At 44.0% G+C, this 461,373-nt stretch carries 450 protein-coding genes, 6 pseudogenes, 4 riboswitches and 4 other annotated features (2 of these 464 only partly in view); of the genes and pseudogenes, 131 read left to right on the plus strand and 325 right to left on the minus strand.

Annotated features, from left to right (window positions below; genetic code table 11):
* The 19 genes and pseudogenes from cwlO to MY9_RS17605 all read right to left on the minus strand — a co-directional run.
* Positions 1 to 1,149, minus strand: the 5' portion of a protein-coding gene (gene cwlO / locus MY9_RS17520) for a peptidoglycan DL-endopeptidase CwlO (RefSeq protein ID WP_014665493.1). The gene continues 261 nt to the left of window position 1, outside the view; 1,149 of the gene's 1,410 nt are visible here — the first part of the coding sequence; the start codon lies at positions 1,147 to 1,149; the stop codon falls past the left edge of the window.
* A 380-nt stretch (positions 1,150 to 1,529) separates the two neighbouring features.
* Positions 1,530 to 2,984: a tetratricopeptide repeat protein gene (locus MY9_RS17525; RefSeq protein WP_014665494.1), complete on the minus strand. Its 1,455-nt coding sequence runs from the start codon at positions 2,982 to 2,984 to the stop codon at positions 1,530 to 1,532.
* 125 nt (positions 2,985 to 3,109) lie between these two features.
* Positions 3,110 to 4,879 (minus strand): multidrug resistance ABC transporter ATP-binding protein/permease BmrA, encoded by a 1,770-nt coding sequence (gene bmrA / locus MY9_RS17530; RefSeq protein WP_014665495.1) that lies wholly within the window; start codon positions 4,877 to 4,879, stop codon positions 3,110 to 3,112.
* Positions 4,880 to 5,045: 166 nt separating this feature from the next.
* On the minus strand, positions 5,046 to 5,405 hold the full coding sequence (locus MY9_RS17535; protein WP_014665496.1) for a hypothetical protein: 360 nt from the start codon (positions 5,403 to 5,405) through the stop codon (positions 5,046 to 5,048).
* 14 nt (positions 5,406 to 5,419) lie between these two features.
* Entirely contained in the window at positions 5,420 to 7,327 is a 1,908-nt protein-coding gene (locus tag MY9_RS17540; protein ID WP_014665497.1) for a DUF6792 domain-containing protein, read from the minus strand.
* On the minus strand, positions 7,320 to 8,045 hold the full coding sequence (locus MY9_RS17545) for a lipoprotein YvcA (RefSeq protein ID WP_187248797.1): 726 nt from the start codon (positions 8,043 to 8,045) through the stop codon (positions 7,320 to 7,322). Before MY9_RS17545 ends, MY9_RS17540 begins: the two co-directional genes overlap by 8 nt.
* Before the next feature lie 386 nt (positions 8,046 to 8,431).
* Positions 8,432 to 9,103 carry a hypothetical protein gene (locus MY9_RS17550; RefSeq protein WP_014665499.1) on the minus strand — a complete coding sequence of 224 codons (672 nt, stop codon included), beginning with the start codon at positions 9,101 to 9,103 and terminating at the stop codon, positions 8,432 to 8,434.
* 149 nt (positions 9,104 to 9,252) lie between these two features.
* Positions 9,253 to 9,977: pseudogene (locus MY9_RS17555) on the minus strand (lipoprotein YvcA).
* Between the two features lie 63 nt (positions 9,978 to 10,040).
* Positions 10,041 to 10,121 (minus strand): annotated as a pseudogene (locus MY9_RS22150) (hypothetical protein); the annotation flags it as partial.
* Positions 10,111 to 10,842 carry a hypothetical protein gene (locus MY9_RS17560; protein ID WP_014665502.1) on the minus strand — a complete coding sequence of 244 codons (732 nt, stop codon included), beginning with the start codon at positions 10,840 to 10,842 and terminating at the stop codon, positions 10,111 to 10,113. The gene MY9_RS17560 and the pseudogene MY9_RS22150, both read right to left, overlap by 11 nt.
* Before the next feature lie 130 nt (positions 10,843 to 10,972).
* A complete protein-coding gene (locus MY9_RS17565; RefSeq protein WP_014665503.1) occupies positions 10,973 to 12,631 on the minus strand; it encodes a DUF2339 domain-containing protein in 1,659 nt (552 codons plus the stop codon).
* A 263-nt stretch (positions 12,632 to 12,894) separates the two neighbouring features.
* Complete coding sequence (gene hisIE, locus MY9_RS17570) at positions 12,895 to 13,518, minus strand: bifunctional phosphoribosyl-AMP cyclohydrolase/phosphoribosyl-ATP diphosphatase HisIE (protein ID WP_014665504.1); 624 nt, start codon at positions 13,516 to 13,518, stop codon at positions 12,895 to 12,897.
* Positions 13,515 to 14,273 (minus strand): imidazole glycerol phosphate synthase subunit HisF, encoded by a 759-nt coding sequence (hisF, locus tag MY9_RS17575; protein WP_014665505.1) that lies wholly within the window; start codon positions 14,271 to 14,273, stop codon positions 13,515 to 13,517. The genes hisIE and hisF overlap by 4 nt, the downstream gene beginning before the upstream one ends.
* Positions 14,270 to 15,007 carry a 1-(5-phosphoribosyl)-5-[(5-phosphoribosylamino)methylideneamino]imidazole-4-carboxamide isomerase gene (gene hisA, locus MY9_RS17580; protein ID WP_014665506.1) on the minus strand — a complete coding sequence of 246 codons (738 nt, stop codon included), beginning with the start codon at positions 15,005 to 15,007 and terminating at the stop codon, positions 14,270 to 14,272. The genes hisF and hisA overlap by 4 nt, the downstream gene beginning before the upstream one ends.
* The gene (hisH, locus tag MY9_RS17585; protein WP_014665507.1) at positions 15,004 to 15,642 is read right to left on the minus strand and encodes an imidazole glycerol phosphate synthase subunit HisH; all 639 of its coding nucleotides are present in this window, start codon (positions 15,640 to 15,642) and stop codon (positions 15,004 to 15,006) included. Before hisH ends, hisA begins: the two co-directional genes overlap by 4 nt.
* Positions 15,643 to 16,227, minus strand: a complete 585-nt coding sequence (hisB, locus tag MY9_RS17590; RefSeq protein ID WP_014665508.1) for an imidazoleglycerol-phosphate dehydratase HisB — start codon at positions 16,225 to 16,227, stop codon at positions 15,643 to 15,645.
* Positions 16,224 to 17,507 (minus strand): histidinol dehydrogenase, encoded by a 1,284-nt coding sequence (gene hisD / locus MY9_RS17595; protein ID WP_014665509.1) that lies wholly within the window; start codon positions 17,505 to 17,507, stop codon positions 16,224 to 16,226. Before hisD ends, hisB begins: the two co-directional genes overlap by 4 nt.
* Positions 17,504 to 18,145 (minus strand): ATP phosphoribosyltransferase, encoded by a 642-nt coding sequence (gene hisG / locus MY9_RS17600; RefSeq protein ID WP_014665510.1) that lies wholly within the window; start codon positions 18,143 to 18,145, stop codon positions 17,504 to 17,506. Before hisG ends, hisD begins: the two co-directional genes overlap by 4 nt.
* Entirely contained in the window at positions 18,138 to 19,313 is a 1,176-nt protein-coding gene (locus tag MY9_RS17605) for an ATP phosphoribosyltransferase regulatory subunit (RefSeq protein ID WP_014665511.1), read from the minus strand. The genes hisG and MY9_RS17605 overlap by 8 nt, the downstream gene beginning before the upstream one ends.
* Positions 19,314 to 19,563: 250 nt before the next feature.
* Between MY9_RS17605 and MY9_RS17610 the strand changes: the two genes are divergently transcribed.
* On the plus strand, positions 19,564 to 20,316 hold the full coding sequence (locus MY9_RS17610) for a C39 family peptidase (protein WP_014665512.1): 753 nt from the start codon (positions 19,564 to 19,566) through the stop codon (positions 20,314 to 20,316).
* A 239-nt stretch (positions 20,317 to 20,555) separates the two neighbouring features.
* Entirely contained in the window at positions 20,556 to 21,221 is a 666-nt protein-coding gene (gene pelC, locus MY9_RS17615; RefSeq protein WP_014665514.1) for a pectate/pectin lyase PelC, read from the plus strand.
* A 19-nt stretch (positions 21,222 to 21,240) separates the two neighbouring features.
* Here the strand turns inward: pelC and hprF are convergent, their stop codons facing one another.
* The 5 genes from hprF to hprK are packed head-to-tail and all read right to left on the minus strand — an operon-like array spanning position 21,241 to position 25,127.
* Entirely contained in the window at positions 21,241 to 21,759 is a 519-nt protein-coding gene (gene hprF / locus MY9_RS17620; protein ID WP_014665515.1) for a heptaprenylglyceryl phosphate O-acetyltransferase, read from the minus strand.
* Between the two features lie 3 nt (positions 21,760 to 21,762).
* A complete protein-coding gene (gene ppaX, locus MY9_RS17625) occupies positions 21,763 to 22,413 on the minus strand; it encodes a pyrophosphatase PpaX (protein WP_014665516.1) in 651 nt (216 codons plus the stop codon).
* Positions 22,410 to 23,348 (minus strand): nucleoside recognition domain-containing protein, encoded by a 939-nt coding sequence (locus tag MY9_RS17630; protein ID WP_014665517.1) that lies wholly within the window; start codon positions 23,346 to 23,348, stop codon positions 22,410 to 22,412. Before MY9_RS17630 ends, ppaX begins: the two co-directional genes overlap by 4 nt.
* Before the next feature lie 23 nt (positions 23,349 to 23,371).
* On the minus strand, positions 23,372 to 24,181 hold the full coding sequence (gene lgt, locus MY9_RS17635) for a prolipoprotein diacylglyceryl transferase (protein WP_014665518.1): 810 nt from the start codon (positions 24,179 to 24,181) through the stop codon (positions 23,372 to 23,374).
* Between the two features lie 13 nt (positions 24,182 to 24,194).
* The gene (gene hprK / locus MY9_RS17640; RefSeq protein WP_014665519.1) at positions 24,195 to 25,127 is read right to left on the minus strand and encodes an HPr(Ser) kinase/phosphatase; all 933 of its coding nucleotides are present in this window, start codon (positions 25,125 to 25,127) and stop codon (positions 24,195 to 24,197) included.
* 181 nt (positions 25,128 to 25,308) lie between these two features.
* Here hprK and nagA point away from each other — a divergent pair, with 181 nt between their 5' ends.
* Genes nagA through nagR form a run of 3 tightly spaced genes read left to right on the plus strand, consistent with a single transcriptional unit; the run spans position 25,309 to position 27,973 of the window.
* Positions 25,309 to 26,499 carry an N-acetylglucosamine-6-phosphate deacetylase gene (gene nagA / locus MY9_RS17645; RefSeq protein WP_014665520.1) on the plus strand — a complete coding sequence of 397 codons (1,191 nt, stop codon included), beginning with the start codon at positions 25,309 to 25,311 and terminating at the stop codon, positions 26,497 to 26,499.
* Positions 26,496 to 27,224, plus strand: a complete 729-nt coding sequence (gene nagB / locus MY9_RS17650; protein ID WP_014665521.1) for a glucosamine-6-phosphate deaminase — start codon at positions 26,496 to 26,498, stop codon at positions 27,222 to 27,224. The genes nagA and nagB overlap by 4 nt, the downstream gene beginning before the upstream one ends.
* 17 nt (positions 27,225 to 27,241) lie before the next feature.
* Positions 27,242 to 27,973 carry an N-acetylglucosamine utilization transcriptional regulator NagR gene (nagR, locus tag MY9_RS17655; RefSeq protein WP_014665522.1) on the plus strand — a complete coding sequence of 244 codons (732 nt, stop codon included), beginning with the start codon at positions 27,242 to 27,244 and terminating at the stop codon, positions 27,971 to 27,973.
* Positions 27,974 to 27,992: 19 nt separating this feature from the next.
* On the opposite strand, the gene MY9_RS17660 is transcribed toward nagR, so the two are convergent.
* From MY9_RS17660 to yvlA, 5 genes are all read right to left on the minus strand, one after another.
* The gene (locus MY9_RS17660) at positions 27,993 to 31,862 is read right to left on the minus strand and encodes a metallophosphoesterase (RefSeq protein ID WP_014665523.1); all 3,870 of its coding nucleotides are present in this window, start codon (positions 31,860 to 31,862) and stop codon (positions 27,993 to 27,995) included.
* 163 nt (positions 31,863 to 32,025) lie between these two features.
* Positions 32,026 to 32,385, minus strand: coding sequence for a phage holin family protein (locus MY9_RS17665; RefSeq protein ID WP_003228066.1), 360 nt, complete (start codon positions 32,383 to 32,385; stop codon positions 32,026 to 32,028).
* Between the two features lies 1 nt (position 32,386).
* Positions 32,387 to 32,584 (minus strand): PspC domain-containing protein, encoded by a 198-nt coding sequence (locus tag MY9_RS17670; RefSeq protein ID WP_014665524.1) that lies wholly within the window; start codon positions 32,582 to 32,584, stop codon positions 32,387 to 32,389.
* A gap of 4 nt (positions 32,585 to 32,588) precedes the next feature.
* Positions 32,589 to 33,686 (minus strand): DUF4097 family beta strand repeat-containing protein, encoded by a 1,098-nt coding sequence (locus tag MY9_RS17675; protein ID WP_014665525.1) that lies wholly within the window; start codon positions 33,684 to 33,686, stop codon positions 32,589 to 32,591.
* A 24-nt stretch (positions 33,687 to 33,710) separates the two neighbouring features.
* Positions 33,711 to 34,037, minus strand: coding sequence for a protein YvlA (yvlA, locus tag MY9_RS17680; protein ID WP_014665526.1), 327 nt, complete (start codon positions 34,035 to 34,037; stop codon positions 33,711 to 33,713).
* Between the two features lie 217 nt (positions 34,038 to 34,254).
* On the opposite strand from yvlA, the gene MY9_RS17685 reads away from it, so the two are divergent.
* Positions 34,255 to 34,485, plus strand: coding sequence for a hypothetical protein (locus MY9_RS17685; RefSeq protein ID WP_014665527.1), 231 nt, complete (start codon positions 34,255 to 34,257; stop codon positions 34,483 to 34,485).
* Positions 34,486 to 34,684: 199 nt separating this feature from the next.
* On the opposite strand, the gene hag (MY9_RS17690) is transcribed toward MY9_RS17685, so the two are convergent.
* The 4 genes from hag (MY9_RS17690) to MY9_RS17705 form a co-directional block, all read right to left on the minus strand.
* Positions 34,685 to 35,506: a flagellin Hag gene (hag, locus tag MY9_RS17690; RefSeq protein WP_014665528.1), complete on the minus strand. Its 822-nt coding sequence runs from the start codon at positions 35,504 to 35,506 to the stop codon at positions 34,685 to 34,687.
* Positions 35,507 to 35,842: 336 nt separating this feature from the next.
* Complete coding sequence (uvrA, locus tag MY9_RS17695; RefSeq protein WP_014665529.1) at positions 35,843 to 38,716, minus strand: excinuclease ABC subunit UvrA; 2,874 nt, start codon at positions 38,714 to 38,716, stop codon at positions 35,843 to 35,845.
* 7 nt (positions 38,717 to 38,723) lie between these two features.
* Positions 38,724 to 40,709, minus strand: coding sequence for an excinuclease ABC subunit UvrB (gene uvrB, locus MY9_RS17700; RefSeq protein ID WP_014665530.1), 1,986 nt, complete (start codon positions 40,707 to 40,709; stop codon positions 38,724 to 38,726).
* A gap of 185 nt (positions 40,710 to 40,894) precedes the next feature.
* Entirely contained in the window at positions 40,895 to 41,125 is a 231-nt protein-coding gene (locus MY9_RS17705) for a CsbA family protein (protein ID WP_003228053.1), read from the minus strand.
* A gap of 428 nt (positions 41,126 to 41,553) precedes the next feature.
* Between MY9_RS17705 and MY9_RS17710 the strand changes: the two genes are divergently transcribed.
* From MY9_RS17710 to MY9_RS17720, 3 genes are all read left to right on the plus strand, one after another.
* Entirely contained in the window at positions 41,554 to 44,049 is a 2,496-nt protein-coding gene (locus MY9_RS17710; protein WP_014665533.1) for a PEP/pyruvate-binding domain-containing protein, read from the plus strand.
* 74 nt (positions 44,050 to 44,123) lie between these two features.
* Positions 44,124 to 44,693 (plus strand): TetR/AcrR family transcriptional regulator, encoded by a 570-nt coding sequence (locus MY9_RS17715; RefSeq protein WP_014665534.1) that lies wholly within the window; start codon positions 44,124 to 44,126, stop codon positions 44,691 to 44,693.
* A 30-nt stretch (positions 44,694 to 44,723) separates the two neighbouring features.
* Positions 44,724 to 46,058, plus strand: coding sequence for an MFS transporter (locus tag MY9_RS17720; RefSeq protein WP_014665535.1), 1,335 nt, complete (start codon positions 44,724 to 44,726; stop codon positions 46,056 to 46,058).
* 47 nt (positions 46,059 to 46,105) lie between these two features.
* Here MY9_RS17720 and minJ read toward each other — a convergent pair whose 3' ends face one another.
* The 30 genes from minJ to degS all read right to left on the minus strand — a co-directional run bounded on the left by minJ (position 46,106) and on the right by degS (position 72,222).
* Positions 46,106 to 47,299: a cell division topological determinant MinJ gene (gene minJ, locus MY9_RS17725; RefSeq protein WP_014665537.1), complete on the minus strand. Its 1,194-nt coding sequence runs from the start codon at positions 47,297 to 47,299 to the stop codon at positions 46,106 to 46,108.
* A 78-nt stretch (positions 47,300 to 47,377) separates the two neighbouring features.
* Entirely contained in the window at positions 47,378 to 47,731 is a 354-nt protein-coding gene (gene swrA, locus MY9_RS17730) for a swarming motility protein SwrAA (RefSeq protein ID WP_015251121.1), read from the minus strand.
* Positions 47,732 to 48,114: 383 nt separating this feature from the next.
* Positions 48,115 to 49,557 (minus strand): carboxy-terminal processing protease CtpB, encoded by a 1,443-nt coding sequence (gene ctpB, locus MY9_RS17735; RefSeq protein WP_014665538.1) that lies wholly within the window; start codon positions 49,555 to 49,557, stop codon positions 48,115 to 48,117.
* 140 nt (positions 49,558 to 49,697) lie between these two features.
* Entirely contained in the window at positions 49,698 to 50,588 is an 891-nt protein-coding gene (gene ftsX, locus MY9_RS17740) for a permease-like cell division protein FtsX (protein WP_015251119.1), read from the minus strand.
* Positions 50,581 to 51,267 carry a cell division ATP-binding protein FtsE gene (ftsE, locus tag MY9_RS17745; protein WP_014665539.1) on the minus strand — a complete coding sequence of 229 codons (687 nt, stop codon included), beginning with the start codon at positions 51,265 to 51,267 and terminating at the stop codon, positions 50,581 to 50,583. The genes ftsX and ftsE overlap by 8 nt, the downstream gene beginning before the upstream one ends.
* A 233-nt stretch (positions 51,268 to 51,500) precedes the next feature.
* Positions 51,501 to 51,839 (minus strand): cytochrome c551, encoded by a 339-nt coding sequence (gene cccB, locus MY9_RS17750; protein ID WP_014665540.1) that lies wholly within the window; start codon positions 51,837 to 51,839, stop codon positions 51,501 to 51,503.
* Between the two features lie 48 nt (positions 51,840 to 51,887).
* Positions 51,888 to 52,733, minus strand: coding sequence for a YitT family protein (locus tag MY9_RS17755; RefSeq protein ID WP_041521428.1), 846 nt, complete (start codon positions 52,731 to 52,733; stop codon positions 51,888 to 51,890).
* Positions 52,734 to 52,899: 166 nt separating this feature from the next.
* Positions 52,900 to 54,001, minus strand: a protein-coding gene (gene prfB, locus MY9_RS17760; protein ID WP_101172229.1) for a peptide chain release factor 2 whose coding sequence is annotated in 2 segments (ribosomal slippage) — positions 52,900 to 53,928 and positions 53,930 to 54,001 — 1,101 coding nt in all. Because the reading frame shifts where the segments join, the coding sequence is not laid out codon by codon here.
* Between the two features lie 69 nt (positions 54,002 to 54,070).
* On the minus strand, positions 54,071 to 56,596 hold the full coding sequence (gene secA, locus MY9_RS17765; RefSeq protein WP_014665544.1) for a preprotein translocase subunit SecA: 2,526 nt from the start codon (positions 56,594 to 56,596) through the stop codon (positions 54,071 to 54,073).
* A gap of 167 nt (positions 56,597 to 56,763) precedes the next feature.
* Complete coding sequence (gene hpf, locus MY9_RS17770) at positions 56,764 to 57,333, minus strand: ribosome hibernation promotion factor (RefSeq protein WP_014665545.1); 570 nt, start codon at positions 57,331 to 57,333, stop codon at positions 56,764 to 56,766.
* Positions 57,334 to 57,521: 188 nt separating this feature from the next.
* Complete coding sequence (locus MY9_RS17775; RefSeq protein ID WP_014665547.1) at positions 57,522 to 57,899, minus strand: hypothetical protein; 378 nt, start codon at positions 57,897 to 57,899, stop codon at positions 57,522 to 57,524.
* A gap of 9 nt (positions 57,900 to 57,908) precedes the next feature.
* On the minus strand, positions 57,909 to 58,250 hold the full coding sequence (fliT, locus tag MY9_RS17780) for a flagella biosynthesis regulatory protein FliT (protein WP_014665548.1): 342 nt from the start codon (positions 58,248 to 58,250) through the stop codon (positions 57,909 to 57,911).
* Entirely contained in the window at positions 58,247 to 58,648 is a 402-nt protein-coding gene (fliS, locus tag MY9_RS17785; protein WP_014481041.1) for a flagellar export chaperone FliS, read from the minus strand. The genes fliT and fliS overlap by 4 nt, the downstream gene beginning before the upstream one ends.
* A gap of 21 nt (positions 58,649 to 58,669) precedes the next feature.
* Positions 58,670 to 60,166 (minus strand): flagellar hook-associated protein 2, encoded by a 1,497-nt coding sequence (locus tag MY9_RS17790; RefSeq protein ID WP_014665549.1) that lies wholly within the window; start codon positions 60,164 to 60,166, stop codon positions 58,670 to 58,672.
* A gap of 17 nt (positions 60,167 to 60,183) precedes the next feature.
* On the minus strand, positions 60,184 to 60,513 hold the full coding sequence (flaG, locus tag MY9_RS17795) for a flagellar protein FlaG (protein ID WP_014665550.1): 330 nt from the start codon (positions 60,511 to 60,513) through the stop codon (positions 60,184 to 60,186).
* Between the two features lie 233 nt (positions 60,514 to 60,746).
* Entirely contained in the window at positions 60,747 to 61,586 is an 840-nt protein-coding gene (gene hag, locus MY9_RS17800) for a flagellin Hag (RefSeq protein ID WP_014115342.1), read from the minus strand.
* Positions 61,587 to 61,729: 143 nt separating this feature from the next.
* Entirely contained in the window at positions 61,730 to 61,954 is a 225-nt protein-coding gene (gene csrA, locus MY9_RS17805) for a carbon storage regulator CsrA (RefSeq protein WP_014665551.1), read from the minus strand.
* Positions 61,948 to 62,379 (minus strand): flagellar assembly protein FliW, encoded by a 432-nt coding sequence (gene fliW, locus MY9_RS17810; protein ID WP_014665552.1) that lies wholly within the window; start codon positions 62,377 to 62,379, stop codon positions 61,948 to 61,950. The genes csrA and fliW overlap by 7 nt, the downstream gene beginning before the upstream one ends.
* A gap of 20 nt (positions 62,380 to 62,399) precedes the next feature.
* A complete protein-coding gene (locus MY9_RS17815) occupies positions 62,400 to 62,975 on the minus strand; it encodes a DUF6470 family protein (RefSeq protein WP_014665553.1) in 576 nt (191 codons plus the stop codon).
* A gap of 48 nt (positions 62,976 to 63,023) precedes the next feature.
* Entirely contained in the window at positions 63,024 to 63,920 is an 897-nt protein-coding gene (gene flgL, locus MY9_RS17820) for a flagellar hook-associated protein FlgL (RefSeq protein ID WP_014665554.1), read from the minus strand.
* Positions 63,921 to 63,930: 10 nt separating this feature from the next.
* Positions 63,931 to 65,454 carry a flagellar hook-associated protein FlgK gene (gene flgK / locus MY9_RS17825; RefSeq protein ID WP_014665555.1) on the minus strand — a complete coding sequence of 508 codons (1,524 nt, stop codon included), beginning with the start codon at positions 65,452 to 65,454 and terminating at the stop codon, positions 63,931 to 63,933.
* Between the two features lie 18 nt (positions 65,455 to 65,472).
* Entirely contained in the window at positions 65,473 to 65,955 is a 483-nt protein-coding gene (gene flgN / locus MY9_RS17830) for a flagellar protein FlgN (protein ID WP_014665556.1), read from the minus strand.
* A 14-nt stretch (positions 65,956 to 65,969) separates the two neighbouring features.
* Positions 65,970 to 66,236: a flagellar biosynthesis anti-sigma factor FlgM gene (gene flgM / locus MY9_RS17835; protein WP_014665557.1), complete on the minus strand. Its 267-nt coding sequence runs from the start codon at positions 66,234 to 66,236 to the stop codon at positions 65,970 to 65,972.
* Positions 66,237 to 66,316: 80 nt separating this feature from the next.
* Positions 66,317 to 66,736, minus strand: a complete 420-nt coding sequence (locus MY9_RS17840; protein ID WP_014665558.1) for a TIGR03826 family flagellar region protein — start codon at positions 66,734 to 66,736, stop codon at positions 66,317 to 66,319.
* 73 nt (positions 66,737 to 66,809) lie between these two features.
* Complete coding sequence (locus tag MY9_RS17845) at positions 66,810 to 67,532, minus strand: ComF family protein (RefSeq protein ID WP_041521429.1); 723 nt, start codon at positions 67,530 to 67,532, stop codon at positions 66,810 to 66,812.
* Entirely contained in the window at positions 67,496 to 67,792 is a 297-nt protein-coding gene (gene comFB, locus MY9_RS17850) for a late competence protein ComFB (RefSeq protein WP_014665560.1), read from the minus strand. Before comFB ends, MY9_RS17845 begins: the two co-directional genes overlap by 37 nt.
* Positions 67,793 to 67,860: 68 nt before the next feature.
* Positions 67,861 to 69,243 carry an ATP-dependent helicase ComFA gene (gene comFA / locus MY9_RS17855; protein WP_014665561.1) on the minus strand — a complete coding sequence of 461 codons (1,383 nt, stop codon included), beginning with the start codon at positions 69,241 to 69,243 and terminating at the stop codon, positions 67,861 to 67,863.
* Between the two features lie 106 nt (positions 69,244 to 69,349).
* Positions 69,350 to 70,195, minus strand: a complete 846-nt coding sequence (locus MY9_RS17860) for a DegV family protein (protein WP_014665562.1) — start codon at positions 70,193 to 70,195, stop codon at positions 69,350 to 69,352.
* 97 nt (positions 70,196 to 70,292) lie between these two features.
* Complete coding sequence (gene degU, locus MY9_RS17865; RefSeq protein ID WP_003219701.1) at positions 70,293 to 70,982, minus strand: two-component system response regulator DegU; 690 nt, start codon at positions 70,980 to 70,982, stop codon at positions 70,293 to 70,295.
* An 82-nt stretch (positions 70,983 to 71,064) separates the two neighbouring features.
* Positions 71,065 to 72,222, minus strand: a complete 1,158-nt coding sequence (gene degS, locus MY9_RS17870; protein WP_014665563.1) for a two-component sensor histidine kinase DegS — start codon at positions 72,220 to 72,222, stop codon at positions 71,065 to 71,067.
* 216 nt (positions 72,223 to 72,438) lie between these two features.
* Between degS and MY9_RS17875 the strand changes: the two genes are divergently transcribed.
* Positions 72,439 to 73,092, plus strand: coding sequence for a YigZ family protein (locus tag MY9_RS17875; protein ID WP_014665564.1), 654 nt, complete (start codon positions 72,439 to 72,441; stop codon positions 73,090 to 73,092).
* Positions 73,092 to 74,267 (plus strand): polyisoprenyl-teichoic acid--peptidoglycan teichoic acid transferase TagV, encoded by a 1,176-nt coding sequence (tagV, locus tag MY9_RS17880; RefSeq protein WP_014665565.1) that lies wholly within the window; start codon positions 73,092 to 73,094, stop codon positions 74,265 to 74,267. Before MY9_RS17875 ends, tagV begins: the two co-directional genes overlap by 1 nt.
* Before the next feature lie 71 nt (positions 74,268 to 74,338).
* Here tagV and MY9_RS17885 read toward each other — a convergent pair whose 3' ends face one another.
* From MY9_RS17885 to MY9_RS17945, 13 genes are all read right to left on the minus strand, one after another.
* Entirely contained in the window at positions 74,339 to 75,415 is a 1,077-nt protein-coding gene (locus tag MY9_RS17885) for an MraY family glycosyltransferase (protein WP_014665566.1), read from the minus strand.
* A gap of 144 nt (positions 75,416 to 75,559) precedes the next feature.
* A complete protein-coding gene (tuaH, locus tag MY9_RS17890; protein WP_081483689.1) occupies positions 75,560 to 76,753 on the minus strand; it encodes a teichuronic acid biosynthesis protein TuaH in 1,194 nt (397 codons plus the stop codon).
* A gap of 28 nt (positions 76,754 to 76,781) precedes the next feature.
* A complete protein-coding gene (tuaG, locus tag MY9_RS17895) occupies positions 76,782 to 77,540 on the minus strand; it encodes a teichuronic acid biosynthesis protein TuaG (RefSeq protein ID WP_014665568.1) in 759 nt (252 codons plus the stop codon).
* A 23-nt stretch (positions 77,541 to 77,563) separates the two neighbouring features.
* Positions 77,564 to 78,244, minus strand: coding sequence for a teichuronic acid biosynthesis protein TuaF (gene tuaF / locus MY9_RS17900; protein WP_014665569.1), 681 nt, complete (start codon positions 78,242 to 78,244; stop codon positions 77,564 to 77,566).
* A 28-nt stretch (positions 78,245 to 78,272) separates the two neighbouring features.
* Positions 78,273 to 79,739 (minus strand): teichuronic acid biosynthesis protein TuaE, encoded by a 1,467-nt coding sequence (gene tuaE / locus MY9_RS17905; RefSeq protein ID WP_014665570.1) that lies wholly within the window; start codon positions 79,737 to 79,739, stop codon positions 78,273 to 78,275.
* 84 nt (positions 79,740 to 79,823) lie between these two features.
* A complete protein-coding gene (gene tuaD / locus MY9_RS17910; RefSeq protein ID WP_081483690.1) occupies positions 79,824 to 81,209 on the minus strand; it encodes a UDP-glucose 6-dehydrogenase TuaD in 1,386 nt (461 codons plus the stop codon).
* Positions 81,210 to 81,270: 61 nt separating this feature from the next.
* Entirely contained in the window at positions 81,271 to 82,440 is a 1,170-nt protein-coding gene (gene tuaC / locus MY9_RS17915) for a teichuronic acid biosynthesis protein TuaC (RefSeq protein ID WP_014665572.1), read from the minus strand.
* On the minus strand, positions 82,437 to 83,888 hold the full coding sequence (tuaB, locus tag MY9_RS17920; protein ID WP_041521536.1) for a teichuronic acid biosynthesis protein TuaB: 1,452 nt from the start codon (positions 83,886 to 83,888) through the stop codon (positions 82,437 to 82,439). The genes tuaC and tuaB overlap by 4 nt, the downstream gene beginning before the upstream one ends.
* A 55-nt stretch (positions 83,889 to 83,943) precedes the next feature.
* Entirely contained in the window at positions 83,944 to 84,603 is a 660-nt protein-coding gene (locus MY9_RS17925; protein ID WP_003242561.1) for a sugar transferase, read from the minus strand.
* 236 nt (positions 84,604 to 84,839) lie between these two features.
* A complete protein-coding gene (gene tarQ, locus MY9_RS17930) occupies positions 84,840 to 86,744 on the minus strand; it encodes a (poly)ribitol-phosphate teichoic acid beta-D-glucosyltransferase TarQ (RefSeq protein ID WP_014665574.1) in 1,905 nt (634 codons plus the stop codon).
* A 205-nt stretch (positions 86,745 to 86,949) separates the two neighbouring features.
* Positions 86,950 to 88,437 carry a cell wall-binding repeat-containing protein gene (locus MY9_RS17935; protein WP_014665575.1) on the minus strand — a complete coding sequence of 496 codons (1,488 nt, stop codon included), beginning with the start codon at positions 88,435 to 88,437 and terminating at the stop codon, positions 86,950 to 86,952.
* An 88-nt stretch (positions 88,438 to 88,525) separates the two neighbouring features.
* Positions 88,526 to 90,679 carry a SpoIID/LytB domain-containing protein gene (locus MY9_RS17940; RefSeq protein ID WP_041521430.1) on the minus strand — a complete coding sequence of 718 codons (2,154 nt, stop codon included), beginning with the start codon at positions 90,677 to 90,679 and terminating at the stop codon, positions 88,526 to 88,528.
* Positions 90,680 to 90,706: 27 nt separating this feature from the next.
* On the minus strand, positions 90,707 to 91,030 hold the full coding sequence (locus MY9_RS17945; protein ID WP_014665577.1) for a hypothetical protein: 324 nt from the start codon (positions 91,028 to 91,030) through the stop codon (positions 90,707 to 90,709).
* Positions 91,031 to 91,242: 212 nt separating this feature from the next.
* Between MY9_RS17945 and tagU the strand changes: the two genes are divergently transcribed.
* Positions 91,243 to 92,163 carry a polyisoprenyl-teichoic acid--peptidoglycan teichoic acid transferase TagU gene (tagU, locus tag MY9_RS17950; RefSeq protein ID WP_014665578.1) on the plus strand — a complete coding sequence of 307 codons (921 nt, stop codon included), beginning with the start codon at positions 91,243 to 91,245 and terminating at the stop codon, positions 92,161 to 92,163.
* 40 nt (positions 92,164 to 92,203) lie between these two features.
* On the opposite strand, the gene wecB is transcribed toward tagU, so the two are convergent.
* The 4 genes from wecB to MY9_RS17970 form a co-directional block, all read right to left on the minus strand.
* Positions 92,204 to 93,346 (minus strand): non-hydrolyzing UDP-N-acetylglucosamine 2-epimerase, encoded by a 1,143-nt coding sequence (gene wecB, locus MY9_RS17955; RefSeq protein WP_014665579.1) that lies wholly within the window; start codon positions 93,344 to 93,346, stop codon positions 92,204 to 92,206.
* A 21-nt stretch (positions 93,347 to 93,367) separates the two neighbouring features.
* Positions 93,368 to 95,278 (minus strand): glycosyltransferase, encoded by a 1,911-nt coding sequence (locus MY9_RS17960; protein WP_041521431.1) that lies wholly within the window; start codon positions 95,276 to 95,278, stop codon positions 93,368 to 93,370.
* A 75-nt stretch (positions 95,279 to 95,353) separates the two neighbouring features.
* Entirely contained in the window at positions 95,354 to 96,874 is a 1,521-nt protein-coding gene (locus MY9_RS17965; RefSeq protein WP_014665581.1) for a glycosyltransferase, read from the minus strand.
* Between the two features lie 34 nt (positions 96,875 to 96,908).
* On the minus strand, positions 96,909 to 98,276 hold the full coding sequence (locus MY9_RS17970) for an alpha-glucosyltransferase N-terminal domain-containing protein (protein ID WP_014665582.1): 1,368 nt from the start codon (positions 98,274 to 98,276) through the stop codon (positions 96,909 to 96,911).
* A 339-nt stretch (positions 98,277 to 98,615) separates the two neighbouring features.
* Here MY9_RS17970 and galU point away from each other — a divergent pair, with 339 nt between their 5' ends.
* Positions 98,616 to 99,494: a UTP--glucose-1-phosphate uridylyltransferase GalU gene (gene galU, locus MY9_RS17975; protein WP_003227944.1), complete on the plus strand. Its 879-nt coding sequence runs from the start codon at positions 98,616 to 98,618 to the stop codon at positions 99,492 to 99,494.
* 38 nt (positions 99,495 to 99,532) lie between these two features.
* Here the strand turns inward: galU and tagH are convergent, their stop codons facing one another.
* From tagH to tagD, 6 genes are all read right to left on the minus strand, one after another.
* Positions 99,533 to 101,116, minus strand: coding sequence for a teichoic acids export ABC transporter ATP-binding subunit TagH (gene tagH, locus MY9_RS17980; protein WP_014665584.1), 1,584 nt, complete (start codon positions 101,114 to 101,116; stop codon positions 99,533 to 99,535).
* A gap of 19 nt (positions 101,117 to 101,135) precedes the next feature.
* On the minus strand, positions 101,136 to 101,963 hold the full coding sequence (gene tagG / locus MY9_RS17985; protein ID WP_014665585.1) for a teichoic acids export ABC transporter permease subunit TagG: 828 nt from the start codon (positions 101,961 to 101,963) through the stop codon (positions 101,136 to 101,138).
* A 211-nt stretch (positions 101,964 to 102,174) separates the two neighbouring features.
* Positions 102,175 to 103,389, minus strand: coding sequence for a glycosyltransferase family 4 protein (locus MY9_RS17990; protein WP_014665586.1), 1,215 nt, complete (start codon positions 103,387 to 103,389; stop codon positions 102,175 to 102,177).
* Between the two features lie 16 nt (positions 103,390 to 103,405).
* Positions 103,406 to 106,627, minus strand: a complete 3,222-nt coding sequence (locus MY9_RS17995; protein ID WP_014665587.1) for a CDP-glycerol glycerophosphotransferase family protein — start codon at positions 106,625 to 106,627, stop codon at positions 103,406 to 103,408.
* Between the two features lie 42 nt (positions 106,628 to 106,669).
* On the minus strand, positions 106,670 to 107,860 hold the full coding sequence (locus MY9_RS18000; protein ID WP_014665588.1) for a CDP-glycerol glycerophosphotransferase family protein: 1,191 nt from the start codon (positions 107,858 to 107,860) through the stop codon (positions 106,670 to 106,672).
* A 93-nt stretch (positions 107,861 to 107,953) separates the two neighbouring features.
* Positions 107,954 to 108,343, minus strand: a complete 390-nt coding sequence (gene tagD, locus MY9_RS18005; protein ID WP_014665589.1) for a glycerol-3-phosphate cytidylyltransferase — start codon at positions 108,341 to 108,343, stop codon at positions 107,954 to 107,956.
* A gap of 507 nt (positions 108,344 to 108,850) precedes the next feature.
* Here tagD and MY9_RS18010 point away from each other — a divergent pair.
* From MY9_RS18010 to MY9_RS18035, 6 genes are all read left to right on the plus strand, one after another.
* The gene (locus tag MY9_RS18010) at positions 108,851 to 109,624 is read left to right on the plus strand and encodes a WecB/TagA/CpsF family glycosyltransferase (RefSeq protein ID WP_014665590.1); all 774 of its coding nucleotides are present in this window, start codon (positions 108,851 to 108,853) and stop codon (positions 109,622 to 109,624) included.
* A gap of 95 nt (positions 109,625 to 109,719) precedes the next feature.
* Positions 109,720 to 110,871 carry a CDP-glycerol--glycerophosphate glycerophosphotransferase gene (locus tag MY9_RS18015; protein WP_014665592.1) on the plus strand — a complete coding sequence of 384 codons (1,152 nt, stop codon included), beginning with the start codon at positions 109,720 to 109,722 and terminating at the stop codon, positions 110,869 to 110,871.
* 88 nt (positions 110,872 to 110,959) lie between these two features.
* The gene (locus tag MY9_RS18020) at positions 110,960 to 111,673 is read left to right on the plus strand and encodes an IspD/TarI family cytidylyltransferase (RefSeq protein ID WP_014665593.1); all 714 of its coding nucleotides are present in this window, start codon (positions 110,960 to 110,962) and stop codon (positions 111,671 to 111,673) included.
* Positions 111,670 to 112,695: a ribitol-5-phosphate dehydrogenase gene (locus tag MY9_RS18025; protein ID WP_014665594.1), complete on the plus strand. Its 1,026-nt coding sequence runs from the start codon at positions 111,670 to 111,672 to the stop codon at positions 112,693 to 112,695. The genes MY9_RS18020 and MY9_RS18025 overlap by 4 nt, the downstream gene beginning before the upstream one ends.
* 3 nt (positions 112,696 to 112,698) lie before the next feature.
* Entirely contained in the window at positions 112,699 to 113,868 is a 1,170-nt protein-coding gene (locus MY9_RS18030; RefSeq protein WP_014665595.1) for a CDP-glycerol glycerophosphotransferase family protein, read from the plus strand.
* Between the two features lie 18 nt (positions 113,869 to 113,886).
* The gene (locus MY9_RS18035) at positions 113,887 to 115,746 is read left to right on the plus strand and encodes a CDP-glycerol glycerophosphotransferase family protein (protein ID WP_041521432.1); all 1,860 of its coding nucleotides are present in this window, start codon (positions 113,887 to 113,889) and stop codon (positions 115,744 to 115,746) included.
* Positions 115,747 to 115,784: 38 nt separating this feature from the next.
* Here the strand turns inward: MY9_RS18035 and lytD are convergent, their stop codons facing one another.
* Complete coding sequence (lytD, locus tag MY9_RS18040; protein ID WP_014665597.1) at positions 115,785 to 118,427, minus strand: beta-N-acetylglucosaminidase LytD; 2,643 nt, start codon at positions 118,425 to 118,427, stop codon at positions 115,785 to 115,787.
* 129 nt (positions 118,428 to 118,556) lie between these two features.
* Positions 118,557 to 119,507, minus strand: coding sequence for a mannose-6-phosphate isomerase, class I (manA, locus tag MY9_RS18045; RefSeq protein WP_014665598.1), 951 nt, complete (start codon positions 119,505 to 119,507; stop codon positions 118,557 to 118,559).
* A gap of 264 nt (positions 119,508 to 119,771) precedes the next feature.
* Here manA and gerBA point away from each other — a divergent pair, with 264 nt between their 5' ends.
* Genes gerBA through MY9_RS18065 form a run of 3 tightly spaced genes read left to right on the plus strand, consistent with a single transcriptional unit; the run spans position 119,772 to position 123,456 of the window.
* Entirely contained in the window at positions 119,772 to 121,223 is a 1,452-nt protein-coding gene (gerBA, locus tag MY9_RS18055; protein WP_014665600.1) for a spore germination protein GerBA, read from the plus strand.
* A gap of 5 nt (positions 121,224 to 121,228) precedes the next feature.
* Positions 121,229 to 122,335, plus strand: a complete 1,107-nt coding sequence (gerBB, locus tag MY9_RS18060) for a spore germination protein GerBB (protein ID WP_014665601.1) — start codon at positions 121,229 to 121,231, stop codon at positions 122,333 to 122,335.
* Positions 122,332 to 123,456, plus strand: coding sequence for a Ger(x)C family spore germination protein (locus MY9_RS18065; protein WP_014665602.1), 1,125 nt, complete (start codon positions 122,332 to 122,334; stop codon positions 123,454 to 123,456). The genes gerBB and MY9_RS18065 overlap by 4 nt, the downstream gene beginning before the upstream one ends.
* 35 nt (positions 123,457 to 123,491) lie before the next feature.
* Here MY9_RS18065 and MY9_RS18070 read toward each other — a convergent pair whose 3' ends face one another.
* Positions 123,492 to 124,865, minus strand: coding sequence for a sugar porter family MFS transporter (locus tag MY9_RS18070; RefSeq protein ID WP_014665603.1), 1,374 nt, complete (start codon positions 124,863 to 124,865; stop codon positions 123,492 to 123,494).
* 333 nt (positions 124,866 to 125,198) lie between these two features.
* Between MY9_RS18070 and tagT the strand changes: the two genes are divergently transcribed.
* A complete protein-coding gene (gene tagT, locus MY9_RS18075; RefSeq protein WP_014665604.1) occupies positions 125,199 to 126,167 on the plus strand; it encodes a polyisoprenyl-teichoic acid--peptidoglycan teichoic acid transferase TagT in 969 nt (322 codons plus the stop codon).
* 156 nt (positions 126,168 to 126,323) lie between these two features.
* Entirely contained in the window at positions 126,324 to 127,184 is an 861-nt protein-coding gene (gene ywtE / locus MY9_RS18080; protein WP_014665605.1) for a 5-amino-6-(5-phospho-D-ribitylamino)uracil phosphatase YwtE, read from the plus strand.
* A gap of 35 nt (positions 127,185 to 127,219) precedes the next feature.
* Here ywtE and pgdS read toward each other — a convergent pair whose 3' ends face one another.
* From pgdS to pgsB, 5 genes are all read right to left on the minus strand, one after another.
* Complete coding sequence (pgdS, locus tag MY9_RS18085) at positions 127,220 to 128,461, minus strand: gamma-DL-glutamyl hydrolase (RefSeq protein WP_041521537.1); 1,242 nt, start codon at positions 128,459 to 128,461, stop codon at positions 127,220 to 127,222.
* A gap of 140 nt (positions 128,462 to 128,601) precedes the next feature.
* The gene (gene edmS, locus MY9_RS18090) at positions 128,602 to 128,769 is read right to left on the minus strand and encodes an extrachromosomal elements maintenance protein EdmS (protein ID WP_014665607.1); all 168 of its coding nucleotides are present in this window, start codon (positions 128,767 to 128,769) and stop codon (positions 128,602 to 128,604) included.
* 14 nt (positions 128,770 to 128,783) lie between these two features.
* Complete coding sequence (gene pgsA, locus MY9_RS18095; protein ID WP_014665608.1) at positions 128,784 to 129,926, minus strand: capsular polyglutamate synthetase PgsA; 1,143 nt, start codon at positions 129,924 to 129,926, stop codon at positions 128,784 to 128,786.
* Positions 129,927 to 129,944: 18 nt separating this feature from the next.
* Complete coding sequence (gene pgsC, locus MY9_RS18100) at positions 129,945 to 130,394, minus strand: poly-gamma-glutamate biosynthesis protein PgsC (protein ID WP_003227889.1); 450 nt, start codon at positions 130,392 to 130,394, stop codon at positions 129,945 to 129,947.
* Positions 130,395 to 130,408: 14 nt separating this feature from the next.
* On the minus strand, positions 130,409 to 131,590 hold the full coding sequence (pgsB, locus tag MY9_RS18105; RefSeq protein WP_014665609.1) for a poly-gamma-glutamate synthase PgsB: 1,182 nt from the start codon (positions 131,588 to 131,590) through the stop codon (positions 130,409 to 130,411).
* Positions 131,591 to 132,373: 783 nt separating this feature from the next.
* Here pgsB and MY9_RS18110 point away from each other — a divergent pair.
* The 8 genes from MY9_RS18110 to MY9_RS18145 all read left to right on the plus strand — a co-directional run bounded on the left by MY9_RS18110 (position 132,374) and on the right by MY9_RS18145 (position 139,124).
* Positions 132,374 to 133,363 (plus strand): LacI family DNA-binding transcriptional regulator, encoded by a 990-nt coding sequence (locus tag MY9_RS18110; protein WP_014665611.1) that lies wholly within the window; start codon positions 132,374 to 132,376, stop codon positions 133,361 to 133,363.
* Positions 133,356 to 134,237, plus strand: coding sequence for a ribokinase (gene rbsK / locus MY9_RS18115; RefSeq protein ID WP_041521433.1), 882 nt, complete (start codon positions 133,356 to 133,358; stop codon positions 134,235 to 134,237). Before MY9_RS18110 ends, rbsK begins: the two co-directional genes overlap by 8 nt.
* Positions 134,234 to 134,629 (plus strand): D-ribose pyranase, encoded by a 396-nt coding sequence (gene rbsD / locus MY9_RS18120; RefSeq protein ID WP_014665613.1) that lies wholly within the window; start codon positions 134,234 to 134,236, stop codon positions 134,627 to 134,629. Before rbsK ends, rbsD begins: the two co-directional genes overlap by 4 nt.
* A 15-nt stretch (positions 134,630 to 134,644) precedes the next feature.
* Complete coding sequence (rbsA, locus tag MY9_RS18125) at positions 134,645 to 136,126, plus strand: ribose ABC transporter ATP-binding protein RbsA (protein WP_014665614.1); 1,482 nt, start codon at positions 134,645 to 134,647, stop codon at positions 136,124 to 136,126.
* Between the two features lies 1 nt (position 136,127).
* Positions 136,128 to 137,096 carry a ribose ABC transporter permease RbsC gene (gene rbsC, locus MY9_RS18130; protein ID WP_014665615.1) on the plus strand — a complete coding sequence of 323 codons (969 nt, stop codon included), beginning with the start codon at positions 136,128 to 136,130 and terminating at the stop codon, positions 137,094 to 137,096.
* A 12-nt stretch (positions 137,097 to 137,108) separates the two neighbouring features.
* Positions 137,109 to 138,026, plus strand: coding sequence for a ribose ABC transporter substrate-binding protein RbsB (gene rbsB, locus MY9_RS18135; protein WP_014665616.1), 918 nt, complete (start codon positions 137,109 to 137,111; stop codon positions 138,024 to 138,026).
* A 109-nt stretch (positions 138,027 to 138,135) separates the two neighbouring features.
* Positions 138,136 to 138,672, plus strand: coding sequence for an SH3 domain-containing protein (locus MY9_RS18140; protein WP_014665617.1), 537 nt, complete (start codon positions 138,136 to 138,138; stop codon positions 138,670 to 138,672).
* A 155-nt stretch (positions 138,673 to 138,827) separates the two neighbouring features.
* Positions 138,828 to 139,124, plus strand: coding sequence for a DUF3892 domain-containing protein (locus MY9_RS18145; protein WP_014665619.1), 297 nt, complete (start codon positions 138,828 to 138,830; stop codon positions 139,122 to 139,124).
* 37 nt (positions 139,125 to 139,161) lie between these two features.
* Here the strand turns inward: MY9_RS18145 and MY9_RS18150 are convergent, their stop codons facing one another.
* The 3 genes from MY9_RS18150 to alsS all read right to left on the minus strand — a co-directional run bounded on the left by MY9_RS18150 (position 139,162) and on the right by alsS (position 142,330).
* Positions 139,162 to 139,689, minus strand: a complete 528-nt coding sequence (locus MY9_RS18150; protein ID WP_014665620.1) for an NAD(P)H-dependent oxidoreductase — start codon at positions 139,687 to 139,689, stop codon at positions 139,162 to 139,164.
* Between the two features lie 99 nt (positions 139,690 to 139,788).
* Complete coding sequence (gene budA / locus MY9_RS18155) at positions 139,789 to 140,556, minus strand: acetolactate decarboxylase (protein ID WP_014665621.1); 768 nt, start codon at positions 140,554 to 140,556, stop codon at positions 139,789 to 139,791.
* A 61-nt stretch (positions 140,557 to 140,617) separates the two neighbouring features.
* Positions 140,618 to 142,330: an acetolactate synthase AlsS gene (alsS, locus tag MY9_RS18160; RefSeq protein WP_040081612.1), complete on the minus strand. Its 1,713-nt coding sequence runs from the start codon at positions 142,328 to 142,330 to the stop codon at positions 140,618 to 140,620.
* A 156-nt stretch (positions 142,331 to 142,486) separates the two neighbouring features.
* Between alsS and alsR the strand changes: the two genes are divergently transcribed.
* Positions 142,487 to 143,395 carry an acetoin biosynthesis transcriptional regulator AlsR gene (alsR, locus tag MY9_RS18165; protein WP_014665623.1) on the plus strand — a complete coding sequence of 303 codons (909 nt, stop codon included), beginning with the start codon at positions 142,487 to 142,489 and terminating at the stop codon, positions 143,393 to 143,395.
* Between the two features lie 210 nt (positions 143,396 to 143,605).
* On the plus strand, positions 143,606 to 144,934 hold the full coding sequence (locus tag MY9_RS18170) for an arsenic transporter (protein WP_014665624.1): 1,329 nt from the start codon (positions 143,606 to 143,608) through the stop codon (positions 144,932 to 144,934).
* Between the two features lie 54 nt (positions 144,935 to 144,988).
* Here MY9_RS18170 and MY9_RS18175 read toward each other — a convergent pair whose 3' ends face one another.
* The 3 genes from MY9_RS18175 to cotH all read right to left on the minus strand — a co-directional run bounded on the left by MY9_RS18175 (position 144,989) and on the right by cotH (position 148,077).
* Positions 144,989 to 145,666 carry a DUF2642 domain-containing protein gene (locus MY9_RS18175; RefSeq protein WP_014665625.1) on the minus strand — a complete coding sequence of 226 codons (678 nt, stop codon included), beginning with the start codon at positions 145,664 to 145,666 and terminating at the stop codon, positions 144,989 to 144,991.
* 58 nt (positions 145,667 to 145,724) lie between these two features.
* A complete protein-coding gene (locus tag MY9_RS18180; protein ID WP_014665626.1) occupies positions 145,725 to 146,861 on the minus strand; it encodes a hypothetical protein in 1,137 nt (378 codons plus the stop codon).
* A gap of 127 nt (positions 146,862 to 146,988) precedes the next feature.
* Positions 146,989 to 148,077: a spore coat protein CotH gene (gene cotH / locus MY9_RS18185; RefSeq protein ID WP_014665627.1), complete on the minus strand. Its 1,089-nt coding sequence runs from the start codon at positions 148,075 to 148,077 to the stop codon at positions 146,989 to 146,991.
* 141 nt (positions 148,078 to 148,218) lie between these two features.
* On the opposite strand from cotH, the gene cotG reads away from it, so the two are divergent.
* The 3 genes from cotG (at position 148,219) to MY9_RS18200 (ending at position 150,084) form a co-directional block, all read left to right on the plus strand.
* A complete protein-coding gene (gene cotG, locus MY9_RS18190; RefSeq protein ID WP_081483647.1) occupies positions 148,219 to 148,791 on the plus strand; it encodes a spore coat protein CotG in 573 nt (190 codons plus the stop codon).
* A 173-nt stretch (positions 148,792 to 148,964) separates the two neighbouring features.
* Entirely contained in the window at positions 148,965 to 149,582 is a 618-nt protein-coding gene (locus tag MY9_RS18195) for a flavin reductase family protein (RefSeq protein ID WP_014665629.1), read from the plus strand.
* A gap of 157 nt (positions 149,583 to 149,739) precedes the next feature.
* Positions 149,740 to 150,084, plus strand: coding sequence for a DUF4181 domain-containing protein (locus MY9_RS18200; RefSeq protein ID WP_014665630.1), 345 nt, complete (start codon positions 149,740 to 149,742; stop codon positions 150,082 to 150,084).
* 2 nt (positions 150,085 to 150,086) lie between these two features.
* Here MY9_RS18200 and ggt read toward each other — a convergent pair whose 3' ends face one another.
* The gene (ggt, locus tag MY9_RS18205) at positions 150,087 to 151,664 is read right to left on the minus strand and encodes a gamma-glutamyltransferase (protein ID WP_041521434.1); all 1,578 of its coding nucleotides are present in this window, start codon (positions 151,662 to 151,664) and stop codon (positions 150,087 to 150,089) included.
* Between the two features lie 213 nt (positions 151,665 to 151,877).
* Here ggt and chrS point away from each other — a divergent pair, with 213 nt between their 5' ends.
* The 3 genes from chrS to chrA are packed head-to-tail and all read left to right on the plus strand — an operon-like array spanning position 151,878 to position 153,488.
* The gene (gene chrS / locus MY9_RS18210) at positions 151,878 to 152,354 is read left to right on the plus strand and encodes a chromate efflux transcriptional regulator ChrS (protein ID WP_014665632.1); all 477 of its coding nucleotides are present in this window, start codon (positions 151,878 to 151,880) and stop codon (positions 152,352 to 152,354) included.
* Positions 152,355 to 152,367: 13 nt separating this feature from the next.
* Complete coding sequence (chrB, locus tag MY9_RS18215) at positions 152,368 to 152,955, plus strand: chromate efflux transporter subunit ChrB (protein WP_014665633.1); 588 nt, start codon at positions 152,368 to 152,370, stop codon at positions 152,953 to 152,955.
* Complete coding sequence (gene chrA / locus MY9_RS18220) at positions 152,952 to 153,488, plus strand: chromate resistance efflux protein ChrA (RefSeq protein ID WP_014665634.1); 537 nt, start codon at positions 152,952 to 152,954, stop codon at positions 153,486 to 153,488. Before chrB ends, chrA begins: the two co-directional genes overlap by 4 nt.
* Positions 153,489 to 153,514: 26 nt before the next feature.
* Here the strand turns inward: chrA and MY9_RS18225 are convergent, their stop codons facing one another.
* Together MY9_RS18225 and MY9_RS18230 are read right to left on the minus strand one after the other, a co-directional pair.
* Entirely contained in the window at positions 153,515 to 153,736 is a 222-nt protein-coding gene (locus tag MY9_RS18225; RefSeq protein WP_014665635.1) for a hypothetical protein, read from the minus strand.
* Complete coding sequence (locus MY9_RS18230; protein ID WP_014665636.1) at positions 153,733 to 154,278, minus strand: flavodoxin family protein; 546 nt, start codon at positions 154,276 to 154,278, stop codon at positions 153,733 to 153,735. Before MY9_RS18230 ends, MY9_RS18225 begins: the two co-directional genes overlap by 4 nt.
* Positions 154,279 to 154,400: 122 nt before the next feature.
* On the opposite strand from MY9_RS18230, the gene MY9_RS18235 reads away from it, so the two are divergent.
* The gene (locus tag MY9_RS18235; RefSeq protein ID WP_014665637.1) at positions 154,401 to 155,282 is read left to right on the plus strand and encodes a LysR family transcriptional regulator; all 882 of its coding nucleotides are present in this window, start codon (positions 154,401 to 154,403) and stop codon (positions 155,280 to 155,282) included.
* Between the two features lie 84 nt (positions 155,283 to 155,366).
* On the opposite strand, the gene MY9_RS18240 is transcribed toward MY9_RS18235, so the two are convergent.
* The 17 genes and pseudogenes from MY9_RS18240 to MY9_RS18315 all read right to left on the minus strand — a co-directional run bounded on the left by MY9_RS18240 (position 155,367) and on the right by MY9_RS18315 (position 168,291).
* Positions 155,367 to 156,083: an endonuclease V gene (locus MY9_RS18240; RefSeq protein ID WP_014665638.1), complete on the minus strand. Its 717-nt coding sequence runs from the start codon at positions 156,081 to 156,083 to the stop codon at positions 155,367 to 155,369.
* Positions 156,084 to 156,189: 106 nt separating this feature from the next.
* Positions 156,190 to 156,843, minus strand: coding sequence for a hypothetical protein (locus MY9_RS18245; RefSeq protein ID WP_014665639.1), 654 nt, complete (start codon positions 156,841 to 156,843; stop codon positions 156,190 to 156,192).
* 76 nt (positions 156,844 to 156,919) lie between these two features.
* A complete protein-coding gene (locus tag MY9_RS18250) occupies positions 156,920 to 157,471 on the minus strand; it encodes a hypothetical protein (RefSeq protein ID WP_040082499.1) in 552 nt (183 codons plus the stop codon).
* A gap of 295 nt (positions 157,472 to 157,766) precedes the next feature.
* Positions 157,767 to 158,318, minus strand: coding sequence for an SUKH-4 family immunity protein (locus MY9_RS18255; RefSeq protein WP_014665641.1), 552 nt, complete (start codon positions 158,316 to 158,318; stop codon positions 157,767 to 157,769).
* Between the two features lie 13 nt (positions 158,319 to 158,331).
* Positions 158,332 to 159,348 (minus strand): annotated as a pseudogene (locus tag MY9_RS18260) (T7SS effector LXG polymorphic toxin); the annotation flags it as partial.
* Positions 159,349 to 159,479: 131 nt separating this feature from the next.
* Positions 159,480 to 159,689: a hypothetical protein gene (locus tag MY9_RS18265; protein WP_021480772.1), complete on the minus strand. Its 210-nt coding sequence runs from the start codon at positions 159,687 to 159,689 to the stop codon at positions 159,480 to 159,482.
* A gap of 13 nt (positions 159,690 to 159,702) precedes the next feature.
* Positions 159,703 to 160,221: a hypothetical protein gene (locus MY9_RS18270; RefSeq protein ID WP_014665644.1), complete on the minus strand. Its 519-nt coding sequence runs from the start codon at positions 160,219 to 160,221 to the stop codon at positions 159,703 to 159,705.
* Between the two features lie 7 nt (positions 160,222 to 160,228).
* The gene (locus MY9_RS22155) at positions 160,229 to 162,040 is read right to left on the minus strand and encodes a ribonuclease YeeF family protein (protein WP_014665645.1); all 1,812 of its coding nucleotides are present in this window, start codon (positions 162,038 to 162,040) and stop codon (positions 160,229 to 160,231) included.
* Between the two features lie 18 nt (positions 162,041 to 162,058).
* Positions 162,059 to 162,319, minus strand: coding sequence for a YwqI/YxiC family protein (locus tag MY9_RS18280; protein ID WP_003227825.1), 261 nt, complete (start codon positions 162,317 to 162,319; stop codon positions 162,059 to 162,061).
* A 9-nt stretch (positions 162,320 to 162,328) separates the two neighbouring features.
* The gene (locus tag MY9_RS18285) at positions 162,329 to 162,751 is read right to left on the minus strand and encodes a YwqH-like family protein (RefSeq protein WP_014665646.1); all 423 of its coding nucleotides are present in this window, start codon (positions 162,749 to 162,751) and stop codon (positions 162,329 to 162,331) included.
* Positions 162,752 to 162,970: 219 nt separating this feature from the next.
* Positions 162,971 to 163,075 (minus strand): annotated as a pseudogene (locus MY9_RS21685) (hypothetical protein); the annotation flags it as partial.
* A 58-nt stretch (positions 163,076 to 163,133) separates the two neighbouring features.
* Complete coding sequence (locus MY9_RS18290) at positions 163,134 to 163,919, minus strand: YwqG family protein (protein ID WP_014665648.1); 786 nt, start codon at positions 163,917 to 163,919, stop codon at positions 163,134 to 163,136.
* A gap of 213 nt (positions 163,920 to 164,132) precedes the next feature.
* On the minus strand, positions 164,133 to 165,455 hold the full coding sequence (gene uglF / locus MY9_RS18295) for a UDP-glucose 6-dehydrogenase UglF (RefSeq protein ID WP_014665649.1): 1,323 nt from the start codon (positions 165,453 to 165,455) through the stop codon (positions 164,133 to 164,135).
* 194 nt (positions 165,456 to 165,649) lie between these two features.
* Positions 165,650 to 166,414: a tyrosine-protein phosphatase gene (locus MY9_RS18300; protein WP_014665650.1), complete on the minus strand. Its 765-nt coding sequence runs from the start codon at positions 166,412 to 166,414 to the stop codon at positions 165,650 to 165,652.
* Positions 166,415 to 166,461: 47 nt separating this feature from the next.
* The gene (ptkA, locus tag MY9_RS18305; protein WP_040081589.1) at positions 166,462 to 167,178 is read right to left on the minus strand and encodes a tyrosine-protein kinase PtkA; all 717 of its coding nucleotides are present in this window, start codon (positions 167,176 to 167,178) and stop codon (positions 166,462 to 166,464) included.
* Positions 167,168 to 167,914 (minus strand): protein-tyrosine kinase activator TkmA, encoded by a 747-nt coding sequence (tkmA, locus tag MY9_RS18310; protein ID WP_014665652.1) that lies wholly within the window; start codon positions 167,912 to 167,914, stop codon positions 167,168 to 167,170. The genes ptkA and tkmA overlap by 11 nt, the downstream gene beginning before the upstream one ends.
* 233 nt (positions 167,915 to 168,147) lie before the next feature.
* A complete protein-coding gene (locus tag MY9_RS18315; protein ID WP_003242876.1) occupies positions 168,148 to 168,291 on the minus strand; it encodes a hypothetical protein in 144 nt (47 codons plus the stop codon).
* A gap of 203 nt (positions 168,292 to 168,494) precedes the next feature.
* On the opposite strand from MY9_RS18315, the gene MY9_RS18320 reads away from it, so the two are divergent.
* The gene (locus tag MY9_RS18320) at positions 168,495 to 170,105 is read left to right on the plus strand and encodes an SWIM zinc finger family protein (RefSeq protein WP_014665653.1); all 1,611 of its coding nucleotides are present in this window, start codon (positions 168,495 to 168,497) and stop codon (positions 170,103 to 170,105) included.
* Entirely contained in the window at positions 170,092 to 172,860 is a 2,769-nt protein-coding gene (locus tag MY9_RS18325; protein ID WP_014665654.1) for a DEAD/DEAH box helicase, read from the plus strand. The genes MY9_RS18320 and MY9_RS18325 overlap by 14 nt, the downstream gene beginning before the upstream one ends.
* Before the next feature lie 124 nt (positions 172,861 to 172,984).
* Here MY9_RS18325 and ywpJ read toward each other — a convergent pair whose 3' ends face one another.
* The 4 genes from ywpJ to ywpG form a co-directional block, all read right to left on the minus strand.
* The gene (gene ywpJ, locus MY9_RS18330; RefSeq protein ID WP_014665655.1) at positions 172,985 to 173,842 is read right to left on the minus strand and encodes a phosphatase YwpJ; all 858 of its coding nucleotides are present in this window, start codon (positions 173,840 to 173,842) and stop codon (positions 172,985 to 172,987) included.
* 5 nt (positions 173,843 to 173,847) lie between these two features.
* Positions 173,848 to 174,624 carry a transcriptional regulator GlcR gene (glcR, locus tag MY9_RS18335; RefSeq protein WP_041521435.1) on the minus strand — a complete coding sequence of 259 codons (777 nt, stop codon included), beginning with the start codon at positions 174,622 to 174,624 and terminating at the stop codon, positions 173,848 to 173,850.
* A gap of 222 nt (positions 174,625 to 174,846) precedes the next feature.
* Positions 174,847 to 175,188, minus strand: a complete 342-nt coding sequence (gene ssbB, locus MY9_RS18340; RefSeq protein WP_014665657.1) for a single-stranded DNA-binding protein SsbB — start codon at positions 175,186 to 175,188, stop codon at positions 174,847 to 174,849.
* Positions 175,189 to 175,264: 76 nt separating this feature from the next.
* Complete coding sequence (ywpG, locus tag MY9_RS18345) at positions 175,265 to 175,648, minus strand: DynA interaction protein YwpG (protein ID WP_014665658.1); 384 nt, start codon at positions 175,646 to 175,648, stop codon at positions 175,265 to 175,267.
* Positions 175,649 to 175,822: 174 nt separating this feature from the next.
* On the opposite strand from ywpG, the gene MY9_RS18350 reads away from it, so the two are divergent.
* Positions 175,823 to 176,233 carry a YwpF-like family protein gene (locus MY9_RS18350; protein ID WP_014665659.1) on the plus strand — a complete coding sequence of 137 codons (411 nt, stop codon included), beginning with the start codon at positions 175,823 to 175,825 and terminating at the stop codon, positions 176,231 to 176,233.
* A 57-nt stretch (positions 176,234 to 176,290) separates the two neighbouring features.
* Here MY9_RS18350 and MY9_RS18355 read toward each other — a convergent pair whose 3' ends face one another.
* The 3 genes from MY9_RS18355 to MY9_RS18365 form a co-directional block, all read right to left on the minus strand.
* Positions 176,291 to 176,929: a class A sortase gene (locus MY9_RS18355; protein ID WP_014665660.1), complete on the minus strand. Its 639-nt coding sequence runs from the start codon at positions 176,927 to 176,929 to the stop codon at positions 176,291 to 176,293.
* A gap of 102 nt (positions 176,930 to 177,031) precedes the next feature.
* Positions 177,032 to 182,995 carry a SpaA isopeptide-forming pilin-related protein gene (locus tag MY9_RS18360; RefSeq protein WP_041521436.1) on the minus strand — a complete coding sequence of 1,988 codons (5,964 nt, stop codon included), beginning with the start codon at positions 182,993 to 182,995 and terminating at the stop codon, positions 177,032 to 177,034.
* Between the two features lie 307 nt (positions 182,996 to 183,302).
* The gene (locus tag MY9_RS18365) at positions 183,303 to 184,379 is read right to left on the minus strand and encodes a response regulator (protein WP_014665662.1); all 1,077 of its coding nucleotides are present in this window, start codon (positions 184,377 to 184,379) and stop codon (positions 183,303 to 183,305) included.
* An 811-nt stretch (positions 184,380 to 185,190) separates the two neighbouring features.
* Between MY9_RS18365 and MY9_RS21980 the strand changes: the two are divergent.
* A pseudogene (locus tag MY9_RS21980) lies at positions 185,191 to 186,456 on the plus strand (sensor histidine kinase); the annotation flags it as partial.
* A gap of 225 nt (positions 186,457 to 186,681) precedes the next feature.
* A complete protein-coding gene (locus MY9_RS21985) occupies positions 186,682 to 187,644 on the plus strand; it encodes a histidine kinase (RefSeq protein WP_237711727.1) in 963 nt (320 codons plus the stop codon).
* Positions 187,645 to 187,691: 47 nt separating this feature from the next.
* On the opposite strand, the gene mscL is transcribed toward MY9_RS21985, so the two are convergent.
* Entirely contained in the window at positions 187,692 to 188,087 is a 396-nt protein-coding gene (mscL, locus tag MY9_RS18375) for a large conductance mechanosensitive channel protein MscL (RefSeq protein ID WP_014665664.1), read from the minus strand.
* A 70-nt stretch (positions 188,088 to 188,157) separates the two neighbouring features.
* Positions 188,158 to 188,583: a 3-hydroxyacyl-ACP dehydratase FabZ gene (gene fabZ / locus MY9_RS18380; protein ID WP_003221796.1), complete on the minus strand. Its 426-nt coding sequence runs from the start codon at positions 188,581 to 188,583 to the stop codon at positions 188,158 to 188,160.
* Positions 188,584 to 188,775: 192 nt separating this feature from the next.
* Between fabZ and rapD the strand changes: the two genes are divergently transcribed.
* Entirely contained in the window at positions 188,776 to 189,840 is a 1,065-nt protein-coding gene (rapD, locus tag MY9_RS18385) for an aspartate phosphatase RapD (RefSeq protein WP_014665665.1), read from the plus strand.
* Between the two features lie 21 nt (positions 189,841 to 189,861).
* Here the strand turns inward: rapD and flhP are convergent, their stop codons facing one another.
* The 5 genes from flhP to MY9_RS21345 all read right to left on the minus strand — a co-directional run bounded on the left by flhP (position 189,862) and on the right by MY9_RS21345 (position 193,251).
* On the minus strand, positions 189,862 to 190,671 hold the full coding sequence (gene flhP / locus MY9_RS18390; protein ID WP_014665666.1) for a flagellar hook-basal body complex protein FlhP: 810 nt from the start codon (positions 190,669 to 190,671) through the stop codon (positions 189,862 to 189,864).
* 33 nt (positions 190,672 to 190,704) lie between these two features.
* Positions 190,705 to 191,517: a flagellar hook-basal body complex protein FlhO gene (gene flhO, locus MY9_RS18395; RefSeq protein ID WP_014665667.1), complete on the minus strand. Its 813-nt coding sequence runs from the start codon at positions 191,515 to 191,517 to the stop codon at positions 190,705 to 190,707.
* Positions 191,518 to 191,677: 160 nt separating this feature from the next.
* Positions 191,678 to 192,679: a cell shape-determining protein Mbl gene (gene mbl / locus MY9_RS18400; protein WP_014665668.1), complete on the minus strand. Its 1,002-nt coding sequence runs from the start codon at positions 192,677 to 192,679 to the stop codon at positions 191,678 to 191,680.
* A 165-nt stretch (positions 192,680 to 192,844) separates the two neighbouring features.
* On the minus strand, positions 192,845 to 193,126 hold the full coding sequence (gene spoIIID, locus MY9_RS18405) for a sporulation transcriptional regulator SpoIIID (protein ID WP_003221804.1): 282 nt from the start codon (positions 193,124 to 193,126) through the stop codon (positions 192,845 to 192,847).
* A gap of 14 nt (positions 193,127 to 193,140) precedes the next feature.
* On the minus strand, positions 193,141 to 193,251 hold the full coding sequence (locus MY9_RS21345) for a protein usd (protein WP_080478284.1): 111 nt from the start codon (positions 193,249 to 193,251) through the stop codon (positions 193,141 to 193,143).
* A 224-nt stretch (positions 193,252 to 193,475) separates the two neighbouring features.
* On the opposite strand from MY9_RS21345, the gene MY9_RS18410 reads away from it, so the two are divergent.
* From MY9_RS18410 to MY9_RS18420, 3 genes are all read left to right on the plus strand, one after another.
* Positions 193,476 to 193,889 carry a MarR family winged helix-turn-helix transcriptional regulator gene (locus tag MY9_RS18410; protein ID WP_003235672.1) on the plus strand — a complete coding sequence of 138 codons (414 nt, stop codon included), beginning with the start codon at positions 193,476 to 193,478 and terminating at the stop codon, positions 193,887 to 193,889.
* 21 nt (positions 193,890 to 193,910) lie between these two features.
* Positions 193,911 to 195,101 carry an MFS transporter gene (locus MY9_RS18415; protein ID WP_014665669.1) on the plus strand — a complete coding sequence of 397 codons (1,191 nt, stop codon included), beginning with the start codon at positions 193,911 to 193,913 and terminating at the stop codon, positions 195,099 to 195,101.
* Positions 195,102 to 195,513: 412 nt separating this feature from the next.
* Complete coding sequence (locus MY9_RS18420; RefSeq protein ID WP_041521437.1) at positions 195,514 to 195,798, plus strand: LCI fold-containing protein; 285 nt, start codon at positions 195,514 to 195,516, stop codon at positions 195,796 to 195,798.
* 249 nt (positions 195,799 to 196,047) lie between these two features.
* Here the strand turns inward: MY9_RS18420 and MY9_RS18425 are convergent, their stop codons facing one another.
* The 5 genes from MY9_RS18425 to MY9_RS18445 all read right to left on the minus strand — a co-directional run bounded on the left by MY9_RS18425 (position 196,048) and on the right by MY9_RS18445 (position 201,788).
* Entirely contained in the window at positions 196,048 to 197,454 is a 1,407-nt protein-coding gene (locus MY9_RS18425) for a right-handed parallel beta-helix repeat-containing protein (RefSeq protein WP_041521540.1), read from the minus strand.
* Positions 197,455 to 197,559: 105 nt separating this feature from the next.
* Positions 197,560 to 199,032 (minus strand): allantoin permease, encoded by a 1,473-nt coding sequence (gene pucI, locus MY9_RS18430; RefSeq protein ID WP_014665672.1) that lies wholly within the window; start codon positions 199,030 to 199,032, stop codon positions 197,560 to 197,562.
* 181 nt (positions 199,033 to 199,213) lie between these two features.
* Entirely contained in the window at positions 199,214 to 200,572 is a 1,359-nt protein-coding gene (locus MY9_RS18435) for an MFS transporter (RefSeq protein ID WP_014665674.1), read from the minus strand.
* On the minus strand, positions 200,572 to 201,141 hold the full coding sequence (locus MY9_RS18440) for a hydrolase (RefSeq protein ID WP_081483648.1): 570 nt from the start codon (positions 201,139 to 201,141) through the stop codon (positions 200,572 to 200,574). The genes MY9_RS18435 and MY9_RS18440 overlap by 1 nt, the downstream gene beginning before the upstream one ends.
* A gap of 185 nt (positions 201,142 to 201,326) precedes the next feature.
* A complete protein-coding gene (locus tag MY9_RS18445) occupies positions 201,327 to 201,788 on the minus strand; it encodes a hypothetical protein (protein ID WP_014665676.1) in 462 nt (153 codons plus the stop codon).
* 282 nt (positions 201,789 to 202,070) lie between these two features.
* On the opposite strand from MY9_RS18445, the gene amtB reads away from it, so the two are divergent.
* The 3 genes from amtB to bcrC all read left to right on the plus strand — a co-directional run bounded on the left by amtB (position 202,071) and on the right by bcrC (position 204,396).
* Positions 202,071 to 203,285: an ammonium transporter AmtB gene (gene amtB / locus MY9_RS18450; RefSeq protein ID WP_014665677.1), complete on the plus strand. Its 1,215-nt coding sequence runs from the start codon at positions 202,071 to 202,073 to the stop codon at positions 203,283 to 203,285.
* Positions 203,286 to 203,296: 11 nt separating this feature from the next.
* Positions 203,297 to 203,647, plus strand: a complete 351-nt coding sequence (locus MY9_RS18455; RefSeq protein WP_014665678.1) for a P-II family nitrogen regulator — start codon at positions 203,297 to 203,299, stop codon at positions 203,645 to 203,647.
* Positions 203,648 to 203,814: 167 nt separating this feature from the next.
* Positions 203,815 to 204,396 (plus strand): undecaprenyl-diphosphate phosphatase BcrC, encoded by a 582-nt coding sequence (gene bcrC, locus MY9_RS18460; protein ID WP_014665679.1) that lies wholly within the window; start codon positions 203,815 to 203,817, stop codon positions 204,394 to 204,396.
* A gap of 39 nt (positions 204,397 to 204,435) precedes the next feature.
* Here the strand turns inward: bcrC and MY9_RS18465 are convergent, their stop codons facing one another.
* Both MY9_RS18465 and spoIIQ read right to left on the minus strand, forming a co-directional pair.
* The gene (locus MY9_RS18465) at positions 204,436 to 204,858 is read right to left on the minus strand and encodes a VanZ family protein (RefSeq protein ID WP_014665680.1); all 423 of its coding nucleotides are present in this window, start codon (positions 204,856 to 204,858) and stop codon (positions 204,436 to 204,438) included.
* A 109-nt stretch (positions 204,859 to 204,967) separates the two neighbouring features.
* Positions 204,968 to 205,840, minus strand: a complete 873-nt coding sequence (gene spoIIQ, locus MY9_RS18470; RefSeq protein WP_014665681.1) for a stage II sporulation protein spoIIQ — start codon at positions 205,838 to 205,840, stop codon at positions 204,968 to 204,970.
* A 142-nt stretch (positions 205,841 to 205,982) separates the two neighbouring features.
* On the opposite strand from spoIIQ, the gene MY9_RS18475 reads away from it, so the two are divergent.
* The 3 genes from MY9_RS18475 (at position 205,983) to MY9_RS21350 (ending at position 208,970) form a co-directional block, all read left to right on the plus strand.
* A complete protein-coding gene (locus MY9_RS18475) occupies positions 205,983 to 206,474 on the plus strand; it encodes a GNAT family N-acetyltransferase (protein ID WP_080488051.1) in 492 nt (163 codons plus the stop codon).
* The gene (locus tag MY9_RS18480) at positions 206,471 to 206,989 is read left to right on the plus strand and encodes a DUF5362 family protein (RefSeq protein ID WP_014665683.1); all 519 of its coding nucleotides are present in this window, start codon (positions 206,471 to 206,473) and stop codon (positions 206,987 to 206,989) included. The genes MY9_RS18475 and MY9_RS18480 overlap by 4 nt, the downstream gene beginning before the upstream one ends.
* A 193-nt stretch (positions 206,990 to 207,182) precedes the next feature.
* Complete coding sequence (locus tag MY9_RS21350; protein WP_081483649.1) at positions 207,183 to 208,970, plus strand: N-acetylneuraminate synthase family protein; 1,788 nt, start codon at positions 207,183 to 207,185, stop codon at positions 208,968 to 208,970.
* Positions 208,971 to 209,043: 73 nt separating this feature from the next.
* Here the strand turns inward: MY9_RS21350 and MY9_RS18490 are convergent, their stop codons facing one another.
* Positions 209,044 to 209,481, minus strand: a complete 438-nt coding sequence (locus tag MY9_RS18490) for a DUF5392 family protein (protein WP_014665686.1) — start codon at positions 209,479 to 209,481, stop codon at positions 209,044 to 209,046.
* Between the two features lie 243 nt (positions 209,482 to 209,724).
* On the opposite strand from MY9_RS18490, the gene cls (MY9_RS18495) reads away from it, so the two are divergent.
* Positions 209,725 to 211,173: a cardiolipin synthase gene (cls, locus tag MY9_RS18495; protein ID WP_014665687.1), complete on the plus strand. Its 1,449-nt coding sequence runs from the start codon at positions 209,725 to 209,727 to the stop codon at positions 211,171 to 211,173.
* Positions 211,174 to 211,195: 22 nt separating this feature from the next.
* On the opposite strand, the gene MY9_RS18500 is transcribed toward cls (MY9_RS18495), so the two are convergent.
* The gene (locus MY9_RS18500; protein WP_014665688.1) at positions 211,196 to 211,969 is read right to left on the minus strand and encodes a MerR family transcriptional regulator; all 774 of its coding nucleotides are present in this window, start codon (positions 211,967 to 211,969) and stop codon (positions 211,196 to 211,198) included.
* 144 nt (positions 211,970 to 212,113) lie between these two features.
* Here MY9_RS18500 and MY9_RS18505 point away from each other — a divergent pair, with 144 nt between their 5' ends.
* A complete protein-coding gene (locus tag MY9_RS18505) occupies positions 212,114 to 212,497 on the plus strand; it encodes a DUF5362 family protein (protein ID WP_014665689.1) in 384 nt (127 codons plus the stop codon).
* 34 nt (positions 212,498 to 212,531) lie between these two features.
* Here MY9_RS18505 and MY9_RS18510 read toward each other — a convergent pair whose 3' ends face one another.
* The 22 genes from MY9_RS18510 to MY9_RS18620 form a co-directional block, all read right to left on the minus strand.
* On the minus strand, positions 212,532 to 213,173 hold the full coding sequence (locus tag MY9_RS18510) for an NAD(P)-dependent oxidoreductase (RefSeq protein ID WP_014665690.1): 642 nt from the start codon (positions 213,171 to 213,173) through the stop codon (positions 212,532 to 212,534).
* A 67-nt stretch (positions 213,174 to 213,240) separates the two neighbouring features.
* The gene (locus MY9_RS18515) at positions 213,241 to 213,642 is read right to left on the minus strand and encodes an Rrf2 family transcriptional regulator (RefSeq protein WP_014665691.1); all 402 of its coding nucleotides are present in this window, start codon (positions 213,640 to 213,642) and stop codon (positions 213,241 to 213,243) included.
* Between the two features lie 134 nt (positions 213,643 to 213,776).
* Positions 213,777 to 215,486, minus strand: coding sequence for an urease subunit alpha (gene ureC / locus MY9_RS18520; RefSeq protein ID WP_014665692.1), 1,710 nt, complete (start codon positions 215,484 to 215,486; stop codon positions 213,777 to 213,779).
* On the minus strand, positions 215,483 to 215,857 hold the full coding sequence (ureB, locus tag MY9_RS18525) for an urease subunit beta (RefSeq protein ID WP_014665693.1): 375 nt from the start codon (positions 215,855 to 215,857) through the stop codon (positions 215,483 to 215,485). Before ureB ends, ureC begins: the two co-directional genes overlap by 4 nt.
* Entirely contained in the window at positions 215,854 to 216,171 is a 318-nt protein-coding gene (ureA, locus tag MY9_RS18530; RefSeq protein ID WP_003227724.1) for an urease subunit gamma, read from the minus strand. The genes ureB and ureA overlap by 4 nt, the downstream gene beginning before the upstream one ends.
* Before the next feature lie 99 nt (positions 216,172 to 216,270).
* Positions 216,271 to 216,972 carry an urea ABC transporter ATP-binding subunit UrtE gene (urtE, locus tag MY9_RS18535; protein ID WP_014665694.1) on the minus strand — a complete coding sequence of 234 codons (702 nt, stop codon included), beginning with the start codon at positions 216,970 to 216,972 and terminating at the stop codon, positions 216,271 to 216,273.
* Positions 216,969 to 217,718 carry an urea ABC transporter ATP-binding protein UrtD gene (gene urtD, locus MY9_RS18540; protein ID WP_014665695.1) on the minus strand — a complete coding sequence of 250 codons (750 nt, stop codon included), beginning with the start codon at positions 217,716 to 217,718 and terminating at the stop codon, positions 216,969 to 216,971. The genes urtE and urtD overlap by 4 nt, the downstream gene beginning before the upstream one ends.
* Positions 217,693 to 218,763 (minus strand): urea ABC transporter permease subunit UrtC, encoded by a 1,071-nt coding sequence (gene urtC, locus MY9_RS18545; protein ID WP_014665696.1) that lies wholly within the window; start codon positions 218,761 to 218,763, stop codon positions 217,693 to 217,695. Before urtC ends, urtD begins: the two co-directional genes overlap by 26 nt.
* An 11-nt stretch (positions 218,764 to 218,774) precedes the next feature.
* A complete protein-coding gene (urtB, locus tag MY9_RS18550; RefSeq protein WP_014665697.1) occupies positions 218,775 to 219,677 on the minus strand; it encodes an urea ABC transporter permease subunit UrtB in 903 nt (300 codons plus the stop codon).
* A 32-nt stretch (positions 219,678 to 219,709) separates the two neighbouring features.
* Positions 219,710 to 220,966, minus strand: coding sequence for an urea ABC transporter substrate-binding protein (urtA, locus tag MY9_RS18555; protein WP_014665698.1), 1,257 nt, complete (start codon positions 220,964 to 220,966; stop codon positions 219,710 to 219,712).
* A 205-nt stretch (positions 220,967 to 221,171) separates the two neighbouring features.
* Positions 221,172 to 221,360: a CsbD family protein gene (locus tag MY9_RS18560; protein ID WP_014665700.1), complete on the minus strand. Its 189-nt coding sequence runs from the start codon at positions 221,358 to 221,360 to the stop codon at positions 221,172 to 221,174.
* A gap of 72 nt (positions 221,361 to 221,432) precedes the next feature.
* Positions 221,433 to 221,912 carry a hypothetical protein gene (locus MY9_RS18565; protein ID WP_014665701.1) on the minus strand — a complete coding sequence of 160 codons (480 nt, stop codon included), beginning with the start codon at positions 221,910 to 221,912 and terminating at the stop codon, positions 221,433 to 221,435.
* Positions 221,913 to 222,073: 161 nt separating this feature from the next.
* Positions 222,074 to 223,207 (minus strand): response regulator aspartate phosphatase RapB, encoded by a 1,134-nt coding sequence (gene rapB, locus MY9_RS18570; protein ID WP_014665703.1) that lies wholly within the window; start codon positions 223,205 to 223,207, stop codon positions 222,074 to 222,076.
* Positions 223,208 to 223,398: 191 nt separating this feature from the next.
* Positions 223,399 to 224,424, minus strand: a complete 1,026-nt coding sequence (gene moaA / locus MY9_RS18575; RefSeq protein WP_040081560.1) for a GTP 3',8-cyclase MoaA — start codon at positions 224,422 to 224,424, stop codon at positions 223,399 to 223,401.
* A 15-nt stretch (positions 224,425 to 224,439) separates the two neighbouring features.
* Entirely contained in the window at positions 224,440 to 225,228 is a 789-nt protein-coding gene (gene fdhD, locus MY9_RS18580) for a formate dehydrogenase accessory sulfurtransferase FdhD (protein ID WP_014665706.1), read from the minus strand.
* 102 nt (positions 225,229 to 225,330) lie between these two features.
* Positions 225,331 to 225,492, minus strand: coding sequence for a hypothetical protein (locus MY9_RS18585; RefSeq protein WP_014665707.1), 162 nt, complete (start codon positions 225,490 to 225,492; stop codon positions 225,331 to 225,333).
* A gap of 94 nt (positions 225,493 to 225,586) precedes the next feature.
* Positions 225,587 to 226,264 (minus strand): vWA domain-containing protein, encoded by a 678-nt coding sequence (locus tag MY9_RS18590; RefSeq protein WP_014665708.1) that lies wholly within the window; start codon positions 226,262 to 226,264, stop codon positions 225,587 to 225,589.
* Positions 226,265 to 226,586: 322 nt separating this feature from the next.
* Positions 226,587 to 227,270, minus strand: coding sequence for a vWA domain-containing protein (locus MY9_RS18600; protein ID WP_014665710.1), 684 nt, complete (start codon positions 227,268 to 227,270; stop codon positions 226,587 to 226,589).
* Between the two features lie 385 nt (positions 227,271 to 227,655).
* Entirely contained in the window at positions 227,656 to 228,687 is a 1,032-nt protein-coding gene (gene spoIID / locus MY9_RS18605; protein WP_014665711.1) for a stage II sporulation protein D, read from the minus strand.
* Positions 228,688 to 228,882: 195 nt separating this feature from the next.
* Positions 228,883 to 230,193, minus strand: coding sequence for a UDP-N-acetylglucosamine 1-carboxyvinyltransferase (gene murA, locus MY9_RS18610; protein ID WP_014665712.1), 1,311 nt, complete (start codon positions 230,191 to 230,193; stop codon positions 228,883 to 228,885).
* A gap of 33 nt (positions 230,194 to 230,226) precedes the next feature.
* Entirely contained in the window at positions 230,227 to 230,967 is a 741-nt protein-coding gene (locus MY9_RS18615) for a YwmB family TATA-box binding protein (RefSeq protein ID WP_041521439.1), read from the minus strand.
* Between the two features lie 135 nt (positions 230,968 to 231,102).
* Positions 231,103 to 231,333 (minus strand): DUF1146 family protein, encoded by a 231-nt coding sequence (locus MY9_RS18620; RefSeq protein ID WP_003227691.1) that lies wholly within the window; start codon positions 231,331 to 231,333, stop codon positions 231,103 to 231,105.
* A gap of 169 nt (positions 231,334 to 231,502) precedes the next feature.
* Here MY9_RS18620 and MY9_RS18625 point away from each other — a divergent pair, with 169 nt between their 5' ends.
* Complete coding sequence (locus tag MY9_RS18625) at positions 231,503 to 231,976, plus strand: hypothetical protein (protein ID WP_041521440.1); 474 nt, start codon at positions 231,503 to 231,505, stop codon at positions 231,974 to 231,976.
* A 34-nt stretch (positions 231,977 to 232,010) separates the two neighbouring features.
* Here the strand turns inward: MY9_RS18625 and MY9_RS18630 are convergent, their stop codons facing one another.
* The 18 genes from MY9_RS18630 to spoIIR form a co-directional block, all read right to left on the minus strand.
* Positions 232,011 to 232,409 (minus strand): F0F1 ATP synthase subunit epsilon, encoded by a 399-nt coding sequence (locus MY9_RS18630; protein ID WP_014478254.1) that lies wholly within the window; start codon positions 232,407 to 232,409, stop codon positions 232,011 to 232,013.
* A 23-nt stretch (positions 232,410 to 232,432) separates the two neighbouring features.
* Positions 232,433 to 233,854: a F0F1 ATP synthase subunit beta gene (atpD, locus tag MY9_RS18635; RefSeq protein ID WP_014665715.1), complete on the minus strand. Its 1,422-nt coding sequence runs from the start codon at positions 233,852 to 233,854 to the stop codon at positions 232,433 to 232,435.
* A 25-nt stretch (positions 233,855 to 233,879) separates the two neighbouring features.
* The gene (gene atpG / locus MY9_RS18640; protein WP_040081552.1) at positions 233,880 to 234,743 is read right to left on the minus strand and encodes an ATP synthase F1 subunit gamma; all 864 of its coding nucleotides are present in this window, start codon (positions 234,741 to 234,743) and stop codon (positions 233,880 to 233,882) included.
* A gap of 76 nt (positions 234,744 to 234,819) precedes the next feature.
* Positions 234,820 to 236,328: a F0F1 ATP synthase subunit alpha gene (gene atpA / locus MY9_RS18645; RefSeq protein WP_014665717.1), complete on the minus strand. Its 1,509-nt coding sequence runs from the start codon at positions 236,326 to 236,328 to the stop codon at positions 234,820 to 234,822.
* Between the two features lie 16 nt (positions 236,329 to 236,344).
* On the minus strand, positions 236,345 to 236,890 hold the full coding sequence (locus tag MY9_RS18650; protein ID WP_014665718.1) for a F0F1 ATP synthase subunit delta: 546 nt from the start codon (positions 236,888 to 236,890) through the stop codon (positions 236,345 to 236,347).
* On the minus strand, positions 236,887 to 237,399 hold the full coding sequence (gene atpF / locus MY9_RS18655; RefSeq protein WP_014665719.1) for a F0F1 ATP synthase subunit B: 513 nt from the start codon (positions 237,397 to 237,399) through the stop codon (positions 236,887 to 236,889). Before atpF ends, MY9_RS18650 begins: the two co-directional genes overlap by 4 nt.
* A gap of 162 nt (positions 237,400 to 237,561) precedes the next feature.
* Positions 237,562 to 237,774: a F0F1 ATP synthase subunit C gene (gene atpE, locus MY9_RS18665; RefSeq protein WP_003151167.1), complete on the minus strand. Its 213-nt coding sequence runs from the start codon at positions 237,772 to 237,774 to the stop codon at positions 237,562 to 237,564.
* 45 nt (positions 237,775 to 237,819) lie between these two features.
* The gene (atpB, locus tag MY9_RS18670; RefSeq protein ID WP_014665720.1) at positions 237,820 to 238,554 is read right to left on the minus strand and encodes a F0F1 ATP synthase subunit A; all 735 of its coding nucleotides are present in this window, start codon (positions 238,552 to 238,554) and stop codon (positions 237,820 to 237,822) included.
* Between the two features lie 7 nt (positions 238,555 to 238,561).
* Positions 238,562 to 238,945, minus strand: coding sequence for an ATP synthase subunit I (gene atpI / locus MY9_RS18675; RefSeq protein WP_003243159.1), 384 nt, complete (start codon positions 238,943 to 238,945; stop codon positions 238,562 to 238,564).
* Between the two features lie 424 nt (positions 238,946 to 239,369).
* Positions 239,370 to 239,999, minus strand: a complete 630-nt coding sequence (gene upp / locus MY9_RS18680) for a uracil phosphoribosyltransferase (RefSeq protein ID WP_003227670.1) — start codon at positions 239,997 to 239,999, stop codon at positions 239,370 to 239,372.
* A gap of 136 nt (positions 240,000 to 240,135) precedes the next feature.
* Positions 240,136 to 241,383, minus strand: a complete 1,248-nt coding sequence (gene glyA, locus MY9_RS18685; RefSeq protein WP_014665721.1) for a serine hydroxymethyltransferase — start codon at positions 241,381 to 241,383, stop codon at positions 240,136 to 240,138.
* Between the two features lie 205 nt (positions 241,384 to 241,588).
* Positions 241,589 to 242,131, minus strand: coding sequence for a TIGR01440 family protein (locus MY9_RS18690; protein ID WP_014665722.1), 543 nt, complete (start codon positions 242,129 to 242,131; stop codon positions 241,589 to 241,591).
* 12 nt (positions 242,132 to 242,143) lie between these two features.
* Entirely contained in the window at positions 242,144 to 242,593 is a 450-nt protein-coding gene (gene rpiB, locus MY9_RS18695) for a ribose 5-phosphate isomerase B (RefSeq protein ID WP_014665723.1), read from the minus strand.
* Positions 242,594 to 242,749: 156 nt separating this feature from the next.
* Entirely contained in the window at positions 242,750 to 243,202 is a 453-nt protein-coding gene (prpB, locus tag MY9_RS18700) for a protein arginine phosphatase PrpB (RefSeq protein ID WP_040081549.1), read from the minus strand.
* A 75-nt stretch (positions 243,203 to 243,277) separates the two neighbouring features.
* On the minus strand, positions 243,278 to 243,835 hold the full coding sequence (locus MY9_RS18705) for a manganese efflux pump MntP (protein ID WP_014665726.1): 558 nt from the start codon (positions 243,833 to 243,835) through the stop codon (positions 243,278 to 243,280).
* A gap of 78 nt (positions 243,836 to 243,913) precedes the next feature.
* On the minus strand, positions 243,914 to 244,954 hold the full coding sequence (locus MY9_RS18710; RefSeq protein WP_014665727.1) for an L-threonylcarbamoyladenylate synthase: 1,041 nt from the start codon (positions 244,952 to 244,954) through the stop codon (positions 243,914 to 243,916).
* A gap of 156 nt (positions 244,955 to 245,110) precedes the next feature.
* A complete protein-coding gene (locus MY9_RS18715) occupies positions 245,111 to 245,554 on the minus strand; it encodes a GNAT family N-acetyltransferase (protein WP_014665728.1) in 444 nt (147 codons plus the stop codon).
* Between the two features lie 65 nt (positions 245,555 to 245,619).
* Positions 245,620 to 246,294, minus strand: coding sequence for a stage II sporulation protein R (gene spoIIR / locus MY9_RS18720; RefSeq protein ID WP_014665729.1), 675 nt, complete (start codon positions 246,292 to 246,294; stop codon positions 245,620 to 245,622).
* Positions 246,295 to 246,434: 140 nt separating this feature from the next.
* Between spoIIR and MY9_RS18725 the strand changes: the two genes are divergently transcribed.
* A complete protein-coding gene (locus tag MY9_RS18725; RefSeq protein WP_014665730.1) occupies positions 246,435 to 246,797 on the plus strand; it encodes a UPF0715 family protein in 363 nt (120 codons plus the stop codon).
* A gap of 16 nt (positions 246,798 to 246,813) precedes the next feature.
* On the opposite strand, the gene MY9_RS18730 is transcribed toward MY9_RS18725, so the two are convergent.
* Genes MY9_RS18730 through prfA form a run of 3 tightly spaced genes read right to left on the minus strand, consistent with a single transcriptional unit; the run spans position 246,814 to position 249,099 of the window.
* Positions 246,814 to 247,101, minus strand: coding sequence for a DUF5316 family protein (locus MY9_RS18730; RefSeq protein ID WP_014665731.1), 288 nt, complete (start codon positions 247,099 to 247,101; stop codon positions 246,814 to 246,816).
* A gap of 59 nt (positions 247,102 to 247,160) precedes the next feature.
* Entirely contained in the window at positions 247,161 to 248,027 is an 867-nt protein-coding gene (prmC, locus tag MY9_RS18735) for a peptide chain release factor N(5)-glutamine methyltransferase (protein ID WP_014665732.1), read from the minus strand.
* 1 nt (position 248,028) lies between these two features.
* Positions 248,029 to 249,099, minus strand: a complete 1,071-nt coding sequence (prfA, locus tag MY9_RS18740; RefSeq protein ID WP_014665733.1) for a peptide chain release factor 1 — start codon at positions 249,097 to 249,099, stop codon at positions 248,029 to 248,031.
* 125 nt (positions 249,100 to 249,224) lie between these two features.
* Between prfA and gloA2 the strand changes: the two genes are divergently transcribed.
* Together gloA2 and racA are read left to right on the plus strand one after the other, a co-directional pair.
* Complete coding sequence (gloA2, locus tag MY9_RS18745; RefSeq protein WP_014665734.1) at positions 249,225 to 249,611, plus strand: SMU1112c/YaeR family gloxylase I-like metalloprotein; 387 nt, start codon at positions 249,225 to 249,227, stop codon at positions 249,609 to 249,611.
* A gap of 121 nt (positions 249,612 to 249,732) precedes the next feature.
* A complete protein-coding gene (gene racA / locus MY9_RS18750) occupies positions 249,733 to 250,287 on the plus strand; it encodes a chromosome-anchoring protein RacA (protein ID WP_014665735.1) in 555 nt (184 codons plus the stop codon).
* A 34-nt stretch (positions 250,288 to 250,321) separates the two neighbouring features.
* Here racA and MY9_RS18755 read toward each other — a convergent pair whose 3' ends face one another.
* From MY9_RS18755 to spo0F, 11 genes are all read right to left on the minus strand, one after another.
* Entirely contained in the window at positions 250,322 to 251,281 is a 960-nt protein-coding gene (locus MY9_RS18755; protein WP_014478268.1) for an AEC family transporter, read from the minus strand.
* Positions 251,282 to 251,362: 81 nt separating this feature from the next.
* Complete coding sequence (malS, locus tag MY9_RS18760) at positions 251,363 to 253,060, minus strand: oxaloacetate-decarboxylating malate dehydrogenase (protein WP_040081540.1); 1,698 nt, start codon at positions 253,058 to 253,060, stop codon at positions 251,363 to 251,365.
* A gap of 289 nt (positions 253,061 to 253,349) precedes the next feature.
* Positions 253,350 to 253,937 carry a thymidine kinase gene (locus MY9_RS18765; RefSeq protein ID WP_014478269.1) on the minus strand — a complete coding sequence of 196 codons (588 nt, stop codon included), beginning with the start codon at positions 253,935 to 253,937 and terminating at the stop codon, positions 253,350 to 253,352.
* 88 nt (positions 253,938 to 254,025) lie between these two features.
* Entirely contained in the window at positions 254,026 to 254,226 is a 201-nt protein-coding gene (rpmE, locus tag MY9_RS18770; protein ID WP_003151132.1) for a 50S ribosomal protein L31, read from the minus strand.
* Between the two features lie 118 nt (positions 254,227 to 254,344).
* Complete coding sequence (gene rho, locus MY9_RS18775; RefSeq protein ID WP_003221939.1) at positions 254,345 to 255,628, minus strand: transcription termination factor Rho; 1,284 nt, start codon at positions 255,626 to 255,628, stop codon at positions 254,345 to 254,347.
* A 30-nt stretch (positions 255,629 to 255,658) separates the two neighbouring features.
* Positions 255,659 to 255,820 carry a hypothetical protein gene (locus MY9_RS21690; protein ID WP_003227632.1) on the minus strand — a complete coding sequence of 54 codons (162 nt, stop codon included), beginning with the start codon at positions 255,818 to 255,820 and terminating at the stop codon, positions 255,659 to 255,661.
* Between the two features lie 214 nt (positions 255,821 to 256,034).
* Entirely contained in the window at positions 256,035 to 257,000 is a 966-nt protein-coding gene (glpX, locus tag MY9_RS18785; protein WP_040081539.1) for a class II fructose-bisphosphatase, read from the minus strand.
* Between the two features lie 30 nt (positions 257,001 to 257,030).
* The gene (locus tag MY9_RS18790) at positions 257,031 to 258,320 is read right to left on the minus strand and encodes a UDP-N-acetylglucosamine 1-carboxyvinyltransferase (RefSeq protein WP_014665738.1); all 1,290 of its coding nucleotides are present in this window, start codon (positions 258,318 to 258,320) and stop codon (positions 257,031 to 257,033) included.
* A 378-nt stretch (positions 258,321 to 258,698) separates the two neighbouring features.
* On the minus strand, positions 258,699 to 259,337 hold the full coding sequence (fsa, locus tag MY9_RS18795; RefSeq protein WP_014665739.1) for a fructose-6-phosphate aldolase: 639 nt from the start codon (positions 259,335 to 259,337) through the stop codon (positions 258,699 to 258,701).
* 120 nt (positions 259,338 to 259,457) lie between these two features.
* Positions 259,458 to 260,315 (minus strand): class II fructose-bisphosphate aldolase, encoded by an 858-nt coding sequence (locus MY9_RS18800; RefSeq protein ID WP_003243339.1) that lies wholly within the window; start codon positions 260,313 to 260,315, stop codon positions 259,458 to 259,460.
* Positions 260,316 to 260,495: 180 nt separating this feature from the next.
* On the minus strand, positions 260,496 to 260,870 hold the full coding sequence (spo0F, locus tag MY9_RS18805; RefSeq protein WP_003227621.1) for a sporulation initiation phosphotransferase Spo0F: 375 nt from the start codon (positions 260,868 to 260,870) through the stop codon (positions 260,496 to 260,498).
* Positions 260,871 to 261,035: 165 nt separating this feature from the next.
* Between spo0F and MY9_RS18810 the strand changes: the two genes are divergently transcribed.
* Complete coding sequence (locus tag MY9_RS18810) at positions 261,036 to 261,557, plus strand: DUF2529 domain-containing protein (protein ID WP_014665740.1); 522 nt, start codon at positions 261,036 to 261,038, stop codon at positions 261,555 to 261,557.
* Between the two features lie 82 nt (positions 261,558 to 261,639).
* On the opposite strand, the gene pyrG is transcribed toward MY9_RS18810, so the two are convergent.
* The 4 genes from pyrG to MY9_RS18830 all read right to left on the minus strand — a co-directional run bounded on the left by pyrG (position 261,640) and on the right by MY9_RS18830 (position 267,446).
* Positions 261,640 to 263,247 carry a glutamine hydrolyzing CTP synthase gene (pyrG, locus tag MY9_RS18815; RefSeq protein ID WP_014665741.1) on the minus strand — a complete coding sequence of 536 codons (1,608 nt, stop codon included), beginning with the start codon at positions 263,245 to 263,247 and terminating at the stop codon, positions 261,640 to 261,642.
* 241 nt (positions 263,248 to 263,488) lie between these two features.
* A complete protein-coding gene (rpoE, locus tag MY9_RS18820) occupies positions 263,489 to 264,010 on the minus strand; it encodes a DNA-directed RNA polymerase subunit delta (protein ID WP_014665742.1) in 522 nt (173 codons plus the stop codon).
* Positions 264,011 to 264,192: 182 nt separating this feature from the next.
* A complete protein-coding gene (acdA, locus tag MY9_RS18825) occupies positions 264,193 to 265,332 on the minus strand; it encodes an acyl-CoA dehydrogenase AcdA (protein WP_014665744.1) in 1,140 nt (379 codons plus the stop codon).
* Positions 265,329 to 267,446, minus strand: coding sequence for a heterodisulfide reductase-related iron-sulfur binding cluster (locus MY9_RS18830; protein ID WP_014665745.1), 2,118 nt, complete (start codon positions 267,444 to 267,446; stop codon positions 265,329 to 265,331). The genes acdA and MY9_RS18830 overlap by 4 nt, the downstream gene beginning before the upstream one ends.
* 155 nt (positions 267,447 to 267,601) lie before the next feature.
* On the opposite strand from MY9_RS18830, the gene cls (MY9_RS18835) reads away from it, so the two are divergent.
* From cls (MY9_RS18835) to MY9_RS18845, 3 genes are all read left to right on the plus strand, one after another.
* Positions 267,602 to 268,798: a cardiolipin synthase gene (cls, locus tag MY9_RS18835; protein WP_014665746.1), complete on the plus strand. Its 1,197-nt coding sequence runs from the start codon at positions 267,602 to 267,604 to the stop codon at positions 268,796 to 268,798.
* 12 nt (positions 268,799 to 268,810) lie between these two features.
* Entirely contained in the window at positions 268,811 to 269,773 is a 963-nt protein-coding gene (uvsE, locus tag MY9_RS18840) for a UV DNA damage repair endonuclease UvsE (RefSeq protein WP_014665747.1), read from the plus strand.
* 80 nt (positions 269,774 to 269,853) lie between these two features.
* Complete coding sequence (locus MY9_RS18845; protein WP_014665748.1) at positions 269,854 to 270,126, plus strand: hypothetical protein; 273 nt, start codon at positions 269,854 to 269,856, stop codon at positions 270,124 to 270,126.
* Positions 270,127 to 270,168: 42 nt separating this feature from the next.
* On the opposite strand, the gene MY9_RS18850 is transcribed toward MY9_RS18845, so the two are convergent.
* The 9 genes from MY9_RS18850 to arfM form a co-directional block, all read right to left on the minus strand.
* Positions 270,169 to 270,693, minus strand: coding sequence for a dihydrofolate reductase family protein (locus MY9_RS18850; RefSeq protein WP_014665749.1), 525 nt, complete (start codon positions 270,691 to 270,693; stop codon positions 270,169 to 270,171).
* A 9-nt stretch (positions 270,694 to 270,702) separates the two neighbouring features.
* Positions 270,703 to 272,430: an ABC transporter ATP-binding protein gene (locus MY9_RS18855; RefSeq protein WP_014665750.1), complete on the minus strand. Its 1,728-nt coding sequence runs from the start codon at positions 272,428 to 272,430 to the stop codon at positions 270,703 to 270,705.
* A gap of 88 nt (positions 272,431 to 272,518) precedes the next feature.
* Complete coding sequence (gene cls / locus MY9_RS18860) at positions 272,519 to 274,021, minus strand: cardiolipin synthase (protein ID WP_014665751.1); 1,503 nt, start codon at positions 274,019 to 274,021, stop codon at positions 272,519 to 272,521.
* A 102-nt stretch (positions 274,022 to 274,123) separates the two neighbouring features.
* On the minus strand, positions 274,124 to 274,753 hold the full coding sequence (locus tag MY9_RS18865; protein WP_014665752.1) for a YitT family protein: 630 nt from the start codon (positions 274,751 to 274,753) through the stop codon (positions 274,124 to 274,126).
* 128 nt (positions 274,754 to 274,881) lie between these two features.
* Positions 274,882 to 275,553: a respiratory nitrate reductase subunit gamma gene (gene narI / locus MY9_RS18870; protein ID WP_014665753.1), complete on the minus strand. Its 672-nt coding sequence runs from the start codon at positions 275,551 to 275,553 to the stop codon at positions 274,882 to 274,884.
* The gene (narJ, locus tag MY9_RS18875; RefSeq protein ID WP_014665754.1) at positions 275,550 to 276,104 is read right to left on the minus strand and encodes a nitrate reductase molybdenum cofactor assembly chaperone; all 555 of its coding nucleotides are present in this window, start codon (positions 276,102 to 276,104) and stop codon (positions 275,550 to 275,552) included. Before narJ ends, narI begins: the two co-directional genes overlap by 4 nt.
* Before the next feature lie 25 nt (positions 276,105 to 276,129).
* Entirely contained in the window at positions 276,130 to 277,593 is a 1,464-nt protein-coding gene (gene narH, locus MY9_RS18880) for a nitrate reductase subunit beta (protein WP_014665755.1), read from the minus strand.
* Positions 277,583 to 281,269 (minus strand): nitrate reductase subunit alpha, encoded by a 3,687-nt coding sequence (locus MY9_RS18885; RefSeq protein WP_014665756.1) that lies wholly within the window; start codon positions 281,267 to 281,269, stop codon positions 277,583 to 277,585. Before MY9_RS18885 ends, narH begins: the two co-directional genes overlap by 11 nt.
* A 215-nt stretch (positions 281,270 to 281,484) precedes the next feature.
* Positions 281,485 to 281,961, minus strand: coding sequence for a Crp/Fnr family transcriptional regulator ArfM (gene arfM / locus MY9_RS18890; protein ID WP_014665758.1), 477 nt, complete (start codon positions 281,959 to 281,961; stop codon positions 281,485 to 281,487).
* Between the two features lie 143 nt (positions 281,962 to 282,104).
* Here arfM and MY9_RS18895 point away from each other — a divergent pair, with 143 nt between their 5' ends.
* Entirely contained in the window at positions 282,105 to 282,824 is a 720-nt protein-coding gene (locus MY9_RS18895; RefSeq protein WP_014665759.1) for a YwiC-like family protein, read from the plus strand.
* 31 nt (positions 282,825 to 282,855) lie between these two features.
* On the opposite strand, the gene fnr is transcribed toward MY9_RS18895, so the two are convergent.
* The 4 genes from fnr to MY9_RS18915 form a co-directional block, all read right to left on the minus strand.
* The gene (gene fnr / locus MY9_RS18900) at positions 282,856 to 283,572 is read right to left on the minus strand and encodes a fumarate/nitrate reduction transcriptional regulator Fnr (RefSeq protein ID WP_014665760.1); all 717 of its coding nucleotides are present in this window, start codon (positions 283,570 to 283,572) and stop codon (positions 282,856 to 282,858) included.
* 98 nt (positions 283,573 to 283,670) lie between these two features.
* On the minus strand, positions 283,671 to 284,858 hold the full coding sequence (gene narK / locus MY9_RS18905; protein ID WP_014665761.1) for a nitrate transporter NarK: 1,188 nt from the start codon (positions 284,856 to 284,858) through the stop codon (positions 283,671 to 283,673).
* A gap of 134 nt (positions 284,859 to 284,992) precedes the next feature.
* Complete coding sequence (gene argS / locus MY9_RS18910; RefSeq protein ID WP_014665762.1) at positions 284,993 to 286,663, minus strand: arginine--tRNA ligase; 1,671 nt, start codon at positions 286,661 to 286,663, stop codon at positions 284,993 to 284,995.
* Complete coding sequence (locus MY9_RS18915; RefSeq protein WP_014665763.1) at positions 286,660 to 287,088, minus strand: DUF1934 domain-containing protein; 429 nt, start codon at positions 287,086 to 287,088, stop codon at positions 286,660 to 286,662. Before MY9_RS18915 ends, argS begins: the two co-directional genes overlap by 4 nt.
* Positions 287,089 to 287,399: 311 nt before the next feature.
* Here MY9_RS18915 and sboA point away from each other — a divergent pair, with 311 nt between their 5' ends.
* From sboA to MY9_RS18955, 9 genes are read left to right on the plus strand one after another with little or no spacing between them, the layout of a single operon-like run.
* Entirely contained in the window at positions 287,400 to 287,531 is a 132-nt protein-coding gene (sboA, locus tag MY9_RS18920; RefSeq protein WP_003222002.1) for a subtilosin A, read from the plus strand.
* Complete coding sequence (locus tag MY9_RS21355; protein WP_081483650.1) at positions 287,488 to 287,640, plus strand: bacteriocin biosynthesis protein; 153 nt, start codon at positions 287,488 to 287,490, stop codon at positions 287,638 to 287,640. Before sboA ends, MY9_RS21355 begins: the two co-directional genes overlap by 44 nt.
* Before the next feature lie 24 nt (positions 287,641 to 287,664).
* Positions 287,665 to 289,011: a subtilosin maturase AlbA gene (gene albA, locus MY9_RS18925; RefSeq protein WP_014665764.1), complete on the plus strand. Its 1,347-nt coding sequence runs from the start codon at positions 287,665 to 287,667 to the stop codon at positions 289,009 to 289,011.
* 12 nt (positions 289,012 to 289,023) lie between these two features.
* Positions 289,024 to 289,185, plus strand: coding sequence for an antilisterial bacteriocin subtilosin biosynthesis protein AlbB (gene albB / locus MY9_RS18930; RefSeq protein WP_003222006.1), 162 nt, complete (start codon positions 289,024 to 289,026; stop codon positions 289,183 to 289,185).
* A complete protein-coding gene (locus MY9_RS18935; RefSeq protein WP_014665765.1) occupies positions 289,182 to 289,901 on the plus strand; it encodes an ATP-binding cassette domain-containing protein in 720 nt (239 codons plus the stop codon). Before albB ends, MY9_RS18935 begins: the two co-directional genes overlap by 4 nt.
* Positions 289,894 to 291,204 carry a bacteriocin biosynthesis protein AlbD gene (locus tag MY9_RS18940; protein WP_014665766.1) on the plus strand — a complete coding sequence of 437 codons (1,311 nt, stop codon included), beginning with the start codon at positions 289,894 to 289,896 and terminating at the stop codon, positions 291,202 to 291,204. The genes MY9_RS18935 and MY9_RS18940 overlap by 8 nt, the downstream gene beginning before the upstream one ends.
* Positions 291,194 to 292,354, plus strand: a complete 1,161-nt coding sequence (gene albE / locus MY9_RS18945; RefSeq protein WP_014665767.1) for an antilisterial bacteriocin subtilosin biosynthesis protein AlbE — start codon at positions 291,194 to 291,196, stop codon at positions 292,352 to 292,354. The genes MY9_RS18940 and albE overlap by 11 nt, the downstream gene beginning before the upstream one ends.
* A gap of 4 nt (positions 292,355 to 292,358) precedes the next feature.
* Positions 292,359 to 293,639: a M16 family metallopeptidase gene (locus MY9_RS18950; protein WP_014665768.1), complete on the plus strand. Its 1,281-nt coding sequence runs from the start codon at positions 292,359 to 292,361 to the stop codon at positions 293,637 to 293,639.
* Positions 293,636 to 294,337, plus strand: coding sequence for a bacteriocin biosynthesis protein AlbG (locus tag MY9_RS18955; RefSeq protein WP_014665769.1), 702 nt, complete (start codon positions 293,636 to 293,638; stop codon positions 294,335 to 294,337). Before MY9_RS18950 ends, MY9_RS18955 begins: the two co-directional genes overlap by 4 nt.
* A gap of 5 nt (positions 294,338 to 294,342) precedes the next feature.
* Here the strand turns inward: MY9_RS18955 and MY9_RS18960 are convergent, their stop codons facing one another.
* Complete coding sequence (locus MY9_RS18960; RefSeq protein ID WP_014665770.1) at positions 294,343 to 295,719, minus strand: YncE family protein; 1,377 nt, start codon at positions 295,717 to 295,719, stop codon at positions 294,343 to 294,345.
* Positions 295,720 to 295,758: 39 nt separating this feature from the next.
* Positions 295,759 to 297,114: a YncE family protein gene (locus MY9_RS18965; RefSeq protein WP_014665771.1), complete on the minus strand. Its 1,356-nt coding sequence runs from the start codon at positions 297,112 to 297,114 to the stop codon at positions 295,759 to 295,761.
* A 229-nt stretch (positions 297,115 to 297,343) separates the two neighbouring features.
* Here MY9_RS18965 and MY9_RS18975 point away from each other — a divergent pair, with 229 nt between their 5' ends.
* From MY9_RS18975 to MY9_RS18985, 3 genes are all read left to right on the plus strand, one after another.
* Positions 297,344 to 298,489 (plus strand): response regulator aspartate phosphatase, encoded by a 1,146-nt coding sequence (locus MY9_RS18975; RefSeq protein ID WP_014665773.1) that lies wholly within the window; start codon positions 297,344 to 297,346, stop codon positions 298,487 to 298,489.
* Positions 298,473 to 298,592 carry a PhrC/PhrF family phosphatase-inhibitory pheromone gene (locus MY9_RS18980; protein WP_014665774.1) on the plus strand — a complete coding sequence of 40 codons (120 nt, stop codon included), beginning with the start codon at positions 298,473 to 298,475 and terminating at the stop codon, positions 298,590 to 298,592. The genes MY9_RS18975 and MY9_RS18980 overlap by 17 nt, the downstream gene beginning before the upstream one ends.
* 98 nt (positions 298,593 to 298,690) lie before the next feature.
* Positions 298,691 to 299,164, plus strand: coding sequence for a YbaK/EbsC family protein (locus tag MY9_RS18985; protein ID WP_014665775.1), 474 nt, complete (start codon positions 298,691 to 298,693; stop codon positions 299,162 to 299,164).
* 31 nt (positions 299,165 to 299,195) lie between these two features.
* Here MY9_RS18985 and speB read toward each other — a convergent pair whose 3' ends face one another.
* Both speB and speE read right to left on the minus strand, forming a co-directional pair.
* Complete coding sequence (gene speB / locus MY9_RS18990; protein ID WP_003227545.1) at positions 299,196 to 300,068, minus strand: agmatinase; 873 nt, start codon at positions 300,066 to 300,068, stop codon at positions 299,196 to 299,198.
* Positions 300,069 to 300,128: 60 nt separating this feature from the next.
* Positions 300,129 to 300,959: a spermidine synthase gene (speE, locus tag MY9_RS18995; protein ID WP_003227543.1), complete on the minus strand. Its 831-nt coding sequence runs from the start codon at positions 300,957 to 300,959 to the stop codon at positions 300,129 to 300,131.
* Between the two features lie 201 nt (positions 300,960 to 301,160).
* On the opposite strand from speE, the gene MY9_RS19000 reads away from it, so the two are divergent.
* Positions 301,161 to 303,236 (plus strand): transglycosylase domain-containing protein, encoded by a 2,076-nt coding sequence (locus tag MY9_RS19000; protein WP_014665776.1) that lies wholly within the window; start codon positions 301,161 to 301,163, stop codon positions 303,234 to 303,236.
* 307 nt (positions 303,237 to 303,543) lie between these two features.
* Here the strand turns inward: MY9_RS19000 and MY9_RS19005 are convergent, their stop codons facing one another.
* The gene (locus MY9_RS19005) at positions 303,544 to 304,062 is read right to left on the minus strand and encodes a YwhD family protein (protein ID WP_014665777.1); all 519 of its coding nucleotides are present in this window, start codon (positions 304,060 to 304,062) and stop codon (positions 303,544 to 303,546) included.
* Positions 304,063 to 304,075: 13 nt separating this feature from the next.
* Positions 304,076 to 304,735 carry a site-2 protease family protein gene (locus tag MY9_RS19010; protein WP_014665778.1) on the minus strand — a complete coding sequence of 220 codons (660 nt, stop codon included), beginning with the start codon at positions 304,733 to 304,735 and terminating at the stop codon, positions 304,076 to 304,078.
* A gap of 108 nt (positions 304,736 to 304,843) precedes the next feature.
* On the opposite strand from MY9_RS19010, the gene MY9_RS19015 reads away from it, so the two are divergent.
* Complete coding sequence (locus tag MY9_RS19015; RefSeq protein ID WP_014665779.1) at positions 304,844 to 305,032, plus strand: 2-hydroxymuconate tautomerase; 189 nt, start codon at positions 304,844 to 304,846, stop codon at positions 305,030 to 305,032.
* Between the two features lie 42 nt (positions 305,033 to 305,074).
* Here the strand turns inward: MY9_RS19015 and MY9_RS19020 are convergent, their stop codons facing one another.
* From MY9_RS19020 to MY9_RS19055, 7 genes are all read right to left on the minus strand, one after another.
* Complete coding sequence (locus tag MY9_RS19020) at positions 305,075 to 305,494, minus strand: MarR family transcriptional regulator (protein WP_003242889.1); 420 nt, start codon at positions 305,492 to 305,494, stop codon at positions 305,075 to 305,077.
* A gap of 119 nt (positions 305,495 to 305,613) precedes the next feature.
* Entirely contained in the window at positions 305,614 to 307,530 is a 1,917-nt protein-coding gene (gene thrS / locus MY9_RS19025; RefSeq protein ID WP_014665780.1) for a threonine--tRNA ligase, read from the minus strand.
* Between the two features lie 53 nt (positions 307,531 to 307,583).
* Positions 307,584 to 307,805, minus strand: a binding site (T-box leader).
* Positions 307,806 to 307,836: 31 nt separating this feature from the next.
* Positions 307,837 to 308,058 (minus strand) — a binding site (T-box leader).
* A 33-nt stretch (positions 308,059 to 308,091) separates the two neighbouring features.
* Positions 308,092 to 308,325 (minus strand) — a binding site (T-box leader).
* Positions 308,326 to 308,379: 54 nt separating this feature from the next.
* Positions 308,380 to 309,780, minus strand: coding sequence for an MFS transporter (locus tag MY9_RS19035; RefSeq protein ID WP_014665783.1), 1,401 nt, complete (start codon positions 309,778 to 309,780; stop codon positions 308,380 to 308,382).
* Positions 309,777 to 310,247 carry an Rrf2 family transcriptional regulator gene (locus MY9_RS19040; RefSeq protein ID WP_040081510.1) on the minus strand — a complete coding sequence of 157 codons (471 nt, stop codon included), beginning with the start codon at positions 310,245 to 310,247 and terminating at the stop codon, positions 309,777 to 309,779. The genes MY9_RS19035 and MY9_RS19040 overlap by 4 nt, the downstream gene beginning before the upstream one ends.
* Before the next feature lie 112 nt (positions 310,248 to 310,359).
* Positions 310,360 to 310,860, minus strand: a complete 501-nt coding sequence (locus MY9_RS19045) for a YwgA family protein (protein WP_040081509.1) — start codon at positions 310,858 to 310,860, stop codon at positions 310,360 to 310,362.
* Between the two features lie 35 nt (positions 310,861 to 310,895).
* Entirely contained in the window at positions 310,896 to 312,197 is a 1,302-nt protein-coding gene (locus MY9_RS19050; protein ID WP_014665786.1) for an HD domain-containing protein, read from the minus strand.
* Positions 312,198 to 312,358: 161 nt separating this feature from the next.
* Positions 312,359 to 312,583, minus strand: coding sequence for a DUF1450 domain-containing protein (locus MY9_RS19055; RefSeq protein ID WP_003222050.1), 225 nt, complete (start codon positions 312,581 to 312,583; stop codon positions 312,359 to 312,361).
* A gap of 213 nt (positions 312,584 to 312,796) precedes the next feature.
* On the opposite strand from MY9_RS19055, the gene rsfA reads away from it, so the two are divergent.
* The gene (gene rsfA / locus MY9_RS19060) at positions 312,797 to 313,576 is read left to right on the plus strand and encodes a prespore-specific transcription regulator RsfA (RefSeq protein ID WP_014665787.1); all 780 of its coding nucleotides are present in this window, start codon (positions 312,797 to 312,799) and stop codon (positions 313,574 to 313,576) included.
* Between the two features lie 144 nt (positions 313,577 to 313,720).
* On the opposite strand, the gene MY9_RS19065 is transcribed toward rsfA, so the two are convergent.
* The 4 genes from MY9_RS19065 to pta all read right to left on the minus strand — a co-directional run bounded on the left by MY9_RS19065 (position 313,721) and on the right by pta (position 317,689).
* Positions 313,721 to 314,611, minus strand: coding sequence for a carboxylate/amino acid/amine transporter (locus MY9_RS19065; protein WP_014665789.1), 891 nt, complete (start codon positions 314,609 to 314,611; stop codon positions 313,721 to 313,723).
* Between the two features lie 168 nt (positions 314,612 to 314,779).
* A complete protein-coding gene (gene ywfL, locus MY9_RS19070) occupies positions 314,780 to 315,625 on the minus strand; it encodes an octanoyl-[GcvH]:protein N-octanoyltransferase (protein WP_014665791.1) in 846 nt (281 codons plus the stop codon).
* Between the two features lie 47 nt (positions 315,626 to 315,672).
* Positions 315,673 to 316,572 (minus strand): cysJI operon transcriptional regulator CysL, encoded by a 900-nt coding sequence (cysL, locus tag MY9_RS19075; protein ID WP_014665792.1) that lies wholly within the window; start codon positions 316,570 to 316,572, stop codon positions 315,673 to 315,675.
* A gap of 145 nt (positions 316,573 to 316,717) precedes the next feature.
* Positions 316,718 to 317,689 (minus strand): phosphate acetyltransferase, encoded by a 972-nt coding sequence (gene pta / locus MY9_RS19080; protein ID WP_014665793.1) that lies wholly within the window; start codon positions 317,687 to 317,689, stop codon positions 316,718 to 316,720.
* Between the two features lie 269 nt (positions 317,690 to 317,958).
* On the opposite strand from pta, the gene hemQ reads away from it, so the two are divergent.
* Both hemQ and bacG read left to right on the plus strand, forming a co-directional pair.
* Positions 317,959 to 318,723 carry a hydrogen peroxide-dependent heme synthase gene (hemQ, locus tag MY9_RS19085; protein ID WP_003227507.1) on the plus strand — a complete coding sequence of 255 codons (765 nt, stop codon included), beginning with the start codon at positions 317,959 to 317,961 and terminating at the stop codon, positions 318,721 to 318,723.
* A 132-nt stretch (positions 318,724 to 318,855) separates the two neighbouring features.
* Positions 318,856 to 319,635: an NADPH-dependent reductase BacG gene (gene bacG / locus MY9_RS19090; RefSeq protein ID WP_014665795.1), complete on the plus strand. Its 780-nt coding sequence runs from the start codon at positions 318,856 to 318,858 to the stop codon at positions 319,633 to 319,635.
* A gap of 15 nt (positions 319,636 to 319,650) precedes the next feature.
* Here bacG and bacF read toward each other — a convergent pair whose 3' ends face one another.
* The 23 genes from bacF to spsA form a co-directional block, all read right to left on the minus strand.
* Positions 319,651 to 320,850: a transaminase BacF gene (gene bacF, locus MY9_RS19095; RefSeq protein WP_014665796.1), complete on the minus strand. Its 1,200-nt coding sequence runs from the start codon at positions 320,848 to 320,850 to the stop codon at positions 319,651 to 319,653.
* Positions 320,851 to 322,035 (minus strand): bacilysin exporter BacE, encoded by a 1,185-nt coding sequence (gene bacE, locus MY9_RS19100; RefSeq protein WP_014665797.1) that lies wholly within the window; start codon positions 322,033 to 322,035, stop codon positions 320,851 to 320,853. It abuts the gene before it with no gap.
* A complete protein-coding gene (bacD, locus tag MY9_RS19105; protein ID WP_014665798.1) occupies positions 322,032 to 323,450 on the minus strand; it encodes an alanine--anticapsin ligase in 1,419 nt (472 codons plus the stop codon). The genes bacE and bacD overlap by 4 nt, the downstream gene beginning before the upstream one ends.
* A gap of 18 nt (positions 323,451 to 323,468) precedes the next feature.
* A complete protein-coding gene (gene bacC, locus MY9_RS19110) occupies positions 323,469 to 324,230 on the minus strand; it encodes a dihydroanticapsin 7-dehydrogenase (protein WP_014665799.1) in 762 nt (253 codons plus the stop codon).
* 2 nt (positions 324,231 to 324,232) lie between these two features.
* A complete protein-coding gene (bacB, locus tag MY9_RS19115) occupies positions 324,233 to 324,940 on the minus strand; it encodes a 3-((4R)-4-hydroxycyclohexa-1,5-dien-1-yl)-2-oxopropanoate isomerase (protein ID WP_014665800.1) in 708 nt (235 codons plus the stop codon).
* Positions 324,930 to 325,544: a prephenate decarboxylase gene (gene bacA, locus MY9_RS19120; protein WP_014665801.1), complete on the minus strand. Its 615-nt coding sequence runs from the start codon at positions 325,542 to 325,544 to the stop codon at positions 324,930 to 324,932. The genes bacB and bacA overlap by 11 nt, the downstream gene beginning before the upstream one ends.
* Before the next feature lie 150 nt (positions 325,545 to 325,694).
* A complete protein-coding gene (locus tag MY9_RS19125) occupies positions 325,695 to 326,933 on the minus strand; it encodes an MFS transporter (protein WP_014665803.1) in 1,239 nt (412 codons plus the stop codon).
* Positions 326,934 to 327,140: 207 nt separating this feature from the next.
* On the minus strand, positions 327,141 to 328,553 hold the full coding sequence (locus tag MY9_RS19130; protein WP_041521444.1) for an amino acid permease: 1,413 nt from the start codon (positions 328,551 to 328,553) through the stop codon (positions 327,141 to 327,143).
* Positions 328,553 to 330,253, minus strand: coding sequence for a M20 family metallopeptidase (locus tag MY9_RS19135; protein ID WP_014665805.1), 1,701 nt, complete (start codon positions 330,251 to 330,253; stop codon positions 328,553 to 328,555). Before MY9_RS19135 ends, MY9_RS19130 begins: the two co-directional genes overlap by 1 nt.
* 73 nt (positions 330,254 to 330,326) lie before the next feature.
* A complete protein-coding gene (gene pruA, locus MY9_RS19140; protein ID WP_014665806.1) occupies positions 330,327 to 331,874 on the minus strand; it encodes an L-glutamate gamma-semialdehyde dehydrogenase in 1,548 nt (515 codons plus the stop codon).
* 231 nt (positions 331,875 to 332,105) lie between these two features.
* The gene (gene rocG / locus MY9_RS19145) at positions 332,106 to 333,380 is read right to left on the minus strand and encodes a glutamate dehydrogenase (RefSeq protein WP_014665807.1); all 1,275 of its coding nucleotides are present in this window, start codon (positions 333,378 to 333,380) and stop codon (positions 332,106 to 332,108) included.
* Between the two features lie 176 nt (positions 333,381 to 333,556).
* A complete protein-coding gene (gene bslB / locus MY9_RS19150; protein ID WP_014665809.1) occupies positions 333,557 to 334,021 on the minus strand; it encodes a biofilm surface layer hydrophobin BslB in 465 nt (154 codons plus the stop codon).
* Positions 334,022 to 334,344: 323 nt separating this feature from the next.
* Entirely contained in the window at positions 334,345 to 334,800 is a 456-nt protein-coding gene (locus tag MY9_RS19155) for a dTDP-4-dehydrorhamnose 3,5-epimerase family protein (protein WP_014665810.1), read from the minus strand.
* A complete protein-coding gene (gene rfbD, locus MY9_RS19160) occupies positions 334,793 to 335,644 on the minus strand; it encodes a dTDP-4-dehydrorhamnose reductase (RefSeq protein ID WP_041521445.1) in 852 nt (283 codons plus the stop codon). Before rfbD ends, MY9_RS19155 begins: the two co-directional genes overlap by 8 nt.
* Before the next feature lie 13 nt (positions 335,645 to 335,657).
* Complete coding sequence (rfbB, locus tag MY9_RS19165; RefSeq protein WP_014665811.1) at positions 335,658 to 336,605, minus strand: dTDP-glucose 4,6-dehydratase; 948 nt, start codon at positions 336,603 to 336,605, stop codon at positions 335,658 to 335,660.
* Positions 336,605 to 337,345 carry a sugar phosphate nucleotidyltransferase gene (locus MY9_RS19170; RefSeq protein ID WP_014665812.1) on the minus strand — a complete coding sequence of 247 codons (741 nt, stop codon included), beginning with the start codon at positions 337,343 to 337,345 and terminating at the stop codon, positions 336,605 to 336,607. Before MY9_RS19170 ends, rfbB begins: the two co-directional genes overlap by 1 nt.
* 24 nt (positions 337,346 to 337,369) lie before the next feature.
* Entirely contained in the window at positions 337,370 to 338,389 is a 1,020-nt protein-coding gene (locus MY9_RS19175) for a PseG/SpsG family protein (RefSeq protein WP_014665813.1), read from the minus strand.
* Between the two features lie 2 nt (positions 338,390 to 338,391).
* Positions 338,392 to 339,114 (minus strand): glycosyltransferase family protein, encoded by a 723-nt coding sequence (locus MY9_RS19180; RefSeq protein ID WP_014665814.1) that lies wholly within the window; start codon positions 339,112 to 339,114, stop codon positions 338,392 to 338,394.
* Entirely contained in the window at positions 339,107 to 340,228 is a 1,122-nt protein-coding gene (locus MY9_RS19185) for an N-acetylneuraminate synthase family protein (protein WP_014665815.1), read from the minus strand. The genes MY9_RS19180 and MY9_RS19185 overlap by 8 nt, the downstream gene beginning before the upstream one ends.
* Positions 340,228 to 341,097 carry a GNAT family N-acetyltransferase gene (locus MY9_RS19190; protein WP_014665816.1) on the minus strand — a complete coding sequence of 290 codons (870 nt, stop codon included), beginning with the start codon at positions 341,095 to 341,097 and terminating at the stop codon, positions 340,228 to 340,230. The genes MY9_RS19185 and MY9_RS19190 overlap by 1 nt, the downstream gene beginning before the upstream one ends.
* Complete coding sequence (locus MY9_RS19195) at positions 341,098 to 342,267, minus strand: DegT/DnrJ/EryC1/StrS family aminotransferase (RefSeq protein WP_014665817.1); 1,170 nt, start codon at positions 342,265 to 342,267, stop codon at positions 341,098 to 341,100.
* Positions 342,268 to 342,287: 20 nt separating this feature from the next.
* Complete coding sequence (locus MY9_RS19200; protein WP_014665818.1) at positions 342,288 to 343,712, minus strand: CDP-glycerol glycerophosphotransferase family protein; 1,425 nt, start codon at positions 343,710 to 343,712, stop codon at positions 342,288 to 342,290.
* 4 nt (positions 343,713 to 343,716) lie between these two features.
* Positions 343,717 to 344,487 carry a spore coat dTDP-glycosyltransferase SpsA gene (spsA, locus tag MY9_RS19205; RefSeq protein WP_040081481.1) on the minus strand — a complete coding sequence of 257 codons (771 nt, stop codon included), beginning with the start codon at positions 344,485 to 344,487 and terminating at the stop codon, positions 343,717 to 343,719.
* A gap of 319 nt (positions 344,488 to 344,806) precedes the next feature.
* Here spsA and gerQ point away from each other — a divergent pair, with 319 nt between their 5' ends.
* A complete protein-coding gene (gene gerQ / locus MY9_RS19215; protein WP_014665822.1) occupies positions 344,807 to 345,343 on the plus strand; it encodes a spore coat protein GerQ in 537 nt (178 codons plus the stop codon).
* A gap of 43 nt (positions 345,344 to 345,386) precedes the next feature.
* On the opposite strand, the gene MY9_RS19220 is transcribed toward gerQ, so the two are convergent.
* The 3 genes from MY9_RS19220 to MY9_RS19230 all read right to left on the minus strand — a co-directional run bounded on the left by MY9_RS19220 (position 345,387) and on the right by MY9_RS19230 (position 347,479).
* The gene (locus MY9_RS19220) at positions 345,387 to 345,758 is read right to left on the minus strand and encodes a DUF423 domain-containing protein (RefSeq protein WP_014665823.1); all 372 of its coding nucleotides are present in this window, start codon (positions 345,756 to 345,758) and stop codon (positions 345,387 to 345,389) included.
* A 61-nt stretch (positions 345,759 to 345,819) separates the two neighbouring features.
* Positions 345,820 to 347,142 (minus strand): purine/pyrimidine permease, encoded by a 1,323-nt coding sequence (locus MY9_RS19225; protein WP_014665824.1) that lies wholly within the window; start codon positions 347,140 to 347,142, stop codon positions 345,820 to 345,822.
* 19 nt (positions 347,143 to 347,161) lie between these two features.
* Complete coding sequence (locus tag MY9_RS19230; protein WP_014665825.1) at positions 347,162 to 347,479, minus strand: YwdI family protein; 318 nt, start codon at positions 347,477 to 347,479, stop codon at positions 347,162 to 347,164.
* Positions 347,480 to 347,645: 166 nt separating this feature from the next.
* Between MY9_RS19230 and MY9_RS19235 the strand changes: the two genes are divergently transcribed.
* A complete protein-coding gene (locus tag MY9_RS19235; protein ID WP_014665827.1) occupies positions 347,646 to 349,016 on the plus strand; it encodes an aldehyde dehydrogenase in 1,371 nt (456 codons plus the stop codon).
* A gap of 24 nt (positions 349,017 to 349,040) precedes the next feature.
* Here the strand turns inward: MY9_RS19235 and MY9_RS19240 are convergent, their stop codons facing one another.
* Both MY9_RS19240 and MY9_RS19245 read right to left on the minus strand, forming a co-directional pair.
* A complete protein-coding gene (locus MY9_RS19240; RefSeq protein WP_014665828.1) occupies positions 349,041 to 349,718 on the minus strand; it encodes a uracil-DNA glycosylase in 678 nt (225 codons plus the stop codon).
* Between the two features lie 13 nt (positions 349,719 to 349,731).
* Complete coding sequence (locus MY9_RS19245) at positions 349,732 to 350,538, minus strand: glycosyltransferase family 2 protein (protein WP_014665829.1); 807 nt, start codon at positions 350,536 to 350,538, stop codon at positions 349,732 to 349,734.
* A 190-nt stretch (positions 350,539 to 350,728) separates the two neighbouring features.
* On the opposite strand from MY9_RS19245, the gene MY9_RS19250 reads away from it, so the two are divergent.
* Positions 350,729 to 351,544 (plus strand): bifunctional hydroxymethylpyrimidine kinase/phosphomethylpyrimidine kinase, encoded by an 816-nt coding sequence (locus tag MY9_RS19250; RefSeq protein ID WP_014665830.1) that lies wholly within the window; start codon positions 350,729 to 350,731, stop codon positions 351,542 to 351,544.
* Positions 351,545 to 351,633: 89 nt separating this feature from the next.
* Here MY9_RS19250 and MY9_RS19255 read toward each other — a convergent pair whose 3' ends face one another.
* The 3 genes from MY9_RS19255 to scrA form a co-directional block, all read right to left on the minus strand.
* Positions 351,634 to 351,882, minus strand: a complete 249-nt coding sequence (locus tag MY9_RS19255) for a hypothetical protein (RefSeq protein WP_014665831.1) — start codon at positions 351,880 to 351,882, stop codon at positions 351,634 to 351,636.
* Positions 351,883 to 351,975: 93 nt separating this feature from the next.
* Positions 351,976 to 353,415: a sucrose-6-phosphate hydrolase gene (gene sacA / locus MY9_RS19260; RefSeq protein WP_014665832.1), complete on the minus strand. Its 1,440-nt coding sequence runs from the start codon at positions 353,413 to 353,415 to the stop codon at positions 351,976 to 351,978.
* A complete protein-coding gene (scrA, locus tag MY9_RS19265; protein WP_014665833.1) occupies positions 353,412 to 354,797 on the minus strand; it encodes a PTS system sucrose transporter subunit IIBC in 1,386 nt (461 codons plus the stop codon). The genes sacA and scrA overlap by 4 nt, the downstream gene beginning before the upstream one ends.
* Before the next feature lie 300 nt (positions 354,798 to 355,097).
* Between scrA and MY9_RS19270 the strand changes: the two genes are divergently transcribed.
* Positions 355,098 to 355,868, plus strand: a complete 771-nt coding sequence (locus MY9_RS19270; protein ID WP_014665834.1) for a formate/nitrite transporter family protein — start codon at positions 355,098 to 355,100, stop codon at positions 355,866 to 355,868.
* A 39-nt stretch (positions 355,869 to 355,907) separates the two neighbouring features.
* On the opposite strand, the gene sacT is transcribed toward MY9_RS19270, so the two are convergent.
* Positions 355,908 to 356,738: a sac operon transcriptional antiterminator SacT gene (sacT, locus tag MY9_RS19275; RefSeq protein WP_014665835.1), complete on the minus strand. Its 831-nt coding sequence runs from the start codon at positions 356,736 to 356,738 to the stop codon at positions 355,908 to 355,910.
* A 39-nt stretch (positions 356,739 to 356,777) separates the two neighbouring features.
* Positions 356,778 to 357,080: a hypothetical protein gene (locus MY9_RS19280; protein ID WP_003222155.1), complete on the minus strand. Its 303-nt coding sequence runs from the start codon at positions 357,078 to 357,080 to the stop codon at positions 356,778 to 356,780.
* Between the two features lie 530 nt (positions 357,081 to 357,610).
* Here MY9_RS19280 and vpr point away from each other — a divergent pair.
* Positions 357,611 to 360,031: a serine protease Vpr gene (vpr, locus tag MY9_RS19285; protein WP_014665838.1), complete on the plus strand. Its 2,421-nt coding sequence runs from the start codon at positions 357,611 to 357,613 to the stop codon at positions 360,029 to 360,031.
* Between the two features lie 36 nt (positions 360,032 to 360,067).
* Here vpr and MY9_RS19290 read toward each other — a convergent pair whose 3' ends face one another.
* The 3 genes from MY9_RS19290 to MY9_RS19300 form a co-directional block, all read right to left on the minus strand.
* Positions 360,068 to 361,069: an LLM class flavin-dependent oxidoreductase gene (locus MY9_RS19290; protein WP_041521446.1), complete on the minus strand. Its 1,002-nt coding sequence runs from the start codon at positions 361,067 to 361,069 to the stop codon at positions 360,068 to 360,070.
* Positions 361,070 to 361,243: 174 nt separating this feature from the next.
* Entirely contained in the window at positions 361,244 to 361,993 is a 750-nt protein-coding gene (nfsA, locus tag MY9_RS19295; RefSeq protein WP_014665840.1) for an oxygen-insensitive NADPH nitroreductase, read from the minus strand.
* Between the two features lie 106 nt (positions 361,994 to 362,099).
* Positions 362,100 to 363,284 (minus strand): FtsW/RodA/SpoVE family cell cycle protein, encoded by a 1,185-nt coding sequence (locus MY9_RS19300; RefSeq protein WP_014665841.1) that lies wholly within the window; start codon positions 363,282 to 363,284, stop codon positions 362,100 to 362,102.
* Positions 363,285 to 363,758: 474 nt separating this feature from the next.
* Here MY9_RS19300 and ywcE point away from each other — a divergent pair, with 474 nt between their 5' ends.
* On the plus strand, positions 363,759 to 364,022 hold the full coding sequence (gene ywcE / locus MY9_RS19305; RefSeq protein WP_003227411.1) for a spore morphogenesis/germination protein YwcE: 264 nt from the start codon (positions 363,759 to 363,761) through the stop codon (positions 364,020 to 364,022).
* Positions 364,023 to 364,063: 41 nt separating this feature from the next.
* On the opposite strand, the gene qoxD is transcribed toward ywcE, so the two are convergent.
* From qoxD to qoxA, 4 genes are read right to left on the minus strand one after another with little or no spacing between them, the layout of a single operon-like run.
* Complete coding sequence (qoxD, locus tag MY9_RS19310) at positions 364,064 to 364,438, minus strand: cytochrome aa3 quinol oxidase subunit IV (protein WP_014665842.1); 375 nt, start codon at positions 364,436 to 364,438, stop codon at positions 364,064 to 364,066.
* Position 364,439: 1 nt separating this feature from the next.
* Positions 364,440 to 365,054, minus strand: coding sequence for a cytochrome aa3 quinol oxidase subunit III (qoxC, locus tag MY9_RS19315; RefSeq protein WP_003227409.1), 615 nt, complete (start codon positions 365,052 to 365,054; stop codon positions 364,440 to 364,442).
* Positions 365,055 to 365,067: 13 nt separating this feature from the next.
* Positions 365,068 to 367,017: a cytochrome aa3 quinol oxidase subunit I gene (qoxB, locus tag MY9_RS19320; protein WP_014665843.1), complete on the minus strand. Its 1,950-nt coding sequence runs from the start codon at positions 367,015 to 367,017 to the stop codon at positions 365,068 to 365,070.
* A gap of 27 nt (positions 367,018 to 367,044) precedes the next feature.
* Positions 367,045 to 368,010, minus strand: a complete 966-nt coding sequence (gene qoxA / locus MY9_RS19325) for a cytochrome aa3 quinol oxidase subunit II (protein ID WP_010886637.1) — start codon at positions 368,008 to 368,010, stop codon at positions 367,045 to 367,047.
* 513 nt (positions 368,011 to 368,523) lie between these two features.
* On the opposite strand from qoxA, the gene MY9_RS19330 reads away from it, so the two are divergent.
* Positions 368,524 to 368,769, plus strand: coding sequence for a GlsB/YeaQ/YmgE family stress response membrane protein (locus tag MY9_RS19330; RefSeq protein WP_009968363.1), 246 nt, complete (start codon positions 368,524 to 368,526; stop codon positions 368,767 to 368,769).
* 71 nt (positions 368,770 to 368,840) lie between these two features.
* Here the strand turns inward: MY9_RS19330 and galT are convergent, their stop codons facing one another.
* The 4 genes from galT to slrC all read right to left on the minus strand — a co-directional run bounded on the left by galT (position 368,841) and on the right by slrC (position 372,713).
* Positions 368,841 to 370,382 (minus strand): UDP-glucose--hexose-1-phosphate uridylyltransferase, encoded by a 1,542-nt coding sequence (gene galT / locus MY9_RS19335; protein ID WP_014665845.1) that lies wholly within the window; start codon positions 370,380 to 370,382, stop codon positions 368,841 to 368,843.
* Positions 370,383 to 370,385: 3 nt separating this feature from the next.
* The gene (locus tag MY9_RS19340) at positions 370,386 to 371,558 is read right to left on the minus strand and encodes a galactokinase (RefSeq protein ID WP_014665846.1); all 1,173 of its coding nucleotides are present in this window, start codon (positions 371,556 to 371,558) and stop codon (positions 370,386 to 370,388) included.
* A gap of 82 nt (positions 371,559 to 371,640) precedes the next feature.
* Positions 371,641 to 372,024 carry a GtrA family protein gene (locus tag MY9_RS19345; protein WP_014665847.1) on the minus strand — a complete coding sequence of 128 codons (384 nt, stop codon included), beginning with the start codon at positions 372,022 to 372,024 and terminating at the stop codon, positions 371,641 to 371,643.
* Between the two features lie 17 nt (positions 372,025 to 372,041).
* Positions 372,042 to 372,713, minus strand: a complete 672-nt coding sequence (gene slrC, locus MY9_RS19350; protein ID WP_014665848.1) for a transcriptional regulator SlrC — start codon at positions 372,711 to 372,713, stop codon at positions 372,042 to 372,044.
* A gap of 354 nt (positions 372,714 to 373,067) precedes the next feature.
* Here slrC and slrA point away from each other — a divergent pair, with 354 nt between their 5' ends.
* The 3 genes from slrA (at position 373,068) to MY9_RS19365 (ending at position 375,519) form a co-directional block, all read left to right on the plus strand.
* Positions 373,068 to 373,226, plus strand: coding sequence for a transcriptional regulator SlrA (slrA, locus tag MY9_RS19355; RefSeq protein ID WP_014665849.1), 159 nt, complete (start codon positions 373,068 to 373,070; stop codon positions 373,224 to 373,226).
* A 446-nt stretch (positions 373,227 to 373,672) separates the two neighbouring features.
* Entirely contained in the window at positions 373,673 to 373,981 is a 309-nt protein-coding gene (locus MY9_RS19360; RefSeq protein WP_003222190.1) for a DUF485 domain-containing protein, read from the plus strand.
* Positions 373,978 to 375,519 (plus strand): solute symporter family protein, encoded by a 1,542-nt coding sequence (locus MY9_RS19365; RefSeq protein ID WP_014665850.1) that lies wholly within the window; start codon positions 373,978 to 373,980, stop codon positions 375,517 to 375,519. The genes MY9_RS19360 and MY9_RS19365 overlap by 4 nt, the downstream gene beginning before the upstream one ends.
* A 29-nt stretch (positions 375,520 to 375,548) precedes the next feature.
* On the opposite strand, the gene MY9_RS19370 is transcribed toward MY9_RS19365, so the two are convergent.
* The 7 genes from MY9_RS19370 to cidR all read right to left on the minus strand — a co-directional run bounded on the left by MY9_RS19370 (position 375,549) and on the right by cidR (position 382,662).
* A complete protein-coding gene (locus tag MY9_RS19370) occupies positions 375,549 to 376,151 on the minus strand; it encodes a DsbA family oxidoreductase (protein ID WP_014665851.1) in 603 nt (200 codons plus the stop codon).
* 90 nt (positions 376,152 to 376,241) lie between these two features.
* Complete coding sequence (gene efeB / locus MY9_RS19375) at positions 376,242 to 377,492, minus strand: iron uptake transporter deferrochelatase/peroxidase subunit (RefSeq protein WP_014665852.1); 1,251 nt, start codon at positions 377,490 to 377,492, stop codon at positions 376,242 to 376,244.
* Between the two features lie 18 nt (positions 377,493 to 377,510).
* The gene (efeM, locus tag MY9_RS19380; RefSeq protein ID WP_014665853.1) at positions 377,511 to 378,668 is read right to left on the minus strand and encodes an iron uptake system lipoprotein EfeM; all 1,158 of its coding nucleotides are present in this window, start codon (positions 378,666 to 378,668) and stop codon (positions 377,511 to 377,513) included.
* Positions 378,665 to 380,110 (minus strand): ferrous ion permease EfeU, encoded by a 1,446-nt coding sequence (efeU, locus tag MY9_RS19385; RefSeq protein WP_014665854.1) that lies wholly within the window; start codon positions 380,108 to 380,110, stop codon positions 378,665 to 378,667. Before efeU ends, efeM begins: the two co-directional genes overlap by 4 nt.
* A gap of 155 nt (positions 380,111 to 380,265) precedes the next feature.
* Complete coding sequence (gene thiE / locus MY9_RS19395) at positions 380,266 to 380,934, minus strand: thiamine phosphate synthase (protein ID WP_014665855.1); 669 nt, start codon at positions 380,932 to 380,934, stop codon at positions 380,266 to 380,268.
* The gene (gene thiM / locus MY9_RS19400) at positions 380,931 to 381,749 is read right to left on the minus strand and encodes a hydroxyethylthiazole kinase (RefSeq protein ID WP_014665856.1); all 819 of its coding nucleotides are present in this window, start codon (positions 381,747 to 381,749) and stop codon (positions 380,931 to 380,933) included. Before thiM ends, thiE begins: the two co-directional genes overlap by 4 nt.
* Before the next feature lie 7 nt (positions 381,750 to 381,756).
* Positions 381,757 to 382,662, minus strand: a complete 906-nt coding sequence (gene cidR, locus MY9_RS19405; RefSeq protein ID WP_040081438.1) for a cidABC operon transcriptional activator CidR — start codon at positions 382,660 to 382,662, stop codon at positions 381,757 to 381,759.
* Between the two features lie 105 nt (positions 382,663 to 382,767).
* Here cidR and MY9_RS19410 point away from each other — a divergent pair, with 105 nt between their 5' ends.
* On the plus strand, positions 382,768 to 383,154 hold the full coding sequence (locus MY9_RS19410) for a CidA/LrgA family holin-like protein (RefSeq protein ID WP_003227375.1): 387 nt from the start codon (positions 382,768 to 382,770) through the stop codon (positions 383,152 to 383,154).
* On the plus strand, positions 383,136 to 383,813 hold the full coding sequence (locus MY9_RS19415; RefSeq protein ID WP_014665858.1) for a CidB/LrgB family autolysis modulator: 678 nt from the start codon (positions 383,136 to 383,138) through the stop codon (positions 383,811 to 383,813). Before MY9_RS19410 ends, MY9_RS19415 begins: the two co-directional genes overlap by 19 nt.
* A gap of 54 nt (positions 383,814 to 383,867) precedes the next feature.
* Here MY9_RS19415 and MY9_RS19420 read toward each other — a convergent pair whose 3' ends face one another.
* The 3 genes from MY9_RS19420 to MY9_RS19440 form a co-directional block, all read right to left on the minus strand.
* Entirely contained in the window at positions 383,868 to 384,515 is a 648-nt protein-coding gene (locus tag MY9_RS19420) for an ATP-binding cassette domain-containing protein (protein ID WP_014665859.1), read from the minus strand.
* A gap of 1,401 nt (positions 384,516 to 385,916) precedes the next feature.
* Positions 385,917 to 386,714: an ABC transporter permease gene (locus MY9_RS19435; RefSeq protein ID WP_014665862.1), complete on the minus strand. Its 798-nt coding sequence runs from the start codon at positions 386,712 to 386,714 to the stop codon at positions 385,917 to 385,919.
* 65 nt (positions 386,715 to 386,779) lie between these two features.
* Positions 386,780 to 387,205: a hypothetical protein gene (locus MY9_RS19440; protein WP_237711728.1), complete on the minus strand. Its 426-nt coding sequence runs from the start codon at positions 387,203 to 387,205 to the stop codon at positions 386,780 to 386,782.
* Between the two features lie 126 nt (positions 387,206 to 387,331).
* Between MY9_RS19440 and MY9_RS19445 the strand changes: the two are divergent.
* The 3 genes and pseudogenes from MY9_RS19445 to MY9_RS19455 form a co-directional block, all read left to right on the plus strand.
* A pseudogene (locus MY9_RS19445) lies at positions 387,332 to 387,532 on the plus strand (LrgB family protein); the annotation flags it as partial.
* 101 nt (positions 387,533 to 387,633) lie between these two features.
* Entirely contained in the window at positions 387,634 to 388,836 is a 1,203-nt protein-coding gene (locus MY9_RS19450; RefSeq protein WP_014665866.1) for an MFS transporter, read from the plus strand.
* A gap of 33 nt (positions 388,837 to 388,869) precedes the next feature.
* On the plus strand, positions 388,870 to 389,067 hold the full coding sequence (locus MY9_RS19455) for a YwbE family protein (protein WP_014481283.1): 198 nt from the start codon (positions 388,870 to 388,872) through the stop codon (positions 389,065 to 389,067).
* Positions 389,068 to 389,099: 32 nt separating this feature from the next.
* Here MY9_RS19455 and MY9_RS19460 read toward each other — a convergent pair whose 3' ends face one another.
* Complete coding sequence (locus tag MY9_RS19460) at positions 389,100 to 390,287, minus strand: class I SAM-dependent rRNA methyltransferase (RefSeq protein ID WP_014665867.1); 1,188 nt, start codon at positions 390,285 to 390,287, stop codon at positions 389,100 to 389,102.
* A gap of 120 nt (positions 390,288 to 390,407) precedes the next feature.
* Between MY9_RS19460 and glxA the strand changes: the two genes are divergently transcribed.
* Positions 390,408 to 390,788, plus strand: a complete 381-nt coding sequence (gene glxA, locus MY9_RS19465) for a glyoxalase GlxA (RefSeq protein ID WP_014665869.1) — start codon at positions 390,408 to 390,410, stop codon at positions 390,786 to 390,788.
* Positions 390,789 to 390,826: 38 nt separating this feature from the next.
* On the opposite strand, the gene MY9_RS19470 is transcribed toward glxA, so the two are convergent.
* Both MY9_RS19470 and celB read right to left on the minus strand, forming a co-directional pair.
* The gene (locus tag MY9_RS19470; protein ID WP_014665870.1) at positions 390,827 to 391,504 is read right to left on the minus strand and encodes a DUF2711 family protein; all 678 of its coding nucleotides are present in this window, start codon (positions 391,502 to 391,504) and stop codon (positions 390,827 to 390,829) included.
* Between the two features lie 78 nt (positions 391,505 to 391,582).
* The gene (gene celB, locus MY9_RS19475) at positions 391,583 to 392,917 is read right to left on the minus strand and encodes a PTS cellobiose transporter subunit IIC (RefSeq protein WP_014665871.1); all 1,335 of its coding nucleotides are present in this window, start codon (positions 392,915 to 392,917) and stop codon (positions 391,583 to 391,585) included.
* A 227-nt stretch (positions 392,918 to 393,144) separates the two neighbouring features.
* On the opposite strand from celB, the gene epr reads away from it, so the two are divergent.
* The 3 genes from epr to sacY all read left to right on the plus strand — a co-directional run bounded on the left by epr (position 393,145) and on the right by sacY (position 397,788).
* Positions 393,145 to 395,082: a minor protease Epr gene (epr, locus tag MY9_RS19485; protein ID WP_014665873.1), complete on the plus strand. Its 1,938-nt coding sequence runs from the start codon at positions 393,145 to 393,147 to the stop codon at positions 395,080 to 395,082.
* A gap of 430 nt (positions 395,083 to 395,512) precedes the next feature.
* The gene (gene sacX / locus MY9_RS19490; RefSeq protein ID WP_014665875.1) at positions 395,513 to 396,892 is read left to right on the plus strand and encodes a SacY negative regulator SacX; all 1,380 of its coding nucleotides are present in this window, start codon (positions 395,513 to 395,515) and stop codon (positions 396,890 to 396,892) included.
* A 53-nt stretch (positions 396,893 to 396,945) separates the two neighbouring features.
* Positions 396,946 to 397,788 carry a transcription antiterminator SacY gene (gene sacY, locus MY9_RS19495; protein ID WP_014665876.1) on the plus strand — a complete coding sequence of 281 codons (843 nt, stop codon included), beginning with the start codon at positions 396,946 to 396,948 and terminating at the stop codon, positions 397,786 to 397,788.
* 52 nt (positions 397,789 to 397,840) lie between these two features.
* On the opposite strand, the gene MY9_RS19500 is transcribed toward sacY, so the two are convergent.
* Together MY9_RS19500 and MY9_RS19505 are read right to left on the minus strand one after the other, a co-directional pair.
* On the minus strand, positions 397,841 to 398,701 hold the full coding sequence (locus tag MY9_RS19500; RefSeq protein WP_014665877.1) for a glycosyltransferase family 8 protein: 861 nt from the start codon (positions 398,699 to 398,701) through the stop codon (positions 397,841 to 397,843).
* 109 nt (positions 398,702 to 398,810) lie between these two features.
* Positions 398,811 to 399,524, minus strand: a complete 714-nt coding sequence (locus MY9_RS19505; protein ID WP_014665878.1) for a YwaF family protein — start codon at positions 399,522 to 399,524, stop codon at positions 398,811 to 398,813.
* 150 nt (positions 399,525 to 399,674) lie between these two features.
* On the opposite strand from MY9_RS19505, the gene ywaE reads away from it, so the two are divergent.
* From ywaE to ywaD, 3 genes are all read left to right on the plus strand, one after another.
* Positions 399,675 to 400,190 carry a tyrZ transcriptional regulator YwaE gene (gene ywaE, locus MY9_RS19510; protein ID WP_014665879.1) on the plus strand — a complete coding sequence of 172 codons (516 nt, stop codon included), beginning with the start codon at positions 399,675 to 399,677 and terminating at the stop codon, positions 400,188 to 400,190.
* Positions 400,185 to 400,399: a binding site (T-box leader), on the plus strand. Its footprint overlaps the gene before it by 6 nt.
* 40 nt (positions 400,400 to 400,439) lie before the next feature.
* Complete coding sequence (gene tyrS / locus MY9_RS19515; RefSeq protein WP_081483692.1) at positions 400,440 to 401,681, plus strand: tyrosine--tRNA ligase; 1,242 nt, start codon at positions 400,440 to 400,442, stop codon at positions 401,679 to 401,681.
* Between the two features lie 155 nt (positions 401,682 to 401,836).
* Positions 401,837 to 403,204 carry an aminopeptidase YwaD gene (gene ywaD, locus MY9_RS19520; protein WP_014665881.1) on the plus strand — a complete coding sequence of 456 codons (1,368 nt, stop codon included), beginning with the start codon at positions 401,837 to 401,839 and terminating at the stop codon, positions 403,202 to 403,204.
* A gap of 46 nt (positions 403,205 to 403,250) precedes the next feature.
* Here the strand turns inward: ywaD and MY9_RS19525 are convergent, their stop codons facing one another.
* The 6 genes from MY9_RS19525 to MY9_RS21700 form a co-directional block, all read right to left on the minus strand.
* Positions 403,251 to 404,090, minus strand: coding sequence for a helix-turn-helix transcriptional regulator (locus MY9_RS19525; RefSeq protein ID WP_040081414.1), 840 nt, complete (start codon positions 404,088 to 404,090; stop codon positions 403,251 to 403,253).
* A 67-nt stretch (positions 404,091 to 404,157) separates the two neighbouring features.
* Positions 404,158 to 404,541, minus strand: a complete 384-nt coding sequence (locus MY9_RS19530) for a carboxymuconolactone decarboxylase family protein (RefSeq protein WP_014665883.1) — start codon at positions 404,539 to 404,541, stop codon at positions 404,158 to 404,160.
* 6 nt (positions 404,542 to 404,547) lie between these two features.
* On the minus strand, positions 404,548 to 405,741 hold the full coding sequence (locus tag MY9_RS19535) for an MFS transporter (protein WP_041521451.1): 1,194 nt from the start codon (positions 405,739 to 405,741) through the stop codon (positions 404,548 to 404,550).
* A gap of 137 nt (positions 405,742 to 405,878) precedes the next feature.
* Positions 405,879 to 406,511, minus strand: a complete 633-nt coding sequence (ywaC, locus tag MY9_RS19540) for a GTP pyrophosphokinase YwaC (RefSeq protein WP_014665885.1) — start codon at positions 406,509 to 406,511, stop codon at positions 405,879 to 405,881.
* Between the two features lie 140 nt (positions 406,512 to 406,651).
* Positions 406,652 to 407,587 (minus strand): 1,4-dihydroxy-2-naphthoate polyprenyltransferase, encoded by a 936-nt coding sequence (locus MY9_RS19545; protein WP_041521452.1) that lies wholly within the window; start codon positions 407,585 to 407,587, stop codon positions 406,652 to 406,654.
* 161 nt (positions 407,588 to 407,748) lie between these two features.
* Positions 407,749 to 407,883, minus strand: coding sequence for a hypothetical protein (locus MY9_RS21700; protein WP_014665887.1), 135 nt, complete (start codon positions 407,881 to 407,883; stop codon positions 407,749 to 407,751).
* 149 nt (positions 407,884 to 408,032) lie between these two features.
* Here MY9_RS21700 and MY9_RS19555 point away from each other — a divergent pair, with 149 nt between their 5' ends.
* From MY9_RS19555 to MY9_RS19585, 7 genes are all read left to right on the plus strand, one after another.
* Positions 408,033 to 408,182 (plus strand): teichoic acid D-Ala incorporation-associated protein DltX, encoded by a 150-nt coding sequence (locus MY9_RS19555; protein ID WP_003227330.1) that lies wholly within the window; start codon positions 408,033 to 408,035, stop codon positions 408,180 to 408,182.
* 17 nt (positions 408,183 to 408,199) lie between these two features.
* A complete protein-coding gene (gene dltA / locus MY9_RS19560) occupies positions 408,200 to 409,711 on the plus strand; it encodes a D-alanine--poly(phosphoribitol) ligase subunit DltA (RefSeq protein WP_014665889.1) in 1,512 nt (503 codons plus the stop codon).
* A complete protein-coding gene (dltB, locus tag MY9_RS19565; RefSeq protein WP_014665890.1) occupies positions 409,708 to 410,895 on the plus strand; it encodes a D-alanyl-lipoteichoic acid biosynthesis protein DltB in 1,188 nt (395 codons plus the stop codon). Before dltA ends, dltB begins: the two co-directional genes overlap by 4 nt.
* Before the next feature lie 16 nt (positions 410,896 to 410,911).
* Entirely contained in the window at positions 410,912 to 411,148 is a 237-nt protein-coding gene (gene dltC, locus MY9_RS19570) for a D-alanine--poly(phosphoribitol) ligase subunit DltC (RefSeq protein WP_003227325.1), read from the plus strand.
* Positions 411,148 to 412,326: a D-alanyl-lipoteichoic acid biosynthesis protein DltD gene (gene dltD, locus MY9_RS19575; protein ID WP_014665891.1), complete on the plus strand. Its 1,179-nt coding sequence runs from the start codon at positions 411,148 to 411,150 to the stop codon at positions 412,324 to 412,326. Before dltC ends, dltD begins: the two co-directional genes overlap by 1 nt.
* 90 nt (positions 412,327 to 412,416) lie before the next feature.
* Positions 412,417 to 413,175, plus strand: coding sequence for an SDR family oxidoreductase (locus MY9_RS19580; protein WP_014665892.1), 759 nt, complete (start codon positions 412,417 to 412,419; stop codon positions 413,173 to 413,175).
* Positions 413,176 to 413,316: 141 nt separating this feature from the next.
* A complete protein-coding gene (locus MY9_RS19585) occupies positions 413,317 to 414,408 on the plus strand; it encodes a branched-chain amino acid aminotransferase (RefSeq protein ID WP_014665893.1) in 1,092 nt (363 codons plus the stop codon).
* 33 nt (positions 414,409 to 414,441) lie between these two features.
* On the opposite strand, the gene licH is transcribed toward MY9_RS19585, so the two are convergent.
* The 7 genes from licH to MY9_RS19620 form a co-directional block, all read right to left on the minus strand.
* A complete protein-coding gene (gene licH, locus MY9_RS19590; protein ID WP_014665894.1) occupies positions 414,442 to 415,770 on the minus strand; it encodes a 6-phospho-beta-glucosidase LicH in 1,329 nt (442 codons plus the stop codon).
* On the minus strand, positions 415,767 to 416,099 hold the full coding sequence (gene licA / locus MY9_RS19595) for a PTS lichenan transporter subunit IIA (protein WP_040081398.1): 333 nt from the start codon (positions 416,097 to 416,099) through the stop codon (positions 415,767 to 415,769). The genes licH and licA overlap by 4 nt, the downstream gene beginning before the upstream one ends.
* A gap of 18 nt (positions 416,100 to 416,117) precedes the next feature.
* Positions 416,118 to 417,476: a PTS lichenan transporter subunit IIC gene (gene licC, locus MY9_RS19600; protein ID WP_014665896.1), complete on the minus strand. Its 1,359-nt coding sequence runs from the start codon at positions 417,474 to 417,476 to the stop codon at positions 416,118 to 416,120.
* Between the two features lie 15 nt (positions 417,477 to 417,491).
* On the minus strand, positions 417,492 to 417,800 hold the full coding sequence (gene licB, locus MY9_RS19605) for a PTS lichenan transporter subunit IIB (RefSeq protein WP_041521453.1): 309 nt from the start codon (positions 417,798 to 417,800) through the stop codon (positions 417,492 to 417,494).
* 128 nt (positions 417,801 to 417,928) lie between these two features.
* Positions 417,929 to 419,854: a transcriptional regulator LicR gene (licR, locus tag MY9_RS19610; RefSeq protein WP_014665898.1), complete on the minus strand. Its 1,926-nt coding sequence runs from the start codon at positions 419,852 to 419,854 to the stop codon at positions 417,929 to 417,931.
* Positions 419,855 to 420,015: 161 nt separating this feature from the next.
* The gene (locus tag MY9_RS19615; protein ID WP_014665900.1) at positions 420,016 to 420,174 is read right to left on the minus strand and encodes a hypothetical protein; all 159 of its coding nucleotides are present in this window, start codon (positions 420,172 to 420,174) and stop codon (positions 420,016 to 420,018) included.
* Between the two features lie 28 nt (positions 420,175 to 420,202).
* Complete coding sequence (locus MY9_RS19620; protein WP_014665901.1) at positions 420,203 to 420,793, minus strand: DNA-3-methyladenine glycosylase; 591 nt, start codon at positions 420,791 to 420,793, stop codon at positions 420,203 to 420,205.
* A 129-nt stretch (positions 420,794 to 420,922) separates the two neighbouring features.
* On the opposite strand from MY9_RS19620, the gene katX reads away from it, so the two are divergent.
* The gene (gene katX / locus MY9_RS19625) at positions 420,923 to 422,566 is read left to right on the plus strand and encodes a catalase KatX (protein ID WP_014665902.1); all 1,644 of its coding nucleotides are present in this window, start codon (positions 420,923 to 420,925) and stop codon (positions 422,564 to 422,566) included.
* A gap of 101 nt (positions 422,567 to 422,667) precedes the next feature.
* The gene (locus MY9_RS19630; RefSeq protein ID WP_014665903.1) at positions 422,668 to 423,870 is read left to right on the plus strand and encodes an MFS transporter; all 1,203 of its coding nucleotides are present in this window, start codon (positions 422,668 to 422,670) and stop codon (positions 423,868 to 423,870) included.
* Here the strand turns inward: MY9_RS19630 and MY9_RS19635 are convergent.
* Genes MY9_RS19635 through sigY form a run of 6 tightly spaced genes read right to left on the minus strand, consistent with a single transcriptional unit; the run spans position 423,867 to position 426,770 of the window.
* A complete protein-coding gene (locus MY9_RS19635) occupies positions 423,867 to 424,643 on the minus strand; it encodes an ABC transporter permease (RefSeq protein WP_014665904.1) in 777 nt (258 codons plus the stop codon). The two genes, MY9_RS19630 and MY9_RS19635, sit on opposite strands and share 4 nt — an antisense overlap.
* A complete protein-coding gene (locus MY9_RS19640) occupies positions 424,640 to 425,527 on the minus strand; it encodes an ABC transporter ATP-binding protein (RefSeq protein ID WP_014665905.1) in 888 nt (295 codons plus the stop codon). Before MY9_RS19640 ends, MY9_RS19635 begins: the two co-directional genes overlap by 4 nt.
* A 5-nt stretch (positions 425,528 to 425,532) precedes the next feature.
* Entirely contained in the window at positions 425,533 to 425,721 is a 189-nt protein-coding gene (yxlE, locus tag MY9_RS19645) for a sigma Y negative regulator YxlE (protein ID WP_003227293.1), read from the minus strand.
* Complete coding sequence (yxlD, locus tag MY9_RS19650; protein ID WP_014665906.1) at positions 425,718 to 425,924, minus strand: sigma Y negative regulator YxlD; 207 nt, start codon at positions 425,922 to 425,924, stop codon at positions 425,718 to 425,720. The genes yxlE and yxlD overlap by 4 nt, the downstream gene beginning before the upstream one ends.
* Positions 425,921 to 426,241: a YxlC family protein gene (locus tag MY9_RS19655; protein ID WP_014665907.1), complete on the minus strand. Its 321-nt coding sequence runs from the start codon at positions 426,239 to 426,241 to the stop codon at positions 425,921 to 425,923. The genes yxlD and MY9_RS19655 overlap by 4 nt, the downstream gene beginning before the upstream one ends.
* On the minus strand, positions 426,234 to 426,770 hold the full coding sequence (gene sigY, locus MY9_RS19660; RefSeq protein ID WP_014665908.1) for an RNA polymerase sigma factor SigY: 537 nt from the start codon (positions 426,768 to 426,770) through the stop codon (positions 426,234 to 426,236). The genes MY9_RS19655 and sigY overlap by 8 nt, the downstream gene beginning before the upstream one ends.
* Before the next feature lie 214 nt (positions 426,771 to 426,984).
* Here sigY and MY9_RS19665 point away from each other — a divergent pair, with 214 nt between their 5' ends.
* Positions 426,985 to 428,358: a cytosine permease gene (locus tag MY9_RS19665; protein ID WP_014665910.1), complete on the plus strand. Its 1,374-nt coding sequence runs from the start codon at positions 426,985 to 426,987 to the stop codon at positions 428,356 to 428,358.
* Positions 428,359 to 428,372: 14 nt separating this feature from the next.
* On the opposite strand, the gene MY9_RS19670 is transcribed toward MY9_RS19665, so the two are convergent.
* The 5 genes from MY9_RS19670 to cydA all read right to left on the minus strand — a co-directional run bounded on the left by MY9_RS19670 (position 428,373) and on the right by cydA (position 435,122).
* A complete protein-coding gene (locus MY9_RS19670) occupies positions 428,373 to 429,203 on the minus strand; it encodes an NAD(P)H-hydrate dehydratase (protein WP_014665911.1) in 831 nt (276 codons plus the stop codon).
* Between the two features lie 85 nt (positions 429,204 to 429,288).
* Positions 429,289 to 431,016, minus strand: coding sequence for a thiol reductant ABC exporter subunit CydC (cydC, locus tag MY9_RS19675; RefSeq protein ID WP_014665912.1), 1,728 nt, complete (start codon positions 431,014 to 431,016; stop codon positions 429,289 to 429,291).
* A complete protein-coding gene (cydD, locus tag MY9_RS19680; RefSeq protein ID WP_014665913.1) occupies positions 431,013 to 432,716 on the minus strand; it encodes a thiol reductant ABC exporter subunit CydD in 1,704 nt (567 codons plus the stop codon). Before cydD ends, cydC begins: the two co-directional genes overlap by 4 nt.
* A complete protein-coding gene (gene cydB / locus MY9_RS19685; protein WP_014665914.1) occupies positions 432,716 to 433,732 on the minus strand; it encodes a cytochrome d ubiquinol oxidase subunit II in 1,017 nt (338 codons plus the stop codon). The genes cydD and cydB overlap by 1 nt, the downstream gene beginning before the upstream one ends.
* Entirely contained in the window at positions 433,716 to 435,122 is a 1,407-nt protein-coding gene (gene cydA / locus MY9_RS19690) for a cytochrome ubiquinol oxidase subunit I (RefSeq protein WP_014665915.1), read from the minus strand. Before cydA ends, cydB begins: the two co-directional genes overlap by 17 nt.
* 554 nt (positions 435,123 to 435,676) lie before the next feature.
* Here cydA and cimH point away from each other — a divergent pair.
* The 3 genes from cimH to MY9_RS19705 all read left to right on the plus strand — a co-directional run bounded on the left by cimH (position 435,677) and on the right by MY9_RS19705 (position 439,092).
* Positions 435,677 to 437,029 (plus strand): citrate/malate transporter CimH, encoded by a 1,353-nt coding sequence (cimH, locus tag MY9_RS19695; RefSeq protein WP_014665916.1) that lies wholly within the window; start codon positions 435,677 to 435,679, stop codon positions 437,027 to 437,029.
* Positions 437,030 to 437,151: 122 nt separating this feature from the next.
* Positions 437,152 to 438,840 carry a M56 family metallopeptidase gene (locus MY9_RS19700; protein WP_081483652.1) on the plus strand — a complete coding sequence of 563 codons (1,689 nt, stop codon included), beginning with the start codon at positions 437,152 to 437,154 and terminating at the stop codon, positions 438,838 to 438,840.
* Between the two features lie 57 nt (positions 438,841 to 438,897).
* Positions 438,898 to 439,092 carry a hypothetical protein gene (locus tag MY9_RS19705; protein WP_014665918.1) on the plus strand — a complete coding sequence of 65 codons (195 nt, stop codon included), beginning with the start codon at positions 438,898 to 438,900 and terminating at the stop codon, positions 439,090 to 439,092.
* Between the two features lie 13 nt (positions 439,093 to 439,105).
* Here the strand turns inward: MY9_RS19705 and MY9_RS19710 are convergent, their stop codons facing one another.
* The 4 genes from MY9_RS19710 to MY9_RS19725 all read right to left on the minus strand — a co-directional run bounded on the left by MY9_RS19710 (position 439,106) and on the right by MY9_RS19725 (position 442,993).
* On the minus strand, positions 439,106 to 439,945 hold the full coding sequence (locus MY9_RS19710) for a polysaccharide deacetylase family protein (protein ID WP_014665919.1): 840 nt from the start codon (positions 439,943 to 439,945) through the stop codon (positions 439,106 to 439,108).
* Positions 439,946 to 440,047: 102 nt separating this feature from the next.
* Positions 440,048 to 440,773: a ZIP family metal transporter gene (locus MY9_RS19715; RefSeq protein WP_041521454.1), complete on the minus strand. Its 726-nt coding sequence runs from the start codon at positions 440,771 to 440,773 to the stop codon at positions 440,048 to 440,050.
* 108 nt (positions 440,774 to 440,881) lie between these two features.
* Positions 440,882 to 441,979, minus strand: coding sequence for a maltodextrin ABC transporter ATP-binding protein MsmX (gene msmX, locus MY9_RS19720; protein WP_003242648.1), 1,098 nt, complete (start codon positions 441,977 to 441,979; stop codon positions 440,882 to 440,884).
* Positions 441,980 to 442,099: 120 nt separating this feature from the next.
* On the minus strand, positions 442,100 to 442,993 hold the full coding sequence (locus tag MY9_RS19725) for a PucR family transcriptional regulator (protein ID WP_014665922.1): 894 nt from the start codon (positions 442,991 to 442,993) through the stop codon (positions 442,100 to 442,102).
* A gap of 183 nt (positions 442,994 to 443,176) precedes the next feature.
* Here MY9_RS19725 and MY9_RS19730 point away from each other — a divergent pair, with 183 nt between their 5' ends.
* A complete protein-coding gene (locus MY9_RS19730; RefSeq protein ID WP_014665923.1) occupies positions 443,177 to 444,634 on the plus strand; it encodes an aldehyde dehydrogenase family protein in 1,458 nt (485 codons plus the stop codon).
* A gap of 41 nt (positions 444,635 to 444,675) precedes the next feature.
* On the opposite strand, the gene MY9_RS19735 is transcribed toward MY9_RS19730, so the two are convergent.
* Positions 444,676 to 445,512, minus strand: a complete 837-nt coding sequence (locus tag MY9_RS19735; RefSeq protein ID WP_003242615.1) for a YitT family protein — start codon at positions 445,510 to 445,512, stop codon at positions 444,676 to 444,678.
* 76 nt (positions 445,513 to 445,588) lie between these two features.
* A riboswitch (guanidine-I (ykkC/yxkD leader) is annotated at positions 445,589 to 445,691 on the minus strand.
* Between the two features lie 388 nt (positions 445,692 to 446,079).
* Between MY9_RS19735 and MY9_RS19740 the strand changes: the two genes are divergently transcribed.
* Entirely contained in the window at positions 446,080 to 446,622 is a 543-nt protein-coding gene (locus tag MY9_RS19740; protein ID WP_134975208.1) for a DUF4352 domain-containing protein, read from the plus strand.
* A gap of 75 nt (positions 446,623 to 446,697) precedes the next feature.
* Here the strand turns inward: MY9_RS19740 and galE are convergent, their stop codons facing one another.
* On the minus strand, positions 446,698 to 447,717 hold the full coding sequence (gene galE, locus MY9_RS19745) for a UDP-glucose 4-epimerase GalE (protein ID WP_014665925.1): 1,020 nt from the start codon (positions 447,715 to 447,717) through the stop codon (positions 446,698 to 446,700).
* 228 nt (positions 447,718 to 447,945) lie between these two features.
* Here galE and MY9_RS19750 point away from each other — a divergent pair, with 228 nt between their 5' ends.
* From MY9_RS19750 to MY9_RS19790, 9 genes are all read left to right on the plus strand, one after another.
* Positions 447,946 to 448,419 (plus strand): DUF1453 family protein, encoded by a 474-nt coding sequence (locus MY9_RS19750; RefSeq protein WP_014665927.1) that lies wholly within the window; start codon positions 447,946 to 447,948, stop codon positions 448,417 to 448,419.
* 17 nt (positions 448,420 to 448,436) lie between these two features.
* A complete protein-coding gene (locus MY9_RS19755; RefSeq protein WP_014665928.1) occupies positions 448,437 to 449,657 on the plus strand; it encodes a sensor histidine kinase in 1,221 nt (406 codons plus the stop codon).
* Positions 449,644 to 450,300 (plus strand): two-component system response regulator YxJL, encoded by a 657-nt coding sequence (gene yxjL, locus MY9_RS19760; protein WP_014665929.1) that lies wholly within the window; start codon positions 449,644 to 449,646, stop codon positions 450,298 to 450,300. Before MY9_RS19755 ends, yxjL begins: the two co-directional genes overlap by 14 nt.
* Before the next feature lie 49 nt (positions 450,301 to 450,349).
* A complete protein-coding gene (pepT, locus tag MY9_RS19765) occupies positions 450,350 to 451,582 on the plus strand; it encodes a peptidase T (protein ID WP_014665930.1) in 1,233 nt (410 codons plus the stop codon).
* A gap of 105 nt (positions 451,583 to 451,687) precedes the next feature.
* Complete coding sequence (locus tag MY9_RS22040) at positions 451,688 to 451,813, plus strand: hypothetical protein (RefSeq protein ID WP_014665931.1); 126 nt, start codon at positions 451,688 to 451,690, stop codon at positions 451,811 to 451,813.
* Positions 451,814 to 452,090: 277 nt separating this feature from the next.
* Entirely contained in the window at positions 452,091 to 452,369 is a 279-nt protein-coding gene (locus MY9_RS21370; RefSeq protein WP_080478290.1) for a hypothetical protein, read from the plus strand.
* Between the two features lie 129 nt (positions 452,370 to 452,498).
* A complete protein-coding gene (locus tag MY9_RS19780) occupies positions 452,499 to 452,987 on the plus strand; it encodes an LURP-one-related/scramblase family protein (protein WP_014665933.1) in 489 nt (162 codons plus the stop codon).
* A gap of 65 nt (positions 452,988 to 453,052) precedes the next feature.
* A riboswitch (SAM riboswitch) is annotated at positions 453,053 to 453,159 on the plus strand.
* An 81-nt stretch (positions 453,160 to 453,240) separates the two neighbouring features.
* Positions 453,241 to 454,374, plus strand: a complete 1,134-nt coding sequence (locus MY9_RS19785; RefSeq protein WP_041521542.1) for a 5-methyltetrahydropteroyltriglutamate--homocysteine S-methyltransferase — start codon at positions 453,241 to 453,243, stop codon at positions 454,372 to 454,374.
* Positions 454,375 to 454,442: 68 nt separating this feature from the next.
* A riboswitch (SAM riboswitch) is annotated at positions 454,443 to 454,549 on the plus strand.
* A 77-nt stretch (positions 454,550 to 454,626) separates the two neighbouring features.
* Positions 454,627 to 455,763, plus strand: coding sequence for a 5-methyltetrahydropteroyltriglutamate--homocysteine S-methyltransferase (locus tag MY9_RS19790; RefSeq protein WP_014665935.1), 1,137 nt, complete (start codon positions 454,627 to 454,629; stop codon positions 455,761 to 455,763).
* A gap of 48 nt (positions 455,764 to 455,811) precedes the next feature.
* Here MY9_RS19790 and MY9_RS19795 read toward each other — a convergent pair whose 3' ends face one another.
* From MY9_RS19795 to MY9_RS19820, 5 genes are all read right to left on the minus strand, one after another.
* Positions 455,812 to 456,585 (minus strand): 3-hydroxybutyrate dehydrogenase, encoded by a 774-nt coding sequence (locus tag MY9_RS19795; RefSeq protein ID WP_014665936.1) that lies wholly within the window; start codon positions 456,583 to 456,585, stop codon positions 455,812 to 455,814.
* A 16-nt stretch (positions 456,586 to 456,601) separates the two neighbouring features.
* Positions 456,602 to 457,252, minus strand: coding sequence for a succinyl-CoA--3-ketoacid CoA transferase subunit B (locus tag MY9_RS19800; RefSeq protein WP_014665937.1), 651 nt, complete (start codon positions 457,250 to 457,252; stop codon positions 456,602 to 456,604).
* Complete coding sequence (locus MY9_RS19805) at positions 457,249 to 457,965, minus strand: succinyl-CoA--3-ketoacid CoA transferase subunit A (protein ID WP_014665938.1); 717 nt, start codon at positions 457,963 to 457,965, stop codon at positions 457,249 to 457,251. Before MY9_RS19805 ends, MY9_RS19800 begins: the two co-directional genes overlap by 4 nt.
* 23 nt (positions 457,966 to 457,988) lie before the next feature.
* Positions 457,989 to 459,404, minus strand: a complete 1,416-nt coding sequence (locus MY9_RS19810; protein ID WP_041521543.1) for a GntP family permease — start codon at positions 459,402 to 459,404, stop codon at positions 457,989 to 457,991.
* A 150-nt stretch (positions 459,405 to 459,554) separates the two neighbouring features.
* Positions 459,555 to 460,403 carry a methyltransferase domain-containing protein gene (locus MY9_RS19820; protein ID WP_041521455.1) on the minus strand — a complete coding sequence of 283 codons (849 nt, stop codon included), beginning with the start codon at positions 460,401 to 460,403 and terminating at the stop codon, positions 459,555 to 459,557.
* Between the two features lie 386 nt (positions 460,404 to 460,789).
* Positions 460,790 to 460,891, plus strand: a riboswitch (purine riboswitch).
* A gap of 127 nt (positions 460,892 to 461,018) precedes the next feature.
* Here MY9_RS19820 and MY9_RS19825 point away from each other — a divergent pair.
* A protein-coding gene (locus MY9_RS19825) for a NupC/NupG family nucleoside CNT transporter (protein ID WP_014665943.1) crosses the window boundary here: on the plus strand, positions 461,019 to 461,373 show its start. It continues 839 nt past the right edge of the window; 355 of the gene's 1,194 nt are visible here — the first part of the coding sequence; the start codon lies at positions 461,019 to 461,021; its stop codon lies off the right edge, out of view.

Raw genomic sequence — 461,373 nt, forward strand, 5'->3', positions numbered from 1 at the left:
AGAAGCGTATGCCCAGCGTACGAATGATGAGCAGTCAAAAATACGGTTGTTGATATCAGATTGGCTGCGTCCGCCGCCAAACTTGTAAGGAGATTGTCCTACAATGCTTGAACCAACGCTGATCGCGCCTTCAATTCCGCCGGAGTTGCTGATAACAGTGCCGCCTGAATTGCTGTTTGAACCGCTGCTCTTCTTAGAAGATGAGCCGTTAGACGAACTGTTTGATGAACCGTTAGAAGAATTGTCTGAAGAATCATCAGATGAGCTTGCTTTCGCTGATTCAGTTGTAGCCGTTTGGCTGTCATCTGTTTGTGTTTCATCAGATGCTTTTTGTGCTTCTTCCTGCTTTTTGATCAAAGCAGCAGCTGCTTCTTGTTCTTTTTTGATGCGAGCTTGTTCAGCTTCAGTATTTGCTTTTTGATTTGCAAGTTCAGACGCTTCTGATTTTAATTCAGAAATCGCTTTAGCCGTTTTCTTTTGGCTTGCTTTTGCTTCGTCGAAAAGCTTGTCTTTTTCATTAAGCTGTTTATCAAGGTCTTTTTGCATTGTTTCTAATTTAGCCAATGCAGCTTGAACTTCTTTCAGCTTGTTATTCAAATCCGCTTCAGAATCTTCGAGCTTCGCTTTATCCTGCTCTTGCTGTTTGATTAAATCTTTGTCTGCGTCCACAATAGATGAGACCGCAGTCGCACGAGAGATAAAGTCACCAAAGCTTGTTGATCCTAGAAGAACATCTATGTATCCTTGAGATCCGCCGCTTTCCTGTAAAGAACGAACGCGTTTTTTCAGGATTTCATTGCGTTTTTCGATGCGTGCTTCTGTTTCTTTAATTTCTTTTTTCAGTTTTTTGATTTCTTCTTTTGTTTTATCATTTTCTTCTTTTTTATCTTCGATCTTGTTGCTTGTATCAAGCGCCTTAGCGTTAATGTCTTGCAGTTCTTTTTCAATCTTTGATTGATTTTCCTGAAGCTCAGTTAATTCTTTTTCCTTCGCTTCAATGCTGGATGCAACCTCAGATTGCTTGCTTTCGATTTTTTGTTTCTTTTCATCTAATGTTTCCGCCGATGCAGTTTTACTTGTAAATGGGATCAAAAAACTGCTTGTCCCGATGACGGAAGCCAAACCAAGTGTAATTAAACTCTTTCTCACTTTTTATATCCTCCCTTTTACTGTGAACCTGTCCTCATTTGGAATCGTATTTTGAACATCAAGTTTCGTTCCTCATACTCTACGAGGAATGATGGTTGTTTATGGTTAATTATTCTGTGCATCTCTTATTCTGGTTGTATAGCGTTTATTTCACATCATATGTAAAAAACACTAATTCCTTATGTACGAGAATCATTATACCATCAAGTTTCGACAAATTAGCGATAAATTTTATTACATTTATGTTTCAAACAGATGTCAAGCCACACATCATTTGTCATTTTTCTTAAGCGTGTAAAAAAACTGTCGATATTATTTTCTTAATATAATCTATCAAACAAAAAAAGAGTCGATTAAACAAATCGACTCTTCAAAATATACTATTCTAGAATATCATCAATATATTTCATATATTTCGTCAACGTTGCCGGAGAGATGCCAAATCGGGCTGCTGTGTCTTTTTTCGTGTCTTGCTTGCCATGGGCTTCTTTCCAAATATAACAGATCGCTGCCGCCCAGCCTTTCTCATTCTTCAACGGAGCGGCTGCGCGGATTTGCTGGATGACATGGAAAACCCAGCAGCTCATGACTTCTGTTGTCATCTCTTCTTTTTCAGCTTGCTCTAATAATTTGACCGTTTGATAGGCGAACAGCGCATCCTCTGAAACGTCGGCTGCCACAGAGTCTCCATTCAAAAGCAGCTTTACAAACTGATTTTCAAAAGGAGCGGTAATTCTCTTTGAGCGTATTACCGCTTCAAGATGCTCCGTTTCTCCCTTTGTACTGCTGATATAATAGGCTGCGAGACGCTGTTCTACAGATGAAGGAAGTGCTTCCCTTCGCTCAACCCAAGGCGCAGGGCGGTCTTCTCCGGGATATTGCGACTCGACTTTTCTCCAGATCGTCTCGGCAAAGTCGGTATGCCCCGTAAAATAAGCAGAGCACGAGAGCCAGTAAAAGAATGTGTCGTCACCTTCAAAGCCGGTTTTATATAATGATTTGAGCCATTTATACCCAAGCTCGTAACGGCCGACAAGCGCCAAGGTAGCACCCAGTTTATAACGCTGTTCCAACAGCATTGGATAGACATTAGAAAGCTGCTCACTCAATTCCGCCACTTTTTCATCTTCTCTTTCATAATAGTAGAAAACGAGAAGATTGCATAAAGCGTGAAGATTTCCTTCATTATGAGAAAGCACTTCATACGCGGTTTGCTTCGCTTTTACAACGTTTCCGGAATAGAAATAGGCAAGCGCCAGATTGTTGTATGCTGACCAAAGCTCCGGATATTCAGCTGTGATTTCCTCAAGCGCGGCAACCGCTTCAGCAAGCTGGCCGCTTTCCAGCAATGATTTTGCCCGATCCTGTTTCATCAGCAGTTCATCCTGATCATACAACGAATCCTCAATGCCATCGTCCCCTAGATCGAGCAAATCAAGCAGACTATCGTTTTCTTCCGCGAATTCACCGTCCGGGTCCGCATCAGAATATGCGGCCGCTTCTTTATAAGCTTCTTGAAAGAGCCCCAAGTGGGCAAAGTTGTTCGCTTTAAAGTAATGGCACTCCGGCATTTCGGCCTCCAGATTAGCCATGATATAGTCAAGAAGATCGTTCGACTCTTGATACTGGCCCATTTCCGAGTAAATGACCGCAAGCTGTGAAAGCATCTCTGAATCCTCCGGCTCCAAATGAACCGCGCGCTGAATCAGTTTGCTTGCCCGCTTCAGATTGCGCTCTTTATACGCTTTCAAACCTTTATGAAAAAAATATTGTCCATCTTGAAGCAGCTGGACAATTTGTGCGTGATTTTTATGTTCAGAAGTGTGTTTTCCCACAACTACCCTCCGTTTTATACAATATTACCGTCAGTAGTATACCATAAATCGTAAGCCCCTCAATAGTTCAAAAGGAAGGATTGGGAAATTCCCTCCTCTTTTTTATTGGCTGATTCGACCAAAATTTACCCGGCTTTGTTTTCTAAATCCGCGTTCATTTTCAGCTGCTGTTCAGCAAAATCCCGATAAAGATCATGGGAAGCCATTAATTCATGGTGTGTTCCACGACCGGTAATTTCCCCTTTTTCAACAAACAAAAGCTGGTCCGCGTCTACAACGGTAGATAGGCGGTGAGCGATAACAATTGTTGTGCGGCCCTCCATCAGCACCTCAAGCGCCTGCTGAACTGACTTTTCAGATTGGCTGTCAAGGCTTGAAGTGGCTTCATCAAGCATAAGAATGCTTGGGTTACGGAGAAGCGCTCTCGCAATTGCGATTCTTTGCCTTTGTCCGCCTGACAGCATGATGCCGCGTTCGCCCACTTCTGTATCAAGCTGATTCGGCAGCTCCTTTATAAAATTGAGGGCATAGGCCATTTCCGCGGCTTTTTCGATCTCATCATCTGTTACATCTCGTTCTAATCCGTAGCAAATATTTTCTCTGATTGTCCCCGACATTAACGGGCTTTCCTGTGATACATATCCGATATGCTCCCGCCACGATTCAAGCGAATAAGTGTCAATCGGCTCGTCCCCCAGCCGAATAGCCCCTGCAGTCGGAGAATAAAAGCGTTCAAGCAGCTTAAACAGCGTCGTTTTTCCCCCGCCGCTCGGACCGACGATCGCTGTCACTTTCCCTGCTTCAATGACGGCACTGATCTCTTTTAAGATTAGCTGATCGGGCTTATATCCAAAAGACACGCGATCAAGCTGGATAGGCAGATGCGCATTTTCGATTTGTTTTCCCGTCACTGTATCTTCCTCTTCCTCTGCCAAGATCTCAATCATTCGTTCTGTTGCACCGATTGATTTTTGCAGCTGTGTAAAGAATGTTGTAATTTGGCCCATCGGCATAATAATTTGGAACAAATATAAAATAAAAGCCACGAGCGCTCCGGCCGTGAGCTCGCCTGAAGATACCTGCATGCCGCCATATCCGATGACTGCGACAAGGGCTGCCATTAACACGAGTGAGATAAGCGGGCCGACAAGTGATTGAACCTTAGCTTCTCGAACGCCAAGCTTAAATAATGAGGAAATCCCCGTTTTCCCGCGTCCATATTCGACATCCTCCGCATTTGAAGCTTTAACAAGTCTAATTTCCGGGAGAATTTGATTCAGCAGGCCTGTAAAGCGGGCCGTTTCATCTTGTGTTTCCCGTGAAATGGAGAACATTTTCCTTCCAATCGGCACCAAAATAAGAGCGGCCAGCGGAACGACCACTAACACAAGCAGTGTCAGCTTCCAGTTCATAATAAACAAGATTGTCAATGATCCAATGACAGAAATGATGCCTGTAATAAATCCGCTGATATGGGTTGTAATCAATTCTTTGACAACCATCGTATCGTTCGTTACACGGCTGACTGTTTCTCCGGAAGCATTTGTATCGAAATAAGAGACAGGCAGCTTAATTAATTTCTTCCATAATAAATCCCGCAGCCCGGAAATGATTTTTTGTCCATTATAGTTAAGCGCATAGGTGGCATAAGCGCTTAAACCCGCCTGAACGAAAAACACCAGCGCGATCAAACCGATTTGCGTGCCTGACAGATTTGACATAGAAAAACCATCGACAAGCTGCTTCGTTAATAATGGAATGAGCAGGCTGACCAGCGTGGTTACTACACTGAGGGCAAGCGCAAAGGCGAGCTTTCCATAAGAAGGATTGGTCCGTCTTACTAAGGCAAAAAAGGGTTTCAATTTACTTTTAGATTTTTGTTTCTGGGTTGGCATATATTTTCCTCCTGTTTCAGCGTTCAGAAAGGTGAAAAGTCATAGCAAAAGGATGATTTTTACTCTTTCTCAATCATATCAATGGCGAGAGACTTTTTCAGTATATTTTTGCCGTGGTGAAAATAAAAGATCTCCCACTCATTGTTTGAATAGGAGATTTTTTATGTTAGACATCTTTCACTGGCTTCTTTTTTCTGTAAGTCAATGTTACATCCTGCTGCCGCAGGTCTTCAATTATCATTTTGTACCGATCCACTTTTGCGGTATGTTCTTCTTTTATCATCTGAAGGGCAGCTTTTCGTTTTTCGCTTTTCGACTCAAGTTCTTCTTTTATTTTTTTTACAATCAACCCTTTTTGCCCCTTGATTTCCTCTTTTAATGAAGTCTCAAATTTCTTTGTCAGGCTGAGAAAGTCGTTGATCGGTTGATTGAGGGCGCCCGCTTTCCCCTTCATTTCATCTTTGGTCAGAAACATATAGGTGGTTGATACAATTTCTGTTTCACTTTCTGAAAATAAGGAAGTCACTCTTCATATTCCTCCTAAGGCTGAAAATCAAATAACTGAGAAATCATTTCTTCTTTTTCAAACAGCTTTTCAATACTCTCGCGGATATTTTTGATAAAATCTCTTTTTTCTGTTGTCTGTTTTTTTAATTCAGCAACAATTCCATCATTAGCAGGAAGCGCACCTGTGTGGAATGATTCATGAACTGAGATTTTCTCCAATTTATCGAATGTGTGGCTGAAACCAGCTGCAAGCCGGAATTGAAGGTCGAAGGCATAATGCGAAGGGTTTTCTTCCATATGATGAATCGCCGTGGTGATCGCCTGTTTTTTGTCTATGAAGTCTTCATCTATTTCCTGACTGTAAACCTTCTGGTACTGAGAAATCGCATCTTCCATATCTTCAACGATTTTCATACCGTTTTGATAGATTCTGACAGCGGATGAGAGATTGACTTGAATTGTTTCTCCCGAGCCGCTCTTGCCTGTAAAATAAATATCTGAGCCTTTATAGCTGAAGCCTTTTTCCTTCGACAAGGCGTTGAGCATTTGAACGATGCTGTGGCCGTCGACGATGAGTTTTAGTGCGTCTTTTGTTTCTGTGTCGAGTGTTTCAAATGCATCTTTTAATTCATTAACACTACCTATTAACTCACAGACATAATAAACAATTGCAACTATATTATTAGTAGAAAGCGCGTATTTTAACTGTTTATATTGAATTTCTATATCGCCTATCTTATTATTAACTATTTTTAACTGTTTTTTGATACTCTTCTTTTGCGTCTCATTAATGTACCCATTCTCTTCAAGCTGATCCACAACTGTTCCGCTATTATTCAAGATAGTATGAAAGAATTTGATAAAGGCCGGCATTTTTTCCCCGATATTTTTAACCATTACCTGTATGTCACCAAACCGGTCTTTCACTATTTTCCCTTTCGCCATATTTCCATCAGCACTAATAATACTGCCGACAAGCTCTGCATCTATCCCAGTCGAAGCCATGACAAATCCGTTTAACCCACCTTTTTTATATTCTTCCGAATACTTCCGTAAAAAAGTTTGGATAGAGCGGACTTCCTCATCAGGAATCTTATCTATAATGCTTCTGATTCCTTTGACATCTGTATTTGTATCTTTCATCTTTACATTGCCAAATGTAATAAAATCAGCCTTTCCGCTGACACCATAAAGCGGGTCATCTTTGGAAATACGCTGGGTGATGTTTGCTGTGACGCCTTTGTCATTGTAGTATTGGGTGATTGCTTTTTTTAGGTCTTCTTTGCGGACATTTTCAAGTTCATCAGTATTCAGAACATTAAATTTATTGATCATAGCATCAAGTAAATCTTTATCAGCTTGTAACAAATGATTTACACTAACCTGAGCACCGTTTACCCCATATACTTCATCAAACTCTCCATCTATTAACTGAACCATTACCTGGTTGTTATTTGCAAGTGAATGCCCAAGAGCGTAAGTATGTAGCTCATCAGAATTTCCAGCTCTTTTCTTTGCTTCCTTAGTAAATTCTCTCGTTGCTCTGTATTGGCTACTGTCGATCCCTAAGAAAAGGCCAAAAAAATTATAAGACCAATCCTCGTTATCAGCACTACCCTCCGAAATAATATGAAGTTGGTCTATTTGATTTTTACTATCTTTTATATATATTGCCGTACCATCATAACCCGATTCTTTTATTGACTTATCTTTTTGGTTATTTTTCTTAATCAGTTCTTTAGATGTATAAATCTCAATATCCTTAGGAAGATTTTGATTAGTTTCTTCTTTATAGATCCTGCGGACTTCCGCTTCAAATTCTACTTTTGCTTCCTTTATTTCTTTAGGATTATTTGATGCAAACTTTTTTTTATAATCATACTCTAAATTTATTAACCGCAGTTTTACATTTTCATTTGAAAATATATTATTGTTAGCCATCTTTCCCCTCCTTATTTAAAAAGGTGATAGATTTTACGAGCTTTTTAACCTGATCTCCTAAGTTATCTTTGTCTAACGTACAAGGCTTATCATTATTTGGGCATCTAAACATAAACGAAAACACAATCCCTCGTTGGTCTTTCTCAGTAGATTTAATATAACCGAAGTATCTGTACGAAAAATTATATTTATTTTTATCGTTTTCAAAATTATTTTTCTTGTAGGCGATATAAATATCTTTACCTTCGCTCTCTAGTTTTTCAAAATTACCATTATAACCATTTTCACTACTAATTTGGTCTAACATTGTCTCAGGATTGTTAATAAAAGTTACTCCTTGATAATACTCTATTTGTGCATTTAGCATTTTATTTTTTGTTTTTTCATAGCTATCAAATGCGATGATTTCTTCATTTTCATCACGGCTAGACAAATAGCTTGAATACTTCCCATTCTCCGGAAACAACATCCTAAACCCTTTCAGCTTAGATTCAAGCAAATAATACCCCGGCTCTTCTTCTTTCGTTGACACCATGTACTCTCTCGTTTTCTCGTCCTGAAACGCCGGAACTTGCGGCAGGTCTTTTGGATCCATGTCTTTTGGTTTTACGGCTTCTGTTTTATTGTCATTTGTGGTGTTTTTATCGTTGTCATGCATACTGCATCCTCCTGTCAGGGCAAGTAATAAGCTGAAGCAAATACATATGATCTTTTTCATTACGAACCTCCACGGGTTTTGTGAGAATAGAATTCTATTTTCGTCCCGAAAATAATTCTATTGACCTGGTTAAGAAATGATTATTTTATCCTCTTTCATGTTACATCATGGCTGAATTTGGATAAATAGGAAATCTGACTCTGTTTCGTTCTCTTTTCATTAACAAATCAAGCAAAACATCACAAACACATCAAAATACCTATTTCTTTTTTCATAAAATCGTTTATCATACGGCTCTTACTTAACCTCTTCATCTTTATAGTAGGTAAATCGAAACGAATACTCTATTTCCCGATAATTCTCTATAAGAAAAACTATTCTTTCCCTCTACATCATCAAAAGCCTTTTTCTTTTGAGCAGATATCTCTCTTTCTTCGTATTTTCCTTTACATATCGCCAAAGGTAGTAGAGTTTATTATTTTTTTAACTTTTTCTTCATTGTCTTTCGGGTTTTGTTTACATGTATTTGCATTGGCGGAGCAGCTAAACATAAAAGAATATTCCATCCCTAAATAATTTTGTTTTTTCAATTTTATATAACCAAGGAAGATATAAGATGGTTTCTCTTCTTTGTCAAAGTTTTCTTGTTTTGAGGCAAAGTAAATATCTTTATCCTTCGTTTCTAATTTCTCAAAATCGCCTTTGTATTCATTTTTACCGCTAATAATATCCAACATATTCTCCGGTTCGTTTATAAACGATTCATTTTGATAGAACTTTACTGAAGCATTCATTACTATATTCGTTTTTTTATTAAAGCTATCAAAAAATAGTGACTCGTTTGTCTTTGAAGTTTCAGAGTCGGAATACTCCGCATCCTCCGGAAACAACATCCTAAACCCTTTCAGTTTAGACTCAAGCAAATAATACCCTGGCTCCTCTTCTTTCGTTGACACCATGTACTCTCTCGTCTTCTCATCTTGAAACGCCGGAACTTGCGGCAGGTCTTTTGGATTCATGTCTTTTGGTTTTACAGTTTCTGCGTTATTGTCGTTCATACTGCATCCACCTGTCAGGACAAGTAATAAACTGAAGCAAATCAAGATGATCTTTTTCATTATAAACCTCCACGGGTTTTTTGTTGTTTCTTCAAACCTTGCCTAAGGGTTTGTATAACTTCACTTGCATGAATTGAGGCAGACAATTATTAATAGTTATACTCTAAATCTATTAGCCCAACTTTACGCCTTCATCCTCATTCTCCATCTTATTTCTCCTTTTTATCTATTAAAAGGTGATAGAATTAATTAATTTCTCAACTTTATTTTTAGCCTTTTCTTCATCTAAAGAGCATGGTTGATTTTCATTTTTGCATCCGAAAGTAAAGGCGAATTCAACTCCTAGGTTATCTTCTTCTGTAGATTTCACATATCCAAAGTAACTGTATGAATAATTATATTTTCTTTCAATATCCTCAAAGATGTCTTTTTTCTTAGCAAAGTAGATGTCCGTGTTCTTTTTACTGCTTTTTTTATATTCACCTTTATAATCATTTTTCCCACTTACAATATCTAGCATTGTTTCAGGTTCGTTCACAAAGCTTTCTTCTTTGTAGAATGTTACATGCCCATCAAACATTACATTGGTGTCTTCATCATAACTATTAAATCCGATACTTTCTTTATTTTTCCCAGTTAACGATGATCTTCTTGCTAGATATTTAGCATCTGCTGGAAACAACATCCTAAACCCTTTCAGCTTAGATTCAAGCAAATAATACCCTGGCTCCTCTTCTTTCGTTGACACCATATACTCTCTCGTTTTCTCGTTCTGAAACGCCGGAACCTGCGGCAGGTCTTTTCGATTCATGTCTTTTGGTTTTACAGTTTCTGCGTTATTATCTTTTGTGTTGTTTTTTTCATTGTTGTTCATACTGCATCCGACTGTCAGGGCAAGTAATAAGCTAAAGCTGATCAAGATGGTCTTTTTCACGACGAACCTCCAATAGGTTTAACTAATCAATATTACTGATCCAATTGAAAAGTGATTCTGTGTAAACTTTTCTTTATAGTCATACTCTAAGTTAATTATAAAGAGCTTTATATTTTCGTTCATGAAAACATTCTTATTGTCCATCTCTACTCCCCTTCTTATAAAAGATAATAGAATGAATGAGAGTATCAGTTCTTTCTCTTGCTTGATCTCCATTCAAAGCACAGGGTTGATCAACCTTTTTACAACGAACTATAAAAGAATATACTATTCCCAAGTACTCTTCATCACTAGATTTTATATATCCAAAATAACGAAAGGAATAATTGTATTTACGATCACTGTTTTTAAAAGTGCTTTTTTTTGATGCAGTATATACTATTTTCCCGTCAGTTTTTTCTTTCTTAAATTCACCTTTGTAACCATTCTCATTACTAATTTGGCGCAACATTGTCTCTGGATTATTAATAAAAGAAGATTTGTTATAGTAGCTAATTTGTGCATCTAAGAGTATATTTGATTTTTCATTATAGCTTTGAAATCCTATCGATTCGCTATTCTTTCCATTTGATGTGGAATAATTAGGAAGATACTCGCCATCCTCCGGAAACAACATCCTAAACCCTTTCAGTTTAGACTCAAGCAAATAATACCCTGGCTCCTCTTCTTTCGTTGATACCATGTACTCTCTCGTCTTCTCGTCCTGAAATGCCGGAACCTGCGGCAGGTCTTTTGGATCCATGTCCTTTGGTTTTACGGCTTCTGTGTTATTGTCTATTGTGTTGTTTTTTTCTTTGTTGTTCATACTGCATCCGACTGTCAGAGTAAGTAATAAGCTGAAGCAAAGCAAGATCATTTTTTTCATGACGAACCTCCACGCGTTTAACTGATAGATTGTTACAACATAATTATTTAGTTCTAGCCGTATTACAATATAGAATCATACTGAAAAAAGACCGCCGCGTTCTATCGGCAGTCTTGACCAGACATGATTGTTACTCTTTTTTCGAATAAAATACTCTGGATATAAACAGGCCAATGACCCCTAACAAGATGAATAAGACCGCTCTCCAAACAATATCAATCGAAGCAGAATCTATTAAAATTATTTTGGCAAGTGTAATGAATAAAAAGATCAGCCCAATTCGGTTCCATGTCTTGTCTTTGGTTGCGTAATAAACAGCATACATCACAATGACAAATATAAACCAAGACAGGGATACTCCGACGTTTACTGATACGCCGTCAATCCTATCCGACATCCATATGGATAATTTGCTGAAGAATACAAGCAGCAGCAATGAAACAGCGGACGAAACAACGATTGTGATTTGTTTATAATGTATTTTCTTCGAATACAGATAGCCGCCAAATAGTGAGCAGATCAGCAGCAGCCAAGAGACAATGCTGAGAACGTGTAATGAACGTGCCGGGTATTGTATGAGGCCGCAGGCTGCCTGTAATAATACAATCACTCCGGCAATGCCGATCAACCAGCTTTTTTTGCGGTATGACACGTAACACATCATGATTCCTTGTAAGGTGAATATGATGTACAGCAAGCTCACATTTTCAGCTAATCCATCCGCTGCCAATACATTAAAATAAATCATAGAAATGAGAAAAAACGTAAGTTTGATTTCGGCAAATTCTTTACTTTTCCATAAGCTTAACAACAGGTAAAACACAAATGCAGCAGTATAAAAAGCGTATAAGGCTGTATCGTTTTTCATGTACAGGACAACCCCTGTAATGAAAACGACAAAAGCTCCGATTGTAACAGCTGTGAGATAGACAGCTTTTTTAAATTGGCTGTTCGATCGTAAGGCTGATAGGATCGTAATCGCCTGCTGTAGGATAAATACAGCAAGTGTCCAACCCGTCACCTGCGCATCTGTAAATGATAAGAAAGCAAAAATCGCTAATATGAAAGCATAGTTTGCTATATTCCATGCTACACTGTACTTTTGTTTAACTGTCTCATATATTAAGCCTGCGAAAACCAATGACTCATATACATAAAAGATGTATTCATTTCCTTGTTTCCCGCCAAATAAAAAAGGATACAAGTAAACACCTGCGACGATAATCGCAATCAGTGTTTGTGATCGGTATTTTCTTGATATGTACACACCACCCGCAACGCCTGCAGCAAGAAGGATCATCGTAAGCGGCGTCGGTATAATCTGGTACAGCATGTTACCCGCAAACAAAGAAACAATATAGACAATAATACTGCCCGCCAATAATGAACTGCCCAATACACTGGCATTTTTCTTATGTGACCTGCTCCCGAGAACATATAGCACAATAGAGACAATAAGTCCTGCCCCTACCCTCATATATGCGTTGATCCAGCCTTTTTCTGCAGCTGCCACAAATGCCCAAATCATACCAAGAAGAAAAACAAAAATAAAGATCTTCGGAAGCCAATTTCCCGCCATGTTTTCTAAAGTGCGGTTCTCTTTTCGCGGAGCCGGCGTCTTTTGTGGAACTTCGGTTTCCTTTTTGATTTTTGGGTGCTCTTCCGTTTTGACTACTGTTTGTTCTTTCTTGCCAGCAGCGAGATATGCGATCTCCCTTTTGACACTTTCCAGTTCTAGTTCCAAACGTCCAACTCTTTTGTTCAGTTCATCAATTTTTTCGTTCACCATTCTCTCCTCATTTTTCGAATAATTAGCAGCCGCTTTTTCATACTATGTCTTTTCCTCACTATCCTGACCGGTTTGTATAAAATAATCCTAAAGACCTGATATCCATTTGGGATTTTCATTCTTAGTCATGTTACATCATGGGAAATTTTCGTTAAATAGGAAATTCGATTGGTTTTTTCATTTCTTCTATTAGGACAAGACAAATGGTTCAGCTGCCACAAATACATAAAAAAGGAGCTGACATATGAGCAGCTCCAATCCTTTTATTTTTCAGAATGGCGTTTTTTCAATACATCAAGCACATCATCCAGCGGCAAGGCTTGTTCTCTGAGCAGGACAAGCAGGTGATACAGCAGGTCTGCCGCTTCCCATTTGAGTTCCTCATGATCCCGGTTTTTCGCGGCGATGATGACTTCGGATGCTTCTTCTCCAACTTTTTTCAAAATCTTATCGACGCCTTCACGGAAGAGGTACGTGGTGTAAGCACCTTCAGGCATTTCCGCTTGGCGTTCGGCGATTACGCGCTCCAGTTCGTTCATGATGCCGAATCGGCCCGCGGCCTGTTCTTCTGTTTGTTCCTTTGTAAAACAGCTGTAGCTGCCAGTGTGGCATGCCGGGCCTGACGGTTCTACGAGTACGAGCAACGCGTCCTGGTCGCAGTCATACCGGATACCTTTGACGGCTTGCGTGTTCCCTGAGATTTCTCCTTTATGCCATAGCGCTTGGCGTGAGCGGCTGTAAAACCATGTTTCCTTCGTTTCCAGCGTTTTTTCGTACGATTCCTTGTTCATATAGGCAAGTGTCAGCACTTCTTTGCTTGCCGCATCCTGCACGATGGCAGGAATTAATCCGTCCTCATTAAAACACAGTTCATCTGCCTGTTTCATCTCACATTCACCCCGTACTCTTTCAAGTATGATTTCACTTCTTTAATTGATGTTTCTTTATAATGAAAAATTGAGGCGGCCAGCGCAGCGTCGGCTTCCCCTTTTGTAAAAGCCTCAAGCATATGCTGCGCGCTTCCCGCGCCTCCCGAGGCGATAACAGGGACGGGGACAGCTTCAGAAACAAGCTTTGTCAGCCTGTGGTCAAACCCTTTTTTCTCACCGTCAGAGTCCATGCTTGTCAGCAATATTTCTCCTGCCCCGCGTTTGACGCCTTCTTTTGCCCACTCGGTGACTTCCCAATCTGTTTTCTTTCTGCCGCCGTGCGTGTAGACCTTATATGTGTCAGATTCTTTGTCATACTTGGCATCGATGGCAAGTACGATGCATTGAGAACCGAAAAACTCGGCTCCTTCTGTAATCAGCTCAGGGCGGAGAACAGCTGCCGTGTTCACCGACACTTTGTCCGCTCCGGCACGCAGAATCGTTTTCATATCACTGAGCTGATTGATGCCGCCGCCGACTGTAAACGGAATCGCAAGCTTCGCGGCAACCTGCTCCACGACGTCAACCATCGTTTTTCGTCCTTCATGCGAGGCGGAGATATCAAGAAAGACCAGTTCATCCGCACCTTCCCGGTCGTACACTTCGGCAAGTTCAACCGGATCACCGGCATCCTTCAATTCGAGAAATTGAATTCCTTTGACAACGCGCCCTTCTTTGACATCAAGACATGGAATAATCCGTTTTGTGATCATTTGCGCTTCACCCTTTCAAGCGCCTCACTCAGCGTAAACTGATTGGTGTACAGCGCTTTTCCGATGATCGCTCCAGAGACGCCATCCGCCTGATAGCGGGCGAGGGCTTCGAGATCCGCGACAGAGCTGACTCCGCCGGACGCGATCACCGATTTCCCCGTTTCCTTAGCAAGCTCGACCGTGCTTTGAACATTTGGGCCTGACAGCATTCCGTCTGTTGCGATGTCAGTAAAAATAAAGACTTCCGCACCTTCATTGGCCAGCTCTTTGCCCAGTTCAGCTGCCTTAAGGGTTGATGTTTCCAGCCATCCCTCTGTTGAAACAAAACCGTTTCTCGCATCCAGTCCGATGGCAATCTTCTCACCATATTGTTTCAGCATTTTTTTGACAAACGGAGGATTAGAAACTGCTGAACTTCCCAGGATCACCCGATCGACTCCTGCTGATAAATATTCATAGACGTCATTTTCAGAACGGATCCCGCCGCCGATTTCAACGTTCAGATTCAGCTTTTGCGCAATCTCAATCACATGGCGGTCATTCACTCTTTTCCCTTCTTTGGCCCCGTCGAGATCAACGAGATGGATCCATTCGGCACCCTCTCTCGCAAATAACGCAGCCATGTCGTACGGTGAATCGCCATATATCGTTTCCTTATTATAATCCCCTTGAACAAGGCGGACACATTTGCCGTTTCTCATATCAATTGCCGGATATAATGTAAAAGCACTCATTTTTTCACCTTCTGTTCTGCTGCCATTTTCGTGAATTGGGTTAAGATGGACATTCCGACCGTGCTGCTTTTTTCCGGGTGAAATTGGGCGCCGAAGACGTTCCCTTTTCCGACTACTGCAGGCACTCGCACACCATAATCGGCGCTTGCCAGAAGCGCATCCCCCTCCATCCCGTCAACGTAATAAGAATGAACGAAGTAAGCGTAGCCTTGTTCTGTTTCAGACAGCAGCGGAGATTCGTTATGAAAGGAAAGGCGATTCCAGCCCATATGCGGAACCTTCAGCTTGTTTCCTTTTTCATCTTCTGCTTTCAGCCTGACTGCTTTTCCTTTTAGCAGCCCGAGCCCTGAAGCGGTGCCGTTTTCTTCGCTTTCTTCAAATAAAAGCTGCATGCCAAGGCAGATCCCGAGAAGCAGCCTTCCCTCTGAGACCATATCGTGAATCAATTGATCGAGCTTCGTGTGGCGCAAATTGTCCATCGCGTCTCCAAATGAACCGACTCCCGGCAAAATGAAGGCATCGGCTTCTTTCAGCGCCTCGGGCTTTTCAGAAACAAAATACGGCACGCCGACACGTTCAAGCGCCTTTGAGACACTGTATAAATTGCCCATTCCATAATCTATTACGCCGATCATTTACAGCATCCCTTTCGTTGACGGTATTCCTTTAACACGCGGATCGATCATTGTCGCTTCATCAAGCGCGCGCCCCAGCGCTTTAAAAACAGCTTCAATCATGTGGTGTGTGTTTGTGCCGTAATGAACGATGACGTGCAGGTTCATCCGGGCTTCAAGCGCCAGCTTCCACAAAAATTCATGTACAAGCTCCGTGTCGAAAGTTCCGACTTTTGCCGCCGGGAAGTCAGCGCGCATTTCCAAGTGCGGGCGGTTGCTTAAATCAATCACAACTTGAGCAAGTGCCTCATCCATCGGCACAAACGCCGAGCCATAGCGTTTGATTCCTTTTTTATCACCCAACGCTTCAAGCAGCGCCTGTCCTAAGCAGATGCCGATATCTTCAGTCGTGTGGTGATCATCTATATCAACATCGCCTTTTGCGTTTATGGAAAGATCGAATTGGCCGTGTTTCGTGAATAAATCCAGCATGTGTGTCATAAACGGCACGTCTGTTTTGATATCCGCTTGTCCCTCGCCGTCTATTGTGAATGCCAGCTCAATATCTGTTTCGTTTGTTTTTCTGGCGCGTTCCGCTTTTCTCATTTAGAATTCCTCCGTTCTCTCGCTTCAATTGATCTGGCATGGGCTTCTAACCCTTCCAGTCTGGCAAAAGCCGCGATGCTTTCGGCATGTTCTTCAAAAGCTGATTGGCTGTAAGAAATAATGCTCGATTTCTTTTGAAAATCCGTTACGTTTAAAGGACTTGAAAATCTGGCTGTTCCGTTTGTCGGGAGCACATGGTTTGGCCCGGCGAAATAATCACCGACAGGCTCAGGGCTGTATCTGCCTAAGAAAATCGCACCCGCATGTTTGATGCTGCCAAGCAAAGCTTCCGGAGACTGTGTGAGGATTTCTAAATGCTCTGGCGCGAGCGTATTGACGGTATCAATCGCTTCATCCATTGTGTCTGCCACATAGATACAACCGTAATCACTCACCGAAGCTTCCGCTATTTCTCGTCGCGGCAAGGTTTTCAGTTGCTCATTCACCTCGGCTGAAACCGCCTCGGCCAGTGCCATGGAATCTGTGACAAACACACATGAGCTGAGCTTATCGTGTTCCGCCTGCGAAAGCAGGTCGGCCGCAACTTCATGCGGTATCGCTGTTTCATCAGCCAGCACGACGATTTCACTAGGTCCGGCAATCATATCGATATCGACATCACCGAACACCTCCCGTTTGGCAAGCGCGACATAAATGTTGCCGGGACCCGTGATTTTATCCACTGGCTCAATGGTTTCTGTTCCGTATGCTAACGCCGCGATTGCCTGAGCCCCGCCCATTTTGTAAATGTCTTTTATGTCAAGCTCAGCAGCAGCAACCAAAACCCCCGAAGACAGCCGACCGTCTTTTCCCGGAGGCGTGACGAGAACGATTCTTTCAACGCCCGCTACGAGCGCCGGAATCACATTCATCAAAACAGATGAAGGGTATGCGGCCGTTCCCCCTGGCACATATACACCGGCGGAATCAAGCGCCGTCACCTTCTGTCCCAGCATTGTGCCGTCCTTTCTGTGATAAAACCAGGAGGATTGCAGCTGTCTTTCATGATATTCCCTAATATTTTCGATTGCCTGCCTAATCACTTGAAGAAGATGTGAATCCAGCGAGGTGTATGCCTCCTCAATTTCCTCTTTTGTGACGAGCGGGCTGTTTATATCGATCCCGTCAAATTTCGCTGTATAGCTGCGGACCGCCTGATCACCATTTGCCTTTACATCTTCAATAATGGACCGGACCGTCTTTCTTTGCTCTTCCGTTCCTGCATCGATGGAACGCTTGAGAGAAAGCCGCTCTGCTCCGCTGATGGTTTTGATCTTCATTTTGCCGTTTCTCCTTCCACAACAAGAGATAGGCGGGATGCCATTTCGTCAATCACATCGTCTTTCATTCGATAGCTTACCGGGTTGACAATAAAGCGGGAGGTAATGTCACAAATGTGCTCCATTTCTACAAGCCCATTTTCTTTCAGCGTCTGTCCTGTGGAAACAATGTCCACTATCCGATCTGCAAGTCCAATGAGGGGGGCCAGCTCAATTGAACCGTTGAGCTTAATGATCTCGACCTGTTCTCCCTGCTCTCTGAAATAACTGGAGGCCACATTCGGATACTTTGTCGCGATTCGTGGCGCTACGCCGCTCGAGTCTGTATTCGGAAGTCCGGCGACTGCCAAGTGGCATTTGCTGATGTTCAAATCCAGGACCTCATACACATCGCGCTCTTCCTCCAGCATGACATCCTTGCCCGCAATTCCGACGTCTGCCACGCCATGCTCCACATACGTGGTTACGTCCATCGGCTTCGCTAATATGAAACGAAGATTTTCCTCCGGCACATCGATGATCAATTTTCTTGAATCTTCAAACTCCTCAGGGAGCTTGTAGCCCGCCTCCCTCAGCAGCCCTGCCGCTTCTTCAAATATCCGGCCCTTTGGCATCGCCATTGTGAGTAACTTACCCATTTTGCTCTTCCTTTCTGGCACCGATAAAATAAGTGACGTTTGCAAAAGATTTTGTCATCTGGTCGATATTTTCTATTCCCGATAAATCTTGAAGAACCACTTTGTTCCCTTTCATCCGTTCTTCATTCGCATAAGCGATGGCTTGCGCCCGCTGCTCTTTGCTGAAAATAACAGCATCTATATCACAAGGTTCGTCTTTCATATGAAGGGCTTCAATCAGCCGGTCGATCCGAAGCCCAAAGCCTGTTGCCGGAGCAGGTGAATCAAAATGGCCCAGCAGCTTGTTATAACGGCCGCCGCTTCCAATGACAAAACCGACATTCTCAGCGTACACTTCAAATAAAATCCCTGTGTAATAGCTCATGTGGCTGACCATATTCAGGTCCAGGCGGACATTTTCCGTACACCCGTAATCCTCAAGAATATCCCACAGCGCCTTCAGCTCATCAACCACGCTTTTTCCTTGTGCAGAATCGACGATTTCCTCAGCACGTCCACATACTTCTTTGCGACCCCGCAATTCAAGGAGCTCAAGCAGCCTGCTTTTATCAATGGAGGAAAGCGGGAGAGATTTGACATGCTCTCTGTAGCCGACGTAGTTCTTTTCATATAAGAACCTCCGCAGCACATCAGCCCGTTCAACGTTTCCGAGCACCTCAACAAACAAAGCATCCGCAATACCGGCATGGCCGATGGCAATTTTAAAGGATGCCAGCCCAGTGTTTTTTAATGCACCGACGACTAAAGCAATAACCTCCGCATCCGCGCTCGTCGTGCCGTCACCGATTAACTCCACTCCGATCTGTTCGAACTCTGCAGGACGTCCGCCTTCACGCTCCTGAGCTCTGAATACATTTGCCGCATAGCCGACTCTGAGCGGATGATCGTGTTTCAAAAGCTTTGATGCTGCCACCCTTGCAATCGGCCCCGTCATATCCGGTCGAAGCACCAATGTCTTGCCGTCCTGATCAAGAAGCTTAAACAGCTGCTGCTCTTCTATTGCTGATTGGACGCCAACGGTATCGTAAAACTCCAGTGTCGGCGTTTCCATAAATTGATATCCCCATTTATCAATCAAATCGGTTAACGATCGTCTCACCTTTTTTTTCGTTTCGTATAAACCGGGCAGTGTATCTCTCATGCCGTGCGGTTTTTCAAACATAAACATCAACCCGCGCACCTCCGTTGTCATCTTATGAAGGAAAATTCCGAATCCTTTAGTTCGCTAATATGATAATATGTTAGCAGATGAAAGAATGAAAATCAATGCTTAACTTCAGCCAGAATTTTTTTAGTCCAAATATCCTTCTCCTCATTATGAAAAAATCATGAACAATGTATTAAAGGTACGTAATATCTCAAATTCTTTATGTTTGGCATGCTATAATACAAATCAAATAGAGAACAAGGAGATAAAGATGAAAACACTGCGAACTCTATGTGTCCTGATGATTCTTTCAGGCGTTATTTTTTTCGGACTCAAAATAGATGCAAAAGATATAGATATTCCTTTTTTGAACAGTCTTAAAAAAGCGGTTTCTGACAGCGATACAGATACAGGTGCGAATAGCAAAAAGGAGCTGAAGGGAAGCGCAAAGCCGCTTGATGTCATCCTTTACAATCAAATGGACGCGCCCCGGCTCTATAACGGCTGTGAAGTAACAAGCCTTGCGATGGTGCTGAATTACGCGGGATACGACGTGACAAAAAACACCCTGGCAAACCAGATTGCCACAGTGCCTTTGACATACAGCAGCGGATTAAAAGGTAATCCGAATGACGGATTTGTCGGGGATATGGCAAATGGCCCTGGTCTCGGTGTCTACCATCGACCGATCTATCAGCTGGCGAAAACCTATGCCGGAGACAAAGTATCAGATCTGACTGGAAAAAGTATTTCCGCTGTTTATCAGCAGCTTGAAAAAGGCAATCCAGTTTGGGTCATTACGACCGCCAGCTTTGCGCCAGTTGACAACATGCAGACATGGAAAACGCCAAGCGGAACGATAGAGATTACGTACAGCGAACACAGCGTCGCCGTTACGGGATATGATGAGAAATATGTGTATCTCAATGACCCGTATGGCTATAAAAACAGAAAAGCCGATAGGACGAGCTTTGAAAAAGCGTGGAAACAAATGGGCAGCCAGGCCGTGGTTATTCAAAAGTAAACACCTGAAAGCCGCATATGCTCTATCCTGAGCAAATACGACAATATTCATGCTTTTTGTTTCAATCGGTAAGATCGATTCATTTTCCATTTATCACCCAAAATTGTCTTTACTTTCAGGCTGTCTGTTTTTATGATTAAAGCAGATTCAGCCTTGCCCCGATCTATGCTAGAGAAGCCGGAGCAAGTCGCTGACGCTTCTCTTGCAAAAAACGAAGATATCCGGGGAGGATTTTATTATTGAAAAAAATTGTGTCTATCCTATGTATGCTCGGTTTGGTTATGGGTTTCAGCCAGTTTCAGTCATCAACTGCTTTTGCAGCTGACAAAGTGGTTCACGAAATAATTATCGTACCAAAAAATACAACATATGACGGGAAAGGACAGCGGTTTGTAGCAGGGAAAGAACTAGGCGATGGAAGCCAGTCAGAAAACCAAGACCCTGTTTTTCGTGTGGAGGATGGAGCAACTCTGAAAAATGTGGTGCTCGGCGCACCTGCTGCTGATGGCGTGCACACTTATGGAAACGTTAACATTCAGAATGTGAAATGGGAAGATGTTGGTGAGGATGCGTTAACGGTAAAGAAGGAAGGAAAAGTGACCATTGACGGCGGCTCTGCTCAAAAAGCGTCTGATAAGATTTTCCAAATCAATAAAGCCAGTACATTCACAGTGAAAAATTTCACGGCAGACAATGGCGGAAAGTTCATTAGACAGCTTGGCGGTTCAACCTTCCACGTTGATGTGATCATCGATAAGTGCACCATCACAAACATGAAGGAAGCGATATTCCGGACGGACAGCAAAACAAGCACGGTCAGAATGACAAACACACGCTACTCTCATGTCGGTCAAAAATGGATTGGCGTTCAGCATATTTACGAAAACAACAATATTCAATTTTAACAAAAAAGTCCGCTGATGTTTATTCAGCGGACTTTTTCAATCTTTCTTGCATTTCTTCCTTCGTATAGATGATCCTCATTGGATTCCCGCCGACAAATGCCCCGTCAGGCACATCCTTATGGACAAGCGTTCCGGCGGACACAACTGCGCCATCCCCTATTTCCACTCCGGGCAGAATAGTCGTGTTGGCACCAATCATTACTTCGTCTCCGATCAGAACTTTGCCGATCCGGTATTCCTGAATCAAATACTCATGGGCCAAAATAGTCGTATTGTACCCGATGATTGTATTCGTTCCGACTGAGATATTTTCCGGAAACATGATATCTGGCATCACCATGAGGGCAAAGGATGTCTGTTTTCCAACCTTCATCCGCAGAAATGTACGGTACAGCCAGTTTTTCATCCCTATAAACGGTGTATATCTTGCAATTTGTATGACAATGAAATTTTTGACGACCTTTACAAAAGGTACCGTTTGATAGACATGCCACAGTGAGTTGGCCCCCGAGACCGGATGACGATCTGTTTTTCTCACAGATTACTTCACTCCAACAATTTGTAATAGATCACTCATTTTCTCAAGCATAAAATCAGGCTCATGCTTCGCCAGCATTTCCGGCCCTTTAATCGTCCATGCGACTCCTGCGGTTTTTGTTCCGGCGTTTTTCCCTGCCAGCACATCATGGTAATTATCACCGACCATAATGGCTTCCTCAGGCTTGCTTCCTAGCTGTTTCAGCGCTAACAGCACAGGCTCGGGATCAGGCTTCGCATTTGTCACATCATCAAGGGTAACAACCGTTTCAAAGAATTCGCCGATTCCCGTGAGCTTGAGGCCCATATTGACAGTATCTCTTAATTTTGTTGTCACAATCCCTAGTTTAAAGCCTGATTTTTTTAATGCATCCAGGGTCTCATATACCGTTTCATATTCAGTGACGAGTGAATCATGCATGTCATGATTGTATGCTCTGTACATAGCGATCATATCATCGCATTTATCAGGGTCCATCGAAGAGAACGTTTCAAAAAGAGACGGCCCGATAAACGCAAGGACATCTTCTCGTTTATACTTGCTCGGATAATAATGCTCCAGCGTATGCAAAAAGGACGCGATAATTAATTCATTCGTATTAATAAGCGTTCCGTCTAAATCAAACAGAATCGTCGTTACTTGTTTGTCACTCATATTGCTTCCTTTCCAACCGCTGAGGGTTTCCACTTTTTCCATGTATGCGCAATAGCCATTGTCAGCAGAACTGCTGTGGTGACACGAATCAAAAGAAGAGGCCAGACCGGTATGCCGAGCGGAATAAAGACAAGTGTATCTTCCACGACCGCATGGCAGGCAACGAGAAATATAAATGCCAAAGTCATGTCCCGCTTGCTCACGCCGTCATCCTCGACAGCTTTGATCATGACACCCGCTCCGTAGGCCAGACCAATCGTCAGTCCCGCCACCATCGTCATAGACGTATTTTTATTCATGCCAAGCAGCTGCGTAAACGGCGAGAGCCACCTGGAGAACCGATGCAGCCAGCCTAAATCTCTTAAAAACTGGATGATAATCATCAGCGGGATTACTATTGCCGCCAGCTGCAAAACACCAAGCCCGGCTTTCGTTAAGGCTTCTGCCAGCATTGCCAGCCAGCTGTCCGGCGCAACGCTCTTCGCAGCGATAAAACCGTACTGTGCCGTTTCCTGTCCGCCATGCCAAATGAGGTTGATGACGATGGCTGACACAGCGGCCAAACCGATGCGCACCGCCAATATAACGCCAATTCTGATGCCAACCTTTGCGGCAACTGTCGATTCGATAATCAAGTTATGACAGAATGAAAGCATAACAGCTAAAATAAAGACTTCTTTTACAGACAAATCCAACGTCAAAATCCCGGCAATTCCCGCATACAGATTCAGCATATTTCCCAGCACAAGCGGAATGGCCGCTTCACCGGAAAGCCCGAAGAGACCCATTACCGGTGTGATCAGCCGTACAAGCCAATCCATTACAGGTGTGTGCTGAAGCAAAGTGACCAACAGTGTTACCGGGAAAATGACTTTACCGAGTGTCCAAGTTGTTTGAAGACCTGCCGCAAGACCGGCCAGAAAGATCTTCTTCATCCCCCATCCCCCTTTGTTGACGTCTACTCCGCGTACCGCTCCTTCGAGTATCCCTTGACGCGTCTGAAGATGATGGCTGCCACAGCCAAAACAATCAATACGATTGAAATCACCTGAGCAATGCGAAGTGATTCTGTCAGCATTAAGCTGTCAGTCCGCATTCCTTCAATAAAGTATCTTCCGATTGAATACCAAATGATATAGATCAAGAACATCTCGCCTCTTCGCAAATTCGCTCTGCGCAGAAGCAGTAAAACAATAACGCCGACAAAGCTCCATAGTGATTCATATAAAAAGGTAGGATGATAATATTGCCCATTGATGTACATTTGATTGATGATAAATTCAGGCAGGTGCAGGCTTTCTAAAAATGCTCTGCTGACAGCCTCGCCATGCGCTTCCTGATTCATGAAGTTCCCCCAGCGGCCGATCGCTTGGCCGAGCAAAATGCTTGGCGCGGCAATATCCGCAAGCTTCCAGAACGAAAGGTTTTTCACTCTTGAAAACACATAACCAGTTAAAATGGCGCCAATTAGCCCGCCGTGAATGGCAATGCCGCCCTTCCAGATCTTAATGATTTCTCCCGGATGTGCCGCATAATAATCCCATTCAAAGGCAACGTAATAAATTCGTGCGCAAATAATTGCAATCGGAATGGCAAACAAGACAAGATCAATAAACGTATCTTTCTGCAGCCCCCGTTTCTCACTTTCCCTCATCGCAATCCACAGCCCCAGCAAAGCGCCGAGACCGATAATGATTCCGTACCAATGGACGGCTAACGGCCCCAGCTGAAAAGCTATCGGATTGAGTGGTTCTATCGCTTCATTCATTTAACGCCAACTCCTATTCCTCTTGTTCACCGTCTTCAATGACGTCCGCCAGCTTGTTCGTAAATTGCTCAGCGGCATTCAGCCCCATCCGCTTCAATCTAAAGTTCATTGCTGCCACTTCGATGATGACTGCCAGATTTCGGCCAGGACGGACGGGAATCGTCAGTTTTGTGATTTCTGTATCAATGATTTTCATGGTTTCTTCCTCAAGCCCGAGACGGTCGTATTGCTTGCCCTGCTCCCAAAGTTCAAGATTCATGACAATCGTGATTCGTTTATTGCTTCTGACCGCGCCGGCGCCAAACAGCGTCATCACGTTGATAATGCCAAGCCCCCTGATTTCAAGGAGATGCTCAATTAATTCCGGAGCGTTTCCGACAAGGGTATCCTGATCCTCCTGCCGAATTTCAACGCAATCATCGGCGACAAGACGGTGCCCCCGTTTCACAAGCTCCAGCGCTGTTTCACTTTTCCCGACGCCGCTTTTTCCTGTAATCAGCACGCCGACACCATATATATCGACAAGAACACCATGAATCGCCGTGGTAGGCGCCAGCCGGCTCTCAAGGAAGTTGGTTAATCGGCTTGACAGTCTTGTCGTTTTTAGCGGCGATCTGAGGACAGGCACCCCATTTTTCTCAGAAGCGTCAATCAGCTCCTGCGGGATTGGCATATCTCTAGAAAGAATAATAGCTGGTGTTACATCAGTGCACAGAGACTCCATTCGCTGCTTTTTATCCTCTTCCGGAAGCTGTTCAAAGAAAGAAAGCTCTGTTTTTCCGAGAAGCTGCACGCGCTCTCTCGGGTAATATGTAAAATATCCGGCAATTTCAATGCCTGGTCTTGATAGGTCACTCATTGTAATCGGGCGGTTAATTCCTTCTTCTCCGCTGATTAATTCCAAATTGAACTGTTCCATTACGTCTTTTGTGCGAACCTTTGCCACGATATGTTCCTCCTGTTCCGGGCTGCCCCGAGCTTGCTCACAATACTTTCATTTTATCACTTTCGGGCTTGAACCTAAAACAGATTTTATAAAAGGGGGGAAAACACCTCAGCTGGTCTAGATCACTAGTCTGAAAAAGAGTAAAATAAAGGTATTCAAATTCCAGAAAGGCGGATCATCTATGGCAGAGAGTCTTCTTATCAAAGACATTGCGATCGTGACAGAAAATGAAGTAATCAAAAACGGCTATGTCGGAATCAATGACGGAAAAATCAGCACAGTATCAACAGAACGGCCCAAGGAGCCATATTCAAAAGAGATTCAAGCACCCGCGGATTCCGTTTTGCTTCCCGGCATGATTGACATTCATATCCACGGGGGCTATGGAGCGGATACGATGGATGCAAGCTTTTCCACGCTCGACATCATGTCGTCAAGACTGCCCGAAGAAGGCACGACGAGCTTTTTAGCCACAACGATTACCCAAGAGCATGGGAACATTTCTCAAGCGCTGGTGAATGCAAGAGAGTGGAAAGCGGCTGAAGAGTCCTCCTTATTAGGTGCGGAACTGCTCGGCATTCATTTAGAGGGTCCCTTTGTTTCACCTAAAAGAGCCGGAGCCCAGCCAAAAGAGTGGATCAGGCCTACTGATGTTGCGCTGTTCAAAAAGTGGCAGCAGGAGGCGGGCGGACTGATCAAAATTGTTACACTTGCGCCGGAGGAGGATCAGTATTTTGAACTGATCCGCCATTTGAAAGACGAATCGATTATTGCGTCCATGGGGCACACAGATGCCGATTCCGCATTGCTGTCGGAGGCCGCCAAAGCAGGCGCGACCCATATGACCCATCTGTACAACGCGATGAGCCCGTTTCATCACCGAGAGCCCGGAGTAATTGGAACGGCGCTGGCTCACGATGGATTTGTGACAGAGCTTATCGCCGATGGCATCCACTCCCATCCTTTAGCGGCAAAGCTTGCTTTTCTGGCAAAAGGCAGCAGCAAGCTCATTTTAATCACTGATTCCATGAGGGCAAAAGGACTGAAGGACGGCGTATATGAGTTCGGCGGCCAAAGTGTGACGGTAAGAGGACGAACAGCTCTTCTTTCAGACGGAACCCTTGCCGGTTCGATCCTCAAAATGAACGAAGGCGCACGGCATATGCGTGAGTTTACAAATTGCTCTTGGATGGATATAGCTAATATAACTTCTGCAAACGCGGCCAAACAGCTAGGCATCTTTGACCGAAAAGGCAGTGTGGCAGTGGGAAAAGATGCAGATCTGGTGATTGTCAGCAGTGATTGTGAGGTGATTCTCACCATTTGCCGCGGAAACATTGCATTTATATCCAAGGAGGCTGACCAGATATGAAAGTAATGGAATGTCAAACGTATGAAGAGCTAAGCCAAAAAGCAGCCAGAATAACAGCAGCTACAATCAAAGATAAGCCTGATGCCGTTCTCGGTTTAGCGACAGGCGGCACGCCGGAAGGCACATATCGCGAGCTGATCCGCCTGCACCAAACTGAGAATCTCTCATTTCAAAACGTCACTACAGTTAATTTGGATGAGTACGCCGGACTTTCAAACAACGATCCGAACAGCTATCACTTCTATATGAACGACCGTTTTTTTCAGCATATCAACAGCAAGCCTAACCGGCATTTTATTCCAAATGGAAATGCAGACGATTTGGAAGCCGAATGCCGACGGTATGAACAGCTAGTCGAATCCCTGGGCGGCACTGACATACAGCTACTCGGCATCGGGCGAAACGGACACATCGGCTTTAACGAACCGGGAACGTCCTTCAAGTCGCGAACTCATGTTGTGACATTAAATGAGCAAACCCGCCAAGCGAATGCCAGATATTTTCCTTCCATAGACAGCGTGCCGAAAAAAGCACTGACAATGGGAATTCAAACGATACTCTCAAGCAAGCGCATTCTGCTGCTTATTTCTGGGAAAAGCAAAGCGGAAGCTGTAAGTAAGCTGTTAGAAGGAAACATAAGCGAAGAGTTTCCCGCATCTGCTTTGCACCTGCATTCCGATGTTACGGTTTTGATTGATCGTGAAGCCGCGTCATTAAGACCTTGAAAGGAACATGCTGACTTATGCATATCAATAAACAATCGCCTATTCCGATTTATTATCAGATTATGGAGCAACTAAAAAACCAAATTAAGAGCGGAGAGCTGCAGCCGAACATGCCTCTTCCTTCTGAGCGCGAATATGCCGAACAATTCGGGATCAGCCGGATGACGGTTCGCCAGGCGCTTTCTAATTTAGTTAATGAAGGCTTGCTCTATCGCCTGAAAGGGCGGGGCACCTTTGTCAGCAAGCCAAAAATGGAACAAGCCCTCCAAGGACTGACAAGCTTTACCGAGGATATGAAAAGCCGCGGAATGACACCGGGCAGCAAGCTCATTGATTATCAGCTTATTGATTCAACTGAGGAGCTCGCGGCTATATTAGGCTGCGGGCACCCCTCCTCTATCCATAAAATCACTCGGGTGCGGCTGGCAAATGATATTCCGATGGCGATTGAGTCCTCACATATTCCGTTTGAGCTTGCGGGTGAATTAAATAAATCGCATTTTCAGTCGTCGATTTACGAGCATATTGAAAGGTACAACAACATACCGATTGCCCGTGCCAAACAGGAGCTTGAACCAAGTGCTGCCACCTCGGAAGAAGCACACATTCTTGGTATCCAAAAGGGAGCGCCTGTCCTATTAATTAAACGAACAACATATCTGCAGAACGGAACTGCTTTTGAGCATGCAAAATCCGTATACAGAGGCGACCGTTATACATTTGTCCACTATATGGATCGTCTTTCATAAAAAAAGCCTCCAACCCTTTTCAAGGATTGGAGACATGGCGAAAATCAAACTGGTCTGGTGCCGGACGATATGTCTCTTTTTTCGTCTTGAACTTCCAGATCGGTGATTTCGTTTTGCCGTTAAAACTGTCTTCCACGATAATGTACCAATAATAAACAGACTGCGGTTCAAGATGATCCCAGTGGAATTCAGCTGTATCCCCGCTCTTCACTTGCTCTCGTTTTCCGAGCTCTTCATTGGTATATACGTTACATTCAAAATAATCGGTTTCCACCTTTTTGATTCTTGGCTTCAAATCAAGCGAAAGGGAAAATTCATCCTTGTTGCCATAGGTATCCGTATCATAGTAATTCTTATCCTTTACATACGGAGAGTACGTCGATACGTGCACCATGTCATTGGCCTGGTCAAATTGAAGCAAACGCAAATACCCTTGCCCGCCTTCTGGCCCGCCCTGATAATCGGCCAGCATTTGATGCACAAGACGATCCGGTTTTCCATCACCATCATCATCCAGCTCATCTGTTTTTCTCATCGCACTATGATAATGCCCGCTCAACACCATCACAACATTAGGGTTCGGCTTTACGATTTCTTTGAATATTTTCTCTCCGATTGGGCTTCTGTTTCCGCTGACCAGCAAATACTCATGAAAAGCTAAAATGGCCATCCGGTCAGGGTGCTTCTTCAGCACCTGATTCATCCACGCGATGTCTTCATCCGTAATGCCCCATCCCATGTAAAGCATGATATAATCGTTGCCGTTGCTCGAAATCAGGTCATAATGCCCGCGGTTGTTTTTATAAGAACCGCCGTAATGCAATTTTTTATCAAAACGATGGCTGCCAAAATATTTGCCAAACGCTCTGTAGGAACCATCCTTATGCCCGACATCGTGATTACCGGCCAGCACGCCGTATGGAATTCCGCTCTTATCCAGAACGGACATTGACCGATCAGCGTTTTTCCACTGTCTGATATCGGCAGAATCATCTACAATATCACCTGTGTGGAACACATATTTGATATTGAGCTGCTTTTGATTATCTTTTATCCATTCGGTCTGTTTATCAAAAATATGCGGATAGCTTTCGGCGTAATACTGTGTATCAGACATCCAGACAAATGTGTACATATCCTTCGCAGGAGGAATTTCATCCTGTACAATCACGTTCATTTTCGACTCCCGTACAAAATCGGAGGCGATCACAGACGCTTTCAGCGTAAATGGTTTGTCATCCTTCGCGACAAAGCTGTCAACGGGCTGCCATTCATTTGTCCGATAATTCCAGGCATACATCGTCACCTTTCTCCCCGGCAAAGAACTGCCCTTCCAAACTGCTTCCGCCAAATCATTCTCATCCACGGATTGATCAACAGTCACTTCAAAGCGATGATAAGGGAAAAGCTCTTTCTTTTCTGTCGATACTGTTTTTCCATCAGCAGCAGATACCAGCTCCAATTCTTTATTCGTAAACGGAGTCTCACTTTCCGGCACAAAGCTTTTCGGCGGTTCAGTCAGTGACGCGTGCTTAAATATTTTCACATGATTCCGCGCTGTATATTGAAATCCCCTATAAAAACCAACATCCATGGCATCATTCGTCGGATCCTTCACCCGCACAGAAAGCTTGGCCTTATGCGTGTCAGCTTCGGTGTCTATCACCTCCGGCTGGTCCGGATGCTCTCGTTCAATTTTAAACGTCCTCTCAATAACGGTTTTATTGCCCGCAAGATCCGTTGCCGTCACTTTTAGTGAATGTTTTCCCGGCAAAAGTTCAGAGGATGACGTATGATATGGGAGTGTAATGCTTTCCCCATCTAAAAACGCTTCCGCTTCCTCAATTTTGCTCCATTTATCATACATATCCGCCTGCAGGATAAGGTTTCCTTTATATGTTTGCCCCTCGATAATATTCGGCTCAATGTGAGGCCCTGAATTATCTACCCTTACAACCAGGCTGACATTTTCCTTGCCGTTGCTTGCTTGAATATGGTGAGCGCCTTCAGAAAGCTTTGATGTTTCCCACTCTAGCAGCTGTGATGTAAACAGCCCGTCAGGCAGATTGAATTGGAATTGCCAGCTTTTACTCGAGCGCTGATTATCGCCAATCAAGAGTTCCTTCTCAGGGGAAACCCTCTCATCCCTGATCACCGTTCCATCTGATAACACCAATCGGGCGTTTTTGACTAAGAAGTCATCACGGTTTTCAGCCGTATCAAACGGTGACACCTTTGAACCCGATCGTATTGTAATACGCTGCAGCTGCTTCCCTTTGCGCAGCAGCGTCTCCGGCAATGGAACAGAATAGGTGCGGTATTTATTTGTCGTATCATCGAACACTTTTAATACTTTGCCTTCCATCGTTACCGCGTTTTTAAAATAAAGATTCGTTTTCCTCGTATCAAACGCAAAATACACTTCTTTCTCCATCGCGGGCTCTGTCACTTGTTTTTTTCCGTCAATCCATAGCTTAATGCTGTCAGTCCGCCCGTCTGTCGTGGCTTTGAGGAACTGAGTTCCCGACAGCGTGTCTCTGTTTTCAATGTTCATCCGCAAACCGTGCGACTTGCTTGTTTGTTTAATATCAATCATTTTAACAGGTGTTCTTGCTTCATTCATCCCGTCCCCGGCCGCCACGTAATACTCAAGCTGATCCTTCCCAATCAGTTCAGGTGAATACACAATATAATGGTAAAGATTATCGTTGCGGTCTTTTTCAGCAAGAATTCGCTTAAACGGTTTGTTTTCATCCGTCCGGTAGTAAAAAGCTGCTGTTTTCACCAGACTGCGATCCCGTATGTCAGCCCGCAGCTCAATGCTTTCAGCAGGGCGGACAGGCTTGCGGTCAGTCAAATCCTCAATAACCGGCTTTTCTTTATCCAGCTTGATTTTCCGTTTCTGCTCGGGTACCTGTGCCTGTAATACGGTTCCGGGAGACGGATTTTTTTCCCCGATTGAAATGTTCAAAAGTTCTGCAGTTCCGTTTAGCGGATACTTGTAAAGCACAGATGACAGCCGGCGCAGCGCATGTTTCCGATAATGCGCTGCCGAAATATCCTTTCCTGTATTCGTTGATATCACAACCGCCCGCGGCCTCGTATTGGCCATACCCTCTGTCTCGTCTATCACCGCGAGATTTTTTCCTTCTATTAATTGTGTCTGATAATACCGATTGAAATCCTCCGGCGTCAATTCTGGATGCCCGGCAGGCTTCAGCCAGATGACAAACGTTTCGCCGGATGGTATCAAGATCTTTTCATCAGGTCTCCAAATCAAATCGGAGTCAGGCCCTTCTTTTGGGTAGCGGTAACGGATATGGTAGTCTTTAAAATCAATCGTTCTGTCAGTCGTATTATAAATCTCAATAAATTCATAACCGTCTGCACGTCCTATGTTCTTCGTATCAACCGCCAGCTCTGTGATCAGAAGCTCTGGAATATGCGCAAGGTCAGCCTGGTATCCTTCAAGCTTCAGTTTCTGCGTCTCCGACTCCACCCGCTGCTTCCCATTCGACATCACAATGTAATACTCAAGCTCGCTGTTCCAAATCAAACGTTTCGGAATTTGCGCCAAAAACTTGCGGACCGCTCCGGGTGTCGGATCCATCGGCACCATTTTGTAGCCCAGCTCATTACTTTGTTTGTAAAAAAGAAAGGCGGAAAATGCTTGATACGAATTGTCGCGAACTTGGGCCTCAATCATTAGGTTGCTTCTCATTTCAGCTTTCACATCAATTGGAGGAGGATTTTCAAGCAAAGGTATGTAATGAGGCGTTTGAAATGGTTCCTGCTGTATAACAGGAAAAACTTTCGATTCATGATGGCCGCCAGACAAAACGGAAAGAAAAGACAATAGTACAGAAGCGATAACTGTGTATTTCCTCACCAAAACACCTCCCTTTTCATGTATTTTGCGTCTGAACAGGGAAGCTTATGAGTTCATTTTTAAACAATGTCCAATCTAACAAAGCAACAAAAAGCGATTACTTCACAATTTTTTAAGAAGGCTGCAGAACATGTAAAAAAGCTGCCTTTGCAGGCAGCTTTTTTTATTTTTTTCTAAGCGGCTCTAAAATGCCTTTTTGAATCAATAAATGAAATACCGACAGGATAACGGATGCCCATATCGCTGTGCCGAAGCCGTCGATTTGAAAACTGTCACCCATGATAGACGCAGTCATCATCAGCGTGATGGCGTTAATCACAAACAAGAAGAGCCCAAGCGTCACCATGGTGACCGGCAGTGTAAAAATAATTAAAAGCGGTTTAATCAGCACGTTTAAGATCGATAAAATGAGGCTGGCGATAATCGCTGCCCCAATGCTGCTGATATGGATGGAGTCAATATATCCATCAATGACGATTAATAACAATGCATTGACTAAAATGCTGACTGCCCATTTTACCATGTCATTTCATATCCCTTTCTGACGGGACGATAAAAATCCAAATGATATAAATGAGCAAAACCGGTAAGACACTTGTCATAATTGCTAAGATGACAGTTATGACTCTGAGGAGTGATGCATCCCAATTGAAATATTCCGCGAGACCTCCAATGACACCAGCGATTTTCTTGTCTTTTTCTGAGCGATAAAGCTTATTCATTCGATCACCTCTGTGAGTACTTTAGTTTGATGGCGCCTGTTAATGATTCTGAGAAGACGGTGATGTTTTGATCATGTGCCTGATTTGAAGTGAACATCATTTCTTTTTGAATGGTTTCATTTTTTTCCTTCAGCATCTCAACATCCATTAATTCATGGGACAGCGAACCAAGATTGCTTTTCAGCTCTGCCTTCACTGCGAGATCGTCTGGAATCGCAAGCTCCACACTCCCAGTCGTTGTTTTTGCATAAATGGAGCGGCAGTCTGATTCTGTGACGTTAATCGCAATATTTCCGTTAAAGCTTTGAACGTCAATGGATTCGCTTTTCCCTCGGAGATCGATCAATCCGTTAATGGTTTCCGCTTCTATCGTTCCGCAGCTGTGGCTGGCGAGCTTAATTTGCCCGTTGGCCGTTTCAGCAATGGCTTTTTCAGCTGTTAAATGTGAGAACGACAGCACGCCGTTTGTCGTTTTCGCTGAGAACTCTTTTACATGTAAATGTTCCCCTCTGATCGGTCCATTAAACAGCTTCACCCGAATCTTATCATACTCCTTTTGAGGAATATACAAAGTGACATTCGTTTTCATCGTCTTTTTCTCAGTACGGATAAAAAACTTACTTCCTTTGATTTCGCATTCAATATGCTGAAGAAATGCATGTCTTGCCGCATCTTGGCTGTCAGCGCGATATACCTTTGCCTGGCATTCCGCTCTGATATCCTCATCTTCCCAAGGGACGATATTCACGCTGCCATTGGCAATTTGCAGCTCAACACTGGAAAAGTCAGTATCTTTAAATTGAAAAATGTGCTGAACATCATATGCATGGCCGAAGTTTAAATCAAGGTCAACTTCCTTGACCTTTTTCACAGCAGAATCAATCCAGTCAAATAGCTTGGCTCCTAAAGACGGCTTGCCGTTCTCTTTTTTTGCCGTTGTAAATGGCTCTTCCTCGTCATGAACGTGAACTGAGAGCGCTGTGATTTTCTCTTCTTTTTCCTTATAGTCGCTGTCAAGCTTTTCAATCAGTGTCAAAGCCTCTTGTGCGGTAAGCTTCCCTTCCTCAACAAGCTTAAGGATTCGTTCCTTTTCTTGCTTCATTACGATCTCCTCCCCATTGTCTACTTATGCTGCACGCAGGACCTTAATGCCCTGAATCACATTCCAAATGATAATGCCAATGACAACCAAGAAATAAATAACCGCTCCCCCAATGATTACAAATACGGGAAGAAGGCTGTCTCCATCAATCGCAATAGCTCCGCCAAGTAAAGCAATAAAAAGGAACAGCCAGCCGACAAACGGAACAATGTGAGAAATAAGAGAACGTATCGCATGGCGTTTTGTTTCTTTCTCATTTACTACAAAATAAGCGACAATCGGCACAATGATTGGCGCAATGAACACACTGAAGTAACAAAGTGATGCAATAATAGCTTGATTACGGTTCAATTCATTCCACACTCCTATTGTGAATTGTCCATGACAAAAGATCAGGGACGTTTTACTTATTTATACGTTTAAAATCTCTTCAGGTTTCAAATTCATTCTTTAGACATGCTCCGATTTACGGAAATTGGATTTTAAAAAGTTTTAGAAGTAGAATCTTCCGGCTATACCGATTACAATATGTAAAAAGCTTACGGCAACCAAGGAGGCTGGACAAGCAATGGAGAAAGATACCAGTGACTATACAGTAACACAAGAATCCGTGTTAAAGCTGATTCATGAACAAAAAAGAATGAATCGTGAAATGATCGCCGAGCTTGAACAGATTCACGGTCCCTTCCCGATCTCTCACGATATCCAATATATAAAAGTGCTCCTCGATAGCAGCAACACGCATATTGTTCAAGATTTAATGAGTGTAAGTAAGCAGCTGTATAAGAAGACTTTATAATTGCGGAAAACATTTCATTTATGATAACTGAAACAAAGCTAAAGGTTAGATGACAATATCTTGCCTTTTTTGTTTTGAAAAAACAAGTGATTCCCTAGCTGTCACACCATGATTGTAACAAAAAAAGCCTGCCGGCACATCCAGTAAATGGACTCTGTCGGCAAGCTGTAACTATCAGAAAGAGATAGCTTTTCAGAAATTAACGTAACAATTGAAGTACGTTTTGTGGCTGTTGGTTTGCTTGAGCAAGCATCGCTTGAGAAGCTTGAGAAAGAATGTTGTTCTTAGTGAAATCGCTCATTTCTTTCGCCATGTCAACGTCACGGATACGAGACTCAGCAGCTGTAAGGTTTTCAGAAGAAGCACCAAGGTTGTTGATTGTGTGCTCTAGACGGTTTTGTACCGCACCAAGTTTAGCGCGTTGGTTTGAAACACTTGTAATTGCACTATCGATTTTAACAATCTCAGTGTCAAAACTAAAATCTTCCGCTGAAACATCGATACCTTTTACTCCTAAAGTTGTTGCATCCATGTTACCAATTGTAACATTAATATTTTGGCCAGCATTTGCACCAATTTGGAATGTAAATCCTGCTGTTTCACTACCGTCTAAAAGTTTTTTTCCGTTAAATTCAGTACGTTGAGAAATTCCATCGATCTCTTCAGTTAAAGCATCCATTTCATCTTTAATTGCAGTTAAATCTTCAGTTTGCTGCGTACCTGTGTTACCAGCTTGAACAGTAAGTTCACGCATACGTTGAAGGATCGCATGAGTTTCAGTCAATGCACCCTCAGCTGTTTGGATAAGAGAGATTCCATCTTGAGAGTTTTTAGAAGCCATTTCAAGACCTCTGATTTGTCCTCTCATTTTTTCAGAGATCGCAAGACCCGCTGCGTCATCTCCCGCACGGTTGATGCGAAGGCCTGAAGACAGTTTCTCCATGTTCTTTTGGCTCGCACCGTTGTTTGAAGACAAACGGTTCAGTGTGTTAAGTGCTGCGATATTGTGGTTAATTCTCATGTGTAAATTACCTCCATGTATATTTATTCTGAAATCAAAGACTTCCTTTTCTTTGATTTCTGGCGTATGAGATTCCAATAAAGCTTCTAACCTATGTAGATTCAGTTATTGATTAAGATGCCTTTAAACCCCTTAATAGGGTTTGTCTTCTTGATTTGGAAATCTTCATCCGCCTTTCAATTCATATATCGACAGCAATTTGTAAATGTTTAGGCGTTTTCCCAAAGAAATTTTACCCAAAGACGATTCTAAACCTATTATGCAGTAAAGAAAAAGCTTGCCTGCTAAGCCCCTGGATGGACTTGCTGACAAGCTGTTCTCTCTTAATAAAGTTTTTTAAGATGTAGCCGTTTCTTTCGCTTCCAAGAGCGATTTCATGCGTTTTTTGTCACGCTCCATAACAGGCTTCAAATAACGGCCTGTATACGATTCTTCCACTTCGGTGATTTCCTCAGGCGTTCCTGACGCGACAATGGTTCCGCCTCCGGCTCCACCTTCCGGGCCCAAATCCACAATGTAATCGGCCGTCTTAATGATATCAAGGTTGTGCTCAATAACCAGTACAGTGTCTCCGTTGTCTACCAACCGTTGCAGCACGACAAGAAGTCTGGCGATATCGTCGACATGCAAACCTGTCGTCGGCTCATCTAAAATGTAGAGCGTGCGTCCGGTCGAGCGTTTGTGCAGCTCTGATGCGAGCTTCACGCGCTGCGCTTCTCCGCCCGACAAGGTCGTCGCCGGCTGGCCGAGCGTAATATAACCTAAACCAACATCATATAGGGTTTGAAGCTTGCGCTTGATTTTCGGGATATTTTCAAAGAAAGAAAGAGCATCTTCAACCGTCATATCAAGCACATCAGAGATGCTTTTTCCTTTGTACGTCACTTCAAGCGTTTCCCGATTATAGCGTTTGCCGTGACATACCTCGCATGGAACGTATACGTCAGGAAGGAAGTGCATTTCAATTTTAATAATCCCGTCTCCGCGGCAGGCTTCACATCGCCCGCCCTTCACGTTAAAGCTGAAACGGCCTTTTTTATAGCCGCGGACCTTCGCTTCATTTGTCTGCGCAAATACATCGCGAATGTCATCAAACACACCGGTGTATGTCGCAGGGTTGGATCTCGGCGTTCTACCGATTGGCGCCTGGTCAATGTCGATGACTTTGTCTAAATGGTCCAAACCTTTTATCTCTTTATGGCTGCCGGGCTTCGCTTTCGCTTTATGAAGCTTTTGCGCCAGCGCCTTATGCAAAATTTCATTAACGAGTGTACTCTTTCCTGAACCGGAAACACCTGTAACTGCTGTAAACGTCCCAAGCGGGAACTTGGCATTCACTTTTTTCAGGTTGTTTTCTGAAGCGCCTTTCATTTCAATGTAACGTCCGTCCGGCTTTCTTCTTTCAGGAGGCAATGGGATAAACTTTTTCCCTGATAAATAGCTGCCAGTTAATGAGTTTGGATCTTCCATCACTTCTTCCGGCGTACCTGCAGATGTCACCTGTCCGCCGTGAATGCCGGCACCCGGTCCAATATCTATTAAATAATCCGCTGCCATCATCGTGTCTTCATCATGTTCGACAACAATCAGTGTGTTCCCGAGGTCTCTCATATTTTTCAGTGCGCTGATCAAGCGGTCGTTATCACGCTGATGCAGACCGATAGACGGTTCATCTAAAATATAAAGCACACCGGATAAGCGCGAGCCAATTTGAGTCGCCAGCCTGATGCGCTGTGCCTCTCCACCGGACAGCGTTCCCGCTGCCCTGCTCAATGTCAGGTAATCGAGGCCCACTTTATCCAGAAAGCTTAAGCGCTCCACAATTTCGCGCAAAATCAAATTGGCGATCTGCATATCCTTCTCAGAAAGGGTAAGGCCTTTGAAAAAGGCGAGTGCATCGGATACAGACTGCTCGGTAATTTTTCCGATGTGGCGTCCGTCAACCAATACGGCAAGCGCCTCTTTCTTTAACCGATAGCCTTTGCACGTCGGACAAGACTTCTGAGACATATACTGCTCCATTTGTTCACGGATAAAATCAGAGCTTGTCTCCTTATAGCGTCTTTCAATGTTGCGCAATACGCCTTCAAATTGAATTTCACCTTCACGGATTTGTCCAAAATCATTTTCATATCGGAAATAAATCAGGTCGTCTCCGCTGCCGTACAGCACTTTATCCAATTGATGCTTCGGCAGATCTTTGACCGGCACGTCCATATCAATCCCGTAGTGGGTGCAGACTGCCTCAAGCAGCTGAGGATAATATTGTGAACTGATCGGTGTCCAAGGGGCGACCGCATTCTCCTTCAATGACAAATCTTGATTGGGGATGACAAGGTCGGCATCCACTTCAAGCTTCATTCCGAGACCGTCACACGTCGGACACGCCCCGAACGGACTGTTAAACGAAAACAGGCGCGGCTCAAGCTCACCAATTGAAAATCCACAGTGCGGACAGGCATGATGCTCGCTGAACATCAGCTCTTCCTCACCGATGACATCAATCATAACCCGTCCTTCACCTAAACGGAGCGCCGTTTCCAATGAATCTGACAGACGGGCTGCCACGCCTTCTTTCACCACAATCCGGTCAATGACAACTTCAATGGAATGCTTCTTATTCTTTTCTAATTCGATATCGTCGGAAAGCTCAGCCATCTCGCCGTCAATTCTGACTCTGACATAGCCTTGTTTTCTAATCTGGTCAAGCACCTTAACATGGGCGCCCTTTCTGCCGGATACAATCGGCGCAAGTACCTGAAGCTTCGTCCGTTCCGGATATTCCAGAATTCTGTCCACCATCTGCTCGATGGTCTGGGATGTAATCTCAATTCCGTGCTCCGGGCAATGAGGCTTCCCTACTCTCGCATATAAAAGACGCAGATAATCATAAATCTCCGTTACCGTACCGACAGTAGACCTCGGATTGCGGCTCGTTGTTTTCTGATCGATACTGATGGCGGGAGACAGTCCCTCAATTGCATCAACATCAGGCTTATCCATTTGCCCTAAAAACTGGCGGGCATAAGCAGACAGCGACTCGACATACCGTCTCTGTCCTTCAGCATATATCGTGTCAAAGGCAAGGGAGGATTTACCTGATCCGGACAAACCCGTGACAACGACAAGCTGATCTCTCGGAATCGTTACATCTATATTTTTCAGGTTATGCGCCCTGGCTCCCTTCACCTCTATCCGATCCATAGCCATTTGTTCATCATCCTTCCGCTTTTAGCTCTAAAAGTAAATCGCGAAGCTCCGCGGCTCTTTCAAAGTCAAGCGCCTTGGCGGCTTCCTTCATTTCATGCTCCATCTGTTCAACGACTTTCTGGCGTTCTTTCTTCGTCATTTTCGACAGCTTCGGCGCGGCTTTTGCTTTGTATTCCGCTTTATCCTCAGCTGCTACTGTGGCACGAATGACATCGCGAATTTCTTTATTTATCGTTTTCGGCGTAATGCCGTGCTCTTCGTTAAACCGCTCCTGCTGCTCGCGGCGTCGTTTTGTTTCATTAATCGCAATTTCCATAGACTTCGTTATTTTATCGGCGTACATAATGACGCGGCCTTCCGCATTTCTCGCTGCTCGCCCGATGGTCTGGATCAGCGAACGCTCCGAACGAAGGAAGCCTTCCTTATCCGCATCCAAAATCGCAACTAAGGATACTTCGGGAATGTCCAGGCCTTCCCTCAGCAGGTTGATGCCGACAAGCACATCGTACTTGCCAAGGCGCAGGTCGCGGATAATTTCAATCCGTTCAAGCGTCTTAATCTCAGAATGCAGATAGTTTACTTTAATGCCGATTTCCTTTAAATAATCGGTCAGATCCTCTGACATCTTCTTCGTCAAGGTTGTCACCAGCACCCGTTCATCCCGCTCGATTCTTGCTTGAATTTCGCCGATCAAGTCGTCAATCTGGCCTTCGATTGGACGAACGTCGATAAGCGGGTCAAGAAGCCCCGTCGGACGAATGATCTGTTCGACCATTTCATCTGTATGTTCAATCTCGTACGGCCCTGGTGTTGCTGATACATACACGATATTGTGCATATGCTTTTCAAATTCCTCAAAACGAAGCGGACGGTTATCAAGCGCTGATGGAAGCCGGAAGCCGTGATCCACGAGCACCTGTTTCCGCGCCTGGTCTCCGTTAAACATGCCGCGCACCTGAGGAATGGTCACATGCGACTCATCCACTACGATCATAAAGTCGTCTGGGAAATAATCAAGCAGCGTATACGGCGTTGAACCTGGAGGACGCAGCGTCAAATGTCTTGAATAGTTCTCAATGCCGGAGCAGAAACCCATTTCACGCATCATTTCAAGATCATATCTTGTCCGCTGCTCTAAACGCTGCGCTTCAAGCAGCTTGCCGTTTTCGTGCATAACCTTCAGCTGTTCCTCAAGCTCTTTCTCGATATTTTGAATCGCTTTCTCCATTTTCTCAGCCCGCGTTACGAAGTGGGACGCCGGGAAAATCGCAACATGGTCACGGTCGCCGAGAATTTCTCCTGTCAGCGCATCCACTTCCCGAATCCGTTCAATTTCGTCACCGAAAAATTCAACTCTGATACAATGCTCATCACGGGATGCCGGGAAGATTTCCACTACATCCCCGCGCACACGAAATGTGCCGCGCTGAAAGTCGATATCGTTGCGGGCATATTGGATATCTACAAGTTTTCTGAGCAGCTCGTTGCGCTCAATTTCCATTTCACTCCGCAATGACACGACCATTTCCCGGTATTCCTCAGGCGAACCGAGGCCGTATATACAAGACACACTCGCAATAATAATGACATCTCTACGCTCAAACAGAGACGATGTGGCGGAGTGTCTCAGTTTATCAATTTCATCATTAATACTAGCGTCTTTCTCTATAAATGTATCCGTTTGAGGCACATACGCCTCCGGCTGATAATAATCATAGTAACTGACAAAGTACTCGACAGCATTGTTCGGAAAAAATTCCTTGAACTCACTGTAAAGCTGTCCAGCCAGGGTTTTGTTATGGGCAATCACGAGAGTCGGCTTATTGACTTCTTTAATCAAATTGGACACCGTAAATGTTTTCCCAGTTCCTGTCGCACCCAGCAGAGTCTGATGCTTCTTGCCCTCCTGAATTCCTTTTACAAGCTTTTCAATGGCTTTCGGCTGATCTCCCTGGGGCTGATATTTCGAGACTAACTCAAAGCGATCTTTCACAAAAATAAGCCTCCGTTTCTTTAACGAAATCTTCCTATAGATATAGTAACACAATGGAAAGCAAAATCACTAAAAATACGAACTAAAGTTCGGTGGTTTTTTATTTCCAGCTGTTTTTGTGTATAAAAAACCTGCTTTTTAAACGTAAAAGCAGGTATTCGGTCTTTATATTCATTATGTCCGATTTATTCTTCTTTTTTCTCTGCAGCTTTTTTGGCCATATACAGTCCGCCAGCCACAAGTGATACAACATCCAATCCTACAATAAAATACGTTTCTGTATAGCCTTTTAAATAAGAGGCAAACAGCAATGCAGCTGTTAGAGCGATCGCCACATAATGATTAAAAGTGACTCTAGTAAATAGAACGACAAGCATAAAAGGGAAAAACAATGCAAAAACGGCTTTTGTAATCAACAAAAACCCTCCTCAGGGATTCTTCATCTGATCTGATTATAGTAAAAAATGAAGAATCGGACAATCATGCATTCGCTCCCTCTCCTACACCATACCCCTTTTCATCCAAAATCAATCACCATATTTGCATTTTGGTGCCGGACATTGTGCTGCTGTCCCACACAGCGGCACTTTTTCTATTACATCATCAAGTCCGCCGCCAGATTCCTAGAATAAAAGAAAATAGGTATACAGCACCAGTTCATCCGTATATTTCATGATAATCTAACTAACTTAACTATTCATTTTATTTAGGACTTTCTGCGTTTGACAGCATTTTCCTGAAAACCTACAATGGAATGATAGTGTTTACTATCATTTTTAAACACAGGCTCCGCCATAAAAAGACTAGAGAGAAAAATAAAATGAAGGAGAGAGGGGTTTCAACTATGTATTCTGTTTTATTTCGCCAGGCAGAAGAGTCCAGCCAGCTGGCTGGAGCAAAAGGAATGAATTTGATTAAATTGACCAAACACGGTCTTCCTGTTCCGGACGGGTTTATTATTCAAACGAACGCGCTCGCACGTTTTATGGAGGACAACCAGCTTCAAGAGACTAACAAGAGCGTCGAAAGCGGGATCATTTCCGGGACATTTTCGGAAGAGCTGAAAAATGAGCTGACTAGTTCTTTTTATCAGCTTAGAGAATCATATCGATCCGTAGCCGTGCGTTCTTCATCTGCTTCGGAAGATTTAGAAGGCGCCTCATTCGCGGGTCAGTATGAAACCTACTTAAATATCAAAACAGAGGAAGAGTTTCTGGCTAAAGTGAAAGAGTGCTGGGCCTCATTTTTTTCAGGTCGGGTCAGCAGCTATAAGAAAAAAATGAACAATCAAATTACAGAGCCGTTAATGGGAGTGGTCGTTCAGGGGCTGATCGATTCAGAAGTGTCAGGTGTTATTTTCAGCCGCAACCCTGTTACCCATGATGATAGAGAGCTTTTAATCAGCGCCAGCTACGGGCTGGGTGAAGCTGTCGTTTCAGGAAGTGTTACCCCAGACACGTTCATTGTTCATAAATCTTCGTTTGAGATTCAGAAAGAAATAGGGGCAAAAGAAATCTACATGGAGTCTGCGGCAGAAGGAATTGCTGAAAAGGAAACGAGTGAAGACATGCGCAGCCGTTTTTGCCTTACAGATGAACAAGTGATTGATTTGGCTGAAATCACAAAAAAAACTGAAGACCTGTACGGGTATCCTGTTGATATAGAATTTGGAATAGCTGATCGTCAAATATACCTTCTGCAAGCTCGCCCGATTACAACCATTGAACAGGACAAAAAAGCGGCAGAAGAAAAACGCAGCTTCATGATTACCGACGCTGATATGAATGACTTCTGGCTTAACATGGAGTCTAATATTGAAGGTCCGGTGAGTCCGTTATTTTCATCCTTCATCGTGCCGGCATTGGAATATGGCTTAAAGAAGAGCATGCAAAAGTTCCCAATTGGTGTAGTTGTTGATGAAGTAAAACTTTATCGCGGACATATTTATTCCAAAAACCAAGGAGGGCAACAGCCTCCTTCTGAAGACTGTGGCAAAGAGCTTTTCCCAATTTTATCGGAGCGTATGTATGACATCATCAATCACACCTATCTTCCTTTTTACCGGACACTGGACCAGCTCGCACAAACTGAGCATACTGCAGAAAGCGCACTGGATGCTTTTCGACAACTAAAGGCCTTTTATCTCACGGCTTATGAAGAGCACTTCAATATCGTTTTCCCGCAAATCCTTTTAACAAACAAACTGCAAGCGATGTATCAGGACATTCAAGGAGAGTCCGAAAACGCTCATTTTTACGAGATGCTGACAGGAAAAATGAACAAATCACTGGAAACTGACCGCTGCCTATGGCTTTTTTCCGTTGAAGTTCAGGAGAACCCGCACCTTATGGCCATTTTTGAAAACAACAAGCCTGAACAGCTCCAGGAAAAATTGGAACAAACAGATGAGGGAAGACGCTTCCTGAAGAACATCCATGAATTCTTGCAAGAATACGGATGGAGATCTGTTAAAAGTCATGATCTGATTGAACAAATCTGGGCGGAAAATCCGTATTTTGCTCTGGCCAATATTCAAAATTATGTCCGTAATGGCTATCACTTTGACAATGAATTTCAGAAAACGAAAGAAAAACGAGAGAAATTATACAATGAATTCTTGGAAAACATAGAAGATCCCGATTTACGCACAGAATTTGACCGCCTTTATCAATGGACGCTGAACGCTGCAAATATAAAAGATGATCACCACTTTTATATTGACGCCATGCTGGATGCCAAGGCGAGAATCTTTTTGCTGAAGGTAGGTGAATTGCTGGCGGAAAACGGTGTTATTCAAGATCGTGAGGATCTTTGGTTCTTATATGACGATGAAGTGGAACACGCGCTTCTTCACCCTGTATCCCTGCAAGAGAAGGCTGAAAAACGCAGGCAGACCTTTCATGAGTATGAGCTGGCCCAAGCCCCTGCCTATCTCGGCACTCCGACAAAAGAACAGCTAAAAGCTGCTGAAGAAATCGTCGGCGCTGTGATAGAGGATGAAAAAAACACAGAGAATCATATTTTTGGCATTGCGGCATCAAGCGGCATTGCGACAGGTCCGGTGAAGATCATTCGGGACGCCAATGAATTTTCTCAATTCGCGCCTGGGGACATACTTGTTTGCAAGATGACCACACCGCTGTGGACCAGCCTGTTTCAAGATGCCAAAGCGGTTATTACAGACACAGGCGGCATTTTGTCTCACGCTGCGATTATTGCCCGTGAATACGGCATTCCAGCCGTTCTCGGCACACGCACGGCAACAGAAAGACTGCGAGACGGAGACATCATCACGGTTGACGGAAGCAGCGGCAAAATCACAGTTGTCAGCCGGTCCTGATGCGTCCCCTCTTTCTTATACAAGCGGGGCGGGTGTATACTTGTCCTGCCAGTATATTCGTGAGGTGAAACGTATTGAGACCGACAAACAAGAGAATCCTTGACGCTGCCATGCAGCTGCTCGTCCAAAAAGGATATCGCGCAACGACTACAAAAGAAATTGCAGAAAAAGCAAACGTAAGTGAAGCGACGATTTTCAGAAACTTTAAAAACAAACAAGGACTAGTTGAGGCTTTGCTTTCTCAGCATTCTACAAACAGAAGCAGCATTTTGGAACAAACCGAAGGGGATTTGTACAAAGACCTGCTTCATATCGGAACCTGTCTCTTGGAGGAGCTCGAACATAGAAAAGATATCATTAAAATCAGCTTTCGTGAACCGGCCATGTTTCAGGATGTCATTAACCACGTCACTGAATATCCCCAATCTATGAAACAGCTATTGGTTGATTATCTCAAAACGATGGGTGAAAAAGGGGTTATTCAGACAGGAAATGAAGCGGAGCATGCCGACGTGTTCATGTCGATTATCTTCGGTTATTTCATTCACCGTCTCCATTTAGGAAATCGGGTCATATCAATGCCTCAGGAAAAAATGCTGGAGCACAGCACAGCTTTATTTGTCAAAGGAATTTCTGCTGATTAACTCCTTGGCATAATAAAAAGGAGGATCCTAATGAGCTCAAGAAAAGAATGGGCGCTGATCGTCTCGCTATTATTGGGGGCCATTCTGGTTCCCATTAACTCAACGATGATCGCGGTCGCGCTTTCATCTATTTCCCATACGTATAACGAATCCCTCGCAAGCATCACTTGGGTGGTTACCGTTTATTTAATCGTGATGGCAGTCACACAGCCGATTGCAGGAAAGCTCGGTGACATGTACGGCAATAAAACAATGTACTTATGGGGAGTCGGCCTATTTCTATTCGCATCCCTAGGCTGCGCTCTCTCACCAAGTCTGCTCCTGTTAATTGTCTTTCGGGCATTGCAGGCAGTCGGCGGGGCATTGCTTACGCCAAACAGCATTGCCATTATCCGGCATGTGGTTTCTGAAAAACGCCTGCCGAAAGTGTTTGGATTTTTCGGACTGGGCGCGGGACTTGGTGCAGCACTCGGGCCTTTTATCGGCTCTATACTGATTGACAGCTTCAGCTGGCATTCGATTTTTTGGGTCAACATTCCGTTCCTCGCCATTGCTTTATTTACGGCATTAACGATGTTTCCTCAATATAAAGAAAATAAATCTGACGCGCCGCTGGATATCATCGGCTCTCTCTTGCTTGCAGGCAGCATCGTTTCCATTATCCTGCTGACGAAAAATGAGGCTTCGTGGGGTTATGCGGTATACAGTGTATTAATACTTCTTTTTGTTCCGCTTTTTTTCAGAAGAGAAAAACGTACGCAGCATCCAATCATTGACTTTGCACTGTTTAAAAGCTCAACCTTTACAAATGCCAATCTATCAGTCTTGTTAAGCAATTTAATGATGTATGCCGTCTTATTGATCATGCCGTTGTTCATGACGAACCAATTTGGGCTTACTACGTCTAACAGCGGGATGGCGCTTTCCGTATTTTCGATCTTCATGTCAGCCAGCAACTGGGTGGGCGCACAGTTCCATCATAAGTGGGGAGCAAAAAAAATCATTTTTCTTTCATTTGCTATGATGGCTGGAGCGAATCTATTATTTTTGCTGTTAAGCAGCTCGCATTCCGTCTTGTTTCTCATGCTCTCTCTTATCCTTGGCGGACTTGCTTCCGGAGTCGGTCTGACCAGCATGCAGGTGTCATCCCTTGCCACAGTAGATCCTAGTATGTCAGGAGTGGCATCGGGCATTTTCTCGACCTTCCGTTATTTCGGAAGCATCATTTCATCAGCCTTAATCGGCCTGATTTCGGGATATCATACCCTATTTATGATTCTCTTTGCTGTATCCATTATCGGCGTTTTTGTTTCATTGGGCATCAAATCTGATGAAACGGCACGGATAGAAAAAAACTCAGCGTAATACAAAACAGCCCGGCACCGCATCTTCCTGCGGTGCCGGGCTGCCTTTTATGATCCCGAAGCGGCTGCTTCGTCTTCACGTTCATCCTTTACGAAGAGGATGCCCAATTCATGATGTTCTCCTTCATAAGAAGCTCGCTGGTCAAAACGAATTTCTCCATTCAAACCGATAATTTCAAGCTTCACATATGCACGGTTATGCTGGAGCGCCTCATAGAAATCGGAAACGTTCTTAACCGGTATCCCATTAACTTTTGTAATGATTTCTCCGATTTTCAATTCCAGGTCCTCGGCCGGCGTATTGGGGATAATCCCAAGCACCATCAAGCCCTGATCCCGTTTCGAGAAATAAAACGGAGCCGCGTTATCATTCACCCTTTGCTTTATAGACAGAAAAATGCGTCCTAACAAAGCTGTACAGACGGCTGCACCCGCAAGCGGCGTCCAAAGCAAGCTCGCTGCACCAAGAACTGTGACGGCAAGGCCGAGAATACAAACGCGTTTCGCTGTGATCCTTATACTCGTTTCAGGCAGCGATCCCTGTACCCTTTGTCCGAATCCGACAAAGTAAGGAATCCATAGAAAATGGAATAAGCCGCCGGGAACAGTAAACACCGGCCACCAGCTAAGATGCGATTCTAAACCATTACCGGGCACGAGAAGGAACAGCGGCAAAAGCCAAACCCGGTTTGCCAGCTGCTGTCCGATCGGCAAACCGCGGCTGCTTACGACAAGCGCCGGTGATGTTCTCACATGCGCAGAACGATAAGCAACCGCTCCTTCAGTGATAATCAGCAAACCTAGAAACACAGCCACAGCCGGCCAAACAACTGCAAATCCTTGCGGAAATCTCTCCAGAAAGGGCTCAGCCTGATAGACTTGCAGTCCAAAACCTATCAGCATACTCACACTGACGATATATGCAGCAGACATCCAGTTTGCGCGAAGAGTGAACGCTGCCGCTGCAGTAATAACGGCAATAATCGCAAGTAAACCGAGAGGAATCGATATTCCGAGTCCACCTAAAACAACTGACAAAAGAAAACCTGGAATCAGTCCCTTTGTATATGTAAATTTCAGATCATCATAAATATCTGCTATTCTTGTATGAAAGGTTTTGCGTTCCCTTTTGATTCTTACATAGCCGAAAGCCAGAGTTATGATGATAAAAAACCAGAAAAGCGGGTGTAAGAAGAACAGGCCCGCGCTTTTTAACAGTTCAATTCCCCATTGAACAGACACTATCTCTCACCGCCTCAAGCCAAACATGTTACTCATATTCTATCAAATATTAAATGGCTTGGATATCCTCAGGAGAGTTTATCTCTCTTGCGTCATCCACAGCGTGACATTCGATAGTGAAAAATCCTTTAAATAGTGGTTTACGTCCACATCCAATAACCCGCTGATTAGATGCATCGACCTTTTTATATCTGTCAGATTAATTCCTAATCGCTTATGGTTTTTCATTAAGTAGTTAAAATAATGTTTGGCACATTCCTCATTAATGTCATTTACTGATTCGACATTGGTGTAATTGACCAAATATCTGCTGAACAGCATAAGAAGACTTAGTGCTTTTGTAGCTGAAAATGTTACGTCTTGTGTTCTGTCTTTTAATTGTTCCACTAATTCATAATATTTTTTCTCACGCACAATACTTGCCCTCTTCAATTGTGAACCCCCATTTTCTTTATCCAGATAAGCACGGGCCAGTATACGCAGCAGTACTGGAGTGCTAACAAGCATTCTCGCTAACGTTACTCTTTAAATACCTGTCGTTCAGCTGCCATAAACCTGATTACTGTTCTTTTTAGAACCTTCTTATATTGTATGAAGTAAACAAAGACTAGGCAACTTGCAAAAGTTTCATTTTAAATGCATATTAACTCGTTAGAAAGTCTCTCTCATATATTGATATCGGGTAATAACAGTCCTTTATAAATGTTTATTTGTGAAAATTTTTTTAATTTCTTGTCAAAAACTCATTTTTTATGTGACTTATGATCCATAATCTCTTTAAGCATAAAGAAACAGGAGATGGAATACCATCTCCTTTAATTGACAAATAATGATTTCAATGCTGTTTGAAGCTGCAAATCATTTTTTTCATCTGATTTTTTCTTTTCTATCTGCTGATTCAGTGCCTCTGCAGTGCGTGTGTCGATTACACCCGTTTTATTCAGCTTGTTTTGATCCTGAAAGGCCATAACCGCTTTTTTCATGTCTTTGCTGAAATAGCCATCCTCACGTCCCGGATCAAAGCTGAGACCTTTTAACAATACCTGCGCATGCTTGACGTCTTCATTGTTCATGTCCACTTTAAGCGGCTCTTTCAGCTGCAATGGCCCTGCGGAAAAATAATCGGGCTGCTTAATCGCAATGGTCGGCTCAATTCCTTTCTTATGAATCCAGTTTCCATTTGGCGTCAGCCACTTGTAGAGCGTTAATTTGATGTTGCTGCCGTCCCCCATTGGCACAGCCTGTTGAACCGTTCCCTTGCCAAAAGACGTATCGCCTACAACATCATAATGGCCAGCCTCCTTTAATGCGCCGGCAAGAATTTCTGATGCGGAGGCACTTCCTTTATCCGTAATCACGTTGACAGGGTACGCTTTTTTATGGGCCAATGTTGAGAAATAACGTTTTTTATCTCCATTGCGTTCAGCAATCTGTATATACGGCTGGTCCTTTGTAACGAAATGCTTAAGTATTTCTTCCACACTTTGAAGATATCCGCCCGGATTGCCGCGTACATCAATGACTAGTCCTTCTATTTCTTTTTTCTCAAGCTCTCTCAATGCTTTTGCAAAATCCTCTGCGGTATGCTCAGAAAAAGTAGAGATGACGATATATCCGACAGAATGCCCCTGCACTTTTTTCTCTGATGCAAAAACTGTTTCGAGCGGAATCTCAGCTCTTTTGATCCGGAATGACAGCTGTTTCTTCGTTCCGGGCCGCTGAATCTTCATTGAAACGCTGGACCCTTTCTTTCCTCTTATTTTTAACACAGCATGGTTTAAATCCTTGCCGGCCATCGATTCTCCATTGATGCTGATAATTTCATCATTAGGCTTCAACCCGGCTTTTTCCGCTGGCGATTTCTTGAATGGGGAAACAATAATAATTTTGCCGTCTTCCATGCCAACCTCAGCCCCGATGCCTTCAAATGAGGAATCAAGAGAATCAGAAAATTGCTTAGCTGTCTGCTTGTCCATGTAAACAGAATAAGGATCATTTAGCGTAGACAGCATTCCCTGGATGGCTCCCTCGAGCAGCTTTTCTCTATCAACTTTTTCTACGTACTCATTCGAAATTAACTCATACGCTTTTTCGATTTTGTCCATAGCTTTATCCCGTTCAGAGTCAGCTTGTGCCGTCGCGGGAACTGCTGCAGTCTGGGGCTTATCCATCTCAAGCAGGTTGATTCCCGCATATACACCGGCGCCTCCAAACAGCATGCTCCCTGCTGCTATCACAGCCATTATTTTTTGATTCATCCTTTACTCCTCCTGTATGCCAGACTGTCTTTATCAAAACCTAGAGATAGTATATGTAAAGGATGGAGATTTCATGTAATCATAGAAGAAAAAGAAGGCAAATGAAAAAGCCGCCCCGAAAGCGGGACGGCTTTTTCACTTTATACTCGCAGAAACTTGCGGATGGAAGTCAGACTTCCCCATACTCCAATTACTGCACCGATTGCAATCAGCACTAACGAAACTTGGAATACAAATGGATTATAAGGAAGAAGAGAGACAAATGACCCTTGAACCTTTGGAACGACCCATCCGATGACGTATTGGTACGTGCTCAGCACCAATGCAATCGGGATCACAGAACCGAATACGCCTAGCAGCAATCCTTCAAGGAAAAACGGCCAGCGGATAAACCAGTTTGTCGCGCCGACAAGCTTCATGATTTCAATTTCTTTTCTTCTTGCGAAAATTGTAATTTTAATGGTGTTGGAAATTAAGAACATCGCCGTAAATACCAGTCCGATAATTAACGCGATTCCGATGTTTCGGGAAACGCCGACTACTTTAAACAAACGGCTGACCTCTTCTTTTCCGTAAGTGACTTTATAAACATGATCCATTTTTTCGATCTTTTTCGCCACGTTCGGCGTATCATGCGGATCTGTCGTTTTGACGACAAACGCATCATTAAGCGGGTTTTCCTGATCCTTCATCGTCAGGGATTTTCCGCTGTCGCCAAAGCTGTCAACCAACTGGTCAAGCTCTTTTTCTTTAGATGAAAACGTGACACTCTGAATGCCCTTCAGTTCCTTAATATCGTTCTGAAGCTTGTCCTGCGCCTTCTGATCTGCAGTCAGATCAACCAACACTTTGATTTCGACTTGTTTCTCAGCATTCGTAGCCATGTTATTCAAATTCAGCATAATCACTAAAAACACGCCGACCAAAATCAGCGTAACGGTTACAGCACTAATGGATGCGAATGTCATCCATGTGTTTCTCCCGAGAGATTTAAAACTCTCACGCAAGTGGCGCCCGAGAATTTTAATCATATGAACCATACTCCCCTCTTGACTCATCACGCACAATGATACCATCTTCGATTGCAATGACACGTTTCTTCATGGTGTTTACGATTTCTTTATTATGTGTCGCCATCACGACTGTTGTCCCGCGGTTATTAATTTCCTCCAGCGTCTTCATGACTTCCCAAGACGTATCCGGATCAAGGTTTCCTGTCGGTTCATCAGCAATCACAACATCAGGGTTGTTCACAATTGATCTGGCAATAGATACACGCTGCTGCTCCCCGCCTGAAAGCTGGTCAGGAAATTGTCTCGCTTTATGCTTCAGCTGCACGAGATCAAGCACTTCAAGCACCCGTTTCTTAATGACAGACGGCTGTTCTCCAATTACTTCAAGGGCAAATGCCACATTTTCAAAAACAGTAAGTTTCGGCAAAAGCTTGAAATCCTGAAAGACAACGCCGATTTTACGGCGCACGAAAGGAATCTCTTTTTCTTTAATTGCCGCGAGATCTTTATGATTGATTAAAATTTGTCCTTTTGTCGGTTTTTCTTCTCTGTAAATCATTTTAATAAAAGTAGATTTACCCGCTCCGCTCGGACCGACAACATACACAAACTCGCCGGGATGAATGGCAACAGAAACCCCATTGAGCGCTTTTACGCCGTTCGGATAGGCTTTATATACTTCCTTCATTTCTATCATGAAATCACCTAATCTTTTATATCATTTTATCTATCACACGGTCATACTCTTCGAATGCATTCGACAATTTATGACCCATTCATTTGTAAAAAGATGAAAAATCTGAAAGTTTCCTTTTTCAATACACTTCATTATACGTCAATTTTAGACATAATACTATTACAGTTTCTTTTCATTCATATTGTTATGGTATAAAAAAATCCTTGCCAGCACTCGGCAAGGATTTTCTCATCTTACTTTTTTTCTGACAGCCATTTGGCAATAACAGCGGCTTCGTTATCATTTACAAGCCCCTTTGGCATATTGCCGCGGCCGTTTTTAATAATGCTTTCAATTTTGTGTTCGTCATATTTGCCTCCGACCTCTTGGAGATTAGGTCCTGACACACCTTCTAAATCCTTGCCGTGGCAGCCAACGCAGCTTTGCTGATATAATTCTTCCCCTTCAGATGCAGTGGCTTCCGTCTTGCTGCCGGTGTCTGTCTTCTCTTCTTTTGCATCGTTTGAACCGCAGGCAGCCAACAGAACAGAAAGCGCAAATCCAAGCATTAGTATCGATAACTTTGATTTCATGTTGAGAAGCACAACTCCTTTACGATCTCTTCCATATTATAACCTCGTTTAAGCGCGTTTGAAACCCTCGCCCAGCACCTCGCTCGCGTCTGCTACAATCACAAAAGCAGACTCATCAATCTGTTTGACGATTTGTTTCAATTTGGTGAATTCAGTTTGCCCCACCACGCACATTAAAATCGGACGGTCATCGTCGGTATATCCGCCAACTGCTGAAATTTTCGTCACGCCTCTGTCAATCTTCTGTAAGACAGCCTCCTTGACCGCCTGCTCCTGCTTTGTAATAATGAGCGCCATTTTGGAACGATTAAAGCCGACTTGCACAACATCAATGGTTTTGCTGGACACATAGACGCCAAGCATGGCATATAAGCCTTGCTCAATATTAAATACGATCATAGCGGTAATAACGATCATTCCGTCAATGATAGCAAGACACTTCCCCAATGACAGGCCGGAGTACTTATGAATGATCTGTGCAGCCAAGGCTGTTCCTCCTGTCGAACCTTTCCCTAAGTACACAATGCCAATTCCGACACCTATCCCGACACCGCCAAAAATTGCCGCTAAGAGTTCATGGTGAGTGGCTGGCTGAATATCCCTTGTCAAAAACACTACTAGCGGCAAAAAAACAGAACCTGCAAGCGTCTTTAGCCCAAATTTCCCGCCGAGCAAAATGACACCCGCAATAAATAAAGGAATATTAATAATCCACTGTACATACGCTGCTTCAAAACCGTATGATTGTAAAATCGTACTGATCCCGCTGACACCGCCGGCGGCGATCTTGTTCGGAAGCAAAAATACATTAAAGGACACGGCTGTAATCGCTGCTCCTATCAGTATGTATACATAATCCCGCAAAACCCATAATGTTTTATTCCGTACGTCCATCAAAATATCCTCCGTTTCTTCCAATGCTCTCCGATAGCATTTTAATCCTTCCCTGATTAGATGTAAATAACACCCAAATACAGTGGTAATATGCTAAAGCAGCAGTGAAATCAAGGATATGAGGAATAAAAAAACACACCCGTATGCATCAGGTGTGTTTTTCAGCTTAGGAAAGCTTAGAACGCAGATAGGCATCAATAAATGTATCAATGTCACCATCCATTACAGCTTGAACGTTCCCCATTTCTGTATTAGTCCGATGGTCTTTTACCATGGAATACGGGTGGAATACATAAGAACGAATTTGGCTTCCCCAGCCGATTTCTTTTTGTTCACCGCGAATTTCATCCAGCTCTGCCTGCTGCTCTTCAATTCTGCGCTGATACAGCTTGGCCTTCAGCATTTTCATGGCTCTTTCACGGTTTTTAATTTGTGAGCGCTCCGTTTGGCACGTCACAACCACATTCGTTGGCAAGTGAGTAATCCGAACGGCTGAATCTGTCGTATTGACGTGCTGTCCGCCCGCTCCGCTGGCACGGTACGTATCAACTTTAATATCCTCCGTACGGATATCAATATCGATCTCATCGTTAAATTCAGGCATGACTTCACAGGACACGAAAGACGTGTGGCGGCGGCCTGATGAATCAAACGGTGAAATCCGCACGAGACGATGGACACCTTTTTCCGCTTTGAGATATCCGTAAGCGTTGTGTCCTTTGATTAGCAATGTCACTGACTTAATTCCCGCCTCGTCACCTGGAAGGTAATCGAGCGTTTCCACTTTAAAGCCGCGGCGCTCTCCCCATCTTGTGTACATTCTAAGAAGCATAGAGCCCCAGTCCTGTGACTCTGTACCGCCAGCACCTGGGTGCAATTCTAAAATCGCATTATTTTTATCATACGGCTCGCTGAGAAGAAGCTGAAGCTCAAACTCATTGAACTCTTTTGTTAATGATTTTAGTTCTTTTTCAAGCTCAAGCTGGAGATCTGAGTCCGGCTCTTCTTTCAAAAGATCATGAGTCATTTGTAATTCTTCGTGGGATTCATTCAATTTTTTATACGAATTGACATAATCCTTTAAACCATTTGCTTCATTTATAACCGTTTGAGCTTTTTGCTGATCATTCCAGAATTCCGGGTCAGCCATTTGTTCATCTAGCTCAGCAATGCGGGCCTCCTTTGATTCGAGGTCAAAGAGACCCCCTAAAGTCCGCTAAACGAGAAGCCATATTTTCGAGCTCTGCTCTGATTTCTGATAATTCCATTTCATTCACCTCATTAAAAGATCCGCAGGCGCCTGCAGGCGCCGCGGTCAATAAACGTGCCGGGGCGAACTATTCAGTACGGCCGCAGCAATTTTTGTATTTTTTCCCGCTTCCGCAGTGGCATGGGGCATTTCGGCCGATATCAACCACTTTTCGAACCGGTGCTTTCTTTGCTTTTTTGTTATCGTCGCCTTCTTGCGGCTGATGGGCCGTGGTTTGGCCTTGTACAACCTCTTCACGCTCAAGATTGTTTTCAATCTCAGCTTTCATCACAAATTTTGCGACTTCATCCTCAATTGATTCAATCATATGCTCAAACATCGCAAAGCCTTCCATTTGATACTCACGCAGCGGATTCGTCTGCGCATAAGCACGAAGGTGAATCCCTTGGCGAAGCTGATCCATCGCATCGATATGATCCATCCATTTAGAATCAACGGCACGAAGAACGATAACTTTTTCGAATTCACGCATTTGCTCTGTGCCGAATTGCTCTTCCTTCGCATTATATTTCGTGATGATGCGATCCATAATGAGTTCAAGCATTTCATCCGGCTCTTTGCCGAAGATGTCGCTCTTCTCAAGTGCGCCTTCATCAAGATAAGTCGTGTTGATGAGCTCAACTAGACCGTCAAGTTTCCACTCCTCAGGAAGCTCTTCTCTTGGCGTGTATGCTGCAATTGCGCGTTCGAGAGAAGACTTGATCATATTTTCAACGATTTCACGCAGGTTTTCAGAGTCAATGACTTCAAAGCGCTGCTTATAAATGACCTCACGCTGCTGGCGCAGAACATCATCATATTGCAGAAGCTGCTTACGCGAATCGAAGTTATTGCCTTCAACTCGTTTTTGAGACGATTCAACCGCGCGAGATACCATTTTGCTTTGAATTGGGGTAGAGTCGTCCATTCCGAAGCGGTCGAGCATTGCCATCGTCCGCTCAGCTCCGAATCTGCGCATCAATTCGTCTTCCATAGAAAGATAAAATTGAGTGATCCCCGGGTCTCCCTGACGTCCGGAACGTCCTCGAAGCTGATTGTCAATCCGGCGTGATTCATGTCGTTCTGTGCCGACAACAGCGAGTCCGCCAAGCTCTTTTACTCCTTCGCCAAGCTTAATGTCCGTTCCGCGCCCCGCCATGTTAGTCGCGATCGTAACTGCGCCTTTTTGGCCGGCCTCTTCAATGATCTGCGCTTCACGTTCATGGTTTTTGGCATTTAACACTTGATGCGGGATTCCTTTGTTTTTAAGCAGCTTAGAAATCAACTCAGATGTTTCAACGGCAACCGTACCGACAAGAACTGGCTGTCCCGTCATGTAACGCTGTGCGACATCCTCCGCAACCGCCTTAAACTTTCCTTCCATCGTGCGGTAAATTAAATCCGGGCGGTCATCACGGACAACAGGCCTGTTGGTAGGGATCGTGACAACCTGCATGTTGTAGATATTGCGGAATTCTTCTTCCTCTGTCTTTGCCGTACCGGTCATACCGGCAAGTTTTTCGTACATCCGGAAGTAGTTTTGGAACGTAATTGTCGCCAAGGTCATGCTTTCGTTTTGGATTTCAAGCCCTTCCTTCGCTTCAATTGCCTGGTGAAGCCCCTCACTGTAGCGGCGGCCTTTCATCAGACGTCCCGTAAAGGAATCAACAATAACAACCTGTCCGTCTTCCACTACATAGTCAACGTCCTTTTGCATCGCAACGTGAGCTTTTAGGGCCTGGTTGATATGGTGGTTGAGCGCGACATGCTTCACATCAAAGAGGTTATCGATGCCGAACGCTTTTTCCGCCTTCGTCATTCCTTCTTCAGTAAGCTGTACAGCTTTTGTTTTGATATCGTACGTGTAATCCTTCTCCGCTTTTAACGTACGGACAAAAGCATTTGCCTGTACGTACAGCTTAGTGGATTTTGCAGCTTGTCCAGAAATGATAAGCGGTGTTCTCGCTTCATCAATTAAAATAGAGTCCACTTCATCTATTACCGCAAAATGAAGCGGGCGCTGAACCATCTGCTCTTTATAAAGAACCATATTGTCACGCAAATAGTCGAAGCCAAGCTCGTTGTTTGTGGAATAAGTGATGTCAGCGGCATAAGCTTCCCGTTTTTCGTCTTTTGACATTGAGTTTAAATTCAAACCGACAGTCAAACCGAGAAACTCGAAAATTTTACCCATCTGCTCAGCATCACGGCTTGCCAGGTATTCGTTGACAGTCACGATGTGTACACCTTTACCTGTTAGCGCATTTAAATAAACAGGCAGAGTTGACGTTAACGTTTTCCCTTCCCCTGTTTTCATTTCCGCGATATTTCCGTCATGAAGCGCAACGCCCCCCATGAGCTGGACTTTGAACGGGAACATGCCTGTTACGCGGCGCGAAGCTTCCCGAACAACAGCGAATGCTTCAACAAGAAGATCATCCGTTGTCGCCCCTTTTTCAAGGCGCTCTTTAAATTCAATCGTTTTATGTTTCAACGCGTCGTCAGAGAGATTTTCATAGTCTCCGCGAATCGCATCAATATCGTTAGCAATTTTTTCGTATCTATTCAGCGTACGTTTTGTTGGATCAAACATTTTATTTAAAATTCCAAGCATTTATAACGCTCCTCTATCATCACATGCCTATTTTAGAGGCATGTATAAATAATTTACTAGTCCATGTATACCTCTCATTATCATATCACACCTTTTGTTATTTCCAAAGAATTTGCAAATAAGAAAAACAAAAACCTTCCGCGGACATCACGGAAGGCTTCTCTTCATTATTCAGTCGGTTCAATTAAGCCATATTTCCCGTCATTTCTGCGGTACACGACATTTGTAAGGTTTGTTTCCGCATTTGTGAAAACAAAGAAATTATGGCCGAGCATATTCATTTGCAAGATCGCTTCTTCACTATCCATCGGCTTTAAATTAAAGCGTTTCTGACGGACGATGTCCAAGCTCTCCTCCTCTTCTATATCATCTTGAACCGCAATATCTGTATCAGAGCCAAAGCCGCTGGCTAATAAATATTTCGGAGAGCCCTGCTCACGGAATTTACGGTTTACTTTCGTTTTATGCTTACGGATTTGACGTTCCAGTTTGTTTGTTGCGAGATCAATTGCGTTGTACATATCCTCGTTATGCACCTCGGATCGAAGCGCCAGATCTGTCATCGGAATCGTAACCTCAACCTTAGACTCCTTGTCATTGTAAAACTTCAAGTTGACGTTCACATCGGCATTCACGCTATGGTCAAAATAACGCTCCAGCTTGCCGATTTTCTTTTCGACATGATCCTTTAACGCAGGTGTCACTTCAATATTTTCTCCTCTGATGTGATAGTTCATCAAAGAACGCCTCCCTTTTATTAAGGATATGTATCTATTTCTCTTTTACCCTTTACAATTCCTGCTGAAACATAAATCTTTTGTGAAAATTCAGTGAACTTTGTCGAATATTGTTTGTATTTGCTGCTAATGGCGGTTCGGAGGTATATGTATATGCTGATTGAACAAAACAAATACCTCACACACGCCTAATTGATTAAAAAGGGTTCCATACATTGATGAATAGACAGCATCCATTTTCTATAGTGAATCAGAAAATGTTCTTTTAAATACTCGCAGAACTCATGAGAGGGAAAAGAGAAAGAGACCAATTGATCAAACTCTGCAAAAATTTGGTCAAATGCTTTCACACAAATTTCAGCACATCGCGTATCCATAATGAAGAGAAGTGTTGAATGTGTTGAATCCAAATAAAAAAAGGCTTGGATCAGATCTTGATAGATCCGATCCCCTTCTGTTTTTGATAAATTCTCTTCAGCCTCTATCAAATAACATAACCCTTCTTCAATGGTAAAAAGAAGATGATAATAAGCTGATAAAAGCGTATAATCTTCAATGCTCTTCAAGGCACTCACCTATTTACGCTTGTCATAATATGTGCCGTCAATCGTAATGTTGTTATAAGGATTTAAATACGTCGTATGCATCACACGTTTTCTTTTCATCTGCTGAAGTTCTGTTGCGATTGACTGCTTCAGTCTTTCCATTTCCTTCACAATCAGCTGATCCCATGTCAAGATAAGTTTCATCTGCTTTCGCTTTTCTTTTGAAAGCGGCAGAGATATCTCCTGAATCAGTTCAGACCGTGTAGCCACAAAGTCTTCAATTTGCTTTAAAAGTTCATCGCTTTCCGGCGTATTTTGTATGTGTGACAGCATACTCTTCGTCTCAGTGTATAGTTGATCTATGTTATTCATGCGATCCCGCCTGATCCGTGCCGGTCCTTCCGTTCACTTTGAATGGCTTGTTTCCAAGCATCGCGAAAATCTGTTACATAACCTTCAACCTCAGCCAGCATGCCCGTATCATTTTTGATATTTGCCTGTACCAATCTGCGATACATATAATCGTACATCGCACCCATAGAAGCGGAAAGCTCTATATTACGGTTAAGTGTAAAATTTAATTCCTGAATAATATTTTGCGCTTTAATCAGATTTTCATTTTTACGTTCCATATCATCATTCTCAATGGCCTGAGAGGCAAGTCTTATAAATTTCAAACAGCCATTATACAGCATAAGCGTCAGCTCACCGGGTGTAGCCGTATTCACTGAATTTTGCTGATAGGCTGTATAAGGATTTTGGATCGCCATGTGTCATCCTCCAAATTACATTTATTGTGCAAGAAGCTGTGATAAATAGGACGATTGTTCGTTCATTTTTTGAATCGCAGAATCCATCGCACTAAATTTTGTATAGTAGCGGTTTTCTATCGCGTTCAACCGGTCCTGCATTTTGATGATATCAGTGCTGATTGTGTTTAAATTTTTACCGATCGAGTAGTTATCGGCGCCCATTGTCGAGTTGCCGGCTTTTGCTTCAATGCTTTTCACCGTACTTTTCAGTGTGTCACCGATGCGTTTCATAATCCCTTTATCACTATAGGCGCTGCTGTTCGTTCCGTTTGTAAATAAAGCGGCGACACTTTGCGGATCTTCTTGTATTTTGGCTTTCAGTTTGTCTTCATTAATCTCCAAATGTCCTCTCAGTTGGTAAGTACTTGAAGTTGTGATACCAAATTCAGTTAATTGAAGGTTTTTACCATCAACATTTACTTGAGTATAAAAATCCGTCCGCATTTGGTTCGTACCTGTGCTGATGCTGCTATCATTTCTCAGCAAACCGCTTTTTGCCTTCTCTTCCCAGAGTTCTACCTCTTTATCGGACATGGCTTCTTTTTGTTCACTCGTCAGCGGCGTATAGTCTCTGTATTTTTCTTCTTGCAGCTTTTCGTTCAGGCTGTCAACCAATTCATTGTATTTATCCACAAACTCTTTAATTTGGTTGTAAATCCCGTCAACATCAGTTGAAACAGATGTGGTAACAGGGCCTGTGGCTGCAGTTGTATTTTTGATCGAATACGTAACGCCATTAACTGTGAAATTATTTGACAGCTTCTCCATTTCAAAGCCGTTGATCGTGACTTTTGCATTCGTTCCTTCTTTGTAAGCAGTAATCTTATTATCAGCGTCCAAAGAAAAACCTAGCTGACCGGACATAAAATCTGCTGTAGAAGCGTCTGCTGCCTGTATGCTGCCTCCTGCGCCTGTTGCTTTAGAAGAGAATGCAATCGTTTCCACATACTCTGTTCCATTCCAAATTTTATCTTTAAATGCTGATACGCCTAGATCTGAGCTGTTCAGTTTAGAAATCACATTATCAATCGTATCAGCGCTCGTCACACTGATGTTCACTGTTTTTGCCGTTGTCTCGCCAGGCGCCACAACGTTAAATGCCAAATTATAATCGCCTTGTGTGTATCCCGTATAATTATTTGCCTTATACGTTGCTGCGGTTGCCAAGCTCGCTACTTCAACAGTAGAAGAAGAGTTTGGCGCACTTGAGCTTCCTGTAGCAGTTAACACAGATTCATTTGAGCTTGTCACAGTTTTGCCCTGATACGTACTCGGATATGTCAACGTATTTTTAGACATATAATCTTGGAATTCTTTTATTTTTGTATTTACTTCACGATAGCTGTCACGCTGCCATTCAAGAGTCTGTTTTTTTTGTGTCAGCCTGTCAAGCGGTGCTCTTTCTGTCTTCATCAGCTTTGAGACGATATCATCTATATCCATTCCTGACGCCAGACCTGTTATTCTCGTGACCATTTCAAACCACTCCTAATCTACTTTTTTTCATCTACAAATAACCCAAGATATTCAGTCATAGCCGCATAAAAATCAAGCCACCGTTTTGGCGGAATTTCGCGGATGACCTCATTTGTAGAGTCCTCTATTACTTTTACATAGTATTCATTTAACTTCTCATGAAGCTCAAACTTGAGGTGCACTTGCGAAGGTTCCAAAAGCTTGTTCATTTCCCCAACCATTTCAGAAAGGTTGGTAAATGAAACTTGATGAACAGGAACTGCATTCTCATTGTCTTTCTGATTATGTATTTGAGTATCGTAACGATCCCAAACAGGTTGTAACGTAGTGAGCCTTTCAATGTTCAATTGATCATCCCCTATGCCCCAATCTATCGTTTATATCGACTGAGTCGAGATAAGATTACACATATTTTTGGAAAAAAACTCATCTGTTTTAGATTTCTTGTTCGGAAATGCATTTATAAAAAATCAGTGGAGAGAATCCAGTTATTATATCATGAGTTAGAGATAGCAAGGAGAATGATTCGGAGTTAGAAATATAATAAAAGACCTTGGCAACGCCAAGGTCTTCTTTAAAATTAACGTAACAATTGAAGTACGTTTTGCGGCTGTTGGTTTGCTTGAGCAAGCATTGCTTGAGAAGCTTGAGAAAGAATGTTGTTCTTTGTGAACTCGCTCATCTCTTTAGCCATGTCAACGTCACGGATACGAGACTCAGCAGCAGTTAAGTTTTCAGAAGAAGCACCAAGGTTGTTGATTGTGTGCTCTAAACGGTTTTGCACTGCACCAAGTTTACCACGCTCAGAAGATACTTTGTTAATTGCAGAATCTACTTTAGTTAGAAGCGCATCTGTGTTAGCTGCCGTAGCTGTTGTTACTTTGTAATCTGCTTTTAACATGTCAAGACCTGTAGCAGCAGTACTCATATCTCCAATGCTAACTGTTAATTGTTGACCTTTGTTGGCACCGATTTGGAAAGTGAATCCATTTGTCTCCGTACCATCAAGAAGGTTTTTACCGTTAAAAGCTGTACGTTGAGAAATTCCATCTACCTCATCAAGAAGGTTATCAATTTCATCCTGAATTGCTTGAAGGTCTGTCGTTGCATCTTGAGTACCAGTGTTACCCGCTTGAACAGTTAACTCACGAACACGTTGAAGAATTGAGTGAGTTTCAGTCAATGCACCCTCAGCTGTTTGGATAAGAGAGATTCCATCTTGAGAGTTTTTAGAAGCCATATCAAGACCTCTGATTTGTCCTCTCATTTTTTCAGAGATCGCAAGACCTGCTGCGTCATCTCCCGCACGGTTGATACGAAGACCTGAAGAAAGTTTCTCCATGTTCTTTTGTGCTGCACCGTTGTTTGAAGACAAACGGTTCAATGTGTTAAGTGCTGCGATATTGTGGTTAATTCTCATTTTTATTTCCTCCCTGAATATGTTGTTTAGGCACGTCCTTGTGCCTCAATTTTGTAATCGGCGGAGCCATTTGTACCCTCTCCCGGCTACATCATTAATATCGGATTGTCTCTGATTTTGTTAATACAAAAATAAAAAAATCCTCACTTTTTTTGTGAGGATAATGCGGAGATCATATCGCTGGATAACGACGCCGCACGGTTATTTTCTTCCTGAATGGTTAAATAAATCTCTTTCCGATGAATATCAATATGCTTTGGGGCTTCAATTCCAAGCTTCACTTGATCCCCCTCAACCGCAATCACTTTCACTTCAATATCAGTGCCTATTTGAATCGCTTCGTTTATTTTCCGCGATAAAACTAGCATGATTCTCCTCCAATCAGATGCTTTGTCGTATATGAGGAGTCGTGTAAAACGACTTGCTTAGCCATCATGTTCTTGCGATTCACAATTATGGGAGCCAATAAATTCGCAGTAGACTTTTCGAATGGCTCTGCCATGGTCAGTATTGTCATGACTTCTATATCTTCAATATTTTCAATATCCAAAAGTTCAGCAGTTGATTCATCAAGGTCAAATTCATAATTCCTAAAGAAGATAAACGGACTTACAACGATGAACGCAAGATTTTCTGAAGTGACGGACTGCAGTGCCACGAATGGAGAGTCTTCTGAAAGCGGAAGAATGACGAACTGTTTTTCTTCTAAAAAACCTGGAATTCCGTTTTCAAAAAGAATGATTTGTTCTTCTTTTACGTTCATTTGGCCATGGTACTTCGTATGAATGATCATTGTTCACGATCCTTTTCTTTTTACTTTTCGGGTGATTCTTTCGGGTATTCTACATCTATATTTAAATCAGGGTATTGGAGCATGTCAACCTTAACATTTCCTGGCGTATATTCAACAATAGGCTTATGCGGCTCGGCCTGAATAACAGGCTTTCGCGGCGTAATCTGAACATCGAGCTGTGACGGAGTATATTGTATTTTCACCCTAGATAGAGAAGGGGCATAATGTTCGCCTAATTGAATTTGGTGCATTTCAGAGTTCCTCCTTGCTTGTGAAGCGATTGGGTTCCCCTTATTTTCAATCCTCATAAGCTCGTCGCCCTCTTCGGCAGTACGGGCTATCCCCTCCATTACATCCTCATGTCCTTGTTGGGCGGCTTCTTCAATTCTCTTGAAAACATGCTTTCTGTCTAATTCTTCCCATGCTTGTGTCTGGTCAATCGTGAGTTTTCCAGGTGTCACCGATATTTCCATTTCCGCACTCGGCTGTTGGATCTCAAGATCGGCTTGCGGCTGCTCCATTTTTAAGCTGGCGGGCGTCGTTGTTAAACCTATTTTCCCTTGAACACTATGCATAATCAATCTGGGAATCTGCATCACTCTACCTCCTGAACTATAAAAAAAGCGAACTCCTAAGAGAGCCGCTTACTTTAAAAAGTCAATCAATGTAGGCTGAACAATTTGCGCATTAACAGCCAGAGTTGCCCTGTGCACACTTTGCTGCGCAATAAATTCAGTTATTACTTCTTCCAGCTCTACATCTTCATTGTCTGACAACACTTTGGTAGCTGTTTCTTCTTGAGCTGAAAGTCTTGTATTAACCAGTTCAAGACGATTATATCTCGCTCCAAGATCAGAGCGTTCAGCGCTCATGCCGTCAGAGAAATGGTCAAGATCATCTAAAACACTGTCCATGCCGTCCAGTGAACCAGAACTTAATGCTTTCTCAAAAGAATCAAGCATTTCAAATACATTCTGCCCGCTTTCAGAAGTGCCTCCAAAAGCTGACTTTGGATCTGAGTTCACTTTCAATGACATATTATTTGATATATTGACTACGACATCAGCTGTATCAGAAATTGTATAAGTTCCGTCTCCGTTATCTGTAACCGGAGGCTTATCTGAATTTGTCCCGTTAAAGATATATCTGCCGTTCACTTGTGTATTCGCAATATTTAAAAGCTGTTCCTTTAGCTGCTTCACTTCTACGCCAATCGCTTGCCGCTCCGCCTCGCCGTTTGTATCATTTTGAGCTTCAACCGCTAATTCTCTGACCTTCGATAGGATGTCAATTCCTTCTGTAATGTTTGTTTCAGTGTTTTCGAGCCAGGTAAAAGCTTGAGAAGCATTGCTTTTATACTGCTGCACTTGAGACAGTTGCGTATTATACTTTAAGCTTTTCATTGCTACTACAGGATCGTCGGAAGCCTTTGAGATTTTTTTTCCTGAAGAAATCTGTGACTGGAGTTTATCCAGCTTCGAGTAGCTCGAACCGATATATCTCAGTGAGTTTTGCTGTATCATGCCTTGTGTTACCCTCATATGACTTTACCTACCTTCCCCCAACACCCATGCCGTTGATCACTTTATCAAGCAATTCGTCTTGTAAAGTCACCATTCTTGCAGCTGCATTGTATGCGTGTTGGAATTGAATCATATTGGTCATTTCTTCGTCTAAAGAAACTGCGCTCATTTGCTGACGGTTTATGTCTGCATCATTCAGCTGTGTTTCTGTATTAGACGCCAGCCGATTAGCCTCTTGAGCTTCGATCCCTAGCTCGCCAATCAGACCCGCATAATAATCTAACACACTAGTTTCTTTGCCGTTAATGGTTATTTTGCCGGTTAAAACATTTGCTAATTTTGTAGCATTGGCGTTATCGTTTGCTGAACCAGTCAGTGAGAAAGCAATGTTTGCGCCTTTTGAATCTATTATACTGTCAGACACTTTAATCTTGCCCGCCGCTCCCTTTGCAGGTTCAGTTTCACCGCCGGTAAAATCAAAAAAGTCTCCGCCTTGTTCACCGCTCTTGGTCAAACCATTTCTGTGCACTTCATTGAAAGCTTTGGCAAATTCAAGCGCCATATTGTCAAGATCAGAAAGCATTTCCGGATATACGCCCTTTTCTTGACCATCTGCTGTTATATACCCGTAAGACTCTATAAATCCTAAAAGAGATCCCTTGCTGCTGAAGGACTCCGCCTGCACAGCTTTATCTCCGATTGAAATACTTGATACTAAACCAGTTTCATTATCATAGTTGGCTGTAAGTTCTGAAACCTCGTAATTTTTACCGTCCAAAACAGTTCCAAGCGACTGTTTATTTTTATCAAGAATTTCAATTGATACAGTTCCCTCAGCAGACGAAAGTGCATTCCCGCCTGATTTGTTATAGCTGACTTTGATATCAACCATTGAGGATAATTTATCGATCAGCAAATCTCGCTGATCATATAAACCATTCGGAAGAAGCCCGACCGGTTCTACTTGTGCAATTTGCTTATTTAAACTGTTTAATTGAGAAAGCAGAGAATTGACATCCAACACAGTTGTATTTAACTCCGCTTTTAAATTCGATTGAACATTTGTAAGTGATTCAGAAATATAATTAAACGTTTCAGCTACAGCTTGTCCTTTTCGAGCAACAACAGAACGTGCACTTTCTTCATTTGTATTATTCGATAATTCCTGCAGGGAATTCCAAAACGAATTCAGCACACTGTTCAAGCCGCTGTCATCCGTCTCATTTAAAACGCCTTCCATTTGCGACAGCGCTTTAGCTTTCGTGTCATAGTATCCGGCACTGTTGTTTTGAAGACGGTATTGATAATCAAGAAAGATATCTCTTATTCTCTCAACTGACTTTCCTTGAACACCTGTACCCATTTGTCCAGCTGTTTTTTCTGCATTTTTGGATACCGCAGGGAAATAGTCAGTTGCCTCCAATGAGACCCGCTGTCTTGTATAACCATCAGTATTGGCATTTGCCACGTTATTTGCAGTCGTGCTTAACGCTGCCTGCTGAGAGCTTAACGCCCGCCTTGCAGTTTCAAGCCCCATAAAGGTAGATGTCATTTTTTGAATTCCTTTCTGCTAAGCTTTTGAATCAAAAAGTTTCATTCGGCTGCTCTTCGGCAGCTCAGCTTTAATTGATTTGCTGTAATTGAAGTTATTTTCCTTAGGAACCAGCATATCGTACGAAATAGAGATGAATTGCAGCGCGTCTCTCGTCAGCTGCCTATTCATCTCATTTACTTTTTTCAGACGTCCGAGAACTGTAGAAAGAGATTCGTATAGTTGTTCCAGCTCTTCCCTTTCGCTGCCTGAGGTTTTGGCGATACATGCGGTAATGGTGTTATTTTCGCTGTATCCGAGAAAGGCGGAGGTTGCTTTGATCCGGTCATCTTCTGTCTGCGTGATCGCTTGAATATATTTTTGCTCTTTTGTCAAAAGGTTTGAAAGCTCCTTTGTTTTACCGGCTTTGAGCGCTTCCGTCTTTTCTTCAGACAGCGTGAGCAGGTGCTCATGCAGAACGCAAAGTCGCTTTAATTGTTCAATAATGGCCTTTGCTGACATGGGCTTTCTCCTTTTTATTGCTTTTTATAAAAATTAATCATATTTTTCGCTATGTGATTTGCGTCTACTTTGTATGACCCGTTTTCGATTTGCGCTTTAAGCTGCGCAATTTTTTCCTGTCGTGAACCAGCGACTGCGTCGGATGCATTTTGCATTTCTTTAGCCTGTGACGAAATTTCAATTTTATCTTGAGGCTGTGCAGCAGTTTTTTGCACCGCTTGCTTTTCATAATTTTTTTGATATGGATTAACGGATTGTGTTCCAAATTGATTGATTTTCATAGGATTCCTCTCGCTTTCCGTTGCAGTCTTTAAACAATCTTAACCCTTTTATCGACTGCGTTTTCAGTTAGTTTAGGGAATCAGCTGTTTTTGGTATTATAGGCATAGTATGTGTCTTTTTTACTATTTTCTTTCTCGATTTTCAGAGCGTCCTCGTGGTTCAAATGATCCATTTGAGCCTTGATATCGGACTGGCAAGCCTTGCAGAACTTGCCTTCTCGAATCGATGTTCCGCACCTTTCACAAGGGTATGCCAAATTAGGAAGATGAGTGATCTGAATTCGCTTCTGCCTGATGAATTTCAATATCAGCTCTTCTTCCACACCTGTTTCCTCAGTTATCCGGTTCAAAGTTGATTGCCGATTTTCCTGCTTTCTTAAAAACTTATAAACAGTCTCAAATGATTTTTCTTCTTCCTTAATACACGCCTGACATACGGTTTGCAGCTTTGTCTTTAAAAATAAAGTATTACATTTCGGACAATTCGCCAGTTCTCCCATCTTTTTTTCTCCTTATTCGATAATATGCCTGTGTCAATTTCTAGTGATTATATCGGCATAAAAACAGAATCATTTAGCTTCTGATTAAGGTAAAAGATGCCACTGAAGCGGCTTTTCCTTTTTCTAATAAGCAGCGCGCTGCAAAATGCAAAGTGGCGCCTGTTGTATAAAGATCGTCTATTAAAATGATATTCATACCTTCTGCTGAATTGTTTTTCGTATCAAAAATACGCGCGGAAAGCAGGCGTTCTGTTTTCTTTTTCTTAGACTGTTTCTCATTATTCAGGCGGATTAGGGGATGGTGGATGGGCCTGCCTAAACATTCTGCCAGGAGCTGTGCCTGGTTAAATCCGCGCTCCTCTTCCCGTTCCTTGCTTAGCGGAATAGGAACAAGAACAAAATGCTTATCGGGGTAAACCTTTGAAAAGGTTGAAGAAAAATCGCTTTTAAAAGCATTTATAATTTCTGCATCTCCTCTAAATTTAAAACGGGAGAGCGTTTCTTTCATCATATCATTATATGTGTAAACTGAACGATTTTGGCGGAGCAGCAAGCTGTGACTGATCCTTGATTTCCACGCCTCACAATCCCTGCATACCGCATAAACGGATTGAGGTCTGCCGCATATGGTGCAGATATGTCCTGTGATTTTTTTCAATTTACTTCTGCAGGAATGACAGACCTTTTCGTCAGGCTTTAATAAAAAAAGAGCTCTCCATGTAACAGCTTGAGAAAATTGCGAATCGCATAGCAGACAGATCAGTTTATGAATGCCTCCTCCTGCTTTGTTTGGCATAAATCGCTTGGACTCTCTGATACCACAGCTGCAGATTCAGCCAAAATGACAAGCATAGCCGTATTTTTTTGTTTATCTACCATCTCTGCTTTCGTATATGCGATCTTTTTAAGATCAGTAACGTAGGATGGTCTCACTTTGTTTAAAGAAAGTGCCAGTACATCGTTTTGGCATACTTGGCACGTGCAGGCCATGTGAAGCTGGTCCATATAACGGTCGAGCAGTTCTTTCATTACGATTTCTTTTGAATTGACAAGCATTTTTACAGCTCCTCATCATCGGTTATATGAGTATACTGTACCACGTTTTCAAATAATGGCTAGTCTGTTCATTCATTTTTTGCTGCCAATCCGTTCATTTCTTTTATATGCTTTTTTGCATCGAGCATACTCTTTGTTTTGCCGTAGTGAAAGAAGATGACATCGCCGTCTGCATGCTCTTTATGCCGGCCGGTTCTTCCTGCGATTTGAATAAGTGCGCTTTCCGTAAAGATAGGCGATTCCGCTCCTAGTACACCTGTTTGCACCTTGGGAACCGTAACGCCTCTTTCCAGTATTGTTGTTGTGATTAATAGATCGAGCTGACCATCTCTGAATTGCTGCACTTTCTCCTTTCTATGCTTGTCTTCCGCATGCACAGTCGCGGTTCGGCAATTAACATCTTTAAAGCTCGCAGCAGCCTTTTCTAGAATAGAAACGGAGGGAACGAATAAAAAAACAGGCCTCCCTTCTTTCACATGAAACTCTATCCATCTTTTCACCGCTGGCGGAATTTTATTTCGGTTTAATTTCTTCTTCCAGTTTCCACACCATACAAAGCGCGGTTCGGGTAAAGGTTGCCGGTGGTGTCTTGCGGGGATGCGAACTGAATGTAACTGTCCGTTCTGCGCTTTTCTTTTTAATTCTTTAGGAGGTGTTGCACTTAAATAAACGAGGGTACTGTTTTTCTTTCTTGCTTTTTGAACAGCGAATTGAAGGGTTTGATCAGCAGAATACGGAAAAGCGTCAACCTCATCAACGATCATAACATCAAATGCATCTTTATATCGCAAAAGCTGATGCGTGGTGGAAATCATGAGCGGAGATAGCCGCCCTTTGTCATCGCTTCCTCCGTAAAGCGCTGAAATGTCAGCACCCTGAAAGGCAGCCTTGAGTCTTGGGGCAAGCTCTAATACAACATCGGTGCGAGGAGTTGCAATACATACACGCAGTCCTTGATTTAACGCTGATTCTATACCAGGAAATAGCATTTCTGTTTTGCCAGCGCCGCAAACCGCCCAGATGAGGAGTTCTTCTCTTTTTGATATTGCTTCAATTAAAATATTGGCGGCTTTTTGCTGTCCGCTTGAAAGCTTGCCGCCCCATGTCAGCTTAACAGACTTCCAGTTTTGTTCATCTCCATCTTTCCATGAATATAAAGGAACCTCCTCACTCACTCTGCCCATCATGATACAGGAACGGCAATACAGCTGATCTTTTCCAAATGAGTGATAAAAAGAAAAATACCGCTGATCAGTTTGGCCGCACCTATTACATCTATATCCCCGTTTATTTATAGATATAGAGTTTTCAGCGGTGATATAGCCATTCTTGATATGCCATTCAATCATCTCATCGGAAAATGGGAGTTCAGTCCTGAGCAAATGACGGCTTTGAAGCGTCTGCTGCAATTCTCTAGAAAAGGAAATGTGCTTTTCAGTTGGCACCTTCACATAGCACCGCCTCCTTTCGAGACAGTATGCCTGAATGAATAGTTTCTGTCGAACAATCAAAATAGAAATATAAAAAAATCTCCGTTGCTAAAACGGAGATTTGGCCTTATTTAAAACACCAGCAAATTCCTAGCGCACCTTCACCCAAATGAGTGCCGATTACCGCGCCAAAATAGCTGTTATAAAATTCAACATGAGGATATTTTACAGAAAGCTCTTCAATGATTTTCGCTGCTTCTTCCTCGCGATTAGCATGGATAACAGCAGCGCGCATAGGCAACCCTTTGCTCGCATCTTCGTCTAAAAGCTCATAAATTCGCGAAATTGCTTTTTTACGTGTGCGAATCTTCTCAAAAGGCACAATTACCTTATTGTCAAAATGAAGGATAGGCTTTACCTTTAGAAGACTACCAATGAAGGCTTGGGCGCTGCTTAATCGCCCGCCGCGCTGAAGATGAGCTAAGTCATCTACCATAAAATAAGCTCGAACTGTTTTTTTCATTTCTTCCAGTTCTTTTATAATATCTTCCGGCGATGATGCTCCGTTTTTAATTAATTCAGCGGCTTTAAGAGCATAAAAGCCTTGGGCTAAACAGCTTATCTCTGAATCAAATGGATACACATCAATATTGTCGACCATTGAATCAGCCGTTGCCGCACTGCTGAATGTTCCGCTGATCCCGCTGGAAAGATGGATACTGATGACCGCATCATAAGATTTGCCAAGCTCTTCATACAACGCAATCAGCTCGCCGATTGGCGGCTGAGAAGTCGTCGGGAGCTCATTATGTTTTTTTACTTCTTCGTAAAAGCTTTTCCAGTCCAACTCAATTTCTTCACGGTAAGTCTCCTCCCCAAAAACAACCTGGAGAGGGATCATATGTATCTGATGTTGTTCACGCATTTCTTTCGGAATATATGCCGTGCTGTCTGTTACGACTGCAATATTCATAGCTTCGATACCTGCCTTATTGCTTTATAACTCTATTGTAAGGGAAACGGCAGCCTAAAAAAAGACCTGCCTAGAAAAAGGCAAGTCTCCTAATATACTATCTCATTTCTACCCAGCCATTTTTAATGGCGACCACAACGGCTTGCGTCCGGTCGTTCACATTCATTTTTTGTAAAATATTGCTCACATGGTTTTTAACGGTTTTCTCACTGATAAACAATGATTCACCAATTCCGCGGTTGCTTTTTCCGTCTGCAAGCATCTGCAGCACTTCACATTCCCGCCTAGTTAGAATATGTAATGGTCTGCGGATTTCAGGGTAAACCTCGTGTTGAGGATGTGCAGAAACTCCGCTTGTTGCAAGACGGCGGAATTCGTTAACGAGGTTATGCGTAACCTTCGGATGAAGGTAAGAGCCGCCCTCGGCAACTACTTTAACCGCTTCAATTAATGTATCAGCATCCATCTCTTTCAGCAGATAACCTCTAGCACCTGTTTTCAGGGCATGTGTTACATAATTTTCGTCATCGTGAATTGATAGAATAATTACTTTAGATTCAGGATACAGCTCAACAAGCTGTTTTGTAGCTTCCACACCATTTACGTTTGGCATATTGATATCCATGATCACAACATCAGGATGATAGTGCTCAACAATACGAGCCGCTTCGTCTCCGTCATCACCTTCGGCTACCACTTCAAAGGTAGGTTCAAAATCCAATATCCGTTTAACACCTTCACGAAATAACTGATGGTCGTCGATAATAACAATGTTTACTTTAGTCACAAGCCACGCCTCCTTGTATTATTGTTCTATATACTCTAGCATTCGGTCAATATGCCTTTTGGCTCTATTTTACAAATCATAGTCAAAGAGATAACGGAACCTTAATCATAATAAATGTCCCAAGACCTATTTTCGAATCTATTGTCATCGTTCCTTCCAATAAATCTACTCTTTCTTTCATGCCCAGCAAGCCGAATGATTTGTTTTTCTTCTCTTTCGCTTCCTTCAGGTCGAACCCTTTACCGTTATCTTTTATCATTAAAATCACAAAATCATTTGTGATTTCAACTTTGACTGTAATTTCTTCAGATTCAGAATGCTTTAGCGCATTAGACACAGCTTCCTGTGCGAGCCTGAAGAGCGCAACTTCAAACTGAGGCGCAAGCCGCTGATCCTCTGTTTCTCCAATACACTGAAAATGTATTTTGACCTTCCCGTTATATTCTTCGGTTGTATATAGATATTTTCTTAAAGTTGGAATCAGGCCTAGGTCATCAAGGGCCATCGGTCTTAAATCATATATAATCCTTCTCACTTCGTAAAGGGCATTCCGAACATTTTGACGGAGATTTTTAATTTCTTGGAATCCGTCCTCTGCACCCCGGTCACGGAAAATCCGCTCGATTAATTCCGATCTCATCATAACATTCGCCAGCATTTGAGCGGGTCCGTCATGGATTTCTCTTGAAACTCTTTTTCGCTCTTCTTCCTGCGCCTCAATAATTCTTAAGCCGAAATCCTGTTTTGCCTGAGCATCTGCAAGAAGCAGTCCGACTTCGCGCAGATCCTGGTTCAAGTAATTAAGCACAACTGTAATTTGGCTTACTAATGATTCTGACCGCTCGATAATTTCCTGAAGCCCTAGCAATCTGCGCTCCAAATCATCCCGCCGTTCGCGCAATTGCTTCTCACGCTGCTGGATCATCGTCAATTCTACCTGCAGCTTATGGGCTTTTTCATAAGCATTGCGGATTTCCTCTTCACTGAATCTATGAAAATTACGGCTGACCTCGGATAAACGGTTTCTCGCATGGCGGGTTTGCACTTCAAGTTTATCGCCAAGCTCAATCACTTCATACACCTGCTGCTTAATTTGTTTCAGTTCTTCAACCAGCTGTTCATACTGCTGGCGTGACTGCTCCCCGATTTGAAAAACCTCGTCCTTGCTCCCGTCAACGGTTTTCAGCATCTTCATCAAAATAGAATCCAACACTTTGGAATCCATCTTTGTTTTATTCATAATTTCCCTCCGTCACGGCGTTGTCATATATTTTTATTATAAATGTAATTGATCTGCAAATTATGTCGAATTATAATGAAAGAATGCGTATATTCTAGAAAAAAACATTTTTATATACTATCTACTCTTTATGATACCAAAATACGCACAAAAATTCTAAAGACTGTACGAATTTGTATAGGCAGTCTTTTATGCTTAGCAGGAGGGTCAGCTAGCATGCTGCACAGCTATTTTACTGTGAAAGAAGCAGGAGAACACGAGATTGTTATAGAAAAATCGCGTTTTATCTGTCATTTAAGCCGTGTTTCTACCGAACAAGAGGCACAGGAATTTATACAGAAAATAAAGAAACAGCACTGGAATGCGACTCATAATTGCTCAGCTTACGTTATCGGCGAGAATGACCATATCCAAAAAGCCAATGATGACGGAGAACCAAGCGGTACAGCGGGAGTGCCGATGCTTGAGGTATTAAAAAAACGCGGACTTAAGGATACTTGCGCCGTCGTTACACGATACTTCGGAGGTATTAAGCTTGGGGCTGGCGGATTAATTCGCGCTTATGGGAAATCAGTGTCTGAAGGATTAAATCATATAGGTGTGGTAGAACGGAAGCTTATGCGAATCATGCATACTTCCGCAGATTACACATGGCTTGGCAAGATTGAAAATGAATTAAGGGAGTCACAATTTCTGTTAAAGGAAATCCATTATTCAGAAAATGTTGAATTCGAAACATACGTGGAAGAAAAGGAAACAAATGCTTTTTCTGAATGGATGACAGAACTGACAAATGGAAAGAGTGATATTAAAGAGGGAGAGTTGACGTATCTTGAAAAAGCCGTCAATCACATAAAGGAGACTGAATAATGGCTGAACGCGTTAGAGTGCGGGTGCGAAAAAAGAAAAAGAGCAAACGCAGGAAAATTATAAAAAGAATAATGTTATTGTTCGTCCTCGCATTATTAGTAGTTGTAGGGCTTGGCGGATATAAACTTTATAAAACCATTAACGCTGCCGACGATTCGTACGATGCCCTATCTCGCGGGAATAAATCAAATCTTCGCAGCGAAGTTGTAGACATGAAGAAAAAACCGTTTTCTATTTTATTTATGGGAATAGAGGATTACGCGACTAAAGGACAAAAAGGGAGATCAGACTCTCTTATTGTAGTTACCCTGGATCCTAAAAATAAAACCATGAAAATGTTGAGTATTCCGCGTGATACACGTGTGCAATTAGCCGGTGACACAACCGGAAGCAAGACAAAGATCAATGCCGCTTACAGCAAAGGAGGTAAAGATGAGACAGTTGAAACTGTTGAAAACTTCTTGCAAATCCCGATCGATAAATATGTCACAGTTGATTTTGACGGATTTAAAGATGTGATAAATGAAGTCGGCGGTATTGATGTAGACGTGCCTTTCGATTTCGATGAAAAAAGTGACGTAAACGAAAGCAAACGGATTTACTTCAAAAAAGGCGAGATGCATTTAAACGGCGAACAAGCCTTGGCGTATGCCCGAATGAGAAAACAGGATAAACGCGGAGACTTTGGCCGTAATGACAGACAGAAACAAATCTTAAACGCGCTGATTGACCAAATGTCAAGTGCAAGCAACATTGCTAAAATTGATAAAATCGCAGAAAAAGCCAGCGAAAACGTTGAAACCAATATTCGTATTACTGAAGGTTTAGCGCTTCAGCAGATTTACAGCGGCTTTACCAGCAAAAAAATCGACACGTTGAGCATTACAGGGTCTGATTTGTATTTAGGTCCTAACAACACGTATTACTTTGAACCTGATGCTACAAATCTCGAGAAAGTCAGAAAAACGCTTCAAGAGCATTTAGATTATACTCCAGATACAAGCAGCACTGGCACTTCCGGTACCGGAAGTTCAACAGATGGGACTGACAGTTCAAGCGGTTCTGACAGCACTGGCACAACAACTGACGGCACGACGAGCGGAAGCAGCTATTCGAATGACAGCAGCACAAGCTCAAACGGTACAACGAATTCAACAACTGGTTCATCCTATTAAAAAATGCCCGGTCCTTTAGAGGATCGGGCATTTTTGCGCAGAAAAAAACTCCGGCACATAAGCCGGAGTTTTTAATTCCTTTTCACCAGCCGTTTATAAAATTTCGTAAACGGTTTGAATTTTTCATTCACGAGTCCTGTCACTTCTGCTATGATTTGCATAAAAATGATTAAAATGAAGATAATAAACAAAGAGAGCCAAATTGTGGCAGTTTTAAGCACAATCGCACTGATACTGAAAATAAATCCAATCATATAAATAACTAAGACCGACATCCGATGTGAAAGGCCAAAGGCCATCAGTCTATGATGGATATGTGACTTATCAGGCGCTGAAATCGGCTGTTTGTTTAAGATTCTCCTGATAATAGCAAATGTTGTATCAAAAATCGGTACGCCTAATATAATAATCGGGATAACGATACTGAACAATGTGACACTTTTATACAAGCCTAATAATGAAAGAATCGAAATACTATACCCTAAAAAAAGTGAGCCCGTATCTCCCATAAAGATTTTTGCCGGATGAAAGTTGTAAAACAAAAATCCAAGCGTGCTGGCAATAACAACTAATGAGAGTGACAGAATGAGCACTTTTCCGCCGGATAGCGCCATGACAGCGATCGTTGACAGGCCAATAACAGAAAGACCGGCAGCAAGGCCATCCAATCCGTCAATCAGGTTAATTGCGTTCGTGATGCCGACAATCCATAATACGGTCAGCGGATAAGCCATCCATCCTAATTCAAATCGTTCTGTTAAAAAAGGTACTGAGAAAAAGTCCATTTTTAAGCCAGTGCTTACAATCATAATGGCTACACCTAATTGAATCAAAAACTTAACTTTTGCACTTAATTGATATTTATCATCAAGAATACCTAACACAATTATGATGAATGCTCCGACTGTAATAGCCGTCATCCTTGTTTCAGTGTATATACCGGATGCAAGCACGCCTGCAACCACCCCGATAAATATGGCCAGCCCGCCCATCCGGGGCATGATTTTGTCATGTACTTTTCGATTGCTGGGCTGGTCAACTGCACCTATTTTAATCGCAATCCTTTTTACGATTGGGGTTATGATTAAAACTGTCAGCAGCGAGACAATAAACGCAACAACAATGCGAATCATGCGTTCGTCAAGCATAAAGAAGTCTCCTTTGGAATTAAATAAAGTCTTTATTTATATAGAGAACCGTTCCTTCCATTATACCTTCTCCTTAGTTATTATAACAAGCTTCATCAAAAAGAAACACGTATAATCAAAAAACGCGCATCCCAATTTATAGGACTACGCATGTTTTTGAATCCCTGTATATTTCATAATTTGTCTAAATAAGCAATCCCAATCTTGGGTGCGGGCGATGTTTCGGCGCATTTCTTTATAGGTCTCGTCTCCGTTTTGTCCGAGAACTTTTTCACAAGCGGCTATAAAATCAATCGGATGATCGCCCTCTACATATTCGTATACATAAGGCTTTTGCATTTTTGAGGTTGACGGAAGATTAGTGCCTACAACAGGTTTTCCTGCCGCTAAAAATTCAAATAGTTTCAGCGGAAACACAGCTTGGTTATACGGTGATTGTTTATATGGCATGATGCCAATGTCGATAAGCTCCATAAAATGAGGCACTCCTTTTGGATCTGCCGGACCGGTCCATATAACATTGGGAAGTCTCAGCAGCTCTTGAAACGAAACGTCACCATTGGTGGCATCCGGGCCAACCCATAAAAATGTCCAATCAGGCTTTTGCAGGGCGGCGGCTTCAATCATTTTAAAATCGAGCTTCGGTTTAATCCCGCCAATAAAACCTAACACCGTTCCTTCTCTACCCTGCAGTATACTGCGATCGGGAACTTGTTTATGTGCAGAAAACAGCTCAAACTCCACACCGTTTTCCACAGTATGAACCTTTTCTCGTCCCGCAGTCAGTTTTTTGCCTACTTCTTTATGAAGATAATCAGATGAACAGGTAATTGAATCTGCTCGTTGTATAATTCTCAGCTCTGCCGATTTTATGACTTTTCGCCGGAATTCAGACAGCAGATTTGAACGCCCGCTGATCGGCGCAGCCCATAGGTCACTGCAATCATAAATGACCTGATCCCAAGAATACAGCGAAGACAGCAGCGGGAATCCCGGAAACGTGTACCATAAACAGCAGCGTTCACCGTTTGAAGAAGCAGCTGCAAGCTCATCGAGTAAAGGCGAGAGCTTATGTCTGTAAAAAACATCTGTATATCGTCCAAAACGAAACATTTTTTTCTGCAGCAGGTCTTTGACAGCGAATTGCCTGATGCCAGAATGGACTTCTTGAAATTCTTTCCCCTGGGCACGCGGAGCCGGACATACCCAAATGACTTCCTTCGTTTCCTCTTGAGCAGCTAAAAATTCTGCCAGCCGGTGCCTTCTGTATCTCAATTGGTCTTTTCCCCATTCAGCAGTGGCAACGATGACATGAATGATTGCTTCTTTTGTTTCCACCTTCATCACCTTTTCTCTCTGTTTGCGGCTATAATCTTTTTTTCACCGCGTTTTTTGCATATTGAACAAAACACCATGTCGCTTTCATGAAGTGAAGCCGTTCGATTTCCCTGTAGACAAACCACGTTTTTTTCGCAGCCTTCCATTTGTTGCTGGATATTGAGTTGTTGACAAGCCGATATTCAGCAAGGCATTCATTCATTCCATAGGCAGTAAATCCTTTTTTTAAAAGAGACAGCCATGTAGCTAAGTCCTGTCTCGTTCTGATATTTGGCATTTGGATCTGTCCCGTTTGCTCTCTGTCAATCATCACCGTCAAGCAGCCGATAATTGTATTTTTCAGAGCGTCATCGTACGTCAGGCTTTCAGGCGCATGAATGAATTTATCGAGCGGGGTTCCGTCCTGCTCCATTAAGCTGTAGCCTGTGAAAGAAAACGCACAGGAGCGCTCCATCATAAACGCGAGCTGCTTTTCCAGTTTGTCTTTTTTCCATTTGTCATCACTGTCCAAAAATGCTACATAGCGCCCTTGAGCGCGTTCCAATGCTTTGTTGCGAGCAACCGCAGCTCCGCAGTTCTCCTCCAGATACACCACGTGAATTCTTTCGTCTATTTTTTCATACTGCTGTAAAATGTCGCGGGTCCCATCCGTTGAGCAATCATCCACGATAATCATTTCCCAATGAGGATGGCTCTGATCTAAAACCGAATGAACCGTGTCTTCAATATAGTCACGCGCATTATAGGAAGGTGTAATGACAGATACGAGAGGTTTCCAATTGGTCATGATCACATCTCCATCGTATGATTTTAAAAGGATTCTCTGAAAAATTCAGGAATGACAACGAACATAAAGGCAATCGTAAGGCCAATCATAACGCCGAGAACTGCTTTCTTTTTCGGAGACATTCCGCCGCCTGCTGTCTCACTCACGGTTTCAGAATCTGTAACACTGGCCGCTTTCAGATTAAGCTGAGTATTTTTAAGTTCATACAAAAATCTCTCTTTATCCACTTTGGAATCCTCGCTCACCTTCTCGCCTTCAAGCGCATCGATGCTGCTGCGGACGACGGCTTCTCTTTCTGCATACAGCTTTTGATCGTTTTTGAGAAAGGTGGAGGAAATGGCGTTTAGGACAGATTCCGTTCGATCCTTATCCTCGTCGCTATAGCTTAAAGTCAGTAACGATTTAGATTCTGTTTTGATGGTAAGCTTCTCTTTGATTTCTGCTACATCTTCATCCTTTTCATCAGGAAGCGCCTCCTTCAAAAAAGAGTCGCTCTTTAGCAAAAGCGGAATCTCTTCTGTGCTGTTATAAACCGGATGATCATAGCTTCCCACAGCCAAAGTGTCTTCAGCTGTATAGCTCTTTTGACCAGCGATTTGTGACGGCAGGATATACCCCGCCGCACCTAATATAATTGGCACCGCTATGATCCAAATGATATTTTTTTTTATGCGACGGGCTATTCTTATCAATATATCGTTCATATAAGTCTCCCTGCTTTTTGTAGTCTGTTTATCTGTACATCGGCTCAGTGCTTTGTCTGGACCGCCTTAACACATTCACAGCGGCGATGACGAGCGCCATAAACACCCAATGGAAAAATAAATTTGAAACAGAGCTTGGGCTGATACTTGATACCAGGAAACTGACCATAGCGGTAATAAGCCCTTCTGTGATCAGTTTTGACTGATTTTCTAATTTTCTTTCATAAAACTTGTAAAGCACCCATATAAGGTAGGCATAAATGGACAGATATCCCAGCATGATGAACAAGCCAAAATTAGCAAGGATTTCAACGAGCCAGTTATGCACCTCTGCCACATTGTCCGTATCATATAAAGCATAATGCTCAAGATAATAGGATACATTTCCTGCCCCGACTCCGAATCCGTATGAATCCAGGAAGAAATGCCAAGCGTTTTTCAGCAGATTGGCCCGGGCCACATTTGATGGAAGCCTGTCATGAAATGAATGCAGCGTCTGCGGGGCCAGAAACAGCTCCCAAAACTTCGAATACATTTTGCTGGCGAAAAGAACTGCGAAAAGAGCAATTCCCGCCGCCGACAGCCAGATGGCCATTTTCTTTAAAATAGGCGGCAAAACAATGAAAATGTAAACTGCAACACCTGCAAAAATCCCCAGAAGACTGGCTCTTGAACCAGTAGCAAAAATTAAATACAACGCACAGAGCGAGAGCACAAGGCCAATCGCCTTGATGTATCCATTCTTACTGTTTTTCATCATCGTGATGTAAAAAAAGAAGCTGATCGATAAAAAGGTCGCAAAGTCATTTTGATTAAAAAAGACTGATGTCGGATAATGCTGCTTATACTCAGGTCCGCTGTACAATGTGGAACTCGCAAGATGATGGTGGGTGATATGATTGTAAAAACCAATGATCATCAGAAATACTGTCATCACCAGCCAAATGGCATAAACAATCATCAGCCGCTCGATTTTTTGCACGTACATGACAATGAGATAAATGAAGAAAATGCCCATTGCCAATAAGGCCAAATATTTGAGGCCGGCTGTTACCGATTTGGCCCACAGCAGAGAAACAAGGCCGTATATAAACCAAAAGGCGAAAAAGAGCAATATCCCTTTCACCTGCAGCCCATTCCATCTTTCGATATGGGTACGATTCCGAAACATGCCAATAATGTGAAGGCACCCGGCGGCAATGAGCAGAAGCCTGTAAAGGAACAAACTGAAAAATCCAAGATGAATGGCGAAAAATGCATTATTTAAAAAAGTGCAGGCGATCAAAATATAGATTACAGCCATAAAGAGCCGTTCTTTTGTTGTAAATGCGGTTGCAAGCGCCAGCGCGAACAGACCAATTGCCAACTCCGCAAGCACAGCGGCCATCTGCACGAAACCTATATCTTTATGGATGGCTCCCACTAATAAAACGACTCCTAATAAAGCAGCGGCCAGTAACGCTAGCGTATGGACCGCTGATCGTTTGATACTCACATGTTTAACCCCTTTCCTGATGTTTCAGGAGCCGGCGGCCGAGCCTAGCAGCCGGCAGCTTCAGCCAAGTAATACTTTTTCTTTTTATAAATTGACGCTCCCAAAGTCTTTAGCCAATTCCTCAAGCGGCAAACCCGGAAAATACTTGTCAGAGGGTTCCGTTCCTCGAACAGCGGGACGGCCGATAGAGTGGTAAATGTATCCGGCTGCCTGCATCTCTTCAAGTGAAAATAAATTTCTGCCGTCGATGATGATGGGCTGTTTTAAGAGGGTTTTCACTTTCACAAGCTCCATTTCTTTTACTTCCGGCCAGTCTGTTAAGATGAGGCATGCATCTGTGTGCTCAATCGCAGCATACACATCTGTGTAATACTCGACCTGTTCGCCAAGGATTGCTGAAGCTTCAGGAATGGCAATCGGATCGTATGCTTTTACATGGGCGCCCAGCTGCTGCAGCATCGGGATAATATCAAGCGCTGGAGCAGATCTCACATCGTTCGTATTCGGTTTGAAGGCCAATCCAAGGACTGAAATGGTTCTTCCCTTGATGCTTCCCATAACAGTCAATAGTTTATCTACAATATGAACACGCTGCTTTTCGTTCGTTTCAATGACAGCTTCAATGAGCTTGAATGGATAGCCGGCCGATTTTGCGATTTGCAGCAGTGCAGTTGTATCCTTAGGGAAGCATGAACCGCCAAACCCAATACCAGCTTTAAGGAACTTTCTGCCGATCCGGCTGTCAAGCCCAACGCCATCAGCAACCTTTGAAACGTCTGCGCCGACTCGCTCACAGATGTTTGCAATATCGTTGATAAAGGAAATCTTTGTTGCCAGAAATGCGTTCGCAGCGTATTTAATCATTTCTGCACTTTCTAGATTTGTTTTAATGACAGGAGCATGGAATGGCTGATGCAGATCCTCAATGATGGCAGCGGCTTTATGACTTGTTGAACCAATCACAGCACGCTCCATATTCATCGTGTCATGAATTGCTGAGCCCTCCCGAAGAAATTCAGGGTTAGATACAACATCAAAAGAGTATCTTCCCCTTGAAGCTTTTTGAACGATAGATTGCACCAGTTTCCCTGTTCCGACCGGGACTGTGCTTTTATTTACGATCACTTTGTAGCCGTTAAGATGCTCACCGATTGTTTTCGCCGCCGCTTTTACGTACGTTAAATCAGCTTCACCTGTTTTTGACATAGGCGTTCCGACTGCAATATATATAATATCTGAAGCTCGAATGGCGGACGGGATATCGTTCGTAAAGGTCAGGCGCTGACCCAGCACATTTTTTTCAACTAAGTCTGCAAGCCCTGGTTCATAGATTGGGATTACTCCATTTTTCAGACTTCTGATTTTTGATTCGTCGATATCACAGCAAACAACTTTATTTCCGATTTCCGCAAAGCAAGTGCCTGACACGAGTCCCACATAACCTGTTCCAATCACAGCTATTTTTTTCACAGCGCTCATCCCTCTCCTGTAAAATGATCTTCCTATTTATATTGGTCGCAGTTTCTGACGATTAAACGGACGTTTTCATGACCGTCTGATACTGATGATGCAAGGTCTTGGCATTTTTTCCTGCGTCAAATTGAGCCTGCACAGTTTCATACAAATCATCTGCCACTTCCGGCTTCCATACTTGCTCATGTTCGTACCTAGTGATCGCTTCCGCTAAGGCTTGAGCGGATTTTGGCTTAATCAGCAGATGCTGGTGCTTTCCGAATAAAGATGCCACTCCGCCAACATCTGTACAGATGACAGGAATCCTTAACGCCAGCGCCTCAATTACAACAGTCGGCATTCCCTCACTGTAAGAAGGAAGCACGAATAGGTCTGCCGCAAGCAAATAGTCTCTTACCTGATGATTTGGGACTTGGCCTGTGACGATATGCCCCTTCTGCGTCAGCATCGATTTTGCGGGACCATCCCCAACAAAGACTGCCTGAGGAGGGTCCTGCAGGGATTCGATGGCTTCGGACAGTTCAAAAATGCCTTTCTCCCTGACCAGCCGGCCGACATAGACAGCCAGACGCTGATCGAGTGGCAGCCCGAGTTTTTTTCTGAGTTCTTCTTTCGTCTGCTCATTTTCCTGAAAGCGGCTGAGCTGTATGCCAATCGGCAAAACCGAGCTGTCAAAGCCAGACAGCTTTTTGGCTTCTTCCTGAAGCTTGTGGCTGACCGCTAAAACGGCTGACGCTGAACCTACGGCACGCTTGAAGGCTTTAAACGCTCCTTTGCTGTAATGCGGATAGACATTCACATCACTGCCATGCAAGGTCAGGACATAAGGAATTCGCATTGACTCTGACACGACTGCCGCAGCCCCGCCCGATGGCATGGCAAAATGCGCATGGATCAGGTCCGGATTTAGGTCGCGTTGTTTCATGGTTTTTATAACCGCTGATGCAATTCTCCGGTGAGGCTGCGCCCACTTCAGCTGGCCGGGAACTGCCCGGTAGAAAGGCCGGTAAACCGGTATCCCCTTCCTAATCTCATACTCCGGTCTGGCATCCTTTTTACGATATGTCTTTTTCAGCATACGGACAGGTGCTGAATGAAAAGGCCTTGGGCATATCACAGTGATATCAAGCCCGAGTTTCTGCAGCTCTTGCACCTGTGTCTCATGGAACACACCTTCACCAGGTTTCAGACTGCTCGGATATACGCTTGTGATCCACAAAATCTTCATGACAAACGTCCTTTTCTTAGTAGTTTGCTTTTCGTTTGAGGGTACGCTTTTACCAAAAGAAAGAGATAGCACAGCGCCCCAGCCGCAACTGAAATGGCCAGCCGCATTTCTGCCTGCATACTGAAGTGTTCCGTACTCAGGCTTACACCAAACGCGATGATCCCCATCGCCGCAGTAATCAGAAACGGCTTCATAATCGACTGGAAATAAGCTGAAAGGTTAAGCTTGATAACATATGCCAGGAGCCAGCGCCCAATCAGGAAATTGACAACGCTGATAGTGGCATACACCCATGCGACTGTCAGCAGGCTTCCCGTCTGTACCGCTGCAAACAGTGATAATCCATACAGCATCAGCACGCCGGAATCCCAATAAAATGCTAAATCCGCTCTTCCTTTAGCAAGCAGCACAGATCCATTTGGATTCATAAGCACTCTTAGTATTCCGACAATCGCCAGAACATTTAGGATCGGAACAGCAGCAAGCCACTTTTCCCCGAAAACCGCTGTGATAAAGGCGTCGGACACAGATACGAGCCCGATTAACAGCGGAAACGAAACAAGCGCCAGCATTTTTGTCATATTCAGAAAGCCTTCTCTGATCACGCTGTTTTCATATTTGTTTTTTGCGAAAACAGGGAATGCCACCCGTGTGACAATCGGATTGATCTTCAAAACCGGAATGGTGACTATCTGATAGGCGAGGTTATAAATCCCCAATGCTTCAGCACCAATAAACCGGCCGATCAAAATCATATCGATATTTGCTCCCAGCCTGTTCACAAGACGGGATGAAAGCTGAAAGGCTCCAAAAGAAAAGAACTCCTTCATGCCTCTCAAATCAAAAACAAAAGCAGGATGCCACTTTTTCCGGTATACGGCCCAATATAAAATCCCTTTACTGGACTGGAGCAGGACCTGAGAAATGACGTACGCCAAAATCGCATCCATCATAAAAACCGCAATCGCTAAATATCCGAATGACAATACATTTGAAAAAATCTCTATTTTGCTTAACGTATTAAAATGCAGCTGCTTTTGCAGCATATACTGGTACTGCTGTCCAATCGGCGCGATCAAAAACATAATCGCTAGAATCCGAACTAGAAACACCAGCTCTTCTCTTTGATAAAATCCCGCAATGACAGGACTGCTCACATATAAAAGAACAAACAGCAAAACGCCCGTCATAATGTTAAGCCAATACAATGTGGACAGCTGACGCTCCGTCGCGTCGTCTCTCTGAATTAACGCTGCGCCAAAACCCATATCAAGCACAATCTGGGCGAAAACTGTAACCGTTGTGATCATGCCGACGAGCCCAAATTCTGTTAAGGTCATCATATTTCCAAGCAGGGCAAACTGAACAATTTGTATGATTGTAATACACATAGTTGAAATACTTGTCCACTTTGCGCCGCTCATAATTTGTTTTGTAATACTTGGCATCATATTCCCTACTTCTTTTTAAGCTCAGATTGATGGTGAATACCGGCATTCCATTTTATCTTGCACCATCACCTGTCCAGACTACTTTACAAGTTTTTAACATAATTTTTAATTCTAAAGTGAAAGTCAGGTTGCGAATGTAATATAAATCAAATATCAGCTTTTCCTTCGGCGTCATATCGTAACCGCCGTTCACCTGAGCCCAGCCGCTCAATCCCGGTTTAACAGCCAGACGCTGCGTAAAGCCCGGAATCTCATTCTGGAATTTTTCCGTAAAAACGGGACGTTCCGGACGAGGGCCAATCATACTCATATCGCCTTTCAGCACATTAAACAGCTGAGGAAGCTCGTCAATTCTCGTTCTTCTGATAAAAGCTCCGATCCTTGTCACCCGCGGATCTTGCTTCTGCGCCCAAACCGCACCAGACTTCTCGGCATCTATTTTCATGGAACGAAGCTTATAAAGCTTAAATGGTTTCCCGCCTTTCCCTACGCGTTCCTGCGTATAAATGGCAGGCCCCGGCGTCTCCAAACAAATCAATATTGAAAATACCGCAATCATTGGCAGCGCAATCGCCAACCCAATGAGCGCAAACCAAATATCCATTACGCGCTTTATTGCCAAATAACGAGCCGTCTTTTCAGATAATGTAAAAGAATGTATTTGCTGAACTGAGAATTCACGACTCACATTCATGCTTTTCTCTGCACTCACTGACACACACCTCACGATTTGTTTGGGATGTTATGATGACCTATGCCAGTCAGTTTAGCAGACGGATGTTAATTGGATGTAAATGGTATGTTAAGAAGTGTGAATTTGTTATTTTTTCTGACATTTATCCGTAAACTTTTTATTGTTTTAGACACTTTTTTTAAAAATTAAGCATATTGTATAAAAAAAGAGACAAATCATTTTACTGATTTGTCTCTCTTTTCGTTGTGAAGCATTTAATATTGAAAATAAAATTTTGATTTAGAGGTTAACAGCTTGTACTGAACTTCAACCATTTTATTGAAGAATAACATGGATTTTCGTTCCACACTTTTTGTGCCTAGGATAATTGCTTGGTTATCCACTTTTGCACTGATTTTATTTTGAGAAGTATTTATCGCAAATTCAATTAATCTCTCTTTCTTTACATGAGCTAGCTGTTCAAGCAAACTCTGCACGTTTACCGTCAATTTTGTGCAATGAGGCTCCAAATCAATACGCTTTACTGGTAATGATATTTCAGACTGTCCGGTATTCACAATGATTTTCGAATGATGTGGCAAACAAATTTGCTTATCTTTAAAAATAAATGATAAGTCTTTTGATTCTGTTTCATATGAAAGTTCCGCTTCTGTATAGGCATGTTTCTTTATATCAATCGAAAGATTATCGTAGTTCATTGTGAAATATGGTCTTGCACTGAAGACAAACAACGCATTATGCCCTAAATACATCGTGTTTGTTGAATACTTGTACGCAGCACGCTTGTTTCCGATTCTCGCCCTTAATTTGTAGCTATCTATCGACGATTCAATAAAGAAATCCCAAACGCCTAAATCTTCTTCTGCAGATGCCAGTTCATCAAACTTGCACTCAAATGTAAATGTTGAATTTTCGTACTTAGCCGGCGCAATGTATTTTTCCGCCTTTGTATCACGATGAACAAATACTCCTGTCAGAGACTGATTTTGATTCGTTTCATCATCCAACAATTTGTGTTTAATGGTTCCTTGAATGCTGAGGCTGTGATCGCTAAATTCAATATTCTGCAGATAATGTTCAAGCTTATTTTTATAATTTACTTTTAATAACTCTTCAGAAATTTGATAGCGTTCTAAGCTCGGATAACGTGCAATTAAATCCCCGTTATTTACAACACAGAACTTTTTAATGTCTTGTTCTTCACGCTCATACTGGGTTAACCCTTGCAAATCATTATTCCGAATAAACAGCAGCCGCAACTTGATATGCGGAAGCACAAATTGGTCAGCCTCTTCAGGTACTGCATGAATAAATGAGGACAAATATTTAAACCATTCAGCTCTTTCTTCATCGGTCTTCATTTTTATTGTGACATTTTTTGTCCGTGAAAAATCGAAATGCCTGTTTAAAAATACTGCCATCAGTTTAATTTTTCTTGCTTCTTCCAGATCACTAGCCTTGATAGCAGAGACAATATCTTCCATTGCTCCATAAAAGTTCTCTGGGGGAACATAAGCAACACTCATATGTTCACCATCTCTTTTGACCAGATAGTAATAATCATAGTCAGCTGAAACAGAAATCTTCTTTGCTTTTAAATAAGCGTTCATTGTGAAGACTTGATCTTCCGCTGCTTTTATGTGAGTAGGGAAGGTAATTTTATTTTCTTTTAAAAGTGAGGCTTTAAACAGTTTTTGGGGTCCCAATGTAAAAACAATTTTGGAATCAACCAAATCAACATCCGGGTTCGTTTCCTTAAACATTGATTTGGGAACACCTCGGCCGTTTATCCCTTTTAACTTTCCTAAAGTAATATCTGATTGATTCTCTTTTGAGAAATTGTACCATCTTAACAATGCTTCATTGCCTAGATAGTCATCGGAATCAACAAATAGAATGTATTCACCCTTGGCAATTTTTATTGCATCATTCCGAGGGGCACCTGGACCGCCTGAATTTACTGTTCTTTCAATAACAACTACATTTTCATATTTCTGTTTATATTGATTCAAAATGTCTAAAGATGAATCCGTAGATTTATCATCAACACATATAATCTCATAATCCTCTTTTGGCATCGTTTGATTAACTAAACTGTCAAGACATTCGGAAATAAGATCTTCTGAATTATATACAGGGATAACAATGCTTATTTTCATCGATTACCTCACTACCCTAATGGATCGGTTATATTTTTGCCAGATAATTATATCAAAAACATCTGTCAATAAGAATAGGCCGAACCTTAAATTTTGTTAAACTTTTACATAGCATGTATGCTTTAAAATTTTTCTCATTTTATCGTATAAAAAAGCTTGCCGGCAATTCCTGATAGGTTCTGCCGGCAAGCCGCCTTATTTCTTATTAATAATAGCCAATAATTCCTTCATATATTGCTTGAGCTGCTTTTTCTTGGTACAAAGCGCTCTTTAACTTACTTGCGTCGTTTACATTTGATATGAATGCCAGCTCCGCTAAACTGCTCGGCATCGTTGATTCTCTGATCACATGGAAATTCCCGATTCTCACGCCTCGGTTTTGCGTATTGAGCGCCTTGTAGAGCCTATTTTGAATTTCAGTCGCAAGCCGTTTGCTGTTTTCTGACTCATACTTTGTATAATAGTAGGTTTCAGTACCTGTTGCTGCTGGGCTCGCTGAATTGGCGTGAATGCTCACAAACAGATTTGCATTATTGCTTTTTGCTTTTGCAACCCGCTCAGAAAGCTCTAAGAAAACATCTGTAGATCTGGCCATAATCGGAATTGCTCCGCCATTGGAAAGTTTGCTGTTTACAAGCTTAGCAACGGCAAGGTTAATGTCCTTCTCCTTTAATCCGTTACCGATCGCTCCGCTGTCATAACCACCATGTCCTGCATCCACAAATACCTTTTTGCCAACAATCACATTTTTCAGCTGGTTCACAACATTTGTGGTAACTGAAATGGTTCCCCCAAGAACAGTGAAAGTATTCTTGCTGTTTGATCCGATGACTGTTCTTGTCGCAGTCGGCAATGAACCTGCGTCAGTAAATAGCATTGGGCGATTTTGCTTCGCCGCCAGAACAGAACCCGCTAATGCATCGGCATATTGATAGCCATTGCTGACAAATGCGGCTTTAGATGAAGAATAATATTTTTTCGCTATGTTTGCAGCCACTTCAAAACGGCTGTTTCCGCCGATTCTTGTTGGTGAAGGAAGCTGGCTGTAAACATTTTTAGAGACACTGATTTCTCCTCCGACCACAATAGTCGATGATGTCCCTTTGCTGTTCATCGCACTTTTCGTTGGTGCAGGAATGGAGCTTGCAGTAGTCAGTAAAATTGGAATGCCGTTACGTGCAGCATAAGAACCGATTGCCAGACTGTCAGCATATGCCGTTCCATTTGCGATTACCGCTTTTGAATTTGAAGACAATTTTTTAGAAATATTTTGGGCAACTTCGTAGCGGCTTCTTCCGCCGATCCGTTCCACATTGGAAACACCCAATTTTTTAACGTCACTTACTACATTGTCAGAAACACTGATTGTTCCGCCAATGACGATGACCTTGCTCGGTTTAAGCTGGCTGATTCTGTCTTTAGTCGGTGTAGTCAGTTTAGATGATTCCGTCAATAAAATCGGGGCATTGTATTTATAAGCCAGAGGAGCAGCAGTTAATACATCTGCATACGCTGTTCCGTTTGCCAAAACAACCGTGCTAGCACTGCTCCAGCCTTGTTTTGAAACATTCACAGCAACCTCATATCTGCTTGCTCCATCCAGCCTTGTAACAGAGTTGGCCGCAAACGCATTTGGTACAAATAACACGACTCCTAGTATCAGCATGGGTATGCTTTTAAGAAAGATCCGCAAAGATAGTCCCTCCAAAGATTGATAATGATTCAAAAATCAAATAACGAACGAAGGAGGCATCTCGCCTCCTTGGACTTCTATCAATCTTTTAATAGCTTGATAGAGTTGTTCCCGGATAGTAAAAACTTAAAATCGCTGTATAAGATTGTCCGGCCGCTGCTCTGGCATTGGCTCCGTACTGACTCATGCCTATGCCGTGTCCGTATCCTTTACCGCTAATAATAAAAGCGCTCGTATTGCTTGAAACAGAAGCGTATGTACTCTTCATATTTGAAGCGCCAAGCATCGTTCTCAGCTCTGTTGCAGGTACAGTAATTGTTGCTGTTTTTTCACTGAGGCTTCCATTTGAGAGAATGTAGCCATTTGATTTTTCTTTCACGAAATATGAGAATGTGACGCTTGCTGTTTCCGGCCGCTGACCGGCAGTTTTCTCCGTGCTGAATTTCACACTGGATATTTTCGTGATTTTGATAGACTCGGCATTGCTGTATTTATTTTTAATAAACCAGTTTTTCAAACCGCTCAAATATGCTGAGTTTGTTTCATTTTTAGAGCTCCACCAAGATCCAGGGCTTTTCAGATTCAGAGTGTTTTTATCAATCTGGGTTTTATTTAAAGACAGAGACCAGCTGATTTGCGGGTCGTATGTATCTTTTTTGGCGATTAAATAAGGAAGCTGGCTGCTCCACACCTCACCGCTCGCTTCTGTAAAGCCGCCATTGCTTGAGGAATACGTAGCTGAAATCAAATTCCCATTGTATTTCAAAACTTTTCCTTTTGTAGCTTCAACGACTTCTGAAGTTTTCGAGTTCCAGTCATATCCTCCATATACCTGAAAAGCAGTGGTGTCTTGTACTTCTTTTCCGGCCGAATTGATGGAATAAGTTCTCGCTGCGACAGCTTGGGCTTTAAGCGCTTCTTTCTGCCAGCTAGCCGGCATTTCATGAGGAACAACACCCTTTAAATAATCTTCAAAGGGGATATTCACATTGATCGGACGAATATATTTGCCTGACTCTATTGTGAATTTCATGTTTCCGAGATATGGCGTTCCATTCAGGCTGATAGAATTTGTAGTTGCATATTTTTTAGGATTTGCTGTGAAAGAAGTTCCTAGCGTCTTGATTGCAGTGCTGTTTTTATAAAGCACCAGATTTCCTCCGGATAACTTGACTGTATAGCCAGTTCCTGCAAAAGTATCTGCCAGTTTGTTCTTTAGCGTATCACTGATGGAGATGCTTCCTCCAAGCAGAGCAAATGACTGAGTTCCTTTTGAGGCCACTACATCAGCGACTGGCGACGGCAGACTGCCTGCTTCAACCAGCAGTAAAGGGCTTCCCTGTTTTGCTGCAAGCACAGACCCCGTCAATGCATCCGCAAATGTTTGACCATTTGACATAAATACCTTTGTTGCTTTCATATTTAATTCTTTTACGATATTGGCAGATACCTCATATCGGGACACCCCGCCAATCCGTTTCACAGTTGCCTGCTTTTTTAATGTAGCTTCCACACCAGTGCTGACACTCAACGGACCGCCGACAATCGTAACCTTGCTTGGAATTTTGTAATCACTGCGGATGTTATTGTCTCCCGCAAGTAAAATCGGATAACCGTTCATTGCAGCATATGGCGCGATGGACAGGGCATCCGTAAAGACCATGCCTGTGGCCACTACTGCCTGGCTGTAATTCCCCATCCGATCGGCTATGTTTTTAGAAACCTCGTAACGGGTGGCTCCGCCAATCCGATCGATAGAACCATATTTTTTTAATGTGTTTTCTACATTTTTAGAAACACTGATTGTCCCGCCAATGATGAGAATATTGTCAGGATTTAATTTTGCAATTTCGCTTTCTGTTTTTGGTGTTAGCGAATCTGCGTCTGTTAATAAAATCGGTGCATCGTACTTTTTAGCAAGCGGTGTTGCTGAGAGCGCATCTGCAAAAGCATCCCGATTCACAATGACCACAGTCGTTGGGTTTGTCCACCCGGCAGAAGCTACATTATTGGCAACATCGAAACGGGTAGCTCCTCCATATCGCTCCGTATCCGCTATTCGTGAGCCGGGAATTTCATAGCCGCCTGTGATATCGACATCCAAACTTGATTTGCTGCCTACATAATTACTCAGCTTAACCGAAATGGTTTTATCAGCGGCTTTCGCAGACTGCATAAACGCCGGACATGCTATAGCCGCCGCTGTGACTGATGATAGAAGCAAGAGCTTCATTTTTTTCAAAACATGGAACCCCCTAAGAGTTTTTTATTACTTTGTCTCAAGATCCTTAAGCATTAAGGCGCCATTTGAATCTTTTGTATATTTGACAACAACTTTTTGCCCTTCCGAAATGCTGTTCATTTTGTCCTGAAGGTCTGAACCAACCTGAATCGAAGTCTCTTTATCATCAATAGTAACTGCAATCGTATGGCTGTCCGCCAAACCGGCAAAAGTGCCTTCCTTCGTTACAGTCTCTTCTGCAGACGTATCCTGGCTGTCTGAATTTGTTTCTGCTCCTGATGAGTTCTGAGCTGTGCCGCACGCAGACAAAAGAAGCAGCATTGAGAACATTAAAATAGCAATTTTTTTCATTCCTATATCACCTCTCCACTTTTTATCGACAATTTTAAGCTTATTTTAAGATTTCTTTCAAAACAACGAAAAGTTTTTGCGGATTTTCTTAAAATACCGAAACATTTGTTACAAGCAGCCGTCTATTGTAAAGAATCAGACAAATTTTAGTTGTTTTCAAATATTAAGAAACTTATAATCGTACTAGATTACAAAAAAGTGAGGACTTTATAATGAGAGCTGAAAAAAGAAAGAAAAAAAGAAAGGCATTACTTGTCATTTTAGCCATTGTGGCCGTATTTGTACTCGGAACTGGCGGCTATGCATACTACTTATGGCATAAAGCAGCATCAACCGTGGCAAGTATTCATGAAAGCATTGATAAATCGAAAAAGAGGGATAAAGAGGTCAGTATCAATAAAAAGGATCCTTTTTCCGTCTTAATCATGGGTGTGGATGAACGCGACGGCGATAAAGGCCGTGCCGATACGCTCATTTATATGACCGTTAACCCAAAAACGAATACAACCGATATGGTCAGCATTCCTCGTGACACGTATACAAAAATTATCGGAAAAGGCACAATGGATAAAATCAACCATTCATATGCTTTCGGCGGCACGCAGATGACGGTTGACACGGTTGAGAACTTCCTCGATGTTCCAGTTGATTATTTTGTAAAAGTGAACATGGAAAGCTTTAGAGACGTTGTTGATACACTTGGCGGCGTCACAGTAAACAGCACATTCGCGTTCAGCTATGACGGTTATTCGTTCGGCAAAGGAGAAATCACGCTGAACGGAAAAGAAGCGCTCGCTTATACCCGGATGAGAAAAGAGGATCCGAGAGGCGATTTCGGACGCCAGGACCGTCAGCGACAAGTCATAGAAGGAATCATTAATAAAGGCGCAAATATTTCATCCATCACGAAATTCGGAGATATGTTTAAAGTCGTTGAAAATAATGTGAAAACGAACTTAACCTTCGATGACATGTGGGATATCCAATCCGATTACAAAGGCGCGCGTAAAAAGATTAAACAGCACGAACTGAAAGGCACAGGCACGAAAATCAATGGAATTTACTACTACCAAACTGATGAAAGCGCCCTTTCCGATATCACAAAAGAGCTGAAGGAAAGCCTCGAAAAGTAAAACAAAAAAGAAGCTTCGCACAATGTGCAAAGCTTCTTTTTTATTTGCCTGTAAATGAATCCGGATGCTCTTTCTTATACCCGTAATGAAACAGTAATTCTTCCACAATCCGGCGGGAAGCCTCTCCATCTCCATACGGATTAGAAGCCTGGGACATTTTCTTGTACTCATCATGATCAGTTAACAGCTGTTTTGTCAGCTGATAAATGTTTTCCTCAGCCGTCCCTGCAAGTTTCAGTGTTCCCGCCTCCACTCCTTCAGGCCGTTCCGTCGTATCACGCAGAACAAGCACCGGCTTTCCGAGAGATGGCGCTTCCTCCTGCACACCGCCCGAATCTGTCAGAATAAAATGCGATTTTGCCGCAAAGTTATGGAAATCAATCACTTCTAACGGTTCAATCAGATGCACTCTGTCCGAATCGCCAAAATGCTTCTGCGCCGCTTCCCGGACAACAGGATTCAGGTGCACAGGATAAACGACCTGTACATCGTTAAACTCCTCAACAATTCTGCGGATGGCCTTGAACATGTTTTCCATTGGCTCACCCAAGTTTTCCCGGCGGTGCGCGGTCAGCAGAATCATCTTATCATCGCCCACCTGATCGAGGACAGGATGTGAATAGCCGTCCCTAACCGTTGTGCGAAGTGCGTCAATCGCTGTGTTTCCCGTTACAAAAATAGAATCGGCTTTTTTATTTTCTTTTAATAAATTGTCTTTCGCCTGGCCTGTCGGGGCAAAATGCAAATCAGCAATCGCTCCTGTCATCTGGCGATTGAGCTCTTCCGGAAATGGGGAATACTTATTCCCTGTACGGAGCCCTGCCTCCACATGGCCGACAGCAATTTGATGATAAAAAGCGGCTAGGCTTCCGGCAAACGTCGTCGTCGTATCACCATGGACAAGCACAATATCGGGTTTGATATCTTTAAACAGCTCATCCAATTTCACAAGTGCGTTGGACGTAATCTCTGCCAGTGTCTGCCGCTCCTTCATAATGTTCAAATCGAAGTCAGGCTTGATGTGAAACGCATCTAACACCTGATCGAGCATTTGTCTGTGCTGTGCAGTGACCGTTACGTAGGAATCTATTTCAGGATATTTTTTCAATTCAAGCACTAGAGGTGCCATCTTGATCGCTTCAGGCCTGGTCCCGAAAACGGTCATAACTTTTAGTTTTTTCATATTGTCACCTGGTTTCTTTGTTTAACGGGCTGTTAGATAGAATTTTGATTGATCTGATTGTATAAATAGGTCTACTTTCTTCTTTATTTTAAAGCACCATAGCTTTTTTTCAATATTTTTACTGCAAAAGTATACACTGACATCCTTTTTCGGAACCAATGTTGTTTTATATGAATTAATGGATAAAACAATATTGGTGTTTTGTAAATAAGCCGGGGCAAACTTTTGCTCAACGAGATTCCGATCAACCTGTATCACTGTCCCATCAGCTGAACTGATTTGGTTTTTTATTGGTATTAAAAACTCTTGGTTATTACACTCAAGCAATAATAAGGATTGCTTCGGAAAAAACAATTGGCTTCCAGGGAAGACGAACGTTAAATGCTGGTCCGAATCATTATTTCTGAATTCAACTTTCAGAACTTCCTGCTTTCTGACCTCCACCGACAAATTATCATAGGTTTTAGTAAAGTACGGCCGTGCGCTGAAAGCATATTCCCCGTTATTCCCAATATATTTAGCATGCTTTGAATAGGGATATTTTTCTCTGCTGCTGCCAATTCGGACGCGTTTTTTATAACCGTCAATCTCTGATTCAATAAAGAAGTCCCAAACTCCAATATCTTCTTCATTAACGGCCAAATCAGTAAACTTCGTGAGAAATTCAAATTCTCCGTTCTTGGAATACACTGGAGAAATGATTTTTTCAGTTTTTCTATCACGGTGCACCCAAATGCCGTATAAAGTTTGCATAGCTTGATGCTCTGGTTGTAAAGCCGTGTGGGTAACCGACCCTCTTAATGTGAAAGTGTTGTCCTTCATTTGAAATTCGCTCACGTAATGACTGATTTTGTTTCTGTCATCAACAATCCGTTCATTCTCTGCCAAATGATATGAGATAAGACTGGGATAGTTTGCTATGATATGACCATTTTTAACTGACGTATATTGGGCCATATTTTCTTTATCAGCTTCAAACTGCTTTAAACCCTTTAAGTCATTATCACGCACAAAATATAATTTTAACCGCGTATGAGAATGAACAAGTTTATCAATTTCCCGTGGTATATTTTGTTCAACAAAATGATGAAGCTCTGTCATCCATGTTTGCTGCTCTTGTTCATCCTCAATTGTTACGGTAAAGTCCGTTGTTCTAGAAAAATCAAAATGACGATTTAAAAACTTCGCCAAAAACTTCATTTTGCGGTTATGAGAAAGACGGCTATTACGAATCATATCTATGATTACCTTCATCGCGCCATAGTAGTTTTGAGGCGCAACGTATGCAAACGTCATATGCTCGCCGTCATGCTGTACAGCATAGTAATAATCATAATCGGCCAAGACAGAAATTTTGTCCGCTTCTAAATAAGCTTGCATGACAAATACCTGATCCTCCGTAGCCTGTATATTAGAGGGGAAATATATGTCATGCATTCTAAGCAGTGAGACTTTAAAAAGTTTTGTCGGTCCGATTGAGTAAACAAGCGGAGATTTTACAAGATCCGCTTCAGGTTTTGTTTCCTTAAAAATAGCTTGCGGGACCGATCTGCCGTTTACACCAACCATCTTTCCAAGCACAATATCTGAATCGTGCTGTTTTGCAAATTGATACATTCTCTCAAACGCTTCGATTCCTACATAATCATCGGAATCAATAAAAAAAATGTATTCACCGTTCGCAGCACGTATCGCTTGGTTTCGCGGCTCTCCCGGTCCTCCCGAGTTTTTTTCTCGTTCTATAACCGTTATATTAGAATACTGTTCACTGTACTTTTTTAATATTGAAACCGTGCCATCCTGAGAACAATCATCTACACAAATAATTTCGTACTCATTATTCGGCATGGTTTGTTGAACCAGACTATCCAGGCAGCGGGAGATAAAATGTTCTGAGTTGTATGTGGGTACTGCTGCAGTAATTTTCACCATGACACCTCTATCCTTATCCGCTTCTATTTCATTCACAAAAGCTCATATAATGAACAAAAACAGTATAAAAATGCACTATTTCGTCATTTCAAATACTTCTTCCCATCTTTCAAATAATCGGGCTTCACTATATTCAGTATCCATTAAGTTCTTTGCATTTTTTCCATATTGAATGGCTTTATCAGGGTTGTCGTACAAATAAATGATACTTTCAGCAAGCATTTCAATATGATCAGGTTCTACAAGCATTCCCGTTTCGTGTTCTTTTATGAGCTCTCTCGGGCTGTATTTCACATCAAAACTGATAACAGGGGTTGCGCACGAAAACGATTCACAAATGGCAAGACTAAACCCCTCAAATTTTGATGTTAATAATGTGGCAAGCGCCTGCTGATAAAATGGAGCAGGATTTGCGACATACCCTTTTAAATGTACATTATCTAACTTGAGATCCTCAATCAATTGCTGGTATTCCTCGTGGCCGGGACCGCTGCCATATATATTAAGGACAATATCTGGCCGGGATTTTTTTACGATTCCCATTGCTTTTATGACCTTATCGATCCCTTTTTCCTCATGATATCTGGCCACCATGACAAACTCGTTTTTCTTTTTTTCATACGTTTGTAATTTTTCCAGCCTTCTTGGTGCATGAGGAATAACAAAAATGTTATTGTTCGACTCAAAATCCTTCATGATATCTTCTTTTTGTTCATTCGTTAATACGATCAGCCCGTCATAATCCTTAATGTGCTCCATCGCATATTGATGATTATTTCGAACTTTGCTGCCTAACGTATAAGGATAATCTAAATGATTTGAGTGAACACAGTAATATCGTTTTGCCAATCCTGCACGCATTTCATTTACTTTTGAAGCACTTCCGACCCCGTCACAGATGATAATAGGGTCCTTTTCTTTCTTACATAACGTTTCAAGCCAATGTGTATGAAACTGGTGCTTATTTTTAAAAAACACAGCTTCCTTTTCATCTCGGCCAAACTGTATAACACCTTGACTGGCCCCTGTTTTAAAATGGTACCATTCTGTTAAATAACAGAAACCGTCGGGTGCTGTGTAGTGAATTTGATTGATTTTTCCGCTTCTTGTATCGAAAATCACAGTTTTATTTACATAACCGCCATGAAAGAATTCTCGCTTTGTCATTTGCATATTTTCATTGAAATGATCTACATATAAAAGGTTATTCGACTCATCCCATTTTTTCTTTTTCATATATAAACCATTCTTGAAGTATTCCGTTTCTAATTTTTCCTCATTATGATACACGGCATATGGTTCTTCAAAGCGATTACGATTTAGCTCAAAATAACTTTGTTGTGCATTCCCGACTTTTATATGCTTATGCTGATTTTTATAATCATCATAAATATTGAGGATATTTACATCAGCATGCAGCCTTCCAGCGCTCTTCAGCACTTTTTCAATCTGATCATAATTCTCCTTATAATCAAGTGTGACCAAATCGATTTTATGGCCGCGCTCCGCAAATGTAAAAGATCTTGACATCATAGAGCTTGTAATGCCGCCTTTTTCAATGTCTATTTCATATATTAGTGAAAAGATCCTTCTCATCTTCAAGCTCCTTCTTCTGGTAAAACCTCGTCTGCTATTTTTTTACAAACAGCCGTTTCATTAATTTTCTCCGAAATCCCTCAGCTGTCTGAACATGCAAATCATTATTTTCTTCTGCCAAATGAATTTGCCAGCCCGAAATACTTTGTTCTGATAATGGAATTTCCTTTGGATCGGTTATTCGCACACCTGATGCAAAGAAGCTATTATCCCACTCAGAACAAAGATACAATTCTATAGTGGACAACTGATCTAATACAGAGTCAACACGAAGTATACCACTTACAGTAAAAGTAAGTTCTTCCTCGCTGTTTACTTTTACGTTAAATGTGCTTTCAGTGCCGCTCTTCTTATTTTTTAACTTCCAATACATTTTATGACGGCCAACAGAATGGGGCGGAACGTCGCCTTTAAATTTAACCTTGGCTGACAAATATAAATTTGATTTCGACTGCCATTCAGCCGTTAACAGCTCAACATTCATATCTTTCAATTGATTATTAAATGGCACCTGATCAATTAATTTGTCCACAAAACGCTTGCGGGTAAACGGCTCTTCAGAAACGTAATAAATGTTTGTGCGTGGCCCCGTATATTTCATTATGTCATGATATCGTTTCAAGGAAGGTACCACGAAAGCATCAAGGTGGTCTATTTCCTTTTCAGGGTTTTCCAACATCTCATTCGTCTCTATAAAACCTAAATACATGGAAGAATATTCAACTGAAAGAGACTTTAGTGTTGTATATAACTTGACTTCAGAAGTTAAAAATAAATAATCCGTTTCCTTTATTAAGCAGCCTAGAAAATAACAGGAAAGTTCATTTTCTGAATACAATACACTGACTATATTCTCTTTTTCGTCGAAAATGACAATTTTTTCAGTTGTTCCATCATTCTTATACCATTTTGTCATATAGCAAGTGCCATCTGCCCTTAAATAAAGATGCTGCTTTGGTTTGTTAGTCTCCAGATCCATGTACATTAAGCTGTGTACATATCCAGACGAATCATATTCTTCCCTTTTAAATCTTTGCCTGCTTTCATTAAAGTAATCAATGACAGCAAGTTCTCCTGATGCTGTAAACCTTTGATATTTGATATAGCGTCCATTATTGTAATAGCGGTAAATTGGCTTATTTGGTTCTTGAATATATGTTAAACCTTCTTGTTCAATCGGATGCTTGATTTTATCTTTCTCAGGTTCAGAACCTTTAAAGTAGCTGTACATATTAATAACAGCAGTATCTTTAAAAGAAGAAGGTCCATTGGGCTCATGATGTAAAGTGACAATTTCCATTGGATAATTCCAATCGATTGTATTGATACTAAACTTTTTTGCAGCATTCAGCTCTTGACAAACATATGCTAATTTAGGAGTAGAAACCTTAATCGTCATCATCTATTTAATACCTTTCAAATAAATTCGTACGTCACATTTTCAGAACTACATTATATCATTTTTGCTGGGCAGGCTCTAGAGATGAAAAAGCTGTTATATTTCTTGAATTACCTGATCAGCGTAAACTGTTTTATCTATCAATTGATGTTATTTTTTTGTATTTCCTTGACCTCAAAGTCACTGAATTGACTCTTGTTTAATATTGGTTTTTCTTATATGATTAGATGTGTTTAACAGAATGAAAATAGGGTATTGATGAGTAAAGAAACTCAAACATTTTAAATCCCAGCATTCAAAAAGCTGAACCCTAAATCTGTTTTTAAGGAAGGTGCTTTGAAATTGAAAAAAGTACGTAAAGCCATAATCCCTGCTGCAGGTCTCGGAACGAGATTCTTGCCGGCTACGAAAGCAATGCCGAAAGAAATGCTTCCTATCGTTGATAAGCCTACCATTCAATACATAATTGAAGAAGCTGTTGAAGCCGGTATTGAAGATATTATTATCGTAACAGGAAAAAGCAAGCGTGCAATCGAGGATCATTTTGATTACTCCCCTGAGCTTGAAAGAAACCTGGAAGAAAAAGGAAAAACCGAACTGCTTGAAAAAGTGAAAAAGGCTTCTAACCTGGCTGACATTCACTATATCCGCCAAAAAGAACCTAAAGGTCTCGGACACGCTGTCTGGTGCGCGCGTAACTTTATCGGCGATGAGCCGTTCGCGGTTCTGCTTGGAGACGATATTGTTCAAGCAGAAACACCAGGGTTGCGCCAATTAATGGATGAATATGAAAAAACACTTTCTTCTATTATCGGTGTTCAGCAGGTGCCTGAAGAAGAAACACACCGCTACGGCATTATCGACCCGCTGACAAGTGAAGGCCGCCGTTATCAGGTGAAAAACTTCGTTGAGAAGCCGCCTAAAGGCACAGCACCCTCTAATCTTGCCATCTTAGGCCGCTACGTATTCACGCCTGAGATTTTCATGTACTTAGAGGAGCAGCAGGTTGGCGCCGGCGGAGAAATTCAGCTCACAGACGCCATTCAAAAACTGAATGAAATTCAAAGAGTATTTGCGTACGATTTTGAAGGCAAGCGTTATGATGTTGGTGAAAAGCTCGGCTTTATCACAACAACTCTAGAATTTGCGATGCAGGATAAAGAGCTTCGCGATCAGCTCGTTCCATTTATGGAAGGTTTACTAAACAAAGAAGAAATCTAAACAAAAAGGCTATTGGACATTCATCCAATAGCCTTTTTTTATTTCGGCATCAGTGTCAGTGTATGCTCTTCATTATCAACTGCAAAAACCTGATCAGCTGTGTTCACAAGAAAACGATTCTTGCTGCTGTCATACAATACATCGCTATCACTTAAGGATAGTGACGACGGGTTGATAGGAGAAATGTTATGAAAAATCAGTTCTGATGCTTTATCATTCTCCAGCACATAGCTGATTTTTTCATAATCAAAATCTAACGTTTTTCTGCCGTCAGTTGTATCTCCTTCAGTATATCCATTCAATTTCGATTGAATGCTGATTCTGCTGTCTCCCAGGAATTTCAGAAAGTATTCATAGGAAGAAGCAGCGTTTTGCGAGACATACGGCGTAAAGGCAGCGGCATGCAATTTAGCATGTTTCATATTAGTTGCAACAGCGCTCTTTTTCACAAAATAAGACTGTCCGTTAAACTTTATTTTCGCTGCTTGTTTACCTTTTGCAGCTACCGTCACCTCTGTACCGAATGGCAGTGTAACGTCAGCCTTCTGTTTCAAATCCTGATCCTTATAAGCAGGCGCTTTTTTATTTGCTATAAACCCTTGCTTATTGACTGCGGTTAAGCGTTCCTCTGACTTGCCCTTTGCATTGCCATGATGATTCTTCACTTCATTTTGCGGGATAGCGCCAAACGAAGCAATTGTACGAAGCGGGGCATTAAAAAACATCGTTCCTGCCATGAATACAGTCAGGATAGACAAAATAGCAATTTGAACCGCATTAGCCAATGATTTCGGCTTTTTCTTTTTTTGGCGGAAACGGGCAAACGCTTCAGGATCTTCTTTCTTCCTCTCTTCCGTCTGCTCTTTTTTATATGTCTCTTTTTCTTTTTTAGAGAGCTTATTAAACCAGTCAATAAACGCTTTATACTCTTTCACAACCGTTTTTGTTTCATCAAACATCCGTAGCTCGCCGTAGTGCATCCAAGCGACGCGGTCACACATCTTTTCAATCTGGCCGATCGAGTGGCTGACAAAGAAAATGGTTTTTCCTTGCTTTTTAAACTCATTTATTCTGTCTACACACTTCTGATAAAACGTTTGGTCCCCTACGGAGAGCGCTTCGTCAATAATTAAGATGTCAGGGTCAATATGCACAGAAATTGCGAAACCGAGACGCGACTTCATCCCGCTGGAATAGTTTTTAACCGGCTGATTAATAAAATCGCCAATTTCGGCAAATTCCACGATACTGTCGTACATATCATCAATTTCTTTATTGGTTAACCCCATCATCAAACACTTAAGCCGGACATTGTCCCGGCCCGTTAATTGGTTATTTAAACCGGCAGCAATCGCAATCAGCGACGGCTGGCCGTTCATTTCAATTTCGCCGCTGGTCGGCGGAATAATTTTAGCCAGCAGGTTAGACATGGTCGATTTCCCTGATCCATTTATCCCTACAAAGCCGATTGTCTCTCCCTCATACACGTCAAAGGAGACATTCCGCACAGCAAAAAAACCATTATCCTTAGCCGGAAAAAACAATCCTTTAATCTTGTCCGATTGTTTTTTATACAAATGATATTGCTTTGAAACATTTCGAAACGAAACTTTTAGTTTCATCGTACAATCTCCTTACGTATTAAAGAAAGTCAACAAACTTGTCTCTGAATTTCATATGCAGGATAGAACCTACCAACAATAGAAGGAAGGTGAACAGCCAGAAGTACAGCGTGTACTTCATGTCTTGGAAAAACCATTTTCCGTCTAAGAAGCTGTTCCTAAATCCTTCTATCAGATAAAAAATCGGATTCAGCTTAAGCACAGGCAGAAGATTCGGGTGGTTTTTCCCGAGCTGCTCTGAGATGTTCCAAAAAATCGGAAGTAAAAAGAACAATAATCTCGTTACAGCCTGCAGCAGAAATTGATAATCTCTGACAAGCACACTGATTGTTGAGTTAAACAAACTAAATGAAAACATAAACACAATCATGCAGATTAAATAGTAAATATATTGTATCCAATGCAAGCTAGGGTAAACACCGCTTGCTAAAAGGACAATGACATAAACACCCATCATTACAAAATAACTAAATAAATTTGAAGCAATCACGACAGAAGGCAGTGAACTGATCGGAAAATTCATTTTCGCAACCATATTGATCCGTTTAAATACACTGTTTGATCCATCGAGAATCGTCGGGCTAATAAAAAACCACGGGATCAAACCAGCCAGCATCCAAACAATAAAAGGCACTTCTCCAATACCTGTTATGACTGGCTTGCTGTTACGAATCCCCATACCAAATACAAACCAATACGCCAGCATTTGAATGAGAGGATTTAGAAACTGCCATAATACACCAAGATAATTCATCTGATACTGAGACTTTGTCTCATACGAAGCCAAGCGCAAAATTAAAGGAAACGATGTCACTTGCTCTTTTACGATTCTTACTAATGCATTCATTGTTTATCTTCCTTAGACTTAAATGATTTTTTGGATCTTTCGGTTAAAGAAATTTGAAAGCACCGGTGAATATTGTAACAGATGTAGAGATTTTTTTCACATCATAACAGGTTTAAGGTCCGTGAAAAAAACTTACATTTCATTTTCTAATTATAGCTATAGTAAACAAAAAAGTATTTCGAGATATTTGTCTCGAAATACTAATTACAGATTATTGGACCTCAATTTCAGAATAAACCTTTTTTAAGAGAGTTTTGTTTTTTTTGAAACCTTGCTCATTCAAAAGTTTTTCCCACTTCGTTCCCACAACTTCAAATGAGTATCTTTTTACATTTTCCTTCGCATTCCTGCCCATTGTTTTCCTCAAACTATCTTCTTTTATTATATTGGTTAAAGATTCTGCGAGCTTATCTACATTGTTTCTTTCAACTAATATTCCATCTTCACCATCATTGATAATTTCAGCAGGACCTATACAAGAATAACTAACGCAGGGAACCCCTACAGACATAGCTTCAATGATAACCATCCCAAATGATTCATTTCTTGAACTCAATGCATATATTGAGGAATTGGTCATCTCCTTGATAATGTTATCCGTTTTTGGCATTAAAAAAACATTATTATACAGATTCTTATCGAATATCATTTGACGCAATGAATCTTTCTCTACACCATCACCAAAAATCTTCAATTTCCATTCTGGATATTGCTGAACCACCTTTTCGAATGCTTGAATCAAAAGGTCAAACCCTTTTTCATGAACAAATCTTCCAGCAGCAATTACTGTTTTTTCTTCTAGGTTTGAGCTCTCCTTTGGCATGTGTGTTGCATTCTCTATTTTATATAAATCCGTGGAATGATTATTTAGAAGATGATGATAATCATTTATTTCTGCATCGGTTAAACATGTAAGAGCATCCAGCTTTTTATAATACTTTCTGATTTTCGTTTGAATTGACTTTTCATACCCGCCAAAATACTTATGCTCTTGGCCAATTTTAATGACATTACGATTAACAAATTTAGCAGATAAGAAATTAAAAGATGGTATGGTAGTTATAAGTACACCCTCATTAACTTCAGATAGTTTTTTTAGAATTTTAAGGTCTACAAATAAATTAAACATATGATATAAATCCTCATTTTTATCTATAAACACACTTGGTATCTTCATTAAAATTCTTTTAATTATTTTCTTATATAAGGGTGTGTTTTTACCAAAGAGCTTTCCTCTTCTTGCATCAAATATTGGTTTCAATTTAACCCTCTTATCTATATCAAACATGGGTTTACCCCTTGTTCTTCTGACACTTATAATTTCAACATCATAGTTTTGTGCAGCTAAATAATTAGCTGTATTTGCAACAGTTCTCACTGTTCCGCCCATACCATAGATATTGTAAACCAAAAAAGTAATTTTCACTTAATTATCCCCCTTCCTATTTAAGCATTTTTATTTGGTTATAAATACGATCAGAATTTTGTTTATCTTGATACTTATAAAATTTCTTTGATTTTACTTTATACTTTTTCTCATATTTAAATTCATTTTCAATTTGCTTTTGAACGATTTCCAATAAACTTTCATTTGTGTAAGCTGTTTGACCAAATAAATCTGTTTTCAAATTGACATAAGACCCTCTGTAATGTAAATAGTCAGATAAATCAAATTGATAAAAGACAACAGGTTTTTCTAGATAATTGAAATCGAATGCTACACTTGAGTAATCTGTTATCATTAAAGAACTTTCACTGACGAGACTTTTAACACTCTCTTCTCCGACTTTTACTAGTTTTATGTTTTTATGCAGATCTTTAAAATAGTTACTATATTTTTTTTGAAGTTCTATATGCATGAAAAACTTCAAAACAATATTATTGTCTTCTAAAAGTTTATGCAGTTTCTTATTGTTTAAAAATAAACTGTAGTTGAGATAGAATTTCGAACTTACAAAGTCATCAATCCACTCTCTCCAAGTGGGAATCAGGAGTATTTGTTTAGGATTCACCTTTTTACTTTTGTCAATCAATGTATCAAACCTCGATAACCCTGTAACCATCACTTGATCCTTTTTAAAATTCATTTCATTTATTAAAATACGCTTTTCATGATCAGATGAAACAACAAATTTTATAATTTTACTGTTATAAGATTTTCTATTAAAGCTCAATTTTTTCATTGCAATTATACCATGCTGCAAATAGATTATTTCTTTTGGGTTTTCACTCATTTTATTATGGATGACACTAGGAATAACATCTCTAATACCATGACTTACTATTAGGTATTTACTTAAATGATAAAATACAAGATGTTTAAAACTGTCATAAGTTATAATGTTTTTCGGATATTTTAAAAGGTTATCAAGATTTTTGTTATCTTCCTTACTTATATAGTAGTATTTTTCTTGAGTTTTATTTCGAACACAGTATTCAAAAAAGGCAAACCCATTATCCTGTGCTACTTCCCCTAAATTTTCCCCAACAAACCATACTGGTTTATTAACAAAAGGTTTTAAAACTTTTGCAACAAGTCCTGCAAATATAAACTTTATTTTTTCTGATTTCTTTTCAGTAGCCTTTATGTCTCTCATTTCTATCTTTAAAAGAGAATTTCTTTTATCAATAAAAGCAGACAAAAAGAGAGCCTTATTAATTTTAATTGCACCAGATTTAAATGTTGACTTACTATTTATTAGTTTCAAATCTTTTATTTTTATAGAAGACTCCACATGCTTATTATTAATTGATAAACATAGACCAACTTCGTATTGCATTTGTTTTTCCAAGCCATAATTTTCAGTTTCGTTAGCCTTTAATAAAAACACAAACTCTTTATATTCTTTCTGCTCATGTTCTAGTGCAGGTTTTAACAGAATTGAGCTACTATTCTTGTCTCGTAACTTCAAATAAATTTTATCGTATATTAAATTATTTTTTTCAATGACAATACGAATTTCTATTTCTTTATTTTTACTAATTATATCTGTACATTCAGCGTTAATGTAAGAAGAAAAAACAAAAGATAATTCATTTAAATTATTAAACTTAGGCTGGATTGAGAACGGTTTAACATCTTTTATTACAAACTCCGGATAAACATGAGATTGTGACTTATCTAAAATATCGTCTAAGTTTGATTTCAGTTTTACAACATATTCTTGATCCTTTATAAGAATTGAAATGTAAAAATCAAATGTGAAATGATTCATAATATCTATATCAGTTTTTTTTACTTTAAGTCTGCTCTCAAATTGCCAAAAAGAAAGATTCTTTTGAAGATTACTATTAAAATAAATTTTCTGTTCATTATCATTAGCTAAAAAAATGTTTTTAATTTTAAATTCCTTATCTAAAATCTCTATAGAACCTTTAATTATTAAATCATCACCATCATGATGTATATAAGATATATCTCCTAATATTGCTGAATCTTTTATTAAAACTGCTAAATTGTTATCTAGAGTAGCATACATACGTGCTCTTTTTATGACTCCATTAGAATTATAAATGGTTTTAGGCAGACTAATAAATTTACCATCAGCTTTATCATTTACTGAATCAAATGATAATCTTTGACTAACTATTAATCCATTTGAATCAAACTCTAGGTAAACATCCCATATTCCATCAGTTTCAAAAAAGCTATGCATTAAAAAGGGCATACTTATCTGTAAAAGCCCTTTATCATGATCATTTTCCTGCAAGCGAACAATGTGCTTATCCTCAGTTTTTCTATTGATAAAAACTAGGTTTTTAATAAGAATCTGTTCTTCCTCTTTTGGAATGACCTCGCATTTTAAATTAAGATCGTTATTATCAATGCTTAAATGATGAATTTTAGTTTGAATTAACTGTTCATTAAATTTAGAAATGTTAATTAGCAATTCTTTATTTTGATTTTGGGAAACATTATGAACAAAGAGTTCGCCATTTTCAGTAAAAATCTCTTTTGTTTGTAAAGCAGTATTAATATCATTTTTCATTCTAATTGTACACTGCTCTTTACCTACCTTAACTTGGGTATAAAAATACCAATTACCTTCATATATAGGATAATCCTTCATTGTTAAGGATATTTCAAAAGTAGAGTCTTCTGTAAGTATAAAAGATTTAGTCGTTATTATTAATTGCTCCTTTGTTACTTCGTTTTCTAAGTAACAGTTGATGAATTGGACTGAATTATTTAAAAAGAAAAATGGATGCGACCCAAAAAAAGTCGTACGATTTGTTGACGTTTGGACATTTTTAACTATAAAAGCCAATTCGGAAAGGTTTGTTTTATTTATGATTAAATTATCATTTTCTTGAGGAGCAAACTCTAGCACAGATCCGTCAATAACAAGTTTAAATGTATCATTTAAATGGTTTAGGATATCAATAAATACTTCATCACTATCTAACATAAGCTTCAATTTAAAAACTGTTTGATCTGAACAAGGCTTAAGCTCATTTATTGGAATAGCAACTTTCATGATGCCTTCATTTCTAAGTAAAGAGATATTCGATAAGATATCTATATGTCTATTAAAAGTTGCAAGAACAACATTCTCTAACTTACTAAAAAAGTGATCATAAAAATCCTTTTCTTCACACATCAAATCAAATATGATATTTTCGTTTTCAACTCTTATGTTTATTAAATATATGCCGTAGTCCATTAAGTCTCGCCTTTCTCTACTTCCTTTTAAATAAATTAATTTTTATCCAAAAAGCCTTTTTACAACTCTTTTTGTTGACTCACCTGACTCTAAGTAGCAAAACTTGCTATGAAATTTCTGATAATTATAATTAATACTGTAATCAAAACTTTCGACTTCATAAATAGATTCAATAACTTCTTCTGTGGTCATCAAGAGTGGCCCAGGAGCTTCACTTTCAAAATCATAATAAAAACCTCTTAATTTATCTCTGTATATATCAATATCGGGAACAAAAAAGATAATAGGTTTCTTAAGTGATCCAAAATCAAAAAATACAGAAGAGTAATCAGTTATTAAGATATCTGAAACAAAATATAGTTCACGGATATCTTTATACATTGACATGTCATACGCAAATTCTTCTAATCCCTCTAGATCAATAACATCAGCAACTAAATAATGCATTCGAAGTATAACAACATATTCTTTGCTTAGATGTTCTTTTAGTTTTTTCAAATTCAAATGTATGTCGAATTTATAAGCGCCTTTTTTATGATAGGAATTATCCCGCCATGTAGGCGCATATAAAATAACTTTTTTATTTATATCTATACCAAGTTTCTGTTTTATACTATTTTTCTCATTATTTGTTTTTGGTGAAAATAAATAATCATTTCTTGGATAACCTGATTCTATTAAATCCTTTTTAAATTGAAACGCCCGTTTAAAAATTTCAGTTGAATAAGCATTAGGAGAAATCAAATAATCCCATTTGCTAGCTTCCTGCAGAAAATTCTGTTTATACTTTTCAGTTGTGGTTCCTGGCATGTGCACTTCATCCATGTCATTGGCAAGCTTTTTTAATGGCGTGCCGTGCCACGTCTGGACATACAATGTGTTTTTAGGTTTTGGAATCCATAAAGGCAGCCGGCTGTTTGTAATCCAATATTTCGCTGTAGCCATGTACCAAATCCACTTAAGAGAAAATCTTTTTATATATGCAGCATCAACACCGTCTAATGCCGACAAATATCGTTTATCAATGCTCCATATCATCTTATAATCATATTGATCTTTATTTTCCTGTAAATATTCATAGATTGCTCGTGGATTGCAGCTAAACTGTTTTCCTGAGTAGCTTTCAAATAAAATTAATTTATTGTTTCTTGGCAGAAGAGCAAAAATCTTAAAAAGAAGTGAATAGGACCTAACTAATAAACTTCTGCATTTTTGTAAAATAAAAGATTTCATCATGAACTCCTTAAAGAGTAAAAAATTTAAATTTGCGCAAACAAGAAAAAAAGAAGCAACTGAATTACTTCAAGCCTCTTTAAGTTGGTGCTTCTATAAACTAGCCATGTCTTTTTTGATTTGGGTAGTTGAAATGCCTTCTGTTCTTGGAAGGTAAATGACCTCACAATATTCCTTTAAGAAGTCAAATTCTCCTTTCCAATCATCGCCGATGACAAATGTATCTATATCGTACTTTTGAATATCTGAGATTTTTTGTTCCCAGTTCTTTTCAGGAATCACTTCATTCACAAAATCAATCGTTTCTAGAATGAATTTTCGATGTTCATAGGAATGATGCGATTTTTTTTGTTTTTGAAGATTAAATTCATCTGTTGATAATCCTACGATTAAGTAATCACCCAGATTCTTCGCTCTTTCCAGCAGCTTCATGTGTCCATAATGAAATAAATCAAATGTTCCGTACGTTATCACTTTCTTCATCAGATAACATCACCTTCCAACTGTTTTCAACTGAGAGTACCAGAAAAAAACCAAAACCCTTAACAGATTGTTTATAATTTCGACACATTTTTTACGTACCATTAATATTGAACAATAATAGCATAAGTTCCTATAAAAGTTAAGGCTCTTTAAAAATGTCAATCACCAGCATTTTTTGGTATCATCGTTGCATTGATGTGTATTTTTTACAGGTCTAATACCTCATTCTTACCCATTATAACAAGTTTTCTTTTTCGAAAAAATCGAATCTTTTGTCGCGTTTTTAAGTGAAACGATTTTCTTTCTGCTGCGTCATTTATTTTGTACGCCCTCCTCATATTAATTCATCGTCAAAACGTGAAGGAATTGTAATGTGAATGTTAAAAGTTCCTAAAGATTTTTGTGGTAAGATAGAGTAAAATGTTTTCAGACAAAGAGTCTTTAATCAAATTATACGAATGACACGTGTTTTTTATAGACATATAGATGAAAAGGAGGGTTGATACGATGCAAACGAAACCCATAAATCAATTAGATTTTGTAGACGGTGAACTGACTTCATTTGTATCACATTTAGAAACGTCGTATTTGGATCAGAATAAAGGTGCGTTCATCGTAACAGCTAATCCTGAAATCGGATTTGAAGCGATGCAAAATCCGCGTTATGAAGCGGTTCTTTCATCTGCTGATTTTATTTTGCCGGATGGCATTGGTGTGGTGATGGTTTCCAAGCTGATTGGTAAGCCGCTTCAATCCAGAATTGCCGGATACGATTTGTTTACGTCTTTGCTTGAGAAGGCTGATCAAAAGAAAAAACGGGTTTTCTTTTACGGTGCAGCCAAGCATGTGATTGCTCAAACAATCCAGCGAGTCGAACGTGATTATCCTGGGATTGAAATTGCCGGATACTCTGATGGCTATGTGAAGAATCAACGTGAGGTGGCAGACAAAATTGCAGCCTCAAACCCTGACATGGTATTTGTAGCTTTAGGATATCCTAATCAGGAGTTCTTTATCCATAAATACCGACATCTATTCCCTCAGGCTGTTTCTGTAGGGCTGGGCGGAAGCTTTGATGTGTTCAGCGGCAATGTCAAAAGAGCGCCCTCATTTTTTATCCGTTTTCACCTTGAATGGATGTACAGGCTGATCACTAACCCTGCGCGCTGGAGAAGAATGCTTAGCATTCCTAAGTATGTTACAGCCGTGCTGAAACATGAACGGGCTTCAGCAAAGCCGCAATATTCGGGACAGGTCAAAGATCAATCACGCCATTTGTAATGGGCCTTAAAGGAGCTATGGTATGTAATGAAATGCAAGAACCTTTCGCTGTGCCTGCAGGTAATCCGTGGCAGCCGCTTTGAGCTGATGACAGATTGAAATCCTGGTTTGCGTTTTTTTATTATTTGTTCATCAAAATCATCGGTGTATTGCTGTTTTGGGTCAAACCGGGAAGGCAAGTGACCCTTCTTGTATCCTTTCCTGATAATGCCCGGGCAATATTAAAGGAATATCAGATGGGACACTATTCATTTCCCATTCATGTCCTTCTGACCCAGCATGCCAAATCGCTGGAAACAGAATTTCCTGAGCTTACTGTTTCCGTTATTAACGAAAAACACCCGCTTCATATATGTAAAGCGGTCTTTTCTATGCTGAGCAGTAAAGCTGTAATTGTTGATAACTATTTTGTTTTGACAACCGTTTTGACCTGCAGATCTGATATCGAGTGTATCCAAGTTTGGCATGCAAACGGAGCGTTTAAGCGTTTTGGGTTAAAGGATATCAACACTCAGAATCGTTCGCGTGCTGACGTAAGACGGTTTCGCAAAGTATATGCTTCATTTGACCGGATTATCGTCGGTTCTGAACATATGGCAGACATTTTCAAGGAATTTTTCGATATAAAAGATGACAAATTTCTTCGGTTTGGCGTGCCTTTAACCGATGCTTACTATGAAGTGCAGGAAAACAGTAATGACCTTAAAAACAAATATTATCTGCCGGCAGAGAAAAAAATCATCCTGTATGCACCAACCTTTAGGGATCATCAGTTTGAAAGCTTTTCGCTGCCGTTTTCAGAAAAACAGCTGCAGCATGATTTAAATGGAGAATATTTACTTGCAGTAAAACTGCATCCTGTTATGAAGCAATCTGCTGAATTGCCTGGGGATAGTGCGTGGATAAAAGACGTTTCAGACCTCCCGCTTGCAGACCTTTTAAAAATGAGTGATCTGTTAATATCAGATTATTCTTCTGTCCCTTTTGAATTTGCTCTGCTGGACAAACCCATTTTATTTTATACGTATGATATGGAGGCTTACAACGGAACCCGTGGTTTAATTGACCATTATACAGAGATAATACCCGGGGTTCCTTGCCGTGATTCAGGCATGCTCTTGGACCAGCTGAAAGATATGAACAAGCTTCAATCTGAAGTGGAGCGCTTTTCACGTGAATGGAATCTGTACTCGAAAGGGAATGCCAGTAAGCAGCTTTTAAGCTATGTAAATGAGAAATCATGCTGATCTTTATATATAATAGAGATCGGTATTGCAAATAATATGAAAACCTTTTATAAAACATTATGAGTTGTAGTAAGGAAGGAGTCATTTTATGATTTATGCTGAAATTCTAGCCGGTGGAAAAGGTTCCCGCATGGGGAACGTCAATATGCCAAAACAGTTTTTGCCGTTAAATAAACGCCCAATTATCATTCATACGGTTGAAAAGTTTTTATTAAATGACCGTTTCGATAAGATTTTAATCGTTTCCCCTAAAGAGTGGATTAACCATACAAAAGACATTTTAAAGAAATTCATCGGGCAGGATGATCGCATTGTTGTTGTTGAAGGCGGCAGCGATCGTAATGAATCCATTATGAGCGGCATTCGCTATATTGAAAAAGAATTCGGCATACAAGAAGATGACGTGATCATCACTCACGACTCTGTGCGTCCGTTTCTGACTCATCGCATTATCGACGAAAACATTGATGCTGTTCTTCAATACGGCGCTGTTGATACTGTAATCTCAGCCATCGATACAATTATCGCCTCAGAAGACCAGGAATTCATTTCTGATATTCCTGTTCGCGATAACATGTATCAGGGGCAAACACCGCAAAGCTTCCGGATCAGCAAATTGGTCAAGCTTTATAATAAACTGTCTGATGAGCAAAAAGCTGTTCTGACTGACGCTTGCAAGATCTGCTCGTTAGCAGGTGAAAAAGTGAAGCTTGTCCGCGGTGAAGTCTTTAATATTAAAGTAACGACACCATATGACTTAAAAGTGGCTAATGCCATTTTACAGGAGCGAATTTCACAATGATAAATCAAACGTATCGTTTAGTTTCTGCCCGACAATTTGAAGTGACATATAAAGATAAAGTTGTCCATTCAGATAAGGTCGTCGTCCGTCCTACCCATTTATCCATCTGCGCTGCAGACCAGCGTTATTATACTGGCTCACGCGGCAAAGAAGCGATGGACAAAAAACTGCCGATGGCTCTGATCCATGAAGGCATCGGAAAAGTCATGTTTGATCCGACAGGCACATTTAAAGTCGGAACCCGGGTTGTTATGGTGCCAAATACACCGGTTGAAGAGCATGAAGTGATCGCAGAGAATTACCTGCGTTCCAGCAGATTCCGTTCAAGCGGTTATGATGGATTTATGCAGGATTACATGTTCATGGCGCCTGATCGGCTCGTTGAACTTCCAGACAGCATTAATCCGCATGTCGCAGCCTTTACTGAGCTTATTACAATTGCAGTTCACGCGCTTTCACGCTTTGAACGCATGGCGCATAAGAAACGTGACACATTCGGTGTCTGGGGAGACGGAAACCTCGGATTTATCATGACCCTTCTCCTGAAGAAGAAATATCCGGACAGCAAGGTGTTTATTTTCGGCAAAACACCTTACAAGCTTGAACATTTTTCTTTTGTTGATGCAGCTTATCAAATTAACGACATTCCTGAAGATGTCAGAATCGATCATGCCTTTGAATGCGTGGGCGGTCGCGGCAGCGAAAGCGCCATTGAACAGATCATTGCCCATGTTCATCCTGAAGCGTGTGTAGCGCTCCTGGGCGTGTCTGAATACCCTGTTGAAATTGAAACAAGAATGGTGCTTGAAAAAGGAATTACGCTGATCGGCAGCAGCCGCAGCGGACGCGAGGATTTTGCCCGTACTGTAGACTTTTTAGCTCAATACCCTGAAGTCGTTGATTATTTAGAAACATTAGTTGGCGGACGCTTCCCGGTACGCAGTATTGAGGAAATTACAAACGCGTTTGAAGCAGATTTGACTTCATCTTGGGGAAAAACTGTTATCGAATGGGAAATTTAAACAGTGAAAACATTCCTTACGCGAATTGTAAAAGGAGTATTCGGCACTGCTTATAAACTATTGAGCGCTTTATTACCAGTACAGCACAACAAAATTGTCATAGCTTCCTATCGTGAGGATCATTTAAGTGATAATTTTAAAGGTGTTTATGAAAAGCTGAAGCAAGATCCGTCTCTTCGCATCACCCTGCTGTTCCGGAAGATGGATAAGGGACTGATCGGACGAGCTGCATATTTGCTTCATCTTTTCAGCTCGTTATATCACCTTGCAACATGCCGCGTGCTATTGTTGGATGATTATTATTTTCCTTTGTATGTTGTGCCAAAACGAAAGGAAACGGTTTCCATCCAGCTTTGGCATGCTTGCGGCGCGTTTAAAAAATTCGGCTACAGTATTGTGAACAAGCCGTTCGGCCCTTCTTCTGATTATTTGAAGATTGTTCCTGTGCATTCTAACTATGATTATGCCATAGTCAGTGCACCCGCTGCCGTGCCGCATTTTGCCGAAGCATTTCAAATGGAGCAAAAGCAGATTTTGCCGCTCGGCATTCCAAGGACGGATTATTTTTATCATAAGGAACATATGCGCACTGTACTGGATGAGTTTCATCGGGCTTATCCGGAACTTAAGCATAAAAAAAAGCTTTTGTATGCTCCTACTTTTCGAGGCAGCGGACATCATCAAGAGGGTGACGCTATACCGCTTGATCTGATACAATTAAAATCGGCGCTAAACCATAAAGATTATGTCGTGATCCTCCATCTTCATCCGTATATGCGCAAGCATGCGCACACGGAAGAGGATGATTTTGTGCTGGATTTAACTGATTCGTACTCTTTGTACGATTTAATGGCAATCTCTGATGGGCTGATAACGGATTATTCTTCAGTTATTTTCGAATATAGCCTGCTGAAACGTCCGATGTATTTTTACTGCCCGGATTTAGAAGACTACTTGGAAGAACGTGATTTCTACTATCCCTTTGAATCGTTTGTACCCGGGCCGATCTCGAAAGATGTTCCATCGCTTGTACATGATATCGAGAGTGATCATGAGGCTGATACAAAACGGATTGAAGATTTTTCACAGACATTTATCACCCATCAGGACGGCAAATCTTCAGAGCGGGTGGCCGATTTTATTTCATCATTTTTAACATCTGGTGCCGATTAGGAGAAAGTGAGGTACAAAGTGAAGCTGGCAAGAAAGATTAAGAACAGACTTTTCAGATCAAAAAGGAAAACGCAAAAAGAAAATGCAGCTGTCATTGTCCATCCAGCTGATAATAGGGTTTTTTCTCTTTTTGATAAAACGAAGCGAATTGAAGAAAACCAGCAAGTCCCTGTCCGGAAGATTTCTGAGTTTTCTTGGAATGGGTCAATTCTAAAAATTGCGGGTTATATGTATATCAAGGGCCTGCCGCTTCAAAAAGAGGATCAGGTTCGAAAACGTTTATTATTGGTGAATAACGGTGTTTTATTTACAGCTATTTCACTGCGGGATGTTCCGGTAGATAAGCTGTCAATTGATACTTCAAATGTGCCTGGAGCCTATAAGTGGGCAGGATTTTCACAGCAGATTAACTTTTCTAAGCTGATGAATGACAAGCCTCTTCCGCAGGGCGAGTATAAGCTGTTTCTCGAAATTGAAGCTGTAGATGACCAAAATGTAAAACATCAGGAAGTGCATACAGTCGGAAACGTCAGCAATTTCCTCTCTAATGATGTGTATGCTACAAAAATGGAATTTCATTCTGCTAAAAAGCTGATGAAGTTCAATTTGATCGTTAATTATGATGAGGGCGAAAAGACGATTAATCTGTCTTGCAACAAACTGCAGGAAATTGATCCGAGCCTTTTGGAGCTGGATACTGGAAAAGAGGCAAACCGCTTTTTGCGCAAGCTGAATACAAGCTTGTTCCATTTTGCATACGATGTGTTCCGGCTGCTCCCAATTAAGTCTAATAAAATTGTCTTTGCTTCTGACAGCCGGCTTGATATGACAGGAAACTTCGAATTTGTTTATGAAGAACTGCTGAAACGTGAAGAAAACTTTGATTTCAAATTTTTCTTAAAGAGCAGCATCCGAGATAGAAAAAGCCTGTCTGAACTAATGTCTATGGCTTATCATTTTGCGACAAGCAAAATCATTTTTATAGACGATTTTTATCCGATTATTTATCCGTTAAAAATCCGTAAAAATGCAGACCTTGTCCAGCTGTGGCATGCTGTCGGCGCCTTTAAGACATTCGGCTACAGCCGAATCGGGCTGCCGGGCGGACCGTCGCCGCATTCGAAAAACCATAGAAACTACACGAAGGTTATTGTCAGTTCTGAAAATATACGGAAGCACTACGCAGAGGGCTTTGGCGTAGACATTGAGAACGTCATTGCTACAGGCGTACCGCGCACAGACTTTTTCTTTGATGAAGCGAAGAAGGCATTTGTGAAAGAACGTCTCTATACAGAATATCCGTTCCTTAAGGATAAGAAGGTCATTCTTTTTGCACCTACATTCCGCGGAAACGGTCAGCAATCAGCCCATTATCCTTTTGAAGTGCTTGATTTTGACCGTCTGTATCGTGAGTTAAAGGATGAATATATCTTCTTGTTCAAAATTCATCCCTTCGTACGGAACGATGCCAATATTCCTTATCAGTACAGCGATTTCTTTTATGATTTTTCTTCGTTTAGGGAAATTAACGAGTTATTGCTCGTAACAGATGTTCTGATAACGGATTACTCTTCTGTTTGCTTTGAGTATGCTTTATTAAATAAACCAATGATCTTCTTCAGCTATGATGTAGATGATTATATTCGCAAACGTGATTTCTATTACGATTACTTTGACTTTATTCCTGGTCCGCTTGCGAAAACGTCTGAGCAAATGATTTCGATCATTAAAGAAGAAAAGTATAACTTTGAACAAATTGATTCATTTGTTCATTATTTCTTTGATGACCTTGATGGAAAAGCAAGTGAGCGTGTCGTTGATCAAATTGTCTTCCCTCAGGAAGAAGAGCCATCAGACAATAAAGTCATTAAGAGATAAATCAAAAACACCTTTTGCAGCCGCAAAAGGTGTTTTTTTTATTGATATTCCGGAACATCAAAGTAAAGTGTGTAACCGTCCAGCAATGAGTACAGGCTGTACATGCGGTTTACTTGTTTGTACGCCCAGCCGATGTCTGTTGCGTATTGGTGTGTCGCTGTAGCTGACCATCTCATTTTGTACAGTGTGTCCTGATTGTAGGCTGTGTTGTGAATATACGATGAGCCTATGAATTTGGCTCCGCCGATAATGGCCGCTTCTGGTGTGAACCAGCCTTGCTCGTACGCGTATTTAGCGCCGTAGTAATTCGGGTTGCTGTCGTAGGCGCCAATTCCGTACATGTTATATACGGTTTTTCCGTTATAGGTTAAGCCATTGGCTAAATCAGATGTTCCATTGCCTGTTTCAAGGAGAGCGTGTGAGATTAAGTACAGCTCGTTGATGCCGTATTGATTGGCGGCATCGATAAATGCTTTTGCTTTCCCTGTCAGGATGCCTTTACCCGCAAGCACTTTCTGATTGACTTCAGTAGCGTTTAATCCGGCCGTCTGTGATAGCTTGAGAAATTGGAAGTAGTATTTGCTGTCTCTGGAAAAGTTATTCGGGTCCACGTATTGAACCACTTCATCACTGCTTGCGTTTCGCCAGCCTAAATTAATTTTGGCCCAGCCGTTTGTCTGGCCGATGATTTTTACCTTATCGCCTTTTTTAAATTGGCCGATCACGTTCGTCGGGCTGACTTCCGGCGTTGACCGGATATTTAGTGCATCAGCCGTAACGGTTGATGTTGCTGTATTAATGTACGTGAGCGATACGTAAGCCGCCCCGTCTGTTTGCGGACTTACTGTCATTTGTTTTTGGACCATATCACGAAGCGAGAGATTGTAATTTGTTTTCATGATTTGCGGGCCGTTTTTGACTTTCACGATAGATGATGCCCATCCGTATAATTGTTTTAGCTTCGATGATGCCGCAGCAGCTGTATCATTGCCTGTGAACTGTTCGTTTACGCTGATTTTATAAAGCGTATTGCTTTTCGTTGTGTAGCTCGGAGTTAAACCTTGCGATTTAAGATAGGTTAACCCATTGTTTAATGCAGTTTTGCTGCTGAGCTGGGCTGTCACGATTTTGTATTGTGTATATGCCGTTTCGCTTGTTTTTGCCGTTGTGCCGGAGGTATTGTTTTGTTTAAAAAATGCTAAAACGCGGTCAATGTCTTCTTGGCTGATGATGGCTTCAGTTGTGATTTGATAGCTGCTTGCTGCCGACTGGCCGGTTTTCTGGCTTGCTGCTGATATATGATTCGACTTGAAAAACGTGAGTGCCTGATTGACTTTCGTTTGATCAAGCAGAGATTCAGTTGTGATTTTGAATGTGTCAGCTATTTGTTTTTTGACTGATTTCGCAGAAGCACTCAGCTGATTTTGCTTTAATATGTTCAATCCCTTTGTGACTTTTGATTGGTCTGATGTTTCTTCTGAGATGAGTTGATATTGATTTTCTGCTGTAGTTCCAGCTGTTGTTTTTGTGGCTTTTACTTTTTTCTGAGCAAAGAAGGCTGCTGCTTTGTTCGCTTGCTGCTCGCCTAAGATCTTTGCTGTCGTGATTTGGTAAGCCGCAGACGTTGTTGTTTTTTTGACGCTGGATGACGTATAATGCCATTTTTTCTTTTTAAAGAAAGTATCTACTTTTTGGAGCTGCTGTTTTGTTATCCCCTTCATATTCACGGTATATGATGTGCTTTTTCCAACCTGTTGGTAACTGCCGGATACGCCGGTGTTTTTCTTGATCTGGCTGATGGCGTCCTTTACTGTATTCAGGCCTTTGAAATAAGCTGATTGGACATTGTATGACTCAACGGTTGTTTTTTGATTGATTGACTTGTAGCTGCCTGTGATGCCAGTGCTTTGTTTCAGCTGCTGCAATAGAGTTTTGGCATTCGCTTCACCTGAAATGGCGGCAGTTGTAAACGTATAATAGGCATGTCCTTTCACCGTTTCCTTTAATGATGCCTGCAGCCCCGATTCCTTTTGAAAGGCGCTTTTGATCTGCGCTGCTCTGCTGTCTCCGACGATTGTGCCTGACTGGATGGTTGTGACAGACACCGAGTGTGTGATGGGCTGATACGAGCTTTTAATCCCCGTTTGCTTAGCCAGGCTCTGGATAAGCGCCTTGACTTTTGTCTCATCAGCAATGTCTGATGTCATGACATTCATATAGGGCTGAGGTGCTCCGTACGCTTTTACAGCGCCAGCTACTCCCGTCTCCTGCTTCAGCTTTGCCAGGATTGTGTTGGCCTGTTTTTCTCCGGAAATGGCACCTGACGAGATGGTGACATATGGCTGTTTGCTTCCGACAGGACTTGACTTTCCGGTAATCGATGTCTGTTTGGTGAGTCCGCTCAGTATTGCTTTCGCTTCTGAGTCGCTATGAATGCCTGAGGCGGAAATTTGGTAGGTCGTTGTTGTGCCTGAAGCCTGATAGGATGCATCCCAGCCAGTATCTTTTTCCAGTTTGGCGACAGCTTGTGAGGCTTGGCTTTCTGTACTGAACGTATTCGACGGCTCTACCTTATATATGGAGTAGTCGGTATACGCGGCGGCCTGGGCGGAACCAGACATGGCAAAAAAGGCAAGGGACGCGGCGGATAGAAGCATAGGTGCGATTAATCTCTTTTTCATTCCTTCTCCTCTTTCTTCTTCTATGAGTATATAAAACTAGTTTATTTATCGGCACGCGCATGCTTCATTTATAGGTGAATCACTTCCATTTTCTAATAAAAAAAACTTAATCTCGAAGTGAGATTAAGTTTAAATATGAGATACGATAAGCGTACAAGTTCCTTTCATCGTAAAATCGGGCATTTGAGCAGGCAAAATAAAGTGATCGCCTTTTTTGAACGGACAAGTTTCGCCCTCATACATCAGCAAACCGCTTCCTTCTGTCACGCTGCAAATCAGAAAGGATTCATCCTGAGCCATTTCAGCTTCGCCATTGATGTCCCATTTATATACCGAAAAATATTCCCCTTGAACAAACGTTTTAATGGTTATTCCTTTTCTTGATTCGGTCGATTCATCTATATACCCATCCACATGGGGAACTGTGGCGGCATTGACCGCTTTGGCAAAATGAAGCTCTCTCGGATTCCCGTTGCTATCAAGACGGTCATAATCGTACACCCGGTATGTGGCATCTGAATTTTGCTGAGTCTCTAAAACTAGTGCTCCCTTGCACAATGCGTGCAGCGTTCCGCTTGGCACATAATAAAAATCACCCGGTTTAATTTTGATCCTTCGCAGCAGGCCCTCCCAGTCACCACTGTTGATCATTGTGACAAGTTCGGTTTTTGAGCGGGCCGTATGACCGTAAATGATTTCCGCGTTTTCCTTACAGTCGATAATGTACCAGCATTCCGTCTTGCCGAGTTCTCCCTCTTCGTATTCTCCGGCATAGTAATCATCAGGGTGAACTTTAATTGACGTATCTTCCTTCACATCCAGCAGCTTTGTCAGAAGCGGAAACCGATCCCCCTCTACGCCGCCGAATAGTTCACGGTGCTCTTCCCAAAGCTCGATCAATGTCTTTCCTTTATAGGGGCCATTCGCAACAGTGCTCGGTCCTTTTGGATGAGCGGAAATGGCCCAGCATTCCCCCGTTGATTCTGAAGGAATACCGTATCCAAATCTATCTCGTAAAGCGGTTCCGCCCCAGATTTTTTCTTTACACACAGGCGTTAGAAAAATTGGTGATTGCGTCATGATCCGTACCCCTCCCCTGTAAATAACTGATCATCATTTTCCCGGTGCGCCCCTCTTACAAACGCCCGTATAAGCTGCTTTTTTCAGATGTCAACATATGTACAAAGCATCATCTTTTCATGACCCCTTCAAAGAAAACGCTTCCTTTCTATTATATCACGTTGAAAAGAAGGTTTGTTTCAGCCTTTTCCTCGATAAGAATAATTCTCCTTTTTTGATACAAATTAATAAAAACCGTCAATCTGTTTATGAAGGAGAGAAACTATGCAAATCGACTCTGATCTCCAGAACAATTTAGACACACTGAAAAAAACATTGGGACAAAACGACGATATGATGTTTTATACATTTGCTTTCGGAGATAGCAGACGGAAGGCGTGTTTACTGTATATTGACGGTCTGACAGAGAATAAAATGCTGGCGCAATATGTCATTTCTCCTTTACAAAAAGAGGCTTTAGCCCATAAGGAATGCTCGATTGAAGACTTATCTGCCTTTTTTTTCGGCTTTCATCATAGCGTTGTTTCAACAATGAAAGAAATAGAGCAGCTCGTTTTTACAGGGCAAGCCATTTTGCTAGCTGATGGCTATCACGGAGGATTAGCTTTTGACACAAAGTCAGTTAAAACACGCAGTCTTGAAGAACCCTCCTCCGAAGTTGTGGAACGCGGTCCTAAAGTAGGGTTTATTGAAAACCTGCGGACAAACACGGCGCTTTTGCGGGAAAGGACGAGTGATCCTAACCTTATCATCAAGGAAATGACACTCGGAAAAAGGACGAAAAAGAAAGTCGCTGTCGCTTATATTCAGGATATCGCCCCAGATTATGTCACCAAGGAAGTGTTTAAAAGGCTGAAATCAGTCAATATAGATGATTTGCCAGAATCGGGGACGCTTGAACAGCTGATTGAAGATGAACCATTTTCAATTTTCCCTACGATTTTAAGCACAGAACGGCCAGATCGTGTAGAGGCTGCACTGTTAGAAGGACGAGTGTCCATATTAGTGGATGGTACGCCGTTTGCTTTGATTGTGCCGGCTACGGTTGACGAATTTATTCATTCTCCCGATGATTACAGTCAGCGCTGGCTTCCAATGTCAGTTGTACGCCTTCTTCGTTATTCCAGCGTTCTGATCACCATTTATTTGCCCGGCCTGTATATTTCTCTCGTTTCTTTTCACACCGGGCTATTGCCGACTAGAATGGCCATTTCCATTGCAGGCAGCAGGCTTAACGTACCATTCCCGCCTTTTGTAGAGGCCTTTATCATGATCTTTACGATCGAATTGATTCGAGAAGCCGGATTAAGGCTTCCTAAACCGATTGGACAGACGATTGGCCTTATCGGCGGCGTTGTCATTGGGCAGGCAGCTGTTCAGGCGCAAATCGTCAGTGCCCTTATGGTCATTGTCGTTTCTGTCACTGCACTGGCATCCTTTACTGTTCCTTCATACGCTTATAACTTTCCGCTGCGGCTGATACGCATAGCAGCAATGATCAGCGCAGCAGTACTTGGCATGTATGGCGTCATTATGGTCTTTCTGTTTGTAATCGGTCACTTAATGCGCCTGAAAAGCTTTGGCGAGGATTACATTATCCCGATCATGGCGCAGCCTGGACAGGATTTGAAAGACACGGTCATCCGTATTCCCACGATGTTTTTAAAAAGAAGACCGACACGAAACGATCCCGAAGATAACATCAGACAAAGGTGATGGCTATGAGGAAATCAGAACATAAACTGACATTTATGCAGACGCTCATTATGATCAGCAGCACATTGATCGGTGCCGGGGTGCTGACCCTTCCCCGCTCAGCCGCCGAAACCGACAGTCCGAGCGGATGGCTAATGATACTGATCCAGGGCGTTATTTTTATTATCATCGTTCTGCTTTTTTTGCCTTTTCTTCAAAAAAACAGCGGAAAAACCCTTTTTAAGCTCAACAGCATTGTAGCTGGAAAATTCATCGGCCTTCTATTAAATTTGTATATCTGTCTTTATTTCATTGGGATTGTCGGCTATCAAGCACGGATTTTAGGGGAGGTTGTCGGTTTCTTTTTGTTGAAAAATACGCCAATGGCAGTTGTGGTGTTTATATTTCTTGCAGTTGCCATCTATCATGTGGGCGGAGGCGTTTATTCCATTGGAAAGGTATACGCTTATATTTTTCCCATTACCCTTATTATTTTTATGATGCTTCTAATGTTCAGCTTTCGCTTGTTCCAGCTTGATTTTATCCGGCCGGTTTTTGAAGGAGGCTATCAAAGCTTTTTCTCTTTATTCCCAAAAACACTATTATATTTCTCAGGATTTGAAATCATTTTTTACCTGGTCCCTTTTATGAGAGATCCGAAGCAAGTGAAAAAGGCTGTTGCTCTGGGCATCGCGATTTCCACAGTGTTCTACAGCATTACTTTGCTCATTGTGATTGGCTGTATGACTGTGGCTGAGGCAAAAACGGTGACATGGCCGACCATTTCCCTTATTCACGCATTAGAGGTTCCGGGTATTTTTATTGAACGATTTGATTTGTTCTTACAGCTGACCTGGACAGCCCAGCAATTTGCCTGTATGCTCGGATCCTTCAAAGGCGCCCATATCGGGTTAACGGAAATCTTTCATCTGAAAAATAAAAACAATGCATGGCTGCTGACTGCAATGCTGGCTGCGACGTTTTTCATAACGATGTATCCTAAGGACTTGAATGACGTGTTTTATTACGGGACACTTCTTGGATATGCTTTCTTAATTGTGATTACAATTCCATTCTTCGTCTGGTTTTTAAGCTGGATACAGAAAAAATTAGGGAGGGGTCAGCTGCAATGAAAACAGCCACAAAGCTCGCAGTCATGTTTTTTATGCTGCTGGCCCTCTGCGGGTGCTGGGATGTCAAAAATATCGAGAAACTATCCTTTGCCAGAGGGCTGGCAATCGATGAGACAGATGATCACCAGTACAAACTGACGTATCAAAACCTGCTTCCCCAAAGCGAAGACAGCCAATCATCCGGAAAACCCGAATTCGTTAATGTGACGTCCCACGGGAAGACGATCCTGGAAGCAGTCAGTGATGTAGCCATCAAGGACCCTCCTGTTTACAGCGATCATTTAAAAGTGATTCTTCTGGGAGAAAAACTGATGAGGAATCAAAATGTTGACCAAGTCTTCAACCACTTTATCCGGGATGATGAGCTGCGGCGAAGCAGCTATTTGATGGCGGCCAGAGGGAAGGCGGCTGATATCTTTACAAAAGGAAAAACCAATCAGCAGCAGCCAATGCCTTCAGAAAAACTGATTGATTTGACAACTCACAGCGGGTATAACGGTAAGATTATGATACCGCTGCGCATCGGAAGAGCTTCTGTCTACTCTCAGAACGGGTACAGTTATCTTATTCAAGCCGTGAAAAACGAAAAGGGAAAAGCCAAGTATGACGGAGCAGGCATTATCAAAAGAGGCAGCAATAAACTCGTTGGATTTCTTTCAGCTGATGAAACCCAGACACTGACATGGGTCATGGGGACGATCCAAGGCGGTGTCATGCCGACGACAGATAAAGGGCATCCGATTACGTTTGAAATCAAAAAGTCGAAAACGAAAATTAAACCAGTCATTAAAAACGGAAAGCCTGTCTTTCAGATTACTGTTAAAACGAAAGGCATCCTGACAGAAGACCAAAACCCGAATGAAAATTCCTTCAGCAAAAGATATTTGCACAGGCTGGAAAACATTTTTGAAAAAAAGCTTGAACGAGATGTAAAGCAGGTGATGGATAAACTGCAGCACGAGTATAAAACCGATCCAGTCTTTTTCTCAAACCATATAAGGATTCAATACCCTGACTACTGGAATAAAGTAAAAGGGCATTGGGATGAAATATTTACTGAAGCTGATTTTAGGTACAATATTTCTTTTAAAATCATTAACTTTGGCTCGGTTGGAAAATGAGCAATCAAAAAGGTGCGCATGATCGCGCACCTTTTTTATGTTCCGACAGTTTGCTGTTTTCCGGCCTGTCCTCCTTGTCCGTTTTTGTCCCGTAAATCCTGCTCAATTTCTTCAAGGCTTTTCCCCTTTGTCTCTGTCACTTTAAATCGGACAAATAAGAAGGCCATGATACCGATTGCGGCATAAATCAGGAATAAATAACTGATTCCGATCGCTTCCATTAACATTGGATAGGTTAGTGAAACAATGAGTGTCCCAACATGCAGCATTAAGGTCGAAACACCCGTCCCGATTCCTCTGACGTGAAGCGGGAACAATTCAGGAAGCATCACCCAGACAACCGGCCCCCAGCTGACCGCAAAAACAACGATAAACACACCTAAACAAATGACGGTCGTCCATGAGGCAGCCGGAGTGTCACCGAAAAAGAGATTTACTAAAGCGAGAACGATCAAGCTGATCACCATCCCCGCATTCCCGAATAGCAATAACGGCTTTCTTCCGATCTTGTCGATGACTTTAATCGCTACTAATGTCATGAGAACATTGACTGTGCCGATTCCGACCGTTCCTAAAATTGAAGCGGAGTTTCCGAATCCGACGTTTGTAAAGGTTTTTGGCGCATAGTAGATGATCGTATTCGTTCCGATAAATTGCTGCAAAAATGCCAATCCCAAACCGGCAATCAGGGCTGGGCGCACCCATGGATCGAACAGCTCCTTCAGGTCGCCTTCATCCTGCTTTTCCGCTTCTTTTATATCATGTATTTCCTGATCAATATCTGTTGTGCCACGCAACTTTTCAAGAATTTTCTTCGCTTTGTTTTCTTCGCCATTCGTGAACAGCCACCGCGGGCTCTCCGGCATAAACAAAATGCCAATGAGCAGGAGCAGTGACGGCACAGCAGCCAATCCAAGCATCCAGCGCCACGCTTCAGCATCGGCAAATATGTAATTGACAATATAAGAAAGAAGGATGCCGACCGTGATCATCAGCTGATTCAGTGATGACAGCGCCCCGCGCTTATGCTTGGGCGCCAGTTCAGATAAATAAAGCGGCACGATTGTTGTCGATGTTCCGACTGCAAGTCCCAAAATGATGCGAAACAGCACCATGACTCCTGTATTTGGGGCCAGTGCCACACCAAGACCGCCTATACAAAACAACAGCGCGGCCGCCATAATTGCTTTTTTTCTTCCGAAACGGTCAGTCAGCTTGCCGGCCGCTCCCGAGCCTAGTATCGCCCCAACCAGTAAGGAGCTGACAACAAGACCTTCTGTAAACGCATTCAATCCTAACTCCTTTTTCATAAATAAAATAGCTCCGGAAATCACTCCGGTATCATAGCCATATAACGCGCCTCCAAGAGCTCCGAAAAAATAAAGCCATATATTTGACTGCTTTTTCATAAAAATGACTCCCTTTCTCCATCAGCTGCAATGACATTGTCTGTGGGATTTTTTTTAGAAATCTTTTAGCCTCTTTTTCCGGTCATTAAACCTTTTTATTCTGTTGATCATGAGTTTTCCAATCATTTACTTGTATTTTTTTCAATGTCACCGAAACATTTTACCTGTTGCAGCGTCCAATATAAGGTGATTCAGCACATCATCGTTATCAATTTTCAAAAACAAGAAATTATAAATATAGGAATATTTATCGAAAAATGTCTTTCGAAGAGTTGCCCCCTGGCAAAATGAATGGTACGCTTCAAATATTAAAGAAACGTGAGGTATTGATATATGGAAGAACGATCACAGCGCAGAAAGAAAAAGAGAAAACTGAGAAAATGGGTGAAAGTCGTTGTCGGTTTAATGGCTTTCTTAGTCATTGCGGCAGGCTCTGTCGGCGCCTATGCTTTTGTAAAGCTGAACAATGCTTCTAAAGAAGCGCACGTCAGCCTAGCACGCGGAGAACAATCAGTAAAACGGATTAAAGAATTTGATCCTGGTAAGGATTCTTTTTCTGTATTGCTCTTAGGGATTGATGCCAGAGAGAAAAACGGCGAGACCGTCGATCAGGCAAGAAGTGACGCGAATGTGCTGGTTACATTTAATCGGAAAGAAAAAACAGCTAAAATGCTGAGCATCCCGCGTGACGCCTATGTCAACATCCCCGGCCACGGGTATGATAAATTCACACATGCTCACGCCTACGGCGGCGTTGATCTGACTGTGAAAACAGTTGAAGAGATGCTGGATATTCCCGTGGATTATGTCGTAGAAAGCAATTTCACGGCTTTTGAAGACGTCGTAAACGAGTTAAATGGCGTCAAAGTAACAGTAAAAAGCGATAAGGTCATTCAGCAAATCAAAAAAGATACAAAAGGTAAAGTCGTTCTTCAAAAAGGAACACATACGCTTGATGGGGAAGAAGCGCTCGCTTACGTAAGAACACGTAAAGCGGACAGTGACCTTTTACGCGGGCAAAGGCAAATGGAAGTGCTGAGCGCTATTATAGATAAATCAAAATCATTGAGCTCAATACCAGCTTATGATGATATTGTCGATACGATGGGGCAAAATTTGAAAATGAACTTATCTCTTAAAGATGCTATCGGCCTGTTCCCGTTCATCACTTCATTGAAATCAGTTGAGTCTATTCAGCTGACGGGTTATGATTACGAACCTGCCGGCGTTTATTATTTCAAATTGGATCAGCAAAAGCTGCAGGAAGTTAAAAAAGAGCTGCAAAATGATTTAGGTGTATAATGAACGGGATGGCGATTACGCCATCCCGTTTTACATATTTCCTTGTTGAAAATTTTCAAAGTAACGTTTAGCCTTGGTTTATATGGATTATGTTTCGCAGACAAGCTGAACATACTACACGAAGCAGCTTCATTTTTAAGGAGGTTCCCCCTACATATGAAATGTATTGCGATTGATTTAGATGGAACATTGTTGAATAAAGAAAGCGTCATTTCTGCGGAAAACAGAGCGGCGATCAAGCGGGCCGTCGATGCCGGCATCCTCGTCACCATTTGCACGGGAAGAGCAACATTTGATGTAAAAGCGCTGCTGGATGACTTGGACATCCCTATCATTGCGGCTAATGGCGGCACCATCCACGACACGGGTTACCGTTTGATCAGCCGGACATTAATGGATCAGGAAGCCGGCAAAGCGATTGCTGATTACTTACTGTCAAAAAACATTTACTTTGAGGTATATACAGATGACCATCTGCTTTCTCCTTTTGACGGCGAAGCTAAGCTGCACGCGGAGCTAGACATTCTAAAGAGCGCAAATCCAAACGAGCAGACAGATGAATTGTGGCAAGGAGCCATGACTCAATTCAAGCAGTTTGGCATTAAACCAATCCCTCATATCGAATCTGTTTTTGAGGGCGGTGAAAACATTTATAAGCTTCTTTGCTTCTCCTTTGATATGGACAAGCTGAAACAAGCGAAGGAAGAGTTGAAGCATCATAAAAAACTGGCGCAAACCTCTTCCGGAAAACATATTATCGAAATCCTGCCGGCCTCTTCAGGAAAAGGACGCGCGTTAACAAAGCTGGCTGACATATACGGAATTGAAACACAGGATATCTATGCGATCGGCGACAGTCCGAACGATTTGTCCATGTTTGAAGTCGCCGGACACCGTATCGCCATGGAAAATGCGATTGATGAATTAAAAGAAAAAAGCACCTTTGTCACAAAAAGCAATGACGAAAATGGTGTGGCCTACTTTATAGACCAGCTGCTTTCCGGCCAATATGCATAAAGAAAAGACTCCAGAGATTCTGGAGTCTTTGTCTTTTATTGCACCCGTATACTTCCTGCGTATTTATCCTTCCAATACGTGCTCGTATTCATATTGGTGATGGTCACGCCGTTTGATAATGTGACATGAACAACTTGTCCGTTTCCGATATAGATGGCGGGATTTAAGCTTGTTGATTGGAAGAACACAATGTCTCCCGGCTTCAGGTCCGCCTTCTCAATCTTAGTGCCGGCTGTGTACTGGCTTGTTGCGTATCGAGGCAGGGAAATACCGGCTGTTTTCTCGTATACATACTGGACAAATCCAGCTGTATCAAATCCTGTCTCTGGAGACACTCCGCCCTGTTTGTAAGGTACTTCTCCGACATAAAGCGTAGCTTCGGATACAATCGGATTTTCTTTCGGGATTGTCAAGTTGTCAAATCGGCGAATGCCCGTCATCTTCGATTTCCAGTAATCCTCTGATAAATAGGAAATGGTCACTTTTTCTGATCGGCTTGCCTGGATAAACCTGCCCGCGCCCGCATAAATGCCTGCATGTGAAATTCCTGTTTTATACGTGTTGCTGAAATAGACGACATCACCGGGCTTGATGTTCTGAGGGGCTACCTTCTCGCCCACTGCCCACTGCTGTTCGGCTGATCGCGGCAGATAAATGCCGAGTGCCTGTTGAAACACATATTGCACAAGCCCCGAGCAATCAAAGCCCTCTGACGGTGTGCTGCCGCCAAACACATATGGAATGCCGATATATTTTTCAGCCTCCTGAACGACAGGAACATCAGCCGTTGCCGGATCGGCAGCGATTTGTCTCGCCCCGATATAAGACCCGCTCCAATAGCTGCTTTTTTTGTAATTGGTGATGATAACCCCTTTTGACTGTGTACTGTGAATCATTTGGCCGTCTCCGATATAGAGAGCGTTGTGTGTCGGAACAGTGCCGCTGCTTCCCTCTTTCTTGAAAAACAAAATATCACCCGGCTTCAGGTCTTCCGGTTTTACAGCTGTTCCGATTTTATACTGGTCGTTTACAGATCTCGGCAGATGAATATCAGCCTTACTGAAAACATACTGTATAAATCCTGAAGGGTCGAAGCCCTCTTTCGGCGATTCACCGCCGTATTTATACTGATAACCAAGCAGGCTTTTTGCTTCGCTGATGATCAATTCAGATGATGTATCAGCCTCCGCAATCTCCGCTTTTGTCATAATGGGAACCAAAAAACAAATGATAACCGCCACAAGCAAAAACTTCTTCCAGTTTGCCAGTGAGTTCACTTTTCGTATCTCCTCCTCTTTTTGCAGTTTTAACATCGGTATTTTTTTGAATATGTTAAGCAACATTTTGAAATTTTTACAGAATGAATATGCTGGGTAAATAAAAAGAGAGTGTCTCATCAGACACTCTCTTCTTTGAATTATTTATTGGTGCTTGCCGTTTCTTCCTGCTGTTGGATTTTATGCATCTCCGTATCAATCTTCTGTTTTTCCTGATCTGTCAGCTGATCATTGAATTTAAAAGCTGACATAAACATGAACACGATGGCTACGGCAACAAACGGCCAGATGGCTTTGACAAATTTCATCTTTATCACTCCGATTATTTAGATTTTAGTTTGTCACTATGATCAACATCAAACGTCAGTTTTCCGTCTTCTACTTTCCAAGCGAAATTAGAGTCTTTCGTCAGTTCGCGAATAATTGTTTTCTGTTTAAGGCTGTCTTTTTTCACAGGTGCAGGTGTCGCTTCATGGATATCGATCGGTGTCACTTCAAAGCGGCCTGTTCCATTTTTCTTCAGGTGATACTGAACAAGTGCACTGTCTCTCGTTCTCGTCCAGCCCTGGTCAAAGACAAAGTTTCCGAGGCTGTAGAAAATAACAGTTCCGTTATATACTTCAATCGGCTCTAAGACGTGCGGGTGATGGCCGACGATGATGTCAGCTCCCGCATCGGACATGGCTCTTGCAAGCTGGCGCTGGCGGTCGTTTGGATCATTGTCATACTCTTGGCCCCAGTGTGACTGCACAACCACGATGTCCGCATATTTTTTCGCTTCTGAAATCATAGGGATGAAGATTTCAGGATCTGCGGGAAGCACGCCAGGTGTATTCTTTTTAGCTGAGAAGCCTTTCCCGGACACATCGGTAAAGCCAAGCGTCGCAATCGTTATCCCATTGACTTTCTGGTACGAAATTTTCTTTTTCGCATCACTTAAGCTGTACCCCGCTCCAACGATATCAAGGTTTTGCTTCGCAAATTCTCCAAGTGTATCTTTCATCCCCTGAACGCCGTAATCCATGGCGTGGTTGTTTGCGCTGTTAAGAACCGTGAAATTCATATCCTTCAATACTTTCACCGATTCCTTATTCGTCTGCAGATGAATCTCTTTATCTGCTTGTTTATAATTCTTTTGATAGGTTACCGGGTTTTCAAAGTTTCCTGCTACATAATCCGAGGATTTAAAGATCGGTTCAACATATTGAAAAATACTGTCTGCCCCTTTTTGCTCCGTTACTTTTTCAACATAGCGGCCCATCATAATATCGCCGACAAATGAGGCAGAGAGTACGTCGTCAGAATATGTTTTGACCTTCGGTGTTTCTGCTTTTCCCGCCCACATGAAAGCGAACATGAGGACAAAAACGATCGGAATGGCAATAAATACGTGCTTATTGGTTTTCTTTTTTTGCTGTTTTGTCAGCTTTAGCAGCTTTTCATGAAAGCTCAGTTCTTTTTTCATCGTTTGACACACCTTACATTAAATTAAGTAGTAAACAAACATGATAGCAAAGGTCGCTCCGCTCAATAGCAGCGTGCTTCCGAACGTAATCGTTAAACCTTGTTTCTGAATGGTATTGGCAATTAAACCTGGCACGATGATGCCGATTCCTCGAAATTCTGCAATTTCAAATGGTACAATCGGGTATAGAAAATCAAATGCGATTTTCAGTACGATCCCTGTTATCAGCATGGCAGCGAATTTTCTGCGTCCGTACAAAATCATAAATTTGGATAAACCGTATTTCACAATGACATACGTGAGCAAGCTCACTAGCAAAACAAGTAAAATAAAGACCGGCTGATTAAACACAAGTCCTAAATATCCCGGTACAACCAGTCCTGCCGGCACGATCCCTGTTTTTTCCGCGAAAATTAAACTAAGTAGTACACCTAAAATAAGTGCGATGTATAAATCTGATCCGAACATGTCTGCATTTCCCCCTAGCTTACGAGCTGCTTAACCTTGTATTCGTGGATTTTTTCAATTAAAGGCTCTGCGGCACCATGAATATTGCCGACGCCATATATGACACGATTGTGCATTCTTTTCTTTAACAATTCCATAATTTCATCTGTTGACTTATACTCTAGATCATGCAGTTTGTCTGCAGGAATTTTGCCTTCTTCATAGGCTTTTACGATCGGTTCTGTTGTTTCACCGATTAAGATCAGTTCACTTGCTTCAATATAAGGCAATACGTCATTTGCGAATTGCTGTGTCCGATCGACACGGTCTGCGCGGCAGTTCATGATGATGATCGGATCATCGGTCGGGTAACCGATTTCTTTTACACGTTTCCATATATTCAAAGTAGAAGAAGCGTCGTTTGCGGCAAACCCATTAACAAAGTGCCCAGGCTCGCTCGGACTGATCAACGGAAGAATTCTCATTGCTCCCGGATCTGGCGGCGCATTCAGCATTCCCTTAAATGCTGTTTCTTCATCAATGCCGAGTGCTTGAGCCACACCCAAGGCCAGAGAAGCGTTATCAGGGAATACCATGTATTCAAATTTACGTAAATATTCATCTGTAATTTTTGAGTTATCAGCAATGATGACTTTTGTGTTTCGTTCTTTTGCTTTTTGTTTAAAGAACTCGGTATATTCACTATCTGTAATGACAAGATGGCCATTATAAGGAATAGTAGCGGTAAACGCTTCCGCAATTTCATTCAGCGTCGGCCCCATGACATCCATATGATCCTCTAAAACGTTAACAATGACGCCGATATTGGCCTGCAGAAGTTCTTCCTGAAAGATGATTTGATAATCCGGGTTAACAGCCATGCACTCACTGACAATCGCGTTAGCCCCTCTTTCTACAGTTTCTCTCATGACTTCTTTTTGCTCTCCGATATTCGGCCCCTGTGGTTTCCGTTTAATCGGCTTTTCCTCCGGTGTGTCCCAGTAAATCATTCTTGCATCTGTACCTGTTGTTTTTCCAACAGTCTTGTAACCGGCTTCTATTAATATTCCGGTTGTCAGCCTTGTCACAGTCGATTTTCCTCGGATGCCGTTAATATTCACCCGAACAGGGAGGGCATCAATGTTTTTCTGATGTCGTCGTTTTTCTAATATTCCGATGACCAGTATGACAGCACAGGCTATAATGAGTAACCACATTGCTTTTCGACATCTCCTTCTATATTGTTGTAAATTCATTCATCAGTATATAGAATCACTATGAATTCTCAATCGGCATTATGTAACATAATCTCCCCTCATCGACTAAGCCAAAATTCTCTTTTGAAAGAGATTTTATACCTACAAACTGTTTTCTATTTTTGGTAAACAGCAGGACTTATACCTTATCTCTTTTTTTAAAAATCAAAAGGAATGCGCTTTCATTTTTCTTCTGATATCCTTCTGTACGTATAGTCACAGCCTGCTGTTTAAATTTAATATGCATTTCAAATCAATCTTTTTTTCAGCCTGTATTATCAAACTTCTCCCGCTCTCATGCATGTTTCCGGTTCTTATGAACACAAAATAGTTTGATCCTGTTTCTTAAGGATAAGGTCATAATGTCATCCTTTCTGCATGGAATAAGCAATATGAGGCCCATTCCAAAATGACTAAGGAGTTCCAAGATGAAAACGCTAAATTTACGAGTCCGAATTCTCTAACATAATTAAACATTTTCTGGGCTGATAGTCTTTCCTGTTTCTTTTCATTTACAGGTCTAAACGCATGACATTGAAACAATTTTAATAAAACTTAATATTTGTTCAAGAAATCTTCATCCATATTTGTGAAGACTTTGTCAAAAAAAGAGTGAAAACCTTAAATTTTTCAATTATATATACAATTTACAAATAGATTTCTTTTGATATTTTTATTGCCAACTTCGGATCACCCATGATAATCTATCTATGTAAACGGTTACATAAACGAGGAGGAGCTGTTTTGGCTACAATTAAAGATGTCGCCGGAGCGGCGGGCGTTTCAGTTGCGACGGTTTCCCGCGTCCTGAATGATAACGGCTATGTACACGAAGAAACGCGAACCCGTGTCATAGCGGCGATGGAGAAGCTGAACTATTACCCGAATGAAGTCGCCAGATCTTTATATAAAAGAGAATCCCGGCTGATCGGACTTTTGCTCCCGGATATCACAAACCCTTTCTTCCCCCAGCTTGCCCGCGGTGCGGAGGATGAATTGAACCAGGAGGGCTATCGCCTTATTTTCGGCAACAGTGACGAGGAATTGAAAAAGGAACTTGAGTACCTTCAAACATTTAAGCAAAACCATGTTGCAGGCATTATTGCCGCAACGAATTACCCGGATCTTGAGGAATACAGCGGCATGAATTATCCGGTCGTTTTTCTGGACAGAACTCTTGAAGGGGCCCCTTCTGTGTCCAGTGATGGCTTTACAGGAGGAAAGTTAGCCGCCAAAGCTATCATTAACGGAAAAAGCCGGCGCATTACGCTCTTGAGAGGCCCCGCTCACCTGCCGACCGCTCAGGACCGCTTTAACGGCGCTTTGGAAATCTTACAGCAGGCTGAAGTTGATTTTCAGGTGATTGAGACGGCTTCGTTTTCTATTCAAGATGCACAATCAATGGCGGAGAAGCTGTTTGCCGCTTATCCAGCGACAGACGGTGTGATCGCGAGTAACGATATTCAAGCCGCTGCAGTTTTACATGAAGCATTGCGGCGCGGAAAAAAAGTGCCGGAGGACATTCAAATTATCGGCTATGATGATATTCCGCAAAGCGAGCTGCTGTTCCCGCCACTGTCTACAATTAAACAGCCATCATATGATATGGGGAAAGAAGCAGCCAGACTGCTTTTGCGTATCATCAAAAAACAGCCGCTGGCAGAAACGGCCATTCAAATGCCTGTCACCTATATAGGAAGAAAGACGACAAGAAAGGAAGATGATGATGCGTAATATTTGTGTGATTGGAAGTTGTTCTATGGATTTAGTGGTCACCTCAGACAAACGCCCAAAAGCCGGTGAAACGGTTCTTGGCACGTCGTTTCAAACTGTGCCGGGCGGCAAAGGAGCAAATCAGGCGGTTGCCGCAGCAAGACTTGGGGCTCAAGTATTTATGGTCGGGAAGGTTGGAGACGATCATTATGGAACAGCTATTTTGAATAACTTAAAAGCAAACGGTGTTCGCATTGACTATATGGAACCGGTTACACACAAAGAAAGCGGAACCGCCCACATTGTGCTTGCTGAAGGTGATAACAGCATTGTCGTTGTCAAAGGCGCGAACGATGACATCACTCCAGCGTATGCGATACATGCGCTTGAACAGATTGAAAAGGTCGATATGGTCCTGATTCAGCAGGAAATCCCAGAGGAAACCGTTGATGAGGTGTGCAAATACTGCCATTCCCACGATATCCCGATCATGCTAAACCCGGCACCGGCCCGCCCGCTGAAGCAGGAAACAATTGATCACGCCACCTATCTCACGCCGAATGAACACGAGGCTTCGCTCTTATTCCCTGAGCTTACCATTTCTGAAGCCCTGGCGCTTTATCCGGCAAAACTCTTTATTACAGAAGGAAAACAAGGCGTCCGCTATTCAGCTGGCAGCAAAGAGGTGCTCATCCCGTCCTTCCCTGTTGAGCCCGTGGATACAACCGGAGCTGGTGATACGTTTAATGCAGCGTTTGCCGTGGCTCTGGCTGAAGGAAAAGACATTGAAGCTGCATTGCGGTTTGCCAATCGTGCTGCTTCCCTTTCTGTCTGTTCCTTCGGTGCCCAAGGCGGCATGCCGACAAGAAATGAAGTAGAGGAGCTGCTGTCATGAAAAAACACGGTATACTAAACAGCCATCTTGCCAAGCTTTTAGCTGACCTTGGCCACACTGATAAAGTTGTCATTGCAGATGCCGGATTGCCGGTCCCTGACGGCGTTTTGAAAATTGATCTTTCATTAAAGCCGGGTCTCCCGGCTTTCCAAGATACAGCGGCAGTGCTCGCTGACGAGATGGTCGTCGAAAAAGTCATTGCCGCAGCTGAAATAAAAACATCTAATCAAGAGAATGCGAGATTTCTAGAAAATCTTTTCTCTAAACAAAAGATTGAATACCTTTCGCACGAGGAGTTTAAGCTGCTGACAAAAGAAGCAAAAGCCATCATAAGAACGGGTGAATTTACACCATATGCCAACTGCATCCTGCAGGCGGGTGTGCTTTTCTAGAAAGGAGGAGAAAACATGCAGATTGAAATGAAAGACATTCATAAAGCATTTGGAAAAAACCAGGTGCTATCAGGCGTTTCCTTTCAGCTCTTACCTGGCGAGGTTCACGCGTTAATGGGAGAAAACGGCGCTGGCAAGTCCACGCTTATGAACATTCTGACAGGCCTGCACAAATCGGATCAAGGCCAAATCAGCATAAACGGAAATGAAACGTATTTTTCCAATCCAAAAGAAGCGGAACAGCATGGGATAGCCTTTATCCATCAGGAATTGAATATCTGGCCGGAAATGACTGTTCTGGAGAATCTATTTATCGGTAAGGAGATATCCTCCAAGCTGGGCGTTTTACAAACAAGAAAAATGAAAGCGCTAGCAAAAGAGCAATTTGATAAACTCTCTGTCTCTCTTTCTCTCGATCAAGAAGCTGGTGAATGTTCTGTTGGACAGCAGCAAATGATTGAAATCGCAAAAGCGCTTATGACAAATGCCGAAGTGATCATTATGGATGAGCCGACCGCTGCTTTGACCGAACGAGAAATCAGCAAGCTCTTTGAGGTCATTACAGCATTAAAAAAGAACGGCGTCTCCATTGTCTATATTTCTCATCGCATGGAAGAAATTTTTGCGATTTGCGACAGAATTACCATCATGCGTGACGGAAAAACGGTGGATACAACAAACATCTCAGAAACTGATTTTGATGACGTCGTCAAAAAAATGGTCGGACGGGAGCTGACTGAACGATATCCAAAACGCACTCCTTCTCTCGGTGACAAAGTATTCGAGGTGAAAAATGCCTCCGTAAAAGGGCGTTTTGAAGATGTCAGCTTTTATGTTCGTTCCGGTGAGATCGTCGGTGTATCAGGATTAATGGGAGCCGGCCGGACAGAAATGATGAGAGCGCTGTTCGGCGTTGACAGGCTGGACACGGGCGAGATATGGATCGCTGGGAAAAAGACAGCTATTAAGAACCCGCAGGAAGCGGTGAAAAAAGGACTCGGCTTTATTACAGAGAACCGCAAGGATGAAGGGCTTCTGCTCGACACCTCGATTCGCGAGAATATTGCCCTGCCCAATCTGTCCAGCTTTTCACCAAAGGGTCTCATTGATCACAAGCGGGAGGCTGAATTTGTCGATCTGTTAATCAAACGCCTGACTATCAAAACAGCATCACCGGAAACGCACGCACGCCATTTGTCAGGTGGAAACCAGCAAAAAGTGGTGATAGCCAAGTGGATCGGCATCGGACCGAAAGTGCTTATCTTGGATGAGCCAACCAGAGGTGTGGATGTTGGAGCCAAACGAGAGATTTATACGCTGATGAATGAGCTGACCGAACGCGGCGTCGCTATCATCATGGTGTCATCAGAGCTGCCGGAAATTCTCGGAATGAGCGATCGGATTATCGTGATCCATGAAGGCAGAATCAGCGGAGAAATCGATGCGCGAGAAGCAACACAAGAACGAATTATGACACTTGCCACGGGAGGGCGGTAATATGAAAACGGAACAACTGCAAACAGAACACAAACGGATTCACTTCGACGGAGTCATGCAAAAACTCGGCCCGTTTCTTGGTTTATTTATTCTCGTAATCATTGTATCTATTTTAAATCCCAGCTTTCTTGAACCGCTGAATATTTTAAACCTGCTTCGCCAGGTCGCCATTAACGGATTAATCGCGTTCGGCATGACGTTTGTGATTTTGACAGGCGGCATTGATCTTTCTGTCGGCGCTATTCTTGCTCTGTCCAGCGCTTTAGTTGCGGGAATGATTGTATCCGGTGTTGATCCGGTTCTCGCGATCATCCTTGGCTGTATCATTGGTGCCATGCTCGGCATGATCAACGGATTATTGATCACAAAAGGAAAAATGGCGCCCTTTATCGCCACACTTGCGACTATGACTGTGTTTCGCGGACTGACGCTTGTGTATACTGACGGAAATCCAATTACCGGACTTGGCACAAACTACGCTTTTCAGATGTTCGGACGCGGTTACTTTTTAGGCATTCCTGTACCGGCCATTACGATGGTTCTTGCCTTTGTCATCCTTTGGGTGCTTCTTCATAAAACACCATTTGGACGCCGAACATACGCTATCGGCGGCAACGAAAAAGCCGCGCTCATTTCAGGCATAAAAGTGACACGCGTGAAAGTGATGATCTATTCTTTAGCCGGACTTTTATCCGCTCTTGCAGGTGCCATATTGACTTCCCGCCTGCATTCAGCCCAGCCGACTGCCGGGGAATCGTACGAACTTGATGCTATCGCGGCAGTCGTCTTAGGCGGGACAAGTCTTTCCGGCGGCCGCGGACGCATTGTCGGCACGTTAATCGGGGTGCTGATCATCGGCACACTTAATAACGGGCTTAATCTGCTTGGCGTCTCATCATTTTATCAGCTGGTTGTCAAAGGGATTGTCATCTTAATTGCGGTTTTGTTAGACCGCAAGAAGTCAGCATAGGAGGGTTTTCACATGAAAAAGGCTGTATCCGTCATTTTAACGTTATCATTATTTTTGTTAACCGCCTGTTCGCTTGAGCCTCCCCAATGGGCAAAGCCGTCAAACTCGGGGAACAAAAAGGAATTCACCATCGGCTTGTCCGTCTCAACGCTTAATAATCCTTTTTTTGTCTCATTAAAAAAGGGCATTGAAAAAGAAGCTAAAAAACGGGGAATGAAAGTGATCATTGTGGATGCACAAAATGATTCATCGAAACAGACAAGTGACGTGGAAGATTTAATTCAGCAAGGCGTTGATGCATTATTAATCAACCCGACTGATTCTTCGGCGATCTCAACGGCAGTAGAATCTGCAAACGCAGTCGGTGTGCCCGTCGTTACAATCGATCGATCCGCCGAACAAGGAAAAGTTGAAACTCTCGTTGCTTCCGATAATATAAAAGGCGGTGAAATGGCCGCGGCGTTTATTGCCGACAAACTTGGAAAAGGAGCAAAGGTAGCAGAGCTAGAAGGCGTGCCTGGCGCCTCTGCCACACGGGAACGCGGCTCCGGATTCCATCACATCGCAGACAAAAAGCTCAATGTCGTCACAAAACAATCAGCTGACTTTGACCGCACCAAAGGCCTGACAGTCATGGAAAATCTGTTGCAGGGCCATCCTGATATCCAAGCTGTTTTTGCTCACAATGATGAAATGGCGCTCGGTGCCCTCGAGGCAATTAACAGTTCGGGGAAAGACATATTGGTGATCGGTTTTGACGGCAATAAAGATGCGCTCGCTTCCATTAAAGACGGGAAGCTATCAGCCACCGTCGCTCAGCAGCCTGAATTAATCGGTAAACTGGCTACAGAAGCAGCAGATGACATTTTGCACGGAAAAAAAGTAAAAAAATCAATATCCGCGCCTCTCAAACTAGAAACACAAAAATAATAGTCAAGGATCAGATTTTTATCTGATCCTTTTTCATGTTTAGAAACCTGCGATAACGTGAATAGGGATATAGAGTGAATTATTTCTCTTACGTGAGGAGAGGAACGACATGAACAAACCAATAAAAATATTTTCAACTTTAGCACTTGCGGCTGGAATGACTGCGGCTGCTGCAGGCGGCGCTGACACGATCCATGCTCAACAGCCAGAAACAACTGTAAGCATTGACGATTTATACAGTTATCCGATTGATTCTTATTTGGTGTCAGCAGAGGCTCTAAATGTCAGAACGAAGGCTTCCGCATCAAGCCAGAAAGCCGATACACTGCACTTAGGCGATAGCTTAAAGCTGATTTCCTTCTCAAATGCTGACTGGGCAAAGGTTCATTATAAAAACGGAAAAACAGGCTTTGTCTCCACTCATTACATTGTAAAAGCAGCAACAACAGTAAAAACCAAAACAAAAACGAAAGTATACACATCCGCTGACGGAAAGAGCATCAAGACTCTCCCAGCAAACACAAGCGTTTCTTTTTTAGGCTGGAGTAAAACGAATAAAGGCGGTTTTGATTTTGATTGGGTATTCGTTGATTACGGCGGTGCGACAGGTTATATGAAAACACAGGATTTACACATGACAAAATAACTGAGAGGGATTCCGTATTTGTGCGGAATCCCTTTTATTATGAATGGATTTGTCACATTCCCAAGATATTTCTCAGGAAATATTGTCGTATGCTGTGTCAAAACCTTACATGATCATCGACATTTTTGTTCACGCTAAAAAGCGGAGGTGTAAATATGGATCAATTTGAAGCAGCATATGAATCGTATAAAGCCCGGCAAACAACTGCCGATCAGGAAAATGTTCCATCTGGAAAAGAAGAAATTATTGCGGTTAGAAGAAATGAGGAAGACAATATTATTGCAGTGAAAACCAATACAGGAAGAGAGCTCGATTACCCTACAGCGCTGTCAGAAGCAAAAGCAGGAAAGCTCGCTCATGTTGATGTCTTTCATAAATACGGGCGTGACATTTTGCGAAGTGAACCGGACGGCACGAAGGAAAATAACCTGTCTGAACTGCCGGATTTTTAATCACAAACAGCCCTGCCATGTCGGGCAGGGCTTTCTTTTAAACAAAAGGCTGCTGGATGTATTCGGCTAATCGTTTTGCACTGAGAGAAATATCCTCTGAAGTTGCATAATTCACGCCATAGAACACATATGGAGGCAGATACTTCATACCGATCAGATTACTCGTGGCCTGAAATGGTTTCAATAGCTCACTGATCGAGTAATGATTGGCGCCGCCGGCTTGATATTTTTCCGCTTCGCTTCCTGTTGATACAGCCAGCATCAGCTCCTTGCCATGCAAAGCATTTCCTTCTGAACCAAAAGCCCAGCCGTAAGTCAGCACAAGATCCTGCCATTTTTTCAAGAGCGGCGGAGAGCTGTACCAATATAGCGGGAATTGAAAGACAATCCGATCGTATTGCTCGCACAACTGCTGTTCCTTCGCAACATCTATCGCTTCGTCCGGGTATTCCTTATAAAGATCCCGTACTGTGATATTGTCATGTTTGCTCAATTCTTCAGCCCACGCCTTATTAACAACTGACGTCTCCATATGAGGATGAACTGCCAAAACCAATATTTTCATCAGACCACACCCTTACTGTTTTGATGTTATTTTATCTAAAATCAGGAAAAGAGCCAAATAAAAAGAAAGCCCTGCAAAAAGGGGCTTTCTTTTTTTCTTTTATTCAGGGCTTCCTTCAGTTGTTTCGATATCTTTCGCAAAATCAGGGTTATCCAGATTCGCATTAAAGAAATCCGCTGTGTTCGGAAGTCTGAGATTCATGTTCATTTTTTGAGAAATCGTAACCGTGCAATCCTCTAGCACATAGTCAAAAACGTGTCCGCCTGAATTGCGTCCTTCGTCAATGAAGTGCAGGTGATAGCCAGAAACGGCGATTCCGTTTGCATAAGCTGGTGTCAAGAAACCTACGATCGTTCCTCTCACGTTGTCGAAGTTGAAGATCGGCTGTGTTTTGACCGCTTCAACCATTGGCACGTAAGGTTTTTCTTGCAATTCTACCGTTCTTGTCTGCACCTTTTTAAACAGTCCGTCAATACGGATTGCGTAAAATAAGTTTTTGCTTGGCAGAATGCTGTTGATCTCTTTTTCAAATTCTTCACGTGTCATTTTCGCATCAATTTTGTGCGTCATGTCCGGTGTAAAGAATGTAAATGAACAGAACGGTGAACGGTCCCCTTTTTGGACCGGTGTCGCGGTTCCGTCTGAGCGGAGACGGTAAAATTCCCCGTCAAACCCAATCAGCTCTCCGTCAAGCTTGTTAAAGGTTCCGATACCGAAGTCCCCATATTTCGGAATCTCTGACAGTTCAAAATCCCCGTCATATACTCCGTCTAATAGAGAAGTCATTGTTGATACTTGATAAATCTGGCTCACAGGCTGATCTTTTTGGCCGCGGTGGAGCACTTGAATGTTGCTTTCGCGTTTCATATTTCCCTTCACTCCTTTTAATTAGTGCTGTTCATAAAACAGTGTCGTGATGCGCAGAGTGCTAGAGAGCTTTCGTTTTCATGAGTTCCCCGAATTCTTTCGGAAGCTTGTCACTTGCTAAATTAATGTTATCACTATAGTCAACCGGGACATCAATGATAACAGGACCTTCAGCGTTCATGCCTTGACGCAGAACATCTGCCAGCTGGTCTGGTGATTCTACGCGCAAGCCAGTTGCCCCGAAGCTTTCCGCATATTTCACGATATCGATATTTCCGAAATCGACCGCAGATGTACGGTTATATTTTTTCAATTGCTGGAATGCAACCATGTCATATGTGCTGTCGTTCCATACAATGTGTACAATTGGTGCGTTTAGTCGAACTGCTGTCTCTAACTCCATTGCTGAGAATAAGAAACCGCCGTCACCAGAGACAGAAACCACTTTTTCTCCCGGTTTCACCAATGAAGCGCCGATTGCCCAAGGAAGCGCAACGCCGAGTGTTTGCATACCGTTACTGATCATTAATGTTAACGGCTCGTAGCTGCGGAAATAACGTGACATCCAAATCGCGTGTGAACCGATGTCACAGGTCACTGTAACATGATCATCGACTGCATTACGCAATTCTTTAACGATTTCAAGAGGATGCACTCTGTCTGATTTCCAATCTGCAGGCACCTGCTCACCCTCATGCATATATTGTTTTAAATCAGAAAGGATTTTCTGCTCACGTTCTGCAAAGTCCACTTTTACAGCATCGTGTTCGATATGATTGATCGTGGACGGAATGTCACCAATCAATTCAAGTTCCGGCTGGTAAGCATGGTCAATGTCAGCAATAATCTCGTCTAAATGGATGATTGTCCGGTCTCCATTGACATTCCAGAATTTCGGATCATATTCAATTGGGTCATAGCCGATAGTCAGAACGACATCCGCCTGCTCAAGCAGCAAATCGCCAGGCTGGTTGCGGAATAAACCGATCCGGCCGAAGTACTGATCCTCTAAATCTCTTGAAAGGGTACCGGCAGCCTGATATGTTTCAACAAATGGAAGCTGAACCTTTTTCAAAAGCTTGCGAACCGCTTTAATCGCTTCCGGTCTGCCGCCTTTCATGCCGACTAAAACGACAGGAAGTTTTGCTGTTTGGATTTTTGCGATGGCCGCACTGATTGCATCATCTGCTGCAGGACCGAGTTTTGGCGCTGCAACAGCACGCACGTTTTTCGTATTTGTGACTTCATTCACAACATCTTGCGGAAAGCTCACAAAAGCGGCCCCAGCCTGCCCTGCTGACGCTATCCTAAATGCATTTGTAACAGCTTCCGGTATATTTTTTACATCTTGAACCTCTACACTGTATTTTGTAATCGGCTGAAATAGCGCCGCATTATCTAAAGATTGATGTGTCCGTTTTAAACGATCTGAACGGATCACGTTTCCAGCAAGCGCAACGACAGGGTCTCCTTCAGTGTTCGCTGTCAGCAAACCTGTTGCCAAGTTAGATGCACCCGGCCCTGATGTGACTAACACGACTCCCGGTTTTCCAGTTAAACGGCCGACTGCTTGCGCCATAAATGCTGCATTTTGTTCGTGCCGGGCAACGATAATTTCAGGTCCTCTATCTTGTAAAGCATCGAATACCGCATCAATTTTTGCACCCGGAATGCCAAATACATGTGTGACACCTTGCTCCACTAAGCAATCAACAACAAGCTCCGCCCCTCTGTTTTTCACAAGGGATTTTTGTTCTTTTGTTGCTTTTGTCAACACCCTCACTCCTTATTATGCATTTTAACGTAAAATTTTAAATGACTTGTGATACGTTTCACTATACACTCTTTGGAAATTGACCTCCAATATCGATTCGCCTTATGATTAATATGTAATACGAATTATTAACCTATGGAAAGGAATGCATATTTAATGGAGCTTCGCCATCTTCAATACTTTATCGCGGTAGCCGAAGAGCTTCATTTCGGAAAGGCTGCCCGACGGCTGAACATGACGCAGCCTCCTCTCAGCCAGCAGATCAAACAGCTGGAGGAAGAAGTCGGGGTGACGCTTCTGAAAAGGACAAAACGATTTGTCGAGCTTACCGCAGCAGGAGAAATCTTTTTAAATCATTGCCGCATGGCATTGATGCAAATCGGACAAGGAATTGAACTGGCACAGCGGACGGCACGCGGCGAGCACGGCCATCTCGTAATCGGTTTTGTCGGATCAGCTACATATGAATTTCTGCCGCCGATTGTCCGGGAATATCGCAAAAAATTCCCATCTGTAAAAATAGAGTTACGTGAAATATCCTCGTCTAGGCAGCAGGAGGAGCTACTAAAGGGCAACATTGATATTGGTATACTTCATCCTCCCTTACAGCATACAGCTTTGCATATCGAAACCGCCCAAAGCAGCCCTTGTGTTTTAGCTTTGCCTAAGCAACACCCATTGACTTCTAAAGAATCAATTACGATTGAGGATTTAAGAGATGAACCAATTATTACTGTAGCTAAAGAAGCATGGCCTACTCTATACATGGATTTTATTCAGTTCTGTGAGCAAGCGGGCTTCCACCCCAACATCGTCCAGGAAGCTACAGAATACCAAATGGTGATTGGTTTAGTCAGTGCTGGAATTGGTATTACATTTGTTCCTTCCTCAGCCAAAAAATTATTTAATTTGGATGTAACTTATCGAAATATGGACCAAATACAGCTTAATGCAGAATGGGTTATCGCTTACCGCAAAGACAATCATAATCCGCTTTTAAAGCACTTTATTCATATTTCAAATTGTCAGCAGACAAGAACTAAAGAGAGTGATGCAGGTACATGAACGTTACTTGCAATCTCTTTTTTCTTTTGGGATTCTTATGGAATTTTTATTAATTTAATATAATCGCTTAGTACAACTTCATATCAGTATACGTATACATACAGTACAAATAGTTGGCAAGGACATTAGTAAGCGCATGACAATCGTCTGATTTTAATAATGAAAGATAGAGAGGTGAAGTAAATTATTGAGTTCACCAGCATATTAACATTGCTCGCTTTTTTCGCAACACTGATTTTTATTTACTGGAGGCCAAAAGGACTAAATGAAGCTATCCCCGCAACATTAGGCGCTTTAATGGTTTTATTGTGCGGAAGTGTGTCATTGGCAGACTTAGGGGAAATAGGAACAAAAGTCACGGGTGCATCGGTTACAATCCTTGCCACTATGATTATGGCCATTGCACTGGAAAGCTTTGGTTTCTTTTATTGGGTGGCTGCAAAACTGCTCCAACAATCCAGGGGTTCTGGCATCAAGCTTTTTTGGCTAACCAATTTGCTCTGCTTTCTCATGACCATTTTCCTAAATAATGATGGGAGCGTTTTGATTACAACCCCAATCCTTTTGCTTGTACTAAAATATTTAGGTTTAAAAAAACATCAAAAAACCCCATATTTATTAAGCGGTGTTTTAATAGCCACAGCCTCTAGCGCACCGATTGGCGTAAGTAATATTGTGAATTTAATTTCTCTCAAAATCATTGGAATGGATCTTTATCTTCATACCGCCATGATGTTTGTCCCTAGTATGATGGGACTCATTTTTATGACTTGTCTACTGTTTATGTTCTTTTATAAACGTCTTCCCAAAAGCCTGCCAGATATACCGGGCCATTTTCAGTCTCTGCAGCATAGAAGGTACCATCCTCTTCATTCGCCGTCAGCTCCTTTACGAGAACGAAATCAAACAAAAATCATGCTGTTTGTGCTTGCATTTGTTTTTCTCGTCAGATTGAGTCTATTTGCAGCATCATATACCGGTATTTCTGTTCCTCTTGTCGCTGTCATCGGGTCTGTTATTCTTTTGGGCTGGAGATGGATTTATTTCAAAACCCCCCCAAAAGACTTGTTATACAAATCTCCTTGGCACATTTTTATATTCGCTTTTACTATGTATGTCTTAATTTATGGTCTGCATAATATCGGATTCACTGAGTTGCTTGTGAGCTATTTTGAACCAGTGGTTTCTGGAAGCCTCGCCCATGCAACTTTCGCATCGGGTATCTCTACTTCAGTCTTTTCTAATCTATTTAACAACCATCCAGCTTTAATGATCAGTACTTTTACCTTAACTGAAATGCCACTGAATCCTTCAACAACAAAAATCATCTACTTGGCAAATATTATCGGCAGTGATATCGGTTCATTATTATTGCCTATAGGAACCTTAGCAACGCTTATTTGGATGCATATACTAAAACAGCATGATGAAAGCATTTCATGGGGCGAATATATCAAAACGACCATTATCATCATTCCGCTGACTGTTCTTTTTACGTTGGCATGTTTATATGTTTGGATCAGTTGGTTATTTCTTTAGCCAGTATGGAATGAAAAACTGCCTTCCGCTATTCAAGAGGGCAGTTCTTATATACTAGGGAAGATGCATTGTCTTTAGATGATTTAACTTCCAAATGACTGGCTCTCCACTTGCGTTAATCAGCTCAATTATATTATTGGAAACATCTTTTAATAGTCCGACTTTTTCTGGCACCTCTCCCATATCGAATATGACCAATACACCAATATATTTTTTGATCTGCTCCTCAAAATTTCGGACAAGAGGAACATTGGAAGGCACGACAGGCAATTGTGAGTTATCAAGAGTATACGGTGTTTGTTCAGTTGAATAAGGGGTAAACCATTTTAAATGATGCATAGATATAAAAAGGATTTTAAATACGGGTGAGAAAAATACAATATAATCGTTTAAAACGTTTGTAACATACCCATGTATCGAACGACCCCCAGTTACATAAACTTCAATAAACTGGCCTTTGACCTTGTTTAATGTATTTCTATATGAAAAAGCTTGAGTTTCTGCCTCCGTCATAGAATCTTCCGGATTGATCAAAATTGATTTCTCAGTGCTGGTCATTATTTTCGCCTTGTTCATTTGATGAAGATGCAGCAATGGAATATAAAGATAATTGCAGCCATCAAAAATAACAAAAATATCCTGTCCGATATCTATGAGGGTGCCAACAAACCTTGTATCTCCTGAAATGACAACCTCAACATCTGTGTCAAGTAATTGATTCAAACCTTTCACTATTCTCCTCCTTTAACTGAAAAAGGGCATCACTCAATCTGATGCTCCCCGTTATCAATTAAAATTTACGTTTCCAGTGATAGTCTATCGTTCTGACAATCGTTTCATAGCTATAATCTTCTTTTTGTCTTCCTGAACTTTTGAAGGAACTTGAATAATCTGATGATCTTGGTGATCGTTTAGATGATTTTGATGAACTTCTTGAACCTGATGAGCTGTAAGACTTTGATGATTGATAATCTGAAGATTTTGATGATCGTTTAGATGATTTTGATGAACTTTTTGAACGTGACGAACGACCAGATTTGGATGATTGATCATCCGAAGATTTTAGTGATCGTTTAGATGATTTTGATGAACTTTTTGAACGTGACGAACGACCAGATTTGGATGATTGATAATCTGAAGATTTTAGTGATCGTTTAGATGATTTTGATGAAATGAACGAACTGCTGTCTTTATCATGATTGTCTTCTTGGTTTTGCTCATTCTTTTGATCCTCTTTTTTGTGCGACCCTTTTGGACCTAAGCTGATGCTTTTTATGTGAAAAGGATAGATGCGAAGCACCTCTTGATTTTTCACTAAAGTATAATGGCCGTCAGCATTATCTACAAGGATACCCTCAATTGCTTCCGGACCTCCACGATTAATGGAAACCCATTTATGAGTTAGGCTCTTAAAAACCTCGCTTAATTCATCAGCTTCCAGGACACCCGCTGGCGTCTGTTCTTCTGTTTTCAAATCGGGCTCATGTTTACTTATGCTTTTGATGTGATGGATATTAAAATACACTGCCCCATCCTCATTTGTGTGTAACGCAGCGTAATCATCACCCAGCCAGACTAATCTTCCTTTTTTAGATTCCGGACCCCCTTGATTAAATTGAACTGATTGGTTCATTAATTGTCCGATTAAGCTATGAAAATCATCAGCGTCGGGCATTTCCTCAGTCTCAATTGTTGTGGTGCTATTATTGGTATCCTCAGTAATGCTTTTCACATGATCCAACTGATAATAAATTATTTTCTTTTCAGCTTGTAAAGCAATATAATCTGATTTTACAGCTGCTAATTTTCCTTTTTTAGATTCCGGACCTCCACGATATACAGTAACAATTTTATCTTTCATTGAGTGCAAAAAGTTATAATAAGATATTTCATTATTTGAATGATATTTCATTCTCCTCTTGCTCATTCAAATTCCTCCTAGTCACTTATACATAGATGATAAACATACTGCATATATACGTGTCACATTTATTTGTTGAACTAATTCAATAGCCTAATTGTCGCTTTTTCAGCGGATACCCATTTTCACACATTTATAAAATACTTAAATGATTTTTGAGGTATTGTGAACGGTTTATAATATACTCGCAGATCACATCCGGCTCACGGTCAAAACGCTCAATATCATTCTTTTTATACGGGTCCATCAGGACAAACGGCCTAATTCGTTCATACATCGCCATGATTTTCGGTTTCATATATTCTATTGTAAAAAGAGATTGGAGCGTTTTTTCTAACAGGCGCTTGTAAGACCTGCGAAAATCGGGTTCATCCAATATCCGGGCGGTTAGTGTATTAAATCCTTGAATCCTTACATAATCGGCAGCCATCCGCTCTCCATGGATATCCCTGCCCCAGGTCGCGTCATAATCCCAAGGAATCACCTCAAATAATCCGGTTTCTCCGCTTCTGTATAATGCGTAGTTGTGGACAAACCCGTCATAGTTTGAGGTGAATACAATACCGGCAAGCCATCGCAAATACTTATCGACATCCACATGCTTTGTCACTTCTGATTTAAACTGAGCTTTAGGGACAGTATTAATTTTAAAAATCATATCCTGTAAATAAAAATCATCCTCCTCAGTCCCTGTCTTCTTTTCATATCCAAGCTCCAGCGAGGTCTTCGTTTCTCTTTCCAAATCGCTCATCAGAGAAAAGTTAGCATCATCATCCACCGCGTAAAAAATCGCACCGTCCGCCAGCTTCCTTTTTGCTAAGTAATATTCATCAACGGATTCTAGTTCAAGATAAACCCCTTCATTCTTCCCATTCAGCTTTACAAACACAAACTCTGCCTTTGGAGACAGCGTCCCTAGCTCTGAGAAAAAATCCAGAGACAATTTATTTCTCATCAAAGAAGGATCTTTATACTCCGCATTTAAGTGAATCTCTCGTGCGCCGCGGAATAACTTAGGCTGATAAAAGGAAATATGGTATGACTTCTTTTTGAAGTCTCTGATATGTGACCCCCGATACGCGATATCAATATCCAGCCTTTTTTGGTTTACCTTCATCACAGCCGGCACCGGATCATCGTCCCATATATCCTTTTTTAATTCACGCAAATCTTTTGGATGAACAAACAGCTGATAAAGCGGTAAATTGGATTGATTCTTCATCCATAATCCCCCTTACAAATTTTAGGCGTTTATTTTTATGCGATCTCAGCGGAACACTTATACACTTTTTAAAACCGCGCGTACTATGAGGGTAGTAAGGATCTTCATCCTTAACATATTTTTAAAAAGGAGGATTTCAAATTGGGCCACTACTCCCATTCTGACATCAAAGAAGCGGTGAAATCCGCTAAAAAAGAAGGTTTAAAGGATTATTTATACCAAGAGCCTCATGGAAAAAAACGCAGTCATAAAAAGTCGCACCGTACTCACAAAAAATCCCGCAGCCATAAAAAATCATACTGCTCTCACAAAAAATCTCGCAGCCACAAAAAATATTACTGTTCTCACAAAAAATCTCGCAGCCACAAAAAATATTACTGTTCTCACAAAAAATCTCGCAGCCACAAAAAATCATACCGTTCTCACAGAAAATCTCGCAGCCACAAAAAATCACGCAGCTTCAAAAGATCGTTCTGTTCTCACAAAAGATCTCGCAGCTTTAAAAAGTCACGTCGCACACACAAAAGATCTCGCAGCTTTAAAAAATCATGCCGTACACACAAAAGATCTCGCAGCTTTAAAAAATCATGCCGCACACACAAAAAATCTTACCGTTCCCATAAGAAACACTGCAAAAAGCACGATGATTATGACAGCAAAAAAGAATACTGGAAAGACGGCAATTGCTGGGTAGTCAAAAAGAAATACAAATAATCTAATTTTCCATTGTTTCAATAGGCTGCCGGCTGAGGTACGGAAGCCTATTTTTTCATTTCCCCTGTATTAGATATATGTCATGACATAACATATGCAACCCGCATCATTTGGTTTCCTCGAAACCATTTCGTTATAATCAAGATATCCTAACGATAAAGGCGGTTGTTGCCATGTACATATTTCAAGCTGACCAGCTTAGTGCCAAAGACACATACAAGCTATTGTCGGGTACCGTTATTCCCCGCCCCATTGCATTTGTGACAACACTTTCTTCAGGAGGAGCGGTAAATGCCGCGCCTTTCAGCTTTTATAACGTCGTCAGCTCAGATCCTCCCCTCCTCAGTATTTCTGTGAACAGGGCGGGAGGACGCCAAAAAGATACAGCGCGAAACGCAGTGGAAAACGGAGAATTTGTCGTTCATGTCAGTGATGAAGACATCATTGAAGATATCAATGAAACGGCTGCAAACTTAGGGCCGGATGAAAGCGAGCTTACGCGCACCTCGCTTCACCCTGTTGAAAGCAACGCTGTTTCGGTTCCCGGCATTCAGGAAGCCCGTGTTCGCTTTGAGTGCACATTAGAGCGGCATATTACCTTTAACAATGATCAAGGAGTCACTACAGCAGATCTGCTCATCGGAAGAGTTGTCTGCTTCCACCTAGACGAAAAGGTGTATGATGCAGAAAAGGGATATATTTTGACAGATGAATTAAAGCCAGCCTCACGATTGGCGGGAAACCATTATGCCAAGCTCGGGGAAGAATTCACACTGATTCGTCCCAGCTGAACAGAAGGACTATTTAAATAGAAGAAACTAGTCAAAAAGACCTTGTGATTACATAATGTTACCTATAAAAAAAGAACACCCGGAGAAAGCTTCGGGTGTTCTTTTATGAAACGTTTTTCCTTTTTCTTCGTATAAAAGATAAAGAGGAGGGATTAGAATGGAAGGCACTCATTTTTTGATTGTGATACTGGTCATGTTATTTACCAATATTGCTTTTTATACCTATGCCCGAAAAAAACTTGGAATCCCTAAACCACCTCGGTGGTATAAACCTGTAAATACTACACAAGGATTACTGGACATCATCTTGCTCATTTTATTAGGTTTTTCTTTGTTTCACTTTCCTCCCGAGAAGATGCTTATTTTATTTCTGCTCTTGTCGAATTGTTTGCGTACATTTATGGAATGGAAATATAGGCAGGAAGAAAAACAATATGTACACTATTTATTTGGTGCCGCCACACTTCTAGTTATTCTTATTTATATTTGTGTTTTCTTCTAATCTCAAACCCCCACAGCCGCTCCGTCTCCCCGGGGATCAGCTCCGCCTTGGAGAAATCCTTCTTCATCAACTTTGATTGCTGCCGCATGTCCCATCAGCGGATCATAGTCACCGACAACCTCCACGAGATGTCCGCTGTCTTTCAGTTTTTGGATTGTTTTCTCTGTGAATCTACCCTCGACTCTGAGGCCTTCGTATTCCTCTCCCCACGTTCTGCCCCATACCCAGCGCGGTTCGCTGATTGCCTGCTGTGGATCCATTCCGTAATCCAGCATTCGGGTAATGATGGCCGTCTGGGTCTGCGGCTGGCCTTCGCCGCCTTGTGTTCCGTACAGGATTTTCGGCTTTCCGCCTTTACAGACCATAGCCGGCATCAGCGTATGGAAGGTGCGCTTTCCCGGTTCAAGTGTGTTGACATGATGTTCATCCAATGAGAAAAATGACCCGCGATTTTGCAGCAAAATGCCTGTATCACCGGCAGTGACTGCCGAGCCAAATTCAAAGTATAGGCTTTGAATGAATGACACTGCGTTGCCATCCGCATCGATTACGGCCGCATATGCCGTATCGCTTCCCACCGGCCTGCTTGCAGCCGGTACTGCGAGATAGCCGATTTCTTCTACCAATTGTTTTGCATAACGTTTGTCCAATAGCCTTTCAAGCGGGATGTCTGCAAACGCCGGATCAGTCAGGACGGCATTCCGATCTAGAAAACTCTTTTTCAATGCCTCCACAAGCACATGATAATACGTAAAAGATCCATGTTCGATTTGGGTGAAATCATAGTTTTCCAAAATGTTCAGTGTTAATAAACCGGTAAATCCCTGAGAATTCGGCGGCGCCTGATACACACTGTATCCTCGATAATCACTTGATACAGGCTCCGTCCACTCGCCCCGGTGCGCTTTAAAATCATCGAGTGTCATGTAACTGCCGTTATTTTGTAAATACGAGACAATCCGCTGAGCGATATCTCCTTCATAAAATGCGCTTCTTCCTTTTTTGGCAATCATGTTCAAGCTCTCTGCAAGATCTTTTTGCACAAACCGCTCTCCCGGAATAGGTGCTTTGCCTCTTCTTGTAAAAATGTCGGCTGTGTAAGGCGTGGAGACGAGCAGTTCAAGATTCGTTTCTGTGTGACGGCACTGATCGGCTGATACAGGAAACCCATTTTGGGCATAATCGTGTGCTGGCTCCAACACGTCCTCAAGAGACATGCGACCATACTCCTTCAGTACCGCATCCCAGCTATCAACCATCCCGGGCACAGTAATGGCACTGTCAATTCCCCGCAGCGGAATCACGCTTTTTCCCTTATATACATCTCTCGTTACGTTTTTTCCTGAACGTCCGGTGCCATTGTAGACTTTTACTGATTTTGTTTTCTGATGAAAGGTCAGCCAAAAGGCATCCCCGCCAAGTCCGGTCATATGCGGATACACAACCGCCAGGCAAGCACTCACCGCAACGGCGGCGTCAAATGCGTTACCTCCTTTGTCCAGTATGCGGTTTCCGGCCTGAGAAGCAAGATAATGCGGACTAACGACCATTTGCTTTGTACCGATGACAGATTTGTTCATCACAAGTCCCCTTTTTAAGAGATTTTCTTCAGTATAGGGAGCCTGATTTTTCACATCTACTGATCCGGCAGAAAAACTGACGAACTTTCTTCTTTTCGCAAACAATAAGATATTTATTCGTTCATTTCGAAAACAAATAAAATTTTTTTCGTTCGAAACGTAACTTTTTATGATAAAATGATGGCTAAAAGGCTACGAAAGCAGGTGGAGCAATTGAGTCATGAATATCAAATCCCCAACCTTGTACTTGATGAGACTGATAAACAAATTCTCACGATTTTGCATGAAGAAGGCAGAATTTCTTATACGGATCTTGGCAAAAGAGTCGATTTGTCCCGAGTCGCCGTCCAGTCTCGTATCAACCAATTAATTGAAGCTGGCGTTATTGAAAAATTCACCGCGGTCATCAATCCCGCTAAAATCGGCATCCATGTATCCGTGTTTTTCAATGTCGAGGTAGAACCGCAGTTTTTAGAAGAGGTCGCTCTTAAGCTTGAGGAAGAGCCTGCGGTCACCAGCCTTTATCACATGACAGGTCCGAGCAAGCTGCATATGCATGGGATCTTTGCCAACGATCAAGAAATGGAAGAGTTTTTAACAAAACGGCTGTATCCATTGCGAGGCGTCGTCAGTGTTGATTGCCAGATGCTGATCAAACGATACAAAAGCCGTATGGGAATGAAGCTGTAAAGGAGAGAAACAAATGAAAAAGCATCCTTATCGGGATATGGCGGCCGCGATGGTGCGCACCGGCATATTAGGATTCGGCGGCGGACCTTCCGTGATTCCGCTGATCCGCCATGAAGCGGTCAATAAATATAAATGGATTGACGATGATGAATTCGGAGAAATATTAGCAATCGCTAATGCGCTTCCCGGGCCGATTGCCACAAAAATGGCTGCGTATCTGGGCTTTAAGCTTAAAGGCACATTAGGTGCCATTGTGGCGACACTCACCCACATTCTGCCTACATGTCTTGCGATGGTGGGCTTGTTTGCGGCAGTAAATGTGTTAAGCCATTCAGCAGTTGTTGCCGGCATGATAGGCGCCGTCACGCCGGTGATTGCAGTAATGCTCGGAATTATGGCGTACGAGTTTGGCCAAAAAGCGCTTAAAGGTTTCGGCTGGGTCACCGGAATCCTGTTTTTTATCATCGCTTTTATCGGCCTGCAAACGTTTCAGATCAATCCCGGCCTTGTCATTATCATTTTCTTAGCGTACGGGGCGTTTCATTTTAAACTGAAAGACAAAGTCACAAATAAACATGATAAAGGAATGTCGGCCTCATGATATCGATCTATTTATTTATGGCGTTTTTTATCGCAAACCTACTGGGATATGGCGGCGGACCTGCATCTATCCCGCTAATGTTTGAAGAAGTCGTAAACAGATACAGCTGGCTTTCAAACGATCAATTCTCAAATATGCTCGCACTTGCGAACGCATTGCCGGGCCCCATCGCCACCAAAATCGCCGCGTATGTCGGCTACAGCGCAGGCGGTTGGCCCGGCTTCCTGATTGCCCTGATTGCAACCGTTGTACCGTCGGCGCTCGCATTGATCGTCCTGCTGCGCATCATCCAGCGCTTCCGTCAATCCCCTGTTATCAAAGGCATGACACTGTCCGTTCAGCCTGTCATCGCGGTCATGATGCTCATTCTTACCTGGCAAATCGGCGCAGACGGCATCAAAGCAATCGGATGGATCCAATCTATTGTAATTGCGGGGATCTCCCTCCTTGCCATGACAAAATTCAAAATGCATCCGGCATTTTTGATTATTGCGGCGTTTTTATATGGAGGCCTTGTAATTCCTCATTTGTAGAAAAAAGCACCCTGAAAGGTGCTTTTTTATTTTGGACCAGAAATGCCGTTCGATATGACAGCTGTTTCTTCTCCTGCGTCACTCTTGATGATGTGCTTGACTTGCAGCGTGGTTCCTGCCATTCTCACAGATTTCTTCAACTGGGGTGAATCGGTTTCAACATGTATCCAAACAGGAGGCTGGACCTTCCAAAATAAAAAGAATGCAAGAATCAGCATGCCAGCAATAACCGACAGCAAAAACTTCATATCGCATCGCTTCTTTTCAGTAAGCGGCTCGCAACGGACAGCGCCTGATGATCACGAAGAATATCGCCTGGACGATTGCCTTCTCCCAGCACATAACCTTTAAATGGCATTCCCATAAAATGAAAAATATGTTCAAATTGCTGAATCAGCGGCAGCCCTTTTATTTTTGGGTTGTCTCCGCCCACTGCTGTTACATATGCCTGTTTCGCTGACATTTGCTGTTTAAAATCAGGAAATCTCGGATCTCTCAACGTCTGTGACCAGCGATCAATAAACAGCTTTAATGTCCCTGACATGCCAAACCAATAAATTGGGGTGGCGAATACAAGAATATCGCACGGCAATATCCGCTCAATGATAGAATCGTAGTCATCTTGAACAGGACGAAAGCCGTCTTGGTCGTGGCGCAGATCTTCAATTGGCTGGATTCGATATTTCCGCAAATGAATGTGCTCTGCATCAAATCCTTGAACAGCCTTCTCCGCAAGAATATCCGTATTTCCGCCAGACCGAGTTCCGCCATTTATAACCGCAATTTTCATGATGCATCTGCTCCTTTGTTTACGAATGATTTTCTTCATTTTATAATGGATTCATCAATCAATACAGATGATTATTTCGATTAATCCAATCGCTAAAACCGATTTAGAAAGGAAGAGAACAAGTGGAATTGAAGCAGCTGATCACCTTTATTACGGCGGCAGAACATGTAAACTTCACCCTAACCGCCAAAATGCTTAATTATGCACAATCAAGCGTTACCTCTCAGATCAAATCACTTGAAGAAGAAATCGGGACGCCTTTATTTGAACGGCTCGGCAAGCGGCTTATCTTGACAGAAGCAGGAAAAACGTTCAAATCTTATGCACAGAAGATTATTGCGTTAACAGAAGAAGCGAAAATGGCCGCAAATCAAGTAAAAGAAACAACCGGAACCTTAAAAATCGGGGCGACGGAAAGCCAGTGCACATACCGCCTGCCGCCTATCATAAAAGAATTTAAACAGGCATTTCCCCAAGTAAAGCTCATATTCAAACCATATATCTCCAATGAACAAGCGAAAGAACAGCTCTTACAGGGCCAGCTTGATATCACCTTCATCTTGGATGTAAACCGGACGGAAGACGCACTGCACGTTGAATCTTTGATTCAGGATGAGATCAAAATGGTGGCTGCTAATGACCATCCTTTTCCTGCGGATTTACCAGTAACATTGAAGGATCTTCAAAACGAAACTCTTCTGCTGACAGAGGACGGCTGCTCGTACCGCACGCTCTTTGAGAACAATTTGCATGACTCCGGTGTCTATCCTAACAAATTGGAATTCGTCAGCATAGAAGCCATCAAACAATGCGTGATGGCCGGACTTGGGATTGGAATCTTGCCTGAAATGACAGTAAAAGATGATATTGCAGCAGGCCGAATGAAAGAACTCAATTGGCAGAGCGATTGCCCCGTTTTCACTCAATTAGCATGGCATAAGGACAAGTGGATGTCTGTGCCATTAAAGGCTTTTATCGATTTGACGCGGAAAACATTCAAATAAAATCTTTCCACAAGGACAAGGTTTTTGGGATCAGGAAAGCACACAGCATACAAAAAAACACTTGATGGCTTAGAGCCCCAAGTGTTACCCGTGATTTTTCTGATAAAACGTTCGCAAGACATGTGTTTCAAGGTCAGCCAGGCGGACAGGGATCGGCAGCCTGCTTTCTTGATTGATTAAGCTCATCGTGATCTGATAGCTGCTTTCTAAATCAATATAATTACCGCAAGACAAGAAAATAGGCTTCACGTCCCGCCGCGTCCGCAGCGCTCGGCCATATACCTCGCTGTCAATGAGAATATCGGTGTATGCGCCTACTTCATTTTCAGGCATCACGAAATCACAGCCTTTGATTTTGAGATAGGTTTTCGCAATCCCAATCGTCGGCTTACCCAGAAAAAAAGCCGCATGGGTGGCAACGCCCATATGATTGTAATGCAGATATCCGTTGCCATCAAACAAGAAGACATCCGGCTCCGTCTCCAGCTTTTTCGCTGCCTCGATGATCAAAGGCAGCTCACGAAACGCAAGAAAACCCGAAACGTACGGTACGCTGATTTTCCCCATGCTATGCACTTTTTCAATGACTTCTTTTGTATCAGCGTCAACCACGATAATACTGCACACCCCGTATGGTTCTCCGTTCTGCTCCCAATAGGCGAGATCGACGCCTGCGCAGGTGTTGATGGAGTCTGGATGGATCGTGTGGGATAGGTTGATACGATTTCTAAGGGATTGTTGTATTTGAACAAAATCCGATTCATCTTTTTGTTCAAAATCGTGAATTTGATGTATTTCCATTTTACTTGTTTCCCTCTTTTCGCGCTCAATTGTTCTGCATGTCGATTTTAGCAATGACTCCAAATTATATCATTGAAAAAAGCAGATAGTATAATCTGCTTTTTTATTAATATTCATTTTTCATTTCTTTCATAAAAATATAATCCAACTGTTTAATTAATTCTTTAAGTTCAGTACACATAATATCCTCTAAAGGATTTTCCCAATCTTCGTTTTTTATCAGTTCAATTCCATAACTTCCGGTTGAATCCCCTTCTGGGTACCACCCTACATCAAGCAGCAAGTTTTTAGTCTTATGAGAAATCTGAAGGAGATCTTGATTAAAGTCAAATAACCAAGCATCATCATTTGCCTCTAGAGTCTTAGGATCAGTATCTTTTAATGTAATATAATCAACAGTCCAACCCGCCGGTATCTTAAGCCTTAAGAAATTGGGAATCTGTTGGGTTAGCGGCTGCAAATTTTCTAAAACCCCGCTTCCCACATTCCAGATTTGATATTCTAACTCAACTAATAATTGTTCTATCTCATTAAAAGACTCATCTTCATAAATCTTATCTGTATGTAAGCCAGCTACTTTGATATAGTATTGATTATTTTCATAACTTACCTTAATAAAGGCCTTACGTTTTTCATTTTGCAGTATTAGTAATTCACATTTTTCTTGCATTCTTTTTTCTGAACATAAATTGTTCAGTACTACAGACCAGCCATTACAGATTTTTAATGGCTGCAATTGAGAAATATGGTCTCTTTTCATCCCGCTTCTCCTTGCACTCTACATTGTTATACTTTCTATAAAAAAACTTGACGATGACCACACGGCAAGTTTTTAACTATAGCAATTCTAATACATCAGTAAACAAGGCATCTCCTAATGTTAATCTCCTGTTGAAAGGCTGTATATGCGGCAATTCACTCCACTCATACACAGTATCGTAGTAATCATACAAATAACTGAGTTCAATAAACCCTTTCTCTTGCATTATTTTATTAATATAGTTCGTTCCCTGAATGAATTCTAAAGATTCAGCGGTTCCTACAATGTCATAAGCGCCATCGATTAAATCGTGTCTTAGGGAATAACTATAATCTAATACATAAACAGGAACCAATTTAGATACTTTCATATTGATTTGCTGTTCTAAATGAAAACCATTTTCCCCAGAAAGACCTTGCAAATGGATATCAATTTCTCCTGAAGGATTGTTTAAATCTCTAACTTCAATTTTTTTCAAACCTTTTATTTGATTAAATTCATCAGGTACTTTTATTTTCTCTGCGCATTTGCTCTTGTACCATTCGTCTAATTCCCTATTTACAAATAGACGATGAAGCAATTCACCGATTTCAGGGTATTCATTAATAAATCTGATTCCATGTTCCATAGTTTTAACCATTCCAACTATTAAACTTAATTATTTAAACAATCTAAACGTTTATACGAAGTTCATTATATTAGGCTTCCATATCCCATTTAGCGCTGTACATATTGAAAATAAATTGTATTCCAATTTATAGTTGGACTATCAGTTAACTCATACTCTAGGTTGATATAAACTAGATCATCAACATTAAATATATTAAGAGAAAAAACATTCTTTTAAGTAGATAATTCGACTCTTAGTTTTCATTTAATGGGACCTAAGCAGACATCAGTCGGTAAGGTAATAGCTCTCTTCATTATTCATATAAATTTTCTATTTCAGTACCCCAAAAACTTCCTTCTCTTGTACAATTAGAGTCTACTCTTTTGAGTTCTTCTTTTAACCATTCGATTACATCTTCCGGAATATCATTATCAATAAATGCATCCTCACCATTTATGTGTATAGCCTTATCAATCATTTCTGAGAAAAGTAATATACATTCAGCAAATTGATTTATTGAAGAGTTAATAAATACTTCTTTATATTCATTACCATTATCTAAATAAACGATTCTCTCGTTACTTTCAACGATACACACTGGATCTCCTGAACCAGTGGATCCCAACAACCAATATTTTTGAAATGCTTCAGACATATCAAAAATACTAGTTATTGGTTTAAATGATGTTTGAGAGGAAGTAAAATCCAAATAAGGTGGAGGTGTTTCAGGTAAGCCTCCTATAGATAAAAATTGCTTAAAATCCTCTGAAAAAGGAACCTCTATTAGATCATCATATGGAAACTTTAATAACGGACCATTTTTATTAACATCCCAGTTTCTATTAAATTCTTCTGGTAATAACATCTTGTCACCTTCCTCATTCTTTTCTGAATGTTTCTAGTCTATTTGCAATTTGATCATCTACTCCGGTAATTCCCCATTCTTTTTCGACATTATAAACACCGCCATATCCAGGGTGCAAGCTTTTAGGTAAAGCTGCTGCTTGACCTCCTTCTCCAATATGATGATGCCTCATAGGGTCTTTTAAATAATCTGCATACTGTGGAAAATGTTTTATAAATTGCTCATCAACTACTGGAACTCTTCCTCTTTTAATCTTAGCAGTATTTTCAGCACTCCAAAACTCAGGATTATTTTTAAGTAACGTGTTGAAGAATTTTTTCGCATTTCTTTCCCAGCCAGCTGCATTTGTTCCAGATTTGCCTTTCCCCTTAAAATTCATCTCTACTACAAGCCTAGGATCAATTAAATACTTATCATCGTATTTTGAAAGATCTCTGCCTTTATATCCTCTAATCCCATCATATTCACCATCATTACTCCATCTACTCGCCATCTTCACAATCCCAAGATCCTTAACAGCCGTCTTTTCCACATCGACACGGACTGTCGGGATTCCGAATGTGAAGCCATCCGGAGTTACAGGGCGTTCTGCGTACACGCGGACGTTTGTTGGGACTTTGAATTGTTTTACTTTTTCTAATGTCTTGTTAGCTGTTTGAACTTTTGAATGGGTTGCAAGCGGGATCCCTTTATCAATGTGTTTCGCCAATGCACCGGCTCCAACCAAACTCAATGCCGCTTCGAGCGCCCCCTGTTTTCGCTTCTCCTCAGACACTTTGTTTCCGAACATATCCCGGCCTGTGACGGCTTCTGAGAATCCGTTTGACGCTATAAGGCCGTATGCACCCATTTCTGTCATTTTGAGAATGTCTAAGGATTTGCCTGTTTTGTAGGCGTCTAAAGCGTGTTCAGCAGCGATAGCTGCTTTTCCGGTTTTGTAGATGGCTTTTCCGCCTTTGAAGGCCCGGCCTGCCCAGCCGACGACTGGTATGAATCTGGCTGCGGCCATGGCGCTGGCTATGACGCGTTCAAAGCCTATACTTATTTACGCTATATAAAACAGAAGACAACAATCTAATAAAAAAACCTTGAAAGGCTTCAGTGCCAATCAAGGTAGAAAATCAAACCAACTCGAAGCGTTTATTTGTTTTTAATAATGCCTTAAGATTTTTTAACAATACTATTAATTCCTTCAAATATAATATCTCTCATAACTTCATTATTACTGTTATAATTTCTTTCATTTCTAATTTTATTAAAAACCTGCTTTATAACCCCATCAATCATTATTGTTAATCCTTCTATATCTTCTTCACTACCCTCCTTTTTAAAACTTTCATTTATTATTACCAAGCTATCATCTTTTGACATTTTATTTTCTCCTTTACTCTCTTTCTTTCTCATTAAAAACTTTGTCTATATAATTCACATCATCAAAAATCCAGTATCTATCCTCTTCAGGAATATAACTAGTAAAGTCTTCCCGAACCCCTGTCCAATTATTAGGAACATAATTTTCAAAAGGTAATAACTCAGGATACAGCGAAAGAAGCATTTTTTGATTAAAGTCTATATATAATGATGGCCTTAATTCTAGAATAGTACTTTCATAATCCTGATGTTCAACTAACTTTTTTAATTCTGAAGACGGGATAATGTAGTCAGTATATTCTTTTAAATAAAGACGATAATTATCTTCATTTACAACTAAAATGTTATTTCTTAGAGAAAGAGCAAAGTCCATATCAAAACTAAACCCGTTTTTTTCATAGGCTTCTTTATATTTCATGATATCTAGTATCCAAACATCTCTTTCTGTTAGATACCATGAGAATTGAGAAGAAGCCTTTACCCCGACTATTATATTTTGGGCATACTCCGGTTTTAATAACAACGAAAACACCACTTTCTCATTCTATTTTTTTGGCGGAATGCCCATATTCCTCTAACCACTCTATCCATGGTTCCGCCGGAAGTTCATAACTAACTCCTGGTGTGGTAGGATCAACAAGCTTTGGAGCAGTCCTTCCCTGGTTACGAGGGTTTTTAGTATATCCATACTGATCAATGACTGTCTCCTTAATTAAATCATCAACCTCTTTAGGCACCTTAAATTCTACAATTTCTCCGCCTGGTCTTGCTACATCTCGATAATATTTAGCGTGTTCTAAATTGTAAGCACTTATGTTTAAATCAGCATTTTTAATAGGAATAGTAATGCTTCCGTCACTATTTACTTTAATTCTATACTGACTTGTTTTATTTCCTGCTCCTCCTCCTTGAACTCTGTAATAACTTACTGAGTGTTCAACAGGATCGACAGATTTTTCACTTGATTGTAACTTATCACTATTCACTTTTTTCGTATATAATTGTTTCTTCTCTGGCTTTAAGTCAAATGTATGGCCAGTCGAAGTAACAATCTGTTCTTTATTTATATGACCACTTTGCTTAATTTTAGAAAAAGAATAACTCTTGTCAAGATTTCTTCCCATCGATAACGTATTGTCAACCGACTTCGCCAGTGCCCCTGCACCAACCAAACTCAATGCCGCTTCCAGCGCCCCCTGTTTCCGCTTCTCCTCAGACACTTTGTTTCCGAACATATCCCGGCCTGTGACGGCTTCTGAGAATCCGTTTGACGCTATAAGGCCGTATGCACCCATTTCTGTCATTTTGAGAATGTCTAAGGATTTGCCTGTTTTGTAGGCGTCTAAAGCGTGTTCAGCAGCGATAGCTGCTTTTCCGGTTTTGTAGATGGCTTTTCCGCCTTTGAAGGCCCGGCCTGCCCAGCCGACGACCGGTATGAATCCGGCAGCGGCCATAGCTCCTGCTGTCACACGTTCTGCGGTGGAGAGTTTTTCTCCGGTAACCGGATCAACGCCTTCGGTTGCTCTTTTATAATCATAATAGCCAGTGACTTCTCCAGTAAAGTTGCAAACTCCATCCCATGTTTTTTCGTACCATGGTTTGTTTGCTTCTTCCTCGGCTTTTTCCTGGAGACGTCTTGCTTCTGCTTGCTGGGCTTTTGCATCGATATAGGTTGTTCCTTGATTTTCTACTTCAATGACGCTTTTGTAGATTTCATTGCTGTGGAAGGCTTTTTTGTCATAGTACATAGGGGATGCGCTCTTCCCGTTGCTGGTGGCCTGCATGAGAACGGAATATTTGGTGAGCACTGCGTTGTCCAGAGATTCTAAATTTTGATATTCAGTGGTCAGGGATTCATCAAGCTTATCGACAGCTGTGATCGTGTCACGTCTGATTTTTTGGGCATCACCCATCTTATCTGCATAGTCTTCAAGCGTGTACATGTCGAGATCAATAATATCGCTGATGCCTGACAAAATAGAATCGATTTCTTCTTTATGAGCGGAGACAATCTCTGAGGCTTTCAGGTCTCCATTGGGCAGCTCATGATCCAAAAATGAAGTTTCCACATATGAATCATTCAGTTCTTGATCTTTAATATCGCCTGAAATGCCATTTAAAAACGCAATTTGAGCAGAGACAAGCGTCAGCCAGCTTTCGACGATTTCCGCCTGTCCCTGAAAGAAATCTTTAATATTGTCCGCGCCTTTTCCTTTAAAATTATCGCCTAAATCTGCAACTCCCTGAAACGCTTTTTTCAGCGTGTTCAGCTGCTCTTCAAGCGTCTCATATTGCTTTTTTCTGCTCTTCGCTTCTTCGATTAAAGATTTTGATTCAAATACTTTACTCATCGCACTGCCCTTTCTGTTCTATTTTACCGCTATCGCCTCGTCCTGCTCTTTGAGTGAATCTACGTTATCCTTTGTATCCTCAATATTTTTCTGTACCGCTTTTTTGTAATCTCCGAGCATGGTTTTGATGTTCTCCTCACGCTCATGATATTTTTTCGTATAATCGAGTTTGTTTTTTCCATTGGACCCCGCGGCGCCGATTGATACGTCAGCAAGCGCATCTTTGACAGAATCTAATGTTTTGATGACTGTGTCGTACTTCAGCTTAATTTCTGACATAAAAAAAGATCACCACCATTTTAGTTTACTAATTTGTCTTCCTGCTTCTTCTACAAAGTCTTCTCCTTTAGCAAGAAGGTCGCCTGCGGCATTCGCTGCGCTTTTTGTCAAATTCAGCTCAAATTTCTCTGTCTCAAGCCAGAATATTTTGCTTTGAATCGAAGCCATATACTCGTTATATTTATCATTCACAATCTTGGATGCTTCCGATTTCGCCTCTTCTCTTCCCTTGTCGAAATCATCCGCTTTTGTTCCCGTCCAGTGCTTGCCCAATTCTGGTTTTACAATTTCTTTGATTTCAGTGATTGCCTCTTCTTGCAGTGTGTCTATGTCCTTTTTTGCTTTTTTCAGCTTTTCGATCTTGTCTTCCACGTCGGAAATTTTTCCGTTAAGCGAACTTTTGATATTCGCCAGCATACTTTCATAACCCATCTGAATCACCTCTTAATACTCAAAAAGTCGTATGGAGGGGCTGATGAAGATAGACTTTTCCATACTTTATTTCCATATATTATATTTTAAAATAGCCAGAAGGCGGCTTAAATAGGGTAAACGGCTTAATTTAGGCTTATAACACTCTTAAAACATAGGTATATGCTCTTGTTTTTGTTCGTTATACAGCTGATAAAAGCGTTTTATTAAATGGAAATACCTAAAGTCATAGTAATAAAGGCACTTGAAAGAGGCAGATGTTGTTGATCTGCCTCTGTTCATGTTTATGTTCTTCATCGGTTCGGCCACGTCTGATTTTGTCATTTGGCTTATATTATTTCCGCTTCTGATCAGGTATGACCCTTTGGATCAAAAGCTTGTATTAGCTGCAGTCCCAGTTGTACAGAACGTTTGAAAAGTCTTTTTTTCTTAAATCGTCAGGTGTGATGAAAAAATTGGCGATGCCAACGTCTCCCCACATTGAATCGATATCATCGTCTGAATCAATTTGCAAAAGCATGATGGTGTGTTCTTTATATGCGTATTCCCGCGGATCATGCTGGGTAAAAGAAGCGTATCCGCCAATTTTATGGCCAAATCCGTTTTCAGCCAGTTCATTATAAACGTCTTCTTCATCCTCTCCGAACTGGCCAAAGAACTCCATTATTTCCATGCCCGTATACTGCTCAAATTGAAAATCTGTCGGCAGGACCCATTCCGAAGATTTCACAGGCTCAACTGCTGCTTCTGATAAAATCGGAAAATCACATTCGCCTGTGCCAATAAATGAAAAATCAGAAACAAGCTCGTCTTCGTTTTCTATGATATTTTCAAAATAGATCACTCTGAAATCCTTTTGTTCACATCGATCGTCAAAATTCAAGCCATAAACATCATCATGAACAGAAATGTAGAACTGCAGGATACCCGAAGAAGGATAGCCGTCAAGCTGGGGAATGTGCGAGAAATTAATCTGCGCCAGAAGCTTCATCGGCTGTCCATTTTCATCAGTCGGGTATGTTTCATGCTTGGGGAAATAGGGATCACCGGCAATTTTACTGTCATATCGTCCTGTTTTCCCTTTTCGGACATTCAATTTTACGTATTCTTTCGCTGATTTCTCCAGCAATTCGCGGTACGGTCTCATTTTTTCAGGCAGATGATTCATTAGATGACTCTCCTTTTCCGGCATCTCCAATAATTTTTGAAAGATTTTATTTTCTGGTTTTCTTCGTTTCTTCTAATGTTTTATCAAACGATTGTGTAAAGAAGCCCTAATTCTGCATACTTTTCCAAACAATAGTTAAATAGTAGCAAATGTATTCAGCACCCCGCAATAGACGAAAAAAAGACTGGTGCGCAACCAGCCTTTCTTTTTCAATTATTGAATTAAACCTGACGGCACAACCGCCTTTCGTCCGACAGAATAATACTCCACTCCTGCAGCCAAAGCTTCATCCAATGTGTAGCAGTTTCTGCCGTCAAATATGAGCGGCGTTTCCATCAAATCCGGATAAGCCTCTAACGGGAATTGTTTAATGTCAGACCAGTCGGTTAAAATCATGACGGCGTCGGACCCTTTGACAGCTTCCTCGATCGTCTCTTTATATTCAACAGCTTGCGGGAGAACATGCTTTGCATGGCTAACTGCAATGGGATCGTAGGCTCTAATACGGGCGTCGAGCGCAGCGAGACGGTCTGCAATGACAATTGACGGCGCTTCCCTCATATCGTCCGTATTCGGTTTAAATGACAGGCCTAAAAGGGCAATCGTTTTTCCCGTCACCCCGCCGAGCCTGTTCAGCGCTTTATCAACCAGCATCGCCTGCTGATTGTTGTTGACTTTGATAACCGATTTCAGCAGTTCAAAATCATGCTCGACATTGCCGGCAATTTGCACGAGGGCGTTTGTGTCCTTTGGAAAACAAGAACCGCCGTAGCCAATGCCCGCTTTTAAAAACTGGCTCCCGATCCGCTTATCCTGTCCCATCCCGTAGGCGACCGCTTCGATATCGGCGCCGACCTTTTCACATATATTCGAAATTTCGTTTATAAAACTGATCTTAGTGGCCAGAAAAGCATTTGAGGCATATTTGATCATCTCAGCGCTTCTGATATCCGTTTTGTAAATCGGGATTTGAAACGGACGGAAGAGCTCCTCAAGCGTATCGGCTGTTTTCTTATCGGCTGTTCCGATCACGATCCTGTCTCCATGAAACGTGTCAAAGATCGCCGACCCCTCACGCAAAAATTCCGGATTGGATGCGACCGATATACTGATAGGCTCAGCTAGATGTTCAGTGATCAGTCCATTAATCAAATCGTTTGTCCCGACGGGCACTGTGCTTTTCGTTACCACAATGGCATCTCGTTTGACATGCTGTGCGATGCGTTTGGCCGCATCTGTAATTTGCTCCAGATTGGCGTGTCCGTCGCTTTTCTGCGGAGTGCCGACCGCTATAAAAATGATATCTGCCTGTTCCAAGCCTTTCTCATAGCTCGTTTCAAAGTTCAGCCGTCCATCAGCTGTATTTTTTCTCATCAGCTCTTCAAGACCAGGTTCAAATATGGGGGAAATGCCCTTTCTCATTTCATCAATCTTGTGAGCGTCAATATCAATGCAGGTTACATGATGTCCAATCTCAGAAAGAGAAACACCTGTCACAAGACCGACATAGCCTGTTCCGATGACTGTAATATTCATTGTTTCCCTCCAACAGTTAAATTGCTGCTTTGCAGCTTCCGTAATATCGTATGAGAACATCCTATCATGAATGCGAATGATCTCCCGCATAGCCTGTCGGGTACAGCCTGTACAGATTTCTGAAATGTGATTCAATCATACAATACACTATTATATCGCTCTCAAAAAGAAAGTGGTGAAATGAGAATCGGCTGTTAAAAGAGACCAAACAATTTTCTTCTTTTGACCGGCTGCGGAGGCTGTCTGAAGATGGTCTGGTTCCGCAGGAGAAGCTCCGCATTTTCCGTCAGCATGTAAGGGAAGTCCGGGCCGAATTCTTTCTGTAAAACATAAAGGGCCTCTTGAGTGTGAAAATTTCTCGTTTTCACATTATGGGCATCTGAGGCTACGAAATGGATCAAATTGGCTTCAACTAGCCGGAGAGAAAATGCTTTCAGCTGCTTGCCGAAGGTCCCCGCAAGACTTCCTGAAGTCATCTGAGATGCTGCTCCTTTTTCCACAAGATGATACAGCAAGGAGGGGTTTTCGCGAATTTCCCTGTTGCGTTCAGGATGGGCGATAACCGGAATATATCCTTTCAGCTGCAAATCATAAAAAAGCTGCTCCGCATATCGAGGAACGTGATCAAACGGAAACTCAATCAAGATGTATTTTGTGTCATTCAGCGAAAGAAGCTGGCGTTTCGCAAGGTCTTGTTCCACATCGCCGTAGATTCTGATTTCCTGTCCCGGAAGCACATGTAAAGGGATGTCTTCTTTGATTAAACGTTTGTTTAACTGATCTGCTGCTTCTTTGACTGCGGCCGGCTCATTTTCATACACACCGTTTTTATGATGAGGTGTCGCAATGATCGTCCGGATTCCCTGACGAACAGCGGCCTTTGCCATTTCTATGCTGTCAGCTGAATCACCTGCCCCGTCATCCATTGCCGAAAGAATGTGACAGTGAATATCGATCATGTCCTAGCCCCCTTTTTCACAAAAATAAATAACGGGCACGATGCACGTTATTTATTTTGCATGAAATTGTCTTTGTTTCCGTAATAACCGTATTCAGAGTGCTTTGAAAGCTTTTTGCCGTTCATGATCGCTCCAAGGAGCTTGCTATTGCACGATTCAAGTGCTTCTTTCGCTTTTGCGGCTTGTTCTTTTTCTGTTTTTCCGCTTGAAATAACCAGAACAGAACCGTCTGCCACGTTGCCTAAAATCTGTGCGTCTGCTACGGCAAGAATAGGCGGCGTATCAAAAATCACCATATCATATGCCACACTCGCTTCGTCAGCAAGCTCCTTCATCCACTTCGAGGAGAGAAGCTCGGCCGGGTTTGGCGGGATCGGGCCGCTCGTCAGCACGTCAAGATGTTTTTCATTTGAGGCTTGCACAGCTTGCTCCATTGAGCTTTTCTTTAATAAAACAGATGTTAAGCCAACCGTGTTTTCAAGAAAAAAGGCCGTATGTACTGTTGGTTTCCGCAAATCAGCATCAATCAGGAGCACTTTTTTTCCCTGTTGGGCAAATACGACAGCCAAATTGGCGGCCGTTGTTGATTTCCCTTCCCCCGGACAAGCCGATGTGATCATAACTGATTTCATTTGCCGGTCCACTGAAGCAAATTCGATATTCGTGCGAATCGTCCGATATTGTTCAGAGTTCAAGGATTTCGGTTCTGTCATTGCAATGACATTCCTGCGCATCCAAGAGCCTCTGCTTTTTCTAAGCGCCAAAATGTCCACTCCCCGCTTTTTCAGATTGGAAACCCTGTATGGCCTTTGCTGTTTTCTGCTCATTCGCAATGGTGGAAACCGTCCCTAAAACAGGTATGTCCAGCAGGGATTCGAGCTGCTCTTCCGATTTGATCGTATTATCCAAATGCTCAAGCAGGAAGGCCAGTCCGATGCTTCCCGCCAATCCGGCCGCAAACGCGATGGCGATGTTTAGAAGCGGCTTTGGCGATACAGGCGACGGATGTTCTGATACCTCGGCTTTTGACAAAATGCTGACATTATCAACATTCATAATGGATGTGATTTTGTCTTGAAAAACAGATGCTATAGTATTGGCAATATGAGCCGCTGTTTCCGCGTTTTCATCCCTGACCGATATGTTGACCACTTGGGAGTCCTGTTCGCTGGATACGGTAATTTTGTCATTCAGTTCTTGGGATGTCATCGACAGGCCCATTTCTTTAATGACTTCATCTAAGATGGCAGGGCTCTTAATGATGACATTGTACGTATTGATTAACTGAAGGTTGGTTTGAACATCGTTAAATTGGACTTCTTTTCGGTCGTTTTTCGATTGATTGACTAGAATCTGAGTTGAATTTTCATAGATGGGTGTAAGTGCGAAGAAACTAATGAGTCCGCCTGCAGCAGTGGCAGCTGCGGTTACAATCATAATCAAAAGTATGCGTTTTGTTAACGTTGATAATATCTCTTTTAAGCTAGTAGATTCTCCCATGATACCTCCAAATCTCTTATAACATCCTTTTCCATCTACGATTATACAACGTTGAAACCGCATTTCTAAAGCTTTTCACGTGACATAATTCGACATTATTTTACAAAACGTTATGTTCCTTCATTTTATGTAAGCGCTTCACCAACTGTCTTGACACTGCTGCCTCTTTTTCTCTTATTCAGGCAGTCACGTCATCTCGCATAAAAAAATCCCGCAAAAGGCGTGCGGGATTTTTATGTTGCATATCCATTTTTAATATGAGAAATCAAATTTTCAAGCATTTCCTTCGTCGTCATTTCAGATGACTGCTCACCAATTTCATGTGCATGCATCAAAATTTTCAGAAATTCTTCTTGATTCAATTTCTTTTCACTCATCTTTTTTTTTCCTTTCAGCTTCCATAAGTTGAAAACACGATTATTATATGATGCCGGTTATCAATTTGCAATCTCTAATACATCATTCGACACATCCCATTTTTTATGTCCTTTTTTAGGAAAAACTTTTTAAGGCCGATGTGTTGCGATATAATAGAGAAATTGGATCTTTTTATTACGTGACTCGGTTAGGAGCGATAATCATGCTTCAGAATATGATTTCCAAAGACGATGTGCTGGCATCTGCTGAACAGTTAAAGGAACTTCTTCCTTACAATGAGGAAAATGTTCAGCTGATCAAAAAAGCCCTTATTTTATATCGGCAGGATTCAGTCTATCGTTTACAAGCAGTGAGTCCGACGGAAATTACGGCTTACGTGCAGGATGTTGTGCCTGTGCGGGTCACATTGAACTTGTTTGTCATAGTCAAAAGCGGCTGTTCATGTCCGTCCGGAAGAATCTGCCGCCATATGCTGGCTGTGTTTTTATATGTATATGCAATGTTCGAGCGAGTGGGTACTTTTACAGAGTATTGGCTGGAGAGGGAAAAGCTTGAGGAAAGCAAGGAGCTCGTCCGCCGCCAGTTTCAGGAAAAGGTGCTGCCGAATGAAGAATCGCTTTCAAGCTGGCTCACTTTTTTTGATTCAGAGTTTTCTCTCTGGCAGGCACGCACGCCAGAAGGCAGCCAAAACATGCAGGGCCTCTATTACGGCTACCTGTCCGCATTAAAAAAACATGCGCCGAACAAACCGGAGCTGAAAAGCCTGTATCAGATTCATTCTGCGATTGCGGTTTGGCTTCGCATCTTCACATTGATCGAAGCAGGCAAGCTGAACCCCGAACAAGATTTTTATTCCCTCAATCCGTACGTTGAACAGCTGATGGATACAATCTACAGCTCTATTGATAAATTAAAAACGTACGCACTGTCTTTTGCGCTCGATCCATTTTTGGATAAAACACCGGATGTTATCCGGCATTTGCTGTTGAAAGAAGAAATTTTCCAATATGAACGCATCCGTGTCTTTGGTGAAATTTGGAGTGCGCTGCTTTCGCGTCCAAAATGGGTGACACGCGAACAGGAGATATTGAAAAATGAAGCAGGACGGCGTTTTTCTCCTGAATTGCAATTCGGGCGCCTGCATTTGGAGTTCCTGCAAAAGAATGATGACGTGATTTTTGCGGAAGTTGATCAATTCCCGCCGGAAGCGCTCCCTTATACGTTCCAATGGCTGAGTGAAATGACTGCCAAGAAGGACTGGAAACGGCTTAAAACATGGTACCAGCAAATTGAACCGATTGCGATGGGTTATACGAAGCTGGATAAGCCGTTTAAAGAGATTCGCGATGTGATCGGCGAGCTGTTCCTTCTGCTGAATGCCTATGTGAAGCAAACCAATGATCAAGCGCTGTTTGAACGCTATGCCGCGGGCTGTCTGCCGTATACGTTCACAGAATACAGCCATCATTTATATGAAAAAAAACGCTATGCCGAGTGGATTGAAATTCACAGCCTTGTCGGCTTTTCCATCAATGAAATGGATAAAATCATGCTGAAGGAAATTGGAGCGAGCGACCCAGAGGCGCTTATACCCGCTTACCATAGAGAAGTGTCCTTTTTTATCGATCAGAAGAACCGCAGCTCGTACAAGGAAGCCGCACGGTATTTGAAAAAACTGCGCACCCTGTACAGAAAAGCGAAGAAGCTGAAGGTGTGGGAGCGGTATATTCAGCAGCTGAGCTCACATTACAAGCGCCTGCGCGCGCTTCAAGAAGAACTGCAGAAAGGAAAGTTGATTGATGGCGAGTCTTAAAGAAATTCTCATCCACGTCGAACAAATGGAAGATGGATCATTTACGCTCTCGGCCTTTGATGAGAATGAGCAGCCTCTTCCCTACACCCATATGAAAAAGCATTTGTTCCAATGGCATGAATCCTCATTTTATGGAACCTTTCTTGAGGATGTCAGCTTCATCGGGACGACTGCTGTTCTGCTATCTCCATGGATGACTGTAGAGCTTCTCGGCAAAAACTCGTTCAACTCATTCAGCTCCGTGCAGCTTACAAAAGAAACGGAGCCGCTGATCGAGGCGGCATCGACCATCTATGAATTTATCGCAGACGGCGATTTTATGCCTGACTATGAAGCATGGACAAACGGTGTTTTTCGCTGGAAGGACCGCGACAATATATTGGAAGGCTTTACTGCGGAATGGTTTTCCGCTGCCGTTCAGGATTACATCCAATATGACGATGACCTGCGGGAGAAATGGGAACACATCAAGGAGAAATCGCCTGCGGTTACGACATTCCGCGGCCATTTTCTTGATGAAGAGGATTTTTTGGAGGGGATTGGCTGGATTGACGATCAATCTCCATTTACAGTCGGCTTGCGCTTAAATGAACCGGACTTTGACGGAGACGATTGGAAAATCGAAATGTTTTTACGTGATAAAAAGAGCGGTGCTGTAGAATTTTTTGACGGGCTGAAGAGCCTCAAAAAATCGTGGCAGGCGTACAGCGATAAAATTGCGCGTGAGCAGGACCGCTTTCACAGAACGGTTCCGTGGCTGTCATTTGATTCAGGGACAACGCTGATCTCTGAGGAAGAAGCCTGGATCTTCCTATCAGAAGCAAGTGAGACGCTTGTCGATATGGGCGTTGAAATTCTGCTCCCATCCTGGTGGCAGATCGTCAGAGACAGCAACATGATGCTGAAGGCAAAAGTGTCGTCGGCCCCGCGCGGCGAGTCATTTGTCGGCATGAATGCGCTGCTTGATTTCAATTGGCGGTTTGCGACAAATGGAATTGAGCTGACCGAGGCTGAATTTAATGAGCTCGTCGCCAGCAACAGGCGCCTCGTTAATATACGGGGGCAATGGGTAAAAATCGATCCGCAGTTTATCAAACAGATGAAACGCCTGATGGAAAAAGCGGAATCGGAAGGACTCCACATGTCTGATATTCTGGCGCGCGAACTAATGGATCAGGGGGAAGGCGGGCTTGAGGATTCAGATCTGATTGATACATCCGCTTTTGCCGGTATTCAATTTGATCTGTCCAAACAGCTCAGGTCACTGATTCGAAAGCTCACTGCCGCAGAAAACCTGCCGGAGCACGAAGTCAGCCCTTCTTTCCAAGGGACACTCCGCCCTTATCAGAAATACGGCATGAACTGGCTGCTATTTCTGCGGGAAAGCGGTTTTGGCGCCTGTCTGGCTGACGATATGGGGCTTGGGAAAACGATTCAAATGATCGCCTATTTCCTGCACGTGAAGGAAAGCGGCCGGCAAAAAACGCCTCATTTGATTATCGCGCCGACATCCGTACTCGGCAACTGGCAGCGGGAGCTTCAAACCTTTGCCCCTGATCTGTCTGTCGCGCTCCATTATGGGCCGCGCCGTATAAAGGGTGATGATTTCGCCGCTCATTACGAAAACGCAGACGTGGTGCTCACTTCATACGGATTGTCTCATGCCGATTCGGAAGAGCTTTCTTCTGTGACCTGGAGCACGATTTGCCTTGATGAAGCGCAAAATATTAAAAACGCGCATACGAAGCAATCACGCGCAATCAGAAAGCTGAAGGGGCTTCATCATATCGCGCTGAGCGGCACGCCGATGGAAAACCGTCTGACTGAGCTGTGGTCCATTTTTGACTTCATGAATAAAGGCTACCTCGGCAGTTTGACAGGCTTCCACAAACGCTATGTGCTGCCGATTGAAAAAGACCGGGACGAAAAGAGAATCGGACAGCTTCAGCAGTTAATCCGGCCATTCCTTCTCCGACGGACGAAACGTGATGAAGAGGTCGCGCTTAATCTTCCTGAAAAGCTGGAAGAAAAAGAGTTTATTCCGCTGTCAGCCGAACAGGCATCACTTTATGAGCAGCTTGTCAAAGACACGTTTGACCATATGACATCACTGACCGGCATGCAGCGAAAAGCGCTGATCCTCAGCATGCTCGGACGGCTTAAGCAAATATGCGATCATCCCGCGCTCTATTTAAAGGAAGAGCAAACCGAGCTGCTGGCTGGCAGATCAGTCAAGCTCGAAAAATTGCTGGAATTGATGACAGCGATCCGCGCCCAAAACGAAAGCTGCCTGATTTTCACGCAATACATTCAGATGGGGAACATGATGAAGCGGCTGCTTGAAAAAACGTTCGGGGAACCTGTGCAATTTTTAAACGGGAGTCTCTCCAAGCAGGAGCGGGATACACTCGTTGAGAAATTCCAGAGGAAAGAATATCCGACACTGATACTTTCACTCAAAGCTGGAGGCACGGGACTTAATTTGACCGCCGCCAATCACGTCATCCATTATGACAGATGGTGGAACCCAGCGGTTGAAAATCAAGCGACTGACCGTGCATACCGCATAGGCCAAGAGCGCTTTGTCCACGTTCATAAAATGATTACGACTGGAACAATCGAAGAAAAAATTGATGCCATGCTCGAATCGAAGCAAACCCTGAACGATCAAATTATCCAAAGTGAAAACTGGATTACCGAGCTTTCCACACAGGAGCTCGAAGAACTGTTTACATTAAGCGCAACAGCGCAATGATCATGACTAAAAAAGCTGGCTCTATAGAGCCAGCTTTTTTCCGTTCATAGCCGTCACGCCGAATTTCCAAGAATCCGTTACGCCGGTTATCAACAAGGATGCACTTTTGGTGCAGCACCTATACCTATAGCAAATGCTTAATCATATGTGCAACACCATGTTCGTCATTGGTCAAGGTGACAGCGTCGGCTATCGCTTTAATATCTTTCCGGGCATTGCCCATCGCTACCCCTTTTCCCGCAGCCTCAAGCATCGATTTGTCATTTAAACTGTCACCTACAGCCGCGGTTTCCTCGAGCGGAATGCTCAGCCGTTCCGCAAGCCTCTTCAGCGCCTGCCCCTTGGAAGCTTTGCGAGAAGAAAGCTCAAAGTTGTGCTCAGCCGAACTGACAAGCGTCAAATCTTCAGCGTGCTCATATCTTTTCCAGCCTGCCTCAAGCTTTTCTTTAAAGAAAGAAAAGCCGAGAATATTATAAAAATCGATTGGCTGATCCGCTTCAAACAGCTCTTGAAAGGAATTAATGTAAGCAAAGCCCGATTGGCTGTATTGCACCTCGGCCGCCTGCATAAGAACAGAAAGATCTGCTTCCGGATTTGCGCTTCTGAATCGGTCCAGTTCAACGTCTAGAAGTTCTCTGCCGTTTTGCGGTGTATAAATGGCTGAACCTGAGAATACCTCGTAATAATAGTTTTCTGATTCAAGCCATGAGAGAATGTCATACGCCCTTTGCTTATCAATGGTTTCGTGATGATAAAGCCTGCCGTCGGGATCGTGAATGACGGCGCCGTTTGCGCTGATGACCCACGTTTTGATCCCCAGCGGTTCAAAAATTGACCTGACATCAAAATGAGCGCGCCCAGTTGACACCACTACTTCAATGCCGTCCCGCTGCGCCTGCCGCAGTGCGTTTTCATTTTCCAAGCTCACCTGATGCTTGCTGTTGAGTAAGGTTCCATCTAAGTCAATCGCAATTAATTTCATGTTTGTCAGCCCTTTCCTTCATCCTGCTCTGTCACGAGAAGCTCCACGCCGTTGCGGTCAAGCAAGTCACAAAATGCCTGATTCGGCAGTCTGTCTGTGATCAAGAGATCGATTTCACTCAGCTCCGCATACTGATAAAAACTGGTGCTGCCCAGCTTCGAATGGTCTGCAAGCGCGATTACCTGCTTTGCCTGCTGAATCATTTTCCGCTTCACCATCCCATCTTCTTCATGCGCAATGGTAATGCCGTGTTCGGAAATACCGACCACACCAATCACCGCTTTATCGACGTGGTAGCTTGAGAGCTTTTCAATCACAGAGGCGCCGTACAGAAAGCGGTGCTCCTTTTCCAGCTTGCCTCCCAGCAGATAAATTTCAATTCCTTCTTTATCGGACAGCACATCCGCAAGATTAATTGAGTTGGTGATTACGGTACAATCAACCGCTTGCAAATGCTTTGCACAGGCCTGAACGGTTGTCGAAGCATCTAAAATCACCCGGTCACCATCATGAATAAGCGATGCTGCAAGCCTGCCGATCTTGTTTTTTTCCTCTGATACTGTTTTCAAGCGGCCGGAATAGCTTTGAATTTTCTGATGAACAGTCGGCAAAATGGCGCCGCCTCTAGTGCGGATGATGACATTCTGTTCCTCCAGCTTTACTAGATCGCGTCTCGCTGTATCCCTTGACACTTTCAAGAGCGTACAGATTTGCTCTGTTGTAATTCGGTTATGCTGTTTTAAAAAATCCAAAATCGCTACTAATCTTTCTTCTTGATACACGCCCTCATTCCTTTTCTTAGCAATCATCTTTAAGTAATTATAAGTTTTTTATCGATTTTATTCAACACTATTAAGTGTTTTTAAGCGAAAATGCATCATATGAACCAATTTTTCCTAAATAAACAAAAAGAAAGAACCAGTCTGGTCGACTGGTCATTTTCGAGGGGATGATGCGGAGATCCGACTGAGTGAATGGATAGAAAACGGGAGGAGCGGGGGTTGTCAATCAGCAGCTTTTTCCCGGGGTTTAGGGTCCATAAAACGAACAGTGTCAGCCAATACTTCTGTTACATACACGTTAACCCCTTCTGCGTTTTCATAGCTTCTTGTCTGAATCCGTCCGCTTACGCCGACAAGAGAACCTTTTTGGCAATACAACGCGGTGTTTTCAGCTGTCTTTCTCCAAAGTGTGCAATTGACGTAATCAGCTTCGATTTCACCTGAAGCATTTTTGAAGCTGCGGTTCACCGCGAGCGTAACGTGGGCGACTGCCGCACCGGCGGAAGTATAGCGAAGCTCGGGATCTTTTGTAAGACGTCCGACAAGCATGACCTGATTGAACATGCGATTCCTCCTCTCCTTGCGGTTGTATGTATTGTAAATGATGCAACAAGAAAAGAAAAACGCTTAAAAATGGCTTTCAGCCTCTGTTTTTATCTTTCGTTTTCATTTTCCCTTCAGCTAAAAACATCTTTTGCTTTTTCCCTTTAAAGAAATATGTACTTTTTAAAAAACGGAAAAAGATTTGCTTCGTCAGCCAATTTTGCGTATTCATGCGCACATAGGAAGAACCATCCCACGCAAACCACTGAAAGCTCAACTTTTTTTCCGGCATTGACAGCTTGATTTTATACTGCTCCATGCCATCTTGTGTTTCGTATAAAAAACTTATCCTTCCTTTTTTGTTCAGATGGACCTCAAACACTTCCTTACGGCTTAACATATATGTTACTTCCTTTTGAATCAAATGGTTTTCAGAAGGAGCGCCGTCAATATAAATTTCCTTTAAACGAAATTGATTCATACCACATCTCTCCGTAATCCATAGTCAGTTACAGTATAATGAAAAAATAGAAATTATTAAATGTTTCACTCATACAAAATTCTTTAGCCCCAGCATTGCAGCATTTTTTCCTCGAAAACGTTTATGTTATAATGGAAGGCAAGAAATCTTTGGAAGTAATCGGGGTGAGAAGAAATGAAAACCTTTAAACTGGTTGACCTGAATGTGGAACGAGTGGACAAGGAAGAACAATCAATTGAACAGTTTCCTCTTATTGACGGACTGATTATCAATAAAGAAGACGGTGAAAATCACTGGCTGATTGAAGCGCTTGTACAGAAAGAACATCTTTCTTTTTTTGAACAGCTTCAAAACAGCCAATCTGAAGCCAAAGTATTTGTAACGATTACGAAAAAAAGCAATCGCCCCGCCCAGCTGACAGCAGCAGTGAAAAATATCGTCAAGCTGGAAGAAAGCATACAGGTTTTACTCTACGGACAAATGGTCACAAGAAAACAGCAGGGAACTGAGACCATACTCGAATCCCTTGTAAAAGAGGGCTATACAGGAACAAAACTTATTGAGGCATTTAAGCAAAAAATATAAAAAAGAAGCGAAAAAGCCGCCGTTCTAAAACGGCAGCTTTTTTTCACTCTTGCATAATTAATTGGTATGGCCAAAAGAATCAACCAATTCCCCTTTCACAACGAGGCGCCCTTCGGTTTTGACCGCCTTGTCACATGTGATTAACGTAATCTCCTTTTTGTTTGTCTCCTCAATTACTTCTGCATCCATTTCCGATATGATGTTTTTAGATGTCACAGAATAGATATAATCTTTTTTAAAATCCGTGATAACAATTTGGGCACCTGTTTTTACGTTTTCCAGAGGCCCGAACAGAAGACTCTTTTGCTTCAAATGATGGCCTGCCAACGGATAATTTCCCTCGCCCATTTTTTGATCCGGGCGCATTGTTGCCGCCCCTATCAATAGATTTTCGTTGGTTGTTCCTTTTACGATCGGAAGCTCCAGATCGACGCTTTTAATCGTTATCCGTCCAATAACCGCTTTTTGATCGTGTTCAAAGCCGGCCTTTATGGCATCCATCAACTCAGGCGGTTCGATTGAATCAAATTCAAATTCCGCTTCTCTCTCATTATTTTTTTTCAGCTGCTCTACAGTTAAGGCCGACTCACTTTGGCTTTTGCTAAGATAGGCTATGATTCCTCCTTTGATATAAGGAGAAGAGATCAGCAGCAGTCCTAAAAGAATGAACACCGTAATGATCATTTTTTTGTACATGCAAAAAACCCTTTCTTATGCTTCCTTCTAAAAATGCGCCTTGTCAGTTTCACTTTTAAAAAAGCACCTGATCGGTTCTTCATTGATCAGGTGCCTTCCTATTTATCCTTTTCTTTGCTTCTTTCTTGAGGCAACAGCTAAGCCTCCGCCTGCCATAAGCAGCAGGATGCCAATCATGGCCGTCAGCATGCTGTCTGTATCTCCGGTTTTTGGAAGAGTGTTGTCTGTGTTCGTCTGACCATCCGAGCTGCCAGCTGTACCATTGGTTTTCGAATGATCTCCATCATCTTTACCATTTCCGCCCGGTGTAGGTTTATCAGGATGATCATGTTTATCTGGCGTTGGTGTTTTCACTTTTTGATTAGAAACAACGATCTCAACAGCTTTTGACTGTCCTTTTTCAATTGTGAATTCAATCGGTGTTTCATCAAGTTTGTAACCTTCGGGAGCCTTTGTTTCAATCAACTGATAGCTTCCAGGGGCAAGGCCTTTTACAGTGAACTGCCCAGTTTGATCCGTTTTCCAGAGTTCAGAAAGCTCTTTTCCATATCCGTCAGTTTTTACAGGCTTGCCGCTTTCATCCAATAACTTGAATTCAGCGCCTTCCAAAATGGTATTTTTATTATCTTGATCCACTTTTTTCACATTTACGTCACCTGGTGCCAATATGTTTTCCGCGGTGATTTCGACTGTTTTTGTGTCTGTGTTTGTGATCTTGAACGATATAGGAGTTTGGTTCAACTCATAATCTTTAGGCGCTTTTGTTTCAACAAACTGATATTCGCCAGCTTTAAGGCCGTGCACCGTGATTTGTCCTTTGTCATCGGTAACCAAACCGGACTTCAGCACTTTGCCATTGGCATCTGCCAAATTGAACTCCGCGCCTTGCAGAACTTTATTTTTATCATGTTGATCCACTTTGGTGAGAACGACAAGGTTCTTTGTATTAACCGCTGTCACTTTCACTTGCTCAGGTTTGCCGCCATATTCTGCTTTAATGGTGAATGACACTGGTTTTTCGGATAAAAGATATCCATCTGGCGCCTGTTTTTCAACAAATTGATAGCTTCCCGGCGCTAACCCGTCAACTTCAATTTTACCGCCTTCTTTTGAGACTAGATCGTCTCTCACAGTGTTCCCATCGCTGTCCGTGATTTTGAATACCGCACCTGCTAAGCCTTTTCCATCTTGGTCTTCCTTCGTCAGCTGAACCGATCCTTGATAGTTCACGACGATCCCGGCATCTGCGGATTTTGGCGTTCCTGCGGCTGATTCAGAAATGATAAACTCTTTTTTCTCCGTGTTCAGCACATAACCGGCTGGCGCTTTCGTTTCCACAAAGGCGTAGCGTCCCGGCGCAAGACCCGAAGCCTTCACTTTTCCGTCTTTATCGGAAGTCAGCTCTTCTTGAACCGTATTTCCTTTTTCGTCGACAATGTTGAAAACTGCCCCTTCAAGCTTCTTGCCTTCAGCATTTTCCTTCGTCAACTCAACGGAGCCTTTATGGTTAATGGCTACCCCGGCATCTGTAGCTGCAGGCTTTCCTTCAAAGGAATCAGAGATCTCAAACTCCATTTTCTCTGTATTCAGCACATAGCCCGCTGGCGCTTTCGTTTCAACAAAAGCGTAGCGTCCCGGTGCAAGGCCTGAAGCTGCGACTTTCCCGTTTTTATCTGAGGTCAGTCCTTCTTGAACCGTATTGCCTTCGTTGTCGATAATTTTAAAGACGGCTCCTTCAAGCTTCTTGCCATCGGCATCTTCCTTCGTCAGCTCAACAGAGCCTTTATCGTTAACGACGATTCCGGCATCTGCGGCTTCAGGTTTTCCTGCTGCAGATTCTGAGATGATAAATTCTTTTTTCTTTGTATTCAGCACATAACCCGCTGGCGCTTTTGTTTCCACAAAGGCGTAGCGTCCCGGCGCAAGGCCCGAAGCCTCAATTTTACCGTCTTTATCTGAAGTCAGCTTCTCTTGAACGACCTTCCCATCTTGATCGACAATGTTGAATACTGCGCCTTCAAGTTTTTGGCCTTCAGCACTTTCCTTCGTCAGTGAGACTTTCCCTTGATAGTTGGTCATTTTCCCCAAATTAACATCAGAAACTTGATTCTTTTCATTCTTTGCGATTGAGAAGTGAATCGCTTTTGTATTTACGATAAAGCCTGCAGGAGCTTGTGTTTCTGTCAAGCGATAGTAGCCCGCCGGCAAACCGTTCATTTCTACTTTTCCGTTTTTATCCGATTTGATATCTGTTCGTATGAGAGTATAGGTGCCGTCATTTGACTTTTTCTCCAGCTTGAAAACAGCACCTGCCAAAGGGTTGTTTTGTTCGTCTTGTTTGATAAGCGTCACCTTGTTCTGTTGATTTACGACTTTGTACAGCGCTCCTGTCTTGGAGGAGTTGCTGTCTATTTTCACAGAGACTCCTTTTGCATAAGCATCACTGATGGTATATCCGTCAGGCGCTTTTACTTCTTTTAATACATAGGAACCATAGCGAATATTTCCAAATGCAAGCTTCCCGCCGGCATCCGTCGTGCCAGTGCGGAGGAGCTGTTTGGAGTCCTCAGACCATAACTGAAATTCTGCTCCTTCTAGAGCTTTATCGTCCTCTCCAGTCTTAAAAATCGTCAGGCTTCCTTTTTCTCCAGATCCGGAACCGTCACCGCTTGAAATAGCAACAAAGATCGAGCTGCTGTTTTCTTGAGTCTGCTCCTTCACATTAGTTCCTGAAATGGACACCTTATTTTTAACATGGCCGCTCGTGCCGGCTATGTTAATTAGAGACCGGTATTTAATCACATAGGCACGGTCAATTTGTTTATAGCTTCCTATAAATGTAAGGACAAATGATTGTTCACCTGTTGTATTGTCCGTTTTGATGTCTAACGTGTAATCCTTGTCTTTTTGAAGCTCAAGATCGCCCGCGGTCAGATTTCCGCTGCTGTCTTTGACCACTCCGTTTTCATCATATTTTGCTTGATATACTTTAAAAGAATCTGCATCTAAAATTTGATTTTCATCCGGCGTGTCTGTGACTTTTACATCATCCAGCGTTGATTGGCTGGAGTTGACATTGATGTTCCAATCGATGTAGTTTCCATTTTGTTTGCCGCCTTTGAAAACCAGGCTTCCTCCGTTCGTAACTGAAACAGAGCCCGTCAACGTACGGTCTGCATAGCCGTCATTATAGTAGGTTGCCTTGTTTGTGTACTGATTCTGATCAATGACCTGTCCTTTGAGTGATGTCTTAAACTCAATCAGATATGGTACAGAATCGCCTGTTTTAAGATGTACCGTCAGAGTGCGTTCATTATTCGCAGAAGGCTCTTCGACATCATACTTGGAAGGATCAAGCGCGTCTCCTTCTGTGATCGAGCCGTTTTTATTGATCGTATAACTCTTAACGACAACGGAACCCGGCACAAATTGCTGAGGATCTGTTATGGCATCTTTGATATAAGGATTTTTCGTCGGCTCGCCGTTATAGTTGACGCCGATTTTCCACGTAATTTCCTTTGAAACCGCGTTGTATGAACCGTTTTTAAACCCATTATTTGAAGTCTGGTGATTCGGCGTAAAACCGCTTGATACTTTATTCGTGCGCTCATTGCCGTTTTGATCAGTCCATGTCGCCTGAGCTGTATTCTTAACGATTTCGTTAGAATAATCGGCATTGAATGTTGTCGTATAAGTGATCTTAAATTGACTGTCTGTTTTTGCATAATCCCCGATCAATGCCAAAGTAAAGCCTTTATGATCCGGTTTTTTTGTTAACGTGTAGTCTTTGTCTTTCTGCAATGTTTTGTTGTTCGTTATGTCTTGAAGCTTGAACGATTCATCAAGCAGAACCATTCCGCCGCTTTCAAATTGATCATTCAAAGTCCAATTGTTCATCAAGTATTTATTTTTATTAACGGTAATCGTCCAATCAACCGTCTTCTTTTCATAATCTACGTTTGAATATCCTTTGATGAGATTCTGCTGAATGGCTATTCCGGAAGCTTCTTTTGAATCCCCTGTTCCGGTCACCACGCTATTGGTGTATGTTGTAGATTTATCAATGATCACTCCGCTGTTGACCTTTGTTTGATATGTGATTTTGTAAGCGCTGGTAATGGTTTTATTAAATTTGATTTCAAATCCGTTTCCATTATCGATCAGCGTGTAGTCTTCGCCTTCCTTTAAAGGCGTTCCCGCTTGCTCGCCGCCATTCTGTCCGAAGGTAATAGGAACAACCTTCAAGGAATCTTTTACAAGATGCAAATCGCCAGTTCCAAAAGAATCTTTAATGCTGGCCTTGGATTGGTCGATCTGTTTCTCACCGTAGTTGTATGCAAGAGCCCAGCTGAATGTTTGAGATTCTCCATCATAGCCTGTTGATGATTTCGCGATCATTTTTCCATATTTGGCTGCAACAGTGGCTTCTGCAGAAATGGGTTCCAGTTGATCTCCGCTGAATGCTGCCTTGTTCGTCAGCGTTATATTTCCGCCTTCACTCGGCTTCGCACTATTGTCAATGTCGGTTTCGTATATAAGGCGGTAGGCTGAATCAATTGTTCCGTCAAATGTGACATTTCCTTTTGAATCAACACTGTAGCCGGAAGAAACTTCATTTCCTCTGCTGACAGAACCATCAATGTTCACATTGAGTTCATACACTTTAACTGAACGGTAGATTACGCCATCTGGAAGGCTCTCCGTGAGTTTGGCATTTTTGACTTGATCCAACTTTTTATTGACATCGACCGTCCATGTTACTTTACCAGGGTTGATGCCTTTATCCAGCACACCTGATTTATCAATGGTTTTACTCACATTGGGTTTAAAATAAACTGTTGTTTCAGGCGTATCGGCATTCACAGGGAATGGAATCTTTTGTGTGGTCGAACCCGTAATTTTTTTCTCGTTGAACTGCGTATTGATAACCAAAGTACCTTTGACATGAGAACTTTCTTTTATCTCGCTGTTAAATGTCATCACCACATGTCCGTTCGTATCAATAGAAAATGTCCCGAAGGTGGTGTCTCCGGCGCTTAACGGCAGGTTCACAATGTCATTATGCATAATAAATTCTTTAGGCAAATCAAATTCATATTTATCGCCGGCATTGATTGTTTTTCCTAAATCGTCAGGAATGGCCCAATCAATTGAAATTTTCACCGGAGAATTCGTATTGGCGCGATTGCCCTTGTCATATGGCTCTCCGTTTTCGTCCGTCAATGTCACGCCAGTTAAAATATTTTGCGTGATTTGTTTTTCTTCAGTTTGCAAGCTTTTGAAAGCTGATTGACTTGAGGATGACACTTTTTTTGAGTCATCACTCTTAGAGGATTCGCCGCTCTTAGAGTCCGCTGACGGCTGTTGTTCTTCCTCTTTTTGCTCCTTGCTGGCTGAAGGTGCAGATTTGTCATCTGCTCCTTTCTGATCACCCGCAGTATCAGAAGAGTCGTTTTTTGGCTCTTCCTCCTCATCATCTGGTGTCTCCTCTTTCTTAACTGGGATGATCACCTGCTGGGTTTTGCCTCCCCCTAGCTGAAAAAGAGCTGCTGCTGTATGTTCATCGTCTTTTACATCTGCAGTAAACTTAGCTGGCAGTGTAATGGTCCCCTTGGCATCAGGAGAATCCGCGGATGCAGTTGTTAATTTTACCGTCATGGTGCTGCTGCCCGCCGGCACTTGATAGCTGCCGATGACCTGATCAGCAGATTTGATCTCACCTTCTGCACCTTTATCAAATGTAAAGCTTTTAGGTATCTCCACATTGATATCCTGTTCGCTATCTGCTTTTTTGTCTTTTTTCAATGACAATTCATATGTCAGTGTCACGTCGTCCCCCGGTGTTAGTGCCGGTTCGCTTCCTTTTGATCCGTCAACAATCCGGCCCTTGGCGTCCTTAACTGTTACCGAATCGAAGAATTGACTGTCACTTGGCGTTACACCTACAGCCTGCGCTGTAAGAGTATAGCTGGCGATCTGGCTGAAGAAGAAAAAGATGGCAAGGCTTATGATCATGACGATCCGCCCGCTTTTTTTCAGCCCTAAGGGAAAACTCCTCGTTCTCAACTTTTCATTCCTCCCTCTCCTATCTATTTTTCACTTGCCGATTGATCCGCGAGACCATAACATCATGTCTCATCCCCCACAATGAACTGCTAATACCGAATGTGCTCCAAAACTAAGATTTGCCATCCGAACCAAACTACATTGTATGAAATGGAACTATACAATTTCTGTACAACTCAAAAATCATGTATGATTGAAGTGAATTGGAGAGTTGAAGATTCAACCAGGAGACATATGGCAAGCTGACATGTACAAAAAAACCAGTGTGCATCGAAAGGTAATCGACACATACTGGTTTGAGAGTTTTTTAATTAATTTGATCCTTCATTTGTTTGTAACGCTGATATTCTTTTATCGCCTCTTCTACCTTCCCGTTTTTGTTAAATAGCTGCAGCTTGTATTGCATAATTTTATGATCGCAAGGCTCAATTTTCTCGGCTTGCAGGCAAACGTCCATCGCTTGATGATCGTTCATTTCCTGAATATGATAATCGATCAGTTCATAAGCCTTTCCAAGCCAAAGCTGGGAAAGACGCGCCTTTTCCGGTTCTGCCCAAAGATAGCCGTGCTCCATTAGATAATGATTTTGATAGGACATGAAAATATCCATGTGCAGATGTAATGTAGCTTCATTGAGCGGAGGCGCCCCTTTGAGTAATTTTTCCCATTCCACAACATCGATTTTTGCGTCTGAAAGCCGAAGAATATATCCAGTATCAGTCTTCTCGATTGTTTGGCTGAAAGGGATCTGGCTGAATAATTTTCGTATTTGATAAATGGTGGAGTAAAGCTGGGTGCTTGCTTTTGAAATATCATAATGAGGCCAAAAAAGATCGATCAGCATGTCTTTACTGACCACACGGCCGTGATTGTGAAGTAAAAATAAGTATATTTCACGTGCTTTCGACGTTCTCCACTTGACTGGAATGTTTGTTTTGACACCCTTTAAGATTTGATGAAACTGCAGGCTTCCAAAGCATTGGATCGAAAAATGCGCCTCGGTGTTTTCTGCATTTTGTCTGAGCATATGATTCGTTTTGATTCGTTCAACAGTAGTCTCAAGCCGCTTGTATACGACAGGCTTCAGCAAATAATCAATGGCATTCAGCTCAAACGCTTTGATAGCAAACTCATTATAAGCCGTGATGAAAACGACTTGGATGTTTTCATTCATCGATTGAATGGCCTCAGCAAGCTCAATGCCATTTACCCCCGGCATTTCAATATCAAGAAACACCGCATCTACAGCAGGAGTCTCAGGATGCTCCAAGGCTTCAACCGGATCTTGATACGCCATAATAGATTGAAAGGCGTTTGTTCGTTCAAGCATTTTCTTAAAATGAAGCAATGCCAAGTGCTCATCATCAACAATTAACGCTTTCACAAAACATCCCACCCTATATGTAAAATCGAGATATCAGTAAATAACTTCTATTATATCATGACAAATAACCCCTTTATCTGGATTCTTTTTCTTTCTATTGTAGTTTTTGAAATTTTGCACTTACAATATTTATAAAAAAATAGGAATTTAGAATGATCTGATCCTATTTGAATAAAGGAGCCATGATATGAAAGAGAAATTCATCTTTACTTCGATTATTTTCGGTTACGCTGCATTCTTTATGGTTTTCATTGCCATTGACCATTCTTCCGGGTCAACGCTTCCTGAGGCAAGGCATGGGGTCATGAACTTAGAGAATTGGGATTTTCAGAAGGATGGGAATGTACAGCTGAACGGAAAATGGGCATTGTATCCAAATCAGTTTCTGTCACCAAAAGAGATCGCTACAGCAAAAGGAAAAGATCCTCTCTTCGTTGATGTTCCCAGCAATGTAAAGCTGTCCCAACAAGGTATGAATGTAGATTACGGAACATATAAGCTAACCATAAGATCAAAGCAAGACCATCAGGTATTTGGGATCAGCACGTCGTTTATTTACAGCGCCAATCGCATCTATTTTAATGGACAACGCATTGGCCAAAGCGGAAGCCCTTCAGATAATCCTGATTTCGCGGCACAAAACCGCCCATATACGAGCTTTTTTACGCTTCACAAGGGTGACAATGAACTTGTCGTACAATTTTCGAACTTCGGAAAAACGCCGGGATGGGGAATCGCAAAGCCAATTACTTTTGGCACTCAGGACCAAATAGTGCGGGAAAACAAAATTTCCTTTCTTAATGATACAATCATGATTACAGCTTTTTTCATTACCGGATTATATTTTCTGGGCTTTTTCCTGCAAAGAAAAAAAGATAAACATTTGTTGTTTTTTTCTGTTATGTGTCTTCTGTTTTCGTTCATTATTCTGATGATCGGAAAAGAGCGGATTATATTTCTCCTTTATCCGTCAATTTCATTTTCATTGCTAAATTCATTGAGGGCCATCTCTACAGTGCTTGTCAGCATTGCGGTTTTTCTTTATCTCTATTTTGCTTACAGAGAGATTGTTTCAAAGCGTTTTATTCGCATAGCCACCGTTTCTTCGGGACTGGTCTTAGTCACAGATTTTTTAACCGTCGGTTTTATCGGCCATACCTCGTACATCTTACATTCTGTGCTAGCCGTCTCGACTCTGGTTTATATTACATATATTTTTACGATTGCTGCGATCCGCAAAATGGAAGGAAGCCTGTATCTGACCATCGCCTCTATATCAATGAGTGCTTTTGTCATTTTAACCACCATATCAGCTTATAGCGGCAAAACAGCCTTTTCCTTTAATTCGATTTATTCATTGCCAACAGTTATCGCTTTGCTGGCGATCGTTCTGCTAATGGCACAGCAATTCGCCGGGGCATTTCGTGAAAATGAAGTGCTCTCGTGGAAATTGCTCAAAAGTGACCGTTTAAAAGATGAATTTATCGCCAAAACATCACATGAATTCAAAACACCGCTGAACAGCATCATTAATATATGCCAGACCCTGCTGGCCGGCAAAAGAAAAAGAACAATAGAAGAAGAGAAGGAAAATATGCAGCTCGTCATCCGCATGGGCTACAGGCTGTCCAATCTCGTAAATGACATCTTGGATTTAGAAAAAATAAAGCAGGGCATGCTTCAAATCCATCCGGTTCCTGTTGATATTTATACTTTAGTTTGTTCGGAAATGAATTTCTACAATCTTTTATCGAGACATAAAAACTTGAATATGGTGAATCATATCCCGGACGATCTTCCTTTAGTGCTCGCGGATGAAAACCGCTTCCGCCAAATATTAACCAATTTAGTCGATAATGCAATCAAATATACAACAGAGGGCCAAATCACACTTTCTGCTTCAAGACTGAACGACAGCATGATCAAAGTGACAGTAATGGATACGGGAAGCGGCATTTCAGAAGCTGATCACCAAACCATCTTTGAGTCTTTTCAGCAAGCCGAAGCGAATAAAGACGATGGTGCCGGTCTTGGCCTTAGCATTGTCAAACAGCTGGTTCAGCTCCAAAACGGAGACATTTGGGTCGAATCGAAAGAGGGAAAAGGTTCGGCATTCCATTTCACATTGCCAATCGCCCAAAATGAATCTGTATCTGAAACAAAGAAACGTCTTCCTGAATTGCATTCCAGGAAAGATCTGTCGGATATCTCATTTAGCACACCTTATTACTCTGAGCGTATTGACGCTCCAACCATTCTGATAGTCGATGATAATATTGACAGTTTAAAAATTTTGAGTGATATGCTTGAAGGTGTGCCCTACAATGTGATTGCTGCGAAGAATGGAAAGGAAGCATTAGAAATCATCTCTTGCACGAAGCTTGATTTGGTTATTTTGGACTTGATGATGCCGGATATGACTGGTTTTGAAGTCTGTATGAAAATTCGCGAACGATTCAGCATGGTCGATCTCCCGGTTCTGATGATTACAGCAGCCATTATCGGCCATGACAAATACAAGGCGTTTCATGCCGGAGCGAATGACATTTTGCAAAAACCTTATCATTACTCTGAATTTATGGCGCGTATTCAAAACCTGATCATGATGAAACATACAGCAAATCAAGCGACAAGAATGGAAATGGCATTTCTCCAATCGCAAATCAAGCCTCATTTTCTTTATAATGTCTTAAACACGATTATTTCTCTCACGCATTTGGATATTGAAAAGGCCCGGGAGGTAACAGAGGAATTTACCAACTATTTGAGAATGAGTTTTGACTTTCAAAATACATCTGCCATCAGTTCCTTCAGACATGAGCTTTCGATTATCAATTCCTACCTTTCTATAGAAAAAACGCGATTCGGCAATCGGCTTGAGGTTCTTTTCGATATAGATGAAGACATCGACTTTATCCTTCCGCCTTTAATGATTCAGCCCTTGGTGGAAAATGCCGTTCTTCACGGTGTCAGCAAGAAAAGAGGCGGAGGATGGATCAAACTGACAGCTAAAAGACAAAGCAAAAATGAGTATTACATCAAAGTAGAGGATAACGGTGCCGGGATGACTCCGGAAAAACAAAAAGAGCTCTTATCAGCGGATTTCGATCGCAGCGTTGGATTAAAGAATATCAATCAGCGGCTGAAACATTTTTGCGGAAGCGAGTTGATGATCAGCAGCAATCCGGATGCAGGCACCTCAGTCTCAATGCTCATTCATCTCGCTGAAACAACGGAAAGCCCCGCGGGACTGAGGAGCACCTAAATGAAAATAGAGATAAAAAAAAGACGCCGTTTCTAACGGCATCTTTTTTATTCCGGCGACTTCGTTTGCTGCTTCAGCAGGTCTCTGATTTCTTTCAGCAGCTCCTCCTGCGCATCCGCAGCTTCCTCCGCCGCCTCTTCTTCTGCTGCTTCTTTTTTGCGCCTTAATCCATTCAAAGTCCGAATGACGATAAAAATGGAGAACGATATAATTAAGAAGTTCACAATCGTCTGTATAAAGCTGCCATACTTCACTACAGCGTCGCCAAACGTAAACGACAGGCCTGAGAAATCAAGCCCTCCCAGCAGCAAACCGACCAAAGGCATAATGATATCATTTACTAGAGATGTGACAATCTTGCCGAAAGCGCCGCCTATCACAACACCAATCGCTAGATCTACGATATTTCCCCGCATGGCAAAGGCTTTAAATTCATTCCACATACAATCACCTGCTTTTCTATTTTTGTAAAGAAAAAGACAAATGTGCCGCTGGCCATCTGCCTTTTTTCATTTATTCTCCGAGGGCAAAAGTCAGTTCAACTTCGCAAACGACTTCGCCATCAACTGTGGCAACGCCTTTTCCGCGCCCGATTGTGCCGCGGGCACGAATGATTTCAACCTCTAGGTGAAGCTGGTCACCAGGCTTGACTTGTTTTTTAAAGCGGCAGTTATCAATGCCTGCAAAAAAAGCCAGTCTGCCGCGGTTTTCTTCTTTAATCAGCATCGCAACAGCTCCAACTTGAGCAAGCGCTTCTACGATTAATACGCCGGGCATAACCGGATACTGAGGAAAATGTCCGTTAAAGAACTCTTCATTTGCGGTTACATTTTTATAGCCTTTCGCCCGTTTGCCTTCTTCAACTTCCGTAATCCGATCCACAAGCAAAAACGGATAACGGTGAGGAATAATTTCTTTAATTTGCTGAGTATCAAGCATTGTCTTGACATCTCCTTCATCTGCATTAGTATGTATAGCAATCATCAAAGATCCAATCTGTACATTTGAAAAGTATATTATGAATTAATCTCTTTTTCAACTGCACTAACTATGTAACCAACTGTCAATGAGAGCCGTCAAAAGTTATGATATGATAATTATAGATTTTACCAATAGCAAAGAGGTAGGAAAATGATTTCGAAGTTTATTGAAAAAAGAATGCTAAACATGTTAGACGAGTGGTATTCCGCAATGAGCAAACGCAAAATGAATCACGTTTGCACACTGAAAGAGAAAATTGACCAGCACCTTCCGAAGATCAAAAAGAACACAAAGCTTTGGATGCGTTATCAATTGTTTCAGGCCCGCCATCAGCTGCTTTTTGAAAACCAGAACGGACTCGATTCATTGTTCGATGACCTATATGGCCTGGAAGACAAAATGGATGATGAATTGAAGTACTATCTGTATTTTTTCTCTGGATTATATGAAATGGTAAAAACAGCTCCGAAACATGCAGTACATCATTTTAAAAAAGCTGAACAGTACCTGGCCGCCATTCAAAATACGTTTGAAGCCGCTGATTTATATTATCAAACCGCCGGCGCCTATTACTTGATGAAATCACCGCCGCTTTCCATCCAATACGTCAAAAAAGCATTACACATCTATTTGCACCAATTCGGCTATATCAAAAAGGTAATCACCTGTAAACTTTTGCTTGCCGTGAATTATATTGATCAAGAACGCTATGAAAAAGCTGAACAGCTTTTCAAAGAAATCATTAACAAAACCCAGCAACTACATGACGAAAACCTGCTATGCCACGCTTATTATAACCTTGGCTTTTTAAAAGCGACCGAGAAAAAAGACCAGGAGGCGCTTCTTTACTTTAAAAAAGTATTAAGGAATCAAGAATTTGAAACGAATTCTCCCGTCTCGTATCTGCACTGTGTGTACGAGTCTGTCAGAGCGCTGTTTAAAACAGGTAACATCACAGAAGCTAAAGCCGTCCTTCAAAAAGGAAAAGAATTATCTGAAAAGGTAGACATTCAAACCATTTATTTAAAATTAAAAACGCTTGAAGCACTCTACACCTCAGTGGAAGATCCCTATGAGCAGCTGCTCGAATATGTGATTGAATTAGAAAAAATCGAGGCCTGGGTGGATTTAGAAGTCCTGCTAGAAGATATTACGGAATACTACAAAAAAAAGGACGATTTCGAAAAAGCCGCTTTTTTTATCATGCGCGGCTGAGTGAAAACGCCCATTTTCTTATTATCTGACTGAATTGATTAAACCGAGCATTTGATCTCCCATTGTGATCGTTCTGCTGTTCAGCTGATATGAACGCTGGGACGTAATCAAATCTGTCATTTGTTCTGAAATATCGACATTGGACATCTCAAGTGAGCCCTGCTGCATGCCAATGTTTTGTCTATTTGCGCCATTCAGCTCTTCAAAAGCTGCCGCATTATCAATAGAGAAAAGGTTATTCCCTTCCGATTTCAGCTCTTGAGGGTTATTCACTTGGACAACCCCAAGGTTAAACCGCTGAACCGCATTTCCGTTAGAGGCGGTTAACGTGCCGTTCTTATTGATGGTGATATTCTTCATTGAACTGTCGATGTTCACTGTATTGCCTTTTTCATCAAGAACCGGATACCCATTTCCAGTAACGAGCTGAAGCTGGTTGGCATTATTGGCTGAAGGCGTTAAATATAATGCTCCGTCTCTCGTATACTGGCGGTTTCCATTTACATTCACCTGAAGATATTGGTATGGTGACGTAAACGCGATATCAAGATCACGATCCGTCTTCTGAACGCTTCCTTGATCAGAGACAAGGCGTGAATTCATCATCGCTCCGACGCCAAGGCGCAAGCCGGGCGGCGTTTTTCGGGCTTTTGCCACTTCCTCGTTTTTTTCATCAACCTGATCGAATTGCTGTCTGACAAGCTCAGAAAAATTCGTATCTTTTGCCTTATAGCCGGTTGTGTTGCTGTTTGAAAGGTTGCTGCTGATTGTGTCAATCTGCTGCTGCAGCTGGTTTAAGGTTGTTGATGCTGTTAGCATTGACCTGAGCATGGTTCATGTCCCCCGTTTTTTTCTTCCGTTATCTTAAATTTTTCCGATTTCATTCGCTGCTTTATCCATACTTTTATCGTAAGCCTGAATAACCTTCTGATTCGCCTCAAACGATCTGTACGCTTCAGTCATTTCTGTATAGGCGCTTGTCACATCCACGTTTGAAAGCTCTGAGATGCCTTGTTTTAATGAATAGGATACTTGATTATTTCCAGCTGCGCTTGGCAGATCATTGCCGTCCGCCGTGCTGTACAAATCGTTTCCGTCCCGTTTCAGATTGCGGACATCTTCTGCCATTCTGACATCAATCTGGCCGGCTGTCCGTCCGTTTGTTGTCACAGTACCGTTTTCAGACACAGTGAAATTCTCATTATCAACAGTAATTGGCTGGCCATCCGTCGATAAAACAGGGCGTCCGTTGATCGTCAGCTGATTATTCTCATTTAATGAAAATGTGCTGCTTTTTGAATAACGGATTCCATCCGCTGTTTGAACCGGATAAAAAAGAGCCGCGTTTTCATTGGTTTCCGCATTGATCGGAACTTGATTTTCGACCAATGCAATGTCTGTAGGCTGTTCTGTAGACTTCAGGCTCCCCTGTGTAAGGAGTGGCTTAAGCTCCTGCATGTACACTCCCGTATTCACGGAACCGATTTCCGTCCTCGATGTTCCGGCCGGAGATTTTGATTCAATTCTGCTGAGCAGCATCTCAGGGAACGCTCGCATCGAGCCTTGATCAGCTTTATATCCTGATGTATTTGCGTTTGCAATGTTATTTGAAAGCATTTCCGTTCTTCTTTGCTGGGCAATCATTGCGGATGTTGCTGTATATAATCCTTTTAACAAATTTCCCACCTCTAAAAATGGCATTTTTTCCAGTTGTCATATAGGAACGTTTGTTCTATAATGGAAATCAGTATTTTATCCTATTATCGTCATTTAATATCTTTTCGTGAAGGCTTTTCATAAAAAAACCTCATTCTTTTTCAGAATGAGGTTTGTGAAATCAGCTTAGTTTGCGTTTAGGAAGCTTGTCCATATTATCAAGCATGACACCTGTGCCGATGGCTACGCAATCCATTGGATTTTCAGCAACGAGGACCGGTACCCTCAGCTCTTCGGCAAGCAGCTGGTCAAGACCGTTTAAGAGCGCGCCTCCGCCGGTAATAATAACGCCGCGGTCAATGATATCAGCAGAAAGTTCAGGCGGTGTTCTTTCAAGCACTTGTTTCGCAGCCTGAACAATAACAGCGACAGATTCACGAAGGGCTTCTTCAACTTCTTTACTGTTGACTGTAATTGTTCTTGGAAGACCGGAAACCATGTCCCGTCCGCGAATGGAAATTTCCTCGTGACGTGCGTCTGGGAAAACCGTTGCGACTTTAATCTTAATATCCTCCGCAGTACGTTCGCCGATCAGCAGCTTGTACTCGCGTTTGATATAATTTAAGATTTCCATGTCAAACTTGTCCCCAGCCATTTTAATAGAAGAGGAGGTGACAATATCGCCCATTGAAATAACCGCGATATCCGTCGTACCGCCTCCGATGTCTACAACCATGTTACCGCTTGGCTGGAATATTTCCATACCCGCGCCGATAGCGGCAACTTTAGGTTCTTCTTCAAGGTATACATGTTTCCCGCCGCTTTTTTCTGCAGCTTCTTTGATTGCTTTTTGCTCAACAGATGTAATATTCGTCGGGCAGCAAATGAGCATGCGCGGCTTTGAAAACAGGCCTTTTACATTTAGCTTGTTAATAAAATGTTTCAGCATTGCTTCTGTTACTTCAAAGTCAGCAATAACTCCGTCTTTCAGCGGGCGAATCGCAACAATATTCCCAGGTGTACGTCCAACCATTCGTCTTGCCTCTTCGCCAACCGCCAGCACTTTGCCGCTGTTTTTATCAAGTGCAACTACGGAAGGTTCATTCAGAACAATTCCTTTACCTTTAACATGGATCAGTACATTTGCAGTACCGAGGTCAATACCAATATCCCTTGCAAACATCTATTTATATCCTCCTTGAAAATCTGTTTCACAGTAAATATCCACATTGTGCCCTAATTATATATATTATCATAAAATATAGAAAAAAAGTTGGAAGCACATTAAGTTCTTTACAAATTTTTGCGGATGTTTTATGAACGATTTCAAGAAGACAACGCCAGGCGATTACGATTGCTGAACAGGCTCTCCCTCAAGTATTTCATCTTTTTTATATTTGAGTTTTGTCGCTTCTCCTCCTCTTAAATGCCTGATGGATTTATGATAATCGAGTATTTCTTTCACTTCGTTTGCCAAGTCGGGGTTAATTTCAGGCAGACGCTCTGTTAAATCCTTGTGTACTGTACTTTTGGAAACACCAAATTCCTTCGCAATGACACGAACGGTTTTCTTTGTCTCCACGATGTACTTCCCTATCTTGATTGTTCGCTCTTTGATGTAATCGTGCACACCACTCGACCTCCCTAAAATGGATGTGAGAAGTGTGAAATGAGATCCGTATTCTGTAAAGAGTCATTCATTATGCCGCTTCTTTGTTGTATGGTTTTAAAAGTAAGTTTGTGAAATATGCCCACGATCCCTCACCTCAAACACTCTCTTTGTTAGGTTTGTAACAGTGTATTAGCATTCTTTTGGGAATATGCTAAAAACTCAATAAGGACAAGGGGTGAAACGAACTTTTTCAGTGTCAGCAAACTATTTCGCGTCACTAAATTTTCATCTTTACATCTATTCATTGCTCCTGTAGAATGAAATAAGCAATTAGTTACTTAGGTAAGTTTTTTAGAAGGAGACAGACATGACCTACGTCAACAGACACCTCATTCATCAAATCAACCAAAGCGCCCGCCTGATTGCCAAGAAAGCCAATGAACAGCTGGAGCCATTCGGCCTTTATTCATCTCAATGGTCAGTTTTATATTGTTTGCGTACGATCGGACCAATGACTCAAAAAGAGATTTGGTCCTATTTAAATGTGGAAGCGCCGACTGTCACACGGACGATCAAACGCCTGGAGGAGAACGGCTGGGTCCAGAGACGGCAAGGTGAAGACAAACGGGAAAAACTTGTTGTCCTCACCAAAGAAGCCGAGAAAAAATACGAAGAAATCAATGTGAAAATGCTGAAATTCGAGGAAGAGCTGCTTGCAGATTTCCGGGATGAAGATAAAGAAGCTTTTTCTCATTTATTCCGCATGTTTTTACAACAATGATAATAAGGAAGTGACATACATTTGAAAAAAGCGGATGCGATATGGACCAAGGATTTTATTATGGTCCTGCTTGTCAATTTATTTGTGTTTGTGTTCTTTTATACATTTTTAACTGTATTGCCGATCTATACGCTGCAAGAGCTTGGCGGCACAGAATCACAAGGCGGGCTTTTAATCAGCCTGTTCCTTCTGTCTGCGATCATTACTCGGCCATTCTCCGGGGCCATTATTGAGCGTTTCGGGAAGAAAAGAATGGCGATTATATCGATGGCGTTATTCGCCCTATCATCTTTTCTGTATATGCCGATTCATAACTTTTCCCTGCTGCTCGGATTGCGGTTCTTCCAAGGGATTTGGTTCAGCATTTTAACGACTGTCACAGGTGCAATTGCCGCTGATATTATTCCAGCCAAACGGCGCGGTGAAGGGCTTGGATACTTTGCCATGTCTATGAACCTCGCTATGGCGATCGGGCCTTTCCTTGGCCTGAATTTGATGAGGGTGGTCAGCTTCCCTGTATTCTTTACAGCCTTTGCGCTGTTTATGGTTGCGGGCTTACTTGTTTCGTTCTTAATAAAAGTGCCGCAAAGTAAAGACAGCGGCACGACTGTATTCCGTTTTGCGTTCTCGGATATGTTCGAAAAAGGCGCACTCAAAATTGCGACGGTCGGTTTGTTTATTTCTTTCTGTTATTCAACTGTTACATCATATCTGTCTGTATTCGCCAAATCAGTTGATCTTTCGGATATCAGCGGATATTTCTTTGTTTGCTTTGCGGTGACAATGATGATTGCACGTCCGTTCACAGGGAAACTGTTCGACAAAGTCGGACCTGGCATTGTCATTTACCCATCAATCCTGATTTTCTCTGTGGGACTCTGCATGCTGTCCTTCACACACAGCGGCTTGATGCTTCTGCTTTCAGGAGCGGTTATCGGGCTTGGATACGGATCAATCGTTCCATGTATGCAAACATTGGCGATCCAGAAATCTCCGGCTCACCGCTCAGGTTTTGCAACGGCAACGTTCTTTACCTTCTTTGACAGCGGAATTGCTGTAGGATCTTATGTATTCGGATTGTTTGTAGCATCTGCCGGCTTCTCTGCCATTTATTTATCAGCGGGTCTGTTCGTTTTAATTGCTCTGCTTCTCTACACGTGGAGCCAGAGAAAACCTGCTGAGGCTGAAGGAAAAGTGTCTATTGCAGAATAAATTTCAGGCTGCCGGGAAATCCCCGGCAGTCTTTTTTGCATATTAAAAACGGTGCCCTCTTAGAGAACGCCGCCAGCCTGAGGCAGCTATGGTGCACCCTTTTTTCATGTCATCATAATTGAGATTCTTCAACACTAAATTAGCTTGTTAGAAACATATGTACTTTGAGAGAAAACACTTCTGACTCCTTCGTATTACTTCATTTCAGAATCGTGACAATTTGATTTTAGTTCAAACCAAACCAAATCCTGTAAATTATTTTATAAGTAATAGAACCAATAAGTGAAACGGTGAGTATTGATTTATTTAAATTCCTTTTTATTACACAATAGTATTTAAGGCCCTTTTAATAGAGTATCATTCCTCTTATAATTAAGATGTATTACAAAATTTGGGAATGGAGATGATTCACATGAAATTGAGAAGGACAATTACTGGAGTTGCTTTATCTTTAGGATTGCTTTTACCTGTTTCTGGACAAGCTCTTGCTATAAATGATTCAACGGATGGGGATATGCGTACGAAGGCTACTTCAATTGTAGATTGTTCTATAACTCCATTTAAAGGCGCAAGTAATAGATTATGTATGTATTCAGATAATGGCGCTTTTGCAAATAGTTTTGATCGTTTTGGTACTACATTTTACTTTAAAGGCAAAGCTGGAAATTATGCATATTATGAAAGTGCAAGTAGATAAGACAACGGGGGCTTTTAGCCCCTCAAACTGAGAGAACATCTCGACAAGAGCGCAGCTTTGCAGCATGGGTTTCGCTACGGCCGATTGAGGGGAAAACAAAACGTAAGTGGCAAGTTCTTCTCCCATCTGCATGTCAGAACATGAAAAAGTTCATTCATCATACATACGCTAAAAATAAAAAAATTGTGGAAAAACATGAGTTTCTCTATAATCTGACGGCGCTCTCTTAGAGAACGCCGCTTATAGCAATTATTCAATGACTTTCCGCGCAGGTGAATCAGGATCTAGCGTAAAGTCATACGACTCTTCATCACGATACATCGGATCGGCATAAATGGATTGCTGATCGTTATTTGTTGCTTTTCGATACGACGAAAACGAATCATATTCTTTCTTTTTCCACATCCATATTCCGTCTTGATCCGCTTCCTTGTGGTACACGTTATGATTGACCGTATTTCCTTCATTTTCTGTAAAATCGTTTCCGATAAATAACCTGGAATCACCGGCCGTCAAGATATTCTTTTCAATAGTGTTGTTTTTCGTATCGTACTGCAGCAGCAGCTGTCCGCCGTAAAGTCCCTTTGTGTCATTCCGGTACATAATATTGCGGGCAATCAGAGAATTGCTGGTGCCGCCCCGCTTTTTGTCATATCCTCCGATTGAAATACCGGTGTACGCATTGTTGTACACTTTGTTATTTGTGATCTGAATGGCATTTGCATACTTTCCTTTGTGTTCAGATGTTGCTTCAATCCCAATATCGTTATCGTAAACTGTGTTGTTCTTAATCTCGATACCGTTTCCGCCATCGACATAAATCCCGCCCGCTGAGTAGTCGTCCCCATAGGCAGGATTGCCGTAAGTCGAGTTTTGATAAACCGTATTGTTTTCTACGACACCGTTTCGCACGTAATCGTTTTTATCCGCGGTTCCCTCATAACCGATAAGATCGATCCCGATGTTGTTATTGTTGCGGACCACATTGCCTGCAACAGTAAAGCCGTCGATATTACCGTTCAGCACAACTGCTTCACTCGCTCCAAGCGTCAGATTCTCAACTGTATTGTCCTCGATTCGGATGTCCTTCATGCTGCCAGTCCCATAAACTGCGATTCCGTGAGCATTTCCTTCATCCGCTGTTGTCTTAATACCCTGGATATGATTATCCTTAATGGCGATATGACTGCTGGACCCTGACACATAAATCCCCATAGCAGTTGCTTCCTCAGATGAAACAGAAAGATCTTGAATCGTTAAACCGCTGATGGCAATGTCATGTTTATCGTGAATGCGAATCAGCGGTGTTTCATATTCAGCGTTCGCAACGGATTCACCGGTAATCACGACGTTTTCATTTTCATAGTTTCGGAACGTGATAGGCTTTCCGTTCGTACCGCTGTGCTTCACATCAAGGATTTCATGATACGTGCCCTCCCGAATCATGACGGTTGTGCCGGCAGCAGCCTTCTCAGATGCGTGTGCCAATGTACGAAACGGTTTTTCTTTTGTTCCTTCATTTTGATCACTGCCATTTGGCGAAACATATAGGCAGTCTTCATCTCTTTCCTCATTCGCTTTTGTCTTATCAAACACGAAAGCAAGGATGCCCAGCGCTAAAACACCTGCCAAAAGAATAAAATACCTTTTTCTCATTTTCGATTCCCATTTCGTTTTAGAATAGATTTCTAAAACCATTATAAATGCTCTATTTATGGAAAACCATTTCAAAAATATGAAAATATACCGTTTATATAGATCTTATTCAGCCTGGCGGACCTGTGCAGGTTCAACCGTTTCAATCGCCGACGATGCAGGCGGGTGAATACGCATCAGAACAATGTAGAAAAGAAAGGAGATCAGCACACCTACAAACCAAGAAATATCGTATAAGCTTTTTAATGCAGGAACATACATGCCAATCAGCGAAATCAGCGCGCCTAACATTGTGGCTGCGAACGCACGGTAATTGTAGCCCTTCCAATACACATACCGTCCTGTTTCGGAATACAAGTCATCTACCGAGAGCTCACGTTTGCGAATGATAAAATAATCGGCCATCATCACGCCTGCCACCGGTCCAAGCATGCCGCCTATTAAGCCGAGAAACGCATACACGCTTGTCGCACTCTCCATCAGCTTCCACGGAACCGTAAATAAAGCGAGCAACGCTGTGATAAAGCTGCCGCGTTTGAAATTAATATATTTCGGCAGGGCATTCGCTATATCATAAGCGGGCGATACGATGTTCGCCGCCACGTTTACAGAGATCGTGGCGATGCAGAGCGTGATGACGGACAAGACGATGACATAAGGGTTATCAAACTGCGCCAAAATATCGACAACATCCCAAATCGGTTCTCCGAACGCGACCTGCGAGCCGGAGGTCACCGTAATACTGGCGAAAGCGAACAGCGCGAATGTTCCCGGCAAACCGTAAAATTGCCCTTTGATTTGCTCCTTTTGCGTTTCAGCAAACCGTGTAAAATCAGGTATATTTAAAATTAATGTCGCCCAGATGCCGATGATGCCGGTCACTCCGGCAGCAAACGGCCAGAATGTTTCTGAGAACGTATGGAACTTTCCTGGCTGAGAGTATATCGGTCCCAATCCTCCGGCAATATCGACGGCCCACCATACCATGCCGCCAAATACCAGATACACTAAAGGCCCTGCCCATACCTCAAAACGTTTAATTGACTCCATGCCGTGATGCAATACGAGTAAATGAACGGCCCAAAAGAATACAAAAGAAAGCAAACCAGACAAGTGAAGGCCGAGAATGTTCCACTCGCCGCCAATTTCACCCCAGCCCGGCCACATATTCAAAAGCAAAATGTTCAGTGCCGTGCTGCCCGCAAAGGTCTGGATGCCAAGCCACATGATGGCTGTAAACGCCCTCAGAAGAGCGGGGATATTTGCGCCGTATATCCCGTAAGAAGCCCGGATGATCACTGGAAACGGCAGCCCGTATTTTGTCCCCACATGGCCGTTTAAGGCAAGAGCGCAAAATAAGATAAGCGATGCCGTAATAATGATCGCCAGCACCTGCCAAGGAGAAAGGCCGATCGCGATTAATCCTCCCACCGTCGCGTATGTCGGTATATTATGTATACATCCCATCCAAATGGACGCAAAGTTCATTGCTCTCCATGTCCGTTTTTCCTGCCCCAAAGGCACCAGATCTTCATTGCTCAACCTGTTGGATTGCTGCTGACTCTCTTTTAATTTCATAGCCGGCTCCCCTTTCGATATTGTCTGCTTTCCATTTCATGTACAGTTTTCTGACATTCGATGTCACTTAATATAACTGAAGAATCAGACAATAACATTGGCTATGATGTACAATTTTCTTATTTGTATTTGAACAGCCTAAACAAGAAAAAGAGACAGACCCTCAGAGCCCGTCTCTTTATTAAGATGCAGTTTTCATTAATGCAGCAAATCTCACAGCCATTAATAGGCTTGCTCCGCCCGTGATGATCATAATGATTCCCATCATATCAAAATGGGCTGCCGTGATTTCTTTACCAAAAAGAATGCCAAGGATCACCGAAGACAAAATCGATCCTAGGTAACGGCAGGTTTGAAACAGTCCGGAAGTCGTTCCTACCATGTTGGAAGGACTCGTTTTCAGCATTGCTGCCTGAAGCGCGACATTTCCCAGTCCGTAGCCTATGCCCAAGAGCGATAGAATGAGGCCTTTCCCGATGGTCTCGACATTGATAAAAAAGATGGTTAAGAGCACAGCTCCAGCCGTCATCAAAAGCGCTCCAGCAAAGATTGGCTTGACAACACCTGATCGGTCGATCCATTTGCCCGTAACAGGTGACACAATGATGCTCATTCCAGACATAAACAGCATAAACAGGCCGCTCGTTTGAACAGAAAGATGCATTTCATCCTGAAAATAACTTGGCAGACCAAAAAATAAACAATAGAAGAAAACATTCAGCAAAATAAATTGAACATATACAGCTGACAGGTTTCGCTGTGTTTTAAACAGACGGACATCAATGAAGGGCTTATCCGTTTTCAGCTCGCGCCAGACAAACGCACAGAGCAGAAGCAAGCCAAGCACACCTTCAACCGCATGCGGCGACGTGCTGAACGACAGCAGGAAGGATAGGAGAAAAATGATTCCCCCGGCAAATAAAACAATTCCAAGAATGTCGAGCTGCGAAATAATCGTTTTGATTCCTGCCCCTTTTTTCTGATCTTTAGGGAACATATACAGGCCCAAAAAGAAGCTGAGGATAATAAACGGCAAATTAACGATAAAGATCGCCGGCCAGCCGCCCCACACAATCAAAAATCCGCCGACTGTCGGCCCCAGCGCCGTCATGGCGGACGCAAAGATCGAAAGTACAGCCAGGGCTGAAGCTTGGCGCTCATGAATATGATTCCGAATCAATCCGACACCTGACGGATAAATCGCACTGCTCCCCACCGATTGAAACAGCCGCATGACCAATAATGTCATAAATGTTGGCGCAAACGGCGCTCCGATGGCTGAAACCGCTACAAGAATAAGCCCGAATAAAAACAAGCGTTTCCGCCCAATTAAATCACCGAGCTTTCCCGTTACAGGCTGCGCTACGGCACTTGCCAGGTAAAACGAGGAAATCAGCCAGGAAACCGTTGTAAACGAGAGGTGAAACTCATGCTGGATGCTATGGAGCGCGAGAGAAATCATAGACGAGTTCAGCGGATTCAGCATTGTTCCAGAAGCCACCGCTGTTAAAAAAACAGCCCGGCTTTTTTTCGATAACATCATTTCACTTGTTCCAGAAATTCTTCCGTTGTCCGCGATTTACCGATTCTCGGGAAAATAAAGCGCAGTGTGGCTTCATGCTCTTCATCGCTAAACGTGGACATGGCATCTGTAATAAAAATCTGCTGATAGCCAAGCTGAAAGGCCTCGCGCGCTGTACTTTCCACCCCAATGTTCGTTGCAATGCCGCACAATACAATCGTATCAATGCCGCGGCGTCTCAGCTGCAAGTCTAAATCCGTGCCAAAAAACGCACCCCACTGCCGTTTTGTCACCGTGTAATCTCCATCCTGCACACCGATTTCCGGAACAAATTCGGCCCAGTCCGCCGGCATCTCCCCTGAACCTTCCTGCGCGGGCTCATCCGTTTGCGGCTTCAGAGCGTCGGCTCCATCGTGAAAGGCTACATTTACAAAGCTGATGAACCCGTTCTGTTTCCGAAATTCATCTACAAGCTTTTTCGCATTCGGGACAACCTGGCCGCTTTGATCAATCGGCACAATTCCCTTTTGTAAATCAATGATCACCAATGCTGTTTTTTGAAAATCAATGTTGAGTGTATTCATCAACGTCTCCTCCTGATACTGTTAGTGTTTCTCACATCGCATATTTTACTCTTCACACTGCCTAAGTTCTTTTTTGATGCTTGTGAAATTCTCAGAAGGAGCGTTTTCTCATGATTTTTCTTTTATGTAATAGTAACAAGTTGTGCATACGAACAAACCGGCAAGCACTGTAATCATAAGGGGCGTCATCACTTCATCACCTGCCTGCCGTCTATCGGTTCCTGCCTGAAAATGCCTATGAATTTGCGGCGATCCACCCAAAGCAGGATGAGACACATAACCATTAATATCGTGCTAAGATCCTGCACGCCAATATCAAAACAATAGTTAATCAAGACGATGTTCACTATAATGGGCATAAAAATAACTGCCCCTAATGCAGCCGTTCGCGGAATCAGTAATAAAACAGCTGCTAGGATTTCACCAAAACCTATAAACAATTCATAGACATGAGAATAACCGAAAAATGTCCACGCGATGGTAAACCCCTTCCCGGCAGCCGCCTCGATTTCAGGCGTCACCTCGCCAAACTGGCCAATCACCACTTTCGCCAAACCATACACAAAAAAATTAAAGGCTAAAAACAATCGGAACGTCGCGGGAATCGACTTACATATCGCTCTCCTCAACCTGCCGCCTTTATTCATCATACATCCCCCTCAGTGTATTATTTGATTTAGTACACTTAATACAGTATAGAGCTTTCTAATCAATGTCAATTCCCTTTTCCGCTCATATGAACAGCTTCTTTTATAGATATAAAGTCTTATATCATAAAAAATGCTGTTCTCCTTTCTTTCCATCCCTCGATAACATTCACTCAAAAACCATGTTAGGAAATCTTACATGAAAATGTTTTATCGTTCTTTTTTCTCTATAATGAAGAACTATAATAATTGCTTTTTATTCTGAAAGATACGGAGGAATGAGACATGCAAATGGGCGATACAGTTTTTATGTTCTTTTGCGCTTTACTCGTGTGGCTGATGACCCCGGGATTAGCGTTATTTTATGGAGGGATGGTAAAAAGCAAAAATGTGCTGAGCACTGCCATGCACAGTTTCTCTTCCATTGCCATCGTTTCCATCGTTTGGGTGCTGTTCGGATATACACTTGCCTTCGCACCAGGCAATTCCATCATCGGCGGACTGGAGTGGGCAGGCCTCAAAGGGGTCGGATTTGATCCGGGAGATTACAGCGATACCATTCCCCACTCGTTATTCATGATGTTCCAAATGACGTTCGCTGTCCTGACTACAGCGATTATTTCCGGGGCTTTCGCAGAGCGGATGCGATTCGGCGCTTTTCTTTTATTCTCGGTTTTATGGTCCTCCTTGGTTTACACACCCGTAGCGCATTGGGTATGGGGCGGCGGCTGGATCGGCCAGCTTGGGGCGCTCGATTTCGCCGGCGGCAACGTTGTTCATATTTCCTCCGGTGTGGCAGGACTTGTTCTTGCTATTGTGCTAGGCAAACGGAAAGATGGCACAGCGTCTTCTCCGCATAACCTTATTTACACCTTCTTAGGAGGAGCCTTGATTTGGTTCGGCTGGTTCGGCTTTAACGTCGGCAGCGCTTTGACCTTAGATGGCGTGGCCATGTATGCCTTCATCAACACAAACACCGCGGCAGCAGCCGGAATTGCCGGCTGGATCTTAGTTGAGTGGATCATTAACAAAAAACCGACAATGCTCGGAGCAGTATCCGGCGCGATTGCCGGGCTTGTCGCCATTACGCCGGCAGCCGGATTTGTCACACCGTTTTCTTCCATTATTATTGGCATCATCGGCGGGGCCGTCTGTTTCTGGGGTGTATTCTCGCTGAAAAAGAAATTCGGATACGATGACGCGCTTGACGCCTTTGGCCTGCACGGGATCGGCGGGACATGGGGCGGAATCGCGACAGGATTATTCGCAACAACCTCTGTTAACTCAGCGGGAGCAAATGGGTTATTCTACGGTGACGCAAGCTTAATCTGGAAACAAATTCTCGCGATAGCCGCCACTTATGTTTTTGTATTTATTGTCACTTTCGTTATTATTAAATTTGTAAGCCTCTTCCTTCCCCTTCGTGCAACCGAAGAAGAAGAATCACTTGGGCTTGACTTAACGATGCACGGGGAAAAAGCATATCAAGATTCTATGTGAGGAGTGACGTTATGAGCGGTCAAATGTTCAAGGTAGAGATTGTAACGCGTCCGGCAAATTTTGAAAAGCTGAAGCAGGAACTCGGAAAAATCGGTGTCACCTCTCTCACCTTCTCCAATGTTCACGGCTGCGGCCTTCAAAAAGCACATACGGAGCTCTATCGAGGGGTAAAAATAGAAAGCAATGTATACGAGCGTCTAAAAATTGAAATCGTGGTCAGCAAGGTGCCTGTTGATCAAGTGACTGAGATCGCTAAAAGGGTGCTGAAAACAGGATCGCCGGGTGACGGTAAAATATTTGTCTATGAAATCAGCAATACGATCAACATCCGCACAGGCGAAGAAGGACCTGAAGCACTTTAATGGTTTAGAAGAGATCCGAAATTCCGGGGTCTCTTTTTTTGTCCCCCATAAACACTGCTCCCTCTTCGAATTCTCTTCAAGCGTCATTCTTTCTGACAAACTCTTTTTGATTTGAAACTTTTTATGAGTATAATGAGTCTATTATTAAAAATGTAAAAGGTGATTATTTGAACTACGAAATTTTTAAAGCCATCCATGGTCTATCTCATCACAATTCCGTTCTCGATTCTATTATGGTCTTCATCACGGAATATGCCATTGTCGCCTATGCCCTTATCCTATTGGCGATCTGGCTGTTCGGGAACACACAAAGCAGAAAAAATGTACTTTACGCAGGCATCACAGGAATTGCAGGTCTTGTGATCAACTATTTGATTACACTTGTTTATTTCGAACCGCGCCCGTTCGTTGCGCATACTGTGCATACATTGATACCGCATGCTGCGGATGCTTCATTTCCAAGTGACCATACGACAGGTGCATTAGCGATTTCTATCGCGATGCTTTTCAGAAACCGTAAAATCGGCTGGCCGCTTGTCATTTTCGGGCTTTTGACAGGCTTTTCGAGAATTTGGGTGGGACATCACTATCCGGTAGATGTATTAGGCAGCCTCGTTGTCGCCATCATTATCGGGTTCCTATTCTTTAGATTTTCAGAACTGCTTCGCCCGTTCGTCGATTTGGTCGTGAGGATCTATGAAGCCATGATCAATAAACTGACGAAAAAACCAACCGATCAAAATTTCTAAAAAGACAAAAGCCGGCGTCTTTAACCAAGACAGCCGGCTTTAATATTTTTCATACATCTCTTGTTTTCTCCGCTTCGCCAACACATATAATCCATAAAACAATCCAATTCCAACAGCATCGATGAGCACATCTCGAATGCATCCATTCCTGCTGAAGAAGAGCTGAAGAACTTCTGTGAAAAAAGCAAACGCGAATGAGCCAACTGCTGCTGATCTTATGCTGCCCCGCTGTTTCCACAGCAAATAAGTCAGCACAAAGAAGGAAAACGCGTGCCCGATTTTTTGAATACACGCTTCAGGTACAGTAAGCTCAGTAAAATCCATAACGAAAAATTGAGACAGGTCAGGGTGCGGCTGAAAATGAAAAGCCACCGTTTGCGATACGACCATACCACTGAAGCTTTCCGTACAAACAGAAAGCAGGATAAAAAAGATCCAGCCTGCGAGCAATAGGCGGTTCATGACATAACCTCCTTTATAGTCTACGTGCTTATGTGTAACTACATAGACGATTAAATAAAGCAGAAAGTAACAAAAAAAACGCCCATCACACGGATAGACGTTTTCTAGATTAAGACTGTTCAGTGTCTTCTGTTGTGCTGCTTTCTTTAGAACCAGATTTGTCAGTTGAATCGTCCTTTTTCTCACCGGACTTTTCTTCTGTTCCTTTTTCAGTTGATCCATCCTTTTTTTCGGAAGATTGCTGAATGGATTCTTCTGTTTCTTGTGTGGCAGCTTTTTCTTCAGCAGCTGCTGCTTTTTCAATAGAAGAAACCGGCTTGTCCATAAAGTTTAACGGATTCATTGCGACTCCATCTTTACGGATTTCAAAGTGCACGTGGTTTCCGCTGTCTTCACTGTAAAGGTTCTTGCCAGATTTTCCGATCACTTGGTTTTGTTTTACTTTGTCACCTTGCTCAACACTTGCTTCAGAAAGGGATTGATACACAGTCGACAAACCGTCGGCATGTTCAACTTCCACAACATATCCCAGCACTGGATCTTTTTCAGCTTTGACAACCGTACCGCTCAGAGAAGCAGAAACATCGAAATCTTTTCCGTCTTTCTCAGCTAAGTCAATTCCTTTGCTTAGGCTGTACGTGTTATTATAGGTAACGAGTGCTGCTTCTTTCTCTTCTTTTGCGGCATCGGTTTCATAGAACTTTTTCACAACAGAAACGTTTTCAGAATCAACAACCGGCATTGCGACATTTTCCATTGACTTTCCTACTTCAACTGCATCGTCGTTGTTGTCATATGCAGAGTTTCCGCCGTTATCAGCTAACTGATCCTTTACCTCATCATTTGATACTGATTGATACCAAAGGACAGCTGTTAAAATGACGGCCGCACTGACTAAGTAAATTGCAGGGAACACCCAGCGTTTACGAAAAAACTGCTGAAGTTTTTTGACTTGAGAAGTTTTCTTTTCTTCCTCTCTCATTGTTTCATCACCTCAGCAACATTCTGAACACTTTTCTGAAAATATATACACCTATCCAAAAAAACTTTTTTTAGATGTAGTTTGCGCAGACTAATACGAAAATATGTCATTTTTTTGAGAGGAGTGCCAAATACGCATGAACATGACATTGCGTCTTGCTGAACATAAAGATCTGGAGGCTGTTGTTGCGATTTATAATTCAACGATTGCTTCTCGAATGGTAACAGCCGATACCGAACCGGTAACTCCTGAAGATCGGATGGAATGGTTTTTGGGACATACAGAGTCACGTCCGCTCTATGTTGCCGAGGACGAAAACGGAAACGTCGCTGCCTGGATCAGTTTTGAAACATTTTATGGAAGGCCGGCCTATAATAAAACAGCGGAGGTCAGCATATACATTGACGAAGCATGCCGCGGCAAAGGTGTTGGATCATTTTTGCTTCAGGAAGCGCTCCGCATTGCGCCGGATCTTGGCATCCGCTCACTTATGGCCTTCATTTTCGGACATAATAAACCAAGCCTGAAGCTGTTTGAGAAGCACGGGTTTGCAGAATGGGGACTATTCCCCGGCATCGCCGAAATGGACGGGAAAAGATACGATTTAAAAATTTTAGGGAGAGAGCTGTCATGATTAGTTTGGATAAAGATGAAAACGAAATGGAAAATCATAATGAGGAAAACAGCCCCGTTGAGCAGGAGACTGCGCCTGCGGAAAATGAGAGCCGCCAGCTGAGCGCCTCTGCTGTCAAGTCTCTATCCGCCATTGCCAAGTGGGGCAAAATTTCCGGCATCTTGTTCATTATTATGGGATCGCTTGTTACTCTGTCTGCTTTAATGACAGTGATTGGCGCCATTCCGGGCGTACTGCTCATTATTTCAGGCGTATTTTTAATGCGCTCGGCAAAAGCAGCCGCTGAAGCCGAAGGAAATTTAGCCGGCAGCGCTGGCGAAAGCATGCTTGAAAATTACGCGACATTTATTAAAATGCAGCTGTTTTACGCAGCATCCAGTATCGTCACCTGCCTGATCGGAATCATTGTAGCCATTTTCGTGCTGGTGATAATCGGCATTGCTGCTTTTGAAAATACCCCTTCGTATGATGATCCGGATTCTTACTATTATGAGGACGATCCGGTGTTTGAATAATGATGAAGCAGGACAGGGCATGAGTTCCGGATCAAATGGAACCATGCCTTTTTTATTTGTCGATTTCCGTAAAATTGTCAATCAAAGCAGGCTGGCGTAAACACCAAGTATTGAAGCAAGCATACAATCTATTAAAATGACTCGGTCTTTCAACTCGCAGGTTTGTCTCAATAAACATAAGGGAGTGGGACATTTGGAAAATAACAGCCCTTCGGAAAAAGTAAAAGTGATAGCTGAAATCGCAAACGCCCATCAAGGAAAAGAGGAGAACCTCAGAGCACTCATCAAGGCTGCCGCTGAAAGCGGAGCAGATGGTGTGAAATTTCAGTGGTTTAAATATGACTGTATTGCAACACCTTGTTTTTTTGCTTACGAGTCGTATATCGAGCTGTTTTTGAATGAAGACGTATGGAAAAATTGTGTCGCATATGGAAAAAGGCTTGGATTAGAAATATGGGTGGATATTTTCGATTCATGGGGAGCAGAGCTTTTTTCGCACCTGCAGCGTGACATTGATGGCATTAAGCTTCCAACAACCATCCTTCAATCCACGGAGATCATGAAAACGATAGGTATGACTGAGAAGCCTGTGCTCATCGGAGTTGGGGGGTGGTATGAAGAAGAGATCGATCAGTTGATGCCGCTAGTAAAACAACATATGGACAATCAGCTCATACTCATGCACGGATTCCAAGGATATCCGACAACATTAGAGGATATTAACCTAAAACGGGTTCAATATCTAAAAGAAAGATACCAGGTTCAAATTGGATTTGCAGATCACATTGACGCAGATCATCCGCTTGCAGCCGACCTTCCTGTCTATGCGTTTTTCTCAGGGGCCTCTGTTATTGAAAAACATATAACCCTAAACCGGGCAGCTAAAGGGTTTGATTATTATTCTTCACTAGAGCCAAACGAATTCAAACTAATGACGGAAAAGCTCAAGCAGGCCCAAATTGCAGCGGGGTCAACTGAAGTAAATGAATCTGAAAGAAAGTATTTGCATGATTCCACATTACGTGTGATTGCCAATCGGGATATAAAAAAAGGAGAAATAATAACACTGGAAAAAACGAGTTACAAAAGATGCGGAAATGAGAATGCACTGATGCCTTTACAAGCCGAAGACACTTTTCCTCAAGTCGCAACTGCTGATTTATCGTTAAACCAGCCAATTACACCCAACGATATTAAAGATCCAAGAATTACGATTGCGGTAATATGCCGGTTAAAATCGACCCGTTTGCCAAAAAAAGCACTGCTCCCGATTTATGGAATTCCTTCTGTCGAGCGCTGTTTAATCAATTGTCTGGCTGTCCCTTCTGTTGACGAAGTTGTGTTGGCAACATCTAATCTTCCTGATGACGATCCGCTTGAAGCTTTCACTCTAAATGGAAAGGTCAGAATCGTAAGAGGCTCCCCCGAAAATGTGGCAGAAAGAATGCTTGAAGCCGCGGCGTTAACAAAAGCCGATATCATTATCCGGGTGACCGGCGATTGTCCAGCGGTTTCACCTGAAGTGCTTCAATATTTAATTGAACAGCACTTGCAAAAAGGAGCAGATTATACACAGGAACTTTCAAGTTCAGCAGGAATTTCCGGGAATATTATTACAGTTGAAGCTCTTCAGCGGCTTGTGCAGCAGCCAAAACCGTTAACCCATACAGAATATCTTTCTTTTTATTTTGTAAACAATCCTTCCCTATTTACCATCAATCAAGTAAGCCTGCCGAAAGAACTCCATTATCCATCTTGGCGTTTAACCCTAGATGAACCTAAAGACTTAGAATTGTTTGAACAAATATATCAAAACCTGGATGTTAAAAACGAACCGCTCTATTTCAGCCGGATAAGAGATTATTTAACAGAAAACCGGCACATTTCAAAGATAAATCAAGATGTGTCGACCAAATGGATCGACCAGGCATCACTAGTAGAGGAAATCAATAAAGCAACGCTGTTACCCAAAAATAAATAACAACTCTTGTCCGTATTCCAAGTCATACAAAAAAAACACCCGATTGTAAAATCCAACAATCCGGGTGCAGCTTTTATTCATACATTTTCTTGCGTCTGTCTTCCTCAGTCAAAAATTCAACAAAACTCCGCATCGCAAACGGTTCTTCCTTTATCTGTCGTGCGTAGGAGTTTTTCCGTTCTTCTGAAAGGATGTCGCTCTTTTTGATCCTGTTCAGCATATAGATGTGAACCGTTTTTTGGATTTGTTTGTGCTGATAGCCTGCCTCTTTAAAAAACGCCAGCCCGAGCGCCGCCAAAAGAGCGAATATGCCCGCACTGATCAGGGATCCCCTGTCAGCTGAAGCGTGAAATAGAAAAGCAGCTAAATTAAAGAGAGAGAATGCAGCAAGCGGAATAGCAAGAAAACGGTAAATGACGGTTTTTTTCATGAAAGGCTGTACAGCCTTTTGAATTTTTTGCATTTCTGTTTTGATGAACCCCGGCATTTGTTCGACTCTGTAAAAGTTCATGTTATCCTCCCCCTTTATTTGTTGTTGCAAGGCTTCACGAACGTTATCATATGTGTTTATTTTAACGCAGGTGCAAGCCGGTTTTAAAGAAATCTGCCCGTATTTTTCACGAAGAATCTGGATCGCCGCTCTTTATTCTTTTAAAATGTGAGTGTTATAATTTGTAATGGGAATCAGATTACTGTTATTCATGGAATACTAATGGCAATCTTCTTGATAAATATGAATGAGCGGGGTTACAAAGTGAGTATTTCTTCCATCCTTTTATCACTTTTTTTCATTTTAAATATTCTTTTGGCGATCGTTGTCATCTTCAAAGAACGGCGCGATGCCAGCGCATCTTGGGCGTGGCTGCTTGTTCTTTTCTTTATTCCCGTTTTAGGCTTTATTTTATACCTATTATTCGGCCATAATCTTAGACGCAAGCATTTGTTTCAATGGGAAGACCGAAAAAAGATTGGAATCGAAAGGCTGCTGAAGCATCAGCTTGAAGATTTAGAAACTAAGCAATTCCAGTTCAACAACCGGGCAACGTTTGATAACAAAGATTTAATTTATATGCTGATTATGAATAACCATGCTGTGTTTACAGAGGATAATTCAGTTGACGTCATTACAGATGGACGGGATAAATTTCAGCGGCTGCTGAGTGACATTTCAAAGGCTAAGGATCATATCCATTTACAGTATTATATTTATAAAGGCGATGAATTAGGCAAAAAATTGCGGGACGCTCTCATCCAAAAGGCGAAAGAAGGTGTTCAGGTCAGAGTGCTTTATGATGAACTCGGGTCCAGAACGCTGAGAAAAAAGTTTTTTAAAGAGCTTCGCGAGGCTGGCGGGCATGTGGAGGTCTTTTTCCCGTCAAAGCTCAGGCCGATTAACCTGCGGCTGAATTACCGGAACCATCGAAAGCTTGTGATCATAGACGGTATGACCGGGTATGTCGGAGGCTTTAACGTCGGAGATGAGTATCTGGGGCTTAATCCGAAATTCGGTTATTGGCGGGATACGCATATCCGGCTGCAAGGAACGGCCGTGCACGCCATCCAAACACGATTCATCCTTGACTGGAACCAAGCTTCTCATCACCATACGCTGACATATATTCCAAATCACTTTCCTGATTACGGCCCAAAAGGCAACGTCGGGATGCAGATTGTCACAAGCGGCCCTGATTCGGAATGGGAACAAATTAAAAATGGCTACATCAAAATGATTTCAAACGCCAAGCGTTCCATTTTGATTCAAACACCTTATTTTATCCCAGATGCAAGCCTGTTGGATGCTTTAAGGATCGCTTGCCTTTCGGGCATTGACGTTAACATTATGATTCCGAACAAGCCTGATCATGCCTTTGTATACTGGGCAACACTTTCGTATATCGGCGATCTGCTGAAAGCCGGAGCCACTGTCTATATTTACGATAACGGCTTTATTCACGCGAAAACCATCGTGGTGGATGACGAAATCGCTTCAGTCGGCACAGCGAACATTGATGTCCGAAGCTTCAGGCTGAATTTTGAGGTTAATGCATTTATATACGATATCACCATTGCTAAAAAACTGGTTTCGACTTTTAAAGAAGATTTGCTAGTATCCAGAAAATTCACCTATGAGGAGTATCTGCAGCGCCCGTTGTGGATTCGAATAAAAGAATCCGTCTCGCGGCTGTTGTCGCCGATCTTATAAGATGCGCCAAAAAACCCGGCCTTTACGGCCGGGTTTTGTCTTGATGGTCACAGTAAATAATGATCGCCTCCCGCAAAAAAGCGGCAAGACCTTCTCCATATTGATCGATCGAATCAGTAAATCGCGCGTCAGTGATATACACTTCTCCAAGTCCCCTGAAAATGTCGAGTGTGCAATCGTAATGATATTGGCAAATATGATTGCGAAATGCCCCCACTGCGTCCTGAACCTCTGCATCATCGGGCCCATGTTTCATTCGTGCCGCAATTCGTCTGTAAATCGAATCGAATTCAGACATGATCGAGCGCCAATCATCTGCCGAGTAAGAAGACGTCTTTTTCTCTGTTTCTTCTGCGATTTCCTTTCCATACAGCTTTCTGACTTCATCAGCGTATGTCCGCTGGTGCTCTTCAATGTCTTTCATGCTTAATCCGGCAAATAAATCCCGCTTATTCATCGTTTCCCCTCCATCAACGGACAAAAGCGTCCTGTCTATTGTTTGAATCATTTCTTCCATTCTTTGTTTTTTCTTCATCAATATTTCCTTTTGCGACTGAAGCGCCGCTTTCCGGTCAAAATTCGGATGATCCAGCATCTCTTTAATTTCATCCAGACGAAACCCAATTTCCTTGAAAAATAAAATCTGCTGTAGTCGTTCCAGATCTGCATCACTGTACAATCGATACCCAGCATCAGTAAGCGCTGAAGGAATCAGAAGCTCAATATGGTCATAGTGATGAAGCGTCCGAATGCTGACGCCCGATATTTCCGCCACTTGTTTGACTTGATATTTCATACATAACACCTCCTCTTTTTTATCGTAAACAATCACGCAGCGTTAGGGTCAATCCCAAAAATGTTGTTTTCTATATACAAAACTTCTCACAAATAGTGTATAAAAGAAAAGTGAGTATTTTTTTGTAAAGGGGAGCTACTATACATGAATCCTGAAACAATAAACAAAACCCTCATCAGCATTTCAAAATGGGGAAAAGCTACAGGCATTTTATTTATTATTATGGGCGCAATTACCGCGCTTTCAGGCGCGTTCTTTTTTCTAATCGGTGCTGTGCCGGGCGTGCTTCAAATTATTTCCGGCATCTTTTTGATGAGGTCAGCTAGAGAAGCAGGCCAAATGGCTGAACACAATAGCGGACAGTCTGAAGACTTAATGCTGGAGAATTACGCAAAATTCGTAAAGATGCAAGGGATTTATTTGATCGTAAGCATTGCTGTATCCATTCTTGCGATCATCGCCTTCTTTATCTTTTTCATGCTTGGGATTGCTGACGGCATATTCAGCGATACGTACAGCACTTATTAATGAGAAAAACCCGGAGCTGGCTCCGGGTTTTTTATTATTCCGCTTCGCTTACCACTGTGAAGCGTTCATTTTTGTGTTCGGGATTTTCAAGCTCATCCAACACGGCAATCGCATAATCTGCATAGCTGATATAGCTGTCGCCTTTGGCATTTACGATGACATTGTCTTTCCCTTTTTGGTAAGAGCCAGTCCGTTTTCCTGCCGGATCAAAAAATGCCGCAGGACTGAGGAATGTCCAGGAAATAGAGTCTGTCTGCTGCAAGTCTTTCAGGTTCTCGCCTTGATTTGATGCAGTTGGCAAATATTCTTTCGGAAATTCCGGCGTATCCATTAAACGGGTTGTTTTGGCTTCATCAACAAACAGGCTTCCCGCTCCGCCAACAACAAGCAATCTTGTGTGCTTCGCGTCTTTTAAGATGCTGATGAGTGCTCTGCCTGCTTCTACATGAAGATGTTCCTGGCCAGGCGCTGCCCCAAAAGCATTTACGACCGCGTCAAAAGGCTTGATGTCTTCTGCAGTCAGTTCAAACACATCTTTCTCCAAAACCGCTACGTCCTGTTCCTGCACTTTTGAAGCATTTCGGACGATGGCAGTCACTTCATGGCCTCTTGTTTTCGCTTCTTTCAAAATCTCATTTCCTGCTTTTCCGCTTGCCCCGATAATTCCAATTTTCATTTTTCATTTCCTCCTTGTTTGTAACAATTTTAGTTACATGTTAGCGGTGAGAAGTCATCCCTTTTGTCTAAAAGAGATGATTCATAACATCTTTTAATGACTTGCTTGCCAGTTCATTTTCCATCGCTCTTTGGACACTTTCAAACGTTTCATCCAAGGCGTTCTGAATTTTTTTCCCTACCGGACATTTCGGGTTTGGGTTTTCATGAACCGCAAAGAGTTCTTCTTGCTTTTGGACAGCCCGGTACACTTCTAAAAGAGAAATATCAGCCGGATCTTTTCTGAGGCTTGCACCAGGCACACCTGCGCGTGAGGTGAGAATATCAGCTTTTTTCAGCAGGCTGATCATTCTTCGGACCACTACCGGATTCGTGTTGACACTGTCAGCAATGATTTCTGAAGATGTTTTTTCATCCATCGAGATGAGGGATAAAATATGAATGGCAACAGCAAGACGGCTGTTAATCATGTTTTTTCACCACCGTTGTAACTATAATAGTTACATTTAGTTCGTTTGTCAACATCTAATATACACTAAATACACGTGTTTTGTGCACCGTTTTTAGTCAATAGAACGGCCGGATGCACTCCGGCCGCGTCTTATCAGAATAAAAAATATCTTTGTCCAAGCGGAACATAATCGACAGGCTGGCAAGACAATTCCTCCCCATCAGCGAAGACCTGATAGGTTTTTGGATCAACCTCGATTTTCGGCAAAGCTGAGTTCAATTTCATATCCAGCTTGCTCAGCTTTCTGATATTTTTGACAGGAGAAATTCTTTTTTGCAACCCTAACCTTTCCGCCACACCCCGCTCTATGCTTGCCTGTGACATGAATGTAATCGAGGTTGAGTTGTTGGCTTTTCCGTAAGACGCATACATTTGGCGCATGAAAACCGGTTCAGGAGTCGGGATGGAAGCGTTCGGATCTCCCATTTGCGCACGTGCAATCATGCCGCCCTTTAAGACCAATTCCGGTTTTACACCGAAAAATACCGGGTCCCACAGAACGAGATCGGCAAGCTTCCCTTTTTCTACCGAGCCGACTTCATGGCTGAGCCCGTGCGTAATTGCCGGATTTATCGTGTATTTGGCAATGTACCGTTTTGCGCGCACATTGTCGTTTCCGTTTTCGCCGGCAAGAGCGCCTCGCTGCTTTTTCATTTTATCGGCTACCTGCCACGTTCGGATGATCACTTCACCGACCCGTCCCATCGCTTGGGAATCCGATGATGTCATGCTGATTGCACCGATATCATGGAGAATATCCTCCGCGGCAATCGTCGCAGCCCTGATTCTGGAATGGCTGAACGCCACATCTTCAGGCACTTTCGCATCTAAATGGTGACAGACCATCATCATATCAAGGTGCTCATCCATCGTATTAACGGTATAAGGAATGGTTGGCGTTGTAGATGACGGCAGAATGTTCGCGTAAGAGGCGAGCTTCATAATATCCGGGGCGTGGCCGCCGCCTGCACCTTCAATGTGATAGGTATGAATGACCCGGTCCCCAATCGCGTCGAGCGTGTTTTCCAAAAACCCCGCTTCGTTAATCGTATCGGTATGGATGGCAACTTGAATATCAGCCTCATCCACGACTTCCATACACGTTTTTATGGCGCTTGGCGTCGTGCCCCAGTCTTCATGAAGCTTAAGGCCGATGGCGCCAGCTTCCACCTGCTCAATCAGCGGCGCTTTATCGGATGCATTCCCTTTCCCTAAGAAGCCGACATTGATTGGAAACGCTTCGGCCGCTTCCAGCATTCTCGCCATATACCATGCGCCGGATGTACAAGTGGTCGCTTTGCTGCCGGTTGCGGGTCCTGTTCCGCCTCCCAAAAGGGTCGTCACACCTGAAGAAAGCGCAACTTCCATCTGCTGCGGGCAAATAAAATGAATGTGTGTGTCCACTCCCCCAGCTGTTAAAATTTTGCCTTCACCGGAAATCACCTCTGTACCCGCTCCGATGACCATATGCGGATCGACACCATCCATGATATCAGGATTTCCGCTTTTTCCGACGCCGACAATCCGCCCATCCTTCACACCAACATCCGCTTTGACAATGCCTGTGTAATCCAATAGCACGACGTTGGTGATAACCAAATCCAAAGCGCCGTCCTTCCCTGTAATTCTGCCGTTTTGGCCCATGCCATCGCGAATCGTTTTTCCGCCGCCAAAGATCATTTCTTCACCGTAGACTGTGAAATCCTTTTCGACTTCGATCCATAAATCCGTGTCGCCCAATCTGATTTTATCGCCCGTTGTCGGGCCAAACAGTTCCGCATATTCCTTCCGTGACATTTTCATCGGATTACACCCTCCATCCAGCCGGCTTGTTTTAAGTTGGCCAACGTTTTTTCTTTGCCGCGTTCATCGATAAACGTGTCGGCCATTCCGTTCAGGCCTCTAATTGTCTTGCGTCCCCCGATTTCCACAAGTGTGACCGTTTTCTGCTCTCCAGGCTCAAAACGGACCGAAGTGCCCGAAGGAACATCAAGGCGCATGCCGATCGCCAGCTCACGGTCAAATAATAAAGACCAGTTTGCTTCCGCAAAATGAAAATGCGAGCCGACTTGAATGGAGCGTGATCCGGTGTTTTTTACCGTAATCTCCCGTGTCTCACGGCCTTCATTAATCGTTATCATTCCCTCAGCAATTTGAAATGCCCCCGGCTTCATGACTTCACCTCCGCAGAAATTGGCTGATGTACCGTAACAAGCTTTACTCCATCCGGGAATGTGGCCTCCACCTGAATGCTGTCCAGCATCTCAGGCACACCCTCCATCACATCTTTTTCCGTTAACACATGGCGGCCGGCTTCCATCAGCTCTGCTACTCCCTTCCCATCACGCGCGCCTTCCATAATAAAGCAGGTGATATAAGCGGCAGCCTCAGGATAGTTCAGCAGAACGCCCCGCGCCTTTCGCTGTTTGGCTAATTCCCCCGCTGCAAAAATGAGCAATTTTTCTTGTTCAACCGGTGTCAGTTTCATCTGTAATCCTCCTTCTTTTGTCATATAAAGCGGATGCGGTTACTACGAATTTTTGGAGCATGCAGGCGGGACATCACCTCCCTTTCTTCAAGTACCGGGTCATACGGTAAGATGCCTTTCAAAGCGGCGTGCCGTTTCTTCATCGGCCTTTCCATGGTCGACAACCGTTCCCCTGTCGATCACATAAAGGTAGTCAGCACATGTTAACGCGTTTTCCAGACTGTGCTCGACTAAAACAATGGAAATGTCTTTTTTTCTGGAAATTTCTACGATAACTTGTCTGATTAGTTCGATAATTGATGGCTGAATTCCTTCCATTGGTTCATCAAGTAAAATAATTTTTGGATTTCCCATCAGCGCTCTGGCAATTGCAAGCTGCTGCTGCTGGCCTCCGCTTAAATCGCCGCCTTTGCGGTCAAGCATCTCCTTTAAAACAGGAAACCATTGAAAAATCTCTTCCTTGACCTGCCCCGTTCGCTCCTTCTTCGGAAGCGGCTCTTCCCCAAGCAGCAGGTTGTCACGAACGGTTAAGGAGGAAAAGATGTCTCTTCCCTGCGGAACGTACGCAATTCCCGTTCTTGCCCGTGTTTCCGCCTTTTCGTTTTGAACAAACGTTTGATTAAAACAAATATCCCCCTGTTTTGCCGGAAGCAGGCCTATGATTGTTTTCAGCAAGGTGGATTTGCCGACTCCGTTGCGGCCTAATACAGCGACAATCTGCCCCTCGCGAACCTCCATGCTGAGGCTGTGCAAAACCATCGATTGATCGTAACCGGACGTTACATTCCTGACGGCAATCATGACATACCGCTCCTTCCTAAATATACCTCTGCCACCTCTTCATTGCTTGTGATGTCATCCATCGACCCTTCACAAAGCACTTTGCCTTCATGCATGACCGTGACTTTTCTGGAAAACGAGCGCACAAAATCCATATCGTGCTCGACAATCAGAACAGAGCACGTTTTTGCAATTTCTTCAAGCAGGGCTCCGGTTTTTTCCCGCTCCTTTCCTGTCATGCCGGCAATCGGTTCATCCAGCAGCAAAAGCTTCGGCTCCATGGCGAGCTGCATGCCGATCTCAAGCCATTGCTTCTGTCCGTGTGACAGGCTGCCAGCTGTTAGATCCCATTTGTCATCTAACCCAATCAGCCGCAGGATGTCTATGATCCTGTCACTTTGCTCTTTTGTCATACGAGCTGTCAGCAGTGAAAGGATCGTTTTTTTCTGTTTCATGGCAAGTTCGAGGTTCTCAAACACAGTCAGCTGCATAAAAACACTCGGAGCCTGAAACTTTCTGGCGACCCCCAGTTTGGCGATCTGATATTCCCGCGCTTTTGTCAGTTCATTCGTTTCTTGAAATAGCACTTCGCCTGAATGCGGCTTCGTTTTTCCGCAAATGATGTCCAGCAAAGTCGTTTTTCCGGCGCCGTTCGGCCCAATTAAAAAATGGATATCACGTTCCTGCACGCTGATATCAGCGCCCTGCAAGGCCCAAAATCCGTCAAACTCAACCTTCACGTCACGGCAGGTAAGTATCGGTTTCATAAGCAGCCGCTCCTTTCTTTTTCGAGGAAGAAAGCTGGGTTCTAATCTTCTCGAACAGCCCGACAATCCCTTTTGGCATATAGAGCACCACAATGATAAACAGCGCGCCGAGGAAGTACAGCCAAATGTCAGGGTAATATTCGCTTAAATAGCTTTTCATGCAGTTCGTTAACAGCGCGCCAAGCACCGCCCCGAAAATGGAGTGCCTGCCGCCGATTGCGACCCACAGCACCATTTCCACCGAAGGGATGATGCCCATCATTTCCGGCGAGATCATCCCATCCTGAAGCACAAACAGCATCCCGGCAATCCCCGCCATCGCAGCAGATACACAGTAAATAAACACTTTAAAAACGGTGGAGTGATATCCGAAAAAACGGACTCTGCTTTCTCCGTCGCGCACCGCCTGCAATAGCCGCCCAAAACGGCTTCTCGTCAGAAACAAAGCAAACATGACAGAAACACCGAGGAAAAAGACTGTCGTAAAATACAAAATCTGCTTTATTGCAGGATCGGCCAGAGCATATTGAAAAACGGTAAAGAAATTCGTGAGGCCATTCGTGCCGCCGGTGATGTCCTGGCTGCCGATGAACAGTGTGACAACAACAACCACAACAGCCTGAGAGATCAACGAAAAATAAACACCCTTTATGTTGTTGCGGAAGGTAAAGTAACCGAGTAAAAAGGCCAAAAAAACAGGAACAATAACGGCTGCAGCAATCGCAGCAAAAGGATGCCTGAACATTGCCCATATCCACGGCAGTTCACTGACGCCGGTCCACTCCATAAAATCAGGAATGCCTGACGGTGAGGCTTCTATTTTTAAGTACATGGCCATGCAGTAAGCGCCCAACCCGAAAAAGACGCCATGCCCCAAACTCAAAATGCCTGTATATCCCCAAATCAGGCAAATGCCGACCGCCACAATCGCGAAGCATAAAAACTTCGCCAACAGCCCTAATCGAAACTCCTGCAGAAAGAACGGAGCGGCGATAAAAAGGGCAAACATCACCAGATACGGACTGAATTGTGAAAACCGCTTCATCCGGTTCCCTCCTAATCTAGTAATCTCGTTCTGACACTCGCAAGACCTGAAGGCCGCCATTGCAGAAAGAGAATAATAAATGCAAACACGACTACCTTTGCAATCGTAGCGCTTGTGGAATACTCAACGAATGTGCTCAGCAAACCGACCGTCACCGCGCCGATAATGGTGCCTTTTAATTTGCCAATTCCGCCTAATATGACGATCATGAAGGCATCGACGAGGTATGAGGAACCGAGAGTAGGCCCGATCGAACCAAGCAATGTGAGTGAGCTCCCCGCGATACCGGCCAGTCCGCTTCCGAGCGCGAAAGCCAATGTATCTGTTTTTCTCACAGATACGCCGAGACACGATGCCATGCTCCGGTTCAGCGTAACTGCCTGCATCCGCCGCCCCGCAGAGGTTTTAAATAAATAGAAACCGAGCAGCGCCAGCGTAAATAGAACGAGCGCCAAAATAAACAGCCTTTTATACGGAAAGGTAACCGAAAACAGCGTCACTCCTCCCGTCAGCCACTCAGGTGATTTGACAACCACATTCGGCGCGCCAAAAATTGATCTTGCTGCCTGCTGCAGTATCAAGCTCACCCCCCACGTCGCCAAAAGGCTGTCGAGCGGACGGTCATATAATCGCCTGACAATCACTTTTTCAATGACAATCCCAATAAACGCCGCAACCGCAAACGCCATAATGATCGCGATTAAAAAATAGTAAGAAAACAGAGAAGCCGGCAAATAGCTTAAAAACAGCTGCTGAACGACATATGTCGTGTAGGCTCCTGCCATAATCAGCTCACCGTGCGCCATATTAATAATGTTCATCAAACCGAATGTAACGGCCAATCCAATCGCAATGAGAATTAAAATAGAACCGAGACTGATCCCGTTAAATAATTGAGTAACGACGACAGACATGCTCCGCCTCCTTCCCCGCAAACGGCTTTGATTTATTTAGATAACCCCTTTGCCCAGTCGTACGTTTTTAAATATGGATCAGGTTTTACCGGTTCACCTGAGTTCCATACTTCTTTAAACTGTCCATCCCCCGTGATTTGCCCGATTCTGACCGTTTTGTAGAGATGCTGTGTATCACCGTCAATTTTCACTGTGCCGCCCGGGGCCTTGAATGAAATTCCGTCAGCCGCTTTCTTCACCTTATCGACATCAAAGGACTTGGCTTTTTCAACTGCCGCTGCCCAGAGATAGACCGCATTATAGCCGGCTTCAATCGGATCGCTCGTCACCCGGCTATCGCCGTTCATTTTTTTATAGTTCTTCACGAATGTTTGATTTTCGCTCGTATTGGTTGTCTGGAAGTAATTCCACACCGCATAATGTCCTTTTAGCACATCAGGGCCGATCCCCCTAATTTCTTCCTCAGCGACACTTGCCGACATGACAGGCATATCATCAGCCGATATCCCCGCATCTTTCAGCTGTTTGAAAAACGCCACGTTGCTGTCGCCGTTTAATGTGTTAAAAATGACATCGGGCTGTTTTTCTTTGATTTTGCTGACGAGCGTACTGTAATTGGTGTGGCCTAGCGGCGTATACTCTTCACCGGCAATTTCTCCTCCGCCCGCTTTTACTTGTGCTTTAATGATTTTATTGGCTGTTCTCGGGAACACGTAATCTGATCCGATCAGAAAGAACTTTTTACCTTTATTTTTGAGCAGCCAATCGACAGCCGGCACAATTTGCTGATTCGTCGTTGCTCCGGTATAAAAAATATTAGGTGATGTCTCCATTCCTTCGTACTGCACCGGATAGAACAGCAGCCCATTGTTTTGCTCCACAACCGGAAGCATGGCTTTGCGGCTAGCAGATGTCCATCCGCCAAAAACAGCAGCCACTTTGTCTTGCTGAAGCAGCTTTCTCATTTTTTCCGCATATGTAGGCCAGTCTGAAGCGCCGTCTTCCACGACGGGTTCAAGCTTTTTGCCGAGAACTCCGCCTTTTTGGTTGATTTCTTGAATCGCGATTAACTCTGCATCATGGACGGACACTTCGCTGATCGCCATTGTCCCGCTTAGTGAGTGAAGAATCCCGACCTTCACTGAATCCCCGCTTGTGTCGATATCAACTGTTTTTTTCGCACTTCCGCTGGCTTCTGACACTTTCTTCGGCGCAGCACACCCTGCCATCAACACCATGATCAGACACAACAGAAAAACAGCCTGTATTCCGACCCTTTTGTTTTTCATTCAGAACCTCCCTTTGTCATGTGATGTTACAAAAGTTAACAACTTATGTCATTATTATATAGAAGAGGTTCATCAATTCAAATAATATTTGAAAAATTTAGATATTTTGACCAAACCAGCTGCTTTTTTTGTTATATTTATTCACATCAGAAAAAGTGAACAAAAAAAGACAAGAAACATATCGTTTCCTGCCTCTTCCGTATGATTAATCTTTATCTGAGAATTTATCCTTGGCTTCCCCGATATCCTTTTGGATTTCGCCTTTCGCCTTATCTTTTTTGCCTTCAGCCTTCATGTCCGTTCTGTCAGTCATATCTCCGGCTTTATCCTTCACTTCTCCTTTGGCTTTATTAAAGCCGCCTTTCATTTTGTCTTTTACACTATCGTTACCCATGTTGATTCTCTCCCCTCATTTATGTGTGTACTTGTTACCTTCCCGATCTGAGAGGCACTAAACATTCAAATGTTATTTATCGATTTCGTAGCGCTCTCCGTAACGGAGCACTTTGTATATCGCCAGCCCGTCTGATGACTTTTTCTCTGAATACCGAACCGGCAGAAGGGCAAAAAACACGTAATACGTAGAAAAATAGACAAACTGATAGAAAAACACATTCGGCTTTAATACACTGTGTATAATCAGCAGATTGACTGCAAAAATCGTAATCAGATTAAACAGGCAGCCTCCGGCATACACGAGTGCATTTGAGAATCGATTGTCAATCTTCAAATCCCCGTATCGGCAAAAAGAATCGATAAAATAAATCGTTCTGAACCGTATTGGCCCAATCTTAAGCAGTGTTTTTCCCATTCCAATATCCAATGAGCCTTTTCCGCCAAAAATAAAGGCCATAAAGCTGTGCCCCGAAACATGTATGATCTGTACAAGCGGCAGAACAATGAGGAAAGACCATAGAAACTTCACCATATCATTGAAACCAAACATCGAATTCCCCCTCAATCAATCATGTATATCTGCATCCCAAAACGGCTTTTGTACAAAAAACAGTGCTGTAGCGATTTTTCCTGTTCTCCCCGGAAATAAACGTTCCGATGCTCCCCTTTTTTTGCATATAACAAAACCATCTGCCCGCAGATGGTTTTGTTTCATACTTTATATAAACAATCGTTCCTTTGAATCATCTCTCTCATGCTGACCGCTTTTTCATAAAAATACACCGCTTCTTTATATTGCTCACGATGACTGAAATAGGAGGCTGCATCTAAAGCAAATTCTTCAATATATACGTACAGGCCTTTTTCTTCCATATAATCAAATACTTCTTGAATCATATCCAAATTGACAGATTTCACATATAAGGCCTGCAGAAATTTATATTTTGCCAGACTGAAGAAGTCGTTACGCTTTTTGGCGATGGCAATACCCTTTTCATAATAGTGCATGGCAGCCTCGGCATCTTGTTTTTTGAAAAGAACGCGGGTCAGGCTGAAGAGCGTTTTTGGAAGCTGTTCAAGCTGATAATCCTCGAAGACTGGAAGCGCTTTTTCAAAGTATTCGGCGGCTTGATCCAGCTCCCCCTTGTCATCATAGCAATTCCCGATATTATAAAGGGCTGATCCGATCAAACGGGGCTGTCCCTCCAATAAAGCAAGACGGTATGCGTCATCCAAATGCTCAAGCGCTTTTTCATAATTTCTGTAGTCTATGTAGTTTCCTGATATGACGAAATGGCATTGAACTCTTCTGACTCTGTAAAAATCATTAGCCTTATACGTCTCCAGCGCCTGTACGGCGTGGTTCATTGAAAAGTGCGTCTGCTTCATAATATAAAAGACTTCTGCCACCTTAAAATGAAATTCCGCTCTTTCAATTTCATCTTCTACAAACGCAAGCATCTTCTCAGCTTTCCGGTAAAAGGATATAGCGGAAATGTAATTGTTCTGTTCAAATTCGTACATTCCTCTAAACAAGTGAAAATAATACTCAGATAATCCGGAGATGCTGTCCTGATTGCTTTCCAGCCTTTTGATCAATTCACGATATTGAAGCTGAGATTCCTCGTGCAGGTCGGGCTTTACATAATCCAGCATAATCTGGTGCCGGTAGCTGATCAGCTGATAATATAAGAGAAGCAGCTGATCCTCTTCCATCTGTTCTATGTCTTGATCAATTTCTTTCTTCAGCTTTACGGCATCAGCCACTTGAAATGCTAAAATGTGCTTATACCACTTATTGATTTTCACTCCTACTTGAGATGACGGGATCTCGTACGCGGCCATGCCCTCCAACCCTTTCTATTTTCTAATTGGTTATATTTTATCATAATGTATGGCTTTGGAATTAAAATTTCTTACAATGAATCCTTCTTTATGCCTATCCTTATATATTTCGGTTTTTATACGAATTTTTTGCACTCAGATTTTGATAAAAAAAGCTTACCGGACAGCGCCGATAAGCTTTTGACTTCATATTAACCGCCAATATAAGACATTTCCACTTTCTTTTTGCCTGATGCTTTTGATAGCGTACGATCGACTGAATACTGATCGATCCGGTTTTTCCAGACTGTGCCAATCATTTCTGACAGTTCGTCATCACTTAATTCCTGCCGAACCGGAGCTCTGAGGTCAAATCCGCTTGAAGCAAATAAACAGGTGAACAGCTCACCCCTCGCAGAAAGACGGGCCCTGTTGCAAGATCCACAGAACGCATCAGATACAGATGAGATGACGCCGATTTCTCCGGAGCCGTCCAAGTAGCGGAATCTGGAAGCCACTTCGCCTGTATAATTAGGCGCTATCGGCTCAACCGGCATGTGTTCATTGATCAAATCTATGATTTCCGCCTTCGTCATAACGTCTTTCTTTTCCCATTGGTTGGTATTGCCTACGTCCATAAATTCAATGAATCTCAGGATATGGCCTTTTTCTTTAAAATAACGGGCCATTGGCAGTATATCTTTTTCATTGACGCCCTTTTGGACAACCATATTGATTTTAACACCGAGCCCCGCTTGCTTCGCCGCTTCAATGCCTTCCAGCACCTTGCTGACAGAAACGCCGCGCCCGTTTATCTTTTTAAAACGCTCATCCTCTAAAGAATCAAGGCTGATCGTAACCCGTTTCAGCCCGGCTTCCTTGAGCCTCTCCGCATAAACAGGCAGCAGTGAACCGTTTGTCGTCATCGCAATATCACGGACACCCGGAATGCGGGCCAGTTTTTTGATTAGTTCCGGCATATCCTTTCTCATGAGGGGCTCTCCGCCGGTCAAGCGGATTTTTTCAACGCCGAATCTTGTGACAAAAAGTGTCGCAAGCCGTTCCAGCTCCTCAAATGAAAGCAGCTCCTCTTTCTTTAAAAAAGGATAGTCCGGACCGAATAATTCGGCGGGCATACAGTACGTGCATCGGAAGTTGCAGCGGTCTGTAACAGAAATGCGAAGGTCTCTCAGCGGTCTGTTTCTCTTATCCAACATCTGACGCGACTCTGTAATCATAGCTACAGCCCCTTCCTATCCCCCGATTCTCTCAGGGTGTGTATATACATTAAATGATTCGTTTCTGACAAATCCGATCGCTGTGATATTCAATTCTTCCGCCATTTGAATCGCAAGCTCCGTCGGGGCCGATTTGGAAATGACAATCGACACGCCGATTTTTGCCGCCTTTAACAGAACTTCTGATGAGATTCTGCCGCTGAACACAATCAGTTTGTCACGGACGGACATTCCATTTAGAAGGCAATGTCCGTATAATTTATCAAGTGCGTTGTGCCGGCCGATATCTGTGCGCATCAACAGCAGTTTCTCTGTGTCGCATAGCGCCGCATTATGGACGCCTCCCGTCTCCTGAAACGTCCCGCTCCTTTGCTGCATGTCTTTCATAAGCGCCAGACATGCATCAGGCGATATCTTGATTTGGCTGACAGCCGTCTTGGCTGTTTTGACATCCTGCTGAAAATAAAAATGACGGCCCTTTCCGCAGCATGAGCCGATCACCCGTTTCGTATAATCCTTTTGATCCAATGTCTCAGGATGAACGAGGTCGACATAAACAAAACCGAGACTTTCATCTATTGTAAACCTTTTAATCTCTTTTTGAAATCGTATTACACCCTCTGATGCGAGAAATCCGATGACAAGCTCTTTGATATGCTCAGGCGTGCAAACGAGCGTCACAAATTCACTGCCATTCAGTATCACTGTCAAAGGGTATTCCGTCACCATCCGGTCTTTTATTTTGCTTATTTCCCCTTGTTCATAGCGCCATACATCCCTGACCGCAGTTGCTTTATCGTTCAATGTCTCTTCCCCTCCGCAATGTTCCTGCCTTTATATTTTTTCACACTCCTCGGATTTTGTCGAATTCTGAGACATAAAAAAGAGCCCTCTGTACAAAGGACTCTATGTTTGATTATGCTGATTCTTTCTCAGGACCGTAAACAGCACAATAGCTGCGATTAAGGTGAGAATGCTGACAAAAAAGAAGGCTGCCAGTTTTAGAAGAACACCAATCAATATGAATGCCACGGTGGCTATAAGAAAAATCATTCCTAATAACTTCATATGTTCAACCCCTTTTAAGGGTATCATTCCCGCCCAAGCTGTTTTTAAACCAATAAAAAAAGGCGCCTGGGGGAGCGCCTGATCATTAGATTCCTTACTCAGTAAATTTTTGTGCTTCTTTTTCCCAAGCCTGTTCAAACTCATCCGCACTGTTCGCTGAAATGTATTCTCCGCCTCCAGCTACAGCCGCTTGTTTCATCTCTTCATTGCCTTTAACATCAAAGTTGAAGCCAATAATATTTACGATCGTGTCCACATTCGATGCACGAAGCTTTTCGATTTCCGCCGCAGGGTCTCCGCCGCACGTTTCTTCACCGTCAGTGATTAAGTACACCACATTTTTTCCGTCAGCGCCAAAAGCTTCAAATTCTTTTCTTGTATCTGAAAGTGCTTTGGCAATCGGTGTCCAGCCAGTCGGCTTGATCTCACTCAATGAATTGTCAAACAGCGATCCTTCATATGGATGAAGGCCGTAAATGGTTTCCGTTGTGCTGCATGAGAGAGCTTTGCCGGACAATTTATTGTTTCCAGCATGTCCGAAAACGCGAAGCATGAGATTTGTATCCTTCGGAAGCAGCTCGGCAAAAGACTTTACTGATTTTTTGGCAATGTCTATTTTGCGCTCTCCCCCTGTTTTTTGAATCATGCTTCCGCTTCCATCAAACAAAACAGCTACATTTGTGTCAGTCTGTTTCTCAGCGGCAAAAGACGGGGAGGCAAAGGAGACAGTCAGCAATCCAATGATGCCGGCAGCCAGCAGTTTTTTTTTCATGTTTTTCTTCCTTTCTTTATCATATTTTCCAACTATAGTTGGATTCTTCTTTATGCTAGAATATGAAAATGCAAAAAGATATAGGGCAAGCTGCCTTTTGTGCTGCTTTCACTTTCTGTTCAAAATCACTTGAAATGCCGTTGATATGTAGCCTTTTTCGCCCAAAAAGCATATGCATATTGTGACATGATTCATTCTTTTTTCGCCTTGATCATCACAGAAAAACGGAAATCTGCTACTATGCTACAGGCTGATACCTGATTACTTTTGAACATTATGTTACATACCAAAAAGAGGCTGACCGCTATCAGCCTCTTTTTTCTTACTTAGATAACATCAATGATTGCTGAGTGAAGATTTTCTCAACATCTTTTTGAGTATAAGCAGGGAAGTATTCACCGCCGCCTACTTTCGCAATCGCGTTCAGCTGGCCTTTGTATCCCTCTTTATAATCAAAACCGATCACATTCACAGTGATATTGTCTTTTTGCAGTTCCTTTGCTGTTTTAATCGGATTTCCTCCGCACGTTTCCTCACCGTCTGTCAAAAGATACACCACTTTTTCCCCTTTTGCGTCAAGCTGATCAAAAGAAGATTTCGCCTCATTCAGCGCTTTGGCAATTGGCGTCCAGCCAGTCGGCCCAATTGTATTAAGAGAATTGAGGAAGCTTTGCTCGTTAAAGCTTTGGAAGCCGTATACGTTGCGAATGGCTTCACATGATTGAACTTTTCCGGAATTTTTATTGTTTCCTTCAGAGCCAAACACACTCATTTTAACCTGAGTTCCTTCTGGCAGTGAGCTTGCAAACTTTGAAATTTCTTTTTTGGCTGAATTAAATTTAGAGACACCGTCTATTCTTTTCGCCATACTTCCGCTGGCATCAAGCAAGACTGCCACGTTCGCAGGAGCTTTAACCTCCGTTTCTTTCTTTTCAGCTGCAAAAGCAGGTGAAGTTAATCCAAATAACAATCCCGTCATCATGATCAGTGAAAATCTTTTCTTCATGTTCGTACCCCTTTACCAATTTGTTTCTGCGTGCAGATGTTCAACGCTGAACATAACCTATCGTAATCGACAAAAACCGAGAAATAAATAGGGCGGGCTTCCCCATTGCTGTTGTTTACTTTTGCATAGAAACCTATGTTTTTATTAGTGATTTCCACCTAACGCTCCTATGAAAAAAGAAGATTGTCCGCCTTTCGGCTTTCGTTATATGAGTCTGTCGAAGTCTGTCGACAAATGTGGATGACTTTACCACAATCTTAAAACCTGCAATCAGGAAAAAAGGACTGGTCCTTAAAGACTGCCAGAAGCTCCTCTAAACCGTTTCAACCGCCCTTAGATAAAAGACATTCAGGAATAGAAAAAGACGCTCAATGAGCGTCTTTTTCTACTTTTTCGCCATATATTTATTCAAAAACGAATCGGCCTCAGAAATTTGTGTGCCCTGATAATAGTACTTCACGATGTCATCAACCGTTTTTCCTTCTTTCGCCATAAAATTCGCTCCGTATTGGCTCATCCCTACACCGTGGCCAAATCCTCTCGTCGTGACTGTAATTGTGTCTCCATTTCGCTTCCAATCAAAATCGGCGGAGTTGAGGCCCAGCTTTTCACGTATGTCTCTTCCTTTCAGCGTCTTGCCGTTAATGACGGCTGTTGCGACCTGGTGGCCCGGTGTCTCTCCGGTAATCCTTCCTACTGCGCTAGACCCATCCAGCTTGACGCCGAGCTTTTGCTCAAACTCTGCCGCTGTAAAGGTTTTTGTTGACTTATATTTCGGAGACTTTTTATCCCATGGGCTTTTGACGCTTTTTAAATATGGGATAGCACTTGTCCAATAAGCTTCTGCATTCTCTGTATAGCCATTGCTTGTGGAGAAAAAGGAGGCTTCAATCGGCTGGTTGTTGTACGTTAGGATTTTGCCTTGCGTACTGGCAACCGCATCAGTGATTTTCTTCAGTTTTGATTCATAGCTTGTGCCCCACTGTTTTTTCAGCTCCGCTTTGTTTTTATACACCTGGAACATTTGTGTATCATCCACCAGTGAGCCTTTAGGGGCCTCTACCGCTGAATTTGACACCATCAGTCTGACAATAAATGTTCTGGCGGCGAGGGCCTGGGCTTTCAGTGCTTCAGATTCAAAGGTTGCCGGCATTTCGGAGGCGACGACTCCAATCACATACTCTTCAAGCGGAATGTTTTCTACGGATTGATTTGCGGTTCGATAGACGGGAATAGAAACAGGTGATGCTTTCAATGTTTCTGCTCCTTTCGATGCTGGTTTCGTGCTGACTGCTGTCTTTTCTGATTCTACACTGGCCCCCGCTTCCTTATTATGCTGGAATGGTATAACCAAGAGTGTGGGAACCAAGAGAATCAATGCACATAGTACGGATAGTGTGATTGCGAATTGTTTCATATTCAGCTGCCTCCTGCTCGGGATTCGACTCTAGTCTAGTCTATGGGCAGGGACAAGCTAATATGACTCTCGTTTTGGACAGAAACTTTATTTGTCATTTACGTATTCTTTTTTGCTATTTTGCGCATAATGATGATAATACACAAAAAATAAAAAACCAGTATGCCAGAGTGACATACTGATTTTCAAGTAAGTTTATGCATTTAAGTCAGAAACGACTTCTTTATTCTCTTGCTCAGAAGCAGACTCATCATTTACACGTTCGATGTCTGCGCCCAGACCAGCAAGCTTCTTATGGAAATCAACGTAACCGCGGTCTAAGTGCTTCAGTTCAGTAACACGTGTGTGACCTTCAGCCACTAACCCCGCAAGAATCAGCGCTGCACCTGCACGCAAATCAGTCGCTGCAACTTCAGCTCCCTGAAGCTGTACAGGACCGTTAATGATGACAGAACGTCCTTCAATCTTGATATCACCATTCATACGGCGGAATTCTTCCGCATGCATAAAACGGTTTTCAAAAACAGTTTCTGTAATCATGCTTGTGCCGCTTGCACGAAGCAGAAGCGCCATCATTTGTGACTGCATATCAGTCGGGAAGCCCGGGTGAGGCATTGTTTTGATATCAATCGGTTTCAGTTCTTTCGGGCCGATGACACGCAGGCCTTCACCTTCATCCTTAATTGTTACACCCATCTCTTCCATTTTTGCGATTAAAGAGGTGAGGTGCTCAGGAACCGCTCCTTTTACTAATACGTTTCCTTCAGTGATTGCAGCAGCAACCATAAATGTGCCCGCTTCAATACGGTCAGGAATAATATGGTGTTTTACGCCGTGAAGCTTTTCGACTCCTTCAATTTTGATGGTGCCGGTGCCAGCTCCGCGGATTTTTCCGCCCATGCCGTTGATATAGTTTGCTAAATCAACGATTTCGGGTTCTTTCGCCACGTTTTCCAGCGTTGTTGTTCCTTCAGCTAAAGCAGCTGCCATAATCAGGTTCTCTGTAGCTCCTACACTTGGGAAGTCCAGATAAATTTTTGCGCCTTGCAGTCGGCCTTTTACTTCAGCTTCAATGAAGCCATTACCGACTTTGATTTCAGCGCCCATTGCTTCAAAACCTTTTAAATGCTGATCAATCGGTCTGGAACCAATTGCGCATCCACCCGGAAGCGCAACTCTTGCATGACCTGTACGCGCAAGAAGCGGCCCCATGACAAGCACAGACGCACGCATTTTACGAACATATTCAAAAGGTGCTTCAGTTTGCAAAGCGTATGAAGCATTCACAGTCACTTCATTATTCTCAAAATGCACATCTGCTCCTAAATGACGCAACACTTCGTTAATTGTATATACATCGGAGAGCGTAGGTACATCACAAATTACGCTTTTTTCTTCACTTGCTAATAAAGATGCAGCGATAACAGGTAAAACGGCATTTTTAGCGCCTTCAACTTTGACTGTGCCGTTTAACTTCTGACCGCCGCGGACGATGATTTTTTCCAAGGTATTCCCCTCCGCGTCCCTAAATTCTCTATATTAATATTCAGTCGTAACGATTGGTGTGCCAACCGTAACGGTATGTTTTCCGCCCATTCCTGCACTTCTAAGTGCAATTTGCAAATTCATCTTATGTTTCGAGGTCATAATGTACTCTTCCCACTCATCTGTAAACGCAGAAATAGAAACGAAATTTGGCTCAACTACATGTTCTACTGATCTTGCTTGAAATTCATTTAATAACTGATTTGCTTTTTTTTGCAAAACAATATTCATATTATCATCTAAATGACCATTTAGACAAGTAAAAATAACTACTTTTTCTTGGAATATCCCAAGTGTCTCCCGTTCAAACTGTTCATATGTATCATTCCAGCTATCCGGTGTCTCAAGACTCATTTGCTCATATAATAAATACGAAGTTGGGTTGTGTTTTTTGAGGGTTGTGACAAGCTGCAGTCTAAAAGAAGTGCGATTTTTTTTGTCAGTATATGTGCCAATTGCCTTTACGACTTTATCTTCCTGCGCAATCGTCCAATCATATTGACGATACTCTGATTTTAAACGTTGCACTTTTTGATCAAATTCTTTTTCGGTCAGTGACATGTTTTGTTTTGCATGCAAAGTCCACTTATCTATTGACACATCTTGGCGTTCCATCCCCTCTGCTATTTGTGCCAACGGCGTTAATTCACTCGCATGAATGGTATGGAAAACAGCAATGACGAAGCTTAATATGACGGAAATCATAATGGCGTGGCTTACTTGTTTTTTCTTCATGTTCATCTCTCCCCCTTATCCCCAGTTTTACCGGAGGCAAGAGGCGCCATACGTAAAAATCTTCGTCAAAACTCGAGCTATAGCTTCAACCCCGCTTCCTCCAACCATTCCCATGATGACGATAGTCAAAACCTATTAAAATAGATAGGGAAGCTGCTGTGAATAATTGAGGTAATCTAAAAAGAAATTCGCAACCGCCGTTCCAATAGCGATTGTCAGCAAAATCATCAGGAGTCTTGCCTGCACGACTTTGCCTTTTTTGATTAGCGGATCTATATTGACGGCTTGCAGCGCCCACCAAGTCACTGCTATAAAAATCAGGTGAACGACAATGCCGATTGCAGCCTGCTGTCCCAATACACTCATCTATTACACTCCTTTCTCTGCGCTCATACCCTTTCTTATTATATAAGAAGCGCAGATAAAGATGATACATTTTATACAGAACGGAATAATCAGCCAAATCTAGGGCTAACCCCCACTTAAAGTGTGATTCTTTTACATGATATACTTTATTGGAAAGGAGCTGGCAAATGTGAATCATTCTTTTTTTCAGCCTGAAAAGCAATATGGTGAGGACCTGCCAATTTTTGAACAGGAATGGGAAGCAATTGCATTCTATTATGATTATAGACAGTCACAGATTGAAGAACTGAATGAATTGTGTCAGTTTTTTAACATTTCTCTTACCTATACGAGAGAAAGCCTTGAAGAGCTGGAAAACCTCTATTTTCAAAGTATACAAGAGCTTTTGCTTGCTGATTGGAATCTTCCTATTGAAGAATTCGAGAAAATGATCAGTGTTTATCTTATAGATTGCGTGATTGCCCGCCATGAAGATGCTGAATGGGTTGTAAAACCTTATCCGTATAAAGACGGCGCTTATACACTGGGCTTTAGAAGACATCGCAAATCGTGGAATACCATGAATACCTGTGATGGTTTATACTTGCGCCAAAAAGAGGATCGCCCGCTGCTGTCGCTGTTTGATTCTCTAGTGCGTTCATAAAAAAAATCCTTCTCATAAAGAGAAGGATTTTTTCTTATTTCCCTGCTACATCCAATCTGTTCAAAGCCCGCTGTAACGCAAGCTCAGCCCGACGAATGTCAGTATCATCTGATTGAGAATTCAAACGCTCCTGCGCCCGCTGGCGTGCAGCTTCAGCGCGCTCTTTATCGATGCCTTCCGCTGTCTCGGCAGCCTGGGCTAGGATGGTGACCTGATCAGGACGGACTTCTACAAATCCGCCGCTGACGGCAACCATTTCAGTCTGTCCGTCTTTTTTCAGACGGACAGCGCCGATTTTAAGAGGAGCCACGGTTGGAATATGACCTGGCAAAATACCGAGATCGCCGCTTTCGGCTCTCACACTCACCATTTCGATATCCGCATCGTATACTGGGCCGTCGGGAGTAACGATATTGACTTTAACGGTCTTCATGCTTTTACCCTCCTAGGACCAGATTAAACTTCTACACCCATTTCTTTTGCTTTCTCAACAACTTCTTCGATACGGCCTACAAGACGGAACGCATCTTCTGGAAGATGGTCGTATTTACCGGCTAAGATTTCTTTGAAGCCTTGTACCGTCTCTTTTACAGGCACGTAAGAACCTTTTTGTCCAGTGAACTGTTCAGCCACGTGGAAGTTTTGAGAAAGGAAGAACTGGATACGGCGTGCGCGTTGAACGACAAGCTTGTCTTCATCACTTAATTCATCCATACCGAGAATCGCAATGATATCTTGAAGCTCTTTGTAACGCTGAAGCGTTGACTGTACTTCACGTGCAACAGCATAATGCTCTTCTCCGACAATTTCAGGAGCAAGGGCGCGTGATGTAGATGCCAACGGATCAACCGCAGGGTAAATACCCATTTCAGTTAATTTACGCTCAAGGTTTGTTGTCGCATCCAAGTGAGCGAACGTTGTCGCCGGCGCCGGGTCAGTGTAGTCATCGGCAGGCACGTAGATCGCCTGGATAGATGTAACTGATCCAACGTTCGTAGACGTGATACGCTCTTGGAGCTGACCCATTTCAGTTGCAAGCGTCGGCTGATAACCAACCGCAGAAGGCATACGGCCAAGAAGGGCTGAAACCTCAGAACCCGCTTGTGTGAAACGGAAAATGTTATCGATGAAGAACAGTACGTCCTGTCCTTGTACATCACGGAAGTGCTCAGCCATTGTTAGGCCTGTCAAAGCAACACGCATACGTGCGCCCGGCGGCTCGTTCATTTGTCCGAATACCATGGCTGTTTTGTTGATTACGCCAGAGTCACTCATTTCATAGAAAAGGTCGTTCCCTTCACGAGTACGCTCTCCTACGCCGGCGAATACAGAGATACCGCCGTGCTCTTGCGCGATGTTGTTGATTAATTCCTGGATTAATACGGTTTTACCTACACCGGCACCGCCGAACAATCCGATTTTACCGCCCTTGATGTAAGGAGCAAGCAAGTCAACAACTTTAATACCTGTTTCAAGAATTTCAACTTCTGTTGAAAGCTGATCGAATGAAGGCGCCTGTCTGTGAATCGGATCCTTTTTCGCATCCGCAGGAACCGGCTCATTCAAATCAATATTTTCTCCAAGAACGTTAAATACACGTCCGAGTGTTACATCACCAACCGGTACTGAGATTGGCGCTCCTGTATCTACAGCTTCCATACCGCGCTGAACACCATCCGTAGATGCCATTGCGATTGTACGGACTGAATCATCGCCTAAATGAAGAGCGACCTCAAGCGTTAAATCAATACCTACTTCGTTTTCACTTGCAGCTGGCTGTGAAATTTTAATCGCATTATAAATTTCAGGCAAGTGACCGTCTTCAAAACGCACGTCGACGACCGGTCCTAATACCTGGCTAACGCGTCCTTTCTTCATCGCTATCCCTCCTGACAAAATCTTTCTATTCTAAAGCGGCTGCTCCGCCGACAATTTCCGTAATTTCTTGTGTGATGGCTGCTTGGCGAGCACGGTTGTATGAAAGCGAAAGTGAATCGATAAGTTCCTTCGCGTTATCTGTCGCATTTTTCATCGCCGTCATTCTTGCAGCGTGCTCACTTGCTTTACTGTCAAGAAGCGCACCGAAGATTAAGCTTTCTGCATATTGAGGAAGCAAAACCTCCAGAACCTCCTCTTCAGATGGTTCAAATTCATAAGACGCCGTTCTTTTTCCGCCGCTGCTGCCCAAATCAGATAACGGCAGAAGTTTTTTCTCCGTTACTTCTTGAGAAATGGCGCTGACAAAATGGTTATAAACAAGGTGCAGTTCATCAAACGCACCGTCTATAAACATTTGGATCGTTTGACGGGCAAGATCCTTAATTTCTGTAAACGTTACTTCATCTCCAAGCCCTGTTAACTCGGAAATGATCGGAATCTCACGTTTCCTAAAGAAATCACGGCCCACTCTTCCGATGGCAATCACCGCATACTCATCCTTAGACTGATGACGTTCCTGCATGGCCTGATAAGCACTTCGTAAAACCGAACTGTTAAAAGCGCCGGCAAGACCGCGGTCAGAGGTAATGACAAGGTATGCCGTTTTTTTCACTTCTCTGCTGAGAAGCATCGGATGCTTCACGTTGCCGGAAACTCTCCCGACGTTTGACACAACCTCTTGGATTTTATCCATATATGGCACAAATGATTTTGCATTGTTTTCAGCACGATTCAGCTTAGCCGCAGATACCATCTGCATGGCTTTTGTAATCTGGCTCGTTTTTTTCGTTGACGTGATCCTTGACTTAATATCGCGTAATGAGGCCAAAGATTTCACCACCTTTTCTCTTCATCTGCGTAAAAAGAGAGAAAAAGAGAACCTTTTTCTCTCATCAGCATTCGAGTTAGTTGCTTGGTGCAAATGTGCGTTTGAAGCCTTCGATTGCAACTTTGAAGTCTTCATCAGCAGGAAGGTTTCCTGTTTTCGCAATTCCGTCAAGCAGGTCTCTATGGTTTTGGTCAAGGTACATATAGTACTCTTCTTCAAAACGTCTGATATCCGCCACAGGAATATCATCAAGATATCCTTTTGTCAGCGCATAAAGAATGGCTACTTGGTTTTCAACCGGAAGCGGCTTGTTCAGATCCTGCTTCAGCACTTCAACTGTACGCGCACCGCGGTTCAGTTTTGCCTGAGTCGCTTGGTCGAGGTCAGAACCGAATTGAGCGAATGCTTCCAGCTCACGGTATGACGCAAGGTCAAGACGCAAAGTACCTGATACTTTTTTCATCGCTTTGATTTGCGCTGAGCCGCCGACACGGGATACAGACAATCCGGCGTTGATCGCTGGACGTACGCCTGAGAAGAACAAATCAGATTGCAGGAAGATCTGTCCGTCGGTGATGGAAATGACGTTCGTCGGAATATAAGCAGAGATATCTCCGGCTTGTGTTTCTACGAACGGCAGAGCTGTAATTGATCCTGCGCCTTTCGCGTCGCTAAGCTTTGCTGCACGCTCAAGCAGACGGGAATGAAGATAGAATACATCCCCAGGGAACGCTTCACGGCCTGGCGGACGGCGAAGAAGCAAGGACAGCTCACGGTAAGCAGCTGCTTGTTTAGAAAGATCATCATATACAACAAGAACGTGCTTGCCGCTGTACATAAATTCTTCTGCCATTGTAACCCCAGCATACGGTGCCAGGTACAGAAGCGGTGCCGGCTGTGATGCAGACGCCGTTACAACAATTGTATAATCAAGCGCGCCGTGTTTACGCAATGTTTCTACTACGCCGCGGACTGTTGATTCTTTTTGACCGATCGCTACATATACGCAGATCATGTCTTGGTCTTTTTGGTTCAGGATCGCATCGATCGCAACAGATGTTTTACCTGTTTGACGGTCACCGATGATCAGCTCACGCTGGCCGCGGCCGATTGGAATCAGTGCATCGATCGCTTTGATACCGGTTTGAAGCGGTTCATGAACGGATTTACGGTCCATAACGCCTGGCGCAGGGCTTTCGATCGGACGAGTTTTGCTTGTCAGGATCGGGCCAAGTCCGTCTACCGGCTGGCCTAGCGGATTTACGATACGGCCGATTAACTCTTCACCAACAGGGACCTCCATGATGCGGCCTGTTCTTTTTACTTCGTCTCCCTCACGGATCTCACTGAAAGGTCCTAAGATGACGATACCTACGTTTGATTCTTCAAGGTTTTGAGCCATACCCAAAACACCGTTTGAAAATTCGACAAGTTCACCGGCCATACAGTTGTCAAGGCCGTGCACACGAGCAATACCGTCACCGACTTGGATGACTGTACCTACGTCTTGAACTTCAATATCAGATTGATAATTTTGTATTTGCTGTTTTATCAGTGTGCTAATCTCTTCAGCTTTGATGCTCACTTAGGTTTCACCCCTTCTATCGATTTTCCCCGGCTAATTGACGTTCGATGCGCTGAAGCTTCCCGCTTACGCTGCCGTCATAAATCCGGTTTCCAATGCGGACTTTAATGCCGCCTATTAAATCCGTCTGCACTTCATTTCTGATTCTCAGTGAAGCGACTCCGGCTTTTTTTGCAAACACTTGTGATAATGGTAACATTTCTGCATCCGTCAGCGGTTTCACTGAATATACGATTGCGTCTTCTGTTTGACGGGCCACATTTGCGAGTTTGATAAACTCATCTGTGAGCTCAGGGACAATCGCGGCACGATGGCGGTCAATCAAAAGAAAAATCGTATTGAGTACGGACTGTGACAAAGAGCCAAATGCATGTTGAATCAGCTCTTTTTTCTTCGCAGCCGGCACCTTCGGATGGTTTAACACATCATTAAGCGCTTTTTCATTTTGAAATACTTGTTTTACAACAATTAGCTCTTCTTCTACTTGATTCAGCTGAGCGGACTCATTGGCTATATCAAAAAGAGCTGATGCATATCGTTTAGAGACAGCTGATCCACTCATCGGCTTTCTCCTACCTCTTTAAGATAGTCCTGGATCAATTTCTCTTGAGATTGTTCATCCAGTTCTTTTTCGATCACTTTCGACGCAATCATGACAGAAAGAGACGCTACTTGCTCACGGAGAGCAGAAACCGCCTGTTCTTTTTCCTTCACGATTTCAGTTCTTGCTGCTTCTTTCAGACGTTCAGATTCTGCACGTGCAGCCTGAATAATCTCTTCTTTTTGCTTCTCTCCCAGTTTCTTTGCGTTTTCGATAAGAGTTTGGGATTCCTGTCTTGCTTCTTTTAAAAGAACGCGCTGCTCTTCAATCAGCTGCTGCGCTTCTTTATTTTTTTCTTCAGCAGACGTAATTTCTCCAGCGATGTGGTCTTCACGCTGTTTCATTATGTTTAATAGCGGCCCTAAAGCGTATTTCTTCAGAAGCGCTAATAAGATTAACATAGCTAACAGTTGGAACAGGATATCTCCGCCGTTAAACGACAATCCTAGTTCAAGTGGTAATTGAGACATCTACTACGGCAACTCCCTTCTGCAGGTTTTTCTTTGCTGATCCAGCAGCCGCACTTGTCTCTTTTCAGCCGGCAAGGCGGGATGCTTATCAGACATAAAGCAATGGCGAAGGTTCTCTTGGAATGATCTTCGCCATTTTTAGTTCATATAAGGCTTTTATGCTTAGCCAAAGAACGCTAAGAATGCGATAACGACAGCGATAATAGGAAGGGCTTCAACTAATGCGATACCCATGAACATAAGAGTTCTTAGTTCTTTACCTGCTTCCGGTTGACGGGCAATCCCCTCTACCGTACGTGAAACAATCAAACCGTTACCAATACCTGCACCAAGTGCGCCTAAACCAATTGCGATCGCAGCTGCTATTAAATTCATGAAAAAGTTCCTCCTTTAAAATGTTATCCGTTTGGATATAATGTTTTAATGATCATGACTGATTTTATGAGACATGTACACCATCGTCAGCATCGTAAAGATAAATGCCTGGATGGCACCAATAAATAAACTGAATGCTTGCCATGCCAGCATCGGCAGAATCGCGCCGACTGTACCGACAAGACCGAGAGCCACGCTTTGCGAATAGTGGCTTGTCGCTAATCCTGCAAGCAGGCCGAGAAGAATCTCTCCGGCGAAGATGTTACCATAAAGCCGCAAACCGAGAGTCAGCGTATTCGCAAACTCTTCGATGATTTTCATCGGGAGCATGAATGGCACAGGTCTCAAATAGTCTTTGGAATATTCCTTGAGCCCTTTCATCTTCACACCATAGTAGTGGGTTAAAGCAACAACCATCACGGCTAGCGTTAATGTAATGGCAGGATCCGCTGTCGGAGACTTCCACCAGAGCTCATGTCCGATTGTAATAGAAAACGGCAGCCCCAGCATATTCGACACAAATATGTACATCAGCAATGTGACACCAAGTGCCAAGAAGTTAGCCCCTGTTTTTAAATCCATTGTACTGCCAATAATATTGCGGACGAAATCAACAATCCATTCCATAAAGTTCTGGGCTTTTCCAGGACGGATCGAAAGCGTTCTTGTCGTTAATATAGCAATCAATAAAACAATCACACTCGCCACAGTAATCATCAGAATGTTTGTCAGATTAAAAGTAAGACCTAGAAATTCTATAGTTCTGTAACCATGATTCAAAGGGTTTTCACCTCTCTTCCATTGATGAACGTTTAAGCTGGATAAAGGAATCTATCATAATGACAGGGTATATTGTCATTAATCCAATAACTGTACTTGCCATATGAAAATATTCGGGATTTTTATAGGCGACAGCCACAGCAAGAATCGCATTGCACCACCGCGCTGCGCTCCCGAGAGATCGTATGGACTTTCCTTTCTCAACAGCTCTGTCAAAAGCATTCATTCTCCTGACGAGCAGTAAAAAATTAAACAAACTGAAAACAGTTCCCAGAATAAGGCCTAAAAAAACGGTTTTATACGCTGTTAAACCATAACCCAGTACATACACTGCCAAAATGAACAATAAATATTTGCGTTGTCTGCTAAATGTAAGCTTGGGATCGTCCATCAATTATCTGTCTCCTGATGAAAAAATAATGTATAGCTTGGATACGGCAAAAATCAGCGGTTAACCCTTAGTAGAAGACCTTTTTTGACCGGCAAAAAACGGGCCTGTTCGAAAAAATCATTCATCCGCAAGCCTTGCAGGGATGCTGTTTCATTCGCTTAAATAAATCCTCATAATACGGGTTTGCTGAGAGGATTTACATTGGGGATGAGGACTATAATGAAAGCTATGAAAACCTTCTCATAATACCCTCGTTTAGCATACAATAGCCCCTAACATGTGTCAATCTGTTTAAAGTTAAAAAACTTTTTATACTTTACGTCTCCACAGAATGTTCACATTTTCACCTATAATTGTATACAAATTGACCGAATATCAAAAAACTGGATAAAAAAAGAACCCCTTTATTTTGGGGTTTTCTTTTTTATTTTGTTCCAAACATGCGGTCTCCCGCGTCTCCGAGACCTGGAACAATATAGCCTTTTTCGTTTAATTTTTCATCAAGCGCCGCGATGTAAATATCAACGTCCGAATGATGCTTCTGCAATTCTTCCACACCCTCCGGCGCTGCTACAAGACACATGAAACGGATATTTTTCGCACCGCGTTTTTTGAGGCTGTGAATGGCTTCAACTGCGGAACCGCCTGTAGCGAGCATCGGGTCAACCACGATGAATTCACGCTCTTCCACATCAGAAGGAAGCTTGACATAGTATTCCACGGGTTTTAAGGTTTCAGGATCACGGTAAAGGCCGACATGCCCCACTTTTGCAGCGGGAATCAGCTTTAAAATGCCGTCAACCATTCCCAATCCTGCTCTTAGGATAGGAACCACTCCGAGTTTTTTCCCTGAGATGACTTTCGATTTTGCAGCCTGAACCGGTGTATTGATGTCCACTTCTTCCAAAGGAAGATCGCGGGTAATTTCAAATGCCATAAGTGTGGCTACTTCATCTACTAACTCTCTAAAATCCTTCGTACCTGTATTTTCATTCCGTATATATGTCAGCTTGTGCTGAATTAAAGGATGATCAAATACATAAACCTTTCCCATACTGTGTTTCAGCTCCTTTTTTATTGTCCCATCAACAATTACACACTTCTATTGATTCTACAAAAAAAGACATTGAGTTTCAAGAACATCGTCAAAAAACCCGCCGGGCATAAGCGCCATGCGGGTTTTTTGGATCTTAATAATCTAATTCTTTATATAAAGGAAATTTATCAGTCAGAGCAGCTACACGCTGTCTTGCTTCTTCAAGTTTCCCTTCATCTTCGTGGTTTTTCAATGCAAGCGCAATGATAGCGCCGACTTCTTCCAATGCGTCTCCGTCAAAACCGCGGCTGGTTACAGCAGCTGTACCAAGACGGATACCGCTTGTAACGAAAGGTTTTTCAGGATCGTATGGAATCGCGTTTTTGTTAGATGTAATACCGATTTCATCAAGTACGTGCTCTGCAACCTTACCAGTCAGTCCGAGAGAACGAAGGTCAACAAGGATAAGGTGGTTGTCAGTTCCGCCTGAAACAAGCTGGATGCCCTCTTTCGTTAACGCTTCAGCCAAACGTTTCGCGTTTGAAATGACGTTTTGTGCATATGTTTTGAAATCGTCCTGCAATACTTCGCCGAATGAAACAGCTTTTGCGGCAATAACGTGCATCAGCGGGCCGCCTTGAATGCCAGGGAAGATTGATTTATCAATTTTCTTGCCAAACTCTTCACGGCAAAGGATCATACCGCCGCGAGGACCGCGAAGTGTTTTATGTGTTGTTGTTGTAACGAAATCAGCATAAGGAACCGGGTTTGGATGAAGGCCTGCCGCAACAAGTCCTGCGATATGCGCCATATCCACCATGAAGTAAGCGCCGACTTCATCAGCAATTTCACGGAATTTCTTAAAGTCGATTGTACGAGGATACGCACTTGCTCCTGCTACGATAAGCTTCGGTTTATGAGCGAGGGCTTTTTCACGCACGTCATCGTAATCAATATATTGAGTTTCTTTATCTACGCCGTACTCAACAAAGTTATATTGAACACCGCTGAAGTTGACTGGGCTTCCGTGTGTTAAATGGCCGCCGTGGGAGAGGTTCATCCCAAGTACAGTATCGCCTTGCTCCAAAATCGTGAAGTACACTGCCATATTTGCTTGTGCGCCTGAATGCGGCTGAACGTTTACATGCTCCGCTCCAAAGATTTCCTTCGCGCGGTCACGAGCGATATCTTCAGCGACATCGACGTGCTCGCATCCGCCGTAGTAGCGTTTGCCCGGATATCCTTCTGCGTATTTATTTGTCAAAACAGATCCTTGTGCTTCCATAACCGCTTCACTTACAAAGTTCTCAGAAGCAATCAATTCGATCTTAGTCTGTTGGCGTTCACGCTCATTTTTAATGGCGTTAAACACTTGTTCGTCTTGCGCAGGTAAATGTTTCATCAGCGAGATCCTCTCCTATCCGTATCCTGTTCTTTGTTTTACCATCACTATTGTACATGGTTTTTAAGGCCGATGTAAAAGATTATTTTTAAAAAATCTAAATTTTTATTGGTAAAAACGAATAATGATAACTTAAATTTAATTTAAAGTTCGGAATTTATATCACTGTCTTAAAATAAAAGAAAAGACTGGCCATGCAGTCCTTTCATTCGCAATCATAAACCGCCCGCACTCCGCCGATTAGTTTCGGCCGTGTACGCGCTAATGTCACATGGGCTGAACCGAGGCTGTTTTGAGAGACACGCACAGGGACAGCCACCGGCTTCAGATGCATGCCGATAAACGTATCGCCTATATCGATTCCTGCGTCAGCCTGAATGGTTTCAACAAGAACGGGAGACTTCATCTGTTTAAACGCATAAGACGCCATCGCGCCTCCCGCTTTTGGAACGGGCACGGCAGAAACGGTTGGAAGCCTGAACAGCCGGGCCGTGTCTGCTTCGACAACAAGCGCTCTGTTCAAATGCTCGCAGCATTGAAACGCGAGATGGATTCCCGTTTTTTCCCGAAGCTCGGCAAGTCCGCTGTAGATGCTTTCTGCAATGTCTACACTCCCCGATGTGCCGATCCGGCTGCCAGCCACTTCACTCGTGCTGCATCCAAGGACGAAAAGCTGATCTTGTTTCAATTCAGCCTGTTCCTGAAACTCAGACAGCATCGCCTGCCACGTTTGTTTCATCTCATTCATTAAACAGCACCCCTACAGGTTTTTCTCTTCATAATCTGAGATTTTTCCAATACGCGTTTGGTGTCTTCCTCCGGTAAACTCAGTGGTCAGCCAGATTTTTGCGATTTCCCGAGCCAAACCAGGGCCGATCACCCGTTCACCCATCGCAAGGATGTTTGTGTCATTATGCTCCCTCGTCGCCTTGGCGCTGAAGGTATCGTGCGCCAGCGCGCAGCGAATCCCTTTTACTTTATTTGCGGAAATGCTCATGCCGATGCCTGTCCCGCAAATTAAAATTCCTCTGTCAACTTCGCCGCTAACCACTTTTTCGGCCACCGGAAAAGCATAATCCGGATAATCGACAGAGCCGCTGCCGCAGTCGCAGCCCATATCAATATATTCAATTTGCAATTCGTCCATTAAATCTTTGATTTCATTTCGAATGTGAACGCCGCCATGATCCGATGCAATGGCTACTTTCATCTGCTTTTCCTCCCAGCGTGTGTGATGCGGCCCGCCCGCTTTATTGACCGCGCAGCCTGTCCGCTCTTTGATTCACACCATATGATGTGCTTTTCACTATATTCTACTCCTTCACGCAGGATTTGCAAATGACCTGTTTGCAGATATTCTGGCAACTTACCTGCCTTCTTTTTTCAGCTGTTTTGCCAGCTGCCGAAGAAGTTCTTCAAGCTCATCTCGCGTTTGTTTATAGATGTCAATTGAGCCGCCGAACGGATCGATAACATCCCCATGGCTGCCTGTGACATATTCTTTTAATGTAAACACTTTATCACGATAACGTCCAAATTGGCTGGCAATGATCTGTTTGTGCTGATGGGTCATAGCCAGAACCAAATCTGCCGATTCCATATGTTCTTCAGTTAATGGAGAAGACACATGATTAAGGGCAATGTGTTTTTCAAACAGCGCTTCGACTGCATGAGGCGTCGCTCTCCCATTAGGCGAAGCAAACACGCCTGCCGAGCGGACACTGACATTCAGCCCTTCCGTTTCTGCAATTGATTTAAAAAGCGCCTCAGCCATTGGGCTGCGGCACGTATTTCCAGTACAGACAAAAATAATATCCATGTCAGTCACCCCTTATTTTTCTCTATTATATATGAAGAAAAAAGAAACGGCGACTTCGTTTCTTTTATTGGTATATTAAATTGGCAATAGCAGCTTTAGGCCGAATACGATTAATATGATGCCCCCGAGCGCTTCGCTGTATGTGCCAAGCCATGACTGCACTTGTTTCCCGATCAGCAGGCCCAGCCATGTCAGCATCGTGCTGAACAGCCCGAACAAAGTAATTGTGAGGAGCGGATGCGAGCCGTATATCCCCAAGCTCAAGCCGACGGAAAAGCTGTCAAGGCTGACGCCGACGGCAAACAGCAATAAGCCCGGCCCTGCCGGCGACATCAATCGTTCTTCTGACTGTTTAAAAGAAGCCATAAGCATTTGAACCCCAAGAACAAAAAGCAGCGCCCCTCCGATATAAACCGCTAACACGCCGAGGAGCCCTGACAGCATGTTACCGGCCGCCATCCCCGCGAGAGGCATGATAACGTGAAAAAGGCCGATGATGAAACCGATATAGAATATCTGCTTCTTTCTGAGTTTGACCATGCCCATTCCAAGGCCGACAGAAAAAGCATCCATCCCTAAAGCAAACGCCATGATGCTTAATGTCATCAGTTCGCCTATAAACAAATCCGACATACATAAATAACCCCCTTGGACACGCCCCGCTTTTTTAGCCTATGCGTGTCCAAAAAGGGTTAGAACATCCGACTGCTTTCAGCGAATCACTCTTCCTCCGGCGGCTTTCATCAGCCTGTTCATAATGGCGAGACCGACACCTGTGTCCGGAAAGGATTCCGAGATAATAACATCCACATTATTCTCATCAAAGCTGCGTAAAGCATCATACAGCCCTGCCGCAACAGTCTCAAGCTGAGCACGTCTTCCGCAGCTCTTTACATAATCAGCGGAATAAACGCTCGCGTTTTCTTCTGTCGTCAGGACACCGACTCGTTTTCCACCCTGTTGATATTCTTGAATGAGGTGCTGCATGCGCTCTGGGCTGCCTTCGCAAATGGCAAGCGGCGCTGTCGGCGCATAATGTGTATATTTCATCCCTGGAGAAATCGGCTTCTCATTTTGGTCGCTGAGCCCTTTATCCACATGGATCGGTCCGATCACCGCTTCAATTTGTTCCATCGTAATGCCGCCCGGACGCAGGAGAACAGGGATGTCGTCCGCACATGAAAGCACGGTTGATTCGACTCCGATTCCGGTAGGGCCTCCATCCATAATACCGGCTATGCGGCGATCCAAGTCGTGAGCCACATGCTCCGCTTTTGTGGGACTTGGCTTGCCTGATAGATTGGCGCTCGGTGCTGCAATCGGCAGTCCCGATTCACGAATCAATGCAAGGGCAAGCGGATGATCCGGCATTCTAATAGCAACCGTTTCAAGACCTGCCGTTACACGAGGTGAAAGCGCACCGGGTTTGCAAGGCAGAATGAGCGTAAGTGCTCCCGGCCAAAATCGCTTCATCAATGTTTTCGCCTTTTCCGGCGCTTGGCCCGTTAAATCCTCAAGCTGACTGATATCCGCAATGTGGACAATCAAGGGATTATCGCTCGGCCGCCCTTTTGCCTCATATATTTTTTGGACGGCATCCGTATTTTTCGCGTTTGCGCCTAGGCCATATACCGTTTCTGTCGGAAAGGCAACGACCTCATTTTCTCGGAGCAAAGCGGCTGCTTGTGCAATTTGTGGATCATTTGTGGATAACTCGTCAGTTACATCCACAAACCATCTTTTCGTTTTCATTTCTGACCAAACTCCTTATTCACAACAATAAAACGATTGTTTTACGCGTGTAATCCTTTTGAAAGTATAAAAGATGTCCTGTAATAAAACAAGCGTTATCCACAAATTGTGGACAACGCTAATAAAGAAGTGGATAAGTATGTGTATAAACTGCATTTATCCAGACGTTTTTTTCATCAAAACGGCCCCTTCTGTTTGCCGCGATTCACAGAAATGATCAGAAGAGAACAGTTCTTCCGGTACACTTTCAGCTCTTTCAAATCCCATGGCCGTCAGAAAGTCCGCAGAGGAAAGCTGATTCGCTACTAGATATACGGTTTTGATTTGATGCTTTTCGCACAGCACCTCCATGCTTTGAAAAAGCGTGACAATATGGCCTTGGTGAAGCTTGTCCGATATGACCAGCGACCGCAGCAGGCCCTGGTCACAGCTTATTTTTTCAATTCCGAGGCAGCCGGCAATGTTTTTCTCATTGTCCTCCAGCATAAGAAATTGAGTGAAGCCTTCTTTCACGCCTTCATAGCTGGTTTTCGCCTGTTTTAAAAATTCCTCAAGCACCTCTCCGTCTTTTTCCCTTGCCACCCGCAGTTGATAAAACATCCGTTCACCCCGTTTTTCGTTCTTTCTTCAAATCTATGAGGCAAATCTATTTTTAGACCAGATGATTAGGAAAAAAGGTCGGAAATCCATTCGACTAAGAAGAATTTCACTTCTGTGCCGTCTTCCTTCTCTTCTTTCTCTTCTTTTTTTGCTTTCTCTGCTTTAGCGGTTACGTCCTCAAGCACTTTTTCAGTCTGCTTTTTTGAGGCTTCTTTATCTTCTTGTTCTTTGACGGCTTCCCCGTTAGAAAAATCGAGAAAGCAGAGGGGCGGGAACAGCACACACCACCAGTTGGCGCCGTCGCCGTTTCCAAGCGTGATCAAAATCGCTTCATACTCACCGGCTGGATAAACCATGTTGCCGTAAAGCTTTGTCGGAAACGAGATTTTGTCAAAATCAACGGATATCGACTGATTCGCTCCTTCTTTCTCCATCGTTTCCTTTGCAATCGCTTTGATTTCAGGCAGCTTTGAGCGAATCACACGACGCGCTTCTTCAATAGAAGTAATATCCTTTACCCAAGTTGTGATTTCTTTATTCACCGCATCTCTGATATGACGTTTTAATTGCTGGTCTTGATCACTATCGCTGTTTGCCAATATTCTCAAACGAATCGCCTGACCCGGTATGACCACCGGCTGATTTTCTGATTGCTGTGCCGTCTCTTCTTTCGCAAGCCCTACGAGCGCTCCGGATAATAAAAGAAAGATATATATACAAATGATTACTGTTTTTTTCATCGGTCCCCACCGTTCCTCTCCGTGCTTTGTTTCTAGCCCTATTATGGACAAGGAGAACCTGGGGTAAACGTGCAGGGTGAAAAAAATCTAGCAAGCTGTTAATCTTATTTATGGTACGATAGTGTTTTAGGAGGTTTAAGATGAAATACAATTATACAGTGCTCTTATCAGCATTCACGATGTCGGTTCTTTATTCGGTTATTTATATTCATTCATTTATTATTGCCGCTCTCATCACAATGGCATTTTATTTTCTGTTTCCTTATTTGATCTTCGCACTGCCGCTTCAAATCATGATGAATAAAAAGCCGAAACGGTTCAGCCCTTTGTACCTGCTGTATTACCTTGTCGCTGCTTTTATTGCCAACGCGATCATTTTCGGCGTGCTTCAGCCTTCGGGACAATCTCTGTTTCAAAATACAGCCTTCTATCTTTTCGCTGTATTAACAGCTCTTATCTATTGGATATGGGACTCTGTTTTACTGCAAAAAAAGGAAGCCTAAAAGGCTTCCTTTTTTATTAAAACAAAACCGTCAGCAAATAACATAGAATGGAAGGTATCGCCGCAACAAAAAAAGCGGCTGCCATTTTTAGACGTGATGTACGGCCTTCTTTGGTTTCTGAATGGTAGTTTGCCCGCTGATCGCTTCCGCTTACAGCCAAACCCGATGTGATGATCGCGAGCCCGACTAAAACGAGAGACGCAACGCCAAAAATCGCTTCATATGAAGGAGCCTGTGAAAAAATGGTGCCAATCATGCTCTCAATCGCGATGAGCAGGATTCCTGCTGTCAGGGCCTTTTTCATGTTTACATCCCCTTTGCTGGTGTTCAACAGCTTGATCCATTCACTCGCCGGCAAGCTGCTTATTTATTTTTATGAATCAAAGCGCATATGGTTCTGTCTTTTCCATTAATATCTTTCAGCACTTCCACTTCCGCTTCCTTAAACGCCTTGAGGATCAGGTCTTTGACCGCCGCCCCCTGTTTCCAGCCGATTTCAAAAACGACAAATACTTTCTCCTTCATGACAAGCGGGATGTCTTCCATAAAACGCTTATAAAATTTCAGCCCGTCTCCGCCATCAGTGAGCGCGTGCAGCGGCTCATGAAAACGGACAATTTCTGATAGATCAGCCATTTCTTCCTCTGAAATATATGGCGGGTTCGAGACAATGATATCTGCTTTTTTTCCCGCCTTAATAAAAGGCTCAAGCAGATCGCCCTGATAAAAGCGCACATTCGCTCCAAGTTTTTCTGCATTGGCAGAGGCGACTTGCAGCGCCTCTTTCGAAATATCGACTGCTGACACAGAAAAGCTTTGGTTTTCAAGCGCAAGCGTGACGGCTATCGCGCCGCTCCCTGTACCAACGTCAACGACTTCGAGCCGGTCATCTTCAGAAAAGACATTACGATATTTTTCAAGCAAATGAAGGACAACCTCTTCTGTTTCCGGCCGCGGGATCAGCACATCATCATTCACCATAAATTCCCGCCCGTAAAAAAACTCTTTTCCGATAATGTATTGCACCGGCACGCCCTCTTTATGCATCTCAACGTGACGCGTAAAGCGATACAGTTCGTCGTCGCCAATCGGTTCCTGCAAGCTGGCGAGCAGCCTGCTTCTCTCCATTCCAGTATCATAAAGCAATAGCAGTTCGGCAGCATTTTCTTCTCTTCCCGCTTCGGTTAAATAAGAAGAAGCCCATTTCAGGGCTTCGAATATCGTCTTCATCTTAACCTTCCGACTGCTGAAGCTTGCTCGCCTGATCTTCTACGATCAGCGCTTCAACCACTTCGTCAAGTTTTCCTTCAAGAATCTGATCAAGCTTTTGAATCGTCAAACCGATTCTGTGATCCGTCACACGGTTTTGCGGAAAGTTGTATGTGCGGATACGTTCAGAACGGTCACCAGATCCGACTGCTGATTTCCGTGTTTGATCATATTCAGCCTGGGCTTCCTGCTGAAATTTATCATAGATTCTGGCACGAAGAACCTTCATTGCTTTTTCTTTGTTCTTGATTTGAGATTTTTCATCCTGGCATGATACAACAACACCTGTCGGCAAGTGCGTCAGACGAACGGCAGACATTGTTGTGTTAACGCTTTGTCCGCCCGGTCCGCTTGAAGCAAACGTATCGACGCGGATATCCTTCTCATGGATGTCAACCTCTACCTCCTCCGCCTCAGGAAGACAAGCTACCGTTGCAGTGGATGTATGGATACGTCCGCCCGATTCTGTTTCCGGAACACGCTGTACGCGGTGGGCGCCGTTTTCATATTTGAGTTTAGAATATGCGCCGCTTCCCGTAATCATAAAGATGATCTCTTTGTAGCCGCCTGTTCCGGTTACATTCGCTTCCATGATCTCTGTCTTCCAGCCTTGAAGCTCAGCGTAACGGGAATACATTCTGTACAGGTTGCCAGCGAATAAAGCAGCTTCCTCGCCTCCCGCAGCTCCGCGAATCTCCATGATAACGTTTTTGTCGTCATTAGGATCTTTCGGGATCAGGAGCACTTTCAAGCGTTCTGACAGTGTTTCCGTTTCCTTCTGAAGTTCAGAAATCTCTTCCTTCACCATGTCGCGCATCTCAGCGTCCAGCTTCTCTTCAAGCATTGCTTTTGCATCAGCCAGCTGTTCTGACGCATCTCTGTATTGTCTATATACGTCAACTGTTTCTTGTATATCAGATTGCTCTTTTGAATATTCTCTCAGCTTTTTCGGATCGTTGACTACTTCTGGATCGCTTAAAAGCTCATTTAATTTTTCGTATCGTTCTTCGATTGATTTTAAACGGTCTAACACGGTCTTCACCTCTGTTTTCCTGTGCGTAACATTCTCATTATAGTATAGTGATTAACCCCAGTCAAAAGCATTTCAATCCCAGCTTTAAAAGCCTCCTCTGCTATACTGGGAATCGAGGAGGGATATTGTTGCTGAAATCCATACATCATATTGCAATCATATGTTCAGATTACGAAAAGTCGAAAGCTTTCTACGTACATAAGCTTGGTTTTCAGGTGATTCAAGAAACGTACCGCGAAGAGCGCGGCTCCTATAAGCTTGATTTGTCGCTTAACGGCTCGTATGCCATTGAACTGTTCTCGTTTCCCGACCCGCCCGAACGCCAAACCCAGCCTGAAGCTGCAGGCCTGCGTCACCTCGCCTTTACAGTCAGCAGCTTGGATGAGGCGGTTCAGGCGCTTCATGAAAAAGGAATCGAAACAGAGCCGATCAGAAAAGATCCGCTGACCGGCAAGCGTTTCACCTTCTTTTTTGATCCTGACCAGCTTCCATTAGAACTGTATGAACAATAATATTTTTTGAAGAAAAAAAGGAGATACCCACTTTCTTTGCCGAATCTTTTCTTGTTTTGTCTAACGGGAAGGGAACCGCATTCTATGGTCGAATACCTAGCTAAAAAGGAGGTATGGGATCATGAATACAAATATGGTAGCAAGTGAACTCGGCGTCTCCGCAAAAACGGTGCAGCGGTGGGTGAAGCAGCTGAATCTCCCGGCCGAACGCAATGAGCTCGGACATTATTCGTTCACGGCAGAAGACGTGAAGGTTCTAAAATCTGTTCAAAAACAAATCTCTGAAGGCACGGCGATTCAAGATATTCATCTGCCGAAAAGCGCTAAAAAGCGCACAGGCTTCCTTGTCCAAAAAACAAATGGCGACACAGAACGAAGAATCGAGCAGCTTGAACAAAAGCTGGACACCCTTTTACAGCAAAGGCAGGACGAAAACGAACTGATAGCAAGGATTTCGGAGCTGGAACGCCAGCTGAAACAAAAAGCCGATGAAGGTGTATCTTACCAGCTGCTTCAGCACCGCAGAGAAATTGATGATATTCTTGCAGACCTGCAATCACTGACCTCACAAATGAAAGAATTCACCGCTCAGCCGATCCCCGAGACTGCTGCTGCTTCTGAAAAAAACAAAACAAGAAAAAAACCGCTGCTGTCACTGTTCAAATTTCAAACCTAAAGCAAAAAGCTCCCCGTAAAGGGAGCTTTTTTTGTTACGCAGTAAGCGCGATAATGATTGGAAGTGAAATCAAAGACAGAATCGCACTGACCACAAACGCAGTCGCAGTTTCTTCTTCTTGTTTCTCGAAACGAGTCGCAATCATGGCTGCAACGGCAGAACCAGGGAATGCAACAAGAAGGATCGCTTTTGTCATTTGGTCAGCTGGAAGTCCGACTGCAAGAGCAATCAGGAACATTAACGCAGGCTGAACCGCAACTTTTAGTAACGCAATACCGATAGCCGGCATACTGAGTTTAATTTTACGAATACCAACGGTAACACCGACAGCAAAGAGAGCAACACCAGATGTTGTGCTTCCAAGCTGATCGAGCATTTTAACACCCAGCTCAGGAAGAGTGAAGTTGAACACCAACACTAAGATCATACTGATTAACGGAGCAGCTGCAAGCGGCTCACAAAGACCATGCAGGATTGATTTTCCTGTCATCTTCCAGAAGCTGTCGCCGCCCTCTTCGTTTTTCTTAGAAGTCTCACCTACAGTAGCAACAATGATCGCGAGCGGATCAAGAATAGCGTTTACCACGATACCTGTGACCGCGATCGGAATCGCAACTTCATTCGCTCCGAATAAGCTTCCCAATACAGGAATACCCATAAACGCAAATGTCGGCTGTGCAGAGTTCAAAGAAAATACAGATGAGTTCGTTAAATCATACTTGAAAATAAATCTGCAAACCAAAAGAATGATGATGTAGAAACCAACAATCCCAATAATTAAAGAAATCATTAAAGGAACTTGTGATAAAAATTCACTTCTGGAAGTTGTCAAAATACCAGCGATAAAGTGAGCTGGAAGTGCGTATTTCGTTACTAACGTACTTACCCCTTTTGCCGACTTGGCATCATAACTTCCAAAATGTCCTGCAAACCAACCCAGCACGATAACAAAGAAGATCGGCGCCAGGAGGATTAAGATATCTAAGATGCTCAAAATATTCTCCTCCAAATCCTATGTCCGTATACTTTAGCTTTACAAAAAGCTTTCCCTCGGACAGAAAAATTTACTCGCTAATTATTTCGCGATGATTTTTTTGTATTCCGGTGTCCACATTGCATCAAGAACCGCTTGTTTCACATCTTCAGGCTGACGATTTGCCACGCCATCTTTAATTGCTGCTTCAGCAACGGCAATCGCAACTTGAATAGAAACCTCTTGAAGCTTATCAATGCTTGGAAGCAACCCTGCTCCGGGTGTTTCAAGATCAACCATTTCAGCAATCGCATCAGCAGTTGCAGCAAACATAGCAGGCGTAATGATACGCGCTTCAGCTACAATTGAACCAAGTCCAAGACCAGGGAACGCGAATGCGTTGTTAGATTGTCCGATTTCATAAGAAACACCGTTGTATTCTACATTGTCAAATGGGCTTCCTGTTGCAATAAGCACTTTTCCGTCAGTCCATTTGAACAGGTCTTCAGGAACTGCTTCAGCAAGGTGAGTCGGGTTAGACATCGGCATGATAACCGGACGGTCTACGTGAGATGCCATTTCTTTTACAATTTCCTCTGTGAACGCACCTGAAACCCCTGAAGTGCCAATCAAGATCGTTGGTTTCGCTTGGCGAACCACTTCATCGAATGGAATTTGACCTTTTTCATCGCGCTTCCAGTCTTTCACTTCATCCGCATTGCGAAGGTAAGGTTTTTGGAAATCAAGGATGCCTTCGATGTCTTCAGTCAGCAAGCCTCTGTAATCAAGTGTGTAGAAACGTTTGTTAGCTTCTTCTTCAGACAATCCGGCAAGCACCATTGTGTCACGGATTTGGTCAGCAATACCGATACCGGCAGAACCAGCACCGAAAATAACAACACGCTGATCTTTAATAGAAGCGCCTGTTTTCTTCATAGCGGCAAGCACACCAGCAAGTGTAATCGCGCCAGTACCTTGAATATCATCATTAAATGTCAGGATTTCATGATTGTATTTCTTCATGATATTGCGTGCATTTTTGTTGCCAAGGTCTTCCCAGTGAAGAAGCGCTTTAGGGAAGAATTTCAATGCAGCTTTTACATATGCGTCAATGAAAGCTTCATAGCGTTCACCTTGAACACGTTCATGCTTGTTCCCAATATATAAAGGATCGTTTAGAAGTTTTTCGTTGTTCGTACCGACATCAAGCACAACCGGGATAACACGGCTAGGGTCAATACCAGCTGCAGCAGTGTAAACAGCTAATTTACCGATTGCGATGTTAATACCGCCTACACCCCAGTCACCGATACCGAGAATGCTTTCAGAGTCAGTAGCAACGATAAGATCAATATCGCCTGCTGTCGCATGAAGGTTTTCAAACGCTTTTTCAATACCGTCAATGTTGTCGATTGACAAGTAGATTCCTTGAGGTCTTCTATATTCATGGCTGTACTCCTGAATCGCTTCACCAACTGTTGGTGTGTACACAACAGGAAGCATTTCGCGAAGATGGTTTTGCAGCAATTTATAGAAAAGAACTTCATTGCGGTTTGCAAGATCACTTAAGTAAACATTTTGACGAAGGCGGTCAGGCTGCGCTTGGAACTGCTCGTACGCGCGTTGTGCTTGTTGATCAAGAGAAAGTACAGTTGGCGGAAGAAGCCCTTCTAAGCCAAGTTCTTGTCTTTCTTCTAGTGAAAAAGCAACGCCTTTATTTAAAGTAGGAATAGATAAAACTTCTTTTCCTCTAAGAGTTGTTTCTAAGTGCCCTTCTTTGGTTTTTTTTATGTTATTCAAGCAAATCTCCTTCTTTCTTGAAATAGTTAACCAAGTTAAGTAATAACCCATCTAAAATATGACCGATCATGATCTTTATGCGACTTTGTGACAATTATTCGAACAATGTCTCAAAACTATTTACATTACGTAAGCTATTGTATGCCTGTCAAAATCAAAATTCAAGGGAAGAAAATTACTTAATTTTTTAATATACTTAATTAAATTTTTTAATTGAATATTATCAGAATATAAAAAAAACACCGGTGTTTTCAGCCGGTGCTTTCTATCTTTATACCCATGTTTTGGACTATTTTTTAGATTTTCCTGGGACTTCGTGATGATGTCTGCATCTGGCTTCATACGATTCAGAGGCACCAACCAAAATGACCGGATCATCGTAAGAAGCAGGTTTGCCGTCAATGAGGCGCTGTGTTCTGCTCGCCGGTGATCCGCAGACAGAACAAACGGCTTGCAGCTTTGTCACACTTTCTGCAATCGCCATAATATTCGGCACGACGCCGAACGGCTCTCCCCTAAAATCCATATCGAGGCCCGCTGCTATCACACGGTAGCCTTTGTCGGCAAGAGATGATAAAACCTCAACAATTTCCTGATCAAAAAACTGCACTTCATCAACCGCAATCACATCTGTACTTTCACTGATGTGATCCCAAATGTCAGCAGCAGACGAAATGGCGTAGCTCGTCATTGATGTTCCATTATGGGAGACAACAGCAGCTTCGCTGTATCGATTATCAATCACAGGCTTAAATACCCTGACTTCCTGCTTGGCGTAAGTCGCTCTCTTCACTCTTCTGATCAGCTCTTCAGATTTACCCGAGAACATGCTGCCGCAAATCAGCTCAAGCCACCCGCTTTGTTTCATTATGTACATAGGCTTCGCTCCCCTCTCTCTGCCAGCTGTGCTTTAGACAATATAAAAAACAGGCAAGATTGCTTCTTGCCTGTTGAGAAATCTATTATTACTTAAGACCGTATTTTTTGTTAAAGCGATCAACACGACCATCAGCAGAAGCGAATTTTTGACGACCAGTGTAGAATGGGTGGCATTCAGAGCAAATCTCAACGCGTACCTCTTCTTTTACTGAGCCTGTTTCAAATTCATTTCCGCAAGCGCATTTAACTGTTGCTTTTTTGAAATTAGGATGAATTCCTGCTTTCATTGTATCCATCTCCTTCCGCCCTGAATCCCGTGTGGAAACAGAGTTATTATTTCGGAGCGTTGTCCGAAACGCATATGAGAAAATTATATCAGTGATTTACTTCTTTTGCAAATACAATTTACCTTCTTGCAGATGATAGATTTGCCTGTTTCCATTCTTGATTGAGAATATCGAAAAATTCCTGGTTTGTTTTGGTCTTTTTCATTTTTCTCATGAATTTTTCGGCGAAATCAGGTGAATCAGACATCGTTTTGCGGATCGACCATAGACGATCAAGATGCTCTTTAGGCACAAGCAGCTCTTCTTTGCGCGTTCCAGAACGGCGGATATCAATGGCAGGGAAGATGCGGCGCTCTGCCAGAGAGCGGTCAAGGTGAAGCTCCATGTTGCCTGTTCCCTTGAATTCCTCATAAATGACATCATCCATACGTGATCCTGTATCAACAAGAGCCGTAGCAAGGATGGTTAAGCTGCCGCCTTCTTCGATATTTCTCGCAGCCCCGAAGAAGCGTTTCGGACGGTGGAACGCCGCTGGGTCAATCCCCCCAGAGAGCGTTCTTCCGCTTGGCGGAATCACTAAGTTGTAGGCGCGGGCAAGCCGAGTGATACTATCCATCAGGATGATGACGTCTTTTTTATGTTCAACGAGACGCATCGCGCGCTCAAGCACAAGCTCGGCCACTTTGATATGGTTTTCCGGCACTTCATCAAACGTTGAGCTGACGACATCCCCAGCTACAGAACGCTCGATATCGGTTACTTCCTCAGGTCTTTCATCAATTAAAAGCACGATTAGCTCTGCTTCAGGCTGGTTCGCTGTAATGCTGTTGGCAATTTCCTTCAGCAGCATCGTTTTTCCGGCTTTCGGCGGCGCCACAATCAATCCGCGCTGTCCAAATCCGACCGGCGCCATCATGTCCATAATTCTTGTAGACAAGAAGTTCGGCTTTGTTTCAAGCACCATTTGGCGATCTGGATAAAGTGGCGTAAGAGCAGGGAAATGCACACGCTCTTTTGCTGATTCGGGATCATCCCCGTTCACTGCTTCAACGTGCAAAAGTCCATAGTAACGTTCATTTTCTTTTGGCGGGCGAACCTTGCCGGATACTTTGTCTCCGTTCCGCAAATCGAAACGGCGGATTTGTGAAGCTGAGATGTAAATATCTTCTGAGCTTGGAGAGTAGTTGATCGGTCTCAGGAAGCCGAAACCTTCAGACTGGATGATCTCAAGAACGCCTTCCATAAACAACAGGTCTTCCTGTTCTGCATTCGCTTTCAGAATGGCGAAAATGAGTTCTTTTTTTGTCAGTTTACTGTAATAGGAGATTTTATAATGTCTTGCAAGTTCATAAAGCTCTTTCAATTTCATATTTTCCAATGAGGAAATAGATACGTCTTTCATAAAAACACCACGCTTTTCATAGTCAATATCTTACTCTGAACATGTCATCTGCTGCTTTTGCACAACATCCGCCAAAGCACATTCTTTTTTTAACATAAAGGAACTTCTATCGGTAACACTTCCACCCATGATCGGCGCTTTTGTTAAAAGGATTGTCTTAATGAGTTTTGAAGGAAGCGAGGACAAAAACATGAGAAGATCAATACTTATATCGTCTGTATGCGGTAGAAATTGAAACTTTCCTAGTGCTTAAAAGAAGGTATTACGCAGTAAAATTCGCAGCACTCTTTATTTTTACCTTATTTCAAAAAATTATTCAACTGAAATAAGGTTTTGACATGGAATTGATAGAGTTGACGCTTTTCTGCAAAAGTTAAAGCGGGCTCTCACCCGCTTTTTCTGTTTGTTATGGACGGATTACAAGATTTGGTTTCTTTTTCAAGCTGTGTCTGCCGTCAACGAAACGGACAGTGCCTGATTTTGCACGGATAACTAAGCTTTCAGTTGTTCCGACAGAGCCTTTAAATTGAACTCCTTTTAACAGCTCGCCGTCAGTAACCCCTGTAGCTGCAAAAATCGCGTCATCACCCTTCACAAGGTCTTCCATGCGAAGGACTTTGCTTAAATCAAGGCCCATTTTATGACAGCGTGTGATTTCTTCTTCGTTTTGCGGAAGAAGTTTACCAATGATTTCTCCGCCGAGCGCTTTTAGCGCGACAGCGGATAGCACCCCCTCAGGAGCGCCGCCTGATCCGAACAGGATGTCAACGCCCGTGTGGTCGAAAGCCGTGTTGATGGCGCCAGCGACATCGCCGTCATTGATCAATTTGATTCTGGCGCCGGCCTCACGAAGCTCGGAAATGATTTTTTCGTGTCTTTCACGGTTTAAAATGGTGGCAACGACGTCCTCAACGTCCTTGTTTTTTGCTTTTGCCACCGCTTTAAGGTTGTCAATGACAGGTGCTTCAATATCTATGCAGCCCACCGCCTCCGGACCGACTGCAATTTTTTGCATATACATGTCAGGAGCATTCAGCAGCGTGCCATGGTCTGCGACCGCGATCACCGTCAGCGCGTTCCAGCCGCCGCTTGCTAAGATGTTTGTGCCTTCAAGAGGGTCAACTGCGACATCAACGCGCGGGCCGTACCCGTTTCCGAGTTTTTCCCCGATATACAGCATTGGCGCTTCGTCCATTTCTCCCTCACCGATTACAACGGTCCCTTTCATCGGCACTGTATCAAAAACGTCTCTCATTGCACTTGTTGCCGCTTCATCAGCCTCGTCCTTTTTTCCCCGGCCCATCCATCTCGCCGATGCTAATGCCGCAGCTTCGGTTACACGTACCAATTCCATTGATAAACTTCTTTCCATTTCAACACGATCTCCTCTCACAAGAAACCATTATGAATTTTGAAGCTGTTCTATTTCTTCGTCTGTCATTCTTTCACGCCAAATTGTCGCTCCAAGCCCCTCAAGCTTCTTCTCAAGGCTGCTGTAGCCTCGGTCAATATGCTCCAGTCCCGTAATTTCCGTGACGCCGTCAGCCATCAGTCCGGCTACCACCAAGCAGGCTCCGGCACGAAGATCGCTCGCCTTCACTTTTGCGCCTTGAAGCTCGACAGGACCTGTGATGATGGCGGATCTGCCTTCTACTTTCATATTGGCACCCATCCGTCTCAGCTCATCAATGTGCTTGAATCTTGCCGAGTAGATGGTGTCTGTAACGACGCTTGTCCCTTTCGCTCTTGTCAGAAGCGCCGTCATCGGCTGCTGTAAATCCGTCGGAAACCCTGGATATACGAGGGTTTTGACGTCAACCGGCTTTAAGTTCTTCTGCCCGCCGACAATAAGAAGCTGATCGTCGCTTGTTTCGATATGATAGCCCATTTCTCTCAGCTTTGCCGTTAACGACTCAAGATGAGTGGGAATAACGTTATCGATAATGACTTCCTTGCCCATTGCAGCGCCCGCAATCATAAATGTCCCGGCCTCAATTCTGTCCGGTATGATCGTATGCTTGCAGCCGTGCAGTTCCTGAACGCCGTCGATTCGGATCACATTGGTGCCCGCGCCTTTGATTTTGGCGCCCATGCTTGTAAGCAATGTCGCGACGTCAATAATCTCTGGCTCTTTGGCAGCGTTTTCGATAATCGTTTTCCCTTCTGCCAAAACAGCGGCGAGCATAATGTTAATCGTTGCTCCTACGCTTACGACATCTAAATAAATCCGTGCGCCTCTCAGCCTTTCAGCTCGCAAATAAATGGCGCCTTGTTCATTGGTTACTTCAGCTCCGAGCGCCTCAAAGCCTTTGATATGCTGATCAATCGGGCGGGGCCCTAAGTGACAGCCGCCAGGCAATCCAATGACTGCTTGCTTGAAGCGGCCTAGCATCGCCCCCATTAAATAATACGACGCGCGAAGCTTTTTTACTTTCCCGTTAGGAAGCGGCATGCTGATCATCGATGTAGGGTCAACAACCATTTCCCCATTCTCAAAATGCACGTTGCCGCCGATTTCCTTTAACAGGTCACGCAGCGTTTCAATATCTGAAATCTCTGGAAGCCCTTCAATTGTCACCTCGGAATTTGCCAAAATGGTTGCAGGTATTAACGCAACAGCGCTGTTTTTAGCGCCACTGATATGTACTGTACCGTTTAACGAGTCACCGCCGGCAATATTCAACTTTTCCATGATAGTCTCCTTCCATAAGAAGATAGCTGCGGAGCTAAATAAAATGTCATTTTATTCTGTCTCTGCAAATAAAGCTCATGTCCAAAATCTAGCCAATTCGAAGAGAAAGAATACAACACATTGTAAAATATCAGGAAGAAAATAGCGAAGCTTTGCGGGGCACAGGTTTCAAAAGTTGCACAGAGACCCGCCGGCTCAAGAGACATCGTCTTCATCCGGCAAAAGCAGTACGCAAACCCTTCATTCCGATATCAGCTTCTGCAGCCCAATGATTCCTTCTCTGTAAAGCGGCGTCAGCATCTGAAGGTCCGCTGTATCAGGTCGGTGAAAAACAAAGGCCGCGGCAAACAGGCATAAAGCTGTTTGCCGCCCCTTTCATTATTTGTTCCAGTCTGCCAGGAATTGTTCGATTCCTTTGTCTGTTAACGGGTGTTTAGTGAGCGCATGAATGACTTTCAGCGGCATTGTGCCGATGTGAGCCCCTCTTAAAGCGGCTTCTGTCACGTGCTGCGGGTGGCGGATAGACGCTGCAATGATTTGCGTGTCAAGTCCGTGAATGTCAAAAATCTGTTTAACTTCTGAAATCAGGTCAAGTCCATTGTGGCCGATGTCATCTAAACGTCCCAGGAATGGAGATACATACGTCGCCCCCGCTCTTGCAGCAAGAAGCGCCTGGTTGGCATTGAAGATCAATGTAACGTTTGTTTTGATGCCTAAGTCAGTAAGTGCTCTCACCGCTTTTAAACCGTCAGACGTCATTGGAATTTTGACCGTAATGTTCGGAGCGATTTTCGCCAGTTCTTTTCCTTCCTCGATCATTTCCTCAGCTTTCAAAGAAATAACCTCTGCGCTTACAGACCCTTTCACGACGTCTGTGATCTCGCGAAGACGGTCGTGGAATGATACGTTAGCTTCCTTTGCTACTAAACTAGGGTTCGTCGTTACACCGGCGAGAATTCCTAATTCATTCGCTTCTTTAATTTCATCGATATTGGCTGTATCAACAAAGAATAACATTTTCAAAAAGCCTCCCTGATTAAGAAATTTTCTGAACTGTGAAATATGATTGCGCTTTCTATAGATAGACGGAAAACCGCCTGTCAAGCTGTCAGGCGGCTATAAAAAGTTCCAATTGAATTAAGCTTGGTTTGAAGAACCAAATTCACGCATTTTACCGATAACTGTTTCTTTGATCGCTTCACGAGCTGGTCCAAGATATTTACGTGGATCGTACTCGTCAGGCTTAGCTGCCAATGTTTCACGAACAGCTTTTGCAGAAGAAATTTGGTTTTCAGTATTCACGTTGATTTTAGCTGTACCAAGTGAAATTGATTTTTTGATGTCAGCAGTCGGAATTCCAGTACCGCCGTGAAGAACTAGCGGAAGACCAGTTGATTTCCCGATTTCTTCCATTTCTTTGAAGCCAAGGTTTGGTTCGCCTTTGTAAGGGCCGTGAACAGAACCTAATGCAGGTGCAAGGCAGTCGATGCCAGTGCGCTCAACAAGCTCTTGGCACTCTTTAGGGTCAGCGTAGATTACGCCTTCAGCGATAACGTCATCTTCTTGTCCGCCGACTGTTCCAAGCTCAGCTTCTACAGATACTCCGTGGAAATGAGCAAGCTCAACAACTTTAGCAGTTGTTGCTACGTTTTCTTCAAATGGATGGTGAGAAGCGTCGATCATTACAGATGTGAAACCTGCATGAATCGCTTTCGCACAAGATTCAAAGCTTGAACCGTGGTCTAAGTGAATCGCAACAGGAACTGTCACTTTGTACTCTTCCATAAGTGCTTTTACCATAGCAACGACTGTTTTGAAGCCGCCCATGTAGCGTCCCGCACCTTCGGAAACACCAAGGATCACTGGAGATTTTTCTTCTTCAGCTGCTTGTAAAATCGCTTGAGTAAACTCAAGGTTGTTTAAGTTAAATTGTCCTACAGCGTACCCTTTTTCTTTAGCTGTATTCAACATTTCCGTCATAGAAACTAAAGGCATGTCGAATGTCCTCCTTATGTAGCCTGATTGTCTTCTAGCGAAAAAAGCTTTCCACCCTAGCATGACCCATATATTGCTGTCATATGTAAATACTCAGATCGCTTTTTCTCCATAACTAGGATACCAACTTTTCGACAAATCGGCAACACAATGACATCATTCATTTGTTTCTTCTTTTTGTCAGTTAGACTTCAGGGGCAGATATTTTTTGACAGCGTCTCTGATTTCGTCGATGTCAAACGGCTTTGCAAAGTGCGTTAGAGCGCCCAATTCCTTTGATTCCTGGATCATGTCGAGCTCTCCGTATGCCGTCATGATAATGACCCGGATGTTTTCGTCAATGACCTTCATCCGTTTTAGGATTTCGATTCCGTCCATGCCGGGAATTTTCATGTCTAAAAGCACAAGATCTGGCCGTTCTTTTGTCACAATGTCAAGCGCCTGCAGGCCGTTTGCAGCCTGAAACGTCTGGTAGCCTTCTTTATTGAACACTTCATTAAGCAAAATACGAATGCCGTATTGATCATCAACGATTAAAATTTTTTCATTCATCATTTTACACCCCAATATTATGATTTTCGTCAAAAGTAAGCAGTAGTGTATGTATTCTGTTTGATTTTCCTATTTCCTTTAATTATAATAGTCTACTTTACGACATTTTCTGAGCATTTTCTCTTTTGTTGTATACTGATATTGTACGTTATAAAGGAGGATTCACTTATGTTGAAAATATTTACGACGCAGTTAACAGGTATTTTTTCCCGCATTCAGGATAAGGAATCTGACGCGATTGAAGATGGGGCGCGGCTGCTTGCTCAAGCGGTGATCAGCGGGCATTCCATTTATTTATACGGAGCGAATGAGCTTCAGGGCGTCTTTTATGAGGCCACTGAAAGCAAAGAACCCTTTCCATCTGTCAAAGCCTTTCCGGAAAGCGCTGAAGAAGTGACAGAAAGCGACAGGGTGCTGATGTTTTGCTCGGGGCCGGGCACAGCCGAAGAGCAGGCGCTCGCAAAAGAGCTGTATGAAAAAGGCGCGGGAGTCGTATGCGTTTCGCCCGCAGCCAAAGATAGCGCGGGAATAGAACAGTATTGTGATGTGCATATTGATTCTAAATTAAAAATGCCGCTTGTTCCCGATGAAGACGGCACCCGTTACGGATTTCCCTCTTTAATGACGGCACTGTATGTCTATCACGCTTTATCGTTTACCCTAAAAGAAATTCTGCAAGAGTATGCATAATATCTTATTGTACATGCTTGATCTTGCCGGAAACAAATAAAAAAGACTTGCCCGCTTTTGACAAACGGCAAGTCTTTTTTTGTTACTTCTGATTCGCAGCTTCGACAGACGCTCCGATAAAGCCTTTAAATAGAGGCTGAGGTCTTGTCGGTCTTGACTTGAACTCTGGGTGGAACTGAGAAGCCACGAACCAAGGGTGGTCTTTCAGCTCGATGATTTCAACAAGGCGTCCGTCAGGGCTTGTGCCTGAGAATACGAAGCCTTGCTCTTCCATTTGCTGTCTGAATTCATTGTTAAACTCATAGCGATGGCGGTGGCGCTCGTACACCACTTCATCCTGATACACTTCAAAGGCTTTCGTGCCTTCTTCAAGCTTACAAGGGTAAAGGCCGAGACGAAGCGTTCCTCCGAGATCCTCAACATCCTTCTGTTCAGGAAGAAGGTCAATGATCGGGTATTGAGTTGACGGATCAATTTCCGCTGAGTGAGCGCCTTTTAAGCCCAATACGTTTCGTGCGTATTCAATAGACGCCACCTGCATGCCCAAGCAAATGCCCAAGAACGGAATATTGTTTTCGCGCGCGTATTTTGTTGCGACGATTTTGCCTTCAACACCGCGGTCTCCGAATCCGCCCGGCACAATGATGCCGTCAGTTCCGCTTGTGAGTTCTGCGATATTGTTTTCTGTCACTTCTTCCGCGTTGATCCATTTCACTTTTACATCTGTGTCAAACGCATAGCCCGCATGGCGAAGGGACTCGACAACAGAAATGTATGCGTCAGGAAGCTCAACGTATTTGCCGACAAGGCCGATTGTAATCGTTTGAGACAGGTTGCTGACCTTGTTAACAAGCTCTTTCCACTCGGACATTTCCGCTTCTTCGCATGCCAATTTCATGTGCTCGCAAACAAGCTTATCAAGCCCTTGTTTTTGAAGCTCAAGCGGAATGGAGTAGAGGTTGTCCGCATCTTCACATTCAATAACCGCTTTTGTATCAATGTCGCAGAATAGCGCGATTTTATCTTTCATATCTTGAGAAATCGGCATTTCTGTACGAACGACGATGATGTTTGGCTGAATGCCCAAGCTGCGCAATTCTTTTACGCTGTGCTGTGTCGGTTTTGTTTTTAATTCCCCAGCAGCTTTAATGTAAGGGACAAGCGTACAGTGGATGTACATTACGTTTTCACGGCCGATGTCGCTCTTCATTTGGCGGATTGCTTCAAGGAATGGCAATGATTCGATGTCTCCGACAGTACCGCCGATTTCTGTAATAACGACATCTGCGTTTGTCTCTTTTCCTGCGCGGTAAACACGGTCTTTCAATTCGTTTGTGATGTGCGGGATGACCTGTACGGTTCCGCCAAGGTAATCTCCGCGGCGTTCTTTTTTAAGAACTGTTGAATAGATTTTACCTGTTGTCACGTTGCTGAATTTATTCAGGTTGATGTCGATAAAACGCTCATAGTGACCAAGGTCCAAGTCTGTTTCAGCGCCGTCATCCGTTACGAATACTTCACCGTGCTGGTACGGGCTCATTGTTCCCGGGTCAACATTGATGTATGGATCGAATTTTTGAATCGTCACGTTCAGTCCGCGGTTTTTCAGCAAACGTCCTAATGAAGCTGCTACAATACCCTTTCCAAGTGAGGATACAACTCCCCCGGTTACAAAAATATATTTCGTCATTTCGTTTGCTCCTCTCTTCGCTCTTAGCTACATTTTTAAAATGTACTATTTTATAAAAAATCATTTAGCCTTTTAAATGATTTATAAGAAAAATGAGGGGTGAAAATAAGAAAGCTCCCTTTCAATTTCTTGAAAGGGAGCATAACGTACTATGTTCTCTCTTCGTTTTTGAAGAGCCCAAAATACATACTACCTAGTTCGACTATGAAAGTCAAGATCGTTTTGAAGATGAAATCTGATACTATTTAATTTCCTCTTCTTCATCATCATAGTCTTCATCATCTTCATCAACAATATCTTCTTCGATCTCAAGATCGTCGTCGTCTTCGTCAAGATCTTCATCGTCAAAATCGTCGGCTTCAAGATCGAGTTCTTCCTCAACTTCATCCAAATCAAGGTCGTCTTCGTCGATCTCTTCAAACTCGTCAAGATCAAGATCTTCTTCGACTGCTTTCTTCGCTTTTTTCTTTTTCGCCTTGACTGTCGGCTGTGTTTCTTCGTCAAGCTGATCATAGGGATACCAGCTGCGAAGCCCCCACGTCTGGTCAGAAAGCGCCAGGAAGCGGCCGTCAATGTTTAAATCTGTATAAAATTGAGCGATGCGGTCTCCAAGCTCTTCTTTTTTCACGCCGAGCAAAGATGCAATTTCATTTAAAAGCTCCTGAAAAGGAACTGGTTTTTTATGTTCTTCAAATAATTCGTGAGCGATTTCAACTAAAGCCATTTCCTTTAGCTCTTCCTGTGAATATTGTTTGATACCCAAGGTCGGACACTCCCTTTCTATTACTTATATGTATCTGTTTTATCAATAATGAAAGCGATTTTGTATCGTTCTTATACAAACCATACCTCTCATTATAAACAAAATAAAACAGAATATGCTACCCTTAACAGCGTTAATTTAAATAATTTTACAAGAGTGATCCGACTGAGAGATGTTTTCCGTTAATCCGCGAGCATTCTGGAGATGACAAGTCTTTGAATTTCTTGAGTGCCTTCATAGATTTGCGTGATTTTCGCATCACGCATATAACGTTCTACTGGGTAATCTTTTGTATAGCCGTAGCCGCCGAAAATCTGCACGGCTTCAGTCGTCACCTTCATCGCCGTATCTCCAGCCATCAGTTTGGACATGGCGGAAGCTTTTCCATATGGAAGGCCTGATGATTCTAACCATGCAGCCTGATAGGTCAGTAGCCTTGAAGCTTCTATCATTGTAGCCATATCCGCGAGTTTAAAAGCGATGCCCTGCTGCTCAGCGATCGCTTTTCCGAATTGCTTTCGCTCTTTTGCATATTGAAGCGCCGCATCAAGCGCCCCTTGAGCGATACCTACGGCTTGTGCGGCAATGCCGTTTCTGCCTCCGTCAAGCGTCTGCATCGCGATTTTGAAGCCTTCTCCTTCTTCTCCGAGACGGTTTGATGCAGGGACTACACAATCTTCGAACATGATTTCCGTTGTCGGTGAAGAACGGATGCCCAGCTTCTTTTCTTTCTTGCCTGTAAAAAATCCTTCAAAATCCTTTTCTACTATAAAAGCGGTAATGCCTTTTTTCTTTTTCTCGGGATCGGTGACTGCAAAAACAATATAAATATCAGCAACACCGCCGTTTGTGATAAACACTTTTGAACCATTTAACACATAGTCATCGCCGATTCGTTCAGCAGTTGTTTTCATGCCGCCGGCGTCAGAGCCGGACCCTGGTTCGGTCAAAGCGAATGCGCCGATTTTCTCTCCTAGGGCCAGCTGTGTTAAGTACTCTGTCTTCTGTTCCTCCGTCCCAAAGGCAAACAGCGGCCAGCTGCAAAGAGAGATATGGGCGGAAAGCGTCACACCGGTGGAGGCGCACACTTTTGACAGCTCCTCCACCGCGATGACGTAGGCCAAATCATCACTCCCGATTCCACCGTAATCTTCAGGCCACGGAATACCCGTCAGCCCCAGATTTGCCATTTCCCGAAACAGATCGCGATCGAAGCGTTCTTGTTCGTCTCGTTCTGCCGCTGTCGGAGCCACCTCATGCTTCGCAAAATCGCGCACCAATTTTCGTATCATCTCGTGTTCTTCTGATAATGAAAAATTCATTGCTTCTCCCCCATTTTCAGATCAGCGCCTAAAACGGATTGAGCCAGAAGCTCGACGACATCGTATGTTTTGACTTGGTCTTCGGCTTCCATCGCCTTTGTGCCGTCCCCAAGCATCGTGAGACAGTACGGACAGCCGGAACTGATCACCGATGGGTTGACCGCTAGCGCTTGCTCAGTCCTGGCGACGTTAATCCTGTTACCCGTTTCTTCCTCCATCCACATTAATCCCCCGCCGGCTCCGCAGCACATGCCGGTTTCCCGGTTCCTCTCCATTTCAATCAGCTGCACGCCCGGAATGGCTTTCAAAATCTCTCTCGGCGGATCATAGACTTCATTGTACCGGCCCAAATAGCACGAATCATGGAAGGTAATCGTCTCATGAAGCGGGTGCTGCGGCTTTAACTTTCCATTTTTCACAAGCTCGGCCAGCACTTCTGTATGATGATAAACCTCGCCTTCAAATCCGAAATCCGGATACTCGTTTTTAAATAAATTGTATGCATGGGGATCGATCGTAACGATTTTTTTGACATCATTTTTTTCAAATTCAGAAATATTCTTCTCAGCCAGCTCTTGGAACAAAAATTCATTTCCGAGGCGGCGCGGCGTGTCTCCTGAATTTTTTTCTTTATTGCCGAGGATCGCGAAGGACACGCCTGCGTGATTGAGCAGCTTGGCAAAGGAAATCGCGATTTTCTGGCTTCTGTTGTCGTAGGACCCCATGGAACCAACCCAGAAAAGGTACTCAAATTCTTTTCCTTCTTTTTTCATTTCTTTCACGGTCGGTATCTCAGCATCCGGCGCCGCGTCACGCCAGTTTTCGCGTTCCTTGCGGTTAAGTCCCCACGGATTTCCCTGCCGCTCGATACTAGTCATCGCGCGCTGGGCGTCACTGTCCATTTTTCCTTCAGTCAGTACGAGGTAGCGGCGGAGGTCGATGATTTTATCCACGTGCTCATTCATGACCGGGCATTGATCCTCACAGTTTCGGCAAGTGGTGCATGCCCAAATTTCTTCCTCTGTGATGACGTCGCCGATCAAGCTTGGATTGTAATCCAGCGCTGCTGCGGCTTCCTGCGATCCGCTGCCCGCTGACGCTGCCGCCAGCTGATTGCCTCTCGTATGTTGGAACGCTGCCGCGGGCACCCATGGCGAGCGCGAGGTGACGGCGGCGCCTTTTTCCGTGAGATGGTCTCTGAGACGCAAAATCAAGTCCATCGGAGACAGCATTTTTCCGGTGCCTGTTGCAGGGCACATATTGGTGCAGCGGCCGCACTCGACACATGCGTACAAATCAAGCAGCTGGGACTGCCTGAAATCTTCAATTTTACCCGCTCCGTAGCTTTCTTTCGTTTCGTCGGTAAAATCTATTTTTTCAAGTTTTCCGGCAGATTCCATTCGATTGAAAAAGACATTTGCCGGGCCGGCGATTAAATGGGCATGCTTCGACTGAGGCACGTACACTAAAAAGCTAAGCAAGAACAGAAGATGGATCCACCATGCGATATAGAAAATCACTGCCGCACCTGTTTTCCCGACTCCGCTAAGCATAAACGCAATACCTGAAGCAATTGGCTCGCTCCAAGAAAGCCCATGCTCATGCCAGATCAGATTCATCCCATTCCCAAGCAGAACGGTCAGCATTAAACCTCCGATGAAAATCAGAACGAGTCCGGCTTTGAAATTGCGTTTCAGCCTCACGAGCTTTTCGATATAACGTCTGTAGAATGCCCATCCCACAGCAATTAAAATGAGAAACGTAACGATTTCCTGAAAAAAGGTGAAAGCGGGATAGACCGGTCCAAGCGGCAGATTACGGCCAGGAGCCAGTCCTTTGATGATAAAGTCAATCGCTCCGAACTGAACCAAAATAAATCCATAGAAAAACATGACGTGAATAATACCGCTTTTCTTGTCCTTAAGCAGTTTTTCCTGTCCGAATACATTCACCCATATGGCGCGAAGCCGTTCCTTGAACCGTTGATCAAATTGTTCTTTCTGGCCGAGCTTGATGTAGGCCAGTCTCGTTTTGACCAAGTACACAAACAAATAGACAGCGTAAGCGGTTACAATCAAAAATAATAATGCATTTGCGATGAGAAAGCCGCTCATTCCAATTCCCCCTTTTTACTGGATAAAGACCGCGATCCCCTACCCCCGAATCTGTATAAGATTACCTTTATGATAAATAATGAATGAGTGTTCAGTCAATAATTAAATTCCCGCTGTTCGGGCACACTACCTTTACTACGGAAAGGAGTGCCGGTATGAAGGTATTTATCGTGATTATGATCATTGTCGTTATTTTTTTTGCTTTGATTCTGCTTGATATCTTCATGGGCCGTGCCGGATACAGAAAGAAGGCGTACGAGCCTGTTTTTTCAAAAAAGAAGAGTGACATCGAATTGATCCACTGCGGATCTGATCTCGTTGAGCGGATGATGAAGGATATTCGCCAGGCCGCCTCTTCTGTTCACATGATGTTTTTTATTATGAAAAATGATGAGGTCAGCCACAATATGTATACCCTGCTGAAAACAAAAGCCCAGGCTGGCGTCTCCGTTTATTTGCTTCTGGATTGGGCGGGTTGCCGGGCAATTAAAAAAACGGCGCTGCAGACGATGAAAAATGCCGGCGTCCATGTCCATGTGATGAATCGTCCCCGTTTTCCTTTTTTCTTTTTTCACATGCAAAAGCGGAATCACCGGAAGATTACGGTGATAGACGGAAAAATCGGTTATATCGGCGGGTTTAACATCGCCGAAGAATATCTTGGAAAGAAGGCGAAGTTCGGCAATTGGGAGGATTATCATCTGCGTATAAAGGGTGAAGGCGTACATGATCTTCAAACGCTTTTTGCTTCCGATCTAAAACGAAATACCGGAATCACATTGGGTTCGGATGTTTGGCCAAAGCTTCAGCAAGGGAATATTTCTCACAAGATCTATGCGACCGACGGTTATTCCCTTGAAAACATATACTTGGCCAATATCGCCCAAGCGAAGAATCGCCTTACGGTTTGCACGCCTTATTACATTCCATCAAAACCGCTCCAAGAGGCCCTCCTCAATGCAAGAAAAAACGGCGTATCCGTGAGAATCATTGTACCGATGAAATCAGACCATCCGCTGGTGAGAGAAGCGGCTTTTACGTATTATTCGGAGCTCTTGGATGCCGGCTGTCTTATTTATCGTTATTATCAAGGGTTTTATCATGTAAAAGCTGTCATCATAGACGACCATCTCAGCATAATCGGAACAGCCAACTTCGATAAACGAAGCCTGTTTTTAAATGAAGAGGTGAATGTCGAAATTGATGACGAAGCGTTTACAAGTGAAGTCTATGCCACGATTGAGGAGGATATGAAAAAGTCGGAGCTGCTGACGATGGAGGATTTCAGCAAGCGCACATTCAGGCAGCGACCGGCGGAATGGCTCGGCAAGGCGTTATCTTATTTCTTATAAAGGAGAGTTCCTATGATTTTCAGATTCGGGTTCGTTTCAAATGCGATGAGCCTTTGGGATGCGTCTCCCGCTAAAACATTGACATTCGCGCGTTATTCAAAGCTTTCAAAGACTGAAAGAAAAGAAGCGCTTCTGACTGTGACAAAAGCCAATTTACGCAATACGATGAGAACCCTTCACTATATCATCGGACACGGCATTCCTTTGTACCGTTTTTCCAGTTCGATTGTGCCGCTGGCTACGCACCCCGAGGTGATGTGGGATTTTGTAACACCATTTCAAAAAGAGTTTCGGGAGATTGGAGAGCTTGTGAAAACACATCAACTGCGAACAAGCTTTCATCCAAACCAATTCACTCTGTTTACGAGCCCGAAGGAATCTGTCACAAACAATGCGGTAACCGATATGGCGTATCATTACCGTATGCTTGAAGCCATGGGCATTGCTGATCGCTCCGTGATCAATATTCATATTGGCGGAGCTTACGGCAATAAAGACACCGCGACCGCACAATTTCATCACAATATAAAACAGCTGCCACAGGAGATCAAGCAGCGGATGACACTTGAAAATGATGATAAAACATATACGACGGAAGAAACGCTTCAGGTCTGTGAGCAGGAGGATGTTCCGTTCGTCTTTGACTTTCATCATTTTTACGCCAATCCAGATGATCACGCCGACCTGAATGAAGCGCTGCCCCGGATGATCAAAACGTGGGAGCGGATCGGCCTTCAGCCTAAGGTTCACTTGTCTTCCCCAAAATCGGAGCAAGCCATGCGCAGCCATGCCGATTATGTTGACGCCAACTTTTTGCTGCCGCTGTTGGAACGCTTTAGGCAATGGGGAACAAATATAGATTTCATGATCGAAGCAAAGCAGAAAGACAAGGCGCTTCTCCGCTTGATGGATGAATTAAGCTCCATCCGCGGTGTCAAACGCATCGGCGGCGGCGTGCTGCAATGGAAGTCATAAATGTGCAAAAACAGGTTTACGGCTTGCTCGCTCTGGGAACATAGGCTATATAAGACAACAATCGATGGAGGAGAAAGATCATGAAAAACATCAAGTCTCTGAAAGTAGCCGCACAGGCATTTACTTTAAGAAATTTGATTCATCTTTATAAGATGTGCCATTCCGGAAGTCACGAGGTTTATATTTACTCAAAGAAAACGATGTGCAAAATCAAAAGCTTAATTGAGCTTGAAACATTCCGCATGGCTCATAACGAAAAGGAATATCTGATCGTAGTGGAAGGAACAAAAGCGCCACAGCTGATTGAGAAATTCCAAAATCTCATCGAGCCTGCTGAAAGAGAAGCGCTTTAAATTTACATATAAAAAGGATAGACATCTTGTCTATCCTTTTTCTTATGATCTTACATAATGGAGCTGAACCGCTTGTCCAAATTGTTTCATCCCTTTTAGCCGCAGCTTTGTTTCGTTCGTTAGCTCTTGAAACAGCGGGATGCCGCTTCCTAACACAACGGGAATAACGGTGATGATGAATTCGTCGATGGCATCTTCTTTCATAAAGGCATTCACCAGCTCTGCCCCGCCAGCTATCCAGATGTTTAAGCCTTTTTCCTGTTTCAAACGGTCAGTGAAGGCTCTGGCTCCCTCATTGATAAACGTCACATGTTCATCCTGATAACTGTCGGGTGATCCTGTAAAAACATAGCAGGTTTTACCCTGATACGGGAAAACGGGGGTTAGCACTTTAACGTGCTCATATGTGCTCCGCCCTAAAATGACTGTATCAACAGTCTGATAAAAATCACTGTAGCCGTTGTCGCCTTCACCTTCAAATTCCTCCAGCCAATCGATGCTTCCATCTTCTCTTGCGATCATTCCGTCCAATGAAACAGCAATGTACAGCACATTTTTTCTGTCCATGTTCTCCCCCTATCGCTGCACCATTTGCCCGAATTGCGCTTGATGCAGCCTGCTGTATAGGCCTCCGGCTTCGATCAGGTCTTGATGACGGCCTTGTTCTTCAATCCCATTGTTTGTAACGACTACAATTCTGTCCGCGTCTTTGATTGTCGCCAGCCTGTGGGCGATGACGAGCGTCGTGCGCCCCTCGGACAACTCTTGAAGCGCCTTTTGGATCGCCGCTTCCGTTTCCGTATCAAGGGCTGAGGTGGCTTCGTCGAGAATCAGGATCGACGGATTTTTCAAGAACATCCGCGCAATTGACAAACGTTGTTTTTGTCCGCCGGAAAGCTTCACGCCGCGTTCGCCAATCATAGTATCCAATCCATCCGGCATGCTATGGACGAGATCTTCCAGATGCGCCTGCTTCACAGCCTGCCAAATGTCTTCTTCTGATGCGCCTAATCGGCCGTAGGCGATATTTTCTCTAAGCGTACCCGCGAATAAGAAAACGTCCTGCTGTACGACGCCAATTTGCCCGCGCAATGAAGAAAGCGTCATGTCTTTTATGCTGATGCCGTCAATTGTAATGTCGCCCTTCGATGCTTCATAAAAACGCGGAAGCAGGCTGCAAAGCGTTGATTTTCCCGCACCTGACGGACCGACGAACGCAACCGTTTCCCCCGCTTGAATGGATAGATTAATGTCATTGAGGACGTTGTGATGGTCATCATAGCCAAACGAAACATGTTCATAGCGGATATTGCCCTTCAGGCCGGAAACATCTCTCGCATCAGGTGAATCCTGAATATCCGGCTCGGTCTCCATGAGTTCCATATAGCTTTTGAAGCCGGCGATCCCCCTCGGATACATTTCAATAATGGCATTAATTTTGTCAATAGGCCTGAACAGCACATTCGTCAGGAGCACAAACGCCACAAATTCCCCGTACGATAAGGAGCCGCGAATAACAAACCACGTCCCGCACAAAAGGACAAACAGCGTGACAAACCTGGTCAGCATATAGCTGATTGAACCGTTTTTCGCCATGATTTTGTAGGAAGAAAGCTTTGTGACACGAAAACGCTGGTTGTTGACGGCGAAGCGTTCTTTTTCAAACGCTTCATTGCCGAACGCCTGCACAAGCCGGATCCCGCCGATATTATTTTCTACCCGCGCGCTGAAGTCCCCGATATCTTTGTTCAGTGTGGTAAATGCTTTGGTCATTTTTTTGTTGAAATAAAGCGCCAGCCAAATGACGATCGGCATAATGATAAACGTTAATAATGCCAGCTGCCAGTTAATAAAAAGCATCACTCCGAACGCACCGAGTATGGTCATGACGGCAATGAATAAGTCTTCCGGACCGTGATGGGCAACTTCACCGATATACATTAAATCGTTCGTCAGCTTCGACATCAGTGTTCCCGTCTTGTTGTTGTCGTAAAATTTAAACGGGAGCTTTTGCAAATGGTCAAAAAGCGACTTTCTCATATCCGTCTCGATATTAATTCCGAGCATGTGCCCCCAGTAGGTCACAATATACTGAAGAGCCGAGCTGAGCGCGTACACCGCAAATAAGCCGATTGAGGTCGCGATGATCAGCCCCCAGTCCCTGCCCGGCAGCAAGGTATCAATAAAATAATTGACGATCAAAGGAAAGCTAAGCTCCATTAAACCTCCCGCGATCGCTGAGAAAAAGTCGAGAAAGAACAACGTTTTATATGGTTTATAATATGAAAAAAATTGCCGCAGCACCCTATCTTCCCCCAATGTATAAATAACTGATAATATTTCTCAATTATACTATACACAGGCCGCTTTGAAAGATCAGATTTCTTTTTTCTTACAGAACCCCTGAAAACAAACGGGCAAATGACTCTTTTGTCCGGTCAGCAACGCCTCTTTTATAAAAGCCGACAGGGCTGAGCTTTTCACTTTCCTGCATATCCTCTTCAAAATGGGCCTCAAGGGTGCGGATCGCTTCGGCATCCGTGAAGAACACATTCACTTCAAAGTTGAGCTGAAAGCTGCGCATGTCCATATTCGCCGTGCCGACGGAGGCGAGATCGCCATCAATGATCATGACTTTTTGATGCATGAAGCCTTTTTGGTAGGAGTACACTTCAATCCCCTCAAGAAGCAGCTCCGGGAAATAGGATCTCGACGCGTATTGGGTCAAAAAGCTGTCGTTCCTCTCCGGCACCATAACCCTTACCTCCACGCCTTTTGTCGCTGCTGCTTTCAGCGCTGTGCGAATGGATTCATTGGGGACAAAATAGGGCGTGGCGATCCAGATTGACTTCTGTGCGGAAGAAATCATTTCATAGTATAGGTCGCTCATGCTTTCCTTCATGTCAGGGCCTGTCGCGACAATTTGATAAATGCCCCCTCCCTCCACGGGCACAGGGGTATTGTACTCTTCTTGATCAATTAACACTTCATTGGAGACGTATTCCCAATCCAGCATAAAGATGGCGTGAAGCGTTTGCACAATTTCTCCTTCCAGCCGCAGGTGCGTGTCTCTCCAAAACCCGATGTGCGGATCCCGGCTGATATATTCCTTCCCGACATTTAAGCCGCCCACGAAGCCGGTTTTTCCATCGATGATCACAATTTTCCGGTGATTTCTGAAATTCAGCTTCTGGTTGAAGAACCCGTATTTCAGCGGAGAGAACGGAACGATATTCACTCCCGCTTGTTTCATTCTCATAATGTCTCTTCTTGCCAGCTTCATGCTCCCTGCCGCATCGTATAAAAACCTCACCTCGACACCCTGGCGCGCTTTTTCCATCATAATGTCCATCATGCCGCGCCCAAGCATGTCTGATTTAAACATGTAGTATTCAATATGTATGTAAGACTCCGCTTTTCTCATCGCTTTGAAAAGTTCAGGAAAGGTTTCTTCGCCGTTTTTCAGCACTTTGATCTTGCTTTTCGTATTGATATTCATATGGGCAGCCCTGATGGAATATGTAAAGAACCTCTCTTGATTGTCCTTCAGCCCTGTAACTTCAGGCGTTTCCTCCTTGTCAAACAGCTTCCTGAGCTTCTCCCTGTTGTACATTCGTTTTGTCTTAAACAGCTTTCCCTTTACATAAAGCTGTCCGGAAAAGAGATAAAACACGTAGCCGACGATTGGAAAAAAGACAAGAATGTGGATCCATAACAGCGTGTGCTGCGAGGTGCGGTTTTCAAGAATTAATGAATAGATGCTGAACAAAATAATGCTTATATAGCAAAGCAATCCTCCGTAAAACTCAAGTCTGGAAACCGGAAAAAACCATATGACATATGCCCCGATGAGCATCATATATAAAAAGAAAAATTCCAGTCTCCTTTTCAGCATCCTAATTCTCTCCTATCTGATTCGATTACCTCTGTATTACCTCTTTTTTCTAGTCTGTAAACCTTCTATGCAAAAAGCCTCACCGCAAAAAAGCGGAAAGGCTTATGATGAGGCTTCCTGAGATTGGCCGGGTGTCATGTTCTTGAGCATAACCGGCTTGAGGGAGTAGCTGCTTTTGATTTTATTTTTGAAGAAGCCGACGATCAGGCCCGTGACCGCGATGGACACTAAGGAGCAGAGCCCTTTCAGCAAGCCGACTGAGAAAATGCCGGCCAGCACTGCGGCAAAATCGAAGAGAAAATTAACTGTCCCGGGGTTCCAGCCGTATCGTTTTTGCAGAAATAAAGCAAGAATATTGGCACCGCCGAGTGAAGCCTGATGGTAAAACATGAGCGACAGGCCGAGCCCGATCAGCGCCCCGCCGCAAATCGCCCCGGCAAGCGGGGAAAAAGAGACAGACGGCAGCCAGTGATCCGCGCTTGTGAACAGAGTCAGCACTGTGACTGCAAATGCGGTGGATAGCGTGAATTTGATGCCCATTCTGATGAGAGAAAACACATAAAACGGGATATTGATCAGAAAGAAGGTGATGGCAAACGAGGAGTGAAACAAGTATGTCAGGCTTAGTGACAGTCCAGCCGTGCCGCCGGTTAATACATGAGAATGTCTGAGTGTCAGGACCCCGGCGCTTGTCATAAGACAAGCCATTAAAATGAGTAAAATCCGCTTCATTCTTCACTCTCCTTTTCAGATGATGCAATACAAACATAACAAGACTGCCGGCCGCCCAGCCATTATCTTGGCAGAAAATATCTTATGTTTTCATCAAGATAAAAAATCCCCCTCTTGAAGGGGGATTTTTACGAGCGTTTCCGATACACGACATAGCTTCGAGTCAGATACTTGAGCGGCAGACTGAACACATGAACCAATCTTGTAAACGGCCACAGGATAAAAACAACGTAGCCTATCACAATATGAAACTTAAACCATAGCGGGACACTCTCCATCAACGAGGGGTCAGGCCGGAACAAAACGATTTCCCTGAACCACGGCCCGACTGTTGTCCGGTAATCAAAGCCTTTTGAATCAATGTTGAGAAACGTGGCCGCAACACCCGACAGCATCATGAAAAGCAGCAGGATGAGCGTAAGGATATCCGATGGCGAGCTGGTTTTGCGGATTCTTTTGTCAAACAGCCGTCTGTACGTCAGGATGACAAGTCCGGTACATGCCGCAATCCCCGCCGGCAGGCCTGCACCAATCGCCATTTTGTGATACATGTGCTCTGAAATGCCAATTGCACCATACACGCCTTCCGGGATCAAAATTCCCATGACATGCCCGCCGACAACGCACAGCAGTCCCCAATGAAAAAGAGTGCTGCCCGCCGCAAGTTTTTTCTTTTCTAGCATCTCGCTTGATTTCGCCGTCCAGCCAAATTGGTCATGCTGGTAGCGGTAAATATGGCCGCCGATAAAGATCGTCAATACAATGTATGGCATCACGCCCCAGAGGATCTGTCCGTTCATGCCTGAACAGTCCCTTCAATGCTTTCACGAACGCCGAGGTTTTCCAGCGCGGCCAGCAGCACGTGCAGCAGCTCAGCGTATATGCTGTCATTTTTTTCGAGGCGGGATGCCAGCTCTCTTACATTTGACAGATACTTCTCAAACACACTTCTCGCTGCTTCAATTTCTGCAACTGCGGCAAATTCCAGCATCAGAGGCAGATAATCTGGCAGTTCCTTCTCTGTCGGCAGGAAACCGGATTGCTGATAGGTGTTTTTTAAATGCAGCAATTCGATGCCGCGTTCCCTTTGCTCGCCTGAGTTAAAGTAGGTGACATACATATTTGTTTTTTTCCCGAAGTCGAATGTATAGACATAGTGTTCAATCAGCGCTTCCGGAGAAAAGCTGGCTGACGTCTCGAAAAAGTGCAGCAGCTTCTCCCGGATTTGCCGGTTGCCGATTTCATGGATAAGAGCCTTCCAATCGGGAAGCTCGGCTCTCCACTCTTCATCCGGATAAGAGAGAAGACAGGAAAGAGCAGAGAACGTGATTTGCCGGTCTGTGGTGTTCATCTTGTTACACCTCATTTATCAAAAGTTAGAAACAGGAGCCGGGGCCGCCTGAAAATGATAAGCCGCAGCTTCCTTGTTCAGCGTATAAATCTGATACTTCTTCTCGATGGCTGCTCGGAATCACAAAGCGGTCATCATATTTGGCAATCGCAAGCAGCCGATACATATCTTCAATTTGCTGTTCTGTTAAGCCGACACTGGAGATCAGTTCCGGATCAATTGATTTATTCGTCTGGACCGCTCTCATATACTGGCGCATGACAGACATTTTCTTTAATGTTGACCGAATATGATCCGTATCACCGGCTGTTAACAGCTGCGCCAAATAATCTATCGGGATTCTCATTTGGTCGATAGCTGGAAAAATATCTTCCGCCGTTTGCCGGCTGCCTTTTCCTTCAAAGAGATTCATAATCGGGCTGAGCGGCGGAATGTACCACACCATTGGCAGCGTGCGGTACTCAGGATGAAGCGGCAGCGCGATCTTCCAGTCAATGATCATTTTATAGATCGGTGATTGCTGCGCGGCCTCTATCCATTCAGCCGGAATGCCTTGTTCTTTTGCCAGTTTGGCAACCTCAGGATCATTCGGATCAAGAAAAACGTCCAATTGGGAATGGTAGAGATCCTTTTCATTTTCAACAGATGCCGCTTCCTCCACTTTGTCCGCGTCATACAGCATAACGCCGAGGTAGCGGATTCTGCCAACACACGTCTCGGAGCAGATGGTCGGCAGTCCCGCCTCCAAACGCGGAAAGCAGAGTGTGCATTTTTCCGCTTTGTTCGTTTGCCAGTTAAAATAGACTTTTTTATAAGGACACGATGAGACGCAATATCTCCATGAACGGCATGCGTTTTGATCCACAAGCACAATGCCGTCCTCCTCGCGTTTGTACATGGCGCCGGACGGACAGGATGAAACGCACGCCGGGTTGATGCAGTGCTCGCAAATACGGGGCAGATACATCATAAAGACCTCATCGAATTCTGTTTTAATTGATTCCTCCATCTTTTGCACGTTTGGATCTTCAAGTCCCGTTATGTGGCCGCCTGCGAGATCATCCTCCCAGTTCGGTCCCCATTCGATATTCATGAAATCCCCTGTCAAGGACGATTTCGGGCGTGCCACTGGCTGGTGTTTTTTCTGCGGGCTGTTCGTTAATGTTTCATAATCATAGTTCCAAGGTTCATAGTAATCATCAATCGTCGGCTGGTTCGGATTGTAGAAAAGGCCCGCAAGCCGGTTTGTTTTCGAGCCTGATTTCAGCTCGAGCTTCCCTTTTTTCAATGTCCAGCCGCCTTTATATTTGTCCTGGTCCTCCCATTGCTTCGGGTAGCCGATGCCCGGCTTTGTTTCTACATTATTGAAGTACATATATTCCGCACCGGTACGGTTTGTCCACGTGTTTTTGCAGGTGACACTGCACGTGTGGCAGCCGATGCATTTATCCAAGTTCATGACCATACCGATTTGCGCTTTAATCTTCAAGCCAATCGACCTCCTTCAGCTTGCGGATGACGACATTCAGGTCGCGCTGATTCCCCGTTGGACCGTAATAGTTAAAGCCGTAGCTGAGCTGGGCGTAGCCCCCGATCATCTGTGTCGGCTTGACGTGAATCCTTGTCGGGCTGTTATGGGTGCCTCCGCGGTTATTCGTCAGTTTCGTGCCGGGCACGTTGATGTGGCGGTCCTGGGCATGGTGCATAAACGCCATTCCTTTAGGAATCCGATGAGACAAAACGGCTCTCGCGACGACTACGCCATTTCGGTTGAAGCATTCAATCCAATCGTTGTCTTTAATATCCGTGTCCTGTGCATCATCTTTATTCATCCATACGGTCGGCCCGCCGCGGAACAGCGTCAGCATCGGCAAGGAATCAAAATACATGCTGTGGACGGACCATTTGTTATGCGGCGTCAAATAATTGAGGACGATCTCTTTTCCCTCTTGATCAGGCCGCTTGCTTAGAAACGGGCGGTGCTGGAGGATCGGTTTAAATGTCGCCATCGTTTCACCGAATTCCATCATCAGTTCATGATCGACATAATAGGATTGTCTGCCTGTCAGCGTTCGCCACGGGATTAATTTCTCCACATTCGTCGTAAACGGCGAGTACCTGCGTCCGCCTTTTTCAGAGCCGGTAAACGCCGGAGAGGTGATGACCGTTTTCGGCTGGGCTGTAATTTGTTCGAACGTAAAGCATTCTTCCTCGCGCTCTTCCGCCAGGTCTTTCAGCTTCAGGTTTGTGATGTTTTCAAGTGATTCCCATGCTTTTACGGCGACCTTTCCATTCGAAGTGGATGATAGAGTTAAAATCGCTTCCGCCGCCTGCTTTGCTTCACTTATATTTGGACATCCCTTTGCCACGCTGTCTGAGGTGATTTCTCCCAGTCTCTTTTTGAGTGATTCATATTCATCGGCTATTGACCAGCTCATCCCTTTTGTTCCGCTCGGCTTTAAAGCAGCGTTAGGACCGAGTGCGGTCATTTTATGAAAAATGTGTTTGTAATCCCGTTCAACGACTTGGATGTTCGGCATCGTTTTTCCCGGAATGGCTTCACATTCGCCCTTGCTCCAGTCATTGATTTTGCCGAATGGCTGGGCCAATTCCTGCATGGTGTCGTGGAGGAGCGGCGTCGCAACCACTTCTTTCACCGGCTCCAAATCGACTTCTTCTGCCAGATCGGAAACGGCTTTTGACAGCGCCTTGAAAATATCCCAGTCTGACTTCGATTCCCACGGAGCCGAGATCGCCGGAGCAAATGGATGAATGAACGGATGCATATCCGTGCTGCTGAGATCGTGTTTTTCATACCATGTCGCCGCCGGCAGCACGATATCGGAATACAGCGCCGTACCCGCCATTCGAAAATCAAGATTGATTAATAAGTCGAGCTTTCCTTCAGGCGCCTGCTCCCGCCATTTGATTTCTTCTGGGCGGATGCTGTCGCTGTCGTCATTCATTAAACCGTTCGTCGTCCCCAGCAAATGCTTGAGAAAATATTCATGCCCTTTTCCTGAGCTTGAAATCAGATTTGCCCGCCATACAAAGAGATTCCTTGGGAAATTCACTTCATTGTCAGGATCTTCAATCGCGAATTTCAGTTTTTTCTCTTGGAGCTGTGAGGCTACGTACGCACCTACGTCTTCAGATGTTGCTGCCCCTGCTTTTTCAGCTTCTTTATACAGATCGATGCCATTTTGATTGAAAGTCGGGTAAGACGGAAGCCACCCTAGCCGCGCCGCTAGCACATTGTAATCAGCGTGGTGCTTGTAGCGGGAAGACGCAGCAATCGGTGATGCCAAATCACTGATCGGCTGGTCCTCATAACGCCACTGATCTGTCGCAAAGTAGAAAAATGAAGTGCCGTTTTGCAGCTTGGGCACGCCCTCCCAGTCCTTTGCAGTTGCAATCGTCTGCCACCCTTCAGCAGGTCGGAGCTTTTCCTGCCCCACGTAATGGGCCCAGCCTCCGCCATTTACGCCTTGGGCGCCTACAAGCAAAACAAGATTTAACACTGCTCGGTAGATCGTGTCGGAGTTGAACCAGTGGTTAATGCCGGCTCCTACGATAATCATGGACCGGCCGTCTGTATCGATCGCATTTTGAGCAAACTCTCTGGCAATCTTAACGACAGCTTCTTTTTTGATTCCTGTCATTTGTTCCTGCCAGGCAGGCGTAAACGGCTCAGGATCATCATAGGAGACAGCTTGTTGTTCGCCGATGCCCCGATTTACGCCGTAGTTAGCCAGTATCAAGTCAAACACGGTCGTGACGTACGTCTCTTCACCGTTCAGGTTCATTTTTTTAATAGGAAGATCCCGCTCGAGCACTTTGTTTCCGTCATTTGAAAAATACGGGATGCGCACCGTGCCGATTTCATCCTCTATTCCGAGCACAGAAAGACGGGGTTCAATCGCTTCTCCTGTTTCTTCATCAATCATATGCAGGTTCCATTTCTGCTTCCCGTCCCAGCGGGAACCCATTGTCCCCTGCGGTATGGCAAATGCCCCTGTCTGTTCGTTCCAGACCGCGGGCTTCCACTGATCATGCTTTGTCTGCCGCCCGATGTCCTTCGCATGCAAAAACCGGCCCGCTGTGTATACGCCATTTTCTTTTGATAAGGTGACGAGAAATGGAAAATCAGTGTATTGCTTCGCATACTCAATAAAACGTTCAGTTTCTTGGTTCACGTAGAATTCCTGAAGAATGACGTGACCCATGGCCATCGCAAGCGCCCCGTCAGTCCCTTGGCGGATACTCAGCCAGTCATCCGCGAACTTTGAGGATTCCGCAAAATCCGGACTGATCGAAATGACCTTAGCGCCTTTATAGCGGGCCTCCGCCAAAAAGTGCGCGTCAGGGGTTCTCGTTAACGGAACGTTGGAGCCCCATGTGATGATATAGCCTGAATTGTACCAATCACTGCTTTCTGGAACGTCCGTCTGGTCACCCCAAATTTGCGGGGATGCTGGCGGAAGATCCGCATACCAGTCATAAAAACTGAGCATTGGGCCGCCGATTAACGACATAAACCGGGAGCCTGAGGCGTGGCTGATCATGGACATGGCCGGAATCGGAGAAAAGCCGACATTCCGGTCTGGCCCGTATTTCATCACTGTATACAGCAGAGAGGCTGAAATCAGCTTCAGCACCTCCGGCCATTCAGCACGAACAAAACCGCCTTTCCCTCTCGCCTGTTTATAGGACTTCGCTTTTTCAGGGTTTTCAACGATTGATTTCCAGGCATCCAGCGGATTTTGATGCATCTGCAATGCTTCCCGCCACAAATTGATCAGCACACTGCGCACGTATGGATATTTCACACGGAGCGGGCTGTAGATATACCATGAAAAACTGGCCCCCCGCGGACAGCCTCTCGGTTCGAAATCAGGCATATCCGGGCCTGTTGATGGGTAATTCAAGTTTTGTCCTTCCCACGTGACAATTCCGTTTTTGACATAAATATTCCAGCTGCAAGACCCCGTGCAGTTGACGCCGTGGGTGGAGCGAACGACTTTGTCGTACTGCCATCTGTTTCTGTATACATTCTCCCAATCGCGATCTTCGCGGGTGGTTTGGCTATGTTTATTTGAATGGTGTTCTATAGGAGAGAAAAAATTCAATCTCCTAAACAACGGACTCATTTTCTTTTTCTTCATGAGAGTTCACTCCTTCCGAGTCAGGTGGTGCTAAGTTCACTATAAACAGAGACAGCGTGTTCCCTTGTGAACTATGTCACACACTCTGCTTTTTTCACAAAATGTTCACACAAAGGAGAAGGAAGGATTTTCACAGGATGTGAGGAAGGCCGCGTTTGCAGGACGCCTGATCATGAGCCGCCTTTTCATTCAAAGATCAAAAAACCCGGCTCTATTTAAGAACCGGGCTCAGCATTTTCGTCTTGTGATGTATGCAAATACCGCAAAAATAACTGATAGGAACAAAAAACATTTTGCTGAAGCATGGCCAAAAAGTTCATTTGCAGCTGCGGATTGTAAGACATCATTTTTTTAAATACGTAATAAGGGATATTGAGAATCAGAATGTCTGAAGTGGCATTGACTGTGATAAAAGGCGATAAATAAAGCCCGCCTTTTTCATCAATCGGAAACACATCGCCTTTTTCCCACAGCGCAACGGTTTTCGACCCTTCAGGGAGCCTGGTGTCCATAAAACGGACACTGCCTTTTAATACAATATAAACAGATTGTGAATGAAGAAAGGATGGAGTTTGATCACATGAGCCGCTGATAAACGTGCCGTTTTTCAGCAAGGTTTCGACAATGGATAGAGGCACTTCATTAAACATGGGAAGTTGTTTCAGAAATAATAAATAGTCACACTGATTCATAAGAAAGCCTCCTGTGCTAAGGATAGCTTTAGTGTAGCTCGACTGAGCCTGTACAGCAGTGATGTATTTCACAGCCTGTATGATGAATGTCACTTATCAGGAGGGTGACTGCATTTATAATGAAAGAAAAAAGGAGGGTTTCGATGAAAGCGCTGATTCCGAAGCAGCACGGCGCATGGGCGATGCTGCTGATCCCATTTTTACTAGGCATAGTCAAGGGAGGCCCCGTTATCTGGCATATCCCGCTCTTCCTTGGCTGGCTTTTCCTATACTTAGCGGTTTATCCCGTTACACTTGCCTTGAAAAAGAAACAAATCAAACCATATCAAAAGTGGATGTGTTATTACGGTTTTCCCGCCTGCTGCTTTTTGATGATCCCTCTCTTTCATAAGCCGCCTCTCATCTGGGTGGGCGTTTCTTTACTGCCGCTGTTTCTCATCCATATGTATTTTGCCCGCCGAAAAAATGAACGAGCCCTATTGAATGATGTTGCAGGTGTTTTGTTCTTTTGTTCGGGCGGTCTTGCAAGCTGCTGGCTAGGGATGGGAACCCTTGACGGCTGGGCTTGGTTTATTTTCTTGCAGTCCGCTTTATTTTTTATCGGGAGTTCCTTTTATGTGAAATCGGTGATCCGCGAGAGAAAAAACAGGGCATTTGCATACTGGTCATGGGGATATCACCTGCTGCTCCCCTTTTTATCCGCTCTTTTCGGAGCAGGATGGGCATTTCTCGCTTTTATCCCAAGCAGCTTGCGGGCATGGTTTTTTCATGGCAGGGATTGGCCCGCGAAAACGATTGGCATTCTGGAAATCGTAAATGCCTGCTTCTTTTTTGCCGTCATGTGCTTCTTTATGACAAGGTAAAAAAACAAGGACACCGCTGTCCTTGTTTTTTTCAGTCAATATTGCAAATCTCCAGCGGACAATTTTCACACTCAATTTCACACCGCAAATAGTCCCGCTTGTGCAAAATAATTTTACCAGATTCGTCTATCGAAATAACCCCTTGTTTGCGGAGATCTCCGAGCATGCGGTTGACGCTTTCCCTTGCAGCCGCGCAAAACTTTGCCAAATCCTGATTTGTCAGGACAATGTTAATCAGAATGCCGTCGCTTCGCTCCACTCCGTAGCTGTTTGATAAGCGGATAAGGGTGGAATAGAGCGCACCCTTTTTGCCGTGAAGAAGCAGATCCCTGATTTTGGACTGAATTTTCCGGAGATGGGTGCTCATCCATTTCATGAACTCAAATGTCAGAGCGCCGTTTTGGATTAATTCTTTTTCCAGCTTATTTTTATTAATGACGAGCACCTCGCCATCCTCTAGCACTTTTGCACTAAGCATATACCTCGGTTCTTCAGTGAAAAGTGTTAATTCACCGACGATATCGTTTTTTTGGCAGATTCTAAGCGTCAGGTCTTTTCCGTCAGATGTCAGCTTGCCGATTTCAATGAGTCCTGATTGAATCAGATAAAGCTCTTCTGCATCCATTCCTTCTCGAAACAAATACGTGTGTTTTTCCATTTTTCTTTTCGTGCTGATCGATTCCAGCAATTCATGCAGATCACTGGATATAAGATCACTATCAGATGGTCGAACAGAGAGAAAATTCATGAGCTCACCTCGAAGAAAGTCACGTTGTGTGTTTATTGTAACGTGAATTGATTTGTACCCATCGAGAAAAAACTAACAATCTTGTGAATGCTCCAGTGTTAGTTGATGCTCTGACTGTTTCTCTCCGTGTGCGTTTTCATTCTTTCCTGCCAATACATCCAGATCACAAGGACAAAGCTGGCTAACGCCACCTCTGAAAGCGCCATAAACCCGATCGCGTATTGGCCTGTTATCTGAAATACACTCGCTAATATCAGCGGAGGAAAAAAACCGCCTAATCCGCCCATTGCAGACACAATACCATTTGCAATCCCCGCTTGCTTCGAAAAATAGAAAGGCACCAGTTTAAAAACCGTCCCGTTTCCTATACCTGAGCAGACCGCCACAGTTAATGACCCAAACGTATAAAGGCCGATTGTCGGCGAGAACGATAAGATAATGCCTGATAATGTAAGCCCCGCAAAAACAAACATCAAGATGCGGAGCGGGCTTATTTTATCAGCCAGGAATCCGCCCGCAGGCCTGAGCAGCGTAGAGACCGCAATAAAGCCAGCCGTCCGCAAACCGGCATCCGTCGGACTCAGTCCAAAGTGCTCCACCAGAAAATTCGGCAAATAGATGGTGAAGGCGACAAAGGCACCAAACGTAATAAAATAAAACAGGCTCAGAAACCACAGGACATGATTTCGGTAAACGGCTTTGATTTGAGTCTTTACAGAAACTTTGACCTTCTTCTCATGCCTGTCGCCGAATAAAACGTGCAGTAAGGCAAAGACAGCCAGCAAAACCAGATACATCTGCACGGTTGCTTTCCACCCGACGGCTTGAGCGATAACCGGCGCCGCAAATGTCGTAACGGCTGTCCCGATATTTCCTGCACCGTAAATCCCATTGACGACACCGTGCTTTTCCTTCGGATAATATTTCGGAAGGGAGGTCACCCCAATGGAGAATACCGCTCCCCCGATCCCTAAGAAAAAGCCGCCGGCGATTAAATCAAACAGAGAATCCGCGATACTGATCCAAAATACAGGAAATAAAAGCAGGATGAAGCTGATCATAAACATCAGCCGCGCGCCAAACCTGTTCGTTAAGTACCCTAAAGGAATGCGGAGAAGCGACCCGAGGATCACAGGAATCGCCGTCACCAAAGAAATCTCGCCCTTGCTTAAATGAATATCTAATGTGATTTGGGAAATGAGTGATGAAATCAGCACCCAAACCATAAACCCTGCCACCAAGCTTAATGACTGTAACGATAATTGAATGTGTTGACGGTTGATCATTTGGCTTGCCCCTTTCAATGATTCAATAATCAGTCTTATCATACAAAAACTCGGCAAACAGGATTGTGAAATACATCACACGTTTTCCTCATAAAAAAAGGACAAAGCCCGAAGACTTTGTCCTTTGATCAGCATTACATTTTTTCCGGAGCCGATACGCCAATCAGCTGAAGCGCGTTGTTCAGCGTAATTTGCGTTGCCTTCATTAAAGCCAGGCGCGCGCGGCTTTTCTCTTCATTTTCAGGATCGATGACTTTCTCTGCGTTGTAGAAGCTGTGCAGAGCGGAAGCCAGGTCATAAATATAGTTTGTGACACGGTGCGGAATTCGTTTTTCCGCTGCTTCCGCCACTGCCTCTGGGAAGCCGCCGATCGTTTTCAGCAGATCATATTCTTTTTCTGATTGGATATGGCTGAAATCAAGGTCTGCCCCAGGTGTAAGTCCCTGCTCCTCCCCTTGGCGAAGCATGCTGCAAATACGGGCATGCGCATATTGTGCATAATACACAGGGTTTTCGTTAGATGTTGATACAGCAAGATCTAAGTCAAAATCCATATGTGTGTCCGCACTGCGCATCGCAAAGAAGTAACGCACGGCATCCAAGCCTACTTCTTCAATCAAATCACGCATCGTTACGGCTTTACCGGTCCGTTTGCTCATTTTCATTTTCTCGCCGTTTTTGTAAAGGTGAACGAGCTGAATGATTTCTACTTCAAGCGTTCCTTTTTCATAGCCCAGCGCTTCGATTGCCGCTTTCATGCGCGGGATGTAGCCGTGGTGATCGGCGCCCCAAACGTTGATCAGCTTATCAAAGCCGCGGTCAAGCTTGTCCTTATGGTACGCGATATCAGGAAGCAGGTACGTGTACGTGCCGTCCTTCTTGATCAATACGCGGTCTTTATCATCGCCAAACGTCGTAGAGCGGAACCAAGTCGCGCCGTCTTCTTCATAGACATGGCCTTTTTCGCGGATCGCTTCAAGCGCCTTATCGATTTTTCCGTTTTGGTACAGAGACGTTTCGGAATACCACACATCAAACGGCACACGGAAGTTTTCCAAGTCCTTGCGCAGCTTATCCAGCTCGTATTTCAGTCCGTATTCACGGAAAAACGCGAGGCGTTCACTTTCCTCTTCATTAACAAAACGATCGCCGTATTCCTCAGCGAGACGCTTTCCGATCGCAATAATATCCTCGCCGCGGTAGCCGTCCTCCGGCATCGGTTTCTCCAAGCCGAGCGCTTCAAAGTAACGGACTTCAACAGAAAGCGCCAGATTGTTGATTTGGTTTCCCGCATCGTTAATGTAGTATTCGCGGCTTACATCATAACCCGCTTTTGAAAGCACGTTGCATAAGGAGTCACCGACAGCCGCACCGCGTGCATGTCCGAGGTGAAGGTCTCCCGTCGGATTCGCTGATACGAATTCGACCTGAACTCGTTCACCGTTTCCGATGTTCGTTTCCCCGTATGCTTCCCCTGCTTCCAGTACAGACGGAATCAGCTTTGTTAAATATTGATTGTTCATATAGAAATTGATAAAACCCGGGCCGGCGATATCCAGTTTTTCAATCGAAGCCTTTCCTTTATCAAAATGAGCGACAATCTCTTCAGCGATTTGGCGCGGCGCTTTTTTTGCGACTCTCGCCAGCTGCATCGCCATATTTGTAGAGTAATCGCCGTGTGTTTTATCTTTCGGTGTTTCTAAAACGACATTAGGAAGCTGGCTTTCTTCAGCCAGTCCCGCTTTCAGAACGGCCGCTTTGATTTCTTCTTTCAGCACGTCCTTCATTTGTTCCGCAATGTTCATGCGTGAGTTCCTCCCTCATACGTGATCGTCATATTATGTAAATGCTCCTGCTCGTCTCCGACATGCATGTCATATGCGATGCTGATACGGCCATTTTCTTCACCGAGATCAGATTGAATCGATTTTGTGCTTGTTTTCAGCTCAAGCTCACCAAATGACATTTTATATTTAGCAATTGTGGAAGCTCCCGTTACGAAACGCTGATTCATTTTGACAGCGCCTGACCTCATGACCAGGACTTCGCCTTCGCTTACTTTCACAATCGTTTTGACTTTGCCTAAGTCGTGTTCTTCATAATAAGATAGATACACTTTATTTTGTTTTACATAGTAAAATCCGGTGGTGCGGAATTCGATGACCTCTTGGTTTCCGTCATCCACAATCACAGACTTCACATGGAGTGTTATCGGTGTCTCTTGCTTCATTCTGACACGTCCTTTTCATCATTCCACTTTGACTTGAATAGTATAATCATTCGGTTTGTAAACTTCAACTGCTTCTATCTTACCATCATTGCTCATCAGATTTGAAGATAAACCTCATAAAAAGCATTTCCTTAATAGAAGAGAAAATCATATCACTAATTACCTTCAGGAAATGTTACATTTTTCCGAAATCTATCATTTCCATTTCACATTTTTTTCAAAATATATGTATTGAATTAGTAATTTGATAGTTTTAAGATAAAAGTACAACATAGATCTGCTAGAAAAACAAAAAAAGGGAGGATTCAATTATGAAAAAAGCTGTCATTGTAGAAAACAAAGGTTGTGCAACATGCTCGATCGGAGCCGCTTGTTTAGTGGACGGCCCAATCCCTGATTTTGAAATTGCCGGTGCAACAGGCCTATTCGGTCTATGGGGATAAGGTTCTCCAAAAAGGGCATAGTCTTTCTACTATGCCCTTTTTAAGTAAATTACAATTTTTAACTAAAATCTACCTCTTGAATATACATACACAATCGTTTTTCATTTGAATCATAGATATAGGGGATGGTATTTTGTTTATAGAGCAGATGTTTCCATTTATTAATGAAAGTGTAAGAGTTCACCAGCTTCCTGAGGGTGGCGTGTTAGAAATCGACTACTTGCGCGATAATGTCTCCATTTCTGACTTTGAGTACTTGGACCTCAACAAAACGGCTTACGAGCTTTGCATGCGCATGGATGGCCAAAAAACAGCTGAACAGATTTTAGCTGAGCAATGTGCCGTGTATGATGAATCTCCCGAAGACCATAAAGACTGGTATTACGACATGCTCAACATGCTCCAAAACAAGCAGGTCATCCAGCTTGGCAACCGGGCCAAACGCCATACAATCACCACGAGCGGAAGCAATGAATTTCCAATGCCGCTCCACGCCACCTTTGAGCTGACGCACCGCTGTAATTTGAAATGCGCCCACTGTTATTTGGAAAGCTCGCCTGAAGCGCTCGGCACCGTGTCGATTGAGCAATTCAAAAAAACGGCTGATATGCTGTTTGATAACGGTGTATTGACATGCGAAATCACGGGCGGGGAAATTTTTGTCCATCCAAACGCCAATGAGATTCTTGACTATGTGTGTAAAAAGTTCAAAAAAGTCGCTGTCTTAACGAACGGAACACTCATGCGAAAAGAGAGCCTGGAGCTTTTGAAAACTTACAAGCAAAAAATCATCGTCGGCATTTCTCTTGATAGTGTCAATTCCGAGGTTCATGACTCCTTTAGAGGGAGAAAAGGCTCTTTTGCCCAAACTTGTAAAACGATAAAATTGTTGAGTGACCACGGTATATTTGTCAGAGTCGCCATGTCCGTCTTCGAAAAAAACATGTGGGAAATCCACGATATGGCCCAAAAGGTTCGGGATCTTGGAGCGAAGGCGTTCTCTTACAATTGGGTTGATGATTTCGGAAGAGGCAGGGATATTGTCCATCCAACGAAAGACGCCGAGCAGCACCGCAAGTTTATGGAATACGAGCAAAATGTAATTGATGAGTTTAAAGATTTAATTCCGATTATTCCCTATGAGAGAAAACGCGCGGCAAATTGCGGCGCTGGCTGGAAGTCCATTGTGATCAGCCCGTTCGGCGAAGTACGTCCGTGCGCCCTCTTTCCAAAGGAATTTTCATTGGGAAATATTTTTCATGATTCCTATGAAAGCATCTTTAACTCCCCTCTCGTCCATAAACTGTGGCAAGCGCAGGCGCCGCGGTTCAGCGAGCATTGCATGAAAGACAAATGCCCGTTCAGCGGCTATTGCGGAGGCTGTTACTTAAAAGGGCTGAACTCTAACAAATATCACCGGAAAAACATTTGCTCTTGGGCGAAAAACGAACAATTAGAAGACGTGGTCCAGCTTATTTAGGAGGGAAACGATTTGTCACCAGCACAAAGAAGAATTTTACTGTATATCCTTTCATTTATCTTTGTCATCGGCGCAGTCGTCTATTTTGTCAAAAGCGATTATCTGTTTACGCTGATTTTCATTGCCATTGCCATTCTATTCGGGATGCGCGCGCGGAAGGCTGACTCGCGATGAGCATTTTGGATATACACGATGTATCCGTTTGGTATGAACGGGACAACGTCATCTTAGAACAAGTGGATTTACATTTAGAAAAAGGCGCCGTTTACGGCCTGCTTGGGGTAAACGGCGCCGGAAAAACGACACTGATTAATACGCTGACAGGCGTGAACCGCAACTTCAGCGGGCGCTTTACACTGTGCGGAATTGAAGCGGAGGCCGGCGTGCCCCAGAAAACATCAGATCAGCTGAAGATTCACCGTTACTTCGCCGCCGATTATCCGCTGCTGTTTACAGAAATTACGGCGAAGGACTATGTGTCTTTCGTCCATTCGCTTTACCAAAAGGATTTTTCAGAGCAGCAGTTTGCCGGTTTAGCCGAGGCCTTTCATTTTTCAAAATACATCAACAGGAGAATTTCAGAGCTGTCCTTGGGGAACAGGCAAAAGGTTGTGTTGATGACAGGCTTATTGCTGCGCGCCCCCCTGTTTATTTTGGATGAGCCGCTCGTTGGTTTGGATGTGGAATCGATAGAGGTCTTTTATGAGAAAATGCGCGAGTACTGTGAGGCAGGCGGAACCATTTTGTTCTCTTCTCATCTGCTCGATGTCGTGCAAAGATTTTGTGATTATGCGGCCATTCTTCACAACAAACAGATCCAAAAGGTCATTCCGATTGGAGAGGAGACCGATCTGCGGCGGGAATTTTTTGAGGTGATCGGCCATGAATAGCATAATCCCCATCATGTCTTTGCTGTTCAAACAGCTTTACAGCCGGCAAGGGAAAAAGGATGCCATCCGCATTGCCGCAGGCCTTGTCATTCTGGCCATCTTTGAAATCGGGCTGATCCGACAGGCTGGCATTAACGAATCGGTGTTAGGGAAAACGTATATCATACTCGCGCTTCTCTTGATGAATGCGTATATGGTGTTTCTTTCTGTGACATCTCAATGGAAGGAATCTTATATGAAGCTGAGCTGCCTGCTGCCGATTTCTTCACGGAGCTTTTGGGTTGCCCAGAGTGTCGTTCTCTTTGTCGACACCTGTTTGAGAAGAACATTATTCTTTTTCATTTTACCGCTGTTCTTATTTGGAAACGGAACGCTGTCAGGGGCGCAAACATTGTTTTGGCTCGGCAGATTTTCGTTTTTTACCGTTTACTCCATTATTTTCGGAGTTGTGCTAAGCAACTATTTCGCCAAAAAGAAGAACTGGATGTTTCTGCTGCATGCGGCGATATTCGCCTGTGTATGCCTCAGCGTCGCTTTTATGCCGGCCGCCACGATTCCGCTTTGCGCGGTTCATATCCTGTGGGCGGTGGTCATTGACTTTCCTGTCTTTCTGCAGGCGCCTCCGCAGCAGAGCAAGATGCATTCATTTATGCGGCGATATGAATTTTCGTTTTACAAAAGAGAATGGAACCGATTTATCTCTTCTAAAGTGATGCTGTTAAATTACGCGGTGATGGCGGCGTTCAGCGGATTCTTTTCGTTCCAGATGATGAACACCGGCATCTTCAATCAGCAGGTGATTTATATCGTGATTTCCGCGCTTTTGCTCATCAGCTCACCGATCGCCCTTTTGTATTCGATCGAAAAAAACGACCGGATGCTGCTTATCACGCTTCCGATCAAGCGGAAAACAATGTTTTGGGCGAAATATCGCTTTTATGCCGGTCTATTGGCAGGCGGATTTCTCCTTGTCGCGATCATTGTGGGTTTCATCAGCGGCCGTCCGATTTCAGCTCTTACTTTTGCGCAGTGTATGGAATTGCTGTTGGCGGGAGCGTTTATCAGGTTAACCGCGGATGAAAAAAGGCCCTTCTTCAGCTGGCAGACGGAGCAGCAGCTATGGAGCGGTTTCTCAAAATATCGGTCTTATCTGTTTTGTCTCCCCCTATTCTTAGCCACATTAGCCGGCACCGCTGTCTCCCTGACGGTCGTTCCGTTAGCCGGTCTGATCATAGTCTATTACCTGCAAAAACAGGATGGTGGTTTCTTTGATACAAGCAAAAGAGAACGGCTTGGAAGTTAACCTGCTGAAGACTCATCAATTTTCAACTATTTCAATCGCCGCGAGCTTTCTGAAACCGATCGAAAGCGCGGCGGAACCTGAGGAAGAAACAATTTATTTTTACGGCGCCGCCGCATACCTGAAGGAGCAAATCATTGACGCTTTCGGTTATGCTGCCGGCAGCCGTTTCATGTACTCGGCGAATCTCTTTTTTGATCAGCAGCTGAAAACCTGCGGGACCCGTTTGATTCACCCATTGTATAACGGGAATCTTCATGTTGACGCCCTAATGAAAACTTTTGCAGACATGTCTTTCCCTTCTTCTCTTTCATTCGAAGCAGTTGAAAAGGCCAGGAATGAGCTGCTGCTGAAAATCGAAAAGAAATTCACTGATCCCTTCTCCTACTCGGCGGCGCGCTTGGCTGAGGAGGTCTTCGGAAACCCGATGTACGGCACAGGCATGTTTGGCCGGAAAGACAGGATAAAGGCGATTCATCCTAAACGGTTTCTTGACGCAACGGACTTTATCGTTGATTTAATGTCCCAGCAAAAACAGCTGAACATATTGGGACAAGTTCAAGCATGTGATGCTCAGGGACATGCCCCGCAAACGTCCGCTGTAACGTCCGGAAGAATACCCGTAAACCGGCATGTTTTTGAAACAGAGACACGCAGCGCTGCAGGCCCTTCCGTCTTGACACTCGGATTTGATTGCGGAGAAATGAAAGATGCCAGCGATTATATCAAAATCCAGCTGATAGACGGACTACTGGGAAAGTACGGCCATTCCGCTTTATTCAAGCATTTCCGAGAGAAGGATCTGGCAGTCTATCACGTCATCACCCGTTACGATGTCATGAACAATTTGCTGCTTGTTTCTATATGTACGGATCAGCTTCATGAAAAGGATATACCTCCGCGCGTTTTGGAAGCTGTCTCAGCTTTTCAAACGAATGAGCGGGAACTGGAACAGGCAAAGCAATTTTTACGGAATGAAATGCTGCTGCAATTCGATTCTCCCGAAGGTCTGTTGGCCTATATGGGGATTCTTCGCCGCTTCTCCTGCACGAAAGAAGCCTTGCTGGATGGCATCTCAGCGGTAACGTGCCGTGATGTATTGCAATTCATAGCGACTATCAATTATATCGGAGCTCATGTAGTAAGGGGATGAAGAGATGGGAAAGAAAGCCTTTTTTCAACAGCTGGATGAACGAACCGATATCAAATACACAGAAAGCGGGCTGAAAATATTCAGATTAAAATTTCCCCGCGCCCATCTGCGGCTGTGCAATGTGAAAATCGATTTCGGAAGCCGTGATGTCTGCTTACAGGCAGAATCCGGCGACACGCTGCTCCCGTATGGCACAGCGCATTTTTTAGAGCATCTTCTCTTCTGGCATAACGGCCGCAACCTGTACAATGATTTTTTTGCGCATGGCGCGCTTTTAAACGCATTCACTACCTACACCGATACCAATTTCATGTTTACCTCATTACCGGATCGGCTCAGACAAACGATCCCCATCCTGCTCGATGCTTTATGGAACCACTCATTTGACAAAAAGATTGTCGCTCAGGAAAAAGCTGTGATTACAAGCGAAATTCAAACAGCACACCTTAACCATCAGCTCTCATATCATTATCAGCTGATCAGCATGCTTTCTCCCGCCTCACCTGCAGCCGTTTTCCCCGCAGGCAGAATCGAGGATATTAACGCGCTGAGCATCGGTGATTTACAAAAAGCCTACAAAGCCGCCTACAAAGCCCATCGGATGACGCTGTTTTTGATTGGGGGTTCAGAAGATACGGAAATGCTTTTACCTCCTCACCTTCAGCTGCAGAAGCGTCCGCATGATCAAGCTAAAAAGAAAATCATCCCGGCGTGCCCTCCACCCCTTTCACAAAAAATGGTGCTGGGTGATGAGGAGCGGATGGAAGATACATGGACCGGATTACAGATCGGCGCACTTCCCGGGCAAAACGATCTGTTGACCGTAAAGCTTTATTGGGATATCGCGTCTCGTATTCTATTTCAATTAGATTCACCGTTTTTTCAAGAAATTCAGCAAACGTATCGCCTGGAAATCGATCGCTTGTCAGCCGAGACACATATATATGAGGATGGCGGTTTCTTGATCCTTCACAGTCAAGGGACCCATTCTTCAGCTTATATTGATGTCGCATCATACTACGTCACGCAGCAGAAAGAACAGGTTGCGTCCTGGCTTCAATACGGCAAGAACTCTTTGACGGACGCGATCATTTATGACAGCGATTATGTGCGTAAATGCTTCGAATGGGCGGCCGAGTGTGACAGGAGCGATTGCTCGTTTCTTGACATGTACCACATCATTCAAGATATGGATACGCAGATTTTCATGTCTCTCATTGATGCATTGGCATCTTCTAACAAAGCGATCATTCATGTTTCCCAGAAAGAGGCGATCAAACAATGAGAAAAAGCACTGTCTTTACCTTGTTATTGCTGCTTGTCGGTATGGCGGCTTATTCCTTCGGCTGGGTTCAGGCCGCCGCCGAATCCGCCGCCCAATATGTACAGATGATCAACAGTGATGCCGTGCGGCTCGGACTGCTGGCTTGTACCGCCGCCGTCCTGATGCTGCCTGCTTTTCTCTATCTTCACTATGTCACCCAATCCGTGAAAAACATGACAGCAGCTTTTCAGAAACTCACACAGTCTCATCAAAGCTGCTGTGACTTTCAGCAACACAACCTGTGCAGCCGCTATGCAGAAGACGTCAAATCGCTGCGTGACAGCTATAAAAACGTCCGCCAAACATACGTGATGGCTGCTGTATTATGCCAAGTCGTCATATTCGGCTGCATGTTTGAAATCGTCAAAGCCGTCCCTTTCCGCCTTTACACGCCCCCTGCCGTTTCAATGGGGCTTGCGCTGTTACTGATCTTGTATTTATTGTTTTGCATGCGAACGTATTTGCTGCAGCTTTTGCAGCACGGCAGCCTGTTCAGAAAAATGTTTGCGGGAGCGCTTGCAGCAGCCGGGATATGGTGGATGCTCAGTTTCACTATAAGTGAACTGCTGTTTCTGATCATCATAGCGGCGATCCAGCAGATCGGATCATCAATATATAAGCACATCTCTGATCGCCGCCCCGCTTCTTTCGAACTATAAAGCTTCTACATTGCAATCGCAGACGGACCCGCGCCAACCGGAATCACCGTCACAGCTGTATAATCGCTCGTGCGGTACACGGTCACAGCATTGTCGTTTGGCTGTGCCGCATAAATATACTGATTGTCCGGCGTTACGGCGAGGTCAAAGGCGCCGGGCAGAGACACGTTTGCAATAATCCTCTGTCTAGCCGTATTAACCACGTATAAGTTTTTTATGAGAAACGGTTCACTATAAGGCTCTAGAAAATAAGCTCTAGTGCTGTCCAAAGAAAATACAATCGTTCTCAGAGTTTCAAATAAACGGTTAAAGTCGCTTCCCCTGCTTAATGGTGACAGACTGATCTCCGTTACACCTTTCGGCCACAGCTCGCCATTCAACACGTACGCAAAATTTCCAGCGTAAGGAGTTGCAATTAAACTGGGGAATTCAAATGAATCGATGATACTTTCTACCAACTGACCTGTACTTACATCATATTTATCAACCGACCAACTGCTTGCATTAGCGGTATAGACATACTGTCCATCCGGATCAAGAGCAAAATCTAAAGCGCCGGGTATCGGAATGACATCAATGACCGATTGAGAGGCTATGTTAATCATATATATAGATCCGGCGGCCATCACGTACGCGAACTCATCTGTTGGATCAAATTCGATCTTTCTCGGCCCGCCTCCAACAGTAATGGTATTTATGATACTCAATGTTTTATTATCAATCACTGAGACAAGGTTGGTATTCCCATGGAGGACATACGTGAATGCTTTATTGAAAGTAACGCCTAGATTAGTTGGCACGTCAGAAAAAGGGATTGTTTTTACAACAGTGTTTAAATCTGCATCAATAACCGAAACCGTGCTGTCTCCAGTATTAGCAGTAAACACATATGATTGAGGGTCTGGTGATGGCGGTAAAACAAGTGTACCGGTCACCGTAAGCGGACTGCCGTAGAAAGGCGGTACAATGAGAAGGTCTTCCACTGTTATTTGACTAAAATCAGGACAGCGGCTAGCCTGCGCTGCATAATAAACAACTTGATCAATCTCTTCAGAATGAATCACAGAAACCGCCCCACTGCCTTGTCCATATTGATTTCGCACAGGCGACACACTGACAAGAAGAGTAACGGTCCCTTGTACTCTCACAGCATATCGAACACCGATATCTTCTGTTTCCGGGCCAGTCTGGATTAAGCAAGGCTCACTGGTGCAGGACAAATTGTCTGTACTCCATGTAACAGCCGCTGACGCTTCAGCCGAATCAACCTTAAAGCCCTCAGGGATATCTATAGGCACTTGAAACGGCACTTCCCGGCCGATTTCCTCATCACAAAAACAGAAACAATTTTCCTGTAAAGCAGAAAGATCATTCTTTTTCATGATTTCACGTCCTTTTAGAAATGCACAGCATTCAGTTGATTAGATCGCAATAGCTCCCGGTGAAACCCCAAGAGATATGACAGTTTCCACAGAATAATCATCCGTGTTGTAAACAGTGATGTTCTGCTCTAAAAAATGGGTTGCATACAGAAATTCCCCATTCGGAGTAAACGCAAAGTCTCTTGCCGATTGCGGAACATTTCCTATAACGCCTGCTCCATTCGGACTGACAGAATACAAATTGCCAGTGAAGCTGTCATGTAAATACACCTCTGATCCACTTGTAAACATTGCATATTGGCCGTCAGGCTCCAGTTCTTGGGTAATGCTGATCGTAAACGTATTTAGATCAATAACCGTCAAATAATTGAATAAGAATTCTTGTTCTAACACATACGCATACCTCTCCAGAGAATCTGTTTCTATGGATGATACGATGAGATCTCGTTCAATCGTTCCTATGACTTCACCAGTGAATAGGTCCACTTTTTGCGCTAAACCAAAATTAAGAACATAGGCGAATAACCCATTGGGGTCGATTGCAACATCAAACCCTTCTACAGGAATCGACCTATCAACAGCCAGCGTATCAATTCCAATCACATAAATTGCAGTACCGGCGAAAACATAAGCAAACTCATGATTAGGGATAAATTTGATCGATCGAGGCGGCTGATCCAGCATTATGGATGCTGTCACTGTTAATGTGTCATAATCGATGACAGAAATCACATTGTTGTTGAAGTGCAAAACAAACACAGCGCTTTTATCCGGGGTCACTTCAATATCTGTCGGCCTATATGGAAGAGCAATCGTTGTCACAACGGCGTGAGTGTTTGTATCAATCACAGAAACTGATTGATCATTTGGATTCGCTGTAAACGCATAAACAGGCTCCGGCTCGGGTACAAGCACAATCGTCCCCGTCACCGATAAAGGACTGCCGTAAAAGGGCGGAACAACAACAAGGTTTTCGATCGTGATGTCACTGATATCCGGGCAATCTTCCGGTTCATCGGAATAATAGACGACTTGATCGATCTCTGCATTGTGAATGACGGAAACAGCCCCATCCCCTTGTCCATATTGATTTCGCACAGGTGAGACACTGACGAGCAGCGTAACAGTTCCCTGCAGGCGCACTGCAAATTGAACACCGATCTCATCAGGCTCAGGCCCCGTTTGAATTAAGCATCGTTCACTGACACAGGAAAGGCTGTCTGCATTCCACGTGACACTTGCAACAGCTTCAGCCGGATCAACGACAAACCCTTCAGGTAATTCAATCGGTGCTTGAAATATGGTCTCGCGGCTTGCTTCTTCCTCACAAAAACATAAACATTCTTCTTGTGCGGCTTCTGCTTTTTCTTTAAAGGAAAGCTTGTTTTTTCTCATACCTTCACTTCCTTTTCAGACATACACTGCTCACGCAGATATAACAGAATATGGAAGGTGAATCTGTTTGCTTGTACAAATTGCCGAGGGTAAAAGCGGTTTTTTGAAAAAATCCCCTCTGATATGCGGTGTAACGAAAGAAAACATTGCGGTTTTTTTGCGCTTCTCACAAGAATGAAGATGATAAAATATGACATATATAGAATAATGAAGGGAGGGATTTACAAACGTGACAGGTGTCATATCTTCTTCTTCCATCGGAGAAAAGATTAACGAATGGTATATGTACATACGCCGATTCAGCATCCCCGATGCAGAATATTTGCGACGAGAAATCAAGCAAGAGCTGGATCAAATGGAAGAAGACCAAGACCTTCATTTGTACTATTCACTGATGGAATTCCGGCACAACCTGATGCTTGAGTACCTTGAACCGTTAGAAAAAATGAGGATTGAGGAACAGCCGAGACTGTCTGATCTGCTGCTTGAGATTGATAAAAAACAGGCTCGTTTAACTGGTCTGCTTGAGTATTATTTTAATTTCTTTAGAGGCATGTATGAGCTGGATCGCCGTGAATATGTATTAGCCATTCAATTCTTTAAAAAAGCTGAGAGCAAACTGGTTTTTGTGAAAGACAAAATCGATAAAGCGGAATTCTTTTTCAAAATGTCAGAAGTCTATTATTATATGAAACAAACTTATGTCTCCATGGACTATGCACGTCAAGCATTCGAAATATACAGTGAACAGACTACATATGATATCAGAATGATTCAATGTCAGTCCTTATTCGGAGCCAACTTTTTGGATTTAAAACAATACGAAAAAGCAATTGCCCATTTTCAAAAAGCCTTTACACTTGCAAAATCAGAGCAGCAGCCGCAATTAATGGGAAGAACTCTTTATAACATAGCACTCTGCAAGCAAAACCAAAACAGTTTTGAATCAGCGATAGAGTATGTAAAAAAATCTATTCAAGTATTTGAAGGATCTAAAATGCTCCCTTCACTGCCACAAGCTTTTTTCCTAATTACACAAATTTATTTTAAATTAGGTAAGATTGATAACGCCTGTGAATATCATAAAAAAGGAAAAGAGTATTCTGCAGCTGCGGGAGATACCGTGTATCTAACGGAGTTTGAATTTTTGGAATCTTTATACTTGTCTGGACCGGATGAGGAACGGATAGAAAAATGTTTTGTTTTTCTTGAAGGTAAAATGATGTATGCAGATATCGAGGACTTCGCACTTGATGTTGCTAAATATTATCATCAACAGGAAAATTACAAAAAAGCATCTCATTACTTTTTAAAGGTTGAAGAAGCAAGACAGCACATTCAAGGGGGGGTGAATTTATATGAAATGGAAGTATAAATTATTACTCGCTTGTTTAGCTGTGAGTGCTGTATTTATCACAGTCGAAGTATCAAATTCATCAACAGAACATTTTGATGTTGCGCAGCGCGCCATGATCTAAACCGCCGTCCATCGGCGGTTTTTTTGTCCCCTCTTTACCCATCCTCCCAATCCATGCTATGATTCTTTCAATAATCTTGAAGAGGGTGGCAATACAGTATGTCTCTGGAAAGTGTGAAAACCCACTTTACACAGTGGAATCGAGAAAATGATGTGATGGAGTTCGAAACGTCGAGCGCGACAGTTGAACAAGCAGCTGAGACGATCGGCGTGAGCCCGGCTAGAATCGCCAAAACCCTGTCCTTCAGAGGGGAAGGAGATCAGGCGATTCTGATTGTGGCAGCCGGAGATGCCAAGATCGACAACAAAACGTTCAGGCAAACATTTGGCTTTAAAGCAAGAATGCTCTCTCCTGATGAGGTGCTGGAGCAGACAGGCCATGAAATTGGAGGTGTTTGCCCGTTTGGGTTGGCTTATGATCTTGAGGTTTATCTAGATGTATCGCTGAAACGGTTTGAGACTGTTTTCCCGGCTTGCGGCAGCAGAAACTCCGCTATTGAATTAACGCCTGAAGAATTATCCGAATTTTCTTTCTCAAAAGCATGGATTGATGTTTGTAAAGGCTGGGAATAAAAAAACATCCAGACATCGTCTGGATGTTTACCTATTTCACAAACCCAAGCAGCATCTCACGGATGATTTTGCTGGCTGTGTTTGCCGTTTGCTCTGAGTGGTCATAAACCGGTGCGACTTCCACTAAGTCAGCGCCCTTTACATTTACCTCTGAACGCGCGATTTCATGGACGGATGCAAGCAGTTCTTTAGACGTGATGCCGCCGGCGTCAACCGTTCCTGTTCCTGGTGCGTGGGCAGGGTCTAATACGTCAATGTCGATTGTGACATAAACCGGACGGCCCGCGAGCTTCGGAAGCACTTCTTTCAGCGGTTCAAGCACTTCAAATTTTGAGATGTGCATGCCGTTTTCCTTCGCCCATTCAAACTCTTCCTTCATGCCGGAACGGATTCCGAATGAATACACATTGTGCGGTCCGATCAATTCTGCCGCTTTGCGGATCGGCGTAGAGTGAGAAAGCGGCTCTCCCTCATAATCAACGCGAAGATCTGTATGTGCATCAAAATGGATAATCGCAAGATCTGGGTATTTCTTGTACATCGCTTTAATGACAGGCCATGACACGAGGTGCTCCCCGCCCATACCCATTGGGAACTTCCCTTTTTCTAAAATGCTGTCCACGTATTCTTCAATCATATCCAAGCTTCGCTGCGGATTACCGAACGGCAGCGGAATGTCGCCGGCGTCAAAAAAGTTCAAATCAGCCAGATCACGATCTAAATATGGGCTGTATTCTTCAAGGCCGATTGATACCTCACGGATTCTGCTTGGGCCAAAGCGTGAGCCCGGGCGATAGCTGACTGTCCAGTCCATTGGCATGCCGTAAAGAATGGCGTCCGCCTCTTCCCACTCGGGACGGCTCGCGATAAATACTTTTCCTGAATAAGCTTCATCAAATCTCATCTATAATACCCTCGCTTTCCTGTAAAAAAGCGCAAGATTCGCTCCTGCGCCATACCATCATTATTTAATCAGGTCACTCACAAATTTCGGCAGTACAAACGCCGCTTTATGAATATCTTTTGTGTAATATTTTGTCTCAATATCGAAGAAACGGCTGTCTTCCACTGCAAGCGGATCATATTTTTTCGAGCCGATTGTAAATGTCCACAGACCGCTTGGATATGTCGGAATGTTCGCCGTATACAGCTTCGTAATCGGGAAAATTTCCTTCACGTCGCGCTGTACATTTGTGATTAATTCCGGTGTAAACCATGGGTTGTCCGTCTGTGCGACAAAAATACCGTCTTCTTTCAGCGCTTTCGCGATTCCTGCGTAGAATCCTTTTGTAAACAGGTTTACAGCCGGTCCGACTGGTTCAGTTGAATCTACCATGATGACGTCGTATTGATTTTCAGATTTTGCAATGTGCATAAATCCGTCATCTACCTGCACGTCAACGCGCGGATCATCCAGTTTGCCTGCGATAGAAGGAAGGAACTTTTTAGAGTATTCGATCACCTTGCCGTCAATATCTACAAGTGTCGCTTTTTTCACGCTTGGATGCTTCAGGATTTCTCTGATAACGCCGCCGTCACCGCCGCCGACTACCAGAACGTGCTCCGGATTTGGGTGCGTGAATAATGGCACATGCGCCACCATTTCATGATAAACGAATTCGTCTTTTTCAGATGTCATCACCATGCCGTCCAAAAACAGCATGTTGCCGAACTCTTCTGTTTCCACCATTTCTAAATGCTGAAACTCCGTTTGTTCTGTATGTAACGTTTTGTTAACCTTCATCGTAATGCCAAAGTTTTTCGTCTGCTTCTCTGTGTACCAAAGTTCGCTCAATTGTCATCTCCCTTTCCAGGCTGTATTCATTTATTGTAAGCGTCTAATCAGCTTTTATTCTCGGTTGAAATCTCATTTTCACCTAAGGAAAAAGTATAGAGGATGGCGGGAAAAAAGTAAAGATGCGTCCTGTTCAGCAATGTTTAAAAACGATCTTTTTTCCTCATAATAGTAGAAACATAAAAAAAGGGGGAACCCGTTGTGGATGCAATGACAAATAAACGGCTGAGACTGACGCTCAAAACCGTTCGCGCCTTTATCTTTTTAGGGGCTTTTGCGGCCTTTGCGGCAGCCGCCGTGTTTATGACTGTCATTTTGATAGCCAAATACCAGGGCGCTCCCTCGGTGCAGGTGCCGCAATCCACGATTTTGTATGCGAGTGACGGATCAAAGCTCGGGGAAACGAACTACGGCGAAAAGCGCTATTGGGTCCCCTTAAAGGACATGAATCCGACGATCGTAAAAGCGACAGTGGCGATTGAAGACCAGAATTTCTACGATCATCACGGCTTTGATTATAAACGCATGGCAGGCGCGGCGCTTGCTGATCTGAAAGCATTTGCCAAGGTTCAGGGTGCAAGCACCATCACCCAGCAATATGCGAGAAACTTATACCTTGAACACGACAAAACGTGGAAACGGAAATGGAATGAGGCGTTCTACACGATCCGTCTGGAACAAAACTATTCTAAGGACGAGATATTAGAAGGCTATTTAAATACGATTTACTACGGCCATGGCGCCTACGGCATTGAAGCCGCTTCCCGCCTGTATTTCGGCAAGCATGCCAAAAACCTGACGGATGCGGAGGCAGCGCTTTTGGCAGGAATCCCGAAAGGCCCTTCCGGCTATTCACCGTATGTCAATGAGACGAAAGCCAAGGAACGCCAGAAAACGATTGTGCAGATGATGGAAAAGCAGCAGATGATCAGCCAAAAGAAAGCGGATGAACTGATCAAGGAACCTCTTTCCTATCAGCCTTTGAATAAACAAGTTTCCAAGAGAAAGGCCCCTTATTTCTATGACAATGCGATGAGAGAGCTGGAGAAAAAGCTTGGCATGACGCGGGAGCAAATTGAAACGAGCGGGTTAAACGTCTATACAACGGTGGATAAACGGATGCAGCGCATCGCCGAGGAGACCATTACCAAAACGGTTAACGCGGGCTCTGACATTCAAGTCGGGTTTTCAGCCATTGATCCCCGCACCGGAAACGTTCTCGCCCTTGTCGGCGGCAGGGATTATCAAAAAAGCCCGTTTGACCGGACGACACAGGCGAAGCGCCAGCCTGCTTCGACGATCAAGCCATTGCTGTATTATAAAGCGATTCAAAGCGGATTTACGCCAGTCACTTTGATGAAAAGCGAAGAAACCGAATTTCAAATTGATGCAAAGGGAGAAACCTATTCTCCAAGTAACTATAACGGATACTACGCCAACAAGCCGATTACGCTTCTGCAGGCGCTGGCGCTTTCCGACAACATTTACGCTGTGAAAACGCATCTTTTTCTCGGCACGAACAAACTCGTAAAGGCCGCAAAGGAATTCGGCATTACCGCCCATCTTCAAGCACTGCCGTCCCTGGCACTCGGCACTGAACCTGTGCGCCCGATTGAGATGGTCAACGCCTATGCCATGCTCGCAAACGGCGGAAAGAAAATCGAACCGACTTTTATTTCGCGAGTTACGGACGCGGCGGGCCATGTGCTGTACGAAAACCCGAGTCAGCATAAACAAGTTCTTGATGAAAAAGCCGCTTTTGTCACGGCGAGTATGATGACAGGCATGTTTGATACCGATTTAAACGGATATACATCGGTAACCGGACGAACGATAGCCAACCGCCTGACAAGAACGTATGCCGGAAAATCAGGAACCACCAGCGCAGACAGCTGGATGATCGGCTTCAATCCGAAGTTGGCCGCGGGTGTTTGGACTGGTTATGACAAAAGCAGCACCATCGACTCGGTCGAAGAAAAAAGCTATGCTAAAACCATTTGGGCGGACTTCATGGAGAACGCGCTCAAGGGCGATCCGGAAACCGCGTTCAAGCCGCCAAAAGGCATAACCGGCGTGTACATTGATCCAAAGACAGGCTACTCATCAGGTCCCGGCTGCGCCGCAAAGCATTACACATATTTTGTGAAAGGCACAGAACCATCAAACGTGTGCTACGGGGCAGAACCCGCAAAACAAACAAAAGACCGGCTTCCAGCCAAAGAAAAGCCCGCTTCCGAGAAAAAATGGTGGGACAAATGGCTGGGGCGAAATCATTGAAAATAACCCGGCTTCTCGGAGGCCGGGTTATTCGTATGGTTCGTTCATAATCGATGGTAAAATGTTAGGCAATCTAGCTGAACAATCAGTTTTGGGATAAAGTGGTGAATTTCTCATTTCTCCGACGCCGCTTCATCAACCAGTCGCCGACTCGAATGGTTTCGTACATCATATCCCTCTAAAAATGAAAAACCCCGAGTCTTGTTTCGGCTCGGGATTTTCCATGTCCTATTTCTGTATCACCAGTTTACTCAATGTTCACGAAAAATATCTCAAATATTCTAAAAATTCACATAAAATTCACAAATTAATTGTCTTCCGGAAGCAGGCTCGTTTTTAACTCATCTGAGGAACGGTCCCATAGGCCCTGATCATGCTTTTTCAGAAATTCGCCTAGTACACGCTTCGAGCTGTCGTCCATTTTATCAACGATGATTTTCCGTTTCATGGATTTATCCATCAGATTCACATGCTCAGGCAGTGACTTGTAGCCTCTTCTGATGCTTCTGTCGACCGTCATTTCACAGGCTGTTACCCCTGCGTAATAAGGGCCCTCTTCTCTTCTGTCAATCGTCACCCACACAAGCCAGTATGGTTTGCCGTTTGGAACATCTTCTTTATTAGGCAGAAATTTAATTCCTTTTTCAACGGTGCTGCGGGCATGCATGGCACCGATGTCTACGAACGCTTCTTTTTCCTCTACATCGACGAACACGGGAGAAATGTTATCAAGGCTGAGTGCCCCTACTCCAAAACCGCCGTGTCCGTCTGTCGGATCACTTTTGATAATATTAAACCCGATTGATTTTTTCTTTTTTTCTTCCATGAAGTTCTACCTCCTACAAAAGCGGTTGAAATATCGCTGAAAACAGCTTTAAAATCGAATCTCTTCCTGCATTAAGCAGCGGCCACAGCACGTAAGATCCGAGCGGTGTCACAAACAGAACCAAAAACACGATAAAGCCGTAGTTCTCCGCTTGCGTCATTTTGGCACGCACGCCCGGCGGAACGAGATCTTCTATAATTCGATAGCCATCGAGCGGAGGAAGCGGCAGCAGATTAAATAAAAACAAGACAAGATTCAGCTGTATCCAAATAGAAAAAAACTGATCCAATCCCGTGCTGAATGCCGCAAGCATTTCCATTCCGTACGCATGCATCAACACTAACAAAAAGAAACCGATAAAGGCAAGAATCAGGTTACTGACAGGCCCGGCTATAGATACGAGCACACCGGCAAGCCGGGGTTTCTTAAAGAAGCGGCGATTAACAGGAATGGGACGCGCCCATCCAAAGCCGGCCACCAAAATCAAAATGGTACCGAACGGATCAAGGTGCTTGATAGGATTCAGCGTCAGTCTTCCTTGTTTTTTCGCCGTATCGTCACCAAATTTGTATGCGACATAAGCATGGGCAAGCTCATGCATTGTAAACGACACAATTAGCGTGATGACGAGGTATGGCATTAAAGATAACGGATAGTATAAAAAACGGTCCAAGTGAGATATCCCTCTTTCTCAAAATGCAAGAATTTACTTTATTCAGTATACTATAAGAAGCCTCTTTTTCTAAAGAGAGGAAACGAGATAAAGGAGGATTCAGCACACATGCCATACGTAACTGTCAAAATGCTCGAAGGCCGTACAGACGAGCAAAAACGCAATCTTGTTGAGAAAGTAACAGAAGCCGTAAGGGAAACAACCGGCGCTTCTGAAGAAAAAATTGTTGTCTTTATAGAAGAAATGAAAAAAGACCATTATGCCGTTGCAGGCAAACGCCTGAGCGATATGGAATAATCTCTATAAAGCCGGCGCTTCGCGCACCGGCTTTTATTATCCCTATTGAGCCAGCTTCGCAATAATCGCCAAGAACGTCTTCTTCTCTTCGGCTGTTAAACGTTCAAACATCCCGTCAATCAGCTGCTGGCGGTTTTCGATCATTTGTTCAGCTGCTCCCCGGCCCGATTCAGAAAGCGTAATCCATACAGTGCGGCGGTCATTATTATTTCTGGATCTCTCAATAAACCCTTCCTGCTCTAAATGATTCAGAGCTGTAGTCGTGGCAGAGGGAGACAGTGTGACCTCCTTCAAAATATCCTTTATGGTGCAGCTCCCATGTCTGTATATGATCCGCAGAATAAATCCTCTTACATTATTCACGTGTTTCGGAACGGTGGCTTCATCTAATTGCTTCGTGCTTTTCAAATATTTTGTAAGTGCGTGATCCAGCAAATTTGCTTCCAGTTTGTCATGGTCCATGTCAATTTCCCCATTTCGAGATGCATTCATAACATACGAACGATATGATTTACTTATTATTTTACTGATTCCGAATAGGGAAAGTCAAAAAAGCAAAATGTGAATTCACAGCTTTTATCCTACATGCCTCGATTTTCCACCTGTTTCACAAGCTTATCTTTGAATGTCTGAAAAGAAACGTGTTCATTCTGCTGATGTCCGAATTGGCGGACGTTAACCGCGTTCTCCTGCTCCTCTTGATCTCCAAGCACCAGCACGTACGGGATTTTCTGCATCTGCGATTCTCTGATTTTATAGCCGAGCTTCTCATTGCGCTCATCAATGCAGGCTCTTATCCCCGCCTGCTTCAGCTCCGCCTGCACCTTTCTGCAATAATCCAAGTGTACGTGCGAAACCGGTATGATTTGAACCTGGATCGGTGCGAGCCAGACTGGAAAAGCCCCGCCGTAATGCTCGATCAAAATACCGAAGAAACGGTCGATCGAGCCGAAAACCGCTCTGTGGATGACAACGGGACGAACCTTTTCATTGTTTTCGTTGATATATGTTAAATCAAATTTTTCCGGCATTTGAAAATCAAGCTGAATTGTCGCACATTGGTGGCTCCGTTTTAGGGCATCTTTTATGTGGAAATCAATTTTTGGCCCGTAAAACGCCCCATCGCCTTCATTGATCTCATAAGAGAGGCCAAGCTCCTCAAGGACGCGTGCTAAGGCACGCTCCGACGCTTCCCAAAGGCTGTCATCGCCTAATGAATCCTCCGGGCGAGTCGAAAGCTCAACTGAATACTCGAAACCAAATGTCCGATATACCTCATCAATCAGCCGAATCGCTTCTTTGATCTCACTCTCAATCTGATCCTCCCGAACGAAAATATGGGCGTCATCCTGACAGAACGTCCGAACGCGAAGCATTCCGTTTAAAGCCCCGCTGTATTCATGGCGATGCACCTGTCCGAATTCCGCCATGCGAATCGGCAGATCCCGGTAAGAATACAGGCTGTTTTTAAAGATGAGCATGTGGCCTGGGCAATTCATCGGCTTCATTGCAAACCTTGTATCATCCACTTCTGAGTAGTACATATTGTCGCGATAATGATCCCAATGGCCTGACTGCTCCCATAACCGCTGATTCATCATAAACGGCGTACGCACCTCATCGTAGCCGGCATTTGTTTGCAGTTCACGCGAGAAGCGTTCCAGCTCATTGCGGACAATCTGCCCTTTCGGCAAATAAAACGGCATCCCCGGCGCTTCTTCAGAAAACATAAACAGCCCTAACTGTTTGCCCAACTTGCGATGGTCTCGTTTTGCCGCTTCTTCCAACATATGCAGGTGCGCATCCAAATCTTTTTTCTTTTGAAACGCAACCCCGTACACCCGCTGCAGGACTTCATTTTTGCTGTCTCCCCGCCAATAAGCGCCTGATACTCTTGTCAGCTTGAACGCTTTGATCATTCCTGTAGAAGGAAGATGCGGCCCGCGGCACAGGTCAATGAATTCTCCTTGCTGGTACAGCGTGATATCCTCCCCGCGCGGAATATCCTTTAAAATCTCAAGCTTAAGCCGCTCGTCTTTTTGTGCAAACAGCTCTTCAGCTTTTTCGTAAGAAACCTCTATACGTTTGATTTCAAGGTTCTCATTTATAATGTGTTTCATTTCTTTTTCGATAGCCTCTAAGTCTCCTGATCCCAAGCTTTTCTCCAGCTTCATGTCATAGTAGAAGCCGTCTTCAATCACAGGCCCTACCCCCAATGACACTTCGCCGTACAGCCGTTTTACTGCTTGAGCCAGCACGTACGCTGATGTGTGGCGAAGCACCTGCAAGCCTTCTTGTGAATCGAGTGTGACAATCGAAAGCTCAGCATCCTCCTCCAGCTTGAAACTGAGATCAACAAGCTTGCCGTTGACCTGACCTGCAGCCGCCTTCTTTTGCAGACTGGAACTGATCGAACCAGCTGCTTCCTTGATTGTGATGCCTTTCGGATATTCCTTGATCTGTCCGTCCGGAAGCTGAATGTGTACATGTTTACTCATTTTAAAACACTCCTTATTCATTGTTGTATATAAAAAAACACACCCGTCCCGCAGATAGGGACGAGTGTGTGATTAACCCGTGGTTCCACCCAAGTTCCCGACAAACGTGATGTTGTCGGCTCGGTGCTGTAACGCAGCATAGACGGCATTGGATACTTTAGTTCCCCAATGCTGCTCCAAGGCGGTAAATGATATTCCTAAGCTGGGAAGCTCTCACCTTTTCTTCCCTCTCTGAAAACCGTAAAAATCATTCATGTCCTTTTCATCGCATATATTCAATTCATAAAAAAACACACCCGTCCCGCAGATAGGGACGAGTGTGTGATTAACCCGTGGTTCCACCCAAGTTCCCGACAAACGCGATGTTGTCGGCTCGGTGCTGTAACGCAGCATAGACGGCATTGGATACTTCAGTTCCCCAATGCTGCTCCAAGGCGGTAAATGATACTCCTAAGCTGGGAAGCTCTCACCTTTCCTTCCCTCTCTGAAAACCGTAACTATCATTCATGTCCTTTTCATTGCATGTATTTAATTCATATAAAAAAACACACCCATCCCTCTAAAAGGGACGAATGTGTTGATCATCCGTGGTTCCACCCAAATTCCCGATCAATTCAATTACACATGGTGATCGGCTTGAAGATGCTGTAACGCAGCATGACGGTATCAGATACTTGTTTTCCCCGATACGGCTCAAAGGCGGTAAGCTGCTTTCTCTGCGTTAGGAAGATTTCAGCTGTCCTTCCCTCTCTGGAAACCGTAAAAAGCATCTCATGTCCTTATCAGTGCCTGTTGTTTCAATAATTTTTTATATCTTACTATATATTCCCACAAAGCGCAATCAGTGATTTACATTTTTTCTGACGCGGCAGTCCCGTTATGGGCAGCCAGAAACAGCCATACAAGCAATGCAGCGAGGCTGTACGCCGCCCCCATCATCAAAAATGTAAACCCGGCACCGGCATACCAAGTGGCGGACAGATGAATGATCACCCCGGTTATCGCTACGCCGACCAAAGCTCCGATTTGCCGGTTTGCATTTAACGCCGCACCGGCAATGTTCGCATGCCTTTGCCCGGCAGCCTGCATGATCACAGTTGTCATGGCAGGAACTGTAATACCGGTACAGAGGTTCATGACAGACATCAAAACCGCCAGCTGCCAATAAGGAAAATCCGGAGAAATCAGCACAAACAACAGCAATGCAATGATACAGCTGACCGCCATTGAGACAAACATAAGCTGCCCGGCTTCAAATCGATTCGCCAGACGGGCGAACAGCAGATTGCCGATCACAAAGACCGCCATCATCGGCAGCAGCTCAACACCGGCCATGAAGGAGTTTGCGCCTCCTGCTTCCTGCAAAAAAAGACTCAGCATAAACATGCCGCCAAAAAGAGCAAAATTCAGCAAAAACCCGATAAATTGGGCCGCTGAGAAACGGCCGTTTTTATATAAGGACGCCGGCAGGATAGGTGTTTTCGCAGAAACTTCCCGCAGCAAAAACAGCACAAATGCCAAAATCGCTGCAGTACATGCTAGAAGAATCACGGGCGAGCGCCAGCCCGCTGATGGCCCCTGTATCAATGCATAGGAAAGAAAGCCGAGAGCCATCATGCCAAGCAGATGCCCGGTGATGTTCACGCGGCCGGTTTTTCCCGGGACGCGGCTGAGAATTCGGTAAGCTGAAATGAGCGCGGCAGCCCCCAACGGCACATTGATCAGAAAAATACTCTGCCAGCCTGCCAACTGTACCAGCACACCCCCAATAAAAGGCCCAAGGGCTGAAGCGGCGGAAACAAGCGCGGCCCACAGTCCAAACATTCTCGCCCGCGCCCGTTCATCAGGGTAAGAGGCAGCCAAAAGGCTGAGTGAGCTTGGCATGAACAAGGCTGCGCCAATTCCCTGTATAAGACGTCCGGCAATCAGCATCTGCCCATTAAAGGATGCAGCGCATAGACAAGAGGCGAGAACAAAAACAGCTAAACCCAGGATATAGATCGTCTTCGATCCGAAACGGTCGGCCAAGGCTCCGCCCGCCAGCAGAAGCGACGCAAAAGTAAGAATGTACCCGTCCACAACCCACGTTACACCTGAAAGTGACATTGAAAGAGTGTTTTTCATATCCGCCATCGCCACATTCACAACGGTTACATCAAGAGTAGCCATGAGAAAACCAAGAGCGAGCACGATCAGTACAGATATTCCTGTTGATGAATCTGTTTTGTGTAAAGATCCGCTGTTTTTCATTGCAATTGCCCTTTCATTTGCTCGTTTATCCAATCATCTATTTTTTCAAGATCATACAATTCCCCGACTCTGTCCATGACATGCTGCAGGGACTCTTCTTTCATGAGATTGGCCCATTTATCCTCGATTTCCCCCATGACTGTCTCCAGCACACAGTTTTCACCTTCGAATACAGATTGCAGCAGACCTTTTCCCTGATACATCGAACCTCTGCCTTCGACCGCTTGATAAATATCATAAAGCGTAATGTCCGCCAAAGGCTTCGTCAGGGTAAAACCGCCCTTCGTCCCTGGCAAGGATTCTGCCAAACCTGCTTGAACCAATGTTCTCATCAGCTTCTTCAAATAAGACGGAGACACGCGCAATCGCTGGCTTATTGCCTCTGACGTCAAAGAAGCCTGTACAGGCAGCCGTGACAATAAAAGCAACACAGAAACCGCCTGCTCCATCCCGGATTTCATTTTCATCATACACACTCCCGATTCATTATGGATAACTATTATCCACAATAGATCCCTTAGCGGCTTTTGTCAATAAAAAAAAGCAAAAGAAACAGTTCATTTCTTTTGCTTGGTATCCTTAACAAATCTGCTTCAGTTCCTCTATGTATTGAAGCGCTTCGTCATATTCTTCATTTGTATATTTTTGCTTGCTTTTGATTGTAAAGACTTTTTCTTTCTTTTCCTCATCCTCAAGCCCGTCAAAGTAAAGGATCGTGGAAACCAGCTCTAAAAACCGTGATGAACGGCTGTTTACACTGTCGATATAGCCTTTCATATCCGGCATGTTCAGATCAGCATGGTCTAAAAATGCGGAGCCTGTCTCAGTCAGCGAATACCGGTATTGAAAGTAGCCGCCCTTTTTTTCCTTCACCTCATGCAGAAATCCAAGGTTGCACAGCTCTTCAATCTGGAGCGTCAGTTCCTCTGAATATGGTCCGTAAAAGTGAAAATCATATTTCTCATAGAAAGGAAACTGCATTTTCTTGGCGATATAAATCATTTTCTGCAGCTTCTTTCGCCCGATGATTTCTCCAGAATCCGAGAACACCTTCATCAGTTTTGCATGTTCTTTCAACAAATTCCCGACATCTCCTTTTTCCTTCTTTCCAATTTCTATGTCAGTCCCAGCAGCTGCCGGATTTTCATTTTCGCTTCCGGATGTTTAGAGCCGTCACAAATCAAGTCCTTTGGATAGTACAGCTTGTGGTCGGTCCGCCGTTTACCGGAGATGGATTCCACAATAGCCGACTGCCTGGACAGCTCTTTAATTTGGCCGTTTTGCGTCAAGAGATGGATCGGCAGACGCTCCTCTTCCTCTCCCGGCCGGTAAAAATCGTATGGCAGATCTGAAGAAGAATCAACGACCAAATAATAGCTCGGATCGATCCCCGCCTCTTTGAACAATGACGTCAGCTCAAAATAAGCCGACATTTCTTCATTCGGATTGAATTCAACGTATTGGAACAGCTGGCGGTTAATGAATCTGCGGCACAAGTCGGATAAAATCGCGTCTTCTTCATCCTCCCAGGCCTGGAAGTAATACAAAATAATAGATTCATCCAGCTTTACATAATCCTCCAGTGTCAATTTCCCTTCAAAAATAGAATAAAAATGAACCGGAGCGTGAGTGAAGACATAGCCTTCATCATGCAGCTGCTTCGCCCTGTGAAGAATCTTCGTTAAAATGACCTCTGCACTTCTGGTCACAGGATGGAAGTAGACCTGCCAGTACATTTGGTAACGGCTCATGATATAGTCTTCGACAGCGTGCATTCCGCTTTCTTTAATGACGATCTGATCCTCGCGCGGCCGCATCACCCGAAGAATCCGCTCCATATCAAAATGGCCGTAGCTGACGCCCGTATAATAGGCGTCACGCTGCAGGTAATCCATCCGGTCTGCGTCAATTTGACTCGAAATGAGGCTGACCACTTGCTTGTTTTTATATGTTTTGGCAATGACTTCAGCAACATCCTGGGGGAAATCCGGGCTCACCTTTCTGAGCACCTGGTTAACCTCCGTGTCTCCCAAAATGATACCTCTTGTAAAATCTTCGTGGTCAAGGTGAAAGACCTTTTCAAATGAATGCGAGAACGGCCCGTGCCCGAGATCATGAAGCAGCGCCGCGGCCAAACAGAGTTCGCGTTCACTGTCATCCCATTCAGGGCGGCCTTTAAAGACGTCATCAACCATTCTCCTGACAATTTCATAGACACCGAGAGAATGGTTGAACCGGCTGTGCTCAGCCCCATGGAACGTCAAATAGGTCGTGCCGAGCTGCTTAATTCTGCGGAGACGCTGAAATTCACGGGTTCCGATCAAATCCCATATCAGCTTGTCCCGAACATGAACATAGCGGTGCACCGGATCTTTAAACACTTTTTCTTCTGATAATTTTCCATTTGGATACGCCATCGTCATTCCCTCTTTTTTTTAGCCGTGTTTCTATTATATCGACTCTATTCTTTGAAAACATCCTTGAATTTGCCCGGCGATTTGTTCCATCTTCATGAAAAACACATCTTGTGAAGCAAAAAAGCCTGACCTGAGGGCCGAGGCTAAGAAAAAATATGTTTTTACTTTTTTATTTTCTTTTTTACTTTGTCAATCAGCTCATCCTCTGTCGGAGCTGACAGCGGGCGATTGTTCACAAAAGCAAATGATTTTTTCCGTCCGGGCCCGCAATAAGATTGGCATCCTACCTCAACCTTTGCGTCCGGGTCCACTTCTTTCAAACGCGGCAGCAATGTTTTGATATTAGTGGCTTGGCAATCATCACACACTCGAAATTCATTAGCCATGACGTACGCTTCCCTTCATTTCTATGTTCATCTATGTGAATAACCTAAAATCACGTTTCAAAAAAATCACATCACTCTTCATTTTACAAGGATTCGACTGTTCCTGCAAGCCGCTCCATCCTTCGTATCTCCTATTCTTTCAGCCAATTTGTATAAATATTTTCCAACCTGGACATTCTAATACCATGAAAAGAAAAATGGGAGTTGAGATAAATGACAAAACAACGACAAGACGCTTGGTCAGAGGAAAACGATCTGCTTTTAGCCGAAACAGTGCTTCGGCATGTGAGAGAGGGCAGCACTCAATTAAATGCCTTTGAAGAAGTCGGCGATAAATTAAACCGGACATCCGCAGCCTGCGGATTCAGATGGAACGCGGTGGTCCGCCATCAATATGAAAAAGCGCTTCAGCTTGCGAAGAAACAGCGAAAACAGCGGATGAGAGCGCTCGGAAACGGGCAGCCTGCGAAAAAAAGATTATTATATCAGCCTCCTGCCGTTGATCCTGAAATCATTCAAGAAACCGCTGCAGAGGAACCAGTCAAAACGGATGCACCATCTGCCGAAAATGAGCAGCAGCCTTTAATGTCTGGCGAACATATGCCTTTTGTTGATGAAAGCTTTAAGGAAGAGTTAGCTAGTCTATCACACTTATTGTCTCCTCAAACGCCTGCAGCTGCGCCTGAGATGACGATGAATGATGTGATCCGCTTCCTGCAGAATTACGAAGGCAATAACGAGCAATCATCAGCATTAAAAATGGAAAATGAACGTTTAAAGAAAGAAAATCAGGAATTGCAAAGCAAGACGGAGCAGCTTGAGGCAGAAGTTCAAAAGCTTGAAAAAGACCAAAAAACGATCCAAGAAGATTATGAAACCTTGGTGAAAATTATGAACAGAGCCAGAAAGCTAGTTTTATTTGAAGAAGATGAACATGCCTCTCCGTCCTTCAAAATGGACAGGAACGGCAATTTAGAAAAGTTAGCAGAATAACATAGTGAAATCCCAAAACGGGCAGCGGTTTTGGGATTTTCGCCATGTACAAAATCCCCCTTTTCTGTTGAGAAAAGAGGATTTCCTCATTTTGCAGCCGGATCAGCTATTCTTGTAAAATGAGGCCAAGCTTATGTGAATCTATTAAGACATGTGAGCTGCCTCGGCCGTTTTATGTTTCCGAGGCGCAGCAGAAATGACCAAAAGCCCCAGCATCATAAGTGCAATGCCAATCCACGAGGAAGGCGAAAGCATTTCTCCTATGAAAAACACGCCAAGCAATGAAGCAGTCAGAGGTTCGGCTAAAGACAGCGTGACCGCCGCCGAGACCGGAACCCCGGTAAGCCCTTTCGCAAACAAAAAATATGCGGCACATGTTGCAATTAACCCGATGTAAAGGCTCGTTCCCAGTCCTCTAGGGGTCAATATCCACGAGATATCTGACTGCCATAGTAGCGGCGTCAGCAAGATGGCGCTGATCATAAAGACAACGGCGGAAGTCGCTCGCGGAGGTTGGGTTTTCATCATCGCTTTACTGATGAGCGTATAGCCCGCAAAAGAAGCACCTGCTCCAAGCGCCATAAGAACACCACCCACATCAATCCGAACATTGGAACTGTCGGAAAACAGAAGCCAGCAACCCGCTAAAGCCAGCACGGTCGCAATCCACCAGGAGTTTCGCGGGCGTTTCTTCAATACGGACCATTCAAGGCTCCCAGCAATGATAGGCGCACTGCCGATGGCAATCACAGTTCCCACCGCAATTCCCGTTTCTTTAACAGCTGTGAAAAACAGCGGCTGGTAACACGCCATACATACAGCGGCTAAAAATACGAGCGGCCATGACCAATTTTTCACGTGAAGCTCCCGGCTGATCCAAACCGCAAGCAGCATGGCGCTTCCTCCTATTAATAACCTGAACGCTCCAAATGCCAGCGGTGTGGCGCTTTCTGGAGCCAACGCCTGAACGGTTCCCGTGGTTCCCCAGAAAAAAGCCGCAATCAATACAAAAAGGCTGTAAATATTCCCTTTCATCTGCCTCTCCCCTTTAATATGGATGCTGATGTCATTTTATCGTTTTTCTATTTGTCACGGTTATCTGTATGTAAGAAGGATTTATCTGAAAATAAGATCTTTGGGGGTAAAATGCCACTTGAGATAAAAAATGCATGCCGGCATATACAGCCGGCATGCGAAGAATGTTCACCCAAATACCTTTGCATTCCGTTCAGCCATCCGGACGAGGTTTTTCTCAAATTCCATTTCCTCGTCAATGGACAGGCCCGCTGCGTATAGATGGGTGCTTAACGCTTTTAGTTCTGTCAGTAAAGCGAACATTAAGTCTTGTACGGAGATGTCTGTTTGCAGAAGCTCACTTAAGGACGCCATCGTTTCCGGACGTATTTCCGGATAGACGCCTTTTTTATCATTTTCTTTATCCTTCAGCGCCGCTAGGTAGAATCGTCTGATCAAGTCGGCCCTTTCACTGCCGCTTTTATCCGCGCAGAGATAAATTTGAACAGCGACTCCGCCGCGAACGCGTCTCTGGGAGATGCCGGCGAACTTTTTGCCATTTATGCTGAGATCATAGCTGCCGGGACAATAAGACCCTTCAATTTCATAGGCTTCGATCTTTGCGTTGTACGGTTTCAGCATTCGTCTCATCAGCTCAACCATCGCTTCATATCCTTTGTCTATATCGATGCCTTTCTTTTCGTCCTCGAATATGAGAGAGATATTTAAAACACCTTCATCCAATACGACAGCAAGACCGCCGGAATTGCGTACGATCACACGGTATCCTTCACTCTCCAGCAAGGAAATGCCATCCTGCAAAAACGGAAGACGTGTATCCTGTATTCCAAGGACAATTGTATTGTGATGAACCCATGAACGCGCTGTCGCCGGCGACACGCCTTTTCCGACAGACATGCACAGCGTATCATCCATTGCGAAGGATTGCTTCGCATCAAATAAAGGGCCGAGACTGGATTGGTCAATGACTCTCCATTTCGGCTGCATCAGTAAATCAATCGGTTGGTTTGCCATCTATGTAAAACCCTTTCATGTTAGGCTTATGAACAAAAACTATTATATCATTTCAGTCGCTGCGATTGATAATTGCTTTTCAGCATCGTAATAAAAATTTCTTTGTTTTTGGTATTCTCCATGAGAGGAGAATGGATGTAAGACAGTTTGCGCTTTAACGAGAAATCTTTAATATGCAGAATTGAAATGTCGCGGTGAATCAAATCCTTATGGAGCACGCTTCTGGATAGAACCGAGAGTCCCATGCCGCTGATCACCGCTTCCTTTACACCTTGGTTGCTGCTGATGGTGAACATTGATTTCGGCCGAAGTCCATTTGAACTGAGCACATGATCGAGAAATTCTCTCGTCCCGGAGCCTTTCTCCCTTGTCACCCACGCTTCGTTTTGCAAGTCGCTGATTGAAATATCTCTTCGTCCGGCCAGCGGGTGCTGATTTGGAGCGGCAATGCACATTTCGTCCTCCATGAACGGCTCAATTTCCAGCTCATTCTCGTTTGTATGTCCTTCGATCAGCCCGATATCAGCCTGAAGCATCCGCACACGCTCGCTGACCTCCTCTGTATTGCCAATCATGACATCGAGATTCAGCTCTGGATACAGCTTTTGCAGCTGGGCCAATAGCGGCGGAAGAATATACTCTCCGATTGTAAAGCTTGCAGCGATTTTCAATTCACCCTTCACATAGTGATGATGTGCATAGATTTCAGCCTTGGCTTGTTCGTAGAGAAACACCATTTGCTTTGCTCTTTGATATAAAATGTCTCCTGTCGGCGTTGTCGTAAAGTGTTTTGGCGACCTGTTCAGAAGAGCGGTTTGAAATTCTTTCTCAAGATTTTTGATATGCAGACTGACGCTGGGCTGGGAAATCATCAGCTTTTCCGCCGCTTTTGTGAAGTTTTTTTCTTCTACCACCGCTATAAACGTTTTCAGCACGTCGTAATACAAAAACCCCACCCCTGTCATTAATGAAATATATGGTTATGATTAGTTTTCTTTATTGTACTCATATCATCCGTCTTGGTAAAGAAGGCTATACGGAAGCGCAAAAAAGGCAGCCCTCAGTCGAGAGCTGCCATCGTCTTCATTTTTATTACAGTGCTTGCACCGCTGTAATTAATGCGAGATTGTAAACATCTTCAGCGTTACATCCTCTTGAAAGGTCGTTCACAGGCATATTTAAGCCTTGCAGGATTGGTCCTACCGCTTCAAAGTTGCCCAATCGCTGAGCGATTTTATAGCCGATGTTTCCCGCTTCAAGGCTTGGGAATACGAATACGTTAGCGTCCCCTTTGATCTCGGAATCCGGCGCTTTTTTCTCAGCTACAGATGGAACAAATGCGGCATCAAATTGGAATTCGCCGTCAAGTGTCAGTTCAGGCGCTTTTTCTTTTGCGATTTTCACTGCATCCGCTACTTTTTCTGTTTCATCAGATTTTGCTGAGCCTTTTGTAGAGAAGCTGAGCATTGCCACGCGAGGCTCAATGTCGAACATTTTTGCCGTGTTGGCACTTTCGATCGCAATCTCGGCAAGATCTTGACTGTCAGGCGCAATGTTGATCGCGCAATCTGCGAATACGTATTGCTCTTCTCCGCGAGCCATGATGAACACGCCGGATGTCTTTTTCACGCCTTCTTTTGTTTTGATGATTTGAAGAGCCGGGCGGACAGTGTCAGCAGTTGAGTGAGCCGCTCCGCTTACGAGTCCGTCTGCAAGGCCTTTATACACCAGCATTGTACCGAAGTAGTTCTCGTCTAATAATGCTTTACGAGCCTGTTCTTCTGTCGCTTTGCCTTTGCGGCGTTCTACGAATGCTTGTACAAGGTCTTCCATGCCTTCATATGTATGAGGATCATAAATCTTAACGCCGTCCAGCGTAAGATTCAATTCTTTTGCTTTTGCTTGGATCTCATTTTCATTGCCGATCACAATCGGATTCAGCACTTTGTTTCCTGCAAGCTTGCTGACCGCTTCTAAAATACGCTCGTCTAAGCCTTCAGGAAATACAATTTTAACGTCTTTTCCAGCTACCTTTTCTTGCACTGTTGAAAATAAATCTGCCACAATAAAACCTCCTCAAAAAGTTACAAAAACGCTTTCTTTTACTAGCATACTCTTCTTCCAATCAAATTCAAACAGCCAACTTTCATTATAGCGCTTTCATAAAAAAATCTTATTTTTCTAACTAATTTAAGTGACTCACTCTTCCCTTATAGGTTCTTCTATTTTGATGGAGTTATACGGAAGGGATGTTCAAGGTTTCTCCACAGTAGAATCGGATAAACTATGGTATAGTGAAGGCAATCATGAAAAGATAATAGGAGTGAAGATAAATGAGTGAACAGCAAATGACGAATGAAGCGGCAAAAACGCTTGACGGCTGGTATGCGCTTCATGATTTCCGCACAATGGACTGGACATCCTGGAAGCTGCTGTCCAGTGATGAGCGCCAATCTATCATACACGAATTCACCGGGTTGCTTGAAAAATGGGGCGTAGCTCAAAAAGAAGGAAAAGGATCGCAAACCCTTTACAGCATCGTCGGCCAAAAAGCTGATTTTATGCTGATGATCCTTCGTCCTACAATGGAAGAATTAAATCAAATCGAGCTTGAATTCAACAAATCAAGACTTGCTGAGTTCACCATTCCGGCATACTCCTACGTATCAGTGGTAGAGCTTAGCAACTACTTGGCAAGCGGTGACGGTGATCCTTACGAAAATCCGCATGTGCGCGCGCGCCTTTACCCTGAACTGCCGGAGTCTAAATATGTATGCTTCTATCCAATGGATAAAAGAAGATCCGGCAATGACAACTGGTACATGCTTTCTATGGAAGAACGCAGAAACTTGATGAGAAGCCATGGCTTAATCGGCCGCAGCTATGCGGGGAAAGTCAAACAGATCATCACTGGCTCTGTCGGTTTTGACGACTACGAGTGGGGCGTTACATTATTCAGCGATGATGTCCTTCAATTCAAGAAGCTTGTGTATGAAATGCGTTTTGACGAAGTCAGCGCCCGTTATGGCGAATTCGGTTCATTCTTTGTCGGCAATCACCTTTCGCTTGATACACTTCCTCAATTCCTATATGTATAATATCCCCTCCCGCCCTATTCGGCGGGAGTTTTTCAACCCATCTTTATCAGAATTTAAATAAAATTTGCTATTTTCCCCGTTTTTTCTTACGATGTAGGTAATAATCCAATTTTTTCAAAGGGGTGCAGTGATTTGTCAAAACGAACCGCATTTGTTATGGGAGCCAGTCAAGGGATCGGGAAAGCAATCGCTCTGAAATTAGCAGACCAGCATTTTTCCCTCGTCATTAATTCACGAAATTTGGATAATATTGAATCTGTCAAAGAAGATATTTTGGGCAAGCATCCTGAGGCGAGCGTCATTGTCCTTGCGGGGGATATGTCTGACCAGCATACGAGAGCGGGCATTTTTCAGGAAATCGATTCTCAATGCGGACGGCTTGATGTTCTGATTAATAATATACCGGGCGGCGCGCCTGACACATTTGATAACTGCAATATAGAGGATATGACAGCCACTTTCACACAAAAGACCGTTGCCTATATTGACGCTATCAAGCGTGCTTCCTCACTGATGAAACAAAATGAGTTTGGCAGAATCATCAACATCGTCGGAAATCTGTGGAAAGAACCCGGGGCCAACATGTTCACAAACAGTATGATGAATGCCGCTTTAATTAACGCCAGTAAAAACATTTCCATCCAGCTTGCTCCTCACAACATTACAGTCAACTGCCTGAACCCTGGTTTTATCGCTACGGACCGTTATCATCAATTTGTGGAAAATGTGATGAAAAAAAACAGCATATCCAAACAGGAAGCAGTGGAACAGATCGCTTCCGGGATTCCGATGAAACGGGTCGGATCAGCCGAAGAAACCGCAGCGCTCGCCGCGTTTCTTGCCTCTGAGGAAGCCTCCTACATCACAGGACAGCAAATTTCCGCTGATGGCGGCAGCATGAAAAGCATATAAAAAACATCCCGCTTTTTAGCGGGATGTTTCTTGTAATGACCCGAACGGCAGGTTCAGTTTTTGAATCCGCATGACAAATTCCCGCAGATCCTCTTGCTTCGACACCATTGAGATTCTGACATGCCTTTTTCCGTTGCTTCCGAAAATTTCGCCCGGTGTGACTACGACATGGGCATGCTCCAGCAAGTAATCGGAAAATTGGTGAGATGTCTCAAACGTATTCGGAATTTCAGCCCATACGTAAAAGGTTCCTTTTGGCTTTTCCATCTTCCAGCCCAATTCCTTTTCGCAAAGCGCCGTAAAAAAGTCAATTCGTTCTTTATAAATTCGTTTCAGCGATTCCGTTTGCTCCGGATCTCCGGAAAGCGCCGCACTCGCTGCCTGCTGCAGCCCGCCGAACATGCCGACAAATACATGATCCTGAAATTCATTGACGGCCTGAATGATCTTTTCATTCCCAACCGCAAACGCCATTCTCCAGCCTGCCATATTAAATGTTTTTGAAAATGAATAAAGCTCTGCTCCGACAGCCTTGGCATCCTCTGCCTCAAGAAAGCTGGCCGGTTTTTGATCGAATTCAAACGCCCCGTATGCAAAGTCATGAATCAAATGGATATGATGCTCTTTCGCAAAAGCAGCCGCTTTTGCATAAAAAGCCGCATCAGCCACAGCTCCAGTGGGGTTGTTCGGATAGTTTAAAAACATAAGCTTCGCTTTTTCCAGCACGGCTGGATCAATCTTTTCAAAATCCGGCAGATAGCCATTTTCTTCATACAGCGGCATTTCGTAATGCTCAGCTCGCGCCATCGTAATCCCTGATAAATATTCAGGGTAGCCTGGATTCGGGACTAAAGCGATGTCTCCCGGATTGAGCAGGCATTGTGTCAGCACATACAAACCGGCTTTCCCGCCTCCGAAAAGGGCGACCTCCGTTTCAGGATTGATTGTCACGCCGTATTCTCTTTTATAGAAAGCAGCGATTGCTTCCTTCAAAAAAGGATAACCTCTGAATGGGCCGTATCCATGAAACGAAGGATTCAGAGACGCCTCCCGCAAAGCCTCGACGATATGCGGCGGAGTGGGAAGGTCAGGGTTTCCTTGTCCGAGATTAATGATGTGGGCCCCCGTTTTTTCCAATTCCTTTACCTTTTGAAAAACGAGAGAAAACTCCTGCCTTGGAAGTGTCTTGATGACATCGGACGGTGTTATTTCCATCTAAAAGACTCCTTTTTGCTCCGTTTTGTTATCCCGTTCCAAAAACGATTTGTTAACAAGCTTCGTATGCAGAAACAATCCGCATACAATCACAACAATCAGCCCCATAATGACCGGAGCGCTGAAGACGTTGATTAACATTGAACCAACAGAAATGCATAATCCGATAGACGCTTCGGCTACTGAAAAAATGCGCCCTTGAATCTGGTTTGCCGCATTCTCCTGAACCTTCACCTTTGCAAGCACTTCCCCGTATTCCATCGCGATGAAAAAGAGGATCGCCGCGATGATAGAAACAGCGAATATCGGCGTGAATAAAAACAGCGCCAGCGAAACAATCGATAAAACGGTAAAGTACGTCAGGCCTCTATTGTTGTTAAAGCCCCATTTGCTGACAAGCGCCGCCCCGATAAAGCCGCCGAAGCCGATGCAGAATGTGAGGATAAAGTTGCCGATTTCCCCATCACCAAGAAAGCGGCTGACAATCGGAAAATAGCTGTACACAATTCCCCACAGCACAGCCATTGTAATCATCGTAAACATGGCGTTTAATACGAATGCATTGCTTTTGATTTCCTTGAGTCCTTCTTTAAAAGACTGAAAGGCCTCTTTGATGTTTTCAGATTGAATCGGCACAAATTGCAGTTTGATACGGCTGATAAAAAATGCCGAAATCAGGTATGTCACACCGTTAAAGGCCACAGCCAGCTCCACAGATCCGCCTAACAGAAAGAGCCCTCCGGCAGCCGCCCCGACGATAATGGAGATGGTTGTCGCTTTTGCAAATAACGTGTTGATGCTTTTAATATCTAATTCCAAGGACGACATGACGGCAAGACGGGCCGGATTAAAAAACACGCCGCTTCCATAAGAAATAAACAGCAGAGCCAGAAAAATGAGGGGATACTCGCCTTTTGGAAGAAATGTGAGCCCCAAAAAAATGATGCCTCTGATGATATCCGTCCACAGCATGATCTTAATTCTGTCTAGCCGGTCGACCAGAACCCCTAAAAACGGCTGGAACACCATCGGAATGCTTCTGACCACGATGACTCCGGACGTCACCCAATAATCGTGATAATATGTAGACAAAATGAGCAGGGCAGGGAGAACACAATAGTCTCCCATAAACGACAGCGCCTGCCCGTAAAGCAAGTACTTAGAGTTTGGCTTCAGCTGTTTCATACTGGCAGCACATACTTTGCCGTCAGCTTCGCATGCTGCTGAATTTGTCTGATTGATTCAGCCACATCCTGTGAATTGCTGCCTTTCAGTTCAAATGCAGCGATGGAGTTGAAAGCTTCGAACAGTGTCAAATCAACTGAAGTGCCTGGCGCTGCGGCCGAAAAAGAAACGATTTCAGTATCCCCTTTTAAAAGCCCGTCAGGCAGATCGATCGCTTCAATGACCAAATCCTCAGCGGTTTTTGGAATCTGGCCATTTTGTTTGAAATGCTGCGGGTACAAATGGCAGTCGGCAACATAGTATGGCTCTTGATCCAATAATCCGTTAGGCAGATCGGCGTCTTTTCCGAAACAAAGGACATCTAATAATAATTGCGCCATATCAAGGCCGAAAACCTTTTTAATATTAGGGATCATATTCCAGCCAGCGAATCTGGCTGCCGATTCAATTAAACCCGGTTCTCTGTTTTTCATTAGCTTGATCTCTGTATGTGTTGCGCAATTTTGCAGGCCAAGACCTTCATTTGCCTTTTTGGCGGCTTCGACAATTTTCTTTTTCGCCTCTTCATCCAGAATGGACGGCGTAATGTGGGATGTTTCTGTAAATCCGATTTGCGGCGTTTTGTCATGAATGGCGATCGGGAAATACTCACCCTCGGCCATGATGCCTTCGATGCTGATATAGTCGGAGTACCCTTCTGTTTGATACCAGTCTCCATACTCACCCTGTAAAAATTCTTCAGCGATAAACGGCGCTTCAAACGTAACCGCCTTTGGCACGTTAATCGACTTCAGATAGTCATTGACTCTGTTAAATTCTGCTTCTGCCGTCTCAGTGTCCGTAATCAGCGTGACGCCGATTGAACTCGCTAAGTATGTAGGCTTTAAAATAAGAGGTGTGCCGATTTCTTCAAGTGCGGCACGGAAATCCTCAAGAGTTGTGACACGTTTGTTTTTGATTGATTTGACGCCAGCCTTATTAAAAGCGTCTCTCATTTTATTTTTATCTCTGGCATTTTCGGCAGCCTGCACGCCGGCACCTCTCAGGCCCAGACGTTCACAGGCTTTCGCCATCGGGGCAATGAATAATTCATTGTTTGTTGTGATGGCATCCACCCCAAACATTTCGGCAACCTTGACGATTTGCTCGACAACCTCTTCTTCAGGCTTGTCATGATCCTCATGCGCCCAATAAATGGAGTCAGGATGCTCAAAATCAGCTAAACTCTTAAAATAGTCTTTATCTTTTATGACCGCGACCGAGTATTTTTCAATCAAAGCTGCGTGGGAGGCTGTAATTGCAAAAGGCCTTGGAATAAAGCTGACCAGATTATATTTTTCAGCAGCGCTTTTATAAAACATGTGCGGCGGGCAGCCTCCAAGATCAGCAATGACCAATACTGTTTTTCTCTCCATATGTAAAACACTCCTTCTCTATTGTGCGGTGTATCCTCCGTCTGCGGTGATGGCGCTTCCGGTCATATAGCTTGATAAGTCCGAGGCTAAAAACAGCATCACATTTGCGATTTCTTCGGGTTTCCCCAGCCTTAGCAGCGGATTTACCTTTGCCTTTTCTTTTTTGATCTCTTCAAGTGTGCCTTCATTATTTTCAAGGAATGATTTTTCATTCAGCGGTGTGTCAATAATCCCCGGGCATACGCAGTTCACGCGAATTTGATGCTTCGCATAATCAACGGCCATTGATTTAGTCAGCTGCAAAACGCCGCCTTTGCTGGCATTATAGGCAGGAATATCAGGCCACGCCACGAGTCCGCCGACTGAGCATGTATTAATGATGTTGCCTTTGCCGGCAGCCAGCATATGCTTAAGTGCGTGTTTGCTCATTAAAAACGTGCCGGTCAAATTGACTTGCAGCACCTTGTTCCAGTCGCTGAGCTCCATCTCGTGAATGGGCGCCACGATTTCGATGCCTGCATTATTAATCAATACATCCAGCCCGCCAAATGTATCGACCGCCGATTCAACAGCGTGCTGACAGGCAGCTTCGTCTGTAATGTCCGTTTGCACAAAGTGCAGCCTGTCATTATTTTCTTTCCGTACCATTGCTTCTCCCTGCTTCTCGTCAATATCCGCCACAACCACATTGGCCTGCTGGTTCAAAAAAGCCTGAACCGCCGAATAACCAATCCCTGATGCGCCTCCTGTTATGAGGACGGTTTTATCGGTGAGGTTCATGATTATTCATCCGCCTTCATTTTTTTTGCCTTTGCCCTGTTATAGCGCGGCGGGAAGAAGATATTAATCGATTTTGATTCTTTTTCTGAACGGTTGATGGCACCATGATCTTCACGAGGCTCACAGAAATAAGCTGTGCCGAATTCCATCCCGACTGTGCAGCCTTCGACCGTCATGTCATAGCCGCCGCCGATGCAGATGCCGATTTGTTCATTGCGATGTTTATGGAAAGGCATTTCTCCGCCGTTTCCAGGGATTTTGGCAAGCATAATCTCTACCCAATCCTCAACAAAGAACGTGACTTCCATGCCCGGCAGCAGGTCTCTTGTTTTGAAAATATCCAAAAAATAGTCCTCAGGACTTGTATAGGTTTCATCAGCTTTCAGCCGCTTGATATCAATAGCAATCACTTCTTGGTCTGTGTCGTTTCTTGCCCCGTGAGGCACATGCGGAGGCGCGATATAGGCAGATTCCAAGGCTGTCATTTTTCTTGTCACATCTCCGACAGTCATCATCAGCTCGCCGGAAACGACCATGCCGATTTGAACCTCCTTATGCTGATGGGGTTCAACATTGGTATGCGGCGGGACGTAAGACATTAATACTTCAGTATCTCCTCGTACGGTTGAATACTGCCTCACTCCGTTTTCCCATTCAATTAATTTCGGAGTCGGGAAATAAAGCTCCTGCATATCTTCTTTAGTTTTCATCATCAACGTCTCCTTTTCCAAATAATGACCAGCTCATCGGAATGCTTTTGAATGTTTTTACAAAGGTTAGCCCGTACTTTTGCCTTGCAAGCTCATTGGTTAAGGCAATATCATACAAGCCTTCTTTTACTTTTCTTGCAGCTTGGCTGGTCGAATTGACCAGTTTGAAACGTACATCTTTGCGGGTAAAATATTTGATTAGATTAATAGGTGATGGATGTGAAACAACAACAGATGTATCAAGCATATCGTCTCTGAATTCAAAATCAGGACGAACAGCCAGGCCGTACATCGGTGTATCGCACCTGAAGATCTGCAATAGCTGCAAATCCGGCCTCATGTAGAAATGCTTAATGCCGTCATAAGCGTGTGGGACGATGGTATATTCCAGCGGGCTTTGAAGTGTCCTTTCAATGCATGATTCAAAAGTATCATGCAAGGACAATTTACTGTTCAGCCCTTGTAGAAGAGTAAAATTGGAAATGAAATGCTTTGCTGCGTACTCACTGCTTGTCCCCTCAGGGCCGAGCGTGTTGACTGTAATGAGTTTGGATAGTGTATCAGTTCGTTTTTTTGTCTGAATGCTATTATCCAATATAATCATGAGCACCAACCAATCTTTTAAAATTTTAAGTAAATTTTATCCAGCGGAAATTGAACTGTCAATGTTTTTTGAAAATATTGATAATTATTCCCATACAAACAAAAAACCCTTTAAAAAGGGTTTTTAATTATAGGAATTTAGAAACTTTGTTTATTGGGATAAGGACTGATCGGCCTTCTGCTCATGCTTGCCGTATTTTTTATATGCGAATACACTGAGTACAAATCCGAGCACTGTGATGGCGGCGCAAATCCATCCGACGGCTGCATAGCCGTATGCCACATAGACAGGTCCCATCAAAGCAGATCCTAATGTCACGGCCAGATTCGAGGCGAGACTGTAAAACACCATGATTTTTCCGCGATGACGCTCTGAGCAATCACTCAAAATGGTGCTGAGCAGCGTCACCGTCAAGCTTTGCATTAATCCCCATATAAATAGGCTGACAATTAACAGAAACATTGACGCCGGCGCATATGGTAAACATGCCAGCAGAACGCTGATGACCCCCAGCGCAATCAAAAGGGAGCGCATTTTTCCGATGCGGTCGGCCACCTTTCCTGTAATGACACTCATGGAAAACCCGATTCCGTAAATCATGATAAATAAGCCCGCAGCTGTGTTTCCTCCGGTAAAAACGTCCTGAAGATAGGTGCCTAAAAAGGAATACATACCGTAAAATCCAATCATATTACAAAAGGTTATCGTGATATAAACAGGTACACGCGGGACTTTCAGCGCATCCCGGAATGTTCCTGCCGGCTCTTCTTTTTCTTCCTCGCCGCTTGTTTGATGCTGGGCATGACGGCGCATTTCAAGGAGAATCAGCAGGACGACGAAAACGCCCATCAAGGCGAAAATCCAAAATGTCCATCTCCAATGCAGGACTCCGCCGATAAATGATCCGAGCGGCACTCCAAAAATCAGCGCCAGCGACCAGCTTGAAACGATCAGCCCCATCACCTTGCCTCGGTATGTATAAGGGACACGATCACCGACAACTGCGTAAGCGGTCGGCACAAATGCTCCCGCAGCCAATCCCGATAGCGCCCGGCCTAAAAAGAAGAAAAAGATATTTTGACTCAAAGCGCATATCACTGTTCCTATGATAAAGATCATAAGCCCGGCCAATAAACTCAGTTCTCTGGAGTATTTATCTCCTAATGGAACCAAAAGCGGCGCACCGATAAAAATCATAATGCCGTAAATACTGATAGATAATGCAAGGACACTGACATCTGAGCTGAAGGCTTTTGCTAAATCCGGCAGCAGCGGTGAGATCACAAGCTCTTCTGATCCGGCCGCAAATACCCCCATCGTTAAAGCCAGTGCTAACAATAGCGGAAAATGATGTTTTGTTTTGATGTCATTGTTTTGATTGCTGTTCATTCTTTCTCAAACACCTCTTCCATAATCTTCTTATCATAAAGTTGTATTATAGTTTAGCATTGTTTTTTCATCATTTACAATTCGAACGAAACCTTTACATTTTTAATTATTTTCATTTAAATCTCAATATAGATTTCCTCGTTTCATTTTGAAAATCAACTGATTTTAACATACCAAAAAGCTCTCCGGTCTCCCGGAGAGCTTTTCCTATTGCGCCTCTGCCTGTTCTTTTTCTGCCGGTTCATGTTTGATACGCTTTTTGATGCTCAGATGATAGTACGTATAGCAGAAAATAATGATCGGCACGCCGCAGTACAAGCCGATCCTTTGATCCGGAATGAAAATAAGGCTGATCAACACGCATCCGTATAAACAAAATCCGAGAATCGGGACTAGCGGATAAAGCGGCGTTCTGAACTCCAGATCATTCACGTTTCCGCCTTCAGCGAGGAAACGTCTGCGAAAGAAAAATTGCGACGCACAAATGGACATCCACGCAACAACTGTCACCATGCCCGAAATTGAGATACACCATAAATACACTGTTTCTGCGGCCATGACACTTGTCAGCAGCGAGCAGCCGGAAATGCCGAGGGTAATCAGCAGGGCATTCATCGGCACGCCTTTTTTTGTCAGTCTGGTGAGAAAGGAGGGGCCCATTTGATTTGATGAAAGTGACCACATCATGCGCGACGCCGCATACAAACCCGAATTGGCAACAGATAAAATCGCCGTTAAGATGACAAAGTTCATGATATCTGCCGAAAATGGGATGCCGATTTGATCGAGCACCGCTACAAACGGGCTTTCAATAACGCCCGCCGTTTTGTACGGAAGAATGGCAACCAAGACGAACATTGCCAGCACAAAGAAAAACAGCGTGCGCCAAATGACATTCCGAATGGACTTTGGCAGTGTTTTTTCCGGACTTTCACTTTCCCCTGCCGCAATGCCGACAAGCTCCGTGCCCTGAAAGGAGAAATTCACCATGACCAGCGTAAACATAACGGCCAGCACCCCATTAGGGAAAAGTCCCCTGTCAGTCATAAAGTTAGACAAAAAGGGTGTTTCGTGTCCGCCTTTAAAGTCAATCAAGCCAAACACAGCGGCTCCGCCAATCACGATAAATAAGATGATCGCCGCCACTTTGATGCTTGAAAACCAAAATTCCATTTCCGCAAAGCTTCTGACAGACAGCGCATTAATCAAAAAGATGACAATCCCAAACACGAGACACCATATCCAAATCGGAACGGAGGGCAGCCACCTTTGCATCAAAATGCCTGCTGACGTCAGCTCCAAACCTACTGTATTCGCCCAGCTGAACCAATACAGCCAGCCGATCATAAAGCCTGTTGACGGTCCCAGAAATTTAGTGGCGTAGGCCTGAAACGATCCGGCCACCGGCATGGCAACAGCCAATTCTCCTAAACAAAGCATGACGAGATACATTAAAAATCCGCCGATAATATACGCGGCAATGGCGCCGAGCGGTCCCGCCTGGCTAATGGTAAAGCCGGAGCCTAGAAACAGCCCTGTTCCAATCACCCCTCCCAAAGCAATCATAAACAAATGCCTGCTTTTCATGCTGCGCTGCAATTCATTTTTATGATTCTGCATCATCCTTCCTCCTTTGATTCTTTTGCCGTGATGGTCATCCGGTAGCTTTGCAAAAGATGGACGGTGGTTTGTTGTATGAGGAAAGGCAATACATGAAATGTGTATGGTTTATAGACTCGTTCCGTCCATTTATGGCCGTCTTTTCCATACACGCCCATATTAATGGATGGAATATTCAGCTTGCGTATGTCTTTAAACGGAATGGTTCCAATCATATTCCACCCAGGGAAGTTTCTGATAAAAGAATCAATTTCGTCATCGGTTTCGTGCAGCGATAAGAAGCTGCCGTCTGCCAAGTAGGGGAAAAACTTTTTGAAGACAAATGTTTCGCCTGTCGATTCAGCGGTTTTGTCAGCCGCTTCTTTAATCACATGCTGCAAAAGCTGATCTCTTGTGCTATCTTCTTTCAAATAGTTATGCGGCAGGTAAGGAGGTGCGTAAAATAGAATGACTTTTGCGCCTTGATCGGGGTCAAGCTTTTGAAGCTCTTCGATTGCCTGAAAGCATCTCATACGAAGTTCAAGGTGCTCGTTGGCTTTGAATGTCTGCTCAATACACTGTTCGGGATCAATTCCCCGGTTTCTCAGCTTTTCTAAGTATTGCTCCAGACTATACACTTGGATGCCCCATGATAAATGTTTCTTTGGCAGGTTGGCTCTTTTTACATATTCTTCATAATAGTCTGATAATTCTTGTTCTGTTTCCCGGCATGCTTCCTCAGTGACTTCAATAAGCAAATCCATCATTTCCTTTGCTGTTCTTTCATAAATAAAACAATTGAAATACAAGCTTGTGCTGACAGCCGTTTGCACATTATAGGATTCCTTGTTATCACGCTGATACAAACAGGATGGGGGCAGAACCAACTCCCCTTCAACCTTTTCTGCCAGATGAATGTTATTGTGGAGACGGCTTGTGATTTCAGCTGAAATGAAATTCGGGTCAATCCCTGCCAGTGTATCGCCAACATGGACTTCACGGCCGTAAATGTAAAAGCAAGGCAGTAGTTTTCCCGCGGCTCCAGTATAGATATATCTTGTCTGATCACCATCGTAAAGCGGGGTAATAAAATCCGTATTAATGGCAGCCAGATAGTGAAGCTGTTTTTCTTTTTTTAGCCGGTTCAGCTCTGAAATGCTGGCGAGCACGCCCGAATGCTGGCTCTCCTCATCGGGATTTGCCATAAACAATACATTTCCCGGCAATGTTTCAAGGTTCTCCGAAAAATGCAGGAGATTGGCTAAATGTACGGCGATGCCGCTCTGCATATCGACAGATCCTCTTCCGAACATCCAATCGCCTGATTTGGCATCCCGCTGAACATCCTGATCGAACTCATAGCGGCTGAAATACTCCGCCAATTTCTCACAATCAAAAGCGATATCCTTTAAAGGGCCGAAATCTTCAATTCCGACTGTATCAAGATGGGCATGGTAAATGACTGTATTTCGGCTTTCTCCACATCCTTCAATAAACGCAAAAATATTTTTGCGATTGTATGGGTCATTGGGAATGGCCTGTTCCCACACATGACTGGGGTGTTTCTGAAAATAAGGATAGCTCGTGATCACTTCTTTGATAAAATCCGCTTTTGTCCCTTCTCCAACGGTGCCGTTCACACTGCTGAGGCTGACCAGAGATGCAGTCAGCGCCTCCACTCTTTCAGCCGGATTCATGTGACTGATTTTTGTATACTGCATAAATTGTCCTCCTGATCAAAAAGTTGAAATCGTGCGATTCGCTCAAGAATCGCACGATTTGATTTCTCTCAAATCAAAAAGCTTCAGACGTTGTTTTGGCTTGCATATGAAGAATTAAGTAATCGGGACCGCCTGCTTTTGAATCTGTTCCGGACATATTAAAACCGCCGAACGGCTGATAGCCGACAATTGCTCCGGTGCAGCCTCTGTTGAAGTATAGGTTTCCGACATGGAAATCCTCGCGCGCCCGTTCAATGTGCGCACGGTTTTTCGTCAGAAGCGCGCCTGTTAATCCGTATTCCGTGTTATTGGCAATCTCCAGCATATGATCGAAATCACGCGCTTTGCAAATCGCAACAACCGGGCCGAAAATTTCTTCCTGCATTAAGCGCGCGTTTTCATCAACATCTGCAAAGATCGTCGGCTGAATAAAGTAGCCTTTTGAATCATCGCCTTCTCCGCCGGTCAATAGCTTGCCTTCAGATTTGCCAATTTCAATGTATTTCATCACTTTGTTGTAGGATGCTTCATGAATCACGGGACCCATATACGTATCAGGATCTTCCGGATTGCCGACAGTCAGCGTTTTGGTCAGCGCCACAGCTTTTTCCACCACTTCATCATAATCATCCTGATGGATAACCGCGCGGGAGCCCGCAGAACACTTCTGTCCTGAATATCCAAATGCTGAGTACACGATAGAGGATGCAGCAAGGTCAAGATCAGCGTCCTTGTCGACAAGCACTGTGTCTTTTCCGCCCATCTCAGCAATTACCCGTTTGAGCCATTTTTGGCCCGGCTGCACTTTGGCGGCTCGCTCATAAATCCGGCAGCCGACTGCACGGGAACCTGTAAATGAGACAAATCGTGTCTTCGGATGCTCAACTAAGAAATCACCGATCTCCGCTCCATCTCCCGGAATGTAATTCAGAACACCGTTTGGCAGGCCCGCTTCCTCCATGACCTCGACAAATTTTGCTGCCACTACCGGTGCTGCGTCAGCCGGTTTTAAGAGAATCGTATTTCCTGTCACAATCGCTGCCGCCGCTGTTCCCGCCATAATTGCAAGCGGGAAGTTAAATGGTGAAATGACGATGCCGACACCAAGCGCTTCGTAATGATATTGATTGAACTCGCCAGCACGGCTCTTCACCGGAGCCCCTTCCTTAAGGTTTAACATTTGGCGCGCGTAGAACTCTAAAAAGTCTATCGCTTCAGCCGTGTCCGCATCCGCTTCCTTCCACGGTTTTCCCGCTTCCTTCACAAGATAGCTTGAAAATTCATGCTTTCTTCTGCGCAAAATAGCCGCTGCTTTAAAGAGAATATTCGCGCGGTGCTCTGGTCTTTGTTTTTTCCAGGATTCAAATGCCTGCAATGCGGCTTGCATCGCTTTTTCAGCAAGCTCTTGATCCGCTGTAGACGCGTACCCAATCACCTCTTCTTTGTTAGCCGGGTTAATAGAAATGATTTTGCGGTCCGTTTCAATTTTTTCTCCATTGATAACAAGCGGATAATGCTTGCCAAGCTGAGTGTTTACAAAGGCCAATGACTCCCCAAATGCTGTTTTATTCATTGCTTCTGTAAAATCTGTAAATGGTTCGTGCGCGTATGTGACTGTCATATGTAGTCCCCCTCGTGTTATGAAATATATCTTCGCATATGAATAAAAATGCAAGAATCATGCCATTTTCTTGTCTTTTGCTGAAAAAACTTGTTGAATCGAACAGAAATTTGTCTAACAGGTGATCACCTTTCTCTTTTTCCGAGCTTGAAAGCAAATTATTTTTGCGGTTTTTGCTCTTCCCACAAAGAAAAACGCAAAATTATTTTGCATCGGCTTCAAATCCGAAAATTACACCCATCCGCGGAATCGCGATGCTTCTGCCGATTTTCTGATGCCCGTCATGTAAGCCGCCAAGCGCATATCCACTTTATGTGTTGCCGCTGTCTGATAAATCGTTTCGAACGAACTGACCATGACGCTTCTCAATTTTTCTGCAACCTCTTCTTCCGACCAATAATATCCTTGGTTATTCTGCACCCATTCAAAATAAGAAACCGTGACGCCGCCGGCACTCGCCAGGATATCCGGCACAAGCAGCACGCCTCTTTCATTCAGGATCTTAGTGGCGTCAATGGTTGTCGGTCCATTCGCTGCTTCGACGACGATTGACGCCTGAATGTTATGTGCGTTTTTGGCTGTGATTTGATTGGAGATCGCGGCAGGCACTAAAATATCGCATTCCTTTTCAAGCAGCTCCTCATTTGTGATGACGTCAGTAAATAAATTGGTGACCATGCCGAAGCTGTCACGTTTATCGAGCAAATAAGGGATATCAAGGCCGTCTGGGTTGTAGAGCCCGCCATGGGCATCAGAAATCCCGATCACCTTCGCGCCCGCGTCGTGCATGAATTTGGCCAGGAAGCTACCCGCGTTTCCAAAGCCCTGTATGATGATGCGTGCGTTTTGAAGCTTGATCCCTTTTTTCTTCACCGCCTCTTCAATACAAATCGTGACGCCCTGTGCCGTCGCCGTTTCCCGTCCTTGCGATCCGCCTAAAACGAGCGGCTTGCCTGTAATAAAGCCCGGAGAATCGAATTCTCGCAGTCGGCTGTACTCATCCATCATCCACGCCATAATCTGCGAATTGGTGTATACATCTGGAGCTGGAATATCCTTTGTCGGACCGACGATCTGGCTGATGGCACGGACATACCCCCTGCTCAGCCTTTCCAGTTCTCCAAATGACATTGTCCGCGGATCACAAATGATACCGCCCTTCCCGCCGCCGTAGGGAAGATTGGCAATCCCGCATTTGAGCGTCATCCAAATGGATAATGCCTTTACTTCCTCTTCATTGACTTCTGGATGGAAGCGAACGCCCCCCTTTGTCGGACCGACAGCATCATTGTGCTGTGACCGGTAGCCTGTGAACACTTTGACGCTCCCATTGTCCATTTTGACCGGAATGCGGACAGTGAGCATTCTCTGCGGCTCTTTCATGAGTTCATACATATCGCCCGGATAACCCAGCTTCCGAATGGCTTCCTTAATGATCGTTTGGGTAGACAGAAATAAGTTAAGAGCTTCTTTTTCTTCATCTTTTGAGACTTGCTTTGCTGACATCTTTTTCACCTCATTGTTTTTTTGGCCGGCTGTAATGTAAGCGCTTTAAAAAATCAGCCCGCCAATTCCTTTCTTCATTGGATTCACCATATGATCATGCAAGATCCGTACCAGCTTTTGAATCCACAAAAAAAAGAGACTGAAAACATCTCAGTCTCTGACTACAAATCTATCGATTAACGGGGATCAATCACCAGCTGCGTTTCAGCATAAAAACTGCCGATTCCCAAACCGTTTACTACATCGCCTTTAATCGTGTAAGTGCCTGCGCGAGGAAGAGTTTTGCGCACCATGACGAGGTCAAATTCGGATGCGCCTAACAAATCAAGCGTAAGCGGGAGTCTGACTGTTTTTCCATCGTTTAAAATCTGTGTTTCTTTCAGTGTTCTTCCATTTACTGAATCTCTTGTCGTAGCATGAAACCCGTCAGGAAATTGAAATACTACCGCTCCGAGAGAAAGCACCGCATTTGGTTTATATGTCACTTCAATATCAGAAGTGGTCCACTCTTTTGTGCTGTTGATCGTTTTTGCCTCGATTGATGCAGACTGTGCATGAGCTTGGCCTGAAGGAAGCAAGATTGATAGTAAGACAGCTGAACTGATCAATAATAAAGATACGAATGAAGTTCTTTTTAACATGGCATTTCCTCCTCAAATCACTGTTGAAATTGGCCAGAGCGTCCTCTGCAGAAAAAGCGTTTTTTTGCAATTCGCGAATTACCAGTTCTTTTTCTTAAAAATTAATCTATCATCATTTTCCATGGAAGTAAATGCTTTTTCAGGAATATTAACACTTGGAATCACTTGTGAATTCCTTCCTGTTTATACAAGGTTCAAATGGAGGATTTACCACTCTTTTTCTAGTAACTTATACCTTCTGATTTCTATCTTTTATCCTATTTTAAAAAAGGACAAAAAAAGTCGAAGATGCCTCTGCTCTTCGATTGATCACGTTCCTATTTTTATCTGAATTCAGTGTTCCAGTTAAAACCGATCGTCTCATCATTCCACGGAATTCTTTTTTCATCAGGCTGATCCGGATTATACGACATGGTGGTAAAGTAGATAATTGTCAGCGGCGTTTCTCCCAGCACTCTGTATCCGTGGGCCACCCCTTTTGGGATTAATAACAGCATCGGGTTGTCTTCGCCCATATAATAGACGTCCGTTTCTCCTTTTGTCTTTGAGTCGTCTCGAAGATCGTAGAGGACAACCTGAGCGTGACCGGTTGGGAAGAACCAGAGATCATCCTGCTTCTCATGATAATGAAATGCCTTAATCACACCCGGATAGCTTTTCGACCAAGAGGCCTGCCCGAAATGCTCAAGAAGATTCTCATCATCCCGGACCAGCTCAGCAAAAAAGCCTCTGTCATCGCTATGCTTCGTCAATTTTTTCACCTTGACTCCATCAATCATGCGCACTGCTCCTTTCCTGCAAATACTCCCGTAACGCTTCCCGCCAGTGGCGGGGGCGGATGCCGGCTTCTTCAATAGCCCGATGGCTCAGCACAGAGTATGCCGGGCGTGGCGTTTTGTTCCCGTATTCCTCTGTTGTGACAGGCAAAATGACTGTAGCCAGCCCGCTTTCTTCCATAATCGCCTTCGCAAACTCATACCAGCTGCATATGCCTGAATTGCTGACATGATAGATGCCCGGCGGATGGCTGAACAGCTTGATGACCGCTTCTGCTAAATCCTTCGTATAAGTCGGCGAACCTATTTGATCGCTGACAACCCGCAGCTCTTGTTTCGTTTCAGCAAGCTTCAGCATGGTATGAACGAAATTGCTGCCGCCATGTCCGTACACCCATGATGTTCTGATGATCGTGCTGTCTTTTGTTGCCAAACGAATCAGTTCTTCTCCGAGCTTTTTGCTTTTGCCATAGATGGTGTTTGGATCAAGGGGATCGTTTTCCTTGTAAGGCTGGTTTCCTTTCCCATCGAATACATAGTCTGTGCTGATATGAACATATTGAGCGCCGATGCGGGTTGCCTCTAGCGCAGTATAATAAGCGCCGATTCCGTTGATCAAGTACGCTTTATCAAGCTCTTTCTCACATTGATCAACCGACGTAAACGCGGCGGTATTGACCACAATATCCGGCTGATAATGGCCAAACGAATGCCGTACTGAGCGCTGGTCAGCAATGTTCATCATCTTCTTTGTTAACGCAATGACCTCGTATCCGGCTTGCTTCAGCTGGCGGCACAGTTCCAGTCCAAGCTGTCCTCCCGCCCCAGTCACCAATACCTTTTTCAATCAGATCACCTTCTCATCGGTCATTATCTGTATACCACTGAATCGTACGCGCAATGCCTTCTTCAAATGGCACTTCCTGCCGCCAGCCCAGTTCATTTTTCAGTTTTGATGCATTGATTGCATAGCGCCGGTCATGCCCTTTTCGGTCTTCCACGTGGGCGAACAATTCCTCACAGCCCAGGTGCTTCATGATGATGCTCGCAAGCTCTTTATTCGTGCGTTCATTTCCGCCGCCGATGTTATACACCTCGCCTACGGTTCCTTTTTCTAAAATCAGCTTGATGGCGCGGCAATGATCCTCCGCAAACAGCCAATCTCTAATCTGAAGTCCATCTCCATACAGCGGAATCGGCAGGCCTTGCTTCGCATGACGGATAATCGTCGGAATCATTTTTTCGCTGTGCTGATAAGGGCCGTAATTGTTGCTGCATCGTGTAATGATCGCCGGAAGCTTGTGGGTTTTCACATAAGACAATACGAGCAAATCAGAGCTTGCTTTGCTGGCTGAGTAAGGATTATTAGGAGAAAGCGGCGTCGTTTCTGTAAACGCTGGATCATCCGCTTCTAAATCCCCGTACACCTCATCCGTTGAAATATGAATCAGCTTCTTGGCTTTGCCTTGCAAAACTGCTTCCGCCAATCGGTAAGTCCCCATGACATTTGTGGTGATAAACGGCTCTGCTTGGGAAATGCTTCTGTCCACATGCGATTCTGCAGCGAAGTGAATAACCCCGTCATAGGTCTCGTCAAACGCGCGGTCGATATCCTCCTGAACGCTGATGTCCCCTTTTATAAAGCGAAAGCGGCTGTTTTGCTTCAATGTTTCCATTTCTTCCGGGTGGCTGGCGTACGTCAGTTTATCTAAAACGGTAATGCGCGCATCCGTTTCCCTGAGCATGAGCTTTGTAAACGTGAGCCCAATGAAGCCGGCCCCGCCCGTAATTAAATATGATTTTGCCATCACTTTTCGTCCTGTCCTTTCTGTAAAGCCTTGTGTACAAGCTGGGAAGCGAGATAAAGCGATTCGTGAGTTCCGGCATCTACCCACCAGCCTGATAACACATCATACGTAAGCTGGCTGTTTTCGATGTATAGATTATTCACATCGGTGATTTCCAGCTCGCCTCGCTTTGATGGTGATATTTGTTCAATATACGAAAATACCTCCGCATCATACATATAAATGCCGGTAACGCAAAGGTTGGTCGGCGGCTGTTTGGGCTTCTCGATGATGGAACGAATCCGTGTGTTTTCTTCATCAATCTGAGCGATTCCGAAGCGTTCCGGGTCATCCACTTCTTTCAGCAGCACCTTTGCCCCTTTCCCCTGCTGTTCAAACCGTTCTGTATAAGGCTTTAATGAATCTTCAAATATATTATCACCTAATAACAAAATGAAAGGCTCTTTTTTCGTAAAGCGCTTTGCATAAGACAGCCCATCCGAAATGCCCGATGCTGCAGGCTGTACCTGATAAGTGATTGTAACGCCAAGCTCTTCCCCGTTTCCAAGCAGTTTATAAAATTGCGGCATATGCTCTTTTTGGCTGATGAGTAAAATGTCTGTTATTCCGGCTTCCTCCAGCTTCATAATCGACCAATATATCATCGGATACGGCCCTACAGGAAGCAAATGCTTGTTGACGGCTTTCGTTAAGGGCATAAGGCGTGAGCCGTTTCCTCCGGCTAAAATAACACCTTTCACATTAACACTTCCTTACATGCATTTTTATACCTTTTGTTCATGTAATTCTTGAAGAATAGCTGTTACCCGCTTGATGCCTTTTCCATCCACGAACGGCCTTCCTCCTTTGTGCAAAGAAAGGCGAAGAGGATAGCTGCTCACAATGCGCGACATCTGATAAATGAGTGTTTCACCCGGTACAAGCTCACCCAAGCCAAGATTAAGAGCGGCACCTTGCTCGGCAAATGTTTTGGCTGTTGTCGTTTGATGTTCAACCTGAGAGAGAACAAGGCACGGCACGCCGATGCAAATGGCTTCATACAGTGAGATGCCGCCGGCGACAATGGCTGCGTCCGCTTGTTTCATCAAACCCGCCATATCATTTGTCTGTTCGATCACCTTGTACTGCGGCTTCTTTTCGATCTGCCTTCGGACTGCCTCTTGATGCGGTGAAGCGCTCCCCATCACAAACATCATGTTTTTGTCTTTTATGGCGGGGACTTGATCAGCGGCAGCCAGCACTTTAAAAATAAGCTGCTTCGGATCACTTCCTCCTAATGCAACAAGGATAGTGCGGCAGTCTTTCTTAAGTGTGTAATTCTCTCTTGCGGCCTGAAAGGCGGGGTGAAGAATAAGATAGTCCGGGCCTTCATAGACGCGTGTGTTTCCCTGAACGTACACCCTGCTCCTGATGTCACCGTAAATGCCGTTAATGACCGCGTCACTATATTGAATCGATTTACCATTTTTCTCTTCAAAAAGAACAATTTTCACATCTGTTTCCGTCTTTATTTTCTTTAACAGCTCTGCAGGCGCACCTAGAATATCAAATAAAAGCAAATCAAACTTCTTGCTTTTTATTTCCCGGAGAATAAATTCGTGCTGCTGCAGGTCCGGTTTTACGATGACACGCCAATGCTCTTCATGAAGAAACGCTTCAGACTCCTGATTCGTGTAAAACGTAATCAAGCAGCTCTGTTTGAGTTCTTCCGCAAGTCTCTTCATCCGGACAACATGGCCCATTCCCTTTTCATAGCCACCGTCTGCAACGATCCCAACACGCATGGCTAGTCATCCTCTCGTTCGATCGCCGCATCAGAGTTTCGGTTCAGAATGCTGATGAGCTCAGAGGCTGATACATCGGGGCGCTCGCTTGCTTTTTGATAGAGGGCCTTTATTAATTCATAGTCTTCTTTTGTATCAATGGTCAACCGGTATTGAGGGGCGCGAAACCGTTCCGGTGCTTCTAAAAACTGGACGTGATAAAGAGCTGGGTGATCTCTCACATATAACGTGACATGCTCCTGATATTGATCCTCCAAAGCCTGAATACGGCTGATGTCAATTAACAGGTTGGCGTTGACCACTTCGCCGCAAATCCCTAATGGGGCATTCAGGAGATACGTATAATCCGCGCCTTGATCAAAATGCGCCTTAATCATTACATCGAGCAGCTCTGGATCAACAAACGGATTATCACCCGTTAACCGGATGATAACTGACGGTTTGACAGCCTCTATGACCTTGACAAACCTATCGAGAACACGTTCTTCGCTCCCGCGGAAAACGCGATAGCCATGTTTGATGCAATGCGCCTCTAATATGTCGTCGGTTTCTTTGTCAGACGTGGCAATGACAAGATTATCCCGATCCTTTTGGTAAAACGCGCTTTTCCGGACGCGATGAACGAGAATATCAAGTAAACGATCCGATCCAAGCGGCCGAAGCACTTTTCCCGGCAGCCTTGTTGAACCCATTCTCGCTTGAATGATAAAGAGAATGTCATTCATGAAACGGGCTGTCCTTCATTAAAATGTCATCCCAGGCAATGCCTGTGTCGGCCGGGATGTCTCTTACAGCCCGAACACCGCCGGTCAGCAGTTCGAAATATCTCGGGTGCAGTCCCTGCGGCTTTTGTCCGGGCCGAAGCACTGCGATATTGTCTTCACTAAAGACTTCACCTTTTTGAATCGGAGCTGTTGTAAAAATGCCTCTGTATGCAAAATTTCTGATTTCACCTTCGATGGCGGTTGTTGTTTTGTATGAACTGCCAAGCAGTTTTTCAGAGATCGGCTTTTTGATCCCCTGTTTCAGCTCAGCCTCCGTTTTCCTGATGCCATCGACCATTTCTTTCAATTCATCCGGATTTAATGCAAACGAGTGGTCGGCACCCGGCAGATTTTTATCGATCGTAAAATGCTTTTCTATCAATCTTGCTCCAAGCCGAACCGCGGCACATGGCGCTTCTGTCGGATGCTCGCTATGATCCGAGAAGCCTATCACCGCCTCAGGAAAAGCGGCGGCAAGCATCGGAATGACGCTAAGGTTGCTGTACTCCGGCGGTGCGGGGTATTTCGCCACACAATGCATTATGGCAATTTGATTGTTTCCCTCTGCCCTGATGGTGCTCCAAGCTTCGTGAACGTCAGAGATTTCAGCTCCGGCTGTAGAGAAAATCATCGGCCTGTTCAGCCTGGCAACATATTTGAGCAGCGGGAGATGGTTAATTTCATAGGATGCGATTTTAAAAGCGCTCGGCGAGGTGGACTGAAGCAGGTCGGCTGACCCTTCGTCACATACCGTGCTTAAAAAGATTACCTGCTTTTCGCGGCAGTAATCCAATAACGGTGAAATCCACTCAGCGGGCATTTCCATAGATTGAACCAAAGAAAAAATAGAGACGTCCTTGCCCGCTGCCGTTTTGTACAAACCAGGATCTTTCTGATACATCCTATCAGCCTGGAACATTTGAAATTTCACAGCATCCGCTCCCGCTTCCGCCGCGGCGTCTATCAGCGCAAAAGCCTGATCAAGCTTCCCGTCATGATTAATCCCCGCCTCGGCGATAATAAATACAGGAGCGTCATGGCCTACAGTTTTATTCGCAATCTGAAACTTTGCCATTATTTCGCCTCCTTGCCCGGCCAAATATGATAATAGTAATACGATTGTTCAGCGGTGAAGCCCATTCGTTCATAAAGGCGGATCGCCCTTACATTGTGAAGCTGCGTCCCCGCTGTTACCGTTCTATGCTTCTGGGTCTCCGGTTGTTCTATGAGATTCGCCAATAAATGAAAGGCAATACGTTTTCCTTCAAATCCCGGCTTTACAGCCATCAAATCGAGAATGCACTCATCATCCCTTGATAAGCCCTGAAGATAGCCGATGACCTCGCCATTGTGTTTAGCGACAATATTAACCGCCGCCCTTCCATTCAGATTGTTTCGTGTCCACTCCTGAAAAATGTTGTTTGCTGCATCGCGGCTGAGATGAGGGTCCTGAAAATATCTGCTTTTTGTAAACGAGTCTCGGGCCAGCTCACATATCGCTTCTGTGTCTCCGGGCTCAGGCGGACCCAGTTCAAAAAATGGCGGGGTTTTGTCATAAAAAGACGGAGGCATCGCCAGCTTCAGCAAACTGCCGACAAAGTAAGAGGACGGCTGCTGCTGTATCACATGCGCGGCTCCGATATCTTCAGCCGGAACACGGACAAAGATAAAATCCGTTTCATCCATTTGGCGTACAGAATAAAAAGCTTCAAACAGCCTCTTCAGCTGCCCGGTGCTGTTCGCCGCAAGAAGTTTGACATTCATGACTTTCTTCTGAAGCACCTTGCTTTCCCACAAAGAATCTTCGTAAAGCAATACGCCTTGGAGCCTGCTGTTTTCAAAAAGGCCGAGGGAAAATTGATACGGAACATCCAATGTAAGCTGTCTGCTTTGGAGAAATTCCTCAATCGCCTCTTTGGAGACATGTTCTTTTACCGTATACACTTAACCAGCCCCTTTTACGATATCCCGCACAGCTTCAATGACATCATGTACATCGTCGTCAGACATTGACGGATAAAGCGGGAGGGAAAGGGTTCGTTTATAGTAATTCATGGCATTCGGGAAGTCCGATTCCTTAAATCCAAATTGTTTTTGATAATACGGATGAATGTGTACTGGAATAAAATGAACGCTCGTGCCGATATTGTATTCATCCTTTAAAGCCGTAATCATTTCGCTTCGCGTAACCCCAGCCTTTTTTTCATCAACTTGCAGAACATATAAATGCCAGGCGTGTCTGCCGTCATCATGAACAAACGGTGTGATCAGCCCCGGAATCTGCTGAAAAGCGGTTTGATAGCGGCCGGCAATCTCTTCTCTCCGTTTCTGCATATCATCCAGCCGTTTCAGCTGATGAAGTCCAAGAGCCGCCTGCAAATCAAACATATTCATCTTATAGCCGGGCGATTCGACTTCATAGTACCAGCTGCCATTTGAAGAATAACGGTTCCATGCGGCTTTACTCATGCCGTGAAGGCTTAGCACCCGAATCTTATCAGCAAGCTCCTCATCATCTGTCGTGAGCATGCCGCCTTCCCCTGTCGCCAGGTTTTTGGTGGCGTAAAAGCTGAATGCCGTCGCATCCCCGATCGAACCGATCATTCTGTGCTTATAAGTCGTATATACCGCATGCGCCGCATCCTCCAGCACGAATAAACCATGTTTTTGGGCAATTGCCAAAATCGCATCCATATCGCAGGACTGCCCGCCAAAGTGGACAGGTACAACTGCTTTCGTTCGCGGTGTGACGGCTGCCTCAAGCTTTACCGGGTCAATATTGAGCGTGTTTTCGTCAATGTCCGCAAACACAGGCGTCGCTCCTGTATGAATAATCGTATTGGCGGTCGAGCTGAACGTAAGCGGAGAGGTAATGACCTCGTCCCCAGGACCGATTCCTTTTGCTTTCAAAGCCAAAAATAAAGCTGCGGTACATGAATTCACCGCCACGGCGTGTTTCGCCCCGACAAATGCGGCAAACTCTTTTTCAAACTGCTGAACCTTCGGGCCTTTGGAGAGCCATCCCGATTCAAGCGTTTCAGTAACCTCCTGAATTTCTTCCTTACCGATTAACGGCAATGAGTAAGGGAGAAAATGATTTCTCTTTTGCACCATTTCTTTGCGCTCCTATCATTTTATTCAGTATCTTCCCGCCTATAATCAACCCCTGTTTTGGCTTTCAGTTCCGTAAATAAAGCGTTTGTTGATTCTGCCACCGGATAATTAGCCGCTATGAATGCCAGACGCGCCTCTTCCGCTTTTTGATGCACGTCGGGGCTTCGAAGAACCTCTACCAAGGTGCGCGCCAGTTCATCCGGCTGGTCAAACATAAAATCGCCCAGAGATTCATAGTACGGATATGAGCGATTTCCGGATGATTTTCCGATCAGCACAGGCTTTTGAAACAGCATGGCTTCAAGACCGACTGTCGAGGTTTGCGTCACTGCGGCATCAGCATACGGCAGCAAGTCATAAAGGTCCAGCTCCTTTTTGATGACTCTGCATGCTTGATGTTTTTTCGCTGCCTCGTGATACAGATCAAGCTTGTTTTTCCCAATTTCCCACGGGTGGGGTTTGATGATGATTTGCAGCTGCTTCTGATCAGAAAGCCCTTCCAGCACACCGGAATAAAAATCTTCTGAAAAGGGCTGAGTGGCAATGAGCACAATTTTTTTAGACGGGTGAAAAACAAGTTTTCGATAGAATATGGACATATCCATTGGTGTTCTGTTAAAAATCTGATCGAAGCGGGGATGTCCCGTTACTAGAATCTGCTCGGGTTTACAGCCTTTTCGTAAGAACCACTCTGCTTCATACGCACCGAAAACTGCTTGATAGGTTGTAAAAACAGGAATGAAGGCTTCATCTCCCATCAACGCGCCATGCTGAAGACAAATGCTGACGGCCCCTTTCCTTTGACACATGAGAGCAAGCACCCTGCTGTAAATATCTTCTGCCGTGCCGACAATAACTGCTGAAATTTTTTCCTGTTCAAACAGCGCATCAACTGTATCAATGGCTTCTATAAATAAAGGAATGTCTTTGAAAAGCCGGTCACGAAACGCTTGATCACCAAATGCCGGGTGGTCATCATAAGGGGCGAGAATCGAACAGGCTGTTTCGAGATAAGGCTTCGAATCGCCTTTTTGGCATGATTCCGCAATCTCCCGCTTGCTAATCACAGGCAGATCACAATAATGCGGCAAACTCCATCTGGCCAGAACAGCGGTTTTTTCAGGATCAAATTGATAGTAATTTTCGTTTGAAAAACGCAGGTAATCAAAGTGCAAAATGACTTTTCCTTTAACAGGTTCGTCATTTGTTTTAACGATGTTTTGGATTCTTTCTTCAAAAAACGGCTGAATCTGCCCCTCATCAATATGCTGATCCACCGGTCCGAATAACTCCGGTTCTTCTTCCATCATCACCCTCAGCTCAGGGCTGATGTATTGATAAAAATTACTGATAAGCCCAAGCGGAATCCCTTTGTAGCGAAGTTTGTCAAAAAGCTCGACATACTTCCGGTACAGCACCCAATAATTGCTTAAATAGGCCGACAAGCTCTCACCCCATTCCAAGCTTTTTTAATGATTCACGCAGCTCTCGGCAATTTCGCTGCGAAGGCAGGTTCCTGACAAATTCGTTTTTTTCTGATTCAAACAGCTGAAAGTGAATCGATTGGTCGGTAATATAATTCAGGTCCAGCTCCTCATCCAGCGGGTAAAACGGATAAAAATGATTGACTCTCCAAAAGAACCGGGCATCTCCTATACGGTAAAACGCCGGGCTTTCATCCCAATAGGAGCCAAACTTCTCCTTCACCTTCTCAAGCACCGAATATCTGTGCATCACCGAGCAATGATCGATGGCGCACGGCGCGTTCCATGTCACTTGAGCGGCAGGCCTGACCGTTTCTTTTACAATGTCGCGATGCTCGTTTAAATGATAGGTTTTGGAGGCTGAGTAAATCACAGCCTTCTCAGGATGGGCATCGAGCTCCCGCACCATTTTCAGGAGCCGGTCCGGCATATAGATGTTGTCATCCGTCGCATAGGTGATATATTCACCTTCCGCCATCTCAATTGCCTGATTGATCAGTGCCGCGTACCTTGTTTTTTCTGTTCTTTCCTTTACTCCAGATACATCGCTTTGATAAAAACGCACTCGGTTATCATTCAAAAAAGGACGGATTACATTCAGCGTCTCTTCATTGGAGTTGTCATCCATAATAAACAATTCAAAATCTGAAAACGTTTGTGAGAGTATGCTAGAAATGGACTTTGCCACATAATCGCTTTTGTTATAGCTCGTCATAATGACTGACACTTTCGGCAAATCCTACACCTCCTTCTTGGAACTTCACACCTGAAACTATCGTTATCTTATGTTGCTTACGCTCAAGTTGCGCTAGGGATACAAACCAATATGCGAAAAGTTTGTGTATGTCTATGAAAAACAGCGGCTGCCCAGAGTGAAATCTGATCCGTCCGCTGTTCTTTTTCAGCATATTCCAAGCATCAGCCTCATAAGGTGAAAGAGATAAAAATCGCACCAGCGACTAAGATCGTTTTCCATCGGAGGTGAGTCATCGCGGAGCGTTCACCTATACATCCAGAACATGTTTTGAATGGCTTTCATAAAAAGGAGGAACGATATGAAACCGAAAAAAAATCAATACCAGCAAATGCAGGGATTTGATAATATGCAGGGGTATCAGCCTCAGTTTGGCGCCAACCCTTACCCGCAGCAAGGCCAAGGGTCACAAATGCAGACGATGGGGATGCAGCCAATGATGCCAATGCAGCAGGGACAGCAAGGACAGCAGGGATTTGGATTCCCGGGCCAGCAGCAGGGCGGCGGGTTTCAAATTCCTTCGGGGCCTACACCATCAGCACCAGGCCAAAGCGTTCCCGGCATGCTGCCTGTTGAGGAATCTTACATCGAAAATATTTTGCGCCTGAATCGGGGAAAAACGGCCACCATTTATATGACATTTGAAAACAGCAAGGAATGGGGCTCGAAGATCTTTCGCGGCGTCATCGAAGCAGCGGGCCGGGATCACATTATTATCAGCGACCCGAAATCAGGAACACGCTATCTGCTCCTGACAATCTATCTCGATTACATTACGTTTGATGAAGAAATTGCTTATACGTATCCATATTCCATGGCGTCCTATTCGCCAAGATAAGAAAAAAGCCAATCACTCATATGATGAGGATTGGCTTTTTTGTTTAGAGATATTTGACAGCTGCGACAACAACCATAATCCAAGAAATAATAAACGCCACACCGCCGAGCGGAGTGATCGCGCCAAGAATGGAGATTTGCGTCACACTTAGAATATACAGGCTTCCGGAGAACAGCACGATTCCCGCAAACATCAGCCATCCGGCTGTCGTGACACTGCCTATGCCGGATAATTTATCAGCCAGAAACGCGACAACGAAAAGCCCCAGAGCGTGATACATATGATACTGCACGCCTGTGTGCCAAACCTGAAGATATTTATCAGGTATTTTCCCTTCTAATCCGTGAGCGCCAAATGCTCCGAGCCCCACAGCAAGCAGGGCGTTAATGGCCCCTAATATGATAAAAACTTTCATCTATCTCTCCCGCCTTTTCGTTAAACTCATATCATTTATCTTATCGCACCTGCACCAAAATTCAATGTTTGTTCTCCGTTGACACGAGATTGTCGGATTTTCTCCTGCGCCAAAGCTGGAACTGGTCAGCCCCTATTGCAGCAAGCGTCCCTAATACGAGCCCGTTGCTTAACAGAGAAATAAATACCGGATGCAATCCTTTTAACGCAGTTTCAGGAACAAACATGATACCGACCCCTGTCAGCAGCGAGATGCCGATGACAGACCGCACCCTTTTTAATTCTTCTTTCTCATATGAATTAAATTCGGCAAAGGCCAGACCGCCCATTGCGGAGAAAACAACAAAATTCACCGCAAATCCCACGGGTGACGGCAGGCTCGCAAACGTATTCATAAAAAACGGGATCACGCTGATCACGATAACCAGAATACTGCCGAGCATAAACGGTTTTTTAGAAGGCATTTTGGTTGTTTCAATAAAACCTGCGGCTCCCGAAATCGGAACCGGTGCAATGGCACCCGTCAAGCCGCTAAGCAAATGGCTGAATGAAGCGGCAAAACCGGCATGGCGTTCATGATGCTTTCCATCAGGCTGTTTGCTGAATTTTTTCACGGCGATGTCCACGACCTTCATGCTCGCCAGCATATTCACGATCAGCAAGATGGTAATAAATATAGAAGTAATGATCAGGCCGCTGTTAAATAACGGAGTCCCAAAAGGAAACAGGGATGGCAGCTGAAACATCCGGTCCGGCATTTCAATCGGCTTTGCCGCCCCGGCAGCCGCAAACAGCACCCATCCGCCAAACAAAGCTAATAAAATAGAATATTGCTTAAAAAACATGATGTTCGAATTTGTCATTATAAAGGCGGCAGCGATCACAACAAGCGCCAGACCAAATACAAGACCGTCCACCCCGTCCTGTCGATAACCGATTCCGAGAATTCCTTTTATAATGGGCTGACTCAGCTGCATGACAAGAAGCAATAAATAGACGCCCGTTACAACCGGAGTAAACAATTTTGCAAGTCTGTCAATGACCTTGAAAACACTTAACAAAAAGAAACATACAGCGCTTACAAGAAGAGCTCCCTGCAACCCCCGCAGTGTGTCTCCATATGTCGCAAACACAGTTCCCGTCAGCCCTGCGTAGATCGTATACACTCCCCACCACAAACCGGCGGGGCTTTCATTGATCGGCAGTCTGTGGCCTTTCAAACACTGAATGACGGCAGCAATTCCCAGTACAAAAAAAGTGCTTTGAATCAATCTCGCAGAATCCGAGTGATCCAGATGAAACGACTGGGCAACCGCCACCGGAACAACAATCGCCGCAGCAATGATAAACGCTGTCCATTGCAGCGCGCCAAGAACCAATTTCACGTAAGCTCAACCTCTCTCTTTAAAAATCAAATAAAGACTCTCCGTTTCCGTCCTCTTCCTGCTTCTCTTTTTCTTGCTTTCGATATTTGTTTAATCCCGCGCTCCCCATCATTTTTTCCATCATCAGCTGGTCTGTCGATGGCGGCGGGGCAGGACTTGGCGTAACGCTCGGCTGTATGCGGGGCGCGCTCGCGGTCTCCGGCTGATCAAGCACGACATCACACAGAGAACGGACAACCGCTACATAACGCTTCAGCTCCTCATCTCGTTCAGCCGTTTTTGCTTTTTTCAGCTCTTCTTCCATCTTTTGAATCAAAGCAGATATATGAATGTTCATGAAGCACCCTCCAAAAAATAAATGTTATCTTCCTGCATTTTATCAAATTCCTGCCGCGAACGCAGAAATGAGTTTGTTATTTTTTCTGACAAACCTTGCGCAATTGACAAGCAGAAGAAATTTTTCACATAATAAATCACCATACCTTACAAAAAGGAGAGACGGAATGAACAGCATCCCCTCTATCATCAGCAAGCACAAAGCCTATTTTGCAGCGGGACATACGAGACCGCTTGAATCGAGACTGAACATTTTGCAGAAGCTGAAACAAGCCGTCAAAACTCATGAGGCCGATCTCATAGCCGCTCTCTACCAGGATCTCCACAAATCTGAGCAAGAAGCGTACTCAACAGAAATCGGAATCATCTTGGAGGAAATCAGCTTTGTCATGAAACGGCTGAAAAAATGGTCCAAGCCGAAACGAGTCAAAACGCCACTGACTCATCTAGGCTCCAAGAGCATCATCATCCCTGAGCCGTATGGAACCGTTTTGGTGATTGCGCCTTGGAACTATCCCTTGCAGCTGGCGCTTTCCCCGTTGATTGGAGCCATTGCGGCGGGGAACACGGTCGTTCTCAAACCGTCAGAATATACGCCGGCTGTTTCCGCTTCACTTTCGAAACTCATCAGCAGTGTTTTTCCGACCGATTATGTCGCTATGGCAGAAGGCGGGCCCGACGTCAGCACGGCATTATTACAGCAGCCCTTTGACTACATTTTCTTTACAGGCAGCGTAGCCGTGGGAAAAGTTGTCATGGAGGCCGCCGCCAAACAATTAATTCCCGTAACCTTGGAGCTCGGCGGAAAAAGCCCCTGCATCGTCCATAAGGATGCTGACATACGGCTTGCCGCAAAACGCATCGTCTTCGGGAAATTTACAAATGCGGGACAAACATGCATCGCACCGGATTATTTATTTGTTCATGAAGACATCAAAACGAAGCTTACAGAAGAAATGAAGCGTGCGATCAGTGAATTTTACGGCCCTCAGCCCGAACAAAATCCGCAGTACGGCAAAATTGTCAGCGAACGTCACTATCAGCGGCTGCTCAGCTTTCTGAATGATGGCGTCCCGCTTACAGGCGGACAATCTAATCCTGATCACCACAAAATAGCTCCGACGATTCTAGATCAAGTGAAGGATGACTCTCCAGTGATGCAGGAGGAGATTTTCGGGCCGATTCTTCCGCTCTTTACATACCGTGATATCGGGGAAGTCATTGAGAAAGTCCAATCGCGCCCAAAGCCGCTCGCCCTGTATCTCTTCACCACAAACAAAGAAACTGAGCGCGCTGTTTTAGAGAATCTGTCGTTTGGCGGCGGCTGTGTCAATGATACGTTAATGCACGTCGCGACACCGTATTTGCCATTCGGCGGCGTCGGGGAAAGCGGCATCGGCAGCTATCACGGATTTGACAGCTTTAACACGTTTACGCACAAAAAAAGCATCGTCAAACAAACGAACCGCTTCGACTTCGCATTTCGTTATCCTTCCTCCAAAAACGGGCTGCGAATGATTCGAAAAATACTCAAATAAAAAAGCGCAGATCACCTGCGCTTTTTACAAATCCTTAATACACCAATCAATCGGTGCCTCTCCCATTTTCTCCAAATAGGCATTCGCCCGGGAAAACGGTCTGCTCCCGAAAAATCCGTTTCTTGCAGAAAACGGGCTGGGATGCGTTGATTCAATGATAAAATGCTTGGACGTGTCGATCCGTTCTTTTTTCATTTGAGCATGCCGTCCCCACAAAATAAAGATAACCGGCCGCTCTCTTTCATTCAGCACATCGATAATCCGGTCTGTCAGACGCTCCCAGCCTTTTCCCTTATGGGAATTCGCCTGTCCGCGCCTTACTGTCAGCACAGTATTCAGCAAAAGAACCCCTTGCTTTGCCCAACTCACAAGCGATCCGTGATTTGGGATGCTGCATCCGATGTCCTGCTGCAGCTCAAGAAAAATATTTTTTAACGAAGGCGGCTGCTTTACACCCGGCTTTACAGAGAAGCTTAAGCCTTGAGCCTGTCCCGGCCCGTGATACGGATCTTGCCCCAGAATGACGACCTTGACATCATCATAGGACGTATAATGCAGCGCATTGAAAATGTCCCGGCTGTCCGGATAAATCGTTTGCTCCGCGTATTCCTGCTTCAGCATTTCTCTGAGCTCTTGATAATACGGTTTCTCAAACTCTTCCTTTAGCTGATCCCACCAGCTGTCTTGTAAAAGCTGTTTCAAGATTCAGGCCTCCTTACGAACGATGAAGTCTGGAATAAACAGGTTCGCCATCCCAAACCATTTCACTTTTTGCTTCCCGCCTTTTCATCTCAGGCTCTTCAAGCAGGACGGCAAAGTTTTTCGTCGGCAGCTCTCCGAGTCCGTGCTTTTCACTTAACCGATCCAAATATTGCTTCCGCTTGGCGCCAAGGTCCGCAGACTGATTGTCTCCCGCGTCACTGAAGGCATAAATCACACTGGCGCAAGGGACACGCTTCACCTGGTAATCCTTGGCCGCGCGTAAATAAAAATCCCAGTCCCAATAATTGTGCACATCAGCATCGAAATACCCGATTTCATCATGCAAAAAACGTCTGTACATGCTGCCCGACGGCACATATGTAGAGAACACTCTCATATCCTCATAGTCAGCGGTATAAGCAAACAGCTTCCGTGAAACAGGATATCTTGTTCCGTTTTTCTCTTCAAACGAGACAATTTCCGCATCAGAATGAACGAAATCTGCCGTTTCTATTTCCTTCGCCATTCTCTCCACATGCCCTGGCGTAAAGAAATCATCATCATCACACAGCATAATGCAATCGCCAGACGCCTCTTTTACACCGGCATTTCTCGCAGCCACATGCCCCGAGTTCTTTTCTAAATTGATGACAGCAATCGGCAGCTCCGGATACAGTGCTTTGACTGGCACGACCGATTCCCCCGCATCATTCACAATAATAATTTCATGCGGCTTCAAGGTCTGGCGGGAAATCGACTCCAAAAGCTCACACAAAGCCGGAATCCGATTATAGGTCACAATTACGATAGAAATCTTCATGATGCTCTCCTTCTCATTTTCATAGTCATGTACTATTAAAACATATATTGCACGGGAGATCAGTGGGAATATTCTACTGAAACAGGAAAGGTGACGTTGAGAATACCAGATGATTTGCTAAGCCTTCTATATTGTGATACAGAGAAAATCTAACTATAATGAAAGACAAAACATGATGGAGGTTCAAGACATGTCTATGCATAAAGCACTCACCATTGCCGGCTCAGATTCCAGCGGCGGTGCTGGGATTCAAGCTGATTTAAAAACATTTCAAGAAAAAAACGTATACGGGATGACCGCCTTAACGGTGATCGTTGCGATGGACCCGAATAACAGCTGGGACCACCAGGTATTCCCGATCGATACGGATACAATCCGCGCCCAGCTTGCAACAATTACGGACGGCATCGGTGTGGACGCCATGAAAACAGGAATGCTGCCAACCGTTGACATTATCGAGCTTGCAGCAAAAACAATCAAAGAAAAACAATTAAAAAATGTGGTAATTGACCCGGTTATGGTTTGCAAAGGTGCTAATGAAGTCCTTTATCCAGAGCATGCCCAAGCCCTGCGTGAGCAGTTGGCTCCGCTAGCCACTGTCATTACGCCAAACTTGTTTGAAGCCAGCCAGCTCAGCGGCATGGATGAACTAAAAACAGTTGACGATATGATCGAAGCCGCGAAAAAAATTCATGCACTCGGCGCTCAATATGTCGTCATTACAGGCGGAGGAAAACTCAAACATGAGAAAGCCGTTGATGTTCTCTATGACGGTGAAACAGCGGAAGTCCTTGAAAGCGAAATGATCGATACGCCTTATACACATGGCGCAGGCTGTACATTCTCAGCAGCCGTGACAGCGGAGCTTGCCAAAGGTGCGGAAGTCAAAGAAGCCATTTACGCAGCGAAAGAATTCATCACAGCTGCCATTAAAGAATCCTTCCCGTTAAACCAGTATGTCGGACCTACGAAGCATTCTGCGCTGCGCCTGAATCAACAATCATAAAAAAAGCGGCTGCCTTACTGAGAGGCAGCCGCTTTTAAATCACCGAAGACTTTTCACAGAAAAAACTGCCGATCCCCTCGGCAGCCTGTTTATTTGATTTTTAAATTATTTGCAGATTTCCTCAAAAATGCTTCTATCGACTGAACAAAAAGTGCATATTCCTTCATTTGTTCATATGCCCGCGTGAGAATTTCCGCCGTTTCACTGTGCGGTGTTGTTCCGCCAAGCATTTTTTTCAGTTGAAGCAGCACATCCTTATATTCTTCCCGCTTATCTTCAACTTGGTCCGCAGCCTTTTCCAAACATGCCGGTGTTATCTTCTGTTCATGTATATTCAAGAAAACAACTCCTTTTACAGAAAAAAATAGTAGGTTATCGTTGAAGAATAGCACAGATGGCTTAGATTTCACATAAGAAAATAGAAGGATTTTCTACATAAGTGTCCAAATTCTGACATTCATTTCAGATTTCCCGGTCGAACTGACTGTTACTTCATGATTTCCCGGGAAAGGAAAATATCTCGCACTAAAGACCTCTTCTCCGTTATTGATAAAGATTTCAACAGAGGATGCGTCGATAAACATGTGCACGGTATGCAAATCCTTGATGCGGCAATGTCTCGACTCTGTTCTTTTTCCGTCGAAGCTCGTCCGTTCCAGCGTAACAATTCCCTCGTCTTTATGGAAGGAAAACGAAGCCGTTCCGCGGATACTGATTGAAAAACCGGACTCCGTATGAATGTCTTCCAGCAAGATCTCAGCTCTTTCAGGGTTTTCCACTGGAAGTGTGCCAGATGATTCGTGCATGTGGATTTGTAATTTCTTCTCGTTTCTGCGCATGGCTTTCAGCTCAGGCAGCGGCTGCTGAATCAGCTTCTCGCCTGATAGCGTCAGCTGTCTCGGCAGCGTCATGCAGTGAATCCAGTGATAGTCAATCGTCGGATGAGATCCTTCATCCTGGTCAGGCACAGCCATCCATGCAAACAAAATTCGTCTGCCCTGATCATCTTCAAGTGTTTGCGGCGCGTAAAAATCAAAACCTTGATCAAGCTCCCTAAAATCACCATGCTTCAGTTCAGGCTTGTTATAATCGAGACGCCCGACAAAATAACCTGACTGGTACACGTTCTGATAAAGGAAATCGTCAGCCTCAAGCCCTTGAGGCGAGACAATCAGCACGTCAGATCCTTGAAGGGTAAACAAATCAGGGCATTCCCACATGTATCCAAAATCGTCCAGCCCGTTGAATCCCGCGCCAGTTATCGGGCCAAGAAATCGCCACTCTGTCAGGTTATCAGAAGCAAACAATACAGCCTGCCCTTTCAAATTTTCCGTTTGCGCACCAATCACCATATACCATGTACCTTCATGCTCCCATACCTTCGGGTCGCGAAAATGGGGCGTATATCCTTCCGGAAGGCGGGCGACAACACCCTTTTTCTCAAAAGACAGCCCGTCGTCAGAAACAGCAAGGCATTGATACGTTTCCCGATTTCCCTCCTGGTCCCTGACATTTCCTGTGTAAAACAAATAGAGCTGATCATCTTTCGGGACAGCGCTGCCCGAGTAGCAGCCGTTTTTATCGAACCAATCACTCGGAGCAAGCGCAATGTCTTCCCGCTTCCAATTCACAACATCCTGTGTCGTATAATGCCCCCAAAATTTCGCGCCGTGCCCCGTCTGAAACGGCTGCCACTGAAAGAATACATGATAGGTGCCCTTCCAATAAATCACGCCATTCGGATCATTCAGCAGCCCAACCGGCGGCATGATGTGAAAATGCTGGCGATGCGGATCGCTGTCAGCGATAGGCTCTTTTTTCTCCACCTCTTCATAAGCCCGGCGACGAAGCTCCTGATCATGTGCTGTCATTTTTTTCTCCCCTCATCCTCATTGATCTTCATGACAAATGCTGCAATGAACGATGACACTGCCGCAATGGCCATTCCAATCAGATAGTTGATCAAGTTGCCCATGCCAAACGGTGCAGCAATGGCGATCATCGGAATACCCGTTAACCCATAAGCGTTTGCAGCAACATGAGTAAAGACGACATAAGCACCGCCCAATGCGCCTCCGATCATCGCGGCGATAAACGGTTTTCGGTAGCGAAGGTTAACTCCGAATATGACGGGCTCAGTAATGCCGAGAAAAGCGGAAAATGCTGCCGGAAGCGCGATTTCTTTTGTCTTTGCTTTTTTGGCCATAAAGAAGACGGCAAGGCCGGCCCCACCCTGTGCGACATTCGCCATTGACCAGATCGGCAGCAAGTAGTTTTTGCCTATATCTGCAATTAACCCCGCCTCAATCGCATGGAAGCTGTGATGAACACCTGTCAGTACGATGAGTGAATACGTGCCCCCGAAAATCAACCCTGCAACAAAACCGGCATGGTCATACACATAAGTTAAAGCAACCGTAATCCCGGAGCCAAGCGCTCTCCCCAGAGGGCCAATCGCGATAAAAGCAACAAACCCGGTGACAATTACAGTAACAAAAGGTGTAACAAGCAAATCTACCGCATGCGGAACCACTTTTCTTGTCCATTTCTCTACCTTGCTCATTACATAAACCGCCAGCAGAACTGGGATGACAGTTCCCTGATAGCCTAGAAGCGCGATATCCAATCCGAAAAGATGCATATAATCAGGTGTCGCTTCAGCCAAACCCCATGGATTCAGAAGGTTTGGATGAATCATGATTCCCCCAATGACCGCTCCCAAGTACGGGTTGCTGCCAAATTCTTTTGAAGCGCTTACTCCAATTAGAATCGGCAAGAAAATGAATGCTGCACTTGAAAACATATCAAGCAGCTGAAAAACCGCAGAATCCTTGCTCATCCAATGAAACGCATTGATCATACCCAGCAATCCCATTAATAGACCGCTGGCTACAATAGCCGGGATAATTGGGACAAAAATATTAGAAAGCGTTTTCGCAAATCTCGCAGCGGGATTCAGCTTTTCTTTTGCCGCATCCTGATGATTGACGTGTTCCTCACGCTCAATATCAGCTTCTTTAGAAAAAGCATCGAATACTTTATTCACAAGGCCTGTTCCGAAAATGATCTGGTATTGGCCAGAGCTGCTGAAGGCCCCTTTGACACCATCAAGTTCTTCAACCTGTGCTTGATCTATCTTTGATTCATCTTTCATCACTAAACGCAGTCTTGTTGCACAATGAGCCGCGCTGATAATGTTATCTTTCCCTCCGAGAAGCTCAATGAGGCGTTTTGCAGTCTCTTTGTAATCCATCTGTTTCTCCCCCTTTTATTTAAACAAAAAAGACCTAAAATTCGCCAACGAATAAAGGACACAGTGATCCTTTTTTCATTTCGCAAATTTTAGGTCTTGCCTGCTTTACCAGTCACAATCCCGCTTATTCAGATTGAGAATACGCTTTCATCATAAAACATGACAGCGTTTTCGTCAACTACTTTTTAGTTAAATAGTTTGATAAAACATGTAGACAAAAATTCGTAAAAAATATTTGTGAAATATTTCACAATATCATGCTATACTATGCTCAATCATGATAGAAAGCAGGAAAAGACCATGGAAACTCAAGCATTGCAAAAGGTTGAACAGTACGCTTTGAAAAAACAAAACATATTCGCTTCAAGCAAAATCCGTTATGTGCTTCGGTCCATTTTGGCCAGTATGTTTATTGGTTTTGGCATTACAGCCGCAAGTAAAACCGGCAGTTATTTCTATATGGCTGATTCTCCATTTGCCTTTCCGGCAGCCGCTGTCACTTTCGGGGCCGCTATTGTGCTGATCGCTTACGGAGGCGGAGATTTATTTACCGGCAATACCTTTTATTTCACCTATACCGCGCTCCGAAAAAAACTCCGCTGGCGCGACACCCTGTACTTGTGGATATCAAGCTATGCCGGCAATTTAATCGGCGCTATTTTGTTTGCCATCCTGATCAGCGCGACAGGGCTTTTTGAGGAGTCTTCCGTACATTCCTTTTTGATTCATCTGGCAGAACACAAAATGGAGCCGCCGGCTTCCGAACTATTTTTCAGAGGATTGCTGTGCAATTGGCTTGTGTGCCTCGCCTTTTTCATTCCAATGGCTCTCAAAGGGGAAGGCGCAAAGCTCTTTACCATGATGCTTTTCGTTTTCTGCTTCTTTATTTCCGGCTTTGAACACAGCATTGCCAATATGTGCACATTCGCCATCTCACTTTTGGTCGAGCACCCTGATACAGTGACACTGATGGGAGCAGTCCGAAACTTAATTCCCGTTACACTCGGGAATCTGACCGCGGGAATGGTCATGATGGGCTGGATGTACTACACACTCAATCCTGATCAATAAAAAAAACTTCCAGAGATCACTCCCTGCAAGTCAAAGCGGTTATTCCGAGAGATCTTGAAGACGCTGGACATGCAGCGTGATATAGCCGGCCTCGGATTCCGGCAACTGTAATTGATATTCATTTTTCAAAAACTCCGCCAGCTCCAGCGCACATTGATAGGCAAATGAATACTTTTTTTGGATGAAATAAAGCATCTCCTCGTCCATATGATGGAGAGCTTCATTTGATTCCAACCGGCTGACCGCGTATCGCAAATGCGTGACAAGGCGTTGATAGGAAATGCTGTTTTCATCCACCTTTCGATTAAAGTATTGTTCTATTTTCTCTATCATTTCTTTGATCATGGTCGTATGCTTCAGCGCTGAATACATGCTCTCCGCATCCATCTTGGCCGTATGGATGTGAAGGGCAATATAACCCGCTTCATCTTCAGGCAGAGACACGCCTAATGTCTCTTTTACATGTCCGATCGCCCACAGGCCGATCTCGTATTCTTTTTTATAGAGCGCTTTTATCTCATGCAGCAATTTATTCTGCACAAGCAGCCCATTTTGAACCCTTTCGATCGCAAAGGATAAATGGTCAGAAAGCGCGATATGAATGTGGTCGCTCAGCGGCGCCGCGAGCTCCCCTTCCGCATAGCTGATGATATCTTCAGCTATCTCTATATGCTCCTCCGGCAGTGTTTGCAGGATTTGTTTGAATTTTTCATTCTCGTCGCGCACGACAAAGATTTTTTCCACTTTATTCATAGGGATGAGATCATTTTTCTTTTTTTGAAAAGCGATTCCAGGTCCCATCACGATTTTTTCCTGATCATCCTCTTTTATTAAAGCCGCATTGTTGTTTAATACTTTATAGATTTTCAAGAGGTTATCTCTCCCGCCAATTTGCTTTTGACTGGGATTTTACCTCCTTTTGACCGCCATGTAAAGATGCGGGCCCGCTCTCTCCTGCTTTGGCGATTCCTTGAAGGCTTGCAAACACCTTCTTTTATAAAGCGCGGCGGCTTTCGCTTTCTGTTTTTCTTCCTCATTCACAGCCATCCGCCATTCATAAAACGAAACAAGTCCCGCGGCTTGCACCGCCGCCTTTCTTTGGTATGTACGCTGAGCCGAGTAGACCGCGGCAGCCGCAGTTTTTCTGTCCGGCGTCACCCAGTTCATCAAAAAGACCATCCACACCCGTAAAGATACAAGCAAACGTTTCATAGAAAAACATCCCTCCGCTTCTTTTTGGCAGGCAGCCTTTTTTAGCAGCCCGTTTTCTCAGCCGCAGCCCGCAGGAAAAGACGGCCGATTTCTTTTCTCGCAAACTAGCAGCTCTAGCAAAACTCATGACTCTATAATAGACCGTGGAAAGAGAATTCTTTGTCACAATATGAGTGAAAAAACCAACTAGTTTTTAGAAGTTTTGTTGAAAGCTGAAAGAATTGAAATGAAAATTGGAGAACGGCTTTGAAAACTTTATACACAAGTTATCCCAAAGATAAGAACAACTTAATCACAAGAGATATCCACATGTCCACAAACTCTATCTATATTTTGTATACGAACATTTATTCCCAACTATATATATACACAGGTTTATTCACTTATGCACAGGGTTCTGTGTATAACTCCTTCCTTATACACAAACAAAATCCAATAAATGGTCCAAATGACACAAGGATTTTTTTGAATTTTCAAGAAATATATACTAGATCTTTCACATTTTTTCTAAATACAAAGGGGGAAACACATTGAAAAAGGGGATCATTCGCTTTCTGCTTGTCAGTTTCGTCTTATTTTTTACGTTATCCACAGGTGTTACGGGCGTCAAGGCAGCACCGCCGTCTTCAAAAACGTCGGCTGACCTGGAAAAAGCCGAGATATTCGGTGATATCGATATGACAACAAGCAAAAAAACAACCGTTATAGTGGAATTAAAAGAAAAATCCTTGGCAGAAGCGAAGGAAGCTGGAGAAAGCCAATCGAAAAGCAAGCTGAAAACCGCTCGCACAAAAGCAAAAAACAAAGCAATCAAAGCGGTGAAAAACGGAAAAGTAAACCGGGAATATGAGCAGGTATTCTCAGGCTTCTCTATGAAACTCCCAGCTAATGAGATTCCAAAACTTCTCGCGGTAAAAGACGTGAAGGCAGTATACCCGAACGTCACGTATAAAACAGACAATATGAAGGATAAAGACGTCACGATCTCCGAAGACGCCGTATCTCCGCAAATGGATGACAGTGCGCCTTATATCGGAGCAAACGATGCATGGGATTTAGGCTACACAGGAAAAGGCGTCAAGGTGGCGATTATCGATACTGGGGTTGAATACAATCACCCAGATCTGAAGAAAAACTTTGGACAATATAAAGGATACGATTTTGTGGACAATGATTACGATCCAAAAGAAACACCAACCGGCGATCCAAGGGGCGGTGCAACGGACCACGGCACACACGTAGCCGGAACTGTGGCTGCAAACGGAACGATTAAAGGTGTAGCGCCTGATGCCACACTTCTTGCTTATCGTGTGTTAGGCCCTGGTGGAAGCGGGACATCGGAAAACGTCATTGCGGGCGTGGAACGCGCTGTACAGGACGGAGCAGATGTGATGAACCTGTCTCTCGGAAACTCTTTAAACAACCCGGACTGGGCGACAAGCACAGCACTTGACTGGGCCATGTCAGAAGGGGTTGTCGCTGTTACATCAAACGGCAACAGCGGACCGAACGGCTGGACAGTCGGATCGCCTGGCACATCAAGAGAAGCGATTTCTGTCGGTGCGACTCAGCTGCCGCTCAATGAATACGCCGTCAAATTCGGCTCCTACTCTTCAGCAAAAGTGATGGGCTATAACAAGGAGGACGAAGTCAAAGCACTCAATAACAAAGAAGTTGAGCTCGTCGAAGCGGGAATCGGCGAAGCAAAGGACTTTGAAGGAAAAGACCTGACAGGCAAAGTCGCCGTTGTCAAACGAGGCAGCATTGCATTTGTGGATAAAGCGGATAACGCTAAAAAGGCCGGTGCCATCGGCATGGTTGTGTATAACAACTTCTCTGGAGAAATTGAAGCCAATGTGCCGGGCATGTCTGTCCCAACGATTAAGCTTTCATTAGAAGACGGCGAAAAACTCGTCAGCGCCCTGAAGGCTGGTGAGACAAAAACAACATTCAAATTGACGGTCTCAAAAGCGCTCGGTGAACAAGTGGCTGATTTCTCATCACGCGGCCCTGTTATGGATACGTGGATGATTAAGCCTGATATTTCCGCGCCAGGCGTCAATATCGTCAGCACGATCCCAACACACAATCCTGAGCATCCTTACGGCTACGGATCAAAACAAGGAACAAGCATGGCATCGCCTCATATCGCCGGAGCAGTTGCCGTCATTAAACAAGCCAAACCAAAATGGAGCGTTGAACAGATTAAAGCTGCCATCATGAATACCGCCGTCACTTTAAAGGATGGCGATGGGGAAGTATATCCGCATAATGCCCAAGGCGCGGGCAGCGCAAGAATTATGAACGCGATCAAAGCCGATTCGCTCGTCTCACCTGGAAGCTATTCATACGGCACATTCTTGAAGGAAAACGGAAATGAAACGAAAAAAGAAACGTTTACGATTGAAAATCAATCTTCCATTAGAAAGTCATACACACTGGAATATTCATTTAATGGCAGCGGCATCTCCACATCCGGGACAAGCCGTGTTGTGATTCCGGCACATCAAACCGGAAAAGCCACTGCAAAAGTAAAAGTCAATACGAAGAAAACAAAAGCAGGCACCTATGAAGGTACAGTTATCGTCAGAGAAGGCGGAAAAACGGTCGCTAAGGTACCTACACTGCTGATTGTGAAAGAGCCCGATTATCCGAGAGTCACATCTGTCTCCGTCAGTGAAGGGTCTGTACAAGGCACCTATCAAATTGAAACCTACCTTCCTGCGGGAGCGGAAGAGCTGGCGTTCCTCGTCTATGACAGCAATCTTGATTTCGCAGGCCAAGCAGGCATTTATAAAAATCAAGATAAAGGTTATCAGTACTTTGACTGGGACGGCACGATTAATGGCGGAACCAAGCTTCCGACCGGAGAGTATTACTTGCTCGCCTATGCCGCGAACAAAGGCAAATCAAGCCAGGTTTTGACCGAAGAGCCTTTCACTGTTGAATAAGAAGAAGCCCTGCCGATTGGCAGGGCTTTTTAACGATCAGTCAGCTAACGCCTCCTGCAATAAACGATACGAGCGGAGCTTATCTTCAAAATGATGTGTAATGGTCACCACCATGATTTCCTCTGTTTCATACGCTTTACTCAAAGCTAGCAGCTGCTCCTTAACCTGTTCTTTCGTACCAACAATCATTCGATTTCGATTATCAGCAATTCGTCTCTCTTCATAAGGAGAATACGAGTTTCCCCGAACAGCTTCATACGAAGGAACTCCCTCTAAAGGAATCCCCTGCTCTCCCGCCAAAAGCGTAAAATCGAGGACAGCCCCAAGCTCCTCTGCCTTCTCCTCTGTGTCAGCACAAAGAACAAAAACAGCAACTGCCGCTCGAGGCGTATCTCCTAACACAGACGGTTTGAATCGTCTCTTATACTGTCTGACAGTATCCTCTCCGCCTTCTCCATTGATAAAATGGGCAAACATATAGCCAGCGCCAGATTCCGCGGCGAGCAGCGCGCTTTCTCCAGAAGAGCCTAGCAGCCATACATCCGGAGCAGTTGAAATATGCGGCGCAGCCGTCAGATTCGGAAAACGGTGTTTGTCATCCGCCAAATCATGCAAATACATGGTCAGCTCCTTAATTTGCTGCGGATACTGATCAGAATTGCGCTTACCGCCGTCATTCAGCGCCCATGATGCAATCGGCATTCCCCCCGGTGCTCTGCCAAGCCCCAGGTCAATTCTTCCCGGTGTCAGCCCCTCCAGAACACGAAAGTTTTCAGCTACTTTATAAGCACTGTAATGCGGCAGCATAACTCCTCCTGATCCAACGCGGATTCGCTTTGTTTTCGCCGCTATATGACTGATGAGCACCTCAGGACTAGACCCTGCCAGCCGTTTTGAAAAGTGATGCTCAGAAACCCAAAATCTCTTATATCCAAGGTCCTCAGCAGCTTGAGCAAGCGCAACGGTTTGCTGTAAGGCCATTTCTGAATTGCAGCCCTCTGATACTGGAGATTGATCTAATATACTTAATGAAACCATCCCTACCACCTCATCCTCATCGTATCACTGATCCCCTAATTTTTCTTCAAAGCCGCTCACACTGCTTATCAGTGTCTCCCATCATTCGCCGTTTATTTGTGAAAGCATGTCCCTATTTGTCGGAATATGTTACACGTGAAACATAAAAACCCCTCCTAGACGGAGAGGTTAGCTTTAGTTTTTATTAAAGCCCTTTTCTTTCACGTAGTCATTTAAATACGTACGCGGCTTCTGCTTCATAAAGTTCAGTATTTGATCGGACCACGTTTCTTCCCGCTGTCCGTTTGTTCTTTCTCTATAGTAATCAGAAATGGTTTTGTCATACGTATTCATAGTATGACGGAAATCGTCTGCGTTCACATTATACGCATTCTCATGATAAACGGCCTGCTTTGGCAGTCTCGGTTTTTTGCCGGATAGATTCGCTGGATGACCTACTGCCAGCCCGAATAGCGGGAGCACATGGTCAGGCGTTTGCAGCACCTCTGTCACCTTGTCCAACTCATTCCGAATGCCTCCGATATAACAAATGCCAAGCCCCATAGATTCAGCCGCAATGCTCATATTTTGCGCTGCGAGCGCCGCATCAATCAAGCTAACCATAAACATTTCCGTATTCTCGAGCAGCTCAGAAATATGTTCCCCTTTTTCCTCAGCCAGTTGTTGATGGCGGTACAAATCCGCACAAAATACAAAAAAGTGCCCGTTCTTCTCAACGTAAGGCTGATTCCCAGCAAGCACAGACAGCTCACGTTTTTTCTCAGGATCAGAAACCCCGATAATCGAATATGCCTGCACATAACTGGATGTAGACGCAGCCTGCGCACTTTTCACTAATGTATCAATTTCTTCAGCTGTCAAAAGCTGATCAGTAAAAGACCGGATTGACCGATGATTCAAAATGGTTTCGATTGTGTTATTCATCACAAGAACCTCCTTATCTCTTTTTATCATATCCGAAAAAAAGTATTCCCAAAAGTGAAATGCTCTGCACAAAAAAAAGACAACCTCTGAAAAGGCTGTCTTCATCTTAAGAATTAAAGAGATAACTTCTGTATTTCGTCAGCTGCACACTCGCGTTATACACAATCCCGAAACCGATTAGCGTTGCAAGCGTCGAGCTTCCCCCATAGCTGACAAACAGCAGCGGAATTCCGGTAACAGGCATAATGCCGATGTTCATTCCGATATTCTGGAATGTGTGGATGACAATTAACGCCGTATAGCCAACGCAAAAGAAGGAAGCAAAACGGTTAAACGGATGTATTTTGTCTATCAGAACGACAAGCCTGTAGATTAAGAAGAAGAACATAATGACAACAATTGCACAGCCTATAAAGCCAAAGCTTTCACCCAAAATGGCGAAGATAAAGTCGGTCTGTCCTTCTGGTACATACACCTTCAAATTGTGAACGCCATTTCCGACAATGCCGCCTGAGCCGATAGCCATAACAGCCTGATCAACCTGCCAGCTGCTATTTGCATCTTCCTGAGTTGTTCCATTTGTATCAGAAACCCAGGATGTTACCCTCTTTATTTGATACTCTTGAATCCCAACTGATTTAGCAGCATCAGGAAAATTAATCATCACTAATAAAATAAGAGAAATAAGTAAGATACCAGAACCACCAATGATTGCGATCAGCTTCCAGTTTACTCCTGACATAAAGATCATGACAATCACAATAAACATACATATCCCGGCTGTACCAGCATCCTGAAGAAGGATAAGTCCGATCGGCACTACCGATACACCTGCAATCTTAAGCAAAAGATGCACATCATCTCTGAGCGTTCGGATTTTTTTAGGGCTTGCTTTTGAAATCACTGAGGCTACCATCATCATGAGCCCAATTTTCATAAATTCAGAGGGCTGTAACGTTACAGAACCAAACTGAAACCAGCTTTTTGCACCGTTTTTCACTGGTGCAATAGACTCAGGACTGACTCTCAATATCAAAAGAAGCAAAATCCCGAATAAAAATACATATAAACTCAATTTTTCAAGCTGCTCCAAATCGAAATACAGCAGTACCGAAATGGCAATAGCCCCCAAAGCATAATAAATAATTTGTTTCGTCCAGGCATTATCTCCATACTGCCCAAACTGACCGGCAGCATAAATCGCCAATACGCTTATAATAAAAAACACACCAAATATAAAAATCAAATCCCCCTGGTAAAAGGGACTTTGCTGTTTCTTATATCGACTCATTCTATCCCGCCTTACATTTTCATCGGAAAATCACTAATGTTTATTATACATGAACCACGTTCAAGATGACACGTGAAGCTCGCTTCCTTTTAAGTTTTTTCCGCACTTGTGGCGCTTTTCAGCTACACGACATATGACGTATGATAAACCGAAATGTTTCGATTGACACAAAACTTTTCAAATAAAAAAAACTCCATTTCGAAAGAGATCATTAAAAAAAGGAGGTGATGATGTGTTCCGTTCTCAAAAGAGACTAAAACATTAGAGCCCGGTGCCCATACATTCTCCTAGCAAATTAAGCAAAAAAAATAAGACGATAGATGCAGTCCATTTCTGCAAAAATACGTATCAATTTCTGGAAAACATGGTATAATAATTGTAACAGAATGTTCAAAAAACAATCACAAAACAGACACAACTCAGTTCCTCTATTTCATTTTTGTAAACGTTATCACAAAATGAAAGGAGACGGGTATGATGGACATGTTTTTCGCTTACTTATTGGTTGCCAGCGCAACGCCTCTCTTTATTTGGCTTGATAACAAAAAAGTCGCACTCTCAGCTATTCCGCCAATCATCTTAATGTGGGTATTCTTCTTCTTTTACGCAACAGAAAGCCTTTCTCCACTAGGACACACTCTCATGATTATCTTGTTTGCCGTCAACGTCATTGTCGCTCATATCGCCGCATTTATCATTTACGGTCTTCCGTATCTTCGCAGAAAGCGAAGCAGCTGAAGACAGCAAAAAACCCTCTTCTCACGAAGAGGGTTTTTGTATTATTCGTTGTGGCCTGAGTGCTCTGAGTGTTTAGCGCCTCCAGGAGGATTTCCGTCCATGTGGTCACCATGGTGATAGTGAGCCGCGAAAATCCAGATGGAGCCAAGTACGATAACGATCGCGCCAAAGAATCCGAACAGCGTGTTTCCGACTTGGATTGTGCCGTTTTCGCTCTCTGTCATGTGCATGAACATGAGAAGCTGCAGCGCCGCCTGAATGAAGGCGAAACCGAAGATAATCCAAAGTTTTGCTGATGAGCTCAGGTCAGTATACACTGCAACCCATAGAGCCAGCAGGGTCAAAACGATAGACAGTGCAAAACCTACAATGTGCTTCCATGGAAAGTGACTGTGTTCAGCAGATTTGTTTGCCATTTTACAGACCCCCCAATCCCATGAGATAGACACCTGTAAAGATGAAAATCCATACAACATCTAAGAAGTGCCAGTACAAGCTTGAGATAAAGATTTTAGATGAAGTTTGCGGAGTTAAGCCGCGTTTCTTCAACTGAATCAGAATTCCTGTAATCCAGAAAATACCGATTGTTACGTGAGTTCCGTGAGTTCCAAGTAAAACAAAGAATCCAGACCAGAACGCACTTGTACTGAGTGCCGCTCCTTCATGTACATAGTGAACAAACTCGTTGATCTCGCATCCGACGAAGCCGGCACCGAGAAGAAGAGTGATAATTGTCCAAATGACGACGCCTTTTAAACTTCCGCGGCGCATTTCATGAACAGCGATCCCGCAGGTAAAGCTGCTGATAAGCAGCAAGAACGTCATAATCATTACCAGATTGACTTCAAAAAGTTCGTCTGGCAAGACACCTCCAGCTGTTCTGTTTTTAAGAACGAAGAAGGTTGCAAATAGTGTTGAGAACAACACAATTTCTGCCCCTAAAAAGATCCAAAACCCGAGTATATTAAGTCTGCCGGTTTCAGATTGATATTCCATAGGCGCGTTAGAATTGCCGTGTTCTGCATGTTCCATAACTCACGCCTCCTTATTCGGAAATCTTTCTTTCCGTCTCTTTTATTTCATCAACACTAATGTAGTAGCCGTTGTCGTATTCGAATGAACGCAGAACCATGCAGAGCAGGACTCCGATCAATCCGACTACGCCCATCCAGTACCATTCAAAGACAAGTCCAAAGCCTGCAAGACCGAAGGCAACAGACATAAAGAATGGTCTGCCTGAGTTGCTTGGCATATGGATTTTCTTGAATTTGCTTTCAGGGTATAATTCAGTTTTTTCTTCTTTCATATGCAGGAATGCATCTTGAGATTTGACTTCAGGAAGCACCGCAAAGTTGTAATGCGGCGGAATCGCAGAAGAAGTCGCCCAATCAAGCGTACGTCCCACACCCCATGAATCTCCGCTGATTTCACGAGTAGAGTAACGGAAGCTGTAGTAGATGTTATAGCAAAGGATTAAGAATCCTACACCCATCATGAAAGCTCCGACAGTTGAGATAAAGTTCAATGTTGTCCAGCCATCGTTTGGTCCGTATGTGTAAATACGGCGAGGCATGCCTTGAAGCCCCAAGAAATATTGAGGGAAGAAACATACATTGAAACCGATCATAAAGATCCAGAAGAACCATTTTCCGATTCTTTCGTTCAGCTTGTGGCCGAACATTTTTGGATACCAGAAAATAAATCCGGCGAAACAAGCAAATACAGTACCCGCGATCAGCACATAGTGGAAGTGAGATACAAGGAAGTACGTATTATGGTATTGATAATCCGCTGCTGCCATCGCAAGCATAACCCCTGTAACCCCGCCGATAACGAAGTTAGGAATGAACGCAAGCGCCCACAGCATAGGTGTTGTAAAGCTGATTCGGCCTTTATACATCGTAAAGAGCCAGTTAAAGATTTTAACCCCAGTTGGGATTGAGATTGCCATTGTCGTAATTGAGAAGAATGAGTTAACGGACGCACTGTTCCCCATTGTGAAGAAGTGGTGAGTCCAAACTAAGAAACTCAATACAGAGATGGCGATAATAGAACCAACCATCGCTTTGTAACCAAACAATTGTTTTCTTGCAAAGCTTGAGATGATTTCTGAGAAAATACCAAATGCCGGAAGAATAACGATATATACTTCAGGATGTCCCCAAATCCAGAACAAGTTAGCCCAAAGCATCGGCATACCGCCTGCTTCCAATGTGAAAAAGTGAGCGCCGAACAAACGATCAAATGATAAAAGTGCTAATGCTACTGTAAGTACAGGGAACGCAAACACGATAATAACCATTGTGATCAGTGTTGTCCATGTGAACATTGGCATACGCATTAATGTCATGCCTTTTGTTCTCATTTTTAAGATTGTTACCATAAAGTTGATCCCTGTCATCAGGGTACCGATACCGGCAATCTGAAGTCCGAGGAGGTAGTAGTTCTCACCCGGCCCAGGGCTCATGTCGTTACTTGCAAGCGGCATATAACTCGTCCAGCCTGCGTTCGGAGAACCTCCGATTACGAATGAAATATTGAAAAGCATCGCACCTACAAAGAACGTCCAGAAGCTCAGGTTGTTCAAGTAAGGGAACGCAACGTCGCGAGCACCGATTTGAAGAGGTACAACAACGTTGATAAGACCGATTAAGAACGGCATCGCCATGAAGATGATCATGATTGTACCGTGAGTTGTAAAAATTTCATTATAGTGGTTTGAGTCTAAAAAACTGTTATTCGGAAGCGCTAGCTGGGCACGCATCATCAGACCGTCGACACCGCCGCGGAATAACATAATTACAGCAGATATAATATACATGATTCCGAGTTTTTTATGGTCAACAGTAGTTATCCATTCAGACCAAAGCCATTTCCACTTTTTGAAGTAAGTCAGTACAACAATGATGGCAATGGTTGAAAGCGCAATGGAAACTTGTGCGCCCAGAATTAATGGGTCACCAGTTACGAAAAATTCGTCCCATTTCATTTTCATGCGGGCTTCCTCCTTTCCTGATCAATATCATTCTTCTGTATCATCAGACTTCTTAAATTCGTTTTTCTTTACGTTTTCAAACGGATCTGTTTTAGAGTGCGGTGAAACGGCTTGATAGCCAAGGCGTTTGCGCGCCTCCATCGCGTACTCAGCGTCTTGTCCGTGATCAACGTATTTCAGGTGAGTAGAAGAGAACGTTAATTCGTCCACATTTTCAGGAAGCATCAATTCATCATACTTCTCTTTTGTCAGCTTAGGAGCCTCGTTCTGAGTCTTTTTCACCCAGCTGTTAAAGTCTTTTTCTGTGACTGCATTCACATCAAACTCTTGGTCTGCAAAATGTTCACCTGTGAAGTTCGCATTGCGGCCTTCGTAAGTACCCACTTTATCAGCCTGTAAGTATTGATCCATCAGCATTCCGGCCATCGCATATTTTTGCCCTCCAAGCTGAGGAATCCATAGCGAAGCCATTGAATCTGCAGATGAGATTTTGAACAAGATCGGGCGGTCGACAGGAATGTTTAAGTAGTTGACCGTTTCAATATCCTGTTCAGGGTAGCTGAATACCCATTTCCAGTCTACCGAAGTAGCGTAAACAACAAGAGGCTCTTTGTCTTTTGTTGCTTCAGGAGCTTTTTCTAACGAATATATCGTCTGTACTGTTGGCACAGAAAGTGCAATGACGATTAAAATTGGGATCACTGTCCAGACTACTTCTAAAAACGTGTTACCGTGAATTTCTGGGTTATAAGATCCATTATCTTTGCCTTTACGGTCGCGGTATTTTACTAAAATAATGGTAAATAGAACAAAGACGACCCCGACGATAAACAGCATAAATCCGATAGATAACAGGATTAAATCACTTTGCTGTTCAGCTACAGGCCCTTTCGGATCTAGTACTGAAGCATTGCTGCATCCCCCAAGGACGAAAACCACAGTTAACAGCGCTAATACAAGCAACGGTTTTAATGCTCTGAACAAGAAGATCACCATCCTTCCTATTGATGTAATAAATCTGAAGTGCATACTTCCTCAAAATCTTTTCTCTACTTTGTTATGCTATCAAAAAGTTCACTTATTAGCTTTATTTTTTTATAAACTTCATCCCATTTTCGCTTAAATGTCATAAAATCGACAAAAATTGCTCCAACTTTATTCACATCTATCGCTTAAGATGAAAAGTTTCTAGTTATTTCCGCATATAAAGTAAAGAAAGATGATGAAGAACTAATTCTGACAAATTAAGGTTTACCACAATAAAAAACTTAGGTCAATCAAAAGTTTCATTTTGTTAAACTTTCTAGATAGGAATTATTTTTTCCTTGTCTAGCATCTTTTCACATGGTTACCATTTTAACGCATCAAATATTGAAAGAAAAGGCTCAATGAAGAGCCAATATGCTCTGAATTGTCCGCATTTTTCAAAGAGAGCATCCAGTTGTTTATCTTATACAAAAATGAGGAATGATATAAGCAAATAATAAAAATAGGATGTGTTGCATGATGAGTTTTCTTATTTCACTTATCGTAGCTATTATTATCGGATGGCTTGGAAGCCTATTTGTAAAAGGAGATATGCCCGGAGGAATTATTGGGTCTATGATCGCAGGTCTTATTGGCGCCTGGATCGGTCACGGGCTGCTTGGAACATGGGGGCCGCACCTAGCCGGATTCGCCATTATTCCAGCGGTAATCGGCGCAGCCATTGTTGTCTTTCTAGTAAGCCTGTTAACCAGAAAAAGAGGATAAATGCAACAGCACCCGAGGCGTCAGCGCTTTGGGTGTTTTGTTTTGCCATAAAAATCGAAAAAGCCTCAACCTTAGCGGTTGAGGCTTTTGACTGGTTTGGCGCCCAACTGATCGATGAACGTTCTGAAGGCCTGTTTTCCCTCTGTTGTCTGCTTAAATACACCGGCGTGTTCAAGAATGCGAGCGAATACATGTCCCAGCTCTTCCTTTATGACTAGATCTGCATTCTCTTTCGTTATGGTTCTTTTTTCCATCATTCGAAGAGCCCATTCACTATGTTTTGCCGTGAGCGGATTTTGTTCTAAGGCTGTTTTCGGATCAGCAGAGCATAGCGCCGCTGCCGTTTCTTTCATTTCCTCCTGTAAGCGGCCAGGCAATATCGCCAATCCCATGACCTCAATCAGGCCGATATTTTCTTTTTTAATATGGTGGACTTCCTGATGAGGATGAAATATTCCTAATGGATGCTCCTCATTCGTCCGGTTGTTCCTCAGGACGATATCGAGTTCGTACAGGTCTCCCCTGCGCCGCGCAATCGGTGTGACTGTATTATGGGGCGTATCGCCTGTATAGGCGGAAATGCCGGCTTTTTCATCAGAATACGTTTGCCACGTGCGGAAGATATGATCAGCAGCTTCAGCGACACGATCCGGTTTGTCTCCTCGGAGCCTGAGCACAGACATCGGCCACTTCACTAAGCCCAGCGACACGCCGGGATAATCATTTAAGTCATAAACGTCTTCCGCTTCTGCACGTGCCATTGGAAAGTCATGTGCGCCGCCTTGGAAATGATCATGGCTTAGGATGCTGCCGCCGACAATCGGGAGATCCGCGTTCGAACCGATAAAATAATGCGGATATTGCCCAAGAAATGACATCAGCCTTTCAAATGTTTTTTTGCTGATCTCCATCGGTTCATGTTCACCTTTTAAGACGATGCAATGCTCTGGATAATAGACGTATGGCGAGAATTGCAAAAACCATTGTTCGTCTTGAAGGATGACTGGAATGATTCTGTGATTTTGCCGGGCTGGATGGTTCACGTTTCCCTCAAACCCGACATTTTCTTTACACAACAAACACATCGGATAATTTGTCTGCGCCTGCTCTTTTGCAGCCGCAATCGCTTTCGGGTCCTTTTCAGGCTTGGATAGGTTAATGGTCATTTCCAGCTCGCCATATTCGGTCGGCACTGTCCAATGAACATTTTTGGCGATTCTGTCTGTCCGTATATAATAGACATCCTCTGAATATTGATAGAATTCCTTTGTCGCCTGTTTTGGACCGTATAATGCTTTTGTTTCTTCAAACTTGCGAATGACCTCGGATGGAGCAGGTACAAAACAGCCCATCAGCTTTGCGCTAAGCAGGTCACGGTACGTATCTGTATCCGCTTCCATTCGGCCGGTTTCCGCAGCCCATTTATAAATGGGAGCGAGTAAGTCCGGAAGGCTTTGTGACTGCTTAATAGAGATGCTGGAGACCGGCTCGGGATGCGTGATGCCCAGCGCTTCATAAAGACGGTTTCTCGTATATTCCCGATCCCAGATTGAAATCAGTTTTCGTTCTAGGCCATACTCAAGCAGCTGTTCTAGATGTTCAACAATACTCATGTGTCACTCCCCCTTTAGTTCTCTTGCACCTTCTCCGATATCAGCGACATAAAAATCCGCTTGGAGCCCTGTTTTTTCTTGATATCTGTCTCCAACTGTTTGAATAAAATCATCAATAAACGCATCTTTTACAATGCTGATGGTGCAGCCGCCGAAGCCCGCACCCGTCATTCTTGATCCAATTACACCTTCGTGATCCCACGCCGCAAACACAAGCTCATCAAGTTCAGGGCATGTTACTTCATAATCATCCTTCAATGAAAGATGGGATTCCTTCATTAAACGCCCGATCTCATCTATATTGTTTTCTTTGAACATATGGGCTGTCTTGATGGCACGGTGATTTTCGTATACAGCGTGCTTTGCCCGTCGTCTGTTCGTTTCATTTTGGATCAGGCTGGAATGCGCATCGAAATCAGAAGGCGTGACGTCGCCCAGCGAGGCAATATCGAGTCCTTTTTGCAGATCAAGCAATGCATCGTTGCATTCTTGGCGTCTCGTATTATAGCTTGAGTCTGCCAATGTCCTTTTTTTGTTCGTATTCGCGATGACCAGCGCGAGGCCAGAGACATCGAGCTTGCTATATTCATAGTCAAGCGTGTCGCAGTTCAGCAGCATCGCATGATGTTTTTTCCCCATTCCAATTGCGAATTGGTCCATAATCCCGCAATTGACGCCGATAAAGTGGTTTTCCGCATGCTGCGCCATTTTCACAAGCTCAAGCGCATCTATTTCAGGATAAAAATAGCTTTGGAGGACGACTCCCATCAGCAGTTCAATAGAAGCGGACGACGACAGCCCCGCCCCGTTTGGAATATTTCCTGAAAATACAATGTCAAAGCCATGGGGAACAGAATAGCCCCTCTGCTGAAATTCATAAATAACGCCTTTCGGGTAGTTCGCCCAGTCGTCTTCTTTTTGATAGTGAATGTCGCCAAGGCTGCACTCCTTGATGCCTGCGTTTTTAAAGTTATCTGAATACATCCGGACAAGTCCGTCGTTTCTTTCTGCAACAGCAGCATATGTACCAATTGTCAGCGCGCACGGAAATACATGCCCGCCGTTATAGTCTGTATGTTCTCCAATCAAATTCACTCTTCCAGGTGCGAAAAAAAACCGTAACCCCTCTTTTTCTCCGAATACACTTGCAAATATCCCCTTTAGCTCTTCCCGCATGTGCAATCACCTTTCTGGTTTTTATTTTTTATTCCCTTTATTTCTTCAGAGAAAACGGTAGATCATATGCTGCTGTCCTCTGTCATACCCCTTCTTCTTTTGTTTTTTTGAAGACGAGCCATTTGCTCGCAACATAGTTGACGACAACAATGACTGCGTTGTCGAGTATTTTGGCCAAGGTTTCATTTGTATTGAACTGGCCGACAAGAATGATCATCATGCCTAAATCTATGCCGAGAGACAGGACCCGAACGCTGAAAAAAGCAGTGATCTCTTTCAGCAGGCTCTGCAGATCATGTGTTTTTTGCTGAAACACATATAATTTATTTGTTATGTAAGCAAACAGCACGGACAAAATCCAAGCAGCGACAGTGGCGGCTTTGTAATCCATATTCATCATCTCTACCAATATATAAAAGCTGGCGATATTCACAATGGTTGTGAAAACCCCCATAATGACATACATAATCATTTCTCTATACTTCACTGATGTTCCTCGCTTTCTGAAAAACTTTTCAAAATTCTTGGCCTCTCGTGCTCTCTGTCTAAGGTGAAAAATGCCGAAAGTGCGTCTAAAAAGCTGCGGAAGGTGGCGGGCTGGCCCAATACATATGATTGTTTGATGATTCCGTCGAGGACTGCACATATTATTTTAGCCGTATATTCCGGATCAATACAGGCGTCAATCAGCTTTCTCTCCTTCAGCCAATTAATAAACAACACATTTTCTTCCACCCACAATTCGTACAGCCGGACATAGGCCTTGCATTTCTGTAAGACTTTATATGTCGGCATGTTCATGGCAAACGAGGTAATGTCCCACGACGGTTTATTTATGTAATAGGAATAAAGCAGTTCTGCAGCGTGTTTTGCAGCCTCGTCCAATGTCAGCGATTTCACTGATTCCCGCTCCATTTGATCAAGGTACCCTATAATGATCTTTTTTTTCATCTGGCGTTTTTCAAGAAGATACAGCAGAAAATCGTCCTTGCTGACAAAATGAACATAAAACGCTCCTTTGCTGTATCCGGCGGCTCTGCTGATATCTTCTACAGAAACCGGATCATACGCTCGATCAATCAACAAATTCACGCCAGCTTCTATAAAACTTTCAAATGTTGCTTCTCTTTTGATTTGAAATTTGTTTTTTTTCATATTTTTCTCCTGGCGGTAATGATTACCCTTATCTTACACCGGATCAATCTTTAGCGGTATTTATTTCTTTGAACGATTATGCTATTCGGTTTCCCAGGGGTCATTTTTAATAGGCTAATTGATTTATTTTCATTTACATACTATCCAGTCAGTATTTAATTGTTTATTATTATAATTAAGATCCATTGGTTATATTAGTCATTTTTTTAGGGAATAGGTAGGTGGTTTTTCCTTCAGTTTGTGAACACCGAGCAACTATGTGTGAAATTTGTTGTACTCGCCTCATCATCGCGCCGGCTTGTCTTTTATTGCCCGCATGTTGCAGGAAAACATTTTATACAATTGGAGGTTACTATGAAAACTCATGTTAAAAAAGATTTGGACAAAGGTTGGCATATGTTGATTCAAGAAGCTAGATCCATTGGATTAGGCATTCATGATGTGAGGCAGTTTTTAGAATCTGAAGCAGCATCGAGAAAGAAAAACCACAAAAAAACCGTCCGCCAAGACTAATCCGAACAGGCGGATCTATTTACCTCTGGCTTTTCTATCACCTGATCTGAGTTTTCACCATATCCTCTATTTCGAAAGCACATTGCTGCGCTTAGTAGCTTGAGGACAAACGGTGTGTCAGCTAACTACGACAGACAGCCGGTGATGCGATCACCTCTTGGCACATGCATTGTCATAAAGAGGTGATGCGAATATGATAACCGTGCTCTGATAAACAGCAGCTTTGCTGAGAAGAAGCTGCATTCGGTGAGGTTTTGAAAGCAAACTCGTTTATACACGGCCGAGCTTGAAAACCTTCGCCTGTCTTTATACCACTGTGTTCACCTCTTCACGACTTCCTTCTTTTTTCATCCTCCAGGTATAGTTCAACGCATAAATCAGACTTTCAGTACATACCTATTGGTGTACCTTTTTGCTTACGTATAGCGAATAAAAGGAGGAAAGCCATGTACAAAGCTGATTACAAACAGATTGCTGCAACGCCGTCTTTCCAAGCTTTTTTAAAGCAGAAACGTGCTTTTATTGTTCCTTCTGCGATTTTCTTTTTTGTCTTTTATTTTTCACTTCCTGTTTTGACTTCTTATTTCACCTTTTTGAATGCGCCGGCCATTGGAGCTGTTTCATGGGCTTGGCTGTTCGCCATCGCCCAATTCGCCATGACTTGGATACTGAGTACGGTGTATTCCCGAAGAGCAGCTCATTTCGATCGGTATGTAAGCGCTTTAAAAGAAGATCTAAAGGGTGAACAGACATGAATATGACCGCTTTTTTATTGTTTTTGGCGATTGTCGGCCTGACGCTTATTATCACGTATTTTGCCGCGAAGAAGACAAAAACGACAAGTGAGTTTTATACGGCGGGCGGCGGGCTCACCGGTGTTCAGAATGGACTGGCAATTGCGGGTGACTACATGTCTGCCGCCTCGTTTCTTGGGATTGCCGGAATGATTGCGTTATATGGATTTGATGGTTTCTTTTACAGCATCGGTTTTCTTGTGGCTTATCTCGTTGTCTTGTATATCGTGGCGGAACCGCTTCGGAATCTTGGAAAGTATACAATGGCAGACATGATAGCCGCTCGATTTAAAGAAAAGAAAATCCGCGGAGTTGCGGCGCTCAACACCATTGCCATCTCTACTTTTTATATGATTGCCCAGCTCGTGGGGGCGGGCGCGCTGATCAAACTGCTTCTTGGGCTGGATTACACCGCGGCGGTTCTCATCGTCGGAGTGCTGATGACCATTTATGTCGTGTTTGGGGGCATGATCGCGACAAGCTGGGTTCAAATTATTAAAGCCGTTTTGCTGATGGCCGGCACACTCGTGATTTCGATCATCGTGTTTTCAAAATTCGGCTTTAGCCTTAATACCATGTTTGAACAGATGAAAACGGCTACTCCGCTTGGCGCTGATTTCTTGAATCCCGGGAATAAATACAAGGTGCCGCTTGAAACCTTATCGTTAAACTTGGCACTCGTGCTGGGAACCGCCGGGCTTCCGCATATTTTGATCCGGTTTTATACCGTTAAGGATGCCAAGACGGCCCGTACATCCGTTGTGTCAGCGACATGGATTATCGGCGTGTTTTACATTATGACGGTGTTTCTCGGCTTTGGCGCTGCTGCATTTGTCGGTTTTGACGCGATTACGGCAGCTGATCAAGCGGGAAATATGGCGGCTCCGCTTTTAGCAAAAGCGCTCGGGGGAGACTTCCTATTCGCGTTTGTATCAGCCATTGCCTTCGCTACCATTTTGGCTGTCGTGACAGGATTGGTGCTGTCTGCCGCCTCAGCATTTGCCCATGATATTTACAGCCAGATCATCAGAAAAGGAGAGGCAACTGAAAAAGAACAGATGAAAGCGGCCAGATGGGCTTCAATCGCCGTCTCAGTGCTCTCGATTCTCCTAGCGATTTTTGCACAGTCCTTAAATGTGGCGTTCCTTGTTGCCCTTGCGTTTGCGGTAGCCGCCAGCGCAAATCTCCCGCTGATTGTGTTTACGGTCTTTTGGAAACGATTCAATGCGTCAGGCGCTTTATGGGGGAGTCTGACAGGCCTGATCAGCGCGCTTGTGCTTGTGTCGATGAGCCCTAGCGTGTGGGACCCGGCCGGAGGTGCTATTTTCACCGGCGATCCGCTCATCCCGCTGTCTAATCCAGGGATTATTTCCATCCCGCTTGGCTTCCTCGGCGCGTGGCTCGGAACGGTGCTGTCGTCTGATAAAACAATTGATGAAGATACGTTTGCAGAAATACAGGTGAAGGCGCATACTGGCATTCATATGGAACAGGAGTAAAAAAGCTCTCTTTATCGAGAGCTTTTTCCTTACTTTTTCTTCTGCTCGTCAGAAATCGCTTTTTCAAATACATCCTTGCCGGCCGCACCCGGAATGACAGTGTCGCCAATAATAAAGGTTGGAACGGCTGTGATGTCAGCCTCTTCATACGCGTGCTTCAAGGCTTGGCGCTGCACGTCCTGATATGTTCTTGCTTCCAGTGCTGATTGAAATGATTCTCCGTCTAATCCCACTTCCTCGGCGAGCTTCGTCAAGATGTCAATGTCGCCGATATTTTGGCCCTCTTGAAAAAATGCCTGAAAGACACGGGTGTTGTATTCATGTCCTTTATTGAATTCCTTCGCAAAATGGAAGCCTTCAAACGCGAGATCTGTATACGGATGGGGCGAAACGTTTGGAAAATTGATCTCGACTCCTAATTTCTCCGCCATTGGCAGAATGGATGTCTGCCACATGTATTGTTTGGAAGGATCATTGACCGGATCAAGCTGAGGGGATGGGCTTGGGCGCAGTTCAAACGGCATCCACTTGACTTCAACATCCTTTCCTTTTATCGCTTCTTCAAAAGCGGCTTTTCCAACGAAACAAAATGGGCAGACGTAATCTGAATAAACTTTGATGTGTACTGTCATGATAATTCTCCTTTCGTATAAATTGATTTTAAACTGTAACAATTAAAGTTACAACTTTTTTTTTAATAAAGAAGCCAATTTAGGCTTCTTTTATGATTCCAGCAAGCGCTGGGCAATATATTCTCCTTTTTTGCAGCCGCCTGGACATGCGTATAAAGCAGAACCGATTGTTTGTGTATATTCATTTAACGCATCCTTTGCCGAAAGAGCCTTCAGCATCGGGATAAACTGATTGTCGGGATTTTTTTGAAAACTGATAAACAGGAGACCTGCATCCATATAGCCGGTTTTCGGATCAAGTCCTTCTGTGTAAGAGAAAGCTCTTCGCAAAATTTGTTTTCCAGTAGATTTCGCTAGACTGACGTGCGAATTAGACGGAATTTGATTCAGCTTCACGGGATCTGTTTCCTTTTTCTGTCCGAAAGGCGCCCCTGAGCTTTTTCTGCGGCCGAAGGTATCCTCTTGGTCCTTGAGGGAAGAGCGGTCCCATATCTCAAGGAACATTTTGATTTTCCGAAAAGCCATATAGGTGCCGCCCGTCATCCAGTCAGGCTCACCGGACTGAATCCACACGATCGAGTTCATCAAGCTGTCATCCTCCGTGCTCTGATTGCCTGTTCCATCTTTGAACCCGAAGAGGTTGCGCGGTGTTTCACCATTTTTTCCTCCGCTTAAAAAGCCTTTGTTCACAAAGCGGACCTCACAAGTGCCGACCGCTTGATTTAGCAGGTTGCGCAGCGCGTGAAACGCCACTTGCTCATCGTCTGCACACACTTGAATGCAGATGTCTCCGCCTCCCTGCTTTTCATCCAGGTTGTCATTCGGCATCGCTGGAAGAGCGGCCAGGTGTTTCGGTTTTTTGCTTTTCAGCCCGAAGCGGTCCTTTCCGTCTTTTTCAAAAAAGCCAGGCCCGAATCCGAATGTGACCGTTAAGTTGGAAGGGGGTAAATCAACAGACTCACCTGTATCCTGCGGCGGCAGATATTGGTTTTTCTGCTCAGCCGACATTTTCTTGCCAGACGTCAGCATCTGTGTGAGACTTGTCCAGTTTCTAAATAATGTAATGATGTCGCTTTTCTCTTTTGCTGTTACATCCAGCGCAGCAAAATAGACATACGTTTGATGGGCAGTCGTGATTCCGGCCTGATGCTTTCCGTAAAACGGAACGACCTGATCATCCTCTTTTTCATCCTTTTTCGATGGCTTAGCCGCGGTCTGCACAAGCGGAGCGAGTCCGCCGAGTCCGCTGGCACCGATCGCAACGGCTGCCCCCGCCATTGCCCCCCATTTTAAAATGTCCCGTCTGTGAATTTGTTCTGGCTTTTTTTGTTCATCGCTCATGATGTTACAAAACTCCTTTTATAGCACATTCGCAATCTTCGACATGGTTTCAGAAAGAGTCGTCAGCTTAGTGCTCAGCTCTCTGATTTGCTTTTCACTTAATTTATCATAAGACGTATAGGACTGATCATTTGTTTTGTATTTTGCCATTAAAACTTCAAATTCGCTGAATTCCGTATCCAGTTTTTCCGTCAAGTCGGAGTGATCTTTTACAAGCGCGCTTTTCACTGTTTGATAAACGGCTTCGGAGCCTTCCACATTTGCCATAAGGTCGACTAAGTCGATTCGTGAGTAGCGCTCTTCTTCTCCCGTGATTTTCGAAATCCCGGCTTCGTTCAGAAGCTCCATCGCGCCTGCTACAATTTGTTCAGGTGTTAATTTCAGTGATTGAATTGAACCGTCAAGCTTTTTTACATCTTTGAGAAGCTGGTCAGCTGTTGCCTTTTCCCCGGAAATATCTTGATCCTTCCAAATGGCCTTCTCAAGCTTATGGAAGCCTGTCCATTTGTCTCCTTCTTCAACATCGTTTTCTCGTGCATCGATTTTCGGGTCAAGATCTCCAAGGCTTTCAGCGATCGGCTCGATTCGCTCGTAATAAACACGCGCTTTCGCATATAACGTTTTAGATTTTTCGATATCGCCGGATTTCACAGCGCTTGTAAATGCTTCAGTAGCTTTGACAAGCTGGTCACTCTGCTCTTTGACATAGCCTTTATATTCATCCGCTGCTTTTGCCAGCTGATCGCTAGCCTTTTTGCCGCTCTTCTTTGCTTCTGTCAGGTCTTCTAAGGATGCTTTCAGTGACTCGGATTCTGTCTTGATTTTTGCTGTATCCGGTTTGTCTTTTTGCGCTTCTGTGTAGATTGGCTGAAGATGCTTTTCGATTTCTGTATATTCGAATGGATAGTCGCTGCGAATATCGTTTTCAAAGGAAAGCCAGTAGCTGTTTAACTCTTTCCCTTTCTTTTCAATCTCTTTTTGGTCTCCTTTTTCCGCTGAGTCATTCAGCTTGGAAATGATGGTTTCCATTTTATTTACCGAAGCGGAGATCTCTTTGGTGACCCCGCTTTTCTCAGATGAAGCTTTTTCTTTAGTTGAAGATGTGTCGTTGGCTCCGCAGCCCGCGCACAGCGCAAGGATGCATCCGGCTGATACAGCGATTTTTGTGAAATTCATTTTGTCAGTTCCTTTCCGTTTGTAAAATGTTTTGCCGCTTCTGAAACAAGCGCAATCAATAAAAAGAGTAAAATCAGCAATTGCGGAATCGTGCTGTACACGGACGGATAAATTCCTAACACCGATACAGATGGCAGCCAGCTTTCTGCATCAGACGGAAGAATGCCCGCCAGCTGAAGGCTGTGAACGCCGGTGCCGAGAAATTTCACGCACATATACAGGACAACCGCCATTGATAGAAGAAAGAACGGCTTCAATGGAATGCGCATTCCGAGCTTGATCATCAGAACACCGACGATAACGAGAACGATAAGCCCTGCGGCAGTTCCGCCGATCAGTTCAGTAAGCGGGAGCTTCCCGACAAGCCCGATGAAAAAGATGACCGTTTCGAGACCTTCTCTTACAACGGCCAGAAATGCAATGAGCGCAAAGGAAAGCAGGCTTCGTTTTTTCAGTGCCTGTGACTTCTGGATATTGATTTTTTCTCTCCATTTATCCATTGAGGTGTTTCTGTGCAGCCACACCCCGACATACAAAAGCATGACAGCGGACAATACGCCGGTAACACCGCCAAGCAAGAAATTGTTTTCTCCGAATACACTGGAGGAGAACAAAACCGTGACACCGATGCCCGCTGCTAAGGAAACAACCATGCCGGCGGACGCCCCGCCCCAGATCCATGCCGAAGAGCGCGTGACCCGCGCTTTCTTTGTCATGGTTAGCAGCGCTCCGATGACAAGGAGGGCCTCCATTCCTTCACGAATCGGGATCAGCGCCGCGTCCCACCAGCTGTAGCTGCTTGAAGCGATCGGCTCGAGCAATTGAATCATTTCGTCAATTTGCTTTGATACCTTTTCGGGATGGCTGCCGATCTCAGCTTTCATCAACGCCAGATTTTCCTCTGATGTCGTATAGACTTCTTTCGATTGGGAAACGACGTCTCCCTCTACGGCGAGCCAGGATGTAACTAAATTGTCGATTGCGGATGACGCTTCATCCAATTGTTTTTTTTCTATTAACTGCTTCGTGTCTTTCAAGCTGTGTATATAGGCTGTTAAGGATGCCCTTGATTGACCTGAGGATGTCTTTTTCAGCACGACAGCCTGCTGATAGGTTTCTAAATGAGACGAAAGCTCTTCAAGCTGTGTTTTGAGCTTGTCTGCATCTTGATTGATAAAAGAAAGAGAAATCATTGCGATATTCGCGTCCATTTCGCTGTGAGAAGAAAGGTTTTCCTTCTTAATAGAAGGTTCTTCTTTTTTCCACTTCGCCTTGAAGGTTTCAAACGTTTGTTGTGCCGAGTCTATATCTCCGTCTTGTACGGATTTGATCATTTGCTTGTTTAATTGAATTAATGCAGCGATCGGATCATCTTCCGCGTGTGCCGCAGAACCGAAAACCATCAACAAGCTGAATAAAATAAGTGCCAGCCCTCGAGCCATCATGTTCCTCCTATAACTGAAAATGATTATCATTGTATAACATAATCATAGCCAGTTCCTGTCCTTTGTCAATTAAAATTTGAAGGTCTGAAAACCTTGATATAAAGCAAAAAGGCTGTCCTTTATAGAACAGCCTTTTGAAGGAAGAAGAACGTTTATCTTCTTGTTTTATACGTTTGAATTTCTTCATGAAACTTGCGTGCGGCACCCTCAGGATCCTCCGCCTGACTGATGGCGCTGATCATACTGACACCATCGGCCCCCGCTTGGATAATAGGTGAGGCATTATCTATTGTGATGCCGCCGATGCCGACAATTGGAATGCTGATGCCTTGGCGGCGGACTGCTTCGATAAGAGATACCCCTTGTACCGCTCTCGTATCCTTTTTCGTTTCAGTCGGATAGATCGGCCCGAGTCCGACATAATCCGCTCCGTCTTCTTCGGCTTGCTTCACCTCAGACATCGTATGGGCGGAAACGCCGAGAATCATATCACCTATGGCAGCTCTTACCTCTTTCGCGTTTGCGTCTTCCTGGCCGATGTGGATACCGTCAGCTTTCAGCTTCAGAGCCAATTCCACATCATCATTGACAATGAACGGAACACCAGCTTCACGGCAGGCTGCCTGCACTTTTTCAGCAAATTCAGCCCGAGCCTCTCCAGTCAGTGCATCCCCGCCCTTTTCACGGAATTGGTACAGGGTGGCACCGCCTTTTAACGCTTTTTGTACAACTGTGACAGGATCAGCTTTCGTATTGTTTGACCCCATAATGAAGTAAACAGATAATAACTCTTTCATCATTTCCCGAGAAATACGAGTCATGAGACAGTCACCCTTTCAATTGTCGCCCATTCTTGGACGTCTTGTTCAGTAACAGACGAAAGCTTGTTCAGCAATTCAATCTTAAAGCTTCCTGGACCTTTGTCAGCTGTTTGCTGTGCGGCAAGCTGAGCTGCGACTCCATACGAGGAAATAGCAGCGATAGCAGCAAACAATGGATTTTCTTCCACAGCGCAAAACGCACCGACAACGGAAGTCAACAGGCAGCCGGCGCCTGTTACTTTTGTCAGCAGCTTGTGGCCATTATGAAGGGCATATACGTTTGATGTGTCGGCAATGACATCGACTTCACCAGTAATCGCAATGACCGTGTTTAGCTTTTGTGCCGCTTGCTGAGCCAGCCGGATGATGTCGCCTCCGCCTTCACCCGCATCAACACCTTTGATCAGCCAATCCGTCACACCGACGGTATGGGCAATTTCCGCCGCATTTCCTCTGATTGCAGCAAGGCGCACCTCACGAATGATGTCACGTGCCGATTCAGTTCGGAACGGTGTTGCTCCGGCACCGACAGGATCAAGAATGACGGGGACGCCATGTTCATTGGCTGATTTTCCCGCGATGATCATCGCTTCGACTGACTCCTTGCTTAGCGTTCCGATATTCAAAACGAGTGCCCCCGCAATCTTCGCCATATCGGCAACCTCTTCTTTCGCGTACGCCATAACGGGCGATGCGCCGAGCGCGAGCAGGCCGTTTGCTGTGAAATTCGTTACAACATTGTTGGTTATGCTGTGCACCAGAGGGCTATGCTGGCGAACAGCAGTCAGGCATTTTGCTGCTGATTGTGCATCCATGTTTGCATCATCCTTTACTATCTTTTTTCGGGTCCCATAAATACGATTTCGTATGTTCGAGCCAAGCTCTGGCGGCAAACGGCAAGTAGCGGTCCTTTCTCCAAATAATGGCGAGATGCCAAGGGATGACCGGATCGATAAGCGGAATGACTTTCACTTTTTCCGGGTCAAGTCCGCGGCAAATTCGTTCCGGCAAAAGCCCGATTCCAAGGTTGGCTGACACCATCTCACTAATAAAATCCCATTGTGAGGTTTCATAAATGATATGAGGCCGGAATCCAGCCTTGATACATTCCGTCATAATTCGGTTGTGCAGGACAAAATCCTCCCTGAAGAAGATAAAAGGCTCGTCCTTCAACTCACGCAGCTGACATTCCTTCTCATCAGCCAGCCGGTGGGAAGGGTGAACGACAAGCATTAAGGTTTCTTTTACGATTGTAAACGAATGAAAGATGTCTTCGTTTGCGGGAAGGACCACAACGCCGATATCAAGAGAGCCGTCCCCGACACCTTCTTGGACTTTTATAGAACCGTCTTCGACTAGTTGAAAGGTGACATTCGGATAGTTTTCACGGAAATCGCCGAGCACTCTCGGGAAAAACCCCGAGCCGATCATTGGCGGCAGTCCAATCCGTACGTGCCCTTTCTTGACTTCCATAATATCATTTAATTCTGACGTCAGGTTTTGAAATGATTTAATAATTTCCTGCGCCTGCACATACATGCTATGGCCGGCGTCTGTCAGTTCCACCTGCCTGCCATTTCGGTAAAACAGTTCAATCCCGAGCTCTTCTTCTAAATTTTTGATCATTTTTGATATCGTCGGCTGAGAAACATAAAGGGATTGGGAAGCCTTCGTAAAACTTTTTAAACGGGCGACTTCCAAGAAATATGTTAAATGGCGGATATCCATGTGCTTCACCCTTTCTATAGACAAAAGGAATACTTCTTATTCTTAATATATATTTTACCTATAGCGAGACCTTATGTACAATATGAATATAAGGGAGGCATCAATATGAAAAAACTGTTGCTAACCGTTATTCAAATCGCTCTGTTATTTATATTTGCTAGGCTGATTAATTGGGTGACAGCCCTTCTTCATATAAATATTCCCGGCAGTATAATAGGGATTGTGATTCTTTTCACATTATTGCACTTTAACATCATCAAGCTGGAATGGATAGAGCTTGGTGCAGCGTGGCTTCTCGGGGAGCTGCTTTTATTTTTTATCCCGTCTGCCGTCGGAGTGATTGAATACGGAGACATTATGTCGAAATTTGGTGTCAGCATTCTGCTTGTTGTCATCATCAGCACGTTTGTCGTGATGGTGTCTACAGGAACGCTTACACAACTCATTGCAAAGAGAAAGGAGAAAAAGCATACGTGTTCATCGGAATTGTAAGTTTGTTTTTAACGGTTTTGGTGTATTTAGGAGCAAAAAAGGTCTATCAACGCTTTCCGCGTGTTTATACGTCGCCGCTATTGCTGACGCCCGCTGTGTTAGTCGGTCTGCTGCTGCTGGTGAATGTCCCGTACGAGTCCTATAATCTCGGCGGCGGTTTGCTGACCGATATGCTTCAGCCGGCCACCGTGGCATTCGCGATCCCGCTATATAAATATTTCCCTGTTTTAAAGAAATACGCAGTGGAAATTATTTTGAATGTGGCCGTCGGTTCATGCATCGCGATTATTTCTACCGCTCTTATTGCGAAATGGCTTCACCTCGGCACCGGCTTAATTGACAGCCTCGTCCCGAGATCAGTGACAACGCCGATCGCGATGAACGTATCTGAAATGATCGGCGGAATGCCTGCCGTCACTGCCGTGTTTGTGATTTTAACCGCTTTGTTCGGCACAGTGATCGGCCCGATGGTCATCCGCTATTTCCGAATTGATAACGAAATCGCCCGGGGCGTGCTGCTCGGCACAAGCGCGCACGGAGCGGGAACGTCAAAAGCATTTGAGCTCAGCTCTGTGTCCGGAACGATTTCCAGTGTGTCGATGATCTTGGCTGCGATTATGACGCTTTGCGCGGCGCCGTTTTTGCTTTCATTTATGTAAGAAAAAACACCATTTCTAAGTTAATAAGAAATGGTGTTTTTATATTTTTTATCATTAATCAATATTACTAGGAGCAGTTACGCTCCCCTCTTTCACTTCATATATTTCATCACTAATTAATTCTAGAAAATATTTATCGTGACTTGAAATAAGAATTAACTTGTTTCTTTTTTTATATTCGTTCAAAAATGTCTTAATTCGTTCAATCGTTGCTTCATCCAGTGCATTTGTAGGTTCATCAAGTATAAGGAGATCCGGACTTTCCATTATAGCTTGGCCTATAGCTAATCGTTGTTTCATCCCCAATGAAAACTTCTTATATTTCCTTGAGTCATTCTTGTCCAAACCAACAACTTCTAAGGCATGGTCTATATCTGCATCTGTAGCCTTCTTTTTTATAGATGCAAGTACTTTTAAATTTTGTTTACCAGTTAAATGAGGAACAAATTCTGGATTTTCAATAACAATTCCCATGCTCTCTGGAAACGAAATTTCCTTATGTAAAATTTCCCCGTTTACAGTAATAACACCATTGTCAGGCACTAGGAGTCCAGAGATAACTCTGAAAAGCATTGATTTTCCTGAACCGTTAGAGCCTCTAAATCCATATATTTTTCCTGATTCTAATTGAAGCGAAACATTGTTTACTACCTTGTTGGAATTCAATGTTTTTGTTACATTCTCTAATGTTAAAAAAGACATAGTGTTCTCCTTTAGAAAAAGTTTTGACGACCAATTCTCCTTATCGCTAAAAATACCCAAACTAAGATTGTAAGAAAAAAGAAAAGCAAATAACTATGAGGAACATATTGCCCAAACGCGTAACTAACAAAAGAGTATTTACCTGGAAAAGGAATGTTTACCCAAACTGGCAGTATCAACAAGCCGTAAACTATAATGAAGGACAGAATAGGTTTTATCCTTAAGGTCAATACAGACTGACATATACCACAAATTACAAATGTTAAGAACACTGTAAAAAAGGTGTAGATTGTAGCACTGTTATAGTGAAAACTTCCATGTTTTAAAAAAACCGCTATATGCACTAATAAAATCAGTAACAGACAATAAATAAAACATAATAATATAGTGTAAAGCAGTTTACCGAATAACCAACGTTCTCTTGATGTAAATCTAGTAAGGGTGAGAGAAATCATGTTGCTTCGTTGATAATATAAATAATTGCCGTTTAATAACAAATAAAAGCCGCAAATAAAGAAATAAGGAAAAGGTAAAGAAAAAACTCTATTTCCCATTATTGACTCCCAAACTGATTTAATATCAATTATTTGAAGGCTGCTAACAATTAGAAACAGCAAAAAAATATTTACAACAAGCCAAAAAATCCATGGCCATTTATTTTGTCTCCAAACATTTTTCATGTCATATAAATACATTCTTTGTTATCTCCTCAATGTTTGAAAAGATTTTGTTAATTTCAAGCAAATTAAGGTCAGAAAAACAATTACAATCAAAAGATACAACCTATCATAAAACAACGTATAAAGTGAATAATCAAAGGTTGAAGCTATTGCTTGAATGAATAAAATAGAAAAAGAGTCGTATATATCATTAAATAAAATCAAAAGTACAACAGCTGAACCAATTAAAGTTCCATAAGTAGGCGAGATCAATTCAAACATTAAAATAATCAGTTGCACAATAAATAAAATCAGTAACCATCCTACTAACAAAAATATGATTTGCATGATTTCATTTTTATTAACCATCTGGAGGCTATTCATAAACATATCAGGTTTTAAAATTAATGCAGTAAGGATCGTTGTTAGAATTGATAATACTAAAAATACAGTAGTTCTTAACAGAACAAGCAATAATAAAAATCGAAAAAAAATCTTTCTGATTTTGAAGCGCGAAACAACGTAATTCGAAAAATGCCAGCTATTCATATTTAATAAAAAAATACACACTGTTATAAAACTTGTAGGTGAGCCTAATATATTAGAAAGCACTCTAATTAAGCTAATATTTGTTACTTCGTTAATTGTATTATTATAAAACACGCTCATATTCAACAACATTAAAGATATAAGACTTAATACAATCTTTTTGCGATTTATTTTTAGAATGTAATACAAAAAATTATTTCTGGACATATTTTTTCATTCCAATAAAACAGCCTATTAAAGATACGATTAAAACGAAAGATGGCACTGCTAAAACATAAAATACCGAAATTCCTGTAATTGATTGAATAGGATTCATTAATAATATTGGTGATAACTGCGGATAAAAAATTTCAAATACAGGTTCTAGAACTAAAACAATAAGAAATGGAGACAAATATGCTAAATACCTATTCTTTAAAAAAGTAGATAGACATACGCCTAGAATTGCAAAAGATCCTGCATAATAAAACAATATGAATATATATATTAACATGTATATATTCGGATGATACTTCGCAATTTGATGAAACAGATGATAGTTTTCAACAAATTGTCCGCTTGTTAAGTTATTCCCAAACATTATTGCCATTAATATAAATGATAATAAAAATGGAAAAACAAACAAGAAACCGCCGCTAATAAATGATGTTATCAATTTTGCTACAAAATATTTGATTGCAGAACTGCGAGTCATAACAAATTGAAAATAACCGCTTTTCTTTTCTTCTAATACACTGGTGCTATAAGGTAAACAAGAAATTAAAGCAAATAATAATATTAACATCCCGCTAATAACCGAATCATTTGTACCAAGCCAGAAATATAGAGAAAAACTCAAATGAGACTTATCAAAATAAGGCATATTGAATTTTTGATAGACAGACACAAAAATATCTATCCCAAAAAGGAGAATCATGATTAATAAGGAGAATTTGTATTTATTCGATCCAAAAACATCTTTGATATTATTTTTTAACAGTTGGTAAAACAAAAAAAAACCTCCAATTCAAATAACTAGAAAGATTAAAACTCTTTCTAGTTATTTGTGAAATTATCCTATCGTCGACTATCGGGACTCCATACTCCTTTTGCCGAAATAACAACAGCGTTTGGAGTGCCTCTGACTTCTCCAGCTATTCTAACAGAAGTCTTACCTCTCTTTTCATATGCAGCACTTGGAATGTTCTTATGCTGACCACTAGTAATATCTACGTAGTGACCGCCTGATATAGTATCTTCTTTATCTTTATCAACAATCCATAAACGTAATGTGCGACTTTTACCTATCCAAGAGTTTTTTTGATATACAGAAGAATCATTATACTTGGTCCTTGCTGACGTATATGCATTAACATGGTACCCTTTTGGCATTTCGAGATAATAATTAGAGTCTTTTGTGTCCCCTTTAGCTAGTGCATTAGTGGTAATTAAACCAGACAAAAGAACCATTGTCCCGAGAGAATATGTAAATATGCTTTTCATTTTCACTATTAAATTGCTCCTTTTTTCTAGATATATAAGGATTATATACATATAGTTTCCATTTGTCAAATATTAATTTGTATTTTTTTTACTTTTTTAATAGGAAACTCATTCCTCAGATGATAGATCGGCCCGATGGTCATCCGCTATTTCCGCATTGATAACGAAATCGCACGAGGCGTGCTGCTCGGCACAAGCGCGCACAGAGCGGGAACGTCAAAAGCATTTGAGCTCAGCTCTGTGTCCGGCACGATTTCAAGCGTGTCGATGATCCTAGCTGCGATTATGACGCTTTGCGCGGCGCCGTTTTTGCTTTCATTTATGTAAAACTGTCCTATCAAGGGCAGTTTTTTTATGTGCTTCCACTTATTGAAAAGCTGGCGAATTCCAATATAATGTATTTGTGGATACCCAAAGGAGGCACCCTGATGCACAACTTGCAGGTGAGACGGCATTATGCCGCGTTAAAAGGATTTTATTTGTTTGCTTTTCTCGGTACGGGCAGCATGATTCCCCTACTCAGTATGTATTTAACGAAGGAACAGCATTTAAGCGGATCACAGGTCGGCTTGATCATGTCACTGGGCCCGATTGTGATGATTTTCTTTCAGCCATTTTGGGGCATGCTGAGCGACTATACACAAAAAACGAAAAGCCTGCTGGCGGTTTGCACATCAATCACAGGCATCATTGGACTAGGCTATATTGCATTTGACAGCTTTCCTCTGTTTATTTTGATTGCGGCCTGTTTTGCAGCCTTTCAAAGCACGATTATTCCACTTTCGGACAGCATTTCACTAAGGTACACACAAGAAACAAACGGCAATTATGGCGGAATCCGCCTGTTTGGTTCTCTCGGCTTCGGCGTCGCGGTGTTTGTGATGGGACAGGTGACGAATCAGCTGTATCCCATTCATGTGATCTTTATCTTCGGCTGTGCCTTTCTATGCATTGCCGCCATATTGGCTTCTCAAATGCCGGGCCAGCAGAAAACGAAAACAAAAGTCAATATCCGCAAAGGATTCCGGGAGCTTATCAGCAACAAAACCTTCCTCATCTTTATGATCATCACTTTTACGACATTTGCTCCAAACTTAGCAAACAATACGTATTTTAGTCTTTTTCTGGACAAAAGCGGCGCGTCACTTTCCGCTATCGGCATTTTATTTTTTATCGGCGTCATTTCGGAAATACCATTTATGCGATTTGCCCAAACATTTATAGATAAAATGGGGCTGCTCAACGTCATTATGCTGTCAGGCGGGGTTTCATTATTCAGGTGGGCGCTCTATTTCACGGCGCCTTCACTATGGATCATTTATGCGACGGTCTTTCTTCAAGGAGTGGCCATCGGTTTATTTATCCCGGCAGCACTTCAATATGTGAAAAAGATTACTCCAAGACACGTTGAAGCGACGGCGCTGACCATGTACGCCGCCATCGGCAACGGGTTCGGCAACTGGTTCTGCACATTTGCGGGCGGGTATATTTTTGACTACGTATCGATCTTCGCAGTCTACTTGCTTTTTGGCATTCTGAGCATAGCAGGCTTTGGCTTGACATTATATTTAATGAAGGCTGAAAAAAACAAAAATACACTTCATCAGCCGGCTGTTACTTTTAAACCATAATGACTATAATGAATAAAAGAAAGGATGAGCGTTATGAACGGGCAAGAGCGAAACAGCATTTCGAAAGGGTTGCAGGTTGATATTGTATTGAAAGAGGATCAAAAAACAGGAAAACTGACGCGAGGGACAGTGAAGGATATTTTGACGAAATCAAGCTTTCATCCGCACGGCATTAAAGTCCGGCTTGAAGATGGCCGTATCGGCCGCGTCCAGCAGATCATTTCTACATAAAAAAGCTGCCCCCGAAAAGGGCAGCTTTTTCGTTATTTTTTCTGCATAAAGACCACTTTCAGATAGTTGCCTTCCGGAAATGCCGAAATCGTTTTGAAATCCTCCGGCAGTGTAAATTCCTCAATAATCGTGTAGCGTTCATTTGTTTCTTTAAAGGCGGCATCGATAAAGCCTTTGAACTTCTTCATGCCAAAGGCGCTGCTGTTTGTAGAGGCTACAATGACACCCTTGTCAGCTGTGATGGCGATCGTTTCCTTCAGCAGGTTTTTATAATCCTTAGCCGCGCTGAAGGTGCGTTTTTTTGTACGCGCAAAGGAAGGCGGGTCGAGAATAATGAGATCAAAGCGCAAATCCTTTTTTGCAGCATATGAAAAATAATTAAACACGTCCATCACTTTAATGTCGTGCGCTTCGTAATCCAGCTTGTTCACGCTGAATTGCTCGATCGTTTTGGCCAGGCTTCGGTTTGCCACGTCCACGCTTGTTGTTTTCTCCGCTCCGCCAAGCGCCGCTGCCACGGAGAATGCACCCGTATAAGAAAACGTATTTAAAACTGTTTTCCCTTTTGCATAGCGGTCTCTGATTGCCTTGCGCACGTGTCTTTGATCCAAAAAGATGCCCGTCATGGCACCCTCATTCAGATCCACCGCGTATTGAATGCCATTCTCCTGGATGATGATCGGGAACTCGCCTCTTTTCCCTTTCACGAAGTCATCGTCTTCAACGTATTGTCCAGCCGTGTCGAATCGTTTTTTCTCGTAAATCGCTTTATAATCAATATCCATCTCATCCAAAGCGGAAATCAGCATGTCTTTAAAGGTGTAAATGCCCTTGCTGTACCATTGTACCAGCAGATAGCCGTCATAATAGTCTATGGTGACGCCCCCGACACCGTCGCCCTCACCATTGAACAGGCGGAAGGCCGTTGTATCTTGAGCCTCAAATAGTTTGGCGCGCGCTTGGGCCGCTTTTGTTAATTTGGTGAGAAAAAAGGCTTGGTCAATCTGTTCATGTTTATTGCGGATAAGCGTCCAGCCGACCCCTTTGTTTTGCAGGCCATAATAGCCCCGCGCGAGAAACTCGCCGCTCTCAGACACGATATCAACGAGGTCTCCTTCTTTCATGTGCCCCGCACTCCCTGCGAGAGCTTCTTTTTCGATAAGGGGATAGCCTTTTTTGATTTTGGCAGCGTGTGCTTTCTTTAGGGTGAGTAGCTTCATATATGTCGTCCTCTTTCTGTTTGCTTTCTCTTATCGTACCACAAAACGCCAAGATGTCTGCATTGACAGAAAGGAAAGGTTTTTCTACGATAGACAAAAAGAGTTTCGAGGAGGAGCAGCATGCCAAAACGAATTGACCATACAGGCATCATGGTAAGAGATATTAACGCGTCCATCACATTTTATGAAGAGGTACTCGGCATGAAATTGAAGGATCGCATCACGCACACGAACGGTGTAATCGAGCTTGCTTTTCTCGGCTTTGAAGACGGCCCGGAAACAGAAATCGAATTGATTCAAGGCTACAGCAGTGAGCTTCCCTCCGAAGGAAAAGTGCACCACATTGCCCTGCTGACGGATGACATCGCGGCTGAATATACAAAAGCGGAAAGAATGAACGCGAAATTTATTGACGAGGAGATCACAACACTTCCAAACGGATACCGTTATTTCTATATCGAAGGCCCTGACGGTGAGTGGATTGAGTTCTTTCAGCGGTAAAAAATAAAGAACGTACATTTTGTGATGTACGTTCTTTTTTATCTGTACCAACTGATATGCGTCGACTCATCGCAACCCATCGCTTCCCAGTCCATACGCTGAACCAGGTCATTGATGTTTTTATCTTTTGCTAAAAAGACATTAATGAATGAGTCATATACACTCATACACACAAAGTCCATTTTCTCATCAGTCAAAACGAGCTCTGTCGCGGCTTCATCAAGAACCGTTCGCAAGTTCGTCTCAGTTATGTCCAAAAAGCCGCTGTTTTCCACAATCGGTTCTGCGTAATAAAACCGATTAGATCCGTTCATACCTAACACCTTTATCAAACCCGGAATGTGGAAATTTGAAATATGATCCTCACTGGGATAATAGAGGTCTCCATTTATGTTTTCATGTAAAAGCTCAGCCAAATCCTCTCTCGCGCACTCGTCCCTTAATGCGCCTATCGATGTCATTAAAGCCAGCGCCAGCTCAGCATGTGTTTGCAAGCCGCAAGAGGACATAACCTTCTCCCAGGAAACAGCCTTGCCTTTTCTTCTTATTTCATCATCGTTTGGATAAATATGCTCGTAATCATATTTTCTCTTTGCTTTCTCCCATCCTTCAGGCATTTGGATAAAAGGAGAAAAAATAAGAGCAGCTGATGAGTATTCAACAGGTATTTGTTTTAAGATCGGTGATTCGTCATCGAACCATATATAATCTAACATGCGCACCTCCTTTACATATTTTAACATTTCCATTCGTTTGAAAGAAGATGATCAGCCCTATGACAGGCTGATCGTCTATCACGTCACATTCTTATCTCCGGATTCAACCGCACTCTCTTCCCGCCATTTTTGATGATCCCATATTCTGAAAAACGGATAGTAGATAGCACAGGTGATCAACAGATTCACCAGCTGCATAACGGCGCCCGAGACCTTGCCGCCTGTCGCCAAATAGCCTGATATGAGCGGCGGCATCGTCCATGGCACGGCGATTCCGGCCGGCCTCGCCACCAATCCGGTGCTCATGCCGATATAAGTTGCGGTAATCGTGAGGAGCGGCGCGATGATGAATGGAACAATGAGCAGCGGGTTCATGACAATCGGCATGCCGAAAATGATTGGCTCGTTGATATTAAAAAGCGCGGGCCCAATCCCTAATCGGCCAAGCTGCTTCATTTGTTTGCTGCGAGACCGGACAAGCATCGTCAAGACAAGCGCCAGCGTCGCTCCGCTTCCGCCGACATTGATCCAAATTTGAAAAAACTGAGTCGTAAAAATGCTCGGCAGCGCCTCGCCCGCTTGGAAGGCGAGACGGTTGGCATCCATCGCGCCGTACCAAATTGGCGCCATGATTCCGCCAATGATGGAAGCCCCGTGAATCCCGCACGACCAAAGCAGCATCTGCACAAATTCAGCAATCAGGCTTCCGCCGAGACTGCCGCCGAGGATGGAAAGCGGTGTGCCAAGCAGGTCTCCTACGACATTGTGCAGGCTCTGAAAAGGTGTCATTTCAATCAGAAGACGCGCCAGCCACACGAGAAACACAATGATAAAGCCCGGGATCAGCGCGACAAACGATTTGCTTACCGCAGGCGGCACACCGTCTGGCATTTTGAAAACGATATTCTTTTGAATAATATATCGATAGATTTCGGTTGAAAACAAAGCGATCAGCATGGCGACAAATAAGCCTTTGCTGCCGAGCAGCGTGATCGGGATTCCGCCCCCTACCATGATGGACTCCGTTGAGCCATCCGGGGTAAACGGCACCTCAAACGGTGTTGCCAATAGAAATGCGGCAATTGAAATCGCTCCGGCAGAAAGGGCATCGACACCATAGCTTTCTGCCAGCCGATAGGCGATCCCGAAAGCGGCGATCATCGCCATAATATCAAACGAAGCATTGACGGGATATCCGAGCTTATCAGCCCACTCCTTCCCAAACACACTCGCCATGAAATCAGCATACCCCGGAATCGGCAGGCTCGTTAAAATCAAGAAGACAGACCCGATAATAATCAGCGGCATGGTCAGGATAATTCCGTCACGCAAAGCGCTGAGATGCCGCTGTCCGGCAATTTTCCCGGCGACAGGCATTATTTTTTCTTCCATTACCCGAGTGAATGCGCTCATCTGAAAAGCCCCCTTTTCTCATTGCTTTGTGAACAACCTCCGCAATGTTTTCTTTATCTTATTTTGAAAACGCTTACAAATTCATTTGGAAAATTTCCTCTTCCTGCGGAAAAAATCTGCATTTTGCTAAACAACCCTGCCTATGAAAATTTTTTTCCTTCTTACTATCAATCTCTCTTTTTTTCTCCGATATATATATCAAACATCATAGAAAAAGGAGATTAATCATGAAAAACATGTCTTGCAAACTTGTTGTATCAGTCACTCTGTTTTTCAGTTTTCTCGCCATAGGCCCTCTCGCTCATGCGCAAAACAGCAGCGAGAAAGAGGTCATTGTGGTTTATAAAAACAAGGCCGGAAAGGAAACCATCCTGGACAGCGATGCTGATGTTGAAAAACAGTATAAGCATCTTCCCGCAGTAGCAGTCACAGCAGATCAGGAGACAGTAAAAGAATTAAAGCAGGATCCTGATATTTTGTATGTAGAAAATAACGTATCCTTTACCGCAGCAGACAGCACAGATTTCAAAGTGCTGTCAGACGGCGCTGACACCTCTGACTACTTCGAGCAATGGAACCTTGAGCCCATTCAGGTAAAACAGGCCTGGAAGGCAGGACTGACAGGAAAAAGTGTCAAAATTGCCGTCATTGACAGCGGAATCTCCCCCCACGATGACCTGTCGATTGCCGGCGGGTATTCAGCTGTCAGTTATACCTCTTCTTACAAAGATGATAACGGCCACGGAACACATGTCGCAGGGATTATCGGAGCCAAGCACAATGGCTACGGAATTGACGGCATCGCACCGGAAGCACAAATATACGCGGTTAAAGCGCTTGATCAGAACGGCTCGGGGGATCTTCAAAGCCTTCTCCAAGGAATTGACTGGTCGATCGCAAACAGGATGGACATCGTCAATATGAGCCTTGGCACGACGTCAGACAGCAAAATCCTTCATGACGCCGTGGACAAAGCATATGAACAAGGCGTTCTGCTTGTTGCAGCAAGCGGGAATGACGGAAACGGAAAGCCGGTGAATTATCCGGCGGCGTACAGCAGTGTCGTTGCGGTTTCGGCAACAAACGAAAAGAATCAGCTTGCCTCCTTCTCAACAACTGGAGATGAAGTTGAATTTTCAGCGCCGGGAACAAACATCACGAGCACTTACGTAAACCAATATTATGCGACAGGAAGCGGGACATCCCAAGCGACACCGCACGCCGCTGCCATGTTTGCCTTGTTAAAACAGCGTGATCCTGCCGAGACAAACGTCCAGCTTCGTGAGGAAATGCGGAAAAACATCGTTGATCTTGGTACCGCAGGCCGCGATCAGCAATTTGGCTACGGCTTAATCCAGTATAAAGCACAGGCAACAGATTCAGCGTACGCGGCAGCAGAGCAAGCGGTGAAAAAAGCGGAACAATCAAAAGCACAAACCGATATCGACAAAGCGCGGGAACTCGTCAGCCAGCTGCCGGACTCCGACGCCAAAACTGCCCTGCAAAAAAGACTGGATAAAGTACAGTCATACAGAAATGTAAAAGATGCGAAAGACAAAGTCGCAAAGGCAGAAAAGTACAAAACACAGCAAACCGTTGATACAGCCCAACCTGCCATTAACAAGCTGCCGAACGGAACAGACAAAAAGAACCTGCAAAAACGGTTAGACCAAGTTAAACGCTACATCGCATCAAAGCAGGCGAAAGACAAAGTTGCGAAAGCGGAGAAAAGCAAAAAGAAAACAGATGTGGACAGCGCACAATCAGCAGTTGGCAAGCTGCCGGCAGGTTCAGAAAAAACGTCCCTGCAGAAACGCCTTGCCAAAGTGAAAAGCACCAATTTGAAAACAGCGCAGCAATCCGTCTCCTTCGCTGAAAAGACATCAACTGATGCAAATGCGGCAAAAGCACAATCAGCTGTCAATCAGCTTCAATCAGGCAAGGACAAAACAGCATTGCAAAAACGGTTAGACAAAGTGAAGAAAAAAGTGGCGGCAGCTGAAGCAAAAAAAGTCGAAACGGCAAAAGCTAGGGTAAAGAAAGCGGAGAAAGACAAAACAAAGAAATCGAAGACATCCGCTCAGTCTGCAGTGAACCAATTAAAAGCATCCAATGAAAAAACAAAGCTGCAAAAACGGCTGAACGCCGTCAAAGCGAAAAAGTAACCAAAACCCTTTAAGACTTGCATACCAGGTCTTAAAGGGTTTTTATCTTCTTAGAACACCGCACACAACCTTTTTCCCATCCATCGCACAGGCTTTTCATACTATTGCTATACAGCCATGAACAGCATAAAATGAACGTTATTACAGTTATCACCACATATGGCGGGATTGTGACTGGGCAGGCAGGCAAGACCCAATGATGCAAAGGGAGTATTAGTGCCTAAAAAAGCAGGGCATTTTAACTCTTCTTTTCGTGTTGGTCTCATAACGGCGCCTTGGACAACAATTCCTATACTAATGCTCCGTCACCGACGCGGGCATTTTTGCCATTTTCAACCGGTATTTCTCACTTTTTTCATTTTGATTGTCAACTTTTCATTTGATACGATGAACAAGCCGACTTTTCTTCAGCAAAGGAGGTTTTGATTGCTTGCATAATGAGATTGCAAAAGACTTACTGCTGCTAGCAGGAGGAAAAAACAACATTATCAGCATCAGCCATTGTACGACCCGTCTTCGTTTTGATGTAAAGGACGAGACGAAAATTGATATACGTGCCATTGAGAACCTGCAAGGTGTGCAGGGCACCTTTTTCCGATACGGACTATTCCAGATTATTTTCGGAGCAGGCGTCGTCAACAAAATATATAAAGAAGTCGTTCAAGTGTGGGAGGCCGCGCCTTCTGAAGAGCCTGTTCACCAGAAAAAAGCCAGCCGGAAGCTGAACCCTGCCGCAGCTTTTGCGAAAACACTGTCTGATATTTTTGTGCCGATTATTCCGGCAATAACAGCAAGCGGCCTGCTCATGGGGCTGATTGGCATGATTAAGGTGTTTCACTGGTTCGCTGCCGGCAGCCCATGGATTAAAATGCTCGACCTCGTGTCCAGCACAGCCTTTATTTTGCTGCCGATTTTAGTCGGCTTCAGTGCCGCACGGCAATTTGGCAGCAACCCATATCTAGGGGCAGTGATCGCGGGGCTTTTGACGCACCCTGATCTGCTGGACCCGTCTATGCTCGGCAGCAAAACCCCGTCTTCTTTAGATATATGGGGGCTTCACATCCCGATGATGGGCTATCAGGGTTCCATCATACCGATTCTTCTCTCCGTTTTTGTCATGAGCAAAATTGAGAAGCTATTAAAAGCGATTGTGCCGAAGTCACTTGATGTCGTGATCATTCCCTTTATTACGGTCATGGTGACAGGGTGCCTCGCGCTGATTGTGATGAATCCCGCCGCTTCTATCGTCGGCCAAATCATGACACAATCGATAGTCTATATTTATGATCACGCCGGCATTGCCGCCGGAGCCCTTTTCGGCGGCATCTACTCTACTATCGTCCTATCTGGCTTGCATCATAGCTTTTATGCGATTGAAGCAACGCTGCTTGCGAATCCGCATGTCGGTGTCAACTTTTTAGTGCCGATATGGTCGATGGCGAATGTGGCCCAGGGCGGAGCGGGGCTTGCGGTATTCCTCAAAACGAAACAATCAAGCCTGAAAAAAATTGCGCTCCCCGCTTCTCTGACCGCGTTTTTAGGCATTGTTGAACCGATTGTATTCGGGGTGAATCTCAAACTGATCCGTCCCTTTATCGGTGCAGCCATCGGCGGTGCTATTGGCGGAGCGTACGTAGTTGCGGTACAAGTTGTGGCAAATTCCTACGGGCTGACAGGCATTCCGATGATTTCAATTGTGCTGCCGTTTGGCGCCGCGAATTTTGTTCATTATATGATCGGTTTTTTGATCGCCGCCGTCTCTGCTTTTATAGCTACATTGTTTCTCGGGTTTAAAGAAGAGACAGAATAACTGGATTTATTCGTTTTCATTCATAAAACGGGGGATGAAAGGACAAAAAAGCTATGAAAATTAAAAGAATCTTAAATCATAATGCTATCGTCGTAAAGGATCAAAATGAAGAGAAGATTCTCTTGGGTGCAGGAATTGGGTTCGACAAAAAGAAGAATGATATTGTTGATCCGTCAAAAATAGAAAAAACCTTTATCAGAAAAGATACAGCTGACTATAAGCAGTTCGAAGAGATTTTAGAAACATTGCCTGAAGACCATATTCAGATTTCTGAGCAAATTATCTCTCATGCCGAAAAAGAGCTGAACATCAAAATCAATGAGCGCATTCATGTCGCTTTTTCAGACCATCTTTCCTTTGCGATTGAACGCCTGAGCAATGGGATGGTCATTAAAAATCCGCTGCTGAATGAAATCAAGGTCCTTTATCCGAAGGAGTTCCAGATCGGCTTATGGGCCAGAGCACTGATTAAAGATAAACTGGGGATTCACATTCCTGATGATGAGATCGGCAATATCGCCATGCATATCCACACAGCAAGAAACAATGCCGGCGATATGACCCAAACGCTAGATATTACAACAATGATCCGTGATATTATCGAGATTATTGAAATTCAGCTGTCTATCAATATCGTGGAAGATACCATCTCTTATGAACGGCTCGTGACCCATCTCCGCTTTGCCATTCAGCATATCAAAGCGGGCGAATCCATTTATGAGTTGGACACAGAAATGATCGACATCATTAAAGAGAGGTTTAAGGATGCTTTCCTGTGCGCCCTTAGCATCGGCACCTTTGTGAAAAAGGAATACGGCTTTGAGTTTCCTGAAAAAGAATTGTGCTACATCGCCATGCATATTCAGCGGTTCTACCAACGGTCAGTCGCACGCTGAAGCAAACAAAAAAACGCTTTTGATCATCTCAAAAGCGTTTTTTATATCTATATTATTGGTTGATCGCCGGATTGCTGATCGTATTCCACTTCGTATACGACATGTAATGGAAATACTCATCGCGATATGGATGTTTTGTATTGGAGTTCCAAGGCTTTTCTCCGCCGCAGAAGTGCACGATTGCCGGGTTTTCTCTTGTTTCATTATATTGCTTCCGCCCTAACAGAGTCGGTGGGGTTTTCAGCTTTAACATGATATAGGTTTGAGCGTTCCAGCGCGGATGAAGTTCATACCACTGATCATACAAGATCGCATTCAGTGCATCTTGGTCGTGCAGCACAAGAAAATCTTCGTCTGGGTGTTCATTGATAAAGTTGATGACTTTTTCTGTGATGTTTTGCTTTCTCCAAGACTCACAATCAATAATCATGATACCTGAGTTAAAATACTTCCCTGTATCAGTGATGTCCATTTCCTTCAGGCGTTCATGCTGCCCCGCATCCTCAACAGCGGCAACGGTGTATGGCGCAATGTCCAAGTCCCATAACTTTGAAATATCCTCTAGGACAAGCGCATCGCAATCGATGTAAATCATTCGTTTGATGCTTTCATCCTTAATTAAGTCGGGAATCGAAATGCGGTAATACGCTGCTTTTGTAATATGGCTGCTCTCTACAGCATGTTCATACATGTTGGTATCCACTTCTAAAAACTCAATCGGCACGCCGAATTTCAAAGTAGTTTCTTCCAGTCTTTTTTTGTTATCAGGCTGAATTCCGCCATCAATGACGTATAATTTAACCTCTCTCTCCTGATCCATATTAGTCAATAAAGAAACGAACATCCCACCCAAATGACGAGCATAATTATCATCTGCGCATGATACGATATGCATGATTTCATCTTTCCTCAATGGTATTCATCTCCCTTTTTGTTGTACAAGTTACATACCCTTTTTCAAAAAAATAAACACGTTCTCCGACATTTTTTAAAACAGAATGTGTGATACAACAAAAAAGGTGTCATTTTTTGAAGATGCGATAAAGCCAATAAAGAATGAAAAAGCTGGCGATCGTGATGGCTTCAGCCGAGACGATATACCATGGCCATGGCCCGAGAACATCCAAGAGAGAGGATCCTCCCGGTTTTTTCGTCAAATACATATAATTCGCGCCAAGCCATCGATCAATCAGGTAAATGCAGACGCCGTACACATTAACAAGCAGGACAGTCACCCATAACGAGCGCTGGCCCATTCTGTATGTGCCAATCACCGCCATCAGCAGACAGGATAAAAACACGGACCCGTGCGAAATAAAAAAGAGGATATATCGGATATGCGGAAAAGAATACATGCCGAGGTCGGGAGTGGCAAGAGCCTGAATCGAACTGCCAATGCCGGCAAAAAACAAAAATACAAACAGCTTCCTGCTTTTTGTCACTAGCATAATGGCTGACAAATACACCGACAGGTCACTAAGCTGGAGAGGCAATGAAGTGCGCACTGACCACCTGCCTGTGGCGATCATCCATATTTGATAGCCGATTTGCGAACCAAGCAAAAGAAACACAAACAAAAAACGCAAAAACCGGCTGGCCTTAGACCGTTTAATCCCATCTTGAAACAGAAACAACAGAATGGCTAAAAGAGCGATAATCGCTAGCGTTACCACATGCTCTGTCGAAAACAGATGAAACGGATCATGCTTATAGACGGATTGAATATACTTTTGCAAAACTGCACCCCCGTTTGCGGGTTTTTGTTTATTTTGGCGTTGTTTGGGCTTTTTTTATACAACTGATATATGGGCTTGAAGTTCACATCAGACTCTGTTACAATTCGTTTCATAGCTAATGATTCTGATAATTTAAGGCAGGCCTAAAAAATGGAACGTTCACATCAACATCAGCAGCTTCGGAAGGAAGAACACGATACACTTTCTAAGCTCAAACAAATGCCCGTCGAGTCACTCAACCTGGAAGCCATTTCGATCGCTACGAATCTGTATCGGTCTGCACAAAGGCTCCGTGTCAAAATGGAGACTGAGGTTCTTTCTTCCTATAACCTTTCTTGGACCGCTTTCTCCATTCTTTATGATCTATGGGTATGGGGAGCGCTCGAGACAAGAAAAATCGCTGAGCTGTCAGGGATATCTACAGCTACAGCAAGCAACGTGATCAAAACACTTGAAAAAAAGAGTTTTTGCCGTAAAAGCATCGACACAAGAGATCGGCGACTCGTGTTTGTCTCCATCACCGATTCCGGCAAACAAGCGATCGAAGAACTCTACCCTGAGTTTCACAAAGGGGAAACAGAGCTCATAGCGGGAATGACAAAGGACGAACAGAAAACATTGACAGGGCTGCTTAGAAAGGTAGCTGACAATCTTCATACAACATAAGCTTTGACGGGAATCCAGTAGGGTTTGTCTCCCTGTTCCAGAGAGCCGGCGGAAGGTGCGAGCCGGCGCACAGGCAAACGTGAATTACCTCCCCGAGCTTTCTTTGTGAACCTTAAAAGTAGCAAAGAACGGGAAACCGTTATTCGAATGAGCGGAAGACGATGTCTTCAACCAGGGTGGTACCGCGTGCATTGAGCCACGTCCCTTATCGGGATGGGCTCTTTTTTGTGTTTTAAAAAAGGAGGAAAAGTGATGAAAACATTTGAACAGCTCACAGCAGCACAGCAAAAAGAAGTCGAAAGACAGCTTCAGCTATACATGACAGGCGCCCACGAAGTCATACCGCCGGAGGAATTAAAGGCAAAGCTCGTGAAATCGATTTCGACAGGCACACCCCTCAAAATTAAACTTGGATTAGATCCGTCTGCACCAGATGTACATTTGGGCCATACGGTTGTGTTAAATAAGCTTCGCCAATTTCAAGAAAACGGCCACATTGTCCAGCTGTTAATTGGGGATTTCACAGGAAAAATTGGTGATCCGACCGGAAAATCGACAGCCAGAAAGCAACTGACTGATGAAGAAGTTCAGCACAATGCCAAAACATATTTTCAGCAATTCGGAAAAGTGCTTGATCCAGAAAAAGTCGAGCTTCACTATAACTCAAAATGGCTGAAAACATTGAATCTGGAAGATGTCATTGAATTAGCAGAGAAAATAACGGTAGCCCGCCTGATGGAGCGCGACGACTTTGAAGAACGCATCGCCATGCAAAAACCGATCTCGCTTCATGAATTCTTTTACCCATTGATGCAGGGATACGATTCCGTCGTTCTCGAAAGCGATATTGAACTTGGCGGAACAGACCAGCATTTCAATGTCCTCATGGGACGGCATTTCCAAGAACGATACAACAAAGAAAAACAAGTTGTCATCCTGATGCCGCTCTTGGAAGGCTTGGATGGCGTCGAGAAAATGTCGAAGTCGAAACACAACTACATCGGCATTGACGAACATCCAAACGACATGTACGGGAAAACGATGTCACTGCCCGACAGCCTGATGAAAAAATACATCCACCTGGCGACAGACTTAGAGCTTGAAGAGAAAAAACAGCTCGTAAAAGACTTAGAAACCGGCGCCGTTCATCCGCGTGATGCCAAAATGCTTTTAGCTAAAACAATCGTCCGAATGTATCACGGAGAGAAAGCAGCAGAAGCTGCCGAACACTCGTTTAAAACAGTCTTTCAGGAAAACAGCCTGCCAGAGGATATACCGGCCGTAAACTGGAAAGGCGAGAAAACGATAGCGATGATTGATCTGCTCGTCAAGCTGGAACTCCTCTCTTCGAAGAGCGAGGCGCGCCGCATGATTCAAAACGGCGGTGTACGCATCGACGGAGAGAAAATAACAGATGTTCACGCCAAAGCAGAGATAAGAGAGAATATGATCATCCAAGTCGGCAAACGCAAGTTTTTAAAGCTCCATTAGTTTGATATTCCGAAACGCTTATGACCCTTCATTCATAAGCGTTTTTTTGCAGGTATAAAGCACTGTCTTTTCAAAAACGCTCTTCATCTTGCAGGAAACTCCTTTAGCATCCCGAAATATTCCCCAACCATATATTTAGGGGAGGTTTACTTTTGATGAAAAAGCTTTTGACTGTCATGACGATGGCTGTTTTAACTGCCGGCACACTGCTCATGCCGGCACAGAGTGTTACTCCTGCGGCGCACGCTGTACAACTATCAGATAGCGAGCGCGAGCTTCCATTCAAAGCAAAGCATGCGTACTCTACCATTTCTCAGCTAAGTGAAGCAATCGGCCCCAGAATAGCCGGAACTGCAGCTGAAAAAAAGAGTGCCCTATTGATCGCCTCATCAATGAGAAAATTAAAGCTTGATGTAAAGGTTCAACGATTCGACATTCCTGACCGCCTTGAGGGAACGCTGTCTTCAGAAGGACGCGATATTCTTCTCCAAGCGGCGTCCGGCTCGGCTCCGACTGAGGAACAAGGACTAACGGCTCCGCTTTACAATGCAGGCTTGGGCTATCAAAAGGACTTTACCGCTGACGCCAAGGGCAAAATCGCCTTAATTTCCAGAGGAGACCTGACTTATTACGAGAAAGCCAAAAATGCCCAAGCCGCTGGAGCGAAAGCTGTCATCATTTATAACAACAAAGAAAGCCTCGTGCCTATGACGCCAAACCTGTCGGGAAATAAAGCCGGCATTCCGGTCGTCGGCATTAAGAAAGAAGACGGCGAAGCACTTACCCAGCAAAAAGAAGCCACTTTAAAACTAAAAGCTTTCACAAACCAAACCTCCCAGAACATCATCGGAATCAAAAAACCAAAGAATATCAAACATCCAGACATTGTGTACGTGACGGCCCATTACGACAGTGTTCCTTTTTCACCCGGAGCAAATGACAACGGCTCAGGAACCTCTGTTATGCTGGAGATGGCGCGTGTCTTAAAAAGCGTTCCATCTGATAAAGAAATCCGCTTCATCGCTTGCGGCGCTGAAGAGCTCGGTTTGCTCGGATCCTCTCACTATGTAGATCATCTATCCGAAAAAGAGCTAAAACGAAGCGAAGTGAACTTCAACTTAGATATGGTAGGCACAAGCTGGGAAAAAGCGTCTGAGCTGTATGTCAACACATTGGACGGCCAATCGAACGCTGTTTGGGAATCCAGCCATACGGCCGCTGAAAAAATAGGGTTTGACAGCCTGTCTCTGACACAGGGAGGATCATCTGATCATGTGCCATTCCACGAAGCCGGCATTGATTCCGCCAACTTTATTTGGGGAGACCCGGAAACAGAAGAAGTTGAGCCATGGTATCATACCCCCGAAGACTCGATCGAACATATCAGCAAGGACCGCCTCCAGCAAGCAGGCGATCTTGTGACAGCCGCTGTCTATGAGGCTGTGAAAAAAGAGAAGAAACCGAAAACCATTAAGAAACAAATGAAGGCCAAAGCATCTGACATTTATGAAGATATCAAATAAAAAAAGACGGCACTTGGGTGCCGTCTTTTTTATAATGATCAGCTGTTTAGACGTCTATAAGTAAAGCTTTCAGTTTATCAACTGTATTTTCTTTTTCTAACGGCCGATAAATGGTCAGTTTCAAATCAGGAGAGTCATATATTTGTAATGTCATATGCTCCATCACCATTGTTCCGGCTGCCGGGTGATGAAGTACTTTTTCTCCTGCGTGTGTGCCTAATACTTCATGGTGGTTCCACCATTCTTTAAATTCCGGGCTTCTTTCAGTTAACTCATCGATCAGCTCTTTTATCCATGCTTCCCCAAGAAACCGGCTGGCTGTCGATCGAAACTGTGCGATCAGTTTTTTGGCGTGGCTTTCCCAGTCGTCAAGCAGATTCCGATACTCCTTCGAGGTGAAACATCGCCATATGGCGTTTCTTTCCTTTCTGCTCATTTGGCCAAAATTGCCGAACACAGCACAAGCTGCTGTGTTCCAAGCAATAACGTCCCACTTTTCGTCAGTCACATAAACAGGGCAATTGGTTAAATGATCAATAAAGTGCCGCACAGCCAGAGGAAGGCTTTTATTTTCTTCATCCTGATCATCTAAAGGAACATGATGGCCCGCCAACAGAAAGACATGGCGTTTTTCCTCGTAATTCAATTTGAGCACTCTCGATATGCTTTCCAGTACCTGTGTAGATACCCGAATATCCCTTCCCTGCTCAAGCCATGTGTACCATGTGACACCTATACCGGACAGCTGGGCTAATTCCTCTCTCCTCAAGCCTGTCGTTTTCCTTCTGGTGCCCATAGGCAATCCAAACTCTTGCGGAGAAATCTGTGCTCTTTTAAGTTTTAAAAACTCCCCTAGCTCTTTCCGTTTTTCTGCCATACTGTCCACATACACACTCTCCTTCTGCATAGAATTTCCTATTAGTATTCTACATAAAAAGGAGAAGGTTTTTATATTATTTGTTTCGTTCTGCAAATACTTCCGCGGCCACAGGAAGAATGGTATTCAGCGCATTCGGGAAACCTGAATAAATAATCATCTGCATCATCACTTCTATGAGTTCTTCTTGTGTCCATCCGACATTCAGGGCTCCGTTAATATAGAATTTTAGCTGCTGGGTATTGCCCAATGCAGTCAATCCAGCAACGGTTGCTAATAATCTGGATTTCAGATCAAGACCTGGTCTTGAAAAAATCTGACCGTAGTTAAACTCCACGGCAAGCACACCAAGGTCCGGAGCGATGGAATGTTTAAAATTGTCCACGATCGCTTCATAGTTCTCCTCATCAATTTGTTTCAGAATATCTAACCCTTTTTTAAAACGTTCACTTGTTTGCACCAGCTTCTATCTCCCTTCCAATATCGCTTTTTTAGTAGTACGATTTATGGTAATCCTTGAACTGAAGGCAATACCGACCATGATCATCCCCATAATACAAACGCCGTTCCAATGAAACAGCATCCAGACTGCACCCCCTGCATACGATCCCAAGGCGCCGCCTAAAAACGTGCTGACCATAAAGATGCCATTCAATCTGCTTCTCATTTCAGCCGACAATTGGAAAATCTCCGCCTGACACGCCACCTGATTCGCCTGAATGCCCATGGTGATGAATAAAGCGCCCAATACAATCACAATCAATGAAGTCTGGCCTGCCATTAATAAAACAAATGACAATAAGGTAAAAGACATACAAAGCTTGTTGGAAAAAGCAGCTCCTTTTTGATCAATAATCCGGCCGATCAGCGGCGTTGCAAAAGCTCCGCCAATTCCCACCAAACCGATTGTTCCGGCAGTCTGGCTGCCAAACGAAAATGGAGGTTCACTCACCATAAACACTAACGCCGTCCAAAATAAACTGAAGGCGCCGAACATGAAGCCTTGGTTTACACATGCTTTTCTTAACACTTTCTCTTTGATCAAAAGGGGAAATAATGAAGAAATGAGTTTTCCGTAATGAAATGCATGTGTCCCTTTGCTCTTCGGAAAGCAGAAGTGAATGATCAACATAATGATGACGGCTGCTGCACAGGCAACCCAATACATCACGCGCCAGCCATAATGGGCATCTACCGCCCCGCTGACCACTCTCGCCCCTAAAATTCCGCAAACCAAGCCGATGGCTACGTTTCCGAGTACTTTTCCTCTGTTCCTGTCATTTGCTAAACCTGCCGCAAACGGCACAAGGATTTGAGGAATAATCGTGAAGAATCCCAATAATAAATTTGTGATGACTAGCCATGGAAAGCTTACAGCTAACGCTGAAGCGGCCGAACAAACCCCCACTAAAAATAGCAGGCTCACAATGAAGCGGCGGCGTTCAAAAAGATCTCCCAATGGAACAAGCAGCAGGTTCCCCGCCGCATAGCCAATCTGCGCCAATGTAGCAATCATTCCCGCTTGTGCCGGCGTCACATGAAACGTGCCTGCCATGCTGACAAGCAATGTTTGATTGATATAGACATTAGCTACAGTAAACCCGCAAGTCACCGCTATAAGAAAAATCAAACCTCTCGATAATGAAATGGAATGGCTCATGTTTACCTCCTTCTTCATGCATGATAAAGCAGGTTCAATCATGGAAACAGAAGTGAGTTTATACTGGTATAAAAAGTACTAGCAAAGCAAAAAAGCGAAACCCTGTCAGGCTTCGCTTTTGTAAAACATTTTGTTTATCAATCCACTTCTTTCTTAATCCCCAGCATTTTCTCATCTAGGTAATGGGCGATTTCCGCGGCTTCCTTCAGCTCATCTGTTAATTGCTTAGGAACGTCATTGTTCAATTTATAGTAAATTTTATGTTCAAGGCTCGCCCAGAAATCCATCGCGATCGTCCGGATTTGAATTTCTGCTTTGACGTATTCCACACGATTCGTTAAATTCACAGGCATCTCAATGATTAAATGCAGGCTTCGGTAGCCATTCGGTTTGGGTGTCTGGATATAATCCTTTACCTTTACGATTCTCAAATCTTCATGCTGCTTCAACACATTTACGACATTATAAATGTCAGAAATAAAGGAACAGATGATGCGCACGCCGGCAATGTCGTGAATATGCTCCTTCATTTCCCTCGTCGTAATTTCGCAGCCCTTTCTCATTAACTTATTCACGATGCTTTCAAAGCTTTTGACACGGGACTTTGTATGTTCAATCGGGTTGTGTCCGTGAATGAGGTTATATTCCTGGCTGATAATTGAGAACTTTGTATCGAGTGCATCTAGCGCAAATTTATAAACTAATAATTCATTTTTCCAATCTTCCATTACTGTTTTTAAATCGTCCATATGTGTTACAGATAAATCCATTTTCGTCATCTCCTTTAACGGAACTTTATCCGCTGTCCATGTACTAGACGTCCCTGTCAGCTGCAAGGTTCTATGAATTTTTTTACAAAATGCGGTCGATTGTAACAAAAAAAGACCGCACGAAACGAGCGGTCTTTTTTTTATCGGAAATAGCTGATCAATAAACCGATTGAGAGCAGGAATCCGAAAAATGTATTTGTTTGGGCTGTTGATTTCATTGCGACAATCATATTCATCGGCATTTCTTTCTGGACGAAGCCCTTTACTGCCTGAACCGGCTTAGGCACGCTCAAAAAGACGACAAACAGCCAAGGGCTTGCGGCACCGGTAATAACCAAGCCGACAACCCAAATATAAGCGACGGCAAACGACGCAGCTAACAGAGTAACAGCTCCCTTATGCCCCATCAAAATCGCCAATGTTTTGCGCCCGCCTTTTTTGTCCTCTTCAATATCGCGAATGTTGTTTGACAAATTAATCGCGCCGACAAGAATCGCAATCGGGATCGAAATCAAAATGCTTTGCGTGTTGATCATATCTGTCTGAATAAAAAACGAAATCAGCACAAACACCGAACCCATGCAAATGCCTGAGAATAATTCACCGAACGGCGTGTACGCGATCGGCAGCGGCCCGCCTGTATACAGGTAGCCGATTGCCATGCCGACAAGGCCGATCACAGCGAGCCACCAGCTGCTGCTCGCGCAAATATAGACACCGAGCAGAATGGCAATCCCGTATGATGCGAGGGCTAATTGCAAAATCGTTTTAGGCTTCATTCCGTGGCGTACAATTGCCCCTCCGATTCCGACTGATTCTGCTGTATCTAACCCGCGTTTAAAATCATAGTATTCATTAAATAAGTTCGTCGCGATCTGGATCCATAGGCAAGAAAACAGCATAGCCAAAAACAGCAGCAGATCAACCTTCACATAAAACATCGCCAAAACGGTTCCGAGCAGCACAGGCACAAACGATGCGGTTAACGTATGAGGACGGGTTAACTGCCAAAGGATCTGCCCCATGCTTTCTTTTTGCGGCGCTGTCTGACCCTCACCCTTATTTGTTTGGTTCATCTTCCTCTTCCTTTCTATTAAAAGGCTTACTTTTTTTCAGCCGGCAGCTTAATAAAAAACTCCTTTTGCTTCCTTATCTATCATAATGACTTCTCCCTTATTTCACAAGATACCGCAAGAAGGCGTTTTCTTTCTTATTATACGCTTCCGCCCCGATTTCATTAGGTTTCTGCTTTCACTTGATCGAACAGGTACAGAAAAATTTTTTTAAGTACATTACACTTTTTAAAAGTTAAAAAGATCTTTTGACTCCATGTATCTTTTCCTTTATTATGAATCAGCTCGAAACATTCCATTCTTGCCCCTGCAGGTATAAAGATTCATTTTTAAAAACAGACGCCGATATATTAATTTGAGGGAGTTTAGGGAAAAAATGAAACTTTTTGAGCATCTGATCGTCAAATAATCATGTGATTGTCGAAAAAACGGGAAGGGAATTTTTGATATGCTGCAATTAATGAAACAGCTGTATGAAAAACCCGCTGTCAAGTGGACATGTCATACAGGCTTTTATTTGATGATACTGCTTGTTTTGTTTTTTATGTATGGTTTTCACACCGCGAATACCGGTTCATATATTTATAACGATTTCTAATTGGAGAGAGAATAACTATGAAACTTTTACATGCTATTCAAACACATGCGGAAACTTATCCGCAAACCGATGCCTTCCGCTCTCAAGGCCAGTCGCTCACGTATCAGGAGTTATGGGAGCAGTCTGACCGCGCGGCTGCCGCGATCCAAAAACGCATTTCTGGGGAAAAGAAATCTCCTATCCTTGTTTACGGCCATATGGAGCCGCACATGATCGTTTCCTTCTTGGGAAGCGTCAAAGCGGGACATCCTTATATTCCGGTTGATCTGTCCATTCCGGCTGAACGGATTGCGAAAATTATCGAAAGCTCTGGAGCAGAGTTGCTGATCCATGCAGCCGGACTTCCAATTGATGCAGTCAGCCAGCAGATTCAAGCCGTTTCAGCGGAAGAACTGTTGGAAAACGAAGGCGGCTCTGTCACCGAAGATCAATGGGTCAAAGAACACGAAACGTTTTATATCATTTACACTTCTGGAAGCACAGGAAATCCGAAAGGCGTGCAGATTTCCGCTTCTAACCTTCAAAGCTTCACAGACTGGATTTGTGCAGACTTCCCAGTCAACGGCGGAAAAACATTTTTAAACCAAGCGCCATTCTCATTTGATTTATCTGTCATGGACCTATATCCGTGCCTGCAATCAGGCGGGACTTTACATTGCGTGACAAAGGATGCTGTGAATAAGCCGAAAATCTTATTTGAAGAGCTGAAGAAGTCCGGGCTGAATGTGTGGACATCAACACCTTCTTTTGTGCAAATGTGCTTGATGGACCCGGGTTTTTCACAGGACCTGCTGCCTGGTGCGGACACATTTATGTTTTGCGGAGAGGTTCTTCCGGTTTCTGTGGCAAAAGCGCTGCTTGAGCGTTTTCCGAAAGCAAAGATTTTTAATACGTACGGCCCGACTGAAGCGACAGTGGCTGTCACATCGGTTGAAATTACAGATGACGTGATCAGCCGCAGCGAATCGCTTCCAGTGGGCTTCGCCAAACCAGATATGAACATTTTCATTATGGATGAACAGGGACAGCCGCTTCCTGATGGAGAAAAAGGGGAAATCGTCATTGCAGGGCCGAGCGTAAGCCGAGGCTACCTTGGTGAGCCGGAACTGACGGAAAAAGCGTTTTTCTCTCATGAAGGCCAGTGGGCATACCGGACTGGCGATGCCGGCTTTATTCAAGACGGTCAGATTTTCTGCCAAGGGCGTTTGGATTTTCAGATTAAACTTCACGGCTACCGAATGGAATTGGAGGAAATCGAGTTTCATGTCAGACAGTCACAGTATGTTCGCTCTGCTGTCGTGATTCCTTATCAGCCAAACGGAACAGTTGAGTACCTGATCGCTGCTATTGTGCCTGAGGAGCATGATTTCCAGAAGGAATTCCAGCTGACAAGCGCTATTAAAAAAGAGCTTGCCGCTTCTCTTCCGGCATATATGATCCCAAGAAAATTTATCTATCAGGATCACATTCAAATGACGGCAAACGGAAAAATTGACCGAAAACGCATTGGCGAAGAGGTTCTTGTATGACGCCTTACAGCTCGTTTTTATTCTTTATACTGCTTGGCATTCTTCTCCTGCCGACGATCATCCTCGGCTTAAACGGAAAAAGATTTCAAGCATACAACATGTTCATATCTATCATTATATTGGCTTTAATTTTTTCGCACGACTTACACGGGGTCATTGCACTGTGCCTGTTTACAATATGGCAGGTGCTCTTGGTCAGCGGCTATCTGGCATACCGGCAGAAAGCGAACAGCGGCTTTGTGTTTTGCGGGGCTGTTATCGCGTCGATTCTGCCTTTATTTCTGTCAAAAATTTGGCCGTTTCTTTCACACCCGCAGCCGCATCATCCGCCGCATAACCTGATCAGCTTTTTAGGGATCTCATATTTAACCTTTAAAGGCGTTCAGCTGATTATGGAAGCAAGAGACGGACTGCTGAAAGAACAGCTGCCATTGCACCGCCTGCTGTATTTCATCCTGTTTTTCCCGACGATCTCCTCCGGTCCGATCGACAGATACCGCCGGTTCGTCAAGGATGAACAAAAGGCTTGGACGAAAGAAGAATACGCCGACCTGCTGTATACGGGGATCCATAAAATCTTCATCGGTTTCCTGTATAAATTTATTATCGGCTACGCGATCAATACGTACTTCATCATGAATCTTCACGCAATCACGCACAATAAGATTCTTGGGAACCTGCTGTACATGTACGGCTACAGCATGTATTTATTCTTTGATTTCGCCGGCTACACGATGTTTGCCGTCGGGGTCAGCTACATTATGGGCATTAAATCTCCAGAAAACTTTAATAAACCGTTTATCAGTAAAAATATTAAAGATTTCTGGAATCGCTGGCATATGTCTCTGTCATTTTGGTTCAGAGATTATGTGTTTATGAGATTCGTATTTTGGATGACAAAGAAAAAGTGGATCAAAAACCGCATGGCTGTCTCAAACATCGGGTATTTCCTGCTGTTTATGCTGATGGGGGTTTGGCACGGGCTTGCGCCGCAATATATCATCTACGGCCTTTATCACGCCGTGCTGATGACATGTTACAACTTTTTCGAGAAGTGGAATAAGAAATATAAATGGCTGCCGTCCAACCGCTGGACAACCATTCTCGCTATTGTGATCACGTTCCATTTCGTTTGCTTCGGGTTTTATATTTTCTCAGGAAAACCATTTCATCACCACCATTAAAGGAGATTAGAAAGCTATGGATTTTAAACAAGAGGTATTAGACGTTTTAGCAGAGGTTTGCCAGGATGACATCGTAAAGGAAAATCCTGATATTGAAATTTTTGAAGAAGGTTTGCTTGATTCTTTTGGAACAGTAGAATTGCTGCTTGCGATTGAAAACCGTTTTGATATTTTAGTGCCGATCACTGAATTTGACCGGGACGTTTGGAATACCCCTAACAACATTGTAAATCAGCTGTCTGAGTTGAAATAATGAAAAAGCGTTTTTTCGGTCCAATTATTTTGGCGTTTATTCTATTCGCAGGCGCCATCGCAATTCCATCTTCATGGCTGACAGGCTTCATCACCGATAAGCGTGTGAAAGAGTCAGCAACAGCCTTGAATCCGAGTATGTTTCAAGGGCTATATTTACAAGATCAGATGCTCAAAGATCCGACATATCTTCCGATTTACGGATCTTCTGAGCTTTCCCGGCTGGACGAGTTCCATCCATCTAATTATTTTCAGGTAAACAATGAGGGATTCACGCCATACCTTGTCGGCAAAGGCGGGTCTCAATCATTGATTCATTCTTTAAACTTCGCTGCCCATATGGATCAGCTGAAGGGCAAAAAAATCGTATTCATCGTGTCTCCGCAATGGTTTATTAAACGCGGGTCTGATGAACAGCATTTCGCGCCGAACTATTCTGCGCTGCAAGGGCTTGATTTGGCGTTTAATGATCAGATCGATCCTGAAATAAAAAAGAAAATGATGAAACGCATGCTGCGCTTTAAGGCTGTGCAAAACGACGCGATTCTTTCCGAGCTGTGCAAAGCAATCGTAAACGGCCAGACGTGGAAAGTGAACGCGCTAAAGCCGGCGGCGAAAGTGTATTACAGCATGCTGGAAAAGAAAGATCTGTATTATTCAACGACAGAAACACCCGGACCAAAGCGTTATATCTCGCAGTCAGTAAAGGATAAATCATGGTCTGAACTGAATAAACTGGCGGATCAATCGGGCAAACGCCACTCCGGGTCTAACGATTTTCGTATCGACAACCCTGTCTATAAAAAGCTGAAGCCAAAAGTGCAAAAGCTGAAAGGGAAAAACAAAGGAAGATCGTATGCTGTATCACCGGAATACGGCGACTTTGAAATAATGCTGGATATCCTGAAGGATGCGGGCGCAGAACCTATGTTTGTCACTATTCCAGTTAACGGAAAATGGTACGATTACACAGGCTTCCCGAAAAAAGGACGCACTGACTATTACAAAAAGGTAAATAAACAAATCAGAGCCAAGGGCTTCCAGGTTGCTGATTTCTCAGGGCATGAATATGACCCGTATTTCATGAAAGACACCATCCACATTGGCTGGAAAGGCTGGGTGTATGTCGATAAAGCAATTGACGAATTTTATAAAACCGGTAAAGTCACTTCATCCTGAGCATCTCATAGGACGCGGCTGTATATTTCCTGCTAAGATTTGAAATAGTAAAGGAATCACAGCCAACTTAATTAAGAGGTGTTACATCCAATGAAGATGACAGGCAATACGATTTTAATCACAGGGGGTTCTGCTGGCATCGGGCTTGAACTGGCCAAACGGCTGCTGGAGCTCGGCAATGAAGTCATCATTTGCGGACGCAGCGAGGCACGCCTTGCAGAAGCGAAGCAGCAGCTCCCAAACATCCATACAAAACAGTGTGATGTGGCAGACCGGTCGCAGCGGGAAGCATTGTTTGAATGGGCGCTAAAGGAATTTCCGGCCCTGAATGTTCTCGTCAACAACGCCGGCATTCAAAAGGAAATTGACTTTAAAAAAGGGACAGAGGAGCTTTTTGTGGACGGAGACGAAATTGAACTTAATTTCCAAGCGCCTGTCCATTTATCCGCTCTTTTTACGCCTCATTTGATGAAGCAGCCCGAGGCGGCAATCGTTCAGGTTACATCCGGGCTTGCGTTTAACCCGTTAGCTGTTTATCCGGTGTACTGTGCAACAAAAGCGGCACTTCACTCGTTCTCGCTTACGCTCAGACACCAGCTTCGCGATACAAGCGTGAAAGTGATTGAAATGGCGCCTCCTATGGTGGACACGGGCTTAAACCAAAAATCGCGCGATAAACAAGGCCTGACGTACCGGGGCATTTCAACTGAAGAATATGTTCAATATTTCTTGGATGGCTTGCAGGAAGGCAAACAGGAGATTACAAATGAACGTGTTGAAGGTCTTCGAAATGCCACTCGCACCGATTATGACAGGGTATTCGAGCAAATGAACTCGCAGGAGAAATGATTTCTCCTGCTTTTTTCTTATGAATTTCTTACAAATTTGAGCAAACCTATTGCGAATATTTGTTGAAGGTATACAATAGAATATAAATTATTTTCAAATAAGTTTGATAATATAAACAATTTAACAGCAGGGAGATTGACCATGACTAAACAAACGATTCGCGTTGAATTGACATCAACAAAAAAACCGAAACCAGACCCAAATCAGCTTTCATTCGGAAGAGTGTTTACAGACCACATGTTTGTAATGGACTATGCGGCAGATAAAGGTTGGTACGATCCAAGAATCATTCCTTATCAATCCTTATCAATGGATCCGGCCGCGATGGTCTATCACTACGGCCAAACCGTGTTTGAAGGGTTAAAGGCTTACGTGTCAGAGGATGACCATGTCCTGCTTTTCAGACCGGAAAAAAATATGGAACGCCTGAATCAATCAAACGACCGCCTCTGCATCCCGCAAATTGATGAAGAACAGGTTCTTGAAGGTTTAAAGCAGCTTGTCGCCATCGATAAAGACTGGATTCCGAATGCGGAGGGCACATCCCTTTATATCCGTCCGTTCATCATCGCAACCGAGCCTTTTCTTGGTGTTGCGGCATCTCACACGTATAAGCTCTTGATCATTCTTTCTCCGGTCGGCTCTTATTACAAAGAAGGCATTAAGCCTGTCAAAATCGCTGTTGAAAGTGAATTTGTCCGTGCGGTAAAAGGCGGAACAGGAAATGCCAAAACCGCTGGGAACTACGCTTCAAGCTTAAAAGCGCAGCAGGTAGCCGAAGAGAAAGGATTTTCACAAGTGCTTTGGCTGGACGGAATCGAAAAGAAATACATCGAAGAAGTCGGAAGCATGAACATTTTCTTCAAAATCAATGGTGAAATCGTAACACCGATGCTGAACGGAAGCATCCTGGAAGGCATTACGCGCAATTCTGTCATTACCTTGCTTAAGCACTGGGGCTTTCCTGTTTCAGAACGAAAAATTGCGATCGACGAGGTCATCCAAGCCCATAAAGACGGCATCCTTGAAGAAGCCTTCGGAACAGGTACAGCAGCCGTTATTTCCCCAGTCGGCGAGCTGATTTGGCAGGGTGAAACACTGTCAATTAACAATGGTGAAACAGGGGAAATCGCAAAAAAATTATATGATACGATTACAGGCATTCAAAAAGGCGCTGTCACAGACGAATTCGGATGGACGACCGAAGTCGCAGCGCTGACTGAAAGCAAGTAAGAAAAAAGCCGGCCCATTACAGGCCGGCTTTTTTTACGCTTCAATTTTGTTGAAGAACTGCGGCAGATACGCTTTGTGCGCCTCCAGCATGTCGTCTAAAATCTGTTTGGCCACAGTATCGGATGGGACAAGCGGGTTAATCGTCATGGCAAGGAGGGCGGTTTGATAGTCACCTGTAACTGCCGCTTCTGCCGCGACACGCTCAAAGGATTTGATTTGCTGGACGAGGCCTCGGACAGACACCGGCAAGTCGCCGACAGCAATTGGCTTAGGGCCTGTTTTCGTCATCACACAGTTTACTTCAACTGCGGAATCGTCTGGAATGCTCGCTATTGCACCATTATTGATCGTGTTCACCGGCTGAATGTCATGTTTATCATTGTAAATGGAGCTGATTAGGTTACATGCTGCATCACTGTAGTAAGCTCCGCCCCGTTTTTCCAGCTGCGGCGGTTTGATCGCAAGGTTCGGATCTTTATAGAGCTCAAACAGCTCTTTTTCGACCTTTTGCACGACTTCAGCGCGGGTGCCCTCCGTTTGTGATGCTTCCAGTTCGTGCTCCAGCATTTCTTTTGTTTTGAAATAGTAACGGTGATAGCCGCAAGGGATCACATTGAGCGCTTTTAAGAAATCCGGTTCCCATTCGGCGCCTGAGATATTTTTCATCGTCATCGCGTTTTTCGGGTCACCCATCGCCTCGATGACTTGCTCTTTCACACTTACGCCGTCCAAGAAAACATCCAGCCCGAACACCATATGATTCAGTCCGGCGAATTGGACTTCTACGCGGTCCACATCTACATCAAGCGCTTTGGCTACGCCCATTTTAATGCCGATTGGAACATTACAAAGACCGACGACTTTCTTCAGGTTGGAGTAGCGAAGCAAGGCTTCTGTTACCATGCCGGCAGGGTTTGTGAAGTTAACAAGCCAAGCGTTCGGGCAGAGCTCTTCTAAATCCTTTGCGATCTCAAGGATGACCGGAATCGTGCGTAATCCTTTAAACAGGCCTCCCGGACCGTTTGTTTCCTGGCCAATTACTCCGTATTTTAGTGGAATGCGCTCATCCTTTGCTCTTGCCTGCAAAAGTCCGACACGGAATTGAGTCGTAACAAAGTCTGCGTCTTTCAGAGCTTTTCTCCGGTCGAGCGTAAGATGAATGTCAATCGGGACGCCTGCTTTTTCAACCATCCGTTTGGCGAGTGTGCCGACAATATTCAGCTTTTCTTCGCCCTCAGGGATATCGACGAGCCATAATTCACGCACAGGCAGCTCATCATACCGTTTAATGAACCCTTCCACTAGCTCGGGCGTATAGCTTGAACCTCCGCCAATCGTTACAATCTTCAATCCTTTTGTCATATGCTTGCTCCCCTTTGCTCGGTGATTTTTTCATATAACTCAATGATCTCTGCAGCCATATCCTTCACTGTCATTGCATTCATTAAATGATCCTGTGCATGAACCATCAGAAGCGTCATTTCCGTTTTATCTCCGCCCGCTTCATTTTGGATCAGCTCTGTCTGATAGTGATGGGCTTTTGACAATTCTTCAGCAGCGTCTTGAAGCTTTTTCCGCGCTTCTTCTGCGTCGCCGCTTTTCGCTGCGGCAATGGCCTCCATTGCGGAGCTCCTTCCGTTTCCTCCGTGAAGGATAATTTGAAAAATGATTTGTTCCATTTTCTCATTCACGCGATTCACTTCCTTTCTCTACAGAGCCGCTTCCTTGTCATCTGATGCAGCAGGTGTTTGGACCAGCTCCAGATCGTTTTCTTCTTTCAGCTTCTGCTTATCCCACATTCTGAAGAATGGATAGTAGACAACAAAGGATACGGCAATATTAATGGCTTGCATGACCGCGCCTGAGACTTTTCCTCCTGTCGCCAAGTAGCCTGAAAAGATCGGCGGCATGGTCCACGGCACTGCGATACCCGCCGGTTTGGCGACAAGGCCGGTGCTCATTCCGATGTACGTGAGTGTCACTGTGACAAGCGGCGTGATGATAAACGGAAGTAAGAGCATTGGGTTCATGACGATCGGCATTCCGAATATAATCGGTTCGTTAATATTGAAGATGGCCGGGCCGATCGCAAGTTTTCCGAGCTGTTTCATTTGTTTGCTTCGGGCACGCAGGAACATCGTGACAACCAGTGCCAATGTCGCGCCGCTTCCGCCGATATTGACCCAGATATCGAAAAATTGCTGGGTGAAAATCTTAGGAAGCTCCTCTCCTGCTTGGAACGCAATTCGGTTGGCATCCATTGCACCGTACCAAATCGGTGCCATGACGCCGCCGACAATATTGGCGCCGTGAAGTCCGCAGGCCCATAAAAGCATTTTGACGGCTTCGGCGACAAGGCTTCCCCCAAGACTTCCTCCAAGAATGGAAAGCGGAGTTCCCAGTAAAACGCTTACAATATTATGAAGGCTTTCAAACGGTGTCGCTTCAACTGCCAGCCGGGCTGCCCAAATCAGAAAGATGACGGCAAAGCCGGGAATTAAAGCGACAAATGACTTGCTTACCGCCGGCGGAACGCCGTCCGGCATTTTGAAGACTAAATTGCGCTGGATAATGAGGCGGTAAATCTCTGTGGACACCATCGCGATAATCATGGCGACAAACAGGCCTTTGCTTCCCATGAGCGAAAGCGGAATCCCGCCGCCGACCATGATTTCTTTCGTCGCTCCATCCGGTGTAAACGGCACTTGATAAGGTGTTGCTAATAAAAATGCCGCAAGGGAAATGGCTCCAGCCGACAAAGCATCGACGCCGTATTTCTCGGCGAGCCGGTAGGCGATGCCGAACGCGGCGACTAGCCCCATAATTTCAAAGGTGGCGTCAACTGGGTAGGCCAGTTTTTCAGACCAGGAGCTGCCAAACGTTTTTGCCATAAACTCAGCATATCCCGGGATTGGGAGATTGCCGATGATAAGGAAAAAGGAGCCGATGATAATCAGTGGCATCGTGAGGATGATACCATCACGCAGCGCCTGCAAATGACGCTGTCCTGCAATTCTTCCTGCTATAGGCATGACCTTTTCTTCTAAGATCTGATTGACTTTATTCACATAGCCCGCCCCTTTCTATGACACATTTCCAAGCTGTTCAGCCGATTTCAGCACTTCCGCCCCGTTGCAAGTGCCATAATGGACGGTATTAATGACGTCTACCGGAACCCCCTTTGACTCTCCTAATTTTTTGAGCTGCGGAAGCATATAACGGACTTGCGGCCCGAGAAGCAGTACATCCGCTTTATCGATATGATTTTGTACAGAATCGCCTGAAACTGCCCAAATGGTATAGTTTTTTCCTTGTTCCTGCGCACTTTTTTCCATCTTGCTCACCAGTAAGCTAGTAGACATGCCTGCTGCACAAACGAGTAATATATTCATGTAAAAGACCCCCTAGAGTTTGATCAATCTTGTTATATCCTGCTGTTGCTATCATCATATTATGAAATCGCTTTCATAAACACTCAAGGTTTTTCCGCAGGAAACGGAAAAAAGGTATATACAGGCTGTCAGCCCAGCTTTTTTTGGTCAAACACATCCGAAAGCTCTTGATACGAACGGCATTTGATCAGCTGGTTCACCGCCGCCGGGTCATCCAAAATGCTGCCCAGAAGTTTATACATGCTTTGCAAATCTGTTGTGTTCTCCTTCTCGACACAAAGCAGACAGACAAATTGAACACGCTGATTCTCCCAATCGATCGGTTTTTTGAGCGTACAAACGGCCCAAAACGTAGTTTTTGTCTGCGGAACGAGCGGGTGCGGGATGGCAACTAGATTGCCAAAGCACGTTGGCGACATGTCTTCTCTTTCAAAAATGGAATCTATGATTTCTTCATCTGCATAGCCGCATTCGACCGCTTTCTGCCCTAAAAATTGAATCACTTCTTCTTTTGTGCGCAAATCCTCCTGAAAAAAAACGAGTTCCTTTCTTAGATAGCGATCTGCTTTTTCCTTGTCATCACTTAGAATGGATTCTATTTTTGTAAAGTCAGTTCCGCCTAAAAGTGTGTTAACTTTCAGTACGGGTACAGGGAGCTCTTTTTTCATCGGAATGGTGCTGATGACAAAATCAATGGATTCATAGGATATTTGGTCAAGACTGTAATACTCAGCCGTTCCAAGAATATCGAGCCGATTGCCGAAATGGGAACGGAGTTTTTCGCGCAGAAGCTGGGCGCTTCCGGCACCCGAAGCGCATACAATGATACAGCGTTTCGGCGGGCTTTCTGTTTTTTTTCGTTCAATCGCGGCGCCAAAGTGGAGAGCCAAATATCCAATTTCGTTTTCATGAATGTCGATGCCTGTTTGTTCCTTTATCACCAACCCCGCAATGATCCCAGCTTCAAAAGCGAGCGGGTAATGTTCCTTGATCGCTGCCAGCATCGGATTTCGAAGATTCATGCCATATCTGTTGCGGCTGATCGCAGGCTTCACATGCAGGGCCAATCCGATTTTCAGCTCTTTGTCATGCAGAATGCCGAGCTTCAGTTCACGATCAACGGCTTTGATCATGGCAAATGTCAGCTGATCGGTTTCTTCTTCTATTGAAAATGTGTCCTCTCCGCATTGTGATTGTGTCATTCGTTTTGTGCCAAGGAGATGCATGGTGATGTACGCTGTCTCGTCTTTCGGAAACGTAACGGCAAGCGCTGATTCCAGTTCTTTTACGATGGCTTCTGCAGCCTGGTATTCTTTTTGATGCAGGATATGATCCATATCTTCAGGGAAAAGAGATACATAGTTTTCCGTTCTGATCCGTTTACAGGCGATAGCGATATGGATAATGAGGTTATTCAGTCCCAAGTTGGACAGAGGAATGCGGTCGTTTCTCATTTTTTTCAGGATGGCGGAACGGATGATCTCAATTTCTTCTTTTGGCAAAATATCAGTCTTTTCATTCAAAACATCCATCTCCGTTTCTCTTTCATCGACGATGTACTCCGCCATACAGTACCTCATCTGCACCTCGTCCCCGCGCAGCTTGAAGCCATAATTCGGACGTGTTTCCATGACGATGCGGTAAGGCAGCAGACGTTTCTTTACTTCCTTTATATCCGATTGGAGTGTAGATTTTGAGATGAATAGTTCTTCAGCCAGTTCATCGAGCTTAAGGTAATGATCCGCCAGCAGCAAACGTTTCATCAGATAGGCCATTCTCTCCTCCGGCAATACCGGCAGGCCCTTTTTTTGCTGAAACACATTTTGCAGCAGCACCCTAAAAGTCTGCTCATCATTAATGCTGAGCTTGTAGCCGGAGCCTCTTACCGATTGTACAAAGGCACCGTGGCCGCTTAGTACACCTTGCAGTTCCTTTATATCATTGCGGACCGTCCGCGTCGTTACATTTAATTGTGCGGCAAAAAACGAGCTTGTCAACGGGGCTTCAGCCGCCATCAGCAAGCGCAGAATATCACGAAGTCGCCCATGAAGCATGAGAAAAACCTCCTATCTAGTAGATGCAGGGATTCAGTGAATAGGCAGAAAGGATGATGAAGGGATGCGAAATGTATATAAATTCTATAATGGAGAGAATGGCAAGTCAATGAACATCCGGAGGACGAGAGGAAAACTGACCCATAAAAAAACAGCCGGGGTCAGCCGGCTGTTCTGGATGTTGACATATTCTTTTGTTTAGATGCCTTTCGATCCTTCATGATTTTTCGAACAATCGGGTAAATGAGCGGCGCCCATTTGATAACGGTTTTGATCATCTTTTTCAAAGCTCCGATTCTCCCTTCTTTTTTCTCAACCATTCCCCTGATTGCCTCTTCCTTAAACATGCTAACGCGACACGTACCTGTTTCCCGTCACCCAGAAACGCCATGGATAATCGCGGGCCTCCCCGCTGTTGTCGATGCCGATGCGCGGACCGGTTGAAATCTGCTCCGGTGTGTACCCTTTTTCAATGTAAAGCGGCTCTTCCGTGATCCAGCGCCCATAGTCATTCATCGTGACGCCAAGCGCTTTTGTGAGCTTTCCGGGACCGTTTGTCCATTCCCTAGGACTCCTGCCCGGTCTTCTCTCCTCCATTAACAGCTGGCCTTCATGCGGCTCAATCGCCCTGATTAATACCGCTTGCGGGACATCCTCTTCCGCGGCAACGACATTCAGCAATGTATGAGTGTGCATCACATATGTATACACCCGCCCAGCTTCTGCAAACATGATTTCAGTCCGCTTCGTCCGGCGGTTGTTAAAGCTGTGTGCCGCTCTGTCCCCAGCCCCCATATAGGCCTCTGTTTCCACAATATAGCCTGACGCTATGCCTTCGTCTGTTTCTTTTACAAGAAGGCAGCCGAGAAGCGATGGGGCAAGCTCAAGAGCTGTTTTTTGATAAAACGTGATGGGCAGCGGATTTTTTTCTCTTATCACGAATCGACCTCTCCTTTTACCGATTTTTGTACATTGTACCATTCCCGAAGCAGATGAAAAAAAACGGCTGTTTTAAAATCTTTCCATTCAGGGAATATTGTTACCGTTCAAAAAAGGAGGGTCAACCCATTGAAAGATGATCATCATAACAAGCAGCACGGATCAAATGCCCGGGGCAGCGAGGATGCGCTTTCTCATAAGACGTCCGGGAAAAATGAGTCAGAGGATACCTTAACGAACAGGCAGGGGCATCCTGTTACTGACAACCAAAATGTGAGAACCGTCGGGAACAGAGGGCCTACAACGCTTGAGAACTATGATTTTCTCGAAAAAATCAGCCACTTCGACCGGGAACGTATCCCAGAGCGCGTTGTTCATGCCAGGGGAGCAGGTGCACACGGGTATTTTGAAGCGTACGGAAGCTTCGGAGACGAACCGATTTCAACATACACCCGGGCCAAGCTCTTTCAGGAAAAAGGCAAGAAAACGCCGGCATTTGTCCGTTTTTCAACTGTGAATCATGGAAAACACTCACCTGAAACATTGAGAGATCCGCGCGGTTTTGCCGTAAAGCTATATACAGAAGACGGAAACTGGGATTTGGTCGGGAACAACCTGAAAATCTTTTTTATCCGCGACCCGCTGAAATTTCCGGATCTTGTACACGCATTTCAGCCTGATCCAGTGACCAACATCCAGGATGGTGAACGTATTTTTGATTTCATTTCTCAGTCTCCTGAAGCGACGCATATGATCACTTTCTTGTTTTCGCCTTGGGGCATTCCGGCCAACTACCGGCAAATGCAGGGTTCAGGGGTACATGCCTATAAATGGGTAAATGAGGAGGGCAAGGCCGTTCTCGTGAAATACCATTTCGAACCGAAGCAGGGTATCCGCAACCTGACACAGAAGGAAGCAGAAGAGATCCAAGGGAAAAACTTTAACCATGCCACACAGGATTTATATGACGCGATCGAAAATGGCGATTATCCGGAGTGGGAAGTGTATGCCCAAATCATGAGTAATGATGAACATCCTGAACTGGACTTTGATCCTCTTGATCCGACAAAACTGTGGTATAAAGACGATTTCCCATGGAAACCGATCGGCAAATTGGTGCTTAACAAAAATCCGGAAAACTACCATGCGGAAGTGGAGCAAGCTTCATTTGGAACGGGAGTGCTTGTCGACGGTCTTGATTTTTCCGATGACAAATTGCTTCAGGGACGGACGTTTGCCTACTCTGATACGCAGCGCTACCGTGTAGGCGCAAATTACCTGCAGCTCCCGATCAACTCGCCGAAAAAGCATGTCGCCACCAACCAGGAAGGCGGGCAAATGCAATATCGGGTTGATAGAGCAGAAGGACAAAACCCGCACGTCAACTATGAGCCATCCATTATGGGCGGGCTGAATGAAGCGAAGCAGGATGGAAAAGACCATACCCCTCATGTTGAAGGTGATGTAAAGCGTGAAGCGATTGACAGAACAAACAACTTCGGACAGGCTGGAGAAACGTACCGGAGATTTACTGAATTTGAACGGAACGAATTGATTACGAATTTGGTGAATACGCTTTCTACGTGCCGAAAAGAAATTCAGGATCAGATGATTGAGAATTTCACAAAAGCTGATCCTGACTATGGAAAACGCGTCGCGGAAGGGCTGAAAAAAGCTTCCGAAAACAACAGCAACGGGCCGATCGGCACAACTGAAACGGAACAAGCTGCAAAGCAGGCTGAACAGGAGAGCCATCCATCTGATCCGTATTAAAAACAGCGAACAGGGCTTTTTTAGAAGTCCTGTTTTTTATTTTTCTATTGAAACGCTTTCAATAATTGTGTTGTACTGGAAGGAAAGGGGTGGAGAGAACAATGGAATTACAGCAGGACTTGATTCCTCAGAAAAGAACAATCGGCGCTTTAGATCACGCCGTTTTTTTATGCATGGTATTTTGTTTCTGGTTTTCAGGCTATATTTACGTTCCTGTTTTCAGCCTGTATTTGGAGGATCTGCACTTTTCATACGGCGCAATCGGCATCATTCTCGGCAGCTACGGGGTCACGCAAATTCTTCTGCGCTTCCCGCTCGGCCTTCTGTCAGATATCCTGTTTTCTTTGCGCAAGCAATTGTTAATTGCCGGGTTCGGCTTTTCCGTCCTAAGCAGCCTGCTATTTCTGGTGTTTGATTCATTCTTCTTCGTGCTGGCCGCCCGGCTGTTTGCGGGAATTACTGCTTCTATGTGGGTGATGGCGACCATTTTATACGCACATTATTTCAATAATGGCAATGCATCAAAAGCAATGGGCATCATGCAATTTTTTACCGTCATGCCTCAGTTTGTCAGCATTGTGTTCTGCGGACTCGCCGCAGCCCATTTAGGGAGGCAGGTTCCTTTTTGGATGGCGCTGGCAGCCTCTGCCGCAGGTCTGGTGATCTGCTGCTTTATTAAAGATCCGTCTGCTCCTCCGGCGAACCGCGACACCATCCATGTCAATCAATACATCAAAGACACATTGCGGCTGCCAAAGCTGAAGCTTTTCACCATCTTGTCTATGACGGCTCATGCCGTATTATTTATGACAGTGTTTGGTTTTACGCCGCTTTACATCAATCAGCTCGGAATGGGCGACACAGAGCTGCTTTGGGTGATGAGCGCCTTTTTCCTCCCCCACGCAGCCGCCACATTAAGCTTTGTGTTTCTGCGCTTTACTAGCCCTATCGCCTACTCCGTGATGCTCATTAGCTTTGCTGTCACCGGGGTCTGCTTGCTATATGTTCCTTATTCAGCCACATTGTTCACGGTTTGCATCACACACGCCTGTATCGGGCTGGCGCTCGGCTTCGTTTTTCCTCTGCTGCTAAGCCATGTCGTCGAAATCAGTTCTGTCCGTTTAAAAATGTCAGTGATGGGGTTTTATCAATCATTTTATGCGCTAGGCATCTTCCTCGGACCCCTTTTTGCCGGGAAAATTGCACAGCTTTTCGGGCTTGCGGGAGTTTTTTATGGAGCCGGGTCGCTGGCATTTGCCGCCTTTTTTGTGATGCTCGCGCAAAAACGTAACATGATTAGTTAATAGCTTTCATACCGCTGGAAGCGCCACACAGAAAACATGGCAAGAAGCATGATGCACAGTATGGAGAAAGTGAGTGACCATCCGAAAAAATCTGCACGCTCTCCATGAAGAAGGATATGCTCCGCCTGCTTGCAAAGCTCGGCCGGAAGCCACTTCGCATAATCTGGGAATAGTGAGACAGCAAAGGAAACAGCTGCTGTGAAGCCGATCCCGCAAGCCGCAGCTGCTCCGAGAGACCGGAATATCGTGCTTCCGGCAAGGCCGGCAGTCACAATAAATATCACCCAAAGCGCGTAAAGGCCAAGACTTGCGGCAAAGCGGCTGAATGATGCGTCCTCAAACAGCAGCCGGACGTAATAATAAGCAAGCCCGTATCCAGCTGCGAACGACAGAATGCCGATCACACTTTGAGTGAGCCATTTACTCACGATATAATGGGCTGCCGTCACAGGCCGTGACATGATCAGCGCCGTTACCCCTTGATTCCTTTCATTGGCTACACAGCCCATCACGCTAAAGATGATCAGAGCCATGCCAAGCGTGTTGAATTGAGAAAGCGTGCTGACCATCACTTCAGACCCGGAGGGCACCGTAAAACTGATTTTCATGCCATCAGGAAGGTTTCCTCCATGTGCGATGATGTCCGGCATATAATAAATGGTCAGCGGCTGTGTCAGCCCGACGATCATCATCGCAATCGGCAGCCAAACCAGCTTGCCGCTTTTCCATCCTTCCAGCCATTCCTTCTGCAATAGCGCTATCATTACCTTCATGCGTGCACCACCTTGAGGTAGACGTCTTCGAGAGACTCGGTTTTCTGTTCAAAACGGGTGACGGTCAATCCCTTCCGGATACAATCACTTAATAAGGACCGGCCAGCGTGTATATCAGGCAGCTCGAAAACAGCTTGGGATTGATTCTTATAGACAATAGCTGAGATGTAAGGCTTCTCTTCAAGCCAGCCCTTCAGCTTCTCTTTCACTGTAAGGGTAAAAACGTTCGTTTGATGCTGTTTTTTCAGCTCCTGCAGCTCACCTTTCCATGAAACCTCACCGTTTTTCATAATCACCACTCGATCACACACCTGCTCTGCATCGTGCAAAACGTGTGTTGAAAACAGAACGGCCATATGCTTCTTCAGCTCCCGCATCATGTCCAGCACCTCGAACCGTCCTGTCGGATCAAGTGCAGACACCGGTTCATCCAATATCAAAAGCTTCGGTTTATGGAGCAGTGCCTGTGCCAGACCGAGTCTTTGTTTCATGCCTCCTGAATAGCCCCCGATCCTTTTGTGTGCCGCTTCGTGCAAACCGACAAATTCCAGCATCTCACCGATCTCCTCTTGGCACTTTTTCTTTGGAAGACCGGATAGTCGCCCGGCAAATATTAAAAATTCATTTGCGGTCATCCACGAATAAAAAGCAGGATACTGCGGGAGGTACCCAATCAAACACCGGTCCAGCTTTTTCTCCCCTAACAGCTTAATGTTTCCGGAGGTTGGCCAAAGCAGTCCGGCCAGCATTTGCAGAGTCGTGGTTTTGCCGGCTCCATTAGGTCCTAATAGTGCGACACACTCATTTTCATTTACGTGAAAACTGACATTCTTTACAGCTTCATGATGCCGATATGTTTTGCATAATGACTCAATAGACAGCATGCCATTCACCTTTGCTTTCTGCCGACGGTGAAAAATAAAATCGGCCCGATAATATTGATACATACGATGATTGCAGCCCACATCCACTTTGGCCCGTTTGTCCGCTCTTCTTTTATGCAGCTGATGAGAGCAAACACCGCCAAAGCCAACTGTAATACAATCAGCGGCAAAATCATTTCCCAAGAAATATTCATTGCTTGATCCCCCTTTTCTTCCGATCCGGCCTAATGACAAATAAGTAATAACAAATCAGCGGCATCGGTACTTGAATCAATCCGACAATCCCCCAAACCCATGCCATGCGATTTCGTTTTTTCGCATCAATAAATAAAAAGATTCCCTGCGCCACTACGAGGAGACAAGCCGCAACCGTGATGACAATTTCTGTTTGTGTCATCGGCGCTCCACCTCGCATTCCCCGAGCTGTCTTTTTTTCTCGGTCACAATCAAAATCGGCAGGATAGCAAGCACACAAACCTGAAGTACAATAAACACAGCAGGAGCTTGAGTGAATGCCAGGATCGCCGCACTCACAACCATCAGCGCGCAGAATACAAATAAAATGATCTCTTTTAGCAGTTTTCTTCTGCGTTCAGCTTTCATTTGTGACAGCTGGTAAAGCAGTTCTTTTTGATTCGGTATAGAGGGATTGGCTGTTTCATCAATTTTCTGCAATTCTGATTTTAAATGAAGAGATACCTTTTCTTTATTCATCGTCCCACTCCTTTCTGATTTGCTGGAGCCCTTTATGCACTCTGGACTTCACCGTGCCTTCCTTGATCTGCAGCATCAGCCCGATTTCGGCGTAGGTATAGCCGTAGTAATGCCTTAATAAAACCGGCGTGCGCAGTTTAGGGTCCAGCTTTGAAAACAGATCGAGCGTTTCGCTCCATTCTGCTCCTTTCACTGACACGTCCCACTTGATCTTGCGGATTGCTTCCTCCGTAACCGCCTGATTCCGTTTCCATTCTCTCTTTCTCTTTTTTTGGTGATCGAGGTAGAGCCTGGATGCAATAGAAATCAGCCACGTGGAGAATTTGGAACGGCCCTGGAAGCTTCTTAAATGAATGTACCCTTTCAAAAAGGTTTCCTGAACGAGCTCCTCACTGAGGTCAGGATGAAGAGAAAGTTTTAGCAAATATTTATATAAAAAAGAATAATGATAGTGGAAAAGAGCTGTAAACGCTTCGTCGTCTCCCTCTTTCGCCTGTTGTATCAGCTGCTGTTCTTCGTGTGTATCCAATGGCCGCGATCCCCCCTTTTTTTGTTTTTCTGCCTTATGTGACGACACCGGATTTAAAAGCGTTCATCTTTTTTTTACAATTCTTTTCAGCCATTGACAGATCAGGCTTCCCAGACGTTTGGCTGCATATCCTTATTTGTAAACCCCCTCATAGTCTGTTAAGCTATGACTTTATGTCGATTTCAAAAAAACATCCAATATGGAGGACGATGCATTGAAAGTAGAAAGGCGAACGATTGAATATATTCCGAATGAAGAAAGACATGGTAAAGCGAAAGATTTATTTCCCGTATGGTTCGGGGCTAATATGCATATCACCACGTTAGTGACCGGCACGATTCCCGTTGCAATGGGACTTAATTTGTTTTGGAGTGTTGCCGCTATTATTTGCGGAACCTTAATCGGTGCCATATTTATGGCGTCTCATTCCGCGCAAGGCCCTCAGCTTGGCATCCCGCAAATGATTCAAAGCCGTGCCCAATTCGGCGTAATTGGAGCGATTCTTCCCCTCTTCTTAGTCATGTTTATCTACCTTGGTTTCTTCGCAAGCAGCACGATTTTGGCGGCCGGAACCTTAAGCAGCTTTGTTCCCATCCCGGGATCATGGAGCATTATAGGCTTAAGCGCCGTATGTTTTTTACTCACCATTTTCGGCCATGATTTGATTCACAAAATGCAAAAAATCCTTTCTTGGACCTCTTTTGCTGTGTTTTTCGCTGCAACGATTCTTATTTTTCAATTGCCTATTCCGGCAGGCAGCTGGATTCCTGGAGCAGTTGATCTGCCCATTTTCTTGGTGGCAGTCAGCGCAGTTGCGACGTGGCAGCTTGCCTACGCGCCGTATGTTGCCGATTATTCAAGATATTTGCCAGTACAAACACCGGCTTCAAAAACATTTTGGTACAGCTATGCAGGTACATCTGTCAGCTCCATCTGGATGATGCTGCTCGGCGCTTTGCTGACAACTGCACTTCCTGACTTTACGGCAAACTCAGGAAGCCAGATTGTCCAATTGTTCGGCCCCTTCTCATTTATTATGCTGATCATTGTGTTATTTGGACAAATGGCAATCAATGTTTTTAACCTGTATGGAGCTTTCATGTCCACGACAACAACGCTGGAGCCGTTTCTGAAATTAAAAGTCACGCCCAAAGTCAGAATCACCATGATCCTGGGTGTCACGCTTGTCGGCACAGTCTTAAGCCTGCTGGGGCAAAGCAATTTTATGGAGCTGTTTTTGAGTTTCATCTTTTTCATCAGTTATTTCTTAATTCCATGGACGGCCATCAATTTAGTCGATTACTACTTTGTCCGCCACGGAAAGTATCAAGTCAAAGCCATGTTCGATGTAAACGGGCCTTATGGAAAGGTCAATTGGATCACCACGATTGCGTTCGTTCTGTCCATCTTGTTGGAAATTCCGTTTATCAATACAACCTTTTACATCGGACCGCTAGCCAAAATGTTTGGCGGCGGAGACATCGCATGGATTGTCGGCCTGGCCGTGCCTTCTGTGCTTTACTATGTATTAATGAAACCGCGTCTGAAAAAACGGGCGGGGTATCAAGAAAAGCTGTCTTCTCTATGAAGACAGCTTTTTTATCATTCAAATCGCTTCCACACGCGGGGCAGCATGTCAGAAAGCTCGTGAGCAAGCAGCGTATGAGCGGAATGCTCGTCCGTCCAGAGCTCGGCGCACGCGCCGTGCAGATAGACTGCGTTTAATATGGCGTGCTTTGAGTCCTCATGGCAGCAGAGCATCCCCAATATCATGCCCGTCAGCGTGTCACCGGTTCCGCCTTTGGCGAGCGCCCCGTTTCCGGTTGGGTTGAGCCAGCAGTCGCCATCAGGAAACGCGATGACGGTTTGATTTCCTTTTAATACAATGACAGTCTGCAGCCGAGCCGCCCACTCCTTTGCATGCTCCGCTCTTTTGTTTTGCAGCTCGTTCACTGGCACTCCTGTCATGCGGGAAAATTCGCCCGGGTGCGGCGTAAGGATGACGGGCGCCTCCCGTTTCGGATACGTGCGCTTTGCCAGCGCTCCGGCATCCAAAACAACAGGGCAATCCGCCGCAAGTGCATGATCGACTGCCTGCTGTACGCTTTCCGTTTGCGGAAGACCTGATCCGATGGCAATTGCCCGGTACTTCTCTTCAAGCTGAGCCTCCGCCGCTTTTTTCCAGCCGTTACGCCAATAGGTCGCCTCAGGAAGAACAGGAACAATCAGCGGGATCACACTTTCAGACGTACCGATGACAAGCTTGCCGAGACCGCTCCGCATGGCCCCGAGCCCCGCCAGAAGCGCCGCGCCCGGCATGTCGTCGCTTCCCGCCAGCAGCAAGGCCGTACCGTACGTGCCTTTATGGCTCTCGGCATCTCTTTCAGGGAGCGAGGCCCTCACATGCTCCTCCGTCCAAAATGGAACATTCATCTCTATCCCTCCTCTGCTTTCTCTTCCTATTTTTCCTGCACCTTTTCTTTTTCAAACAAAAAAGACAGCCTTTTAGGGCTGTCTTCTATTTTACAGGAACATCAAGGTGATACAGGCGGCGATATCGTTCGTTTGCCGCCAACAGCTCCTCATGGGTTCCTTCCATTTCCGTTTTGCCGTTTTCGAGAAATACGATTTTATCGGCTGCTTCCACTCCCGCGAGATGGTGTGTAATCCATAAAATCGTTTTTCCTTTCAGCACCTCAAACACCGTTTCCATCAATTCACGCTCAGTGATGGGGTCGAGACCAACCGTTGGCTCATCAAGGATGATGATCGGCGTATCCTGCAGCAAGATCCGCGCAAGTGCGATCCGCTGGCGCTCTCCACCGGAAAAACGGATGCCCGTTTCCTGTACAGAGGTATGATATCCGTCAGGAAGCGACTCAATGTAGTCATGCAGCTTGACCTGCTTTGCGGCACGGCGCACATCCTCGTCGCTTGCTTCTCCGTTTCCGAGCCTGATGTTGTTCAAAATACTTGTATCAAACAGGTGCGGTTTTTGATTTAACACAGCCACCGCATCAGCAATCTGATCCTTTAACAGCGCTGTCTCCACTCCGTTTAACGTCACAGAACCGGAGTCCGGTTTTAAGGCGCCTTCGATTAATGCAAGCGACGTAGATTTCCCAGAGCCGCTTCGGCCAAGCAGCGCCATTTTTTCTCCTTGGCGCAGCGTAAAGGAAAAGTTGTCAAGCACTTGGCCGCTGTTGTCATAAGAAAACGTCACATCACGAAAGGACAGGGTAACATCTTGGAGATCAAGCGTTTGTGCCCCTGATTCTGTGTGTGATGCCTCCGGCTGAGGAGCCACCCTGTTCATGCGTTTGATAGAATCCTGATAGCCCGGCACTTCGCCTAAGGCATCCGAAAGCGGCAAAAAGGCTTCCGTCAGCGGGAACACCACAAGCACAAAAGCGGCAATCATCGTTTTAGCGAGCTCGCCGTCCGCTTGCTGTCCCGCCGTCCAAAAGAGCATCAGCAAAATAAGACCGGCGACAAGGCATTGCGCAGCAAAGTCCCGCCATCTTGTAAAGCGTTGTTTTTTCCGTTCAAGCTCAAACCAATCATGTTCCTCTTTTTCATACGCATCAATAAAAGCATGCCGGCGTCCGCTGAACATCCAATCGCTGACACCCATCACGGCATCTGTCAAACGGCTGTACAGTACATTCCGTCCGCTTTTCAGCTTCGCATTCCTCGCTCTCGTCACGAGCAAAGACACAACAGGAAACAATACAACAAGAACAAACAAATACAGCGCAATCAAGATGGCAAACGGCCAAGAGAAGAAGCCGAGCGCTATCACTGACACAGCATACAGGAGCAAGGCTGAGATCGCAGGAAAAATCGTTTTTAAGAAAGCATCCTGCAAATGTTCAATATCCTCAGACAAAATGCCGAGCATATCCCCTGTGCGAAAACGGGAACGCAGCATCAAAGCACCCGGCTCAAGCATATTGTAAAGGCGGACGCGCATGTCAGATACGATTTTCAAAATGATGTGATGGCCGACGAGCCGTTCCACATATCGCGACACAGACCGTGCAATCCCAAAGGTGCGGACAGCGACAATCGGCACATAAATGAGCAGGATGTTTTCCGGCCTTGTCGCCGCTTTAGAAATCAAGAATCCTGAGGTGAACATGAGGAAAGCAGCAGAAAAAATCGTCACCGCGCCCAAAAAGATAACCAGAACGAACAGGCGGGCATTTTGCTTAATATACGGCAGAATCCATTCTTCTTTCTTCATGCTCTTTCCCCCAGTTGTGCCTTCACGAGTTTGGTGTACACACCGTTTTTCTTCAGCAGTTCATCATGAGTCCCGATTTCCGCAACCCTGCCCCCGTCAAGCACGATAATTTCATCCATATCAAGCATCCAGTGAAGACGGTGAGTCGCGAGAAAGACGAGCTTATCCTCGAATAAATCCAGCATCGTTTCTTTTATTTCATATTCTGTTTCGATATCAAGATGGGCGGTCGGCTCATCCAGCAGCAGAATCGGGCGGTTTCCCAAAAAGGCGCGGGCCAGCGCGACACGCTGTGCTTGTCCGCCGCTGAGCGCCCGGCCGCCTTCCCCGATCCGCCCCTCTAATCCGTCAGGAAGCTTATCCACCAGCTCCGTCAGACCCGCCGCAGCAGCGGCACGGACTGTATCCTCTGCCGAAGCGCTTGGGTGGTAGAAGCGAATGTTATTGCTAAGCGTATCATCAAAAATGTACGGATGCTGAGGGATGTACAGAAGATTTTTCTGCCAGCTGCCGTCCTGCAAATGGGACCGGCTTGTGCCATTCACCTCAATCATCCCGCCATCCGGCTCTAAAAATCCGCCGAGGATATCAATTAATGTTGATTTTCCGGCACCACTTGCACCGATAATGCCGATTTTTTTCTTACCTTTGAAAGACAGATCAATATCAGACACCGAACGGCCGACTGACACGCCTGACAGCTTCAGCTCATCCTGATCACCCCAAGTCTCGAGCTGAAGCGGCGTCTCTTCTTTAAAACCAGGCTGTGACAAAATCTCTTGAATGGTTTTTCCTGCTTCCTGGCCGTTCAGCGTTGCATGATAATCATTCCCCACTTCCCGCACCGGCAGAAAATACTCAGGCGCCAGAATAAGCGCCGTTAAAGCGGGACCAAGCAAAATATCGCCGTCAATCAGGCGCAGGCCCAGAAACACCGCGACTGTCGCCACCGACAGCATCGTGAAGAAATCGAGGGCGAATGATGATAAAAACGCCACCCGGAGTGTGCTCATTGTTGCTTTGCGATAACGCTCACTCACGTAGAAAATATTTTTGCTGTGTGACTTGCTCAAACCTAGGAAACGCAATGTCTCCAGCCCGCGAAGAGAATCAACAAAATGATTGGAAAGTCTCTGATAGGATTTCCACTGGCGATCCGCTTTTCTCTGCGCGACAAGGCCAAGGAGAATCATAAAAATGATTAGAATCGGCATCGCTGCGACTAAAATGACGGCCGACGTACGATCCTGGAAAAACACATAAATGACAACCGCCGCAGGCACAATCGCCATACTGACCATTTTCGGCAGAAACAGCTCCAGGTAACGGCGGAACTGGCTGATGCCTTCCATCGCCAGCGTCACCATTTGCCCCGTCCCCTCTTTCTTTGCAAAGCGGGGGCCTAAACGGAACAGCTGATCAAGAAAACTTTTTCTCAAATCTGCTCCTGTCCGGGCGGCATATTGATAGACGATTTTCTGGCGCGCCACCGTCACCCCGTGCCGGGCGATAAAAGCGATGAGGAAAAAGCCGATCACCGGAAACAGGGAGGCAATGCCCTCCCCATTGAACAGTCCGGTTACGGCCTCACTCAGCCACTCTGCCTGCATAATAATAGCGGCTGTCTGAATCAGCGTTAAACAAGTAATCACGGTGAGAATCCGCTTCATTCCTTTATATCGAAACAGGTCTTTTCCCATTAATAAGTCATAGGCTCCTTATGGCTGACGCGCTTCCGGAAGACATAATAGCTCCAGATCTGGCTGCCGATGACGAACGGCAATAGCGTTAATGCTGCAATTGACATGACTTTAAGCGAATAATCACCGGAAGAAGCGTTAGCTACTGTTAAATCGTATGCGCTTTTAAGCGAGCTGACCATTACGCGAGGGAATAGGGAAATAAAGATCATTCCCACGGTCAGCGCAAGACCAGCGCCTGTCATCCCAAATGTCCAGCCGTCTTTTTTCTTACGGATAAATACAGCCGCGAGCATAAAGCAGATGACAATCAAAACAACGAGCGGAATGGTAATTTCTCCGCGGCGTGTAAACATGTCTGTCTGATACGCAGAAAGAGCCGCGAAGGCAAGAACCGCTACAAAAACAACACCCATTATCTTTTGTGCCATTTTCCGGGCGCGGTTTTGCAAATCACCAATCGTACGCAGCGTAATAAACATTAATCCGTGCTGGAAGCAAAGAAGTGTTACCGTCACACCGCCAAGTATAGAATATACATTGATATAATCAGATACATGTGCGTGAATGTTCATGTCGGCATCAATCGGCATTCCGCGGAATAATGTCGTGAACAGAACACCAAGCACAAACGGAGGAATCAGACTGCCGAAGAAAACGACCCAGTCCCAAACCTTTACCCATTTCAAATGATCCACCTTGCCGCGGAACTCAAACGCGACCCCGCGGCCCATTAACGCAAGCAGCACAATGACAAACGGAATGTAATAACCGCTCAGCATCGTTGCATACCAGTTTGGGAATGCCGCGAAAATGGCGCCCGCGCCAGTCAAAAGCCACACTTCATTCGCGTCCCAGAACGGCCCGATCGTGTTGATCAGCACTCTGCGTTCTAATTCATTATGGCCAAGAAAACGGGTCGCCATGCCGACCCCGAAATCAAAGCCTTCCAAAAAGAAGAATCCTACAAACAATACAGCAACGAGTATAAACCAAAGATCATGAAGAGATGCCATGGTATACCTCCTGACTAAATGGATCTGTTGATACAGGCACTTCATGATGATCATCATGCTCGGCACCTTTTTTAATCTCACGGATAAACAAGAAGACAAGCAGCGCGCCCAGAATCATGTACATCACACCGAATGCGATGATTGAGAATAACAAGGAGCCCGCTGTTACGTTAGGCGACACGGATTGAGCCGTTGTCATCAAGCCCATAACCGTCCAAGGCTGACGCCCGATTTCTGTCATAATCCAGCCCGCGGAGTTCGCAAGAAACGGGAAGGATATCAAAGCGATCATGATGCGCAAATACCATTTGCTGTTTTCAAGCTTTTTGCGGCGGTTCAGCCAAAGGCCGCCTAACGCTGCAAGAATCATGACAACGCCTGCGCCAACCATGATGCGGAAGCTCCAGAATGTCGTTTTGACCGGCGGAATATAGTCGCCTTTTCCGTATATTTTTTCGTACTCAGCCTGAAGTGTCTTCATCCCTTTGACACTTCCGCTGAATTTCTGATAAGCCAAGTAGCTCAAAGCATAAGGAACTTTGATCTCATTTGAGCTTTTTTCATTTTTTGTATCGATCGTCGCAAAAGCGGTCCAAGCAGCAGGATCACCGCTATCTTCCCACAGGCCTTCACTGGCAGCCATTTTCATCGGCTGTGATTCCATTAAGTGCTCAGCCTGCATGTGTCCGCTAAGACCGACGCCAAGACCTGCACAAAGGCCAACGATCATTGCGAGTTTAAAAGATTGCTTAAAGAACGGCACTTCTTTTTTCTTCAATAGTTTAAAAGCACTCACTCCGGCAATAAAGAAAGCCCCGGTGGCAAGCGCACCGAAAATAACGTGCGGGAATTCAACCCAAAGCTGAGGGTTTGTGATCAGCGCGCCAAAGTCATTCATTTCCGCGCGGCCGTTTTTGATCGTAAAGCCGACTGGCTCCTGCATAAAGGAGTTTGCTGTTAAAATCCAGAAAGATGACATGATCGTTCCGAATGATACGAGCCATATGCAGAGAGCGTGAATTTTCTTCGGCAGGCGGTCCCAGCCAAATATCCATAATCCGATAAAAATAGATTCCATAAAAAACGCCAATAGGGCTTCAATCGCAAGTGGAGCGCCAAATACATCTCCGACAAAACGGGAATAATCAGACCAGTTCAGTCCAAACTGGAATTCTTGCAAAATCCCCGTTACAACACCGACTGCGAAATTTATTAAGAATAAGTGTCCCCAAAACTTTGCCATTTTGAGATACAGCTCATTTTTCTTCACAAGATAAAGAGTCTCCATCAACGCAACCATAAACACAAGCCCGATAGACATCGGCACAAACAAGAAATGAAACAACGTTGTAGATGCAAATTGTATGCGGGCTAATACCAATTCACTCATGCTTTCTCCTCCATTTCCGGTTGAAACTAGTAATTTGCTCACCACTTCACAAATAGAACCAAAACTTTGATCAGTAATTCACAAAATAGACGAAAAAATATTGTTCAATATTTCACAAATGTGTCAAAAAGTCGTCCAATATGATGCAAGATTGCTAGACTGACAAAATGACACAATCTCTGACTGGTTCATATTAAGTACTTTACAACGATTCATATCAAAAATAAAGTCTAAAACACCTAAAAAGTCCCATACTATGTGACGGTTTTTTGTCTATTTTGTTGCTTATTTATGTCGGCTGCTAGGATAAATGACCCTTTATCATCGTACATCAACACATCGTTCCTTGCGAACAAAATGCTCACACCCGCTTCAGCACTCGAGTCTCAGCATTCCGTCATAAACCGATTTTAGTCAGAATGCCTCTTTCCATTTAAGCCGGCAAGAGGAGAAAAGCTGAATAGTAAATTTTTAATATATTAATAATTTCAATTTTTTAGTATACTTAACATAGTGAACAATTTCACTGCATCAAGAATAGGGGAGGTTTTTCAATGGGAGAGCTTCAAACACACATGCAATTGCAAACGGATACAATTCACGAAGGGGTTCGAAAAGAGAATTGGTTTGCGAAAGCCATGAATATAAAAGTAGGCATCATACCGCTTCCTGTGTATGCCTTGCTGTTTATATTAATCACTGTTTTTGTTATGCATCACGATGTAAAAAGTGACATTCTGACATCCATTGCCGTCATGGCGTTTTTCGGGTTTACCTTTGCCCAAATCGGCAAATCGATACCGATTGTTCGTTCTATCGGCGGCCCGGCCATCCTAGCTACTTTTATTCCATCCGCTGTCGTGTACTATCACCTGCTGCCTAATGATATCGTCAAATCCACAACAGAATTTACAGAAAACTCAAACTTTCTATATTTGTTTATCGCCGGTATTGTCGTCGGAAGCATCCTCGGCATGAAAAGAGAAACACTCGTAAAAGCATTTATGAAAATCTTTATTCCGCTTATTGTCGGTTCTGTCACAGCCGCTATTGTCGGACTGGCTGTCGGGACTTTGCTCGGACTCGGATTTCAGCATACACTGCTGTATATCGTTATTCCTATCATGGCCGGAGGAGTCGGAGAAGGTGCTATTCCGCTGTCCATTGGCTATTCTGACATCATGCCCATTTCTCAAGGGGAAGCGTTTGCACTTGTTCTCCCATCGATTATGCTGGGCAGCCTGTGCGCGATTATTCTAGCGGGCTTATTAAACAGAATTGGAAAGAAAAAACCGGAATGGACTGGAAACGGCAAAGTGGACCGCTCCGAAGAAGAGTCCCCTGGGCTGGAGGAATCACAGAGCGGTCAGCACATGTTCAACCTTTCTTTATTTGCGTCAGGCGGTATCCTTGCTGTTTCTTTATACTTAGTCGGCATGCTCGCCCATGATTTTTTCGGATTTCCGGCACCCGTTGCCATGCTGTTACTGGCTGTTCTAATCAAGCTGTTCAGATTGGCGCCTGCCTCAATTGAAAATGGCGCGTTTGGAGTATCCCGCTTCTTTTCAACAGCTGTGACCTACCCGCTGCTCTTTGCGATCGGGGTATCCATGACGCCGTGGGACAAGCTTATCGCTGCTTTTAACCTCAGCAATATCATTACAATTCTGTCTGTCGTTGTGACCATGATGGCCGTCGGCTTCTTCACCGGAAAATGGCTGAACATGTATCCGATTGAAACCGCCATTATTAATGCATGCCATTCAGGGCAAGGCGGCACCGGTGACGTCGCTATTTTAAGCGCGGCGGAAAGGCTTGAGCTGATGCCGTTCGCCCAGGTGTCTACCCGCATCGGGGGAGCGATTACAGTATCCTTAACCTTATTGCTGCTGCACCAATTTTATTGATACACCTCGGAGCAAGTTCTTCGGAAAACGAAAGAGCTTGCTTTTTGCATGTCCGTATTTTTGCAAGTTCCCATCCCATGCTATAGTAATAGTTGGAAATACTAGATAGAAAGGAATTTGGCATGCCTATGGGAACTCATCTATTTCTCTTTATGCTTCTCGGCCTGGGATTTTATTTGATATCAGCCCTGGCTGCAAAACTCATTCCGGCCATAGACTTCTGGATTGATATTGTGCTATGGGTTGGCGCTGCAGTTTACATCTTCTCTCATCTCTCATTCATGGACGGCATTGTCTCAATCGCGACAATGTTCTACTGCTATTGGACCGCAATGGATCTCATTGTTTCAGAACGTGCGGAAAAACCTTCGGGAGACTGGCAGGAAATCGAGCTTGCCAGAAACAAAACACGTCTCCTGTCAGACATTACGCTGACCGCCATTGTGTTTGCAGGGGCTGTTATTTTTTTCATCTATGGACCTGACCCAAGCCCTCTCAAATATGTAATCCTTCTCGGCATGATCTCCGGTGGAGGAGCACTGGTGAAGCGAATACTGAATGTTTTCAGTGTAAAGGTTTTCTATTCAGCAGCCTTAGAAAAATTGCATATCAGCTCACACTATGAAACCCGTACATATCCGCTTTCCGATTTGAAGGACATTCAGCTTGAATCTACGGCTGATCTCTTAAAGCTCCATCCGCTTATGACGATGTATTCATCACGTTTAGATTTGACAACAAGCTTTCAGCAAGTCATTAAACTGTCTCTTCCCGGCGAAACACTGTTTCTGACGGTGAAGGAACCGCAAAAATGGAAAACGATTTTCCGAGAATACGCAGATGAAGAAATCAATGTGGACAATGTAATTTCTGTTTTGCCGTTTTATCATAGAAAAAATGTGAAGCGGCTGCTCGGGAAGCTTTATTTTGCCGCCAGCGTAAAAGGGATATCCGCTTACGCCTTATTGGTGCTCGTGTTATACGCATTACACGCCTCTCCATGGATCATGGCTGCAGCGGTTATCCTGTATTGGGTATTCAACATGTATATGTCAGACCGTGTGTTGCGGGCGGCGATGGACGCCAAGCCCTGTCATCATCCGCATGTACAGGCAGCGGCTGACGAGATTTTCCGCAAGGCCGGCATTTCCCATGTCCGCATATACGAAACGGAGAGTGATGATTACAACGGAATGGCTGTAGGCATGAATGTCGGAAGGTCAATGGTCATTCTGACAAGCGCCACACTAACCCTGCCTCTGCGTGTCATTGAAGGCATTCTGGCCCATGAGGCGATTCATATTAAAAAACGTGATGTACTGTCATCACAGATTTTGCGTTTTCTCTATCTTGGAGCTGTCGTTGGGATTATCCTCTTGTTTGAGCAGCATATCATCCACCCCGAGGCCCACAAAATTGCGCTTTGGGCTTTCATTATGGCAATCATTGTCCTGTTTCAGCTCTATCAATCCTTTTGTTCACAATGGATGGAGGTGCGTGCTGACAACCTTGGCGCATCCTTGCTGGAGGGCGGTTACAAACAAATGGCTGAAGCCTTGAGGGTCTTGGCGGTTCGGCAGGATGAGGACATACAGAAACAAAGTGCCTATAGCGCTGAAGCAGATGAAGACGAGCTTCAAATTGACTCTCTCACCCGGGATAAAAGCTGGCTTTTCAGATTGATTGATTTTCAGTTCGCCCCTCATCCTCCTATGTATTGGCGTGTCGGCACTTTATTGTCAAACAAAGGACACGGGGTGCTGAAGCGTTGGCTCAGAGACCGCCTGAAAGAATCGATCACTTTGAAATGAAACCGGTCAGCGTTTCATCCGTATAACAAATATGGTGAAAAAAGGGAGTGGTGAGAAGTGATTGTGATCATCTTATTGTTTATATCTATTATTGTTTTTCTTTCAGTCATTCAGCCGCAGCCATCGGAGCATAAAAGCCGCCAGCAGGCGGACAGCGGGTATTTCGGCTATTCAGACAATGGCTCACACCATGATGGATGCAGCAGTGACGGGGGTTTTAGCGATTCCGGATGTGGTGGCGGAGGCGATTGAGCGCCTCCTTTTTTTATTTCATTGATTCGACGTACGCGCCAAAAGCCGAGCCCGACATGCCTGGGGACACGCGCACGCGATGGAGGGCGTACATTCCCTGGTCTCTCGAAGCCGCGCCCGGTTCTGTCGTCACGCCCATTTGATAGCCCGTTTCTTTGGCGGCCTTCAGCGTCTCTTCATTGTAGCGCCCTACCGGATAGCTGATGATGGTGGTTTTCTGATGAAACATGTGGTCAAACAGTTTTTTCGAATCTGCCATCTCGCTGTGCTGCCGTTGAGGCGTTAACCCATTCAGTTCAAGGTGGTCAATTGTATGGCTTTCAATCGATATGCCGTGCTGTGTCATTTCTTTCATTTGGTCCTCTGTCAGATGGTGCTTATGTCCGATCGATTTGCCGATCATAAAAATCGTCGCCTTCATCCCGTACTTTTTCAGCACCGGATACGCGTCTTGATAGTTGTCGGTGTAGCCGTCATCAAACGTAATCAGCACGCATTTCTCACTCGGCTTTTTATCCTGCGTCAGCATGAGATACGCCTCTTTTGGCGTTAATGTCTGATAGCCGTTATCGTGCAGCCACTTCATATGCGCTTCGAATTCTTTCTTTGGGACACGAAGGCTGTTTCCTGAGGAAATGCTGTGGTACATCAAAATCGGCAGCTTTGCCGGTGTCTCTGTTTTGATCCATCCGGCTGTATCGTCTTCTTTTTTCTGAACTTGTACTGCTTTTTCTTCCGGTTTCTTTTGTTCCGCTTTGGGCATCGTCTGCTCTGCATTCGCCTCTTGATCAGCGCAAGCCGCAAGAGCCAAGCAGCTTCCCAAAAGAAAGATGCTTAAGATAAAACGTTTCATCGGTTCCCTGCTTTCTGTCTATTTCTTCCTCCTTTTTCATCGGTCTGTTTCTGAGATTTTCAATAGCAAAAAACCGGACATGAAATCATGACCGGCTCACATTTAAGAAAACTGATTCAAAACCAGCGAGGTTAACAGGCCGAGTGCGGCGATTAAACCTGTCATCGGACCGCTGTCTTCGTACGCCTCAGGCATCATCGTTGAAGCAATCATCGCAATGATGCCTCCGCCCGCAAATGCTGCAATCGCTGACATGATTTCTTCAGAAGCGCCGTCGAGAAAGAAAAATCCTGACCATGAGGCAAGAATTGAAATCACGAGCACCGCGGCCCAAAGCAGCATAATTTTCGTTTTCGAGTACCCGCTGTTTTTCAGTCCTGCTGTACTGGACAGCCCTTCAGGGATGTTGCTGATAAAAATGGCGATCACCAAAAGAAAGCTGACCGATTGTTCTTCGAGAAGGCTGGCGCCAATCATAATCGATTCTGGGACAGCGTCCATGATTGTGCCGATAAAAATGGCGATTCCGCCGCCGGCAGCTGTTTGTCCCGATCTTTTTCTTTGTGACGCGCCCCGTTTGGAAACCGCGTAGTCAAAAATCGTAAACACAACAGCTCCCGCAATAAATCCCGCGCCTGTCGACACGATTCCGCCCTCTGCTACTGCGTCCCCAAGAAGCTCGTAAGCGGCCGCGCCTATTAATACACCTGTGCCAAAAGCCATAATATAGCCGATGATCTGTTTGCGAATCGGAAGAAACATGGACGCCAGCGCGCCCAGCAGTACAGCAGAGCCCGATATCCCGCCCCACATTGCCGCATTCCACATCTCTATCTCCCCTTTCTTACCAACCACTACCCGCTGCCGTTTTTTCCGTAAACCTCGCAAACAAAGAACAAAAAACCGGACATGTCTCCATGTCCGGTTTTGCTGATCTTATCGAATTCTCACTTCTGTCTCACTGTCAAAGAAATGGCCTTTATTCATATCAAATGCAACCGTCAGCTCATCGCCTGATTGAATATCGAGGCGGGCGTCGATCCGCGCAATAAAGTCTTGGTTGTCGATCTGCGAATAAATCATGATTTCTGAACCGAGCAGCTCTGCGACATTGATTTTTGCTTTAATCGAGGAGTTCTTATACGATTCCACGACAATCAATTCATCATGAATATCCTCAGGACGGATGCCGAAGATAACCTCTTTGCCGATGTAGCCTTTTTCACGCAGCACCTTCATTTTTCCTTCCGGCACGGTTAATGCCGCAGAACCGATTTTGATTAAGCCATCCGTGAGCTTTCCTTTGAAAAAGTTCATCGCCGGTGATCCGATAAACCCGCCGACAAAGACGTTTTCAGGAAACTCGTATACATCCTTCGGCGTCCCGATCTGCTGGATTTTCCCGTCTTTCATGACTACGATCCGTGTCGCCATCGTCAGCGCTTCTGTCTGGTCATGCGTCACATAAATCGTTGTGGTTTGCAGTCTCTGGTGGAGCTTAATGATCTCCGCCCGCATTTGCACCCTCAGCTTCGCGTCCAGGTTTGACAAAGGCTCATCCATCAGGAACACCTTTGCATCCCGCACGATTGCCCGCCCAAGCGCGACCCGCTGTCTCTGTCCTCCTGACAGCGCTTTCGGTTTACGGTGCAAATATTCCTCAAGTCCGAGAATTTTAGCGGCTTCCTCTACTCTTTTTTTAATTTCTGGCTTCGGCATTTTCCGAAGCTTCAGCCCGAACGCGATATTATCGTAGACCGTCATATGCGGATAGAGCGCGTAGTTTTGAAACACCATTGCGATATCCCTGTCCTTTGGCGCTACATCATTAACCCGTTTTCCTTCAATATAAAAATCGCCTTTCGAAATTTCTTCAAGTCCCGCGACCATTCGCAGCGTCGTTGACTTCCCGCAGCCGGACGGGCCGACGAATACGATAAATTCCTTATCGGCAATATGAAGGTTAAAGTCATCAACCGCCGGTTCCTTCTGATCATAAAATTTATAAATGTGCTCCATCCGCAATTCAGCCATCTAACATCCCCCTTTGTTATTGTAAACGCTTTCTTATATTGAGTGTAACAGCAATTTTCTCCCGCTAAAATGGGCAGCGTTCATAAAATCACCCAGCCCTTTTTCGTGCATATTTCCAATTTATTCTGAACTTTCACTTTGCAGGCAGATAAAATAGGCAAGAAGCGCGCCTTTGTACGATTTGATATCTATCCCTGACCGCTCAATAAATTTATCAATCCGATATTGCAGACTGTTGCGATGCAGATGCAGCTTTTTCGCTGTTAATGTGACGTTTGAATTGTTTTCAATAAACAGCTTAATGGTCTTCCTTAGCTCAGATTCACTTCCAAATAAAAGCTCAGCTTCTTCAGATAGCAGCGTTGCCAATTTTTCTTTTTCTGTTTCTAATAATATGAAAGGAAAAATCATCTCAAAGGTCACACTCTGCACCTGAGGCAGCCGTTTTTCAGCAAACAGAAAATACGCCTGTTCACGAGCGTAATGTTTTCGCAGAAACTCATCCGGCTCGTAAAATCTTCCCGCGTAAAAACGGACACTGAAGTAGAAATCACCTTCAAGAACCTTAGCGAGCGATTCCAGTTCGTCCTTCTCCGCCGCCGCTTCACTTTCCTGCTCAACAATGACGCCTCTGTCCTCATGGATCCACACAATCACAAAAGACACCGGCCAAAAATGGCGTACCGCTTCCGTAAAGGACGGCCTGTCTATTTTGCCGAATAAATGAAAGTGAACAAACCTTGTCCGTTTCTTTATGTTCTCCGGCAATTCTCCTCTTGAAAAAAGGAACGAAAACCACTTGTTTTCCTCCACTGATTTCACAGACAATTGATTGCCCTCATCCGCAGCCGTCAAAAATGACTGCAGCACCAATACCTCTTTTTCGCTGATCTCTGTTTTCGGAATGGAGATGTATCTCTGACTGCTCTCATCAAAAAAACATAGACAGCCTTCCCTTATGCAAAGCTCCTCAGACACAATCGAACCGGGATAAATAGCCAGCAGCGATTTCATAGAGTCTCCTCTCTTATGCAAGAATCTGTATATTCAGTATAAGGCGAAATACACATGTTCTCCACTAAAAAAGAGTATATCCAGTATAGATAGACGAAAAACTGAAAGGGAACCTCATTCGTTTACATATTGGCGTCAGCGGAAATAGAAGAGGATATGCGGGACCAAAAGGAGGGTCATCTTATGAGTTTTGAAACGTTAAACAAAAGTTTTATCAACGGAAAATGGACTGAGGGGGAAAGCGGACGTACGGAGGACATTTTGAATCCGTATGACCAGTCTGTGATCACAACAGCATCTTTGGCAACGGGCAAACAGCTGGAGGATGCGTTTGACATTGCACAGAAAGCCCAAAAAGAGTGGGCCAAAAGCACGACGGAAGACCGAAAAGCCGTGCTGCAAAAAGCGCGCGGCTTTTTACAGGAAAACCGCGATGACATCATCTTGATGATTGCCCGCGAAACTGGCGGAACGATTATTAAATCAACGATTGAGCTGGAACAAACGATTGCCATTTTAGATGAAGCCATAACGTATACTGGTGAATTAGGCGGCGTCAAAGAAGTTCCATCCGACATTGAGGGGAAAATCAATAAGATTTACCGCCTTCCGCTCGGTGTCATTTCATCGATTTCTCCATTTAATTTTCCGATGAATTTATCTATGAGAACAATTGCGCCCGCGATTGCGCTGGGAAACAGCGTTGTTCACAAGCCTGATATCCAAACCGCTCTTTCCGGCGGAACCATCATTGCGAAAGCGTTTGAGCACGCTGGTCTTCCTGCTGGTGTCCTTAACGTCATGCTGGCGGATGTAAAGGAAATCGGGGACGGCATGCTCACCAATCCAATCCCGAGATTAATCAGCTTTACGGGATCAACCGCAGTCGGGCGCCACATCGGTGAAATCGCCGGCCGTGCCTTCAAACGGATGGCTCTTGAGCTTGGCGGCAACAATCCATTTGCCGTCCTTTCAGATGCGGATGTCGATCGTGCTGTCGATGCCGCGATTTTCGGTAAATTTATTCACCAGGGACAAATCTGTATGATTATCAATAGGATCATCGTTCATCAGGATGTATACGATGAGTTTGTAGAAAAATTCACCTCCCGTGTCAAACAGCTTCCGTACGGCGATCAAACCGATCCGAAAACCGTTGTCGGCCCGCTGATCAACGAGCGCCAAATCGAGAAAGCGCTGGAGATCATTGAGCAGGCAAAGGCAGACGGCATAGAGCTTGCGGTTGAAGGAAAACGTGTCGGAAACGTACTCACGCCGTACGTCTTTGTCGGCGCGGACAACAACAGCAAAATTGCCCAAACGGAGCTGTTTGCCCCAATCGCAACCATTATCAAAGCCGGCAGCGATCAGGAAGCGATTGACATGGCAAATGATACCGAGTATGGCCTCAGCTCTGCGGTTTTCACTTCTGATTTAGAAAAAGGCGAAAAGCTCGCCCTGCAAATTGACAGCGGCATGACCCATGTCAACGACCAGTCCGTCAATGATTCACCGAATATTGCCTTTGGCGGAAACAAAGCAAGCGGTGTCGGCCGCTTCGGCAATCCGTGGGTCGTCGAGGAATTTACCGTGACGAAATGGATTTCGATCCAGAAGCAATACCGCAAATATCCGTTCTAAACGAAAAAATCCCTCTGCTTCAAGTACAGAGGGATTTTTCTTTATTTTGATATGTCCACAAATCCTTCACCAAACACGTCGCGTACATCATGAACAATCACAAACGCCTTTTTGTCGCAGCTTCTAATGATTTTTTTCAGCATGGACAGCTCCTGTTTGTTAATGACGATATATAAAATCTCTTTTGATTGGCCCGTATAATTTCCCTTCCCTGATAAAATCGTCACGCCCCGATCCATCAAGGTATTTACCTGCTCTGCAATCTCACTCTTATTTTCCGAAATCACCGTAATGGCTTTTTTCGTATTCAAACCTTCAATAATGAAGTCCATCACTTTCGTACCGATATACAGCATCACGATCGTAAACATCATTTTTTCCGCACCAATAATAAAATAAGAGCTAAATACTACGATTAAATCAAAAAACAAGAGCGCATAACTGATATTCCAATCTAAATATTTATTAGCAATTCTGGCCAGAATCGCGGAACCGGCTGTCGTCCCGCCGACCCGGATAATCATGCCGATTCCGACTCCCGCAAATACACCTGCGAAAATCGTATTAATAATCAATTCATCAGATGGAATGCTCCACCCATGTGTCAGATGAAGAAAAAGCGAATTTGCCGCGACCGCAATGATCGTATAAACGGTTGTTTTTCCATCCAGAAACTTGTAGCCGATTAAAAGCAAAAACGCATTTAAGATAAAGTTCGTGACACCGGGAGACCATTGAAACAGATAATACAATATCAGCGTAATCCCAGTGACTCCGCCTTCCCCAAGATCATTGGGAATCGCAAATAAATTAACCGCAAGCGCGAAGAAAAAAGCGCCAATCACAAGCATAAGTACATCCAGCATTCTCTTTTTCATCACGAAAACACTCCTTCTCATAGTTCTGTTCTAGCAAATAAAAAAACCCAGGAGAACGCTCTCGAAAAAGAGCAGAAACTCCTGGGCTTTTATCCCACCGTGTCATAACAGCCAAGCTGCTATGTGTTTTCTCTCGGTCACAGTCCAATTTGCATTGCGGAACCCTAGAAAACCACTGTTTTGATCATATCCTTTTCACTTTCCAATATTAGCATTATACGGGACAGCTCGAATTGGTTCAAGGGGTATTTGCGGAGATTTCATCAGATAGACTGAAAGAAAAAACGATTTATCTATTAAAAAAGAGAAAATATAACCGATAAGAAAAAAAGCATATATTTTACAAGTAAATTTAACTATATATGATAATAATTATAAGAAATTCATAATTTTATATTGACTAAGTGAAATAATATAGGCATTATAGTACATATGTTTTGTACATTTAATTACATAGGAGGAAATGAAATGGCAGGAAAACTAGTACCCTGTAAAGCTTGCGGTCAAGAAATTGCAAAGGGTGTAAAAAAATGTCCTAACTGTGGTAAGGATCAACGTAACTTTTTTATGAGACATAAAATCATTACGTTTATTCTCGCAATTGTTGTCATCATTATTATCGGTAATATGATTGGCGGCGGAGGCGGTTCAGAAGCCACTTCCAAAACATCAAGCAGCAGCAAAGCAGAAACTGAAAAAACATACAATATCGGTGATACCGTAAAAACTGAAAAAACTGAAGTGACAGTTACAAAGGTAGAGGACAGAGATTCTGTCGGTACTCAATATATTGAAAAGAAAGCATCTGATGGTGGTACAATTGTAGCTGTTCAATACACAGTTAAAAACGTATCTAAAAAACCGATTAGCTCTTTTTCAATTCCAACTGTTAAATTAGTTGATGCTGATGGCACTTCTTATGATGCAGATATCGATGCTTCTTCAACCTATGCAACCGAGACAAAAGTTGACAACTCTAAAATATTAAGTGATCTAAATCCTAATATTAAAGTAACAGATGTGAAAGCATTTGAAGTGGACAAGGAAGCTTATGCAAAAGGAACTTGGAAACTCAAATTTAGTAATGATGTTATTGTAAAAGTCAAATAATAGCTAACAAGGGTGCCCTTAACAGGCACCCTTGTTCTTTAAAAAAGGCCTTCTCAATAGAGAAGGCCTCCTTTTTTATTCCGCACTCTTATACCCATTCACATTAGATGACTGCCATCTCCAGGAATCAGCGCACATTTCCTCAAGGCCGCGTTTCGCTTCCCAGCCCAGTTCCCGCTTGGCTTTCGCAGGGTCTGCGAAGCAGGTGGCGATGTCTCCCGGGCGACGGTCCGCAAAACGGTACGGAACCTCTTTCCCTGACACTTTTTCAAAGGCTTTGACCATTTCAAGCACACTGTAGCCTGTGCCTGTTCCAAGGTTGTATGCATCGGCCCCAGTGGAGTTCAATACTTTTTCCAACGCTTTGACATGGCCTTCTGCGAGATCAACGACGTGAATATAATCGCGTACGCCTGTCCCATCTTTTGTCGGATAGTCATTTCCGAATACACTTAATTGCTCAAGCTTGCCGACGGCTACCTGTGCCACATACGGCATGAGGTTATTCGGAATCCCGTTCGGGTCTTCACCGATCCGTCCGCTTGGATGGGCACCGAACGGATTAAAGTAACGAAGCAGCGCAACGCTCCACTCGTTGTCGGCTGTATGCAAATCACGCAATATTTGTTCCAGCATGAGCTTCGTCTGTCCATAAGGGTTTGTCGCGCCTAATGGAAAGTCTTCCGTAATCGGCGATGTTTCCGGAACGCCGTACACTGTCGCAGATGAACTGAATACGATTTTCTTGACGCCGTATTTCTCCATGGTCTCGCATAAAATAAACGTTCCTGTCAGATTGTTATGATAATATTTGAGCGGAATCGCAACAGATTCACCGACTGCTTTTAACCCCGCAAAATGAATCACAGCTTCGATTTCATTTTCAGCAAAAACGGAATCTATCGCTTCCCGGTCCAATAAATCCGCTTCGTAGAACGTTAAATCTTTTCCTGTAATCTCCTTTACACGGTTCAGCGCTTCAGCCGAACTGTTGGACAGATTATCAAGAACAACAATCTCGTAGCCGCTGTTCAATAGTTCAACACATGTGTGGCTGCCAATGTATCCGGCACCGCCAGTAACAAGTATTGCCATGATGTAAACCCTCCTAAAAAATGACCTGATTTCATTATATAGTGTTTAGAACCGGTCCACATCCATTTTCAAGAAGTTTAATCGTTTATTAATAGTTTCTTCATATATTATCAGCATTTTCATACCTTTATGCAGCGCGAACAAGTCTAGCAGCTGAAAAATCAATCTGCCGGTTGACGTTTTTCTTTCCTATTTTCGCTATGCTTAATGCAGAAAGGATTTGATGACATGGCGATGAGGCCTTATATTTTTATTGTCTTTATTCTTATTGTTTTATCGATGTACCGGGAGAGAACTGTCAGACCCGGGAAGCTGCTGATCATTCCGCTGCTGCTCTTATGGGGCGTATCCGCATCGTTTCAGCCGGCGTATTTTCATTCCGTATTACATGTGGCGATCAGCGGCATTTTATTACTGATCGGGCTGGCCTGCGGGTTTGGCATTGGAAAGATGGTAAACGTGCGGATTCACCCGGAAACCGGAAAGGTCACTTCACGCGGCTCCCTTGGAAGTGTTATTCTCATTCTAGTGATACTTTCTTTGCGCATGGCCGCGAGAACATGGCTTCCTGAGAGCAACGAAATGTTTATTGCCATTATTCACTCTATGTTCTTCATTCCCCTCGGCACCATCACAGCCCGTAACATTATGCTTTATAAAGCATACAGACGGCTGACCGCTGGCAAAGTATCCATTCAATAACTGAAAGAAGGACCAGCATGAACGGACTATCTCCGGCTCGGCACTACAAGAAGCTTGTGCCGAGCCTTATTCTCATTTTGAATTGCATACAGTTTTTATCTCACCCAGCCAAAACTGATCCCATTTTGCTGGCATTTGTATTTGCGATTTACTTAGCATTCATTTGGGTCATTCCCTATGTGGCATCCGCTGCTGTTCATTTGAGCATATTCGTCGGGCTTTGGCTCCTGACCGTTTTTCTTTGGGCTGTTTCAGGACAAGAGCAGGGAGCCGCCTTTTTCTTACTCGTATTTTTAATGGTTTATGCGGCCATAAAGCTCCCTGCACGGCTGTCTTTGATCTTTACAGTGTGCCTAATTGGGGGCAATGTTTTCTTTTTGTATACTGTTTTTGACACCAGGTGGGACGATATCGTCAGCAACATCTCGATCATGATCGGGTTGTACGTCCTCTTCTCCTCCATGCGTTTCAGACGAGAAGCGAGAAAGGAGGCTGAGCGAAATCATGCTGAATTGGCGAAAATGCATGTGCAGCTGGAGCATGCTCATCAAGAACTCCAGAAAGCGCATGCAGAGCTGCAGGAGGCATCTGTTCTTTCATTAAGGTACGCGGTCCTCGAGGAGCGTACAAGAATTGCGCGAGACATTCATGACAGCATCGGCCATGAGCTGACTTCTGTGATTGTTCAGCTCCAATCTCTTCCCTATATCCTCAAAAGCAGCGAGGAGGATTCAGAAAAAGTCATTCAAAATGTACTGAGTGTCGCCAGAGAATGCCTTCAAGAAGTACGGTCTGTCGTTCACCAAATGGGCCGTAGTGAATCAATGGTCGGTCTTACCGCTTTGCGGGGGCTTATTCATCAAGTGGAAGAACGGAGCGGCTTGCACGTTTCTTTAAACACTGCCGGCCTGTCAGAAGAGTCTTGGCCTCAAAACGTAAGCGAAACGATCTACCGCATCTTGCAGGAAGCGCTGACCAATATCATTCGTCACGCTGACGCTTCTCATGCGGCGACTGTCATTTCTAACGACGAGACCCATCTCTATGTCACAATCACCGACGACGGACAATTCACCGGCAGCCTTACTTATGGATTTGGCCTGACAGGAATGAAAGAACGCGCTGAAAAAGCAGGCGGTTCCCTTACCTTTAGCGCCGTGCAGCCGAGCGGCCTGCAAATTGAGCTGTCATTGCCGCTCACGACAACGAATAAGGAGCAAAAAGATGAACAAAGATAAAATACGCGTCGCGCTTGCCGATGATCAGCCGCTTGTGCGTGAAGGCTTCCGGTACGTCATCAACGCCCAGACGGATATGACAGTTTCTGGCGAGGCCGGCGACGGTCACGATATTATAGCACTCGCAAAACAAACAAAACCTGACGTCATCCTCATGGATGTCCAGATGCCGCATTACTCAGGCATCGAAGCGGCGAAAGACATCATGTCCGCCCTTCCAGATACAAAGATTGTCATTTTAACGACCTTTGACACGGAGGAATATGTATTTGAAGGCATCCGTGCAGGCGCAGTCGGCTATTTGCTGAAGGATACGCTTCCTGAAGAATTGATAGATGCGATTCGCGCTGCGGCCAAGGGCGAGGCGATTTTCCGCACAGTCACGGCCGCTAAAATTATTAGTGAGACATTTCGGGCGAAACAGCAAACTCAGGTCGAAGAACTGGCAGAGCCGTTCACCAAAAGAGAGCTCGAGGTTCTTCAGCAAATGGCCTACGGGCTGAGAAATGAGGATATTGCTGAAAAGCTTTTCGTCAGTGAAAGCACTGTGAAAACCCACGTGCATCGCATCCTGCATAAATGCAATGCCCAAGACCGGACACAGGCTGTCGTTTTTGCCATTCGAAACGGTATTGTGCAATAGAAATCTCTCAGCCCGCCATGATAAAATAAGACAAAGGAGATGATTGGAAATGAAAGAAGAAATCATTGAACGGTTTACTACATATGTAAAAGTCGACACACAGTCCGATGAATCCGTTGACACCTGCCCTTCCACACCCGGCCAATTGACATTAGGAAACATGCTCGTTGATGAGTTGAAGTCCATCGGCATGCAGGATGCAGCCATTGATGAAAACGGCTATGTCATGGCGACGCTCCCCTCCAATACTGAAAAAGACGTGCCGACAATCGGCTTTCTCGCTCACGTCGACACCGCTACAGACTTTACCGGCAAAAACGTGAATCCGCAAATCATCGAAAGCTATGATGGTAATGACATCGTTCTTAACGAACAGCTGCAGGTCACCCTGTCACCTGATCAATTCCCTGAGCTGTCTGGCTATAAGGGCCACACACTCATCACCACAGACGGCACCACCCTTCTCGGCGCAGACAATAAGGCCGGTATCGCTGAAATCATGACAGCCATGGATTACCTCATCAAACACCCAGAAATCAAGCACGGCACAATCAGAGTCGCCTTTACGCCTGATGAAGAAATCGGAAGAGGACCGCACAAATTTGATGTGAAACGGTTCAATGCATCCTTTGCCTACACGGTTGATGGCGGCCCGCTCGGCGAGCTTGAATACGAAAGCTTCAATGCCGCTGCCGCGAAAATTACGATTAAAGGCAACAACGTACATCCCGGAACGGCAAAAGGGAAAATGATCAACTCTGCGAAAATCGCGATGAAGCTGAACAGCCTTCTGCCGGCAGACGAAGCGCCTGAATATACAGAAGGCTATGAAGGCTTCTACCATCTGCTGTCGATTCAAGGAGACGTAGAGGAAACAAAGCTTCACTACATTATCAGAGACTTTGACAAAGAGAACTTCCAGAGCAGAAAAGAAACAATGAAGCGCGCCGTTGAAGAACTTCAGAACGAATACGGGCAAGACCGGATTTTGCTGGATATGAACGACCAGTACTACAACATGAGAGAGAAAATTTTACCTGTCATCGAAATCGTCAACATTGCCAAGCAAGCGATGGAAAACCTCGGCATCGAACCGAAGATTTCCCCTATCCGCGGCGGCACCGACGGATCGCAGCTGTCCTACATGGGACTCCCGACGCCAAATATCTTTACCGGCGGGGAAAACTTCCACGGCAAATTTGAATACATCTCAGCTGATAACATGGTCAAAGCCGTAAATGTCATCGTTGAGATTGCAAAGCTGTTTGAAGAGCAAGCGTAATGCCAAAAGCCAGTCCAAAAAAGGGCTGGTTTTTTTTATGTGAAAATGAAACATTTTAAACACGTCCTCCGTAAAACAAGTATCAACAAATGAGGAGGAAAAACAATGACAAAACATGCAATTGCTGCAAAGAGCCTATTGAAAAAATGGATCATTTCCAGGCCGCTTAACACGCAAAAGAAATCCAGCCCATTTCAAAAAATCAGAAAAATGTTCAAACGCTTCTTCTGACCAGACATCCAAATCCCCAAAACAAAATCCGCATTCTCTCGTACCGCCCAAATGCTCCGTAATTTGGGTTTTTTGTGTTCAATTCCGCAAAATAGGGTATAAACTAATCAAGAAAGATGACGGCATCCAAAAACAGGTAATTTGAATTACTTTAATTTAGGTTAAAAGTTATATAAAGGAATTCATTTTATCGTCGATAGTAACTATAGAACCAATCATCAACAAGAACAATCACCATAATGCAAGACTATTTTCAGGTCATCAGGTTAGACTGTTTTTGAGGGGCAGTTATTTATTTTTATTTGATTTAGAATTTTTTGAATACTTTTTGACTTTTTATCCGTACAATAGAGAGTACCAAAACTTTTTTTGGGAGGTATGTAATATGATCCTATTTATTATCATCGCTTTATGCGGCTATCTTCTTTTTTCTTTCAGCAAGGACAATCGCCGCAAACCGCAAAAGACAAGCCCTCTTCCAGCAGCCGCATCTCATCACAACAACCTAATCGACCTTGACGCTATCCGCCAAAAACGCCGGATGCATCTTTCCTAATTCTATATTTCAAACGAAAAGGCTGCGGAATGACGCAGCCTTTTAAAATTATGTTGAGATAGAGCCTGAAACCTTTTTATCCTCTATCCGTAATTTCATACAAGGCAAATCCAAAAGGAGACTTCTGCAATGATCGAGTTATTTATGAAACAAAAAATGTTCTCATTTAAAGATGCATTCCACATTTATGACCGGGATGAACAAGAAATCTTCAAGGTGGAGGGGCGTTTTTTCTCGTTAGGGGACTCATTACAAATGACAGATTCATCCGGGAAAACGCTCGTTTCCATAGAACAAAAACTCATGTCTTTATTGCCGCGCTATGAGATTTCAATTGGTGGGAAAACAGTTTGTGAGGTAACGAAGAAAGTAACGTTTTTCAAACCGAAATTTGTGATTTCCGGCCTTAACTGGGAAATCGATGGTGACTTATGGAGGGATGAATTCCAGCTGACGGACGGGGAAAATGTCCGGATGTCAGTGAGCAAAAAGTGGCTCAGCTGGGGTGATTCCTATCATTTGCAGATTGCAAACGAGGAAGATGTTCTGATTTGCACTGCCATTGCTATCGTGCTTGATATGGTTTTATATAACGATGAAGATGAAAGTATTTTCTAAAAAGCATTGACAATTGATCCAAAAGTAATAATATTAAGATAATTGAAATTTAAATATGAAGTTGTACCTTATCAAGAGAGGTGGAGGGACTGGCCCTATGATACCCGGCAACCGCTGTTTCAAACAGAATGGTGCTAAATCCTTAAGAACATTGCGTTCTTGCAGATGAGGCGGAGATTTGATCGTTCAAGCTCTTCCTTACACAAAGGAAGAGCTTTTTACATGCTCAATAATTCAGAAAGAGGCGAATAACATGGCCCAACAAACGAATGTTACAGGACAAAAAACAGAAAAACAACGCAAAGCACCTTTCCGCGCCGATCACGTCGGCAGTTTGCTTCGTTCCGCTACGGTGAAGGAAGCCCGGCAAAAAAAAGCGGCAGGTGAGATAACAGCGAAACAGCTTCGTGATATCGAAAATCAAGAAATCACCCGCATCGTGGAAAAACAAAAAGAAATCGGTCTTGAAGTGGTAACAGACGGGGAATTCCGCCGTTCCTGGTGGCATTATGACTTCTTGGAAGGACTTGACGGAGTGGAACCCTTCATCCCGGCTGAGGGGATTCAGTTCCATAACGCGAAAACGAAAGCGCGCAGCATCAAAGTGACGGGAAAACTCGATTTTACGAGCCACCCAGCACTTGCTGATTATCAATTTTTACATGAAGTTGCCGGGGGCGCGATACCAAAGCTGACGATTCCGAGCCCGAATATGCTGTTTTTTGGCGAAAAGGCGGATAAAGGCATCTATGACGATCAAGAGGAATATTTTCATGATTTGGCCCAAGCGTACAAAAAGGCAATCAAAGCCTTCTATGATGTTGGCTGCCGTTATCTCCAGCTTGATGATACGTCATGGTCTCTCTTCTTTGAGGAAAAAGGCAGAGAGGTTGTCCGGGCACTCGGAGGCGATCCAGAAACATTGCCCGCCTTGTTTGCCAAAACGATTAACGATGCAGTGGCAGACCGGCCTAATGATTTAACGATCACAATGCATATTTGCCGCGGCAACTTCCGCTCAACCTGGGCGGCATCAGGAGGGTACGACGCTGTAGCGGAGACGATTTTGGACGGCTTAAACCTTGACGGCCTGTTTTTGGAATACGACGATGACCGTTCCGGAAACTTCGATCCGCTCCGTTTTGTGAAACGAAAGGATCTGCAAATCGTGCTCGGCTTGATCACATCGAAATACGGCGAGCTTGAAAATCCAGAGGATGTGAAACGCCGTATCAATGAAGCGGCGCGTTTTGTCAGCTTGGATCAGCTATGCCTCAGCCCGCAGTGCGGTTTCGCCTCTACAGAAGAAGGCAACCTTTTGACAGAGGAACAGCAATGGGCCAAGCTTCGCCATGTCATCGACATCGCCAACGATGTGTGGAGATAATCTATCATTGACAGAAACAGAAAATGTGTGAATAATAGATACTATCAGAAAATTTCATAAAAAGGTTTTCCTTATCAAGAGAGGTGGAGGGACTGGCCCTGCGATACCCGGCAACCGCTGTTTAACAGAATGGTGCTAAATCCTTTAGAGCAATGATTGCTCTTGAAGATAAGGTTGAGATTGTCACGCAAGCTCTTCCTTATCCAAAGGAAGAGCTTTTTTATATTTGAATGGAAAGAAGGAATGGACAACATGTCACAACAAACAACACCCGCAGAACAAAAATCACTTCAAAGAAAAAAACCGCCGTTTCGCGCGGATCAAGTCGGAAGCCTGCTGAGATCTGAGCCCGTCAAAAAAGCGCGGCTGCAAAAAGCGGCCGGCGATATGACGGCTGAGCAGCTTCGCCAGATCGAAAACGATGAAATCATCCGCATTGTGGAGAAACAGAAGGAAACCGGCCTGAACGTCGTGACAGACGGTGAATTCCGCAGAGCGTGGTGGCACTTTGATTTCCTTGAAAACTTAGATGGCGTTGAGCCGTTTACTCCTGAGCACGGAATCCAATTCCATAACGTACAGACAAAAGCACGCGGCATTAAAGTCACAGGTGATATCGATTTTTCAACTCATCCAATGCTTGAAGATTATTCATTTCTCCATAGCATTGCCGGTGACGCGACGCCAAAAATGACGATTCCAAGCCCGAATATGCTGTTTTTCCGCGGAAAACTGGAAAAGGATGCGTATAAAAACGACTATCATCTTTTCCAGCATGATGTATCCAAAGCATATAAAAAAGCGATTCAAGCGTTTTATGACAGAGGCTGCCGCTACCTCCAGCTTGATGATACGGCGTGGGCCGTTTTCTTATCAGAAAAAGGCTTAAAACAAATCGAAGCGTTCGGAACAACGCCTGACGAGCTTCGCCAGCTGTTTGCGAAATCCATTAATGACGCGATTGCAGACCGTCCGGATGACTTGACGGTAACCATGCATATTTGCCGCGGCAACTTCCAGTCCACTTGGACAGCAGAAGGCGGCTATGACGCAGCAGCCGAAACCATTTTTGACGGCTTGAATCTTGACGGCCTTTTCTTAGAGTATGATGATTCACGCTCAGGCGGATTTGAGCCGCTCCGTTATGTGAAACGGTCTGATCTTCAGCTTGTCCTTGGCTTAGTGACATCTAAATTCGGTGAGCTTGAACATCCGGATGACGTGAAACGCCGTATCGAAGAAGCGTCCCGTTATGTCAGCTTAGACCAGCTTTGCCTCAGCCCTCAATGCGGATTCGCTTCAACTGAGGAAGGCAACAAGCTGACTGAAGAACAGCAATGGGCGAAGCTCCGCCATGTAGTTGAGATCGCGAATGATGTTTGGAAATAAGCAAAGAAAAACACACTTGATTCCATTCGGAGCAAGTGTGTTTTTCTGTCATTGTGCGGTGTAGCCCCCATCAAGAACGACAGCCTGCCCAGTGACGCCCTTCGCCTTCTCGCTTGCTAAAAACACGGCATAATCCGCAATTTCCTTGACGGAAAGAAGCCGTTTTTGCGGCACAAGCGGAAAAATGACCTCTTCAAGTACCGAGTCGTAAGGGACATTTCTTGCTTTTGATAGATCGCTAAGCTGATTGCGGACAAGCTGGGTATCGACATAACCCGGACAGAGCGCATTGACTGTAATGCCGTGGGGCGCGCCTTCCAGCGCCCCGACTTTTGTGAGTCCAATGACGCCATGCTTGGCGCTATTATAAGCGGATTTTCCCGCAAAACCGACTAAGCCATTAACAGACGCGATATTAATGATTCTGCCATACTGCTGTTTTTTCATGATCGGAAAAACATGCTTCATTGCAATAAAGGGCGCCGTCAGCATAACCTTGATCAGCAGTTCAAAGGTTTCTGTCGGAAACTCTTCAATCGGGGCGACGTGCTGTATACCGGCATTGTTCACCAAAATATCCAAGCGGCCGTATCGTTTTTGGATGGCGTCCACCATATCAGCAACTTGCGCTTCCTTTGTCACATCACACGGGATGGCCGCCGCGTCAAAGCCTTCTTCTGCAAGTTTGGAGGCTGCTTTTTCGCATGCTTCCTGACGGAGGTCTGAAACGATGACGCTGGCGCCTTCACGGGCGAATTCTCTTGCCATTTCGAATCCTATTCCGCCGGCAGCCCCAGTCACCAAGGCGACTTGTTTTCTCATGTCAAACACCTTCCCATTAAGAATTGAGTACAGACTGGCTTACAGCGAAATTCGCTTCTGTTTTTTCATAAACCTCTTCAATTGTGACGCCATCCTGAAGCTCCGTCAGTGTCATGCGGCCGTTCACAAAATCAAAAACAGCCAAATCCGTAATCAGCCTGTGCACGACTTTCTGGCCTGTCAGCGGAAGAGAGCATGTTTTTTTTACCTTTGATTCGCCATGCTTATTGACATGCTCCATGATGACAACGATTCGTTTCGCCCCGTTGACGAGATCCATTGCGCCGCCCATCCCTTTTACCATTTTGCCCGGGATCATCCAATTGGCCAAATCACCCTGCTCCGAGACCTCCATTCCGCCAAGGATAGCCAAATCGATATGCCCGCCTCTTATCATCGCGAATGATTCAGCGCTGTCAAAATAAGAAGCGCCCGTCACTTCGGTAATTGTTTCCTTCCCCGCATTGATCAAATCCGCATCTTCCGTCCCTTCCAAAGGATAGGGGCCGATTCCGAGCAGGCCGTTTTCTGACTGAAGCATGACGTGAACGCCATCGGGTATCTCATTTGCGACAAGCGTCGGCATTCCAATCCCGAGATTCACATTCATGCCGTCCTTGATTTCTTGTACAGCCCGTTTGACCATCCGTTTTCTCGCTTCCTTCACTTCGCCTCACCCTTTCCCGATGCTTGCTGAACTGTTCGCTTTTCAATCCGTTTTTCTTGGCTCGTGCCAAGCACGACATGCTGTACGTAAATTCCCGGCGTATGGATATGATCTGGATCGAGCTCTCCCGCTTCCACGATTTCTTCCGCCTCGGCAATCGTGATCTTGCCTGCCATGGCCGCAACGGGATTGAAATTTCTCGCCGTTTTCCGAAAAACCAAATTGCCCATGGTGTCCGCTTTCCACGCTTTGACGATCGCCACATCGCCGGTAATGCCTCGCTCCAGCACATAAGTCCGGCCGCCGAATGTTTTATGTTCTTTTCCCTCAGCTATGGTGGTGCCGACGCCTGTCGCCGTATAAAATCCCGGTATGCCCGCACCGCCTGCACGAATTCTCTCGGCGAGCGTTCCTTGGGGAACAAGCTCGACCTCAAGCTCTCCGCTTAAAAACTGTCGCTCAAAAATTTTATTTTCACCGACATAGGATGCGATCATTTTCTTGATTTGCCTATTAGCCAAAAGCAAACCGAGCCCCCAGTCATCGACTCCGCAATTGTTGCTGACAACGGTTAAATCCTTTACTCCTCGATTTCTTATCGACAAAATGAGCTGTTCAGGAATGCCGCACAGCCCAAACCCTCCCGCAATCAGCGTATCTCCATCATGAATCAATTTCGCAGCTTCTTTAGTAGATGACAACACTTTTCCCATATTGATGCCCCTTTCGTTTTCTCTTACACTAGGCCGGTCAGGCTGTAAATCGCGATCACAGCAAATACGGCAGCCGTTTTGATGAGCGTGATCGCAAAAATATCGCGATACGATTGCCTGTGAGTCAGTCCCGTCACAGCCAGAAGCGTAATGACGGCGCCATTATGCGGCAGTGTGTCCATCCCGCCTGACGCCATTGAAATGACTCGATGCATCACCTCTGGCGGAATATTGTAAGCCTGAATAGCCTGTAAGTACTGCTCTGACATCGCGCTTAGCGCAATGCCCATACCACCTGAAGCCGAGCCGGTGATTCCCGCCAGCGCAGTTGTCGTAACGGCGCCATTGACAAGCGGATCGGTAAAAGTATGAGAAATTCCGCTGCTCAGCTTATGAAACCCCGGCAGCGCGGCGATAATGCCGCCGAACCCATACTCGGCACCCGTATTCATAGATGCCAGCAAGGCTCCGCCGATCCCTTCATTCAGCCCTTCCTTCATTTGAGCAAACACGCTTCTCCAATCAAATAAAATCGTTGTGATGATGCCGATCACTAAAGCAATCTCCACCGACCAAATGGCAGCGGTTGAAGAAATATCAAGCCTGCCGAACTCCTTTAATCCTATGGAGGAAAAATCAAATCCATTCGGATACCACTTTGGCAGGTAAATGGTGAAGCATTTATTCACTGCACCGACAAGAATAAGCGGGACAAAGGCAAGTGCATCCCGAATCGGGCTTTTGTCCGGTTTAGCACGGGACTCAGTCGATTCAGGCGCAGCATTCTGCGAATCAAAACCGCCATAACCCTCGCCAGATGCCTGCGCTTTTTTCCGCCTTGATTCCAAATAGAGCATCCCAGCTGCCAGCACAATCACTGCGCCCATCAAACCCAGCCAAGGGGCGGCATAAATGTCTGTTTTGAAAAACGCCGTCGGAATGACATTTTGGATTTGCGGCGTTCCCGGAAGCGCGTCCATCGTAAACGTAAATGCCCCTAAAGCAATCGTTCCGGGGATGAGGCGTTTCGGTATGTTTGCTTCTTGGAACATGTTTTTCGCAAAAGGATATACGGCAAATACGACAACAAACAGGCTGACGCCGCTGTACGTCAAGACAGCGCCCATCAGCACAATGGCAAGTATCGCTCTTTTTGCCCCGACAAGCCTGACAATCGTTTTCGCGATCGATGCCGCAAGTCCGGCCATTTCAACGACCTTTCCAAAAATCGCACCGAGCAAAAAAACTGGGAAATACAGCTTAATAAACCCCGCCATTTTCTCCATAAAAATTGATGAGAAAAAAGGCAGCACATGGCTTGGATCTGTCAGCAGCACCGCGAATAACGCACAAATCGGCGCAAACAATATGACAGAAAATCCCCGATACGCCGTAAACATCAGCAAACCTAACGCCAATAGAATGATGATCAGTTCCACACACATCCCCCATTTCCTCCAACTAGAAAGCGTTTACAAAACCTGTCCGCATCGGCTGTTTCCGTCCCCTTTCCATATGTACGAGAAGTGTGGGCCAACTATTCCGATTAAAAAAGGAAAGCCCCTTTTTTCGGAGCTTTCCTCTGCCATTCATTTCATTCCTATCAGGATATCAACATCAACCGTAATATCGGCTGATGTCATTTCTTTCAGCAGGCTGACTCGGTCTTTCGGCGCCGACCAGGCAAGCGGCGTCATCTTGAGAAGCCAGTGGATCGCCTGCCGGTCAAGCGTTTTGATATAGCGGAGCCTGACAGGACGGCTGTGCGCCGCATGTGCTGTAAAACGCTCAACAGCTGCCGCATTAGAGTACGTACGCCTCGGTGAATCAGTATATAAAAATTGCCGTAATTCTAGTAAATAATCGCTTCGCGGCACTACTTTTATGAGCATGCCATCATCCTTCAGCAGTCTATGAAACTCTGCATAATTGGATGGCGAAAAAATAGATAAAACAACATCAAATTGGCGATCATGAAATGGAGCACGTGCCACATCGGCAACCGCCCACATTTGATCTTTGAATGCCTTAGAAGCTTTTACAATCCCATCCTTCGAAAGATCGATGCCGATTCCCATCGCTTCTTTCCCTAAATAATCAAACCCGCAAAGCGCATTCAAATGAGAACCCTCACCGCAACCGCTGTCCAGGATGGTGAATGCCTCTTGACCAGATTTGGGATGGCTGATGAGTTCTGCTATCGTATCATGGAGCGGCTCAAAAAAACCACATTCTCCAATCAGCCTGCTTCTCGCTTCAAAAAGCTCGGCACCGTAACCGGATTTGACCGGCTTCGTCAGGAAGTTCACGTAGCCGTGCCGAGATAAATCAAATGTATGCCGCCGTTCTGTACAAATCAAGCTTTTTCCTGATGCCGCATCCATGGAAGAACCGCAGAGCGGACATCGAAACAAGCTGAAATCAACGGTTTGCTTCATGATAAAAAACACCTCATTCATTCATTTTTAGATAAATGAAAAAGGCATAGACAAATAAACCTAGGCCTATCTCAAAAATTGGCCAGGTCTGGCAGTTTGTCTACACCTGTCATTATCTATAACGAATGAATTGGATAATCATGAAAAAAACTCCCTTTTTGCTGTATGGGTTTCCCCGTTTCCATGATACAACAAATCTCCAGGAGCTGGAACCTTATCGTGAAGAAAAATCAGTACTGACATGCTGGTATCCTGTCAAAATCATATCAACATAGCAATCCAGCATGTTTTTCCTTTATTTTCTCATTTCAGAATATAAATTTTATTATTGTGAAAATAGTTAAAAAGGTTGATTTTCAAAAAGTGAAAGGATAAAATACTGCTATCATCTTAGAAAAAGACATTCTTGTATATGATCAGTAATATGGTCTGATTGTTTCTACCTAGTAACCGTAAAAAACTAGACTACAAGAAAGTTTGAATAAATTTGAACGAGTTGAAAAGGACAAGTTCTTTTCTGTTTGCTCTTATTTTTCACACTTTCTGCACTTCCAGAATTTGTGAAGGATAAGAGCTTTTTTTGTTTCCATAATAACCCTCATAGGAGTTGCTATCATGTACTTTTTACTAAACCTTGTTGGTCTCATTGTGATTATGGCAGTTGTATTCCTATGTTCTCCGCAGAAAAAGAAAATCAAGTGGCGCCCGATCATGACATTAATTGTTCTGGAATTGCTGATTACTTGGTTTATGCTGGGAACAAAAGTCGGAAGCTGGGCCATCGGTAAAATTGGTGATTTCTTCACTTGGCTGATTGCTTGCGCCAGTGACGGTATCGCGTTTGCCTTTCCGTCAGTGATGGCGAATGAAACAGTAGACTTTTTCTTTAGTGCGCTTCTTCCAATTATCTTTATCGTCACATTCTTTGATATTCTAACATATTTCGGAATTTTGCCTTGGCTGATTGATA

The organism is Bacillus sp. JS (assembly GCF_000259365.1).
Classification (GTDB): domain Bacteria; phylum Bacillota; class Bacilli; order Bacillales; family Bacillaceae; genus Bacillus; species Bacillus stercoris.

Bases quoted from the DNA above. Each gene is read 5' to 3' on its own strand.
- nagR (WP_014665522.1), top strand. From the start codon at position 27,242: ATGCATATCAATAAACAATCGCCTATTCCGATTTATTATCAGATTATG.
- galE (WP_014665925.1), bottom strand. From the start codon at position 447,717: ATGGCAATACTTGTTACTGGCGGTGCCGGATACATTGGCAGCCACACA.
- MY9_RS19655 (WP_014665907.1), bottom strand. From the start codon at position 426,241: ATGAATAAAGAAAAGGTATCTCTTCATTTAAAATCAGAATTGCAGAAA.
- rbsC (WP_014665615.1), top strand. From the start codon at position 136,128: ATGAAAACGGAACAACTGCAAACAGAACACAAACGGATTCACTTCGAC.
- MY9_RS19785 (WP_041521542.1), top strand. From the start codon at position 453,241: ATGGCCCAACAAACGAATGTTACAGGACAAAAAACAGAAAAACAACGC.
- bmrA (WP_014665495.1), bottom strand. From the start codon at position 4,879: ATGCCAACCCAGAAACAAAAATCTAAAAGTAAATTGAAACCCTTTTTT.
- MY9_RS19740 (WP_134975208.1), top strand. From the start codon at position 446,080: ATGAGACATAAAATCATTACGTTTATTCTCGCAATTGTTGTCATCATT.
- pgsC (WP_003227889.1), bottom strand. From the start codon at position 130,394: ATGTTCGGATCAGATTTATACATCGCACTTATTTTAGGTGTACTACTT.
- arfM (WP_014665758.1), bottom strand. From the start codon at position 281,961: ATGAATCAGTGTGACTATTTATTATTTCTGAAACAACTTCCCATGTTT.
- rapD (WP_014665665.1), top strand. From the start codon at position 188,776: ATGATTTCGAAGTTTATTGAAAAAAGAATGCTAAACATGTTAGACGAG.
- edmS (WP_014665607.1), bottom strand. From the start codon at position 128,769: ATGAAATTTGTCAAAGCCATCTGGCCGTTTGTTGCCGTAGCCATCGTG.
- pucI (WP_014665672.1), bottom strand. From the start codon at position 199,032: ATGAAATTAAAAGAGAGTCAGCAGCAATCCAACAGGTTGAGCAATGAA.
- sacA (WP_014665832.1), bottom strand. From the start codon at position 353,415: ATGACAGCACATGATCAGGAGCTTCGTCGCCGGGCTTATGAAGAGGTG.
- lgt (WP_014665518.1), bottom strand. From the start codon at position 24,181: ATGAATGAAGCGATAGAACCACTCAATCCGATAGCTTTTCAGCTGGGG.
- MY9_RS19410 (WP_003227375.1), top strand. From the start codon at position 382,768: ATGAAAAAACTGTTGCTAACCGTTATTCAAATCGCTCTGTTATTTATA.
- licH (WP_014665894.1), bottom strand. From the start codon at position 415,770: ATGACAAAAGGATTGAAGATTGTAACGATTGGCGGAGGTTCAAGCTAT.
- ftsX (WP_015251119.1), bottom strand. From the start codon at position 50,588: ATGATTAAAATTCTCGGGCGCCACTTGCGTGAGAGTTTTAAATCTCTC.
- MY9_RS17790 (WP_014665549.1), bottom strand. From the start codon at position 60,166: ATGGTCACGAGAATAACAGGTCTGGCGTCAGGAATGGATATAGATGAT.
- cls (WP_014665751.1), bottom strand. From the start codon at position 274,021: ATGCTGAAAAGGAGACTGGAATTTTTCTTTTTATATATGATGCTCATC.
- csrA (WP_014665551.1), bottom strand. From the start codon at position 61,954: ATGCTAGTTTTATCGCGGAAAATAAACGAAGCGATTCAAATAGGCACT.
- MY9_RS18425 (WP_041521540.1), bottom strand. From the start codon at position 197,454: ATGAGAAAAAGGTATTTTATTCTTTTGGCAGGTGTTTTAGCGCTGGGC.
- bacE (WP_014665797.1), bottom strand. From the start codon at position 322,035: ATGAAACAGCTGAAGCCAAACTCTAAGTACTTGCTTTACGGGCAGGCG.
- MY9_RS19020 (WP_003242889.1), bottom strand. From the start codon at position 305,494: ATGGACCATGACAAACTGGAAGCAAATTTGCTGGATCACGCACTTACA.
- tarQ (WP_014665574.1), bottom strand. From the start codon at position 86,744: ATGAAAATAAGCATTGTTATCCCTGTATATAATTCAGAAGATCTTATT.
- MY9_RS17875 (WP_014665564.1), top strand. From the start codon at position 72,439: ATGCTGCACAGCTATTTTACTGTGAAAGAAGCAGGAGAACACGAGATT.
- urtB (WP_014665697.1), bottom strand. From the start codon at position 219,677: ATGTCTGTCGTCGTTACTCAATTATTTAACGGGATCAGTCTCGGTTCT.
- argS (WP_014665762.1), bottom strand. From the start codon at position 286,663: ATGAACATTGCGGAACAAATGAAGGACGTGCTGAAAGAAGAAATCAAA.
- gerBB (WP_014665601.1), top strand. From the start codon at position 121,229: ATGAGGAAATCAGAACATAAACTGACATTTATGCAGACGCTCATTATG.
- MY9_RS18615 (WP_041521439.1), bottom strand. From the start codon at position 230,967: ATGAAGAAAAAACAAGTAAGCCACGCCATTATGATTTCCGTCATATTA.
- rpiB (WP_014665723.1), bottom strand. From the start codon at position 242,593: ATGAAAGTAGCCATTGCATCGGATCATGGCGGCGTTCACATTCGAAAT.
- MY9_RS18965 (WP_014665771.1), bottom strand. From the start codon at position 297,114: ATGAGAAAAAACAAGCTTTCCTTTAAAGAAAAAGCAGAAGCCGCACAA.
- MY9_RS19270 (WP_014665834.1), top strand. From the start codon at position 355,098: ATGGAAACTCAAGCATTGCAAAAGGTTGAACAGTACGCTTTGAAAAAA.
- urtE (WP_014665694.1), bottom strand. From the start codon at position 216,972: ATGATTGCCGTCAGGAATGTAACGTCCGGTTACGATCAATCGATGGTT.
- celB (WP_014665871.1), bottom strand. From the start codon at position 392,917: ATGAGCGCATTCACTCGGGTAATGGAAGAAAAAATAATGCCTGTCGCC.
- MY9_RS19555 (WP_003227330.1), top strand. From the start codon at position 408,033: ATGCTGCAATTAATGAAACAGCTGTATGAAAAACCCGCTGTCAAGTGG.
- MY9_RS19050 (WP_014665786.1), bottom strand. From the start codon at position 312,197: ATGGCGTATCCAAATGGAAAATTATCAGAAGAAAAAGTGTTTAAAGAT.
- rbsB (WP_014665616.1), top strand. From the start codon at position 137,109: ATGAAAAAGGCTGTATCCGTCATTTTAACGTTATCATTATTTTTGTTA.
- MY9_RS19250 (WP_014665830.1), top strand. From the start codon at position 350,729: ATGTCTATGCATAAAGCACTCACCATTGCCGGCTCAGATTCCAGCGGC.
- cccB (WP_014665540.1), bottom strand. From the start codon at position 51,839: ATGAAATCAAAGTTATCGATACTAATGCTTGGATTTGCGCTTTCTGTT.
- MY9_RS18285 (WP_014665646.1), bottom strand. From the start codon at position 162,751: ATGGGTTATGAAAGTATGCTGGCGAATATCAAAAGTTCGCTTAACGGA.
- MY9_RS18830 (WP_014665745.1), bottom strand. From the start codon at position 267,446: ATGAGCGGCTTTCTCATCGCAAATGCATTATTATTTTTGATTGTAACC.
- MY9_RS21700 (WP_014665887.1), bottom strand. From the start codon at position 407,883: ATGGAATGTTTCGAGCTGATTCATAATAAAGGAAAAGATACATGGAGT.
- atpI (WP_003243159.1), bottom strand. From the start codon at position 238,945: ATGGACGATCCCAAGCTTACATTTAGCAGACAACGCAAATATTTATTG.
- MY9_RS21985 (WP_237711727.1), top strand. From the start codon at position 186,682: ATGCTTGAAGGTGTGCCCTACAATGTGATTGCTGCGAAGAATGGAAAG.
- efeB (WP_014665852.1), bottom strand. From the start codon at position 377,492: ATGAGCGATGAACAAAAAAAGCCAGAACAAATTCACAGACGGGACATT.
- MY9_RS18150 (WP_014665620.1), bottom strand. From the start codon at position 139,689: ATGAAAATATTGGTTTTGGCAGTTCATCCTCATATGGAGACGTCAGTT.
- MY9_RS17670 (WP_014665524.1), bottom strand. From the start codon at position 32,584: ATGAATAAGCTTTATCGCTCAGAAAAAGACAAGAAAATCGCTGGTGTC.
- fliS (WP_014481041.1), bottom strand. From the start codon at position 58,648: ATGGCGATCCAAAATCCTTATACAGCCTATCAGCAAAATTCAGTGAAT.
- speB (WP_003227545.1), bottom strand. From the start codon at position 300,068: ATGAGATTTGATGAAGCTTATTCAGGAAAAGTATTTATCGCGAGCCGT.
- MY9_RS19055 (WP_003222050.1), bottom strand. From the start codon at position 312,583: ATGGCTAATGAATTTCGAGTGTGTGATGATTGCCAAGCCACTAATATC.
- glyA (WP_014665721.1), bottom strand. From the start codon at position 241,383: ATGAAACATTTACCTGCGCAAGACGAACAAGTGTTTAACGCCATTAAA.
- cydD (WP_014665913.1), bottom strand. From the start codon at position 432,716: ATGGGAAAAGACCTGTTTCGATATAAAGGAATGAAGCGGATTCTCACC.
- MY9_RS18705 (WP_014665726.1), bottom strand. From the start codon at position 243,835: ATGTCGGATTTGTTTATAGGCGAACTGATGACATTAAGCATCATGGCG.
- licB (WP_041521453.1), bottom strand. From the start codon at position 417,800: ATGAATATATTACTCGTTTGTGCAGCAGGCATGTCTACTAGCTTACTG.
- acdA (WP_014665744.1), bottom strand. From the start codon at position 265,332: ATGAATTTTTCATTATCAGAAGAACACGAGATGATACGAAAATTGGTG.
- MY9_RS19585 (WP_014665893.1), top strand. From the start codon at position 413,317: ATGACTAAACAAACGATTCGCGTTGAATTGACATCAACAAAAAAACCG.
- MY9_RS18850 (WP_014665749.1), bottom strand. From the start codon at position 270,693: ATGGACAGAAAAAATGTGCTGTACATTGCTGTTTCATTGGACGGAATG.
- rsfA (WP_014665787.1), top strand. From the start codon at position 312,797: ATGACAAAACAACGACAAGACGCTTGGTCAGAGGAAAACGATCTGCTT.
- hisG (WP_014665510.1), bottom strand. From the start codon at position 18,145: ATGGGTAAGTTACTCACAATGGCGATGCCAAAGGGCCGGATATTTGAA.
- racA (WP_014665735.1), top strand. From the start codon at position 249,733: ATGAATACAAATATGGTAGCAAGTGAACTCGGCGTCTCCGCAAAAACG.
- qoxD (WP_014665842.1), bottom strand. From the start codon at position 364,438: ATGGCAAACAAATCTGCTGAACACAGTCACTTTCCATGGAAGCACATT.
- tagG (WP_014665585.1), bottom strand. From the start codon at position 101,963: ATGAATGCATTAGTAAGAATCGTAAAAGAGCAAGTGACATCGTTTCCT.
- thiM (WP_014665856.1), bottom strand. From the start codon at position 381,749: ATGGATGCACAATCAGCAGCAAAATGCCTGACTGCTGTTCGCCAGCAT.
- hisA (WP_014665506.1), bottom strand. From the start codon at position 15,007: ATGAGTGCTTTTACATTATATCCGGCAATTGATATGAGAAACGGCAAA.
- MY9_RS19450 (WP_014665866.1), top strand. From the start codon at position 387,634: ATGCACAACTTGCAGGTGAGACGGCATTATGCCGCGTTAAAAGGATTT.
- qoxC (WP_003227409.1), bottom strand. From the start codon at position 365,054: ATGGAACATGCAGAACACGGCAATTCTAACGCGCCTATGGAATATCAA.
- ywcE (WP_003227411.1), top strand. From the start codon at position 363,759: ATGATGGACATGTTTTTCGCTTACTTATTGGTTGCCAGCGCAACGCCT.
- flhP (WP_014665666.1), bottom strand. From the start codon at position 190,671: ATGCTCAGGTCAATGCTAACAGCATCAACAACCTTAAACCAGCTGCAG.
- MY9_RS19795 (WP_014665936.1), bottom strand. From the start codon at position 456,585: ATGAGAAAACAAGTCGCCTTGGTGACTGGGGCTGCCGGCGGAATAGGA.
- MY9_RS19535 (WP_041521451.1), bottom strand. From the start codon at position 405,741: ATGAGCCATTCCATTTCATTATCGAGAGGTTTGATTTTTCTTATAGCG.
- MY9_RS19220 (WP_014665823.1), bottom strand. From the start codon at position 345,758: ATGAAAGTTTTTATCATATTAGGGGCCATTAACGCCCTGCTTGCTGTG.
- MY9_RS19420 (WP_014665859.1), bottom strand. From the start codon at position 384,515: ATGTCTTTTTTAACATTAGAGAATGTAACAAAAACATTGAATTCCAAC.
- MY9_RS17675 (WP_014665525.1), bottom strand. From the start codon at position 33,686: ATGAAGCAAGAAAAGGAACGAATCCTTAAGCTTGTTGAGGAAGGGAAG.
- MY9_RS17720 (WP_014665535.1), top strand. From the start codon at position 44,724: ATGAGCTCAAGAAAAGAATGGGCGCTGATCGTCTCGCTATTATTGGGG.
- MY9_RS18445 (WP_014665676.1), bottom strand. From the start codon at position 201,788: ATGATGAATAAAGGCGGCAGGTTGAGGAGAGCGATATGTAAGTCGATT.
- efeM (WP_014665853.1), bottom strand. From the start codon at position 378,668: ATGAATTTCACAAAAATCGCTGTATCAGCCGGATGCATCCTTGCGCTG.
- MY9_RS19715 (WP_041521454.1), bottom strand. From the start codon at position 440,773: ATGTGGAATGCGGCAATGTGGGGCGGGATATCGGGCTCTGCTGTACTG.
- MY9_RS18010 (WP_014665590.1), top strand. From the start codon at position 108,851: ATGCAAACGAAACCCATAAATCAATTAGATTTTGTAGACGGTGAACTG.
- MY9_RS18715 (WP_014665728.1), bottom strand. From the start codon at position 245,554: ATGTTTTATCAACTGCGGGTGGCAAGGGAAAAAGACGGAGAGGTGCTT.
- MY9_RS18960 (WP_014665770.1), bottom strand. From the start codon at position 295,719: ATGAAAAAGAATGATCTTTCTGCTTTACAGGAAAATTGTTTCTGTTTT.
- MY9_RS18410 (WP_003235672.1), top strand. From the start codon at position 193,476: ATGACCTACGTCAACAGACACCTCATTCATCAAATCAACCAAAGCGCC.
- MY9_RS19065 (WP_014665789.1), bottom strand. From the start codon at position 314,611: ATGAAAGGGAATATTTACAGCCTTTTTGTATTGATTGCGGCTTTTTTC.
- wecB (WP_014665579.1), bottom strand. From the start codon at position 93,346: ATGAAAAAACTAAAAGTTATGACCGTTTTCGGGACCAGGCCTGAAGCG.
- slrA (WP_014665849.1), top strand. From the start codon at position 373,068: ATGAAAACTCATGTTAAAAAAGATTTGGACAAAGGTTGGCATATGTTG.
- chrA (WP_014665634.1), top strand. From the start codon at position 152,952: ATGATATCGATCTATTTATTTATGGCGTTTTTTATCGCAAACCTACTG.
- urtC (WP_014665696.1), bottom strand. From the start codon at position 218,763: ATGAAGCGGTTTTCACAATTCAGTCCGTATCTGGTGATGTTTGCCCTT.
- bacD (WP_014665798.1), bottom strand. From the start codon at position 323,450: ATGGAGAGAAAAACAGTATTGGTCATTGCTGATCTTGGAGGCTGCCCG.
- MY9_RS22040 (WP_014665931.1), top strand. From the start codon at position 451,688: ATGACAAAACATGCAATTGCTGCAAAGAGCCTATTGAAAAAATGGATC.
- yxjL (WP_014665929.1), top strand. From the start codon at position 449,644: ATGAACAAAGATAAAATACGCGTCGCGCTTGCCGATGATCAGCCGCTT.
- MY9_RS17840 (WP_014665558.1), bottom strand. From the start codon at position 66,736: ATGGGAGAACTGGCGAATTGTCCGAAATGTAATACTTTATTTTTAAAG.
- MY9_RS18250 (WP_040082499.1), bottom strand. From the start codon at position 157,471: ATGGAACATGGAATCAGATTTATTAATGAATACCCTGAAATCGGTGAA.
- MY9_RS19805 (WP_014665938.1), bottom strand. From the start codon at position 457,965: ATGGGAAAAGTGTTGTCATCTACTAAAGAAGCTGCGAAATTGATTCAT.
- MY9_RS18180 (WP_014665626.1), bottom strand. From the start codon at position 146,861: ATGAGCAAGAGGAGAATGAAATATCATTCAAATAATGAAATATCTTAT.
- bacC (WP_014665799.1), bottom strand. From the start codon at position 324,230: ATGAACCTCACCGATAAAACCGTCCTCATAACAGGAGGCGCATCAGGG.
- MY9_RS18065 (WP_014665602.1), top strand. From the start codon at position 122,332: ATGAAAACAGCCACAAAGCTCGCAGTCATGTTTTTTATGCTGCTGGCC.
- MY9_RS18710 (WP_014665727.1), bottom strand. From the start codon at position 244,954: ATGAAAACGAAAAGATGGTTTGTGGATGTAACTGACGAGTTATCCACA.
- sboA (WP_003222002.1), top strand. From the start codon at position 287,400: ATGAAAAAAGCTGTCATTGTAGAAAACAAAGGTTGTGCAACATGCTCG.
- MY9_RS18500 (WP_014665688.1), bottom strand. From the start codon at position 211,969: ATGAAATATCAAGTCAAACAAGTGGCGGAAATATCGGGCGTCAGCATT.
- MY9_RS18885 (WP_014665756.1), bottom strand. From the start codon at position 281,269: ATGAAGAAAAAGAAAATGAGTCCGTTGTTTAGGAGATTGAATTTTTTC.
- alsR (WP_014665623.1), top strand. From the start codon at position 142,487: ATGGAGCTTCGCCATCTTCAATACTTTATCGCGGTAGCCGAAGAGCTT.
- MY9_RS19230 (WP_014665825.1), bottom strand. From the start codon at position 347,479: ATGAACATTCATATATCTGCTTTGATTCAAAAGATGGAAGAAGAGCTG.
- MY9_RS18225 (WP_014665635.1), bottom strand. From the start codon at position 153,736: ATGAAGTTTTTGCTGTCGGTTATTGCTGGCATGCTGATTCTTGCATTC.
- rpmE (WP_003151132.1), bottom strand. From the start codon at position 254,226: ATGAAAGCAGGAATTCATCCTAATTTCAAAAAAGCAACAGTTAAATGC.
- nagB (WP_014665521.1), top strand. From the start codon at position 26,496: ATGAAAGTAATGGAATGTCAAACGTATGAAGAGCTAAGCCAAAAAGCA.
- MY9_RS17960 (WP_041521431.1), bottom strand. From the start codon at position 95,278: ATGGTGAAAATTACTGCAGCAGTACCCACATACAACTCAGAACATTTT.
- tuaB (WP_041521536.1), bottom strand. From the start codon at position 83,888: ATGCCAAGTATTACAAAACAAATTATGAGCGGCGCAAAGTGGACAAGT.
- MY9_RS18070 (WP_014665603.1), bottom strand. From the start codon at position 124,865: ATGAAAAAGCAGTCAAATATATGGCTTTATTTTTTCGGAGCTCTTGGA.
- narJ (WP_014665754.1), bottom strand. From the start codon at position 276,104: ATGAACACCACAGACCGGCAAATCACGTTCTCTGCTCTTTCCTGTCTT.
- MY9_RS17565 (WP_014665503.1), bottom strand. From the start codon at position 12,631: ATGGTGAACGAAAAAATTGATGAACTGAACAAAAGAGTTGGACGTTTG.
- MY9_RS19005 (WP_014665777.1), bottom strand. From the start codon at position 304,062: ATGGAAGAAAAAAAGAAAAAATCAATCGGGTTTAATATTATCAAAAGT.
- MY9_RS22155 (WP_014665645.1), bottom strand. From the start codon at position 162,040: ATGAGTAAAGTATTTGAATCAAAATCTTTAATCGAAGAAGCGAAGAGC.
- bacA (WP_014665801.1), bottom strand. From the start codon at position 325,544: ATGATTATATTGGATAATAGCATTCAGACAAAAAAACGAACTGATACA.
- glpX (WP_040081539.1), bottom strand. From the start codon at position 257,000: ATGGAAAGAAGTTTATCAATGGAATTGGTACGTGTAACCGAAGCTGCG.
- MY9_RS17970 (WP_014665582.1), bottom strand. From the start codon at position 98,276: ATGATGACGATTAAGGTTTCTACTCCTAAATTAGCATATGTTTGTCAA.
- MY9_RS19245 (WP_014665829.1), bottom strand. From the start codon at position 350,538: ATGAAGATTTCTATCGTAATTGTGACCTATAATCGGATTCCGGCTTTG.
- MY9_RS17545 (WP_187248797.1), bottom strand. From the start codon at position 8,045: ATGAAAAAGATCATATGTATTTGCTTCAGCTTATTACTTGCCCTGACA.
- MY9_RS17540 (WP_014665497.1), bottom strand. From the start codon at position 7,327: ATGGCTAACAATAATATATTTTCAAATGAAAATGTAAAACTGCGGTTA.
- MY9_RS18725 (WP_014665730.1), top strand. From the start codon at position 246,435: ATGAAATACAATTATACAGTGCTCTTATCAGCATTCACGATGTCGGTT.
- fabZ (WP_003221796.1), bottom strand. From the start codon at position 188,583: ATGCTTGATACTCAGCAAATTAAAGAAATTATTCCTCACCGTTATCCG.
- MY9_RS17845 (WP_041521429.1), bottom strand. From the start codon at position 67,532: ATGCCAAACAAAGCAGGAGGAGGCATTCATAAACTGATCTGTCTGCTA.
- MY9_RS18620 (WP_003227691.1), bottom strand. From the start codon at position 231,333: ATGAGTGTATTGGGACAGCAGGCTGCAATCGGCATTGTCGTTCACCTG.
- nfsA (WP_014665840.1), bottom strand. From the start codon at position 361,993: ATGAATAACACAATCGAAACCATTTTGAATCATCGGTCAATCCGGTCT.
- MY9_RS19790 (WP_014665935.1), top strand. From the start codon at position 454,627: ATGTCACAACAAACAACACCCGCAGAACAAAAATCACTTCAAAGAAAA.
- MY9_RS19155 (WP_014665810.1), bottom strand. From the start codon at position 334,800: ATGATTGATGGAGTCAAGGTGAAAAAATTGACGAAGCATAGCGATGAC.
- bacF (WP_014665796.1), bottom strand. From the start codon at position 320,850: ATGGAAATAACACCGTCCGATGTCATCAAGACACTTCCAAGGCAGGAG.
- MY9_RS19300 (WP_014665841.1), bottom strand. From the start codon at position 363,284: ATGAGTCGATATAAGAAACAGCAAAGTCCCTTTTACCAGGGGGATTTG.
- MY9_RS18435 (WP_014665674.1), bottom strand. From the start codon at position 200,572: ATGTTATCGAAAAAAAGCCGGGCTGTTTTTTTAACAGCGGTGGCTTCT.
- MY9_RS19710 (WP_014665919.1), bottom strand. From the start codon at position 439,945: ATGAAACGTTTTATCTTAAGCATCTTTCTTTTGGGAAGCTGCTTGGCT.
- MY9_RS19015 (WP_014665779.1), top strand. From the start codon at position 304,844: ATGCCATACGTAACTGTCAAAATGCTCGAAGGCCGTACAGACGAGCAA.
- MY9_RS19670 (WP_014665911.1), bottom strand. From the start codon at position 429,203: ATGAATGTTCCATTTTGGACGGAGGAGCATGTGAGGGCCTCGCTCCCT.
- MY9_RS19755 (WP_014665928.1), top strand. From the start codon at position 448,437: ATGAACGGACTATCTCCGGCTCGGCACTACAAGAAGCTTGTGCCGAGC.
- comFB (WP_014665560.1), bottom strand. From the start codon at position 67,792: ATGCTTGTCAATTCAAAAGAAATCGTAATGAAAGAACTGCTCGACCGT.
- MY9_RS18765 (WP_014478269.1), bottom strand. From the start codon at position 253,937: ATGTACATAATGAAACAAAGCGGGTGGCTTGAGCTGATTTGCGGCAGC.
- hag (WP_014115342.1), bottom strand. From the start codon at position 61,586: ATGAGAATTAACCACAATATCGCAGCACTTAACACATTGAACCGTTTG.
- atpF (WP_014665719.1), bottom strand. From the start codon at position 237,399: ATGTCTCAATTACCACTTGAACTAGGATTGTCGTTTAACGGCGGAGAT.
- MY9_RS18420 (WP_041521437.1), top strand. From the start codon at position 195,514: ATGAAATTGAGAAGGACAATTACTGGAGTTGCTTTATCTTTAGGATTG.
- pgsB (WP_014665609.1), bottom strand. From the start codon at position 131,590: ATGTGGTTACTCATTATAGCCTGTGCTGTCATACTGGTCATCGGAATA.
- mscL (WP_014665664.1), bottom strand. From the start codon at position 188,087: ATGTGGAATGAATTTAAAGCCTTTGCCATGCGGGGAAATATCGTAGAT.
- MY9_RS18955 (WP_014665769.1), top strand. From the start codon at position 293,636: ATGAGAAAAAGCACTGTCTTTACCTTGTTATTGCTGCTTGTCGGTATG.
- MY9_RS19290 (WP_041521446.1), bottom strand. From the start codon at position 361,069: ATGGTTTCATTAAGTATATTAGATCAATCTCCAGTATCAGAGGGCTGC.
- MY9_RS18240 (WP_014665638.1), bottom strand. From the start codon at position 156,083: ATGGAAATACATCAAATTCACGATTTTGAACAAAAAGATGAATCGGAT.
- narI (WP_014665753.1), bottom strand. From the start codon at position 275,553: ATGAACGGACAGATCCTCTGGGGCGTGATGCCATACATTGTATTGACG.
- hisF (WP_014665505.1), bottom strand. From the start codon at position 14,273: ATGATCACAAAACGGATTATTCCATGTCTTGATGTCAAAGAAGGGCGC.
- ppaX (WP_014665516.1), bottom strand. From the start codon at position 22,413: ATGAGTGACAAACAAGTAACGACGATTCTGTTTGATTTAGACGGAACG.
- upp (WP_003227670.1), bottom strand. From the start codon at position 239,999: ATGGGAAAGGTTTATGTATTTGATCATCCTTTAATTCAGCACAAGCTG.
- tagV (WP_014665565.1), top strand. From the start codon at position 73,092: ATGGCTGAACGCGTTAGAGTGCGGGTGCGAAAAAAGAAAAAGAGCAAA.
- tagU (WP_014665578.1), top strand. From the start codon at position 91,243: ATGAGAGCTGAAAAAAGAAAGAAAAAAAGAAAGGCATTACTTGTCATT.
- atpD (WP_014665715.1), bottom strand. From the start codon at position 233,854: ATGAAGAAAGGACGCGTTAGCCAGGTATTAGGACCGGTCGTCGACGTG.
- MY9_RS18730 (WP_014665731.1), bottom strand. From the start codon at position 247,101: ATGAAAAAGGCCCTGACAGCAGGAATCCTGCTCATCGCGATTGAGAGC.
- rbsK (WP_041521433.1), top strand. From the start codon at position 133,356: ATGCGTAATATTTGTGTGATTGGAAGTTGTTCTATGGATTTAGTGGTC.
- bslB (WP_014665809.1), bottom strand. From the start codon at position 334,021: ATGTTAAAAAGAACTTCATTCGTATCTTTATTATTGATCAGTTCAGCT.
- MY9_RS19630 (WP_014665903.1), top strand. From the start codon at position 422,668: ATGGAATTACAGCAGGACTTGATTCCTCAGAAAAGAACAATCGGCGCT.
- MY9_RS18355 (WP_014665660.1), bottom strand. From the start codon at position 176,929: ATGTACAAAAAAATGATCATTACGGTGTTCATTCTTTTAGGACTGCTG.
- MY9_RS18480 (WP_014665683.1), top strand. From the start codon at position 206,471: ATGATTAGTTTGGATAAAGATGAAAACGAAATGGAAAATCATAATGAG.
- MY9_RS19135 (WP_014665805.1), bottom strand. From the start codon at position 330,253: ATGCAGTATACAAAAATCAGTCACATGAATCCGGCTGAAAGAGTGGAG.
- yxlE (WP_003227293.1), bottom strand. From the start codon at position 425,721: ATGAATATTTCTTGGGAAATGATTTTGCCGCTGATTGTATTACAGTTG.
- MY9_RS19700 (WP_081483652.1), top strand. From the start codon at position 437,152: ATGCCTATGGGAACTCATCTATTTCTCTTTATGCTTCTCGGCCTGGGA.
- MY9_RS18475 (WP_080488051.1), top strand. From the start codon at position 205,983: ATGACATTGCGTCTTGCTGAACATAAAGATCTGGAGGCTGTTGTTGCG.
- secA (WP_014665544.1), bottom strand. From the start codon at position 56,596: ATGCTTGGAATTTTAAATAAAATGTTTGATCCAACAAAACGTACGCTG.
- MY9_RS17630 (WP_014665517.1), bottom strand. From the start codon at position 23,348: ATGAAGAAGATCTTTCTGGCCGGTCTTGCGGCAGGTCTTCAAACAACT.
- rfbB (WP_014665811.1), bottom strand. From the start codon at position 336,605: ATGGCAAAATCATATTTAATTACGGGCGGGGCCGGCTTCATTGGGCTC.
- MY9_RS18950 (WP_014665768.1), top strand. From the start codon at position 292,359: ATGGGAAAGAAAGCCTTTTTTCAACAGCTGGATGAACGAACCGATATC.
- MY9_RS21690 (WP_003227632.1), bottom strand. From the start codon at position 255,820: ATGTTTTTGTCCTCGCTTCCTTCAAAACTCATTAAGACAATCCTTTTA.
- MY9_RS18290 (WP_014665648.1), bottom strand. From the start codon at position 163,919: ATGAATCATCTGCCTGAAAAAATGAGACCGTACCGCGAATTGCTGGAG.
- MY9_RS19820 (WP_041521455.1), bottom strand. From the start codon at position 460,403: ATGAAGCAAACCGTTGATTTCAGCTTGTTTCGATGTCCGCTCTGCGGT.
- uvsE (WP_014665747.1), top strand. From the start codon at position 268,811: ATGATTTTCAGATTCGGGTTCGTTTCAAATGCGATGAGCCTTTGGGAT.
- MY9_RS18315 (WP_003242876.1), bottom strand. From the start codon at position 168,291: ATGAGTGAAAAGAAATTGAATCAAGAAGAATTTCTGAAAATTTTGATG.
- MY9_RS19345 (WP_014665847.1), bottom strand. From the start codon at position 372,024: ATGTATGTCATTATGGGGGTTTTCACAACCATTGTGAATATCGCCAGC.
- MY9_RS18600 (WP_014665710.1), bottom strand. From the start codon at position 227,270: ATGAAGAAAAGATTTTCACTGATCATGATGACGGGATTGTTATTTGGA.
- MY9_RS19725 (WP_014665922.1), bottom strand. From the start codon at position 442,993: ATGAAATCGCTGCTGGCTATTTATCCCGGTTCGATTGTGTCTGAGGAG.
- MY9_RS17995 (WP_014665587.1), bottom strand. From the start codon at position 106,627: ATGGACTACGGCATATATTTAATAAACATAAGAGTTGAAAACGAAAAT.
- MY9_RS18325 (WP_014665654.1), top strand. From the start codon at position 170,092: ATGGCGAGTCTTAAAGAAATTCTCATCCACGTCGAACAAATGGAAGAT.
- MY9_RS19780 (WP_014665933.1), top strand. From the start codon at position 452,499: ATGATCGAGTTATTTATGAAACAAAAAATGTTCTCATTTAAAGATGCA.
- MY9_RS19750 (WP_014665927.1), top strand. From the start codon at position 447,946: ATGGCGATGAGGCCTTATATTTTTATTGTCTTTATTCTTATTGTTTTA.
- MY9_RS18810 (WP_014665740.1), top strand. From the start codon at position 261,036: ATGTTGAAAATATTTACGACGCAGTTAACAGGTATTTTTTCCCGCATT.
- gerQ (WP_014665822.1), top strand. From the start codon at position 344,807: ATGAAACCGAAAAAAAATCAATACCAGCAAATGCAGGGATTTGATAAT.
- MY9_RS19040 (WP_040081510.1), bottom strand. From the start codon at position 310,247: ATGAAAATGAAATCCGGGATGGAGCAGGCGGTTTCTGTGTTGCTTTTA.
- uvrA (WP_014665529.1), bottom strand. From the start codon at position 38,716: ATGGCTATGGATCGGATAGAGGTGAAGGGAGCCAGGGCGCATAACCTG.
- MY9_RS19440 (WP_237711728.1), bottom strand. From the start codon at position 387,205: ATGAAAAGCATATTTACATATTCTCTCGGGACAATGGTTCTTTTGTCT.
- fnr (WP_014665760.1), bottom strand. From the start codon at position 283,572: ATGAATTTTCTCTCTGTTCGACCATCTGATAGTGATCTTATATCCAGT.
- MY9_RS18140 (WP_014665617.1), top strand. From the start codon at position 138,136: ATGAACAAACCAATAAAAATATTTTCAACTTTAGCACTTGCGGCTGGA.
- MY9_RS18230 (WP_014665636.1), bottom strand. From the start codon at position 154,278: ATGAAAATTGCGGTTATAAATGGCGGAACTCGGTCTGGCGGAAATACG.
- rocG (WP_014665807.1), bottom strand. From the start codon at position 333,380: ATGTCAGCAAAGCAAGTCTCAAAAGATGAAGAAAAAGAAGCTCTTAAC.
- MY9_RS18560 (WP_014665700.1), bottom strand. From the start codon at position 221,360: ATGGGTAACGATAGTGTAAAAGACAAAATGAAAGGCGGCTTTAATAAA.
- urtA (WP_014665698.1), bottom strand. From the start codon at position 220,966: ATGAAAAACAAAAGGGTCGGAATACAGGCTGTTTTTCTGTTGTGTCTG.
- MY9_RS19365 (WP_014665850.1), top strand. From the start codon at position 373,978: ATGAATATGACCGCTTTTTTATTGTTTTTGGCGATTGTCGGCCTGACG.
- MY9_RS19460 (WP_014665867.1), bottom strand. From the start codon at position 390,287: ATGAAGCTACTCACCCTAAAGAAAGCACACGCTGCCAAAATCAAAAAA.
- spoIIR (WP_014665729.1), bottom strand. From the start codon at position 246,294: ATGAAAAAAACAGTAATCATTTGTATATATATCTTTCTTTTATTATCC.
- pruA (WP_014665806.1), bottom strand. From the start codon at position 331,874: ATGACAGTCACATACGCGCACGAACCATTTACAGATTTTACAGAAGCA.
- lytD (WP_014665597.1), bottom strand. From the start codon at position 118,427: ATGAAAAAGAGATTAATCGCACCTATGCTTCTATCCGCCGCGTCCCTT.
- MY9_RS17885 (WP_014665566.1), bottom strand. From the start codon at position 75,415: ATGCTTGACGAACGCATGATTCGCATTGTTGTTGCGTTTATTGTCTCG.
- spo0F (WP_003227621.1), bottom strand. From the start codon at position 260,870: ATGATGAATGAAAAAATTTTAATCGTTGATGATCAATACGGCATTCGT.
- flgK (WP_014665555.1), bottom strand. From the start codon at position 65,454: ATGACATCTACCTTTATGGGGCTTGAAACTGCAAGGCGGGCGTTAAGC.
- MY9_RS18790 (WP_014665738.1), bottom strand. From the start codon at position 258,320: ATGGAAAAGTTGAATATTGCCGGCGGTGACTCGTTAAACGGTACAGTA.
- yxlD (WP_014665906.1), bottom strand. From the start codon at position 425,924: ATGACACAAACAGAAATTGTCATCACGGTTGCGGCTTGTCTCCTCGTA.
- MY9_RS19130 (WP_041521444.1), bottom strand. From the start codon at position 328,553: ATGCAGAATCATAAAAATGAATTGCAGCGCAGCATGAAAAGCAGGCAT.
- qoxB (WP_014665843.1), bottom strand. From the start codon at position 367,017: ATGAAAATGAAATGGGACGAATTTTTCGTAACTGGTGACCCATTAATT.
- cidR (WP_040081438.1), bottom strand. From the start codon at position 382,662: ATGGATATCCGCCATTTAACATATTTCTTGGAAGTCGCCCGTTTAAAA.
- MY9_RS17605 (WP_014665511.1), bottom strand. From the start codon at position 19,313: ATGTTTATGTTTGAAAAACCGCACGGCATGAGAGATACACTGCCCGGT.
- hisD (WP_014665509.1), bottom strand. From the start codon at position 17,507: ATGAAGATCAAAACCATCAGCGGAGCAGAGCGGCTTTCTCTCAAGCGT.
- MY9_RS19635 (WP_014665904.1), bottom strand. From the start codon at position 424,643: ATGAAGGTAATGATAGCGCTATTGCAGAAGGAATGGCTGGAAGGATGG.
- MY9_RS17685 (WP_014665527.1), top strand. From the start codon at position 34,255: ATGGAGAAAGATACCAGTGACTATACAGTAACACAAGAATCCGTGTTA.
- ywaE (WP_014665879.1), top strand. From the start codon at position 399,675: ATGGAACGTTCACATCAACATCAGCAGCTTCGGAAGGAAGAACACGAT.
- MY9_RS17665 (WP_003228066.1), bottom strand. From the start codon at position 32,385: ATGGTAAAATGGGCAGTCAGCATTTTAGTCAATGCATTGTTATTAATC.
- MY9_RS19125 (WP_014665803.1), bottom strand. From the start codon at position 326,933: ATGAACAGCAATCAAAACAATGACATCAAAACAAAACATCATTTTCCG.
- MY9_RS19735 (WP_003242615.1), bottom strand. From the start codon at position 445,512: ATGAAAAAGAGAATGCTGGATGTACTTATGCTTGTGATTGGCGCTTTT.
- MY9_RS18585 (WP_014665707.1), bottom strand. From the start codon at position 225,492: ATGAAGTTATTAGGAATGATTTTTCTTATAGCCACCGTGGCATTCATA.
- ctpB (WP_014665538.1), bottom strand. From the start codon at position 49,557: ATGAATCAAAAAATAATGGCTGTGATAGCAGCAGGGAGCATGCTGTTT.
- spoIIQ (WP_014665681.1), bottom strand. From the start codon at position 205,840: ATGAGAGAGGAAGAAAAGAAAACTTCTCAAGTCAAAAAACTTCAGCAG.
- MY9_RS18510 (WP_014665690.1), bottom strand. From the start codon at position 213,173: ATGAAAATTGGAATTATCGGGGCAAGCGGAAAAGCAGGAAATGAGATT.
- MY9_RS19330 (WP_009968363.1), top strand. From the start codon at position 368,524: ATGAGTTTTCTTATTTCACTTATCGTAGCTATTATTATCGGATGGCTT.
- tuaF (WP_014665569.1), bottom strand. From the start codon at position 78,244: ATGAACGATATATTGATAAGAATAGCCCGTCGCATAAAAAAAAATATC.
- ywtE (WP_014665605.1), top strand. From the start codon at position 126,324: ATGAAATGTATTGCGATTGATTTAGATGGAACATTGTTGAATAAAGAA.
- dltB (WP_014665890.1), top strand. From the start codon at position 409,708: ATGACGCCTTACAGCTCGTTTTTATTCTTTATACTGCTTGGCATTCTT.
- MY9_RS19180 (WP_014665814.1), bottom strand. From the start codon at position 339,114: ATGAATGACATTCTCTTTATCATTCAAGCGAGAATGGGTTCAACAAGG.
- cotH (WP_014665627.1), bottom strand. From the start codon at position 148,077: ATGAAGAATCAATCCAATTTACCGCTTTATCAGCTGTTTGTTCATCCA.
- MY9_RS19455 (WP_014481283.1), top strand. From the start codon at position 388,870: ATGAACGGGCAAGAGCGAAACAGCATTTCGAAAGGGTTGCAGGTTGAT.
- ureA (WP_003227724.1), bottom strand. From the start codon at position 216,171: ATGAAACTGACACCGGTTGAACAAGAAAAATTGCTCATTTTTGCAGCG.
- MY9_RS19195 (WP_014665817.1), bottom strand. From the start codon at position 342,267: ATGGTGCAAAAGAGAAATCATTTTCTCCCTTACTCATTGCCGTTAATC.
- tagD (WP_014665589.1), bottom strand. From the start codon at position 108,343: ATGAAGAAAGTGATAACGTACGGAACATTTGATTTATTTCATTATGGA.
- epr (WP_014665873.1), top strand. From the start codon at position 393,145: ATGAAAAACATGTCTTGCAAACTTGTTGTATCAGTCACTCTGTTTTTC.
- MY9_RS18940 (WP_014665766.1), top strand. From the start codon at position 289,894: ATGAATAGCATAATCCCCATCATGTCTTTGCTGTTCAAACAGCTTTAC.
- fliW (WP_014665552.1), bottom strand. From the start codon at position 62,379: ATGATCATTCATACGAAGTACCATGGCCAAATGAACGTAAAAGAAGAA.
- gerBA (WP_014665600.1), top strand. From the start codon at position 119,772: ATGCAAATCGACTCTGATCTCCAGAACAATTTAGACACACTGAAAAAA.
- MY9_RS18630 (WP_014478254.1), bottom strand. From the start codon at position 232,409: ATGAAGACCGTTAAAGTCAATATCGTTACTCCCGACGGCCCAGTATAC.
- degS (WP_014665563.1), bottom strand. From the start codon at position 72,222: ATGAATAAAACAAAGATGGATTCCAAAGTGTTGGATTCTATTTTGATG.
- MY9_RS18300 (WP_014665650.1), bottom strand. From the start codon at position 166,414: ATGATCGATATTCACTGTCACATTCTTTCGGCAATGGATGACGGGGCA.
- MY9_RS18865 (WP_014665752.1), bottom strand. From the start codon at position 274,753: ATGAAGCGGATTTTACTCATTTTAATGGCTTGTCTTATGACAAGCGCC.
- MY9_RS19370 (WP_014665851.1), bottom strand. From the start codon at position 376,151: ATGACAGTACACATCAAAGTTTATTCAGATTACGTCTGCCCATTTTGT.
- fsa (WP_014665739.1), bottom strand. From the start codon at position 259,337: ATGTTATTCTTTGTTGATACAGCCAATATCGATGAAATTAAAGAAGCG.
- MY9_RS19185 (WP_014665815.1), bottom strand. From the start codon at position 340,228: ATGGCAAAGTTTCAGATTGCGAATAAAACTGTAGGCCATGACGCTCCT.
- ywpJ (WP_014665655.1), bottom strand. From the start codon at position 173,842: ATGAAATTAATTGCGATTGACTTAGATGGAACCTTACTCAACAGCAAG.
- dltD (WP_014665891.1), top strand. From the start codon at position 411,148: ATGAAAAAGCGTTTTTTCGGTCCAATTATTTTGGCGTTTATTCTATTC.
- MY9_RS18935 (WP_014665765.1), top strand. From the start codon at position 289,182: ATGAGCATTTTGGATATACACGATGTATCCGTTTGGTATGAACGGGAC.
- pepT (WP_014665930.1), top strand. From the start codon at position 450,350: ATGAAAGAAGAAATCATTGAACGGTTTACTACATATGTAAAAGTCGAC.
- scrA (WP_014665833.1), bottom strand. From the start codon at position 354,797: ATGGATTACAAAGAGACTGCAAAACGCCTCATTGAGCTTCTCGGAGGG.
- tagT (WP_014665604.1), top strand. From the start codon at position 125,199: ATGGAAGAACGATCACAGCGCAGAAAGAAAAAGAGAAAACTGAGAAAA.
- thrS (WP_014665780.1), bottom strand. From the start codon at position 307,530: ATGAGTAAACATGTACACATTCAGCTTCCGGACGGACAGATCAAGGAA.
- MY9_RS19580 (WP_014665892.1), top strand. From the start codon at position 412,417: ATGAAGATGACAGGCAATACGATTTTAATCACAGGGGGTTCTGCTGGC.
- hisB (WP_014665508.1), bottom strand. From the start codon at position 16,227: ATGAGAAAAGCGGAACGCGCCAGAAAAACAAACGAAACAGATATTGAG.
- MY9_RS17550 (WP_014665499.1), bottom strand. From the start codon at position 9,103: ATGAAAAAGATCATCTTGATTTGCTTCAGTTTATTACTTGTCCTGACA.
- MY9_RS19235 (WP_014665827.1), top strand. From the start codon at position 347,646: ATGAACAGCATCCCCTCTATCATCAGCAAGCACAAAGCCTATTTTGCA.
- hag (WP_014665528.1), bottom strand. From the start codon at position 35,506: ATGAGAATTAACCACAATATCGCAGCACTTAACACACTGAACCGTTTG.
- MY9_RS18320 (WP_014665653.1), top strand. From the start codon at position 168,495: ATGCTTCAGAATATGATTTCCAAAGACGATGTGCTGGCATCTGCTGAA.
- tkmA (WP_014665652.1), bottom strand. From the start codon at position 167,914: ATGGGAGAATCTACTAGCTTAAAAGAGATATTATCAACGTTAACAAAA.
- MY9_RS18985 (WP_014665775.1), top strand. From the start codon at position 298,691: ATGTCTCTGGAAAGTGTGAAAACCCACTTTACACAGTGGAATCGAGAA.
- MY9_RS19615 (WP_014665900.1), bottom strand. From the start codon at position 420,174: ATGGTTGAGAAAAAAGAAGGGAGAATCGGAGCTTTGAAAAAGATGATC.
- MY9_RS17965 (WP_014665581.1), bottom strand. From the start codon at position 96,874: ATGAGAAGGATCTTTTCACTAATATATGAAATAGACATTGAAAAAGGC.
- MY9_RS17610 (WP_014665512.1), top strand. From the start codon at position 19,564: ATGAAAACACTGCGAACTCTATGTGTCCTGATGATTCTTTCAGGCGTT.
- ureB (WP_014665693.1), bottom strand. From the start codon at position 215,857: ATGAAGCCGGGGGCATTTCAAATTGCTGAGGGAATGATAACGATTAAT.
- bacB (WP_014665800.1), bottom strand. From the start codon at position 324,940: ATGAAAACTAAAGAAGATATGCAGGAGCTTTATTTCCCGACTCCGAAA.
- MY9_RS18565 (WP_014665701.1), bottom strand. From the start codon at position 221,912: ATGTTTGGTTTCAATGATATGGTGAAGTTTCTATGGTCTTTCCTCATT.
- ggt (WP_041521434.1), bottom strand. From the start codon at position 151,664: ATGAACAAATCTGTCATCGGTACAAAGCAAATGGTCGTTAGTCCGCAT.
- msmX (WP_003242648.1), bottom strand. From the start codon at position 441,979: ATGGCTGAATTGCGGATGGAGCACATTTATAAATTTTATGATCAGAAG.
- MY9_RS18845 (WP_014665748.1), top strand. From the start codon at position 269,854: ATGAAAAACATCAAGTCTCTGAAAGTAGCCGCACAGGCATTTACTTTA.
- ywaC (WP_014665885.1), bottom strand. From the start codon at position 406,511: ATGGATTTATCTGTAACACATATGGACGATTTAAAAACAGTAATGGAA.
- MY9_RS19545 (WP_041521452.1), bottom strand. From the start codon at position 407,587: ATGAACCAAACAAATAAGGGTGAGGGTCAGACAGCGCCGCAAAAAGAA.
- MY9_RS18895 (WP_014665759.1), top strand. From the start codon at position 282,105: ATGAAAGCGCTGATTCCGAAGCAGCACGGCGCATGGGCGATGCTGCTG.
- ywaD (WP_014665881.1), top strand. From the start codon at position 401,837: ATGAAAAAGCTTTTGACTGTCATGACGATGGCTGTTTTAACTGCCGGC.
- ureC (WP_014665692.1), bottom strand. From the start codon at position 215,486: ATGAAAATGTCACGGAAGGAATATGCGGAACTGTTTGGCCCGACAACG.
- MY9_RS18690 (WP_014665722.1), bottom strand. From the start codon at position 242,131: ATGAATGAGATGAAACAAACGTGGCAGGCGATGCTGTCTGAGTTTCAG.
- hisIE (WP_014665504.1), bottom strand. From the start codon at position 13,518: ATGAAACAGGCAGATGAACTGTGTTTTAATGAGGACGGATTAATTCCT.
- MY9_RS18350 (WP_014665659.1), top strand. From the start codon at position 175,823: ATGAAAACCTTTAAACTGGTTGACCTGAATGTGGAACGAGTGGACAAG.
- rbsD (WP_014665613.1), top strand. From the start codon at position 134,234: ATGAAAAAACACGGTATACTAAACAGCCATCTTGCCAAGCTTTTAGCT.
- MY9_RS18145 (WP_014665619.1), top strand. From the start codon at position 138,828: ATGGATCAATTTGAAGCAGCATATGAATCGTATAAAGCCCGGCAAACA.
- MY9_RS17560 (WP_014665502.1), bottom strand. From the start codon at position 10,842: ATGAAAAAAATGATCTTGCTTTGCTTCAGCTTATTACTTACTCTGACA.
- manA (WP_014665598.1), bottom strand. From the start codon at position 119,507: ATGACGCAATCACCAATTTTTCTAACGCCTGTGTGTAAAGAAAAAATC.
- dltC (WP_003227325.1), top strand. From the start codon at position 410,912: ATGGATTTTAAACAAGAGGTATTAGACGTTTTAGCAGAGGTTTGCCAG.
- MY9_RS18465 (WP_014665680.1), bottom strand. From the start codon at position 204,858: ATGAACCGCCTATTGCTCGCAGGCTGGATCTTTTTTATCCTGCTTTCT.
- slrC (WP_014665848.1), bottom strand. From the start codon at position 372,713: ATGAAAAAAAACAAATTTCAAATCAAAAGAGAAGCAACATTTGAAAGT.
- MY9_RS19640 (WP_014665905.1), bottom strand. From the start codon at position 425,527: ATGCTGTCTATTGAGTCATTATGCAAAACATATCGGCATCATGAAGCT.
- galT (WP_014665845.1), bottom strand. From the start codon at position 370,382: ATGAGTATTGTTGAACATCTAGAACAGCTGCTTGAGTATGGCCTAGAA.
- MY9_RS18255 (WP_014665641.1), bottom strand. From the start codon at position 158,318: ATGTTATTACCAGAAGAATTTAATAGAAACTGGGATGTTAATAAAAAT.
- MY9_RS18915 (WP_014665763.1), bottom strand. From the start codon at position 287,088: ATGAAGCAAGAGACACCGATAACACTCCATGTGAAGTCTGTGATTGTG.
- mbl (WP_014665668.1), bottom strand. From the start codon at position 192,679: ATGTTTGCAAGGGATATTGGTATTGACCTCGGTACTGCAAATGTACTG.
- atpE (WP_003151167.1), bottom strand. From the start codon at position 237,774: ATGAATTTAATAGCAGCTGCGATCGCAATTGGTTTAGGCGCACTTGGT.
- urtD (WP_014665695.1), bottom strand. From the start codon at position 217,718: ATGAAACCGATACTTACCTGCCGTGACGTGAAGGTTGAGTTTGACGGA.
- cydB (WP_014665914.1), bottom strand. From the start codon at position 433,732: ATGGCATCTCTTCATGATCTTTGGTTTATACTCGTTGCTGTATTGTTT.
- uglF (WP_014665649.1), bottom strand. From the start codon at position 165,455: ATGAATATTACAGTCATCGGAACAGGCTATGTCGGTCTTGTGACAGGT.
- flgM (WP_014665557.1), bottom strand. From the start codon at position 66,236: ATGAAAATCAATCAATTTGGAACACAATCCGTTAATCCATATCAAAAA.
- flgN (WP_014665556.1), bottom strand. From the start codon at position 65,955: ATGTCAGCAAAGGCCATTATTGAACAATTAAAGCGACTTTGCGTTCTG.
- MY9_RS18490 (WP_014665686.1), bottom strand. From the start codon at position 209,481: ATGAACTTTTACAGAGTCGAACAAATGCCGGGGTTCATCAAAACAGAA.
- MY9_RS18265 (WP_021480772.1), bottom strand. From the start codon at position 159,689: ATGTCAAAAGATGATAGCTTGGTAATAATAAATGAAAGTTTTAAAAAG.
- rbsA (WP_014665614.1), top strand. From the start codon at position 134,645: ATGCAGATTGAAATGAAAGACATTCATAAAGCATTTGGAAAAAACCAG.
- fliT (WP_014665548.1), bottom strand. From the start codon at position 58,250: ATGAATAACATAGATCAACTATACACTGAGACGAAGAGTATGCTGTCA.
- MY9_RS18980 (WP_014665774.1), top strand. From the start codon at position 298,473: ATGAAATGGAAGTATAAATTATTACTCGCTTGTTTAGCTGTGAGTGCT.
- MY9_RS17945 (WP_014665577.1), bottom strand. From the start codon at position 91,030: ATGAAAAAAATTGCTATTTTAATGTTCTCAATGCTGCTTCTTTTGTCT.
- moaA (WP_040081560.1), bottom strand. From the start codon at position 224,424: ATGATTACAGAGTCGCGTCAGATGTTGGATAAGAGAAACAGACCGCTG.
- MY9_RS19340 (WP_014665846.1), bottom strand. From the start codon at position 371,558: ATGCGGGAAGAGCTAAAGGGGATATTTGCAAGTGTATTCGGAGAAAAA.
- MY9_RS18200 (WP_014665630.1), top strand. From the start codon at position 149,740: ATGGAAGGCACTCATTTTTTGATTGTGATACTGGTCATGTTATTTACC.
- MY9_RS18000 (WP_014665588.1), bottom strand. From the start codon at position 107,860: ATGAAATCTTTTATTTTACAAAAATGCAGAAGTTTATTAGTTAGGTCC.
- MY9_RS19360 (WP_003222190.1), top strand. From the start codon at position 373,673: ATGTACAAAGCTGATTACAAACAGATTGCTGCAACGCCGTCTTTCCAA.
- MY9_RS18020 (WP_014665593.1), top strand. From the start codon at position 110,960: ATGATTTATGCTGAAATTCTAGCCGGTGGAAAAGGTTCCCGCATGGGG.
- spoIID (WP_014665711.1), bottom strand. From the start codon at position 228,687: ATGAAACAATTCGCAATCACACTATCCGTACTATGTGCATTGATTCTC.
- budA (WP_014665621.1), bottom strand. From the start codon at position 140,556: ATGAAACGCGAAAGCAACATTCAAGTGCTCCACCGCGGCCAAAAAGAT.
- ywpG (WP_014665658.1), bottom strand. From the start codon at position 175,648: ATGAATCAATTTCGTTTAAAGGAAATTTATATTGACGGCGCTCCTTCT.
- ssbB (WP_014665657.1), bottom strand. From the start codon at position 175,188: ATGTTCAATCAGGTCATGCTTGTCGGACGTCTTACAAAAGATCCCGAG.
- MY9_RS17860 (WP_014665562.1), bottom strand. From the start codon at position 70,195: ATGAATATTGCAGTCGTAACAGACAGCACGGCATATATTCCGAAAGAA.
- MY9_RS19035 (WP_014665783.1), bottom strand. From the start codon at position 309,780: ATGAAAAACAGCGGATCTTTACACAAAACAGATTCATCAACAGGAATA.
- flgL (WP_014665554.1), bottom strand. From the start codon at position 63,920: ATGAGGGTAACACAAGGCATGATACAGCAAAACTCACTGAGATATATC.
- MY9_RS18650 (WP_014665718.1), bottom strand. From the start codon at position 236,890: ATGAGTGGATCAGCTGTCTCTAAACGATATGCATCAGCTCTTTTTGAT.
- pyrG (WP_014665741.1), bottom strand. From the start codon at position 263,247: ATGACGAAATATATTTTTGTAACCGGGGGAGTTGTATCCTCACTTGGA.
- MY9_RS17815 (WP_014665553.1), bottom strand. From the start codon at position 62,975: ATGCAGATTCCCAGATTGATTATGCATAGTGTTCAAGGGAAAATAGGT.
- MY9_RS17755 (WP_041521428.1), bottom strand. From the start codon at position 52,733: ATGGACGTACGGAATAAAACATTATGGGTTTTGCGGGATTATGTATAC.
- dltA (WP_014665889.1), top strand. From the start codon at position 408,200: ATGAAACTTTTACATGCTATTCAAACACATGCGGAAACTTATCCGCAA.
- MY9_RS18280 (WP_003227825.1), bottom strand. From the start codon at position 162,319: ATGTCAGAAATTAAGCTGAAGTACGACACAGTCATCAAAACATTAGAT.
- hisH (WP_014665507.1), bottom strand. From the start codon at position 15,642: ATGATCGGCGTAATAGATTATGGAATGGGCAATTTATACAGTGTCTCA.
- MY9_RS17710 (WP_014665533.1), top strand. From the start codon at position 41,554: ATGTATTCTGTTTTATTTCGCCAGGCAGAAGAGTCCAGCCAGCTGGCT.
- MY9_RS18505 (WP_014665689.1), top strand. From the start codon at position 212,114: ATGAATCCTGAAACAATAAACAAAACCCTCATCAGCATTTCAAAATGG.
- efeU (WP_014665854.1), bottom strand. From the start codon at position 380,110: ATGGCTCGAGGGCTGGCACTTATTTTATTCAGCTTGTTGATGGTTTTC.
- MY9_RS19470 (WP_014665870.1), bottom strand. From the start codon at position 391,504: ATGTTAGATTATATATGGTTCGATGACGAATCACCGATCTTAAAACAA.
- tagH (WP_014665584.1), bottom strand. From the start codon at position 101,116: ATGAAACTAAAAGTTTCGTTTCGAAATGTTTCAAAGCAATATCATTTG.
- pgsA (WP_014665608.1), bottom strand. From the start codon at position 129,926: ATGAAAAAAGAACTGAGCTTTCATGAAAAGCTGCTAAAGCTGACAAAA.
- prmC (WP_014665732.1), bottom strand. From the start codon at position 248,027: ATGAAGACGATATTCGAAGCCCTGAAATGGGCTTCTTCTTATTTAACC.
- MY9_RS18590 (WP_014665708.1), bottom strand. From the start codon at position 226,264: ATGAAAAAAAAACTGCTGGCTGCCGGCATCATTGGATTGCTGACTGTC.
- MY9_RS18025 (WP_014665594.1), top strand. From the start codon at position 111,670: ATGATAAATCAAACGTATCGTTTAGTTTCTGCCCGACAATTTGAAGTG.
- hemQ (WP_003227507.1), top strand. From the start codon at position 317,959: ATGAGTGAACAGCAAATGACGAATGAAGCGGCAAAAACGCTTGACGGC.
- amtB (WP_014665677.1), top strand. From the start codon at position 202,071: ATGCAAATGGGCGATACAGTTTTTATGTTCTTTTGCGCTTTACTCGTG.
- thiE (WP_014665855.1), bottom strand. From the start codon at position 380,934: ATGACTCGTATTTCTCGGGAAATGATGAAAGAGTTATTATCTGTTTAC.
- cimH (WP_014665916.1), top strand. From the start codon at position 435,677: ATGGGAGAGCTTCAAACACACATGCAATTGCAAACGGATACAATTCAC.
- tuaG (WP_014665568.1), bottom strand. From the start codon at position 77,540: ATGACCAATTGGAAACCTCTCGTATCTGTCATTACACCTTCCTATAAT.
- cls (WP_014665746.1), top strand. From the start codon at position 267,602: ATGAAGGTATTTATCGTGATTATGATCATTGTCGTTATTTTTTTTGCT.
- tuaC (WP_014665572.1), bottom strand. From the start codon at position 82,440: ATGAAGATTTTGTGGATCACAAGCGTATATCCGAGCAGTCTGAAACCT.
- ftsE (WP_014665539.1), bottom strand. From the start codon at position 51,267: ATGATAGAAATGAAGGAAGTATATAAAGCCTATCCGAACGGCGTAAAA.
- rapB (WP_014665703.1), bottom strand. From the start codon at position 223,207: ATGGCCGCGTACGAGATCCCGTCATCTCAAGTAGGAGTGAAAATCAAT.
- nagA (WP_014665520.1), top strand. From the start codon at position 25,309: ATGGCAGAGAGTCTTCTTATCAAAGACATTGCGATCGTGACAGAAAAT.
- licR (WP_014665898.1), bottom strand. From the start codon at position 419,854: ATGCTTCATGGGCGACTTCGTGATATTCTGCGCTTGCTGATGGCGGCT.
- MY9_RS18800 (WP_003243339.1), bottom strand. From the start codon at position 260,315: ATGCCTTTAGTTTCTATGACGGAAATGTTGAATACAGCTAAAGAAAAA.
- narK (WP_014665761.1), bottom strand. From the start codon at position 284,858: ATGATCAACCGTCAACACATTCAATTATCGTTACAGTCATTAAGCTTG.
- rho (WP_003221939.1), bottom strand. From the start codon at position 255,628: ATGAAAGACGTATCTATTTCCTCATTGGAAAATATGAAATTGAAAGAG.
- sacY (WP_014665876.1), top strand. From the start codon at position 396,946: ATGAAAATTAAAAGAATCTTAAATCATAATGCTATCGTCGTAAAGGAT.
- cydA (WP_014665915.1), bottom strand. From the start codon at position 435,122: ATGAGTGAATTGGTATTAGCCCGCATACAATTTGCATCTACAACGTTG.
- MY9_RS18455 (WP_014665678.1), top strand. From the start codon at position 203,297: ATGAGCGGTCAAATGTTCAAGGTAGAGATTGTAACGCGTCCGGCAAAT.
- MY9_RS18245 (WP_014665639.1), bottom strand. From the start codon at position 156,843: ATGAAAAGAGACCATATTTCTCAATTGCAGCCATTAAAAATCTGTAAT.
- MY9_RS19280 (WP_003222155.1), bottom strand. From the start codon at position 357,080: ATGAAACGTTTGCTTGTATCTTTACGGGTGTGGATGGTCTTTTTGATG.
- MY9_RS18515 (WP_014665691.1), bottom strand. From the start codon at position 213,642: ATGATTAACAGCCGTCTTGCTGTTGCCATTCATATTTTATCCCTCATC.
- MY9_RS19175 (WP_014665813.1), bottom strand. From the start codon at position 338,389: ATGCGTGTTGGGATCGTTGCAGACGGTGGCTATGAAAAGGGAATGGGC.
- cydC (WP_014665912.1), bottom strand. From the start codon at position 431,016: ATGAAGAAAGAAGAATGGATTCTGCCGTATATTAAGCAAAATGCCCGC.
- glxA (WP_014665869.1), top strand. From the start codon at position 390,408: ATGCCAAAACGAATTGACCATACAGGCATCATGGTAAGAGATATTAAC.
- prpB (WP_040081549.1), bottom strand. From the start codon at position 243,202: ATGGATATTATTTTTGTCTGTACTGGAAATACGTGCCGCAGCCCAATG.
- ywfL (WP_014665791.1), bottom strand. From the start codon at position 315,625: ATGGCAAACCAACCGATTGATTTACTGATGCAGCCGAAATGGAGAGTC.
- chrB (WP_014665633.1), top strand. From the start codon at position 152,368: ATGAAAAAGCATCCTTATCGGGATATGGCGGCCGCGATGGTGCGCACC.
- MY9_RS18195 (WP_014665629.1), top strand. From the start codon at position 148,965: ATGTACATATTTCAAGCTGACCAGCTTAGTGCCAAAGACACATACAAG.
- hpf (WP_014665545.1), bottom strand. From the start codon at position 57,333: ATGAACTATCACATCAGAGGAGAAAATATTGAAGTGACACCTGCGTTA.
- MY9_RS19730 (WP_014665923.1), top strand. From the start codon at position 443,177: ATGAGTTTTGAAACGTTAAACAAAAGTTTTATCAACGGAAAATGGACT.